The 326,944-nt window shown below is 72.5% G+C and carries 234 protein-coding genes, 3 pseudogenes and 1 riboswitch (1 of these 238 only partly in view); of the genes and pseudogenes, 108 read left to right on the top strand and 129 right to left on the bottom strand.

Annotation, left to right across the window (positions count from 1 at the left end; translation table 11 throughout):
• Positions 1–780, top strand: the 3' portion of a protein-coding gene (locus IEY91_RS22350) for a glycoside hydrolase family 43 protein (RefSeq protein WP_189175414.1). The gene continues 213 nt to the left of window position 1, outside the view; the window shows 780 of its 993 coding nt (coding positions 214–993); its start codon lies off the left edge, out of view; its stop codon occupies positions 778–780.
• Here the strand turns inward: IEY91_RS22350 and IEY91_RS22355 are convergent, their stop codons facing one another.
• Positions 781–936 carry a hypothetical protein gene (locus IEY91_RS22355; protein WP_189175415.1) on the bottom strand — a complete coding sequence of 52 codons (156 nt, stop codon included), beginning with the start codon at positions 934–936 and terminating at the stop codon, positions 781–783.
• 233 nt (positions 937–1,169) lie between these two features.
• On the opposite strand from IEY91_RS22355, the gene IEY91_RS22360 reads away from it, so the two are divergent.
• Positions 1,170–2,087, top strand: coding sequence for a helix-turn-helix domain-containing protein (locus tag IEY91_RS22360; protein WP_189175416.1), 918 nt, complete (start codon positions 1,170–1,172; stop codon positions 2,085–2,087).
• A 6-nt stretch (positions 2,088–2,093) separates the two neighbouring features.
• Here the strand turns inward: IEY91_RS22360 and IEY91_RS22365 are convergent, their stop codons facing one another.
• A complete protein-coding gene (locus tag IEY91_RS22365) occupies positions 2,094–3,200 on the bottom strand; it encodes a GlxA family transcriptional regulator (RefSeq protein ID WP_229697157.1) in 1,107 nt (368 codons plus the stop codon).
• Entirely contained in the window at positions 3,188–3,835 is a 648-nt protein-coding gene (locus tag IEY91_RS22370; protein ID WP_189175417.1) for an HD domain-containing protein, read from the bottom strand. The genes IEY91_RS22365 and IEY91_RS22370 overlap by 13 nt, the downstream gene beginning before the upstream one ends.
• A gap of 188 nt (positions 3,836–4,023) precedes the next feature.
• On the opposite strand from IEY91_RS22370, the gene IEY91_RS22375 reads away from it, so the two are divergent.
• Positions 4,024–4,749 carry an SIR2 family NAD-dependent protein deacylase gene (locus IEY91_RS22375; RefSeq protein ID WP_189175418.1) on the top strand — a complete coding sequence of 242 codons (726 nt, stop codon included), beginning with the start codon at positions 4,024–4,026 and terminating at the stop codon, positions 4,747–4,749.
• A gap of 7 nt (positions 4,750–4,756) precedes the next feature.
• Here IEY91_RS22375 and IEY91_RS22380 read toward each other — a convergent pair whose 3' ends face one another.
• The gene (locus IEY91_RS22380; protein WP_189175419.1) at positions 4,757–5,644 is read right to left on the bottom strand and encodes a LysR family transcriptional regulator; all 888 of its coding nucleotides are present in this window, start codon (positions 5,642–5,644) and stop codon (positions 4,757–4,759) included.
• Positions 5,645–5,765: 121 nt separating this feature from the next.
• Between IEY91_RS22380 and IEY91_RS22385 the strand changes: the two genes are divergently transcribed.
• The 3 genes from IEY91_RS22385 (at position 5,766) to IEY91_RS22395 (ending at position 7,723) form a co-directional block, all read left to right on the top strand.
• A complete protein-coding gene (locus IEY91_RS22385) occupies positions 5,766–6,155 on the top strand; it encodes a VOC family protein (RefSeq protein ID WP_189175420.1) in 390 nt (129 codons plus the stop codon).
• A gap of 143 nt (positions 6,156–6,298) precedes the next feature.
• Positions 6,299–7,303: a 2-dehydropantoate 2-reductase gene (locus tag IEY91_RS22390; RefSeq protein ID WP_189175421.1), complete on the top strand. Its 1,005-nt coding sequence runs from the start codon at positions 6,299–6,301 to the stop codon at positions 7,301–7,303.
• Between the two features lie 234 nt (positions 7,304–7,537).
• Positions 7,538–7,723 carry a DUF4236 domain-containing protein gene (locus IEY91_RS22395; RefSeq protein ID WP_189175422.1) on the top strand — a complete coding sequence of 62 codons (186 nt, stop codon included), beginning with the start codon at positions 7,538–7,540 and terminating at the stop codon, positions 7,721–7,723.
• Between the two features lie 69 nt (positions 7,724–7,792).
• On the opposite strand, the gene IEY91_RS22400 is transcribed toward IEY91_RS22395, so the two are convergent.
• A complete protein-coding gene (locus IEY91_RS22400) occupies positions 7,793–9,283 on the bottom strand; it encodes a cellulase family glycosylhydrolase (RefSeq protein ID WP_189175423.1) in 1,491 nt (496 codons plus the stop codon).
• Positions 9,284–9,317: 34 nt separating this feature from the next.
• Positions 9,318–11,354 carry an NPCBM/NEW2 domain-containing protein gene (locus IEY91_RS22405; RefSeq protein ID WP_229697158.1) on the bottom strand — a complete coding sequence of 679 codons (2,037 nt, stop codon included), beginning with the start codon at positions 11,352–11,354 and terminating at the stop codon, positions 9,318–9,320.
• Between the two features lie 267 nt (positions 11,355–11,621).
• Between IEY91_RS22405 and IEY91_RS22410 the strand changes: the two genes are divergently transcribed.
• Positions 11,622–12,368 (top strand): DUF1838 family protein, encoded by a 747-nt coding sequence (locus IEY91_RS22410; protein ID WP_189175424.1) that lies wholly within the window; start codon positions 11,622–11,624, stop codon positions 12,366–12,368.
• 79 nt (positions 12,369–12,447) lie between these two features.
• Here IEY91_RS22410 and IEY91_RS22415 read toward each other — a convergent pair whose 3' ends face one another.
• The 4 genes from IEY91_RS22415 to IEY91_RS22430 all read right to left on the bottom strand — a co-directional run bounded on the left by IEY91_RS22415 (position 12,448) and on the right by IEY91_RS22430 (position 38,216).
• Positions 12,448–13,653, bottom strand: coding sequence for a cytochrome P450 (locus IEY91_RS22415; protein WP_189175425.1), 1,206 nt, complete (start codon positions 13,651–13,653; stop codon positions 12,448–12,450).
• Between the two features lie 106 nt (positions 13,654–13,759).
• On the bottom strand, positions 13,760–13,978 hold the full coding sequence (locus IEY91_RS22420) for an MbtH family protein (RefSeq protein ID WP_189175426.1): 219 nt from the start codon (positions 13,976–13,978) through the stop codon (positions 13,760–13,762).
• Between the two features lie 16 nt (positions 13,979–13,994).
• Positions 13,995–31,541 carry a non-ribosomal peptide synthetase gene (locus IEY91_RS22425; RefSeq protein ID WP_189175427.1) on the bottom strand — a complete coding sequence of 5,849 codons (17,547 nt, stop codon included), beginning with the start codon at positions 31,539–31,541 and terminating at the stop codon, positions 13,995–13,997.
• Positions 31,542–38,216 carry a non-ribosomal peptide synthetase gene (locus IEY91_RS22430; protein ID WP_189175428.1) on the bottom strand — a complete coding sequence of 2,225 codons (6,675 nt, stop codon included), beginning with the start codon at positions 38,214–38,216 and terminating at the stop codon, positions 31,542–31,544.
• Between the two features lie 874 nt (positions 38,217–39,090).
• Between IEY91_RS22430 and IEY91_RS41910 the strand changes: the two genes are divergently transcribed.
• The 5 genes from IEY91_RS41910 (at position 39,091) to IEY91_RS22480 (ending at position 58,948) form a co-directional block, all read left to right on the top strand.
• On the top strand, positions 39,091–52,092 hold the full coding sequence (locus IEY91_RS41910; protein ID WP_306309909.1) for an SDR family NAD(P)-dependent oxidoreductase: 13,002 nt from the start codon (positions 39,091–39,093) through the stop codon (positions 52,090–52,092).
• A 435-nt stretch (positions 52,093–52,527) separates the two neighbouring features.
• Positions 52,528–55,008, top strand: coding sequence for a PQQ-dependent sugar dehydrogenase (locus tag IEY91_RS22465; RefSeq protein WP_189175584.1), 2,481 nt, complete (start codon positions 52,528–52,530; stop codon positions 55,006–55,008).
• A 111-nt stretch (positions 55,009–55,119) separates the two neighbouring features.
• Positions 55,120–55,671 carry a (2Fe-2S)-binding protein gene (locus IEY91_RS22470; protein ID WP_189175429.1) on the top strand — a complete coding sequence of 184 codons (552 nt, stop codon included), beginning with the start codon at positions 55,120–55,122 and terminating at the stop codon, positions 55,669–55,671.
• Between the two features lie 14 nt (positions 55,672–55,685).
• Positions 55,686–56,690 carry an FAD binding domain-containing protein gene (locus IEY91_RS22475; protein ID WP_189175430.1) on the top strand — a complete coding sequence of 335 codons (1,005 nt, stop codon included), beginning with the start codon at positions 55,686–55,688 and terminating at the stop codon, positions 56,688–56,690.
• Positions 56,687–58,948, top strand: coding sequence for a xanthine dehydrogenase family protein molybdopterin-binding subunit (locus IEY91_RS22480; RefSeq protein ID WP_189175431.1), 2,262 nt, complete (start codon positions 56,687–56,689; stop codon positions 58,946–58,948). The genes IEY91_RS22475 and IEY91_RS22480 overlap by 4 nt, the downstream gene beginning before the upstream one ends.
• Here IEY91_RS22480 and IEY91_RS22485 read toward each other — a convergent pair.
• From IEY91_RS22485 to IEY91_RS22515, 7 genes are all read right to left on the bottom strand, one after another.
• Positions 58,937–59,404 (bottom strand): NUDIX hydrolase, encoded by a 468-nt coding sequence (locus IEY91_RS22485; RefSeq protein WP_164317054.1) that lies wholly within the window; start codon positions 59,402–59,404, stop codon positions 58,937–58,939. The genes IEY91_RS22480 and IEY91_RS22485 overlap by 12 nt on opposite strands.
• A 147-nt stretch (positions 59,405–59,551) precedes the next feature.
• Positions 59,552–62,647, bottom strand: a complete 3,096-nt coding sequence (locus IEY91_RS22490) for a 3-keto-alpha-glucoside-1,2-lyase-like domain-containing protein (protein ID WP_268240899.1) — start codon at positions 62,645–62,647, stop codon at positions 59,552–59,554.
• 178 nt (positions 62,648–62,825) lie between these two features.
• Positions 62,826–63,584 carry a thioesterase II family protein gene (locus IEY91_RS22495; protein ID WP_189175432.1) on the bottom strand — a complete coding sequence of 253 codons (759 nt, stop codon included), beginning with the start codon at positions 63,582–63,584 and terminating at the stop codon, positions 62,826–62,828.
• 78 nt (positions 63,585–63,662) lie between these two features.
• Positions 63,663–64,268 (bottom strand): alpha/beta fold hydrolase, encoded by a 606-nt coding sequence (locus IEY91_RS22500; RefSeq protein WP_189175433.1) that lies wholly within the window; start codon positions 64,266–64,268, stop codon positions 63,663–63,665.
• Positions 64,262–64,786, bottom strand: coding sequence for an acyl carrier protein (locus tag IEY91_RS22505; RefSeq protein WP_189175434.1), 525 nt, complete (start codon positions 64,784–64,786; stop codon positions 64,262–64,264). The genes IEY91_RS22500 and IEY91_RS22505 overlap by 7 nt, the downstream gene beginning before the upstream one ends.
• A 17-nt stretch (positions 64,787–64,803) precedes the next feature.
• Positions 64,804–66,276, bottom strand: a complete 1,473-nt coding sequence (locus IEY91_RS22510; RefSeq protein WP_189175586.1) for a hypothetical protein — start codon at positions 66,274–66,276, stop codon at positions 64,804–64,806.
• 214 nt (positions 66,277–66,490) lie between these two features.
• Positions 66,491–67,693 (bottom strand): aromatic ring-hydroxylating oxygenase subunit alpha, encoded by a 1,203-nt coding sequence (locus IEY91_RS22515; RefSeq protein WP_189175435.1) that lies wholly within the window; start codon positions 67,691–67,693, stop codon positions 66,491–66,493.
• Between the two features lie 377 nt (positions 67,694–68,070).
• On the opposite strand from IEY91_RS22515, the gene IEY91_RS22520 reads away from it, so the two are divergent.
• From IEY91_RS22520 to IEY91_RS22545, 6 genes are all read left to right on the top strand, one after another.
• Complete coding sequence (locus IEY91_RS22520; protein ID WP_164317061.1) at positions 68,071–69,582, top strand: glycoside hydrolase family 3 protein; 1,512 nt, start codon at positions 68,071–68,073, stop codon at positions 69,580–69,582.
• 499 nt (positions 69,583–70,081) lie between these two features.
• Positions 70,082–71,107 carry a phytanoyl-CoA dioxygenase family protein gene (locus IEY91_RS22525; protein WP_164317063.1) on the top strand — a complete coding sequence of 342 codons (1,026 nt, stop codon included), beginning with the start codon at positions 70,082–70,084 and terminating at the stop codon, positions 71,105–71,107.
• Between the two features lie 20 nt (positions 71,108–71,127).
• Positions 71,128–72,438 carry a DUF6271 family protein gene (locus IEY91_RS22530; protein ID WP_189175436.1) on the top strand — a complete coding sequence of 437 codons (1,311 nt, stop codon included), beginning with the start codon at positions 71,128–71,130 and terminating at the stop codon, positions 72,436–72,438.
• An 18-nt stretch (positions 72,439–72,456) separates the two neighbouring features.
• A complete protein-coding gene (locus IEY91_RS22535; RefSeq protein ID WP_189175437.1) occupies positions 72,457–73,665 on the top strand; it encodes a type III PLP-dependent enzyme in 1,209 nt (402 codons plus the stop codon).
• On the top strand, positions 73,666–74,250 hold the full coding sequence (locus IEY91_RS22540; RefSeq protein ID WP_189175438.1) for a GNAT family N-acetyltransferase: 585 nt from the start codon (positions 73,666–73,668) through the stop codon (positions 74,248–74,250).
• 8 nt (positions 74,251–74,258) lie between these two features.
• The gene (locus IEY91_RS22545) at positions 74,259–75,497 is read left to right on the top strand and encodes an MFS transporter (RefSeq protein WP_189175439.1); all 1,239 of its coding nucleotides are present in this window, start codon (positions 74,259–74,261) and stop codon (positions 75,495–75,497) included.
• Between the two features lie 41 nt (positions 75,498–75,538).
• Here IEY91_RS22545 and IEY91_RS22550 read toward each other — a convergent pair whose 3' ends face one another.
• On the bottom strand, positions 75,539–75,820 hold the full coding sequence (locus IEY91_RS22550) for a hypothetical protein (protein WP_306309910.1): 282 nt from the start codon (positions 75,818–75,820) through the stop codon (positions 75,539–75,541).
• Positions 75,821–75,956: 136 nt separating this feature from the next.
• Here IEY91_RS22550 and IEY91_RS22555 point away from each other — a divergent pair, with 136 nt between their 5' ends.
• On the top strand, positions 75,957–76,448 hold the full coding sequence (locus IEY91_RS22555; protein WP_189175440.1) for an MFS transporter: 492 nt from the start codon (positions 75,957–75,959) through the stop codon (positions 76,446–76,448).
• A gap of 33 nt (positions 76,449–76,481) precedes the next feature.
• Here IEY91_RS22555 and IEY91_RS22560 read toward each other — a convergent pair whose 3' ends face one another.
• Positions 76,482–77,021 (bottom strand): GNAT family N-acetyltransferase, encoded by a 540-nt coding sequence (locus IEY91_RS22560; protein ID WP_229697160.1) that lies wholly within the window; start codon positions 77,019–77,021, stop codon positions 76,482–76,484.
• A gap of 205 nt (positions 77,022–77,226) precedes the next feature.
• Here IEY91_RS22560 and IEY91_RS22565 point away from each other — a divergent pair, with 205 nt between their 5' ends.
• Positions 77,227–77,724 (top strand): ricin-type beta-trefoil lectin domain protein, encoded by a 498-nt coding sequence (locus IEY91_RS22565; RefSeq protein WP_229697181.1) that lies wholly within the window; start codon positions 77,227–77,229, stop codon positions 77,722–77,724.
• Positions 77,725–77,738: 14 nt separating this feature from the next.
• On the opposite strand, the gene IEY91_RS22570 is transcribed toward IEY91_RS22565, so the two are convergent.
• Complete coding sequence (locus IEY91_RS22570; RefSeq protein ID WP_229697161.1) at positions 77,739–79,208, bottom strand: S41 family peptidase; 1,470 nt, start codon at positions 79,206–79,208, stop codon at positions 77,739–77,741.
• Between the two features lie 316 nt (positions 79,209–79,524).
• On the opposite strand from IEY91_RS22570, the gene IEY91_RS22575 reads away from it, so the two are divergent.
• The 6 genes from IEY91_RS22575 to IEY91_RS22595 all read left to right on the top strand — a co-directional run bounded on the left by IEY91_RS22575 (position 79,525) and on the right by IEY91_RS22595 (position 91,412).
• The gene (locus IEY91_RS22575) at positions 79,525–81,516 is read left to right on the top strand and encodes a sigma-70 family RNA polymerase sigma factor (protein WP_229697162.1); all 1,992 of its coding nucleotides are present in this window, start codon (positions 79,525–79,527) and stop codon (positions 81,514–81,516) included.
• A 142-nt stretch (positions 81,517–81,658) separates the two neighbouring features.
• Entirely contained in the window at positions 81,659–82,195 is a 537-nt protein-coding gene (locus IEY91_RS22580) for a hypothetical protein (RefSeq protein ID WP_204327946.1), read from the top strand.
• Positions 82,196–82,420: 225 nt separating this feature from the next.
• Positions 82,421–82,696, top strand: coding sequence for an NUDIX hydrolase (locus tag IEY91_RS41915; RefSeq protein WP_229697163.1), 276 nt, complete (start codon positions 82,421–82,423; stop codon positions 82,694–82,696).
• Between the two features lie 42 nt (positions 82,697–82,738).
• A complete protein-coding gene (locus IEY91_RS41920; RefSeq protein ID WP_229697164.1) occupies positions 82,739–82,882 on the top strand; it encodes a hypothetical protein in 144 nt (47 codons plus the stop codon).
• 676 nt (positions 82,883–83,558) lie between these two features.
• Positions 83,559–87,266: a hypothetical protein gene (locus IEY91_RS22590; RefSeq protein WP_189175442.1), complete on the top strand. Its 3,708-nt coding sequence runs from the start codon at positions 83,559–83,561 to the stop codon at positions 87,264–87,266.
• 3 nt (positions 87,267–87,269) lie between these two features.
• Positions 87,270–91,412, top strand: a complete 4,143-nt coding sequence (locus tag IEY91_RS22595) for a hypothetical protein (RefSeq protein ID WP_189175443.1) — start codon at positions 87,270–87,272, stop codon at positions 91,410–91,412.
• Positions 91,413–91,442: 30 nt separating this feature from the next.
• Here IEY91_RS22595 and IEY91_RS22600 read toward each other — a convergent pair whose 3' ends face one another.
• The gene (locus tag IEY91_RS22600; protein WP_189175444.1) at positions 91,443–92,114 is read right to left on the bottom strand and encodes a response regulator transcription factor; all 672 of its coding nucleotides are present in this window, start codon (positions 92,112–92,114) and stop codon (positions 91,443–91,445) included.
• Positions 92,111–93,337, bottom strand: coding sequence for a sensor histidine kinase (locus IEY91_RS22605; RefSeq protein ID WP_189175445.1), 1,227 nt, complete (start codon positions 93,335–93,337; stop codon positions 92,111–92,113). Before IEY91_RS22605 ends, IEY91_RS22600 begins: the two co-directional genes overlap by 4 nt.
• A gap of 161 nt (positions 93,338–93,498) precedes the next feature.
• Here IEY91_RS22605 and IEY91_RS22610 point away from each other — a divergent pair, with 161 nt between their 5' ends.
• The 3 genes from IEY91_RS22610 (at position 93,499) to IEY91_RS22620 (ending at position 95,978) form a co-directional block, all read left to right on the top strand.
• Positions 93,499–95,019, top strand: coding sequence for a DUF1349 domain-containing protein (locus IEY91_RS22610; protein ID WP_189175446.1), 1,521 nt, complete (start codon positions 93,499–93,501; stop codon positions 95,017–95,019).
• A gap of 71 nt (positions 95,020–95,090) precedes the next feature.
• Positions 95,091–95,531 (top strand): ATP-binding protein, encoded by a 441-nt coding sequence (locus IEY91_RS22615; RefSeq protein ID WP_164317089.1) that lies wholly within the window; start codon positions 95,091–95,093, stop codon positions 95,529–95,531.
• An 87-nt stretch (positions 95,532–95,618) separates the two neighbouring features.
• A complete protein-coding gene (locus IEY91_RS22620) occupies positions 95,619–95,978 on the top strand; it encodes an ANTAR domain-containing protein (RefSeq protein WP_229697165.1) in 360 nt (119 codons plus the stop codon).
• Between the two features lie 193 nt (positions 95,979–96,171).
• Here the strand turns inward: IEY91_RS22620 and IEY91_RS22625 are convergent, their stop codons facing one another.
• Positions 96,172–97,038 (bottom strand): RNA polymerase sigma factor SigF, encoded by an 867-nt coding sequence (locus IEY91_RS22625; RefSeq protein ID WP_164317092.1) that lies wholly within the window; start codon positions 97,036–97,038, stop codon positions 96,172–96,174.
• 121 nt (positions 97,039–97,159) lie between these two features.
• On the bottom strand, positions 97,160–98,614 hold the full coding sequence (locus tag IEY91_RS22630; protein WP_189175447.1) for a hypothetical protein: 1,455 nt from the start codon (positions 98,612–98,614) through the stop codon (positions 97,160–97,162).
• A gap of 289 nt (positions 98,615–98,903) precedes the next feature.
• Here IEY91_RS22630 and IEY91_RS22635 point away from each other — a divergent pair, with 289 nt between their 5' ends.
• Positions 98,904–99,671, top strand: coding sequence for a DUF5707 domain-containing protein (locus tag IEY91_RS22635; RefSeq protein WP_164317096.1), 768 nt, complete (start codon positions 98,904–98,906; stop codon positions 99,669–99,671).
• Positions 99,672–99,736: 65 nt separating this feature from the next.
• On the opposite strand, the gene IEY91_RS22640 is transcribed toward IEY91_RS22635, so the two are convergent.
• Positions 99,737–100,924 (bottom strand): glycoside hydrolase family 88 protein, encoded by a 1,188-nt coding sequence (locus IEY91_RS22640; RefSeq protein ID WP_189175448.1) that lies wholly within the window; start codon positions 100,922–100,924, stop codon positions 99,737–99,739.
• 297 nt (positions 100,925–101,221) lie between these two features.
• On the opposite strand from IEY91_RS22640, the gene IEY91_RS22645 reads away from it, so the two are divergent.
• Positions 101,222–101,968 carry a chitinase gene (locus tag IEY91_RS22645; protein ID WP_164317100.1) on the top strand — a complete coding sequence of 249 codons (747 nt, stop codon included), beginning with the start codon at positions 101,222–101,224 and terminating at the stop codon, positions 101,966–101,968.
• A 28-nt stretch (positions 101,969–101,996) separates the two neighbouring features.
• On the opposite strand, the gene IEY91_RS22650 is transcribed toward IEY91_RS22645, so the two are convergent.
• The gene (locus tag IEY91_RS22650; RefSeq protein ID WP_189175449.1) at positions 101,997–103,496 is read right to left on the bottom strand and encodes a PepSY-associated TM helix domain-containing protein; all 1,500 of its coding nucleotides are present in this window, start codon (positions 103,494–103,496) and stop codon (positions 101,997–101,999) included.
• 434 nt (positions 103,497–103,930) lie between these two features.
• On the opposite strand from IEY91_RS22650, the gene IEY91_RS22655 reads away from it, so the two are divergent.
• Positions 103,931–104,341: a luciferase domain-containing protein gene (locus IEY91_RS22655; RefSeq protein WP_444545479.1), complete on the top strand. Its 411-nt coding sequence runs from the start codon at positions 103,931–103,933 to the stop codon at positions 104,339–104,341.
• Positions 104,342–104,645: 304 nt separating this feature from the next.
• The gene (locus tag IEY91_RS22660) at positions 104,646–104,858 is read left to right on the top strand and encodes a hypothetical protein (RefSeq protein ID WP_189175590.1); all 213 of its coding nucleotides are present in this window, start codon (positions 104,646–104,648) and stop codon (positions 104,856–104,858) included.
• 86 nt (positions 104,859–104,944) lie between these two features.
• Here IEY91_RS22660 and IEY91_RS22665 read toward each other — a convergent pair whose 3' ends face one another.
• Positions 104,945–105,850, bottom strand: a complete 906-nt coding sequence (locus tag IEY91_RS22665; RefSeq protein ID WP_164317106.1) for a glycoside hydrolase family 16 protein — start codon at positions 105,848–105,850, stop codon at positions 104,945–104,947.
• 220 nt (positions 105,851–106,070) lie between these two features.
• Here IEY91_RS22665 and IEY91_RS22670 point away from each other — a divergent pair, with 220 nt between their 5' ends.
• Both IEY91_RS22670 and IEY91_RS22675 read left to right on the top strand, forming a co-directional pair.
• Positions 106,071–107,069: an LLM class flavin-dependent oxidoreductase gene (locus tag IEY91_RS22670; protein ID WP_189175450.1), complete on the top strand. Its 999-nt coding sequence runs from the start codon at positions 106,071–106,073 to the stop codon at positions 107,067–107,069.
• An 84-nt stretch (positions 107,070–107,153) separates the two neighbouring features.
• Positions 107,154–107,942, top strand: a complete 789-nt coding sequence (locus IEY91_RS22675; RefSeq protein ID WP_189175451.1) for an alpha/beta fold hydrolase — start codon at positions 107,154–107,156, stop codon at positions 107,940–107,942.
• A 75-nt stretch (positions 107,943–108,017) separates the two neighbouring features.
• Here IEY91_RS22675 and IEY91_RS22680 read toward each other — a convergent pair.
• From IEY91_RS22680 to IEY91_RS22700, 5 genes and pseudogenes are all read right to left on the bottom strand, one after another.
• Positions 108,018–108,761, bottom strand: a pseudogene (locus IEY91_RS22680) (dioxygenase family protein); the annotation flags it as partial.
• Between the two features lie 40 nt (positions 108,762–108,801).
• Positions 108,802–109,755 carry a helix-turn-helix transcriptional regulator gene (locus IEY91_RS22685; protein WP_189175453.1) on the bottom strand — a complete coding sequence of 318 codons (954 nt, stop codon included), beginning with the start codon at positions 109,753–109,755 and terminating at the stop codon, positions 108,802–108,804.
• A gap of 199 nt (positions 109,756–109,954) precedes the next feature.
• Complete coding sequence (locus IEY91_RS22690) at positions 109,955–110,437, bottom strand: NUDIX domain-containing protein (protein ID WP_164317117.1); 483 nt, start codon at positions 110,435–110,437, stop codon at positions 109,955–109,957.
• A 191-nt stretch (positions 110,438–110,628) separates the two neighbouring features.
• Positions 110,629–111,333: a 3-oxoacyl-ACP reductase FabG gene (fabG, locus tag IEY91_RS22695; protein ID WP_189175454.1), complete on the bottom strand. Its 705-nt coding sequence runs from the start codon at positions 111,331–111,333 to the stop codon at positions 110,629–110,631.
• An 87-nt stretch (positions 111,334–111,420) separates the two neighbouring features.
• On the bottom strand, positions 111,421–112,203 hold the full coding sequence (locus tag IEY91_RS22700; protein WP_164317121.1) for a helix-turn-helix domain-containing protein: 783 nt from the start codon (positions 112,201–112,203) through the stop codon (positions 111,421–111,423).
• Between the two features lie 222 nt (positions 112,204–112,425).
• Between IEY91_RS22700 and IEY91_RS22705 the strand changes: the two genes are divergently transcribed.
• Complete coding sequence (locus IEY91_RS22705; protein ID WP_189175455.1) at positions 112,426–113,379, top strand: helix-turn-helix domain-containing protein; 954 nt, start codon at positions 112,426–112,428, stop codon at positions 113,377–113,379.
• A 12-nt stretch (positions 113,380–113,391) separates the two neighbouring features.
• Positions 113,392–114,372: an MBL fold metallo-hydrolase gene (locus IEY91_RS22710; RefSeq protein WP_229697166.1), complete on the top strand. Its 981-nt coding sequence runs from the start codon at positions 113,392–113,394 to the stop codon at positions 114,370–114,372.
• 581 nt (positions 114,373–114,953) lie between these two features.
• Here IEY91_RS22710 and IEY91_RS22715 read toward each other — a convergent pair.
• Together IEY91_RS22715 and IEY91_RS22720 are read right to left on the bottom strand one after the other, a co-directional pair.
• The gene (locus tag IEY91_RS22715) at positions 114,954–115,406 is read right to left on the bottom strand and encodes an NUDIX domain-containing protein (RefSeq protein ID WP_189175457.1); all 453 of its coding nucleotides are present in this window, start codon (positions 115,404–115,406) and stop codon (positions 114,954–114,956) included.
• A 685-nt stretch (positions 115,407–116,091) separates the two neighbouring features.
• Complete coding sequence (locus IEY91_RS22720; protein ID WP_164317129.1) at positions 116,092–116,775, bottom strand: helix-turn-helix domain-containing protein; 684 nt, start codon at positions 116,773–116,775, stop codon at positions 116,092–116,094.
• A 447-nt stretch (positions 116,776–117,222) separates the two neighbouring features.
• Between IEY91_RS22720 and IEY91_RS22725 the strand changes: the two genes are divergently transcribed.
• Both IEY91_RS22725 and IEY91_RS22730 read left to right on the top strand, forming a co-directional pair.
• Positions 117,223–117,858: a hypothetical protein gene (locus tag IEY91_RS22725; RefSeq protein ID WP_189175458.1), complete on the top strand. Its 636-nt coding sequence runs from the start codon at positions 117,223–117,225 to the stop codon at positions 117,856–117,858.
• Positions 117,858–119,081 carry an MAB_1171c family putative transporter gene (locus IEY91_RS22730; protein WP_189175459.1) on the top strand — a complete coding sequence of 408 codons (1,224 nt, stop codon included), beginning with the start codon at positions 117,858–117,860 and terminating at the stop codon, positions 119,079–119,081. Before IEY91_RS22725 ends, IEY91_RS22730 begins: the two co-directional genes overlap by 1 nt.
• 372 nt (positions 119,082–119,453) lie before the next feature.
• Here the strand turns inward: IEY91_RS22730 and IEY91_RS22735 are convergent, their stop codons facing one another.
• Positions 119,454–120,032, bottom strand: a complete 579-nt coding sequence (locus IEY91_RS22735) for a TetR/AcrR family transcriptional regulator (protein WP_189175591.1) — start codon at positions 120,030–120,032, stop codon at positions 119,454–119,456.
• A gap of 206 nt (positions 120,033–120,238) precedes the next feature.
• Between IEY91_RS22735 and IEY91_RS22740 the strand changes: the two genes are divergently transcribed.
• Positions 120,239–121,129, top strand: coding sequence for an NAD(P)-dependent oxidoreductase (locus tag IEY91_RS22740; RefSeq protein WP_189175460.1), 891 nt, complete (start codon positions 120,239–120,241; stop codon positions 121,127–121,129).
• Positions 121,130–121,236: 107 nt separating this feature from the next.
• Here the strand turns inward: IEY91_RS22740 and IEY91_RS22745 are convergent, their stop codons facing one another.
• A complete protein-coding gene (locus IEY91_RS22745) occupies positions 121,237–122,778 on the bottom strand; it encodes an MFS transporter (protein ID WP_189175461.1) in 1,542 nt (513 codons plus the stop codon).
• A 125-nt stretch (positions 122,779–122,903) separates the two neighbouring features.
• On the opposite strand from IEY91_RS22745, the gene IEY91_RS22750 reads away from it, so the two are divergent.
• Both IEY91_RS22750 and IEY91_RS22755 read left to right on the top strand, forming a co-directional pair.
• Positions 122,904–123,341 (top strand): MarR family winged helix-turn-helix transcriptional regulator, encoded by a 438-nt coding sequence (locus IEY91_RS22750; protein WP_229697167.1) that lies wholly within the window; start codon positions 122,904–122,906, stop codon positions 123,339–123,341.
• A gap of 79 nt (positions 123,342–123,420) precedes the next feature.
• Complete coding sequence (locus tag IEY91_RS22755) at positions 123,421–124,962, top strand: bifunctional phosphatase PAP2/diacylglycerol kinase family protein (protein ID WP_189175462.1); 1,542 nt, start codon at positions 123,421–123,423, stop codon at positions 124,960–124,962.
• A 10-nt stretch (positions 124,963–124,972) separates the two neighbouring features.
• Here the strand turns inward: IEY91_RS22755 and pdxR are convergent, their stop codons facing one another.
• The gene (gene pdxR / locus IEY91_RS22760; protein WP_189175463.1) at positions 124,973–126,535 is read right to left on the bottom strand and encodes a MocR-like pyridoxine biosynthesis transcription factor PdxR; all 1,563 of its coding nucleotides are present in this window, start codon (positions 126,533–126,535) and stop codon (positions 124,973–124,975) included.
• 28 nt (positions 126,536–126,563) lie between these two features.
• Between pdxR and IEY91_RS22765 the strand changes: the two genes are divergently transcribed.
• Together IEY91_RS22765 and IEY91_RS22770 are read left to right on the top strand one after the other, a co-directional pair.
• On the top strand, positions 126,564–127,166 hold the full coding sequence (locus tag IEY91_RS22765; protein WP_189175464.1) for a LysE family translocator: 603 nt from the start codon (positions 126,564–126,566) through the stop codon (positions 127,164–127,166).
• Positions 127,167–127,216: 50 nt separating this feature from the next.
• Entirely contained in the window at positions 127,217–127,909 is a 693-nt protein-coding gene (locus IEY91_RS22770; protein WP_189175465.1) for a B3/B4 domain-containing protein, read from the top strand.
• Positions 127,910–127,922: 13 nt separating this feature from the next.
• On the opposite strand, the gene IEY91_RS22775 is transcribed toward IEY91_RS22770, so the two are convergent.
• Positions 127,923–129,278: a cytochrome P450 gene (locus tag IEY91_RS22775; RefSeq protein WP_189175466.1), complete on the bottom strand. Its 1,356-nt coding sequence runs from the start codon at positions 129,276–129,278 to the stop codon at positions 127,923–127,925.
• A gap of 229 nt (positions 129,279–129,507) precedes the next feature.
• Between IEY91_RS22775 and IEY91_RS22780 the strand changes: the two genes are divergently transcribed.
• Positions 129,508–130,533 carry a 7-epi-alpha-eudesmol synthase gene (locus IEY91_RS22780; protein ID WP_189175467.1) on the top strand — a complete coding sequence of 342 codons (1,026 nt, stop codon included), beginning with the start codon at positions 129,508–129,510 and terminating at the stop codon, positions 130,531–130,533.
• Between the two features lie 55 nt (positions 130,534–130,588).
• Here IEY91_RS22780 and IEY91_RS22785 read toward each other — a convergent pair whose 3' ends face one another.
• From IEY91_RS22785 to IEY91_RS22840, 12 genes are all read right to left on the bottom strand, one after another.
• The gene (locus IEY91_RS22785; protein ID WP_189175468.1) at positions 130,589–131,851 is read right to left on the bottom strand and encodes a cytochrome P450; all 1,263 of its coding nucleotides are present in this window, start codon (positions 131,849–131,851) and stop codon (positions 130,589–130,591) included.
• Complete coding sequence (locus IEY91_RS22790) at positions 131,848–132,468, bottom strand: GTP-binding protein (protein ID WP_229697168.1); 621 nt, start codon at positions 132,466–132,468, stop codon at positions 131,848–131,850. Before IEY91_RS22790 ends, IEY91_RS22785 begins: the two co-directional genes overlap by 4 nt.
• Positions 132,449–132,823 (bottom strand): DUF742 domain-containing protein, encoded by a 375-nt coding sequence (locus IEY91_RS22795; RefSeq protein ID WP_164317176.1) that lies wholly within the window; start codon positions 132,821–132,823, stop codon positions 132,449–132,451. The genes IEY91_RS22790 and IEY91_RS22795 overlap by 20 nt, the downstream gene beginning before the upstream one ends.
• Positions 132,820–133,230, bottom strand: a complete 411-nt coding sequence (locus tag IEY91_RS22800; protein ID WP_164317178.1) for a roadblock/LC7 domain-containing protein — start codon at positions 133,228–133,230, stop codon at positions 132,820–132,822. The genes IEY91_RS22795 and IEY91_RS22800 overlap by 4 nt, the downstream gene beginning before the upstream one ends.
• A 4-nt stretch (positions 133,231–133,234) precedes the next feature.
• Positions 133,235–134,818: a sensor histidine kinase gene (locus IEY91_RS22805; RefSeq protein ID WP_189175469.1), complete on the bottom strand. Its 1,584-nt coding sequence runs from the start codon at positions 134,816–134,818 to the stop codon at positions 133,235–133,237.
• 521 nt (positions 134,819–135,339) lie between these two features.
• Entirely contained in the window at positions 135,340–136,380 is a 1,041-nt protein-coding gene (locus IEY91_RS22810; protein WP_164317180.1) for a LacI family DNA-binding transcriptional regulator, read from the bottom strand.
• A 102-nt stretch (positions 136,381–136,482) separates the two neighbouring features.
• Positions 136,483–137,379, bottom strand: coding sequence for an ROK family protein (locus tag IEY91_RS22815; protein WP_164317182.1), 897 nt, complete (start codon positions 137,377–137,379; stop codon positions 136,483–136,485).
• Positions 137,376–139,109, bottom strand: a complete 1,734-nt coding sequence (locus IEY91_RS22820; protein WP_189175470.1) for a class I mannose-6-phosphate isomerase — start codon at positions 139,107–139,109, stop codon at positions 137,376–137,378. Before IEY91_RS22820 ends, IEY91_RS22815 begins: the two co-directional genes overlap by 4 nt.
• Positions 139,110–139,184: 75 nt before the next feature.
• Positions 139,185–142,349 (bottom strand): glycoside hydrolase family 38 N-terminal domain-containing protein, encoded by a 3,165-nt coding sequence (locus IEY91_RS22825; protein ID WP_189175471.1) that lies wholly within the window; start codon positions 142,347–142,349, stop codon positions 139,185–139,187.
• Positions 142,350–142,375: 26 nt separating this feature from the next.
• On the bottom strand, positions 142,376–143,188 hold the full coding sequence (locus tag IEY91_RS22830; RefSeq protein ID WP_189175472.1) for a carbohydrate ABC transporter permease: 813 nt from the start codon (positions 143,186–143,188) through the stop codon (positions 142,376–142,378).
• 15 nt (positions 143,189–143,203) lie between these two features.
• On the bottom strand, positions 143,204–144,187 hold the full coding sequence (locus IEY91_RS22835) for a carbohydrate ABC transporter permease (RefSeq protein WP_189175473.1): 984 nt from the start codon (positions 144,185–144,187) through the stop codon (positions 143,204–143,206).
• A 32-nt stretch (positions 144,188–144,219) separates the two neighbouring features.
• Positions 144,220–145,530 (bottom strand): ABC transporter substrate-binding protein, encoded by a 1,311-nt coding sequence (locus tag IEY91_RS22840; protein WP_229697169.1) that lies wholly within the window; start codon positions 145,528–145,530, stop codon positions 144,220–144,222.
• Positions 145,531–145,898: 368 nt separating this feature from the next.
• Here IEY91_RS22840 and IEY91_RS22845 point away from each other — a divergent pair, with 368 nt between their 5' ends.
• Positions 145,899–146,558, top strand: coding sequence for a LysE family transporter (locus IEY91_RS22845; RefSeq protein ID WP_229697170.1), 660 nt, complete (start codon positions 145,899–145,901; stop codon positions 146,556–146,558).
• Between the two features lie 163 nt (positions 146,559–146,721).
• The gene (locus tag IEY91_RS22850; RefSeq protein WP_189175474.1) at positions 146,722–147,360 is read left to right on the top strand and encodes a histidine phosphatase family protein; all 639 of its coding nucleotides are present in this window, start codon (positions 146,722–146,724) and stop codon (positions 147,358–147,360) included.
• Positions 147,361–147,401: 41 nt separating this feature from the next.
• Here IEY91_RS22850 and IEY91_RS22855 read toward each other — a convergent pair whose 3' ends face one another.
• The 3 genes and pseudogenes from IEY91_RS22855 to IEY91_RS22870 all read right to left on the bottom strand — a co-directional run.
• Positions 147,402–148,457, bottom strand: coding sequence for a cation diffusion facilitator family transporter (locus IEY91_RS22855; RefSeq protein WP_373288000.1), 1,056 nt, complete (start codon positions 148,455–148,457; stop codon positions 147,402–147,404).
• A gap of 124 nt (positions 148,458–148,581) precedes the next feature.
• A complete protein-coding gene (locus IEY91_RS42515; protein WP_306309911.1) occupies positions 148,582–149,754 on the bottom strand; it encodes a GNAT family N-acetyltransferase in 1,173 nt (390 codons plus the stop codon).
• Positions 149,755–149,795: 41 nt separating this feature from the next.
• Positions 149,796–150,596: pseudogene (locus tag IEY91_RS22870) on the bottom strand (glycoside hydrolase family 16 protein); the annotation flags it as partial.
• A gap of 450 nt (positions 150,597–151,046) precedes the next feature.
• Between IEY91_RS22870 and IEY91_RS22875 the strand changes: the two are divergent.
• Genes IEY91_RS22875 through IEY91_RS22885 form a run of 3 tightly spaced genes read left to right on the top strand, consistent with a single transcriptional unit; the run spans position 151,047 to position 153,077 of the window.
• Positions 151,047–151,907: a GntR family transcriptional regulator gene (locus IEY91_RS22875; protein ID WP_189175596.1), complete on the top strand. Its 861-nt coding sequence runs from the start codon at positions 151,047–151,049 to the stop codon at positions 151,905–151,907.
• 40 nt (positions 151,908–151,947) lie between these two features.
• Entirely contained in the window at positions 151,948–152,748 is an 801-nt protein-coding gene (locus IEY91_RS22880) for an SAM-dependent methyltransferase (RefSeq protein ID WP_189175475.1), read from the top strand.
• Positions 152,749–152,801: 53 nt separating this feature from the next.
• On the top strand, positions 152,802–153,077 hold the full coding sequence (locus IEY91_RS22885) for a hypothetical protein (protein WP_229697172.1): 276 nt from the start codon (positions 152,802–152,804) through the stop codon (positions 153,075–153,077).
• Between the two features lie 27 nt (positions 153,078–153,104).
• Here IEY91_RS22885 and IEY91_RS22890 read toward each other — a convergent pair whose 3' ends face one another.
• Positions 153,105–154,487, bottom strand: a complete 1,383-nt coding sequence (locus IEY91_RS22890; protein WP_189175476.1) for a tetratricopeptide repeat protein — start codon at positions 154,485–154,487, stop codon at positions 153,105–153,107.
• Between the two features lie 286 nt (positions 154,488–154,773).
• Between IEY91_RS22890 and IEY91_RS22895 the strand changes: the two genes are divergently transcribed.
• Positions 154,774–156,108, top strand: coding sequence for a M64 family metallopeptidase (locus IEY91_RS22895; RefSeq protein WP_189175477.1), 1,335 nt, complete (start codon positions 154,774–154,776; stop codon positions 156,106–156,108).
• A gap of 90 nt (positions 156,109–156,198) precedes the next feature.
• Here IEY91_RS22895 and secD read toward each other — a convergent pair whose 3' ends face one another.
• Together secD and IEY91_RS22905 are read right to left on the bottom strand one after the other, a co-directional pair.
• On the bottom strand, positions 156,199–158,562 hold the full coding sequence (secD, locus tag IEY91_RS22900; RefSeq protein WP_189175478.1) for a protein translocase subunit SecD: 2,364 nt from the start codon (positions 158,560–158,562) through the stop codon (positions 156,199–156,201).
• A 162-nt stretch (positions 158,563–158,724) separates the two neighbouring features.
• On the bottom strand, positions 158,725–159,177 hold the full coding sequence (locus IEY91_RS22905; protein ID WP_189175479.1) for a hypothetical protein: 453 nt from the start codon (positions 159,175–159,177) through the stop codon (positions 158,725–158,727).
• A gap of 309 nt (positions 159,178–159,486) precedes the next feature.
• On the opposite strand from IEY91_RS22905, the gene IEY91_RS22910 reads away from it, so the two are divergent.
• Together IEY91_RS22910 and IEY91_RS22915 are read left to right on the top strand one after the other, a co-directional pair.
• Positions 159,487–160,017 (top strand): helix-turn-helix domain-containing protein, encoded by a 531-nt coding sequence (locus tag IEY91_RS22910; RefSeq protein ID WP_164327931.1) that lies wholly within the window; start codon positions 159,487–159,489, stop codon positions 160,015–160,017.
• Between the two features lie 90 nt (positions 160,018–160,107).
• Positions 160,108–160,854 carry an NUDIX hydrolase gene (locus tag IEY91_RS22915; protein WP_189175480.1) on the top strand — a complete coding sequence of 249 codons (747 nt, stop codon included), beginning with the start codon at positions 160,108–160,110 and terminating at the stop codon, positions 160,852–160,854.
• Here IEY91_RS22915 and IEY91_RS22920 read toward each other — a convergent pair.
• The 3 genes from IEY91_RS22920 to IEY91_RS22930 form a co-directional block, all read right to left on the bottom strand.
• The gene (locus tag IEY91_RS22920) at positions 160,817–161,431 is read right to left on the bottom strand and encodes a ClpP family protease (RefSeq protein WP_164327932.1); all 615 of its coding nucleotides are present in this window, start codon (positions 161,429–161,431) and stop codon (positions 160,817–160,819) included. The two genes, IEY91_RS22915 and IEY91_RS22920, sit on opposite strands and share 38 nt — an antisense overlap.
• A gap of 65 nt (positions 161,432–161,496) precedes the next feature.
• Positions 161,497–162,144, bottom strand: a complete 648-nt coding sequence (locus tag IEY91_RS22925) for an ATP-dependent Clp protease proteolytic subunit (RefSeq protein WP_189175481.1) — start codon at positions 162,142–162,144, stop codon at positions 161,497–161,499.
• A 137-nt stretch (positions 162,145–162,281) separates the two neighbouring features.
• The gene (locus tag IEY91_RS22930) at positions 162,282–164,174 is read right to left on the bottom strand and encodes a protein-arginine deiminase domain-containing protein (protein WP_189175598.1); all 1,893 of its coding nucleotides are present in this window, start codon (positions 164,172–164,174) and stop codon (positions 162,282–162,284) included.
• 293 nt (positions 164,175–164,467) lie between these two features.
• On the opposite strand from IEY91_RS22930, the gene IEY91_RS22935 reads away from it, so the two are divergent.
• Together IEY91_RS22935 and IEY91_RS22940 are read left to right on the top strand one after the other, a co-directional pair.
• On the top strand, positions 164,468–165,046 hold the full coding sequence (locus IEY91_RS22935) for a phosphoesterase (protein WP_164317211.1): 579 nt from the start codon (positions 164,468–164,470) through the stop codon (positions 165,044–165,046).
• Positions 165,043–166,608 carry an alkaline phosphatase D family protein gene (locus tag IEY91_RS22940; protein WP_189175482.1) on the top strand — a complete coding sequence of 522 codons (1,566 nt, stop codon included), beginning with the start codon at positions 165,043–165,045 and terminating at the stop codon, positions 166,606–166,608. The genes IEY91_RS22935 and IEY91_RS22940 overlap by 4 nt, the downstream gene beginning before the upstream one ends.
• Before the next feature lie 46 nt (positions 166,609–166,654).
• Here the strand turns inward: IEY91_RS22940 and IEY91_RS22945 are convergent, their stop codons facing one another.
• The 3 genes from IEY91_RS22945 to IEY91_RS22955 all read right to left on the bottom strand — a co-directional run bounded on the left by IEY91_RS22945 (position 166,655) and on the right by IEY91_RS22955 (position 170,256).
• Positions 166,655–167,320 (bottom strand): hypothetical protein, encoded by a 666-nt coding sequence (locus tag IEY91_RS22945; protein ID WP_189175483.1) that lies wholly within the window; start codon positions 167,318–167,320, stop codon positions 166,655–166,657.
• 75 nt (positions 167,321–167,395) lie between these two features.
• A complete protein-coding gene (locus IEY91_RS22950) occupies positions 167,396–168,073 on the bottom strand; it encodes a response regulator (protein WP_189175484.1) in 678 nt (225 codons plus the stop codon).
• Positions 168,070–170,256 (bottom strand): sensor histidine kinase, encoded by a 2,187-nt coding sequence (locus tag IEY91_RS22955; RefSeq protein ID WP_189175485.1) that lies wholly within the window; start codon positions 170,254–170,256, stop codon positions 168,070–168,072. Before IEY91_RS22955 ends, IEY91_RS22950 begins: the two co-directional genes overlap by 4 nt.
• A 121-nt stretch (positions 170,257–170,377) precedes the next feature.
• Between IEY91_RS22955 and IEY91_RS22960 the strand changes: the two genes are divergently transcribed.
• Together IEY91_RS22960 and IEY91_RS22965 are read left to right on the top strand one after the other, a co-directional pair.
• Positions 170,378–173,170: a hypothetical protein gene (locus IEY91_RS22960; protein ID WP_189175486.1), complete on the top strand. Its 2,793-nt coding sequence runs from the start codon at positions 170,378–170,380 to the stop codon at positions 173,168–173,170.
• A 103-nt stretch (positions 173,171–173,273) separates the two neighbouring features.
• Entirely contained in the window at positions 173,274–173,957 is a 684-nt protein-coding gene (locus IEY91_RS22965; protein ID WP_189175487.1) for a S1 family peptidase, read from the top strand.
• A 90-nt stretch (positions 173,958–174,047) separates the two neighbouring features.
• On the opposite strand, the gene IEY91_RS22970 is transcribed toward IEY91_RS22965, so the two are convergent.
• On the bottom strand, positions 174,048–175,559 hold the full coding sequence (locus IEY91_RS22970; RefSeq protein ID WP_189175488.1) for an LVIVD repeat-containing protein: 1,512 nt from the start codon (positions 175,557–175,559) through the stop codon (positions 174,048–174,050).
• Positions 175,560–175,735: 176 nt separating this feature from the next.
• Between IEY91_RS22970 and IEY91_RS22975 the strand changes: the two genes are divergently transcribed.
• Positions 175,736–176,473 carry a DUF305 domain-containing protein gene (locus IEY91_RS22975; RefSeq protein ID WP_229697173.1) on the top strand — a complete coding sequence of 246 codons (738 nt, stop codon included), beginning with the start codon at positions 175,736–175,738 and terminating at the stop codon, positions 176,471–176,473.
• 100 nt (positions 176,474–176,573) lie between these two features.
• Here IEY91_RS22975 and IEY91_RS41925 read toward each other — a convergent pair whose 3' ends face one another.
• On the bottom strand, positions 176,574–177,458 hold the full coding sequence (locus IEY91_RS41925; protein ID WP_229697174.1) for a DUF6214 family protein: 885 nt from the start codon (positions 177,456–177,458) through the stop codon (positions 176,574–176,576).
• Between the two features lie 319 nt (positions 177,459–177,777).
• Between IEY91_RS41925 and IEY91_RS22985 the strand changes: the two genes are divergently transcribed.
• On the top strand, positions 177,778–179,154 hold the full coding sequence (locus tag IEY91_RS22985) for an FAD-dependent oxidoreductase (RefSeq protein ID WP_189175489.1): 1,377 nt from the start codon (positions 177,778–177,780) through the stop codon (positions 179,152–179,154).
• Between the two features lie 171 nt (positions 179,155–179,325).
• Complete coding sequence (locus tag IEY91_RS22990) at positions 179,326–180,735, top strand: nucleobase:cation symporter-2 family protein (protein WP_189175490.1); 1,410 nt, start codon at positions 179,326–179,328, stop codon at positions 180,733–180,735.
• Here IEY91_RS22990 and IEY91_RS22995 read toward each other — a convergent pair.
• Positions 180,655–181,008: an ArsR/SmtB family transcription factor gene (locus IEY91_RS22995; protein WP_189175491.1), complete on the bottom strand. Its 354-nt coding sequence runs from the start codon at positions 181,006–181,008 to the stop codon at positions 180,655–180,657. The genes IEY91_RS22990 and IEY91_RS22995 overlap by 81 nt on opposite strands.
• Before the next feature lie 185 nt (positions 181,009–181,193).
• Between IEY91_RS22995 and IEY91_RS23000 the strand changes: the two genes are divergently transcribed.
• Positions 181,194–182,276: an NADH:flavin oxidoreductase/NADH oxidase gene (locus tag IEY91_RS23000; RefSeq protein ID WP_189175492.1), complete on the top strand. Its 1,083-nt coding sequence runs from the start codon at positions 181,194–181,196 to the stop codon at positions 182,274–182,276.
• 279 nt (positions 182,277–182,555) lie between these two features.
• Here the strand turns inward: IEY91_RS23000 and IEY91_RS23005 are convergent, their stop codons facing one another.
• Positions 182,556–185,786, bottom strand: a complete 3,231-nt coding sequence (locus tag IEY91_RS23005) for an amidohydrolase family protein (RefSeq protein WP_189175493.1) — start codon at positions 185,784–185,786, stop codon at positions 182,556–182,558.
• A 143-nt stretch (positions 185,787–185,929) separates the two neighbouring features.
• Between IEY91_RS23005 and IEY91_RS23010 the strand changes: the two genes are divergently transcribed.
• Positions 185,930–186,799 (top strand): aminoglycoside phosphotransferase family protein, encoded by an 870-nt coding sequence (locus IEY91_RS23010; RefSeq protein ID WP_189175494.1) that lies wholly within the window; start codon positions 185,930–185,932, stop codon positions 186,797–186,799.
• 40 nt (positions 186,800–186,839) lie between these two features.
• Here the strand turns inward: IEY91_RS23010 and IEY91_RS23015 are convergent, their stop codons facing one another.
• Complete coding sequence (locus IEY91_RS23015; RefSeq protein WP_189175495.1) at positions 186,840–187,691, bottom strand: LLM class flavin-dependent oxidoreductase; 852 nt, start codon at positions 187,689–187,691, stop codon at positions 186,840–186,842.
• 360 nt (positions 187,692–188,051) lie between these two features.
• Between IEY91_RS23015 and IEY91_RS23020 the strand changes: the two genes are divergently transcribed.
• The 3 genes from IEY91_RS23020 to IEY91_RS23030 all read left to right on the top strand — a co-directional run bounded on the left by IEY91_RS23020 (position 188,052) and on the right by IEY91_RS23030 (position 192,459).
• A complete protein-coding gene (locus IEY91_RS23020; protein ID WP_164317241.1) occupies positions 188,052–188,249 on the top strand; it encodes a hypothetical protein in 198 nt (65 codons plus the stop codon).
• Positions 188,250–188,470: 221 nt separating this feature from the next.
• Positions 188,471–191,314, top strand: coding sequence for a helix-turn-helix transcriptional regulator (locus IEY91_RS23025; protein WP_189175496.1), 2,844 nt, complete (start codon positions 188,471–188,473; stop codon positions 191,312–191,314).
• Between the two features lie 143 nt (positions 191,315–191,457).
• The gene (locus IEY91_RS23030; RefSeq protein WP_189175497.1) at positions 191,458–192,459 is read left to right on the top strand and encodes an AfsR/SARP family transcriptional regulator; all 1,002 of its coding nucleotides are present in this window, start codon (positions 191,458–191,460) and stop codon (positions 192,457–192,459) included.
• A 416-nt stretch (positions 192,460–192,875) separates the two neighbouring features.
• Here IEY91_RS23030 and IEY91_RS23035 read toward each other — a convergent pair whose 3' ends face one another.
• The 7 genes from IEY91_RS23035 to IEY91_RS23065 form a co-directional block, all read right to left on the bottom strand.
• Positions 192,876–194,216: a hypothetical protein gene (locus IEY91_RS23035; RefSeq protein WP_189175498.1), complete on the bottom strand. Its 1,341-nt coding sequence runs from the start codon at positions 194,214–194,216 to the stop codon at positions 192,876–192,878.
• A gap of 85 nt (positions 194,217–194,301) precedes the next feature.
• On the bottom strand, positions 194,302–195,363 hold the full coding sequence (locus IEY91_RS23040; protein ID WP_189175499.1) for a caspase family protein: 1,062 nt from the start codon (positions 195,361–195,363) through the stop codon (positions 194,302–194,304).
• A 90-nt stretch (positions 195,364–195,453) separates the two neighbouring features.
• Positions 195,454–196,956 carry a hypothetical protein gene (locus tag IEY91_RS23045; RefSeq protein WP_164317250.1) on the bottom strand — a complete coding sequence of 501 codons (1,503 nt, stop codon included), beginning with the start codon at positions 196,954–196,956 and terminating at the stop codon, positions 195,454–195,456.
• 204 nt (positions 196,957–197,160) lie between these two features.
• Positions 197,161–198,306, bottom strand: a complete 1,146-nt coding sequence (locus IEY91_RS23050) for a serine hydrolase domain-containing protein (protein WP_164317252.1) — start codon at positions 198,304–198,306, stop codon at positions 197,161–197,163.
• A 102-nt stretch (positions 198,307–198,408) separates the two neighbouring features.
• The gene (locus tag IEY91_RS23055) at positions 198,409–199,227 is read right to left on the bottom strand and encodes a transporter substrate-binding domain-containing protein (RefSeq protein WP_189175500.1); all 819 of its coding nucleotides are present in this window, start codon (positions 199,225–199,227) and stop codon (positions 198,409–198,411) included.
• Positions 199,228–199,250: 23 nt separating this feature from the next.
• The gene (locus IEY91_RS23060) at positions 199,251–200,888 is read right to left on the bottom strand and encodes a M81 family metallopeptidase (RefSeq protein WP_189175501.1); all 1,638 of its coding nucleotides are present in this window, start codon (positions 200,886–200,888) and stop codon (positions 199,251–199,253) included.
• Positions 200,885–202,126, bottom strand: coding sequence for an ROK family transcriptional regulator (locus IEY91_RS23065; RefSeq protein WP_189175502.1), 1,242 nt, complete (start codon positions 202,124–202,126; stop codon positions 200,885–200,887). The genes IEY91_RS23060 and IEY91_RS23065 overlap by 4 nt, the downstream gene beginning before the upstream one ends.
• Positions 202,127–202,370: 244 nt before the next feature.
• Between IEY91_RS23065 and IEY91_RS23070 the strand changes: the two genes are divergently transcribed.
• The 9 genes from IEY91_RS23070 to IEY91_RS23110 all read left to right on the top strand — a co-directional run bounded on the left by IEY91_RS23070 (position 202,371) and on the right by IEY91_RS23110 (position 213,396).
• Complete coding sequence (locus tag IEY91_RS23070) at positions 202,371–204,248, top strand: peptide ABC transporter substrate-binding protein (RefSeq protein ID WP_189175503.1); 1,878 nt, start codon at positions 202,371–202,373, stop codon at positions 204,246–204,248.
• Positions 204,245–205,195, top strand: coding sequence for an ABC transporter permease (locus IEY91_RS23075; protein ID WP_189175504.1), 951 nt, complete (start codon positions 204,245–204,247; stop codon positions 205,193–205,195). The genes IEY91_RS23070 and IEY91_RS23075 overlap by 4 nt, the downstream gene beginning before the upstream one ends.
• Complete coding sequence (locus IEY91_RS23080) at positions 205,192–206,106, top strand: ABC transporter permease (RefSeq protein WP_164317264.1); 915 nt, start codon at positions 205,192–205,194, stop codon at positions 206,104–206,106. Before IEY91_RS23075 ends, IEY91_RS23080 begins: the two co-directional genes overlap by 4 nt.
• 14 nt (positions 206,107–206,120) lie before the next feature.
• Positions 206,121–208,277: an ABC transporter ATP-binding protein gene (locus tag IEY91_RS23085; RefSeq protein WP_189175505.1), complete on the top strand. Its 2,157-nt coding sequence runs from the start codon at positions 206,121–206,123 to the stop codon at positions 208,275–208,277.
• A 56-nt stretch (positions 208,278–208,333) separates the two neighbouring features.
• Positions 208,334–209,236, top strand: coding sequence for a homocysteine S-methyltransferase (mmuM, locus tag IEY91_RS23090; protein ID WP_189175601.1), 903 nt, complete (start codon positions 208,334–208,336; stop codon positions 209,234–209,236).
• 91 nt (positions 209,237–209,327) lie between these two features.
• Entirely contained in the window at positions 209,328–210,413 is a 1,086-nt protein-coding gene (locus IEY91_RS23095) for a WD40/YVTN/BNR-like repeat-containing protein (protein ID WP_164317268.1), read from the top strand.
• A 128-nt stretch (positions 210,414–210,541) separates the two neighbouring features.
• A complete protein-coding gene (locus IEY91_RS23100; RefSeq protein ID WP_164317270.1) occupies positions 210,542–211,219 on the top strand; it encodes a uracil-DNA glycosylase in 678 nt (225 codons plus the stop codon).
• Positions 211,216–212,220, top strand: a complete 1,005-nt coding sequence (locus IEY91_RS23105) for an N-acetylglucosamine kinase (RefSeq protein WP_189175506.1) — start codon at positions 211,216–211,218, stop codon at positions 212,218–212,220. The genes IEY91_RS23100 and IEY91_RS23105 overlap by 4 nt, the downstream gene beginning before the upstream one ends.
• A 231-nt stretch (positions 212,221–212,451) precedes the next feature.
• Positions 212,452–213,396: a sirohydrochlorin chelatase gene (locus tag IEY91_RS23110; RefSeq protein ID WP_164317274.1), complete on the top strand. Its 945-nt coding sequence runs from the start codon at positions 212,452–212,454 to the stop codon at positions 213,394–213,396.
• Between the two features lie 83 nt (positions 213,397–213,479).
• Here the strand turns inward: IEY91_RS23110 and IEY91_RS23115 are convergent, their stop codons facing one another.
• From IEY91_RS23115 to IEY91_RS23125, 3 genes are all read right to left on the bottom strand, one after another.
• Entirely contained in the window at positions 213,480–214,520 is a 1,041-nt protein-coding gene (locus tag IEY91_RS23115) for a lactonase family protein (protein ID WP_189175507.1), read from the bottom strand.
• A 135-nt stretch (positions 214,521–214,655) separates the two neighbouring features.
• Positions 214,656–216,164 (bottom strand): FUSC family protein, encoded by a 1,509-nt coding sequence (locus IEY91_RS23120; RefSeq protein ID WP_164317278.1) that lies wholly within the window; start codon positions 216,162–216,164, stop codon positions 214,656–214,658.
• Between the two features lie 217 nt (positions 216,165–216,381).
• Entirely contained in the window at positions 216,382–217,077 is a 696-nt protein-coding gene (locus IEY91_RS23125) for a L,D-transpeptidase family protein (RefSeq protein WP_164317280.1), read from the bottom strand.
• 235 nt (positions 217,078–217,312) lie between these two features.
• On the opposite strand from IEY91_RS23125, the gene IEY91_RS23130 reads away from it, so the two are divergent.
• The 3 genes from IEY91_RS23130 (at position 217,313) to IEY91_RS23140 (ending at position 219,006) form a co-directional block, all read left to right on the top strand.
• Positions 217,313–217,792, top strand: a complete 480-nt coding sequence (locus tag IEY91_RS23130) for an Lrp/AsnC family transcriptional regulator (RefSeq protein WP_164317282.1) — start codon at positions 217,313–217,315, stop codon at positions 217,790–217,792.
• A gap of 64 nt (positions 217,793–217,856) precedes the next feature.
• The gene (locus IEY91_RS23135) at positions 217,857–218,561 is read left to right on the top strand and encodes an HAD family hydrolase (RefSeq protein ID WP_164317284.1); all 705 of its coding nucleotides are present in this window, start codon (positions 217,857–217,859) and stop codon (positions 218,559–218,561) included.
• 196 nt (positions 218,562–218,757) lie between these two features.
• Entirely contained in the window at positions 218,758–219,006 is a 249-nt protein-coding gene (locus IEY91_RS23140; RefSeq protein ID WP_164317286.1) for a hypothetical protein, read from the top strand.
• 222 nt (positions 219,007–219,228) lie between these two features.
• On the opposite strand, the gene IEY91_RS23145 is transcribed toward IEY91_RS23140, so the two are convergent.
• The 3 genes from IEY91_RS23145 to IEY91_RS23155 form a co-directional block, all read right to left on the bottom strand.
• Positions 219,229–219,402 carry a hypothetical protein gene (locus tag IEY91_RS23145; protein ID WP_189175508.1) on the bottom strand — a complete coding sequence of 58 codons (174 nt, stop codon included), beginning with the start codon at positions 219,400–219,402 and terminating at the stop codon, positions 219,229–219,231.
• 68 nt (positions 219,403–219,470) lie between these two features.
• Positions 219,471–219,680, bottom strand: a complete 210-nt coding sequence (locus tag IEY91_RS23150; RefSeq protein WP_189175509.1) for a hypothetical protein — start codon at positions 219,678–219,680, stop codon at positions 219,471–219,473.
• A 139-nt stretch (positions 219,681–219,819) separates the two neighbouring features.
• Positions 219,820–220,158: a hypothetical protein gene (locus IEY91_RS23155; RefSeq protein ID WP_189175510.1), complete on the bottom strand. Its 339-nt coding sequence runs from the start codon at positions 220,156–220,158 to the stop codon at positions 219,820–219,822.
• A 255-nt stretch (positions 220,159–220,413) separates the two neighbouring features.
• On the opposite strand from IEY91_RS23155, the gene IEY91_RS23160 reads away from it, so the two are divergent.
• Positions 220,414–221,610: a hypothetical protein gene (locus tag IEY91_RS23160; protein WP_229697175.1), complete on the top strand. Its 1,197-nt coding sequence runs from the start codon at positions 220,414–220,416 to the stop codon at positions 221,608–221,610.
• 30 nt (positions 221,611–221,640) lie between these two features.
• Here the strand turns inward: IEY91_RS23160 and IEY91_RS23165 are convergent, their stop codons facing one another.
• Positions 221,641–224,388: a discoidin domain-containing protein gene (locus IEY91_RS23165; RefSeq protein WP_189175512.1), complete on the bottom strand. Its 2,748-nt coding sequence runs from the start codon at positions 224,386–224,388 to the stop codon at positions 221,641–221,643.
• A gap of 260 nt (positions 224,389–224,648) precedes the next feature.
• On the opposite strand from IEY91_RS23165, the gene IEY91_RS23170 reads away from it, so the two are divergent.
• Positions 224,649–227,657, top strand: coding sequence for an ABC transporter substrate-binding protein (locus IEY91_RS23170; protein ID WP_189175513.1), 3,009 nt, complete (start codon positions 224,649–224,651; stop codon positions 227,655–227,657).
• 24 nt (positions 227,658–227,681) lie between these two features.
• Here IEY91_RS23170 and IEY91_RS23175 read toward each other — a convergent pair whose 3' ends face one another.
• From IEY91_RS23175 to tsaD, 10 genes are all read right to left on the bottom strand, one after another.
• On the bottom strand, positions 227,682–228,497 hold the full coding sequence (locus IEY91_RS23175; protein WP_189175514.1) for an enoyl-CoA hydratase: 816 nt from the start codon (positions 228,495–228,497) through the stop codon (positions 227,682–227,684).
• A complete protein-coding gene (gene mmsB / locus IEY91_RS23180) occupies positions 228,494–229,423 on the bottom strand; it encodes a 3-hydroxyisobutyrate dehydrogenase (protein ID WP_189175515.1) in 930 nt (309 codons plus the stop codon). The genes IEY91_RS23175 and mmsB overlap by 4 nt, the downstream gene beginning before the upstream one ends.
• Entirely contained in the window at positions 229,420–230,532 is a 1,113-nt protein-coding gene (locus tag IEY91_RS23185; protein WP_189175516.1) for an enoyl-CoA hydratase/isomerase family protein, read from the bottom strand. Before IEY91_RS23185 ends, mmsB begins: the two co-directional genes overlap by 4 nt.
• Positions 230,529–231,677, bottom strand: a complete 1,149-nt coding sequence (locus tag IEY91_RS23190; protein ID WP_189175517.1) for an acyl-CoA dehydrogenase family protein — start codon at positions 231,675–231,677, stop codon at positions 230,529–230,531. Before IEY91_RS23190 ends, IEY91_RS23185 begins: the two co-directional genes overlap by 4 nt.
• Positions 231,678–231,685: 8 nt before the next feature.
• Complete coding sequence (locus IEY91_RS23195; protein ID WP_189175518.1) at positions 231,686–233,185, bottom strand: CoA-acylating methylmalonate-semialdehyde dehydrogenase; 1,500 nt, start codon at positions 233,183–233,185, stop codon at positions 231,686–231,688.
• 212 nt (positions 233,186–233,397) lie between these two features.
• A riboswitch (cobalamin riboswitch) is annotated at positions 233,398–233,576 on the bottom strand.
• Positions 233,577–233,695: 119 nt separating this feature from the next.
• On the bottom strand, positions 233,696–237,016 hold the full coding sequence (locus IEY91_RS23200; protein WP_189175519.1) for a CHAT domain-containing protein: 3,321 nt from the start codon (positions 237,014–237,016) through the stop codon (positions 233,696–233,698).
• A 54-nt stretch (positions 237,017–237,070) separates the two neighbouring features.
• The gene (locus IEY91_RS23205) at positions 237,071–237,583 is read right to left on the bottom strand and encodes a hypothetical protein (RefSeq protein WP_189175520.1); all 513 of its coding nucleotides are present in this window, start codon (positions 237,581–237,583) and stop codon (positions 237,071–237,073) included.
• A gap of 102 nt (positions 237,584–237,685) precedes the next feature.
• The gene (gene alaS / locus IEY91_RS23210) at positions 237,686–240,346 is read right to left on the bottom strand and encodes an alanine--tRNA ligase (RefSeq protein WP_189175521.1); all 2,661 of its coding nucleotides are present in this window, start codon (positions 240,344–240,346) and stop codon (positions 237,686–237,688) included.
• 78 nt (positions 240,347–240,424) lie between these two features.
• Positions 240,425–240,997: a GNAT family N-acetyltransferase gene (locus IEY91_RS23215; protein WP_189175522.1), complete on the bottom strand. Its 573-nt coding sequence runs from the start codon at positions 240,995–240,997 to the stop codon at positions 240,425–240,427.
• On the bottom strand, positions 240,997–242,067 hold the full coding sequence (tsaD, locus tag IEY91_RS23220) for a tRNA (adenosine(37)-N6)-threonylcarbamoyltransferase complex transferase subunit TsaD (RefSeq protein ID WP_189175523.1): 1,071 nt from the start codon (positions 242,065–242,067) through the stop codon (positions 240,997–240,999). The genes IEY91_RS23215 and tsaD overlap by 1 nt, the downstream gene beginning before the upstream one ends.
• 75 nt (positions 242,068–242,142) lie before the next feature.
• Between tsaD and IEY91_RS23225 the strand changes: the two genes are divergently transcribed.
• Positions 242,143–242,358, top strand: a complete 216-nt coding sequence (locus tag IEY91_RS23225) for a hypothetical protein (protein ID WP_164317336.1) — start codon at positions 242,143–242,145, stop codon at positions 242,356–242,358.
• 21 nt (positions 242,359–242,379) lie between these two features.
• On the opposite strand, the gene IEY91_RS23230 is transcribed toward IEY91_RS23225, so the two are convergent.
• The 5 genes from IEY91_RS23230 to IEY91_RS23250 all read right to left on the bottom strand — a co-directional run bounded on the left by IEY91_RS23230 (position 242,380) and on the right by IEY91_RS23250 (position 246,731).
• Positions 242,380–243,507 (bottom strand): WD40/YVTN/BNR-like repeat-containing protein, encoded by a 1,128-nt coding sequence (locus tag IEY91_RS23230; protein ID WP_164317338.1) that lies wholly within the window; start codon positions 243,505–243,507, stop codon positions 242,380–242,382.
• Between the two features lie 135 nt (positions 243,508–243,642).
• On the bottom strand, positions 243,643–244,452 hold the full coding sequence (gene ppk2, locus IEY91_RS23235; RefSeq protein ID WP_164317340.1) for a polyphosphate kinase 2: 810 nt from the start codon (positions 244,450–244,452) through the stop codon (positions 243,643–243,645).
• Between the two features lie 33 nt (positions 244,453–244,485).
• The gene (locus tag IEY91_RS23240) at positions 244,486–245,064 is read right to left on the bottom strand and encodes a TetR/AcrR family transcriptional regulator (RefSeq protein WP_164317342.1); all 579 of its coding nucleotides are present in this window, start codon (positions 245,062–245,064) and stop codon (positions 244,486–244,488) included.
• Between the two features lie 16 nt (positions 245,065–245,080).
• Positions 245,081–246,526, bottom strand: coding sequence for an amidase (locus tag IEY91_RS23245; protein WP_189175525.1), 1,446 nt, complete (start codon positions 246,524–246,526; stop codon positions 245,081–245,083).
• Entirely contained in the window at positions 246,513–246,731 is a 219-nt protein-coding gene (locus tag IEY91_RS23250; protein ID WP_189175526.1) for a hypothetical protein, read from the bottom strand. Before IEY91_RS23250 ends, IEY91_RS23245 begins: the two co-directional genes overlap by 14 nt.
• A gap of 168 nt (positions 246,732–246,899) precedes the next feature.
• On the opposite strand from IEY91_RS23250, the gene IEY91_RS23255 reads away from it, so the two are divergent.
• The 10 genes from IEY91_RS23255 to IEY91_RS23300 all read left to right on the top strand — a co-directional run bounded on the left by IEY91_RS23255 (position 246,900) and on the right by IEY91_RS23300 (position 258,367).
• Entirely contained in the window at positions 246,900–247,790 is an 891-nt protein-coding gene (locus IEY91_RS23255; RefSeq protein WP_189175527.1) for an MBL fold metallo-hydrolase, read from the top strand.
• A gap of 75 nt (positions 247,791–247,865) precedes the next feature.
• Positions 247,866–248,954, top strand: coding sequence for a chitinase (locus IEY91_RS23260; protein WP_189175528.1), 1,089 nt, complete (start codon positions 247,866–247,868; stop codon positions 248,952–248,954).
• A 149-nt stretch (positions 248,955–249,103) separates the two neighbouring features.
• Positions 249,104–249,667 (top strand): universal stress protein, encoded by a 564-nt coding sequence (locus IEY91_RS23265; protein WP_189175529.1) that lies wholly within the window; start codon positions 249,104–249,106, stop codon positions 249,665–249,667.
• Positions 249,668–249,873: 206 nt separating this feature from the next.
• Positions 249,874–250,257, top strand: coding sequence for an SAV_915 family protein (locus tag IEY91_RS23270; RefSeq protein ID WP_189175530.1), 384 nt, complete (start codon positions 249,874–249,876; stop codon positions 250,255–250,257).
• A gap of 9 nt (positions 250,258–250,266) precedes the next feature.
• Complete coding sequence (gene lysA, locus IEY91_RS23275) at positions 250,267–251,655, top strand: diaminopimelate decarboxylase (protein WP_189175531.1); 1,389 nt, start codon at positions 250,267–250,269, stop codon at positions 251,653–251,655.
• A gap of 92 nt (positions 251,656–251,747) precedes the next feature.
• Positions 251,748–251,837 (top strand): K(+)-transporting ATPase subunit F, encoded by a 90-nt coding sequence (gene kdpF, locus IEY91_RS23280; protein WP_164317358.1) that lies wholly within the window; start codon positions 251,748–251,750, stop codon positions 251,835–251,837.
• On the top strand, positions 251,837–254,011 hold the full coding sequence (kdpB, locus tag IEY91_RS23285) for a potassium-transporting ATPase subunit KdpB (RefSeq protein WP_189175532.1): 2,175 nt from the start codon (positions 251,837–251,839) through the stop codon (positions 254,009–254,011). The genes kdpF and kdpB overlap by 1 nt, the downstream gene beginning before the upstream one ends.
• A gap of 2 nt (positions 254,012–254,013) precedes the next feature.
• Positions 254,014–254,934 (top strand): potassium-transporting ATPase subunit C, encoded by a 921-nt coding sequence (locus IEY91_RS23290; RefSeq protein WP_189175533.1) that lies wholly within the window; start codon positions 254,014–254,016, stop codon positions 254,932–254,934.
• 2 nt (positions 254,935–254,936) lie between these two features.
• Complete coding sequence (kdpA, locus tag IEY91_RS23295; RefSeq protein WP_189175534.1) at positions 254,937–256,586, top strand: potassium-transporting ATPase subunit KdpA; 1,650 nt, start codon at positions 254,937–254,939, stop codon at positions 256,584–256,586.
• Positions 256,587–256,738: 152 nt separating this feature from the next.
• Positions 256,739–258,367, top strand: a complete 1,629-nt coding sequence (locus tag IEY91_RS23300; RefSeq protein WP_189175535.1) for a phytoene desaturase family protein — start codon at positions 256,739–256,741, stop codon at positions 258,365–258,367.
• A gap of 85 nt (positions 258,368–258,452) precedes the next feature.
• Here the strand turns inward: IEY91_RS23300 and IEY91_RS23305 are convergent, their stop codons facing one another.
• Positions 258,453–261,329, bottom strand: coding sequence for a tetratricopeptide repeat protein (locus IEY91_RS23305; RefSeq protein WP_189175536.1), 2,877 nt, complete (start codon positions 261,327–261,329; stop codon positions 258,453–258,455).
• A 493-nt stretch (positions 261,330–261,822) separates the two neighbouring features.
• Between IEY91_RS23305 and IEY91_RS23310 the strand changes: the two genes are divergently transcribed.
• The 4 genes from IEY91_RS23310 to IEY91_RS23325 are packed head-to-tail and all read left to right on the top strand — an operon-like array spanning position 261,823 to position 265,811.
• The gene (locus IEY91_RS23310) at positions 261,823–262,974 is read left to right on the top strand and encodes an LLM class flavin-dependent oxidoreductase (protein WP_189175537.1); all 1,152 of its coding nucleotides are present in this window, start codon (positions 261,823–261,825) and stop codon (positions 262,972–262,974) included.
• Positions 262,971–263,984, top strand: a complete 1,014-nt coding sequence (locus IEY91_RS23315) for an amino acid ABC transporter permease (RefSeq protein ID WP_189175538.1) — start codon at positions 262,971–262,973, stop codon at positions 263,982–263,984. Before IEY91_RS23310 ends, IEY91_RS23315 begins: the two co-directional genes overlap by 4 nt.
• Complete coding sequence (locus IEY91_RS23320) at positions 263,981–264,751, top strand: amino acid ABC transporter ATP-binding protein (RefSeq protein ID WP_306309912.1); 771 nt, start codon at positions 263,981–263,983, stop codon at positions 264,749–264,751. Before IEY91_RS23315 ends, IEY91_RS23320 begins: the two co-directional genes overlap by 4 nt.
• Before the next feature lie 55 nt (positions 264,752–264,806).
• Entirely contained in the window at positions 264,807–265,811 is a 1,005-nt protein-coding gene (locus tag IEY91_RS23325) for an ABC transporter substrate-binding protein (RefSeq protein ID WP_189175539.1), read from the top strand.
• A 35-nt stretch (positions 265,812–265,846) separates the two neighbouring features.
• On the opposite strand, the gene IEY91_RS23330 is transcribed toward IEY91_RS23325, so the two are convergent.
• A complete protein-coding gene (locus tag IEY91_RS23330; RefSeq protein ID WP_189175540.1) occupies positions 265,847–268,858 on the bottom strand; it encodes an NACHT domain-containing protein in 3,012 nt (1,003 codons plus the stop codon).
• A 261-nt stretch (positions 268,859–269,119) separates the two neighbouring features.
• Between IEY91_RS23330 and IEY91_RS23335 the strand changes: the two genes are divergently transcribed.
• Positions 269,120–271,657 (top strand): polysaccharide lyase family 8 super-sandwich domain-containing protein, encoded by a 2,538-nt coding sequence (locus IEY91_RS23335; protein ID WP_189175541.1) that lies wholly within the window; start codon positions 269,120–269,122, stop codon positions 271,655–271,657.
• A 52-nt stretch (positions 271,658–271,709) separates the two neighbouring features.
• Here the strand turns inward: IEY91_RS23335 and IEY91_RS23340 are convergent, their stop codons facing one another.
• The 4 genes from IEY91_RS23340 to IEY91_RS23355 are packed head-to-tail and all read right to left on the bottom strand — an operon-like array spanning position 271,710 to position 276,559.
• A complete protein-coding gene (locus IEY91_RS23340; protein ID WP_189175542.1) occupies positions 271,710–272,834 on the bottom strand; it encodes an XdhC family protein in 1,125 nt (374 codons plus the stop codon).
• Entirely contained in the window at positions 272,827–274,974 is a 2,148-nt protein-coding gene (locus tag IEY91_RS23345; RefSeq protein ID WP_189175543.1) for a xanthine dehydrogenase family protein molybdopterin-binding subunit, read from the bottom strand. The genes IEY91_RS23340 and IEY91_RS23345 overlap by 8 nt, the downstream gene beginning before the upstream one ends.
• Positions 274,971–275,963: an FAD binding domain-containing protein gene (locus IEY91_RS23350; protein WP_189175544.1), complete on the bottom strand. Its 993-nt coding sequence runs from the start codon at positions 275,961–275,963 to the stop codon at positions 274,971–274,973. The genes IEY91_RS23345 and IEY91_RS23350 overlap by 4 nt, the downstream gene beginning before the upstream one ends.
• Positions 275,960–276,559 carry a 2Fe-2S iron-sulfur cluster-binding protein gene (locus IEY91_RS23355; protein WP_189175545.1) on the bottom strand — a complete coding sequence of 200 codons (600 nt, stop codon included), beginning with the start codon at positions 276,557–276,559 and terminating at the stop codon, positions 275,960–275,962. Before IEY91_RS23355 ends, IEY91_RS23350 begins: the two co-directional genes overlap by 4 nt.
• A 330-nt stretch (positions 276,560–276,889) precedes the next feature.
• Between IEY91_RS23355 and IEY91_RS23360 the strand changes: the two genes are divergently transcribed.
• Positions 276,890–277,483 (top strand): TetR/AcrR family transcriptional regulator, encoded by a 594-nt coding sequence (locus IEY91_RS23360; RefSeq protein ID WP_164317388.1) that lies wholly within the window; start codon positions 276,890–276,892, stop codon positions 277,481–277,483.
• Here IEY91_RS23360 and IEY91_RS23365 read toward each other — a convergent pair.
• From IEY91_RS23365 to IEY91_RS23415, 11 genes are all read right to left on the bottom strand, one after another.
• On the bottom strand, positions 277,480–278,454 hold the full coding sequence (locus IEY91_RS23365) for an alpha-ketoacid dehydrogenase subunit beta (RefSeq protein ID WP_189175546.1): 975 nt from the start codon (positions 278,452–278,454) through the stop codon (positions 277,480–277,482). The two genes, IEY91_RS23360 and IEY91_RS23365, sit on opposite strands and share 4 nt — an antisense overlap.
• Positions 278,447–279,526 carry a thiamine pyrophosphate-dependent dehydrogenase E1 component subunit alpha gene (locus IEY91_RS23370; RefSeq protein WP_189175547.1) on the bottom strand — a complete coding sequence of 360 codons (1,080 nt, stop codon included), beginning with the start codon at positions 279,524–279,526 and terminating at the stop codon, positions 278,447–278,449. The genes IEY91_RS23365 and IEY91_RS23370 overlap by 8 nt, the downstream gene beginning before the upstream one ends.
• Positions 279,527–279,534: 8 nt before the next feature.
• Positions 279,535–286,065, bottom strand: coding sequence for a non-ribosomal peptide synthetase (locus IEY91_RS23375; protein ID WP_189175548.1), 6,531 nt, complete (start codon positions 286,063–286,065; stop codon positions 279,535–279,537).
• A 124-nt stretch (positions 286,066–286,189) separates the two neighbouring features.
• Positions 286,190–287,137 carry an amidohydrolase family protein gene (locus IEY91_RS23380; RefSeq protein WP_189175549.1) on the bottom strand — a complete coding sequence of 316 codons (948 nt, stop codon included), beginning with the start codon at positions 287,135–287,137 and terminating at the stop codon, positions 286,190–286,192.
• 37 nt (positions 287,138–287,174) lie between these two features.
• Positions 287,175–287,423: a hypothetical protein gene (locus IEY91_RS23385; protein WP_164317398.1), complete on the bottom strand. Its 249-nt coding sequence runs from the start codon at positions 287,421–287,423 to the stop codon at positions 287,175–287,177.
• On the bottom strand, positions 287,420–288,448 hold the full coding sequence (locus IEY91_RS23390; protein ID WP_189175550.1) for an amidohydrolase family protein: 1,029 nt from the start codon (positions 288,446–288,448) through the stop codon (positions 287,420–287,422). The genes IEY91_RS23385 and IEY91_RS23390 overlap by 4 nt, the downstream gene beginning before the upstream one ends.
• Positions 288,448–289,971 carry an AMP-binding protein gene (locus IEY91_RS23395; RefSeq protein WP_229697187.1) on the bottom strand — a complete coding sequence of 508 codons (1,524 nt, stop codon included), beginning with the start codon at positions 289,969–289,971 and terminating at the stop codon, positions 288,448–288,450. The genes IEY91_RS23390 and IEY91_RS23395 overlap by 1 nt, the downstream gene beginning before the upstream one ends.
• A 2-nt stretch (positions 289,972–289,973) precedes the next feature.
• The gene (locus IEY91_RS23400) at positions 289,974–291,722 is read right to left on the bottom strand and encodes an aspartate aminotransferase family protein (protein ID WP_189175552.1); all 1,749 of its coding nucleotides are present in this window, start codon (positions 291,720–291,722) and stop codon (positions 289,974–289,976) included.
• Positions 291,694–292,365, bottom strand: a complete 672-nt coding sequence (locus IEY91_RS23405; RefSeq protein ID WP_189175553.1) for a GNAT family N-acetyltransferase — start codon at positions 292,363–292,365, stop codon at positions 291,694–291,696. Before IEY91_RS23405 ends, IEY91_RS23400 begins: the two co-directional genes overlap by 29 nt.
• 63 nt (positions 292,366–292,428) lie before the next feature.
• A complete protein-coding gene (locus tag IEY91_RS23410; RefSeq protein WP_164317409.1) occupies positions 292,429–293,382 on the bottom strand; it encodes a fatty acid desaturase family protein in 954 nt (317 codons plus the stop codon).
• A gap of 126 nt (positions 293,383–293,508) precedes the next feature.
• Positions 293,509–294,825, bottom strand: a complete 1,317-nt coding sequence (locus tag IEY91_RS23415) for a condensation domain-containing protein (protein WP_189175554.1) — start codon at positions 294,823–294,825, stop codon at positions 293,509–293,511.
• A 549-nt stretch (positions 294,826–295,374) separates the two neighbouring features.
• Here IEY91_RS23415 and IEY91_RS23420 point away from each other — a divergent pair.
• Positions 295,375–296,550, top strand: coding sequence for an MFS transporter (locus tag IEY91_RS23420; protein WP_189175603.1), 1,176 nt, complete (start codon positions 295,375–295,377; stop codon positions 296,548–296,550).
• 31 nt (positions 296,551–296,581) lie between these two features.
• On the opposite strand, the gene IEY91_RS23425 is transcribed toward IEY91_RS23420, so the two are convergent.
• The 5 genes and pseudogenes from IEY91_RS23425 to IEY91_RS23445 form a co-directional block, all read right to left on the bottom strand.
• The gene (locus IEY91_RS23425; RefSeq protein WP_189175555.1) at positions 296,582–297,448 is read right to left on the bottom strand and encodes a geranyl diphosphate 2-C-methyltransferase; all 867 of its coding nucleotides are present in this window, start codon (positions 297,446–297,448) and stop codon (positions 296,582–296,584) included.
• A gap of 45 nt (positions 297,449–297,493) precedes the next feature.
• Entirely contained in the window at positions 297,494–298,549 is a 1,056-nt protein-coding gene (locus IEY91_RS23430; RefSeq protein ID WP_229697176.1) for a family 2 encapsulin nanocompartment cargo protein terpene cyclase, read from the bottom strand.
• Positions 298,546–300,015, bottom strand: coding sequence for a family 2B encapsulin nanocompartment shell protein (locus tag IEY91_RS23435; protein ID WP_189175556.1), 1,470 nt, complete (start codon positions 300,013–300,015; stop codon positions 298,546–298,548). The genes IEY91_RS23430 and IEY91_RS23435 overlap by 4 nt, the downstream gene beginning before the upstream one ends.
• Positions 300,016–300,222: 207 nt before the next feature.
• Positions 300,223–300,564: pseudogene (locus IEY91_RS23440) on the bottom strand (ATP-binding cassette domain-containing protein); the annotation flags it as partial.
• A gap of 71 nt (positions 300,565–300,635) precedes the next feature.
• A complete protein-coding gene (locus IEY91_RS23445) occupies positions 300,636–301,427 on the bottom strand; it encodes an SDR family oxidoreductase (RefSeq protein ID WP_189175557.1) in 792 nt (263 codons plus the stop codon).
• A gap of 163 nt (positions 301,428–301,590) precedes the next feature.
• Here IEY91_RS23445 and IEY91_RS23450 point away from each other — a divergent pair, with 163 nt between their 5' ends.
• On the top strand, positions 301,591–302,538 hold the full coding sequence (locus IEY91_RS23450; protein WP_189175558.1) for a helix-turn-helix transcriptional regulator: 948 nt from the start codon (positions 301,591–301,593) through the stop codon (positions 302,536–302,538).
• Here IEY91_RS23450 and IEY91_RS23455 read toward each other — a convergent pair.
• Positions 302,436–303,866, bottom strand: coding sequence for a M20/M25/M40 family metallo-hydrolase (locus IEY91_RS23455; protein WP_164317421.1), 1,431 nt, complete (start codon positions 303,864–303,866; stop codon positions 302,436–302,438). The two genes, IEY91_RS23450 and IEY91_RS23455, sit on opposite strands and share 103 nt — an antisense overlap.
• A gap of 100 nt (positions 303,867–303,966) precedes the next feature.
• On the bottom strand, positions 303,967–304,842 hold the full coding sequence (locus IEY91_RS23460) for a LysR family substrate-binding domain-containing protein (RefSeq protein WP_189175559.1): 876 nt from the start codon (positions 304,840–304,842) through the stop codon (positions 303,967–303,969).
• Positions 304,843–304,899: 57 nt separating this feature from the next.
• Here IEY91_RS23460 and IEY91_RS23465 point away from each other — a divergent pair, with 57 nt between their 5' ends.
• A complete protein-coding gene (locus IEY91_RS23465) occupies positions 304,900–305,286 on the top strand; it encodes a DUF5997 family protein (protein ID WP_189175560.1) in 387 nt (128 codons plus the stop codon).
• A gap of 117 nt (positions 305,287–305,403) precedes the next feature.
• Here the strand turns inward: IEY91_RS23465 and IEY91_RS23470 are convergent, their stop codons facing one another.
• Entirely contained in the window at positions 305,404–305,775 is a 372-nt protein-coding gene (locus IEY91_RS23470; protein ID WP_189175561.1) for an STAS domain-containing protein, read from the bottom strand.
• Positions 305,776–306,006: 231 nt separating this feature from the next.
• Positions 306,007–307,662, bottom strand: a complete 1,656-nt coding sequence (locus IEY91_RS23475; protein ID WP_189175562.1) for an MFS transporter — start codon at positions 307,660–307,662, stop codon at positions 306,007–306,009.
• A 116-nt stretch (positions 307,663–307,778) separates the two neighbouring features.
• Here IEY91_RS23475 and IEY91_RS23480 point away from each other — a divergent pair, with 116 nt between their 5' ends.
• Entirely contained in the window at positions 307,779–308,543 is a 765-nt protein-coding gene (locus IEY91_RS23480; RefSeq protein WP_229697177.1) for a TetR/AcrR family transcriptional regulator, read from the top strand.
• A 30-nt stretch (positions 308,544–308,573) separates the two neighbouring features.
• Positions 308,574–309,278 (top strand): 3-oxoacyl-ACP reductase FabG, encoded by a 705-nt coding sequence (fabG, locus tag IEY91_RS23485; RefSeq protein ID WP_164317432.1) that lies wholly within the window; start codon positions 308,574–308,576, stop codon positions 309,276–309,278.
• Between the two features lie 22 nt (positions 309,279–309,300).
• On the opposite strand, the gene IEY91_RS23490 is transcribed toward fabG (IEY91_RS23485), so the two are convergent.
• The 5 genes from IEY91_RS23490 to IEY91_RS23510 all read right to left on the bottom strand — a co-directional run bounded on the left by IEY91_RS23490 (position 309,301) and on the right by IEY91_RS23510 (position 314,303).
• The gene (locus tag IEY91_RS23490) at positions 309,301–310,311 is read right to left on the bottom strand and encodes an NAD-dependent epimerase/dehydratase family protein (protein WP_189175563.1); all 1,011 of its coding nucleotides are present in this window, start codon (positions 310,309–310,311) and stop codon (positions 309,301–309,303) included.
• Positions 310,312–310,411: 100 nt separating this feature from the next.
• Positions 310,412–311,047 carry a dTDP-4-dehydrorhamnose 3,5-epimerase family protein gene (locus IEY91_RS23495; protein ID WP_189175564.1) on the bottom strand — a complete coding sequence of 212 codons (636 nt, stop codon included), beginning with the start codon at positions 311,045–311,047 and terminating at the stop codon, positions 310,412–310,414.
• Positions 311,048–311,106: 59 nt separating this feature from the next.
• The gene (locus IEY91_RS23500; protein ID WP_189175565.1) at positions 311,107–312,450 is read right to left on the bottom strand and encodes an NDP-hexose 2,3-dehydratase family protein; all 1,344 of its coding nucleotides are present in this window, start codon (positions 312,448–312,450) and stop codon (positions 311,107–311,109) included.
• Positions 312,451–312,546: 96 nt separating this feature from the next.
• Positions 312,547–313,656 (bottom strand): DegT/DnrJ/EryC1/StrS family aminotransferase, encoded by a 1,110-nt coding sequence (locus IEY91_RS23505; protein WP_189175566.1) that lies wholly within the window; start codon positions 313,654–313,656, stop codon positions 312,547–312,549.
• Between the two features lie 56 nt (positions 313,657–313,712).
• Positions 313,713–314,303 (bottom strand): LmbU family transcriptional regulator, encoded by a 591-nt coding sequence (locus tag IEY91_RS23510; RefSeq protein ID WP_189175567.1) that lies wholly within the window; start codon positions 314,301–314,303, stop codon positions 313,713–313,715.
• Between the two features lie 646 nt (positions 314,304–314,949).
• Here IEY91_RS23510 and IEY91_RS23515 point away from each other — a divergent pair.
• The 5 genes from IEY91_RS23515 (at position 314,950) to IEY91_RS23535 (ending at position 321,596) form a co-directional block, all read left to right on the top strand.
• Positions 314,950–315,216, top strand: coding sequence for an acyl carrier protein (locus tag IEY91_RS23515; protein WP_164317442.1), 267 nt, complete (start codon positions 314,950–314,952; stop codon positions 315,214–315,216).
• 63 nt (positions 315,217–315,279) lie between these two features.
• Positions 315,280–316,452 carry a class I adenylate-forming enzyme family protein gene (locus IEY91_RS23520; protein ID WP_189175568.1) on the top strand — a complete coding sequence of 391 codons (1,173 nt, stop codon included), beginning with the start codon at positions 315,280–315,282 and terminating at the stop codon, positions 316,450–316,452.
• On the top strand, positions 316,449–317,984 hold the full coding sequence (locus IEY91_RS23525) for an aromatic amino acid ammonia-lyase (RefSeq protein WP_189175569.1): 1,536 nt from the start codon (positions 316,449–316,451) through the stop codon (positions 317,982–317,984). Before IEY91_RS23520 ends, IEY91_RS23525 begins: the two co-directional genes overlap by 4 nt.
• Complete coding sequence (locus tag IEY91_RS23530) at positions 317,965–319,845, top strand: ABC transporter ATP-binding protein (protein ID WP_189175570.1); 1,881 nt, start codon at positions 317,965–317,967, stop codon at positions 319,843–319,845. Before IEY91_RS23525 ends, IEY91_RS23530 begins: the two co-directional genes overlap by 20 nt.
• The gene (locus IEY91_RS23535; RefSeq protein ID WP_189175571.1) at positions 319,842–321,596 is read left to right on the top strand and encodes a fatty acyl-AMP ligase; all 1,755 of its coding nucleotides are present in this window, start codon (positions 319,842–319,844) and stop codon (positions 321,594–321,596) included. Before IEY91_RS23530 ends, IEY91_RS23535 begins: the two co-directional genes overlap by 4 nt.
• A gap of 45 nt (positions 321,597–321,641) precedes the next feature.
• On the opposite strand, the gene IEY91_RS23540 is transcribed toward IEY91_RS23535, so the two are convergent.
• On the bottom strand, positions 321,642–322,421 hold the full coding sequence (locus tag IEY91_RS23540; protein WP_229697178.1) for a TylF/MycF family methyltransferase: 780 nt from the start codon (positions 322,419–322,421) through the stop codon (positions 321,642–321,644).
• 225 nt (positions 322,422–322,646) lie between these two features.
• Here IEY91_RS23540 and IEY91_RS23545 point away from each other — a divergent pair, with 225 nt between their 5' ends.
• Complete coding sequence (locus tag IEY91_RS23545; RefSeq protein ID WP_189175572.1) at positions 322,647–323,342, top strand: GNAT family N-acetyltransferase; 696 nt, start codon at positions 322,647–322,649, stop codon at positions 323,340–323,342.
• A gap of 144 nt (positions 323,343–323,486) precedes the next feature.
• Complete coding sequence (gene lanKC / locus IEY91_RS23550) at positions 323,487–326,192, top strand: class III lanthionine synthetase LanKC (protein WP_189175573.1); 2,706 nt, start codon at positions 323,487–323,489, stop codon at positions 326,190–326,192.
• A gap of 450 nt (positions 326,193–326,642) precedes the next feature.
• Here lanKC and IEY91_RS23555 read toward each other — a convergent pair.
• On the bottom strand, positions 326,643–326,944 hold a 302-nt coding region (locus tag IEY91_RS23555), incomplete at its 5' end, for a glycosyltransferase (RefSeq protein WP_373288002.1).

The following is a 326,944-nucleotide window of genomic DNA, read 5'->3' on the forward strand; positions in this document are numbered from 1 at the left end:
AACATCCAGCACGCCACGTCCACCGACCTGACCCACTGGAAGAGCGACACGGCTGACGTCCTTCCGGTGCTCGGCGGGTGGGCGCTGCCGAAACGTGACCTGGTGTGGGCTCCGGAGGTGTACGACAACGGCGGCGGCTTCACGATGCACTACACCGCCCGCGACCGCGCGAGCGACAAACAGTGCGTGGGTGTCGCGCTGTCCGACTCGCCGGACGGGCCGTTCCGGCCGGTCGGCGACGGGCCGCTGATCTGTCCGGCGGCGCGGGGCGGGGCGATCGACGCCGCCAGCCACACCGAGCGCGGGCAGCGGTACGTGCTGTGGAAGAACGACGGCAACTGCTGCGGACTCGGCACCTCGCTGTATCTGCAGCCCACCTCGTGGGACGGCACCCGCACCACGGGCGACGCGATCGAGCTGATCAAGCAGGACCAGGACTGGGAGGGCCCGCTCGTGGAGGCGCCCACCCTCGTCCGGCGCGGTGGCCGCCATGTGCTGTTCTACTCGGCGCACTTCTACCGCGGCGACCAGTACCTGACCGCGTACGCGGTGGCGGAGAAGCTGACCGGGCCGTACGTGAAGCCGACCGGGCCGCTGATGACGACGGCCGGCTTCGCGGGCGCGGTCCGGGGCCCCGGCGGCCAGGACGTGGTGAAGGGGCCGGACGGCCGTGACCGCATCGTCTTCCACGGCTGGAACGCCGACTACACGCAGCGGCCGATGTACGTCGCCGGGCTGCGCTTCGAGGGCGGCCGACCGGTCGTGGAGGCGGCGCGCTGATCAGCGCTTGGCCCACAGGTTCCACAGCCAGACGGCCCCCTGCTGCGGAGTGCCCGCCAGCGGGCTGACAGCCGGGGTCGTCGCGCTGAGGCCGAGGCCGAAGATCGTCACGGTGGCCGCGGTGAGAGCAGGCAGGCAGAGGCGTACGCGATTCATGAGGGGTTCCCTTCGGGGTGTCGGAATGTCGGAGGCGAGCAGTCACCCACAGAGGTGATTCGCCGGGCCGATGACCTGAGTTTGCGGGGGTCGGCGGACCCGCACCACCGCATCCCGCTTGCTTCCGGCATCTCGGGATAAATACATTCCTGACCTGCTGGGACGTGCCGGTCCCGGGACAGGAAGCAGCGCGGCGGGCGTGCGTTGCCCGGCCATCCAGGGAGCCGTTCTCGATGACCGACCACGGAGGACCCGAGCGCCCGCCCGCCCCTGGCGGACGCGAACACCCCGCCGCTGCGCGGCAGTTGGGCGGAGCGCTGCGCGCTCTGCAGCAGCGTTCGGGACGTACGCTGCGGAGCCTGGAGGAGCAGGTACGGATCAGCGACTCGTCGCTCTCCCGCTACTTTCGGGGCGACACCGTGCCGCCGTGGCCCGTGGTCCGTGATGTGTGCCGGGCGCTGGGCGGCGATCCCACCGAGTTCCGGGCGCTGTGGGAGGCGGCTGACCGCGGCCGGCCCGAGCAGCCGCCTGGTCCCGAGGTGCCTGCGCCCACCGTCCCTGGCCGGCTCGCTCGCGCGCGGGCCCGCCTCACCGGCCGCTGGGCGTACGCGACGGCGGGCGCTCTGGCCGGGCTGCTCGCCGGTGTCGTCGTCGCCGTGCTGGCGCTTCAGTCGGCGCCCGCAGGTCCCGACGGTTCCGCCGCGTCCGCCGGTTCCTCCGGGCAGGCCCCGGTCGCGGAGGGGAGCGTGCGGGCCGATGAGGCGTCGGCGGACGTGTCGAAGCCGCCCGAGGCGACGCGGATCTTCGTGAGCCGGGCCACGGGCAACTGCCTGGACGACAGCCTCGACAAGGGGCTGCGTACGTACGCCTGCAACGGCATGCCCTACCAGTGGTGGACCCTCAACCGGTCCCCCGACGGCGCACGTCAGCTCCGCAACCACGCCACGGGGAAGTGCCTCGACCACGGCGGGAAGGGGTTGCGTACGGTGCCGTGCCGCGAAGGTCCGTCCCAGAGGTGGGAGTTCGTCAAGGGAGGCGACGAAGCGGTGGGGTTGCGGAACGCGGCCACGGGGCGGTGCCTGGCCGACCATGAACGTCCGGGGCTGCGGACCCTGCCGTGCACGGCGACGCGGCATCAGAAGTGGGCGTGACAGCGGTCAGCCGGCCTGCCTGTCGCCGTCGTCGGCCGCGTCGGCCGCGCCCGCTGCGTCGGCCCAACAGTCGGCATCGTCGGCCGTCGTCGTGGTCGTGATCGCGGTCGTGCGGAACCTCGCCCGGTACACCGTCGGCGCGATCCCCAAGTGCTGCTGGAACACCCGCCGCAACGACTCCGAGGACCCGAACCCGGCCCGCCGGGCCACCTCTTCGATGCCGTCGGGCCCCGATTCGAGCAGCGCCTGGGCGGCCTCGAGGCGCACCGCCTCGACGTACTGCCCGGGGCTCATGCCGGTTTCGGCGCGGAAGAGCCGGCCGAGGTGCCGCGGGCTGAGGCCCACGAGGCGCGCCAGCGCGTCGAGGCCGTGGTCGTCCGTGGGGTCGGCGGTGACGGCGTCCATCACGCGGCGCACGGCCGACCCCGCCGACCCTTGGGAGGGTTCCGGTGCCAGTCGCGTGCTGAACTGCGACTGGCCGCCGGGCCGGGCCATGAAGACGACCAGTTGGCGGGCCACTTCGCGGGCCATGTGCGCGCCGTGGTCCTCCTCGACCAGGGCGAGCGCCAGGTCGATGCCCGCGGTCACGCCTGCGGAGGTCACGACGTGGCCGTCCCGGACGAACAGCGGATCCGCGGCGACCCGCACACGGGGGTAGGCGGCCGCGAGATCCCCGGCGAGATCCCAGTGCGTCGCCGCGCGTCGGCCGTCCAGGAGCCCGGCCTCGGCGAGGACGAACGCGCCGGCGCAGACGGAGGTGACGCGTGCGGTGCGGGCGGCGAGCGCGGCGGTCAGGCGGACGAGTTCGGTGTCCGCGACGGCCCGCCGCCAGTCCCGGCGCCCCGGCACGACCACGGTGTCGACCCGGCGGGGCAGGCTTCCCGGCGTGCCGTCGACGCCCACGCGCACCCCCGACGAGGTGCGGACGTCGTCGCCCGTCGGGGAGACGACGTGGACGTCGTAGCGCGCGCCGTAGGAGTTGGCCGTGGTGAAGACCTCCACCGGGCCGCTCACGTCGAGGAGTTGTACGCCGTCGAAGGCGATGAGGGCGACGACGTGGCGCCGCGCCCGCCCGCCCCGGGCCACCCCGCTCGCCCCGCCTACTCCGCCCACGGGGAGTCCAGGATCGTACGGACGAAGTCGCCCCGCTCGAACCCGGGCACATAGTGCTCCAGGACGTCGGCCTTGACGTTGCCGAAGGTGGTCTCCGGCTTGGGCCGGATGCCGTCGGTGAACACCTTCAGGATGCGCTGCTTGAAGTCGGGGCGCGGGTGCAGTTCCACGATGGCGGCGCGGTCGGCGGCGGAGATGTCCTCGTACCCCATGCCGAGGACGTCGTACTCCACACCGGCGGTCACCAGGGCCACCTCCGGCTCCATGAGCGCGGGGATGCCGGGGGTGGTGTGCAGGGCGATGGCCGTCCACACCCGCCGCACGCTGTCCTCGGGCACGCCGTGGGCCCGCAGGAACCGCTTGGCCTCCTCGGCTCCGTCGACCTCGAACCGCCGCCCGCTCCCGTGGAACTCCTCGCCGAGCCCCACGTCGTGGAACATCGCACCGACGTACAGCAGCTCCGGATCGAAGCTCAGGTCGCGGCTGCGGCCCTGGAGGGCGCCGAAGAAGTACACGCGGCGGGAGTGGTGGTAGATCAGCTCGCTCGTGGTGTCACGGATCAGCTCGGTCGCCTCCCGCGCCACCTTCGTGTCGGGAACCACCACGTCCGCCGCCCGCTCACGCACACTCGTCATGGCATCCACCTCGTGTCGTCAGTTGCTGATAGCCGGTGGGGCGGTACGTCGCCGGCCGCGCCGTCCTCCCTCCTGCTCAAGGATCACGTCGGGCGCCGGGCCGCGCCATGGCGGGACCGCCGTGCATCCCACAGATCCGGACACATATCCCTTCGCCCGTGGCGGGCTCCCGTCCTACCCTCGACGGCATGAGCCAGCCCCTTGTCGCCCTTCTCAGCGGAGCCGGTATCTCCACGGACTCCGGGATCCCGGACTACCGCGGGCCCAACGGGCTGTGGCGGCGCGATCCCGAGGCCGAGAAGCTCGTGACGTACGAGTACTACATGAGCGATCCGGAGATCCGGCGCCGGTCGTGGCAGATGCGGCGCAAGAACCGGACGCTCCAGGCGCGGCCCAACGCGGCGCACCTCGCGGTGGCCGCGCTTGAACGCTCCGGCGTGCCGGTGCGGGTGATCACGCAGAACGTCGACGGCCTGCACCAACTCGCCGGGATGCCCGACCGCAAGGTCCTCGAACTGCACGGCACCGCCCGCACGGTGGTGTGCACCGCGTGCCACGCGCGAGGCCCCATGACGGACGCGCTGGCCCGCGTCGAGGCGGGCGAGGCTGATCCGTCGTGCGTGGACTGCGGCGGCATCCTGAAGTCGGCGACGGTGATGTTCGGCGAGCAGCTCGACCCGGAAGTGCTCGGCGAGGCGATGGCCATCGCCAAGGCCTGCGACATGTTCATCGCGGTGGGCACCACCCTCCAGGTCCACCCCGCCGCCGGTCTCGCGGGCCTCGCCGCCGACCACGGCGCCCGCCTGACCATCGTCAACGCCGAGCCCACTCCGTACGACGACCGCGCCGCCGAAATCGTCCGCGAACCCATCGGGACGGCGCTGCCCGCGCTGCTGGAGCGGTTCGGCGGCTAGGTGGCCGTCACTCAGCCGTGGGCGGCGCGCCGACTCCCAGCAGTGCGAGGAACGCGGAGGCCGCGGGTGAGGGGGTGAAGCGGCTCCAGACGAGGCGCTCCACGCGGACCGGCCCGTTGGTGATCGGTACGCAGCGCAGGCCGTGCAGTTCGGCGGCGAAGGTCGCGGGCAGCAGGGCGACGCCGAGGCCGTGGCGGACCATGCGGGCCATGAGTTCGACTCCCGACACCTCGAAGGCGACCTCGCGGCGCAGGCCGGCCGCCGCGAACGCCTGGTCCGACTGGGCGCGGGCGGCGCTGCCGTCGGCGAAGTCGACGAACGCCTCCTCGGCGAGGTGGCGGAGGTCGACCTCGTGTTCCGCGGCCAGTGGGTGGTCCGGGGCCACCACGGCGACGTGCTGCCCGTGGGCGAGTTCCCGGTCGTGGACGCCCTGGATGCGGAATCCGGGCGGTACGCCGAGGAATGCCGCGTCCAGCGTGCCGTCGCGCACCATGTCGACGAGGCGTTCGCTGGAACCGGCCCGCAGACTGATCCGCACCTGCGGGTAGCGCCCGCGGTAGTCCCGCAGCACCGCGGGGAGGTCCACGGCCGTCACGGTGGGGATCGATCCGACGGTCAGCCTGCCCCGTATCTCGCCGCTGGCCGCCGCCACTTCCGCGCGGGCACGCTCGGCCGCTTCCAGTGCCTGGCGGGCCGCGGGCAGGAAGGCTTCCCCGGCGGCGGTCAGGCGCACCCGGCGGCTGGTCCGCTCGAAAAGCCGGGCGCCCAATTCCTTCTCGAGGCGGGCCACTTGGTGGCTGAGCGCGGACTGGACGACGTGGCACCGCTCGGCCGCACGCGTGAAGCTCGCGGTCTCCGCCACCGCGACGACGTAGCGCATCTGCTGGAGATCCATCGATCCATCATCAAACGCGATGGGTAGTGATGACAAGCATGTGTTGGACCGATGGATGCCTGTCGATGATGCTGGAGTCAGCCAGGCGCCGACACGGCGCCCCGACCCCGTGGAGACAGCCATGCGTGTGATCGCCTTCGACCACCTCGTCCTGAGCGTCGCCGACATCGAGCGCTCACTCGCCTTCTACACCGGCCCGTTGGGCCTGGAGACGGTGCGGGTGGAGGAGTGGCGGGCCGGCAAGGTCCCCTTCCCGTCCGTGCGGGTGAGCCCCACCACCATCATCGACCTCGTCGAAGCGCCCGACGGGACGCCTCGGGGTTCCAATGTCGACCACATCTGCCTGGTGGTCGAGCCGCTCGACTGGCAGGAGGTCGTCGATTCCGGCGTCTTCACGGTCCTCGACGGTCCCGGCAAGCGCTTCGGCGCCCGGGGCACCGCGATTTCCTTGTACGTGCAGGACCCGGACGGCAACACCGTGGAGCTGCGGTGGTACCCGCAGGAGTCCTGAGGATCCAGGGGCAAGGGGACGAGTGGGGACCCACGATCGCGAAATGCCGGTGGCCGTGAGACTCTTCGTCTCCGATCGCGGGGGCTTGGTCAGCGGGCATGCTCCTGCCCGGGCCTGCCCCTGCCCTGCCACGGGAGTCGCCCATGCCCAAGCCCCGCCTCGCCGTCCTCGGCGCGGGCAGTGTCGGCTGCCACCTGGGCGGGCACCTCGCCGCCGCCGGGCATGACGTGACGTTCATCGGCCGGCCCGCCGCCATGGACGTGCTGCGGGAGCGGGGGCTGACCCTCAACACGTCCAGTCGCCCACCCGTCCGCCTCGCACCGGACCGGCTCACGACCGCCACCGGACCGGACGCGGCCGCCGGCGCCGACTACGTGCTGGTCACCGTGAAGACCGCCGACACCGGGGCCGCCGCCGAAGGACTCGCCCCGCACCTCTCCCCCGGCGCCGTCGTCGTCAGCTTCCAGAACGGGCTGCACAACGCGGCCACCCTGCGCGCGGCGCTCCCCGGCCACACCGTGCTGGCCGGGATGGTGCCGTACAACGTGGTGCAGGAGGAGCCGGGAACCGTGCACCAGGGCATGGCGGGCAGACTGATGACCGAGCCCGACGACACCCTCGTCGCGGCCTTCCGTGCCGCCGACCTGGCCGTCGAGGCCCGCACCGACATGTCCGAAGTGCAGCACGCCAAGCTGCTGTTCAACCTCAACAACGCGATCAACGCCCTCTCCGGGCTGCCGCTGCGCGACCAGCTCGGGCAGCGCGCCTACCGCCGCTGCCTCGCCCTGTGCCAGCGCGAGGCCCTCGCCGCCTACCGTGCCGCCGCACTGACCCCGGCCCGCCTCGGCCCCACCTCGCCGGGCCTCACCCCGTACGTACTGGCCCTGCCCGACGCCCTCTTCCGCCGCGTGGCCGCGGCCTCCCTGCGCATCGACGCCCACGCACGCTCCTCGATGTGGGAGGACCTCCAGCGCGGCCGCCCCACGGAGATCGACTCACTGCAGGGCGAGATCGTCGCCCTCGCCACCGCCCATGGGCTCACCGCACCCGCGAACGCGCGACTCGTCGCCCTGGTGCACGAGGCGGAGTCCGGGCCGCGTACATGGACGGGTCCTCAGCTGTACGCGGAGTTGTGCGCGGCGCGGTGAACCGCGCGCAAGAGGAATCCTCGCTTCACGGCCGTTGTCGGGTTCTTCCCGTCGAATGCGTTCATCGGGGCATTGTCACGGCCTTGTAGCGGGTCCGGCAGAGAGGGCTTCTGGGCGGGCGTCATGCGCGAGTCTGTTCGGGACGGGTACGCGCCTGACCGCCAGAACGAGCGACAGCACGAGCGACCCACGCGCGCTCAATCGGTCAGGTCAGCCGAATGCGAGGAGTCCACGGTGTCGTTCACGTTCCACAAGACGTTCCGCATCCTTCCTGGGGTCCGGCTCAGGATCAACGGCCGCTCGTGGTCGCTCACGCTGGGCGGGAGGCACGGGCAGCACACCATCAACTCCAACGGGCGGCGTACGTCCACGCTGGACGCCGGGCCGTTCAGCGCCCGGCGCGACCACCACCGGCACTAAGCGCTTCGCTGGATGTGCGGTGCCCATCCTGCGGGCCGGTGGGGGCTGGTCGCGCAGTTCCCCGCGCCCCTACGGGGCGCGGTACCGCACCCTCACCTCCACCTCGGCGCCGGCCGCCGCCCACACCCGGACCTGACAGGCCCGCCCCGGCGGCACGTTCCGCGCGTCGGCCCACGCCGTGCGGCCCGACAGCTCGATCCGCCAGCCGGTGGTACTCGGCGGGAGGGACAGCAGGGTGGTGCCGGGGCGGTGCGTCGAGCGGTAGGTGAGTCGGTAGGTTCCGCTTGCCGGGTCGTGGGTGTCGGTGCGTACGGTGCCCGCGACCGCGGGGGCGTACGGCGTGGCGGTGCGTTCCTTGTTCGTACGGAAGCGGCCCTCGCGGTCGAGGGCGCAGTAGCCGCCGCCGTAGCACCAGACGTACGCCGCCCACCCCGATGAGTAGCGGGCGAAGGAGGCGAGCGCGTCGTCGTGGAAGCGGCGCATGTGTGGCAGGCCATTGTTCAGCGGGCCCCACTCCCCCACGACGACCGGGACGCGCTGCTCGCGCGGGTAGGCGGTGACGGCGTTCTCGTACGTCTCGATCCAGCCGTCGGCCGGGTCGTAGTCGGCGCCCGCCTCCATCGCGGTGTTGTAGAAGTGCGGGGCGTACACGACGCGTTGGTCGCGCACGCGGCCGAGGCCGGTGGGCAAGCCCTCGCCGACGATCGGGGTCGGCTCGACGAACAGCCAGTTCGAGCGGTCCCGGGTGCGGATCGCGTCCGCGAGGCGGTTGTACATCGGGGTGAGGTGCATGGCCTCGATGCGGCGGGCGGCGGTCGCCAGGTCCTCGCCTTCGCGCAGCTCCCCCATCGGCTCGTTGATCAAGTCGTAGCCGAGGACGGCGGGGTGCGTGCCGAAGCGGTCGGCCAGCAGGCGCCACACGCGCTCCTGGGCGCGCCGCAGGTCCGCGTCCTCGTAGAGGTGGGTGAAGGCGCGCTGGACGGCGGGCTCGAAGTACTCGGAGAACCAGTCGTCGGGGTGCGGTGTGAACGGCAGGCCGTCGGTCCGCGTCGCCCACTTCGGGATCCCGCGATGCCCGAACGCGGGCCCGAACACGTCCTGATGGGCGTCGATGACGACGTGTACGCGGTGCTTGTGCGCCCAGTCGAGGATCCGCCGGATCTTGCGCAGGTACGACTCGCTGTACTGGCCGCGCTGCGGCTCCAGGTCGTCCCAGAAGACCAGCAGCCGTGCGAAGTTGAAGCCGTTGGCGCGCAGGTCGACGAAGTGCCGCTCGGTGATCGCGCTGAGCGCTTCGGAGCCGTGGTGCGTCTTGTCCTCGACGTTCCAGCCGCGGAGGGTGAGGGTGCGGCCTCGGTCGTCGGTGAGGCGGGGGATGTCGGCGGTGGCTGGGGCGTCAGACGCAACTGCGTTACCACTTGGGGTAGTTGGGACGCCACGGGCACGGCCACCGGCACCCCCCGTCGGGGGCGCCGGAGCCAGGCCCGCGCCCAGCAGCGCGGTGACGATCGACGCGATCACGGCCGCCAGGCCGAGGCGGTGCGTGCGGCGTGCGCCCATGCGGGACCTCCGGGGTCAGAGGGACCGCATGAGCCTACGTCCCGCACCTCAGAGTCGGACCGCCCCAATCCAGCCGGTCGTACATGTGGCTGTCGCCGCCCGTCGTGCCGACGAGCCGCAGATAGTCCGCGCCCTTCAGGTCGGCGCTGAGGCTCACTGCCGGGTCCTGCCAGGTGCGCAGGCCGCTGTCGGCGCGCTTGGTGCCGTCGGCCCAGATCTCGGCGGTGAGGGTGCCCTGGCCGGGCAGGCGCGGGTCGCGTTCGTCGTCGACGCCGACGTCGGTGGTCAGGTCCGTGCAGCGGCCGCCGAGGTAGTAGATCAGCTCGGTGGGGGCGTGGGTGCCGAGGCCCTTCGGGTACGTCTTGCCGTTGACCGTGAGGGTTCTGCCGTCGCCCGCCTTGGCGCCGCCGTTGGACATGTCGCGCTCGACGGGGCCGTATCCGTTGCCGACCGCCGCCCAGCGCGCGTCGGAGAGCGCGGAGACGCCGGTGGGGACGGGTTCGGGGACGGTGAAGACCTCCCGGGTCTCGCGGGTGACGCGGCCGTGGCCCGGGGAGCGGAAGGTGAGCCGGGCGGTCGCCTCCGCCGTGCCCGGCGGGGTGTCCGAGGGTGGGGTGAGGCGCCAGCGTGCCGTGGCGGACTGGCCGGTGGTCAGGACGGGGTCGTGGTCCTGGCCCAGCGCCTTGGCCCGCCAGCCTTCCGGGGCGGTCAGGGCGAGGCGGGGCGCGAGGACGGGGGCGCGGCCGTGGTTGGTGGTGCGGACGGTGGCGGTGAAGGCGCGACCCGCCGGGGTGAGGGTGCCGGGGATGCCCTCGGCGGGCGCGTCGGTGAGCAGGGCGGCGTCGGCGGCGGGCGGCGCCTGCCACCAGTCGGCGTCGGCGGAGATCCGGAACATCGCGGTGCCGTGCGCGGGCACGGCCGCGCTCACCGTTCCCGCGGTCTCGGTGTCGCGGTGCTGCCACAGGTCACGGAGGACGTAGCCGGTGCGCTCGGGCAGGCCGAGCTCCTTGGCGGTGGTGCCGAACGTGGCCGTCGTACCGGTCTCGTTGAACAGGGCCACCGCCACGTCACCGTTCGCGAGCGGCTTGGCGAGGACCCAGTGGCCGCCCGCACTGCGCAGCACGCGTGCCTGGACGCCGAGGCGGTCCTGGTCGACGGCGATGACGTCCTTGTTGCCGAGGATGTCGAAGGTCTCCGGGGAGGCCTTGCGCAGGTCGGTGCCGATGAGCAGCGGCGCGGCCATCATCGACCAGAGGCCGAAGTGGGAGCGGTACTCGGTGGCGGTCATGCCGCCGTTGCCGACCTCCAGCATGTCCGGGTCGTTCCAGCGGCCGGGGCCCGCGTGCCCGGCGAGCGGGGCGTTGGCCTTGAAGAGGTTCAGCATGGACGACCAGCTGTCGTTGATGTCGCCGGTGGTGCGCCACAGATGGCCGACGTCGGCGCCCCACTCCCACGGCTTGTTCTCGCCCCATTCGCAGAGGGAGTAGACGATGGGGCGGCCGGTCCTCTTCAGGGCGTCGCGCATCTTGGTGTAGCGCTCCAGGGCGGGCCTGCCCTGGTTGTTGCAGTTGTCGTACTTCAGGTAGTCCACGCCCCAGTCGGCGAAGGTCTGGGCGTCGGTCTCCTCGTGGTCGAGGGCGCCGGGCATGGTCCTGGCGCAGGTGAGGGTGCCCGCGCTGGTGTAGATGCCGAACTTGAGGCCGCGGGCGTGGACGTAGTCGGCCAGGGCCTTGATGCCGCTGGGGAAGCGTTCGGGGTGGGCGGTCAGGCGGCCGGTGGCGGGGTCGCGTTTCTCCGCGGCCCAGCAGTCGTCGACGTTGACGTACTCGTAACCGGCTTCCTTGAGGCCCGAGTCGGCGATGCGGTCCGCCGTGTCGCGGATCATCTTCTCGTCGATGGCGCAGCCGGTGGAGTTCCAGTTGTTGAAGCCCATGGGCGGTGTGAGCGCGAGGCCGTCGGGGAGGGCCTCGGCGCGGTCGGCGGGCGACAGGAACGGCGTCCAGATCATGGCCAGGCCGAGCAGTGCGACCAGGGGTCTGAACCGTCGGCGGGTGCGGGGGGTGCCGGACATGGGCCTCAACTCCTCGATGCGGTCAGATATCTGAACGTCAGTCACAAACGGAGTCGTGTGAGCGTAGAGGCGTCCGGCATCGCGGGCAATGACCCGTGCGGGAAATCAGCCACGTGTGCCGGGGGTGCCCGCGCCCGCCGCCGTCGCATCGGAACGGCGCTCACAGCCTGCCGGTGCGACCGCTTCTCGGCGGCCGTCGCGGGCGTCTTTCCGCCACCTGCGCCCCCGGCCGAGGCCGCCCGGTCCCGGCGGCGCAAAGTAGTCCGTATGACGACACCCGCGGAGTCGCTCCGCTCCTTCGCCCGCACCCGTGCCTCACTGGACGGCGAGGAGGTCACGTACTGGTGGTCCGGAGACGTGTACTCCTGGGCCCCCGACGAGCCCTACCAGCGCGTCTTCGGCTTCGAGGGGCTCAACGTCGCCCGCCTGGTCCAGGACGCCGAAGCCGGCCCGGACGCCTACCAGCTGCTCACCCGCGAGGCCGCCTTCTTCCTGGACCCCGTCAGCCGCGAGATCCTGGAGACCTGGCAGGACCTGCCGGTGGTGCACATCTGGAACGACCCGGCGAATCAGAAGTGGCGTCCCTTCCCGATCCCGACGACCGAGCTCGGCACCCAGGTCTGCTTCAGCCTGGAGATCCCGCTCACCTATCCCTCGCCGCTGCCGGTGGCCCAGTACCCCGTCCACTCGGCCGGTGACACCTACCGGGCCCTGGAGCTCTTCCAGTTCTTCGCCGACCGCGCCGACCTGGCGGGCCCGGCGCCCAGTGTCCCCGCGACCATGTCGTGGTCGCGGATGTCGCCCTGGCTCCCGTGGATGGCCCGCGGGCAGCGCCCCGGCGGCCTCACCTTCCACTGCCGGGGACGCAAGCTCGCCTCGTACGCCGAGGTCCCCGAGCGCACCCGTGCCTACATAGCCGACCACCAGCCGAAGTTCGCCCAGGCCCCGGACAAGTGGAGCGAGCCGAACGAGACCAGCTGGACGTACTTCCGCAAGCTCCACCCGCCCCAGTAGCCCTGGGTCACGCGGGCGAGGCGGGACCGGTGTGACCCCGGTCCCGCCTCGCTCCGTCATACCCGCCGGACGCGTCCCGTCAGTCGGTGTGCAGCAGCAGCTTGGTGGCGCCGATCGCCTGCTCCACCGGCAGGAACTCCGGCGGGTTGGCGGGGTCCGTGCGCAGCACGGGGTAGCGCTCCAGGAGCGCGGTGATGGCGATGCGCGCCTCCAGGCGGGCCAGCGGCGCGCCGATGCAGAACTTCATGCCGCGGCCGAAGTCGAGGTGCGGGTTGGGGTCGCGGTAGGGGTCGAACTCGTGGGGGCGCTCGAAGCGCCGCTCGTCGCGGTTGGCCGCGCCGAGCCACAGCGAGACGAGCGAGCCCTGGGGCACCTTGACCCCGGCCGCCTCGGTGTCGACGGCGGCTATGCGGTACGAGCCCGCGATCGGGCTCAGGAACCGCAGGGTCTCCTCTGCCACGCCCGAGACCAGCTCGGGGTTCTTGCGCAACGCCGCGAAGTGCTCGGGGTGCGCGTCCAGGCACAGCAGCATGTTGCCGAGCAGCGCGCTGGTGGTGGTGTGCCCGATGATCAGCAGCTCGTTGGCGAAGTTCACGACGGCCGCGTCGCTCAGGCCCTCGCCGTCGACCTCCGCCTGGACGAGTTTGGTGAGCAGGTCCTCCCGCGGTTTCGAGCGGCGCTCGTCCACGTGCTGCTGGAGGTAGGCGAGGAACTCCGGTACGTGCCGCAGCGCGGCCGCCACGTCGGCGTCCTCCGCCGTCTCCTCGCCGCCCACCGAGATGTCCCCGGCGGCGGCGATCATCTGGTCGACCCACTGCTTGAACAGGCCGCGGTCGCTCTGCGGCACGCCCAGCATCTCGGCGATGACCATGACCGGCATCGGGTAGGTCAGGGCGTCGACCAGCTCCAGCTGGTTGCCGGTGGCGCGCTCCTCCGCCTCGTCGAGGAGACCCTTGGTGATCTCTACGATGCGCGGCTCCAGCTCGGCCACCATGCGCGGGGTGAACACGCCGCTGATGAGCCTGCGCAGCTTGGTGTGGCCGGGCGGGTCCGCCTGCAGGAGCGTGCCCTGGTTGAAGGCGTCGGCGGCCGCGGTGTCGCCCATCAGGGCGGCACTCACATTGGCCGAGTACTCCTTGGGGCTGCTGTAGACGCCGACGATCTCGTCGTAGCCGTACATGTGGACTATGCCGTTTTCATCGACCTTCACGGGGTGCTCCGGGCTGCGTCCCCACATCCAGAAGTGCAGTGGGTTCAGTCCCCAGCGGTCGGCGAGTTCGGTCATGTTCGTTCGTTCCCCTCTTTCGGGCTCTTCGGGCACTGCTGGTTCTGTGGGTGGTGGTACGTGCGGTACGGGATCCGTGGGTGGACGGCGGCGACTTGGGCCGCCGTCACACGTCCCCGGCCATGGCCTCGCGCAGGCTCATGGGCCGCAGATCCGTCCAGTTCTCCTCGACATAGGCGAGGCAGGCGGGACGGTCCGCCGCGCCGAACACGACGCGCCAGCCCGGCGGGATCTCGGCGAACTCCGGCCACAGGGAGTGCTGTTCGTCGTCGTTGGCGAGGACGTAGAACGTGCCGTTCTCGTCGTCGAAGGGGTTCGTGCTCATGCTGGCTCCCTGGTCCTTAGTCCGTGAGGTGGCGGGTGATGATGGAGCACATCTCGGCCGCGGGGCCGGGCGCGTTCAGGCCCAGGTGCGTGGCGTCGATGTCGTAGGTGTGCAGGGCGCCCTCGATGTGGGGCTCCCAGAAGGCGGCCTGGGCCTCGGGGCTCTGCGTGGCCTTGAAGAACAGGGCGGTGCCCCGGTAGGTCGGCTGGCTGAACTCCCGCACCATCCGGCCGTGTTGGACCATCAGGGCGGCGCCGTTGCCGATGAGCGCCCTGCGCTCCTCGCTGTCCTCCTCGCCGGGCAGGTAGTTCTCCAGGAAGTCCCTGGCCTCGCGCAGGTCCAGGCGCGCGTCCTCCTGTGCGGCGAACCAGTCGCCCGGTACGGCGTCGAGGAGGACGACGAGCGGAACGTCGTGGCCGCGGCGCTGCAACTCCACGGCTACGGCCTGGCCGATCGGGCCGCCGATGGAGTGGCCGACGAGGTGGAAGGGGCCTTCCGGCTGGAGGTCAAGAATCTGGTCGGCGTAGTCGGCGACCATCTCCTCGAAGGTCTCCGGCAGGGGCGCGCCGTCGAAGCCGCGGGCCTGGATGCCGTACGCGGGGCGGTCGCCGAGCTGCGTGGCCATGCCGAGGTAGGACCAGCACAGTCCGAAGCCGGGGTGGATGAACCACACCGGCGCCTTGGTGCCACCGGTCTTCAGGGGAAGGACCACGCCGAACGGGTCGCTGTGTCCGGTGGCTTCGGAGCCGCCGGTCAGGTGCGCGGCCACGTCGGCGACGGTCGGTGACTGGAACACCAGGCGGATCGGCACCTCGACCATCAGGACCGTGCGGATGCGGCTGATGAGTTTGGTGGCGAGCAGCGAGTGGCCGCCGAGGTCGAAGAAGTTGTCGTCGATGCCCACCTTCTCGACACCGAGGACCTGGGCGAACAGGCCCGCGAGCACCTCTTCCTGCGGGGTGCGCGGGGCGCGGTAGGCGGCGCCGCTGACGAGTTCGGGGGCGGGCAGCGCCTTGCGGTCGACCTTTCCTGCTCCGGCCAGCGGGATGGACTCCAGGGTGACGAACGCGGCCGGCACCATGTGCTCCGGCAGCCGCTCGGCGGCGAAGGCCCGCAGCTCCTCGGTGTCCGGTCCTTCCCCTTCGGCCGGGGTGACGTAGGCGACGAGGCGTTTGCCGGTGCCCCGGTCGTCACGGGCGATCACCACGGCCTGGGTGATGCCGGGGTGGCCGGCGAGGACGGTCTCGACCTCGCCGGGTTCGATGCGGAAACCGCGGATCTTGACCTGGGTGTCGGCGCGGCCCTGGAAGACCAGGACGCCGTCCTCGGTCCAGGCCACCACGTCACCGGTGCGGTACATGCGCTCCCCAGGACCGCCGAAGGGGCAGGCCACGAAGCGCTCCGCGGTCAGGGCGTGCCGCCCCAGATAGCCGCGGGCCAGGCGCTGTCCGGCGACGTACAGCTCACCGGGGACGCCGGGCGGTACCGGCCGCAGTGCCGTGTCGAGGACGTACAGGCGGGTGTTCTCCATGGGACCGCCGATCGGCACGGTGCCGGGGATGTTCTCGGGGTCGGTCAGGAGGTGCTGGGCGGTGGCGGCGGTGGTCTCGGTCGGGCCGTAGCCGTTCACGACCCGCAGACCGGGGCAGGTGCGCAGCGCCCGCTCCAGCGAGGCCGGGGCGACCACGTCGCCGACCGTCCACACCTCGCGGGCCCCGCAGAACGCCTCGGGGCTCTCGTCGGCGATGGTCATGAACAGTCCCGCCGCGATGCCGAGGCCGGTCACGCCCTGCTCGGTGATCAGCCGGGCGAGGGCCGCCGCGTCCAGGCGTCCGGGCGGGGCGACGACGACGGTGCCGCCGCCGAGCAGCGGGATCCACATCTCGTACGTCGAGGCGTCGAAGGACTGCGGGTTGTGCATGAGCACCCGCTCGTGGCCCCCCTTGCCGAAGCAACTGTCGGCGGCCAGGAGCACCACGTCGCGGTGGGTGGTGCCGACGCCCTTGGGCAGCCCCGTCGAGCCGGAGGTGTACATCACGTAGGCGAGCTGGTCCGGGTGTCCAGCGGTGGCCGCGGCGAGCGGTCCCGCCTCGGCACGGGCGATCTCGTCGGCGGTGCCGGGCTCGTCGAGGACCAAGTGCGGGCAAGGGCTGTCGAACAGCCGCTCCGAGGTCTCCGCGTCGGTCACCAGGAGCACGGGCGCGGCGTCGCTGAGGAGGAACGCGAGGCGCTCGGCCGGGTAGTCCGCGTCGACGGGCAGATAGGTGCCGCCCGCCTTCAACACGGCCAGGACGGCGACGACTTGCTCCACCGATCGCGGCAGCGCGAGTCCGACCACCGACTCCTGTCCGACGCCGCGCGCGGCCAGCACCCGGGCGAGCCGGTCGGCCCGCTCGTCCAGCTCCCGGTAGGTCACCCGCTCCTCGCCGGAGGCCACCGCGATCCGGTCGGGACCCTGCGCGGCCTGCTCGGCGAACGCCTCCTGGACGGTTCGTACGGCCGCCGGGGTGACGGTGTCGTTCCATGCGGCGACGACGCGTTCCAGCTCGGCCTTCGGCATCAGGTCGAGGCGGCCGAGCGGGGTTTCGGGGTCGGCGGCCAACTGCTCCAGGAGGCGGCCGAGGCCGGCGGCTATGCGGGCGGCCGTGGCGGGGTCGAACAGGCTCTCCTGGTAGTGCAGGCCGGTGCGCAGGTGCGGGGAGGCCTCCGCGGCGACGCCCATCGGGTAGTGGGCGCCGGTGACGGGACGGGCGCCGGTGATGGCGATGCCGGCCTCGTCGTGCGCCTCGACCAGGCCCGCCCGGTCGATCGGGTAGGACTCGAAGACGACCATCGTGTCGAAGAGGGTGCCGAGGCCCGCGGCGTCCTGGATGTCGCTCAGACCGTGGTTCTGGTGGTCCATCAGGACGGCCTGGCTCTGCTGGAGCCGGGTGAGCACCTGCGCGAGGGTGTCCTCGGGCGAGTAACGCACGCGCACGGGCAGGGCGTTGATGAACAGGCCCACCATGTCGTCGACGCCGGGCACCTGCGGCGGGCGGCCGGAGACGGTGGTGCCGAACACCACGTCCTGCCGCCCGGTCAGGGCGCCGAGCAGCACGCCCCAGGTGCCCTGCACCAGGACGTTGAGGGTGACGCCCAGTTCGGCGGCCCGCTGCGAAAGCAGTCGGGACGTCTCCGTGGACAGCGGCACCTCGGCCGAACCGAACCCGCCCTCGTCGTCCCCTGCGGCGTCGGCGCCCGCCCCGGCGAGCATCGTCGGCGTGTCCACGCCGTCCAGCTCGGCGGCCCAGGCGCGGACCGACGTGTCGCGGTCCTGCCCGGCGAGCCAGGTCAGGAAGTCCCGGTAGGGGCGTACGCGCGGCAGCTCGGAGGTGTCGCCGTCGGTGCCGTAGGCGCGGATCAGGTCCTGCAGGAGGTGCGGGATCGACCAGCCGTCGTACAGGGCGTGGCTGGCGGTGAAGACCAGCTCCGAGCGGCCCGGCTCCATCAGGACCAGGGTCAGCCGCATCAGGGGCGGCTTCGCCGGGTCGAAGTGGTCCGCGTGGTCGGCGGCGAGCAGCCGCTCCAGCTCGGCGTCGCGCGCCGCGTCGGAGAGGTCGCGCAAGTCAACGACCTTGTACGGCAGTTCGACGCGCTCGCGGATGAGCTGGACGGGCTCGCCCGCCGCGCTGGTCACGAACGCGGCGCCCAGGTTCGGGTACCGGTCGAGGAGCACCTGACCGGCCCGGCGCATGCGCTCGGGGTCGACGTCGCCGGAGAGGTGGAAGGTCAGCTGCACGTGGTAGGCGTCGAACGACGAGTCGGCCATCATGCTGTGGAACAGCAGGCCCGACTGCATCGGCGTCACCGGCCACACGTCCACCAGGCCCGGGTGGCTCTCCGTCCACACCTCCAGGTCGCGCTGGCTGACCTTGACGAGCGGCACGTCCGACGGCGTGAGGCCGCCCGCGTCGGGCCGCTCGGCGTGCCGGGCGAGGCCTTCGAGGGCCGTGCGCCACAGGTCCGCGAGCTGCTGCGCCTCGTCCCGGGTGAGCAGGCCGCCGGGGAAGCCGATGCCGGCGCTGAGCCGCGGTCCGTCTTCGGTGTCGGTGACGTACGCGGTGACTTCGAGGGTGGCCATGGCGGGCATGTCCGCGTCGGGCTGCGCGAACAGGTCGTCCACGTCGGCGGCGGCGGTCCAGCCGAGGCCCCGCAGGCTCTCCGGCATGTCGGCGGAGGCGAACCGGCCGAGGTAGTTGAAGGAGATCTGCCCGGTCCCGTGGCCCTGGAGGGCGGCCGAGGTCTCGGCGTTGAGGTAGCGAAGGACGCCGAAGCCGATGCCGTGGTCCGGTACGGCGTTCAGCTGTTCCTTGACGGCCTTGATGGCGCCGCCCGCGGCCCGGCCGCCGCCGGCGGCGTCGTCGAGGTCGAAGCCGCCGACGTCCAGGCGTACGGGGAACATGCTGGTGAACCAGCCCACCGTGCGGGACAGGTCGGCGCCCGGTGCGGCGCTCTCCTCTCGGCCGTGGCCCTCCAGGCGGATCAGGGCCGAGGACGCGTCGCGCTCGTCGACGCCGCGGGCGCGCCGCCACTGGGCGAGGGCCACGGTCAGCGCGGTGAGCAGGCCGTCGTTGACGCCTCCGTGGAAGGCGGCGGGCAGCGTGGTGAGCAGCGTGTCGGTCGCGGCCACCGGCAGTTCGAGGTGGACGGTCTCCACGGTGGCGCGCACGTCGAGCGCCGGGTCGAACGGACGGGACCCGATGGCCGGGTCGGGGCCGTCCAGGATGCTCTGCCACAGCGGGAGTTCGGCGACGCGGTCGGCGTCGGTGGCGTGCTCGGCAAGGGCGTGCGACCAGCGGCGTACGGAGGTCGCGACCGGGGCGAGTTCGGGGGTGCGGCCCTGGCGGAGCTGCTGCCAGGCCTCGGCGAGGTCGGGCAGGAGGATGCGCCAGGAGACGCCGTCGACGGCGAAGTGGTGCAGCACGATGATCAGGCGCCCGGCCGTGTCACCGCCCTTGTCGGCACCTGTGCCCGTGTCCGCTCCCGTGCCGGTGTCGAACCAGACGAACTGGGCCATCACCCCGGCCGCCGGGTCCAACCGACCGGCCGCCGCGTCCAGTTCCGCCGCGGCCCGCTCGTGCCAGTCGGGACGGTCCCAGCCGTCCCGCCACTCCACGCGGTGGATCAGCTCCGCCGCGTCCACCGTGCCCGGTTCGGCCACCTCCAGGCCCTTGGCCCCGGTGAGGATCAGGCGGGAGCGGAGGATGTCGTGCCGGTCGACGACCGCGCCGAGGGTGGCGGCGAGGCCGTCGTGGTCGATGCCCGCGGGCAGGTCGACGACGGTCGACATGGTGAACCGGTCGCTGCCGCCGCCCAGTTCGAGCAGGTAGTGACCGATCGGCAGGAGCGGCATGAAGCCGACGCCGCCGCCCTCCAGCTCCTCCAGGACGGTGCCGACGCGGCCCGCGGCCGCGGCCTCGGCCAGCTCGGCGACCGTACGCAGCTCGAAGATCTGCCGGGGCGTGACTTCGAGGCCCTGTGCGCGGGCGCGGGAGACCACCTGGATGGAGCGGATGCTGTCGCCGCCGACGGCGAAGAAGTCGTCGTCGACGCCGACGTTCTCCAGGCCGAGGACCTCCGCGTACACGGCGGCGAGGGTGTGCTCGTCGGCGGTGCGCGGCGCCCGGTACGTGCCGCCGGTGAACTCCGGCTCCGGCAGCGCCTTGTGGTCCAGCTTGCCGTTCAGGGCCAGCGGGAGGCGGTCCAGCATCACGAAGGCGGCGGGCACCATGAACTCCGGCAGCCGCGCGGACACGAACTTGCGCAGGTCCCTGGCCTCGACGCCGGCAGTGATGTCGTAGTTGCCGTCCGTCTCGTCGACCTCGACCGGGACGACGTAGCCGACGAGCTGGGTGCTGCCGCGCACCTCCCGGGCGACCACGGCGGCCTGCGCCACCGCGCGGTGGGCGGTGAGGGCCGCCTCGATCTCGCCGGGCTCGATGCGGAAGCCGCGCACCTTGACCTGTGCGTCGCCGCGGCCGACATAGTCGAGCTGACCGTCGGCCCGCCAGCGGGCGAGGTCGCCGGTGCGGTACATGCGCGCGCCGGGCTCGCCGAACGGGTCGGGCACGAAGCGCTCGGCCGTGAGCGCGGCCCGGCCGTGGTAGCCGCGGGCCACGTTGCCCGCGACGTACAGCTCGCCCACCACGCCGACGGGGACGGGCGCGAGGCCCGGGCCGAGGACGTAGGCGCGCATGTTGCCGAGCGGGGCGCCGATGGGGGCGCCCGCGGCGGCGGTGCCGTCCTCGGCGATGGTGCTGGTCGCGGCGTAGAACGACTCGGTCTGGCCGTAGGCGTTGACGACGCGCACGCCGGGGATCGCCTCGCGCACCCGCTCCACGAGGGAGGCGGGCAGCGCCTCGCCCGCGAACACCACCGCGTCCGCAGTGATGTCCACGTCGGCCTGGTCGAGCAGCCCGGCGAGTACGGACGGGACAGTGCTGATGACGCCGCCGGACCAGCCGCCGCGCTCGCCGACGACGAGGACGTCGCGGACGACCTCGACGGTGCCGCCCTTGGCGAGCGTGGTGACGGTCTCGAAGACGGACACGTCGAAGTTGATCGACGTGCCCGCCAGGGTGCGGGTGTCCGCGTCGATGCCGACGGACTCCGCCAGGCGCAGCACGCCGTTGACGACGTCGCGGTGCGTGATGGTCACGCCCTTGGGCACACCGGTGGAGCCGGAGGTGTACATCACGTACGCGGCGTTCGCGGGCCGCGCCGCCGGCACCGGGACGTCCGTGCCGCCGTCCGTCAGGTCCCCGAGTTCACCGAGATCACTGAGGCTCTTCAGGATGAGCGCGGGGCGGGCGTCGTCGAGGATGTGGTCGAGGCGGGTGCTCGGATACTTGGGGTCGATCGGCAGGTAGGCGCCGCCCGCCTTGAGGATGCCGAGCATGGCCACCACGAGGTCGGCCGAGCGCGGCAGGTTCAGGCCGACGATCGTCTCCGGGCCGACGCCGCGCGCGGCGAGGGCGTGGGCCACGCGGTCGGTGCGGGCCTCCAGTTCGGCGTAGGTCAGCTGCTCCTCGCCGAAGACGACGGCGGTCGCCTCCGGTGTCCGGGCGGCCTGCTCGGCGATGAGCTGCGGCACGGTCAGGTCGGGGGTCTCGGCGGCGGTGTCGTTGAAGCCGCGCAGCACGAGGTCGCGCTCCTGCGGCTCGACCAGGTCGACGGTGGCGACGGGCCGCGCGGGTTCGGCGGCGAGCCGGTCGAGCAGCCGCACGAAGCGGTCGGCGATCGTACGGGCGGTGTCCTCGTCGAAGAGGTCGGTGGCGTACTCCAGGACGCCGAGGACGCCACGGCCCGGCAGGTCGGCCATGTTGAAGAACAGGTCGAACTTGACCGTGTCGTTGGGTACGCGCTCGAACTCGACCTGGAGTCCGGAGAGTTCGAAGTCCTGCCTGTTGAAGTTCTGCCAGGCGAACATCACCTGGAACAGCGGCGAGTACGCCGTGGACCGCTCCGGGTTCAGAACCTCCACGAGGCGCTCGAAGGGCACGTCCTGGTGGTCGTAGGCGGCCAGGGACTTGGTGCGCACCTGGTCGAGGACGTCGTTGAAGGTGGGGTTGCCGTCGAGGCGGGCGCGCAGCACCCAGGTGTTGACGAAGAAGCCGACCATGTCGGTGAGGTTCTCGTCGGTGCGGTTGGCGATCGGCGAGCCGATGGTGACGTCGTCGCCACCACCGAGGCGGTTCAGGAGCACCGCGAGGGCGGCCTCCAGGACGATCGCCACGGTCGCGCCGCGCTCCCGGGCGAGTTCGCCGATGCCCGCGACGGTGTCCGGGTCGAGGGCGAAGTCGACGTGGGCACCGCGGTGGCTGGCCTTGGGCGGCCGGGTGCGGTCGGTGGGCAGTTGCAGGGGCTGCGGTACGCCGGTCAGCTCGCCGCGCCAGTAGTCGAACTGGGCCGTCAGCAGGCTGTCGGGGTCGTTCTCGTCGCCGAGCAGGTCGCGCTGCCACAGGGTGTAGTCGACGTACTGGGCGGGGAGTTCGGGCCAGCGCGGTGCCTGGCCTGCGAGCCGGGCGGCGTAGGCGTCGGCGAGGTCCCGGAACATGGGCGCCATCGAGGAGCCGTCACTGGCGATGTGATGGACCATCAGGACCAGGACGTGGTCGCGCTCGGCCAGCCGCAGCAGCACCGTGCGCACGGGGATCTCCGTGGCCAGGTCGAAGCGGTAGGACGCGAAGTCCATGATCGAGGCGGTCAGTTCCGTCGCCGCCACTTCGACCACGGGCACGTCGAGGCGCACCTCGGCGACCGGCAGGACCCGCTGGTAGGGGGTGCCGTCGGGGTCCTCGGCGAAGAGGGTGCGCAGGCTCTCGTGCCGGGTCACCACGTCGCGTACCGCCGCCGCGAGCGCGTCCGGGTCGAGCTCGCCCGTCAGGCGCAGCGGGAAGGGCGCGTTGTACGTGGCCGAGGGGCCCTCGAACTTGTCGAGGAACCACAGCCGGCGCTGGGCGAAGGACAGCGGCACCCGCTCCGGGCGCGGCTCGACGCGGACCGTCGGCGGGCGGGCCCGGTCGCCCTCGGAGAGGTGACCGGAGAGGCCCACCACGGTGGGCGCGGCGAACACCGCGCGGATGGGCAGCTCCACGCCGAGGACGGCGCGGATGCGGCTCACCAGACGGGTGGCGAGCAGCGAGTGGCCGCCCAGGGCGAAGAAGTCGTCGTCGATGCCGACCCGGTCCAGGCCGAGGACCTCGGCGAACAGACCGCACAGCAGCTCTTCCTGCGGGGTGCGCGGGTCACGGCCGGTGGCCTGGGCCACGAAGTCGGCGACGGGCAGCGCCTTGCGGTCCAGCTTGCCGCTTGCCATCAGCGGCACCTCGGCGATGGCCACCACCGAGGCGGGCACCTGGTGCGCGGGCAGCCGCTCGGTGAGGTAGTCGCGCAGCGAGCCGACGAGCGTGCCGATGCGTCCGGCCGCGGCGGGTTCCCCGGCCAGCTCGCGCCCGGGGCGCCCGGCGGGCACGAAGAGGCCCGTCAACTGGTCGGGCAGCTCGGGTCCTTGGGGGAAGACCAGCACGTCGAAGCTCTCGGCGACGGCTCCCGACCAGGTCAGGAGCACCGTCCAGCCCTGCTCGGCGGCCTGGTCCCAGACGTCCTGCGGGTCCACGGCGGGCCCCGTCACGGCGGGGGCGGTCATCAGCCCCGCGGCGACCGCGAGGTCCACCTCTTCCGTGAGGCGGGCGTTGGGGATGCCCACGACCCGCAGCACCTCGGTGTCCTCGCGGGCGGCACACAGCTGGGCCAGCTCGCGCAGGTCGCCGACCTGGCGGCCCCAGTACAGCGGGGGCGCCTCGGTCAGCTCCACCGGCGCCGCGGGCTGCTTGTGCAGCACGGCCTCGTAGCGGTGGCGGGTGAGTTCGTTGTGGGCGCGGCCGGGCTTGAGGCGGATGTCGACGCCTGCGGCGCCGTGCCGCGCCGCCCACTGGGTGAACCACTCCGGGTCCACGACCAGTTCCTGCTCCATGAGCATGGCGCGGGTGATCGCGGCGCGGGCCTGGGAGGTGGCGGCCTCCGGCTGGTGGGCGTGCTGGACTCCCGCGCGGAACAGCCGCAGGGTGGCGGCGTTGCGTACGTCGCCGACGATGATCCGGCCGCCGGGCGCGAGGAGTTCGAAGGCCTGCGCCAGGACGCGGTCGAGGTAGTCGGCGTCCGGGAAGTACTGCACCACCGAGTTGAGCACGACGGTGTCGAAGTGGCCCTGGGGCAGCCCGGTCACGTCGTCGGCGGCCCGGTGGCGCAGGGTCGCCCTGTCGGCGTATCCGGCCTGCTCGGCCTCGTGGGCGAGGCGCTCGATGACGGCGGAGGACAGGTCGGTGGCCCAGTACTGCTCCACGTGCGGCAGGACGTGGGCCATCAACAGGCCGGAGCCGACGCCGATCTCGAGGACGCGGCGCGGCGCGCGGGCGAGGATCTGCCGTACGGCGGCGTCCCGCCACTCGCGCATCTCGTGCAGCGCGAGCGGCCGGTCGGTGTAGGTGGAGTCCCAGCCGGTGAAGTCCTCGCCCCAGACGGTGTTCGCCGCGGAGTAGACCTGGTCGTAGACGGTCTCCCACTCCTCGACCTGCCGCTCGGCGGCGGCCGCCTGTCCGGTGCCGTCCAGGTGCGGCACGACGTAGCCCATCAGGCGCCGCTCCCCGGCCTCGTCCTCCTGGACCGTCACCACGGCCTGTGCGACGCCGGGGTGGGTGGACAGGGCGGCCTCGACCTCGGCGGGTTCGATGCGGAAGCCGCGGATCTTGACCTGGGTGTCGACGCGGCCGTGGAAGACCAGAAGGCCCTCGTCGGTCCAGGCCACGACGTCGCCGGTGCGGTACATCCGCTCCCCCGGCGCTCCGAACGGGCAGGCCACGAAACGCTCGGCGGTCAGGGCGGAGCGGTTGCGGTAGCCGCGGGCAAGGCGCTCCCCGCCGATGTACAGCTCGCCGGGCACGCCGGGCAGCACCGGCCGCAGCGCGGCGTCCAGGACGTAGACCTGGGTGCTGTCGAGGGGGCGGCCGATCGGGACGACCTCGCCGATGTCCTCGTGGCGCTCCATGTTGTGGATGGAGGTGGCCATGGTGGCCTCGGTGGGCCCGTAGCCGTTGACGACCCGCAGGCCGGGGCAGGTGTCGAGGACGCGCCGCACGAGGGCGGGCGCCACCGCGTCACCGGCCGACCAGACCTCGCGCACGCCGGTGAAGGCCTCGGGCATCTCGTCGGCGATGACCATGAACAGGCCGGCCGTCATGACGACGCCGGTCACGTCGTGCTCGCGCGCGGCCGCCGCCAGGGTGGCCGCGTCCAGGCGGCCGGGCGGGGTGATGACGATGGTGCCGCCGCCGAGCAGGGGGATCCACTGGTCGTAGGTGGAGGCGTCGAAGGCCTGCGCGTTGTGCATGAGGACGCGCTCGTGGTTGCCGCCCGCGTAGCAGCTGTCCGCCGCGAGGCTCACGACGCCCCGGTGGGTCACGCCCACGCCCTTGGGGCGGCCCGTGGAGCCGGAGGTGTACATCAGGTAGGCGAGCTGGTCCAGGTGCCCGGCCTGCGCGGAGGCCAGCGGCTCCGCCGAGGCCGCGGTGATCTCGGCGGCCGTGTCGGGCTCGTCGAGGACCAGGAACGGGCAGGGGCTCTCGGGCAGTCCGGCGGCGATCCGCGCGTCGGTCACCACGAGGGTGGGGTCGGCGTCGCTGAGCATGAACGCGAGGCGGTCGGCCGGGTACTCGGGGTCGACGGGCAGATAGGCGCCGCCCGCCTTCTCGACGGCCAGGAGCGACACGATCTGCTCCACGGAGCGCGGCAGGGCGAGCCCGACCACGGACTCCTGCCCGACGCCCCGCGCGGCCAGGACCCGGGCCAGGCGGTTGGCCCGCTCGTCCAGGTCCCGGTACGTCAGGGTCCGGTCGCCGTCCACCACGGCGGGGGCGTCCGGGGTCCGCGCCACGTGCGCCTCGAAGACCTGGGGGACGGTCTGCTCGGCGGTCGCGGCGGGGGTGTCGTTCCAGTCGGTGAGGATCCGCTTGCGCTCGTCGTCCTCCAGGATGCCGAGGGCGGCCACCGGGGTGTCCGCGTCGCGCGCCAGGAGTTCCAGGATCCGCGCGAGGCGGCCCGCGATGGCGCCGACCTGGGCGGCGTCGAAGACGTGCGGCCGGTACTCGATGCCGACCTTCAGGTGCGGCTCGGCGAGCGCCATGACGACCAGCGGGTAGTGCGCGCCGCTGAGCGGGCTGATGCCGGTCAGCTCGATCCCGGCGGCGGCTCCGGCCTCGCTGAGGGCGACGGCGTCGATCGGGAAGGACTCATAGCCGACCATGGTGTCGAACAGCGTCGGCAGACCCACCGCCTGGTGGATGTCGAGCAGGCCGTGATGGTGGTGGTCGAGCAGGGCGCTCTGGCGCTCCTGAAGGTCGGTGAGGAGTTCGCGCAGGGTGGTGCCCGGGGCGCAGTTCACCCGCACGGGCAGGGAGTTGATGAACAGGCCGACCATCTCGTCAGCCCCCGTGACCTGGGGCGGGCGGCCGGAGACCGTGGTGCCGAACACCACGTCCTGGCGCCCGGTCAGGCCCGCGAGGAGGACCGCCCAGGAGCCCTGGATCAGGGTGTTGAGGGTGATGCCGAGGTCGGCGGCCCGGCGCGCGAGGTCGCGGCCCGTCTCCGGAGCCAGGGGTACGTCCGCCATGGCGATGCCCGCAGGTTCCGCGTCGCTGTCGGCCGCGCCCGGCGCCAGGAGCGTCGGGGACTCGACGCCGGACAGCTCCGTGGCCCAGGCGCGGGCGGCCGCGCCCTCGTCCCGGTCGGCGAGCCAGGTCAGGAAGTCGCGGTAGTCGCGGATCCTGCCGAGGCCGCTCGCGTCGCCCGCCGAGCCGTACAGGCGCAGCAGGTCCTCCATGACCAGGGGCAGCGACCAGCCGTCGAACAGGACGTGGTGGGCGGTGAAGACCAGCTCCCACCGGTCGGCGGCCAGCTTGACCAGGGACATGCGCACCAGGGGTGCGGTGGCCGGGTCGAAGTGGCGGGCGTGCTCCTCGGCGAGGTGGCGCTTGAGCCGCTGCGCGCGTTCGCCGTCGGCGAGGTCGCTGAGGTCGTACTCGGCCCAGGGCAGTTCGACGTGCTCGTGCACGAGCTGGACGCGGCGGCCGTCGTCGGCCATGACGAACGCGGCGCGCAGGGTCGGGTAGCGCTCCAGGAGTGCCTGTCCGGCGGCGCGCATGCGGGCGCCGTCGACCTCGCCGTTCAGGTGGAAGACGAGCTGCATCTGGTAGGCGTCGAAGGAGGCGCCGGCCAGTTCCGCGTGGAAGAGCAGGCCGTCCTGCATGGCAGTCAGCGGCCAGACGTCGGCGAGGTGCGGGTAGCGCTGCTCCCACGCCTCCAGCTGGGCCTGGTCGGCGGTGACCAGCGGCACGTCGGAGGGCGTGAGGCCGCCCGCGTCCGGCCGGCCGGCGTGACGGGCGACGCCTTCGAGGGCCGTGCGCCACAGGGCGGCGAGCTCCTCGGCCTCGTCCTGGGACAGCAGGCCGGAGGGGAAGTCGAGGCGGGCGTCCAGGCGCGGGCCCTGCGGGGTGTCGGTGACGTACGCGCTCACCGCGAGGGTCGCGAGGGCGGGCATGTCCGCGTCGAGGTCGGCAATCAGCTCGGTGGTGCCGTCGGCCTGGGTGAAGCCGAGGCCGCGCAGGTGCTCGGGCATGTTGCCGGAACCGGTGTAGTGGCCCAGGTAGTTGAAGGAAATCTGCCCGGTGGGGTAGCGCTCCAGGATCTCGGCGGTCTCGGGGTTGAGGTGGCGCAGCATGCCGTAGCCGACGCCCTTGTCGGGCACGGCGAGGAGCTGTTCCTTGACGGCCTTGACGGCGGCTCCGGCGGCGCGGCCGCCCGCGAGGGCGTCGTCGACGTCCACGCCCGCCACGTCGAGGCGCACCGGGTAGACGCTGGTGAACCAGCCGACGGTGCGGGACAGGTCCGCGCCCGGCGCCGCCGCCTCCTCGCGGCCGTGGCCCTCCAGGCGGATCAGCGTCGAGGCCGACGCGTCCTCGGCCACGCCCCGGCCGCTCCGCCACTTGGCGACGGCGAGGGCGAGGGCGGCGAGCAAGCCGTCGTTCACGCCACCGCGGAACGCGCCGGGCAGGGTGGTGAGCAGCGTTTCGGTGGCCGCCGTCGGCAGGTCCATGTGCACCGTCCGCACGGTGGCGCACACGTCCACCGCCGGGTCGAACGGCCGCCCGCCGAGGTCCGGGTCGGGGCCGGTGACGATGGAGCGCCACAGCGCGAGTTCGCCGGTGCGCCGCTCACTGCCCGCCTCCTCGGCCAGGGCGTGCGCCCAGCGGCGTACGGAGGTGGTGACCTCGGGGAGTTCGGGGGTGCGGCCGTCGCGGACCTGGCTCCAGGCCTCGGCGAGGTCGGGCAGCAGGATGCGCCAGGACACGCCGTCGACGACGAAGTGGTGCAGCAGGATCAGGAGCCGTCCCGCGCCGCCGGCGCCCGCGTCGAACCACACGAACTGCGCCATCACTCCGCGCTGTGCGTCGAGGCGGTCCGCGGCGGCGTCGAGTTCGGCGGCGGCCTGCTCGCGCCACGCGCCGTCCCAGTCGCCGCTCCAGGTGACGCGGTGCAGCAGCGTGCCCGCGTCGACCGTGCCGGGGCCGGTCACGTCGAGTCCGGGGGCGGGGTCGCTCACGAGCCGGGAGCGGAGGATGTCGTGCCGGTCGAGGACCGCGCCGAGGGTGGCGAGCAGCCCGCGCTCGTCGATCCCGGCGGGCAGGTCCACGGTCATCGACATGGTGAACCGGTCGGTGCCGCCGCCCAGTCGGGTCAGGTAGTGCCCGATGGGCAGCAGGGGTACGAAGCCGACGCCGCCGCCGTCCAGTTCGTCGAGGACGGGACGGCCGGGCCCTTCGCCCGCCGCCTGCGCCAGCTCGGCCACGGTGCGGCACTCGAAGATCTGCCGGGGTGTGACGTCGACGCCCTGGGCACGGGCGCGGGAGACCACCTGGATGGAGCGGATGCTGTCGCCGCCGATGGCGAAGAAGTCGTCGTCGACGCCGACGCGTTCGAGGCCGAGGACCTCGGCGTAGACGGCGGCGAGGGTGACTTCCTCGGCGGTGCGCGGGGCGCGGTACTCGCCGCCGGTGAACTCCGGCTCCGGCAGCGCCTTGTGGTCCAGCTTGCCGTTGGGTGCCAGCGGAAGCCGGTCGAGCATCACGAACACCGACGGCACCATGAATTCCGGCAGCCGCCCGGAGACGAACCGGCGCAGGTCGCGCGCGGAGACGATCGCCGTGAGGTCCAGGTCCAGGTCGCCGAGGCTCGACACGCTGTCGAGGCCGCCCTCGCCGGAGTCCACCGGCACGACATAGCCGACCAGTTGGGTGCTGCCGCGGCCCGCGTGGGTGGTCACCACGGCCTGCGCGACGCCCGGGTGCGCGGTCAGGGCCGCCTCGATCTCGCCGGGCTCGATGCGGAAGCCGCGCACCTTGACCTGCGCGTCGTCGCGGCCCGCGTACTCCAGCTGACCGTCAGGGGTCCAGCGGGCGAGGTCGCCGGTGCGGTACATGCGCGCGCCCGGCTCGCCGTAAGGGTCGGGGAGGAAGCGTTCGGCGGTGAGGGCGGCGCGGCCGTGGTAGCCGCGGGCCACGTTCCCCGCGACGTACAGCTCGCCCACGACGCCCGGCGCCACCGGCTCCAGACCGGCGCCGAGGACGTAGGCGCGCATGTTGCCGAGGGGGGCGCCGATGGGGGCGCTGCCGGTGCCGCGCCAGGTGTCGTCGGCGGTGAAGGTGGTGGCGTAGAACGACTCGGTCTGACCGTAGGCGTTCACGACACGGACGCCGGGGATGGCCTCGCGGACCCGCTCGACGAGGGACGCGGGCAGGGCTTCGCCCGCGAAGACCACCGCGTCGGCCTGGAGCTTGCCGCCGACCTGGTCGAGGAGTTCGGCGAAGACGGAGGGGACGGTGCTGATGATGCCGCCGGACCAGCCGCCGCGCTCGCCGACGACCAGGATGTCGCGGACCACTTCGAGGGTGCCGCCGACGGCCAGCGTCGTGATCGTCTCGAACACGGACACGTCGAAGTTGACCGAGGTGCCGGCGAGCGTGCGGGTACCCGCGTCGATGCCGATGGCGTCGGCCAGGCGCAGCACGCCGTTGACGACGTCGCGGTGGGTGATGGTGACGCCCTTGGGGACGCCGGTGGAGCCGGAGGTGTACATCACGTACGCGGCGTTCGCGGGCCGGACGCGCGGCAGCTCGACGTCCGCTGCTCCGGAGCCGTCGGCGTCGAAGTCGACGTCGTCGACGAACAGCGTCGGTACGTCCGTCGTCGGCAGCACGCCCACGGTGTCGGCGCTGGTCAGGACCAGGCAAGGGCGGGCGTCGCGGAGGATGTGGTCCAGGCGGGTGCTGGGGTACCGGGGGTCGATCGGCAGGTAGGCGGCACCGGACTTGAGGATGCCGAGCATGGCCACGACCAGGTCGGCGGAGCGCGGCAGCGCGAGACCGACGACACGCTCCGGACCGGCGCCGCGCGCCACGAGCTCGCGGGCCAGCAGCCCGGCCCGCGCGTTCAGTTCGGCGTACGTCAGCTCCGTGTCGTCGTGGACCACGGCGAGGGCGTCGGGTGTCGCCGCGGCCCGGCGCTCGACCAGGCCCGCGATGCTCAGCTCCGGGGTCTCGGCCGCCGTCTCGTTGAACGTGCCGAGGACGAGCGCGCGCTCCCCCGCCTCCAGGACGTCCGCGAGGGCGACGGGCCGCTCCGGCGCGTCCACGAGGTGGCGCACCAGGCGGACATAGCGCGCGGCGACGGCCTCGGCGGTGGACCGGTCGAACAGCTCGGTGGCGTACTCCAGGGAGACGGACAGGCCCGGCTCGTCGGGGTCCGCGAAGCAGCTGAACTCCAGGTCGAACTTGGCGGTCGGCGTCGGCAGCGCGGTGCAGCGGGCGGTGAGGCCGCCGCGGAGTCCGAGGGTGACCGAGCGGTGGGTCTCCCAGGTGAACATCGTCTGGAACAGCGGGTGGTAGGCCGTGGACCGCTCGGGGTTGAGCATCTCCACCAGGCGCTCGAAGGGGGCGTCCTGGTGGTCGTAGGCGGCCATGGCCTTCTCGCGGACCCGGCCGAGCAGGTCCTCGAAGGACGGCGTGCCGGACAGGTCGGTGCGCAGCACCCAGGTGTTGACGAAGAAGCCCACCAGGTCGTCGAGCTGGCTGTCCATGCGGCCCGCGACGGTGGAGCCGATGGTGACGTCCGCGCCCGCGCCGAGCTGCTGCAGGAGCGCCGCGAGCGCCGCCTGGAAGACCATCGGCGCGGTCACGCCGGTGCGCTGGGCGAGCTCCTCGGCCCGGCCGTACAGCTCCGCGTCGATCCGGAAGTCCACCACGTCGCCGTGGCGTCCGGCCACGGGCGGGCGCGGCCGGTCGGCGGGCAGGCGCAGCGGCTGCGGGACGCCGGTGAGTTCGCCGCGCCAGTAGTCGAGCTGGGTCGCGAGGATGCTCTCGGGGTCGTTCTCGTCGCCGAGCAGGTCGCGCTGCCACATCGTGTAGTCGACGTACTGCACGGGGAGTTCGGGCCGGTCCGGCGCGGCGCCCCCGGCGCGCGCGGTGTACGCGGCGGCGAGGTCGCGGACGAGCGGGCCCATGGACTCGCCGTCGGTGGCGATGTGGTGGGCGAGCAGGAGCAGTTGGTGGTCCTGGGGGCCGCTGCGGAACAGGGTGGCCCGTACGGGGATCTCCTCGGCCAGCGTGAACGCGTACTGGGCGGCCCTCGCGACGGCCGCTTCGCGGTCCGCGGGCGCCACTTCGAGGAGCGGCACGTCCAGGTGGAGGTCCTCGGCGGGGACGACCTCCTGTGCCGGTACGCCGTCGGCGTTGTCGATGATCAGGGTGCGCAGGCTCTCGTGCCGGACCACCACGTCCCGTACGGCCGCGGTGAGCGCCGCCACGTCCAGCTCACCCGTCAGCTCGATGAGGAACGGGAGGTTGTATGTGGCCGAGGGACCCTCGAAACGGTCGATGAACCACAGACGGCGCTGCGCATAGGACAACGGGATCATTTACTTTGCACTCCTGTTCATCTTCTGCAGACGGGGCCGCCTGGTGGTCGATGCCTCCAGGACGGTGCGCGAGAGGTCGGCGACGTCGCGGGAGTCGAGCACCGCGCGGATGGGAACGTCGACGCCGAAGCTGTCGCGGATGTGATTGGTCAGGCGGGTGGCGAGCAGGGAGTGGCCGCCGAGGTCGAAGAAGTTGTCGTCGACGCCGACCCGGTCGAGGCCGAGGAGTTCGGCGAACAACGAGCAGAGCTGTGCTTCCTGCGGAGTGCGCGGCGCCCGCACGGCGCGCTGTGCGGCGGGGGCGGGGTCGGGCAGGGCCTTGCGGTCGACCTTGCCGTTGGCGGTCAGGGGGATCTCGGCGAGGGCCACGAGGCCGGTGGGGACCAGGTGGGCCGGGAGGAGTGCGGTGAGGTGGTCGCGCAGGGCGGCGATCAGGGCGTCGGCGCTTCCGGCGGAGCGGGTACGGGTGCCGAGCCCGGCTCCGCTCCCTCCCCCGGCCCCGTCGTCCGGCTCCGGCACCACGTAGCCGACGAGTTGCTTGCCCGCCTTGCCGGTGCCGTCCCGGGCCACGACCACGGCCTGCGCCACCTCGGGGTGGCCGATCAGGGCCGCCTCGACCTCGGCGGGCTCCACGCGCACGCCGCGGATCTTGATCTGGTCGTCGGCGCGCCCGGCGTATTCGAGCTGCCCTTCAGCGTTCCAGCGGGCGAGGTCGCCGGTGCGGTACATGCGTGCGCCCGCCGGGCCGTAGGGGTCGGCGACGAAGCGTTCGGCGGTCAGGGACGGGTGCCTGTGGTAGCCGCGGCCGAGGCTGCCCGCCACGTACAACTCTCCGACCACACCGGGCGGTACGGGGGTGAGGCCGGGGCCGAGGACGTAGGTGCGCATGTTGCCGATCGGGGTGCCGATGGGCGCGCTGCCGGTGCCCTGCCAGGTGTCGTCGGCGGTGAAGGTGGTGGCGTAGAACGACTCGCTCTGGCCGTAGGCGTTGATCACGGACACGCCGGGCAGGGCCTCGCGCACCTTGGCGACCAGGGACGCGGGCAGTGCCTCACCGGCGAACACCACGGTCCTGAGTCCGGTGATGGTGCCCATCTGGTCGCGGAGTTCGGCGAAGACCGACGGCACCGTGCTGATCACGTCGGCGTTCAGCGATGTCCGTTCGCCGAGGACCATGGCGTCGCGGACCACTTCGACGCAGCCGCCCCGGGAGAGGGTGGTGACGATCTCGAAGACGGACACGTCGAAGTTGACGGAGGTGCCGGCCAGCATCCGCGTGGTGGCGTCGACGCCCACGCGATGGGCGAGCCGGGCCACGCCGTTGACCACGTTGGCGTGCGTGATCATGACGCCCTTGGGGGTGCCGGTGGAGCCGGAGGTGTACATCACGTACGCCAGGTGGTCCGGGCTCGGCGGCTCGGGCCGGTCGGGGCCGTCGGGATCCGGCCGGTCCGGGGTGCCCCGGAGGTCGACATCGTCGAGGTACAGGCACGGCGTGTCCGTCCTCGGCAGCACGTCGACGGTCGCGGAGTCGGTGAGGATCAGGGCCGGGCGGGCCTGGGCGAGGATGAAGTCCAGGCGGTGGCTGGGGTAGGCGGGGTCGATCGGGAGGTACCCGGCGCCCGACTTGAGGACGGCGAGCATGCCGGTGACGAGGTCCGCCGTGCGCGGCAGGGCCAGGCCCACCACCTGCTCAGGACCGGCGCCGCGCGCGCACAGCTCGCGGGCGAGGACGTTGGCGCGGGCGTTCAACTCCCGGTACGTGAGGGAGTGTTCGCCGCAGACCACGGCGGTGGCGTCGGGCGTCTCGGCGACCTGCTTCTCGATCAGCTCGGGGATCGTGTGCGCGGCCGTCGGCTCCGCGGTGTCGTTCCACTCGCCGAGGATGCGGTGGCGCTCGCCGTCGTCGAGGAGGTCGACGAGGCCCACGGGGGTGCCCGGTTCCCCGGTGAGCCGCGTCAGGACGCGGCCGAGGCGGGTGGCGAGGTCGTCGGCCGTGGCCGCGTCGAGGGCGTGCCGCTGGTACTGGACGGTCAGGCGCGGGTGGGCGCCGTCGGGGTAGACGAACAGCGTCACAGGGTAGTGGCTGGCGGTGAAGGAGCGCAGACCGCTCACCGTGATCCCGGCGGCCTCGCTCGCCTCGGCGATGCCGGTGCGGTCCAGCGGGAACGACTCGAAGGCGACCACGGTGTCGAAGAGCGCCGCGAGTCCGGTGCCGCGCTGGATCTCGCTGAGGCCGAGGTGGTGGTGGTCCAGGAGCGCGGCCTGCCGGTCCTGGAGTTCGGTGAGGACCGCCGAGAAGGGTGTCGCGGGTGCGCAGCGGACGCGTACGGGAACGGTGTTGAGGAACATGCCGACGACGGAGTCCACGCCCGGCAGCGTGGGCGGCCGTCCGGACACCGTCGCGGAGAACACCACGTCCTGCCGTCCGGTCAGCTGGCCGAGGAGGACTCCCCAGGCGCCCTGGACGAGGGTGTTCAGGGTGACGCCCGACTCGGCTGCGCGGGCGGCGAGTTCACGGACCTGGGCGGGGGCGAGCGGAACGTCGGTCTGGTCGATGCCGGGGCTCGCGGTGTCGAGGGCGGCGGGGGCGATGAGCGTCGGCTCGGTGACGCCGTCCAGTTCGTCGGCCCAGGCGCGCAGGGACTCCCGCGGGTCCTGCCGCTCCAGCCAGGCCAGGTACTCCCGGTAGCTGCGGGCCCGCCCCAGCTCCGAGGCGTCGCCGTCCGCCGCGTAGAGCCGCAGCAGGTCCTGGATGAGCAGCGGCAGCGACCAGCCGTCCACCAGGACGTGGTGCACCGTCAGGACGACGGCGTGGCGGCCGGTCTCCGTGGCGATGTGGGCCAGGCGCAGCATCGGCGGCGCGGCCGGGTCGAAGTGGGCCCTCAGGTCCTCGGCGAGGAAGTCCTCGTACGCGGTGGTGCGTTCGGCTTCTGCGTGGCCGGTGAGGTCGAGGTGGCGCCAGGGCATCTCGACGCCGTCGACGACGAGTTGGACCAGGTCGCCGTCGGGGCCGGGCACGAAGGCGACGCGCAGGGCGGGGTGGCGGTCGAGGAGGGCTTGGGCGGCGGTGCGGAGGCGGGTGGTGTCGACGGGTCCTGACAGGTGCAGGACGTACTGCTCGTGGTAGGCGTCGAAGTCGGATCCGGACTCGGCGACCAGCTTGGAGTGGAAGAGCAGTCCGGATTGGAGGGGCGAGGCGGGCCAGACGTCGGACAGGCCGGGGTAGCGCTGTTCCCAGCCCTCGATGTCGCCCTGCCGGACGGGGGCCAGGAGCACGTCGGAGGGGGTGAGGCCACCTGCGCCGGGGTCGGCGGTGTGGCGGGCGAGGCCTGTGAGGGCGGTGCACCACAGGTCGGCGATTTCGCGTACCTCCGCGGCGCTGAGCACGCCCTGCGGGGCGGTGAACAGGGCGCCGAGGCTGGGGCCTTGGGGGGTGTCGGTGACGTGGGCGTTGATGTCGAGCTCGGCGAGGGCGGCCATGCGGGGGTCCTGGCCCGCGTCGAGTTCGGCCAGTTCCGTCAGGCCGGGGCTCTGGGTGAAGCCGAGGCCGCGCAGGTTCTCGGGCATGTCGGCGGCGGCGGAGAAGCGGCCCAGGTAGTTGAAGGAGATCTGGCCGGCCTCGTGGGCCTTGAGGACGTCGGCGGTCTCGGGGTTGAGGTGGCGCAGCAGGCCGTAGCCCATGCCCTTGTCGGGGACGCCGGCCAGGTGTTCCTTGACGGCCTTGACGACGCGGCCCGCGGCGGCGCCGCCCGCGAAGGCCTCGTCCAGGTCGGCGCCCGCGAGATCGAGGCGGACCGGGAAGACGCTGGTGAACCAGCCCACCGTGCGCGACAGATCGGCGCCCGGCGCCACGGCCTCCTCACGGCCGTGTCCCTCCAGGCGGATCAGCGTGGACGGTTCCTCGACGCCACGCCCGTGCCGCCAGCGTGCGACCGCCATCGCCAGGGCGGCGAGCAGGCCGTCGTTCACGCCGCCCCGGTAGGTGGCGGGCAGGGTGGTCAGGAGTGCCTCGGTGACGGCCGGGGGCAGTTGTACCCGCACCTTGCCGAGGGTGGCGACGACGTCGACGGCGGGGTCGAGCCGCCGGGTGCCGAGCACCGGGTCCGGTCCTTCGACCACGGACTTCCAGTGCTCCAGTTCGGCGGTGCGGCCGGGGCGGCCCGCCTCCTCGACGAGCGCGTGCGACCAGCGGCGCACGGAGGTGGTGACCGGCGCGAGTTCGGGTGTCGTACCGGCGCGCACCTGCTGCCAGGCCGCCGCCAGGTCGGGCATCAGGATGCGCCAGGAGACGCCGTCGACGACCAGGTGGTGCAGGGCGAGCAGCAGCCGCCCGGCCCGCTCGGGTCCGGCGTCGAACCACACGAACTGCGCGACGGTCCCGGCTGCGGGGTCCAACCGTCCGGCGGCGGCGTCCAGTTCGGCGAGCAGCGACTTGTGCCACTCGGCCGCGTCCCACTGGCCCGCGCACTCCACGCGCCGGATGAGCGACGCCGTGTCCACGGAGCCAGGGGCCTGGGTGGCCAAGCCGCTGAGGACGCCCTCCACCAGGCGCGCCCGCAGCAGGTCGTGCCGGTCGACGACCGCGCCGAGGGTCGCGGCGAGCCCGGCCTCGTCGATGCCCGGGGGCAGGTCGAGGACCATGGCCTGGAGGAACCGTTCGAAGCCGGGGCCGCGGTTCTGCAGCCAGCGCGTGACCGGCAGATGCGGTACGAAGCCGATGCCGCCGCTCTCGTACTCCTCGAGGGCCGGGGTGTCCGCGTCGGTCCCGGCGGCGTCCGCCGCGTTCGCGGCCAGGTCGGCGACGGTGCGCCGCTCGAAGACCTCCCGGGTACTGAGCGCCACACCGCGGGCGCGCGCCCGGGTGACCAGCTGGATCGACTGGATGCTGTCGCCGCCGACGACGAAGAAGTCGTCGTCGACGCCGACCCGCTCCACACCGAGGACCTCGGCGAACAGCGCGGCGAGTATCTCCTCCCGCTCCGTGCGCGGCGCCCGGTAGGCGGCGCCGCGGAACTCCGGCTCCGGAAGGCCTGCCCGGTCGAGCTTGCCGTTGGCCGTGAGCGGCAGCGCGTCGATGACCACGAACGCGGCCGGGATCAGATACTCGGGCAGGGTGCGGGCGAGGAAGGCGCGCAGCTCGCCGGCGCCGAGGCCCGCCTCCAGGGCGAAGTGGCCCGTGCCGCCGCCGCGTTCGGCTTCGAGGGTGGATTCGTCGGCGGCCGGGACGACATAGCCGACCAGTTGCTTGCCGCGGTTGCCGCGCCCCTCGTGCGGGACGACCACGGCGTGCGCCACCCGGGGGTGCAGTTCCAGGGCGGCCTCGATCTCGCCGGGCTCGATGCGGAAGCCGCGGATCTTCACCTGGGCGTCCGAGCGGCCCTCGAAGCTCACTTCGCCGTCCGGGGTACGGGAGACGACGTCGCCGGTGCGGTACATGCGCTCCCCGGGCGCGCCGAAGGGGCAGGCCACGAAGCGTTCGGCGGTCAGGGCGTGGCGGTTCAGGTAGCCGCGGGCAAGCCCGGGGCCCGCCAGATACAGCTCGCCGCTCGTGCCGGGCGCCACCGGGCGCAGCCCGTCGTCCAGGACGTACGCGTCGATGCTGTCCATCGCCCAGCCGACCGGGAACGGCTCGGCCACGTCGGCGGGTTCGGACACCGGGCGGCACAGGGCGAACGTCGTCGTCTCGGTCGGACCGTAGCCGTTGACGACCGTCAGTCCCGGGCAGCCGCGCAGCACCCGCCGCACCGCCTCCGGTGACACCACGTCGCCCCCGGCCCACACCTCCCGCATCCCGGTGAAGCTCTCCGGCCGCTCCTCGGCGATCACCTTGAACAGACCGGCGGACATGAAGGCGGCGGTGACGCGGTGTTCGGTGATGAGGGCGTCCAGGGCGGTCGCGTCGAGGACGCCCGGCGGGGCCACGACCAGGGTGCCGCCGGAGAGCAGCGGCACCCACAGTTCGTACGTCGAGGCGTCGAAGGCGAGCGGGGCGTGCTGCAGGACGCGGGTGTGCGCGCCGCCCGCGTAGCGGCCGTCCAGGGCCAGGGTCACCACGTCGCGGTGGGTGACGGCCACGCCCTTGGGGGTGCCGGTCGATCCGGAGGTGTAGATGACGTACGCGAGGTTGTCGGGGTGTCCGGGCGGGGTCGCGGCCGGGGTCTGCGGGGCGTTGGTCGTACGTGGCCCGCTCGGCGCGGCCGCTTCGGTTGTACGAGGCCCGCTCGGCGTGATCGCCTCGCTCGTGCCGGGCTCGTCCAGGACCAGGTGCGGGACGGTGCTCGCGGGCAGACGGCGGGCGGACTCGGTGTCGGTCACCAGGACCGTCGGCGCGGCGTCGCGCAGCATGAAGTCGAGGCGCTCGGCCGGGTAGTCGGGGTCGACCGGCAGATAGACGCCGCCCGCCTTGAGCACGGCGAGGACCGACACGACGTACTCCGGCGACCGGCGCAGCGCCACACCGACGACCGACTCCAGGCGCACCCCGTGCCCGGTGAGCACCCGTGCGAGCCGGTCGGCGCGCTCGTCGAGCTGACGGTAGGTCCACGCGACGTCGGCGCCGCCGACGACCGCCATCGCGTCCGGTGTCGCGGCCGCCTGCCGCGCGAAGAGCGCGGCGACGGTCACGTCGGGGACGGGCGGGGCTGCGGCACAAGACGCATGAGGGTCGGTCACGAAGGCTCCAGAGGCTCAGAAATTCCGTGCGGGACGCGGTGAGCGAACAGTTCGCGGCGCCGGCGGGGCGGCGGCGAGCCATGGCAGCGCAACGGAACCCAGCATTCGCCGGTGCCTCGGAGAGCCGTGGAGATAAGGCGGACCGACCCGAAGTGCGGGGCACTTCCGTCGGCCCGAACCGTCTCCACTCCCCCATTGGTTTCCGGTCTCGCTTGCCTGCCGGGGAACCGTAACGCAAGGAGTTCGGGGCCAACTGCCCACTGAATTCGACCCGTCGCCGCATCCACCGTTCTCAAGGGAGCGGACGACCGCCCGGCGCATCTGCGCGTCCTGCGCGAATCGCGTGAATGTCCTTTCTCACGCCTCCATCGCGGTGCGACGATCAATATTTCCCAAAGGGGGTAACTGTACTTTCTCAGCATCCGATTTCGAGCTGCGCTTTTGCTCCCTTCGTCGCAGGTCAGAGGCAGTGCCCCAACCTTTCTCACACCGCTTCCCACACGTGCCGAGAAAGCGTTCAGAACGGCCGGTCCACGCGGTCCACACAAGCTCTGGCCAGGCGTGTCCCGTCACCGGGACACCCCTCCTCGCCGAGAGTCTTTCTTTGGTTCACCACGGCTCGACGGCGGGGTACGTTCGATCTCGGCCCGAGTACGGCCCGACGGTCATGTGCCGAATCAGGGCGCGGCACCTCGCGTTATGAGACCCAGATTTTTCGGACCTCGACCGAGTCCCCCCGATTTCCTGACGGAGTAATAACGCCGCCCAATACCGCACGGCCTTCTTTCGGGCCGCCCTGACGAGTTCCGCCACGGCCGCCCTTCCGCCCCGTGCCGCCGCACGGCATCCGCCTAGACCGAGAGCGAGTAGAACCGTGTCTGCCGACCGCACGCGCACCGATGCCGGGTCCGCCGGGGAACCCCTCTTCCGCAGCCTCACGATTCCGCTGGTCGTCTCCGGGGCCACCCCGGCGGCCGTACGCACGCGGGCGGAGCGGCTGCTCGCGCTCCACGCCGAGGACCGCCCTGCGGTGCGGGACCTCGGCCTGTCCCTGGCGTCCGCTCCCGCCGACGCCTCCGATGAGGCCGGGCGCGCACCGACCGCGTCGCGGCACCGGGCCGTCCTGTGGGCCGACGACGAGGGGCAACTCGTCGAGGAGTTGACGGCGCTCGCCGAGGGCGGCCGCAGCGCCACCCGGATCGGCGGAGTCGCCGGGGCGCTCGACCGGGTCGTGTTCGTCTTCCCCGGCCAGGGCTCGCAGTGGCTCGGCATGGCGGCCGGGCTCCTCGACGACTCCGACGTGTTCCGCGCCTCCGTCGACGCGAGCGCCCGCGCGCTCGCCCCGTACCTCGACTGGTCCCTGGAGGACGTGCTGCGCGGGGCGCCCGACGCGGCGTCCCTGGACCGCGACGACGTGGTGCAGCCCGCCCTGTTCGCCGTGATGGTGGGGCTGGCCGAGCTGTGGCGGTCCTTCGGGGTGCGGCCGGCCGCGGTGGTCGGGCACAGCGTCGGTGAGATCGCGGCGGCCGTGGTCGCGGGTGGCCTGTCCCTGGACGACGGGGCACGGGTGGTGTCGCTGTGGAGCAAGGCGCAGGCGCGGCTCGCGGGCCTGGGCGGGATGATCTCGGTGTCGGCCACGCGGGCGTTCCTGGACCCGAAGGTCGCGCGGTGGGGTGAGCGCCTCGCCGTCGCCTCGGTCAACGGGCCGCAGTCCGTCGTCCTGTCCGGCGACCGTGACGTGATCGACCTGATGCTCAAGGAGTTCGCCGCCGAGGGCGTGCGGGCCAAGCGGATCCCCGTGGACCTCGCGGCCCACTCCTCGCACATCGAGGCCATTCGCGAGGAGATGCTGACCGGGCTCGCGCCGGTGCGGCCGCGCACGGGGAACGTGCCCTTCCACTCCACCGCGACCGGCGACTACTTCGACACCGCCGGGCTCGACGCCGCGTACTGGTACGGCAATCTGCGCGGCACGGTGCTTTTCGAGAAGTCGACCCGCGCGCTGGCGGCGGACCACCACGCCTTCATCGAGGTCAGCCCGCACCCGGTCCTTACGATGGCGCTCCAGCAGACCCTCGACGACCTCCGGTCGGACGCCCTCGTGGTGGAGTCGCTGCGGCGCCGCGAGCCCGGCACCCGCCGGTTCCTCACCTCGGTGGCCCGCCTGCACGCCGGGGGCGCCGCGGTGGACTGGCGGCCCGCGTTCGGCCCGGACGCGGCATTCGTCGAACTGCCCGCGGCGGTCCTGCCGTCCCCCGAGCCGGTAGCGGATGCCGACACTCCGCACCCTGCGGACACCACGGACGGCGAGTCCGCGCAGGAGGCCGCGGCGCGCCTCCTCGATGTCGTACGCGCCGAGATCGCCACGATCCTCGACCTCGACGCGGACGCCGAACTCGACGACACGGGCGCGTTCAAGGACCTCGGCTTCGACTCCGTACGCGCGGTGGAGCTGCGCAACCGCCTGGTCGACGCCACCGGAGCGCGCCTTCCGGTGACGATCGTCTTCGACCACCCGACACCGGAGCGCCTCGCCCAGCACCTCGCCGCGCAACTGACCGGCACCTCGGCGTCCCCGGCATCCGAGGCACCCGCGGCCCGGCGGAGCGTCGACGCGGACGAGCCCGTCGCCATCGTCTCCATGGCGTGCCGCTTCCCCGGCGACGTGGCCTCGCCGGAGGACCTGTGGCAGCTCGTCGTGGACGAGCGGGACGTCATCTCCGGCTTCCCCGTCAACCGCGGCTGGCCCCTGGACACCCTCTTCGACGGCGACCCCGACCGCGCGGGCCGCTCCTACACCCGCCAGGGCGGATTCCTGCACGACGCGGACCAGTTCGACGCCGAGTTCTTCGGCATCAGCCCGCGCGAGGCCCTCGGCATGGACCCGCAGCAGCGCCTCGTCCTCGAAACCGTGTGGGAGGCCCTGGAGCGGGCCGGGGTCGACCCGGCGGCCCTGCGCGACACCGACACCGGCGTGTACCTGGGCGCGCTCGCCCAGGACTACGGCCCGCGCCTGCACGAGGCGGACGACAAGGCCGGCGGGTACCTGCTCACCGGCAACTTCACCAGCGTCCTGTCCGGCCGCGTCGCCTACACCCTCGGCCTGCGCGGGCCCGCCGTCACCGTGGACACCGCGTGCTCCTCGTCCCTGGTGGCCCTGCACCTGGCCGCGCAGGCGCTGCGCTCCGGGGACTGCCAACTCGCGGTCGCGGGCGGCGTGACGGTGATGTCGAGCCCCGGCATGTTCGTCGAGTTCAGCCGGCAGCGCGGCCTGTCGCCGGACGGCCGCTGCAAGGCGTTCGCCGAGGACGCGGACGGCACGGGCTGGGCCGAGGGCGTGGGTGTGCTGCTCCTGGAGCGGCTCTCCGACGCGCGCCGCAACGGCCACGAGGTCCTGGCCGTCGTCCGCGGCTCGGCCATCAACCAGGACGGCGCCAGCAACGGCCTCGCCGCGCCGAGCGGTCCGGCCCAGGAGCGCGTGATCCACGCCGCGCTCGCCGCCGCGGGCCTCGCCCCCGCAGACGTCGACGCCGTCGAGGCGCACGGCACCGGCACCCGGCTCGGCGACCCGATCGAGGCCGGCGCGCTGCTCGCCACGTACGGGCAGGGGCGCCCGGACGAACAGCCGCTCCATCTGGGCTCGTTGAAGTCCAACATCGGGCACACCCAGGCCGCGGCCGGGGTCGGCGGTATCGTCAAGATGGTCCAGGCGATGCGCCACGGCACCCTGCCGCGCAGCCTCCACCTCGACCGGCCCACGTCGCACGTCGACTGGAGCGCCGGCGCGGTGCGCCCGCTGACCGAGGCGCAGTCCTGGCCCGAGACCGGCCGCCCCCGGCGCGCCGGGGTGTCCTCCTTCGGCATCAGCGGCACCAACGCGCACGTGATCCTGGAGCAGGCGCCGGTGGAGGCAGCTGTGCCGGGCGAGGCGGCCGAGCGCGACGTCGACGGCGCGAGCGGTATGGGCGTCACGGACGGCGCGAGCGGCGCCGCGACGGTGAACGGCGCAGATGTCGCGGCCGACGCGCAGGACGCGCACCGCACGGACACCGCCGACACCCCGGCCCTCCCCCACCGCAACCCGCAGCCCTGGCTCCTCTCCGGCCGCACCGAGGACGCCCTGCGCGCCCAGGCCGCCCGCTTGCGGGACTTCGTCGCTGAACACCCCGACCAGGCCGACCAGGCCACCTTTGCGGACATCGGCCTGACGCTCGCCACCGCCCGCACGCGCTTCGCGCACACCGCCGCCGTCGTCGCGCAGGACCGCGAGGGTTTCCTCGGCGGCCTCGCGGCACTGGCCGACGGCACGCCCTCCGCCGACGTCGTGCACGGCCCGACGGGCGCGGCCACGGGCGGCCGGACGGCGTTCCTGTTCACGGGCCAGGGCAGCCAGCGCCACGGCATGGGCCGGGAACTGTACGAGTCCCAGCCGGTGTTCGCGGCCGCGTTCGACGCGGTCTGCGCGCAACTGGACCAGCACCTTCAGGTGCCGCTCAAGGACGTGGTGTTCGCCGCGGACGACACCCGCCTGCACCGAACGGAGTTCACGCAGCCCGCCCTGTTCGCGCTGGAAGTCGCGCTGTTCCGGCTGCTCGAACACTTCGGGGTCACCCCCGACCACCTCCTCGGCCACTCCGTCGGCGAGATAGCCGCCGCCCATGTCGCGGGCGTACTCGACCTCACCGACGCCTGCACCCTGGTCACCACCCGCGGCCGACTGATGCAGTCCGCCCCGGCGGGCGGCGCCATGACGGCCCTCGAAGCCACCGAGGAAGAGGTACGCGAAGCCCTGACCCCCTACGCCGGGCGCCTCGACATCGCCGCCGTCAACAGCCCCGGCTCCGTAGTCGTCACCGGAGACACCGACGCCGCCGCCGAACTCGCCGCGTCCTTCCGGGAGAAGGGCCGCCGCACCAGCGACCTCAAGGTCAGCCACGCCTTCCACTCGCCGCACATGGACGGCGTCCTCGACGCGTTCCGCGAGGTGGCCGCCGGGCTCACCTACGCGCCGCCGCGCATCCCCGTGGTCTCCAACGTCACCGGTCGGACAGCCACGGCGGCGGAGCTCGCGGACCCCGAGTACTGGGTGCGGCACCTGCGGCACACCGTCCGGTTCGCCGACGGCGTCCGCGCCCTGGCGGACGAGAAGGTGACGACGTACGTCGAACTGGGCCCGGCGCCCGTGCTCGCGGCGATGGCACGGGCCTGCCTCGGCGAGGAAGGACCGCGGCCGGTCGCCGTGCTGCACCCCGACCGGCCCGCGGCGCACACCTTCGCCACCGCGCTGGCCCATCTCGCCCTGCACGGGGCGCCCGTGGACTCCGCCGCGCTGTTCCCCGGCGCCCGCACGACCGTGCTGCCCACGTACGCCTTCCAGCGCCGCCGCTACTGGCTCGACACCCCCGCGCCCACGGGCGACGCCACCGGCCTCGGCCTGGAGGCGGCGGGGCACCCACTGCTCGGCGGCATGACGAGCCTCGCCGGAGGCGACGGCCTGCTCCTGTCCGGACGGCTCTCCGCGCACACGCACCCCTGGCTCGCCCAGCACCTCATCGCGGGCTCCACGCTGGTGCCCGGCGCGGCCCTGGTGGAACTCGCCGTCGCCGCGGGCGACCGGGCCGGGCTCGGCTCCCTGCGCGAACTCGTCCTCGAAGAGCCGCTTCGCCTGCCCGACGAGGGCATCCGCCTCCAGCTCACCGTGGGACCCGCCGACGACTCCGGCGAGTGCTCCGTCGCCGTCCACTCGCGCCGCGACCCGGCAGCCGGGGGATCCGCGTGGGGCGAGGGCGAGTGGACGCTGCACGCCTCGGGCGTCCTCGCCGCGGCCGGTGCGCCCGCGCCCGCGTCCGACGCGGAGGGAAGCTGGCCGCCGCCCGGCGCCCGGCCGCTCGACCACGAGGGTCTGTACCCGCGCCTGGCGGACCTGGGGTACGCGTACGGCCCGGCGTTCCAGGGGCTGCGGGCCGCCTGGCGGTCGGGCCCGGATCTGTACGCGGAGGTGTCGCTGCCCGAGGAACTGCGCGCGGAGGCCGCCGAGTACGGCCTCCACCCCGCCCTCCTCGACGCGGCCCTGCACGCCCTGCTGCTCGGCGAGCCGGACGCACCGGGCGCGCTGCGCCTGCCGTTCTCGTACGACGGCGTCACCCTGCACGCGGCGGGAGCCACGCACCTGCGCGTCCGGCTCACCCCGGGCGAGGGCGACGGCATCGTCCTGGAAGCCACCGACCCCGCCGGGCAGCCGGTCCTGACCGTGGACTCGCTCACCATGCGCCCGGTGCCGCTGGACCGGATCGCCGCAGGGGGCGGCACCGTCCGCGAGGGCCTGCACCACCTGGAGTGGCACCCGGTCACGGCGCTCAACGACGCGCCCCGCAACGGCAGTTGGGCCGTCCTCGGCGGCGGCACGCCCGGCCTCACGGGCACGCCGTACCAGGACCTCGACGCCCTGGACGCCGCCCTGGCCTCCGGCGAACCCGCTCCCGACGTCCTCGTACTCCCGTACCGCACCCCCGAGGACCGGCGCGACGAGTTGGCGGCGACGGGCGACGCGGTCCGCCGGACCCTCGCCACCGTGCAGCGCTGCCTCGCCGACGAGCGGCTGCAGTCGACCACGTTCCTGTTCCTGACCCGCGAGGCCGTCGCCACCGCGTCCGGCGAGGACGTCCGCGACCTGCCCGGGGCCGCCGTGCACGGGCTGCTGCGCACCGCGTCGAGCGAACACCCGGGCCGCTTCGCCCTCCTGGACACCGACGGCAGCGGCGACAGCGACAGCACCGGAGGCTCCGCCGGGATCGACGCGGCCGCCTCCCTCGCCGCCGCCGACGGGCTCCAACTCGCCCTTCGGGGCGGCACGTTGTACGCACCCCGCCTCGCCCGCACCTCCGTCCCCGAGGACGCGGCGGTCGCGCTCGACCCGGACGGCACCGTCCTGGTCACCGGCGGGACCGGGGGCCTCGGCCGACTCGTCGCCCGGCATCTGGCCGTCCGGCACGGGGTGCGGCACCTGCTGCTGTGCAGCCGCAGCGGGCACGCCCCCGGACTGGTCGCGGAACTGGCCGGGTCGGGCGTCACCGCGACCGTCGTCGCCTGCGACGTCACGGACCGGGAGCGGTTGGCCGAGGTCCTGGAGGCCGTACCGAAGGAGCATCCGCTGACGGCCGTGGTGCACACGGCGGGTGTCCTCGCCGACGCCACGCTCGACAACCTGCGCCCCGACGACGTCGACCGGGTGCTCGCCGCGAAGGCCGACGGCGCCCGGCACCTGCACGAACTCACCGCGGAGCTGCCCCTGTCCGCGTTCGTGGTGTTCTCCTCCATCGCCGGGCTCCTCGGCAACCCCGGCCAGGGCGCGTACGCCGCGGCCAACGCCCAGCTCGACGCGCTGGCCCAGCACCGGCGCGCCCATGGTCTGCCCGCGACGTCGCTGGCCTGGGGGATGTGGGACGCGGCGGCCGGAGGCATGGCCGCGAAGCTGTCCGACGCGGACGTCGCGCGCTGGGGCCGCAACGGCATCCTGCCCCTGTCGGCCGAGCGCGGCATGGAGCTGTTCGACGCGGCCCTTGCCACGGGTGAGCCGCTGCTGGTCCCGGTCGAGGTGGACGTGGCGGCGCTCAGGGATCCCGAGACGACGGCGCCCGCGCTGCTTCGCACCCTGGTGCCCCGCACCCGCTCCCGCCGCCGCGCCTCGGACGGCGGCGCCGGGACCGGCGCGGACTCGTGGGCCGCGCGCACGGCCGCGCTGCCGGAGGCCGAACGCCGCCGCGCCGTACAGGACTTGGTCGCCTCCATGGTGGCCGCCGTCCTCGCGCTGCCGAGCGCCGCGGGCATCGCCCCGGACGCGTCGTTCCGGGATCTGGGGCTCGACTCCCTGTCGGGTCTGGAGCTGCGCGGCCGGCTCGCCGCGGCCACCGGCCTCAAGCTGTCGGCCACGGTCGTCTTCGACCACCCCACCCCGTCCGCCCTCACCGACCATGTCGTGTCCCGGCTCGACCGGGCCCCCGCCGCCCGGCCGGGCACGCCGAGCGCCGCGCCGACCGCCGTGCGGGACGACGACCCGATCGTGATCGTCGGCATGGCCTGCCGCTACCCCGGCGACGTCCGCACCCCGGACGACCTGTGGCGGCTCGTCTCCGACGGCACCGACGCCATCGGCCCGTTCCCGGAGAACCGCGGCTGGGACGTCGAGAACCTCTACGACCCGGACCCCGAGCGGCCCGGCAAGTCCTACACCCGGCACGGCGGCTTCCTGTACGACGCGGACCGCTTCGACCCAGAGTTCTTCGGCATCAGCCCGCGCGAGGCGGCGGGCATGGACCCGCAGCAGCGGCTGCTGTTGGAGACCAGCTGGGAGGCTGTAGAAAGCGCGGGCATCGCGCCGACGGCCCTGCACGGCAGCCGTACCGGCGTGTTCTGCGGCGTGATGTACAGCGACTACACGTCACGGCTGCGTGCCACGCCCGAGAGCGTGGAGGCGTACGGCTTCACCGGCAACTCGCCCAGCGTGGTGTCCGGCCGTGTCTCCTACACCCTGGGCCTCAAGGGTCCCGCCATCACCGTGGACACGGCGTGCTCCTCGTCGCTGGTCGCCACGCATCTGGCGGCGCAGGCGCTGCGCAACGGCGAGTGCGAGTACGCCCTCGCCGGGGGTGTCACGGTCATGTCGGCGCCCGCCACGTTCATCGAGTTCAGCCGGCAGCGCGGCCTCGCCCCCGACGGGCGCTGCAAGGCGTTCTCGGGCGCGGCCGACGGCACGGCGTGGAGCGAGGGCGCGGGTGTGCTGCTGCTTGAGCGCCTCTCCGACGCCCGCCGCAACGGTCACGAAGTCCTCGCCGTCGTACGCGGCTCGGCCATCAACCAGGACGGCGCCAGCAACGGCCTCACCGCGCCCAACGGCCCCTCGCAGGAGCGGGTCATCCTCGACGCGCTCGCCCAGGCCGGGCTCTCCCCCGCCGACGTCGACGCCGTCGAGGCGCACGGCACCGGCACCCGGCTCGGCGACCCGATCGAGGCGCAGGCGCTCCTCGCCACGTACGGCCAGGACCGGGACGCGGAGCGGCCCCTCTACTTGGGCACGCTCAAGTCCAACATCGGGCACGCGCAGGCCGCGGCCGGGGTCGGCGGCATCGTCAAGATGGTCCAGGCGATGCGGCACAGCACGCTGCCGCGCACGCTGCACGTGGGCGAGCCGACGCCGCACGTCGACTGGGGCTCCGGGGCGGTGTCGCTGCTCACGGACGCCAGGCGCTGGGATGCGGGCACGGTGCCGCGGCGGGCCGGTGTGTCGTCGTTCGGTGTCAGCGGCACGAATGCTCATGTCGTGCTGGAAGAGGCGCCAGCGGTCGCTCCGTCGCCCAAGCAGGCGGGGCAGCCCGGGGAGCCGGGGGCCGAGCGGTCCGAGCGGTCCGAGGCCGGGATGTCCGCGGGGCCGGGTCTGGTGCCGTGGCTGGTTTCGGCGCGGGGCGCCGGGGCGCTGCGGGCGCAGGCGGCGCAGTTGCGGCCGCTCGCGGCCGGGGCGGGCAAGGCGTCCGCCGGAGCCGTCGGGGCGGCCGGCTCCGCCGCAGCCGTCCTGCGCGACGTATCCGCCGAGGTCGCCTTGTCCGACGCATCCGCCCAGGCCATCCAGTCCGTCGCGTCGGTCGCGTCTGCCGCGTCCACCGAGGCCGCCGGGGCCGCCGCAGCCCGCGACGCCCTTGACGCGGAGGCGCTCGGCCAGCCGGACCTCGACATCGGCCACTCCCTCGCCGCGTCCCGCGCCACCCTCACGGACCGCGCCGTGATCCTCGCGGCCGACCGCGCGGAGCTGCTCGCCGGGCTCGACGCCCTGCGCGACGGCGAGACGGCGGCGAACGTGGTGACCGGCGGCGTGGCGGGCCCGGTGCGCACCGCGTTCCTGTTCACCGGTCAGGGCAGCCAGCGGCCGGGGATGGGCCGTGAACTGCACGCCCGCTTCCCGGTGTTCGCCGCCGCGCTCGACGAGATCTGCGACCGGATGGAGTCCGTCGCGGGCATCGACCTGCGCGAGCTGATGTTCGCCGACGAGGGCAGCCCGGAGGCGGCCCTGCTCGACGAGACCCAGTACACGCAGCCCGCCCTGTTCGCGGTCGAGGTCGCCCTGTTCCGGCTCATGGAGCACTTCGGGATCACCCCCGACCACCTCCTCGGCCACTCCGTCGGCGAGATAGCCGCCGCCCATGTCGCGGGCGTACTCGACCTCACCGACGCCTGCACCCTGGTCACCACCCGAGGCCGACTGATGCAGTCCGCGCAGGCGGGCGGCGCGATGACGGCCCTCGAAGCCACCGAGGAAGAGGTACGCGAGACCCTCGCGCCCTACGCCGGGCGCCTCGACGTCGCCGCCGTGAACGGACCCACGTCCGTCGTCATCACCGGAGACGCCGAAGCCGTCCTGGAAGTGACCGGCGTCTGGCGGGACAAGGGCCGCCGCACGTCCCGCCTGCGCGTCAGCCATGCCTTCCACTCACCGCACATGGACGGCGTCCTCGCCGACTTCCGCGCCGTGGCGGCCGAGTTGACGTATGCGGCGCCCCGCGTCCCGATCGTCTCCAACGTCACCGGCCGCGTCGCCACCGCCGACGAACTGGCCGACCCGGACTACTGGGTACGTCAACTGCGCGGCACCGTCCGCTTCTTCGACGGCGTGCGCCACCTCACCGCGGACGGCGTCACCGGCTTCCTCGAAGTCGGCCCGGACGCCGTGCTCACCGCCATGGTCCGGGGCAGCGAGGGCGAGGACGTCTCCGTCGCGCCGCTGCTGCGCCGCGGCCACGACGAGGTCCGCACCGTCACCGCCGCACTCGCCCGGAGCTACACCGGCGGCGCCGCCGTCGACTGGAGCGACTTCTTCCCCGGCAGCCGTGCGGTGCCCCTGCCCACCTACCCCTACCAGCGCGAGCGATACTGGCTGAGCGCCCCGACCGCCCCGGCCTCCGTTGCGGCGGCCGCGGGCCACGGCCACCCGCTGCTCGACGACGGCGTGGAACTGGCGGACGGGCAGGCCCTGTTGTTCACCGGGCACCTCGACCCGTACGCCGAGCCGTGGCTCGCCGATCACGTCATCGCCGGTTCCGTACGCCTGCCGGGCGCCGCCATGGCGGAGTTCGCCCTGTACGCGGCGCGGCGCACCGGCGCGGCGCAGGTCGCCGACCTCACCCTGGAGCAGCCGCTGACGCTCGCGGAACCCGCCGCGGTCCAGGTCATCGTCGGCGCTCCCGCCGACGACGGCACCCGCTCCCTCGCCCTCTACTCGCGGCCCGCGGGCGCGCCGGCCACCCCGTGGACACGGCACGCCAGCGGCGCGCTGAGCTCGGACGGGGTTGAAGGGGCCGGTGGGTCTGGTGGAATCGATGGGGCCAGCGGGTCGACCACTGCCGCGCGCGGTCCCGCCGACCTCACCGCCTGGCCGCCCCAGCAGGCCGCCCCGGTGCCGATCGACGACCTCTACACCCGTCTCGCCGAACGTGGTTACACCTACGGCCCCACCTTCCAGGGCCTGCGTCGCCTGTGGCGCGCCGGGGCCGAGCTGTACGCGGAGGTCGCCGCGCCGACGGACGCGAGCGGTGCCGGGTTCGCGCCGCACCCCGCGTCCCTCGACGCCGCCCTGCACTCCCTGCTCGGCGCCGCCCAGGACGACGACCGGCTTCTCGTCCCGTTCGCGTGCGGCGGCCTGAGGCTGCACACCGACGGCACCGGGGCCGCCGGCTCCACGGACGGCACCGAGGACTCCCCGCTGCGCGTGCTGCTGCGGCACGGGGGCGGCGACACGTACTCCCTCCTCATCGCCGACGCGACCGGCGCCCCGCTGCTCAGCGCCGACGCGCTCACCCTGCGCGAGCTGCCGCCCGGCACGGGTCAACCGGACCGCGGCGCCGCGCTGTTCGCCCTGGACTGGACCGAGCAGAAGCTGCCCGCGCCCGCTCCGACGGGCACCTGGGCCGTGCTCGGCCAGGGCACGGACGCGCTGCGCGACACCGTGCGGGCGGGCGGCGTGACCGTCCGCGCCCACGCGGCCCTCGACGACCTCCTCCGCACGCACGACGACGGGGCCCAGGCCCCCCATCTCGTCGTCCTCAGGCTCGGTGAGGCCGCCGCACACGGCGACCTCACCGGATCCGGCGCGCCCGGCCGACCGGGCGGAGCCAATGGGTCCGCGGCACCCCGCGGATCCCACGCACCCGGTGGGTCCACCGAACCTGGCGGACCCACCGGGGCGGCCACCACCGAGGTACTCCAGCTCGTCCAACGCTGGCTCACCGAGGACCGGTTCACCGCGAGCCGTCTCGTTCTGCTCACCCGGGGCGCGGTCGCCGCGGCCGACGGCGAGCACCCCGACCCGGCGCGGGCCGCCGTGTGGGGGCTGATCCGCTCCGCGCAGGCCGAACACCCCGGCCGGTTCGCGCTCGTCGACACCGACGATCACCCCGACTCCGTACGCGCCCTCGTGCGGGCCATCGCCTTCGACGAGCCCCAACTCGCCGTCCGCGCCGGTACGTCACTCGCACCCCGACTGCGCGAGCACCAGCCGGGCGACACCGCGGGCATGCCGTTCGGCGCGCACAGCAACGTACTCATCACCGGTGGTCTGGGCGCCCTCGGCCGGGTCGTGGCCCGTCATCTGACGGAACTGCACGGCGTACGCCGTCTCGTCCTGACCGGGCGGCGCGGCCTGGACACGCCGGGCGCCGAGGAGTTCGTGGCCAAGCTGGAGGCCACCGGCACGCAGGTGACCGTCGCGGCCTGCGACACGGCCGACCGGGCCGCCGTGGCCGCGCTCCTGGACGGCCTGGAGCAGCCGCCGACCGCGGTGGTGCACTCGGCGGGCGTCCTCGACGACGTGCTCGTGGAAGGGCTCACCCCAGAGCGCCTGAACGCCGTCCTGCGGCCCAAGGCGGACGCCGCCCTGCACCTGCACGAGCTCACCCGGCACCTGGACCTGTCGGCGTTCGTCCTGTTCTCCTCCCTCGCGGGCATGCTCGGCACCGCGGGGCAGGGCAACTACGCGGCCGCCAACACCTTCCTCGACGCCCTGGCGCGGCGGCGGCACGCGGAGGGGCTGCCCGCCGTGTCGCTGGCGTGGGGCCTGTGGGCGGGCGAGGGGGACATGGCCGCCGGGCTCGGGAGCACGGATCTGCTGCGCCTGTCGCGGTCCGGCGTCGCCCCGCTGTCCGCCGACGAGGGCCTCACCCTCTTCGACGCGGCCGTCGCGGACGGGGCGCCGGTCCTGGCACCCGCCCGCCTCGACCTGCGCGGACTCGACTCCGCTACGGTCCCGCCGGTCCTGCGGACCCTCGCCCCGGCGGCCGCTCCGGCGCGGGCGGCCACCGCGCGGCCCACCGAGACCCCGGCCGCCGTGCTGCGCGGCCGCCTGGCCACCGCGCCGCCCAAGGAGCAGCGGCACATCGTCCTGCAGGCCGTGCGGGCCGAGGTGGCCGCCGTCCTCGGGCACGCGGCTCCGGAGCGGGTCGCGGCGGCGAGCCGGTTCCAGGACCTCGGGTTCGACTCCCTGACGGCGCTGGAACTGCGCAACCGGCTCAGCACGGCGACCGGTGTCCGGCTGCCCCCGACCCTGGTCTTCGACCACCCGAGCCCCGGCGCCCTCGCCGACCGCCTCGCCGTCGAACTGGCCGTGGGGACGGACGGGCCGCAGGACGTACCGGCGGATGAAGGCGCGCCGTCCGGGTTGGACGAGCCTGACGGGGACTACGAGGTCTATGGGGCCGACGGGCCGGACGACGACAGCGCCGTCGACGCGATGAGCACCGACGAGTTGGTGCGTCTTGCCCTGGGTGCCGTATCCGACGACCCCGCCGAGCCGTCCGACGACGACGCCGCGGGAGCGGACGGGGCGCCGCTGGCCTAGGGCGCGACACAGCGGCCCTGGTTCCGGGTGACACCTCCCCCCGGAACCAGGGCCTCTCGCATGTCCCGACCCCGTTGACAGGCAAACACCCGAGGTCTAGCGTGCTCCCTCACCCAACAGGAAAGTTTCCTAACTGTCCTGGTCCGGCGTCAACTCCCCCATCGCGACGGCACGTTGAGCCGTCGCGCAGAGCACCGCGGCGGACCTGATGGGGCATCACGACGAGCTGGGCCGCCCCGCGCCCGGCCCCCTCTCCCCCTGGAGGACCCCGTGAGATGCATCAGACCCCGGCTGTCGCGGGCGTTCGGCGCCCTCGTGGCCGCGGCCACCGCCGCCTCGCTCTGCGTGGCCCTGCCCGCCGCCCACTCCGCTCCCCTGCCCGGCCCCCGCGTCGCCACGTACGAAGCAGAGGCCGCTCAGGTCTCCAAGGGCAAGGTGGAGTCCAACCACGCCGGCCACACCGGTACCGGTTTCGTGAACTTCGACGTGGTGTCCGACGCGTACGTCGAATTCACCGTCGAGGCGCAGCGGCCGGGACCCACCAGGCTCGACTTCCGCCACGCCAACGGCACTTCCACGAACCGGCCGCTCGACATCGCCGTAAACGGCACGCAGACATCCGATGACCTCGGCTTCCCCGGCACCGGCGCCTGGACCACCTGGAAGACGGTCTCCGTCAGTACGACGCTGACCTCGGGCACCAACAAGATCCGCGCCACCACCGCGGGCGTCGACGGCCCCAACCTCGACAGCCTGACCGTCACCCCCGAGGGCCCGGCCGACACCGAGAAGCCGACCCCGCCGGCGAACCTGCGCAAGGACAAGGAGCCGACCGCGACCAGCGTGTCCCTGGCCTGGGACGCGGCGAGCGACAACGTCAAGGTCACCGGCTACGACGTCTACCAGCACGGTCAGCTCGTCAAGCAGGTCGACGGCGCGACCCTCGCGACCACGGTGACCGGCCTCACGCCGGAGACGAGCTACGACTGGACCGTCTTCGCCCGTGACGCGGCCTCCAACGTCTCGGAGGCGAGCAACGCGGTGACCGTCGCGACGCTGCCCGCGCCGCCGGACGACGAGGCGCCCAGCGTGCCCGCCGATCTGCGCTCCACCGGCAGGACAGGCACCAGCGTCGACCTGGCGTGGAGCCCGTCCACGGACAACGTGAAGGTCACCGGCTACGAGATCCAGCGGGACGGCGCCGCCGCGGGCACCTCGGAGACCGCTTCGGCCACCATCGCCGGTCTCACGGCGAACACGGCGTACAAGTTCAAGGTGCGGGCCTTCGACGCCAAGGGCAACAAGTCGGCGTTCGGCCCGGAGATCAGCGTCACCACGTCCGGCTCCCAGCCGGGCGGCACCCCCGACCCGGGCACCGTCAAGACCCTGGCCAGTGGCGCGGACGTGCCGTGGGGCCTGGCGTTCCTGCCGGACGGCGCGGGCATCTACACCGAACGCAACACCTTCAACGTCCACCGGCTCACCGAGGCCGGGCAGAAGACGCTCCTGGGCAAGGTGCCCAACTCCCAGACCACGGGCGGCGAGGGCGGCCTGATGGGCGTGGAGGTCTCCCCGGACTTCGCCACCGACCACTACGTCTACTTCCTGCACACGTCGTCCGAGGGCAACCGCATCGCCCGGATGACCCTGGAGAACAACGCGCTCAGCGGCTACAAGGTCCTCCTCGACGGCATGGGCAAGAGCCGTTTCCACAACGGCGGGCGGCTGCGCTTCGGCCCCGACGGCAAGCTGTACGCGGGCATGGGCGACGCCCAGAACGGCTCCAAGGCGCAGGACAAGAACTCCCTCAACGGCAAGATCCTGCGTATCAACCCCGACGGCTCGATCCCGTCGGACAACCCGTTCGGCAACGCGGTCTGGTCGCTTGGCCACCGCAACCCGCAGGGCCTCGACTTCGACTCCAAGGGCCGCCTGTGGCAGGCCGAGTTCGGCAACAGCAACATGGACGAGGTCAACCTGATCCAGAAGGGCGGGAACTACGGCTGGCCCAACTGCGAGGGAACGAGCGGCAGTTGCTCCGGCTACATCGCGCCGAAGAAGACCTGGCCGGTGGCCTCCGCCTCGCCCAGCGGGCTCACGATCATCAATGACCACGTCTTCGTGGCCACGACGCGCGGCGAGCGGGTGTACCGCATGCGCATCGACGCGAACTCCGCCCTGGTCGACCAGAAGACGTACTTCCAGGGCACGTACGACCGGCTGCGCACTGTAGAGGTCGACCCCGACGGCGACATCTGGCTGACCACGTCCACGGACAAGGACGGCACCGCGGGCAACGACCGGGTCCTGCTCATCGACATCGTCCACTCCGGCGGCCCAGGGCCGCAGCCCGGCGACTTCAAGCTGAGCAGCGGCGCCTTCGCCGACAACGCCACCATCCCCGACAAGTACACCTGCGCCGGTGACGGCTCGGCCGGGCAGGACACCTCACCGCCGCTGGCGTGGGGCGCCGGAAGCACCGGCGCGAAGGCCTACGCCGTCGTCTTCGCCGACGTCGCGAACAACGGCAACAAGCTGCACTGGGCCATCTGGGACGTCCCCGCCGCCCGCTCCTCGCTCGCCGAGGGCCTGGGCGCCGGCTTCGACGTCCCCGGCCTCGACGGCGCGAAGCAGAAGGCCATGGGCAGCGGGGCGAACTCGCGCAAGTACTTCGGCCCGTGCCCGGGCGGCTCGTCGCATCCGTACACGTTCACGCTGTACGCGCTGAACACCGCGACCGTGCCGGGGCTCACCTCCGGCTCCTCGATGGCGCAGATCGAGACGGCCGTCAAGAACGCGAGCACAGCTTCGGTCAAGCTGCGCGGGAAGTCCGACGCCGCGACGGCTGAGGCCGGGACGACTGGCGCCGCGACGACCGAGGCCGCGACGACTGGCAGAAAGCACAAAACTCGTTAAACACCTTATGCCCTGATTGCCCCCTTCGGCTCGCCGTGTGAGGCTCGCTCTTGGTACGTCGTGTCCTCGCGGCCTGCCAGACCCTGCACGCGGGCCGAAGGAGGCACCGGCATGACAGTGCGCACACCGGACACGGGCACGGAGCACAAGGGCACGGGGCCGGAGGCGGGCGACCGCGGTCCCGGGCCGGTCAAGGTGCGGCTCGACGTCAACGGCGTCCGGCGGGACGTGGAGATCGAACCCCGGGTCAGCCTGCTGGGCGCGCTGCGCGACGAGCTCCAGCTCACGGGCGCCAAACGCGGCTGCGACCAGGGCACCTGCGGGGCCTGCACGGTGTGGGTCGACGGCCGCCGGGTCCTCGCCTGTCTGACGCTGGCCATCACCTGCGAGGACGCCGAGGTCACCACCGTGGAGGGCCTGGCCGCGCCCGACGGCAGCGGCGACGGTCAACTCCACGCCATGCAGGAGGAGTTCATCCGCCACGACGCCTTCCAGTGCGGCTACTGCACACCCGGCCAGATCATGTCGGCCGTGGGCTGCGTCCGCGAGGGGCACGCGGGGGACGACCGCGAGATCAAGGAGTGGATGAGCGGCAACATCTGCCGCTGCGCCGCCTACCCCCACATCAGGGCCGCCATCCGCGCGGCCCGCGACCGCGTCTGAGGAGCCGAGCCGACATGCGACCCATCAGCTATCTGCGCGCCGAGGGCACCGACGCCGTCGACAGCGCCCTGCGCGCCGTCGGCGGCGACCCCGGCAGCGACTTCCTCGCGGGCGGCACCACCGAGGTGGACCTGCTGCGCCAGAACGTGCTCGGCCCCCGCCGCCTGGTGGACATCAACCGGCTGCCGCTGGCCGACATCGAGGACCTGCCGGACGGCGGCCTGCGCATCGGCGCGCTGGCCCGGATGAGCGAGGTGGCCTCCTCCCCCGCCGTCCAGGAACGCTTCCCCCTGGTGTCGCGGGCGCTGGTGCTCGGCGCCTCCGCGCAGTTGCGCCACATGGCCTCCATGGGCGGCAACATGATGCAGAGGGTCCGGTGCGGCTATTACCGGGACGGCGAGTCCCCGTGCAACAAGCGGGAGCCCGGCGCGGGCTGCGCCGCGCTCGCCGGGGTCAGCCGCAACCACGCCGTGCTCGGCACCAGCGAGCACTGCATCGCCACCCACCCCTCCGACGTGGCGGTCCCGCTGGTCGCCCTCGACGCCCGGATCCACACCCGCACCCTCGAAGGCGAGCACACGTACGCCATCGACGACTTCTTCCTGGAACCAGGCGACGCGCCGCACCGCGAACATCCGCTGACGCACGGCGAGTTGATCACCGCCATCGAGGTTCCCGCGCTGCCGATGGCCCGCCGTTCGCTGTACCTCAAGGTCCGCGACCGCGAGTCGTACGAGTTCGCCCTGGTGTCGGTCGCCGCGGCGATCGAGGTGCGCGACGGCAAGGTCAGCGGCGTACGGATCGCGCTCGGCGGGGTCGGCACGCGGCCCTGGCGGGCCCGCCGCGCCGAGGACGCGCTGGTCGGGGGCCCGGCCACCACCAAGAGCTTCGACCTCGCCGCACGCGCGGAGCTGGCCGTCGCCCGCACCACCCCCATGAACGCCTTCAAGCCCGAGCTGGCGCGCCGCACCCTGGTCCGCGCCCTGGAGACGCTCACCGCCGACGGGAGCCCGTCATGACCACGACCGCCCCTGCCCCCGCGGAAGGCCCGGTCGGCCGCCCCCTGGACCGGGTCGACGGCCACGCCAAGGTCACCGGCGCCGCCCGGTACGCCGCCGAGGTCCCGCTGCCCGGCCTCACGCACGCCGTGCTCGTCGGCGCGCGCGTCGCCCACGGCCGGATCACGGCCATCGACTCCACCGAGGCCGAGCGGGCCGAGGGCGTGCTCGCCGTGCTCACCCACGAGAACCTCGGGAAGATCGCGGCACAGCCCCCGCTGCTTCCGTCCCTGGCCGGTTCGGTCGCGCCCGGCGAGACGTTCTTCCCGATGCAGGGCGACGAGATCCACTACGCCGGGCAGCATGTGGCGCTGGTCGTCGCCGACACCTACGAGCGCGCCCTGTACGCCTCGCGGCTCGTGCGGGTCTCGTACGCCGAGGAGCCGTCCGTCACCGTCATCGACCAGGGCCGCGACCAGGCGTACGAACCCGAGGCGATCTTCGCGGGCTTCATCCCTGGCCGTACCGAACGCGGCGACGTCGAGGCGGCGCTCGGCGCGGCGGACGTCACGGTGGACCACACCTTCACCTTCGCCGCCAACCACCACAACCCCATCGAGACGTCGGCGGCGACCGCCTACTGGGAGGGCGACCGGCTCACCCTGCACGACACCACGCAGGGCGTCACCGCGACCCAGCACACGGTGGCCGCGCTGCTCGGCGTCCCGCACACCCGCATCCGCGTGATCGGCCACTTCACGGGCGGCAGCTTCGGCTCCAAGGCCATGGTCTGGCACCATCCGGCGCTGGCCGCGCTCGCCGCCCGCAAGGTGGGGCGCCCGGTGCGGCTCGCCCTCACCCGGGAGCAGATGTTCGTCGCCTGCGGGCACCGCGAGGAGCAGGAGCAGCACCTCACGCTCGGCGCGGGCAAGGACGGCCGTCTGGTGGCGCTGCGCCACCACAAGCTGTCGCCGACCTCGCCGTTCGACCACTGGGCGGAGCCGTCGCTTGGGGTGGCGGGGCAGATGTACGCGTGCCCGAACTACGAGGGCGTGTACCGGCTGATCCGCGCCAACACGACGACGCCGACCTTCATGCGCTGCCCCGGCGAGGCGACCGGCCTGTTCGCCCTGGAGACGGCCATGGACGAGCTCGCCGAACTCGTCGACCTCGACCCGCTGGAGCTGCGCCTGCGCAACTACTCCGAGAGCGATCCGGCGTCCGGGCGCCCGTGGAGCAGCAACGGCCTGCGCGAGTGCCTGGAGCGGGGCGCGGAGCGTATCGGCTGGGAGCGTCGGGCCGCACCCCCGGCCCGCGACGGCGACTGGCTGATCGGCCTCGGCATGGCAGCGACCGCGTATCCCGTGTATGGGCCCAACAACCCGCAGCGGGCGCGTGCCCGCCTGTACGCGGACGGCACCGCCGTCGTCCAGGCCGCCGTCACCGACATCGGCACCGGCATCCTCACCGTGATGACGCAGGTCGCGGCGGAGGCCCTCGGGCTGCCGGTGGAGCGGTGCCGGTTCGAGGGCGGGGACACCGACCTGCCGAACGTGGCGGCCGCCGTCGGGTCCTCCGGCGCGGGCATGGTCAGCGCGGCGGTGCACGCCGCCGCGAGCGCGCTCCGCGAACAGCTCGTCGCGCGGGCCGTCGCGGACGAGGGGTCCCCCCTCCACGGCGCGGACCCCGCCGCCATCGACGTACGCGACGGCCGAATGGTCCTGCGGGACGCGCCCGGCACCGGTGAGGACTACGCCGCTCTGCTCCAGCGGAACTTCGTGCCGGACGTGGAGGCAACCGGTTCCTGGGGTCCGCCGCCGCACGACGCGCCATTCGCCTCGATGACGTTCGGCGCGCAGTTCGCCGAGGTGGCCGTCGACCCGGTCCTCGGCCTGGTCCGCGTCCGCCGCCTGGCCGGGGCGTTCGCGCCCGGCCGCGTCCTCAACGCCAAGACCGCCCGCAGCCAGCTCATGGGCGGCATGATCTGGGGCCTGAGCCAGGCACTCCTGGAAGCCACCCACATGGAACCGGCCACCGGGCGCTGGGCGAACGCCAGCCTCGGCGAGTACCTGGTCCCGGTCAACGCCGACGCCCCCGACGTGGACGTCGACTTCATCGAGGTCCAGGACACCGTCGTCAACCCGCTCGGCGTGAAGGGCGTCGGCGAGGTGGGCCAGGCGGGGGTGGCGCCGGCGATCGCCAACGCCATCCATCACGCGATCGGGCGGCGGATGCGGAAGCTGCCGATCACGATTGAGGACATCGTCTCAGGCGGCTAGGAGCGCGGCCAGCCTGTCCAGGAACACCCGCTGGCCGGACACGAGCTTCTCGTCGGCCTGGTCCAGTGCGAGCCAGGCCACCCGGTCGAGCTCCGGGAACTCCTGGACGTGGCCCGAGCCGCGTGGCCATTCCATGCGGAAGGTGCCGGGCACGACGGTGTCGGGGTCGAGGTCGGCCTCGACGGCCCAGACGGTCACCACCTTGCCGCCCGACTGCCGCGCTTCGCCCAGGGGGAGCCGGGGTCCGGCGGGGGCCGGGCGGCCGAGTTCCTCCTCGAACTCGCGCTCCGCGGCGGCCAGGGGCTGCTCGTCGTCGCCGTACTCGCCTTTGGGAATCGACCAGGCCGCGTGGTCGCGGCCTGCCCAGAACGGGCCGCCCATGTGGCCGATGAGCACTTCGAGCGCCGGGCCCGGGTTGCGGAAGAGCAGCAGTCCGGCGCTGCGGCGGCCGGTCATGGCATCGAGAGGTGTGGGGGCTGCATGCCGTCGGACCTTACGCCTTCGGCGACGCGACGGCGGAGGAACGGGACGCGCCCGCCGTGGGCGCGTCCCGCCGGGGCCTGCGGAGGCCGTGTCGAAGCCGTACCGAAGCCGTACCGGGGCCTACAGCGGCTGTATCGACACGTTCCGGTACCGGACCGCGTTCGCGTGGTCCTGCAGCCGGATCGCGCCGGCCGTCGGGCCCTCTGCCTCCCCCGCTCCGGTCGGCCCGTCGATCTTCACGTCGTCGTGGACCTTGACGCCGTTCCACACCAGGTTGACGCGGGCGTCCTCCGTCTTCTTGCCGCTGTCGTCGAAGCGGGCCGCACGGAAGGAGATGTCGTACGTCTGCCAAGTCCCGGGCGGTTTGGCCGCGTTGACGTCGGGGGCCTTCTTCTTGTAGATCGCGCCTGCTTCGTCATTGGCCGGGGAGTCGTCGCCGTACGAGTCGAGGATCTGGATCTCGTACCGCTCGTGCACGTACACGCCGCTGTTCGCGCGGTCCTGCCCGGTCACGTCCGGCGGCAGCTTCGGCAGCCAGAATTCGACGTGCAGCTTGAAGTCCTGGAACGCCTGCTTGGTGCGGATGTCGCCGCAGCAGACCTCCATCGCGCCGTCGCCGACCAGCGGCCACTGGGGCGTGCGCCCGTCGGTGTGCTGCCACCGCGAGCGGTCGGCGCCGTCGAAGAGGGTGACCTTGCTGCCTTGTGGGTGGACGGCGAGCAGGTCGAGGTTCACGTGGCCGGTGTCGCCTCCGTCATGGCTGTACGTGATGGTGTTGGCGCCCGCCCGCAGCTTCAGCCGCTCGTTGTGGGTGGTCCACTTGTCCCAGGTGCCGGTGCTCAACAGCTTGGTCTGCCGCACCTTTTGGCCGTTGACGTGGACGCTGAGTGTCTTGGTCCCGGCGGCCGGATACGGGCCGTTGGCGTAGCGGAGGCCGACGTCGTAGGTGCCCGCCTTCTTGGCCTTGACGTCGAAGGTGGTGGTGGCGCCCTTGTTGCCGTAGCCGGCGACGAAGCCGCTGCCGGAGTACGCGGCGTGGTTGTTGTCGGTGGAGGCGCCGCCGCCGAGCCGGGCCTCCTCCGCCTCGTAGAGCGTCTGCGGGGCGGGCTTCGCGCCGGGGATGCGGTTCAGCGTGTACCACGCCTCGGTGCTCCACAGTTCCTTGCCGCCCTCGGCGGTGAAGGGGCGCGGCGAGCGTACGTGGACGACCCGGTCCTCCTTCAGCCCCGGGATCTCCAGGGTGACCTTCTTGCGGTCGGACGAGAGTGTCGCCGTACGCACCGGCAGCGTCTCCTCGTCGATCTTGGGTCCGCCGTACGCGGCGGTCGGCACGTAGCGCCACTGCGCGACCTGGTAGCGGGCGGCGAGCTTGTCGGCCGTCGTCTGGGAGACCGGCTTGGTGTACTCCAGCTCGAAGCCGGTGCGGGTGGCGCGCATGGTCTTGATGTCGAAGGCGTCGTTGCCCTGCGGTGTCAGCTTCTGGAGGCCGTGCTTCAGCTTGCCCGGCTGGCCCCAGTTGCCGCCCGCGCCGAGGCCACCGGCGTACAGAGCGCCGTCGGGACCCGTGCTGATCCGGTTGACGCCTGCCTCAAGCCCTTGCGTGAAGCGGAAGACGGCGCCCTGGTACTCACCGCCGACCTTCTCCAGGGCTGCCCGCTGGACGCCGCCGTAGGTCACGTCGCCGATGAGCAGCTGTCCCGCGAAGGTGCCCTCCTTCACGAGGAGCGGGGTGCTGGGCGAGTTGCCGATCTCGTTCTGCGGCAGCCACAGCACGGGCTGGGTGACGGGCTTGTCGTCGAACGGGCCGTCGGGGTTGGTGTGATGGTTGAAGAAGCGGCCCTGCTTGACGTGCAGGAGCTTCGACGACGGCAGCCAGCCGCCCTGGTTGTCGGTGGCGAACAGCTCGTCGTCGGGCCCCCAGCCGATGCCGTTGGGGGTGCGCAGACCGCCCGCGACGTAGGAGACCTCACCGCTCTCGCGGTTGACCTTGATGGTGGTGCCGCGGTTCTTCGCGGGCTGCGGGTCGGTGGTGGCGCCGCCGAGGTTGATGGCGACGGACAGGTTCAGATAGAAGAAGCCGTCCCGGTAGAGCAGGCCGAAGGCGAACTCGTGGAAGTTCTTGCCGAACGGCCAGGTGGCGACGGTCTCGTAGGTGTCGGTGACGTCGTCCCCGTCGGCGTCCTTCAGCCGGGTCAGCTCGTGCTTCTGGGAGACGTACAGCGAGCCGTCGACGTACTTGAGGCCCATCGGCTCCTTCAGGCCCTCGGCGACCTTCTTGGTGGTCACCTTGTCGGGGCCGGTGCTGCCGGTGACGTTGTCGAGGAGGTAGACCTCGCCGGTGGTGTTGTCGGTGCCGCCCCAAGTGGCCACGGCGAGGCGGCCGTCGGGCAGCCAGTCCATGGCGGAGACCTGCGGCTCGAAGCCCTTCGGCCTGAGGTCGGTGAGGCGGTAGTCGGGGTGCACGCCGTTCAGCGGCAGGCCGTCGCCCGGTGACTCCGTGGAGTTCGCACACTCCTTGCGACCCGGCGCCGTGACACGCACGACGCCCTTGTCGGTGCTCAGGACCGAGTTCGGTACGACGGTGAAGTCGCCCGCGTCCGGCGGCTTCCAGGCCAGCGTGACCTGCTGTTCCCCGCCCGCCTCGAAGTGCTCGATCAGCAGGGCGTGATAGCCGGCCGTCAGCTCGACCGTGCCGTCCTTGGGGCTCGGCCCGTGCAGGCCGTCGTGGTCGATGACCCGCTTGTTGTCGATCAGCAACCGGGAGCCGTCGTCGCTCGTGAGGCGGAAGGTGTACGTACCGTCCTTCGGGACGTTGATATTGGCGATGGTGTGCGAGACGAAGTTGTCGGCGAGGCCGCCGAAGTCCCCGGCCTCCTTCCAGTCCACGACCGGCTTCAGCTCGTCGACGTTCGGCGTCTGCCCCGCCTTGAGCTCGCACAGCTTCTGCAGCGGCTGCTGCATGTCGTAGATCCGCTGGGTCACGCCGGGCTCCTGGGGCGGGAGTTCGACGAAGGGGCTCGGGGTCGGGTTCGGTTTCGGGTCTGGGTCCTTCTGGGCTGCGGCCGGAGCCACCCAGGCGGTCCCGACGAGGAAGGACCCGACGACCAAGAAGCTCAGACGGGTGCGGAGTCCTCGGAATCTTCCGGAGCCGGGGGTGCTTCTGCTTCTGCGGCTGCTCGGGCTTCTTCGGCTGCTTGCGTACGACCGTGCGCTCATTGCTGCTCCTGGCAGGTGATGAGGCGGGTGAGTTGGTGCGGGACGCTAGTCAGCTTTCGTCGAAGCGGGAAGCCCTTACGCGACAAGGAACGCGTCTTTTTCTCGGGTCAGGACAAAGCGACGGAGCGGGGGCTGGACCACTTCCTCGTCCAGCCCCCGCTCAACTCCCTGCCGCCGCCTAGCCGACGGCCACCGCACCGCGCAGTGCCTCGCGCACCACCGCGATCACCTCCGCCCCGCGCGGGGTGAGGTAGAAGTGGCCGCCGCGGTACACCTGGATGTGGAACGCGGCCGTCGTGTGGGCGCGCCACTCCTCGGCTTCGGGGACCGTCGCCTTCGGGTCGTCGTCGCCCACCAGGGCGGTGATCGGGCAGTCGACGGTCGCGCTCTCGGGGGCGTACGTCTCGATGGCCCGGTAGTCGCTGCGGAGGGCGGGCAGCACCATCCGCAGCAGTTCCTCGTCACCGAGCACTTGGGCGTCGGTGCCGCTCAGGGTCTTCATGTCGGCGATGAGTCCGTCGTCGTCGCGCTGGTGGACGTTCTCCACGCGGTGCGTCGACGGCGCCCGCCGGCCCGACGCGAACAGCATCGCGGGCGTGTGGCCGCGGCCCTCGAGCCTGCGTGCGACCTCGAACGCGAGGATCGCGCCCATGCTGTGCCCGAAGAACACGACGGGCCGGTCGAACAGCGGCTCCACCAAGGGCGTGATCCGGTCGGCCAGCACGCCGATGTCGTCCACGTTCGGCTCGTTGCGCCGGTCCTGACGGCCGGGGTACTGCAGGGCCACCACGTCGCAGTCGCTCGCGAGCGCCGCCGATACGGGGAAGTAGAAGGTCGCCGATCCGCCCGCGTGCGGGAAGCACACCAGCCGGACCGGGGCGTCCGGGGCGGGGTGGAACCGGCGGAGCCAGAGGTCACTGCCGTCGGCAACTGTCATGTCTTTCGTCCATTCTGCTGTGTCGTCGTCATGTCGAGAGAGGCGGTGTCGTCGCCGTGTTGAGAGAAGAGGGGGCGTTTAAAGGTTGTTGTCTAGAAGGGGTTGTCTAGAGGGAGTTGTCGTCCCGGCCGGCGTCCAGCCAGGCTCGCACATCGAGCGCCGTCGACTCCTAGTGGCCCTCCATGATCGTGAAGTGGCTGCCGGGGACGTCGGCGTCCTCGTGCGGGAACGGCCACTTGGGCTGCCAGTCGTCCTCGGTCTCCAGCGCCTCCGAGCCGTGTAGGTGTCGAGAAGCACCACCGCCGCCGGTCCGCCGCCCTCCTTTTCGAGCAGCGCGGTGACGGCGTTGACCATCCACCCGCCCGACGAGTAGCCGAGGAGCACGAACGGCTGGTCGCCCGCCCGCCTCCTGACGGCCTCGGCCTGGAAGCGAACGACCGCGTCCCTGGTCGCGGGCAGCGCCTCCCCCGGCGCGAAACCGGGGTGGGGCAGCACGGTCACGTCCCGCTCGCCCGCGAACACCGGGGCGAACCGGCTGAAGTAGTGCGGGCCGGAGGGCGCCATGGTCGGCGCGAAGCACAGCAGCGGGATTCCCGGCCCGCTCGCCAGCGTGATGGGGGCCAGTGCGGGTACCGCGTCCGGTGCCTCGAACACCGGCCGCACCCGCGAGGCCGCCATCACCATCTGCCCCCCTCCTCGTAGAGGCCGAGGTCGCAGGACTGCCGGAACAGGCCGGTGAACGTGTCCTCTACGGCCAGGGAAGAAGACGCGGCGGGGTCGTTCGCGGTGTTCCCGGTGTTCCCGGTGCTCGCGGCCTCCAGAGCGAGTTCGCGCCGCAGATACGCGGCGAGCACCGGGCCCGTCGGCTGGTCGAACACGACGGTGGTGGGCAGGCGGAGCCCGGTCGCGCCGGCGAGCCGGTTGCGCAGTTCCAGTGCGGTCAGGGAGTCCAGGCCGAGTTGGGTCAGGGCGCCGGAGACGTCGAGTTCGTCCGGCGCGTAGCCGAGCACGAGCGCCGCCTGGTCGCGGACGAGCCGCAGCAGTTCGCGTTCCTGCTCCTCCTCCGTCAGCCCGGCAAGGCGCTGCGCGATCGGCTCCTCGACCGCGCCGGCGGCACGGTGGCGCGCGGGCGCACGAGGCCGCGCAGCAGCGCGGGCACCTCGTCGGGCCCGCCGCGCAGCGCGCCGACGGGCAGTCCTCATGAGAGGTTGGGCAGGGATCAGGGGGCGATGCCCACCCCGGGGATCCGGCTCCACGCCTTCTCCTGTGCCGCCGTCATCGCAGGCCAGACGTGACCGCCCGGCCGCGCCTCGACGCGCGAGGCGTAGTCGCCGGGCACGAAGCGAGGGTCGTAGAAGCAGCCGGTTCCGTACGTCGCGTCGAAGGCGGGGCAGGACGCGGCGACGGACGCCGGGGTGGGCTTCCTGCCCTTGCGGACCCATGTGTCAAGCGCAGCGAGGGAGTTGGCGTACTCGGCGGCGCTCAGGCCGCTGTGCTCGGTCTCGCGGGTGAACGTCTGCACCAGGTGCCGGGAGCGGCCCGCCCCACGCAGCGCGGCGCGGTAGGCCGCCTCGTGCTCGACGAAGGCCGTCGGGTCGTCGATCGCGTGGAGGGTGAGCACCGGGATCGCCACCTTGCCGGTGAGGTCGCTGTCCCACGACAGGTCACGCGCCGCGGTGGGGTCGGCCGAGAACCGCTCCACGCCGGCGTTGAGGGCCTTGTCGTCGTGGGAACCGGTGTAGCGCACGCCCCTGTTGCTGAACGGGTTACGTCCGCCGAGGCGCTCGTGGACGATGTCGCGGAACGTGAAGGTCGCGAACTTCAGGTGGGATTCCAGGGCGCGCTCGGGGATCCGGGTGACGGCGAGGATGTCGTCGAGGTTGCGCTGCTGGCGTGCCGTGCGGTCCGCGGGCGCGGAGGCGAGGCCGGTGCACTCCTGGAGCCGGGCCTCGATGTCCTTTCCCGTCATCGTCGAGCCCTTCGGCAGCCCGCTCCACAGCGGGTAGCCGGGCTCGGACGGGCGAGGGTGGTTCTGGCAGTAGTACTGATGGACGACGCGCAGGTCCACGCGGTAGTCGTAGCCGCGCGAGCCGCCGCCGAGCACGCCGTTGGTGAGCAGCGCGCCGTCGTACGGCCGCCTGCCGCCCGCGCCGTACGTCTCGATGGCCTTGGCCGCCACGTCGCCGCCCCAGGACTGGCCGTGCAGGTAGGTCCTCTTCGGCTCGCGGAACTCACGCGTGAACAGCTTGCGCAGGCTCTCGGTGTCCGCGGCGGCCATGCGCGTTCCGTAACCGCCCCTGCGGTACGACGACCCGGCCCAGGCGTACCCCTCGTCCACCATCACCGACCAGCGGCCGAGGTCCTCGACGCTGCGCCGCGGATCGGATTCCGCGCCGAGGTCGGGGCCGCCGTGCGCGTGCATGACCAGGGAGCCGTTCCACTTCTTGGGGACGGCGATCGCGTAGTACGCGCCGGAGGTGTCCCGGCCGGTGTAGCAGTCCGCCTTCATCCCCACGCTCGTCGGGCAGGCTGTGGGCTGTGGTCGTTCCGTGTTCGTGAGCGCGTTCGCGGGTGCGGGTACGGCTGCGGGTGCGGCCGACGCGGGCGCCAGCAGCCCCGCCGCGATGACGGCGGCGAGGCCACCCGCCAGAGCGGCTCCACGGCCACCTGCGCGTCCGTGCCCCCGAAACATGCGTACGCGTCGCCGTCGCCGTGTGCTCGGCAAGTCGCCCATGAGCAGTCCTTCCCCAGGTCCTCCAGGCGCGTCCCTCGCGCGGAGGGCTAGATGCTAGGTACCGGGGAAGTGACATTCGACATCTCGGCGATTGCGTTCATATTGATCGGAACACCGGCACCGCGGCCGCCCTGAGAGCACCGCCGCAGCCTTCACAGCACTGCCACCTCCCTCAGGGCGTCATCGCACCCACCCCTGCCAAGCGCTCCGCCAGATACCGCTGGAACTGCCACAGCGGGCGCTCCAGATGGGAGAAGCGCCCGCCCGAAGGCGCGGGGTCGGTGGCGAGACCGCGCTGCACACCGCGGATCGCGACCAGGTCCTCCGTCTGGATCACCCTGAACTGTTCCTTCGACGCCGCCACGTACGCGTCGAACCCGGGCCGCTGCTTGGCCGCCGCCGGGACCAGGGACGTGACGAGCGCGTCGTGCGTTGCCGGGCCTCTCGGGACCCAGCGTACGAAGGCCACGCCGTCGGGCATCAGCGCCATCGCCAGGTTCGGGAAGACGCCGGCCACGGTCATGCCGGAGAGCTGCCGCATGCCGAGTCCGGGAAGGAGCGTGCTCACCAGCTCCACGCCGTCCGGGCCCTTCGGGATCTCCATGTCCGGGGCGAAGGGTGTGTACATGCTGAACCCGCGTCCCTCGCACTCGTCGACCACGGTGTCCTTGCCGGGCAGGATCTGCTCCAGGGTGTTCGCGTGCGAGCCCATGTGGTGGTAGTTCTCCGAGCCGTTCTCGAACGCCACCTTCCAGTTCGCCGGGACTCCGTCCCAGCGCTCGGTGTACGCGACGACCAGGTCCGCCAGACCGTAGGGCGCCAGCGTGGCGTCCAGGTCGGCCAGCTGCGGGCCGAGCGGCGGCGCGTCGGGGTCGGCGCACACCATGAGCAGGCCGTGCCACACCTCCAGGCGGTGCAGGGGCAGCCGGCAGGCGGCGCGGTCGAACTCGACCTTGTTCATCAGCGGGGCACCGGCCAACTGGCCCGCGAACTCGCCGTTGAGGCGGTACGTCCACGTGTGGTACGGACACGTCAGCCGCTTGAGGGAGCCCTGGTCGGGGGTCGTCTCGGGCGGCAGGACGTCCATGAAGCGGTGCCGGCACACCCGCGACAGGGCGTGCAGGTCGCCGTGCTCGTCGCGCGTGATGACGAGGGGCTCGCCGAGGTCGTCGACGCGCAGATAGTCGCCGGGCTCGGCGACCTGGGCGACATGGCCGACGCACACCCAGTCGCTGCCGAAGATGCGGTCCCGTTCGAGGCGATAGAAGTCCTCGCTGGTGTAGGCCCGGGCGGGGAGGGTCTCGCCGCGTTCCAGCGGCAGCTCGGCGATCCGGGCCAGCTCGCCGAGCAAGGAGGGGAGTCCGTCGTGCAGCATCGTGCCACCGCCTTGAGTCCGGGATCTCGTCGATCTCTTCTCATGCTCTTCTCATGCTCGGCGGCGGGCGACGGCGGCGGATCAACTACTTGGACGACATTCAGGTACATCCTTCGATTTAGGCGTCAATCCGGATGGACGATGCAACGGAATCCGGACGCTGTGACGCTGGTTGAGGACGGGCCAGATTCCGCCCCACGCTGCCCCACGACCGCCGCGAACACCCCGCCCGTACAGAACAATTGAGCACACATCGCACCACAACGACTCCTTGACGCCGTTGATTGGTATAGGCCAATATCCACTTCATTCGCACCGCTTTCGCCGCGGTCGACCGATCCGCCGATCCCGCACCCCGCTCTACCGGAGGTCCCCTCATGGCAAGCGACAGCCACCCGCGCCTCACCCGGCTGGCCAACTCCGTGCTCCAACCGGGGTTCGTGGGCACCACCGCGCCGGACTGGGTGCGCCGCAGGATCGCCGACGGGCTGGCGTCCGTCGTGCTCTTCGGGCGCAACATCGAGAGCCCCGAGCAGGTCGCCGCGCTCACCGCGGCCCTGCGCGCCGAGAACCCGGACCTGATCGTCGCCATCGACGAGGAGGCCGGCGACGTGACCCGCATCGGCGCCCGCACCGGCGCCTCCTGGCCGGGCAACCTGGCACTCGGGGCCATCGACGACACCGACCTCACCGAGCGCGTCGCCCGTGACATCGGCCTCCAACTGCGCGCGATCGGCGTCTCGTTGGACTTCGCGCCGAGCGCCGACGTGAACTCCAACGCGATGAACCCGGTCATCGGCGTCCGCTCCTTCGGCGAGCACACCGACGTGGTCGCACGGCACACCGCCGCCTGGATCCGCGGGCTGCAGTCCGCCGGCGTCGCGGCCTGCGCCAAGCACTTCCCGGGCCACGGCGACACGGACGTCGATTCCCACCACGGCCTGCCCCGGTTCACCGCCGACGCCGCCGAGATCGCCCGCACCGCCCTGCCGCCGTTCGCCTCCGCGATGGACGCGGGCGTCCGCGCCGTCATGACGGCCCACATGCTGGTGCCCGCCCACGACGAGGAGCTGCCCGCGACGCTCAGCCACCCGATCATCAACGGCCTGCTGCGCGAAGAGCTCGGCTTCACCGGGCTGGTCGTCACCGACGGCATCGAGATGGGCGCCGTCAGCGGCCCGTACGGCATCACCGGCGCCACCGTGCGGGCGGTCGCCGCCGGAGTGGACGCGGTGTGCGTCGGCGGCGAGAGCGCCGAGGAGTCCACGACCGTCGACCTCGCCGACGCCCTCGTGCGCGCGGTGCTGGACGGCACCCTGACCGAGGAGCGGCTCACCGAGGCCGCCGCCCGCGTGGGCGAGTTCGCCACCTGGTCGGCCGCCCTCGGCCGGCAGGCCGACCCCGACGCGGACCCGTCCGACATCGGCCTGGTCGCCGCCCGCCGCGCCGTCCGCGTCCATCGCAGCGGCAACGGCGCCGACCTCCCGCTCACGGCCGACCCGCACGTCGTCGAGCTGTCCCCCACGATGAGCCTCGCCGTCGACGGCGCGACGCCGTGGGGTGTCGGTGAGCCGCTGCGCGCGCTGCGTCCGGGCACCACCTCCGTGCGCATCAGCGAGTCCGAGCTGACCGGCCAGGACGACCTCCTGGACCGCGTCGCCCTGGCGCCCGCGACCGGCCGGGACCTGGTGGTCGTCGTGCGCGACGCGGCCCGGCACCCGTGGATGTCCGAGGCCCTCGCGGGCCTGGTGCGGCGCCGCCCGGACGCCCTGGTGGTGGAGATGGGCGTTCCCGCGGGCGAACAGGTCGGGGCGGTCCACGTGACGACGTACGGCGCCACGCGGGTCTCCGGGATCGCCGTCGCCGAGGTGCTCGTCGGCGCCTCCTGACCGGCTCGGGCGGCCCTCTCGGCGGGGCCGCCCGCACCCCCCGGAATCGCCTGACAACGGACCGTACACATGGACCCAAACGCCTCAACGCACCCGCATCAGACGGGGGTTGACTTCAGTCTTGGTCTAGTCCATCTTGGTTGAAACCGAAGCTGGTCTAGTCCACTGAGGGCAAGGCAAGGAGGTAGCACCACCTGCGGGCCACGAACCCGCACGCACTCCGACCTCGGACAGACCGGGGCACGTCGCAAGCGACGCCCCCGCGAGCGGACAGGACCGTCCGTCGCGGCGAGTGGCGCCCCGGTCCCCCTCCTGCCGGCCCGGCGGGCAGTGCTGCCCCCGGACCGCGACGACGGCAGCGCCTTCGCCGTTCTCGTCGCCGCCTCCCCGCGAGGCCTCCCCCCACGCACGGAACAGGCGAGGCCGCGGTCCCTCCCGCCCCTTTCACCGCGCCCACCCGTACCCCTGCACGCGTCACACCAGCCTTTGAGGACCCCGCATGTCCACACCGCACGAGTATCTGCACCGAGCCGCGTCGGACCGCCCGTACTTCAGCTCGGACGGCGAGACCTACCTGGCCCAGTTCCCGCTGAACGAGACAGCCAAGACGCGGCCGCTGCGCGTCCTGACCGAGGAGCAGTTCGAGTCCTGGCAGACGTACGGCTATGTGGTCGTGGAGGAGGCGATCCCCGCCGCGGCCGCCAAGAAGCTCCTCGACTTCACCTGGGACTTCCAGGGCCTCGACCCCTCGCGCCCCGACACCTGGTACGAGGAGCGGGAGTTCCGCACGGACCTGGAGCGGGACCTCTACGTCTACGGCTTCGTGGAGGCGTACCACCACCAGCTGATCTGGGACAGCCGCCAGACGCAGCGGGTCTACGACGCGTTCGTCGACGTGTGGGACTGCGAAGAGCTGTGGGTGACGCTGGACCGGCTCAACCTCAACCCGCCGAACGTCAAGAACCGCGACCGCGCGCTGATCGCGCCGACGGACGAGGGCTTCGACATCGAGCTGCACTGGGACGTCGACTCCACCCGGGCCGTGCTGCCGCAGCGCGTGCAGGGCATCATCGCGCTCCACGACACGCAGCACGAGCTGGGCGGCTTCCAGTGCTCGCCGGAGCTGTTCCGCCGCTTCGACCGGTGGAAGCTCGACCAGCCCGCCGACCGCGACCCGATCCGGCCCAACACCGACCGGACCGAGTTCCCGGTGGTCCGCCCCGAGCTGAAGGCGGGCGACCTGCTGATCTGGAACGGCATGCTGGCGCACGGCGTCGCCCCCAACACCTCTGACAACGGTGTCCGTTCGGTGCAGTACCTCTCCATGATGCCCGCGCTGGAGTCCCACCACGTGCTGCGCAAGTCCCGCGTGGAGTCCTGGCGTCATCTGTCGACCCCGGACTGGAACGCCACGCTCGTCGGCGACGCCACGAAGCACGAGTCGCTGCGCTACGACACCGCCACGCTCACCGACCTGGGCGAGAAGCTGCTCGGCCTCAGCTCCTGGCACGCCGACAACGCCTAGTGGTGAACCGGAGAACCGCCATGCGCAAGATCTGCCTGACCCTGCCCACCAACAGGGCGTGCGCCGCGATGGTGTCCGCCCTGCTCCAGGAGGCGGAGTACGCGGCCCGGACCTTCGACGTCGAAGTGCACGTGCTGATCCTCGACTCCTCAGGACCCGACACCTTCGCCGAGCACGCCCGCGCCGCGCGGGCGGCGCACGCGACGCCGCGGATCGTGGTGCACCACCTCGACGAGGACGCCCAGCGGTCCTTCCTGCGGGAGGTCGTCCACCACTCCGGCGCCCTCAAGCCGGACCTGCTGCTCGACCTGATGCTGCCCGACGCCGTGTCGTACGGCGCCTGCACCAACCGGGCCTTCCTCGTCGCCGCAGCGCTCGGCTGCGAGTCCGTGCACCGCCGGGACTCGGACAGCGACTACCAGGTCCTCGACGGCGAGCCCGTCTTCCCCGTCCACCACGAGCTGATGTCCCTCGGGAAGCGCGCGGCCGACGCCGTCGACGGCGTCACCGACACCGACCTCGACGCGGCGCACGGCGACAAGCCGGTGTCCCTCGTCGGCTCCTCGTTCATCGGCGAACTCTCCGTCGACATCGGCGAGATGCTGCACCTCGACCGTGACGTCTACTACGACGTCGTCAGCCTCTGGGCTCCCGCCGAGTGGTCCGAGGACGAGAAGCGCGGGCTGGTCGACGAGTCCTTCCGCGGCGCCGGCCTCGACCCGTTCGCCCGGGACGAGGCACTCCTCACCCTCGTCGACCCCATGCGCGTCGACATGTGCAACGTCAGCTTCCACCGGGTGCACGAGCAGGTGCCGCTGCCGCCGGCCACCGACACCATCGGCAGCGACTACTTCCTGCTGCATCTCGTGTACGACGCCACGCTCCCCGGTGTCGTACACAACCGCAACATCGTGAACTTCTACACGGGCGAGCGGCGCACCGAGTCCGGATTCGTCGCCTACCAGAACCGGTTTGTGAAGTTCTTCCTGTCGATGCTGTACCTGAACTTCGTCTATCGCGAGATGACGGAGGCCGGGGACTCGCTGCTCGACGAGAAGCACGAGGTGCGCGTGGAGCACGTCGCCGGACTCGTCCGGCAGAGCACCGAGCTGGACACGGCGGAGAACGCGGAGCGACTGCGCGTCCTCGACCGTTCCTACCGCAAAATCGGTGGGAAGTACGAGGAGTTCGCCGACGCCCTGCTCCCGCGGTGCGAGCGGCTGCTCGACGAGGCGCGCCAGGACATGGAGGACTTCGCGCTGCTCATCGAGGACTGGGCCGCGCTGATCCGGGCGAGCCGTTCCACGAGCCTCAGCCGACTGCACGCGTAGCGGAACAGGGCATCCACCATGTACGACACGACCAACCTGCGGGCGGCCCTGGCGGCCGCGACGGAGGACCAGATCGTCTACGACCTCCCCGGCATCGCCGAGCGCCACGACTCGCTGGTGCGCGAACTGCCGGGCGTGGCCGTCCGGTTCGCGATGAAGGCCTGTCCGGTGGACGAGGTGCTTTCCTGCCTGGCCGGGCGGGGCGCCGGTTTCGACGCGGCGAGCCCGCACGAGATCGCGCAGGCCCTCGCGACCGGCACCCCCACCGACCGGATCCACTACGGGAACACCATCAAGTCCGACCGGCACATCGCCGAGGCCCACCGCATGGGCATCAGGGACTTCGCGACCGACAGCGTCGAGGACGTACGCGCGATCGCGGAACTCGCCCCCGGCGCACGGGTGTTCTGCCGGATCGCCACCGACGGCGAGGGCGCCCTGTGGGGCCTCAGCCACAAGTTCGGCTGCTCCCCCGCCGACGCCCTGCGCGTGCTCTCGACGGCGCGGACCGCGGGCCTGACGCCGTCGGGCCTGTCCGTGCACGTGGGCTCGCAGCAGATGACGGCCGAGGCGTGGCGGGCCGCGTTCGACCGCATGGCCGACGTGCTCGCGGCCCTCGGGCGGCGCGGGATCGTCCTGGACCACATCAACCTGGGCGGCGGCCTGCCCGCCCTCGGCTACCGCGACCGGCACGGCAGACCCCTCGACCCGCCCCTGGACAAGATCTTCGCCGTGATCCGGGAGGGCATGCAGCGCCTGCGCGCGGTGGCCGGGGCCCCGCTGGACTTCGTCATCGAGCCCGGCCGCTACCTGGTCGCCGACCACGGCGCCGTGCGCGCCCACGTGTCCCGCCTGTCCGCGCGCCAGCAGGTCAGCGGGGAACGTCAGCACTGGCTGTATCTGAGCTGCGGCAAGTTCAACGGCCTGTACGAGATGGACGCGCTCCAGTACACGCTGGTGTTCCCCGAGTACCGGGGCAGCGACTTCGTACCCGCCGTCGTCGCGGGCCCCACCTGCGACAGCGACGACGCGTACAGCCACGAGGGCAGCCTGGTCCACGTGCCGAGGACGGCCGCGTCGGGCGACCCGGTCTGGATCCTCTCCTCCGGTGCCTACGCGGCGAGTTACACCACCCAGGGCTTCAACGGCTTCGGCCCGCTGCCGTACACGTGGATACGCGACGAGCGCGACGCCGTGCCCGCCACCGCTTCGGGAGGGCCGCGCTAGATGAGCCACGACGTACACGTTCCGCACGTCGACGTACGCATCCGACCCATCACCGACGACGACTGGGGCGGTATCGCGGAGCTGGAGGCAGAGGTGTACGGGCCGCTCGGCCTCTCGGAGGGCCGCGCGGTGCTGGAGTCGCGGGCGCGGGCCTCGCCGAGCACCTGCTTCGTCCTCGACTGCGCCGGGGGTCCGGCGGGCTATCTGCTCACGCTGCCCTATCCGGCGTTCCAGTCACCGGACTTGGCACAGCCGGAGGAGGAACCGGACCTGGCGGCGGCACGGCCGCAGGAGGCCGCCTCCCCCACAACGGCCCCACCCCCCTCGGGGAACCTGCACCTGCACGACCTCGTCGTCGCCGACGGCTTCCGGGGCCGCGGCCTCGCCCGCCGTCTCCTGCGCCACCTGACGACGGCCGCGCGGGCGCAGACGTACGAGCGGATCTCCCTGGTCGCCGTCGCCGGGAGCGAGACGTTCTGGGCGGCGCAGGGCTATCGGGCACACCGGGAGATCCCCCTCCCGGGCAGTTACGGCACGGACGCGGTGTACATGTCCGCAGCGGTGCCGGAAGGACGAAGAGGCTGAAGAAACTGATGCACAAGTTGCTCGTTCGCGACGAGTTCCGCCGCGCCCAACTGGCCATCGCGGCGCTGTTCTGCGTCCTGGGTTTCCAGTACGCGACGTGGGCGGCGCGGCTCCCCGCTCTCAAGTCCCGGCTCGACCTGTCGGAGGCGGAGCTGGGGCTGCTCCTGATGGCCTGCGGTGTCGGCGCGGCGGCGTCCTTCCCGCTGGTCGCCGCGCTCAGCAGGCGCTGGGGTTCGCGGCGGCTCGCGCTCCTGTCGGCGCTGTTCCTCGGCGTGCTCCTGCTCGCCCTGGCCGCCGCGCCGAACTACCCGGTCACGCTGGCCGTGATGTGCGCCGACGGCCTGGGCGTCGGATGCCTGAACGTCGCCATGAACGCGCAGGGCGCCGCGCTGGAGTCCCGGCACGGGCGCACCGCCATGTCGCAGCTGCACGCGACGTTCAGCGCCGGATCGCTGGGCGCGGCGCTTCTCGCCTCAGGGATGAGCGCCCTGAGTCCGTCCATGGCACTGCACTTCGGTGTCGCCACGGTCCTGATCCTCCTCCTGACGCTGTACGCCCAGCCGACTCTCCTGCCGGACGAACAGCCCGACGCGCAGACCGACTCGCAGACCGACGAGCAATCCACCGAGGAGTCCTCCGCCGACGGACCACAGGCGGACAAGCGGCGGCGCACCTGGTCCATCCCCTCCCGGGTGACCCTGTGGATGGGCGGCGCCATGGTGTTCGGCACCGTGGCGGAGGGCGCCATGAACGACTGGTCGGCGCTGTACATGAAGGAGGTCGCCGAGGCCTCCGCACGCCTCGCGCCCCTCGGCATCGCCGTCGTCTCGGTGATGATGGTCCTCGCCCGCCTCTTCGCCGACGGCTGGCGCACCAAGTGGGGCGACGGCCGCGTCGTACGCGTCGGCAGCGTCCTGTCCGCCGCGGGCCTGGCGTTCGCGCTCCTGGCCGGCGGCGTCGTACCGGCCCTGATCGGCTTCGCCGCGATGGGCCTCGGCATCGCTGCCGTGACCCCTTGCGTGTACGTGGCCGCGGCGCGCCAGGGCCCGGACGCCCTGGCCCTGGTGGCCGCCATGGGCACGACGGGCCTCCTCGCGGGCCCCCCGGTCATCGGCTTCATCGCGGCCGGCACCAGCCTGGTCTGGGGCATGGCGGCGGTGGCGGTCTCGGCGTGCCTGGTGTCGGTGTGCGCGGCGCGGATCCGTTGGACGGGGGCCGCGGAGGTGGAGGCGGAAGTCAAGGTGTGAGGGGCTGCGGCCCGGGGCGGTGACGGTCCGGCTCTGGGCGGTCAGCCGGGGAGCCGCACGTCCGTGCCCACGGCCAGCGCAGCCTCCACCGACCTGACGGCCTCCCTGAGCCGCCCGCGCAGGAACCAGTACCAGGACAGCGCGTTGACGAGCCGCAGCGCGTGGTGGGCTGCGCCGTCGCGCACCGCGTCGTCCAGCGCCCGGCGGAGGTTGGCGGCATCCGCGTCCAGGAGCCGCAGATGGCGGCGCTGGTCGGGGCCGCGCAGCTCCGGTGCGGCGCGTTCGGCGAGGGCGAGGTAGTGGTCACGGTGCCGACGGCGCACCCGCTCCGTCTCCCCGGCCTCGTGCAGCCGTCGCTGTGCACGGCGAGCCGGCGGAGGACGACCCGCTCGGGCGGGGTCAGGTGGACAGCTCCGGCGGTCTGCCCCTCCTGGTGACCGGCTTCGCGCTCTCGTCTACATGGGCATCAGCCCGATGATGGCCCTCGGTACGGACCTGGTCGTCGGCTCGGCGCCTCCGGAGAAAGCCGGTTCGGCGGCGGCGATGTCGGAGACGGGCATGGAGTTCGGCATCGCCCTGGGCATCGCCGGTCTCGGCAGCGTGGTCACAGCCGTCTACCGCGACGAGACCGCCGACAGCCTCCCCCAGGGCCTCCCGGACGACACCGCGCACGCGGCCCGCGACACCCTCGCCAACGCGGACGCCGCCACCCGCGACCTCCCCGACTCCCTCGGCCCGGAACTCCTGGAGCCCGCGCGGGAGGCGTTCACCCAGGGCCCGAACGTCGACGCGGGGGTGGCGGGCGCGATCGTGGCCGTGCTGGCGGTGGGGGCGATGGTGCTGTTGCGGGAGGTGCGGACGGGGTTCGACGGGGACGACGGCGGTGTGGCAGCGACCGAGGGCCCACCCTCCAAGCCCGACGAAGCGGCCGTCAGGGCCGAGCGGGAGTAGATCCGCCGCCCGCCGCCCCGGCGCGCACGCCCCTCACCGCTCCCCGAGCCCGAGGTGAAAGCGCGTGTAGTCCGCGAACTCCGCCACCGGCTCGAAGCCCAGGCGGGCGAGCAGGGCCACGCTCCGGTCGTTGCCCCGCGTGACCCCGGCGTAGATGTCCGTCGCCCCGAGCGCGCGGGCGGCGTAGCCGTAGAGGGCGGCGCACGCGGCCGTGGCGTGGCCGGCGCCCACGTGGGCCTCGTCCAGCCAGTAGCCGGTGCCGTAGCGCGGCGGGTCGACGGCGATCAGGTCGACCCGGCCGATCAGCCGGCCGCCGAGACGGATGCCGTAGCGCAGCCCGCCGGGGTCTTCGTCCAGGTGCTCGCGCACCCACTCGGGGGTGGCACGGCTCTCCGCCTGGTAGTCGCCGAGGCGACTCAGATGCTCGCGGTTGCGGTCGAGCAACGCGTAGTAGGCGTCGGCGTCTTGGGCCGTCAGCTCCCGCAGGACCAGGTCCGGAAGCCGGGTGGGGAGGTCGGGGGCCTCGTACGAAGGCGTCGGCGTCTTGTGCGGGGGCATCGCAGATTCCGTCACGGTCGGAACGTACGAGGGCCCATCACGGCACTCAACACATTTACGGAGCCGGGCGGCTGTCCCCGCGCACCGCACCCGCCTTCGGGCAACTCGAAGGAGTGAATCGGCGGCTCGCGGGGGCAATCCCTGGGTAGATCCCGCATCAGGGATGTCGCGACCCCGGGAGGTCGGGATGGTACGTCTGCGCGCATACGGGCCTCTGCACATGCGACTGCACAAGCGGCGCCGAGCCGGAGTCACGACTGCGGCGGCCGCGCTGTTCCTCGGCCTCGCTCTGTCGAGTGGGAACCCGAGTCAGGCAGCGACTTTGGGACAATGGGGGCAATTCCGGAACGAATCCGGCCCGGAGTGTCTGACCGCTTTCGACAACGACGTGGTCAACATGGCTCCGTGCGAGACCGGACGAGCGACCCAGATGTGGAGTCCGGAGATCATCTCGCCCTCCGAATACCTGATCCGCAACGCCGCGGGCGGCTGTCTGTGGGCCCGGCCCATCGCCGGATTCGTCGGCGCCTACCGGGGCGACTGCAATACGAACGACGCGGCGAAGCGGTTCGTCTTCGACTCCTTCGGCGGGATCGGCGCCGCCTCGGGCACCGGCCGCATGGTGGAGACCCAGGCTTGGGGAAACCGGGTCCTGGCCTTCTCCACCACGGCAACCGCTCCGAGTTCCGTCTGGTGGTTCCATACAACGACGCCCTGACCGCAGAGCTCCGCCTAACTCCCGTCGCGCGTGCCCTGCGGTCCGCCCCTCGTGGCGAGGAACTTCAGGGCCCGGTCGAACGCCGAGTCGCGGTTCTTCTCGAACTCCTCCTCCGTGAAGACCGGTTCGGTCAGGTGGGGCGGGATTCCCGGGCCGTCGAAGGTGGTTCCCGAGCGCGTCAGGAACTCCTCGTTCGGCAGCCACATCCCCATGCCGCCGAAGGGCAGCCTGCGCGGCAGGATGTCGGAGAAGACGCCCTGCGTGGGCTGCCCGATGCGTACGGTCCTGCCGGGCCGGTCGATCAGTGCCTGCGTGAACGTCTCGCCCGCGCTGACCGTCGAGCCGCCGGTGAGGACGGCGATCGGTCCGGTGTAGCGGGGCGCGTCGGCGGGGGTGACGCGGAGGGGCTGGGGGCGGGTGTGCCGTGTGGGGTCGGCGGGGTCGTTGCGGGCGCGCTTGGAGTGCGCGACGTAGCCGGTGTCGGTGAGACGGCTCGCGATGCGCAGGCCGAGCTCGTCCGAACCGCCGCCGTTGATGCGCAGGTCGACGATCAGACCCTTCAGGCTCCGGGTGCGCTCCTTGGTGAAGACGGTGCCGAGCGTCCGGTCGAGCTCGGCGAGATGCGCGCTGTACGGGGCGCCGTCGTCCGCGTAGCCGCTGAAGCCGGAGATCCGTAGATAGCCCTTTCCGCCGGGCAGATCGGCGTACGTGATCCTCCCCTTGGCGAAGTCCTGTACGTGCTCGGCGCCCTTCAGGTCGCGCGCCAGCACGAACTTCTTCACCCGGGCGTCCAGTTCCTCGGACGGCATCACGGTCCCGGACCGCACCCGGCCGAAGAACCGGTCGCCGTAACCCACCCCCACGTGCGCGTCCTCGAGCGGGTCGGCCATCTCGGAGAACAACGTGAACAGTTCCTCGCGCGTGGTGTCGGCGTGCACCTTGGGCCGGTACCGGTCGCGCACGGCGTGCCAGTCGATGCCCTTGGCGGCGAAGAACGGGTAGTTCTCCTCGAACGACTGCCAGAAGACGTCGAAGGCGGCCACGGGGCCCTGCGGTGCCGGGCGGGTGCAGGCGGCGGGGAGCTTCCCGACGCGGCGCAGTTCCTGATGCCCCACGGAGGCGTCCATGCGCAGCGTCGCCCGGTCGCGGCCGTGCGCCGCGCGCACGGTCAGCTCGGCGCCGTCCTTCGTGGCGTACCGCCCCGGGCCCGTCCGCTTCCCCGAGTCGCCCTTCAGGCAGCTCACGGATGTGGTCTCGTACTTCTGGATCGTTCCCGGACCAATTGACCACACGGCTCCATAACCGTTCACACGCCATAAACCGCGTATTTTCGACTCCGCGGTTGCCGATGCTGCCGGTGTGGTGGTCGTCGCGGCGGGCGTCACTGTCCTCTTCGCGGGTGTCACCGCCGTCGCCGCCCCCGCGGTGAGAACCGTCCCCGCAGTGAGGGTCAGGGCCGTGACCACGGCCGTCGCCATGCGCATGTGCATTCCTCCCCTGTCGGCGCTGCCGCCTCCCTGTCGGCGGAGTCCGCCCCCATGATCCCGAAGGCAGCGCCCCACCGCCCATCCGGCTGCCCCGAACCTCGCGGTGGGGACAACCCCAGCGGAACCACCTCGAACGCTATCCACCACACGCGCCGACCGGCAGGACCGATCCAGCCCCGCCCGCAACATCAACCACTCCTGGAAAACGTGACCCAGCTCTCAAACCCTTCTCGCGGCTTTCTGTTATCCCGCTCCAGCGCGCAGGATCTCCCAGTCAGCGGGGTCACACAGGAACCAGGACAGGAGAAGCGTTGTGGAGCACGATCAGCGGAAGCGCGAGCAGGTCGACGGCGCCGAGCTGACCGCTCTGGTCGCCGCCGCGCGGGCCGGGGACGCGCGGGCCCAGCACGAGCTGGCCGCCTCCTACCTGCCGCTGGTGTACAACATCGTCGGCCGGGCTCTCGGCGGTCACGCCGACGTCGACGACATCGTGCAGGAAGCCATGGTGCGGATGCTCCGCGGCCTTCCCGCTCTGCGCGACCCCGCCTCCTTCCGGTCCTGGCTTGTCGCCATCGCCATGAACGAGACCCGCCGCCAGCAGCGCCCCGCGCCCGTCGACAGCGGTCTCCAGGACGCGTACGAGGTTCCCGACCCCGGCAGCGACTTCACCGACGTCACCATCCTGCGGCTCGGCCTGTCCGGCGAGCGCAAGGAGGTCGCGCGGGCGACACGCTGGATGGACGACGACTACCGCGAGCTGCTCGCCCTGTGGTGGCTGGAAGCCGCCGGCGAGCTGACCCGGACCGAGATCGCCCAGGCCCTCGACCTCTCCGCCGAGCACACGGCCGTACGCGTCCAGCGCATGAAGGCGCAGCTGGAGGCGGCACGGACGGTGGTGCGCGCCCTGGCCGCGACGCCGCGCTGCCCCGAGCTGGTGGCCCTCACCGGGTCCTGGGACGGCAGGCCGTCGGCGCTGTGGCGCAAGCGCCTCGCGCGCCACACCCGCGCGTGCGCCGCGTGCACGGGGCACGGTGCGCGGCTCACTCCCGCCGAGGGGCTGCTTGCGGGCCTCGCGCTCGTACCGCCGCTGATGGCGGGCACTCTCCACGTGACCGATCCCGGTGCGAGCGCCCACACGGCACACGTACAACACACGGCGCACGCCGAGCACCTTGAGCACACCGACCACGCACAGCACGCAGACCACACACAGCACGTCGACCACGCACAGCACGCTCAGCACACCGACCAGACGCAGCTCACCCAGCACGGTCCGCATCCCGACCACGCCAACCACACCGAGGCGATCCCCCACACCATGCACCCACAAGATCCCGTAGACCCGATGTCCACCCCGCACCCCGCCGACCAGGCGGCGCCGGGCTCCGCGTACCCCCACCACCCCAACCACCACGCGTACGACGCGGGCACCGGCTACGGAGAGCCGTACCGCGCGCACGACGCCGACGCGACCCTGGCCGACGGCGTCACGGCGATATCGCCCGCGTCCGGCGCCGGGGCGTCCGGCTCGCGCGCGGAGCTGCGCCAGGGCCGGCGCACCACGCGTCGTCGCCGGCAGGCGGTCGCGGCCGGCGCGGGCATCGTGGCGATCGCGACGCTGACCGCGGTCATGCAGTTCAGCACGGACGACTCCGACGGCTCCGACAAGAGCACGACCGCGGCGATGAAGACGGACGAGCCCACTCCGTCCAGCTCGGCGCCGTCCAGCACGCCGGAGGCGAAGAAGGCACGCTCCACGTCGCCGTCGAAGTCCGCCAAGCCGAAGAAGAAGGAAAAGAAGAAGACGGCGAAGCCGGTCGACAAGCCGACGCGCACGGCGACGCCGAAGCCCCACAAGCCGAAGCCGCCCACGCCGCCGAAGACGAGTCGCCCGACCGCGGATCCCAAGCCTCCGGCGCCGTCCGGCTCGATGGCGCAGCAGGTCCTCAGCCTGGTCAACACCGAGCGCCAGAAGGCGGGTTGCCGTCCGCTGACCAACAACAGCAAGCTCGCCACGGCCGCGCAGCGGCACTCGGCCGACATGAAGGCCCGTAACTACTTCTCGCACACCTCGCCCGACGGGACCGACCCGGGCAAGCGGATCACCGCGGCCGGCTATCAGTGGAGCACCTACGGGGAGAACATCGCCCGCGGGCAGCAGTCCGCGTCCTCGGTCATGAGCTCCTGGATGAACAGTGAGGGCCACCGGGCGAACATCCTCAACTGCTCGTTCAAGGAGATGGGCATGGGCATCGAGCAGGGCAGCGGCGGACCGTGGTGGACGCAAGCGTTCGGCGCGCGGTGACACCCGCGCCCTTGCGGCGAGGCCTCACGGGACAGGGGTGACGCGGGATGTCGCATTCTCACCCTTGGGGAAAGTTTGAAGGACGTGAAGAATTCGTGACCGTCATGGCACGTAACTCATGTCACTCCCGTGAGGAGAAGCCTTGCGCCCGATCAAGTTGGGTCTGTCCCTCGGCGCCGCCGCCCTGATGGTGGCCGCCGGAGCCGCAACCCCCGCCGCGGCCGCACCGGCCGCACCGGCCAACAACGGAAAGGCGATGACCTGGACGCTGCTGGCCGACGGTCCCAGCGGCACGGTCAGGGTGGGCGGGGGCCCGCTGAGCAACGCGTACACCGGGGACACGGCCACCACGACGGCCCTGCCGGTGCTGTGCCTGAAGCTCGACAACAGCCCCGTGCCCGCGGGCATCACCCCTGATTTCTACGCCGGTTGGGCGCGGGGCACCGTCGCGGCGAGCAACCCCATCCGGGGCAACCGCCTGACCAGCCGCGCCGTCGCCGACAGCGTCTGCGCGAACAACTTCGGCGCGGGCTGGCGGATGGCCGAGTTCCACGACGGGCGCTACGGCCCCGACCTGGGGAGCTCGGGCGGCTGGAGCTTCTGGGCGAACGGCGAGGTCCCGGCGGGCACCCGCTTCTGGACAGCGATCAACGACCAGCCGGCCAACCCCTGGAACTGAACGCCCCCCCACGGTGCCGCTCCGGCCCACCGCCCCCAGCGGCGGGCCGGAGCATGCCGAGCACGCACGTCGTGGCGCGCGCAGCGCCTGCACCGCCTCCTGCGCCAACATCACGAAGCCGTCGCACTCGACGAAGCGGTGGCGCTGGTCGGTGAGTTGAGGCTCCTCCGCCGCAGTCCGGTTCTCGTCCTCAACGCCACTCGTCGGGTAGGCGGCGGAAGCCCAATGCTCCCAGAGCGCCAGCGTGGCCGCGGGCACCAGCACCGCGCGCTCCGCCTCTTCACGCCCCTGGAACCCGGTGAGCCGTTGCCCGCCGCGCTCCGACGGGAGTTGATGGAGGAACTCGCCCTCGATGTGGACCTCGCCGAGGGCGGTGAACTGCTGTGGATGCCCGACCAGATGGTCACCCGGCCCGGGCCCACCCCGCCGCCGCGCGAGCTCCACCTGGTCCACCGCCTCCACATCAGTCCGCGCGTCCGCGCCCGGCTCGCCACCGAGTAGTACGACGAACTGGCCGACGGCACCCATGAGATGGGGTCCGTCGTGTGGACGCATCACCGCGAGACGGGTGCGCTGGCAATGTTCCCGCCGGTCGGTCAGGCGCTCGCCGCGCTGCCTCACCCCCGCGCGACCGTCGCCGACGCGGCGTTGAGGGCCATCACCGACGACAACTACGGCTGGATGTAAGGGCAGTGCGGGCGGAGGGGCGGAAGCCAGCCAATCGGTGAGTTCACCCGATGGGGTGAGATGCGGGGCATCCTGTAGACGTGTGCCCCGTGTTGTCGGGGAGCCTGGGGACGAGCAGTGATCAGGCGAGACTCGGGGAGGGGGCAGGCATGTGGCAAGCGGTTGCCGGGGGCTGTGCGGTACGGGTCGTGCGTGACGCGCGCGTGGTTGCTGATGCCCAGGCGCCCCAGCCCATGACGCCCCCGTTCGCGCCCCGTTCGCCTCACGCGAGTCGGCCGAAACCGGCGGAGACCATAGCACCGCCCGTGCTGTAGAAAGCGTGTTGCAGCACAGGGAACCAAGGGAACCACCCGTCACGGGCCGATCCCCGCTCATGGGGATCAGCGGTCGCCTGTCTCGCGGGGCTCGTCTCACGTCGCCCCCTCCTACGTCGCCTCGCCTCGTCCCACTTCGTCGCCTCGCCTCCTCCCCCTTCCCCTCACCCCACCTCCGCGCCGGTGCCCCCACCGCTCAGCGTCGCTGAGTGGCTCGCTGCCGGTGCCACCTCCGGGCCCAACGTCCGCCTCGTACACCGATGTTGTCGCCGCGCAGCAGCCAACCCGCCATCTCGACACACGGTTCAAGTGGGCCCCGGCCCGCCCGACGTCCCACGTCCCATGTCCCACGGGGGAATCACATGTCCGTGCCACCACCACCCCAGCCGTACCGGCTCCTGCGGGCCACCGACCTGCTCGATCTGCACTTCCTCTTCCAGGGGCTCCGCCTGGAGAAGCCCCTCATCGGGCCCCGGCGGCTCCTCCGCAAGGACCCCGCCCAACCCGCCTACCTCGTCGTCACGTTCGGCCCGCAGCACGTCGCCGAGCGGGCCTTCTTCGAGGTGAGCCCCGGCCTTCCGGAAACGGCACCAGCGGCCAGTGAGCCCCACAAGCCGCCCCCCGTCGCCTCCCGCATCGGCGGCCGCAGCGTCCTCGTCTTCTCCGTGGGCGCCGACGACATCATCACGTACACCGATTCCGGACTCCTCATCGCGATGCGGACGCTTCCCCTCCGCGTCGTGGACGCCGCCCGCGCGTCGGCCACCGCGGCGGGCCTCCGCCAGCCCATGGCCGACGGGGGACCCACCGACGTATTCGAGGCGCTGCGCCTGGCCCGGACGGTGGCCGAACTCACCGCGCGCCACGGGCCGGACGGCCCCGTGGACGCGGGCCTGTACACCACGCCCGCCCCGCCAACCGCTGAAACAGAAGCCGTCGCGGGCCCCGCCCCCGAGAACCCCCTCGCCGACCCCGCCAACCCCCGCACCGGCATCGAGCTCCCCTACCGCCTGCTCCTCTCCCCGCCCCAGACCGCCACCTGGACGCACGCCGCCGAGCTGCCCGACCCCGACGGCCGGATCGAGCTCTGGCACACACGGATGCCCGCGGGCGGCGCCCGTGCCGTGTGGACGCGCGACCCCGGATTCGACCCGGCCGTCCCGCGCCCGCTGGATCCCGTCGGGGATCCCTTCACCATGGCGCTGAACCCCGGTGACCGGTCCTCCGTGGTGCATCTGAGTTCCAACACCAACCTGCCCGGCGGCTTCAAGCCCGCCCCGCTGAAGGTCGACAACCTCGTGCTCTCGTCCCTCGGGGGGTGGCTCGACTCGCTCGGCGTGTGGGAGAAGCCGCCCGTCGGCTTCGACGTCACACAGTGGCGGCACCGTGCCTCGATGGGGCGCGACCACTACGTACGCGTCATGTACCGGGGGCGGCTCTTCCCCTTCGGGCACCTCGCCGACCTGGTCAAGGTCACCGAGCGCAAGTTCGACCCCCACCGCCCGGACAACGCGGCCTATCTCAACCAGCGGTTCTTCGTGATGGTCCGCGAGCCGGTGCGGAGCTACGGCTCGAAGGACGACATCGACGACCAGAAGCGGCTGCGCCGCCTTTTCCCCTTCCGCAGCGTCCGGTTGCTCACGCTGATCACTCCGGATCTGCTCCCGCCGCAGCCGATCCCGGGGCTGTCCGACGTCGGCGGCGACCCCAACTACAAGTTCGCCTTCTTCCCGGTGACCGCGGAGGAGAACCCCTTCTCGTTCCAGGTCGGCATGGTGGACCTCGACGGTCGCGTTCTCGAGTTCCGTACGCCGATGGCCTTCGTGGGCAAGCGGGTGCACGAGGTCGCAGCCGACGTGGTGAAGATCATCGATCACTATCGTGGGCTGATCTCCGACGCGACGCCCGAACCCCCGGACCCGGCGGACGCGAACACCCGGCGGGTCGTCGCGGACCTGCGCGGACAGCCCCTCGCCTACGCTCCGAGCAGCAAGCCCGACGACACCACCCTGTGCACGGGACAGCTCGTCTGGGGCGCCACGACCACACCGAACATCCTGGCCCTGGACTCCGACGCGCACCCGCGCTTCCTGCCGACCGTGCGCTGGGCGCGAGCCGTGGTCCCGGCGCTGAGCCGGTTCGGCACCGGCTTCGGCGGCGACCAGACGCAGTCGGTGTTCTATCCCGAGCCGTACGTGACCAACGCGTTCGAGGCCGGCAACAAGGGGCAGGTCTTCGTCGAGCTGGCCAAGCCCGTCGACCTGACCTTCCGCAATGGCGGCCAGACGGCCGGGGCGCTCGCCCAGCCCAACTTCCCGGTCGCCGGACTCTCGCGGCTCACCGGGCCGGTCGCCGCGACACTCCCCACTCCCCCGGGCGCGCGGACGGGCAACACGGGCGACCTCGTCCCCTTCGACAAGTGGGCCAAGCTCGCCGAGGGAAAGTTCAACCCCGCCGACTACTTCGGGCAGTTGACGGGGGCGGCGAAGCTGTTCGGGATGTTCCCGCTCACCGAGATCCTGAGCGAGATCGGCCTGGACAAGCTCAAGGCGCCGAACTTCTTCACGGCGACGGTCAACGCGGTCACGGGCTTCCTCAACGACCTGCGCGGGCTGCGCGACCTGCTCTTCTCCGTACAGCAGCAGTTCCCGGAGACCGCCGCCAAGGTCACCCGCGTCGTCGACACCGCGACCGCCTTCGCGGACCTGCTCGTCAAGTTCATCAGCAGCCATCTGGAGCAGGCACCGAACCCCGTCCCCATCAGGGACGTCGAGATCGCCTTCGCCGCGTTCTCCGACGCGCTCACCGCGTTGCGCGTCGGGCTGCCCGCCGCGGTGGACGACGGCGTACGACAGGTCCTCACGCGCGTCGCCGAGCAGGCGGCCACGTGGGAGAACGCCGTCGGTCAAGCCCTCGCCCTGAAGGATGCCCTCAAACTCGCCGCGCTCGGCGCCAAGTTGCCGGACGTCGTCAACTCGCGGCTCCAGTGGCAGCCCGACATCAAGGCGTGGGCGCCGGGCAAGCCGACACCGGGGTCTCGCGAGGAAGCCGTGTTCTGGCCGATCGGCAAGCTGACGCTGGTCACCGACCTGCGCGGCTCGCTGCGCCCGGACGTGCCCCAGGCCGCGGACGTCACCTGCACGCTGGAGAAGTTCGAGCTGCGCATGGTCCCCGACTTCGAGGCGATCGTGCTGCGCTTCGACCGGATCCGGTTCAGCATGCGCGCCGGGCAGAAACCCGACGTCGAGGTGAAGTTCGGCGGCGTCGACTTCGTGGGGCACCTCGCGTTCATCCAGACCCTGCGCAACATCATCCCGCTCGACGGCTTCAGCGATCCGCCCGCGCTCACCGTCGACAGCTCGGGCATCCACGCCAACTACTCGATGCAGCTGCCCAACGCGGCCATCGGCGTGTTCAGCCTGGAGAACCTCTCGCTCAACGCGGGCTTCTCGGTGCCGTTCATCGGGGACACCCCGCTACAGGCCGGATTCGCCTTCTGCCGGCGTGAGGCACCGTTCCGCCTGACCGTGTCGATGCTGGGCGGCGGCGGCTACTTCGGGATCGTGCTTTCCCCGAAGGAGATCGCCGTCCTGGACGCCGCCCTGGAGTTCGGGGCCGCCGTGTCCATGAACTTCGGCGTGGCCAGCGGCAGCCTGTCCGTGATGGCCGGCATCTACTTCCGGCTCGAACTCACCGGCGGCCCCGGCTCGTCGCGGAACAAGGTCACCCTCGTCGGCTATCTGCGGGCGCGCGGCGAGGTCGACGTCCTCGGCATCGTGTCGGCGTCCATCGAGCTGTATCTGGAACTGGGATACGTCGACGGGTACGCGATCGGCCGGGCCAGGCTCACCATCAGCATCGAGATCGGCTTCTTCTCGAAGTCGGTGACGATCCGCTGCGAGAAGAAGTTCGCCGGCGGCGGCGCGACCCTGGCGTTCGCGGGCGCGGGCGCCCCGGAGATCGCCCCGCCGTCGTTCACCGACCTCATGTCGCCGTACGTGGACCCGGTGACCGGTGCCCGCGTCGACCCCGTCTTCGACTACTGCACGGCCTTCGCGGAGGTGGCCTGATCCATGGACAGCATCCGATGGACGGTGCTCCCCGACGGCGTCGTCGAGGGCGACACCGTACGTGTCTCCGTTCTCGTCAGTCCCACCCTGACCGGGATCGACACCCTCGCCGGCTCCGGCTACTTCGTGGACTGGCCGCACCGGCTCACCACCACACTTCTGCCCGGCCTGTGGCTGGAGTTCGACAACCCGCGGGACACGCTCGTCAAGCAGTGGCAGCCCACCGGCCGCTTTCCCGCCCACGAATCCACGCTGTGGAAGACGCTGTTCACCGGCGACACCTACGTGGAGCGGCCCGAGGAACCGGCCGCGCTCGCCGCGGCCGAGCGCCGCACCCTGCGGTCGTACCCGGGCAAGCTGGTGCACGACGAGGTGACGGGAGTGTACGAGGCCGTCGCCGTGTACACCACACGGAGCAGGCTCAACACGGAGTGGGCGCGCGAGGAGCGGATCCTCTGCGAGGAGCCGCCCACCGACCACCGCGGCTGGGAACTGCCCGCGCTGTACCGCGTGACCGACATCATCTCGTCGCAGGTGCTCGGTCTCGGCGCCGACGTACAGAAGGGGTTCGAGGCGGTGGAGCGCGCCCTCCGGCCGCGCGGCGACGGCCCGGACGCCGCCGCGGACCCCGACCAGGTGCCCCGCTACATGGACCGCACCAGCGAGGAGTACAACCGCGAGGAGAACAAGCGGATGCTGCCGCTCGCGGAGGCGGCCCGCTTCTACGAACGCGGCAAGGAACCCGAAGGGCTCGCCGAGGAACCGCCGCACCGCGTGGACTTCCACGAGGCGTGCGGCCTCCTCGGCGACTACCCGGAGCTGCAGCGCCGCTTCGGCCTCGTCCTCGACCTCAAGTTCACGATGCCCGCCGCCGTGCCCGACGGCGCGCGGGTCCGGGTGCGCTTCGACGACACCGTCACCGGCGACCCCGCGCTCAACGCCCCGGCCAAACGCCCCTGGACGAAGATCCGCTACACCCGGGGCAGCGTCTTCGAGGCGGGCCCCGGAACGGACGCCGTCCTCCTCGCGGGCCGCATGCTGAACCTGGGCGACCCCGAGTCCTGGCACCTCACCGAACTCGACGTGGACGGCGCGGCCCTCAAGCACATCGACTACGCCCGCTCCATCGACACCCAGGACAGCAGCGACGTACCGTCCGGACAGGGCTCGGTCGCCGACCTGGTCACGGGCACCGGCACCCCGGCCGCCCGGGGCGCCGGCATCACCCTCCTGCACACCGACCGCGACAAGCACCTCGCCGGGCGCATCGGCGCCGACGTCGACCGCACGACCTCGGCCACGGACGTCGACCTGACCGCCGAGGAGCTGGTGCGCGGCTACCGCGTGGACATCGGCCTCGTCGACCCCGTCACCGGCCGGGTCACGCAGTGGCGGTCGCTGCTGCGCCGCCGGGGCCGCTACACCGTCCGCCGCCCCGGCGGGCAGCCCGTCGAGATCCAGGTGCGCCCGGACGAGGGCACGGTGCGGGCCAGCACGGTGACCACGGACGCGGCCGACCGGCGGCAGCTCTACGGCCACCAGGCCGTGTTCGGCTGGCACGGCTGGAGCCTCGCCGCACCCCGGCCGGGGCGGACCATCGGGCTGAACGACGAGCCGGAGGAGCCCAATCCGCCGGTCTCGCCCGACGTGCCGCTGGACACCAAGTTCACCGCGGAGCCGGGCTCCCTGCCCGCGCTGCGCTTCGGCCGGACGTACCGCATGCGGGCCAGGGTCGTCGACCTCGCGGGCAACAGCCTGGAGCACACGGCGAGCACCCCGGACGCCGTGCACTCGGACGCGATCACGTACGGCCGCTGGGAGCCGGTCCCGCAGCCGGTGGTCATCCCGCTCCTGCCGTTCAACGAGGGCGAGTCGACCGAACGGCTCGTCATCCGCAGCACGGTGACCGACGACGGCCGGGAGATCTCCACCGACGAGTACGTCCTGTGGCGCTCGGACGTGCCCGACCACGAGGCCGATTCACCGGTGGACCATCTGGACCGCCGCTACAAGGCGATCGCGGAACGGCATCTGGCGCCGCCGAAGACGGCCCTGCAGATGGCCGAGGAACACGGCGTGTTCGACGCCGCGTTCGGTGCGGGCAAGCCCGAGCGGCTGCGCGACGAGTACTTCACCGTCGCCTCCCGCGAGGCCGGGTCGTTCCTGGACACCAAGGTGCGCGAGCCGGAGTGGCCGTACCTGGAGCACGATCTGCTGCTCGAGAACAGCATCCACATCGCCAAGCACGACGTGCACGACCCCGTGCCGCTCACCGAGCTGCCGCTGTCCCGGCGCGGTTTCCCGCTGGCGCAGGGCGAGTTCGTGGTGCACGACTCGGACCGGTTGATCCTGCCGTATCTCCCGGACGTCCTCGCCGAGGGCGTCATGCTGCGCGGTCTGCCCGGCGACCGCGAGAACCGCAAGATCCCCTTCCCCGGGCCCTGGCCGCAGGCCAAGCCGTTCAAGCTGCGCATCAAGGAAGGCACGGACGAGCCGCACTGGCACGACATCGGGTTCGAGCGGGTCCTTGAGGTGTTCCTGCCCAAGGGCGAGATCGCCACCGTCAGGCTGAGCTGCTATCTCGACCCGCGGAAACTGCCGCTGCTGCGCCAGTGGGGTCTGCTGACGGGCTCGCGGTTCTGGGCCGAACTGCCCGAGCGCGACAAGGCGTTCGTGACCCGGGCCAGCGCCGACGGAGAGAACTGGATGCTCACCCCCTGGGTCGAGATGACCCTCGTGCACGCGGTGGAGAAGCCCGTGCAACCGCCGGAGCTCGATCAGCTCGCCGCCGGCCGCGACGCCGAGCAGACGGCGGCCCGGCTGACGGCCCGCCTGAGCAGCCACTCCGAGAGCAGCGGCCACGTCGAGCTGGACGCGCACTGGAGCGAGTGGCTGGACGACGTCACGCAGGCCGCGCCCACCCGCATCGACGGGCACACGCACCTGGAGGACGTCACGCTGGGGTACGACGAGGATCTGGCGGCGGTCCACCGCACGCACGAGTTCGGCGACACCCTGCACCGCAACGTCCGCTACACGCCGACGGCCGTCACCCGCTTCCGTGAGTACTTCCACCCGAGCATCACCCAGGACCGCGCCAAGGTCATCCGGGTCGGCCCGACGAGTGCCCCGCTTGCGGTGCCCAGTTCGCGCCGCCCGGAGCCGCCGGTGGTGGCGTACGTCGTACCGACGTTCCGCCGGGAGCGGACCGTCGACCACCAGCAGGTCGCCGTCACCCAGCAGCGCACGGCGGCGGGCCTGCGCGTCTACTTGAACCGTCCCTGGTACTCCTCCGGCGACGACGAGATGCTCGCCGTCGTCCTGGATCCGGGCGCGGACGTGCCGGAGATCCTCGCCACCCGCTGGGGCGTGGACCCCGTCTGGGCCGCGACACCGCCCCTGCCGAAGCCGTCGGCCGCGCACTTCCCGAACGCGGCGAAGCGGCTGACGGGGCTGCGCCTGGCCGAATCACCGGACAGCGCCCCGGTGTTGGCGGACGCGGTGGCCTTCACTCCGGAGTACCACCAGGAGCGGCGGCTCTGGTACGTCGACATCGACGTGGACTTCGGCGCGGGCGCCGGTGACGCGGCGTACTTCCCGTATCTGCGGCTCGCCCTGGCCCGCTACCAGCCGTACGCGGTCGACCCGCTGCACCTGTCGAAGGTGGAGCGCGCGGAGTTCGCCCAGGTGCTTCCGCCGCGTACGCTCGTCGGCCGCCGCGAGGGCGACCGCCTCGGCATCCGCATGACCGGCCCGGCGACGTACAACGAACTCGGCGAGATCAGCGGCACCGGAGCGGTGGCGGCCGCCGCGAGCCGCCGGGTCGTGGTGACCCTGCAGACCCGGGCGAGCCTCGGCGAGGACGACATGGACTGGAAGCAGGCCGGGACTCCGGTGGAGCTCGCCTGCAAGGCGGAGGGCGGCGGTTTCGTCTGGAGCGGCGGCCCCACGGCGCCGACGGGGCAGTTGCTGACGCTGTACCGGCTGCTTGTGCAGGAGTACGAGCTGTACCGCACCGACGCGGACACGGCCACCGACACGGTCACCGTGAACGGCCAGGCGGTGCCCGCCGCGCGGCGCCTGGTGCACGCGGACTACTTCGGTCTGACGGTCGGTCTGCTGGGGCGGATCGACTTCGAGTTGTGAGAGCCGAGCGGTGTCAGGCCACGGGCGCCGTCACACGATCGGAGGTCCGGCGATGCGGTAGCCCACCCCGGGCGTCGTCGTGACGACCGGCGGGCCGCCCAGCTTGCGCCGCAACCGGCCGATGGTGACGGTCACCGTGTTGGTGAACGGGTCGGCGTTCTCGTCCCACACCTGCTCCAGGAGGTCCTCGGCGCTCAGGAAGCCCGGGCTGGCGCGCAACAGCGCCTCCAGGACGGCGAGTTCCTTGACGGAGAGGTCCAGCGGGCGTCCGTCGCGCAGGGCGGTGCGGCGTATCGGGTCGAGTTCGAGGCCGGCGGCGCGCAGTGTGCGGGCGCGCGCGGCCGGTCTGCGGCGGGCCAGGGACCGGAGGCGCAGGATGAGTTCCGGGAAGTGGAAGGGCTTGGCGAGGTAGTCGTCGGCGCCGAGCGTCAGACCGGTGACGCGGTCGCCGGGCGCCCCGGCGGCCGTCAGCATGAGCACCATCGCGCGGTCGTCCCGCTCGGTGATCATCTGGCACAGAGTGTCACCGTGCAGGCCGGGCAGATCGCGGTCGAGGACCACGACGTCGTACGCGTTGACGTCCAGCTTCGCGGCGGCGGTCAGCCCGTCGTGCGCGACGTCGACGGCCATGCCTTGATCCCGCAGTCCTTCGGCGACGACTTCGGCGAGCGTCCGCGCGTCCTCCACGACCAGCACTCTCACGGCGTCACCTCGTCGAACCTTTGCGAACCTGCGAACCCTTGCGAACCGGCCGCCGAGGGCAGCGCCGCCGACACCGTTGGCACCGCCGTCACACGCAGCGCCACCGTGACGCACAGGCCGCCCTCCGGCCGGGCCACGAGCACCAGTCGGCCGCCGTGTGCCGCGACGATCGCCGCGACGATCGACAGCCCGAGGCCGGAACTCCCCTCCGGACCTGTCCGGTCGGCGCCGAGCCGCGCGAACGGCTGCGTGAGCCGGTCCACCTGGTCCTGGTCGAGGACGTGCCCGCCGGTCTCGACGACGAGGCGTGCCTCGGTGTCATCGTGTGCGGTGGTGAGCCGGATCCAGCCGCTGTCCTCGTTGTGCACGATCGCGTTGTCGACGAGGTTCTCCACCATCCGGGACAGCAGCGCCGGGCTGCCCCGCGTCCAGGAGTCCGGCGGCAGCCCGGCGTCGACGGTCAGTGTTCTCGCGGCGATGTCGTCGGCCCGCGCGGCCAGCGCTTCCGCGGCCAGGGCGCCGAGCGACACGGGGGTCCGGTCGGTGAGGGTGCCGTGCTGGGCGCGGGCAAGGACGAGGAAGCCGTCAAGGAGGTGGTCCACGCGGTCCAGTTCGGTCCGCAGGCGTCCTGCGAGCGCGAGGGTCTGCGCGGCGGGCGCCGGTTTGGCCACGGCCACGTCCAGTGACGGCCGCATCGTCGCCAGTGGCGTACGGAGTTCGTGCGAGGCGTTGCCGACGAACCGGCGTTGCGCGACGAAGGAGGCTTCGAGACGCTCCAGCAGACCGTCGACGGTGTCGGCGAGTTCCTTGACCTCGTCGACGGGTCCGGCGACGGCGAGTCGCTGATGCAGGTTCTCCGCGGAGATACGCCGCGTCGCCGCGGTGATCAGTCGCAGCGGGCGCAGCACCCGGCCGGCGAGGACGCGGCCGAGCAGGAGCGAGACGCCCACCATCACCGCGAGGGCGATCAGCGATCCGACCAGCATCTGGCGGTCCTGCTGCCCCTGCGCGTCCGCGAGTTGCCGCTCCAGGTCCCGGATGTGCTGCTGGGCGGCGGCGAGGCCCGCGCGCTCGGCCGGGGGCTGTTCGGGAGCGGCGCTGGTCAGCTCGGTGCCGGACATCAGATAGGTCAGGGCGAGCAGCGCGACCGCGGACCCGAGGAATCCCGCGGCGTACAGGATCGTGAAGCGCCGTCCGACGGTTCCGCTCCGCAGCTTGCGCATGGCCCTCTCCCCCCCGCTCGGATCCGGCCGGTCGCGCCGGGCCCGCCGATTCGACCTGGTCCGCCGCATCCGGCCGGACTCAGGATGCCCCGCCGCGCCTAACAGCGGTATGACAGGGGCGGTTCGGGCCGCGTTATGCCCGCGTCCGTAGAACCGGATTCATGCATGCGACCCATGAACTCCTCCGTCGGGAGTGGACCAGGTTCCGGCGTCCGGCCCGGCTGATCGCGATGGTGGCCGCGGTTCTGGCCGTCGTCGCCGTCGGTCTGCTCCACGCTGCCGGCAACCGCGCCTCCTGCGACGGCCCGTGCCCCGCCGATCCGACCGGACCCGACGGCTCGCTCGTCAACGACCAGTTCTCCTTCGCGCACCGGGACCTGGGCGAGAACGGCAGCATCACGGCCCGCCTCACGTCCATGACGGGCACGATCACCTATCCGCCGCCGGACCACGACGAGATCGTCCCGGGCCTGGTGCCGTGGGCGAAGGCCGGGATCATCATCAAGGACGGCGTCGGCCAGGGATCCTCGTACGCCGCGTTGATGGTCACCGGCGGCCACGGCGTGCGGATGCAGCACGACTACCGCCATGACGTCGCGGGCAGCGACAGCGGGGTCTCGGCCGGGTCGCCGCGCTGGCTGCGCCTTACGCGGTCGGGAGACACCGTCACCGGCCACGAGTCCGCCGACGGCAAGCGGTGGACGAAGGTCGGAACGGCACTCCTGTCCGGGCTGCCCAAGACCGTCCGGGTCGGCCTGTTCGCCACCTCTCCGGGCGACCTGACGCTGCGGCCCACCGGCCTCGGGGGCGCGACGGAGGAGGTGCGCTTCACGCAGGCAGGCGGTGTCTTCGACCGCGTCGCCCTCAAGGGCGCGCCACCCGCGAAGGGCTGGTCCAAGGACACGGTCGGCGAGATGAACCGGACCGACTGGGAGAAGTACCACAAGGCGTCCGGGGTGGTGGAGGCCAATGGCACGATCACCGTCACCGGCACGGGAGACATCGGGCCGGGAGCCACCGAGGGCGGTGCCCGCCCGCTGGAGCGCGCCCTCGGCGGCCTGTCCCTCGGGCTGGTCGTCGTGCTCGTGGTCGCCGTCCGGTTCGGCACCTCCGCGTACCGTCTCCCGCGCACGGACGGCCCACCGGTCACCCGCCGGGAGCTCGCGGCGAAGGCAGTCGTCGTCGGAGGCGTCACGTTCGTGACCGGTCTCGTCGCCGTGGGCACCGTGATCCCGGCGGGCCTGTCGATCCTGGAGGGGAACGGGGTCACGGTCCTCGAGGTGTCCACGTTCACCGGGGTGCGGGTCGTCGTCGGCACGGCAGCGGTGCTCGCCCTCGCCGCGGTGCTGGCCCTCACGCTCGGCGCGCTGCTCCGCCGTACCTGGCTCGCGCTCGTGGTCGCCGTCCTGACGATCGCGGTCCCGTACGCGGTGACCTCGTTCCCGCTCCTCGCCGACGGCCCGGCACAGTGGCTGCTGCGGGTCACTCCTGCCGCCGGTTTCGCCGCCCAGCAGACCCTCGTCGAATTTCCGCAGGTCGTCGCCCACTACGCGCCCTCCGCCGGGTACTTCCCGCTTCCGTGGTGGGCCGGGATCGCCGTGCTGTGTACGTACACGGCGATGCTTCTGGGACTCGCGCTGAGCCGCCTGCCGCAGGGCGAAGGCTCTCGTCCGCTCGGGTGACACCCGCGTACGGGCCGCGGTTCGGGGCATGCGATCGGTGTCCAAGAGCCGCGGAGCTACGGGAGGTTGCCGTGGTGCACTCCCCAGAGGAGCAGCGGGTGTGCGGGGAATGGCGACACGAGGGGCCGACGTCGGCGGCGCAGGCCCGCGCGATGGCGCGGGACTTCATGGCATCCGTCGGATACGACGACGAGAAGCAGCGGGACGCGGTCCTCCTCGTCGTCTCGGAGCTGGTCACCAACGCGCTGCGGCACGGGTGCGGGGTGACCGGCTTCCGGCTCAGTCACCACGCACGAGGACTCACCGTGTCGGTGCGCGACGCCGGGAGCCACGCGCCGCGGACGCGGCCGCTCGATCCGGAGCGGCCCGGCGGCTTCGGCCTGCACCTGGTGCGCTGCCTCACCGAGGGCGTGGACGTGGAATGGCGCCCGGGCGGCAAGAGCGTACGGGCGACCGTTCCGCGCCACCGCTGGTGGCAGCAAGAGCACGAGGCTCGCTTTCCTCGTGGTTGAGCGTGCCCAACGGCCGTACGATGGTCGGGGTTCTGCCCCGCTGCGGGGCGACACAGGGCGGGTGAGGCTGACGTGGAACCACCGGACGTGGAAGCACGCGATCCCGAGCGAGAGCCGCCGACACCGCCGGACTCCTCCGCCGTGGCGGCCCAGGAGGAGGAGATCTGCGCCCTCCGCGAGGAAGTGGGCCAGCTCAAGCAGGCGGTACGTTCCCACGCCACCGTCGACCAGGCCATCGGCGCGCTCGCCGCGATCTCCAACATCCGGCCCGAGCAGGCGTGGGACGTGCTGGCGGAGGTCTCCCAGCACACGAACCTCAAGCTCCGCCTCGTCGCCGAGCAGGTGGTCGAGTGGACCTGTGACGGGGAGCTGTCCGAGGAGGTCAGGCGCGCGCTGCAGGAGAGCCTCGCCCGGCAGGAGCAGTGCGACCCGCCGCAGGACTCGTAGCAGGACCGCCGCGGGACTCGTAGCAGGACCCCCGCGGGACTCGTGAGCTGTCCGCGGGGCTCCAGCATCGTGTCTTCATGCCTCTGTCCCCGCGTCCGGCTGCGGGGACAGAGCCAGAAGAGCTCACTGCCGAACTCTCCCGGGAGCAGTCCGGTCGTGCTCTCCACGGACCGGGTTTCCCGGAACGGCCGGATCAGGCCCCTGCGGGCACCAGGCCCCTGCGCAGGCCGCCGAGGATGCGCTTGAGGAGGCGGGACACCTGCATCTGGGAGACGCCGAGCTTCTCGCCGATCTCGGCCTGGGTCAGCTCGTCCACGAACCGCATGTGGATGATCTCCCGGTCGCGTTCGGAGAGTTCACCGATCAGCGGCGCCAGGCTGTTGAAGTCCTCGACGAGTTCGAACGCGGCGTCCTCCTCGCCGATGAAGTCGGCGAGAGCCGCCTCGCCGTCGTCGCTGCCGCCCATGAGCAGCGCGGCGTTGAGGGACGAGGAGGTGTAGCCGTTGGACGCCTTGCGGGCCTCGATGACCTCTTCCTCGGTCAGCGACATCAGCTCGGCCAGCTCGGCGGTCGTCGGCTCGCGGTCGAGGCGGGTGGCCAGCTCCTCGGTCGCCTTGACCAGTTCGATGCGCGCCTCCTGAAGGCGGCGCGGTACGTGCACGGCCCAGCTCGTGTCGCGGAAGAAGCGCTTTATCTCGCCGACGATGTACGGGACGGCGAAGGTGGCGAACTCCACCTCGCGGGACAGGTCGAAGCGGTCGATCGCCTTGATCAGGCCGATCGTGCCGACCTGGACGATGTCCTCCATCTCGTCGGCGCCGCGGCCCCGGTAGCGGGAGGCGGCGTAGCGCACGAGCGAGAGGTTCATCTCGATGAGGGTGTTGCGCACGTACTGGTGGTCGTGCGTGCCTTCCTCAAGTACGGCGAGGCGGTCGAAGAACTGCTTGGAGAGGACGCGTGCGTTGTGTGGCTCGACGGTCGATGGCTCTTCGATCAGCGGCAGTTCTCCCTCCACGCAGGCCTGCGCCTTCGTCGACCGGATCCTGGACACTGCTCCCATCGCGGCAGCCACACCCTCCACCCTTCTCTCGGCGGCACCCCGTGTCACCCTCCGGGGACTCAAGACGCGTGTGCCCGTCAACGCCGGACTCACACCTGGAGATCCGGAATTGCTCCCGCCGCTACGTCCTGATCCGTCCGGCGGCCAGGACGAGCCGGGCGAGGTCGCGGTGGAACACGTCGTGGTGCGCGCCCTGCGGCGGTGCTCCGCTGCGGACGGTCTCCGAGGTGTCGACGCTGACGTATCCCGATCGGGGCAGCGCGTCCTCGGTGAGCGCGTCGGCGAGGGTGAGCGTCGGGCAGCCGTCGATGCCCTGCGCGCCGTCGTAGCCGAGGGCGCCCCAGAGCCGGTCGGCGCCCACCAGGGAGGGTGACTCGCCGATCATGCGGGCGGCCAGCGGGAACAGCAGGCCGAGCTCCAGGTCGTGGTGCGAGTAGCCGCACACGACGGGCCCCGCGACGCACTCCGCCACCCCGGCGAGGGCGCCGCCGCCCCGCATCTGCTGCGGCAGGTGCGGGGCGAACGCGAAGTGCGAGAGGGCGGCCTGAAGCAGCGTCACGGACGCCACCGGGCCCGCCGCCCCGCTCTTGGCTCCCCGGGCGGCGAACGCGACCAGGCGGGCGCCCGCCCCATGGCCGACGAGGTGGATCCGGGTGTCCGGCAGCGCTTCCGCGAGCCGCCCGAGGGCAGGGGCGAGGCCGACGTCGCCGATCAGTCCGGCGCGTCGCCTCATCGCGTACGAAGTGGCCTGGCACAGCAGTTGGTGGGCGCCGTCCCACATCCGGTCGAGCACGCGCTGCGACTCGGCGGAGCCGAAGGGGCGGGCGCTGGGTGTGAGCGGGTCCGGACGGGCGAGCCAGTCGGTGGGGGCGTCGGCGGGGCGGGGGCCCGCCGTCTCGGACTCCGTCAGCGTGCCGGACTTCGACACCGTGGGCGCCTCGCTGCCCGTGCGCGGCGGCTCGATCCGCTCGGGTCGCTGCTCGGCGCGCGCGGTCTCCTCTCGGGCCTGCTCCAAGGCGCGGGCGAAGCCCTCGCAGACGTGCGAGGCGCTGTCGAACAGCATCGCGGGGTCGGACTGGGGCAGCAGTTCGTCGCCCATGTCCGTGGCGTAGGCGTTCACTTGTGAATGGAGGGGCGCCTCGACGAGGCGTCGCAGGGCCATGCCCACGTCGTCGACGGCACTGAACTGGCGGGGCCGCTCGTCCAGGAGGGAGCGCAGGTCCGCGACGAGGTCCTCCCTGCCGGGGAAGACCCTGTTGAGGGCGGCCTCGGTGGCGTCGGTGAGGTGTGGCTCCGGCGTGAACGTCATGCAGGGCCAGCGCACGCTCACGAAGCCGACTCCGTCGTCGGCGGTCACATCCGTGAACTGGGCGTGGAGGCGGGCGTCCACGTCGGCGGACGTGTCCGCGTCGTTGTGGGTGGCGTGCGCCAGGACCACGAGGTGGCGGACGTCCTCCGCCCGTGCGGCGTCCGCGAGCCGCTCGACCTGCTCGCCGTCCGTCTCGCCGCCGTCCGCGTCGAACTCGATCTCCCAGCGGGGCGGGGTGGTTCCCGTGCCGTTCTCGGAACTGCTCATCGCGTTCCCCCGAACCGGTTGCGGGCTCTGTGCCCGCAGCATCCTCGGTCCGGGCCGCGGGGGCCAGGGGCGCACGGCCGGCCGTTCCCCCGAAGACGGCGCGCGCGGGCGGCTCGGGGAGGCCCGCCGCCCGCACCCCGGGGACGCACATCAGCGACAGGAAAGGTTGTACGCGACTCACGTGGTGATCAACACAATGATGGAGATGTAGTGAAGACCGTAAAGTCATCGCGTTCACATCTCACGCCGGGCAGCACTTCTGACCCGGCATCATCCCGTGGGGGGATCCATGCGACACCGCATCCGCGTCGCCGTGCTCGGCTCGGCCCTGGCCGTGGCCGCGACGGGCTTCGCCGCGCCCGGCGCCTTCGCCGCCGCGCCCGACGATGTCACCATCGACAAGGTCACCGTCAACGGCGGCAAGTCGATCGTGCTCGGCACCACCGCCGCGAAGAAGTTCACCGTCACCGTGACGGCCTCGGACGACTCGGGCATCGAGAGCGCCGACATCACGCTGTACGGCCCCAACTCGGCCATCGCCCAGCCGAACGGCAACGTGAAGTGCGTCAAGTCGCCGACCGCCGAGACGACTTCGGCGTGCACGGCGAACTTCACCATCGACCCGGACACCGACTTCTACGACAACAGCCCGGCCGGCGCGTGGTACGTCGACGCCCTGGTGACGGCGAACGACATCGACACCATCAACGTCGAGAAGGCCGCCGCCTTCAAGGTGCAGCGCGAGTCCAAGCTCACCGTGAACGCCTCGCCGGAGCCGATCAAGAAGGGCAAGACGCTCACCATCACGGGCGCGCTGACCCGCGCCAACTGGGAGACCCGGAAGTACGCGGGCTACGGCAACCAGTCCGCGAAGCTGGAGTTCAAGAAGAAGGGCACCACGACCTACACGGCCGTGAAGACCGTGAAGGCCGACAACAAGGGCAACCTGAAGACCACGGTCAAGGCCGCCACCGACGGCTACTTCCGCTACACGTTCGCCGAGAACTCGACGACGTCCGCGGTCAAGGCCACCGGCGACTACGTCGACGTGCGCTAGCCATCAGGCAGTAGCCGTCCTTTCGGCAGGCGCGAACGGAAGCGTTCGTGCCTGCCGATCGCGCGTCAGCGGGCGAGCCGCGCCAGCTCCGTCCCCGCGAGCAGGAACGCGCCCACGCCGAAATCGGCGGTGCTTTCGTACGTGACGGGCTGGCTGGACTCCGGCCGGTCGCCGACCTTCTGCACGTACCCGAGGAAGCCGTCGGGGTGCACGGCGGTGGCGACGAGCCCGTTCCAAGCTCGGGCGGCCACCGGCAGACAAGCAGCCTGGTCGACGAGCCGGGCGGCGATCGCGTACGCCGTGCCGTACACGAAGAACGCCGTGCCGCTGGTCTCGGGCCCGGGCAGATGCGCCGGGTCGGCGAGGCTGACGTTCCAGAAGCCGTCCGGCCGTTGCACGGTCGCGACGGCCTTGACCAGTTGGGTGAGGGTGGCGCGGTACTCGGCGGCGTGCCGCTGGCCCGCGGGCAGCGCCTTGAGCACCTTCACATGGCCGCCCGCCACCCAGCCGTTGCCGCGCGACCAGAGCACGGGCCTGCCGGAGGGCGAGAGGATTCCGCCGGGCAGGAACCGCTTGTCCCGGTACCAGAGGCCCGTACCGGCCGCGTCGTGCAGACCCGGCCCGCCCTCCGCCCGCTTGGTGTGGCGGTACAGGGCGAACATCTTGTCCCAGTAGCGCGGGTCCTGCCGCAGCGCGCCGACGCGGGCGAACGGCGGCATGGCCATGTGCAGGGCGTCGTCCCACCACCAGTCGTCGTTCTTGGCCGGCTGGTCCGTGGTGGTCATGCGGCGCAGACAGGTCTCGATCGCGGCGATCTTCTGCGCCTCGGGCTCGAGTTCGTGGAGGTCGAGGTAGGCCTGGCCCGCGCACTGGTTGTCGGCGTGCCGGGTGGTGACACCGCCCTTGAGTCCGTACGCGTGATTCTCGGCCCAGCGACGGGCGTACGCGAGGTACGAGGCGGCGCCGGTCAGCCGGTGCAGGGCGAGCAGGCCGCTGAAGAAGGTGGCGTTGGCCCAGCCGTTGTCCCCGGGGTCGGTGTGGGCGCCGATCCAGTGGTCGGCGACGCGGCGCAGGACGCGCACGATCTCGTCCCTGGGCGGCAGTTCGGGGGCGGGAGCGGCGCTCGGGGCACGGCCCGGGTCGGGCGTCGGGGGCGCGGAGCGGTCCGCCGCGCGGGCGGTCCCGGGCCGCCACGGTGACGCGAGCGCCGCGGCAAGGGCGGTGCCGCCCACGAGCACATGTCGTCTATGCATGTGAACCTCTCCCTCATCTGTGGTCGCGGCCCATCCTGCGGCGCCACACCCGGAGCTGTCCACGGGGCGTCACGCACCCCAACAACCGCTTCACACAACACCGTTCGACACCTTGACGCGGACACGGTCGTCGGTATGGTCTAGTCCAACGAAGCGGAATCCCGTTGGCCGGCGGGCACTTGTACGCCCACACCCACCGTCCGGCCTGCGACGGCCTGCGCTCCGGCACGCGGGCCGACCCCCCACCACCGCACCTTCACGCCGCCGGTCCACCGGCGTCCCCCCATGGAGTGAGCCATGCGATCACGCATACTCGGAGTACTCACCGCCACCGCGGCCGCCGCCGCGCTGCTGACGTTCGCCTCACCGGCGTCGGCCGAGAAGACCGACAAGTCCGTGCCGGCGAAGGCGGACAAGACGGCCGCGGCGTTCATCGTCAGCGAGTCCCAGTTCAACCAGATGTTCCCGAACCGGAATCCGTTCTACACGTACAGCGGCCTCACCGCGTCCCTCAGCGCGTACCCCGGATTCACGCAGACGGGCAGCGACACCGTGCGCAAGCAGGAGGCCGCGGCCTTCCTCGCCAACGTGAGCCACGAGACCGGCGGCCTCGTCCACATCGTGGAACAGAACACGGCCAACTACCCGCACTACTGCGACAAGACGCAGCCCTACGGCTGCCCGGCGGGCAACGACAAGTACTACGGCCGCGGCCCGATCCAGCTGAGCTGGAACTTCAACTACAAGGCCGCGGGCGACGCGCTCGGCATCGACCTGCTCCACAACCCCGACCTGGTGCAGAACGACGCGGCCGTCGCCTGGAAGACCGGCCTCTGGTACTGGAACACCCAGAACGGCCCGGGCACCATGACGCCCCACAACGCCATGGTCAACGGCGCCGGCTTCGGTGAGACCATCCGCTCCATCAACGGCAGCCTGGAGTGCAACGGCGGCAACCCGGGCCAGGTCCAGAGCCGCATCGACAAGTACAAGCAGTTCAGCCAGGTCCTCGGGGTGGACCCCGGTGGCAATCTGAGCTGCTGACCGCCCCGGCCGGCCGACCGCTCGCGGATCACCGCGCGCGGTCGGCCGTACCGCTGTCCAAGGCCCCGTAACTGCGCTTGCCGCGCCGATACGCGATCTCGCCGAGCACGATGTCCACCGCGAGGAACGCCACCAGCGGAATGCCGAGCAGCGGAACGAAGTACCCGAGCACCGCGACCGCCGCCATCAGCGGCACCAGGACGTACGCGGGCACGTGCTGCCAGGCGCCACGCGGCAGCGGACGCCCGAACGAGGTGCCGCGCCCGCGCTGCCACCACATGCGGTAGCCCCATACGATCAACAGGATCAGCCCGACCGCGATCCCCGCGAGCACCACCTGGTTGGCAAGACCGAACAGGGTGCCGCTGTGCGCGTCGATCCCCCACCGCGTCAGCTTCGCGAGAACCGGGAAGTCGTCGAACTTCAGTACGTCGACGACCTTGCCGTTCGTCGGATCGACGGCGGCGGTGTCCGGACCGTCGAACCCGCTGCGCTGGATCTCCTTGACGACATACGCCGACGGCGCGGCCGAGGCGTCGGCCGGCGGAACCACTTCCACAGGACCGGAGAGCCCCCGGTCGCGGGCCGACGCGAGCACGGCGTCCAGGCCGACGTCCGCCGCCCCGCCCGCACGGTCCGCCCCGCCCGCACGGTCCGCGCCGCCGGCTCCGCCCCCGCCATGTTCGGCGTGCTCCCCGGAGTCCGGCGCCCCGGACTCCCCCGCGGCCGCCAGGCTCGTGGAGACCGTCGGCGTCGTCTGGCCGAGCGCCTCGCGCAGATCGGCGATGCTCTCGCCCGCGTAGGCGGACCACGTGAGCCCGGTGGCCGACAGGAAGAACAGCCCGGCGGCCGTCCACACGCCCACCGTGCCGTGCAGGGACAGCGTGCGGCGGCGGCCGGTCGCGCCCCGCACCTTGCGCCGCGCCCGCTGCCGGGCGAACCACAGCACGACGCCACCACCGGCGATCACCCACAGCCAGCTCGCGGCAAGCTCGCTGTAGAGGCGGCCCGTCTCGCCCAGATGCAGGTCGCGGTGGAGCCCGGATACCCAGGTCCGCAGTGGCAGCGCGCCGCTGGAGCCGTACTGCTCCAGGGAGCCGCGCACCTCGGCGGTGTAGGGGTTCACGAAGACGGCGAGGGTCCGGTCGGGGTGCACGCCCTCCACCCCCGACAGCAGGACCCGCGTGGTCGCCCCGTCCTCGGCCGAGGGCCGGACCGCGCTCACGGTGCCGTCCGGGTGGGCCTTTCGGGCTGCGGCGACCTGCTCCGAGACGGGCAGCTCCCGGTCGCCGACGGACACCTCGAGCTCGTCGGCGTACACCAGCTTCTCCGCCTGGTACGAACCCGCGTACAGCAGCCCTGTCACCGCGGCGACCAGCAGGAACGGCGCGATGAGCACGCCGGCGTAGAAGTGCAGGCGCAGCACCAGCGGCCGGAGCGAGCCCCATGCGGAGCGCCGTTGAGGGGACCCGGGCTCTGGGGTCCGTTGCCCGTCGACGGGGACGGGTGCGGTGGGTGCGGCAGGCATGACGTGCTCTCCTGGGTGCCGGACGGTGGTGCGGGCACGGTCGTCGCGCGACCTGGCCGGTCCAAGGGTCGGGAGGGGGGCGGGGCGAGTTCCCGGCGGGCTATGTAACCTGCGTCACGTCACCCTCATGGCACCGGGTCGATCCGGCGGCGCGCGCACCTCGCGCGAGGGCTCCTTACCAGAGCGGCACGCCGGATATGTGACGCGGCGCGACCTCGTAGATCTTCATTTGAGATGGGGTGGCCGAGAAACGCGTTCGTAACCAAGCGATGCGTGAACAGGGGTAGTTGGCACGGTGAAATCCGCGCGACGATGAATCCATGACCGCGGCACAACGCGCCATGACTGAGCTGGAGTCGTGGCCGAACCTGGTAAGCGGCGCCCCACGGTGCGCTGTCGGACGTTCCTTCGGACTCGCGGGGGCGCCCGGAGCGATGGACTACGAGCTGGTCCATTTCCACTCGGACGACGCCGCCGACGTGTGCCTGACACGCGCCGCCGTCGACCGGCTGCGCCCGCAGCTCGCGCACAGCTCCGCGATCCGGCTCCGCCCCGGCGCGTCCTGGATCACGGTGCTCCTCGACTGCGACATCGATGTCGCCCTCCTGCTCACCCTCGTCAGCGTCGGGCTCAAGGCCCACGACGACGACCGCGCGGCGGCACACCGCGCGGGGCGGGACGGCGCCTTCGCGCTGCGCCCCGCCCCGCCGTGCGACTGGGAACCGGTCGCGTTCCGCCAGCCCGCCCCGAAGATCCCCGCCCCCGCGGGACCGCCCGCCGTCGAGCGCCGCGGCCTCCTCGCCACCTGGAAGGCGGTCGGACGGCTGATGCCGCACGGCCACTGAACGACTCCGTCACTCGCCGCTCGGCCACTCGGCCACTCGCCCCTGGACGACCGCTTCGCACCCGGGCTTCGTCGCGCCCTCTTCCGGCCACGTACGGAGCAGCGGATTCGCGCCAACCGGCCGTCAGCGTCACGCCACGACAACCGGGGCGCTTGTCGGACGGACACGTTCGTATGATCGTCGGTGACTTCTTGATCAGCTCCGCTGTTGAGCACCGCGAGGCGGCCGGATCGGCCGTGTTCCCGGGTGAACGTCCAGCCCGGCAGGGCGAAGGATCAAGGAGCAGTCAGTGAAGAGCAGTTGGATGCGGAAGGCCTCCCGTGGGGTGCTGGTGGCGGCGGCGTGCGCCGTGCCGTTCGCCCTGTCGACCGGCGTCGCCCACGCCGACGAGACCCACCACAAGGGCTCCCACACCGCTCCGGTCGTAGGGCTGATCAATACCGGTCAGATCGACGACCCCATGGAGGACGTGCTGGAGCACACGCTGCTGCTCGGCGACGGGTACAAGTGGGACTGACCGGAAGGTCATAGCCCGGTCCCCATCACTGCACGGCCCTCCATCACTCCGCGCCGTTCAAGCGATCCCGCTTGGGCGGCGCGTCGTCACTTCCAGCCGTACGCGTACGCCGTCACCCACGTGACCTCCAGCTTCGCGCTGCTCCCCGGTGCCGCCGTCGGGCCCTCCAGGGCGCTCTCGTTCTGGAGCACCCAGGACAGGGGGCGGTTCGGCACATTCCGGGTGTCGTGCCCGACCTGGCGGCCGTCGACGAAGAAGCGGACCCGGCCCGGGGTCCACTCCGTGGACACCGTGTGCCACTCGGTCCAGTCGTCGGCTCCGTGGTAGTAGCCCTGTTCGCCCCCGCCGCAGGGATGGTGGAAGGCGCTGAGGGTGCCCGTCCACTCGCCCTCGGGGTGGTCCATCTCGCAGCCGCCGCCGTAGTGCAGCCAGGCCGACTTGTATCCGGGGGCGAGCTGGGTGACCTTGATGCGTGCGCTGTACTTGCCGTACTTCATCTGCATCACGGCACGTGGTACGACCGCCGCGGCATGCACGGGACCGCCGTCGTCGGGCCGCCACATGCGGATGCGCAGACGGCCGTCGCCGTTCTCCGCAGGGCCGACGCTCACCGTGTCCTCCGGGTGGTAGACACCCGCGACGGCACGTCTGCGGTCGTTGGCCGTGTCCCGCCAACCGGTGGGGTACGCCCACCAGTTGTCCCGGTAGGAGCCGCTGAGCCCGCCGCAGTACGCGGCGGACGTGTCGACGTGGTGGTCGCAGTCGCGGAACGACCCGAGCGGCACGCGGTCGCCTTCGAAGTCCTCCGCGAGGACCTGCCAGAACGGGCCGCAGTCGCCGCGCGGCATGGCGGGCCCGGTGGTGCGGCAGGCGTCGCCGGAGCGCGGGGCGCCGTCGGCGCGCGGGATGCCGAAGAGGGCGCCCAGCAGGCAGGCGCCCAGGGCTGCGAAGAGTGTGGGTCTGCGGGTGCGCGGTGCTGCGTGTGTGCCCATCGCGGTGCGCTCCCTCCCGTCCGTCCGTGGTGCGGCGAGGTGCTCCGAGGGCTAGGCATCCTTGCCGTACGGGAGGGAATCCGCCATACCGTGAGCGGGCTCGGTGCGGCGCACCGGCGTACGCGTGGGCGCGAGGGTCGGCGGATTCGCGTGGGCGCGGGCGACGAGCCCCCGTGAGGCCGCCCGGAGCGTCGTCCGGCGCCCCGCCTATCCTGGGCCCGTGATCGATCTGCCGCTCTCCGCCCTAGAGGTGTCCATCGTCGAAGCCGGCACCACCCCTGCCGACGCGCTGGCCAACTGCCATCGCGCCGCCCAGGAGTTGAGCCGTCTCGGCTACCACCGGCTGTGGTTCGCCGAGCACCACCACTCCCCCGCCATCGGCGCCTTCCCGCCGGTGCTGCTCACCGCGCACACCGCCGCGACCACGCCCGGCATCAGGCTCGGCTCGGGCGGCGTCCTCGCCCCGAACCACGCCCCGATCACCGTCGCCGAACAGTTCGCCACCCTCGCCGCGCTGCACCCCGGCCGCATCGACCTCGGCATCGGCCGCGGCCCCGGCACCTTCCACGAGCCCACCGCCCGCGCCCTGCGCCGCGGCGCCGACCCCACCACCGACGACGAGTACCACCGCGACGTCGCCGCGACCCTCGACTTCCTTCTCGACGTCGCCCTCGGCGAGCTCCCCGAGCCGTGGCTGCTCGCGTCCAGCGACGCGGGCGCCGAACTGGCCGCCGAACTGGGGCTGCCCCTCGCGTTCGCGCACCACATCCGCCCCGACAACACCCTCGCGGCCCTTGAGCGCTACCGGAAGGCCTTCCGGCCCTCCCGCTGGGCCGAGAGCCCCCGCGTCCTGGTCTGCGTCGAGACCGTGTGCGCGGACACCGAGGAGCGGGCCGCCGAGCTCGCCAGGCCCATGGACGTCATCAAGGCGGGCCTGCTCCAAGGCCAGGGCGAGACGGCTTTCCCCACGCCCGCGGCCGCGGCGCACCACCGCTTCACCGAGCAGGAGAAGGCGGCGCTCGCGGCCTTCCTCAGCCATCAGGCACGCGGCACACGCGACAGCGTCGACACCGCCCTCACCAAGATCGCCGAGTCCACCGGCGCCGACGAACTCATGCTCGTCACCCCCGTCCACGGCATCGCCGACCGCATCCGCTCCTTCGCACTCGTACGAGACCTTGCGGGCCCCGAAGCCCTGCGGCGCGCCTCCACCTCGTAAGGGAAGTTTTCGGACAGCAAGGCGTTTCGGACAACGTGCCCGAGTGATCCTCGCCCCCGTCCCGCGCCGGGTAGTGATGCCGCCATGGAATCGATGGTGCCGGTCGACGGCGGCGAAGTGTGGGCGTGGGACGAGGGCGACCGGGACGGGACGGGGCTACCGCTCGTGCTGCTGCATCCCGGCATCGGCGACTCCGGGATCTGGGACGCCGTGGTGCCCGGCGTCTCGGGGCGGCGCCGCGTCGTCCGCTACGACGCCCGCGGCTTCGGGCGGTCCCCCGAGCCGACGACGCGATACTCCCAACTGCGCGACGCCCTCACGGTCCTCGACCACTTCGGGATCGACCGGGCCGTCGTCGCCGCCTCCAGCCTGGGCGGCTCCACCGCCTTCAGCCTCGCGGTGGCCGCGCCGGAACGCGTCGCCGGTCTGGCCCTGTTCGGCCCCGGCGCCACCGGCGCGACCGGCCTGAAGTCACCCGAGGTCACCGCCGAGATCGAACGGCTCGCCAAGGCGGGTGACATGGAGGGCCTGGTGGCGATGGGGCTGCGCCTGTGGGGTGCGACGGACCCCGCGCCGGACGGCGAGGCCGCGCGGCACCTGCGGGCCGCGATCCCGGCGTGGTTCACGACGTACGGAAAGGACGTCACGGACCCGCCCGTCTTCGACCGGCTCGGCGAGATCGCGGCGCCGTGCGTCCTGGCCATCGGGGATCGGGACCAGCGCGAAGTGATCGACTGCAACGAGGAGATGGCCGCCCGCGTCCCGGGCTGCCGGCTCGTGCGGCTGGCCGGGTGCGACCACTTCCCCATGCTGCGGGAGCCGGAGACGGTGGCGCGGCTGATCCTGGAGGTGTGCGAACAGGCGGGCCCCTGAGTGAGCCGGGGGCGCGGTGGCCCGGGGAGTGCCGGGCCACCACGCCTTCGCGCCCTGTCAGTACCGAGCGCCGTTGGGGATGGGCGCCTGCGGCACGTTGAGGACGAAGTCGAACTCGGCCTGTTTCGTGTTGCCCACGTCCCGTACGTTCATGAGCAGCCGGGCGTCGAAGATCGGGTCGGTGTCGTTGCGGGGCTCGCCGGGGAAGTAGAGCTGGGTGGTGAGGACCGGGCGGCCGGGTGCCTGGAGCTTGACGTGCAGGTGCCGGGTGCGGCCGGGGTAGAGGCCGGGGAAGACCGTGGTGAGGGTGAACGCGCCGTTGGCGTCGGTGAACTGGTGCCCGCGCATCCGGAAGCCGACGTTGTCGTAGGCGCCGCGGGCGTCGGCCTGCCAGAAGTCGAGCAGCACCCGCGGCAGCGGCCGGCAGGCGAGGCCGAAGACATAGCCGGTGACGGTCAGCCGGATGCCCTGGGTGCCGGGTTCCAGGAGCGAGGTGCGGCGTGGGGAGTTGGGTTTGAAGTAGGGGCCCTCCGTCTGCGGTGGTGTGGGATCGTCGCCGTCGTCGCAGGACGGGGTGACGTCCAGGACCTTGCCGCTGCCCGCGCCGGTGCGGGCCAGGGCGGGTGCGCCGAGCATGGCCACCGGCACGGCGACGCCCGCGGCAAGGGCGGCGCGGAGCACCGTCTTGCGGCTCGGGCCCTTGTGCGTCGCGGGGGCCGCGGGTATCGCGGGTGCCGCCGGGTCGTGGGGCTCGCCGGTCGGTGGGCCGGAAGGCTGGTCGTTCGTGCCGTGGCCGTTGGCGCGCGTCTCGCCGTCCATCGCTCCTCCTGGGTGGGGGGGGTCGGGATCGGCTAAGAAGCTATGCGCGGGGCTCGGGCGGGGCGATGGACGCAATGCGGTGGTCGTGGTGAATATCGCCATCGCCGCGGCGGAAGTCACCGGGCGTGGCCCCGGTCTCGCGGCGGAAGAAGCGGCAGAAGTACGCGGGATCGCCGAATCCCACCCGGTCAGCGACCTGACGTACCGTCAAGTCAGTGCAGGCGAGCAGGCGTTTGGCCTCGTGCACGCGGGCCTGACGCAGGAGTTCGCCGGGGGTGCGGCCCATGGCGGTCTTCACCGCCTCATTGAGGTGGCTGACCGAGACGCCGAGGTGTCCGGCGCACTCGCGCACCGACCACGGCAGCGCGTGCGGCGCGTTCACCAGGGCGACGAACCGGGTCGCCACCTGCGGGGTACGGGCGGGAGGCTGGTGGGTCCGGCCGGGAGCGGGCAGCCGTGCGGCGCGGACCACGAGGATGTGGAGCAGCGCCCGCAGGACGCCGCCGAAGCCCTCGGCGCCCGTCCGGTACTCGTGGTCCATCTCGGCGACGAGGTGCGCCGCCCAGGCCGCGTCCCGTTCGGGCAGCTCCAGCCAGGGGCGGCGGCCGAGCCGGCGCAGCAGGGCGCGGTCCGCGGGCCGCTCGATGAGGAAGTCGTCGGTGAAGACCACGACGCAGCCCTCCAGGCCGCGCACGCCGTCCCAGTAGTGCACCTGCCCGGGTGCGATGAAGCACAGGTGGGGCGGCCGCAGCGTGAAGCGGGTCAGGTCGACGACATGGCTGCCGGTGCCGCCGGTGACGTACACGATCTCGTGGAAGGTGTGGCGGTGCGGGAAGGAGGCCCGGGACATCGGGCCGATGGTGTCGAAGGTGCCGATCGCGAAGGGCAGTGCGTTGGGCATCGGCACTTCGAGCCGGTGGACCGGCAGTCCTCCGGTGCCCGGGTCGCTGCCGTTCCCCTGGGTCGTACCGGGCAGAACCGTTGACCCGCGCATGCGTACGCTCCCCTCCCCGACGCCGTCCGCCCACGCGCCGGCGCCCGCCGTGGCGGCACCGCACGCCGACGGTTTGTCAGGTCCAGACCAATCGACGGTTCCACGATGGCACGGGCGGGCAGGCGCACCTACGGGTTCTCAGGCCAAGTTGGGCGACGACGGCGGGATTCCGCTTCGGGAGAAGGGTCTGGGCCAGGGTTCAGGTGCCCAGGTCGAGGCAGACCAGGCGCTTGTCCCGGTGCGCCGTGAGGGCCGCCTCCCAGAGGGGCAGCGTGAAGGGCGGGACCAGTGACGTGTCGATCCGCTCGGGCGGCACGAAGCGGCAGCCGGCCCGCCCGTCCGCGGCCTGCGTGAGGGCGCTCCGCTGCCGGTGGCTCACCTGCCCGGCGTCGAAGACGTGGTGCACGCGCGGCATGAGTCCGCCCGCGTCGAGCCAGGCGGCGACCAGCAGCGGGCCGACCCGCAGGTCGAGGCCCAGGGTCTCGCGCAGCTCGCGGGCGCACGCGGCGTCCGGCAGCTCGTCGTCCTCGACATGGCCGCCGGGCAGGGTCCAGTACACGGTGTGGGCCGGGTTCACCAGGAGCACGTCCCCGTGCTCGTCGGTGATGAACGCCGCCGCCGACGCGCCCCAGGACACGGCGGCGGCCTCCGTGCCGTCCTCACGGCCGTGCCTCGTCGTCACCTGCGTACCGCCAGTTCAGTCGTTCACGGCGTCCGACCGACGCCCGATCCCGCGGCGGGCGGAACCGGCAAGGCTTCGTCCGTCGCGGCCGCACCCCCGTGTCGGCCGCGACGAACGGTCTTGTGCGGGCCCGGTCACGGGCCCAGTGCCGGCGTGGCGGGTCGGCGGCCGCCACGACGGAATGCGATGTCTCAGTGGCCCATGCCCGCGCCGCCGTCGACGGGAATGACGGCGCCGGTGATGTAGCCGGCCTCGGGCGACGCGACGAAGGCGACCGCGGCGGCCACCTCCTCGGGCTTGGCGAGGCGGCCCATCGGGATCTGCTGGACCATGGTCTCGCGCTGCTCATCGGTGAGGCTCTCGCTCATCGCCGTCTCGGTCAGGCCGGGCGCGACGACGTTGACCGTGATGCCGCGCGAGCCCAGCTCACGGGCGAGCGACCGCGCGAAGCCGACCAGGCCCGCCTTGGAGGCGGCGTAGTTGGCCTGACCCGCCTCGCCGCGCAGGCCCACGGCCGAGGAGATCACCACGATGCGGCCGGAGCGCGCGCGGAGCATGCCGCGGGTCGCCCGCTTGGCGACGCGGAAGACGCCCGTGAGGTTCGTGTCGAGGACGGAGGTGAAGTCGTCCTCGGTCATGCGCATGAGCAGCTTGTCGTTCGTGACGCCCGCGCAGGCCACCAGGACCTCCACCGGTCCCTGCTCCTCCTCCACCTCCTTGAAGGCGAGGTCGACCTGGTCCGTGTCCGTCACGTCGCAGCGCACACCGAAGAGGCCCTCGGGCGGCTCACCGCTGCGGTAGGTGACAGCGACTCGGTCACCGGCCGCCTGCATCGTGCGGGCGATGGCGAGGCCGATGCCTCGGCTGCCTCCGGTGATCAGTACTGAGCGGGGCACTGGGGACCTCTCTGGTCGGTGGCGGTGTCGTCTGTGGCGGTGGTACGGGGGGCCTCTTACGAGGCGGTGCGCGCGGAGGGAGGCGCGTCAGCAGGCACGCCGGACCCCCGAGCGCGTGAGCTGACCGCTCATCAGCGCGGCGGTGTCCATCAGGGCGTGTACGCAGCGCGAGCGCGCCACGGCGCTGCGCAGCCGGCTCTGCGGGGCGAGGAGCGCCACGGACCCGGCAACCACGGCTCCCCGCCACAGGGGCGCGGCCACGGAGTCCCAGCCCTGGAGCGGCGAGGGGCCGATGGCGTAGCCCTGTTCGCGGATGCGGTCGAGCCGGGTCCCGGGCGCCTGTGCCCCTTCGAGGCAGGCGAGGATGGCCAGGCCCGCGGCGTCGTGGTCGAGCGGCGCGCTCCAGACCAGACGCAGTTCCTCGGGCGCGGCCGACCGCAGTGCCGCCGCGTGGGCGCCGACGGCGCGTTCCGTGCAGAACCGCAGCGAGGCGCCCACCAGCAGGGGGGCGTACAGCAGGGACACCTGACCCGTACGTGACTGTAGAGTGACCAGTTCAGCACGCAGTGCAGGCGAGGTCTGACCAACTTTTGTATCCGTGACCTCATCGACGAGGTGGGTGGATCGGTGCGGTGTCTCCGTCAGGGCGTAGTGTCCGCGCGGGCCGCGCTGCTCGACCGCCGCTTCTCTGGCGAGGGCCCGCAGGTAGCGGTGCGTGGTGGGCGCGGGCAGTTCGGCCTGCTCGGCGATGACGGCCAGAGGGTGGGCGCCGGGACCCAGTTCACGCATGGCCCGCAGTACCGCCAGCGTCCGCGCCACCGCGCTGCCGGCGTGCTCTCGCGCCGGTGTGGCGACCGCCGGTGGCAGCAAGGCGAACTCCCTCTCGCGGGCATGATGAACCGCCGTGCCGTTCACGGGCGTGTTCCGATCCGGAACCCGATTCTCGTCGCCGGATCACCGCGAACACCAGGCCATGATTTTTCCGGTCCGCGATTTACCGGAAGTTCGACTTCCGATCCAGGCCTCCGGACCGTTCGCCGGCGGACCGTTCGCCGCCAGACCGTTCGTTTCAGCACGGGGAAAGGTTAGACATTGAACAACAAGGAGGCTCTGCAGCAATTGCTGCAGTACAAGCGCGGCCTGATAAGCCCCACCGAACTCGGCTCGCCCCGCCCCACCGGGCGCGGCCGCCGGTCGCGCGGGCTTTCGCAGGCCCGCGTGGCGCAGGAGCTGTTCGTGTCCGAGCGGACGTACGCGCTCCTGGAACGCGGGGAGATGGCGCAGCCTTCGGCGGAGTTCCTCGACAACGTGGCCAGGGTGCTGCGGATGGGGGAGCCCGAGCGGACCGCCCTGTACGTCTACGCGCTCGGCTACGAGCCCCCTTTCCCCATGGACCCGCTCGCGGGCACGCATGTGGGTCCGGCGTGGCTGACGGCCGTGCACCGGGTCAAGGGACAGCCCTGCTACATCAATGACGTCGCCTGGAACGTGCTGGCGTGCAATGACGATTTCGTCCGTATGTTTCCGCAAGTCCCGGGAAGGGTGCCGCAGTTGCCCGAGCGCAACCTGATGCGCTGGATGCTGCTCCGGGAAGACGCGCGGGAGTGCCACTTGGTCGACTGGGAGTCGAACTGGGCGGTCAAGGTGGCCGCGCAGTTGCGCACCGCGTTCGCCGCGCACCCGCACAACAAGGACCTCCAGATGCTGGACGAGGAGGTCAACGACGATCCGGTGGCGGGCCCCATCTACCGTCGGCACGACATCGCGTACGTCCATCCCGACGGCGACGGGCGGCCCATGCGGCACGCGGGGACGGCCTCGCTCGGCGTCGAGCAGGACGGCGCCACGCGGTGCTGCGACCAGCACGCGCCGTCCGTGCTCGGGAGGGTGACGATGTGTACGGCCCAGCCGCTGCAGTCGCCCGGCTCGCGCTTCTTCTTCCTCGTGTTCGCGCCCACCGCGTCGGAGTCCGGCGAGGCCGGGCAGCACGCTTCGGGCACCGCCGGGCCGGAGGGCGTGGTGTCTTCGGGGTCCCCGCACGGGTGAGAATGCATGACCATGAACACTGCTCCGACTCTGCTTCCCATAGCTCCCGGTGTCCACGTCTGGGCCCCCGGCTCGACCGGGAGCTGGGGACTCGCCAACTGCGGACTGCTCACCGCGGGCGGCCAAGCGGTCCTGATCGACACGCCGTACACCCTGAACCTGACCGACGACTTCCTCGCTGCGGCCCACGAGGCCGCCGGGCCCGGCGTCGACATCAGCGCCGTCCTGACGACGCACGGCAACGGCGACCACAGCTGGGGCAACCAGCGGGTGACCGGCGCCGAGATCGTCGCCACGCACCGCACGCTGGAGCACCAGTGCTTCGAGCCGAGCCCGGAGCAGTTGGTCCACCTCGTCGAGGGCACCGACCCGGAGCAGCCGCTCGGCTGGTACTTCCGCCGGCACTTCGGCCGGTTCGACTTCGGCGGCATCACCGTGCAGAAGCCCACGAAGACGTTCCGGGACCGCATGGATCTCCGGGTGGGCGACATGCCCGTGGAGTTGTACGAGGTGGGGCCCGCGCACACCGTCGGCGACCTGGTCGTACGGCTTCCCGAGCAGCGGGTCGTGTTCGCCGGTGACGTCGTCTTCGCCGGTGACCACGTGTGCCACTGGTCGGGGCCGCTGGAGAGCGTGGTCGGCGCCTGTGAGCGCATTCTCGGCTGGGAGCCCGAACTCATCGTGCCGGGCCACGGTCCGGTGCTCGACCCGGACGGGCTGCGGGCCCACATCGGGTATCTGCGGGACCTCGCCGAGCAGGCGCGCACGCTGCACGCGCGCGGGCTCTCGCCGGTGGCGGCCGCGCGGCACCTCATCGAGGAGGACCGCTACCCGGATCTGCACCTTCCGGAGCGCATGGTCATCACCCTGGCGTCCGAGTTCCGCCACCTCGACCGCGACGAAGCCGAGCCCGACATCCTGTCCCTGATGGACGACTGCTCGCGCATCGCCTGGGACCGCGCCGGGGTCGCACCGGTCCCGCAGGCCGGCTGACGGCGTACCGTCGCCCGGACATCGCCTGGCGGGCAGACCCAGCCCTCGCCGTTCCGGCGGCCGGAATACGGGCGCCGCGAATTCCACCGGTCGAAATACCGAACGGCCCTGCGGGGCAAAGGAGTTGCGCGGCGTACGCGGACAGGATGGGGTTCTCGCGTTGGCGTGCCGACACGGTCGGGGGAACGCCGACACGCGCCGAGCAGGGTTCTCCCCCCATCGCTCGGTGCGGCGCCGGTCAGGCGGGGGCACCGCCGGACCGGCCATGAATGCCGCCGCCGTCCCCCCGGCGGCGGCATTCGCATGCGCGCCCGCACCCAGGCGAACACCCACCCTGGGCCCGAGCGCACAGGAGCCGCCGCCCCGGGCAGGGCGGCGGCTCCTGGTCGTTCAGTGTCCTTCTGGTCGTTGAGGGTCCTTGAGGTCGTTCAAGGTCGTTCAAGGTCCTTCAGGTCGTTCGGTCGAGAGTGGGGCATCGGGACAGGGACCGGTCGGCTCGGATCTCTCCCGTGCTTCTCGTTCGCGCGTCTGTCGTCCCCGCTCTCGCGCAGGCGCTCACCTGGCGTGAGCGGTCAAGCTGTTCACACCTCCACTTCGAGGCACACGAGCCGCTTGTCCTTGCGGGCGGTGAGGGCGGCCTCCCACATGGGCTTGACGAACGGCGGGATCAGCGACGCGTCGATCCGCTCGGGGGACGCGAAGCGGTACTCCCCCGGGCCGTCATCGCGCAGCGTGATGGCACGCCGCTGTTCGGCGCTGACCTCCCCGGCGTCGAAGATGTAGTACACGCGCGGCATCAAGCCGTCGGAGTCGACCCAGGCGACCACGAGCAGGTCCCCCATCTCGACGTCCAGGCCGAGTTCCGAGCGGATCTCCCGGGCGCAGGCGGCGCTCGGGCTCTCCCCCGCCTCGACATGGCCCCCCGGAAGGTTCCAGTAGGCCGTGTACATCGGGTTCACCATCAGTACATCGCCGTGCTCATCGGCGATGATGGCCCCTGCCGAAGCGGCTAGGGACGTAGCAGTAGCATCCATGGCATCTTCCTGAATTAGCCCCGTCATGACGTGAGCACGGCTCATCAGGATCGGGCGGCTCGGCGAGCGGGGTCCCCAACCCCGCCCAGTGGGAGCGAGGACGGGCATCGCTCGCTCCCGGCAGTGCCGCGGTCCTCCGGGCAAGGCGCCCCCGCGCCCCGTTGAGAACCGCGACCGCTGACTTTCCATGGGCCGCACCACCAAGGAGCTCATGGTGCCGAGATGTGTCGCCACCTCTTCATCGCTCCTCCCCGCCCCACCGTGGTCCAGCACGGGCCACGACGGTCCTGGCATCACCTGACGAAACGCTCGTTCCATCCGCAGGGGCCGACCAATCCCCGGGAAAAGCCACCGCAGTTGGGCGGGCGAGCCCATGGATACTGCGGCGCGGCATCATCACCGAACGGGGTATGAGCAGGACCGATGACTTGTCAGCCGGACGTCCCCCACCCCCATGTGGGAACCCGGCAACAGTTCATACGGACGAATGGAACATCCGGGCAGGATTCGTTCCCCGTCAGAGCCAGCCTGCCCCCGGCTCCGGCGTAGACAGATCCTGATGCACTATCACAGGCGGTGTCAACGATTGAGAACGACGCATGTCATGGGCGTGCGCCCCCGATGAACCCGCGGAGTGCTCCCCTCGGCGCTTTCGGTGCACCACAACGCGCGTAGCGCGACCCCGCTAGAGGCGCCCTCGACCGCCCTCGGGACCGCCGTCCGCTCTACGTCCCTGAACCACCTTGACCAGCTCGTCCAGGGCCGGAAGCAGGTCCCGCAGCGTGTCGATCTGCGCGCCGTCGGCCGTGCTGCGCAGGGCGATCGAGCGGGCGCCCAGCTCCTGGAGCACCGCCCGCGTGGCCAGCTTCGGCAGGTCCTCGTTGACCATCCGACGAAGGTACGTGATCAGCGCGGCGCCTTCGGTGCGGGAGCAGAAACCCTCCGGTGCGCCGTAGAAGAGCTCCAGGCGGGCGGCGTGGTCGTGGTTCGCGCCGCGTTCGCCGTTGAGGAGGTTCGAGACGTGCTGTGCGGAGATTCCGGTGGCCCTCGAGATCTCCCTCAGTCCGTACGCCTCCTTGCCCGCGGGGGTCTCCTTGAGGCGGGTCCGCTGCAGGAAGCGCAGCCGCTGCTGGAACAGGGCCTTGCGGAAGAGTTCGCGGGCGTTCTTCTCCCGGGGCTCCTCCTCGGGGAGTTCACCGGCCAGCAGGGAGCGCACCCGCTCCGGCTCGATGCCGGTCGCGCGGGAGATGAGCACGGCGTCCAGGAGGCGTCCGCGCGAGGTGCCGAGCCGCAGGGCGTAGGCGTCGACGTCGTCGAGCAGACGGGCGATCTCGTGTCCGGGCGCCGGTTGGTGGTCGGCTGCGTTCACCTGAAGGTCTCCATGGGCCACGGAACTCGTTGGGCGCCCTGAGGGTATCCGCCTCAACCGTCCCCGGCCAGCGTCGTCTTCAATTGTTGACACAGCGTTGGCCGTACACTGTTCGACTTTCGGGTGATTCCGGCGCACTGCCCTCGCTCCGGTCCAATGACAGGGCCGTCCTTGACCGTTGAGTCTTAGCGGCGCCGCCGGTCCCTCGCGTCAACCGCCTGATAATGTCCCTGCGCAGGTCAGCGGGCACACGCCCGCCACGTAGGGGACGGGGAGCGTGAACGGCCGATGAGAGGCGCCAGCGCACGGGCGCAGGTCCCGTGTGTCGCGGATCCGGCACGAAGAGCGGGGACGGGGCACAGGGCACGCGAGGTACGCGGGACCGTGCTGCCGCCGCCCGTCGGGCGTCCCGGGTCCGCAGCCGATCCGCGCCGGGAGAGCTGAACCGTGCCGACCGTCGGCGCCCCCGCCGTGTGGCACCACACCGGCCGGGCGCGCGTCGCCGACGCCTCGACCCGCATCCGCTCCGCCGTGCGCAAGCGCCGTGCCTGGGCCAGGGCGCGCCGGCGGGCCGTCCGCATCATCCACGACGACCTCGGTCTGCGGCCCGGCCAGGGCCTCCAGGAGCTCGTCGACGCCGTCGCCCGCGAGCGCGGCAGGACCATCACCGTCCTGAAGCTGTCCCTCCCCACCCACGTCAGCGGGTTCTGCGTGCAGGGGGACGTGGACGACACCGTCGTCATCACCTCCCACACCAGCGAACGACAGGGCCTGCACGTCCTGTTGCACGAGCTGTACCACCTGCTCAGCGGCCGCGCGCCGGACGTGGATCCGTACGCCGTCACCGCCTGCGACCTCCTCGACGCGCACGATCTCGCCGAGCAGATGCCCTCCCTCCCCGTCGACGCGGTGCGGGAGGTGCTGACCCGCCCCGCCCAGCTCCGTACCGGCTACGAGGAGGACGAGGAGTGGGCGGCCGAGGTCTTCGCCACCGTCGGCCTGTTGATGCTGTCCCTCGACAGGGCGGGCGGTCACGCCGGATCGCTCACCTCGTCCTTCACCAACCGGCACGCCGGCCTCTGATGTGGCACGCGCTGCTGACCGTGCTCGGCCTGAGCGCCGCCGCGATCGCCTTCACCGTCGCCGTCGGCAAGGCGCTGGCGGCCCGCCGCGAGCCGGCGCGCACGCTCAAGCTCACGGCGTCGTCCCTGTTCCACTCGGGGACCATCTTCCTGCTGGGCACGCCGGCCGTGTACAGCGCCGTCGGCACCGTCTTCGGCGCTCCCCATCTGGCGGCCCTGCTCATCAACACCGTGGGTCTGCTGTGCGTCGGCCATGCCCACCTGATGGCCGTGCTGTGGCATCCCGCGCACGGCGACGGCGAGCCCCCGCGCCGCCAGGTCCTCGCCTGGGCCCCGCTCTACGGGGGCACCGTCCTCGCCATGGCGGTCCTGTACGCGCTGGCCGATCCGGCCGGTGAGGCGCGGCCGCTCCTTTTCGCACCCGACTACGTGCACTCGCCCCAAGTCCTCGCCTTCCATCTCGTCTACTTCGTGGCGCTGTTCGCCGTCGTCACAGCCACGGTGCTGCGGTGCCGGGCGCTCCTGGCGTCGCAGGGGCCGCGGCTGACGCCGGAACTGCGGCGGTGCGTGCGCGAGTTCGCGCTCGCCGTGGGCCTGGACCTCGCCCATGTCTGCTGCGTCGCGGCGGCGATGATCGGGGCGGCGGGCGGGCTGCGGCTCGACGGGCTCGCGGAGGCCGCGTGGCTGACGACGGCCGCGAGCGGGCTCGTCGCCAACTACAGCCTCGTACGCCTGTCGCTCGCCGCCCGCCGCCAGGAGCGGCGCGACCACCAGACGCTGCGCCCCCTGTGGCAGACCGTCGTGCGCGCCGACCCTCAACTCGTCCTCGCCCCCGGCCTCCTGTGGGGTGGCTGGGACACCCGCATCGCCCTCTCCCGCAGGCTCGTCGAGATCCGCGACGGCGCCCGCAGCCTGAGCCCCTGGATGAGCAGCGCGCCCGCCCGCGCCGTGGAGCAGCTTGCCCGGCGCGGCTTCGTCGGCTTCGACCTCGTGGCGGCGCAGGCGGCGGCGACTCTTCTGTACGCCGCCGACGCCCGCGGCAACGGCCGCCCACCGGCCGACTCCGCCACGCTCCTGGCGGCGCTCCCCGGGGAGGACGTACCCGCGACAGCGGAACGCGCCCACCTGGTGCTTGTGGCCCGCCATCTCGACCACCCGGTGGTCCTGGAGGCGCTGGTGCTGGCGCGGCGCGCGCGGGCGGGGGCGGGGGTGGGGCGGAGGTAGGCGAGCCCCGGGGCGGCCGCGCTCGGGAAGGCGGCCGGGACAGCTCACCTCGTACGGGGCGGCGCGGCCCACGCCCAGGGACAGCGCCGGACTGGCCTGTGGCGAGGTGTCTTGTCAGCAGGACCAGAGCCGCCCACGCTCGGCAAGACGACCGGGACAGCTCACCTCGTACAGAGCGGCGCGACCCGCGGCCCGCGACCGGGGACAGCTCCGGCCTCGGCGCCGGACCGGCCTGAAGCCGAGGTGTCTCGTCGGCAGGACCGGGGTCGGCCGCGCGTGGCAAGGCGGTCGGGGCGGCTCGGCTCGTACGGAGCGGGGCGGGCCACGGCCGGGGACAGTCCCGGGTTCAGCGCCGGACAGACCTGAGGCGGCTCACGCACGGTCGACCGTGCTGCCCGTCCCGACCGCCCCGTCCAGCAGCGGTCCGAGCTCCCGTGCCGCCGTCTTCAGCGCGCGTACGTCCCGTTCCGCGCGGGCCATCAGCAGGGCCCCCTCCACCGTGCTGACCATGAGCATGGCGAGTGCTTCGGCGCGGGCGGTGGGCACGTTCATGTCCGTGAGTGCCTGGGCCACCGGGCCGGTCCAGGCGGCGAACGCCGCGGCCGTGGCCGTCCGCGTGGACTCGCTGTCCTCCGCGCAGTCGATGACGGCCGCGGCGACGGGGCAGCCGGACCCCGCGTCCGGCGTCTCCAGCTCGTCCGTCCACTGGCGCACCATCGCGGCGAACAGCCCGCTCGGCGTCGGCTCGGCCATCGCCGCGACGAACCGCGCGACCTGCCCCGCCGCGTACCGCCCCGCCCACTCCACGGCCTCGTTGACCAACTGCTCCTTGCCGCCGGGGAAGTAGTGCTGGAGGGAGCCGCGCGGCGCCCGCGCGTGCGCGACGACGTCCCGCATGCCGGTGGCGCCGACACCGCCCCGGCGCATCAACTGAACCGCGCTGAACACCATGCGCTCGCGCGGACCCCGCCCGGACACCTCGCCTGCCGCCACGTCGCCGCCTCCACCTCACTCACCGCGCGCCCCGTGGGCGAAGCCCGCCACGGTCGCCGCGTACGCCGAATTCCCTGGGCCGCACCGTACTTCGCCCGCTACTATGACAGCTGTCATAGACGGCTTGGTCGAGGGCCCCCGCGGGCCAGAGGCAGGAGTGCGCGATGGACGTGGGGTTCATAGGTCTCGGGGTCATGGGGCAGCCCATGGCGCTCCAACTCGCGCGGTCCGGCGCGCGGTTGATCGTCTGGAACCGCACGGCTGCCAAGTGCGCACCGCTGCGCGCGGCAGGGGCGCGGGTGGCGGCGACCGTCGACGAGGTCTTCGAGGAGGCGCCCGTCGTCATCCTCATGCTGGCGAGCAACGCCGCGATCGACTCGGCGCTCGGCCGGGACACGGAGGCGTTCGGTCCGCGGGTCGCGGGGCACACGATCGTGCACATGGGGACGACGTCGCCCGAGTACTCGCGCGATCTCGCGGCGGACGTGCGCGCGGCGGGCGGGCGCTACGTGGAGGCGCCGGTGTCCGGGTCGCGCGAACCGGCCGAGGCGGGGCAGTTGGTGGCGATGCTCGCGGGTGAGGCGGAGGACGTGGCGGCGGTGCGGCCGTTCGTCGAGCCCATGTGCAAGGAGACGTTCCTGTGCGGCCAGGTGCCGGACGCGCTGCTGATGAAGCTGGCAGTGAACCTCTTCCTGATCACCACGGTGACGGGCCTGGCCGAGTCGTTCCACTTCGCGGAGCGGCAGGGCCTGGACACGAAACTGTTCCTGAACGTGCTCGACGCCGGGCCGATGGCGAGCGGCGTCTCACGGATGAAGTCGCCGAAGCTGCTCTCCGGGGACTTCGGCGTGCAGGCGGCCGCCCTGGACGTCCTCACGAACAACCGCCTCGTCGCCGAGGCGGCGCGCTCGTCGGGCGTGGCCTCGCCGCTCCTCGACGTCTGCCACAGGCTGTTCGCCGACACCGTGGCGCTGGGGCACGGCGGCCTGGACATGGTGGCGGTGCTGCGGGCGATCGAGGCCCGCACGGACGCGCCCGGTCCCGCCTCCGCCTGATCGCCGATCACGCCGGGCGGCCCAGCCACCTGATGGGGTGACCGGGCCGCACAACCGTGTTCGCTTCAGGAGGCCACGTACGCCTTCTTCAGAGAGCCACGTACGCGTTACAGCGTCGCGTCCGCCGAGGAAGCCTTCTCCGACACGGAAACCTTCTCCGGCGCGGATCCCGCCGCGCTCGGCGTCTCCGACTCGGCCACCTTCCTCAACACCTGCGTACGAGGCGCGTGCGCGGCCTTGAGGCCGAGCAGGGCCACGACCGTGACAAGGGCGAAGGCCGCTCCGGCGATCGCGAAGCTGAGGGTGAACTGGCTCTCCTCGGGCAGCGCGGGCATCCCGGCGGGAAGCTTGATGGTCTTGGACGCGAGGAGCGAGGTGATCATCGCGCTGGCGACGGCGCTGCCGACGGAGCGGGAGATGGAGTTGATGCCGTTGGCGATGCCGGTCTGGTGGGCCGGGACGCTGGCGACGATCAGCGCCGGCATGGAGGCGTAACCGAAGCTGATCGCGAGACCGACGACCATGCCCGCGCCGATCACCGAGGCGGTGGTGTCGTGCGCCAGGGTCAGCCAGGCGAAGCCGACCACACCGAAGCACGCTCCGGCGGCCAGCGTCGCGCGCGCCCCGATCCGGCGGACCAGGACACCGCCGAACTGGGCACCCACCAGGGAGACCAGGGTGGTCGGCAGCAGGTACACGACCGAGGCGTCGAGCACGGAGGCGCCGAAGCCGTAACCGGCCAGCTGCTCGGGCATCTGCACGAGGTAGGAGACGCCGATGAACTGGGCGAACATCGCGAAGCCGAGCAGCAGGCCCGCCAGGTTGGTGAAGAGCACGGGGCGGTGCGTGAACATCTTCATGTCCACCATCGGCTCCTTCACGCGCGTCTCGGTGAAGACCCACACCCCGACCATGACGACCGCGGCGGCGAAGCTGCCGAGCGTGCGGCCGGACGTCCAGCCCCACTCGTGCCCCTGCGAGATCGGCAGGAGCAGCAGAACAAGGAGCAGCGCCAGGGTGAGCGCGCCCAGCCAGTCGGTGCGTCCACCCGTCTTCGAACGTGACGCCGGGACGACGAACAGCACGCCGACGAGCGCCACCACGGCGAGGACGACCGCGAGCCAGAAGACCCGGTGGTAGTCCGGGTCGGAGCCCTGGGTGAGGAGTCCCGCGCCGACCAGGGCGAGGCCACTGCCGAACGCGAGCGTGCCGCTGACCAGGGCCATCGCGCCGTGCAGCTTCTCCGGCTTGATCTCCTCGCGCAGCACGGACAGGGCGAGCGGGAAGATCGCGGTCGCCGCGCCCTGCATCACCCGGCCGACGATGAGCCAGGTCAGCGAGGTCGTGGTGGCGGCGAGCACCGAGCCCGCGATCATCACGAGCAGCACGCCGACGAGGGTCGGCTTCTTGCCGTGCATGTCGCCGAAGCGACCCAGGAGTGGCGTGAAGACGGCGGCGGACAGCAGCGTGGCCGTGGTCACCCAGCTCACGTTGGCGGTGGTGGCGTCCAGCTCGCTCTGGATGATCCCGAGGATCGGGACGACCAGCGTCTGCATCATCGATACGACCATGGCGGCGAGCCCGAGGACCAGGACGACCGCGGTCTGTCCGGAGGGCCGAGCGGCCGCCGTGTGCTGTGCGTGAGACACGGAACTCTTTCCCAACTACTTAAGAACCTAGAAGCTTGAAAACTTCAAGTAATGCCTTTACGGTAGACATCAATATTTGAGATGGTCAAGTTTCCGGGGCTCAATCGGATCGTAAGGTGGATCACATGCCAGGACCCCCACGCGTCGACACGGCCCGGCTCATGGAGCTGCTCGCGGTGTCGCTCGGCGCCTACTACGGCGACTTCACGGCCGCGGCCGCCCGCGAGAACCTCACGGCCAGCCAGGGCAAGACGCTCAGCGTGCTGCGCCGCGGCCCCGCCGCGATGCGCGTGCTCGCCGAGACACTGGCCTGCGACGCCTCCAACATGACGGGCATCATCGACCGCCTGGAGAAGCGCGACCTGGTCCGCCGCGAGCCCAGCCCCGGCGACCGCCGCGTGAAGAACGTCGTCCTCACCCCCGAGGGAGAGCACGCCATCGACACCATCCGCGCCTCCATGCACACCACGCTGGAGGGCCTGGCGACGCTCGACGCCGAGGACCGGGCGACGCTGTACGCCCTCCTCGACCGCGTCTTCACGCCACGCCCCGCGGACTCCTGACCGGCGCCGACGGCGAAGCGCCGCCGCGAGGTTCCGGCCGGCCGCTGCACCGGGACGGCCCGCCCCGTATAACGGGGGCATGAGCGATCACCCTGCGAGCCGCGTCCGGCGCCTGCTGCGCGCCCTCGACCACGCCGCGTTCGAGAAGGTCGCCACGAGGTCGTGGCCCGGTGCCGAACGCGCCCTGCCCCGGCTGAGCCGCGGAGCCAACCACGGGCTGCTGTGGTTCGGCGTCGCGGCCGGCATGTGGGCGGTCGGCGGTACCCGGGAGCGACGTGCGGCGGTGCGCGGCGTCGCCTCGCTCGCCCTCGCGTCGGCGACCGTCAACACCCTCGGCAAGGGCGCGGTGCGCCGCACCCGCCCCCTGCTCGACGGGGTCCCGGTCATACGACACCTGCCGCGCCAGCCCGTCACCAGCTCCTTCCCGTCCGGCCACGCCGCGTCCGCGGTCGCGTTCACCGTGGGCGCGGCCCTGGAGTCGCGCCGCTGGGGCGCCGCGATCGCGCCCGTCGCGGCGTCGGTCGCCTTCTCCCGCGTCTACACCGGCGTGCACTACCCGAGCGACGTCCTGGTGGGCGCGGGTCTCGGGGCCGGTGCCGCCTTCGCCGTACGCGGCCTCGTCCCGTCACGCTCCCAGCTCCCGCCGCCGGCCCGGCCGCGCGCCGACGCCCCGGCGCTGCCCGACGGCGAGGGCCTGTTCGTCGTGGTCAACCCGTCCTCCGGCGCGCAGCCGCAACTCGCCGATCCCGTACGCCAGTTGAAGATCGCGCTGCCGCGCGCCGAAGTCATCATCTACGAGCCGGACGCGGGACCGCTGCCCGAAGTGATCGCGGAGGCGGCGCGGGACGCGGCCCGACGCGGCGGCGTCCTCGGCGTGTGCGGCGGCGACGGCACCGTCAACGCGGCCGTGATCCCCGCCCTGGAGCACGGCGTGCCCCTGATGGTGCTGCCCGGCGGCACCTTCAACCACTTCGCCGCCGACCTCGGCCCCGAGTCCGTCGCGGAAGCCTGCGCGGCCGTGGCGCGGGGCACGGCCGTCCGCGTCGACGTCGGCCGGATCACCCCGATCCCGTCCCCGCACTCCCCCGCAAGGGCGGACGCACAGCCCGCGTACTTCCTCAACACCTTCAGCCTCGGCTCCTACCCCGACCTCGTACGGCTGCGGGAACACTGGTCGCCGAGGATCGGCGGCCCCGCAGCCACCCTGCTCGCCGTGAGCCGGGTCCTGCGGACCACCGAACCGCTGCGCGCCGTCGTCAACGGGCGGCGCCGCGCGATGTGGCTGCTGTTCGCGGGCAACGGCGCCTACCGCAACGTGGGCATCGCCCCGGTACGCCGCCACGACCTCGCCGACGGCCTCCTGGACGTACGCATCGCCCACGGCGGCCACTTCGCCCGCACCCGCCTGCTCGCGACCGCCCTCGCGGGCGGCCTCGCCCGCACCCGCCTCTACGCCTCGGCGCACTCCCGCCACCTCACCGTGACGGGCCTGCCCGAAGGGACGCAGATGGCGTACGACGGCGAGGTGCGGGACGCGCCCGGCGCGCTGCGCGTCGACAAGCTGCTCGAGGCGCTGACCGTGTACCGGCCCCTGACGGAGGGACCGACCCTCGACCACTGAGGCGCTCCGCTCAGCGCAGCAGGTCCCCCAGCACGGCGATGCCCTCCCGGATGTCCGACGGCGTGCTCGCCGCGTAGCCGAGGACCAGGCCCGGCCGCCCCGGGCGCTGGGCGTGCCAGGACAGCGGCTGCACCTTGACGCCGCGTTCCAGTGCCGCGGCGGCCAGCGCGGTGTCGTCGCGCCCCGCCTCGAAGGTGACCATCAGGTGCAGGCCCGCGGCGGCGCCGTGGACGACGGCGCCCGGCATGCGGGCCCCGATCGCCGCGATCATCGCGTCGCGGCGGCCGCGATGGCGGCGGCGCAGGAAGCGAAGATGCCGCTCCAGCTCACCGGACTCCATCAGGTGGGCGAGCACCAGTTGGGGCAGGGCCGCGTTGCCGAGGTCGGCGAACCGCTTGGCGTCGACGAGGGCGCTCCGGTGGCGGCGGGGCGCGAGCAGCCAGCCCACGCGCAGGGCGGGCGCGAGGAGCTTGGAGACGCTGCCCGCGTACGCGACGTGGTCGGCGAGGGTGGAGCGCAGGGCGGGCACGGGCGGCCGGTCGTAGCGGTGCTCGGCGTCGTAGTCGTCCTCGATGATCAGTCCGCCGTCCCGGGCCCAGTCCGCGAGTTCACGGCGCCTGCCGCCGTCGAGGACCACGCCGGTCGGGAACTGGTGGGCCGGGGTGAGCAGCGCGACGCGGGCTCCGGTGGCGCGCAGCGCGTCGACGCGGATGCCCTTCGAGTCGACGGGGACGGGCGGTGACTGGAGCCCGGAGTTGTGCAGATGCTGTCGGATGCCCAGCGAGCCGGGGTCCTCGATCGCGACGCGGGTGACCCCCTCGTCCCGCAGCACCAGCGCGAGCAGTCCGAGCGCCTGGGCGGTGCCCGCGACGATCAGGACCTCGTCCGGGTCGGCGGCGATCCCCCGGTTCAAGGCGAGCCAGCGCGCGACGGCGCGGCGCAGGGCGGGGGTGCCGCGCGGGTCGCCGTAGCCGAAGTCCGACGGCACGAGTCCGGCGAGCACCGACCGCTCGGCGCGCAGCCAGGCCGCGCGCGGGAACGCGGCGAGGTCCGGCAGGCCGGGCGAGAGGTCGATGCGGGCGGGGGCGGCGCGCAAGGCGTCGAAGGTGCCGGTCCCGGGCGGGGCCGTGAACAGCCCCGGCTGCCCTGACGTGCCGTCGTCAGCGGTCACTTGACGCTCCGTCGGACGCGCGAGGGGCGCCGCGAGCACGACGGTCCCGCCCCTCCCCCGCCCCGCCACGTGCCCGTCCTCGGTGAGCCGCCGGTACGCCTCGGTCACCACGCCGCGCGAGACGCCGAGCTCCCCGGCGAGTACGCGGGTGGCGGGCAGCCTGCTGCCGGCGGGGAGCAGCCCGTTCGCCACCGCGTACCGGATCTGCCGGGCCAGCCAGTCGGCCATGCCGCCCTTGGGGGCCTCGGCGGGGTTCAGCTGGAGGAAGTCGGAGGCGGACAGGGTCTTCCCGGCCGTGTCCGGTGCGGACGGGGCCGCCCCGGCCGCGCCCGGAGCAGACGTGGCAGCCGTGCCCGGTGCGGTTATGGACCCATCAGAAGGAGATCCATTGGACCTGTTCATGGATCCATTGTGGCGGCAGAGTCAAGCCATGGAGTTCCTGCTGACCTCGCTCGTCCTCACCGTGACGCCCGGCACCGGAGTACTGTTCACCGTCGCGGCCGGCCTCTCGTGGGGCACCCGCGCCGGAGTGGTCGCGGCCGTCGGCTGCACCGTGGGCATCGTCCCGCACATGCTCGCCGCGATCACCGGTCTCGCCGCGCTGCTGAACGCCAGCGCCGTCGCGTTCCAGACGCTCAAGTACCTGGGTGTGGCGTACCTCCTCTACATGGCGTGGAAGACCCTGCGCGAGAAGAACGCCCTCGCGGCGGAGCAGGGGGACGACGCCCCGCGCTCGGCGGCGGACGTCATCGTGTCCGCCGTGCTGATCAACCTCCTCAACCCCAAGCTCACTCTCTTCTTCTTCGCCTTCCTGCCGCAGTTCGTCGACAAGGGCGAGCCGTACGCCTTCCTGCGGATGGCCGAACTCAGCGCCTACTTCATGCTGTTGACGCTGGTCGTGTTCGCCCTCTACGGGGTGTTCGCCGCCGCGGTGCGCGAGCACGTCATCGGGCGGCCGCGGGTCATGGCGTGGCTGCGGCGGGTCTTCGCGGGCGCGTTCGCGGCACTCGGCGCAAAGCTCGCCTTCCTCTGACGCCGCCGCAACGGCACTCCCCTCTCAGCCCTCTCCCGATCGGATCCACCATGCGCTTCCAGCACGCGAGCGACCTCTGGCAGGACTTCCCGCACCTCGTCCCCGGGGTGATCTTCACGCGGGGCATCACACACGACGCGTCGGTCGACCGGCCTGTCGCCGAGTTCAGTGCGGCGGCAGCAGAGCGACTCACCGCGACGCAGGAGAGCGGACTGCCCGAAGTCCAGGCCTGGCGGCGCGCGTTCTCCGCGATGGGCCTGAGGCCCACGCAGTACCGCTGTGCCTCCGAGTCCCTCCTGCGGCGCTTCCGCAAGGAGGGCTCCCTGCCCCGCATCCACCCCCTGATCGACCTCTGCAACGCCGCGTCCCTCGCGTACGGCATCCCTGTCGGCGTCTTCGACGTCTCCCGCATCAACGGGAATCTAGAAGTCCGGTACGCCGACGGGGACGAGGCCTACGAGACGTTCTCCGGCGAGGTGGAGCACCCCGACCCCCACGAGGTGATCTTCGCCGACGACACCCGCCGCGCCCACGCCAGACGCTGGACCAACCGCCAGAGCGGCTACTCGGCCGTCCGGGACAGCACGGCGGACGTACTGATCATCGTGGAGGGCCTGCACGAGACCGCTCCGGCGGACGTGGCGAAGCTGACCGGGGCGCTCGCGGACGAGTTGCGCGTCCACTGGTCGGTCGCGCCGGAGACGGCGGTGCTGACGCGGGCTTCGCCGCGCTTCGTGCGGTGAGGGCGGCGGGGTCTCAGGGCTCCCGGCGCCCCGCCGTCATCATCAGCGTGCTCGGCCGGACGGTGGCACGGGCCTCGGGTCGAACCTCCCGGTCCGAGGCGAGGTCGAGGCGCCACATCCTGGTCAGCGTGGCGATCGCCGTGGTGAGCTCGGTCATCGCGAAGTGATCGCCGATGCACTTGTGCTTGCCCGCTCCGAAGGGGAGGAAGGCACCCTCCGGAAGAGCGGCCTTCCACGGCTCGTCCAGCCAGCGGTCGGGGTCGAAGCGCAAGGGATCCGGGAACAGGGAGGCGTCACGGTGCAAGGCGTGCTGGCAGTAGGCCAGTTCCGTGCCGGGCGGGATCTCCCAGTCCCCGAGGCGGACAGCCGCGAGCGTGCGACGGGTCACCAGCCATCCGGTGTGATGCAGCCGCAGCGCCTCGGTGATGACGTTGCGGAGGTACGGGAGCCGGGACATGTCCTCGAAGGTCACGGCGCGGCCCGCGAGCACGTCCTCCAGTTCCTCCTGCAGCCGCGCGTCCACGTCCGGGTTGCGGGCGAGTTCGTACAGCACCCACGAGAGGACCGACGCCGTGGTCTCGGTGCCGGCCACCGCGAGCGTCAGGACCTCCGAGCAGATCTGATGGGCGGCCATCGGCCGGCCCGTCTCCTCGTCCTCGGCCCGCAGCAGGGTGGAGAGCATGTCCCCCGTGTCGTGCCCGGACGCGCGCAAGCCGTCCACCGCGTCGCCGATGACGGCCCGCACCGCCGCCCGGGAGGAGTTGAACCGCCAGTTGGCCGGCAGCGGCAGCCGCTCCACCCAGTCCGGCAGCATGACGCGTGCGCCGACGCCGTTCATCACCACCGACAGATCCCGCCGAAGACGACGGAACGCCTGCTCGTCCAGGCTCGAGGCGAACACCGTCGCCGCCAGCATGTCCAGCGACAACTTGACCATGGCCTCGCGCACGTTGAGCGTCCCGCCCGGCCTCCAGGCCGTGGCCGTGCGGACCACCTCGTCGCGCATCAGGTCGACGTACCGGGCTATCTCGTCGTGCCGGAAGGCCGGCTGCAACTGGCGCCGTTTGCGGACGTGGTCCGAGCCCGCGGCGGTCACCACGCTGTCCCCGCCGAGCACTTGGCCCATCTTCTCGAAGAACCGCCCCTTGTCGAGCCCGGGTGCGAGGTCCACCAGCATCGTGCGGATCAGCGCCGGATCATTCACGACGACGGTCGACTGCCGTGGCTGGAGATGGATTCTCACCAACGGGCCGTAGTCCCGCAGCGAGGCGACGAAGGCCAGGTTGTCACGCAGGAGGGGTATCGCGTGGCCCAGCAGCGGGAGGGCTCCCGCTGCCGTGGGGATGGGGGGCGCCGCAATGGTGGTCACGTCGGCTCAGTACTCCTGAAGCGGTAGGGACAGTTCCGCCCATCACTTCCCGTTCCGAGACCTGAGCAATCTGTGATCTGTGAGGCACGTGGGCCGAGTTGGCCAGATCACAGCATAGATCGTTTACGGCCGGGGCAGCCTCGAATCGCAACTCGATCAATGAGCATGCCAAGCGTCCGCTCGTGGGCGCCGGGGGGAGCCGTACGAGCACACCCCTAGGAGATCGTGAATGCCCCAGGACGTCCGGTTCGACATCCCCTTCTCCACCCCGGTCAGCGACCATCTCGACTACGCACGGGACCGGCACCTGAGCTGGGTGCGGGAGATGGAACTCGTGCGCAGCCAGGCCGGTTTCGACGAATACCTGACCTGGGACCTCCCCCAGGCGGCGATACGCACCTACCCGCACGCGTCGGCCGACGACATGGTCGTGCTGATGAACTGGTTCTCCCTGGCCTTCCTCTTCGACGACCAGTTCGACATGGCTCAGCCCGGCCGCGCCGATCGCATAGCGGATGTCGCGCGGGAGCTCGCCGTCACGCCGCTGCGCCCCGTGGGCAGCGCGCCCCGCGTCGTCTGCCCGATCACGAGGGCCTGGGCGCAGGTGTGGGAGCACCTGTCCGACGGCATGTCCCTGGCCTGGCGCACCCGGTTCGCCGCATCCTGGGGGCGGTTCCTGGTCGCGCACTCCGAGGAGATCGACCTCGCCGCCAGTGGCGCCACACTTGGCATCGCGGAGTACACGGCGTTCCGCCGGCGCACCGTGGGCATCCACCACAGCATCGACGCGGGTGAGCGCAGCCGCCGCTTCGAAGTGCCCGTGCAGGCCCAGGCCCACCCGGTGATGATCCGGCTGCGCGATGCCGCGGCGGACACCATCGGCTTCATGAACGACATCCACTCCTTCGAGCGCGAGGCACGGCGCGGAGACGGCCACAACCTCATCGCCGTGCTGCGCCGCGCCCACGACTGCGGCTGGGAGGACGCCACGGTCGAGGCCATCCACCGGACCGAGGAGCGCCTGCGGGACTATCTGCGGCTGGAGTCTCAGATACCCCAACTGTGCGACGAACTCCGCCTGAGCGACGACGAACGCGTACGCGTGGGGATGGGCGTCGAGGCCATCCGGCACTGGATCGGCGGCAACTACGAGTGGGCCCTGAGCACAGGCCGGTACTCGGCGGTCAAGAACACTCCCGCAGCCGCGGCCGAGAAGCGCGGGCACGGGTCCGTCGACGACTTGCTGAGCGTCTGACGCGTACGGAGGGTGCGACTCGGCCTCGGGGACTCCGGGTCGCACCCTCGTACGGCTACGTCTCCTGAGCCGTGAACGCGACCGGAAGGCGGTCGAGCCTGGCCTCCCACGAGGAGGCGGTGGCCGTGAGATCCGCGGGAGCGGCCGCGAGCCGCAGTCCGTGCAGCCGGTGGATCAGCACGTCGACCGCCGTCTCGATGATGGCCTGGCCCACGCCTTGTCCCGGGCACTCGTGGGAGCCGCCGCTGAACGCCAGATGGGCCTTGTTGCCGTGCAGGGCCGTCGTGGCGTCGGGCCGGACCTCCGGGTCCCGGTTGCCGGCCGCCAGGCCGAGGACCAGCAGATCGCCCGCCTTCACCTGTCGGCCGCCGAGTTCCAGGTCGGCCGTGGCGAACCGCCCCGGGCAGACGGCCAGCGGCGGGGTGTTCCACATGACCTCTTCGACGACCGCCGAGATGTCGAGCCGGCCGCTCACGAGACCGGCCATGTGGGACGGGTGGGTGAGCAGCAGTTGGAGCACCCGGGCCAGCAGGTTGCTGGTGGTGGTGTGCGCGGCGATCAGAACGAGCCGCAGATGGCTGAGAACCTCTTCTTCGTCCAGGTCCGCGCGGTGATCGAGGAGGCCGGTGGTGAAGTCCGACCCCGGCTCGGCGCGCTTGCGTTCGGCGAGTTCGCCGAGGATCTTCATGATGCGGTCGTTGTGAGCCAGCGCCTCCTCGCCGCCCTTGATCACCTGAGCGCAGGAGACGGCCAACTGCCGCCCCTCTCCCTCCGCGAGCCCGAACAGCCTGGTCAGTACGAGCATCGGCAGATACTCGGCGTACTCGGTGACGAGGTCGGCCTGCCCTGCGGCCACGAAGGCGTCGATCTGCTTGTTGGCGAAGTGCGTGACATGGCGTCGAATCCCACGGCCCGCGATCGCCTGCAGGTTGTCCGTCACCGCCGCGCGCAGCCGCCGGTGCGCCTCGCCCTCCTGGGAGACGCAGTCGGGGCGCCAGCCCACCATCTGGATCAGCGGGGAGGACTCCTCGACGCGGCCCTCCTTCCAGTCCCGCCAGATCCGTGAGTCCCGCGTGAACTGCCGCGGATTCTCCAGCACATGGCGGTTCTCCCGGTAGCCGAGCACCAGCCAGGCGTGCACGTCGCCCTCCAGCAGGACGGGGGCGACCGGGCCGTGCTGCTCGCGCAACCGCTCGTAGATCCCTTGTGGATCGTCCGACGCGTCAGGACCGTACAGGCGGGTGAGGGAGTCCTGCCCGCCGTGCGCCACGGGGCAGCCCGAGGTGGCGGGCAGGCCGGCGGGCGTGGGGGCGTTCATCGGGGTTCCAGGGTGGCGGCCGAGCGGTCCTTCAGATGGTGTATCAAAGCGATGAGCACGTCCCGACTCGATTTCCGGTCCCGGGCGTCGCACGTGATGATCGGGGTGTGCTGAGGGACGTCAAGCGCGTCCCTGACCTCGTCGATCGGGTGCTCCTTGGAATCAGGGAACACATTCAGACCGATGACGAACGGCACGTTCTGCCGTTCCATCTCCTCGATCGCCCGGAAACTGGACGCCAGGCGACGCGTGTCCACCAGGACGACCGCTCCCAGCGCCCCCTTGAACAGGCCGTTCCACAGGAACCAGAAGCGTTCCTGCCCCGGCGTGCCGAAGAGGTAGAGCACCAGTTGGTCGTTTATGCCGATCCGCCCGAAGTCGAGGCTGACCGTGGTCTCCTGTTTGTCCGCGATGCCGATGAGGTGGTCGACGTCGGCACTGGCCTGAGTCAGTGTCTCCTCGGTGGTGAGCGGCCTGATGTCGCTCACCGAGCGCACCATGGTGGTCTTGCCGGTGCCGAAGCCACCGGCGATCATCACCTTGACCGAGCGGCTTTCGGCGGGCAGTGCGCCGGGGATCGCCGGCTGGTCCGGACGGTCAAAGCCTTTCAAGACCACTGAGTACCTCCTCAAGGAGCGCGAGGTCCGGCCCGCGACCGGATACGGATGAAGCCGGAATGGGGTCACGGGCGTCCACCCGGCCCGCTGCGAGCAGGTCGGTCACCAGCACCGCGAGAATGTTGAACGGCAGCCCGAGGTGGGCACCCAGCTCGGCCACCGACAGCGGATCACGGCACCGGCGCACGATCTCCTCGTGCTCGTGCTGCATGCCGGGCGCGGGCGCGCCGCGCGAGACGATGAGCGTCGCCACGTCGAGCCCCGCGGCCGGCCCGGCAGGACCGCTGCGGCCGCCGGTGAGGACGTAGTAGCGCTCGAGGCCGGACGGGTCGGCGGGCCGCTTGGGGCCGCTCATCCAGACTGCTCCTCCCGGCGCGGAGTGGTGCCGAGAAGCTCACCCATCCTGCGGGCCAAGTCCCTCATCTGGTGACCGAGCAGCCCTTGGTCGAGACCTTCCTTGGCCAGTACTCCGAGGTACGTCTCCACGCCGGCCCGCACGACGAACAGGTGGCCGCCGTCGACCTCGATCATCGCGAGCCGCAACTGCCCGCCGTACGCGGGGAACTGCTCTGCGACCGGTTGGGCCAGGGCTTGGAGGCCCGCCACCACGGCGGCGAACCGGTCGACGTCGTCCGGGTCGTCGGCTCCGTAGGACGTGATGGCCTTGCCGTCGCTGGATGCCACCAGGGCGAAGCGGATCTCCTGAATGCTGTCCGTCAGATCACGCAGGGCCCAGCTCACGTCGGTCTCGTGCTGCGTCATGCGGCTAGTCCCTACCTTCCGTGTATTCCGTGTCTTCCGAGCGGGGCTCGTCGGTCGCCCGTCCGGCGGTGGCGAAGGCCGCCAGGCCGGTGAAGGACGCGTCCGGCGGCACGACGGGCTTGGTCACGGCCGCCGCGGGGGCGGCTTCCGGGTACCGGGACCCGTCCGTGGATCCGTCGCGCGGGGAGCTCCTGCGCCGCTTCGGCAGGCCTCCTGGAGTGGTGTCGGCCGCGGCGGCTGTGGCGCCGTCCTGAGGAGGCGGCTGCGGCATCGGTGCGGCGCCCTCCTGCGGCTCGGGCGGGGTGGCGGGGGCCGCCTCCGTGCCGGGGGTGGAGGAGGCCGGCAGCGGGCTGAAGTACTTGTGGGGCACGACCACGACGACGGACGTACCGAGCCAGGGCGAGTCCGCGAACGTCACCCGGATCCCGTACCTGCGGCCCAGCGTGCCCACGACACGCAGGCCGAGGTGCGCGTCCTCCGAAAGGCCACCGAGGCCGGGGCCCGCCGCCACCCCGTCGAGGGAGTCGAGGGCCTGCTGCTTCTTCTCCTCGTTCAGGCCCTTTCCGGCGTCCTGGATCTCGATGCCCACTCCGTTGGGCACCTCCTTGCCGGACACGATCACCGGCTCGGTGGGCGGCGAGTAGCGCGCCGCGTTGTCCAGGAGGTGGGCGAAGATCAGCGTGAGGTGGTCCACCAGGCCGCCGTCGACGCCGAGTTCGGGCAGGTGGCGGACCTGCACGCGGTCGAAGTCCTTGATGCGTCCGATGCCGCCGCGCACCACGCTCAGCAGGCGCTGCGGCTCCTGCCACTGGCGTCCGGGCCGGTCCGTGCCGCCCAGCACGCCGATGCTGGCGGCCAGACAGTCCGCGGGGCCGATCGCCTGGTCCAGTTCCATCAGCCCCTGGGCGATCACGGGCAAGCGGCCGTGCTCGCCCTGCATCTCGTGCAGGCGACCGCGGATCTTTCCCGTCAGTACGTGGAGCCTGCTGCCGATGCTGATGACGGCCTGCTCGGCCGACGTGCTGCGGTTGAGCTCCTCCTCGACGGCGATCAGGCCGGTGCGCAGCACCTTGCGCAGCGCCTTCCTGAACTCCGGTGACACATCGGTCTCTTGTGTCAGGTCCGGCAGTACGTCGTCGATCGCCTCACCGGCGCGCAGCCCCTTCAGGGCCATGGGCAGGAACTCGTCGCTCAGACGGGTGACCAGTTCCTGCTGCCGGTTCAGGCGCCACCGCCACGCCTTGACCTCGTCGGCGAGACGGGCCTCGACGGCGGCGTGCCGATCCCCGTGGTCCCGCTCCAGAGCGGCGACGTGCTGCTGCCACTGCTGGGCCTGCTGGATCCGGACCGCGTGCACCTCGGCGGTCGCGCGGCCCAGTTCCGCCCGCGAACGCAGCAGCAGGCGGACACAGAGCGAGGCGGTCGCGGTCGCACCAAGTCCCGCGAGCGCAAGAGGTATTCGCGCCTCACCGGAGTCGGCCACTGCGGTGGCGACCGTGCCCGCCCCCAACCCGAGCGGCAGCAGCCACCAGGTGCGCCAGGCCTTTGATCCTTGGGCCGCCGCCGGTGGCGGAGTGGCAAGTTCCATCTGCATCCTCAAACCAACGCGATCGAACAGGAGAGAACCAACGATTGGCCGCGCTCGTGTACCGGAAGCGCGCCCGGTATCAGCGGCACCCTCCCTGGTCACCTGCGTGCGTTCCCCCATACGGAAGCGCGACGGCACGGCATGCCGCAACGGACTGCAATCGCGTCAACACGCCGCGCCGTCACGGAGCTTATCGGGTGAACGGGGATGTGGATCAACCCGGTCCGGTCCGCGCTACGGGCCGGTACGGGGACTTTCGGCCGAGAACGTTCGGTGGCTGCACGGAGTGCCGTTCGCCGACTTTCGGCATGTGCCACGAGGGCCTGCGGGGCTTTTCGGCGGGAGCGGCCGCCTCACTCCGGGTCCGACGGCCGGGCGAGAGACCTGATTCACCATGGAGTGTGCGTCCGCAAGCTTGTCCATTTCCAGGGGGTCCCGCGCCGATGGGCGCTACCGTGCGCGATCCGCTCCGGTCGCGCGAGATCGGATACGGACACGGTGCGCCGGGATCTCCAGCTCCCTCAACTCCCGTACTCGACGAGGCCGGTGGGCATCACCACACGCCGGTACGCGGCTACGCCCTCGGTCTGCCGCTCATCCTCCCCCCTCCGCTCCCGTATCCGCTCCACCAGCAGCCTCCCCGCCGTGCGGCCCAACTCGTCGCTGTCGTAGTCGACGAGGGTGAGCGGCAGGCCGAGGGCGTCGGCGAGTTCGAAGTCGTCGAAGCCTGCCAGGGCGGTGTCCGTGCCGGTGGCTCGGATGGCGCGGAACGCACCTATGGTGTTGCGGTTGTTGGAGCAGAACAGTGCCGTCGGCGGGTCGGGCAGGGCGAGGAGCTGTGTGGCGGCGTGCTCGGCAGCGGCCGGTTCGGTCTGGCCTTGGCGTACGAGGCTCGCGTCTGCGGGCAGGCCCGCGTCGGCGTGGGCCGCGGTGTAGCCGCGCAGGCGTTCCGTGCCGGTGTGGACGGCGGGCGGTGAGCCGAGGAAGCCGATGCGGCGGTGGCCGCGGGAGAGCAGTCGGGCCGTCGCTTCGCGTGCGCCGCCGAAGTCGTCGACCAGCACGCAGTCCGCGTCGAAGCCTTCGGGCGGGCGGCTGGCGAGCACCACCGGTACGCCGCCGTCCGCCGCCGCGGCGAGGTGGCGGTGGTCGGAGCCCGCGGGCACGGCGATGATGCCGTCGACGCGGCGGGCCACCAGGTCCGCCACCAAGTCCCGTTCGCCGTCCAGGTCCTGGCCGGTGTTGCCGATGACCGTCTTCAGACCGTCGGCCGCCACGACCGAGTCCACGCCGAGGGCGAGCCGTGAGTAGAAGGGGTTGGCGAGGTTGGTGACGACCAGGCCGACCAAGCCCGTGCCGCGGCCCAGGCGGAGGCTGCGGGCCACTTCGTTGGGTCGGTAGCCGAGGGCAGCGGCTGCGGCGCGTACGCGGTCGCGGGTCGCGGGCAGCACGCGCGGGTCGTTGCGCAGCACCCGGGACGCGGTCATCGCGCTGACCTCGGCACGCTCGGCGACGTCACGGAGGGTGGGGGGCTGCCCGGCCCTGGACTCCCGCGGTTCGGGCATGGCGGTGCGTTCCTTTCGTTTCCGACGGGGCTGTGTGGTCGGTTCCGGGGGCGGGCCTGTCTCGTACAAAGGCCGAATGACCCCCTGAGCTTCCGTACCCACTCACCCCGCCGCCACGTAGACCCCCGCCCCCACCAGCCCCGCGTCCTCCCCCAACGCCCCCGCGCACAGCGTGACCGGAGTATCCCCCAACGCGTCGCGCAGCGAGGGCTCGACCACGTCCCAGGAGCGGGCGAGGCCGCCGCCGACCACCAGCGCGGTGGCCTCGAAGTCCCGTACGTGTGGGGCGAGAGCGCGACCGAGCGCGGTCAGGGCCTCGTCGAGTACGTGGGCGGCGCGCGCCTCGCCCGCCCGCGCCCGCGCGGCGATGTCGGACAGCTCCGCCTCCCGGTCCCCGTACCGCGCGAGCAGCGCCCGCCGCGACACGACGTCCTCCAGCGGGCGGCCTTCGGACTTCAGCAGGTCGGCGCGGCCGAGCGGCGGCACCCCCGGCCCGTCCCTGCGTACGTCCCCGTCCACCAGGAACGCCGAGCCCACGCCCGTGCCCAACGTGATGCCCACGCAGCGCTGGTGCCCGCGCGCGGCGCCCGCCGTCCACTCCCCGAGGGCGAAGGCGTGCGCGTCGTTGAGGAAGACGGTGCCGGCGGGGCGCGGCCATACGCCGTCGAGCAGGACCGAGCCCACGTCGATGCCGTACAGGTCGTCGAACTTCCCCACGCCTTCGAAGCGCGCGACGCCCTTGTCGTAGTCGAAGGGGCCGGGGACGGCGACGCCCCACACCGCGGCGGCGGGGGCGTCGACCTGCGTGGCGCAGCGGACCACCGCGCCGAGGACCTGCTCGGCGGTACCGCGCGGGTCCAGGGTGCGGTGCGCGCGGCGGAGCACCTGGGCCGGGCCAGTTCCGGAGTCGGCGTCGGCGCTGGTAGCGACGAGCGCGGCGGTCACGTGCGTACCGCCGATCTCCAGCACCGGCCTCCAGAGCTCCCGCACCGGCCTCATGACCGCCCCACGTCCGGACCAGACGCGCGGCGCCCCGCCTCGGCCGACAACCCCACCAACGCCTTGACCACCTTCGCGCCCCCACCCCCCGCCACGATCCGATACGCCCCGACCGCCGCCGGAACCGTCAGCGTCTCCGCGTACGCCAACACATGGCGGTGACCCGCCGCCGTCAGGATCTCCACACCCTCCCCCTCCACCACGTTCAGGACATGGAAGCGGCCCGCCGTGTCGTCGTGGGCGACGGCGCCCGCGTCCAGGGCGTACCGCCGTACCTCGTAGAACATCTCGTCGAGGGCGCCGATGACGTCCTCGTGCCAGCCGTCACCGGAGCGCAGGAGGCGGGGTTCCTGGACGAGGTCGCGGGTGACGGCGTCGCCGCGGCGGTGGGTGTCGAGGTTGGCGAGGCCGTGTTCGTAGGGGAGTTGGCGGGGGCGGCCGTCGGCGTCGGGGCGGAGCCAGTCGTAGAAGCGCAGGCTGTAGAGGTAGGGGGTCGCGCTGATCTCCAGGACGAGGTTGCCTGCGCCGCTCGCGTGCGGGGTGCCGGCCGGGATCATGAAGAGTCGGCCCTGTTCGGCGGGGAACGTCAGGACGTGGTCCGCGGGGTCCATCGGCACGCCGTCCTGGGCCGCCTCCTCGACCTCCTTGCGGAACAGTTCGACGTCGGCGTCCTCGCGCAGTCCGAGGAACACGCGGGTGCGGGGGCTGCCGAGGGTCATGTAGTACGTCTCGTGCTGGGTGTAGGGCCAGCCGAACCGTTCGCGCATGTACGGCTCTCGCGGGTGGCAGTGGACCGACAGGTCGCCGCCGTCGACGGTGTCCAGGTAGTCGAAGCGGATCGGGAAGGACGTGCCGAAGCGGGCGCGTACGTCCGTGCCGAGGAGTTCGTCCGGGTGCAGGGCGCACAGGAGTTGGAAGGGGATCTCGGCCTGGAGGTCGGGGCCGGTGCCGATGAGGACGCCCACTTCGGGGGCGATGAGTTCGTAGCCGAGGGCCGTGTTGCGGGCGCCGGGGTCGAAGCCGAGCGCGCGCTGGGCCCATTGTCCGCCCCAGGGTGTGGAGTTGAAGTAGGGGCGGGTGCGCACCGGCTGTCGGGCGAGGGCGGCGAGGGTGGCCCGCAGGCCGGGCCCGTCGACGTACACGGGCCGGTCCGGCTCCTGCGTGTCGAGCCAGGCGTCGACGCGCGGGGCGAGGGTGTCGCGGTGGCGGTCGAGCATCGGCCAGTCGACGTAGAACAGCCGCCGCAGGTCGGCGCGTTGGCCCGGGAGCCCGAGGTTCCGGCCGGTGCCCGCGGCGACGGCCGCCTCCGCGTACCGCTTGGGTACGTCGGCGTACCAGAGGCAGTCGTGCGGGACGAGCGCGGCGCCGGGGCCGTGGACCAACAGCAGGCCGTCCGTGGGCCGTTCGGGGCGGGGAAGCGCGTCGAAGAGGTCGGTGAGGGGGTTGTCGGCGAGTCGGCAGTAGTAGGGGTCGCCGGAGCCGTCGTCGGTGCGGCGCCGCACCTCGTCCGGCGGCGCGTGGTGGGCGGTCGTGTCGAGGGTGCGCACCGGCACTCCCTCGGCGGCCAGGGATTGGGCGAGGTGGGCGGCGAGGCGGGGGAAGTCCACGGACGGCGGCCCGTCGATCGCCACCGTCGCCGGGCCCTTGGGCAGTTGTGCCGCCACGGCGCGCCGGCCGGCGGCCAGCACGGCCCCCGGCGCGGGGCCGTATCGCGGGTCGAGCCGGTACACACGTTCTCCTTCGTGCAGTGGTGCGGGCGGTACGGGTGGTTCAGGGGCGGGCGTACGCTCGCCCACCCCGCGGGTTCACGGACGTACGAGCAGCACAGCCACCGTCGCCAGCGCCGGCACGGCGAGCCTCATAACCCCCTCCACACACGGCAGTTCGGCGCCCTTCGCCCCGAGATAGTCGGCCCGGTACGCGGCCCGCACCGGAAAGCGGGCCAGAACCCGGCACTCCACCGCCTCCTCCGCGAACGACTGGAGCCGCAGCAGCACTTCACCGGCCCGCGGCACCGTCGCACCGACGAGCCGGACCCGCTCGTCGCCGAGCTCGACGAAGGCGTGGGACGCCACATCGGCCTCCCCCGCACCCCGGGCCCGCACCGCCCGCAGCGGCCTGCTGAACGCCGCGGCCGTGCGCGGCCCGAGCCCGTCGGCGGTCGGCGCGCACGCGAGGCTGTAGCGGAAGGTGAACTCGAAGCCCTGGGCGCTCGGGAAGTTGGTGTCCCACAGGTTGTTGTGGATCCAGGAGAAGACCGTGGCGGGCTCGTCGTGGCCCATCGTCTTCGGGAACGGCGCGTACGGCAGCGCGACATTGCCGAACTGCACGAGCGGCGCGTCCTGCGTGGACCAGGCGACCGCGCACCCCGCGTCCGCGAGGGTCACCCAGCGGCGCACGGCCCGCATGTGGAGCGCGGACCCCGGCACCACGGGCAGGCCGCTGCCGGTGACGCCGCCGGTCGCCTCCATGCGGACGGCCGGGTCGTCGAAGGCGAAGGGGAACGCGAAGTAGGCGCTCTCCTTGCCCAGGGTGCGGTCCTTGTCGAGGCGGTTCTCGATGTCGAGGCGGGGCACACCGCGCGGCAGGGTCAGGGTGACGCGCAGCCGGTTGGCGCCGGCGGGGCGTGTCTCGTACGTGAGCGACTCCGCGGTCGTCGTGGAGGTGCGGGCGATGAGCGCGGCGGGCGGGGCGACGGCTCGTTTCCCGAGGTGTTCGAGGCGGTCGGAGGCGGTGGTGCGGCTGGAGTTGTGGTTGAAGCCTCCGGAGGTGGTGTAGCTGTCGTGGAAGTAGCCGTTGAAGCCGACGACCGGGTCCGCGCGGACGAGTTCGCGGCCGGTCGACTTGTCGATGATCGAGGCGACGCAGGCGTGCGCCAGGTCGACGCGGACGGCGAGGTGTTCGTTCTCCAGGAGGGTCGGCGCGGGGTGGGCGAGGGCTTGCGCGGCGGCCTCGGCGGGGTCCTCACGTTCGGTGCCGCCGGTGGGGTTCCAGCCGGTGGCGGCCTTGACGACGGTGGTCCCGCCCGCCTCGGGAGTGCCCGTGTCGTCGGCGGTGACGTCGAGACGTACGGAACCGACCGCGGGCACGTCGTCCACGCGCACCACGAGGAACCGCCCGGCGTCCCGGTGGTCGGCGTTGCTCTGCGGCCGCTCCTCGTGCACGAGCCGCCGGCCGCTGCGGCCGTCCCGAACGGCCACAGCCTGTGCCGGCGGCACGCTGCTCTCCGGCAGGAAGATCCGTACGACGTCCGTGCGCGGCCATGAGCAGGTGTTGACCACGTGGTACGTCGCCAGGGCGTCCGGCGCGGCGGCGAGCCGCTGGCCGAGGCGGGCGCTCGCCCGGTGCAGGAGCGCGTTCCCGTCGTCGTGGGCGCGCATCGCCTGCCCGTACTTCCAGTGCCACTGGTGCTCCCCGGAGTGGCCGCCCTCGTCGCCGTGCGTCCACGGGTCGCCGGCGCCCCAGGTGTGCTCGTCGAAGAGCGACACCGCTTCGTAGACCCCGGCGGCGTCACGCGTGTCGTCCTCGGCCCCCGTGGCGTCGAGGAGGGCGGCGAACGTGCCGATGGTCTGGGCGTCGGCGACCACGGACTGGGCGGTGCGGGCGAGCGACAGGGGCCGCGCCCCGGATCCCACGCCGTCGACCCACCAGTCGGTCCAGTCGCCCTCGAAGGTGGCGATCCCGCCGCCGAGCCTGGCCTCGGCGTCGCGGAAGAAGTCCTCGTTGCGGGAGAGCCGGAGGCGGGGGTACGCCCACGTCTCGTTCCAGCGGCGCACGGTGTCGGCGATGACGCGGCGCGGCGGCGCGTTGTCGCCGAACTTGCCCTGGACGCGCAGGTGCAGGACGTCCCAGGGGTAGGGCTCGCGCTTGATGTCCTCCTTGTCCATGGCCCAGCCGAAGATGCCGCCCGGGTAGGGGTAGGGGTGGCTCGCGAGGGACGTCAGATAGGCGGGCAGCAGGTCGTCGACGTCGGCGTACGCGGTGTCGAAGCCGAGGAGCGGGCCCTCCATGTACGCGAGCCCGTGCGGAGTGTCGGTCATCCACACCAGAACGCTGTTGCCGCTGGGCGCCCGCCACCGGAAAAGGCGCGGCAGCTTCTCCCCGCCGACCAGGTGCGGCACCGACCGCCCCGCCCAATTGTGCGCCACGGACAGGTACTTGATCCCCGCACCCGCCAGCGCGTCCACCAGGCCCACCACCGCGCCCGGCACGTCCGTCTGCATGGCGGAGGTGAAGCGCACCCCGTAGCGGTCGCGTATGTCGTGGGCCAGGCGCAGCAGTTCGTGCAACTCGTCCGTGGAGCAGGTCTCGGTGTGCAGGTTGAACGGCAGCGCCGTCAGCTCGATACGCCCCTCCCCCACCCGGCGTATCAGCTCCGCGACCTGCTCCGCGGGACGAGAGTTCGCCCACTGCCGGAAGGACCACAACGACTCGACGCACCACCGGAATTGGGACTCGGCGGGCCAGTCGTCCGTCGCCCGGGTCAGCTCAAGACAGGAGTCGAGGAAGGACAGGTGCTCGTTGAGGACCTGCCCTTGCGGGTCGGTGTATCCGATGTCGAGGTGTGAGTGGTGCACCAGGTGGATGGTCCACTCGCGCTGCGGTGTGAGGCGTACGTCGATGTCCTCGCCGCCGCCCGGCAGGCCGACGGTGACGCGGGTGGGCGCCGCGACGGCGGGCACCAGCAGCCGCACGGAGTGGCCGGGCCCGGCCACACGCTCGGCGCGCAGCACCGCCCCCGATTCCGTACGCACCTCCAACTCACCAGGCAACACAGACCCGTTGACGGGCTCGACCCGCAGTGACTGCAGCAGCGTGCCGTCGTCGGCGTACCGCATCAGGGGCTCCCCGGTGAGCCGCAGTACGCGGCCGTCGAGTGTGCCCTCGGCTGCGACCACCGAGGCACGCAGGCTCGCGCGGATGCGGTCGTTGTCCCAGTCGGTGGTGCGGACCAGGGCGCGTGTCGTCATGCGGATGGCTCCCGGGTGGTCGTGGGTCAGCGGGTGGAGGCGGTGATGCCGCGCAGGAACAGGCCGCGGAACACCAGGAAGAGCAGGAGGGTCGGGGCGGAGACGACCAGTGCTCCGGCGAGGATCACGGGCGGCCCCGAGGAGGAGTAGGCGTTGTTGAGGGTGGTGAGGGCGGCCATCACGGGCTGTACGTCGGCGCTGCGGCTGAGGGTGATGCCGAGCAGCAGGTCGTTCCAGACGGCGGTGAACTGGAAGAGGAAGGCGGCGCCGAGCCCCGCCCGCATCAGGGGTACGTGGATGCGCCAGAAGATCCGCCCGAAGGACGCCCCGTCGATCAGCGCGGCCTCCGTCAGCTCCGGGGGCATCGTGGTCATCTGATTGCGGATCAGGAAGAACGCGAACGGGACTGCCCAGGCCACGTACACCAGCATCAGGCCGAGCCTGGTGTCGTAAAGATTGGCGTCCGCGTACAGACCGAAGAGCGGCGCGAGGAACATCTGGAGCGGGAACAGCGTGCCCGAGTAGATCAGCCAGAACCAGAACGCGGGCCTGGGGATGGGCAGGACGACGACCGCGAAGGCCGCCATCGCGGCGACGAGCACCGCCACGAGCCCGCACACCGCGGCGTACAGGAGCGAGGCCTGGAAGCTGTCGCCGATGCCCGCCTCGGTCCAGGCCGTGCGGACGTTGTCGACGAGGTCGAAGCCCTGGAAGGTCCAGTCGGGCCTGCCCTCGTACTCGGTCGACGGGGTCAGCGCGTTGACGACGAGCAGGTAGAGCGGGATCAGCCAGAGCAGCACACATCCCGCGACGAAGAGGTTGCGTACGACACGTCCCACGGCCCGCTCCCCTCCTCAGCCCCTCGCCCAGCCGGTGTCGGGCATCTGGCGGCGCAGATAGGCCCAGGACGAGGCGACGACGATGACGGAAAGGACGAGGGCGATCGCCGAGCCGTAGCCCACGTGGAACAGCCGGAACGCCTCGCGGTACATGGTCAGGGCGAGGGTCTCCGACGAGCGCGACGGGCCGCCCTTGGTGAGGATCCAGATCAGGTCGAACGCCTTCAGGCTGTTCACCACGGCCATGCCCACGACCACGACGGTCACCGCCCTCAGCTGGGGAAGCGTGATGTACCGGAACATCCGCCACCCGCTCGCCCCGTCCAGCTCGGCGGCCTCGACGGTGTCCCGGGGGATGACGCGCAGGCCGATGGCGAACAGCACGACGTTGATGCCGGTCGCCTGCCAGGTGCCGGCGACGATCAGGGCGAGGGTGTTCTGCGGCCACTCCAGGAGCCAGGTCTGCGCCCACGAGTCGAGGCCAACGCCGCGCAGGAACTGGTTGACCGCGCCGTCGGAGGTCAGCATGAAGTTCCACAGGACGGCGGTGGCGGCGGCCGAGATCGCGAACGGCAGCACGATCACCATTTGCGCGATTCCGCCGAACCGCATCCGGTGCGTGGCGACCGCGATCAGCAGCCCGAGCAGCACCGGAAGCAGCAGCGTCCCGGCCACCCACATCAGGGTGTTGAGCAGCGAGCGGCCGAAGACGGGGTCGTCGGCGAGCCGCGTGTAGTTGTCGATGCCGGTGAAGCGGCTGGTGAAGCCGTCGTCCTCGAAGAAGCTGCCGTACACGCTGCGGAAGAACGGGTAGACGAGCAGCACGCCGACGAAGGCGAAGGCGGGCAGCGCCCAGGGCAGTGCGGCCAGGGGTCCGCCGAGGCGGGCGCTGGGGCGGACGGCCTGGTGGGGTGTGCGGTGGGGCACGCGGCGGCGGACGCGGCGCGGCTTGGCTTCGGCGGGGGCGGAGGCCGGGGCGGGGGTGGCGATCTCCGTCATGTGCGCTCTCATGCGCGCCCTCATGTGCGCCCTCATGTGCGCTCGGCCTCCCGCCACACCTTCCAGGCCTCGTCGGCGCGGTCCTGCATGGTGCGCAGGACCTTGCGGTACGAGGACGGGTTCAGCAGAAAGCCCGCGAGGTCGTCGACGGTCGCCTCGACGAGCTCGGGCGGGCCCTGCTCCCAGAACCGGTTGAGCAGCCACAGCCGGTCTCCCCGCACCTTCTTGGCCAGTGCGCCGACGACCGGATTGGCGGCGGGGACCTTCGGGTTGGGGCAGCCGTCCCCGAGCGCGTGCGAGAAGGCCTTCATCACCGCCGGGTGCATCCAGTTCCTGGTGGCCTTCAACGCCTCGGCGCGGTCGGGGCCCTTGACGGTGGCCACCAGGGCGCTGGACTCGAAGACGACGGCAGGACGGGCCTTCGGGTCGGCCATGGGCAGCACGAAGGCGCTCACGTTCTTGCCCGGTTTGCCGCCCGATGCCGTGAGGGTGGAGCCGAGCCAGGTGCCGCAGGGCAGCATGCCGACCTTGCCGTGCACGAGGGCCGCCGCGGCGTCGACGTGGTTCATGTCCATCGGCGTGAACCAGTCCTTGTCGAAGAACGAGGCAAGGGTGCGCAGGGCGCGTTCGGCGCGCGGGTCGGTGTACTTCTCGCGGCCGTTCATCAAGTCGTCGTAGAACCGGGGGTCCTGGCGGCTGAGGATCTCCTGGAACCAGATGAACGAGGGCCAGCGGCCGTCGGCGGTGCCGTGCAGCGGGGTGACGCCGTTCCGCTTCAGCCGGTCCGCGGCGGCGAGGAAATCGCCCCAGGTGCGCGGGGGTTGTAGGCCGTGCTCCGCGAAGACCTCGGGGTTGTGGAAGAACACCCAGTACGCGAGGTTCATCGGCAGTCCGTAGACGCGGCCCCGGTACGTGAACGCCTCACGCAGCGACCGGTCGGCCCAGCCCCGGGCGACGGCCGCGTCCCACTGGCCGCTCAGGTCGGCGATGCCGCCGGTGCGGGCCAGGTCCTGGAGCCGGTAGCCCGACCAGTACTTGAGCATGTCCGGGGTCTTGTTCGTCCGCAGCGAGGACTTCACGACCTGCTCGAACGACTCGAGCGACGGATTGACTTCGGGTACGAGCCGCAGCCCCGCGACCGACTTCATCGCCGCCCCGGCCGCGGCCATCGGCGCCGACCAGGCGGCGCTGTCCCCGAACACGGCGACCTTGCCTGGGGGTTGGCCCTTGGCGGTGCCGCAGGCGGTGGCGAGGGTGCCGGCTGCGGCGGCGGCTGCGGTGAGGAGGGCGCGGCGGGGCACGGGCGGGTGCGCGGGGTGCGCGGTGGGCTTCGTACCTGGCATGGGGTGCCCCCACAGGTGGGTCCCGGGCGTCCGTCCCGGCCGGTGTTAGCGTTAACACGAGCGTGGTGGAGCGTCGTGGCGGTGGGGGTGGTTGTCAAGGGAGTGCGGGAGGGGTGGGGTGGAACAGGGGCTGGATCGCGCCAGCCACGCCGCGCGTACCCCACACTGCCGCCGCCGACCGCGACACCAGAGCCGTGCGCCCTGCACCAGTCCAGCAGGACAGACAGCCCTCGTACCGCCGAAACTCGGTTGCCCGGTCCGCCGTCCCGGCAACACCATCGCCCCATGGCCACCGCATCCCTCGCCGCCCCGCTGCCGCCCGCCTCCGCCGCCCGTCCGGCGAAGGTTCAGCAGCAGCCCGGCCGACCGTGGAGGCCCACGCTTCCTCGCCGGTGACCGGGTACCTGGTCGCGGGGCTCCTCGCCGGTTATGGCATCGCCATGCCGGTCGGAGCGGTCGCGGCCCACCTGGTGGCACTCACCGCCCGCACCTCGCTGCGGACCGGTGTCTGCGCGGCGCTCGGAGTCGCGACCGCCGACGGCTTGTACGCCTTGGTCGCGACGGTCGCGGGCGCTGCGGCGGCACCCGTCGTCAGCCCGCTCATGGGCCCGCTGCGCTGGATCTCCGCCTGCGTGCTCACCTCGTTGGCGCTGCGCTCGGCCGCGTCGGCCCTCGCCCAGCACCGCAGGCCGCCGCACGCGGCCGGGGAGGACGATGAGGACCCGACGTCCGCGTCCCGGGCGTACACGAGCCTCCTGGGCATCACCCTCCTCAACCCGACCACCGTGCTCTACTTCGCCGCGCTCGTCGTCGGCGGCCAGTCCGACGCAGAGCCCGACCGCCTCGGGCAGGCGGTGTTCACCCTCGCCGCCTTCGTCGCGTCCGCGAGTTGGCAACTGTTGCTCGCCGGGGGCGGAGCGCTGCTCGGACGAGCGCTGACGGGTCGCCGGGGACGGCTGTGTACGGCGCTCGCGTCCAGTGCGCTGATCATCGGGTTGGCGGTGCATCTGGTGGTGGCGGCACCGTGACTTCAGCGGGGCTCATCCCCGGCGCCACGGAGGCGACGTCCACGGAACCACCCTCGACGCCCCGGCGTCCCTCCCCGCACACCATCATGATCACGACACGCGACGGGAAGCGACCCCCCGGACCGCGATCGTGACCGAGCACCCCCTAAGGAGGAGCCCCCACATGCCGGGAACCACCGCCCGCCACCTCTACCTCGCCCGCCACGGCGAAGCGACCCCGGACGAGTCCGACCTGACCGACCGAGGCCGCCGCCAGGCAGCCCTGCTCGGCGAACGCCTGCGGGACATCCCCCTGGCGGAGATCAGCCACGGCCCACTCCCCCGCGCCAAGCGGACGGCCCACCTGATCCACGCCCAACGCAACAGCACCACCGCCAGCACCACCGCGCTGACGCCCTCCGAAGCCGCCGGCGACTACATCCCCCATCTCCCCACCCGCGACGAACTCCCCGAGGACGCGGCCGACGCCATACTCGACCGTCTCTCCGCCTTCCCCGCGGACGAACGCGACCGCGGCCCCGCCCTCGCGCAGGCGGCCCTCGACCGCTTCACCGGCCCGGTCGAGGGCGACGTACCCCGTCACGAACTGGTCGTCACGCACAACTTCCTCATCGGCTGGCTGGTCCGCGCCGCCCTCGACGCGCCGCCGTGGCGCTGGATCGGCCTCAACCACGCCAACGCGGGCCTCACCGTGATCCGTTACGCGCCGGGCCGCCCGGCGTCCCTGCTTCTCTACAACGACACCGGGCACCTGCCACCCGAACTCCGCTGGACGGGCCTGCCGCCGGAACTGCACGTCTGAGCCCGAGCAGCCGTACCGCCCCGCGCAGGCTCCGCGCCCCCTCAGTGGGCGTGCGGCTCGCGCCGGTGTGTGGGGCCGTGCCCGTTGGCGCAGTGGGGTGCCGCACCGGCCCCGGCGGGCGCGGACACAGCGGCCGGGTGCGGGGCGTGGTCCGTGGTGCCTTCCGGGTCCTCGTGGTCGATCTGGAGCGTGGTGTGCGTGAGGCCGTACGTTTCGGCCAGGAGTGTGTCGAGGTCGCGGCGTACGGCGTGGCAGTCGCCGCCGGGGTGGACCAGGACGTGGGCGGACAGGGCGGGTTCGCCGGAGGTGATGGTCCAGATGTGCAGGTCGTGGACCTCCGCCACGTGGGGCGCCGTGGCGAGCCGGTCGCCGATGGCGTCGGGGTCGAGGCCCGCGGGCGCCGCCTCCAGCAGGATGCGGCCGGAGTCGCGGAGCAGTCCGCAGCCCGCCTTGACCATGAGGACGACGACGAAGAGCGTGGCGATGGTGTCGGCGCGCGCGAAGCCCGTGGTCATGACGACGACACCGGCGACGGCGGTGCCGATGAACGCGTACAGGTCGTTGAGGATGTGCTGGTAGGCGCCCTCGACGTTCAGCGATGCCCGGTTGGCCTTGGACAGGCACCAGGCCGCGGCGAGGTTGACGGCCACGCCGGTGAGGGCGGTGGCGAGCACCATCCAGCCGGTGACCTCCGGCGGGTGCAGCAGCCGCACCACGGCCTCGTAGCCGAGCCAGACCGCCGCGAGCAGCAGGGTGAGGCCGTTGGCCTGGGCGGAGAGTATCTCGACGCGCTTCAGTCCGAATGTGTACGTGCCCTTGGCGGGGCGGGCGGCGAGGCGCATCGCGACGAGCGCGAGGATGATGGAGAAAGCGTCCGTGAGCATGTGGACGGCGTCGGACAGCAGCGCCAGCGAACCGGACACGAACGCAATGGCGGTCTCCACCGAAATGAAAACGCCAATCAATACAAGTGCCAGCGAAAGCCAGCGCCTGTCGGCGTCGGCGGAGACGCCGTGGCTGTGCCCGCCATGGCTCCCTGCCTGGTGGTCGTGCCCGTCGTGGTGCGTGTGAGCGTGCCCCACAGGAAATTCCCCCAAGGTGTCGCGGCGGCCAACTCACGGCAGTCAAGCGCACATTGACGAAGCCCGCAAAGGCTGCATCGGTGACCGTTTTCAATGCCGAAAACAGCGACTGCCGATGCCTTGTCGGGGACGCCGGAATTCACCTCGCCGGCAACGGCCGAGAAATGACGTTTGACGTCGCGCTCTTTTCCGCGCTCCCGAGCGTCACGCGCCGTCTGACGTGCAGATGCCCCGGCGCGGGGAACGGCGGCCGCACGGGGAGGACGGCGTTCAGCTCGTACCCCGTCTTCTCCGCGACGCGGCACGACGCCGCGTTGTCGACCTGATGCAGCAGGTGCAGCCAGTGCAGCCCGCCGCCACCGAAGGTGCCGAACGCCCAGTCGGTGAGCGCGTCGAGGGCCCGCGACGCGACCCCACGCCCACGCGCCCGCGCCGCCGTCCAGTACCCGACCTCACCGACCCCGGTGGCGGCGCGCGGCCCCTTGACCACGACGTTGGCAACCAACCCCGACAGCGCCCCTTCGCCCTGCTCCACGACGGCGAAGCTCAGGTAGTCGCCCCGCTCCCAGCCTCTGTGCCGCACCTCCAGCCAACGCGCGGCGTCCGCGCGGTCGGAGACGGGCATGCGCGTCCAGCGCCGCATCAGCGGATCGCGGTACACATCGATCAGCGCAGCCGCGTCGTCGTCCCGCCACGGTCGCAGCACCATGCCGGGCAGCCCGTCCGCGCCGGGCACGCGCAGGGTGGCGGTCACGGACGCGTCCACTCCCGCGCCGAAGACGTACAACACCTGCGGCTCGCCCCACTCCACGAACGTGTCCGCCACCGTCGCGCCGAGCCCTTCCAGCAGCCGCCGGGACCGCCGGTTCGCCGCCTGCGTCACCGCGACCACCCCGGACGCGGAGGAGCGGACCCCGCTCCCCGCCCAGTCCACGACGGCGGCGACGGCCTCGCGGGCGTACCCCTTCCCCCAGTGCTCTGGCAGGAACTGGTACGAGACCTCCGTGCGGCCGTCGCGGGCGTCCGGCGCGGCCACGGCGAGGCCCAGTACGGCGCCGTCGGCGGTCCGCACGACGCTGAACACGCCCCTCGCACCCACGCAGTGGCTCCTGCGGGCGCGCACCACGTCCTCCGCGACGGGGCCGCCGAGATGCCGGCGCACCTCGGGGTCCGTCCACAGCCGGACGACGTCCGGAACGTCCGGCTCCGCCACGGGACGCAGGGTCAGGCGCGGCGTCGCGAGGGAGACCGGCCAGTCGATGGCCGTGCGGGCAGGGGACGTCGGGGGTGGTGCGGGCTGCTGTGCTGTCATGATCCCATCTCAGCAGAGCGGCCCGCCGCCCCCTCTTCCGGCTACGGCGCGGGCACCGTGTCCTCGAACTCCGTGCCCGCGTCCCGGTACGCCGCGACCCGCTGGCTCGCCTGTGCCGGAGTGAGGACCTGGTCCTTGACGTGCAGGACGTAGTCGACCTGCTGGTGGTAGGAGCGGGGCTGGCTGCCGGGCTGACCCGCCAGGTCGATCAGCCACTGGTTGAAGTTGATGGACATGGGGCGCTCGGGGAGGTACGCGGCGTCGTGGGTGCCGAAGTGCTGCCCGTCGATGTAGTACGTGATGGTCCGGTCGTCGATGGTGAGCACCAGGTCGTGCCAGCCGGCGTAGCTTTCGCGGCGCTCGGTGTGCTGGTTGACGGCCTGCCAGGGGTCGGGGTTGTACGTCTCCCAGGACGTCGTGTACAGGATGTTGCCGCTCTCGCCCCAGCCGCCGTTGGGGAGGTACTCGAAGTCGTACTCCGAGTAGTCGTCCGCCATGGGGGCCTTGAGGTCGTTGATGGTGAAGAACGTCTGGACGACGCGGTCGCCGTCGGGTCCTGAGGGCGGGGCGTCGCTGAACTTCACGCGGGCCGCGTAGGTGCCGTTCTTGAACTTGGCGGAGCGGGTGAGGACCTCGGTCTGCTCGGTGCTCGCGGCCGTGCCCGCGGTCTTGGTCTCCAGGTTCATGACGGAGTTCCCGCCGGCCGAGGGGAACGTGACGTTCCGCGGCACCCAGGAGGCGCCGGGCACACCGGGACCGCCCGCGTTGGAACGAACGCTCCAGCCGCGCGCGGACAGGCGCGGGTCGTCGTGGGCGGTGTAGGTGAAGTCGTCGAACAGGACGGCGTCGGCAGCCTCGCCGCGCGGGGCGGAAGCGCGGGAGTCGGCTCCTGCGGGGAGCGCCGTCAGGGCCGCGCAGGCGAGGGCGCTGGTGAGGGCGACGGCGGTGCGCAGGCGTGTGCGCCTGGTGGGGGCGGGCGTCACGGGCTGGGTCATCGGGTGTTCCTCTCCGGAACGGGAACTGTGGGGGAATCCGGGCGGCCCGCCGTCGTGCGGGGGCGGGGCGTCCGGCAGTCGCGAAAGCCTCGACTTGACCAGTTGTGTCAACTGGTCAAGTGACCACTTGACGGTGAATGAAGGTGGCACGCCCCCACAGACCCGTCAACCCTCGGCGCGTGAGCCCGACCGACTACCAACTCACGTACCGACTCCAGGAGTTGGTGCCTCCGTTACCCCCGGGGTGCGATCGTGATGGCTACACTTCGCTTGACCAGCGACGCGGCGGAGGGCGACATGGAGACCGACGCACCGGGGACGGTGCTCAAGCGGGAGCGTGTGCGCGACTTCGTCCTGGAACTCATCGAGTCGAGGCAGCCCGGCGACGGCATCCCGTCGGAGCGGACGCTGTGCGCCCGCCTCGGCGTGTCCCGGCCGACGCTGCGGACCGCGGTCGACGAACTCGTCGCGGCGGGACTTCTCGTACGCGAACACGGCCGCGGCATGTTCGTGGCACCGGCGAAGATCACCCAGGAGCTGGTCTCCGAGCGGGCGACGCTCACGGTGCCCCAGGCGGCGGGCACCTGGTCGAGCCGCCTGCTCGAGTTCACCACGGTCGCCGCCGGCGCCCGGGTGGGCCGCAGGCTGCGGATGTCACCGGCGGGGCAGATCGTGTACGTGGCGCGGCTGCGGCTCGTCGACGGCGTACCGATGGCCGTCGAGCACCTGCACCTCAAGGCCGACCTGGTGCCGGGTCTCTCGGCGCGGGAGCTGGAGGCGGGCGATCTGTACGCGCACCTTCGCGAACGGCACGGGGTGCGGGTGCACGAGGCGACGCAGACGATCGAGCCGACCGTCGTCACCCGCTCCGAGGCACGCCTCCTCGACGTGCCCGAGCTCTCGCCCGCGCTGCTCTTCGAGCGGCTCACCACGGACACCTCGGACCGGCCGGTGGAGTACGTCCACTCCCTGTACCGCGGCGACCGCTACCGCATCGTCTCCCGCCTTTCCCTCGGCCCCGCGACCACACCCGACCCGGCGTCCGACCCGGCGCCCGGCGGCCACCACCCCGGCATCCCGCCCTGCGACTTCGCGGGCGGCGACCCCGTGACGTCATCCACCCTGGGGGACGTGCAAGATACGCAGGAGCAGCCGTGACCCCGGCCACGGCACCTCCGACCCCCCAGTGGAGCGACGCATGACGGCAGAGCGCGACCCCCTCGTGATCGACACCAGCAAGCCGCATCCGGCACGGGTCTACGACTGGCTGCTCGGCGGCAAGGACAACTACCTCGTCGACCAGGAGCTGGGCCAGAAGCTGCCCGCGGCGGCCCGCGCCAACGCGGCCCGCAACCGCGCCTTCATGCACCGCGCCGCCGCGTGGCTCGCCCACCAGGGCATCGATCAGTTCCTCGACATCGGCACCGGCATCCCCACCGAGCCGAACCTGCACCAGATCGTGCAGGCGATCACTCCCTCGGCCCGGATCGCGTACGCCGACAACGACCCCATCGTGCTGCGCCACGCCGAGGCGCTGCTCGTGAGCACGCCGGACGGCGCCACCACGTACATCCAGGCCGACGTGCGCGAGCCGCAGGACATCCTCGAACACGCCCGCGGCTTCCTGGACTTCCGGCGTCCCGTCGCGCTGTCCCTCATCGCGCTGATGCACTTCATCACCGACGAGGAGGATCCGTACGCCCTGACCCGCACCCTGGTCGACGCGCTCCCGCCGGGCAGCTTCCTGATGTTCTCGCACGGCACCGCCGACGAGCACCCGGAGCTGGAGAAGTCCGTCTCGACCGCGTACAAGGAGGGCCAGGTGCCGCTGCGGATGCGCACGCGCGCCGAGGTCGCCCGCTTCTTCGACGGCCTCGACCTGGTCGAACCCGGCCTGGTCAGCGCCACCGACTGGCACCAGGAAGGCCCTGCTCCCGCGCGCGAGCGCAGCGGCTTCTACGTGGGCGTGGCCCGCGTCCCGGAGGCCCCGCGCGAGTGACGTCGGCGGTGCGGCCCCTGCCCGGCGGCCGCGCCGCCCCCTAGGGTGCGGCCATGGACCTGGACGAGGACCTGCGCGAACTGACCCGCGAGGAACTGGAAACCGAGCTGCGCCGCCTCCGCGCGGCCGTCCGCACCCACCGCGACAGCACCGGCCACGACCTGTGCTGGCACCACCCGCAGCTCTGGGATCTCCTGCCGGAGCGGGTCGAACCCGCCGTGGCCGTCCCGCCGTGGCCCCGCTTCATGCGCGGCTGCGTGCGCTACCGGGAGTCCCTCGAGGCCCAGTTGCCGGAAGCTCCTGTGGACGACCGGGAGTACGGCGAGTAGGCCCCTTCCGCACCCGGAGGGCGGCCTTCACATCGGCGGGGTCGCCGGGGCCGGGCCCAGGGTCGTGGTGCCGGGGGCCGCGCGGTGGCCGAGGCCGGTGCGGTAGGCGTCCAGGGCGGCTTCTATGCGGCCGGTGCGGCGCAGCAGGTCGCCGAGGAGACGGCACAGGTCGGCCAGGTCGCCCGCGGCGCTGGAGCGTTCGAGGAGGGAGAGGGCGGCGCAGTAGTGCTCCTCGGCGCTGTCGGTGTCGCCGCGCTCCTCGGCGATCAGGCCGAGGAGCCGGTGGGCGCCCCCGGCGTGCACGGCGCCGCGTTCGGCGCCCAGGGTGCCGGGCTCCTCGCCGGAGGTGAGCAGCGGCCGCAGCAGTGCCTCCGCCTCCTCGGCCTTGCCGCGCCGCCGCAGGACGTCCGCGAGTTCGACCTCGACCTGCTCGGTGAAGAGCGCGGCGCGCTTGGAGGCGAGCATGTCGCGGGCGGTGCGCAGCTCGCTCTCGGCCCCCTCCAGGTCGCCGTCCTGGGCGTGGACATAGCCGCGCATCCAGTGGCAGTGGGCGAGTTCGGTGCGGATCTGGAGATGCCGGTAGAGCTCCTGGGCCTTGGCGAGGGACGCGTCCGCCTCGGCGGTACGGCCTTCGGCGATGAGGGTGCGGGCGACGCCGCGGTGCATGTGGGCGACCAGTGCCGGATCGCTGACGCGCGGGGCGAGGGCGAGGGCGAGTTCGGCGGCCTGGGCGGCGCGGGCGTGCGCGCCCATGTCCATGTAGGGGGCGATGGAGGCCGTGTAGAGGAGCAGCAGGGCGTCGGGGTCGTGCAGGCCTGAGGCGTTGAGTTCGTCGAGGGTGGTTTCCAGGAGGTAGCAGGAGTAGCGCAGTTCGCCGGTGAGGAGGTGGGCGGTGGCGCGGCCGCGGATGGCGGGGACGCGCAGCGGCAGGGGCTGGTCGGCGAGGAGGCGTTCGACGGCGGCGAAGCAGTCGCGGGCGTCGGTGAGTTCGCCGGATTCGAGCAGGCAGTCGCCGAGTCCCAGGAGGGCGGCGGCCTGCTCCTCGAGGAGTTCGTGCGCCACGGCCTCCTCGGCGAGGGTGCGGAAGACCGCGGCGGCGTCCTCGGGATCGCCGGTGGCGAGGGCGCGCCGCGCGTCGGTCAGGCGCAGTCGCAGGTCCGTGGCCAGGTGGGCGGGGCGTCCTGTGGCCAGTTCCTCGTAGCCGACGCCGAGCCGTCCGGCGAGATGCCGCAGCGCGGACTCCGACGGCCGCACCCTGCCCGACTCCAGCGTGGAGACGTACGCGGCCGTGTAGGCGGGCTCGGCCAGCTGGCGCTGGGTGAGCCCCCGTTCGGTACGCAGCCGCAGCACGCGGCGGCCGATCTCGACGGGGTCGTCGAGCCGCACGCCCTCGGGACTGTTCTCCGCCACCTCTCCCCTTCCGTAGGTCAGGGCCCCGAGCTAAGTCGATGTCGGCGGTGGTGCATAGATGCCGGTAAGAATTCGGCCTTCTGTCACCCTCACGGGGGTCGGGACCTGGTGCGCGGTGAGCGGCCACCAGCGGTCGGGCGGGCAGCCCCGCCGGCGTGAACTCACGTGTCCCATAAGTAACTTGCGCATCGGCATTGCCTGAAGCCTCCGCAGCCTCTACGTTGAGCGGCGCCTTAACCAGGCTTAACTCGCCACTTATACGGCGGATTTCGGAAGGACCCCCACCATGCGCAGACGCAAGTCCGGCATAGCCAGACGTACGCCGCTCAAGATCGCAACAGCCGTCGGCGTCGCCCTCGCGGCGACTCTCGCCGCCACCGCGGGTGCCACCGCGGAGCCGGAACCCGGACCCACCGCCTCCCGGCCCACCCAGTCCACCCAGCACGTCGAGTACTTCACCGGCCCCGACGGCCACCCCCGGCACACCGAAGTGCCGGTCTCCGACCCCCTCACCAGCAAGGAGCGCAAGTCCGTCGCGGACGACGGCACCGTCGTCCCGATCGTGCAGAACGGCCCGGTCGGCTCCAAGGCGGACGTCGTCTTCGTCGGCGACGGCTACACCGCCGCCCAGCAGGAGGACTTCCACGCCGACGTGCGGACGAAGTGGGCGGAGGTGTCGGCCGTCGAGCCATACCGCTCGTACAAGAACCTCTTCAACGTCTGGGCCGTGGACGCGCACTCGCGGCAGTCGGGCGTCTCGGGCGACCCGACGAGCGACGTCCGCAAGGACACCGCCCTCGGCTCGGCGTTCTACTGCGACGGCATCGAGCGGCTGCTGTGCGTCGACACCAACAAGGTGGAGGCGTACGCCAGCAAGGCCGCCGATCCGGACCTGGTGATCGTGCTGTCCAACTCCACCAAGTACGGCGGCGCGGGCTACAACGACATCACCTCGCCGTCCGGCTACGACGGCATCGCCACCGGCTCCTCCGACCACGCCCAGTCCTCGCAGGTCGTGGTGCACGAGACGGGGCACTCCCTGGGCAAGCTCGCGGACGAGTACGTGTACGAGGAGTACGGCACGTACACGGGCGCCGAGCCGTGGGAGTCGAACATCAGCAAGCTGACCGCTCCCCAGCTCACCGCGCAGAAGAAGAAGTGGTACCGCTGGATCGGCCAGTCCTCGCCGGACGGCGGCACCGTCGGCGCGTACGAGGGCGGCGGCTACTACCCGCGCGGCCTGTACCGGCCCACGGAGAACTCGATCATGCGCACGCTCGGCCGGGAGTTCAACTCGCCCGGTCGCGAGGCGATGATCGCGGGCTTCCACCGCCACGCGCCGGCCGTCTCCGCCGTCACGCCCACGGACACCGAAGTGCGGCGGAGCCAGCGCGTCAAGGTGCAGGCCGCCGAAGGTGTGCGGCTGCGGTGGTCCGTCGACGGGCGGTCCGTGAAGAAGGGCGCCGACGCGCGGTCCATCACGCCGAAGGCCCTGGGCGTGCCCGCCGACGGACGCGCGCACGAGGTCACGGTGCGGGCCACGGACCCGACCGGCGCGGTCCGCGACCCGGAGCTGCGCAAGCTCCTCAAGGGTTCGGTGACGTGGCGGGTGGCGCGGTGACGCGTCACGTGAACCGCTGACCGACGCGAGGAGGCCGGCCGGTGGGACCCGATGCCCCAAGGGGCGAGGGCTCACCGGCCGGTCTCGGTGTCACACCACGGCGCCCGTTCCGCGCTGTCGGCGCCGGGCCTCCAGCGGACTGGCGGGCCGGTCCCGCCTCTCCGACGTGGGCCGCCCGCGTGGCGCCTTGGGCTTGCGCTTCTCCAGGAGCACGGCGACCGGTACCGCCACGGACACCGTCGACACCATGCCGAGGACGACGCCCGCGATCAGCGCCACGGAGAAGTCCGCGAGCGAGTCGCCGCCGAGCACGGCGAGGGCGGCAAGGACGAACAGCGCGCCCATGCCCGTGTTCACGGTCCGTGGCAGCGTCCGGATGACGGCCTTGTTGGCGGTCGCCGTCAGGTCGGCGCGGGGATCTCGGCGGCGCGCCTCCCGGATGCGGTCGAAGACGACGACGGTGTCGTTCACGGAGTAGCCGATCACGGTGAGCACGGCGGCCAGGAAGACGCTGTCGACGGTCTTGCCGAGCCAGGCGAACAGGCCCACCACCAGCAGCACGTCATGCGCCATCGCGGTGACGGCGGCCGACGCGAACGTCCAGCGGAACCGGACGGTGAGATAGATCAGTTGGGCGGCCACCGCGATGCCGAGCGCGATGAGCGCCTTCTGGCGCAGCTCGTCGCCGAGGCTCGGGCCGATCTGCTCGTCGCGCTCGACGGTGGCCCGCCCGCCGCCCTTCTCGGCCAGGGCCTCCTTGATCTGCTGCTGTTCGGCGTCGCTGAGTTCACCGGTGCGTACGGTGATGTCGCCCGCGCCGGACTCCTGCACCACGGCGCGCGGGAACCCGGCGTCGGCGACGGCCTTGCGGGCCGTGTCGGCGTCGACCTGCTTGCTGGTGGAGTACTCGACGAGGCGCCCGCCGGTGAACTCGACGCCCAGGTCGAGCCCGCGCAGCGCGATGCCCGCGACGGCAACGGCGACCAGCAGGGCGCTGGCGCCGAGCCAGCGGCGCCGGTGCTGCACGATGCGCGGTTCGCGGCGGGCGAGAAGGCTGCGGACACGGCCGGTGGTGGCGAGGCCCGTGAGGCGGGGACGGCGGCGTACGAAGCCTCTGCGGACGGCGGTCTCGGCGAGCACCCGTGTCACCACGAACGCCGAGACCATCGACACCAGGACGCCGATGGACAGCGTCACGCCGAAGCCCTTCACGGGACCGGTGGCGAAGTAGAAGAGCAGGCCCGCGGCGAGCAGCGTGGTGACGTTGGAGTCGATGACGGCGCTCCAGGCCTTGGCGAAGCCGGTGTGGAGCGCCTTGGGCAGGCTCTTGCCTGCCGTGCCCCGCGCGCGGGCCGCCGCTCCCTCGGCGCGCGGACCCAGGTACTCCTCCCGCGCGCGTTCGAAGACCAGCACGTTGGCGTCGACCGCCATGCCGATCGCCAGGACGAACCCGGCAAGGCCCGGCAGCGTGAGGGTGGCGTCGATGGCAAGGAGGGCCGCGTACGACATGAGTCCGTACAGGGCGAGCGCGAGGGTGGCCAGGGCGCCGAGGAGCCTGTAGACGACGGTGATGAACAGGGCCGTCAGGGCCAGGCCGATGAGGGCGGCCTGGGTGCTCGCGGCGATGGCGTCGGCGCCGAGGGTGGGGCCGACGGTGCGCTGTTCGACGACGTCGACGGGCACGGGCAGGGCGCCGCCCTTGACGAGGGCGGCCAGGTCGCGGGCCTCGTCCTCGTCGAAGCCGCCGGTGATCTGGGTGCTGCCGCCTGTGATGCCGGTCTTGCAGGCGACGTCCGCGTTCACACCGGGCGCCGAGATGACCTTGTCGTCGAGGACGATGGCGACGCGACGCTCCGGCGCGCCCTGGGGTGCGCACGCCGCCTCACCGGTGACGCGGGCCCAGTCGCCGCCCGCCTTGCCGCGGAAGTCGAGCGTGACGTACCAGCCGTTCATGGACTGCTGGTCGAGGACCGCCTCGGCGTTCTTGACGCCCTCGCCGGTGAGGACGGTCGGTCCGAGCTTCAGGTGGCCGCCGGGGCGGTCGGGGTCGGGCAGGGTGCGGGAGCCGTCGGCGGCGGGCCTGGGCGATTCCTTCCGGTCGGTCTGCTCGGTCACGGAGTGCACCGACAACTGTGCGGTGCGGCCGATCACCTGGGAGGCCTCGCGGGGGTCCTGCACCCCCGGCAGCTCGACGATGATCCTTCTGTCTCCGGCCTGGGTGAGGCTCGGCTCGGACACGCCGAGGGCGTCGACGCGCTGCCGCAGGACCTCCACGGCCCTGCGGGTGGCGTCGGCGTCGGCTTCGACGGTGGGTGAGTCCTTGGTCTCCAGGACGATCTGCGTGCCGCCTCTCAGATCGAGTCCGAGGCGGGGTGACTGGGTGAGGGCGAGATACAGCGAGGCGGCGACGGCGACGAGCGCGACGATCGCCCGCCACAAGGGTGCGCGGGGCATGGGAGTTCTCCACATCCACGAGGAACACGAGGAAGGCGTCACGAAGAAGGCGTCACGAGGACGCCGTGACGAAATGCGGACGGGCTCCGGCAGCCGGTCCGGGCGCGGGCATGCTCGCGCCCGGAGGCTCCGGCCGGTCGGGCGGCGTCCGGTGAGGTGTCGTCAGCTCCGTCGTGAAGGGGGGCCGCGCGGCTCTGCTGCCGCGTGCGCGAACCGCGCGGGCGGCGTGGAGGTGAACGGGCGGGCGTCCGGTCCGCCGAGGGACCGGTGCGGCGCGCGCTCGGCGCCGGGGCCGGTGGTCCCGGGGAACGGCGGGTGCGGGAGGTGCCCTTGGTGGAGATGCGCGACCGTCGCGTGGACCGCGCGGGTCCCCGCCGGGCTCTCTGTGCCGTACGAGGCTTGCGCGCCGTGGGCCCTGGGCCGCTGCTGGCCCGGGGATTTGGTGGTGTACGGGCCGCCGCTCTGCTGTGCGGCAGCGGCCGGTGTCACCCAGGCCTGGGCGGCGGAGCCGACCGCGGTGGCGGCCCGGGAGGAGGGGACCGCGAACGCCAGGACGGCGACGACGGCCGAGAGCAGGGACGCTGCCAGGCGCGCCGACCGGGTGCGATAGGGCACTCGGGGCCTCCTGCGCGGTACGGGGTCGGGGACGGTCGATTGGAGTGGGCGCCTGAGGTGGATCCCCACACGGCCACGGCGCTCGGGGCGCCAATCGCTTCAACGTGCGGGCGAATTGATTAGGTTCCCGACGCGTCCGCTCAGTCAGGTCGGTCAGGTTCCCCCCTTCACCGCCGAGGCCACCGCACTTAGCCGCAGGCAGAACGCACTTCGCCGTCGGCAGAACCCGCTACGCCAACGGCAGAACGCCGACCGCCGACGGCCCGCCGCTCCTACCCTGAAGCCGTGAGCAGCCACGCGACGAACCCGATGACCCCGGCCGCCCCTGCGGCCCCGCACCCGACGGGCCGGTCCGCCCGCGTCATCCCCCTGCGCCCCGCGCCCCCGACGTCGGAGGTCGCGGCACCGACGGCCGCCCCCGCCGCACGCCCGTCGGCCCCGGACAAGGCCCCGGCCCCCCGGGAACCGCTCTGGCGCCACCTCGTCGGAGACGTCCTGCGCCGCCAACGCCGCGCCCAGGAGCGCACGCTGAAGGACGTCGCGGACGCGGCGCGGATCTCGGTGCCGTATCTCTCGGAGGTGGAGCGCGGCCGCAAGGAGGCGTCCTCCGAGGTGCTCGCCGCCGCGGCGTCCGCCCTCGGCCTGAGCCTCGCCGACCTGCTCGCGCTGACCCACGGCGAGCTGGTCGCGGCCACGCGGCGCCCGCACGGACGCGACCGGCGCTCCGCGGCACCCACGGCGCTCGTCCAGGCGCGTGCGGTGTCGGTGATCTCGGCCTCGCCCGCGCAGGGCGCCGCACGCCCCGGCCAGTTCCAGGCGCGGCTCCGGCTCGCCGCGTAGGTGCCCGCGCACAGGACGACCGGGCCGCCCCCGCACGGCCCGGTCCCCCGCACGTGCGGCGGGGACCTCCCCGCGTCCGGCGTGGACCTCATGGACGTACGCCGCATCCGCCTCGTAGAGACCCCCGCGCCGCAGCCGCCGCCCGGCGAACGGCTGGCGATGGACCGCGCCTGGGACGAGGTGGTGCGGGCCAACCCGAGTCTCTTCGACGGGCCGGTGGCGGCGTGTGCGGGGCTGTCCTGGGAGGGGCCGGGGAGCCTGGTGCTGACTTGGGCCAGGACGACGTACCGGCGCTTCGCCCTGCGCCACGTGCCGGGCGCCACCTCCTGCCTGCCCTCCCTCTTCGTCGATGTCGCGCAGCCGACCGAGGACGGGCAAGTGGTCGTGGGACGCATGGCGTCGTACACGTCCACGCCCGGCCGCTGGCAACTGCCGGGCGGATCCGTCGAACCGCCCACCGACGACCGCCCCCTCGACCTGGCCGCGCTGCGCCGGCACGCGGCGCGCGAGCTGGTCGAGGAGACGGGTGTCGAGACCGCGCCGGACGACCTGACGCTGTGGCTCGTCACGCGCGGCGCGTTCGGCAGCGTCGGTGTCCTGTTCCGCGCTCCGTGCCGTCCGGCGCCGGAGTTGAACGCGCGGTTCGCGGCCCTGGTGTCCGCCGAGGCGGCCCGGGGCCGCGAACCGGAGCTGGACCGGATCGCCCTCGTCGGCTCCCCGGCGGACCTCGCGCGCCTTCCCGGGCCGCACGTGGACTACCTGGAACCGGTCCTCACCCGCTACGCGGCGACCGCGCCGCTCAGCCCACGATCCCCACGGCCGCGCGGCGGCGGCTGACGACCTCGTCGGCGAGTCCGTACGCCACCGCCTCCTGCGCGGTGAAGACCTTGTCGCGGTCGGTGTCGGCGCGCAGCGTCGCCACGTCGTGGTGGGTGTGCCGGGCGAGGACCTCCTCCACCTGGGAGCGGATGCGGACCATTTCCTTGGCGTGCAGGCTCAGGTCCGACACGGTGCCCTGCTGGCCGCCGCTCGCGGGCTGTCCGAGCAGCACCCGCGCGTGTTCGAGGACGAACCGCCGTCCCGGGTCGCCGCCCGCGAGCAGCACGGCCGCCGTCGAGGCGGCCTGGCCGACGCAGAACGTCGAGATCGGCGCGCCGACGAACGTCATGGTGTCGTAGATCGCCATGAGTGAAGTGACGGATCCGCCGGGCGAGTTGATGTACAGCGCGATCTCGTTCTCCGGGGCGGACGACTCCAGGTGGAGGAGTTGGGCGATGACGACGTTGGCGACGCCGTCGTCGATCTCGGTGCCGAGGAAGATGATGCGCTCGGACAGCAGCCGGCTGTAGACGTCGTAGGCGCGCTCGCCCTGCGGGGTGCGTTCGACGACGGTCGGGATCGTGTACTGGGCCATGGTCATCGTGTTCGGTCCCATGGTCGTCGCGTTGGATCCCATGGTCGTGGCGTGGTGTCCCATCTCTACAGTCCCATCCGTCGCTTGGAGGCCGCCGGGCGGACGTCGGCGAGCGAGGTGACCACGTGGTCGACCATGCCGTACTCCATGGCCTGTTCAGCTGTGAACCAGCGGTCGCGGTCGCCGTCGCGCGCGATGGTCTCCGGGGTCTGCCCGGTGTGCTCGGCGGTGATGGCCTCGATGGACCGCTTGGTGAACTCCAGGTTCTCCGCCTGGATCGCGATGTCGGCGGTGGTGCCGCCGACGCCTGCCGAGGGCTGGTGCATCATGATGCGCGCGTTCGGCAGCGCGTGCCGCTTGCCCGGGGTGCCGACGGTGAGCAGGAACTGGCCCATGCTGGCGGCGAATCCCATGGCGAGGGTGGACACGTCGTTGGGGATCAGGCGCATCGTGTCGTAGATGGCGAGCCCGGCGTGCACGCCGCCGCCGGGGCTGTTGATGTACAGGCTGATGTCGGTGCGCGGGTCCTCGGCGGACAGCAGCAGGAGCTGGGCGCAGACCCGGTTCGCGGAGACCTCGTCGACCTGGGTGCCCAGGAACACGATGCGCTGGCCGAGCAGTTGGGCGGCGAGCTGGTCGTCGAAGCGGTTGGCGGGGGTGTCCCCGTCCTCGGCGCGCGGGTGCGCCGGCCAGTCGGTGTGCGGCGGTGTCATCTCGGGGCCTCCTCGTCGTGGTGCGGTCGGTGGGACCACTGTGGATCGGGACGAGGGGGATCGGCCGCTTTCTTGGCCGTCGGCAGATTCGCCCAGGGCAGAGCCCTTTCGGCAGGGGCCCTGCCCTGGGCGGGGACTTACGCCTTGGGCCACCACGGGGCAGTGGCGTCACGCAGTGTGTTGGTGCCGCAGTGCACCTCGCCCAGGCCGAGGTGGTACGTGTACCAGTCGTCGATGTAGGTCGTCTTGAAGCCCGCCTTCGCGTACACGGAGGTCACGGCATCGGTGAAGATGTCGCGGCCGCCGATGACCGGACCCCACTGCTGGGGCGCCAGGTAGCTCGTCGGGGTGAGCAGGACGCCGTTGACGGCGCCCGGTACGTAGGCGCTGTGCGTGCGGGTGGGAGCCCGGCGGGCGCTGCCGCCGTCACCGCCCTTCTGCTCGTCGGCGCCGCGCAGTTGGTTGAACTTCTGCAGCCGGTCGGGGCCCATGCGGCGCAGCTTGCGGCTGTCGCTGAGGGAACTGCTCTCGTCCCCGTCGCGCGTGAACAGGCCGGGCACCTTGACGATCTCGTCGTCGGTGATGCCGGTCTCGCGCTTGAGGATGTCGAGGTTCGCCTTGATGCGCTGGGCCGCCAGCTTGTTGTCGGCGTGGAACTTCGACGAGGCGAGGACCTTGTCGATGGTCTCCTTGGGCGCCGGGACGTCGGGGGAACGCGGTACGGAGAACATCTTCTTGGCGCCGTGGCCGTCCCGCTTGGCCTTGGCGAGGAGCTCCACGCCCATGGCCGGGTCGGCGACGCCTATGCGCCAGCCGCGCGGGGTGTCCGCGGGCAGGAACTGGACGAACTCGTCCACGTGGCCGACCGTCAGCCAGGACGTGTCGAGGAGCAGCGGCGACTGCACGCCCTGGGACTTCAGGAACGTACGCATCGCCTTGGCGGGCTTGGAGCCGGAGTCGGCGCGGTAGCCCTGGATGATGCGTCCGGCAGGGTAGCTCTTGCCGTTCAGGGTGTACGGCGGAATGGTCTCCAGGTTGCCCATGGAGTTGAGCGTCCACTCCTCGCTGTCGCGCACCCCGCTGACCTGCACCACGCCGACGTCCGGTCCGCGCAGCTTCTCGAACAGCTCACGTCCGGCGTCCCGGTCCGGCTGCGCGGAGCGGATGAGGACGCGCATCGTGCGCTGCTTGCCACCCGGACCCGGCATGCTCGCGTAGGCCGGTTCGACGAAGTCCTGCGCCCACGGGTCAGCGTACTTGGTGAACTTGGTCATGGGCTTGCTGATCCCGGCGTCCTTGACCTTCTTGGCGAGGTCCTTGACGAACTTCTGCTGGGCGCGGCTGTAGGGGCCCTCGCCCTGCACCTCGGTGACGAGGACTTCCTCGGTGCGCTGCAGGTGGTGGTGGGTGAGCACGGGCGCGGTGCGCAGCACGACGTCGTCGGCGCGGGACGTGCCGCCGCCGGTGACGGTGAAGCGGACCTTCACCTCGCCGTTCCACTTCGCCGAGTCGCGTACGACGTCGGTCGCCTCGACGCCCAGCTCGACGCCGTTGCGCAGCTCCTTGGTGGTGAGCTTGTCGGTGGGCCGCAGCAGGGACCAGCGGCCCTCGCGCTTGATGAAGAGGCGGGACTTCTTGGCGCCGGTGCCGACCGTCCTGACGGTGCCGTGGCTGCCCGCCGGGGTCTTGGGCAGCGGCACGGTCTTCAGGCGGGCCAGGTCGGCGGCGTCGCGCGCGCCGTTGACCTTGGTGTCCGAGCCGTCGTTGCAGCGGGCCAGCTTGGCGTCCGTGAGCGGCCTGCCCTGCGCGTCCTTGACCGGGCAGCGCTTGGCGTCGTCGTCGACGTTGGGCAGCACGATCGCGCCGCGCCGCTGGGTCCAGGTGTTCTCGCCGGCCGTGTCGGTGGCGCCCTCGACGTCGACGGAGCCGTCCCGGTTCACGTCGGCGCGCAGGTCGGGCGTCTGGGGCGTGGCCGAGGTGCCGGTCTCGGCGACGGCGGTGGCGCCCGTGGCCGCGAGGACGCCGGCCATTCCGGTCGCAAGGGCGATGTTTCTCCATCTGTGCGTAGGCACAGTTCCCCTCCTTGTTCCCGGCCCTCTGTGGTCAGGTGGCGAGGGCCGTTGGAAAGGAAGAGGCCCTTGGAGGCCCGGAGGTTGACCGACGGCCGAAAGAGGAGGAAAGAAGCGGAAGCCACGCGCGGGCCCGGCGGACGACGGTGGCCAGCGGTGGGCGGTAGGTAACAGAATTCGCCGGAATGCTTCTCCTGGTTCATGCGGGGCTGGTGGGCTGACCGCGCTCAACTCACCGATCACAGGAGGCGTGCGTGAATCTCGTCGTCAACGGCGACGCGGAGAGCGGGTCCGGCGGCACCGCCGACCCCGTCGCGAAGGTCCGCGGCTGGAAGGTCGCCCAGGGAGCCCCGGCGCTCATCGCCTACAGTCTCGGCGGCGGTTACCCGACCGCGTCGGACCCCGGCCCGGCCCGCCGCGGCAGCCGTTTCTTCTCGGGCGGCAACAGCCCGCGCACCGCGCTGGTGCAGGACATCGACCTGCCGAGGAGCGGCCCGACCGGGCGCCGCGCCGTCGACGCGGGCAAGGTGCGGTACACCCTGGCCGGCTGGCTCGGGGGCTACGCCGGGCAGGAGGACGGCGCGCGTCTCTCCGTGGAGTTCCGCGACGCCAAGGGCACCCCGGTCGCCCTCAGCGTCCTCGGCCCGGTGGGCGCCGCCGACCGCGAGAGCCGCACGGGGCTCGTGGAGCGCACGGCCGAGGCGGCCGTGCCGCCCACCGCCCGCTCGGCGCGGGTCCTGCTGGTGTTCACGCGCAGCGGCGGCGGAACCTCCAACGACGGCTACGCGGACGCCCTTTCCCTCACCCTCAAGCCCGCCGGAGGCCGTCGATGACCGTCAACCGCCGTGACCTGCTCAAGTCCGCCGCGGCCGCGGGCGCGCTCAGCCTCGCCTGGCCGCTCGCCACGGGCCTCACCCCGGCGCAGGCCCGTGAGGCCGCCGAGAACCTGGGTGCCGAGTACGACCCCGCGCCCTTCACGCTCGGCGTGGCGTCCGGTGATCCGCAGTCGCACTCCGTGGTCCTTTGGACCAGACTCGCGCCCGAACCCCTGGCCGCCGTACAGAGACTTCCCGAGGTCGTCGAGGTCGAGTGGGTCGTCGCCAAGGACGCCCGGCTGCGGCGCGTCGTCGCCCGCGGCAAGGCGCCCGCGTCGGCGACGCTCGGGCACAGCGTGCACGTCCCGGTGAGCGGCCTCGCTCCGGGCCGCCACTACTGGTACGCGTTCAAGGCCCTCGGGAAGACCAGCCGTGTGGGGCGTACGAAGACGGCGCCGCGCGGTCGTGTCTCCAAGGTCACCTTCGCGGCCGCCAACTGCCAGGCGTTCCACGACGGTTTCTACGCCGCCCACCGCGGCATCGCCCGCGAGAAGGTCGACTTCGTCGTCCACCTCGGCGACTACATCTACGAGCACGGCCAGGTCGGCGGCGTACCGGAGAAGCACGTGCGCGACCACGACGGACCGGAGATCCTCACCCTCGCCGACTACCGAAAACGGCATGCTCTCTACAAGGGCGACAAATCGCTGCGCGAGGCGCACGCCGCCCACCCGTGGTTCCTGACCTGGGACGACCACGAGGTCGTCAACGACTACAGCGGCACCGGCGGCGGCGCCCCGTTCATGCGGCGCCGCGCGGCCGCGTACCAGGCGTGGTTCGAGCACATGCCGCACCGCGACTCCTTCGGCGGGTCCGCGCTGCCCGACCCGGAGATCCACCGGGTGCGCCGCTGGGGCGACCTCCTCGAACTCTCCGTCCTCGACCTGCGCTCGTACCGCTCGGCGCAGAATCTTCCCGACGGCACGATCCTGGGCGCCGAGCAGAAGGCGTGGCTGAAGAAGACCGTCGACCGCGCCCCGGACGCCTGGCACGTGTGGGCCAACTCGATCATGCTGAGCCAGCTCCGGGGGCGGCCCGGCGGCTCGTACATGTTCACCGACCAGTGGGACGGCTTCCTCGCCGAGCGCAAGGAAGTACTCGGGCACGTGCACAAGAGCGGTCTGGAGGACCTCGTCGTCATCACCGGCGACTGGCACTCGGCGTTCGTCGACGACATCCGCACCGACTTCGACGAGCCGGAATCCCCGCTGGTGGGCACGGAGTTCACCGCGCACTCGGTGACCTCGGGCGCGTACTCCGCGGACTGGAACGCGGCCAACGGCCCGGTCATGGGCAAGGCCAATCCGCACCTGAAGTACTTCGAGGGCAACCGGTACGGCTACGACGTGTACGAGGTCACTCCGGAGCGGTTCAGCGCGCACATGCGCGTCGTCGGTGACCGCCGCGACCCGCGCTCGCCCGTCAGCACGCTGACGACGTTCCATGTGGACCGGGGCAAGGCCGGTTCGTACGAGGACGAGGGCACGAAGAACTCGCCCGCGCAGTACCGCAGGGACTAGCGCGGCGGGCGGGTGAGCGCGGCCCGGCCCGTGTGCCGGGGCGCGCTCACCGGCCGTACCAGCCCTCGGACGGCGCGCCTTCCGAGGGGTCGAAGGACTGGTGCAGGCCGACGAGCGCGCTCACCAGGCGGGGGTCCCAGCCCTCTTCGAGGACCTGGTAGTCGTCGGCGATGCCGCGGAAGACGAGCTGCCTACGGTGTGACGCGTCGCGCCAGGTCACCCGGCGGGGCGGGCCGAAACCGCCGTCGCCCTCACCGAAGACGGCCATGATCAGGCTCACCCAGCTCACCACCATTCCGCAGGGCCACCACACCGCCCACCAGAACAGGCGGCCCTTGCGGCCCCGGACGACGGGGCCCACGGTGGGCTCCACGGTCCACTCGGTCCGGCGGAAGGGGCGGCGGCGGTAGGTGATCCTGCCGAGCGGGGCGTCGTAGCCGTCGTCGACCAGGTACACGGTGTGTCCCCGGCCGAGCTGTCGCTCGGTGCGGACGCGGGCCATCGGGGGCGTGCCGTCCACGGTGACGTCGAAGTCGCGTGCGGAGGCGTGCCGCCCGCCCGCCGGGGTTCCAGGGGCGTGGGCGTACTCGTGGTCCCGGCGCAGCCAGGCCAGTTCGCCGCCGTCGCGCGACCTCTGGGGCGGCCGCCAGTTCACGATCTGCGGTGCGTTCCTGGTGTAGTCCACTCGGTACGACATGAGCTGCTGCGCCAAGCTGTCCCTCTCCCCGTTTTCCCCGTTGTCCCCGTGGCTCCGGCGGTGCGGCGGTCCCACATGCTCTCATCCGGATCAGGAGGGGCTGTTGGGGTCCCCGGGGCCGGCGAGGCCCACTTCGTACGCGAAGATGATCGCTTGCGCGCGGTCCCGCAGGGACAGCTTGGCCAGCAGGGCGTTCATGTGCGTCTTGACGGTGGAGCGGCCGATGCCGAGGGCCGCCGCGATCTCGGGGTTGTTGAGGCCGCGCGCCACCTCGCGCAGGACGTCGCGCTCACGCCCGGTGAGGACGTCGAGACGGCCGTCGGGGCGGGCCCGCGGGCCGACCGTGCCGGTGGCGAAGGCGTCGATGAGGCGGCGGGTGATCTCGGGGGCGAGGAGCGTCTCGCCCGCGGCGACCGTACGGATGGCGTCGACGAGTTCCTGGGGTTCGCAGTCCTTGAGCAGGAATCCGGACGCGCCGCCGCGCAGCGCGGAGAAGACGTACTCGTCGCGGCGGAACGTGGTGAGCACCAGGACCCGTGTGGGCGGCTCCGCCGAGGTCAGCAGGCGGGTCGCGGTCAGGCCGTCCATGCCCGGCATGCGGATGTCCATCAGGACCACGTCGGGGCGGCTGACGCGCGCGAGTTCCAGCGCCTCGGCGCCGTCCGCCGCCTGGCCGACCACGGTGAGGTCGGGCTCGGCGTCGATGACGGCCGCGAATCCGGCGCGGACGACGGACTGGTCGTCCACGACGAGTACTCGGACGGTCATGTGTCTGCGTCTTTCATGGCTGGGATGTGGCTGATCGGTGCGGGTACGTGGGCCGACGCGGGCTCGGGCGTGTGTGTGGGCGCGGGTCCGGGCGTCGACTCGGGTCCGGGCGTCGGTGTCGGCGTGGGCGTGGGTCCGCGTGTCGGCGTGGGCGCGGTGGGAGCCGGAGCGTCCGGTTCCTCCAGCGCGTCCAGAAGGTCCCGCAGCCCCGCCAGCGCCTTGCGCGCCCCGCCCGTGACCTCGCTCAGCGCCGTCCTCACGTCGACGGTCCCGGCGAGGCCCGCCTCCGCGTGCCGCACGAGAGCGACGGTGTGGCCCACGACCGTGGCGTGCAGCCCCGTGGCGACACGCCTCCGCTCCCCCGCCACCGCCTCGCCGACCCGCGCCGCGACCGTGTCGAGCACGCGCCGCTCCCAGGGGCCGCCGTCGCCGCGCCGGGCGCGGGTGAGCAGGCCGAGCGCCCAGACGGGCAGCAGCCAGGGCACAGCGGCGAGCCCGAGGGCGGCGAGCGGCGCGACCGCGCCGGGGCCCGCCGACTCCCCCGGATCACCTGCCACCGCGAGCCCGACCGCGATGCCGCCCACGAGGCCGACGCCGACGGGGGCGGGCCAGGTCGCACGGGCCGGACCGTACGCGGCGACCGCGTGCAGGGCGACCAGTTCCGCTGTCCACGCCAGGGCGAGCGGCCCCAGCCAGTCGAAGGCCATCAGCCCCAGGGCGGCTGCCGTCGACCAGCCGAGGGTGACCGTCAGCATGGCCACGAGGGCCGTGGCGGGTGCGCGCCGACGCAGGAGCAGCGGGGCCGCGTGGACCGTCAACAAGGCGCCGAGGAGCGCCAGTTGGGGCGGACTCGCGTTGGACAGGAGCGGCTCGGAACCGACGTACGACAACAGGAGCGGCAGCGCGACACAGAGGACGAACACCACCGCGTCCACGACCGCGGTCCGCACCCGCGGCCGGGCTCCCGGAATCGGCAGGGTCGCCTCAACACCCCACCCCCCGCCGCTGGTTGGCCCGGCGCTCATCGCCCCTCCCACGCCCACGACCCGCTCCCGCATGCCCGCGAGCCCTCGCCCCGTGCCCGACGGGACGCCACCGTCCGCCGACAGTCCGGCCATCGGCCTCCCGTTGACCACCGAGACCGTCAACTCCCCGCCGCCGTACCGCAGGCAGACCGCGACCGGTGCCCCGGCGGCGTACCGCATCGCGTTCGTCAGGGACTCCTGGACGATGCGGTACGCGGCCACGGAGATGTCACCCGGCAGCGGGCGGGGGCGGCCCTCGGTGGTGCGGGTGACGGGGAAGCCGAGGCGTTCCAGGCCCGCGCACAGCTGGGGGACGGACTCGTGGGGCGCACCGGCCTCGTCCGTCTCGTCGCCCACGACCGCGACGAGTCGGCCCAGCGAGGCGAGGACGTCCCGGCCGGTGGCGGCGGCCGCGGCCAGGGCTTCGGCGGCCAGTTCGGGGCGGGTGTCGGCGAGACGGAGGGCGGCGGCGCTCTGTACGGCGACGGCGGTGAGGTGGTGTCCGGCGGCGTCGTGGAGATCGCGGGCGAGGCGTTCGCGCTCGGCGTTCGCGGCCGCTCGGCGTTCGCGTTCCACCGCGGCGAGGCGCGTGAGCACTTGCGCGCGGCGGGCGGTGCGGTGCCTGCGGAGGCTGCCGCACAGGACGATGAGGAGGTGCAGCAGGGCGCCCGCGAGGAGGCTGTCGAGCAGCGGACCCGGTGCGTCGAATCCCGCGCCGACTCCCGCGCCGTCTCGTATCCCGGGCACAGGGATCCCGTGCAGCGGGAGCACGGCCGTAGCGAGGGCCGCGGCCCCGAGCGCCCGCCGCGCGGTGCCGTGCGCGGCCAGCGAGAACAGGGCGACCCACAGCGCGCAGGGCAACGCGGGCGTCAGCGCCGTCTGCGACAGCAGCGCCTCCGCCGCCCCATCGGCGACGAGCGCCGCACCGAAGACCGGCACCGGCGCCACCCTGCGCCACACCAGCGCGGCGGCGGCCACCCCCATGGCGAGGACGCCGACCAGCACCTGCCAGACCGCCTGACCGTCGGCCCCGTCGACACCGCCGGACCCGGTCAGGCCCCCCGAGAACACGAGCACCAGCAGATGCCCCGCCAGCAGCGCGGCGGGCACCGCCGCGTCGGCGGCCCCCGGCCCTCCGCGTACCGTTCCCCGTCCCACACTCCGACCCTACCGGCGCCTTTCTCCACCCATGGGTGGAGGCGATCTGGGCCAACCGGCCGGGGCCGACTCCCTGCTCGGGCAGGACGCCCGCGCGCCCTTGCCACGGTGTGCTGGAGACATGAGCATCGACCGACGTACAGCCGTCGCCGGAGGTCTCGCCGCAGGGCTCGCCCTGACCGCGACGGCCGCAGCGGCGAGGACGACGGCGCCCGGCCGCGACCGGGGCGCCCCTGTGATCACCGTGCGGGGCGAGTCCCCGACCCGCTCCAGCATCCCCACGGCCCGGGACCCGAGGGCGTCGGGCGGCGCGCTCCTCGCCCTGGCCACGGCCGAGCCCCCGCCACCGCCGCGCGGTTGGTACGCCACGTACACCGTGCACGTCCCGACCGCCGGGCCGTACCGGATCGAGGCCGTCGCGACGGTCCCGGTGGAGCAGCCGCACACCGAGGAGACCAGCTCGTACTTCCGGCTCGCTGTGAACGGCGGGGCGTCGTGGTCGGTGTCGCGCTCGCAGCCCTACTGGTACGAGTCCCCGAAGGCGTGGGGCGACCTGTCGCGCCTCGCCCTCGGCGACGTGGAGCTGCGGCGCGGCGTCAACACCCTCACGTTCACGGTCGACGGTCCCACGGTCCTCGACGACTACAACGGATACCGTTTCCTGCTCGACGAGTTCACGCTCACGCCGGTTCCGGTCGCGCTGCGCTCCGTGCGGCTGCGGGGCCCGGCGAACAACCTCGGCCACTACCGCGGCGACGCACCGGCAGAGCTGCGCTTCGGCCTGAACGGCGCGGCGCCACGCGCGCTGACCGTGACGTACCGCGTCCTCGACTACTTCTCCCGGCAGGTGGCGTCCGGAACCGTCCCGGTCGCACCCGGCGCCGGGGCGGCACACGCCACGCTCCCCGTGCTGCCGCCCGGCAACTACCGTGCCGTCGCGGCGCTGACAACGGCCCCCGAGTCCACCGTCACCGGCTGCTTCGCGCACCTGCCCGCGCGGCGCGCACCGCGCGGCCCGGCCAACCGATTTGGCGTGAACGTCTTCACGCACGCCCTGGTCCCGCCTCCTCTCCTGCCCGCCCTGGCGACAGCGATGGAGTCGATGGGCGCGCGTTACGTACGCGACGGCAGCGCCTGGCCGGCCGCCCAGCGCGAGCCGCACGGACCGTTCGACAGCGGCCTGCACGAGGCGGTCGTCGAGGCGTTGCAGAAGCGCGGGCTGAAGGTCCTCGAGGTCGTCTCGCCGCCGCCGGGCTGGGCGTTGACGGAGACGTCCGTGCCGCTGCCCGCCGACCTGCGGCACGCCTACCGCTACGGCGCGCACCTGGCGGGCCGCGGCAAGCGGGTCGTCGCCGACGCGCTCCAGCTCTCCAACGAACCGGATGTGGACGACACCGCCAGCACGGGCGACCAGCACGCCGCGTACGTGAAGGCGGCGGCACTCGGCATCGCCGACCAGCCGGACGCGCCGCCGGTGGTCCTTCCGGGCATCGCGGGGGAGGGCGTGTTCCAGGAGCTGATGCTGCACAACGACGTGGTGCGGTACGCGGACGTGTGGAGCTTCCACGGCTATCCGCCGCTGGACGACGCCGACCCCGACTTCCCGTCGTCGGCGGAGGACCAGGCGGAGCTGCGGGAGCGGTTCGGGGCGGCGACACCGCTGTGGATGACGGAGTCCGGCGCCTTCCTGCCCGCCGAACCCGGCACGGATCCGGCGTACGCGACGCAGCGCACCCAGGCCCGCTATCTCGTCCTGTCGACGGTGGAGAGCCTGGCGGCGGGCACCGAGCGGCAGTTCTGGTTCTGCGGGCCACCGTGCACCGACGAGGGTGTGTCGTTCGCGCTGCTCAGCCGGGACTTCCAGCCGCTGCCGGCGTTCAGCGCGTACGCCGCCCTCACCGGGCTCCTGGGCGAAGCCAACTACGTAGGTCTGGTCGAGGAGTTGCTCCCGCATGCGGCCGGGTTCGTGTTCGGCGACGGCGCGGGGCGCACGGTGACCGTGGTGTGCGCGGGGAGGCCGCGGGACGTGGACGTGCCGGTGCCGGACGGGGCTACACGCGTGTACGACATCATGGGCGCCGCGCGCGGCGCCCCGGCCCGGTCGGCCCGCGGCACCGTCCGGGTGGCCGCGTCCCGCGACCCGCTGTACCTGGTGACCGACGCGCCGCCGCCCGGCCGCCCCAGGCCTCCGGCCGGTGACCAACACGCCCGGCCGGGGCCGCTCTCCGTCGCCGAACACATCGTCCTCAACCAGCGGTACGCGGCGGCCGACTCGGCGCCCGACAAGGAGGACGGGGACGCCGAACCACCCCTCGGCCACCGGCTCGGCGCCTCCACGCGCATGGTGGTCGACGTCTACAACTTCAACGCCTCCGCGCAGACCGTGACGGTGTCCGGGCGGGCCTTCGGGGGCTGGTCGGTGGCGCCGCGTCGGGCTCGGGTGCGGGTGGCCGCCGGGGGCCGGACCGGCGTGGAGTTCACGGTCACGGCGGGGCCGAAGGTGCGTCCCGGCGTCGATCTGCCCCTCGTCTTCGAGGCGGACCTGGGCGGTGCGGCCGTACCGCCCTCCGTCGCCCGGATCCAGCGCCGCAAGAGCCGCCCGGGAGGCAGGCCCGGCAGACAGCCCGCCCTCGTCCCGGTGATCGACAAGGTCGCGCCCAAGGGCGGCGCCACGGTCGACGGCGCGGCCGTCCGGCTCACCGCACGGATCGCGGACGCGGTGTCGGGCGTCGACGCCGCGCGGATCACCGTCGAGGTGGACGGCGAGCGGATCGCGCACCGCTTCGACCCGGCCGACGCCAGTCTCACGGCGACCGCGCGCCTGCGTCCCGGCCTGCACACGTTCCTGATCCGCGCGTTCAACAACGCGCATGCTCCGGCGGCGCGTTCGGTGACGGTGCGGGTACGGCAATGAGGTACCGCGACATGTAACGGAGGTTGCTCTCGGCGTCGCCGTGGCGGCCGCGCTCGGTCACAATGACGGGCGCCCTGGCCCCCCACTCCCGACAGGACGCGCTATGAGGCTCCGTACCATCCTGGCCCAGGTCCTCACCGTCGTACTCACGACGCTCGCCCTTCTGGCGGCCCCCACCGGGGTCGCGGCCGCCGCAGGAAACGCGGCGGCGGGCGTGATCCGCGGCGGCGACCAACTGTTCTCCGCCGGCGGCCGCTGCGCGGTGTCCTTCAACACCATGAAGGGCACGCAGTTCTACGGCATCATGCCCGGCCACTGCGCCACCGTCGGCACGACCTGGTTCGCCGACCCGGGCCTGACCGTGCCCGTCGGGGTCACCGAGACGTCGGTGTTCCCCGGCAACGACTACGCGCTCATCCGCTACACCAACACCAGCTACTCCTACCCCAGTGAAGTCGCCGCGGGCGCCCAGTCGTTCCGCATCGACCGGGCCGCGCGCCCCACCGTCGGCCAGCGGGTGTGCCACGTGGGACGCACCTCGGGCCTGCACTGCGGCGTCGTACAGTCGGTGAACAACTCGATCAGCTTCCCCCAAGGCGTCGTCAGCGGCCTCTTCCGGTCCAATCTCTGCGCGGAACCGGGCGACACGGGCGCTCCGGCGTTCGGCGGGAACGCGGCGCTCGGGCTCGGCGTCGGGGGCAGCGGCAACTGCAGTTCGGGCGGCACGACCTTCCACCAGCCGGTGGCGCCCGTCCTCGAAGCACATGGCCTGAGGGTCGGGTACTGACACGCAGGTACAGACACGCAGGTACAGACGGCGAAGGGGGCCGCCCGGCATCCGCCGGACGGCCCCCGGGCCGTTCGCCCCGCGGGTCGGTCAGTCGTGCCAGCCGAAGTAGTCCGGCTGCGTCTGCACGTTGAGCTCACGCAGTCGCACCTTGTCGGCCGGTGCGGTGCGCTTGTCCTTGAGCTTCAGCACGTCGAAGCCCTTGACCATGTCGTTCGAGTAGATGTGTCCGTTGTAGTAGTACGCCGACCAGGAGCCGCCGCCGACGAGCTGATCGGCGGAGATCGGACCGCGCTCGAAGTAGGCGATCTCCTTGGGCTTGGAGGAGTCGGTGAAGTCCCACACGGAGACGCCGCCCTGGTACCAGGCCTGGACCATGATGTCCTTGCCCCGCACGGGGATCAGCGAGCCGTTGTGGGCCACGCAGTTCTCGGTGTCCGCCTGGTGGCGCGGGATCTTGTAGTAGCTCTTGAAGACGAGCTTGCGCTTGTCGCCCCGGCCCGTGATGTCGTAGATGCCGTCGGCGCCGCGGTTCGGACCGACCTCGGCGTTGCAGGTGGCGCCGCCGCCACCGCCGAGCTCGTCGGTGAACACGACCTTGTCGGCACGCTGGTTGAAGGTCGCCGAGTGCCAGAACGCGAAGTTCACGTTGTCCTGCACGCGGTCGATGACCTTCGGGCGTTCGGGATCCTTGATGGAGAACAGGATGCCGTCACCCATGCAGGCGCCCGCCGCGAGGTCCTTGGAGGGCAGGACCGTGATGTCGTGGCAGCCGGTGGTCTTGGAGACGCCCGGGTTGGTGGGCCCGCCCGGGTTGCCGCCGCCGTCCGGGCCGTCGCCCGGGAACAGCACGGGGAAACCGACAAGCGCCGCCTTGTGCGGGGCCTTGCGCGGCACCTTGATAACGGAGATGCCGTCGTGCGGCGGCTGGCAGTCGGGGAACGTCGCGCTCGGCGCGTACGAGGAGACGTACACGTAGACGTTGCGGCGGTCGGGAACCAGCGTGTGGGTGTGCGAGCCGCAGGCGGTCTCGACGGCGGCGACGTACCGCGGGTTCTTCTTGTCGCTGATGTCGAAGACCTTCATGCCCTCCCAGGACGACTTCTCCGTGGCGGGCTGCGTGGTGCTGGAGCAGGAGCTGTCGCTGCGCGAGGAGTCGGTCGACAGGAACAGCAGGTCCCCGGAGACCGAGACGTCGTTCTGCGATCCGGGGCACAGGACCTGCGAGACGGTCTTCGGCTTCTTCGGGTTGCTGATGTCGAAGATGCGGAAGCCGTCGTAGTTGCCGGCGAACGCGTACTTGCCCTGGAAGGCGAGGTCCGAGTTCGTGCCGGGCAGCGCGTCCTTGGGGATGTTGGTGAGGTGCTCGACGTTGTCCGAGTGGACGATCTCGTCCGGCGCGGGGATCTTGCCGTCGGCTATCGCCTCCTTGGTGTCGGCGGCGTCGCTCTTGGACACCTTCTTGGGCGCCTTGGGGGTGTCTCCCGGGTCCGGGGTCGCCCCGGCGGGAGCCGCGGTCAGCAGCGCGGCGAGGAGACCGGCTGCGGCCGCCACAACTCCCAGGCGTCTGCGGCGCGTTCGGGGTTCGTTCAACAGGGTCACTGCGTCCTCCCTTGTGGCCGTTCGGGGGCGAACGGTTCACGGACACCCGCAGTATCGTGCTCCTCATGTACAAATCAACAGATGGCAACCCAGTCGTAATGAACATTTCTGATCACTGGCGCTCATCGGCGTGCTAGGAACGGACCCAACCGCCCCGCGCGCCACAGGAGGTCGCCGTGCTCCACCGTCGTACGTCCGCCGCCCGTACGTCAGTCGTGTCCGCCGCGTCCGTCACACGCGCCTGTGCCGCGACCGCGCTGCTCGCGGCCGCCGTCCTGGTGCTCGGCGCCTGCGACTCGGGATCGTCATCGGACTCCGGCAGCAAGGCCAAGTCCCCTTCCTCCACCGGGCCTTCGGTGATCGCCCCGGGCAAGCCGGGTGAGACGGCGGCGACGCTGTCCGCCGAGGACGCCGCGAAGAAGAGGACCGACGACGACAGCCCGAACTCCGCCGATTTCGAGTACGTCGAGAAGATGATCCCGCACCACGCCCAGGCCCTGGAGATGACCGAACTCGCCCCGAAACGGGCGAAGTCCACCAAGGTGAAGCGCCTCGCGGAACGCATCACCGCCGCGCAGAAGCCGGAGATCGGCGCGATGGAGCGCTGGCAGAAGGCCTACGCCAAGAAGGGCAAGCCCGGGGCGAAGTCCCCGAAGCCCGGCCACGACGGCCACCACGACCACGCGGGCATGCCGGGCATGGCGACACCGGCCCAGCTCAAGCAACTGCGCACGGCCAAGGGCGAGGCCTTCGACCAACTGTTCCTCAAGCTGATGATCACCCACCACACCGGCGCGGTGACGATGGCGACGGACGCGCTCTCGCAGGGCAACAACTTGCTGGTCGAGGAAATGGCGAACGACGTGGTGGCGCAGCAGACGAGTGAGATCAGCCGGATGCGGGGGATGGAGTAGGCGGGCGGGGCACCGAGGCGGGCCCCGTAAGGGGCGCGGGGAACTGCGCGACCAGCCCCCACCGGCCCGCAGGTGGCAACAGACCCCACCACCGGAGCCTTCAGCGACGGTGGTGACGCGGCATCAACAGCCCCGCGTCCCGCGCCCCCGCGATAAGCCGCAACGACTTACGCCGGCTGTGCCCCGTAGCACGCATGACAGCGAGCACGGGATCCTCACCGTCGTCCAACGCCCCGCGATACGCCTCAGCGGTGACGTGCCGCACGGCACTGCCCCGCCGCGCGGAGGGACGCCCCCGACGCGGAGCGGGCGGCTCCTGAACGGGGGAGCCCCCACCCCGGCAGCCGGACTCCGCACCGCCGAAGCCCGCTTCATCCTGCTCGGCCAGACCGCGGGCGGCGTCGTTGAGGGGGCCCTCGATCCGGGCGGCGAGCGCCGCGAGGCCGGCGAGCGGGAGCGGGGGCTGGGCCCGCAGTTCCTCGATGGTGATGCGGCCGTCGGACACCGATGCAAGAACGTCAGCGCCGCCGCCCCCGTTGGGACAGCACCCGCCTCCGGGCACGTCTCGGCGCCCGCTCTCGTCGAACGCCAGGCGCACATGGAAGAGGGCCCCGCCCTGACCGGTCACCTCCGGGTCGGCCCAGTCCCCCTGGGGCCCCTCCGTCGGCTCGGCCTCCGCACCGCCGTGAGCACTCACAGGTGACGGCACCCATTCGCCCTCATCGTCCGGCTCCGCCCAGTCGTCGCGGTCACCGACCACCGACTCGGCCCAAGCCCCCTCAGAACCCTCCGACCAAGCGGCCCCCGCCGCACCCGGCACCTCCGACGCAGGCCGGGGCACCGTCACCACGGTCTCCCCCGTCGGCCACGACTCCTCGACCCAGCCCTCGTCCCAGTCCCCGACCACGGACCACTCCCCCGCGAAGCCCGTCAGGCCCGAAAGACCCGACAGACCCGTCGCTCCGGCGAGGCCCGCCGGTTCCACCGGCCGCAGATCCCCCGCTCCGCCGCCCGCCCCGCCACCCGATCGGTAATGATCATTCTCGTCGCAAAATGAACCTTTCCGCACAGTCGCACGGTAGCCGTACAGTCACATTCCGCCGCGGACGGCGCGCACGGGCACGGCGGCCACGGCACCCTGTCAGCGGCACACGGCGCGACGTCGGCCACGGCACGCGCCAACGCGCGCGGCGGCACACCTCCCCCTGCGCGCACGGTGGTGCGATGCTGATGCCAGACACGCAGCAGCAGGCATCGCCAGGCCTCGAGGCGTCCCGGGGACACCTCGCGGAAGGAGCGCCACCGTGCAGGTCGCCGTCGTGGGATCGGGTCCGAGCGGGGTCTACACCGCGCAGAGCCTGGTCCAGCAGGACCTCGTGCCAGGGGTGCGGGTGGACGTGCTCGACCGGCTGCCGTGCCCGTACGGCCTGGTGCGCTACGGCGTCGCGCCGGACCACGAGAAGATCAAGTCCCTGCAGAACAACCTGCGTACGGTCCTGGAGCACGACCGCGTACGGTTCCTCGGCGGCGTCGAGGTCGGCCCCGGCGCGCTCTCCCCGGCGCAGTTGCTCGGCATGTACCACGCGGTCGTGTACTGCGTGGGCGCCGCCACGGACCGTCGCCTCGGCGTGCCCGGCGAGGACCTCCCGGGCAGTTGGTCCGCGACGGAGTTCGTGTCCTGGTACAGCGCCCACCCGGACGTGACGGCCAACGGCTCGGGACCGCCGGACCGCTTCGTACGCGGTGTGGACTCGGCCGTCGTCATCGGTGTCGGCAACGTCGCCGTGGACGTCGCGCGGATACTGGCGCGCGGCGCCGCCGAGCTGCTGCCGACCGACATGCCGCACGAGGCGCTCGGCGTGCTCGCGGACAGCCGGGTGCGCGAGGTGCACATGGTGGGGCGGCGCGGACCGTCCCAGGCGCGGTTCACCACCAAGGAGCTGCGGGAGCTCGGCTCGCTCCCGGACGCCGAAGTCCTCGTCGACCCGGCGGAGTTGGCGCTCGACCCGGCGTACGCGGACCCGTCGGGGCTGCCCGCGGCGAGCCGCCGCAACGTCGAGGTGATGCGCGGCTGGGCCGGCCTGCCCGAGCGCGGGCTCGCGCGGCGGATCCGGCTGCGGTTCTTCCTGCGGCCGGTGGCGGTGCTCGACGAGGAGGGCCGGGTCGGCGGCGTACGGTTCGAGCGGACGCTGCCCGACGGCCGGGGCGGGGTGACGGGTTCGGGGACGTACGAGGACATCACAGGCCAGCTCGTCCTGCGCTCCGTCGGCTACCGCGGCGTGCCCATGGACGGGCTGCCGTTCGACGAGAGCACGGGCACGGTGCCGCACGCCGCGGGGCGGGTGCTGCGCGACGGCGCCGTCTCGCCCGGTGAGTACGTCGCGGGCTGGATCAAGCGCGGGCCGACCGGCGTCATCGGCACCAACCGCCCCTGCGCCAAGGAGACGGCGCTGTCCCTGCTCGACGACGCACCCGCGCTCGCGCTGCGTGACGTGCCCGACGACACGCTTGCCGCGCTGCGTGCCGTCGGCGCCCGGCCCGTGGAGTGGTCCGGCTGGCTGGCGATCGAGCGCGCGGAGGCGGACCTCGGGCGTTCCCTCGGGCGCGGGCCGGTGAAGATCCCGGACTGGCCGGGGCTTCTGTCGGCGGCGCGCGGCGGCACATCCGGTCCGACCGACTGACCCGCACCCGGCCCTGAGGAGCCCGGCTCCCCCGACACGTACCGGCAACGCGCGCGAAATCAACAAACTGTTCAAGCCCATTACGGTCTCGTGCTGTCCCCTTCTCCCCGCGCTCCCCCCCTCCAGCCCTCTCGCCGCCAGCACCCCCACCCGCCCCGCCCAGGAGTCCCCATGGCGTCCACAGCCCCCGCACGTCCACCGCGCCCGCACCCCGTCGACGAGGTCCCGCCCGTACGGCACTTGGTGGCGTTCGGTCCGCAGCACGTGCTCGCGATGTACGCGGGCGCGGTGGCCGTGCCACTGATCGTGGGCGGCGCGATGAAGCTTTCGCCCGCCGACCTCGCGTATCTGATCACGGCGGATCTGCTGGTGTGCGGCATCGCGACGCTCATCCAGTGCGTGGGGTTCTGGCGGTTCGGGGTGCGCCTTCCGATCATGCAGGGCTGTACGTTCGCGGCCGTCGCGCCGATGGTGCTCATCGGCACCGGGGGCGGCGGGCTGCCGGCGATCTACGGCGCGGTGATCGTCTCCGGGGTCGCGATGATGCTCCTCGCGCCGGTGTTCGGCAGGCTGCTGCGGTTCTTCCCGCCGCTGGTGACCGGCACGGTCGTGCTGATCATCGGCGTCTCGCTGCTTCCGGTGGCGGGCAACTGGGCGGCGGGCGGGGTCGGTTCGGACGACTTCGGGGCGCCGAAGAACATCGGCCTTGCGGCCTTCGTCCTCGTCGTGGTGCTCGGGGTGCAGCGGTTCGCGCCCGCGTTCCTGAGCCGGGTGGCGGTGCTCGTCGGGATCGTGGCGGGCATGGCGCTCGCGGTGCCGCTCGACTTCACCGACTTCGGCGGGGTCGGCGACGCGGACTGGGTCGGGGTGAGCACGCCGTTCCACTTCGGGGCGCCCACGTTCGAGGGCGCGGCGATCGCCTCGATGCTGGTCGTGGCGCTGGTGATCATGACGGAGACGACGGGTGACTTCATCGCGGTCGGCGAGATGACCGGGCGCGAGGTCGGGCCGCGCGCGCTCGCGGACGGGCTGCGCGCCGACGGCCTCTCGACCGTGCTCGGCGGCGTCTTCAACACCTTCCCGTACACGGCGTTCGCTCAGAACGTGGGCCTGGTCGGCATGACGCGGGTGCGCAGCCGCTGGGTGGTGGCCGCGGCCGGCGGCATCCTGGTGCTCCTCGGGCTGCTGCCGAAGCTGGGCGCGGTGGTCGCGGCCATACCGGCGCCGGTGCTCGGCGGCGCGGGTCTGGTGATGTTCGGTACGGTCGCGGCGAGCGGGCTGCGGACGCTGGCGCGGGTCGACTTCCGCGGCAACGACAACCTGACGGTCGTCGCGGTGTCGGTCGCGGTGGGCATGCTGCCGGTCGGCGTGCCCGGGATCTACGACCGGTTCCCCGACTGGTTCCAGACGGTCATGGACAGCGGGATCAGCGCGGGGTGCGTAACGGCGATCGCCCTAAACCTGGTGTTCAACCACCTTCCGGGCAAGGCTCCCGCAGGGTCAGGCGCCGTCGAGAGGGTCGGCCTGCCGGTCGGCCGCAGCGAGGACGCTGTCGAGGAGCCCCGGGAAAAGAGCGTCTAGGTCGTCCCGCCGCAGGGCGTTCAGCTTGGCCGTGCCCCGGTAGATCTGCTGGATCACGCCCGCCTCCCGCAGCACCCGGAAGTGGTGAGTGCATGTGGACTTGGTGACGGGCAGCCCGAAGTGGGAGCACGTCAACTCCGCTCCCTCGCTGGCCAGTTGACGCACCACCAGCAACCGCATCGGGTCGGACAGCGCATGCAGCACACCTTCGAGGCGGATCTCCTCGCGGTCCGGGTGCGCGACCGCGCGGGCGCTCTGTGCGGCGGTCGTCATGGCGGCTCCACTCTTCCTGACCGTACGGACGCTCCCATTGTACGAGACCTCACGTAGTTTGACAGTCACCGTACTACGAGGTTTATCGTACGAGAGGGATGCGCACCCGAGCGGCCTGATGGCTCCCGCTGCTGTGCCGCCGTGCCGCCCGCCCCGTACCCCCGCCGTCACGTATGGAGGCCGCCGTGAGCGCGCTGTTCGAGCCCTACACCCTGCGATCGCTGACCGTCCCGAACCGGGTGTGGATGGCGCCGATGTGCCAGTACTCGGCGGAGGCGTCGGGGCCGGGCGCGGGCGTGCCGACCGACTGGCACTTCGCCCACTACGCGGCGCGCGCCACCGGAGGCACCGGCCTGATCCTCACCGAGGCGACCGCCGTCAGCCCCGAGGGCCGCATCTCCCCGGCCGACCTCGGCATCTGGAACGACACGCAGACCGAGGCGTTCCGCCGCATCACCGGCTTCCTCAAGGCGCAGGGCACGGTTCCGGGCATCCAGCTCGCGCACGCGGGCCGCAAGGCGTCCACCGACCGGCCGTGGCAGGGCGGCGCGCCCCTCGCGCCCGGCACGGCGGAGGGGTGGCAGCCCCTCGGGCCGAGCCCGGTCGCGTTCGACGAGCGGCACAGCGTACCGACGGAACTGACCGTCGATCAGATCCACGAGGTGACGCGACAGTTCGCGGACGCCGCGCGCCGCGCCCTGGACGCCGGGTTCGAGGTCGCCGAAGTACACGGCGCGCACGGCTACTTGATCGGTGAGTTCCTCTCCCCGCACTCCAACCGGCGCACCGACTCCTACGGCGGCTCGTTCGAGAACCGGGTCCGCTTCCCCCTGGAGGTCGTGGACGCGGTGCGCGCGGTGTGGCCCGAGGACAAGCCGCTGTTCTTCCGTATCTCCGCCACCGACTGGCTGGAGGAGGGCGGCTGGGCGGCGGACGACACCGTGCGCTTCGCGGCGCTCCTCAAGGAGCACGGTGTCGACCTGCTCGACGTCTCCACCGGCGGCAACGCCGCGGGCGTGAAGATCCCGGTCGGGCCCGGCTACCAGGTGCCGTTCGCGGCGCGCGTCCGCGCCGAGACGGGCCTTCCGGTCGCCGCCGTCGGCCTGATCACCGACGCCGAACAGGCCGAGAAGATCCTCGCCAACGGCGAGGCGGACGCCGTCCTCCTCGGCCGCGAGCTGCTGCGCAGCCCTTCGTGGGCGCGGGCCGCCGCGCGGGAGCTGGGGGCGGAGATCCGGGTGCCGCAGCAGTATCTGCGGTCTGTCTGACGGGTCCGGCGCGGGGCCGGTCCGCCCAAGGGGTGGGCCCGGGTTCGCTCGGGCCACCCGCGCCCCCGCCCGCGCTGCCCGCTGCTCCGCCCGGCCTCACTGCCCGTGGCCGGGCGAAGCAGCGGGGAGCGCGCAGGCGTAAATCGGACAGCGGGCGGTGGGCGCAGGCAGCGGGCAGCGGGCAGCGGGCAGCGGGCAGCGGGCAGCGGGCAGCGGCGGCCGACCCCGGATCGCATACCGCGAACCCCCTCGGCCACCGCCCCGCCCCACGCCTCCCCCTCACACCCCCGGATCGCAACACCCGTCCCGCCGCATCAGGCGCCCCACGTCCAGCCAGTCCGGGCCCGCGTGCTTGTGCCGGTCCGCCGGCGGGAACGCGGCGACCAGGTCGTCGGTCTCGTACGGGATGCCGCCGCGCAGCACCGACACGGTGCGTACCAGTGAGGCGAAGTCCGTGAACGGGTCGCCGTCCACGACCGTCAGGTCGGCGATCTTCCCGGGGGCCACGGTGCCGAGGTCGTCCGCGACGCCGAACAGCCGCGCGGGCAGCACCGTCACGGTGCGCAGCGCCTCGACCGGGGTCAGGCCGCCGCGGTGCAGGGCGCGCAGGCCCAGGTGCAGGGAGAGGCCGACCGGTACGAGCGGCTGGTCCGTGCCGAGGGCGACGAGGCCGCCCGCGGCGAGGATCCGCCGGTAGATGTCGGTCTCCCGCCGCAGCGTGGCCAGTTGGGCCGCGGTCGGGGCGACGCCCGCCGACTTGCGCACCTGGGCGGCGTCCCACGGTGGCATCACGGCCGTGACCCGGGGGTCGTCGGCGAGGGCGGGGTCGGCGCCAAGGAGCGGCGACGAGGTGAACGGTGTGGCGATCATCGCGAAGCGGGCGCCGCGCGCGCTGTAGATCTCCACGACGTCGTCATAGGCGCGCCCGGACGCCGTGATGGCATGCCCGAACTCGCCCCGCTGTGTGGCCTGCAGATGAGTCGTCAGGTCCTGCCCGGACTGGATGCCGGGCGACAGGAAGTGGCTGCCCGAGCGCACACCCAGGCGTTCGTGCGCGAACTGCGCCGCCTCCTCCATCACCCAACTCGGCGCCCGCACGTACGTCTTGACGAAGTCCCAGTCGAGCTGCGCGGCACGCTCCAGGGAACGCCGCAGCCCCGCGCGGGTGCGGTGCGCGCGGCCCATGCTGTACGCGACGCGGCCGCCGTCGAGGAGTTCGCCGGTGGTCAGAAGCCGGGGCCCGGCGAGCTGCCCGGTGGCGACCGCCTCGCGGATGCGGGCCTGTTCGTGGGCGAACCCGCCGAGCGAGACGGCGGTGGTGATGCCGTACGTGAGCTGGCCCACGGTCTGGCGGCCGCCGTAGGTGCTCTGCCACGGGTGGGTGTGGGTGTCCCACAGGCCTGGCAGGACGGTGCGGTCGGAGGCGTCGACGCGCCGCCGCGTGCCCTTGCGGGACGCGCGGTGCGGTTCGACGGCGGTGACGCGCCCGCCGCGCACGACGATGTCGACGTCCTCGCGGACCGTGTCGCCGGTGCCGTCCCACAGCCGCCCCGCGTGCACCACTGTGTCGGCGGGCGCGGGCCTGCGCTGGTCCAGCGGGACGCGTACGGTGCGGGCGCCGCCGCCGTCGACGCCGATGAGGCGCAGCCGGGTGCCCGACAGGTACAGGAGCGTCTTGGAGTCCCCCGACCAGGTGGGGTGGTCGGCGGGTTCGGTGGTGAGGGCGCGGAGTTCGCCGCGCGGGCTGCCGTCGGGGGCGACGGGCAGCAGGCACAGCGCGGACTCGACGATCACCGCCATCCAGCGCCCGTCCGGCGACCAGACGGGCCCGGAGTCGTACCGGTCGGCGAGGGAGGTGTGGGGCGCGACGGCGTGCAGCCGGGCGTCGCCGGTGGCGGCGTCGACGACGCGTACGAGGTTGTAGCCCTCGCGGAAGCGCAGGTTGAGGCGGTTGCGGTCGCAGAGCGCGATGTGGCGGCCGTCGGGCGACCAGGTCGGCCGGCCGGGCAGACCGCCGCCGCCGAGCGGGTCCGCGAGGACGCGGTCGGTGCCCGCGGCCAGATCGCGTACGACGAGCCGGCCGGTCATGTCGAGGCAGGCCAGGCGCTTGCCGTCGGGCGAAAGCGCCGGGTGCACCCGGCCGCCGGTCGCGAGCGCCGTCTCCTTGCCGGTGGCGAGGTCGTGCCGGTACACACCGAGGAGCCCGTCGCGGTCGTCGACGTACACCAGGGAACGCCCGTCGCGCGCCCAAGAAGGCCCCAGAAGGTAACGGGTGGGGTCGGCGCGGCGCAGCCGCTTCGGCTGCCGACCACCCGAAGTGCCCGCGAGCCACAAGGAGTTGAGGGCGGCGAAGGCGATGTGGCGGCCGTCGGGCGAGAGCGCGGGCAGGTGCACACCCCGGACGGGGCGCGCACGCTGTTCCGCGAGCCCGAGATCGTACTCCTTCACGCGGTAGCGCGGCCGGTCCACGGTCAGGACGCCGTCGAACGGCAGCGGCTCGGCGGCGCCCGGTTCGGCGGGGCGTACGAGGGTGAAACGGCCGTCGACCGTGAGCAGCAGCTCGCCGTCCTCGGTCCAGCGCGGGGGCACGGGTGCGATGTCCCCGGCGACGTCCACGCGCTTGCCGTCGACCACGAGGGCGCAGGACGCCTCGGGTGCCGCCGTGGTGCGCAGGTAGGCGAGGCGGCGGCCGTCGGGGGCCGGGGCGGGCGTCATGACCTGGGCGTTCTCGGTCTCCGTGTGCTCCACGACGACCGGGCCCGAGCCGTCGGCGGGGACGGCGGCGATGAGGCGTGCCTCCAGCGCCGTTCCGGTGGGCGACGTGACCGCCTTCGCCCGGACGAACAGGATCCGCTTCCCGTCCGGCGACCAGGCGGGGTCGTAGTCCTCCCAGGCACCGTCCTGCACCGGGCCGTCCTGCCCGGGCAGCCCGGTCACCCGGCTCAGCTCGCCGGAGCGCAGGTCGAGGACGTGGATCCGGTACGGGCTGCCCTTCACCGGGTCGCCGCCGCGCTCGGAGGCGAAGGCGATCCGGGAACCGTCGGGCGACCAGGCCGGGCCCCGGTCGTCCCAGGGCCCCTCGGTGCGCTGCCGCACCTCCGAGCCGTCGGGGCGCATGGTCCAGATGTGGTAGCCGCCGCCCTGGTACGCGCAGAAGGCGACGAGCGCGCCGTCCGGGGCGAACACGGGCCGGTTGGGTTCGAGGCCCGGCGGGGTGAGCGGCACCGCCTTGCCACCGGAACGCGGCTGGGACCACAGGACGTGCTGCACCTCGACGACGAGCCGGTCCCCGGCGGGCGAGAGCGTGGCCGAGCCGTTGGTGGCGCGGGTGAACGACAGCGGCACACCGGCGGGCTCCCGCGCCGCCGCGGGCACGGCGCCGGCCACCGCCACGGCACCGGCCGCCCCGGCCGCGCCCGCGGACACCAGCAGTTGACGGCGGGTCAGAGGGAAGAGGCGGGAGGGTGATTGGGAAGGCAACGGAGAGGCGAGGTTCCGGTCACGGTCCATGACAGGAACACTCGCGCACCTCGGAGCACTGGGCAACACCGCCTTCACAGGGGGTTACGGGCGCCTCGGAACGTGGGCGCCGACGGCTGTGCACGTCGGATAAGAACTGGGAGCCGAGCTCGCGCGGTGTCATGATCGGCGGCATGCCTACCTCGCCCACGCCGTCCACGGCTCGCGACCTCGTACGACGGGTGCTGCCCCAGGCGCCCGACACGACCGTCGAGCCCGTGGACGAGGGCGGTGAGCACTCCACCTGGTGGATCGGTGAACGGTACGTCCTCCGGCTCACGCTGGACCCCGGCGCGGCCGCACGGCAACGGCGTGAGCTGCTGCTCCGGGAGGCGATCCGGCCGCATGTGCCGGTCGGCGTACCGGCGAGCGTCGCCGCCGGGGAGTGGGCGCCCGGCCTCACGTACACCGTCGACACCCGCCTCCCCGGCACCTCGGCGGAGCACCGGCCCGTCGCCCCCGAGGGAGAGTCGGACCTGGCCGGACTCCTCTCCGGCCTGCGCGCCCTCCCCGCGGAGGCCACGGCGGCGCTGCGTCTGCCCGCGGGGAAGCCCCGCGCGCTCGGCCCGCTCCACGCGTCCGCCGAGGAAGCAGCCGGCCATCTCGCCGCCGAAGGCGAACTGCCCGCCGCCCTCGCCGCACCCCGCGCACCCGGCACCCCGGCTCACCCCGCGGCCGCCCCGACCGCCGTCGTGCTGCACAACGACCTCAAGGGCGAGCATCTGCTGGTGAGTTCGGCGGGCCGGGTGAGCGGCGTGCTCGACTGGGCGGACGCCGTGGTGGGCGACCCGGCCGAGGACGTGGCCGGACTCGCCCTGTCCATCGGCGCCGCGGCGGCCGTACGTGTGACCGCCGCGGCCGGGTACGGACCCGAAGTGGCGCGACGTGGGGTGCTGCTCGCCCGCTACGACACCGCGATCCGCCTCGCCGACCGCCTCCGGGGCCGCGACGACAGCCCGCTGCCGCTGCTGCGGGCGCAGTTGGGCCGGGCCTGGGAGCGCTGACCCCGAGTCCGCCGGGACCGGAAGCGGTAGGGCGCGATCGTCAGAAGGCCGCCTGGGCGAGCCGGTCGGCCTGGTCGACGTCCGCCGCCCAGCAGTACAGCATCACTTCGTCGGCGCCGATGTCCTCGTACGCCGTGATCACCGCCCTGATCTGTTCGGGGGTGGTGAGCATGCCGTCCGCCATGTACGCGGGGCGGCCGGTGAACTCGTAGTACGCGCTGATGTTCTCGCGGGCCTCGCTGAGGACGGTCTCCGGGCCGAGGGCCACGTTCGCCTGGGCGACGAGGCGGGGGCGGCCGGCCCGGTCCGCGCGTTGCCAGGAGCGCTCGACGGTGCGGAACATGCCGTCCATGGCGTGCGGCGGCAGCCCGGCGCCGAGGAAGCCGTCGCCCCAGCGGGCGACGCGTTCGAGCGCGGACCGCGCGAAGCCGCCGAACAGGACCTCCGGGCCGCCGGGGGTGACGGGGACGGGTCCGATCGGTCCGGTGTCGTCGCTGTAGGGCTTTCCGGCCCATACACGGCGCAGCGCGGCCATCTGTTCGTCCAGACGGCGGCCGCGGCGGCGCGGGTCGATGCCCGCGGCCAGGCAGTCGTCGTCACGTCCGCCCACGCCGATGCCGAGCGTGAAGCGGCCGCCCGTGAGGCGGTCGAGAGTGGCGGCCTGCTTGGCGAGCAGGGCGGTGCCATGGTTCGGGGCCAGCAGGACCTCGGTCTGCACGCGGATGCGGGTGGTGGCGCCCGCGAGGGCCGCGAGGGCGACGAGGGGCTCGGGGTTGTCGTAGACGAGGCGGTCCAGCAGGCCGAGGCTGGAGAAGGGTCCTTCGTCGGCGCGGCGGGCCCAGGTGAGCAGCAGCGCGGGGTCGCTGATGGGCAGGCCGAGACCTGTGTTCATGAGATGACACTCCTTGGGAGGGCATGCGGATGCTGTGCCGCCCCTCCCTCGCCGCGCACGTCATGTGCGGGCGGGCTCCCCATCTGCGGCGTCGTTCCCAAGGAGCGTGGTTCTCTCAGAGTGCGGCCACCGTACGACGTGGCCCGGTGCGGCGGCATCCGATTTTCGCGCGGGCCCCACGAGAGCGGCTGCTCGCGCGTGGGCACCACGCAGCAACCCGCGCCCCCGCTGCAACTCCCCGCCCACCCTAGGGACTTCCCTAGGTGCCACACCGACGCGGCCCCCGGGCCGCCGCTCCTACTCTGGTCGGCGTCGCCATGCGTCACGGCTCACGCCCTGGGCCGGCCCCCGGGAGGCGTTGTGCGCTACGTCATCGAGGTGTACCGCTCGCACGACGGTGTGTGCGGGAGCGTCGCGTCCGAGAGCTGCGCGAGCCCCCGGCCGTTCCACGGCTGGCTGGAGCTTCTCTCGCTGCTGGAGCCGCCGCAGCCGGACGGCGCGGCGCAGGACGTGCCGCCGCTGCGGGAGCCGCCGGGCGCCGGGCGGGCCGCGCCGTGACGGCGGGACCCTGCCGCCAGAGCCGATGGGCATAAGCCGATAGGCATCGGGCGCCGATGAGCACGGGTGGCCGACAAGCACGGGCGGAAGTCGGAATTCGCCTTGTGCGGAGCACGTGTCGCCCCGCATCGTGGTGTCCTGGCATGCGCCCGGCACGGGTCACCGTCACAGTCGAGTCACCCGCTGCCGGTGCCAACGCGCGGGGGCGGTGATGACACCCCATGACGATCGGGGACGCAGCGCACGACGTGTTCCACTCCCCCGCGCCCGGCGACGCCTTCTGCGGTCGCGCACGGGAACTGGCCGCGCTGCAACAGGACTTCGCGGACGTCTGCACGGGCTCGCCCCGGCTCGTCCTGCTCGAAGGGCCCGGCGGCATCGGCAAGACAGCCCTCGTACGCCGCTTCCTCGACTCGGTGCACGGCACCTGCGTGCTGCACGCCAGCGGTGAGGAGAACGAGAGCGCGCTGCCGTGCGGCGTACTCGCCCAGCTCGTCGGGCAGAGCCCGCTGCCGGTGCCGGACACCCTGGCCGGGCTCGTCCGGCTGCCGCAGTCGCTGCACGCCAACCTGCCGCCGCTCGCCGCCGGGTTCGGGCTCCTCGACCTGCTGAGCGAGGTGCAGAGCAAGGGTCCCGTGGTGCTGGTCGTGGACGACGCGCACTGGGCGGACCCGGAGTCCCTGAACGCCCTCACGTTCGCGCTGCGCAGGCTGCGCCACGACCGGGTCCTCGCGATCGTCGCGCTGCGCGACCCGCAGGTGCCGGAACTGCCCGACGGCCTGCGCCGCCTGCTCACCGACACCCGCACCCGCCGCCTCGCCCTCGACGGCCTCAGCCCCGGCGAGCTGTCCGCGCTCAGCACCCGGCTCGGCGTCGCCCGGCTCCCGCACTCGGCGTCCCTGCGCCTTCACACCCACACCCACGGCAATCCGCTGCACGCCCGCGCGCTGCTCGGCCAGGTGCCGCCCGCCGTGCTGCTCGACGTGACCACGCCGCTGCCCGCGCCGCGTTCGTACGCCATGCTGGTGCTCGCCAACCTGGCGGGCTGCGGGCCGCAGGCCCAGCGACTGGTGCAGGCGGTGAGCGTGCTCGGTCTGTCCTGCCGACTGCGTTCCGCCGCCCGGCTCGCGCGCGTCGACCGGCCGCTGCCCGCACTGGAACGGGCCGTCAAGGCCGGTCTGCTGCGCGAGACGCCCGCCGGAGCGGCCCCCGAGGTCGCCTTCCCGCACCCCCTGGTGCACGCTGCGGTCTACCAGGACATCGGCCCCGCCCAGCGCGCCGCCCTGCACACCCGGGCCGCCGAGCTGGTCGACGACGACTACACGAAGCTGCGCCACCGCGTGCTCGCCGCCAGCGGACCCGACGAACAGCTCGCCGACGCCCTCGCGGCCTGCGCGCGCCGCGAGGCCGCCACCGGCCAATGGGCCGTCGCGGGCACCCACTTGAGGCACGCCTCACGCGTGGCCACCGGCCCGGCGGAACGCGACCGCCTCGCCGTCGAGGCCGTCGAGGCGCTGCTCCTCGACGGCCGCGTCCAGGAGGCGGCCGAACTCGCGCACGGCCTGCCCGACTGCGCGGACCCGGCGCTGCGCGGCTACGTCCGCGGCTATGTGGCGCGGGTCCAGGGCCGTACGGAAGCGGCGTGGACGCTCCTCGTGGACGCGTGGGAGCAGTGCGACCACGAGAAGGATCCGTCCCTCGGGGCGCGCGCCGCCGAGCAGTTGAGCTACGCCGCCGTCATGTGCGGCAGAGCGGCGGAGGCCGCGCAGTGGGCCGAGCGGGCGCAGCGGCTCTCCACCGCGCAGGGCCCGAGCCGCATGCTGCGCTTCAACCACCTCATCGCCCTGGGCCTCAGCGGCCGCGCCAAGGAAGGCATCGCCCTCGCGGCGGACCTGCCCGACCCCATGATCGTGCCGCTCAAGAGCATCGATCTGCTGCTCGCGCGCGGCCAGTTGCGGCTGTGGTCGGACGATCTGCACGGGGCCCGGCGGGATCTGCTCGGCGCGGTCGCCAACTGCCGTACGACGACGGTGCCGTTGAGGCTGCTCTCCGCTTCCGCCCTCGCCCAGACCCTGCACCGGCTCGGCGAGTGGGACGAGGCGCTGATCCACGCCGAGGCGGCCGCCTCCATCGCCGACGACACCGACCAGTCCTGGCTGATGCCGGTCACGCACGGCGTCGCCGCCCAGATCCTGTCGGCGCGCGGCGCCTGGGAACGGGCGGCGGAGCACCTGCGGACCGCCCTCGACGTACCGGGCGGCGCGGAGACCCCCGTCGCGTACGCGTACGCGGTGTGCGCGCGGGGCAGCCTCGCGGACGCGCGGGGCGAGCCGCAGGGGGTGGTGGACGCCGTGCGCCCGCTCCTGGCGTTCGCCGAGCAGGACGGCGTGAACGAGCCGGGTGTCGTGGACTGGCAGCCGCTGCTCGTCGACGCGCTCGTGCAGCTCGGCGAGCTCGACGAGGCAGAGGAGGTGCTCGCCCCGTTCGAGGAGCGGGCGCGGGCCCGGGGCCGGCACACGTCGCTCGCGTCGGCCGCGCGCACCCGGGGCAACCTGGCCGCCGCGCGCCGCGACACCCAGCGCGCGCAGGCCGCGTACGCACGGGCGCAGGACCACGCGGCGCAGGTCCCGGTGGCGTTCGGGCGGGCGCGGGTCGAGCTGGACCACGGCTCGTTCCTGCGCCGACTCGGCCGCCGGTCCCTGGCGATCGCCCAGTTGCAGGCCGCGTACACCACCATGACGGCGCTCGGCGCGCTGCCCTACCGGGCGCGGTGCGTAAGGGAGTTGAACGCCTGCGGCCGCTCGGCACCCGACCGCACGGCCGAGGAGCGCGCGGCGGCCGCCGTCGAGGAAGGCCTGGACGGGGCGCTCACCCCGCAGGAACTCGCGGTGGCGCGGCTCGCCGCACAGGGCCTCACCAACCGCCAGATCGCCACCGCGCTCGCGCTGAGCGTCAAGACGATCGAGTACCACCTGGGCCATACGTACGCGAAGCTCGGGATCACCTCGCGGATCGGCCTCGTGCGGCGGCTCGGACCGCAGTCCTCGTCGCCGTCGGCGGGCTGAGAGGGCCGTACGACCGTACTTCCTGCGGGGGAAGGGGCACCGGGGTAATCCCCGGCACACTCCCGGAGGCGCGCGTCTCGCCCGGACCGTACGTTCGTGCCGGTAGGGCAGGGCGAACGCGGGAGCCCACTGGAGGTGGCCCGATGGTTTCCATCAGCTACGGGGCGGCCGGGGAGGAACGGCCGACGCTGCGGCTGCGGCTGCTCGGCGGATTCCTCCTCACGCGGGAGAGCGGGGGGTACGGGGAACCGGCCTGCGAGGGCGGGGAGTGCGGGGAATCGGCGTGCGGGGGCGGGGACTTCAGAGGTACGGCGGTGGGCGGGCGCGTCGGCGCCACCGGCCCGGACAGCATCGGTCGCGCCGCTGCCACGGGCCCTGACGGCATCGGTCGCACCACCGGCCCTGACGGCCACGCGTGTCCGGACGGTCTCCTCCACTCCTCGCTGGCCTGCCCGGACGACCCGGGCTCGCTCGGCGCCCGGGGCGCCGAGCCGCTTGAGGTGCCCGCGAGCGGTCAGCAGGTGCTCGCGCGGCTCGCGCTGTGCGGCGCGGCGAACCGCTCGGCACTCGCCGGGACGCTGTGGCCCGACGTCACCGAGGCGCGGGCCCGCGCCAGCCTGCGCACCGCCGTGTGGCGGCTCAACGGCGCGGGTTCGGCGCTCACGGACGCCCGGGACGGCGTGCTCTCGCTCAGCCGCCGGGTGCGCGTGGACATCCAGGACCTGACCGCGGCCGCGCACCACGTGCTGTCGGGCGACGCCCTGTCGGCGGCCCGGGAACGCATGCGCGCGGCCTATCAAGTGCTGCTCTGCGGGCGCGAGTTGCTGCCCGGCTGGCAGCAGGACTGGGTGGCCTTCGAGCGCGAGCGGCTGCACCAGCTGCGGCTGCACGCCCTGGAGGCGCTGTCGGCTCGGCTCGTCGCACGCCGGCAGTACGCGCCCGCCCTTGAGGCCGCCCTGGAGAGCACCCGCGTCGACCCGCTGCGGGAGAGCGCCCACCGCGCGGTCGTGTCCGTGCACCTCGCGGAGCACAACCTGACGGAGGCGGTACGGCAGTACGAGACGTTCCGCGAACTCCTGCTCAGGGAACTCGGCGTGGAGCCGTCCGGGCAGTTCGCGACGATGCTGCGGCACGCCTTGGTGTGACGCTGCGGCACGCGCCGGCGCGAGGACGGCTCGGCGCCGCCACGCACGGCGAGGCCCTCCGGACACCGCACCCACAGATGGTGTGACGCCGCGGTGACGCCCGCCCGGCACGATGGGGCCAGCCCCGTCCAGGATGCGGGGAGAAGGGGGATCTCCCCTGGTTGAGCGACGCGCTGGCCGTCGCGGCCACCATCTCGATGTTCGCTCATGCCCTGGACGGGGCGCCTGACTTCTGCGACACGGGCGTCCCACAACACGCTTGCCCTGGTGTCTGCACCGACCGCCCCACACCCGACGACACCGGACCGCCCCCCCACCCGACCACACCGGAGGGGCCGGGCTCCCCCGAAGCCAGCCCGGCCCCTCCGCTCCTCACCCGGACAGGGGGCCCCAGTCTCCTCCCCGGCCCGGGGGTCTCAGCCCGGCGCCTCCCCCGGAGCCCCCCGGAGCCTCTGGATCGCCTCGTCCACCGGCTTGTGCGGCAGCCCGGTCCTGCGGCACAGCTCGTCCCGCGGCATGTCCCGCAGGACCTCGCCGACGAACATGCCCGACAGGTCCGCGATCTCCTGCACATAGGCCTCCACCCGGCTCGCGGCGTCGGCGGCCAGGGGCCGGGGACCGCGCGCACGGGCGTCGTCGCCCCGCAGTACGAGACCTCCGCGCGCCCCCGCCGCGAGCCGCCGGTCCTCCTCCAGCCAGGTCGTCCACACCCCGCGCCCGACCAGGTGCTCGGCGACGTTCTCCGCCACCGAACCGTCCTTGATCACCCCGGGGTCGATGCCGTCGGCCCGGATCAGGAGCTGACAGGACGCGGCCAGCATCGGCGGGGACGCGACCTGCGCGGGCGGTCCGTCGAAGAGGGTGCGCAGCGCGGCGACGTCGGGGTGTCCGGGCACGTGCGGTGTCAGGCGCTGGACTACGTCGTCCAGGCGCTTCAGATCGGGACTGCGGTCGAGCAGCATGGCGTGCGCGCCGACGATGCCGAGGAACGGGTCGACCCGCCCCGAGTCCAGCATCGGGAACAACTGCTTGTCCGACATCAGGTCGATGCCCTGGCGCAGCCCGGAAAGCGCGGCCTCGCGGGCGAGGCTCAGGGCCTCGTCGGCCGGGCACCAGCCGGTGCCGGCGGGCACCATCTCCACGGAGGCGTGCTGCGGCATCGGCCCCTGCGGGCCGTTGCTGACGAAGACGAGGGTGGTCCAGCCCTCGGACACCCACAGCGCCTGGGCCAGCGGCAGCCCGTCGCCGGACGGCTCGCGCAGCCGCAGCCGGTAGCCCCCGGGCGCGAGACGTCCGCTCCAGGCGGTCCAGCCCTGCTGCGGGTCGACCTGCCAGCCGTCCGCGCCGCCGTCCACGCCCTCGCCGCTCTCCGCGCTGATCTGCAGGGCGTACGGATCGAGGCGCCAGCCGCGGCGCAGGTTCCGCAGCAGCACCATGAGGGTGGGCTCGCCCCGACGGTGCGTGGACTGCCTGCTCCACCGCAGCGCGGCCTCCTGGTGCGCAGGCTGGGTGGTGGCGGTGCGCTCGACGGGGGCCGGGGCGGGGACGCGGGGCAGCGGCAGGCGTTCGGTGAAGGCCTCCGTGCCCACCTCGGCGAACTGGCTGTCCACGGCGCCCGCGAAGCGCTGCTCGATGCGGTAGATGCCGGGCGGCAGGGTGGTCTCGATGGTGCCCATGCCGTGCGCCACCTCGCGCAGCGCGTCGTCGGTCACGGTGATCAGGACCGAGGGCGTGTCGGGGATGACGACGAACGGCACCTCGTCGCGCCGCCGCTCGGGCGCCGAAGAAGCCGAACGTTCGGAACGGGCCCGCTCAGGAGATGACTCGGAACGCGAACGGGACTCAGAACTGGACAACGCCGCCACCCCCGGAAACGACCTCGAAGTATCCGCCTTCAATGAGTTCGGGCGCGGTAAGGCTCTCCGGCACGGCCTTGTAGAGCCCCGGCACCAGCGCCTCGACGTGGTCCGCCCCCGTGATGTCCAGCCAGTACGGCTCGGTGATGTCCCGCCCCCGCAGCTCCACCCGGCCGCGGAAACCCGCAGGGAAGCGCAGCGTCACCGGATACGAGCCGACGCCCTGCAGCCCCTCCGCGAAGACGATCGGCGTGCTGGTCTCCCTGAGGAACCGGGCCTCCTGCGGGACGAGTTCACGGGTCGTGCGGTCGAGCACGTGGCGGCGTACGTAGTCGGCGAGGCTGTCGGACGTGACCTGGCCGTCGCGCGTGACGGTGCCGCCGCCCGCGCCGCGCAGCCCTTCCAGGAGGGCCGTGGTGAAGTGTCCGCGGGACTGGTCCGGGTCGGGCTCGTGCTGTTCGTAGGCCGGGTCGCCGAGCGCGGACGCGTAGCCGACGAAGGCCTCGACCTTGTCCGGGGCCTCGTTGGTGTCCGTGAACGGCGGGCCGAAGGCGGTGACGCCGCCGAACCGGGTGCGGCAGCAGTCCACGAAGAACACGATCTCGTGGAACGGCGACGACGATTCGTACCACGACAGATACGGGCGTACGGCGATGTGGTTGCCGAGCAGGTCGATCGCGGCGTTGGCCATGAGCAGCGCGGCGTCACCGCCGAACGGGGCGATGCCGTGCCCGGCGAGGAACAGGTACAGGCGGGTGTCGGCCCAGGCGCCGCCGTCGCGTTCGACGGCGCCGCGGACCGCGCAATGGGCCTGGTACAGCGCGCGGTTGACGTTCTCGCGGGTCGGCTCGGCGCTCATCACGTCGGCCTGGCGCTCGTCCAGTTCGGTGGCCGTGACGAGGGCGACGTTGCTCTCCGGTACGTTGCCTCCGGTCGGGTCGACGAGCCAGTCGCGGAACCGCCGCGCGTCGCCGCGCGCGCCTTGGAGATCCTTGATCGCCGGATAGCGGTTGATGCCGACGACCACGGCGTAGTGCAGGTCGTTCATCGGGCTTCCCCCTTTGTGCGAACCCGTGTTGGACCGCTGCGCGCACCTGCGTGGCCCGCGGTGCGAACCCGCGTGGACCGCGCCCCGCGGTCAGTCGGCGAGCATCCGGGCGAGGCTCGCCAGGACCTCGGCGTCGTCGTCGAATCCGCCGTGCGTACGTGCGCTCGAGCTGAGTCCGGGTTCGCCCTCGACGGGCGACCACACGGTGCGGTGCGGGTCGGCCGCGAGGAACGCCCGCAGGTCCTCGGAGTCCTGCCCGCCGAAGGCGCCGTCGGCGGCGTACCAGCGCTGCATGCCGGCGATCGGGGCGACCGCCGACTGCTTGGCGGGGCCGCGCTCCAGGACGCCGGAGATGAAGTACAGCAGCGACCTCGGGTACAGCAGCGGCACCAGATGGTCGGCGCGTTCGGCAGCGTCGGTCATCGTGAACATCCGCAGCCGGTCGAAGAGTTCGCGCTGGAGCCGGACGACGGGTGCGAGCTGGGCGACGGTGCACGCGGGCGCGAGCAGCGCGACGTCGCGGACGCGGAAGTCGGCGGGCAGTGGGTCGTCGGCGTCGGCGCGCCTGCGGACGAGGTCGGTGAGCAGGTTGCTGATGAACACGGCGCCCGCGCTGTGGCCGACGACGGTCACCCTGGGGCGGCTGCCGGTGGCCAGGAGCCGGCTGAAGCGGTCCAGGAAGTAGCGACCCGCGCGGGTCTCATCGGACGCGGCGAACGTGTCGGCGGTCTGGCGCTTCATGGCGTCCCAGATCGCGGCGCCCACGTTGGCGACGTAGAACTCCCGGAGTATCTCCTCGACGACGGTCGGGTACAGGCCGTGGTCGGTGTGCAGCCGGAAGCGGCCCACGACGGCGGCGATGACGCGCACCGTCTTGCGCACCAGGAGCGCGGAGGTCACCAGGGCGCGGCGGCTGTCGGCCGCTTCGGCTTCGGCGGCCAGCTCGGCCACCGTCTCCGGTGACATGAGGGTGGCGACCGCCGCGCGCCCCCCGTCGATGTCGCGCGCGGCGGTCGGCGCGGGAGCCGACCGCAGGACCGAGCCGACGATCTCCCGGTTGCGGTCGGCGAGTTCGGTGTCCGCCGACAGGTCGGCGGTGATGCGGACGCGTTCGGCCTCGCCGAGCGGCGCCACCTCCGCGGGCGGGGTCAGCCGGGCGTAGGGCTCCTGTCCGGTGCGCAGCAGGGCGAGTTCGGCGGCGACGGCGCGGGCGGGCGGCGTGGTGAGGACGCCTGCGGCGCGCTGTCCGGGCCGCTGGAAGACGACGCCGGCGGCGTAGCGGGTGACGCGGTTCAGGAGTGTCTGGAAGACGGACTCGCCGATGATCTGGGGCAGGTTGCCGTGCAGGGTCTCAAGAAGGCCGCTGCTCCACACGAAGAACACGGGCTCGGCGCCCGCCGCCTCGTACACGGGCGCGAGCCGCTCGGCCGTCGCGAACCCCAACTGGTCGTCGACGAGCCCGCCGTGGAAGTGCAGCACCACACGTGGCCGGTCCTTCAGGCTCGCGACCAGCGCGTCGATGTCGGCGGTGCTGGTCGAGGCGAGCCGTCCGCTCGTCCCGCTGTGGACACAGCGCCTGCGGGCAGAGTGCATGTCGGACACCTCCGGAGCAGGAGCCCCCCTCGCAGAAGTCCCCCGACTCCTGCCGCTCCTGGCAGGGGCAACGGTAGGACCGCCGCACCCGCCGCGTCCCCGGGGACGGGCCCGGGGATTACCCCAAGGCGGGCGCGGACGGCAGGTCCGGGTGTCCAGGGGGCGCCCGTCCCGGCACCGGGTCCGGGCGGCCGCGCCGGGGGTTCAGCTCTCGCCCAGGCACTTCCGTACGGCCGCGACCAGCCGGTTGGCGCGGTCGTCGCCGTGGCCGATCATCTTGTTGGCCGTGTAGGCGAAGGCAACGCCGAACTCGTCGTCGCCGAAGGCGAACTGGCCGCCCGAACCGTCGTTGGCGAAGCTGCGCGGACCCAGGGTGGGCCGGAAGGCCGGGGAGTCGAGCAGGAAGCCCGAGCCCCAGCGGACGCCCATGTCGAAGCCCAGCCAGGACGTGCCGCCGGACTGCTCGCGCACCGCGTCCGTGACGGTGTCGCGGGTGAGCAGCCGCGCGGAGCCGTCGACGCCGGTCGCGGCGGCCGCGTACAGCGTGGCCAGGCCGCGCGCCGTGGAGACCGCGCCCGCGCCGGGGATCTCCGCGCCGAGGAGGGCGGGGTCGTTCCAGCCGTGCGGATCGTCGACGCCGGGGAAGACGAAGGCGCCGTTCATGGTGACCATGCGGGTGAGGATCGATTCGGGGCCGGGCATCGGGGGCCTGCCCGGTGCCTCGACGAGCCGGGCGAGCGAGCCGAGTTCGCGCTCCGGCAGGCCGATCCAGGTGCGCAGGCCCAGGTCGTCGGCGACGGCCTGCCGGAAGTAGGCGCCGGGGGTGAGTCCGGTGACGCGCCGGATGATCTCGCCGAGCAGGAAGCCGAAGACGTGCGCGTGGTACTCGTACGTCTCGCCGGGCGCCCACAGCGGTTCCTGCTCCTCGATGGCGCGGATCACCGGGGTCCACTCGGTGATCTCCGCGAACGTCGGGGTGCGGTCGAGGACGGGGAGTCCGGCGCGGTGGCCGAGGACCATACGGGGCGTGATGGTCTCCTTGCCGGCGCGCGCGAACTCCGGCCAGTACCGCGCCACGGGCGCGTCCAGGTCGAGGCGTCCCTCCTGTGCGAGCAGATGGACGCAGACGCTCACGATGCCCTTGGCGCAGGAGAACACCGGCACGACCGTGTCCTCCCGCCAGGCCGCGCCGGTGCGCTCGTCGGCGACGCCGCCCCACAGGTCCACGACCTTGCGCCCGCCGGCGAAGACGGTGACGGCCGCGCCGAGTTCGTCGAACTCGGTGAAGTTGCGGGCGAAGACGTCCGCGACCGCGCCGAACCGTTCGTCGGCCCATCCGTTGTGTTCCACTGCCCTGCTTCTTTCCTACGAGGCGGTGCTGACCAGGGACGATGCCCGGTCGGCCAGGTGACCGCGCCACGGTACATGGCGGGGCCACCTACCTCCACCGGATTACTTCATCCACTCCGCCTCGTACGCCGCGTACGTCCCGTCGTGCGTCGCGAGGTGCACGAACTGGTCGACGTACTCCTTGAACTGCGCGTCCCCGCGCGGCAGGGCGTAGGCCTTCTCGGCGAAGGTGAAGGGCTTGTCGGGGTGGAGCGAGCACAGTTCGGGGTGGATCTTCGACTGGTAGCGGGTCTCGCTCGCGTCGGTCATCATGACGTCCGCGCGGCCGTCGATGATCTCCTTGAAGATCGTGGAGTTGTCCGGGTGCACGGTGAGGGAGGCCTGCTTGATGTGGGCGCGGGCGAACTGCTCGTTGGTACCGCCGGGGTTGACGACGACCTTCGTGCCGGGCTTGTCGATGTCGGCCAGCGCCCCGTCCCCGAAGCGCGCCTTGTCCGCGCAGCGCACGATGGGCGTCTTGCCGTCCTCGCGGGTCGGTTCGCTGAAGTACACGGTGCGGGCGCGCGGCAGCGTGATGGAGACGCCGCCTGCGGCGATGTCGCAGCGTCCGTCGGCCACGTCGTCGGCGATCTCCTTCCACGTGGTGGCGACGAACTTGGGCTTGGCGTCGAGGGACTTGGCGAGGTCCCGGGCCATCTTGATGTCGATGCCTCTGTACGTCCCGTCGGCCTCGCGGTGCGTGAAGGGGCGGTAGTCGCCGGTCGTGCACACGCGCAGGACGCCCTTCTTCGGCACGGAGTCGAGGAGCGTGCCCTTGCCGGGAGGGGGACGGTGTCCGCGGTCCGCGTCGGGTGCCGCGGGCGCGGCGGCGGTGACGGCGAGCAGGCAGACGAGGGCGGACAGGGTGGCGGCACGCTTCATGCGGGCGGTTCCTCTCTGTGGCGTCAGGCGCGGTGCGGGGTGAGCGGCGGCAGGTGGGCCGCCGTCAGGCCGGGGCCCGCGCCATCTTCGTACGCGCCGTCGTCGAAATCTTCGTACGCGTCATCATCGAAGGGATACATCGGCCGCTCCACGCGGTGGTGGCCGAGCCGCTTGAGGTCCTGGTCGACGCCGCCCGGGGTGAGCGCGAGCAGCCAGTCGGCAGCCATGTCGTACAGCTCCGGCTCCAGATATCCGATCTTCACGACGACGAGGTCGTACGTCCTCGGGTCGATGCCGAGGCCGCCCTCGGCCGGGCCCGTGAAGTCGGCGAGCGTGTGGAACGGCTTGCGGCGCTCGACGAGGATCAGGGTGAGTCCGCCGACCCGCACGGCCGCCATGTCGACCCCCCGGTCGTACGCGCCGCCCTCGGCCCGGTCCTTCTGGTCGGTGGCACGCTGCAACGCCTCGACGGTGCCGGTGAGTTCGTACGGTCCCCCGTGGTTGGCGTCGACCTTGCCGCCGACGGAGAGCGTCACCTCCGCGCCCACGCCCGCCGCGAAGCAGCGGGCGACGGCGACCGGGTCGGTGATGCCGGGGTGCACGGCGGTGACCTCGCCGGAGCGGATCGCGTCGTTGTCCAGGAGCTTGCCGAGCATGTACGCGAGGTCGCCCGCGCCGCCCGCCGTCGGGTTGTCGCCGGAGTCGCTGATGAGGAACGGCCGCTTCGTCGAGGCCACGGCCTGCTCGACGCACTCCTCCGCGGTGCCGGTCGGGCCGACGAAGACGAAGTCGCGCCGGGCGTCCCAGTAGCGGCGGGCCAGCTTTCCGGCCTCGGCGGCGGCGAGTTCGGCGTCGTCGCCGGTGACGACGATGGCGGCCTGACAGCGCGGCTCGTCCGCCCAGGCGTAGCCGACCCACAGCGCGGCGTCGAGGATGCCCGGAAGCCGCTCGATGTCGGCGAGCGAGGCGTAGAGGGACTTGGCGGGCTCCAGGCGGGTGCTGGTCTTCTCGCCCGGAAGCAGGACCGGGACCTGCACCCAGGCGCGGTGCGGGCGGCTGCCCTCGCGCAAGCAGCGCACGAGGTTGCGGGCGGCGCGCTCTCGGGTCTCCCAGGCGTCCTCGTGCGGGGCGAGGCGGTGCGCGGTGAGCAGGTCCACGGGGGCGGCGAAGCGGTGCGAGACGTTGCCGTGCAGGTCCATGGCGGTGGAGATCATGGGGCGGCCGGTGCCGTCGGGTGTGCCGACGGAGTCGAGGGCGGCGCGGACGGCCTCGGTGAGATCGGCCTCCGCGTCGGTGAGGCCGACGACGCTCATGGCGCCGTGGATGTCGTACACGAGCCCGTCGAGGGGGCCCGCCTGCCGGATGCGGGTGACCAGTTCGTCCTTGAGGGTCAGATACGACTCGGCTTCCACGGGGCCGCCGGGCAGCGCGGTCGCGTGCAGCAGCGGCACCCACTCGACGAGGTCCGCGAGGTCGGAGTCGGGCCGGGTCCAGGTGTAGCGGTCGAGGAGTTCCTGGCCGCGGGTCTGGCGGAAGTCGTCGGCGGTGGAGCGGTGCGGGCAGAACGTGGAGGACTCGATGCCGATGCCGCCGATGCCGAGGCGCAGGCGGCGGTGGGTGACGGCGGGGGCGGCTTGAGGGGATGCCGGGGTCGCGGTCATGCGGGTGCGCTCTCTTCCTGGACGGGGGTGGCGGACGGGTGGTCGTGGCCGCCGGGTGCGGCGGGTGCGGTGGTTTCCAGGGCGACGGGGCTCGTCGGCAGGTGGCGGCGCAGTGCGGTGAGGCCCGCGCCGAGCAGTCCCGCGTCCGGTCCCGTCACGGTGGTCGTGATCTCCAGGTCCGCGGTGGCCACGGGCAGGCAGCGCTCGTACAGGACACCGCGAACGGCGGCGACCAGCGGTTCGGCGGTGGCGAGGACGCCGCCGAGCGCCACGGCTTGAGGGTTGAAGAAGTTCACGACGACGGAGAGCACCGTGCCGATGTGCCGACCGGCGGTGCGCACGAGGGTGGTGGCCAGCGGATCGCCGTCCGCGACGAGCTGGAGCAGCTCGCCGGTGGTGGCCACCTCGACGCCCTGGCGGCCGAGTTCGCGGATCAGCGCGGCGCCGCTCGCGACGGTCTCCAGGCAGCCGATGTTGCCGCAGCTGCACGGCCGTTCGCCCGCCTCCTCGACGCGTACGTGGCTGATGTCGCCGGCCGAGCCGTTGGCGCCGTCGTGCGGGCGGCCCGACGCGATGACGCCGCTGCCGATGCCGCGGCCCGCCTTGACGACGACCATGTGGTCGAGGTCGGGGCGGGCGACGCTGTGCTCGCCGACGGCCATCATCGTGGCGTCGTTCTCGACGGTCACGGGCAGGCCGAGGCGTTCCGCGAGGACGTCGCGCAGCGGGTAGCGGTGCCAGCCGGGCATGCGGGACGGGCTGAGGACGCAGCCCTCGCCGGGGCGTACGGGGCCGGGGAAGGCGACGCCGAGGGCACGCACCGTGCGGCCCGCCGCGCGTTCGCGGGCGGCGAGTTCGGTGACGCGCTCGCACAGCCAGTCCACCGCCGACTCGGGTCCGGCGGTGATGTCGTGCGGCAGGTCGGCGGTGTCGCGGACGGTGCCGTCGAGGTCGACCGCGCCGAGCCGGGCGTGGTGGCTGCCCAGGTCCGCGGCCAGCGCGATGCCGCCCTGGGCGCGCACCCGCAGCAGCCGGGGACGGCGCCCGCCGCGCGAGGCGCCCTCGCCGGACTCGGTGAGCACCCCGGCGGCCACCAGCTCCTGCACGCGCAACGACACCGTGGACGGCGCGAGCCCCAGCTCCCGCACCAGATCGGCCCGGGAGGAGGCCGCGCCCGACGAGACCAGACGCACGATGTGCTGCGCCGATCCGGGTTCGCCGTGTGCGTTGCTGGCCATACCGACCCCGTTCGTTCGACGAGTTGCTTCGACTACGAGCCGAACACTAGGTCGCACCGAAGGAAGTTGACCAGCCCCACCAAGAAAGACACCCCCAACTCCCGAACTTTCGCAGCTTCTGTCGAACGAAGCTCTTGACTTGCTTTTCCTCACGGGCCTAGCGTTCGGGCCTCCCTACCGCTCATGTGTACGGATCTGGTCCCGGCAGTTCTCTGGTCCCGGCAGTTCCTGGAGGCCCACAACCATGCGCTCACTCAAGGCGGCGGCCGCCGTGCTCGTGCTCGCGGCCCTCACCGGCTGCACCCGCGAGGGCGGCCGCGTCGACATGGGTCCGACCGGCGGCGTCCCGGTCGAGGGCGGCACCGCGACGATGGCACTGCCGCCCAACGCGACGCCCAACTGGATCTTCCCGATCGGCCCGCCGGGCTATGGCGCCTCGTACAACGCCGGCATCCAGTTCCTGATGTTCATGCCGGTGTACGACGCCGTCCTCGACAAGGACAAGGGCGGCCTGACCACGCACGGGCCGAGCACGCTCGGCCTGAAGCCGAAGTACTCCGACGGCAACAAAACCGTGACCGTGCCGCTGCGCAAGGGCGTGAAGTGGTCCGACGGCAAGCCGGTCACGGCCCGCGACCTGGAGTTCTGGTTCAACCTTCTGAAGGCCAACAAGGCGAACTGGGGCAGCTACTCGGTCGGCACGATGCCCGACAACGTCAAGCGGTTCGAGACGCTCGACGACCACACGGTGCGGCTGCGCCTGACCCGGGCGTACAACCCGGACTGGTTCACCGCCAACCAGCTCACACTGATGCGGGCGCTGCCGCAGCACGCCTGGGGCGCGCGGACCGACGGCGGCCCCATCGGCGACTTCGACCGTACGAAGAAGGGCGCCAAGGCCGTCTTCGCCCGTCTCACCCAGCACGCGAAGAGCCTCGGGTCGTACGGCTCCGACCCGCTGTGGAGGACGGTCAACGGGCCCTGGAAGCTGGCGGGCTGGCGTGACAGCGGCCAGGTCACCATCGTCCCGAACGAGAAGTTCACCGGCCCGAAGTCCCAGCGCCCGCACCTCGACAAGGTCGTCTTCAAGCCCTTCACCACCGCCGACTCCGAGTACAACGTGCTGCGTTCGGGCGGCGTCGACTACGGCTACATCCCGCCGTCGGTGATGGCGCAGAAGGGGAAGTTCGAGGACAAGGGCTACCGGGTCGATCCGTGGGAGGGCTGGGCGGCGACGTACATCGTCTACAACTTCAACTCCACGCACGCCGGTCCGCTGATGCGTCAGCTCTACATCCGCCGGGCCATGCAGCACCTCGTCGACCAGAAGGCGATGAGCGACGTCATCTGGCAGGGCAGCGCCACGCCGACGCTCGGCCCGGTGCCGGTGACACCCAAGAGCCAGTACCTGTCGAGGGCGATGGAGCGCGACCGCTACCCGTTCTCGGTGGACAAGGCCAAGTCCCTTCTCAAGGCGCACGGCTGGGAGACGAAGGGCGGCACCGCGCGCTGCGTACGCCCCGGCACGGGCGCCGACGAGTGCGGCAAGGGCATCGAGCGGGACGATCCCCTGGAGCTGACCCTGCTCTCGCAGTCGGGCTCCACGGAGACCACGAACATGATGCAGGAGCTCAAGTCCTCGCTCTCCAAGGCCGGCATCGACCTGACGGTGCGCCAGCAGCCGCTCAACTCCGTGCTCGGCAACTCCATTCCGTGCACCGCGAAGGACCCGGGCTGCGACTGGGACATGTCCTTCTTCGGCACGGCGGGCAGCTGGTACTACCCGCTCAACCCGAGCGGCGAGCAGCTCTTCTCCACGGGCGCGTCCGCCAACTTCGGCAACTTCAGCGACAAGAAGGCCGACCGGATCATCCGGGCCGTGCAGTACTCCCCCGACATGAAGGCCGTGCACGCGTACGGCGAGTATCTGGCCGATCAGCTTCCGGTGATGTGGATGCCCAACCCCGCGTACCAGGTGTCGGTCATCCGCAACGACCTGCGGGGCATCGAGCAGAACCCGACGGTCACGTTCGCGCCGCAGGACTGGTACTACGTCAAGAAGGACCAGGGCGGCGCGGGCTCCGAGAAGACCGGCTCCGAAAAGAAGGGAGCCGAGAAGTGACCGGCTTTCTGGTCAAGCGCTTCCTGCAGGCGCTCGTCGTCCTCTTCCTGGTGTCGATCATCGTCTTCGTGCTGCTGCACATGCTGCCCGGCGGCCCGGCGCGCGCCATCCTCGGCCCGAAGGGCACACCGCAGCAGATCACCGACTTCAACCACCAGCAGGGGTACGACCGTTCGCTGCCGACGCAGTACTTCATGTACGTGAAGCGGCTGTTCACGGGCGACCTCGGGGACTCGTACAAACTCAACTCGCCCGTCTTCGAGCTGCTCAAGCAGCGGCTGCCGAAGACGCTGCTCCTGACGGTCCTTTCGACGGCGCTCGCCGTGGTCATCGCGATCCCGCTGGGCCTGCTCCAGGCGGTGCGGCGCGGCAAGGCGTCCGACTACGCGCTGACCGGGCTCGCGTTCCTGCTGTACGCGACGCCGGTGTTCTTCCTCGGCCTCATCATGATCATCCTGTTCGCGCAGGTCATTCCGATCTTTCCCGCGGAGGCGCCGCAGGGCGAGTCGATCGGTGAACTCCTCAAGGACTTCAGCGGGTTGGTGCTTCCGGTGGTGACGATGGCGTTCGGCATCGTGGCGATGTTCAGCCGTTACATGCGCTCGGCGGTCCTCGACAACCTCACCGAGGAGTACGTCCGCACCGCCATGGCGAAGGGCCAGTCGAGCCGCCGCATCATGGTCCGCCACGTCCTGCGCAACGCGCTCATCCCCCTCGCGACGCTGCTCGGGCTCTATCTCCCGACGCTGTTCAGCGGCGCGCTCGTCGTCGAGTCGATGTTCAACTACCCGGGCATGGGGCTGCTGTTCTGGAACGCGGCACAGGGCTCGGACTTCCCGGTGCTGCTCGGCGTGACCCTGGTCGTCGGCATCGCCACGGTCGTCGGCTCCCTCCTCACGGACATCCTGTACGCCGTCCTCGACCCCCGGATACGGAGCGTGGCATGACCTCCGCGGCCAGCACGACTGCCCCTGTCACCGCGCCAGGACACGAGGAGGCCGCGCAGGCCACGCCCTCCCTCGCCCGCCGCACGCTCCAGGTCTTCACCGGCAACAAGCTCGCCCTGACGGGCGTCGTCCTGCTGGTGCTGCTGCTCCTCTTCAGCTACCTCGGCCCGCTTCTCTACGACACCGAGCAGACCCACACCGACCTGTCCCAGGCGAACCTCTCCCCCGGCACCGACGGGCATCTGCTCGGCACCACCGACCTCGGCTACGACATGGTCGGCCGCCTCATGGTCGCGGGCCAGACCTCGCTCGAAATCGGTCTGGCCGCGGGCCTGTTGGCCACCCTCTTCGGGACGGTGTACGGTGCCGTCTCCGGCTACTTCGGCGGCTGGGTGGACGCCGCGATGATGCGGATCACGGACGCGGCGCTCGCCATCCCCGCGATGTTCCTGCTCGTCGTCGTCGCCGCGATCATCACGCCCACCAAGGGCGTCCTCATCCTCATCATCGCGGCCGTCGCCTGGCTGTCCCCGGCCCGGCTCGTCCGGGGCGAGGCGCTTTCGCTGCGCAACCGCGAATACGTGCAGGCGATGCGGATGATGGGCGGCGGGGGCGCGCGGGCCGTCTTCAAGCACATCGTGCCGAACGCGATCGGCACCGTCATCGTCAACTGCACCTTCCAGATCGCCGACGCCATCCTCTACGTCAGCTATCTGGCGTTCCTCGGTCTCAGCATCCCGCCGCCATCGGCCGACTGGGGCTCGATGCTGTCGGCCGGCATCACGTACACGCAGAACGGCTACTGGTGGCTGATCTTCCCGCCGGGCATCGCGATCGTGCTGGTCGTCGCCGCGTTCAACTTCATCGGCGACGGGCTGCGGGACGCGTTCGAAGTACGGCTGCGCAAGTAAAGGACCTCACAGACATGACGGAGCTTCAGCTCAGCGACGCCGGGCCGGGCACTCCCGCGCCCCTGCTCAGCATCGACGATCTGCACGTCGACATCGCCTCGCGCGAGCGCACCGTGCACGCCCTCGACGGCATCTCGCTCGACCTGGCGCCGGGTGAGGCCCTGGGCGTCGTCGGCGAGTCCGGCTGCGGCAAGACGATGACCGCGCTCAGCGTCCTGGGCCTGCTGCCGCCCGGCGGGGCCGTCACGGGCGGCCGGATCCTGTTCGACGGCCAGGACTTGGCAGCCGCGTCCGCGCCCACCCTTCAGGACGTCCGCGGGAACACCGTCGGCATGGTCTTCCAGGACCCGCTGACCTCGCTCAATCCCACGATGACGATCGGCGCGCAGGTGGCCGAGCCGCTGCTCCTGCACCGGGAGGGCATCGGCCGCAAGGAGGCCTGGGCGCGGGCCGAGGAGATGCTGCGGCTCGTCGGCATGCCACAGCCCTCCGAGCGCATGAAGGCCTACCCGCACCAGCTCTCGGGCGGAATGCGCCAGCGCGTGGCGATCGCCATGGCCCTGGTGTGCGAGCCGAAGCTGCTCATCGCCGACGAGCCGACGACCGCGCTCGACGTCACGACGCAGCACCAGATCCTGGAACTGATCGACAACCTGCGCCGGACCCTCGGCATGGCGATGATCCTCGTCACCCACGACCTGGGCGTCATCGCCAACCGCGTCGACCGCGTCGCGGTGATGTACGCGGGCAAGGTCGCCGAACAGGCCGATGTGCGCGACCTGTTCGCGCGCCCCCGGCACCGCTACACGGAGGCGCTGTTCGCGGCGCTCCCTGAGCGGGCGGCGGAGCGGGGCACGGAGCTGCACACGATTCCGGGGCTGCCGCCGAGCCTTACGGTGCGGCCTACGGGGTGCCGGTTCGCGCCGCGCTGTCTGTTCGCTACGGAGGAGTGCCGGGAGCGGGAGCCGGAGCTGGGGCCGGAGCTCGCGCAGGAACTCGTGCCGGGCTCGGAGGCTTCGCCGGGGTCGGAGACTTCACTGGAGTCGGAGGCTCCCGCCCACGAACTCGTGGGCGCAGAGCACCGGTTCGCGTGCTTCCACCCCGTCCCGCACGGCGACGCGCCCGAGGCACAGGTGGTGACACCGCCCCCCGCCACGGCCACCGAACCGGGCGAGGTCCTGCTCGAACTGGACGCCCTGGTGAAGGAGTTCCCCCTCACCGGCGGCCCCTTCGCGCGGCGGCGCGGCACGGTCAGCGCGGTGGGCGGGGTGTCGCTCACCGTCCGCAGGGGCGAGACGTTCGGCATGGTCGGCGAGTCCGGCTGCGGCAAGACGACGCTGGGCCGGATCGTGGCGGGCCTCGAGGAGCCGACGGCGGGCACGGTCCGCTTCGACGGCCGGGACCTGGCCGGGCTCTCGCGTACGGAGCGCCGTGCGCACCGGCGCCGTATCCAGCTCATGTTCCAGGACTCGACGGCCGCGATGGACCCGCGCATGCGGGTCGGCGAGATCCTGCGCGAGCCGCTGGTCATCCAGGGCGTCGGCACCCGCGCCGACCAGGAACGGCTCACCGCCGGACTCCTCGACGCCGTCGGCCTGCCGCGCGGGGCCGTGCACCGCTATCCGCACGAGTTCTCCGGCGGCCAGCGTCAACGCCTGGGCCTGGCAAGGGCGTTGACGCTCTCTCCCGACCTGGTGGTGGCGGACGAGCCGGTGTCGGCGCTCGACGTGTCGGTCCAGGCGCAGATCCTCAACCTGATGCGGGAGCTCCAGCACGACCGCGGTCTGACGTACCTGTTCATCTCGCACGACCTGGCGGTCATACGTCACCTGGCCGACACCGTCGGCGTGATGTACCTGGGCAAACTCGTGGAGACGGGCCCGGCCGAGCAGGTGTACGCCGCGCCGCTGCACCCCTACACGCGCGGCCTGCTCGACACCGTGAACGTACCCGACCCGGCCGTCGCGGCCGCCGGCGACCGCGAGCCGCTGCACGGCGAGACCCCGTCCGCGGCCAAGCCCCCGTCCGGCTGCCGCTTCCGCACCCGCTGCCCGCTCGCCCAGGACGTGTGCGCGACCACCGAACCACCGGTGAGCACCCCGAACGGAGCGGGGCATCAGGTCGCGTGCCACTTCCCTCTGGCCGCGCCTCGGCTAGCGTCAAGGGTATGAACGACGAAGCGGGCACCGGGGCACACGCCGACGGGCGTGCGGCCGCGGCGGACGGCATGAGCCTGGAGGCGGCGCTGGCACGCGGCCCTCTCGTGCTCGACGGCGGCCTCTCCAACCAGTTGGAGGCCGCCGGGCACGATCTCGGCGACGCCCTGTGGTCGGCGCGACTGCTCGCCGAGCGCCCGGACGCCGTCCGGGACGCCCACCTCACGTACTACGAGGCGGGCGCGGACGTCGCGATCACCGCGAGCTACCAGGCGACGTTCGAGGGCTTCGCGCGGCACGGCATCGACGCGCTGAGCACGGCCGAACTCCTGCGTCTGAGCGTAGAGTTGGCCCGCGAGGCCGCCGCGCTCGCCCGGGTCGACCGGCCGCTGTGGGTGGCGGCCTCGGCCGGTCCGTACGGGGCGATGCTCGCGGACGGCTCGGAGTACCGCGGCCGCTACGGCCTGAGCGTGGCGGACCTGGAACGCTTCCACCGCCCGCGCCTGGAGGTCCTGTCCGGCGCCGCCCCCGACGTGTTCGCCCTGGAGACGGTTCCGGACACCGACGAGGCGCAGGCCCTGCTACGCGCGGTACGCGGCCTGGGCGTGCCCGCGTGGCTCTCGTACAGCATCAGCGGCGACCGCACCCGCGCGGGCCAGCCCCTGGAGGAGGCCTTCGCGCTGGCCGCGGACGCCGACGAGGTCATCGCGGTGGGCGTGAACTGCTGCGACCCCCGCGACGCGGACGCGGCGGTCCCGCTGGCCGCCCGCGTCACCGGCAAGCCGGTCGTGGTCTACCCGAACAGCGGCGAGACCTGGGACCCCGCGACCCGGTCGTGGCACGGCCCCGCCCGCTTCACCGCGGGCCAGGTGGACGGCTGGCGCCGCTCCGGGGCGCGGCTCATCGGGGGCTGCTGCCGGGTGGGTCCTGGCGCGGTCGCGAAGGTGGCGGAGGAAGTCCACGCCACGCCCTGACCTGCGAAGGAAGGGCGTCGAGGCGTCATTGTCAGTGGCCGGGTGCAGACTGAGCCATACCTGAGACAACGCCGTCTGAAAGGTGTCGGTCATGGCTGACGTCCTGCTCACCGTTGGTACTCGCAAGGGCCTGTTCGTCGGGCGCCGCACACGCGGTGCGTGGCAGTTCGACGAGAGTCCGTACTTCAACGCCCAGGCGATCTACTCGATCGCGATCGACACGCGCACACCCCGGCCCCGCCTCCTCGTCGGCGGGGACAGCGCCCACTGGGGACCCTCGGTGTTCCACTCCGACGACCTCGGCAGGACGTGGACCGAGCCGAAGCAGGCGGCCGTCAAGTTCCCCAAGGACACGGGTGCGTCGCTGGAGCGGGTGTGGCAGCTCCACCCGGCGGCCGCCGAGCCGGACGTGGTGTACGCGGGCACGGAACCCGCCGCGCTGTACCGCTCCGAGGACCGCGGCGAGAGCTTCGAGCTCGTCCGCCCGCTGTGGGAGCATCCCTCGCGCTCGCAGTGGCAGCCAGGAGGCGGCGGCGAGGGCCTGCACACGATCCTGACGGACGAGCGCGACCCGGCCGCGGTGACGGTCGCGGTGTCCACGGCGGGCGTGTTCCGCACCGAGGACGGCGGCGCGAGCTGGCGGCCGTCCAACTCCGGGGTCTCCGCGGTGTTCCTGCCGGACCCGAACCCGGAGTTCGGCCAGTGCGTGCACAAGGTCGCCAAGGACGCCGCCGACCCGGACCGGCTGTATCTGCAGAACCACTGGGGGGTGTATCGCAGCGACGACGCGGGCGCCCACTGGACCGACATCGGCGAGGGCCTGCCGTCCGACTTCGGCTTCGCGGCGGTCGCCCACCCGCACCGCGGCGACACGGCGTACGTGTTCCCGATCAACGCGGACGCGGACCGCGTCCCCGCCGACCGCCGCTGTCGCGTCTACCGCACGGCGGACGCCGGCAAGAGTTGGGAGCCGCTGAGCACGGGCCTGCCGCAGGGCGACCACTTCGGCGTGGTGCTGCGCGACGCCATGTGCTCCGACGGCGCCGACCCGGCGGGCGTGTACTTCGGCAACCGCAACGGCGAGGTGTACGCGTCGGCGGACGACGGGGACACCTGGCAGGAGCTGGCCACGCACCTGCCGGACGTCCTGTGCGTCCGGGCGGCGGTCCTGGACTGAAGACCGACGACTGACGACAGGCGCGGCCAGCGGCTCCCGGAGGTCGGCGGCCTCCGAGAGTCCCGACGGCCCCGAGCTTCGGCCATCGGTTGATCAGTGACGCATGTACGGCAGTAGAGTGACGCTCCGTGGCACCACGACCCTTGCATGAAATCGTCGAAGCCGGCTGGGCCAAGGCCCTGGAGCCGGTGGCCGAACAGATCGCCTCCATGGGCGACTTCCTGCGCGCGGAGATCGGCGCGGGACGCACCTATCTGCCCTCCGGACCGAATGTGCTGCGCGCCTTCCAGCAGCCGTTCGACGAGGTGCGCGTCCTGATCGTCGGCCAGGACCCCTACCCCACGCCCGGGCACGCGGTGGGCCTGTCCTTCTCGGTGGCACCCGACGTCAGACCGCTGCCCGGCAGCCTCATCAACATCTACCGCGAACTGAACAGCGACCTGGGCCTGCCCCAGCCGTCCAACGGCGACCTGACGCCCTGGACGCAGCAGGGCGTGCTGCTGCTCAACAGGGCGCTCACGACGGCCCCGCGCAAGCCCGCCGCGCACCGCGGCAAGGGCTGGGAGGAGGTCACGGAGCAGGCCATCCGGGCGCTCGCCGCGCGCGGCAAGCCGCTGGTGTCCATCCTGTGGGGCCGTGACGCCCGCAATCTGCGGCCACTGCTCGGCCAGTTGCCGTCGGTGGAGTCCTCGCACCCCTCGCCGATGTCGGCGGACCGCGGCTTCTTCGGCTCCCGCCCGTTCAGCCGCGTCAACGACCTCCTGGCGCGGCAGGGCGCCGAGCCGGTGGACTGGCGGCTGCCGTGACGGGGGCGGACTTCGTCCTCGGCGTGGACTCCGGCGGCTCCGGGCTGCGCGCCGTGCTCGGCGCCCCGGCCGGTCCGCTCGGTACGACGCCGCTCCGTACGACGCTGGCCCTCTCGACGCCGGTCCGCTCGAAGGAACCGGTGCGCACGGGCCCGCGCGGCATCGACGCCCGGCATCTGAGCAAGCAACTGACGCCCATGGTCGGGCAGTTGCTGGACGAGGCGGGCGGCGGGCGGATCGTCGCGGTCGCCGTCGGCGCCGCCGGGATGGCGACGCTCGGCGACGAACTGCGCGCCGAACTGCCGTCCGCGCTGGCCGAGTCCTACGGCGTCCGGCGCGTGGCACTCGCCGCCGACGCCGTCACCGCCTACGCGGGCGCGCTCGGGCAGCGCCCCGGCGTCGTCGTCGCGGCGGGCACCGGCCTCATCGCCATGGGTACGGACCTCACGGCGTGGCGCCGGGTCGACGGCTGGGGGCATCTGCTCGGCGACTGCGGCAGCGGCGCGTGGATCGGGCGGGCCGGGCTCGAAGCGGCCATGCGTGCCTTCGACGGGCGCGAGGGCGGCTCGGCCGCGCTGCGCGCCCGCGCGCAGGAGATGTTCGGCGAGCCCCTTTCGGGCCTCCCCGTCCAGCTGTATCCGCGCCCGGACCGCCCCGCCGTACTCGCCGCGTTCGCGCCCGAGGTGGGGCGCTGCGCGGCGGACGGCGACCCCGTGGCGGTCCGCGTGCTGCGGGAGGCGGCCGGTCACATCGCCGACGCCGCGGTCGCGGCCCGCCCCGCCGACGGCGCCTGCGAAGTCGCCCTGACCGGCGGCCTGCTGAAGCTCGGCGACGTACTCCTCGACCCGCTGGAGGCGCAACTGACGGAGCGTCTCCCGCACGCCCGCAGGGTGCCCGCGGCGGGCGACCCGCTCGACGGCGCCGTCCGCATCGCCCTCGACCTGGCGGCGGACACCCTCAAGCTCCCGCACGATCCCCACCTGTTGTACGTCACGGGGTGAAACGGAGCGCACAGCTCCGGCGCCACGACACCGCCCGCGTACGTCTCGTACGCCGTGGACGAGGCACAGCGCGCACGACGAAAACCGCGCGCCGCGCACACCAGAACCAAAGCCCCCTACCGGCACACGCTCCCCAACTCACCAGAAACCCCCCTGACAAATCGGACTAATACCGCTGACCTGCACCCTCCCCGAACAGAGAAACCCCTCAAGCCAGTAGCATGCGGCGCCATGAGCTCCCCCACTGGGCCCGCATCCGGCCTGCCCGTACGAATGCCGCGCCCCCGTCAGCCGGGCCGGCACCGCCGCCCGGAGCCCGTCGCGGCTCCGCAGGGCGCGCCCGCACTCGTCCTCGCCGTGCCGGGCGTACCCAGCACGACCACGCGCAGCCTCGCCGAGGAAGTCGTCTCCATCGCGCGCTCCGAGCTGCCCGGTCTTGACGCGAGAATCGGATACGTCGACGGGACGGACGCCGACGCCGGCCCGTCGGCCGAGTTCCCCACCCTCCAGGCCGTGCTCGCGCACACCGCCGCCGAGCGCACCGCGCGCTACGAGCAGGCGCTGGCCGCCGGCGTCGAGGACGCCCGCCGCCCCGAAGGTCCCGTCGCCGTCGTGGTGCCCCTGCTCGCGGGCCCCGACAACGCGCTGATGCGGCGCATCCGGCAGGCCGTGATGGACAGCCGTGCCGCCGCCGAGCTGACCGACGTCCTCGGCCCGCATCCGCTGCTCGCCGAGGCGCTGCACGTGCGCCTGTCCGAGGCCGGCCTTGCCCGCGCCGACCGCGCCCGCCTGTTCACGGTCGCGACCGCCGCGGACGGCATCGTCCTGGCCACGGTGGGCGGCGAGGAGGCCGTGCAGGCCGCCGGGATCACCGGCATGCTGCTCGCCGCGCGCCTGGCCGTGCCGGTGATGGCCGCCGCCCTGGACGAGGAGGGCTCGGTCGCCGCGATCACCGAGCAGCTGCGCGGCTCCGGTTCGGCCCAGCTCGCCCTCGCGCCGTACCTGATCGGCCCGGAGGTGGACGCGAGCCTGCTGGACGCGGCCGCGAAGGAGGCGGGCTGCGCCGTCGCCGAGCCGCTCGGCCCGTACCCGGCGATCGGCAAGCTGGCCCTGTCCAAGTACACGACGGCGCTGGGCATCACGCCGCCGCAGCCGTCGGGCGCGCCTGTGCACTGACACGCGCCACGGCACGACGTCGATGGGCCCGCCCCGAGTTCGGGGGCGGGCCCATCGACGTGCAGGAGTGTCCACCCGGCCCGTCAGCCGAACACCACGCAGCTCGCCGCGGGCACGTCGAGGGCGCCCGCGCGCCGCGGCAGTCCGGTCTCCGGGTCCAGGGCGAACCAGGTGACGTCCCCGGAGCGCTCGTTGGCGGCGTACAGAAAGCGTCCTGAGGGGTCTACGGCCAGGTCACGGGGCCAGACGCCGCCGCAGGCCACGGAAGCCGTCAGACGGGCAGTGGCGCCCTCGTCGTCGAGCGCGAACACGGAGACGACGTCGGCGCCGCGCGTCGCCGTCCAGAGGAAGCGGCCGTCGGGCGCGACGACGACCTCCGAGGGGTAGGCGTCGCCGTCGGGCTCCGCGGCCAGCACGGGCGTCTCCGCGAGCGGCCTCAGCGTGCCGTCGGCCGGGTCCCAGAAGCACACGGTGAGGGTCGGCGTGAGCTCGTTGAGGACGTACGCGACACGGCCGCCGGGGTGGAAGGCGAGGTGCCGCGGGCCGGTGCCGGGCCGCAGGGCGACCTCGTGGCGCGGTGTGAGTGCGCCGTCGCCCGGCACGCAGACGCGCACGGAGTCGGTGCCGAGGTCGACGCTCAGGATCCAGCGGCCGCCGGGGTCGGGAAGCACCTGGTGGGCGTGCGGGCCCTCCTGGCGTCCCTTGTCGGGTCCCGAACCCTGGTGCTCCACGATGCCCGCCGGGGCGGAGTTGAGGCTTCCGTCGGCGTGCACGGGCACGGTGGTGACGCTGCCGGAGCCGTAGTTCGCGGTGTGGACGTGCCCGTCGTGGAGGGCGAGGTGGGTGGGCGCCTCGGCGCGCACGGGCACGGGTGCTCCGAGGGGTCGTACCGTGTCGCCCTCCGTCGTGAACGCGGCGACCGCGCCGTCGGTGGTCTCGCTCACCGCGTAGAGCGTGCCGCCGTCCGGCGACAGCGCGAGGTAGGACGGGTCGGCCACGACGTCCGTCGCGCCCAGCGCGGTCAGCGCACCGGTGCCGGGGTCGAACGACGCGGTGACGATCCCGGGACCGCCCGCGTGTGTGAAGGATCCGATGTACGCCCGCCGCGCCTGCCCGCCGCCCACTGCATGCCCCTCTCGGCTCGCCCCCGGGACACGACGTCGCGGGCGGCACCCACGGGGGCGACGCTAGCAGTTGGTCTGGACCACATGGGGTAGAGAGGGGTGGTCCCGAAAAACCCTAGGGGTGCCGGGAAAGGCTCAGGCGCTCATCAGCGGCGTGCGCGGCGAGCTGCGTACAGGCGTGGCGAGTTCGATCAGCGCGCGCTCCAGGCCGTGCAGGTGCGCGAGCGCGGGCTCGGTGAGGGGGGCGTGCTTGACGGCGGCGGGGAGCACCGGCGCCGCGAGCGCCTCCTCCGAGGCCATGAGCGCTTCGACTGCGGCCTCGACCCGTTCGCAGGCGGCGGCGAGGCGGTCGTCGTACGAGGCCTCGGGGTCGGCGGCGACGGCCGCGAGGCTGCGCGCCTGCTGGGCGCACTCGTCGAGCAGCGCGATGACCTGGTGCGCGCGGGCGCGCCGGGCGCGCAGCGGGCTGAGCGGGTGCACCAGCGGGGCGAGCGAGAGGCGCACCCGGCCGAGGAGCACTTCGAGGTCGGCGATGTGCGGGGCCGGGTCGGCGGCGGCCGATCCTGACAGGCGGGCCGCGGACTCCCGGGTGCAGGCGTGGACGGTGCGCACGGCGCGCTCGATCCAGGCGTTGGTCGTGGCGTGGGTGGTGACGGGCAGTACGAGCAGGACGGCGAGCACCGCGCCGAGCGCCCCTGCCGCGGTCTCCAGGAGCCGCAGGGCGAGCAGGGCCGGTTCGAGGACGCCGAGCACGCCGTAGAGGCCGCCCGCCATCACGGTCACCGACAGCATCATCCAGGTGTACGAGACGGCGGCCGTGTAGAAGATCCCGAAGACGCAGACGGCGACGATCACGGCGGTGGGCACGACGGATCCGTGCAGGGGCAGCACCACGACCGCGCCGACCGCGATGCCGATGAGGGTGCCGAGGACCCGCCGGAAGCCGCGGACCAGGGTCTCCCCGCGCGAGACGGTGTTCACGAAGATCCACCAGGTGGCGCCGATGGCCCAGTACCAGCGGTCTCCGGAGAGCGCGTGGCCGATGACGAGGGCGACGCCGCCGCCGAGGGTCGCCTGGACGGCCTGGCGTGTGGTCGCGCGGGCGAGGCCGCGGCTCTGGGCGAGGGCCGGCACGGTGGGCGGCGGCAGGCGCCGCTCGTAGCACCACAGCCCGAAGCGGGTGGCCGAGGACGCGAGCAGCGCGATGCCGATGGCTTCGTACAGGTCGGGCAGCTGCGCGGGCACGGTGTGCAGGAACTGCGCCGCGAAGAACGTCATGAACGCGAACACGCCGAGGGAGTGGCCCCGCGGCCCCCACCGGCGCGCGTACACCCCGGCGCCCATGACGGCCAGGAACGCCAGGTCACGCGCCACCGGGTAGTCGTGCAGGACGGCGGCGAGCGCGAGCACGGGGAAGCCCACCGCGGGCAGCAGCGCGGTGGTGACCGCCTGGCCGCGCACGGTTGCGTCGGTGACGGTGAACAGCGCGAGCAGCGCGGCGAGCCCGGCGATGATGGCCGCGACGAGCGTGTGCCCGATCAGACCGCAGACCGCGACCGCCAGCGAGATGCCGAGGACGGCTCGGGTCGCGCCGCGCAGCCGCAGCCGTCCCGGATCCGGAGCCACGAACATCTTCCTCAGCACAGCTTGGCCACCCCTCGACGGTCCCGGCGTCACGACATGAATCACGACATGAATAAGGCGCCGCGGGATCCCGCAGCGCCATCGACCGGTCCATCACATCATTCGGGTGCCGGGTGGCTCAACCCGGACAGTCGGGACAGGGCCATTGGCCCAGCGTCACCCCCGCGTGCCAGTGCGTCGGCGGGCCAACGGCCACGCCGACGCAGCCATGGTGCGATCAGGTCCCGGGCTTGCGGCCGTAGACGAAGACGTCGTCGCCCTTACGGAGCGTGTTCCAGTACTTCGTGGCGTCCTTCTTCGTCATGTTCACGCAGCCGTGCGAGCCGGGCGGGGACCAGACGCTGATGCCCACCGAGTGGAAGGCCTGGCCGCCGTCGAAGAACTGGCTGTAGGGCATCGGCACGTGGTAGATGCTCGAAATGTGGTCGATGTCCCGCCAGTAGACCTTCTTCAGGCCGGTGCGGGTCTCGTGCCCGTTGCGGCCGGTGCGCACCGGCACAGGGCCGTACTTCAGGACCTTGCCGTCCTGGATCCAGCTGAGCTGCCGCGTCAGGTCGACGCAGGCGATGCGGCCCTTGTTCACCGGGCACTTGCCCGCCTTGTTCGGGTTGTTGCCCGCCGCCTTCTGCTTGTTCATGAGGTCCATGACGCCCCAGGTCACGGAGCCCGCGTAGCCGGCGTTCGGGGTGATGCCGTGCTTCGTCTGGAAGGCCTTGATGGCCTTGCAGTCGGCGGTCGACTGCCTGCCGTCCGCCGGGCGGCCGAGGAACTTCTCGACCTGCTTCTGGTACGGGCCCGTCTGTGCCGTGCACGACGCGGCCTGCGCGGTGGTGCTCCCCAGCACCACCGTGAGCGGGGCCACCAGCGTGGTGATCCCCAGGGCGACGATTCCTCGTCTGCGTATGTCCCCCACTGCGGTCCGCTCCTCATTCGTATGCGTACGCGTCAAACGTGTGTGTTGCGCGTTTCGACAGCTAGACCGCGCAAGGGGCCGACTCGTTGCAGCGTGAAGTGACACAGGTCCGTAACAGCCCCCTGGCCGACCAGGCGCGGACGGTGTCCCCGGGTCGCGCGAACTGCCGGGTCGGACGGGCCGGGCGTGCGGTACGGTCGCGGTGATCCGCTCGCACCCGGGAGACCCTCGCACCATGGCCGTCGACGAACTCGACACCCGCATCCTGCGGCTCCTGCTCGATCAGCCGCGGACGAGCGTGCGGGAGTACGCGCGCATCCTCGGCATCGCGCGCGGCACCCTCCAGGCGCGCCTGGACCGCCTGGAGCGGGAGGGCGTCATCACCGGCACAGGGCCGAAGCTGTCCCCCGCCGCGCTCGGCCACCCGGTCCTCGCGTTCGTGCACATCGAGGTCACGCAGGGGCACCTGGACGAGGTCGGGGACGCGCTCGCGGCCGTGCCGGAGATCATCGAGGCGTTCTCGATGACGGGCGGCGGCGATCTGCTGACCCGGGTGGTCGCGCGCGACAACGGTCATCTGGAGGACGTCATCCAGCGCCTGATCCAGCTGCCGGGCGTGGTGCGTACGCGTACGGAGATGGCGCTGCGCGAGCGGGTGCCGCACCGGCTGCTTCCGCTGGTGGAGTCGGTGGGCCGGGCCGCCGCGGAGAAATAGCCGGGCGGCTGCCGCAGAGCAGTGGCCGGGCGGCTGCCGGGAAGCAGCGGGCATGCTGGGGTGCATGAGCGCCCTGAACCACACCTCGGTCATCTTCGATCTCGACGGAACACTCGTGGACAGCGAGCCGAACTATTTCGAAGCGGGCCGACAGCTCCTCGCCGAGCACGGCATCACCGACTTCACCTGGCAGGACCACGAGACGTACGTCGGCATCTCCACCCAGGAGACCCTGGCCCTCTGGAAGGAGCGGTACGGCCTGACCGCGCCGCTCCCCGACCTGCTCGCGGAGAAGAACCGCCGCTATCTGGAACTGGCCCGCGCGTCCACCCGGGTCTACCCGGAGATGCGGAAGTTCGTGGAGCGGCTGTACGACGCCGGGGTGCCCATGGCCGTCGCGTCCGGGTCGTCCCGGCCCGCCATCGAGGCGATCCTCGCGGGCACGGGCTTGGACGCCCACCTGACGACGCTCGTCTCGGCCGACGAGGTCGCCCACGGCAAGCCCGCGCCCGACGTGTTCCTCGCGGCCGCCGCACTCCTCGGCGCCGCGCCCGCCGACTGCGTGGTCCTGGAGGACGCCGCGCCGGGCGCCCTCGCCGCGAAGGCCGCGGGCATGCGGTGCGTCGCGATTCCGTACGTCACGGCGCAGGCGGACGACCCGGCGTTCGCGGCGGCGGACCTGCTGCTGCGCGGCGGCCAGGAGGAGTTCACGGCGCGGGCGGCGCTGGACTGGCTGGCGGCGGGGACGCGGGGCCCGTCGAGGACATGACCCTCGACACCCACAGCAGTCCCGGCCGCCAAGACCACCGCCGGTGTCGACTCGTGCGGCCGTCGTGCGCCGTCGTGTGGCCGGATCGCCGGAGCCGGTACACGGTGATCAGTACGAGGTGTCGTCGCGGCCGCCTCGGGTACCTGCGGACGGACACGCACCCGGAAGGAACGCCACACGGAACGGAGGCACGACCGTGAGCGAACAGATACCCCCGTCGGCCGGCGAGGACGGCCCGCCGGTGCCCCGGGACCTGCCCGATCAGCAGGCCTCGGACCAGGAGGATCCCTGGGACCCGGACGACGACGCGCCGGAGACCGGCAACGCCCCCGACGCGGACGACGACGTGCCCGACACCGACGAGGCCGGCACGGGCAGGCGCGGCGCCCCGCACGCGCACGGCCCGGGACCCGACCGGCCGGTGCCGGACGAGCCCTCGGGCTGACGAACACGAGCACACGCGACGAGAAAGGGATGATGCGCAGTGAACGACACGGGGTCGTCCTCGGCACAGGTCACGGTGGAACTCAGTGACTGCTCCGCGCAGGACGCGGCAGCGGTCTTCGACGTCCTGCGGACCGGCTTCCCGCAGGCTTCCCCGGCCGAAAGGCTGGGCGGCGCCGACGGGTCCGGCGGAGCGACGGTCTGGACGGAGACGTTCGACATCTCAGGCGCCGGCGAGGCGGTCCCGCCGGGCGACGCGGGCACCCTGACGCGTCCGGTGTCCGCCGACGTCCAGGGCGGCTACCTGGCGGTCGACCAGCTGCGGGCCTTCCTGGCCTCCACGTTCGCCGTGAGCGGCGAGGGCGCGGCCTTCGGAGACCAGGAAAAGGATGTCCATCTCTGCCTCGCGAACCGGGGGGGGACAACCCTTAGGCCACAGCGGGCCGAGCCGCCCCGCGCATGCCGTCACAGGAGGTGCGGCAGCCCCACGTTGTTGATGAGCGGGCCTTCGACGGTGACGCCTTCGTTGATCAGTGATTCGGCGGCGGCCAGGGGCGGCAGCGGGTTCGCCGCCGCGTGTGCCGCCGCCGGGGCGGCGGTGACCGCGGCGGCCGGTGCGGTGAGTGAGGTCATCGCGGCGAGCGCTCCGATCACGAGGACGACGGTACGGCGCATGGAACCACCTTGTTCTCTAGGGGAGTTGTTCCCTTGAGAGGCGGCTCAAGGGTTTGTCCGGTCCTTGCCGAGCGGCGAGATGGCTGCCCGCGCCGTGCGGCGGCCATGCGGGGTGTCCCTCGTACGAGGCACGAGGCCGCTACGAGCCGAACCGCACGCTGTAGAGGGTGGCAAGGAAGTTGCTGGAGTACCCGCCGGGCTGCAGGCTGCCCCACTCCCTCTCGCAGTTGGCGTCGAAGAAGATCGTTGCGGTGGCGTTGGTCTGGTTGGACGCCCCCTTCGCCTTGTAGAGGCCGTAGCACTTGCCGAGGATCGGGTCGTCGATCCGGAGGCTCTCCCCCGTGGTCGATTCGTAGAGGAGCGAGCCGGAGGCGGCGTGGGCGCTGCTCATGGGCAGTGCGACGAGGAGCGCGAGCGCGGCGCCCGCGGCCAGGGCCAGGCGGCCCGGGCGGGGCGCCGTCATGCGTGTTTTGGTCATGAGCGAAACGGTGCTCCCCCGGCACCGGGAGCGCCCAGGGGGCACAACCCCCACCGGCCGGGAAGGGGGAGCGGGAAATACACCGCGCGCCCCCCGTCGCACCCGCCGTCGCACTTTGCGCAGCTGCCCCGTCGGATCCCTTAGGGGAACCCTGATGGGGATGCCCCCCTCATGGTCCGGGTGACCGCTCCATGTCCCGGCGATGCCGTCAACGGCCAAGATCCATCCATGACTTCACAGCGAGTTCGGAACCGAATGCTTGCCGGTACGGCTCTCCTCGGCAGCGCGGCCGCTCTGATCAGTCCGGCATCGGCGGCCGACGCCGAGCGCGCGCGGGCGCGGGGCGGAGACATCGTCTCCGTCGAGCAAGTGGCCGACCTGACGGCCGGGGAGGTGGCCGATGAGCTCAAGGACGAGATCACATGGCCCAAGGTCCGTCATGGCGTGACGGCCTATCGTGTCGCCTACCGCACCACGAACAGCGCGGGCGCCCCCACCACCGCGAGCCAGCTCGTCGTCCTGCCCAAGAGCAGGACGCGCCACCTGTCCACCGTCTCCTGGCTGCACGGAACGACCGTGTACCGCAAGGACGTCGCCTCGCAGAACCCGGACTCGGGGGACCGCCGGGCCGCACTCCTCTTCGCGTCGACCGGGCGGGCCGTCTCGGCCCCCGACTACGTGGGCCTCGGCACCGGCGAGGGGTTCCACCCCTACGGGGACCCGGGGGCCACGGTCGCCGCCTCCGTGGACGGGCTGCGCGCCGCCCGTGCCCTCGCCCACCGCGAGGGCCGGGAGTTGAAGCGGACAGTGCAGGTCAGCGGGTTCTCGCAGGGCGGGCCCGCGACCATGATGGTGGGCCGGGCACTACAACGGGAAGGCGCCGACCGCTACTTCCGCCTTGGCGCTCTCGCGCCGGTCAGCGGCCCCTTCCACCTCACCGCCTTCGAGGCCGACGCGGCCAACGACAAGATCGAGAAGTCCGGCCTCTACCTGGCGTACTTCGCCACCGCCTGGAACAAGATGTACGGCGGCCTCTACAACTCCCCCAGCGACGCCTTCCGCGCACCCTACGACCAGAAGGTGGAGCGCCTCTTCGACGGCCATCACACCACCGAGCAGATCGCGGGCGCCCTCCCGCCGGCCTCCCGGGACCTGTTCACCGAGGACTTCCTCAACAAGATCCGCAAGCCCGCCGGGATCCTCAAGGACAGGCTCCGCCCGCTGGACAGCACCTGCGACTGGCGGCCGGACGTACCGGTGGCGATCTTCTACAGTGCGGGAGACAGGGACGTCGATTCCTCCCACTCCACGTACTGCGCACGGCAGTTGACGAGGAACGGCGCCCCGCACGAGAGCACCGACCTCGGCGGAGAATTCGACCACAGTGAATCCGTCGGGCAGGCCCTGCCGAAGATCGTCAGCTTCTTCGACAGGGCCTCGAAGGCGGGGTGAAGCGGCGCTCCACCTGCCCAGCGAACCCCGCTACTTCACGGTGAGTTCCGTGATGCCCGGGTGCTCCTTGGCGTCCGCCGCGCCGCGCACCGTCACCCGCACGTACCGCGCGAGCCGCGGATCGTCCGTGTCCGCGGCGGACTTGGCCGCGTGCCACTGCCGCCCGTCCAGGGACACCTCGATGTCGTACGACTGCGGCTTCACGCCGGTCCATGTCGGGGTGACCTCCCTGACGCGGACCGGCTCGCCGAGGTCGGCCGTCAGGGTGCCGGTCGCCGCGTCAGGGACCCACGCGGTGGCCGTGTTGCCGTCGACCGCGGCGCCCGCGTACATGCCGGGCTCCTCCGACGACGCCTTCGCGGGCGTGCAGCGGGCCTCGTTGGCGGTGGGGGCGAGGTCGGGGCGGCGGGTCTTCAGGACGACGGGGGCGCCCTCGCTGACGACCTGCGTGCCCTGCGGAGTGTCGAGGGTCATCGGCGCTCCGGAGGTGAGCCGCACCGTGGTGTGGTGGGCGCCGATCTCGACGTCGTACGTGCGTCCCTGCCAGGTCAGCGAGCGCAGGGTGACTCCGTCGGAGAGCTGCGGCGGCAGCATCGGGTCCAGGCGCAGCCGGTCCTCCCGCATCCGCATGCCGGTCAGGCCGTTGGTGAAGATCTGCAGGAAGCCGCCCTTGCCGGTGAGGAAGTCGTGCGCCGGCGAGCCCGCCAACGGGTCGTGGGCGCCGGCCTTCTCGCCGCGGGCCTCCGAGAACTGCGCGAACGGCCCACGTACGAACGGCTTGATGGAACGTTCCAGATAGGTGTACGTGGAGCAGCCCGGCTCGCCGATCCCGGCGGCGTCGATGGCGTGCACCGAGTCCGTCATGGCGGGGCCGTCCGGGTCGGTGCGCTGCGCGTAGTAGTCGAGCGTGGCGGCCGCGGCGCCCTCGGGCATGGGCCACTCCAGCGGGTACATCAGCAGAACCGTGTCGGCCTGCTTGATCTTGCTGCCCTTGTAGCCGTCGTACTGCTCGAAGACCTTGCGCTTGGCGTCGTACGGGATGCGGATCTTGTCGGCGATCGAGGTCCACTCGGCCGGGGCCGCCTTGCCGAGGAGCTTCGCGGCGTGGGCGGCGTTGCGCAGGGCGGTGGCGGCGCCCGCGTTGGTGAACACCGCGTCGTCGACGCCGTTGCTGTACTCGTCGGGGCCCGCGGTGTCCTTGATCGAGTAGCTGCCGTCCGTGTTGCGGCTGACGCGGCCCGCCCAGAACTCGGCGATGCCCTTCATCACCGGCCAGCCGCGCTCGCGCAGCCACTTGGTGTCCTTGGTGGCCAGGTAGTACTGCCAGGTGGCCAGGGAGATGTCGGCCTGGAGGTGGATCTGGGTGCGGCAGTGCGGCGGGTCCACGCTGTGGCACTCCTTGGCCACGTCGCCCGAACTTCCGCTGTTCCAGGGGTAGAAGAGCCCCTCGTAGCCGAACTTGCGGGCGTTGTCGCGGGCTCCCGCGCGGGTGCGGTAGCGGTAGTCGACCACGGACTTGGCAAGGTCGGGCCGGGTGGCGAGGAGTCCGGGGTACATCCAGGTCTCGGCGTCCCAGAAGACGAGGCCCGCGTAGTTGTCGCTGGTGAGACCGGCCGGGGCGATGCTGTTGTCGGCGCCCTCGCGGGTACTGGAGAGCAGTCCGTACTGGGCGGAGCGCACCCATGTCTGGAGCTCGCGCTGCCGTCCCCCCACCTCGATGTCGCTGCGCCACAGCCGCGCCCAGGCGGCGGTGTGCGACCTGAGGACGGCGTCCCAGCCGCGCTCCGCCGCACGCCGCGAGGCAGCGGCGGCGTCCTTGCGCGGGGAGCGCGAGGTCAGGCCGGTGTCGACGCCCACGTACTTGGTGAGTTCGTACGACCGCCCGGACCGCACCGGGAGCGTGAGTGACTGACGATTCGTCAACTTCTTGGCATCAACGGCTCGTTGCGCCTTGGCGCCGTGTACGCCGTGTCCGGCGCGCAGGGTGGAGGCGACCGCGCCGCGGACCTTCGTGCCGTCCGTACGGAAGGCGACGTCCATGGTCGATCCGGTACGGCCGTGCCCCTGGCCGCCGGTCCGGTCCCCGCCGCCCGTCTGCTGCACGCGGCGCGCGCCGCGCCCGTCGATGAGGTCGGTGACGGTGGCCTCGCCGCTCCAGTGCGGGCGCATCTTCACGCGTACGGCGCCGACGTGCGGGTCGGTGCGGTCGGCGAGCACGTCGTAGACCAGGTCGGTGCGGCGGCCGTCGGCCGCGGTCCAGGTCAGGGTGGTGCGGACGAGGCCGCAGTGCATCATGAGGCTCTGGCGGTAGTCGGATATCCGCCCCGGTGCCGTCGAAGAGTTGAAGGTGTCGGAGCCCTTGCCACCGGTGGTGACGGTGAGCGGGGTCCAGGTGGGCAGCGCGGCGACGGCCTGCCGGTTCTCGGCGGTCCGCTTGTTGTGCGCGTACAGGCCGGACACGAAGGACCCGTCGTAGCGCGGGGTGAACAGGGGCCAGCCGGTCTTCGCGTCGCTGTCGGCGTAGCCCGCGCCGTTCGGTGCCACGCGCTGGCCCAGATAGCCGTTGCCGACGAAGGCGTGGGTCGTGTCCTTGGGGTCGATACGGGTGCTGTCGAGCGTCCAGCCGTCGCCCTGGCGGCAGCCGGTGGAGGTGCCGGGGGTGTCGGCGGCGTCGGCGTGGGAGGGGGCCGTCGGCGGGACCGCGGCGACGAGCACTCCGGCGAGCAGCGCTGCGGACAGTCTGACGGCATGCGGCCGCGATACCAGGGAGTACGTCATTGTTCTCCGTCGTGGTGAGGTGAGGGTCCACGGACCATAAATTTCATGAACGAGTCGCGTCAATAACTTGCGCATCACGTATCAAGTCCTGAACACGGAGTGTGGAGATCACGCCACGCGCAGCCGATCTGTCGCGCCGATCGCCGACGACAGCGGCGCCCGTGGCGCAACACCTCTCCAACTTCTCCACAGCACGGGTAAATTGACCTTGCCGCCCGCAGTGGGCGTGTTTCTACGGGGTGGGCGGGGTGGGGCAGGGAATGCGCGGCGCAGTCCTGGACGGGCGGTACACGCTCACGGAACGTATAGGCGCGGGCGGCATGGGGGCGGTCTGGCGGGCCCGGGACGCCCGGCTCGACCGGGAGGTGGCCGTCAAGCTGCTCGGCCTGCCGCAGGACACGTCGGCGCCGGACCGCGAGCGCATGCTGGCGCTGTTCGTGCGGGAGGCGCGGGCCGCGGCGGCACTCGACAGCACGTACATCGTGCCGGTCTTCGACCACGGCTCGGAGGGCGACATCCCCTACCTGGTGATGCCGCTGCTGAACGGTCGCACGGTGACCGACCTGCTCAGGGACCGCAAGGGTCTTTCGCCGCAGCGGGTCGCGGACATCGCGGCGCAGGTGTGCCGCGCGCTCGCCGTGGCGCACCGGGCGGGCATCGTGCACCGGGACATCAAGCCCGCCAATGTGATGGTCACCGACGAAGGCACCGTGAAGGTCCTCGACTTCGGCATCGCCAAGTTCCTGGACGCGGCGACGGGCGCCGGCGGCTATCTCACCCGCACCTCCGACTCCCCCATCGGCACGCTGCACTACATGGCACCGGAGCGGTTCGCGCACGGCGAGACCGACGGGCGCACCGACATGTACTCACTGGGCTGCATGGTCCACGAAATGCTCACCGGCGCCCCGCCGTTCGAGGCACCGTCGGCGGCCGGGCTGATGCACTGCCATGTGTACGAGACCCCGGAGCGGCTCTCCTCGCGGCGCCCGGGGCTCGCGCCCGCGTGGGACGAACTGGTGGGCCGGATGCTGGCGAAGGCGCCCGCCGACCGGCCGGACGCCGAGCAGACGCGGGCGGAGCTGGAGGCCCTGGCGAAGGAAGGGCCCGTCGGCCTGACGAAGCCCGCACCGGCCGCCCCGACTCCCGGCGCCTCTGCGCCCGGCGCTCCCACACCCGGCGCTCCCACACCCGGCGCCCCTACTCCGGGCACTCCCGCTCCGGGCGCTCCGACGCCCCTGGCGGCGACGCCCGCTCCTCCCACACCCGCCCACCAGGCGCCCGCCGGCCCGACACCCTTCACGGCGGCGCCCGCGGCCTCCGCGCCCCCGCTCCAGAACGGGCACCCCCCGCTCCACAGCGGGCACCCCGCCGACTCCGGGCCCCAGCCCGTCCCCACCTCCTATCCCCTCCCCCCGCCCAGGCCGACCGCCCCGCCCCCGCTGTGGCCCGCCCCGCTCGCCCACCAGGGCGCCGCCGTGCGCGCCGGTCGGCCGTGGTGGCGCAACTGGTGGGTCCCGGGCGGCGCGGCCGTGGCCGTCGCCGCGCTCGTCGCGACGCTCACCGTCACCGACCCGTTCGGCGGCGCCAAGGACGACTCGGGGAAGGAGCCGTCGGGGGGCACATCGGACCGTCCCAAGCCCGGCCCTCAGGGCGACGCGGTGGCCGAGAGAGCCAAGACCGAGACGCTGGTCCTGGGCACGGCGGACGACTCCGAGGGCCCGGCACCCGCCGTCGCCGGCGCCCGCAAGGGCGGCAGGGTCACCGTCCTGGAACCCGCCGACCTCACCACCGTCGACCCCGGCAAGATGTGGTCGGGCACCGACCGGCTCGTCTCCCGCCTGGTCCACCGCAGCCTGACGGGCCTCAAGACGCTGCCCGACGGCAGGGTCAAGCTCGTCGGCGACCTGGCCACCGACGGCGGCCGCTTCTCGTCGGGCGGCCGGACCTGGACGTTCACGCTCAAGCCGGGACTCAAGTACAACGACGGGACCCCTGTCGTGGCCAAGGACTTCGTGAACGCCGTCGAGCGCACGCTCGACCCGTCGTTCGCCCTCGGCGACAGGACCCTGCGCAGCTGGCTGCTCGGCCCCAAGGAGGCGGACGGCACCGGCGGCGGCCGCACCCTGCCGCCGGGCACCATCGAGACGCCCGACGAACGCACCGTCGTCTTCCATCTGGAGAGCGGCCGGCCGGACTTCAACGTCGCGCTCGCGGGCCCCAGCGGCGCACCGGTGCCCGACCGGGTCAAGGACACCTCGACGGGCTCACCGACGGTGCCGTCCACCGGCCCGTACCAGGTGAGCACCTTCGCCGGCGCGAAGGACATCGAACTGACCCGCAACCCCGAGTGGAAGCCGGACACCGACCCGTTGCGGACCGCCTACCCGGACACGTACCGCATCGAGGGCGGACTCTCCGTCGAGGACGTCAAGTCCCGCACGGTGGCCGCCCGTTCGGGCGAGGCGATCATGTCGTTCACCGGTTCCCTCGGCAAGGACGGGCTCGGCAGGACGCCCGGCGGGGCGGGGCGCCTGTCCGCGCCGTCGCCCTTCATCCACGCGTACCAGATCAACACCCGCCGGGTGAAGGACATCAAGGTGCGCAAGGCCATCGCCACGGCGCTGCCCGCCGGGGACGTGCTCGCGGCCAGCGGCGAGGACGGCACGGTCCATCACAACCTGCTGCCGCCCGGTGTCCGCGGCGCCCGCCCCTTCGACCTGTACGGGGCCGGGGAGCACGGCGACCCGGCGAAGGCCCGCGCCCTCCTGAAGGAGGCGGACAAAAGCGGCTTCAAGCTCACCCTCGGCCACGCGGACGCGACCGACGCCGAGCGGGCCCAGGTGATCAAGACCGCCCTCGACCGGGCCGGTTTCCGGGTCAAGCTGCAGAAGGACGACACGGCGGACTACTACAAGAACGCGGGCACGGGGAAGTACGACCTGTTCCGGCTGCCCGTGGGCGCGGGTCTGCCCGTCGGCTCCGCGACCCTGCCGGAGTACTTCGACGGCAAGCACACCTACCCCACCTCGTCGAACTACTCGCGCCTGAAGAGCCCCACCGTCGACTCGGCGATGGACGCGGCCGGTTCGGCGCGGTCGCTGCGTGACGCGGGCGAACTGTGGTCGACGGTCGACCGCCGCGTGATGGAGCAGGCCGCGGCCGTGCCCGTGTACGTGCCGATGCGCACGTACCTGCACTCCAAGGCGCTGCACGGGCTCCAGGTCGACCTCGACGGCGTGTCGCCGCTCAACGCGTACGTGCGCTGAGCGGCGGCGCGCCCCGTCGCCGCTCTAGCGGTGGGTGAACTTCGGCTTGCGCTTCTCCGTGAAGGCGGTCATGCCCTCCTTCTGGTCCGCCGTCGCGAACACCGCGTGGAACAGGCGCCGTTCGAAGCGGACGCCTTCGGTGAGGGTCGTCTCGAAGGAGCGGTTGACCGACTCCTTGGCCATCATGGCGACCGGCAGGGACATGCCCGCGACGGTCTCGGCGACGCTCAGCGCCTCGGCGAGCAGTTCGTCGGCGGGGACGACGCGCGAGACGAGTCCGGCGCGCTCGGCCTCCTCGGCGTCCATGGTGCGGCCGGTCAGGCACAGCTCCATGGCCTTGGCCTTGCCGACGGCGCGGGTCAGGCGCTGCGAGCCGCCGATGCCGGGGATGACGCCCAGCTTGATCTCCGGCTGGCCGAAGACGGCCGTGTCGGCGGCGAGCAGGATGTCGCAGAGCATGGCCAGCTCACAGCCGCCGCCGAGGGCGTAGCCGGAGACGGCGGCGAGCGTCGGGGTGCGCACCTGGCCGAGCCGGTCCCAGGCCGTGAACCAGTCGCTCAGGTACATGTCCAGGTAGTTCTGCGGGCTCATCTCCTTGATGTCGGCGCCCGCGGCGAACGCCTTCGCGGAGCCGGTGAGGACGATGCAGCCGACCTCCGGGTCCCGGTCGAGGGCCTCGGCGGCGGCGACGACCTCCCGCATCACCTGGAGGTTCAGGGCGTTGAGGGCCTTGGGGCGGTTCAGCGTGAGCAGGGCCACCCTGCCCTTGCGTTCCACGAGGATCGTCTCGTACGAGTCCGTGGTGGCCGCGGAGTCCGTGGTGGCCGTGGGGTCGGTCATGATTCCTGGTTCCTCTTGTCGTCGGTGAGCTGCTGTCCGGAGCGCTCCCTGATGGCCCGGACGATCCCGGAGAAGTCCTCCGCCGCTCCGTCGCCCTCGGCGAAGGCGGCGTACAACGCGGCGGCGCGCAGGCCCAGTTCGGCGTCGACGCCGCCCGCGCGCACCGCGTTCGCGGCGAGGCCCAGGTCCTTGGCCATCAGCGGGGCGGCGAAGCCGGGCCGGTAGTCGCGGTTGGCGGGCGAGCCGGGAACCGGTCCCGGCACGGGGCAGTTGACACTCAGCGCCCAGCACTGGCCGGACGCCGTGGACGCGACATCGTACAGCGCCTGGTGGGAAAGGCCGAGGCTCTCGCCGAGGACGAACGCCTCGCTCACGGCGATCATCGAGACGCCGAGGATCATGTTGTTGCAGATCTTCGCGGCCTGTCCTGCCCCCGCCGCCCCGCAGTGCACGGCCTTCTTGCCCATCGCGGCGAGCAGCGGCTCGGCCTGCGCGAACGCGTCCTCGTCACCGCCGACCATGAAGGTGAGCGTGCCCGCTTCGGCGCCCATGACGCCGCCCGAGACGGGGGCGTCGACGGCGCGGTGGCCCGCGGCCACGGCCGCTTCGTGGGCCGTGCGCGCGTCGGCGACGTCGATGGTCGAGCAGTCGACGAACAGCGTGCCGGGCCGGGCGGCGGCGAGCAGCCCCTCGTCCTGGTAGAGGGCGAGGACGTGGCGGCCCGCGGGCAGCATGGTGAGGACGATGTCGGCCTCGGCTGCGGCGGCGACGGCCGAGGGCGCGGCCTCGACCCCCGCGGCCACGGCGGCGTCCAGGGCTTTTGGCACCAGGTCGTGGCCGACGACCCGGTGTCCGGCCTTGACGAGGTTGGCGGCCATGGGGCCGCCCATGTGACCGAGGCCTACGAAGGCGATGACGGCGCTCACCAGGGCACCTCCTGGGTGAAGTGGTCGGTGGCGAGGGCGAGTTCGCGCGCGCCGAGGGGGGCGAAGTAGCGGGCGACGTCGTCGTCCGTGACGTCGGCAAGGGTGGCCGGGGTCCAGCGCGGGTTGCGATCCTTGTCGACGACCTGGGCGCGAATGCCCTCGACGAGGTCGGCGGAGGCGAGGGCCGCGCACGACACCCGGTACTCCTGCGTGAGCACGCGCTCCAGCGGGCCGAGCTGGCGTGCCCGGCGCAGCGAAGTCAGCGTGACCTTCAGGGCGGTGGGCGACTTGGCGTGCAGCGTCTCGGCGGCCTCCTTGGCCGCCTGCGCGCCGTGTCCCTCCAGGCGGTCGACGATCTCCTCGACGCTGCCTGCCGCGTAGCAGGCGTCGATCCACTCCCGCTGCTCCGCGAGCACGCCGGGCGGTGCTTCGGCGACGTACCGGGCAAGGACGTCACGTACCGGATCGGCCGCGAGATCCGCGACGAGGCGCGGCAGCAGCTCGGAGGGCACGAAGTGGTCGGCGAGCCCGCACAGCAGCGCGTCCCGCGCGCCCACTTGCTGCCCTGACAGCGCCAGATGGGTGCCGAGTTCGCCGGGCGCGAGGCTCAGGAGATAGGTGCCGCCGACGTCGGGGACGAAGCCGATGCCGGTCTCGGGCATGGCGATGCGCGAGCGTTCGGTGACGACACGGACGCTGCCGTGCGCGGAGACGCCCACGCCGCCGCCCATGACGATGCCGTCCATGACGGCGACGTACGGCTTGCGGTAGCGGGCGATGCGGGCGTTGAGGCGGTACTCGTCGCGCCAGAAGTCCGCGGTGGCGCTGCCCGCGGTGGCCGCGCGGGCGGTGTCCGTTCCGTCGAGGCCCGCGCGCGCGTCGTCGTGGATGGCGCGGATGTCGCCGCCCGCGCACAGCCCGCGCTCCCCCGCACCGGTGAGCACGACGGTCTCGACGGCCGGGTCCGTCTCCCAGGCGTCGAGGGCCGTCTCGATGCGGCGGACCATGGCGTGGGTGAGGGCGTTCAGGGCCTTGGGCCGGTTGAGGACGATGTACGCGGCGCGGCCCTCGGTGCGCAGCAGGACCTGCTCGTCGGTGGCGGCGGTCATCGCAGCGCCCCCGTCAGGCCGCGGGCGACGATCAGGCGCATGATCTCGTTGGTTCCTTCCAGGATGCGGTGGACCCGCAGGTCGCGGACGAGCTTCTCGATGCCGTACTCGGTCAGATAGCCGTAGCCGCCGTGCAGTTGGAGCGCGCGGTCGGCCACCGAGTGGCCGGTGTCGGTGGCGAACTGCTTCGCCATGGCGCACAGTTGGGGTGCCTGCGGGTCGCCCGCGTCGAGGGCCTGGGCGGCCTGCCGCACCAGGGCGCGGGCGGCGGCCAGTTCGGTCGCCATGTCGGCGAGCCGGAACTGCAGGGCCTGCGCGTCCAGGAGCCGCGCCCCGAAGGCCTCGCGGTCGGCGAGGTGGGTGAGGCTGCGGTCGAGGGCGCTGCGGGCGCCGCCGAGGGAGCAGGCGGCGATGCCGAGGCGGCCGCCGTTGAGGCCGTTCATGGCGATGCGGAAGCCGTTGCCCTCGCCGCCGAGCAGCCGGTCGACGGGCACCCGCACGTCCTCGAGGATGACCTGCCGGGTGGGCTGGGCGTTCCAGCCCATCTTCTTCTCGTTGGGGCCGAAGGACAGGCCGGGGTCGTCGCGCTCGACGACGAAGGCGGAGACGCCGCCGGGGCCGCTCTCGCCCGTGCGGGCCATCACGATGTAGACGTGCGCGGCGCCCGCGCCGGAGATGAACTGCTTGACGCCGTTCAGGACGTACGTGTCGCGGTCCCGCTCGGCGCGGGTGCTCAAGCCGGCCGCGTCCGAGCCCGCGCCGGGCTCGGTGAGGCAGTAGCTGCCGAGCCAGTCCATCGTGGTCAGCGGCGCGAGCCAGCGGGCGCGCTGGGCCTCGTCGCCGTACCGGTCGATCATCCAGGCGACCATGTTGTGGATCGACAGATAGCCCGCGATGGACGGGCAGCCGGAGGCGAGGGCCTCGAAGACGAGGACGCCGTCGGCCCGGGTGAGCCCGGAGCCGCCCGCGTCCTCGGCGACGTACATGCCGCCGAGCCCCAGATGCGCGGCCTTGCGCAGCACCTCCACGGGGAAGTGCTTCTCCTGGTCCCATGCGAGGGCGTGCGGGGCCAGGTGTTCCTGGGCGAAGTCCAGGGTCGTCTCGACGATGGCGAGCTGGTCGTCGGTGAGCAGGGAGCTGGTCATGGCGCCGGTCACCGCATCGTCGGGATGGTGAAGGACGCGCCTTCCTTGGTCCCGGAGGGCCAGCGCGAGGTGACGGTCTTGGTGCGGGTGTAGAAGCGGATCGAGTCGGGTCCGTGCTGGTTGAGGTCGCCGAATCCGGACCGCTTCCAGCCGCCGAAGGTGTGGTACGCGACGGGCACCGGGATGGGTACGTTGATGCCGACCATGCCGGTGTCGACGCGCCGGGTGAAGTCGCGGGCGGTGTCGCCGTCGCGCGTGAACAGCGCGACGCCGTTGCCGTAGGGGTGCTCGGTGGGCAGCCGCAGCGCCTCTTCGTAGTCGGCGGCGCGTACGACGGACAGGACCGGGCCGAAGATCTCCTCCTGGTAGATCCGCATGTCCGCGGTGACGCGGTCGAAGAGCGAGGCGCCCGCGAAGAATCCGCCCTCGTGGCCGGGGAGGGTGAAGTCCCGGCCGTCGACGACGAGTTCCGCGCCCTCCTCGACGCCCAGGTCGACGTACGAGCGGACCCGGTCGACGGCGTCGCGGCTGACGAGCGGGCCGAAGTCGGCCTCGGCGTCGTCGGAGCGGCCGATGCGCAGCGCGCCGATGCGGTCCTTGAGGCGGGCCACGAGCGCGTCGGCGGTGGCCTCGCCGACCGGCACGGCCACGGCGATCGCCATGCAGCGTTCGCCCGCGGAGCCGTATCCGGCGCCGATCAGCGCGTCCACGGCCTGGTCGAGGTCCGCGTCCGGCATCACGATCATGTGGTTCTTGGCGCCGCCGAAGCACTGGGCGCGCTTGCCGTGGGCGGCGGCGGTGGCGTAGATGTGCGCGGCGATCGGCGTGGAGCCGACGAAGCCGAGCGCCTCGACGCGCGGGTCCTCCAGGAGGGTGTCGACGGCTTCCTTGCCGCCGTTGACGACGTTGAGGATGCCCGGCGGCAGGCCCGCCTCCAGGAAGAGTTCGGCGAGCCGCAGCGGCACGGACGGGTCGCGTTCGGAGGGCTTCAGGATGAAGGCGTTGCCGCAGGCGATGGCGGGGGCGGCCTTCCACAGGGGGATCATCGCCGGGAAGTTGAACGGCGTGATGCCGGCGACGACGCCGATGGGGCGGCGCAGCGAGTGCACGTCGATGCCGGTCCCGGCGTTGTCGGTGAACTCGCCCTTGAGCAGGTGCGGGATGCCCGCGGCGAACTCCACGACCTCCAGGCCGCGCTGGAGGTCGCCGTGCGCGTCGGGCACGGTCTTGCCGTGCTCGGCGGACAGCATCCGCGCGAGGGAGTCGCGTTCGCCCTCGACGAGTTGGAGGAAGCGGAGCAGGACGCGGGCGCGGCGCTGCGGGTTCCACTCGCCCCACTCGCGCTGCGCCTGCGCCGCGTCGGCGATGGCGGCCTCGGTCTCCGCGCGGTTCGCGAGCGGGACACGGGCCTGTACGTCGCCGGTGTTGGGGTCGAACACGTCGGCAAGTGCGCCCGAGGTGCCCGGGGTGTGCTTGCCGCCTATGAAGTGGGTCAGTTCACGGACCATGAGGAGCCTGCTCTTTCGTCAGGTGGATCCGGGGTGGGGCGCGACCGACCGGCCGTCGGAGGGCGTGCGGGCACGCCGGTTCCGAAGGTCGGGAAAGTGGTCGCGAACGGCGAAAGAGCCGTCAGACAGCGGGGGTTGCCGCTCGCATCGCCGGATCACCAAGGTCGTGAGTGCGCACCGGGGCCATGCGTGTCTGCTCCATCCTCGTGGACAACACGGATCACCCCGCGGCCGGTATCCTGACTCCCGGATCAGCGCTTGTTCTCCCGCCTTCCCGACGGACTTCTCCGTCAGTGGCGTTGTCTCACGCGAGAACGCACTCCCCGGTCACAGTGGCGGGACCGCGCCGGATTCACACCGGCTTCCCTGCACCGCGGGCTTCGTCACGAACATATACTTGGACTTCCTAGTAAGTCCACACCGGACTGGAACCCGTATGCGATTCCGCCCCCCTGACCGACCACACCCCCTACGGCCGCGCCGGGCGCGCCGACGTCCGGTCGGGGCTCCTCACGCTCCCCACGCCGTGAACGCACCCCAGTGCACGGGCGAGGCAAAGGGGCGCTCGGTCCCCGACGCCGCCTGGGCGACGTACGGCCGGCTCAGGTCCGCCAGGTGGGGGTGCGAGTCCGTGTACCGCGCGAACTCGTCCCACGTGAGGCCCCGCAGCCACCTGCGCGACCGGCGCAGCGCCGTCACGGGGGCGCCGGTGCGGAAGAGGAGTTCGTAGAAGCGGGTCATCAGCACGGCCGTCGCCATGTCGTCCACCAGCCACAGACTCGTCACCGCGCAGGCCGCCCCCGCCTGGAGGAACCCGGCAGGGAGCCCGAGGAATTCGTCGGGGGCGTCGATGATGGCGTAGTGCCCCGACTGACAGGCGCTGGCCACCGTCAGCCTGCAGACGGGGAGTTGGTGGCGTACGAGGACGTCCATGTCCAAGTGGCCGTCGGCGAGCGCCAGCGAGCCGCCGCGGCTCTCGAATCCGGCGCTGCCGTGACAGCTCAGGTGCAGGTACGACGCCTCGGCGAGGTGGTCGAGCACCCAGCCCACGGTCGCGTCGGCGCCCACCGCGCAGCTGGTCCCGCCCGACGACGCGAACAAGGTGCGGATCTCGGCGAGTTCGGTGCGACTGCCGGGCAGCGAACCGTCGGGGTCGGTGACCGCCACCAGGCGCGGCGCGGCTTGCGGCAGCCGTGCGGCTCTGGCGCGGGAGGCCTCGTACACCGCCGCGGAGGGGGCGGCGATCAGGGTGCCGATGTCGTCGAGCACGTCGTCCGTGTCGGGACCGAGCGGCACGGCGTGCAGGGGGACCAGGCCCAGCAGGCCGGTCGGGACGACGACCGCCTCGTGCCGCGGGTCGTCCGCCAGGAGCCGCGCGAGCGGGCGCATGAGCGGTTCGAGGGCGATGAGGCGCTCCAGGGCCGCCGGGAGCTCACGCCGGTACGTCAGCCTGGAAGCCTGCTGCACGAGCCACAGTCCCACGGTGTCGTCGTCCGGGTCGTCGAGGTCCGTCATCAGCAGGCTCGCGACGCTGAGGCTGCTCACCTCGGGGACCAGCACGGCACGTACGGTGGGCCGCGCGCCGGGGATCGTCAGGACGTAGCTGCCCCAGGGCGCGTTCACGAGATACGCGAGGGGCAGTCCGCCCGCGGCCCGGACGATGTCCCGCAGTTCGGTGGTGCGCAGGAAGTCCTCGAAGCCCGGGATCGCCCGGATCTCGTCGACCACGGCACGCAGGGCGCGTTCGGCCTCGGCCTGTTCGGGCGCCGTGAGGGCGAGCCCGCCGGGCGGCGTCGTCGCGGATTCCGTTACCGCCGAGCCGTAGCGGGAGCGCGCGAGCCGGTAGCGGTCGGCCAGGACGGGGTCGACGCCTTCGAGTGCCTCCAGGTCGACCGCTCCACGGCCGGCCACCACCGACAGCTCACAGGCCAGTCCGCGTTCGAGGGCTTCCACGGCACGCTCGGGACGGCCCGCCCGCGCCAGCAGGAACGCGGTCCAGCGGGCGAGGCGGTCCACCTGTACGAGGACGCCGCGGCGGCTCGCGACGGTGACCTGGGCGTCGAAGAGCGCGTTCACGGCGGTGAGCATGTCCGAGGCGACGTCGGCGGCCTCCGTCCAGCGTTCCGCCTCCGCGTAGGAGTTGACCAGTTCCCGGGCGATGTTGAGGTGGACGGAGGGCGAGACGGTGGGCGGTGTGACGGCCAGGGCCTCGCGGCGCAGCCTGGTGCTCTCGGCGCTGTCCGGTCCTTCGAGGTGGTCGCCCGCCCGGGCAAGGAGCCACATGACGCGGCCGGTGTTGAGGAGGCCGGGGCGTGCCGTCGCCAGGTCCAGCGCCGCGGTCGCCGCCGCGCGGGCACCGTGGGCGTCCACGGGTTCGCGGGCCAGCAGCAGGTGGGCCAGGTTGCACTGCGTCTGCGACCACAGGGCGGGGTCGTCGTCGGCCCTGAGGTGGTGGAGGGCGCCCCGGTAACACTGCTCGGCCTCGCGCAGGTCGTCCGGTTCGCGGCGGCGGTACAGCAGCAGGCCGAGGTTGACCATGGAGTAGGCCCAGTTGACGGTGGAGCGCCGCGGGGACCGCTCCTCCAGGCCCGCCCGGATGCGGTCGATGCCTAGGGTGAGGTCCGCGGGGCCCCCGCCCGGCCGCTCCGCGAGGAGCAGCCCGTAGTTGGTCTGGATCCGGGCCCAGAACTCGGGGTGTTCGCGGCGGTCGAGCCCGCTGGCGCGGGCCAGCAGGTCGCGGGCGGTCCCCCAGACCTCGAGCCGGTCGCCGTCGTCGCGCGAGTAGTGCGCGCTTGCCAGGTTGTTCGCCACCTGCACCCACTCCAGGCTGCCCTCGGGCAGCCTGGCCAGTGCGTGTGCGAGGACCTGGTACGCCTCGGACAGGTCGGCGTCGAGTCCGGCGTGGACGGCGCCCACGAGACGTTCGCCGAGCATGGCGGCGAGATCGGTCTCCGCTTCCTCCTCACCGAGGTCGGCGGCGAGCGCCAGCGCCTCGCGGGCGATGGGAATCCCCTCGGCGCCCTCGGTGGCGCGGGCCCGCTCGTACAGTTCGTGCAACCGTGTACGCAGATCACCGCCGAATCGGCTCAGCGACTCGAAGTACCGGTCCACCGCCGCGCTCTGCGGTGTCCGGCCGTCGCACAGCTCCTCCAGGAGCCGCTGGCGTCTGTCCAGGACCGATTCGAGCGGGGTGCCGACGGCCGCGCGCAGTTCCTCGCGGCCGGCGTCGCGCACCTTCGTTTCGCCGGTCAACTCCGGGTGCGTACGCAGGAGTTCGGCGAGTTCGTCGGGCGGGCTGGTCAGTACGGCGTTCAGCAGCTCGTTCACCCGGGTGTCGGCGATCGACTCCGCGAGGTACTGGAGGAACATCCGATAGTTGCCGATCGTCGGCTGCCCTTCCGGCTCCAGTTGTTCGCAGGCCGCCTCGGGGTCCGCCAGGTCCCGGTCGAGGTCGCGGGTCAGGACGACCGACAGGAGTCTGCGCGGCAGGGGGATCGCCTGTCCGGCGAAACCGTGGTCACGGAGGGCCCCGGCCCGCGCGGCCTCCTCCATGACCGCGAGCGCGGACTGCGGCGGGCCGCCCCGCAACTCGGCCATGGAGAGCCCGAGCAGCATCGGCGCCGCCGCGCCGGGGCGGAGCACGAGCAGGGGCGCGTCGACGTACGTTCTCGTCCCGCACCCCGGGCACGCCAGCCAGGAGACGCCCGCGCCGGGAGCCTCCAGGACGTCGGCGCGCTCGCGCGCGTCGACGACGCGCCACGCCGGAGCCGTGCGTTGCTGGTCGCATTCCTCGCAGCGCCATGTGTAGGGCGCCCTCGCCGAGACCGTCACTCCGCCCCCCTCGTGATCTGCCGCCTGCTCGCCGCTACTTGCCGCCGACTGCCGCTACTTGCCGCTGGAGATGCGTGAGAGCAGAGCCGTGAAGACCCGTCCGAGTGCCGCGTCCCGCATGGCGCGCTTGTGGACGGTGAAGCTCCACCTGCCGCGTGTGTCCCGCTTCACGACGACTTCGGTCTGCAGGAGTACGACGACGAGCACGGTGACCGAGAGGGCGAGCGGTTCGATGCGGTGCATCGGCGAGCTCGCGTACTCGACGGCCTCGCCGACGGTGCGGGCCAGGTCGTCGTGCTGGGCGGCCGCGTACTCCAGCACGGCGCGCGCCAACTCTCCGTCAGTGGCTTCCGGTTGATCCGGGTCCGCGTACGCCGCCAAGTCCCCGGAATCCAGGTCCCCCGCGGCCAGGGCCTCCTTCAACCCGCCGTCGCTCCAGGCGTGTCGTCTCGCCTCCGGAAGCAGGCCACGCTCCTCCACCAACGCGATGAGCGCCCGGACGGCGGCTTCGTCGGAGAGCGCCCGGATCCGCTGCTCCAACTGCTCCAACTGGCCTCGACTCGGCATCCCCCAATTCTGGCCCGCTCGGCGGCCGTTCGGGGGCGATACCGTGATCTGCGCGAGGCGGGCCCGCACAGCCCGGCGGGCTGCTACGGGCCGGCCCGGCCGCTACGCCCCCAGCGCCTCCCGCACAGCCCCCGCGAGCCCGGACAGGGCCGCGTCGAGCTGCGCCCCCGGCACTCCCCCGCCCTGCGCCACCTCGTCCGAGCCGCCGCCCCGCCCGCCGAGGAGCCGCTTGACGAGGGCCGACGCGGACAGGCCCGCCGTGCGCCCGGACTCGTTCACGGCCACGACCAGGACCGGCTTGTCGCCGGTGAGGGTCACGACGGCCACGCCCGGCCGCCCGGCGGACAGCCGTCCTCGTACGTCGAGGGCCAGCGTCCTGGCGGCGCCCGCGTCGCCGTCCGTGGTGGCGGTGACCACGCTCGCGCCCGCCACGTCGACGGCCCGGTCGGCCAGTTCGGCCGCGCGGGCGGCGAGGGCGGACTGGCGCAGCCGCTGGTTCTCGCGGTCGGCCGTCTTCAGCCGGTCGAGCAACTGGGCGATGCGGTCGGGCAGTTCGGCGCGCGGCGCCTGCACCTGTTCGGCGATGCGGGCCACCAGGTCGCGCTCGCGGGCCAGATGGCCGAAGCCCTCGATGCCGACCGCGGCCTCCAGGCGCCGCATGCCCGCGCCGACCGACGACTCGGCGGTCAGCGCGACGACGCCGACCTGCGCGGCGTGCTCGACATGCGTGCCGCCGCACAGCTCGCGCGACCAGGCGCCGCCGATCTCGACGACCCGCACCTGCTCGCCGTACGTCTCGTCGAACAGCGCGAGCGCGCCGATCTCCTTGGCCTCGGGCAGCGGCATCCAGCGCACGTGGACCGGCAGGTCGCGGCGCAGGGCGCGGTTCGCGGCCTCCTCGACCTCGCTGCGGACGGTGGCGGAGAGACCGCCGCGCCAGGGGAAGTCCAGGCGGAGGTAGCCGGGGCGGTTGTAGGAGCCCGCCTGCAGGGCGGTGGGGCCGAGGATCTCGCGCAGGGCGGCGTGCAGGACGTGGGTGCCGGAGTGGGCCTGGCGCGCGCCGAGCCGCCACTCGGGGTCGACGGCGGCGTGCACGGCGTCCCCGACGGCCAGGTCTCCGGCCGTGACGCGGACCTGGTGGACCACGAGACCGGGCAGCGGGCGCTGCACGTCGAGCACGTCCGCCTCCACCGAGGCGCCGGAGAGCCCTCCTGCGTCGCTGTCCTGTCCGCCGGACTCGGCGTAGAACGGCGTGCGGTCCAGGACGACGCCGACGATGTCGCCCGCGCGGGCCACGGACACCGGCCCGGAAGGAGCGACGAGGGCCAGCACACGCGAGTCGGTGGTGAGGGTGTCCCAGGCGCGCCAGTCGGTCGGGCCGTGCTCGTCGAGGACGGCCCGCAGCGCCGAAGTGTCCACCGCCCCGCCGGACTTGCGGGCGCGGGCGTCCGCGCGGGCCCGCTCGCGCTGCTCGCGCATGAGCGCCGTGAAGCCCTCGCGGTCGACCTCGACGCCCTGCTCCGCGGCCATCTCCAGGGTGAGGTCGACGGGGAAGCCGTACGTGTCGTGCAGCAGGAAGGCCTGCGCGCCGGACAGTTGGCGCCCGCCGTCGGCCTTGACCTTCGTGACGGCGGTGTCCAGGACGGTCGTGCCCTGCTTGAGGGTGGCCCGGAAGGCGTCCTCCTCGCCCGCGGCCTGGTCGACGACGCGGTCGTACGCCTCCTCGACCTCGGGGTAGCTCGGCGCCATGCAGGTCCGGGCGACGGCGAGGAGTTCGGTCAACGACGGGTCCTCGTGGCCGAGTTGGCGCATCGAGCGGACCGCGCGGCGCAGGATCCGGCGCAGCACGTAGCCGCGGCCCTCGTTGCCGGGGGCGGTGCCGTCCGCGAGGAGCATCAGGGCGGTGCGGACGTGGTCGGCGACGACGCGCAGGTGCACGTCGGCGGCGGGGTCGGCGCCGTAGCGGACGTCGGCGAGTTCGGCGGCGCGGTCGAGGACTGGCCGGGTCTCGTCGATCTCGTACAGATTGTCCACAGCTTGCAGCAGGGTGGCCATGCGCTCCAGGCCCATGCCGGTGTCGATGTTGCGGCGCGGGAGTTCGCCGAGGATCGGGAAGCCGGTCTTGCCGCTGCCCTCGCCGCGCTCGTACTGCATGAAGACGAGGTTCCAGAACTCCATGAACCGGTCCTCGTCGGCCTCCGGGCCGCCCTCGCGGCCGAAGCGCGGGCCCCGGTCGTAGTACAGCTCGGAGGAGGGGCCGCTCGGGCCCGGTACGCCCATGTGCCAGAAGTTGTCCTCGTCGCCGCGCGCCACGATCCGCTCGTCGGGGAGGCCGGAGACGCGCCGCCACAGGCCGCGGGCCTCGGTGTCGGAGTGGTGCACGGTGACCCAGATCCTCGCCGGGTCCAGGCCGTAGCCGCCGTCCGCGACGGAGCGGGTGCTCAGGTCCCAGGCGTAGGCGATGGCCTCTTCCTTGAAGTAGTCCCCGAAGGAGAAGTTGCCGTTCATCTGGAAGAAGGAGCCGTGCCGGGTGGTGCGGCCGACCTCCTCGATGTCCAGGGTGCGCACGCACTTCTGCACGCTGGTGGCCCGCTGCCAGGGCGCCTTGACCTCACCGGTCAGGTACGACTTGAACGGCACCATGCCCGCGTTGACGAACAGCAGCGTCGGGTCGGGCGTGGGCAGCGGGGCGCTGGGCACGACGGTGTGGCCGCGCTCGGCGAAGAAGTCCAGGAAGCGGGTGCGGATGTCGGCGGTGCGCAAGGGGTGCTCCGGGCGGGGGTTCAAAGGGGCTACGGGACTGCGGGGCTGCGGGGTGCGAGGCTGCGGGAACTGCGGGGGCTACAGGGGCGGGACGGTGGCCGTGCGTGCCGGGTGGTGGGGGCCGAGGAAGACGGCGGTGGCGTACCCCTGCGGCGCGGGGTGGGTGGCCTGCCGCCAGCCGAGCCGCTCGTAGAAGCGGACGGTGGCGTCGGCCTGCGTGGAGGTGAGCAGCCAGCTGCGGCCGTCGGGCGCGTCGCGGGTGACCGCTTCGAGGAGCGTACGGCCGAGGCCGAGGCCGTGCGCGCCGGGCATGACGGCGAGTTCGTCGACCTCCAGGCCTCCGCACAGCCACGCGGCCGTGCGCTCGGGGCCGAGGGCGGCGGTGACCCGTGGGTAGGAGCGGCTGCCGGGCAGCGGCGTGGCGGAGGTCCAGGCGGTGGCGAAGCCGAGCACCTTCTCACCGTCGAGCGCCACTGCGCCCGTGAACCCGGGCCGGCGCACGTCGTCGGTGAGGCGGGCCAGGTAGACGTCCGCCTCGCCGGGGTCCGCGTTCCAGGGCGGTTCGGCGAAGGCGGCGGCGTAGACCGCGCGTATGCCGTCGCGGTGGGCGAGCAGGCCGGGGCCCGGCAGGCGGTGGACGACGGCGGCCATCAGGCGGCCCTCGCGACGGTGGCCGTGGGGTGCAGCGCGGCGTACTCCAGTGGCGCCGAGGGGTCGATCGACACGTCCAGGGGCGCGGGCTCGGCGCCCGCGCGCACCAGCAGGTCCCCGACGGCGGCGATCATCGCGCCGTTGTCGGTGCACAGGCCCAGCGGGGGCACACGCAGGGTGATCCCGGCGGCTCGGCAGCGCTCCTCGGCGAGGGCCCGCACGCGGGAGTTGGCGGCGACGCCGCCGACCACGACGAGCGTGTTCACTCCGTGCGCGGCGCAGGCGGCGACGGCCTTGCGGGTGAGGACGTCGGCGATGGCCTCCTGGAGCGCGGCGGCGCCGTCGGCCACCGGCAGGGCGCCGTCGCCGTTCGCGTGCCGCTCGGCCCAGCGGGCGGCGGCGGTCTTCAGGCCGGAGAAGGAGAAGGCGTACGGGTCGTCGCCAGGGCCGGTCAGGGGGCGCGGGAAGGCCACGGCGTCCGCCGAACCGTCGCGCGCCGCGCGGTCGACGGCAGGGCCGCCGGGGTAGGGCAGCCCGAAGACGCGGGCCACCTTGTCGAAGCACTCGCCCGCCGCGTCGTCCAGGGTGTCGCCGAGATGCGTGATCGGATCGCGCGCCAGATCACGCACGAGCAGCAGCGAGGTGTGCCCGCCGGACACGATCAGAACGACACACGGGTCGGGCAGCGGGCCGTGCTCCAGGGTGTCGGCGGCGACGTGCCCGGCGAGGTGGTGCACTCCGTACAGCGGTACGTCCAGGGCGTAGGCCAGGCCCTTCGCCCCGGCGAGGCCGACCTGGAGGGCGCCGGACAGGCCGGGCCCCGTCGTCACGGCTACCGCGCCGATGTCGCCGAGCCGCAGGCCCGCCCGGTCCAGGGCACCGCGGACGACCGGGTTCAGGGCGTGCACGTGCGCGCGGGCGGCGATCTCGGGGACGACGCCGCCGAACCGGGCGTGCTCGTCCATGCTCGACGCGACCGCGTGCCCGAGCAGCCGTCCGTCGCGGACCAGGCCCGCGCCCGTCTCGTCGCAGGACGACTCGATTCCGAGCACGATCCGAGGGGCGGCCATGACTGTTCTCCCGACGCCGTTTCGATTTTGCGCTTTCTTTCCGCGCCTACCGCCTAGCCATATTAGTTGCAACCAATGTGCAATAAGCCTGAGCCGTTCGGCCCCGTCCTCCCCTCCCCCGCCGGCCCCGGGACGCACCTCCCCCTCGATCACGAGGTCGGGCACCAAGGTGCCGCTGTTCCCGGCGACGGCGAGGCGGCGGCCGAACGGTGGCACGGCGTGCTGATGATCAGCCCCGTCCCCGCGAGCGTGGGCGACACCAAGAAGAAGGTGACCGGGCCGAGCTCCTGAACCCAGGTCCGCACCGGTCCGTCAAGAGTGACGGATGACGAGTTGAGCCGCCGTGCCGTGCTCCCCGACGGCCCAGCACCCCGCTCCGGGCTGACAGTTGACTCCCAGCAGGCGGGCGCGGTCGAACAGCGTCCAGGACCTTCCGCTGTCGGTACTCACATCGCTGCCGTTGGGACCGACCGCGACCGCGATGTGCCCCCCGCCGGGAACCCAGGCCACGCTGTTGCGGAACCCGCCGGGCGCGTCACCGAGCGACCAGGACGCGCCGCCGTCGGCGGTGGAGGCGGCCGCACCCGAATCGATCCCACTGTCCGGGGCGAAATCTCCACCGACCGCCAGACCGTGCCGGGGGTCCCGGAAGGACAGCGAGGCGATGCTCGCCGTCCCGCCGGGGATCGGGGTGTCGGCGGCACTCCATGTCCTGCCGCCGTCAGCGGTACGGAACACCTGAGGGTTGTGGCCGGTTCCGCCACTGGTGCCGGTCGTGCCGAACCAGGCGTGGCGCCGGTCGTGCGCGACCATGCACGTGCCGGTCGCCAAGGCACCGTCGTCGGGTGTCGCGGCAGGCATTCCGTCGGCCGGTGCCGGGCGCCACGTCCAGCCGCCGTCCTCAGTGGCCAGGATGGCGAACTTGCCGCCGACGGGGTCGCTGACCGCGAGGCCGTGGCGGTCGTCGAAGAACGCCATGCAGTCGTAGAAGGCGTTCGGCACCGAGTTGCGGAACACCAGTTGCCAGGTGGCCCCGCCGTCCGCGGTGCGATAGATCCGCGAGGGTTCGTCACCTCTGGGAAGCGTCAGGACGAGGGCGTGATCACGGTCGAACGCCTCGACGTCCCGGAACTTGTCGGCCACCCCACCCGGCGGGGTGACGTTCTGCCAGGAACGTCCGCCGTCCACCGTCCGCACCACGGCCCCGTCGTTGGTGGCACCTCGGAATCCGCCACCGACAGCCCACACCACCTCCCGGTCCACCACGTCGAGCGTGATCAGCGTGTTGCTTGTGGCGGTCGGCATGAAGCGCCAGGACGGCACGTCGGCCTGTCGAGCCGCCGGAACCGACTCGGCGGTCACCCCAGGAGCAATCAGGGCAACCGCGAGTCCGAGCACCACGAGTATCCGGGTCGCGATCCCACGAACACCAAGTCGCATTCCAAGAAGACTGGTTCGCCACAGCGGAATCGGCCATCCCCGTAACAGGCCATTTCTCAGCGGCGAGTTGGGGGCACCTCGGCGGCCAGGTCGCCCGGGGCTTGGGCGGTCCCCCACGGTGTGCCCCGCTCTCGCTCAGAGACCGGCCGCGTGGTCGGGAACATACGTCTGCAGCTCACGCGGTGGCCGCACGTAACCGGTCGACGGCGGGCGCGGCGGCAGCTCCAGTACCGGGGGCGGCACGTCGTGATAGGGCAGGGACCCCAGCAGATGGGCGATCATGTTCAGCCGGGCCCGGCGTTTGTCGTCGCTCTCCACGACGTACCACGGCGCCTGCACGGTGTCGGTGTGCACCAGCATGTCGTCCTTGGCCCGCGAGTACGCCTCCCACCGGGCGACCGACTCCAGGTCCATCGGCGACAGCTTCCACCGCCGCACGGGATCCTCAAGGCGCCGCCGGAACCGCTCCTGCTGCACCTCGTCGCTCACCGAGAACCAGTACTTGCGCAGCAGGATCCCCTCCTCCACCAGCATCCGCTCGAAGATCGGGCACTGGCGCAGGAACAGCTGGTACTCCTGCGTCGTACAGAAGCCCATCACGTGCTCGACGCCGGCGCGGTTGTACCAGCTCCGGTCGAACAGCGCGATTTCGCCAGCCGCTGGCAAGTGCGCGATGTAGCGCTGGAAGTACCACTGGGTGCGTTCACGCTCAGTGGGCTTGGGGAGGGCCACGATCCGGGCCACCCGGGGGTTGAGATGCTCCGCGACCCGCTTCACGGTGCCACCCTTGCCCGCCGCGTCCCGCCCCTCGAACACCACGACGAGCCGGGCGCCCTCCGCACGCACCCACTCCTGCAGCTTCACCAGCTCCGTCTGCAGCCGCAGCAGCTCCCGCTCGTAGACCCCTCGCGGCAGTGACGCGCGGCGCGCCTTCTTTCCGGCCATGCCTGCTCCCTTATTGAGCGAGGAACGCCGGGTTCAGTCCGGCAGCCCGTCCAGTGTCCGCTCCACCAGCTCCCGCGCGTACGCCGCGGACAGGCCCTCCGGGCGGAACAGGATGCGGTACATGATCGGCGCGACGACGTGGTCCATGACAGCGTCGCGCGCCGGAGCCCCGCCCGCACCGTTCTCGCCGCGCTCGCGGGCGCGGTCGAGGACGAGGTCGACCTGGGCTGCGGCGTAGGCGGAGCACTGGCCCGCGTTGCCGCCGTCCGGGTCGCCGAGGAGGGCGTCGCGGATGTAGGCGCGGCCCGCGGTGGAGGACATCTCGTCGAGGAACTGCTCCGCCCAGGCCGTCAGGTCGGCGCGCAGGCCGCCGTGGTCCGCCGGTTCCGTGTCGGGGCGCAGCCGCTCCACGGCGACGTCCGACAGGAGTTCCTGGAGGTCGCCCCAGCGCCGGTAGATCGTCGACGGGGTGACCCCGGCCCTGGCCGCGACCAGCGGAACGGTCAGGGCCGCGCGACCCTGCTCGGCCTCCAGTTCGCGCACGGCGGCGTGCACGGACGCCTGCACGCGGGCACTGCGGCCGCCGGGGCGAGCCATGGGCTTGGGGCTCATGTCGGACACCTTAACGCTAAGTTCTAGCTTCTACGGTGGGCGCGGGGGCGGGGCTCCCGGGGGCCGTCGGAGGTGTCGGCGCCCCAACGGTGCCCGCGCCCGGGGCGAGGCGTCCCGCGTCCGCCCGCGTCTCCTCGTACGCCCGTCCCACCCGCAGCACCGTCCGCTCCCCCAGTGGGTGCCCGATGAGCTGCATGCCGATGGGCAGCCCGGCCCGGTCCTGCCCGACGGGCACGGTCAGGGCGGGCACGCCGGTGATGTTGGCGGGCGCGGACAGCCGCACATAGCTGTCGGACACGCTCTCCACGCTCCCGTCGGCCCACTCCACGGACTGCTGTCCCGTCGGCGCGGCGGTCAGCGGCACGGTGGGGGCGGCGACCACGTCGACGGCGTCCAGCATCCGCGCCCAGGCGCGCCGCATCAGGGTCCTGGCGCGCTGGGCGCGCAAGTAGTCACCGGCGAGGAGCAGTTCGCCCGCTTCGAGGAGTACGCGTACGTCGGGGGCGTACAGCTCGGGCGTCGCCCGGAGAGTCCGTTCGTGGTACGAAGTGGCCTCGGGGACCATCACTCCCCACTGGACCGCCTGGACGTAGCGGGTCAACGGGATCTCGACGTCGACGAGTTCGGCCCCCAGGTCACGCAGCCGATCGATGGCGGTCCGTACGGCGGACTCGACGTCGGGGGTGACGCGGTCGAAGTAGTAGTTCCGCGGGACGCCGACGCGCAGGCCGGTCAAGTCGCCGTCGTGGTGCAGGAGATGGCTCTGGCCGGGCAGGTCACTGCCGGTCAGGGCGTCCAGTACGAGGGCCGCGTCCTCGACCGTGCGGGTGACCGGGCCGATGTGGTCGAGGGACCACGACAGCGAGGTCACGCCGTGGCGGGGCACCAGGTCGTACGTCGGCTTGAGTCCGACGACGCCGTTGAGGGCTGCGGGGACCCGGATGGAGCCGCCGGTGTCGGTGCCGAGCGCGAAGGTGGCCGCACCGGCCGCGACGGCGACCGCCGAGCCGCCGCTGGAGCCGCCCGCGACGCGCTCGGCGTCCCAGGCGTTCCGTGTCTGCGGGGTGGTCAGGCCGTAGGCGAACTCGTGGGTGTGGGTCTTGCCGAGCAGCACCGCGCCCGCGTCGGCGAGGCGGGTGGCGACGGTGCTGTCCGCGTCCGCGATGTGGTCGACCCGGACGGCCGAACTGGCCGTCGTGGGCTGCCCCTTGACGTCTATGAGATCCTTGAGCCCCATGGGGATGCCGTGCAGCGGGCCTCGCAGGCCGTCCGCCGCGATCTCGTGCGCGGCCCGCGTGGCTGCCGCGCGCGCCTCGTCGGCCCGCACGGTCACGAACGCGTGCAGTCCGTCTTCGACGGCTTCGGCTCGCTCCAGCACGGAGTCGGTGAGTTCGACGGGCGACAGCTCCCCGGCGCGGATCGCGGCCGCCGCGGCGGCGAGGGTCAGCTCATACGGCCGCATCGCGCACCTCCGGACCCACGGCGTGGGCGGACGCGGGCGGCACATCGCCGAAGTCCAGCTCGCGCAGGGTGGCGACGACGGCCTGGATGTGGTTCGCGGTGACGGTCACGGCGTCCAGGCGGTCGCCCTCCAGGGGGAGTCCGGCGCGGCGGGCCCACTGGGCCGCCTCGTGCGGGGCGAGATCTTCGGGAGCTTCGGGTGGCATGGGCGGATCCCTTCCAGGGCGACAGCAAAAGCTAACTGTTTGCGTTAGATGACGGTAACGCCTATCGTCGCTTAACGCAAAGGGATTGCTTTTACTCGAACCGGCGCCTCCAGCCGTCACCTCCAGCAGGCACGACGGCAGGGCCCGGTGACCCCCGAAAGGACCCCCATGACCCCGACGGCCTGGCACCTCGGCGGCATCACCGCCCACCGCGTCGACGAAGTGCCGCTCCCGCCCGAGACGGGGCCCTGGCTGCTGCCCGATGCCACCCCGGACGTCGTCACCGGCACGCCCTGGCTGCACCCCGACTTCGCCGACGCCTCGGGCACGCTCCGCCTCAGCAGCCACAGCTTCGCGATCACCGTCGGCGGCCGACGCGTCCTCGTCGACACGGGCATCGGCAACGGCAAGCAGCGCGCCAACCCGGCCTGGCACGACCTGGACACCGACTACCTGGACCGGCTCACCCGGGCCGGATTCCCGCCCGAGGCCGTCGACCTGGTGGTCCTCACGCACCTGCACGCCGACCACGTCGGCTGGAACACCCGTACGGAAGGCGGGAGTTGGGTGCCCACCTTCCCCAACGCCCGCTATCTCACCACCCGCACGGAGTGGGACCACTGGGCGGCCGCGGACATGGAGGCACCCCGGCGCCAGATGTTCCGCGACTCCGTCCACCCCGTCCGGGACGCGGGCCTGCTCGACCTGGTGGACACCTCGGCCGGACCGGCCGAAGTCGCGCCTGGCGTACGACTGTTGCCCGCCCCCGGCCACACCCCGGGCCAGGTGGCCGTCGAACTGCGCGGCGACGACCGCACCGCCCTGATCACCGGCGACGCCGTCCACCACCCGGTCCAGCTCGCCCGGCCCGGCATCGGATCCTGCGTGGACATCGACCCCGCCCTCGCGGAGCGCACCCGCCGCGACCTGCTCGCCTCGGTGGCGGACACCGACACCCTGCTGCTCGGCAGCCACTTCGCGACACCGACGGCGGGCCACGCCCTCACCGAGGAGAACTCCGCGTTCCGCTTCAACTCCGCATTGGCCCAGACCTATTGACGAAAGGTCTATACCTACTTACCGTCTGCCGCATCACATCCCATCCGTAGCAAGGCCTCCCCGAGGGAGCACGCCATGATCGGTCGGACGGTACGTCTGTTGGGAGCGGCCCTCGCGCTGGCCTGTGCGGCGCAGTTGCCGGCCGCCGCGGCGCAGAACGCGCCGGACGCGCCCCGCGCGCCGAGTGCGCCGAGTGCACCCAGCGCGGACACCTGCGCGGTGAAGTCGAAGCCCGCGGGCAAGGTGCTCCAGGGGTACTGGGAGAACTGGGACGGCGCGTCCAACGGCGTGCATCCGCCGTTCGGCTGGACGCCGATCACCGATTCCCGTATCCGCCAGCACGGCTACAACGTGATCAACGCGGCCTTCCCCGTGATCCGTTCCGACGGGACCGTCCTGTGGGAGGACGGCATGGACTCCACGGTGAAGGTCGCCACACCCGCCGAGATGTGCCAGGCCAAGGCGGACGGCGCCACGATCCTGATGTCCATCGGCGGCGCGACGGCCGGCATCGACCTGAGCTCCAGCGCCGTCGCCGACCGTTTCGTCGAGACCGTCGTGCCGATCCTGAAGAAGTACAACTTCGACGGGATCGACATCGACATCGAGACGGGCCTCGTCGGCAGCGGCAACATCAACCAGCTGTCGCCGTCCCAGTCCAACCTCATCCGCATCATCGACGGCGTGCTCGCCAGGATGCCCGCCGACTTCGGTCTGACGATGGCCCCGGAGACGGCGTACGTCACCGGCGGCAGTGTCGTGTACGGCTCGATCTGGGGCGCGTACCTGCCGATCATCAAGAAGTACGCGGACAACGGCCGGCTGTGGTGGCTGAACATGCAGTACTACAACGGCAGCATGTACGGCTGCTCCGGTGACTCCTACTCCGCGGGCACCGTGCAGGGCTTCACCGCGCAGACGGACTGCCTCAACAAGGGCCTGGTCATCCAGGGCACGACCATCAAGGTCCCCTACGACAAGCAGGTGCCCGGTCTGCCGGCCCAGCCCGGCGCGGGCGGCGGCCACATGTCGCCCGGCCTGGTGTCGCAGGCCTGGCGCAACTACAACGGCGCGCTCAAGGGCCTGATGACCTGGTCGATCAACTGGGACGGCTCGAAGGGGTGGACGTTCGGGGACAACGTGAAGGCGCTGCAGGGCCGCTGAACCGGCTCCGCGTCAAGGACGCGTCATGACTGCGCCCTCCGGCGTCAGGCCCGCGCCAACGACGGCCGTGCGCGGGCGTGCCGGGGCGTGTCCTGGTGACTCGAGTGCCGCGGGGAAGGCCGCGCGGCCGGGCGCGAGGTGGGTCAGCGATGGGTGATGCCGAGGAACGGACGCGGGCGCGGCGGCCGGGAGATCGGCGGGTCGTGGTCGGCGTGAGCGGATCGCTGGGCAGCCTCACCGCCCTGCACCGGGGAGCCGACGAGGCCCGCCGCACCGACGCCGTGCTCGTGGCCGTGCTCGCCTGGGTGCCGCCCGGGGGCGAACTCGCCCACCGGCGCGCCGCGTTCCCGCCGCCGGAGGACTCGCTGCGCCGCGCGGCTGCCGAGCGGCTGCTCGGCGCCGTCGACGACGCCTTCGGCCCCGATGGGCCCGGCGTCCCGTGGGAGGGCTACGTCGTGCGCGGCACGCCCGGCCCCGCCCTGGTCGACAGCGCCGACCGGGCCGGGGACGTGCTGGTCATCGGCGCGGGGCGGCGCGGCGGCGTACGTCATGTGCTGTTCCCGAACGTGGTGCGGTACTGCGTCGCGCACGCCTGCTGCCCCGTCCTCGCCGTGCCGCCCTCACCGCTCCAGGACGAGCTGGCGGCCGCGCACCGCCGCCTCGGCCGGTGGCGGGCCCTGGACGCCCGCGACCTGACGGACGGCCGGACCTGAGACGCCCCGGGGCCGGACCGGCCCCAGGGGCGCGGCAACCCCCCGCACGCCCCCTCACCGTCAGCGTTGCGTTACGGCGGCGGCTCTCGGCGTCAAGCACACGTAAGCGCCGTGGCCGGGCCCCGGACCAGCGGGCATACGGTCACCGACAGCACGCACGGCCACCCGGCCGGGCGGCGCACGTCACTTCTGCGAGGAGCACCACGATGTCTCCAGTCGAGCATTGCGAAGATCCGGAGCCTTCCGAACCCGTCCCGGCCGGATCCCTCCGCGTTCTTCACGTACCGGTCCGGTCGGGAACGGCGGGCTGTGCGGCCCGGTTCTTCCGCACCCCGCTGGGCGGCCGCACGGCCGTCGGCTTCACCTCCTTGGAACAGCTCGTCGCGACGCTGGGCGCGGACCACCCGTGGATCACGCTCGCCGAGCCCGCACTGCGCGCCCTCGCCGCGCCCCTGGGGATCACGACCGTCACCGTCGACCCCCAGCTGACCGCCCCCTGGGTCACCGAACGCCGTACGCGGACCGGGAACTGGCACGTCCAGCCCCAGCCGTCCGAGCCGTCGGCCGCTCTCGACCCGCTGATCGGCTGAGGAGACGTCATGACTGTTTCCGTAGCGTCCACCTCGGCCGTCGTGCCCTCCGCGGCCACCGAGCCGACGGCACCCGTCACCGCGGCGACGCCCGCCGACCGCGACGGCCTCTCCGTGTGGCCCCGCTCGGCGCGCCCCGCCGACGACGCCGACGTGCTGGTCGGCGGGGTCTCCCTCGCGGAGGCCGCCGACCGCTTCGGCACCCCCGTCTACGTACTCGACGAGTCGGAGGTCCGCGAGCGCTGCCGCGCCTACCGGACCGCCTTCCCCGAGGCCGACGTCGTCTACGCCGCGAAGGCGTTCCTGTGCCGCGCCATGGTGCGCTGGGTGCAGGAGGAGGGCCTGGGCCTGGACGTGTGCTCGGCCGGTGAGCTGGAGCTCGCCGTCGCCACCGGGTTCCCGCCCGAGAAGATCGTGATGCACGGCAACGCCAAGAGCCCCGAGGACCTGGAGACCGCCGTACGCCTCGGCGTCGGCCGCATCGTCGTCGACAGCACCTCGGAGATCGGCCGCCTGGCCGCGATCGTGCCCATGGGCTCGCGCCGGCGGGTCATGGTGCGGGTGGTGCCCGGCATCGCGGCGGGCGGCCACACCAAGGTGCGGACCGGCACCGAGGACCAGAAGTTCGGCCTGTCGATCACCGACGGCTCGGCGCAGCACGCGATCACCCGCGTCCTGGACCAGCCGCGGCTCGAACTGGTCGGCCTGCACTGCCACATCGGCTCGCAGATCACCGCCGTCAAGCCGTACGTCGCCGCGGTGCGCCGCATGATCGGCCTGCTGGCCCGGGTCCGCGACCACCACGGCCTGGAACTGCCCCAGTTGAACATCGGCGGCGGCCACGGCATCGCCTACCGGCCCGGTGAGGACACCCTCAACGTGTCGGTACTCGCGGGCCGCGTGCGCGCCGAGCTGGAGGACGGCTGCGCACGGGCGAAGCTGAACGTGCCCCGCCTCACGCTGGAGCCGGGCCGCGCGGTCGTGGGTCCCGCCGGAGTTGTCGTCTACCGGGTGCTCTCGGTCAAGCAGACCGGCTCGCACACCTTCGTGGCCGTCGACGGCGGCATGAGCGACAACCCGCGGCCCGCGCTGTACGGGGTGCGCTACTCGCCCCGTCTGATCGGCCGGCACTCGGTGGCGCCGCCCGCGCTCGTCACCGTGGTGGGCCGGCACTGCGAGGCCGGTGACGTCCTCGCGGACGAGGTGCCGCTGCCCGGCGACGTACGGCCCGGTGACCTGCTCGCCGTGCCCGCGGCCGGCGCGTACCACCTGTCGATGGCCTCCGGCTACAACCTGGTCGGACGGCCGCCCGTGGTCGCCGCGGCGAACGGCGTGGCGCGCACCCTCGTGCGCCGCGAGTCGCTCGACGACATGAACCGCAGGGACATCGGCCTGTAGCCGACGCCCCCGCGGTCCCTCCCCACCCGCTCCTCCGCCGTGCTCCCTCCGGCGGAGGAGCTGCCACCTGCCCGAACCACGAGGTCTCCTCCATGTCCGTGGAAAACGTCATCGGCCTGATCGTGGCCGTCGCGCTGCTCGCCTACCTCGTGTGGGCCCTCATCAAGCCGGAGAGTTTCTGATGTCCGCCCCGGTCCAGGTACGGCCCGCTCCCCCGGCGGCCGCCCCGCCCGACGAGCCCGGCCGCGCGCGCCGCATCGGCGCCGGCATGCTCGACCCGACGCAGCTGTGGCGCGCGCTCCCGCAGGCGCTGCGGAAGCTGAATCCGGTGGCGCTGGTGCGCAATCCGGTCATGTTCGTGACCGAGATCGGCGCCGCCCTCACCACGGGCATCGCGATCACCGACCCCTCGGGCTTCGGCTGGCTGATCACCGCGTGGCTGTGGCTGACGGTGATCTTCGCCAACCTCGCGGAGGCCGTGGCAGAGAGCCGCGGCAAGGCGCAGGCCGACTCGCTGCGCCGCACCCGGCAGCAGACCACGGCCCGCCGCCTCGCGGGCTGGGAGCCCGGCGCCGCGCCGGACGCGTACGTCGAGGAGTCCGTGGCCGCCGGGGAGCTGCGGCGCGGCGACATCGTCGTCGTGCCCGCGGGCGAGCTGATCCCCGGTGACGGCGATGTGATCGAGGGCGCGGCGAGCGTCGACGAGTCCGCGATCACGGGTGAATCGGCGCCGGTGATCCGGGAGTCGGGCGGCGACCGCAGCGCGGTCACCGGCGGCACCCGGGTGCTCTCCGACCGCCTGGTCGTGCGGGTCACCCAGGAGCCGGGGGAGAGCTTCCTGGACCGGATGATCTCCCTGGTCGAGGGCGCGGGGCGGCAGAAGACCCCCAACGAGCTCGCCCTCAACCTGCTGTTGGTGATGCTGACCTTCGTCTTCCTCGTCGCGGTGGTCACCCTGCAGCCGATGGCGATCTTCTCCAAGGAGGCCATGGGCGCCGCCCACGACACCGCGGCGCTCACCGCGGACGGCGTCACGGGCATCGTCCTCGTCTCGCTCCTGGTCTGCCTGATCCCGACGACGATCGGCGCGCTGCTCTCCGCCATCGGCATCGCGGGCATGGACCGGCTCGTACAGCGCAACGTCCTCGCCATGTCCGGCAGGGCAGTCGAGGCCGCCGGTGACGTGAACACGCTGCTGCTCGACAAGACGGGCACCATCACCTACGGCAACCGGCGCGCGAGCGCCTTCCTGCCGGTCGGGTCGGTGACCGCCGACCGGCTCGCGCAGGCCGCGCTCCTCTCCAGCCTCGCCGACGAGACGCCCGAGGGCCGCTCGATCGTGGAGTACGCCAACACCGCGCACCACTCGGTGGTCGAGGAGACCCGGGACGCGAAGGGCGCCGAGTGGGTGCCGTTCTCCGCGACGACCCGCATGTCCGGCGTTGACCTGCCGTCGGGCCGGCGCCTCCGCAAGGGCGCGGCGTCCGCGGTGGCGCAGTGGGTGCGCGAGCAGGGTGGCGAGGTCCCCGAGGCGCTCGACGCGGCCGTGGACCAGGTGTCCGCGTCCGGCGGCACGCCGCTGGCCGTGGCCGAGCTGACGCCCGGGGGCAGCGCCGACATGCTCGGCGTGGTGCACCTGAAGGACGTCGTCAAGCCGGGCCTGCGGGAACGCTTCGACGAGCTGCGCACCATGGGCATCCGCACGGTGATGATCACGGGCGACAACCCGGTGACCGCCAAGGCGATCGCCGACGAGGCGGGGGTCGACGACTTCCTCGCCGAGGCGACCCCCGAGGACAAGCTCGCGCTGATCAAGAAGGAGCAGGAGGGCGGCAAGCTCGTCGCGATGACCGGCGACGGCACCAACGACGCCCCCGCCCTCGCGCAGGCGGACGTCGGCGTGGCCATGAACACCGGCACGTCGGCCGCCAAGGAGGCCGGCAACATGGTCGACCTCGACTCCGACCCCACGAAGATCATCGAAATCGTGGAGATCGGCAAGCAACTCCTCATCACCCGCGGCGCCCTGACCACGTTCTCCATCGCCAACGACATCGCGAAGTACTTCGCGATCCTGCCCGCGATGTTCGCCGCCGTGTACCCGGGGCTCGGCCGCCTCAACATCATGGATCTGCACTCGCCGCTGTCCGCGATCCTCTCGGCGGTCATCTTCAACGCCCTGGTCATCGTGGCGCTGATCCCGCTCGCGCTGCGCGGTGTGCGCTACCGGCCGTCGTCGGCCTCGGCGCTGCTCACCCGCAATCTGTGGATCTACGGCCTCGGCGGCGTCGTCGTGCCGTTCCTCGCCATCAAGTTCATCGACTTCGCCCTCGTCCAGTTCCTTCCTGGAGTCTGACCGTGAACCACCGACTTCCGCCCTGGCTGGCCCAGAACACCGTCGCCATCCGCGTCGTGCTCCTGTTGACCCTGCTGGTGGGCCTCGCCTATCCGCTGGTGATGACGGCCGCCGCCCAGGTCCCCGGGCTCAGGGGCAAGGCCGAGGGCTCCAGGGTCACGGGCGCCGACGGCAAGGACGCCGGCAGCTCGCTGATCGGCCAGTCCTTCACCGACTCCAAGGGCAAGCCCATCAAGAAGTACTTCCAGTCCCGGCCCTCCAACGCCGGTACGGGCTACGACGGCGCGGCCTCCGCCGCCGGCAACCAGGGCCCCGAGTCCGTCGTCGACGCCAAGGACAAGCCGAGCCTGCTCACGCTGGTGTGCGGGCGCAGCAAGGCCGTCGGCGATCTCGAGGGCGTGGACGGCGCACGGCGGTTCTGCACGCCCGACGGCGTCGGCGCGGTCCTCGGCGTCTTCCGCGAGGACGGCACCACCGGCCGCGTCACGAGGGTCGTGAGCCTCAACCAGGCCTGCCCGGCGAAGCCGTTCGTGGCCACGTACAAGGGCGTCGACGTCGAGTGCGCGAAGTCCGGCGCGGACTACGGCCGCGCGAACACGGTTCCGGTGCGCGGCGACGGTCCCGCGAACCCGAAGGTGCCCGCGGACGCCGTCACCGCGAGCGCCAGCGGCCTCGACCCGCACATCAGCCCCGCGTACGCGAAGTTGCAGACCGCGCGGGTCGCGCGGGAGCGGAACGCCGACGAGAGCGCCGTACGGAAGCTGATCTCGAAGTACACCACCGGCCGCTCGCTCGGCGTGCTCGGTGAGCCCGGCGTGAACGTCGTGCTGCTCAACATCGCGCTCGACCGCGAACACCCCGCCCCCAAGTCCTCCTCCTCGAAGCCGTCGCAGGCCTCGAAGTCCTCTCAGCAGGGAGCCTGACCATGGCGGCCTGGATCCAGGCATCGCTCGTCCTCGCCGTGGTCGTGGGTCTGCACGTCCCGCTCGGCGACTACATGGCCCGCGTCCTCGACGGGGGCAGGCACTGGCGCGCGGAGAAGGCGGTCTACCGCGTCTGCGGCATCGCTCCCGACAAGGAGCAGAGCTGGCGGCACTACCTCACCGCGCTGCTCGCCTTCACCGTCATGAGCATCGCGGCGCTGTTCGCGCTGTTCTCGCTCCAGGACAAGCTGCCCTGGTCGACGGGGCACGAGGGCATGCCGTGGCGGCTCGCGCTGCACACGGCGGTGTCCTTCACCACCAACACCAGCTGGCAGAACTACGCGGGCGAGTCGACGACCGGGCACCTCGCCGTGATGGCGGGCCTCGGCGTGCAGGCCTTCGCGTCGGCGGCGGTCGGCATCTGTGTCGCGCTCGTCCTCATCCGCGGCCTGACGCGCCGCTCCACCGAGGACCTCGGCAACTTCTGGGTCGACCTGCTGCGTACGATCTTCCGCGTCCTGGTCCCGATCGCGGTGGTCGGCGGCCTGATCCTGATGGCGGGCGGGGTGATCCAGAGCCTCGGCGGCGGGCACACCGTCGACACGGTCGCGGGCGCCAAGCAGACGCTGCTCGACGGTCCTGTGGCGTCGTGGGAGCCGGTGAAGCTGTTCTCCGGCGACGGCGGCGGCGTGTTCAACGCCTCCAGCGCGCACCCCTTCGAGAACCCGACGGCGTGGACGAACGCCTTCGAGATCGTGCTGATGCTCCTCGTCCCGATGGCGTGCATCCGCATGTTCGGCCGGCTGATCGGCAGCCTGAAGCAGAGCTGGACGCTGCTCACCGTCGTGGGCATCCTGTTCGGGCTGCTGCTCGCGGCCGGTTCCTTCGCGCAGTCCGCGCACACCGGCACGGTGACCGAGGCGATCGGCGGCCCGCACGAGGGCACGGAGACCCGCATCGGCGTGCCCGGTTCCACGCTGTTCGGCGTGGCGGCGACGGGCTCCGCGGACGGCGCGGCGAACTCCGCGTACGACAGCTTCTCCAGCCTGGGCGGCGGGGTGCTGCTGTCCGCGATGATGCTCGGTGAGGTCGCCCCCGGTGGCACCGGCAGCGGCCTCTACGGCCTGATCGTCGTGGTCCTCGTGGCCGTGTTCGTCGGCGGTCTGATGGTGGGCCGCACGCCCGAGTACCTGCGCAAGCGCATCGGGTACGCGGAGATGCGCTGGGTCGTGAGCTACGCGCTGATCCCGCCCACGGTGATCCTCGTCTGCACGGGCTTCGCGCTGGCCACCGGCAACGGGCAGTCCTCCATGGGCAACCCGGGCGCGCACGGGCTCACGGAGCTGATCTACGCGTACACCAGCAACACCAACAGCAACGGCAGTTCGATGGCGGGCTTCAACGGCGCCACCGACTTCCACAACCAGCTGATGGTGTGCGCGATGCTCGCGGGCCGCTATCTGCCGATGGCCTGTGTGCTCGCCCTGGCGGGCCGGCTCGCGAAACAGCAGCCGGGCGTGGTCACGGTCGGCACGCTGCGCGCCCAGGGACCGAACTTCGTGGTCCTGGCCACGGCGGCGTCCGTGATCCTCGCGCTGCTGAACTTCCTGCCCGCCCTCTCGCTGGGAGCGGTGGCCGACGGGCTGCTGTAGCGAGGGCGATGGTGTGCCGCCGCCCCCGTCCGGGCGGCGGCACACGTGTGTTCTCCCTGGCGCGGGGCACGCTGCGTACGCCCCGTGGCCGCCCCCGGTCCGCCGGTCGAGCCACTCCCCGGCGCGCGCCCGCGGGCCTTACCGTCTCCAGCATGACGGAACCCTCACAGCGGACCGGGCTCCCCTCGGGAGCCGACGTCGTCTTCGTGGGCGCGGGCCACAACGCCCTCGTCGCCGCCGCGTATCTGCTCGACGCCGGACGCAGCGTGTGCCTCCTCGACCGGGCGCCCCGCCCTGGCGGCTGGGTGGACACCGCAGAGCTGGGCGCTCCCGGCTTTCTGCACGACCGGTGGTCGGCGGTGCATCCGGCGTTCGTCGGCGGTCCCGTCTGGGCGGAGCTGGGGCCCGAACTGCGGCGCCACGGCCTGGAGTACGTGACCGCGCCGCTGGCCACCGGGTCCTCGCTGCCGGACGGGCGCGCGGCCGTCGTCCCCGTGGACCAGGAGGCGTTCGCGGCGGAGCTGGACCGGCTCGGCGAGACCGACGGCTGGGCCGCCCTGTTCGACGCCGTCAGCCCCCAACTCCCCGCCCTGCTAGGCCTGTTCGGCGACGGTCTCGACAATCCCGAGGCGGAGGCGGCGCTCGCGGGGCTGATCCGGGACAGCCGGCACAGTGCCGTGCCGTTCGACCGGCTGCTGACCGACAGCGCGGTCGGTGTCTCGCGGGCCTTCTTCCAGACCGAGGAGCTGCGGTCCGTCGCGGTGCCGTGGCCGCTGCACTTCGGCGCGGGACCCGAGGCGCCCGGTGGCGCGCTGTGGGCGGTCTTCGCGCTGGTCGCGCTCGCGGCGGGCGTGCCCGCGCCCATCGGTGGCAGCGGCCGCCTCACCGACGCGCTGGTCGGCCTGGTCGCCGAGCGCGGCGGCACCGTGCACTGCGACACCGACGTGGACGAGGTCCTGGTGCGCGACGGTCGCGCCGCCGCCGTACGCACCCTCGCCGGGGCAGTGGTCACCGCGGCCGAGGCGGTCGTGGTCACCTCCACGCCCGACCAGCTCTACGGCCGGCTGCTTCGCGACACCCCCGGCATTCCCGCGGGCGTACGCGCACAGGCGGCGGGCTACCGTTTCCGGCGCGGCTGCTTCCAGATGGCCGTCTCCCTCTCGGCCCGCCCGCGGTTCGTCGACAGCCGCCTGGACGCGGGCGGCGCGCTCAACCTGGGGCGTGGCATCGGGGAGTTGGTGACGTCGGTGCGGCACGCCGAGGCGGGGCTCCTCCCCCGCCACCCGTCGATCGCCTGGCACGAGCCGACCGCCGTCGACCCCACGCGCGCACCCGAGGGGCAGGCCGTCGTCCGCCTCCAGGTCCTCGACGTCCCGCACACGCCGATCGGGGACGCGGCCGGGTCGGCGTACGGCACCAAGGGCTGGGACGCGGCCACCGCCGAGGCGTTCGCCGACCGGGTGCTCGTGGAGGCCGAGGAGCACGTCCCCGGCGTCACCGGCCTGGTCCTGGAACGCCATATCACCACCCCGGCCGACCTGGCATCCACCAGCCCCAACGTGGGCCCCGGCGACCACGCGGGCGGCGACAACTCGCTCGCCCAGGCCCTCACACGGCGTCCCGTCCCGGCCCACGCGGGCGGCCACCGCACACTCGTGCCGGGGGCCTGGCTGATCGGGGCGGCGACATGGCCGGGGGCCGCGGTGAGCGGGGCGTCCGGGCGGGCGGTGGCGCGGGCGCTGATGGGTGGGACGGCGGCGACGGTGAAGCAGTCCGGGTGAGTCCGCGCGGAGCCGTGGCGCCCTGGCGCGGGGGCAGCATCTCTTGGTGCCAGGGCGGCAGGCACGGGCGCCGGGCTCGGGGCTGCTACGAGGACCCGTTCCAGTCCCCCACGCCGTGCGTCGTCGCGGCGGGGCCACCGCCGTGGTCCAGGTCCCCTCGCTGAAACCGCATCAGGCGGCGGCGTACCTCGGCGGCTTCGGCCGGGTGGTCCAGGGCCGTGAGAACGCGCGCGTGGATGTCGACGGCCTCGACGAGCCGCGCGCCGAGCGGGCCGGGCTTCCTCGCCAGCGGCCACAGCAGCTCGACAGCCTCCTCGATCACCTTCAGGGCGCGCGGCAGCTCCCTGCCCTGGGCGAGATGCATCCAGGCGACGGTGCACAACAGCCCGGCCAGGTCCGCCTGTTCGCGCTCCCCGCCCGCCGCCGCGAACCGCCCCCGCAGCTCGATCGCCTCGCTCCAGGCGACGAACGCCCGGTTGTGCCGCCCCGCCCGGAAGGACGCGAGGCCGAGGCTCTCCAGCGAGGCGGCCAGGGCCGGCTCGTACTGTCGCGGATTCCGCGCGGCGAGCCGGCGCCGGATGGCCGCCGTCTCCTCCAGGACCCTGCACGTCTCCGCCCGGTGGTTCAGGGGTGCGAGGCAGGCACCGAGATTCAGCAGGGCCACGGCGAGGTCCTCCTCGTACGCGGCGGGGTTGACGTGAGCGAGACGGCGCAGCACCGCCACGGCTTCGTGGGCGGCTTCGCGCGCATGTGTGTGCCGGGACACATGGGTCAGGCGGCGGCTGAGGTTGACGAGTGCGGAGGCCAGGGCGGGCTCGTGGGTGTGCGGGTTGGTGCGGGCCAGGTCGCGCTGGATCGCCACCGCGTCCTCGGCGGCGGCGCAGGCCTCCTCGCGGCGTCCGGCCCGCGACAGACAGATGGCGAGGTTCGCCAACGCGGCGGCGAGCGGGGCCCGTTGGGCGGCGGAAGCGGTGGGACCTGCGGCGACGGCGGAAGCGGTGGGGCCGTCCGCGACGGCGGAAGTGCTGCGGTCGGCCGCGACGGCGAGTCGGCGTCTGATCTCCACGGCCTCCTGCACGGTGTCGAGCGCCTCCGCCCAGTGGCCCTCGGTCGCCAGGTCGGCGGCGTAGTTGGAAAGGGCGACGGCCAGCGCGTCGTCGTGCCTGCCGGGCTGTTCGTCGCGCAGTCCGCGCAGCAGCCGTACGGCCTGGTCCGTGGCCGCCAGGGCGTCCGCGAACTGGCCGTCCTTGGCCAGGTAGACGCCGACGTCGCAGAGCACGACGGCGAACGACGGCTCCCCGATGTCGGTGTGGGCGGCGCTCATCGAACGCCGGATCTCCATGGCCCGCTGTCCGGACTTCAGCGCCTGGTCGTGCAGGCCCGCGTGGGACTGGCGCTGGGCGAGCGCGTTCAGGAGCCGCGCCTGGTCCTCCGGGTCGTGGGTGCGGGCGAGCCGGTGGCCGACGAGGCGCTGGGCGAGGGCGGCGGCGCCGGAGTTGAGGTCGGTGTGGGAGCCGTCGGGCAGATGGGCCTCGATCGCCTCGAGGACGTCCGGATCCAGGTCGGCGATCTCACTGAGCGCGGCGAGCGTCGCCCCGCCCGCCGCGACCCCGAGCTCCGGCCGTTCCAGGAGCAGGGGCCGCAGTTGCGCCGACCGCACATGGGGCCAGCGTGCCGCCGTGGCGACCAGCGTCGCGAGGACGCGGCGCAGACACGGCGGCAATTCGCCGTCGAGGAGGCGGCGGGGCGCGTCCGACGCCCATGGGTCGGGGGCGTAACCGTCGATGCCGTGTCCTGCGACGCTCAGCGCGAGGAAGTCCTCGGCGAGCCGGTCGGGATAGAGCGGCTCCAGAACGGTGCCGCCGGTGCCGCCGGCGCCGCCCTCCTCGGCCGGGTACGACAGGGCGTGGTCCTTCAGGATCTGGTCGGCGTGCTCACTGGAGCCGACGCCGATGCGGGCGAGCACTCCGAGCGCCTCGCGGTGGCTGAGCGCGCTCGTCATCGCCGCGGTGTAGACGACCTGGCCGAAGGCGTCCGGGGTGATGAGGACGCGCTTGTTGGCGTGCAGCGTCTCCCAGTGGGCGCGCTCGCGTGCCAGCAGATACGCGGAGACCGCCGCCGCGCCGTCGGGCGCGGCCCGGCCCCTCCGGTGGGCGTCGACGGCGGCGAGCGCGGCCATGTGGACCGCGAGCACCTGGCGGTACTCCGGGTCGGCGCTCAGCCCGTCCGGCGGGCCGACGGCATGCGCGTCGGCTACGCCCAACGCCTGTGCGAAGCAGTCGCGGGCGGTGCGGAAGAGGGTCTGCGGCGAGACCCCGGCGTCGTCGGAGAGGCCGGGCAGCGCCAGGTCGGACACCGGGATGTCGAAGTCGCCGAGGCGGTGGGCGAGGTGCTGCCACCAGGTGCCGCGGGGGCGGGCGACCAGCAGCACGCGGACGCGGCCGCCCTGGCGCACGGCGTCCAGGAGCAGCTCGATGAGGTCCGCCGTGGGCCAGCGCTCCGCGTAGTCGACGACCATCAGGACCCCGGTCCCGCCGTCCGCCCGCCCGGTGATCGGCACGGAGGGGGGCAGCAGGCCCGCCGTCGCGTGCCGTGCCTGGAGCACGCGCCAGCCGCCGGTATGGCTGCTCCGTGCGAACTGCGCGGCGATCCGCGACTTTCCCTGGCCTCCGGGGCCGTGCACCAGGAGCGCGGAGACCTGGTCGGGGCCGTCGCGCCAGGCCGCGAGGCGGGCCAGTTCGTCGTGGCGTCCGGTGAAGTCGACCAGGGCGTACCGGGCGTCGAGCAGCCGGGCGGGCTGCTGCCGCACCCAGGTGTCGGAGATCGCCGGTCTGGTCAGCGGGAAGGATTCCACCGCGTAGAGCGCGCGCTCCGCGCCCAGGTGGACAGCCCGGATCTCGCGCGCCTGAATCACTGAGCCATGGATCGTCGCGCCCTCGATCCACTGCCGATGCGCCGTCACGTCGGCCCCTGCCCGTCCCACCCTGGTCCTCCGCCGCCCGCCTGCCACGAGCAGCCCATCGTCGCGAGCACCGGATTCAGCCGACTCCGAATCGGCCAAAGGGCGCGTCGACGGTTCTGCCTATGCTAATCCGGAGTTCACCGGGGCCCGCTCCCCCGGCGCCGCGCCACGTGGCTGCAACACCCGTGTGAACAGCGTGTGGCAGCGCCCCCACAGCGCCCCGGACCCCGTTGACGGGCCCAAAAGTCCGGTGCTCAACTGTTCGCATGTTCCCCTCGCTGCCGCCGGTTTCACGCGGCCACATCGACTTCTGTCCTGGCGTGGGCGCCCTGAGCCGCTGATCGGCCCTTCGGGCCTCGTCCTCACACGCCGGACGGGCTCTTCCTGACCCGTCCTGCCCCTCACGACGAACCCCTCTGCTTCCTGCCGCGCCGCCCCGTGCCCCCGCACGGTCGCACCGCCCTGCTCTCATCTGCGTACGAAAGGCCCTGTCATGCCTGTGGAGTTCCTCGGTATCGCCGCGACCAACGACGGCTCGGAGACGACCTCGCGTTCCGGTGCCTCCTTCGACAAGGACTACACCCTGCGGCTCGCGCGGGCCCATGAGGACCACGGCTGGGACCGGGTGCTGTTCGCGTACGGATCCGGGTCGCCGATCCCCGCGGCCGCCGCCGGGTACCTCGCGGCGAAGGTCGACTCGCTGGAGATCCTGCTCGCGCACCGGCCGAACGTCTCGTACCCGACGTACGCGGCACGGACGTTCGCGACCCTGGACCAGATCAGCGACGGGCGGCTCACCGTCCACTTCATCACCGGCGGCAGCGACCACGAGCAGCGCCGTGAGGGCGACACGCTCACCAAGGACGAGCGTTACGGCCGCACCCGCGAGTACATCGAGATCGTCAAGAAGGTGTGGACGCGGCACGAGGCGTTCGACCACGAGGGCGAGCACTTCCGGTTCCAGGACTTCGTCAGCGACGTCTTCCCGGTTCAACTGCCGCACCCCGGCGTCTCGTTCGGTGGTTCGTCGCCCGCCGCGTACGCGGCGGGCGGCGCCGAGGCGGACGTCTTCTGCCTGTGGGGCGAACCGCTGGCACAGACCGCGCAGCAGATCGAGGAGGTCGAGCGGGCCGCGCGGGCGGCGGGGCGGGTCGACGTGCCCCGGATCCAGGTGGCGTTCCGCCCGATCATCGCCCCGACGGAGGAGCTGGCCTGGGAGAAGGCGCACCGCACGGTGGGCGCGATCCGCGAGCGCCGCGCGGGCGGGCAGTCGCTCACGCGGCGCCACTCGGCCGACGCCCCCGAGAACACCGGCTCGCAGCGGCTCATCGCCATCGCCGAGCGGGGCGAGCGCTTCGACCGCGCCCTGTGGACGCCGACCGCCGCGGCCACCGGCGGCGCGGGCAACTCCAACGCCCTCGTCGGCACCCCGGAGACCGTCGCCCAGGCCCTGCTCGACTACTACGACCTGGGCGTCGACATCCTGTCCGCGCGCGGCTACGACCTCCTCGACGACGCCATCGACTTCGGCCGGTACGTCATCCCGCTGGTCCGCGAGGAGGTCGCCAAGCGCGACCGGGAGCGGGCCGAGCGCGGTCCGCAGACGCTGCAGCGCACGCTGGACGGCCTGGCGGTGGCCGGATGACGCCGACGACACCGGTGGCCACGCCGTCGGCCACCGACGCGAAGGTCGACTCCGACGCCGAGTCCGGTGCCAACTCCGTTGCCGAGTCGGATGGTGACTCGGCTGGTGACTCGGATGCCCCCGCCGAACTCAGAGTCGTCCCCGCCCGCCACTACTGGCGCTGGGCCGCCGGTGCCGCCGTCCTCGTCCTGACCGCCCAGTTCGCCCACGGTCTCGTCACCAATCCGGCGTGGGAGTGGGAGGTCTTCTTCCGCTATGTGACGGCCGACAGCGTGCTGCGCGCGGTGTGGGTGACGTTGCAGTTGACGGTGTACGGCACGGTGCTCGGCTTCGCACTCGGTCTGGTCCTCGCCCTGATGCGGTTGTCCCGCAGCCCGCTGCTCGCGGGGGTCGCGTGGGCGTACGTGTGGGCGTTCCGCTCCATCCCCTTGATCGTGCAGCTGCTGTTCTGGTTCAACCTGGCTTATCTGTACGAGGAGTTGGGCGTCGGCATCCCCTTCGGCCCGGTCGTGTGGAGCTTCGGCACGATGCATCTCGTCGGGGCGATGTCCGCCGCCGTGATCGGGCTCGCGCTGCATCAGGCCGCGTACGCCGCGGAGATCCTGCGCGGCGGCTTCCTCGCCGTCGAGCCGGGGCAGTTGGAGGCGGCGGCCGCGCTCGGCATCCCCCGGCTGCGGCAGTTGCGCCGGATCGTGCTGCCGCAGGCGATGCGCTCGGTCCTGCCGAACGCCGCGAACGAGATCGTCTCCCTCTTCAAGGGCACCTCGATCGTCTCCGTCATGGCGATCGGCGAGCTGTTCTACCAGGTCCAGGTGATCTACGGCCGCAACGGCCGGGTGGTGCCGCTGCTGATGGTCGCCACCGCCTGGTACATCGTCCTGACCACGCTGCTCTCCGTCGTCCAGTACTACGTGGAGCGGCACTTCGCGCGGGGCGCCGACCGCACGCCCCCGCCCACTCCCCTGCAGCGCGCCCGCGCGTTCACTCGCACCCTCAAGGAGACCCGATGAGCACGAGCCCCGTGATGGTGGACATCCGCGGCGTCCACAAGAGCTTCGGCCCGCACGAGGTGCTGCGCGGCATCGACCTCCAGGTGCGGGCGGGCGAGGTCACCGTGGTCATCGGTCCTTCCGGCTCCGGCAAGTCCACGCTCCTGCGCGCCATCAACCACCTGGAGAAGCTGAGCCGGGGCTCGGTGAGCATCGACGGCGCCCTTGTCGGCTACCGGCGGCGCGGCAACAAGCTGTACGAGCTGAAAGAGCGGGAGATCCTGCGCCGGCGTACCCGTATCGGCTTCGTGTTCCAGAACTTCAACCTGTTCCCGCACCTCACCGTCCTGCAGAACATCACCGAGGCGCCCGTCTCGGCGCTGCGCAGGCCGCGCACCGAGGCGAAGGAGCGGGCGGAGGCGCTGCTCGACCGGGTGGGCCTCGCGGACAAGGCGGACGCCTATCCGCGGCAGTTGTCCGGCGGCCAGCAGCAGCGCGTGGCCATCGCCCGCGCGCTCGCCCTCGACCCGCAGGTGCTGCTCTTCGACGAGCCGACGTCCGCGCTCGACCCGGAGCTGGTCGGGGAGGTCCTGGACGTCATCAAGGACGTGGCCCGCGCGGGCACGACGATGATCGTCGTCACCCACGAGATCGGGTTCGCCCGCGAGATCGCCGACACCGTGGTGTTCATGGACGACGGCGTGATCGTCGAGCAGGGCCCGCCGGGCGACGTCCTGGACCACCCGCGGCAGGAGCGCACCAAGGCATTCCTGTCCAAGGTCCTCTGACCCGCCCGGCCAACCCTGCCCCGCACAGTCCCGTCCCGCCCCGAGGAGCAAGCCCGTGACCACCCGCACCACCCCCGCCACCCTCACCCGCCGCACCACCCTCACCCTGGCCCTCGCCTCCGCCCTCGCCCTCACCACCGCCGCCTGCGGCACCCCCGAAGACGAGGACACCGCCCCGGCCGGACGGGCCGGGCCCGGCGCCAAGGGCACGCGCATCAACCTGAGCCCGGACCAGAAACGCGTGAGAGCCAAGAAGGTCGACGCCATCGCCCGCCTCGTACCGGAGAGGATCCGCAGCCGGGGCACGCTCGAAGTGGTCGCCGCGGCGGGCACGGCGCCCCCGCTGACCTTCTACGCCACCGACGACAAGACCGTCATCGGCGTGGAGACGGACATCGCCCAGCTCGTCGCCGACGTCCTCGGTCTGAAGGTCCGCTCGCACACGGTCGACTGGGCGAACATCTTCGTCGGCCTGGACAGCGGCAAGTACGACGTCGGCTTCAGCAACATCACCGTCACCGAGGAGCGCAAGGAGAAGTACGACTTCGCCACGTACCGTCTCGACACCATCTCCTTCGAGGGGAAGAAGGACCGCGACTGGAAGGTCAGGGGCGCGAAGGACGTGGCGGGCCGCACCATCGGCGTCTCCTCCGGCACCAACCAGGAGAAGCTCCTCGTCGACTGGAGCAAGCAGAACGTGAAGGCGGGCCGCGAGGCCACCGACATCAAGTACTTCCAGAACACCAGCGACTACTACCTCGCGCTCGGCTCGGGCCGCATCGACGCGTATCTGGGGCCCCATCCCGTCGCCGCGTACCACGCGGTCACCACCGGCACGACGGAGATCATCGGAACGTTCTCCGGCGCGGGCGACCGGCTCCAGGGGAAGATCGCCGCCACCACGAAGAAGGACAACGGCCTGCTCAAAGCACTCCACCAGGCGCTGGAACACCTCATCGACGAGGGCGGTTACGGCAAGGTCCTCAACCGCTGGGGCCTGTCGGACGAAGCCGTTCCCTCCTCGGAGGTGAATCCGCGGGGCCTGCCGAAGACCTCGTGAACCGTCGACAGAACTCATGGGCCGTCGAGCAGAGCTCATGAACCGTCGACGCTGTGGGCGATCTTGCTGTACAGGCGGGAGTGGTGGATCTTGATGTGGTCGAGGACCTGGTCCTCGAACCCCACCGGGGCGGTGTCCAGAAGCCGCTCGATGACGACCAGGGACTGCTCCGGGCTGAGCCGCGGCAGATCCCGGTCCAGGAGACCGATCAGCAGGGGGACGAGACGCCAGGTGACCTCCTCCGACGAGCTCAGGACCAGGAAGGACGCACCGACCCTCTTGTGCAGTTCCACGACCTCCTCCGCGGGCAGTTCCGCGCCGTCCAGCCACAGCCGCAGCAGGTCGTGAGCGGCGGAGGTGGCGGGTCGTGTACCGCCGCCGTTGAACGTGGTCACCAGCGGCCCCAGCGACTCGAACAGTGGCCGGAGCGCCTGCAGTGCGACACCGTCGTTCGTTCCGGCCGAGACGTCCATCTTGTGCCAGATCTCGTGCCAGTACGTGCGGTGCCAGAGAGTGGGGCCCTCCTCCCGGGGAACCCGGAAGAGCCAGTGGGCGTCCACCTGCTCCGGGAATTCCAACTCGCCCTGCCGGACGGCGACTTCGATGTCGCGCTCGTGCCCGTGCCGGACGCGCCGCACGCTCAGCGACAGCGCGAGGTCGGTCCACTGCACCTCGTCGAGGGACGATCGCCACAGCAGCACATGGCGGTGCCACACGGTCGCCCAGTTGGGCGACGACGGAAACAGCGCGCTGACCGTCGTACCGCCGGTCAGCAGCAGCGCGAGCACCACCAGGTTCGCGCCGTAGATCCCGTGCCGGGAGGAGACCCGGAGCTGTCGCGGGAGATACGTCGCGTACGGCTGCTCGGCGCGCAACTCCCGCTCCCCCATGGCCCGTACGACGAGCCGGGCCAGCGCCTCGCGCTCCGCCCGCGGCAGTCGTTCCACGCGGGCGCGGGCGAAGCGGAGCATCTGCCGGGAGGACAGCGGCGCGAAGGACAGCAGGGCGAACATCAGGTCGTCGTTGAGGGGCTCGCTGCCCATCGAAAGGACCGGGCGGTGGTCGAGGAGCCCGGACAGGAGCCGCACCGCGAGGCGGACCGCCAGATACTCCCCGAACGTCGCGTGCAGGAACTCATAGCTGGACAGCGTCCGGCCGTCCCGGATCGACTGCGCGCGCTGCACGAAGAAGAAGCGCCCGAGGGCGACTTCGGCCCGCCCCAGGGGTGCGCGGAGCCCGGAGGCCCGCGTCGGCGCCCGCCCGGTGAGGGCCGCCAGATCCTCGTCGAGCTCGGCCGTCGACACCCATTGCCGCTGCCGGTTCATCATGGCGAAGGCCACCAGCGAGAGCCGTTCGAGCTCCTCCTCGACGCGCTGCTCCACTTCGTGGTCGGGGACCCGGACGTCCTTGCGCACCTCGCGCCGGGCGAAGGAGCCGAGCAGCGCCTCGTAGAGGTCGGCCTCGTCCAGGGGGCGTTCGTCCTCGCCGTGGAGGTCGTTCCCCGCGGCCTGGTACAGGGCGAGCATGGTGAGGAGCAGGGGCTGCCCGGCCAGCGCGCGATGCGGTGCGACGGCGTCCCAGGTGAGCGGCGGCAGCCTCATGGCCTGGAAGTTCATGGCGTTGGTGAGGTTCCACTGCTCGATCCAGAGCTGGATCTGCTCCCTGCGGAAGGGGTCGAGGCGCAGCGCGACGGTGCCCTGCGGACAGCGCGCCCGGTCGGCGACCGCGGTACGGCTGGTGACCACGGCCAGGACCGGACGCCCCTGCTCGGCTTCCCGCTCCTGGAAGCGGGCGACCCGCACCAGGAAGTCGTTCTGGTGCACTCCCGTGGTCTGCAGCAGCTCGTCGAACCCGTCGAGCAGGACGACCGGCACCGCGGCGCCCGCGGAGCGCACCAGGTCGGGCCAGGTGGCCCGCTCCCCGGTGGCCTCGCGGATCGCCTGCTCGATCTGGTCCTGGATCTCGTCGTCCGCGCGTACGTCGCGCAGCGCCACCCGCACCGGCAGGAATCCGGCCGACGGCAGCCGGGCCGCGAGGATCCGGACCAGCACGGACTTCCCCGCGCCGGGCTGGCCGAGCACAAGGAGCGGAGCGGCCGTCAGGCCTTCCGAGGTGAGCGCTCCCGCAAGATACTCGGTGAGGTCCTGCCGTACGGGTGCGTCCCGCCACCACTCCTCGTCCGCCGGACTGCCCTGCCCGTCCACCGCCCGCACCCGGAAGTCGGGGTCGAGGTAGGCCTCGGCGAGGCTCGGCATCTGGATTCCCTCGGGTGCCTCCTGGGCGTCGAGGATCCGGTGGTCCAGCGCTGATCGGTGCGCCCGGGAGAGGGCGCCCGCGACATCGGCCGGCGGCCGGTGCAGGGCGGCGCTCGCGGTCAGGAGCGTCTCCAGGCCGACGAGCGCCCTGCGCAGCTCGGCACGCGTGGCCTGATGCTCCACCCGGCTCGCCCACAGACCGAATTCGGGCGCTTCGAGTACGAGCCGCGCGTACAGCGCCTCGTACTCCTGGACGGCGAGCCGGGGAACCGTCGTGCGCACGGCGTGCGCGGCCTCACCGCGAGCGACCTCGTCGAGCCGCTCCCACACGGCGAGCCCCTGCAGGAAGTCGAGCATGCGCGACGCCAAGTGCTCGTACCAGCCGCGCAGTTCGGTGACGTGGACCTCGTAGGGAAGATGCGGCGCGGGACGTGGTGCGTCGACGTGCGCCGCGCCGCCGGTGGAGCCGTCCTCCGACGGGGGCCCGCCGCTCGCCACGATGAACTGCTCCCGGCGGGTCAGCTCCACCTCTTCCCTGGAGAAGGGCAGTCCGACCCTCTCCAGGGCGTCGAAGAAGGCGAGCACGACGATCACGGTGTGGGCCGCCTCCAGGACACGGGCGCGTTCCACCCGGCCGTCGCTACGCCCCAGGCGTTCCCCAAGGCCGCGCCACGCGTCGCGCCCCAGGCCGAGCACGCGTCCCCGCGCGTCGAACATGCCGAGCACGCTGCCGCTCAGGCCACCGGTCGCCAGGTTCAACGCGCCGCCCAGCGCCCGGTCGAGCGCTGCCACAGCGGGCGGATCCCCGCCCAGAAGCCCCAGCGCGTCTCCGAACGACAGCAACCTGCGCGGCGTCACAAGTCCCCCCGAGTGTGTGTTCCGCGGATCCCGCGGCCAGCCTTACACGAATGGACCACCGATGAGCCCGGTTCGCCGCGCATCGGTGGCGTCCGCTCCGGCAGGGCGAAGCAGCCGCGCGAGCCCTCTTGTTGCCGGTCGGGGCATCTGCTTGACTCCGCCCGCCGGAGCGCCACCTCACGGTCGGAGGAAGCCATGGACATCACCCGCAGACGTCTGCTCTCCGCCCTCTCGGCGGCAGGTCTCCTCGCCGTGATCCCCGTCGGGCCGGTGAGCGCTGCCGCCGCCGCGGAGGGCCTGGCGCGGCTGCGCGCCAACACGGAGGCGGTGTTCGCGGGGACGGCCGAGTCCAACGCGCGGCCGGAGACCGCCGCCAAGCTCGCCACCGTCGACAAGGCCGCGCGGGCGAACCTGAAGGCGATGGACACCGCGGGCGAGGGCGAGCTGTTCGCCGGTCTGGCGCTCGGCACCGACGACGCGAACCTCAACACGGCCTTCCGTCGGCTGTACGAGATCGCGCTGGCCACGAGCACGCGCGGCGGCGGCCTGTACGGGGACACGGCCGTGCGGCGACGTGTCATCGACGGCCTGGTGTGGCTGCACGAGCGGTACTACGGCGACCAGTCCAAGGGCTACTACGGCAACTGGTTCCACTGGGAGATCGGCATCTCGCAGAGCGTCAGCAAGGCCCTGGTGCTGCTGTACGACGAGGTGCGCGCGTACCGCCCGGAGCTGGTGCGTACGTACGTCACGTCCATGGACGCGTACCTGCGCAACGGCACCGACGGCGACGTGAACCTCGACTCGCGGTTCCACACCGGCGCGAACCTCGCGGACATCACCACCAACCGCGTCCTCCAGGGCGCCCTGCTCGGCGACGAGGCCCGCGTCCGCAAGGCCCTCACCGACCAGCTCACGGTCTTCGCCACCATCGACCCCTATCGCCTCAACCACGGGGTGACGGACGGCCATTACGCCGACGGCTCCTTCCTCCAGCACGCGTCGGTGGCCTACACCGGCTCCTACGGCAAGGGCCTGCTGACCCGTGTCGTACAGACCCTGAAGATCCTCGACGGCACGGGCTTCGCGCACGGCGAGGAGCTGGTGCCCGTGGTGCGCGGGTGGGTGCGCAACGGGTTCGCGCCGCTGATCTTCGAGGGCTGGATGATGGAGATCGTCAAGGGGCGCGCGGTGTCGCGGACGGACTCCGGCTACACGGACGTGGCCGTCGTGGTCGAGGCCGTCGTCGACCTCTCCGCGCTCGCGAGCGGCGCCGACGCCACCGCCCTGAAGAGCTATGTGAAGCACATCCGCGAGACCTCCCGCGCCACCCTCGACCCGGCCCGCTTCGTCTCGCCCGGCAGCGTCGTGGCGTACGCCGACATCCTCGCCGACGCCTCCGTGCCGGCCGCCGACCTCAACCCCGCCGCGCGCAGCGTCGCCTTCAACGCGATGGACAGGACGGTGCACCGCAGGCCCGGCTACGCGTTCGCGCTCGCGCGCAGTTCGGCGCGGATCAGCAAGTACGAGTACATGAACGGCGAGAACCTGATGCCCTGGTTCCAGGGCGAGGGCGCCCACTACCTCTATCTGTCGGGCCAGGACCAGACGCGGGCGTACGGCGTGGACTACTTCACCACGGTGTCCCCGTACGCCCTCGCCGGGGTGACCGCACCGGCCGAACTGCGGCGCACCGTCCCGGAGTTGTACGGCAAGCCCTACTACGACAACCCCGGGCATCCGCTGAACTTCACGTCGTCGTCGGAGTCGCAGAACAAGTACGTGTACTTTCCGCGCGGCACGCACGGGCACTCCGGGGGCGCGGTGCTCGGGGCGTACGGCGCCGCCGCGATGGTGCAGTCCAGTGATGTCCCGTACCGCGACCGGGAGTTGCTGCCCGACGACTTCGTGGTCCATCGCAACGCGTCGGCCACGAAGTCGTGGTTCCTGTTCGACGACGAGATCGTGGTGCTCGCGGCGGGCGTGGGCGACCTCGCGGGGCGGGCGGTGACCACCGCCGTCGACGCGCGTGTCGCCGCGCCGGACGACGCCGTGTCCCTGACGGGGGTACGCCGTGACGGCCGCCCGTGGTCCGGGACCGGGACGGCCGACCTGCGGTGGCTGCGGTACGCCAACGCCTCGCAGGGCACCTCCGTGGGCTACCTCTTCCTCGACACGCCACGCGTACGGGTCGCCCTTGACGACGTCACCCGCAGCCGCCGCGTGGTCCGCACCGCCAACCCGGACACCGCGGTGACCCGCCAGGTCTTCGGCGTGTCCGTCGACCGGGCCGCCGGGGCCCGGCCTGTCGCCCTCGCCTACGCGCTGGTGCCGAACGCGGGCGAGCGGCTGCTGCGGTCGTACGCGGGCGGCCCGCTGAAGGTGCTCGCCAACTCAACGCGGCTGCAGGCTGTTTCGCACTCCGGCCTCGGCCTGACGGCCGCCAACTCCTTCGGCTCGGGACGGCACGAGGCGGGGGGCCTGGAGGTGGACGGGCCCGCGTCCGTCATCGTGCGGCGCCGAGGCCCGTCCGGGGCGACGGGCATCGCCGTGTCCGACCCGACCATGGACCGGGACTCGGTCGGGGTGCTGTTGCGGGGGCGGCGGCTGCGGGTCGATGCGGCGGACGAGGGGGTGCGGGTGCGCTTGGTGCGCGGAGGCACCCGGGTCGAGGTGGACACGCACCACGCGTACGGGCGGAGCTTCACGGCGACGTTGCGCGAGACGCGGTGAGAGGGTGGCGCCGGTCGGCGCACCCTCTCCGCGCCCCCGGCCCGGGGGTGTCTCACGCCGCCACCGCGTCATGGTGAATCGGCGTGTGCGCCCCCATCAGCGGCACCCCCGTCCCACCCCGCCGTGACGCGATGATCTCCGCCGCGATCGAAAGCGCCGTCTCCTCCGGCGTGCGCGCGCCCAGGTCGAGACCGATGGGCGAGTGCAGCCGGGACAGTTCGAGGTCGGTGACGCCCGCGTCGCGGAGCCTCGCGTTGCGGTCCTCGTGGGTGCGGCGCGAGCCCATCGCGCCGACGAAGGCGAGCGGCATCCGCAGGGCCGCCACGAGCACGGGCACGTCGAACTTGGCGTCGTGGGTGAGCACGCACAGCACGGTGCGGCTGTCGGTCGGGGTGCGTTCCAGATAGCGGTGCGGCCAGTCGACGACGATCTCGTCGGCTTCCGGGAAGCGGTTCCGGGTGGCGAACACGGGGCGCGCGTCGCACAGCGTCACGTGGTAGCCGAGGAACTTGCCCGCCCGCACCAGCGCCGCCGCGAAGTCGACGGCGCCGAACACGATCATCCGGGGCGGCGGCACGCTCGACTCGACGAGCAGCGTCACCCCGCCGGGGCAGTGCGCGCCGTCCTCCGACACCTCGACGGTCGCGGTGCGCCCCGCGTCGAGCAGCGCCCGCGCCTCGGCGGCCGCGGTGCGGTCGAGCCCTGCCGCCCCGCCGAGCCCGCCCTCGTACGACCCGTCGGGCCGCACGAGGAGCGCCCTGCCGCACAGCTCGGCGGGGCCGCGGGTCACCCGGGCCAGCGCCGCGGTCTCCCCGCGGGCGGCCGCCGCGAGGGCGGCCGCGTACACGGGGCGGTCCGGGGCGTCGACGCCGACCGGGGTGATGAGGATGTCGATGACACCGCCGCAGGTCAGGCCCACGGCGAAGGCGTCGTCGTCGCTGTACCCGAAGCGTTCGAGGACGCTCTCGCCGTCCTGGAGGGCCTGGGCGCACAGTTCGTACACCGCGCCTTCCACGCAGCCGCCGGAGACCGAGCCGATGACGGTGCCCTCGCGGTCGACTGCGAGGGCGGCGCCGGGAGGGCGCGGCGCGCTGCCGCCGACCGCCACGACGGTGGCGACGGCGAACTCGCGGCCCTCCTCGGCCCATCGGCCCAGCTCTTCGGCGATGTCAAGCACGGGATCCCCCGGTCGGCGCGGTGGCCGCGCCGAGGACCCGGTCCGGACGGATCGGCAGGTCGCGGTGGCGGACGCCGGTGGCGTGCCAGACCGCGTTGGCGATCGCGGCGGCCGCGCCGACGATGCCGATCTCGCCGATGCCCTTGATGCCGACCGGGTCGTCCGGGTCGGGGTCGTCGACCCAGTCCGCCTCGATGACGGGCACGTCGGCGTTGGCGGCGAAGTGGTAGCCCGCGAGGTCGCCGTTGGCGAGCGCGCCCGACGCGTGGTCCCTGATCGCCTCCTCGTGCAGGGCCATGGACAGGCCCCAGGTCATGCCGCCGACGAACTGGCTGCGCGCGGTGAGCGGGTTGACGATCGTCCCGGCGGCGAAGATGCCGAGCATGCGGCGTACGCGTACCTCGCCGGTGGAGGTGTCGACGGCGACCTCGGCGAACTGGGCGCCGTAGGAGTGCCGTTCCTTCTCGGCGAGCGCGCCGATGGCCTCGGCGCTGTCCGAGCGCACGGTGATGCCCTCCGGCGGGATGTCGGCCCCGAGGGCGAGCCGCTCGCGCAGTTCGTCCACCGCGATCATGACGGCCCACGCCCACGACCGCGTGCCCATGGAGCCGCCGGACAGCCAGGCCTGGCCGAGGTCGCTGTCGCCGATGCGGACGCGGATCCGCTCCAGCGGCACGCCGAGCCCGTCGGCGGCGACCTGGCCGAGCGCGGTGCGCGCTCCGGTGCCGACGTCGGCCGCGTTGATCCGCACGGTGAAGGTGCCGTCGGCCTCCGCCGTGACCGCCGAGGTCGACGGGGCGGCGCCCGCGGGGAAGGTGGCCGCGGCGGTGCCCGTGCCGACCAGCCACCGGCCGTCGCGGCGCACGCCGGGGCGCGGGTCGCGGCTGTCCCAGCCGAAGCGCCGTGCTCCCTCGCGGAAGCAGGTGAGCAGTTCGTTGCTCGCGAACGGCAGTCCGGTGACGGGGCCCACGGCCGGTTCGTTGCGGGCCCGCAGTTCGATCGGGTCCAGGCCGCACTTCTCGGCGAGCTCGTCGAACGCGGACTCCAGCGCGAAAGACCCGGGCGCTTCCCCCGGCGCGCGCATGAACGTCGGCGTGGGCACGTCGAGCGGCACCACGTGGTTGGCCGTGCGGTGCGCCTCCGCGTCGTACATGGCCCGGCCGAACGCGCTGCTCGCCTCGACGAATTCGGTCAGGGTCGAGGTGAGGGACACCCCGTCGTGGTCGAAGGCGCGCAGCCGCCCGTCGGCCCCGGCGCCGAGCCTGACCCGCTGGGCGGTGGGGCTGCGGTAGCCGATGAGCGAGAACATCTGGCGGCGGGTCAGGACCACCCGGACAGGGCGGCCGATGACGGTGGTGGCCATGACGGCGAGCACGTTGTGCGCGCGGGCCAGGGCCTTGGAGCCGAAGCCGCCGCCGATGTGCTCGGAGCGCACGTGCACCGAGGCCGGGTCGAGCGAGAAGAGGTTGGCGAGGTCGGTCGCCGTCGCCAGCGTGCCCTGGGTGGAGTCGACCACTTCGAGCCGGCCGTTGTCCCAGCGGGCCATGGCCGCGTGCGGCTCCATGGCGTTGTGGTGCTGTTCGGGGGTGGTGTAGCGCTCGTCCACGACCACGTCGGAGGCGGCGAGTTGGGTCTCCAGGTCGCCCTTCTCCGTGACCGCGGGGCCCATGGCACTCGCTTCCGGCGTGTAGCGCGCGGAGTGCTCGGCGGAGAAGCCGACGTCGTGGGCCTCGGTGTCGTAGTGGACGACCAGCGCCTCCGCGGCCTCCCTGGCCTGCTCGGAGGTCTCGGCGACGACGAGCGCCACCGGCCAGCCGATGTGCGGCACCCGGTCCCGCTGGAGGATCTCCGCGACGGGGTCGGGCCCGAAGGAGCCGACGAAGCCCTCCTGGAGGCGGGGGGCGTTGCCGTGGTGGAGGACGGAGAGGACGCCGGGCATCTTCAGCACGGACGCGTCGTCGACGGAGCGCACGCGTCCGCGCGCGACGGTGGAGACGACGATCCAGCCGTGGGCCAGCTCGGCGAACGGGACCTCGCCCGCGTACCGCGCCTGGCCGGTGACCTTGGCCAGGCCCTCCAGGCGTGTGTGCGCGGCGCCGACGGCGCCCGTGGCCCTGGTCGTTCCGGTCGCGGTGGTCATCGGGCGGCCTCCTCGGTCAGCTCGGTCAGCAGGGTGACGGTCAGGTTGCGCACGAGCGGCACCTTGTACCCGTTGTCGGACAGGGGCTCGGCGGCGGCCAGTTCGGCGTCCGCGGCGGCGGCGAAGGCGGCGGCCGTGGCCGGTCCGCCGGTCAGCGCGCGCTCGGCCGCGTGTGCGCGCCACGGCCGCGACGCCACCGCGCCGTAGGCCAGGCGCACTTCGCGTACGACACCGTCCCGCACGTCGAGCGCGGCGGCCACCGAGCCGATGGCGAAGGCGTAGGAGGCGCGCTCGCGGACCTTGCGGTAGCGCGAGTGGGCGGCGACCGGGGCGGGCGGCAGGGTGATGTGGGTGATCAGGGCACCGGGCGGCAGCGCGGTCTCGCGGTGCGGCGTGTCACCGACGGGCAGATAGAAGTCGGCCAGCGCCAACTCGCCCGGCCCGTCGCCCGTTTCGTACGTGACGACGGCGTCGAAGGCCGCGAGGGCCACCGCCATGTCGGAGGGGTGGGTGGCCACGCAGTGCGCGGAGGCGCCGAGGATCGCGTGGTTGTGGTGCTCGCCCTCCAGGGCCGCGCAACCGCTGCCCGGGGTCCGCTTGTTGCAGGGCCTGGCCCTGTCGGTGAAGTAGCCGCAGCGGGTGCGCTGGAGCAGGTTGCCGCCGACGGTGGCCATGTTGCGCAGTTGCCCGGAGGCGCCGGCGAGGACGGCCTGGGCCAGGGCGGGGTAGCGGAGCCTGACCTCGGGGTGGGCGGCGAGGTCGCTGTTGGTGACGGTCGCGCCGACGCGCAGTCCGCCGTCCGCCGTCACCTCGATGCCGTCGAGGGGCAGTTGGGTCACGTCGACGAGCAGCGCGGGCCGCTCGACGCCGGTCTTCATCAGGTCGACGAGGTTGGTGCCGCCGCCGAGGTAGCGCGCCTCGGGGTCGGCGCCTAGCAGGGCCACGGCCCCGGAGACGTCGTACGCCCGCTCGTATCCGAACTCCCTCATGCCGCCGCCCCCTTGGCCTTCACGCCGTCGGTGGTCGCGTCGGCCGCGCGCACCTCTTCGGCGGCGCGGGCGACCGCGCCCACGATGGCCACGTACGCGCCGCAGCGGCACAGGTTGCCGCTCATCCGCTCGCGGATCTCGTCCGCGTCGAGCGGCGGCGGGCCCGCATCGGGCCGTACGTCGGCGGTCGCGGCGCTCGGCCAGCCCGCCGCGTGCTCCTCGATGACCGCGATGGCCGAACAGATCTGGCCAGGTGTGCAGTAGCCGCACTGGTAGCCGTCGAGGTCGAGGAAGGCCTGCTGCACGGGGTGCAGCCGGTCGCCGTCGGCGACGCCTTCGATGGTGGTGATCTCGCGGCCGTCGGCGGCGACCGCGAGCTGCAGACAGGACAGCGTGCGGCGGCCGTCGACGAGGACCGTGCAGGCACCGCACTGGCCCTGGTCGCAGCCCTTCTTGGTGCCGGTCAGGTCGAGGCGCTCGCGCAGGGCGTCGAGCAGGGTGGTGCGGTGGTCGACGGGCAGCGTGCGCTTCTCCCCGTTCACGTTCAGGGTGATGCCGCTGGACGTCGCGGGGGCGCTGGACGTCGGTGGAGCCATGATCGGCCTTCTTTCGCGGATGCGGTGCGCGACGGGCGCCGAGGCGTGGGCACGGGCGGCGCGGGTCGCGCAGGTGACACGGGAAGAGCGGGCTGAGAGGGCTGAGCAGGAGGTGCAGCACTGTGCGGGCCGGAGCGCGGGCGGCCGTGGGGCCACCGACCGAATGCATCCGGCCATGCCTGCGCTATGGTGGAGTGAACTCAAACGGACAACTGTCCGCTAATCTGCGAACCTACCGGACAGCTGTCCGCTTAGCAAGGTTCGACGAGCGCGTCCCGACCCCGGCTCCAGCGCGGCCGGCGCCCACCGCGACTTCCAGGAGGACCACGAGTGCGGGAGAAGAGAGAGACGCCCCTGCGCTCGGACGCGCAGCGCAATCGCGAGCGCATTCTCGTCGTGGCGCTGGAGGAGTTGACGCGGTGCGGGGACGCCCCGCTGAGCGCGATCGCCAAGAAGGCCGGTGTCGGCCAGGGCACGTTCTACCGCCACTTCCCGAGCCGTGAGGCCCTGGTCCTGGAGGTCTATCGCCACGAGGTGCTGCAGGTCGCCGACGCCGCGCCCCGGCTCCTGGAGTGCCACCCGCCCGAGCGGGCGCTGCGCGAGTGGATGGACCACCTCGCGCGGTACGCGATGACCAAGGTCGGCCTGGCCGACGCCATGCGCGTGGCGACCACCAGCCACGGCACGCTGAAGAGCGTGGCGCACGGCCCGCTCTCCACCGCCATCGCCCTGCTGATCGAGGCCAACGAGCGCGCGGGCACCATCCGCCCCGGCCTCACCCCCGACGACTTCCTGCTCGCCATCGCCGGACTGTGGCAGATCGACCCGCAGGAGGAGTGGCAGCAGCGCGCCGGCCGCCTCCTCGACCTCGTCATGGACGGGATGCGGTCCGGCGCGCCGGGTACGCGTACCGAGGCCGGCTAGCGGTTCTCCTTGCACACCTGCTGAATCGCCGTCACCAGCTGGTCGCGGTGGGGCTGGGCCGCCCGGTCGAGCTCCAGGGCGAAGGGCAGCACCGCACCGTCGGGGCGGGTGATCCGCCGCGGCGGCGCGACCAGGCGCATCTCCTCGGCCGCCGCCGCGACGACCTCCGCGCCCAGGCCGCAGAAGCGGTTGGAGTCGTCGATGACGACGAGGCGCCCGGTGCGGTTCACGGACTCGGCGAGGCCGTGCCAGTCGAACGGGTAGACCGTGCGCGGGTCGAACACCTCCACCGACACCTCGTCGGCGAGTTCCTCGGCGACCTCGACGGCCTGGCCCACGAAGTGCCCGACCGCCACCACGGTGACGTCCGTGCCGGAGCGCGCCACATGGCCGACCCCGAGCGGCAGCGGCGCGAGCTCGTCGAGGTTCACGCTCTGGAAGCTCATCGACGAGGCGGCCGGTGTGAGCACCACGACGGGGTCGTCGTCACGTATCGCGGAGACCAGCAGGCCGTAGGCGTCGGCAGGGCTGGAGGGCACCACGGTCTTCAGGCCGACGTGCGCGAAGAGGCTGTAGGGCTGGTCGGAGTGCTGGCCCGCCCAGCCGGTCCGCGAGCCCGACCCGGGCACCAGATAGGTGACCGGCACCTTCGCCTGACCGCCCGTCATGAGGGAGAACTTGTGCGCCTGGTTGGCGATCTGCTCGAAGACCAGGAACATCAGCGACGGGATCTGGAACTCGATGACCGGGCGGTGCCCCGACAGCGCGGCGCCCGTCGCGAAGCTCGTGAACGCCTGCTCCGACAGCGGCGTGTCGACGATCCGCTCCGGGCCGAAGCGCTGCACGAGCCCCTTGGTGACGTTGGCGACGCCGACGCGGATGTCCTCACCGAACACGCACACGTCGGGGTCCCGCGCGAGTTCGTCGGACAGGGCCCGCGTGAGCGCGGTCAGATAGCCGAGCTTAGGCACTGGTGGTCACCCCCGCCCGGGGCCGCAGCCCCGTCGCGTACAGAAAGTCGAGAGCCTCGGACGGATCGGGCTTCGGGCTGTCGCGCGCGAACCGCACGGCCGCGTCGAGGATGGCCTCCACCTCGTCGTCGACGCGGGCGCGGTCCTCCTCGGCGATGCGCGCGCCCTGGATGTCCATGGGATCGCGGCGGCGCCCCTCCTCCACCTGTTCCTGGGTCCGGTAGCGCACGAACGACCGGTGCTCCCAGGTGTGGTGGGCGTCGAAGCGGTAGGTGCGGCACTCCAGGAACGCGGGCCCACCGCCCTGCCTGGCCCGCTCGACGCACTCCCGCGTGGCGGCGAACACGGCCTCGGCGTCCATGCCGTCGACCGTCGCCGCGGGAATGCCGAACGCGGCGGCGCGGCCCGGTATCGAGCCCGCGACCATGTCCTCCACGGTGGCCGTCGAGGAGTAGCCGTTGTTCTCGCACACGAACAGCACCGGCAGCCGCCACAGCGACGCCAGGTTGAAGGACTCCAGGACCACGCCCTGGCTGACCGCGCCGTCGCCGAAGAAGCTGACGGCGACCCGGTCGGCGCCCGCGCGCACCGCGGCCCAGGCCGCGCCGGTCGCGATCGGTGCCCCGGCGCCGACGATGCCGTTCGCGCCGAGGATGCCGAGGCCGACGTCGGCCGCGTGCATGGAGCCGCCGCGGCCCTTGTTGAGCCCGGTGGTCCGGCCCATCAGCTCGGCCGTCATCCGGTCCGGGTCCGCGCCCTTGGCCAGGACGTGCCCGTGCCCGCGGTGGGTGCTGGTGATGAGGTCGTCGGGGCGCAGCGCCGCGCACACCCCGGCGGCCACGGCCTCCTGCCCGATGTAGGGGTGGATGCCGCCGACGATCTCGCCCGCCTTCACGAGGGCGACGCAGCGCTCCTCGAAGCGGCGGATCAGCCTGATGGTGCGGTAGAGCGCCACCGGGTCGGGACCGCCGGCGTCCGGACGGCGCGTATCCGAACCGTCCGTGTCCGGACTGCCCGTCTCCGGACCGTCCGTGTCCGGCCGCGCTGTCGGATCGCCTGGGGGATTTGGCATGGCCTCACTCACTTCCCTTGTCGCTCGGCCGCGCGGTCCTGCTTGCCGAGGCGCAGGGCCAGCGCGGCGACGGTGGGGGCCTCGAAGACCGCCCGGATGCCGAGGGGCGTGTCCAGCGCGGTGCGGATGCGGGACACCAGCTTCACGGCGAGCAGGGAGTGCCCGCCGAGGTCGAAGAAGCTGTCGTCGACGCCGACGGCCGGTACGCCGAGGGCTTCGGCGAACAGCGCGCACAGCGCGGACTCGGTGGCGGTACGCGGCTCCCGCCCGCCCGGCCGCGCGCCCTGCTCGTCCGGGGCGGGCAGGGCGCGCCGGTCGAGCTTGCCGTTGGGGCTCAGCGGAAGGCGCGGCAGCGTGACGAAGGCCGAGGGCACCATGTACTCGGGCAGGCTCCGCGCCAGATGGCCCCTCAACTCGCCTGCGTCCAGCGCCGGTTGGACACCTTCGGTCGGTACGCAGTACGCGACCAGCCTGCGGTCGCCCGGCCGGTCCTCGCGCACCACGACTGCGGCCTGCGCGAGGCCCGGGTGGGCGGCGAGGACGGACGCCACCTCGCCCGGCTCGATCCGGAAGCCCCGGATCTTCACCTGGTCGTCGGCCCGCCCCAGGTACTCCAGGTGACCGTCCGCGCGCCAGCGGGCCACGTCGCCCGTGCGGTACATCCGCTCCCCCGGCCCGCCGAACGGGTCGGGCACGAAGCGTTCGGCGGTGAGCGCGGGCCGGTGCAGATAGCCGCGGGCGAGGCCCGCCCCGGCGACGTACAGCTCACCCGTGACGCCCACCGGTACGGGTTGCAGATGGGTGTCGAGGACGTAGGTGCGCGTGTTGCGGACGGGGCGGCCGATGGGCGGGGCCTCGGCGGCCACGGGGTCGTCGGAGAACCAGGCGGTGGTGTAGACGGTGGCCTCGGTGGGGCCGTAGACGTTGACGATCCGCGCGCCCGGTACGGCGGCCCGGATCTCCGCCAGGGTGTGCGCGGACAGGGCCTCGCCGCCGAGCGCGACGACCTGCGCCCCGAGGTCCACGTCGTGGTGGCTCACCAGCTCCGAAAGGGCCGACGGCACGGCGCAGATGAGGCTGCCCCGCCAGCGCCCGCCCGCGCGCTCGCCGAGTGTCAGGACGTCGGCGACGACCTCGATGACGCCGCCGGAGAGCAGCGGTCCGAAGATCTCGAACACGGAGACGTCGAAGGTCAGCGGCGTGGCGGCGAGGGCGTGGGCGAGCTGGTCGTGCCCCAGGGCCTCGCGCCCCCACAGCACCAGGTCCACGACGTTGGCGTGCGGGACGAGGACGCCCTTGGGGCGCCCTGTGGACCCGGAGGTGTAGAGGACGTACGCGCCGTTGGCCGGGGTGAGGGGGCCGATGCGGTCGGCGTCGCGCGGGTCGCCGGTGTCATGACCGGTCGCCCCGGACGCGGCGTTCAGGTGCACGCGCGGGACGTCCACGGGCAGTTCGCACCCCGCGTCGTACGCCGTCACGACGCAGGCGGGCGCGGCGTCCTGGAGCATGAAGGCGATGCGGTCGGCGGGGTGGCGCGGGTCGATCGGGAGGTAGGCGGCGCCCGTCTTCAGGACGGCGACGAGGGCGACGATCAGGTCCGCCGTGCGGGGCAGGGCCACGGCCACGACCTGCTCGGGGCCGGTGCCGGCGGCGATGAGCCGGTGGGCGAGCCGGTTGGCTCGCGTGTTCAACTCCGCGTACGACAGCTGCACTTCACCGCAGACGACGGCCGACGCGTCCGGAGTCAGGGCCACTTGGCGCTCGAAGAGGTCGGGCACGGTGACGGGCGGGATGGGCCGTGCGGTGTCGTTCCACTCCTCGAAGAGCAGCCGCCGCTCCTTCGCGCTCAGGACGTCGAGCCGCCCGATCGGCGCGTGCGGGTCGTCGGCGGCCGCGTTCAGGAGCCGGGCGAGCCGGGTCGCGACGGCGTCCACGCTCTCGGGGTCGAACAGGTCGGTGTTGTACTCGAAGAACCCGGTCAGGCCCGCGGGGCGGCCGTCGTCGGTGAAGCGTTCCTCGATGTTCAGGAGCAGGTCGAAGCGGGCTGAGCCGGGGTGCAGGAGGTCGGTGGTGATCTCCAGGCCAGGTGTGTCGAGGCGTGGCGCCGGGGCGTTCTGCACGACCAGGGAGACCTGGAAGAGCGGGTGCCTGCCGATGGCGCGGGGCGGGTTGAGGTCGTCGACGAGGTACTCGAAGGGCACGTCCTGGTGCTCGTACGCGCTCAGGGACACATCGCGGACCCGGTCCAGGAGGTCACGGAAGGCGGGGTTGCCCGAGGTGTCGTTGCGGATGACGAGGGTGTTGACGAAGAAGCCCACCGAGCGGTCGAGGCCCTGGTCGGTGCGGCCCGCGATCGGCGAGCCGATGGGGATGTCGGACCCGGCGCCGAGCCGGGTGAGCAGCGCCGCGAGGCCCGCCTGGAGCACCATGAACAGGCTCGTGCTGCTCTCCTGCGCGAGCGCCGAGAGCCGCCGGTGCAGCTCGGCGTCCCAGGCCACGGAGAGGGTCTCACCGCCGTAAGTGGGTTCGGCGGGGCGCGGGCGGGCGAAGGGCAGGTCCAACTGGGCAGGAAGGTCGGCGAGTTGACGGCGCCAGTAGGCGAGCTGGTGGGCGAGGGGGCTCGCCGGGTCGCCGGGGTCGCCCAGGAGCTCGCGCTGCCACAGGCCGTAGTCGGCGTACTGGACGGCGGGGGCGGGGCCGGCGCGGAGGTCGCGCTCGGCCTCGGGGGTGGGGCGGTCGCCGGGCTCGGGCCGGTCCACCGCCCGGCGCGCCTCGTACGCCGCCATCAGGTCCTCCGCGAGCGGCGCGAACGACCAGCCGTCGCAGGCGATGTGGTGCACGAGGAGCAGCAGCACGTGCTCGGTGACGCCGACGCGGAACAGATGGGTGCGGACGGGGATGTCGGCGGCCAGGTCGAAGCTGTGGGCGCTCGCGGAGGCCAGGGCGCCCTGCAGTTCCGCCTCGGTCGTACGGGTCACGTCCAGGGGCGGCCGGGCCCGTTCCGGCGACAGGATCCGCTGGCGCGGCTCGCCGTCGTGGTCGGGGAAGACGGTGCGCAGGGACTCGTGGCGGGCGACGAGGTCGGCGACGGCGGCGCGCAGCGCGGGGACGTCCAGGTCGCCGGTGAGGCGCAGCGTCCAGGGGACGTTGTAGGCGCGGCTCATGCCTTCCAGGCGGTGCAGGAACCACAGGCGGCGCTGCGCGAAGGACAGCGGGAGCGGGTCGGGCCGCTCGGCGGCACGCAGTGCCGGGCGGGCGCCGGGGGCGTCGGGCGGCGCGGGCCGGTCGAGGTGGGCCGCGAGTCCGGCGACGGTGGGGTGCTCGAAGAGGGCGCGGACGGTGAGTTCCGCGCCGAGGCGGGTCCGTACGCGCGCGGCGAGGCGGGTGGCGAGGAGCGAGTGGCCGCCGAGGGAGAAGAAGTCGTCGTCGATGCCGATGCCCTCGACGCCGAGGATCTCCGCGAACAGGGCGCACAGCACTTCTTCCCGTTCGGTGCGCGGGGCCCGCGCCGACTGCGCCTCGACGACCGGCGCGGGCAGCGCCGCGCGGTCCAGCTTGCCGTTGACGGTCAGTGGCAGCCGCTCCAGGAGTACGACGGCCGACGGCATCATGTAGTCGGGCAGCCGCTCGCGCAGATGCTCGCGCAGCGCGGCGGTGAGCTGGCCGCCGCGGCGCGCGGCCACCGGGCTGGTGGCGTACGTCAGCGGGTCACCGGGGATGCCGTCGGGCTCGTAGGCCTCCAACACGCCCTCGTCCCCGCCCACTTCACCTTCATCGCCGCGCACGAGGAGTACGTCCACGGCGTCCACGGCGGTCGCCGCCGGGGTGACCGCGACGCGGTAGCCGAGGCGCTCGCCGAGCCGGTGCAGTTCCTCCGGGTCGACGCCGTGGGGCCGCTGTGCGAGGAGGTGGTGGGCGTCGGCGACGGCGGCTCCGTTGTCGAAGGCCCGCGCGGCGGCGGTCTCCTGGGCGGTACGGCGGTTGGGGACGCCGAGGACGCGCAGTCGGGCGGGGGCGTTTCGCTCCAGGTACGTCGCGAGCGCGCCCGTATCCGGTACGTCGTCGCCGAAGCGGAGCCGCTCCCCGCCCGCGGGCGCCGTCGTCACGGGCGCCTTGTGCAGGACCACGTCGTAGCGGTACCGCGTCATCTCGTTGTGCCGGGTGCCGCGCCGCACCTGGATGTCCACGGCGCCGACCGCGTCCTCGCGGGCCGCGAAGGCGGCGAAGAAGTCCGGCGCGAGCAGCAGTTCCTCCTCGCGCACCAGCGCGCGCTCGACGGCGTGCCGCACCGTGCCGCGCTCGGCACCGGGGGCCGCCCGGCGGAGTTGGACGGCGGTGCCGAAGGACCGCAGGGCGCGCAGATCGCGTACGTCGCCGACGAAGACGCGGCCGCCGGGGGCGGTGTGCGCCAGGGCCTTGGACAGGACGTCCAGGAGGTAGCCGGCGCTGGGGAAGTACTGGAGCACGGAGTTGATGACGACGACGTCGAAGTGACTTTCCGGCAGGCCTGTGGTGTCGTGCGCGGCCTGGTGTCGCAGCCGCACCCGGCCGGACAGGGCGGGCCGGGCGGCGATCTGGCCGCCCAGGTCCTCGACGGCCCGCGCGGAGATGTCGGTGCCGACGTACTCCTCGCAGTCCGGGGCGAGCCGGGAGAGGAGCAGGCCCGTGCCGACGCCGAGTTCCAGGACACGGCGGGGGCGCAGTGCCTGGATGCGGCGCACGGTGGTGTCGCGCCACTCCCGCATGTGGTCCGGGGGGATGGGGCGGCGGTCGGTGTAACTGTCGTACCAGCTCGCGAAGTTCTCGCCGAACGCGGCACGCGGCACCCTGCCGCCGACGCCGACGCCGGCACTCGAACCGGCGCCTGTCCCCGCGTACTGGGCGTCGAACACCCGCTCCCAGTCGCCCACTTGGCGTGCGGCGGTGCCGTCCGCCGCCCCCGCGTCCGGCTCCTGGCGGAACTCCGGTACGACGTACGCGACCAGGCGCCGGTCGCCCGGACGGTCCTCGCGGGCGACGACGGCGGCCTGGCGGGCGGCGGGGTGCGCGGTGAGCGCGGACTCGATCTCGCCCGGTTCGATCCGGAAGCCACGGATCTTGATCTGCTGGTCGGCGCGGCCGATGAACTCCAGGTCGCCGTGGTGCCCGACCCCTTCGCCGTCCTCGCTCCACCGCACCACGTCACCGCTGCGGTACATCCGGGCCCCAGCCGGGCCGAACGGGTCGGCGACGAAGCGCACGGCCGTCAGCTCCGGGCGGCCGAGGTAGCCCCGGGTGACGCCGGGCCCGGCCACGTACAACTCCCCCGCCACGCCCGGCGGACACGGCCGCAGCGCCTCGTCGAGGACGTACAGGGAAAGGTCGCGGATGCCCGCGCCGACGCGGCTCGGGGCGCCCGGGGCCGCGTCGGCGGCGGTGAGCCGGGTGAGGGTGGTGTGGACGGTGGTCTCCGTGATGCCGTACATGTTCACGAGCACCGGGGCGTCGTCGCGGTGGCGCGCGTACCAGGGCGCCAGCTTGCCGAAGTCGAGGGCCTCGCCCGCGAACACCACCAGGCGCAGGGCGAGTTCACCGCCGTGCGCGGCGCCGTCGCGGTCGGCCTCCATCAGCGGGTAGAAGGCGGACGGCGTCTGGCTGAGGACGGTGACCCGCTCGGCGGCGAGCAGCGCGCGGAAGCGCTCGGGCGCCCGGCTGGTCTCGTACGGCACGACCACGAGGCGGCCGCCGTGCAGCAGCGCGCCCCAGATCTCCCAGACGGAGACGTCGAAGGCATAGGAGTGGAAGAGGCTCCACACGTCGTGCTCGTCGAAGCGGAACGCGTCGGCCGTCTCGGTGAACAGGCGGACGACGTTGTCGTGCGAGACGACGACGCCCTTGGGGCGTCCTGTGGACCCGGAGGTGTAGATCACGTACGCGGTGGTCGCCGGGGTGACGGGCGCGAGGCGGTCGGCGTCGGCTGGGTCGGTGTCGGGCCGGACGGCGAGTTCCTCTGCGGTGCCGCGGGCGGAGAGCACGAGGCGGGGGATGTCGGCGCGGACGTCCATCGGGTCCTGGCTGAGGAGCAGCACGGGGCGGGCGTCGGCCAGCGTCCGGTTGACGCGTTCCGGGGGGTGGTCGAGGTCGAGGGGCAGATAGCCGGCGCCGGACTTCAGGACGGCGAGGATCGCGACCACGGCGTCCACCGAGCGCGGCAGGGCGAGCGCGACGAGGCGCTCGGGTCCGGCTCCCCTGGCGAGCAGGGCGTGCGCCAGGCGGTTGGCGCGGGCGTTGAGCGTGGCGTAGTCGAGGTGCTCGCCGCCGCAGGTCAGGGCGGTGCGGTCCGGGTGCAGGGCGGCCTGGGCCTCGAACAGGTCGGTGAGCACGGCGGACGTGCCCGCGCGTGGGGGCGCCGACGCGCCCGCGGCCGGGGCGGCCCGCCGCTGCCGGTGCTCCGCGCGAGCGTGAGCGTGAGCGCCTTCCGGCCCGGTGAGAACTCCCTCCGACCCGGTGAGCGCGCGGTCCGACCCGGTGAAAGCACTGTCCGATCCGGTGATAGCCATTACCCAGCCCCTTGGTCGCTCGCCGACGCCGTTGCGTTCTGCCGTTGGTGACCGCGCTCGTCCCGTCCATGACCGCGCTCGTGCCGTTCGTGACCGCGCTCGTCCCGTCTGTGGCGCCCCGGCCTCACTCCGCCGGGCGGCTGCCCGGCGCGAGGACGCGCAGCAGGTTCTCGCGCAGCAGCAGGTTCCGGTCCGTCCTGGACACCCCGGCGAACACCGTCGGGCCGTCGACGACCTCGCCCATCAGGCCCTTCAGGCCGCCGTTCAGCCGGCCGAGCGGCCAGTCCGTACCGAAGATGATCTTGTGGTTGATGCCCATCCGGAACAGCCGGTTGAGGTGCTCGGGCCAGTAGGGAAGGCTCGGCCCGCTCGCGAACCCGCCGGTGTCGACGTACACATTGGGCCGGTACGCCGCCAGATACGCGCAGGTGTCGACGTGGGTGAGGCCCCCGTGCCCGAGGACGAACGGGATGTCGGGGAAGTCACGTGCCGCGCGGTCGATCCGCATCGGGTGCGCGGGCCCGTAGTCGAGGCTGCGGGCGGTGGGCCCGGTGTGCACGAACACCGGAAGGGCGCGGTCCGCGCAGATCTCGTAGTACGGATAGAGGCCCGGGTCCGACGGCGAGTAACCGCACGGCGGGTACAGCTTCACGCCGTCGAGGCCGTAGGCGTCGACCATCCGCTCGAAGGCCACGACGCCCTCGGGCCCGCGCCGGGGGTCCACGCCGATGTAGACCCAGAAGCGGCCGGGGTGGCGCATCCGGATCTCGTGGTGCAGCCGCGCCGCCTCCTCCGGCTCCGCCGTGCCCGCCATCCGCAGGCCGAAGTCGGGCACGAGCAGCACCGCGCGCTCGACCCCGGCCGCGTCCATCTCCTCGACGAGCCCGTCGGCGAGGTGGTCCTCGTGCTGCGCGGCGAGTCCGTCGGCGACCCGGCCCGGCCGCGGGGCTGCGCCCAGCGAGCCGAGCCTGCACTGGACGTTGCTCGCCACGTCCTCGACGAAGGCCCGTGGGATGAAGCGGGTCGACGCCACGTGGCAGTGGCCGTCGAAGACCCCCGTGACCTCCGTCATGCGCGGACCCCCGTGAAGACCCGCGTGAAGAGCCCCGTCATTTGACGCAGTGCTTGATCAGGCCCTGGATGCTGACGCCCTTGATGGGGTCGAAGGTGGCGAAGTCGAACTCGGCGTCCGCCTCCTCCTCCAGGTACGAGATCAGGCCGACGATGGCCATGGAGTCGAGCAGGCCGGTGTGGCTGAGGTTGGTGCTCGGGCCGATGACGACGCCCGACTCCCCCTCGATCCACCGCTCGACCCACTCGACAAGCAGCTTCTCCAACTGTGCGGCGTCCGCGCTCATGCCCGGCCTCCCCGGTCCGTGGTGGTGGTCTTCACTTCGCCGCGCCCGGCCGACACCAGGCGGAGGCTGTTGCCGCCCATGATCATTCTTCGGTCGGCCTCCTTGATCCCCGCGACCGCCGGCTGCCCCTTGGCGAAGGCGGCGACCAGGCCGGTGAGCGACTCGGAGAGCCGGTACGACGGCCAGCAGGTGCCGAAGAGGACCTTGTGGCTGATGCCGAGGCGGAACAGCCGGTTGAGATGGGCCTGCCAGCCGTCGGCCGCGAGCACCGAGTGGAACTGGCTGATGTCGAGGTGCACATTGGGCCGGTGGGCGCACATGTACGTGGCCTCCTCGACGTGGGTGACCCCGCCGTGCCCGAGGATGAAGTTCACCCGGGGGAAGTCCCGGGCGGCCTCGTCCAGGAGCAGCGGCATGCCGTACTCGAAGTCGAGCTGGCCCCAGCCAGGACCGGTGTGGCTCAGCACGGGCAGGCCGTACTGCTCGCACAGCTCGAAGTACGGGTAGAGGCGGCGGTCGCTCGGCGAGTAGCCGCACAGCGGGTACAGCTTGAGCCCGGCGAAGCCGTACTCGGTGACGCACCGCTCGAACAGGTCGATGCCGTCCTGCCCTGCGCGCGGGTCGACGCCCCAGAAGACCCGGAAGCGCCCCGGGTGACGCCGGTTCACCTTGTCGAGATGGCTTGCCAGTTCGGGCGCCGAGAGGGCGCACCGCGCCACGTGCGTGTAGTCGGGGACCACGAGGAACGCCTCGTCGACCCCGGCCTCGTCCAGCTCCGCGACCAGCCGGTCGCCGTCGTCGTCCTGGTGCACCGAGAGCACCCGGTCCAGCATCCGCGCGGGCCGCACGGTGTGCCCGTACGCGGCGAGGCGGTGGTGCGCGTTCGCGGCCTGGTACTCCAGGAAGGCGCGGGGGATGGCGAGTTGGCTGCCGAGTTGGACCTGGGCGTCGACGATCCGCGGGTTCGCGCCGACGTCGGCGCCCGGGGCCGGGGGCGGGGGCGGGGGCGGGGGCAGGGGTGCCATCAGGCCCCCGATCCGGCACCGGAGGAGCCCCCGGCGGCGTCCGCACCGCCCGAGACGCGCTCCGCGAAGTGCTCCGCCGCCCGCGCCCGGCTCAGCTTCATGTTGGCCGTCATGAACGAGGGGTCGGCCCGCAGCGGCGTGGCGATGAAGACCAGCGACATCACGCGCTCATGGGCGTCGAGCGTCGCGTTGACCTCCTCGACCTGCTTCTCGATGTGCGCGCGCAGCGCCGTGTCCTCGGGGTCGGCGGGCGTGATCAGGGCGCCGAGCCTGCTGGACCGCGGTGTCGGTACGACGACGATCTCCGCGATGCCGTCGACGCCGGCGAACGCCGCCTCGATCTCGGCCGGGTGCACCTTGCGCCCGCTGCCGAGCGCGATGGCGTCCTTCTTGCGCCCGACCAGGGTGAGGAAGCCGTCGTCGTCGAGACGGCCGTAGTCGCCGGTGAGGATCGAGCCGTCCGGCCGGAAGATGCCTTCGGCGGACGCGTCGCCGTCGGTGTCGAAGTAGCCGCGCCCGAGCGGCGCGTCCCGCGTGATGATCACTTCGTCGTCGTCGAGGAAGGTCACCGACTCCGGGTCCATCAACTGCCCGACGGTGCCGATCCGGTGGCGGTCCGGGGTGTTCCAGGCGACCATGCCGGTCTCGGTCAGGCCGTACGCCTCCAGGAGCGGCACGTCGCGGCTCCAGTACCCGTCCAGGGTCTCGCGCCGGATCGGCGCCATGCCGGTGATCATGAAGCGGATGCGGCCGCCCAGGAAGTCGCCGAGTGAGGCGCCGCCGCCGGACTTCACATACAGCTGGAGCACGGTGTCGTAGAAGACCGGCGGTCCGATCAGGAAGGTCGGGCCCTCCTTGCGCACGGCCTGGAAGACCCGCTGGTAGGGCGCGAGCACCAGGTCGGCGCCGAGCCACAGGCAGAGGTAGACCGACAGGCGCTGCTGGTTGTTGGCGAGCGGCAGGAAGATCAGGTGCCGGTCGCGCTCGGTGATGCCGAAGGACTCGATGAAGCGGTTGATGACGTACTCGGTGCCCTTGGCGCTGATCTCCACGCCCTTGAGCCGTCCGGAAGTGCCCGAGGAGTACACCAGGCTGTGCAGGTCGTCGACGTCGATCACCACGGCGTCGGCGGCCACGGCGCCCGGGGCTGGGGCGCCGCACGGGCGGACGACGGCGGGCGTGTCGGCGGGCACGGGCTCGTCCGCGATCAGCAGGGCGAGGCGGTGCCGGGCGATGAACGCGCGCGGGTCGTCGATCTCGGTGGTGTCGCCGAACGCCTTGAGCCGCGCGCCGGTGGCGATGGCGGCCAGGTCCCAGGCGAGCCAGTCGATGCTGTTGCCCGCGCGGATGCCGATCACGTGGCCGGGGCGCACGCCGGCCGCCGTGAGCTGGTCGGCCCGGGTGCGGGCGAGCGCGGTCAGCTCGCTCTGGGTCAGCTCGCGCCGCTTGCCGGAGATGTCGATGTCGACGACGCGTGCGGTCGTGTGGTGGGTGGAGCGGTCCAAGAGGCCCGCGAGGTTCATGGTCACGTGTCGGCCGACTTCCTTTCCGGGGTGCGCGGAGTTGCTTGCGTGGCGAGTTCCGCTTGCAGTGCGGCGATCAGTTCGTCGAGCCGGGTGCTCGCCAGGAAGCCGATCCGGCCGCCGAGCATGTCCTCGTACGCTCCGCTGTCGGTGTCCCAGGCGACGCGGACGTCGAGGAGGCTGCCGCCGGGCGCGGCGGTGACGGTGGCCCTGCGTTCGAGGGTGTGCCACAGCCAGCCCGCCTCGGCGCTCAACCGCACGCCGTCGCCGAGGAGTTCGGTCCGGTCCGCCCAGACCACGGCGTCCTCGCCGAGGCGTCCGGCGAATTCCGCCTCACGGCCCTCCCCCGCCCGTGTGCCGGTGGCGGCGGCGAACGGGTCGAGCAGCCGAGGGCGGGACCGCAGCAGGTCCAGGACGGCCGCGGGCGGGTGCGGCAGTCGTACGGTCCGTGTCACCGGGGACAGTTCGGCGGCCCGCGGCACGTCGGCGTGCCCGCTCGACGCGGTCTCCCGCCGGTGCCCGTCGACCTCCGCGAGGATCCCTTCGAGCACCGAAAGTCCCTGGTCGAGGTCCTCCTCGGAGATCACCATGGGCGGCTGCACCCGCAGCACGTCCGGGTGGTAGAGGGAGTACGTGGAGGTGACGCCCTCTTCGAGGAGGCGGCCGAGTACCAGTCCCGCGGTGGCGCCGTCGGTGAACTCCAGGCCGTGCATCATGCCCAACCCGCGGTGTTCCGCGACGAGTTCGGGGAACCGTGCCGCCAGGGCGCTCAGGCGGTCGTCGATGGTGCGCGCCCGCTCCTTGACCCCGGTGAGGAACGCCTCGTCGGAGGCGAGCGCGAGGACCTCCAGGCCGACCCGGCACGACAGCGGGTTGCCGCCCAGGCTGGAGCCGAACGTCGACGGCAGGACCCGCAGGACCTCCCACACCCGCTCGGTGCCGAGGACGGCGGACAGCGGCACCACACCGCCCCCGAACGCCTTGCCCACGCACACCAGGTCCGGGGCGACGCCGAACTGCTCGTACGCGAAGAACGTGCCGCACCGGCCGAACGCCGTCTGCATCTCGTCGAGGATGAGCAGCGCCCCGGCCTCCGTGCACATCCTGCGCACCTCCTGGAGGTAGCCGGGCGGCGGCACGATCACGCCTGCCTCCGCCTGGACGGGTTCGAGGAGCACGGCGGCCACGGTGTCGTCGAGGGCCGCGGCGAGCTCGTCCAGGTCGCCGAAGCCGACCTGCCGGAAGTGCGGCATGAACGGGCCGAGCAGTTCCCGGTGTTCGGGCCGGTCGGAGGCGCTGAGGGTGGCGAAGGTCTTGCCGTGGAAGCAGCCGCGGGCGCTGATGACGCCGGGGCGGCCGGTCGCGGCGCGGGCCAGCTTGAGCGCGTTGTCGATGGTCTCGCCGCCGCCGTTGGCCAGGTACGAGTACGGCAGGAGCTGCCCGGTGGCCTCCGCGAGGCGCTCGGAGAGCCGGATCTGCACCTCCTCGAACATGATCTTCGTGCTGTTCAGGACCCCGGTGTCGAGCTGCTCGCGCACGGCGGCGACGATGCGGGGGTGGGAGTAGCCGAACGACTGGTTCCCGTACTGGTCGAAGAGGGCGAGGTAGGGCGTTCCCCGTTCGTCGTCGAGAACCCGGCTGCCCTCTCCCTTTCCCTGGACTCCGCACCCCATGACGAATGCCATTTTCGCGTAGGCGGGGTGGTTGTGGGCCGCTTTGGCCTCAGCCAGCTGTTGGCGCCGGGTCCGCATCCGCCACCTCCTCGTGCTTGTGCGTGTCGTAGTCGCTCTTATAGGTGTCGTAGTCGCCGAAGAAGTACTGGAGCAGCCGGCTCTTTTGGCCTTCCGGTGTCCGGGCCCGGCTCACGGCCTCGGTGACGTCGAGTGCCGCGACGAGACTGAGTGGCGCGCCCTTGAAACGGGCGTCCTCGTACGGCTCGTGGAGGGCGAAGAAGCCGATTTCCTTGTAGAAGCCCCGCAGTCCCTCGGAGTCGTCCACGAAGAAGTCTCCGAGGATGTGCGTCATGTCGTGTTTCCTGGCGCTGTGGATGACGGCTTCGCGCATCAGCGCCATGCCTATCTCGCGGTGCCGCATCGACGGCAGGGTCATCAAGTGACCGAATTCCACGAGCCGGTTTCCGGCGCGCAGGGCCGAGACGTCCACGGTGTCGTCGCACGGCAGTCCGGCCGCCGAGTCGGGCACGACCTTGACCGTTCCCGCGGCCTCGCCGTCGACGTATCCGAGGATGTATTCGGCGTGCGCGTCGAAGCGGTCGAACGTCGCCGCGGTGTCGGCCGCGTCGGCGAGCCTGCCCTGGTCCTCGACGTAGACGGCGTCACGAAGCCGCAGCACATCGGCCCGTTCGGCCTCGGTGCGCGCCAGTCGGAAGGTCACGTTCACCTACTGCTCCTCTCACCGGCGAAACGGTGGCTCACCCTTTTCCGGGGTACGGACGACTCACTTGCGGAGCAGCTTTCCGAAGTATTCGAGATAGCCGCGGTTGAAGTAACGGATGCGGCCCCGCACTTCGCTGTGCAGGTCCGGAAGCCGCTCCAGCGGAAGATTCGGCATCAGGTGGTGTTCGACGTGGTAGTTGTTGCTGTTCGTGAACCACGTCAGGATGCGATTGGAGCGAATCGTGCGGGTGTTGGCGAACGGGTCGCGGTTCAGGACCTCGCAGCCGAAGTGCTCGGGCAGTTCGATGATTGCGTGCACCGGACCGGCCACGAGCACCAGCGGGATCAGCCATACCCAGAGAACGACCGCCGAACCCAGTGCCAGCGAAATACCCGAGAGCGCAAGGAGAGTTGCCAGGGCTATGAAGTGGTCGCGCCGTATCCGGCGCGACACGCGTACGCTCTCGCCCTCGAATTCCCGGCCGAGCAGCGACCGTCCGAGATTGGCGACGAACAGCCAGTAATGGTGGACCATGGTGAAGCGCACGGTCCAGTCCACGGTCCTGCCGAACTTCGAGCGTTCCCTGCCGCCGTACTGGTCGCCGTAGTCGAAGAACTCCCGGTTCTCCGGGGTGCCGAGGTCGCGGTGGTGCCGCATGTGCGCCGCTTTGTACGCCGCGAACGAAATCAGCATCGGAATGCCGAGGACGACTCCGGTGACCGTGTTCGCCCGGCGGCTGCGGTACGCGAGATTGTGCAGCGTCTCGTGCTGGAGTTCCGCGGCGTGCGCGAGCATGCATCCGATGAGGACGACACCGGTGATCCGGCACCAGAGGACCGGCTGCAGCACGACCACCACGCCGAGCACGGTGAGGGCCGCGCAGAGGGCGAATTTGAGGGAGAACACCCACCCCCGGGGCTCCGTGCGCAGATGTTTGAGTGACGCTCTGAGTTCGGTGGCCTCCTGTGGATTCTGTATGGCCGGGTCGACGGCATCGCCCGCGGTCAGATCCATCGTTGTTCCCTCGATTTCCCAGTAGCTTTTCGGCACACGGACGGCCCGGGCGGCGGGTATTCCGCGCCGCTCGGTTCAGGAGGACGTGTTCCTCGGTTCAGGAGGAGGTGCTCAGCGGGTCGGCCTCTACGTCGACGCGGGGAAAAGGTCGCGGACGGGGGTGCGCGGCTCTGCGGTCTCGATCGCGTCGAGCAGGGACAGGATCCCGTCCATGTGCGCGTCCGTCTCCTGCTCGCTGAAGAGTTCGGGATGGACGTCGAGAATGACTTCTGTCGTTCCGTCGGCCGAGGTCTGGAAGAAGTACACGGTCATGTCGACGGTCAGCGGAATCGACATGGTGCGCATCGCGGCCGAGGCTCCCGCGAAGTCCAGTTTGTAGTCGAATTTCATCACATTGACCATCGGGCCCCACAGCCGTGCCCCGCCGCCCCGTTCGACGTTTTCGCGGGAGATCTCGGCGGTGGGATAGCGGGAGTGCAGCAGCACCTCTCGCACTTCCCGCGACGCCCGGCGTGCGAAATCGCCCAGGGGCAGGCCGGTGTCCACGGTGAGGCGCAGCGGCAGGATGTTCATCGTCATGCCGGGCACGTTGCGCACCTGTGGGCTCAGCCGTCCGCCGGTGGGCAGTCCGAGCAGCAGCTCGTCCGCGCCGGTGTGCCGGCCGACGTACGCCGTGATCGTGCTGACGGCGAGATCCGACCAGGTCACGCCGAGCCCTCCGGCGGCACGCTCCAGGCGTCCGACCCGGTCAGGGGCCAGTTCGGTGGTGCGGCGCCGGCCGATGGAGAGCCCGGAGCGGCGGCCGGCGAGGCTCACCGGCTCGGGCTGTCCGGCCATCCTGGCCAGCCAGTGCGCGCGGTCCCGCGCGAAGCTCTTGCTGTCGCGGTAGGCGGCCTCGGTCCGCACAAGGCGCTCGAAGGCGGGGAAGGCGCCCTCGTCGGCGGGGAGCCCCTGCTCAAGCGCGGTGTACACGGCTGCCGTGCGATTGAAGACGAGGGCGAGGCTGTACCCGTCTAGGACGGCGTGGTGCACGCGCCGGTACAGAATGAAATGGCCGTCGTCGACTTTCAGGAGTGCGGCGCGGCACAGCCGTTGTGGGTCGACGGGCCCCTGGGCGTCCGTTTCCATCCATCGCGCGGCTGTTGCCTCGGCATCGGCTTCGGCGCTCAGATCGATGAATGCGAGCAGTGCGGGATCATCACGTAAATACTGTCGGAATCCGCCCGCTCCACCCTCGGCGGGAACAATGGTGAGACGCAATGCCTCGGCTTCGTGCTCAACCTGCTCATGGGCCGCGGCCATCAGTTCCGGGTCGATGGGGCCGCGGATGTCGAGGTAGTCACAAATGCAGTAGACGGGGTTGCTCAGGTCTTCTGCTTGAGCCATCCATGTGCGCAACTGCGTAGCAAGAAGCGGTAGTTCTGTTCTTTCCCGATTAAGCAACGTACACCCTCCTCAAGAGGACACTTGCTTAAATCGACGCCACATCGCACAGGCGTCACGGACACAATTTCTTGGTCGCGCGTACCCATTGGTGGGGAAAGTTCGAAGTCCGGGAAGAGGTGGGGGGATTGGTGGGGCCCAGGACAACGCAGGTAGCCTACCCGTCACTTGATCGAACGTCTATACCCTCAGGGCGGCATGTGCCAATGTCACTGAATGCAAGGACCACCGGCCTGCTTACCGATGCCGCAATCACACATAGCGACGGCTATTGGACTCGGCCAACTCGACGACTATCGGCCACACCCTGACGACCAGGGTTTACGCTGGCTTGCGACTGCCTCCACGATCTTCGGGGAACCCTGTGCAAACTCCCTTTGCCTACAGCCTGTTGAAGTGGGAATCAGCAGTTCCGCACTCTCGTGTACGCACCGTGAACGTGGAGGATGGATGGCGACGGACCCGACGGCCCCGACGGACCGGTCAGCGACCCCACCCGGCGACCAGAAGGCGGCGACGCGCCGTGGCGTGGCCGTGGTGGCCGCGCTCATGCTGGGGGCGTTCGCCTTCAACACGACCGAGAACCTGCCGATCGGCGTCCTGAAGCTGATGTCGGACGACATGGACGTGTCCCTGTCGGCCGTCGGACTGCTGGTCTCCGGCTACGGCCTGACGGTGGCCATCGTCTCGGTGCCCATCGCCCAGTTGACCCGCTCCGTGCCGCGGCGCCTCGTGCTGTGCGTGCTGCTGGCCGGGCTGTTCGTGGCCAGCGTCGTGGCGGCGCTGGTGTCGTCGTACTGGGTGCTCATGGCCTGCCGGCTCGTGACGGCGGTGGCGCAGGCGCTGTTCTGGGCGGTGATGGGGCCGGTCGCGGTCGGCCTGTTCCCGCCGCACGTCCGCGGCCGGGTCATCGGGGCGCTGTCCGTGGGCGGTTCGGCGGCGCTGGTCCTGGGGGTGCCCGGCGGCACCTGGCTCGGCCAGCACAGCAGTTGGCAGGTGCCGTTCCTCGTGGTCGGCGCGCTCGCCATCCCCCCGCTGGTCCTCATCGCCACCGCGCTGCCCGCCTCGCGCCCGGAGGAGAGCCACGCGGTGCGCGGCGTCGCCCCCGACACCCGGCGCTTCGCCGTCGTCCTCGCGGTCACCGGCCTGACGGTCACCGGCGTCTTCGCGGGCTACACGTACATCTCCAAGTTCCTCGTGGACGAGAGCGGGTTCACCGAGTCGACCGTCAGTACGCTGCTGCTCGTCCTCGGCGTCACCGGCATCGTGACCGTCGCGGTCTACGGTCGCCTCCTGGACCGCTTCCCCCGCGCCACGCTCACGCTGCCGGTGTCCACCCAGGCCGTGGGACTCCTCGGCCTGTACGCGGCAGGCGGGTCGAAAATCGTGGCCGTGATCATGATGGTCCTCCTCGGCGCCTCGCTGGGCCCGGTCTTCATGGCCACCCAGAGCCAGGTCATGCACTTCGCCCCCGGCCGCACGGAGACCGCCATCGCGGCGAACGGCGCCGCGTACAACACCGGCGTGGCCCTGGGCGCCCTCGCGGGCGGCCTGCTCCTGCCGGTCATGGGCGTACGCGGCACGTTCCTGGTGGGCGGCCTGATGACGGTGGTGGCGCTGGCGCTGCTGCTTGAGGAGCAGCTCGTGTCGGTGGGGCGCCCGCAGCGCTGGTCCGAGGATCCCGCCGAGGTACCGGAGCGGGACGGCGTCTCCGCGAAGCAGTGAGACCACGGCGCCCCCGCCCCGGCACCGGGGATCAGATCCGGTCGGCGGCGATGAGCAGGTAGTGGAAGCTGCCCTCTTTGTACGCCGTGAGGAAGGCGTCCTCGATGCCGGTGGCGAGGGACGACGCCGCCCGCAGCTCCCAGTACGGGAGCGTGGCCGCGGTCAGGTCCACCACGTCGAGCGGGACGAGGCCGTTGGCCGCGAGGGCCTTGAAATAGGCGCTCCTGGGGTGGATGTTGCAGGTGTAGTGCTCGTCGATGCGGCTGACGGCCTTGGAGCGAAGGCCCGTCACGTCGTTGGAGCACCCGGTGACGCAGACGTAGCGCCCGCCGTGCCCCAGGAGACGGGCGAGCTCTCCATAGAGCTCGTGCAGATCCACGTACATGGTGGTCTCGTTGGTCCACACGCCGCGGAAGGTGCCTTCGGCGAATCCGGTGTCGAGCATGTTCCGGAAGTGGAAGCGCACCGCTTCCCCGACGCCCCGCTCCTGGGCCCGGTCCTCGGAGAAGCCGACTTGGTACTCCGAGATCGTCACTCCGTCCACGTGGCAGCCGAAACGCCCGTGCGCCATGAGGCTGGTGCCGCCACGACCGGACCCGGCGTCGAGCAGCCGGTCCTGCGGCGTGATGTCCCCCAAGTGGTCCAGGAGCAGATCGGCCTGCGCCGTCTCGAGGCGGTGCAGCTCCTGGACGACCCGTTCCGTACGGGTCTCCTCGGCCCCAAGGAGCACGGACCGGTCGAACTCCCCTATGCCGTAATGATGGTGATAGAGGCGGTCGACGTCGCCGAGCAGCAGGTTGACCGGGTCCCGCTGATGGCTGTTCCAGTACGCGGCGACCGCTCGCTGGAAGTCGGTGCGCAGGACCCGTGAGGTCGGGGCGGGGGTGCTTGTGGTCATGGGATTCCTCCAAGTCCTCTTGCTCCGCCAGTGTGTGAATGTGCGTCAGTACGCGGGAGTGGTGGCGTAGCGGGCGCTGCCCGCGTGCCAGGCGCGGTTGCCGGCGAGCCAGGCGTGTACGCCTGCAAGGAACCGCGCCAGTTCCGGCGGTCCCAGGCGGCTCAAGGACGCCGCCGACGCCTCGAAGTCGCGCATCAGTTCGTCGTGGACGGCGGCGCTGCGCGCGAGTGCCTCCGCGAGGGTGCAGCCGTCTTCGGCGGCGATGACGACCGGCAGGTTGAAGTCCTGGTCGGGTCCGGCGTTCTCCCTGGCCATGCTGTACAGGTCGTTGACGAGCGCGCTGGCGAGCGCGGCCTTCAGGAAGGCGCGGCGCACCTGCGGATCCGTGTACGCACGGGTCGGCAGCCGGTAGCACTCGCCCGCGTCCACCAGCGCCAAGATGGGTGCCTGGCTGCCCATCTGACGGTTCACCAGGTACTCCCAGACGGAGGGCGTGCGCCCGGTGCAGCGCCAGACCGCCTCGGCGCTCGCGGCCTGGAACATCGACAACTGCTCCCGGCACGCTCGTGCCACCTGCGTGGGCGTGGCGTACCGGCCGAGGTGCTCGCGCGCGGACCTGAGCGCCACGAGGACCGGGTCGCTCCTGATGGCCCGGCGGAGGTCGGGTGCGTAGGCGGCGGGGAACGACGCCGGATCGAGCACGGTCGCGGCGATGGCCATGCGCGCCGCGGCCAGCTCCGGCACGGCACCGGCGCCGCGGTCGTCGCAGTAGTAGTCGTCCGCCGTCCAGGCCGCCACGGTGCACCGGCCGATGGCCAGGAGCAGGTCGGGGTCGTCGGTGCCGGGATGGGCGAGCATCATCAGCCGGCCGAAGTCCGTGACGCGCAGGCTGTCCAGGCGCCCTGCGTGGATCCCGACCTCCTCGGCCCAGTCGACGAGCCGGTCGTTGACCTCCGCGCCCAGGGCCGGGTCGTCACGGAGCACGTCGGGGCAGTGCAGCGGTGGCACGGGCAGTGCTCCGGTCCGTCCACCGGCCGCCGCCGACGCTCCCGGCGGGCGCAGCCGCGCCGCCGACGTGCCGAGCCCGGTGGGCCCGTTCACGCCTGGGCCGCCGTCGACGTGGCCGGGCGGGCACGGAGCCCGTCTTCGGAGCCGTAGTGACCGATCTCGACGTTCTCCAGGACGCCCAACGCACTCGGCAGCAGCACCGCCACCGAGTAATAGGCGCTCACCAGATAGGAGATGACGGCCTTCTCGTCGATGCCCATGAAGCGTACGGAGAGGCTGGGTTCGTACTCGTCGGGGATGCCGGTCTGGTGCAGGCCGATGACGCCCTCGTCCTCCTCTCCCGTGCGCAGCGCGATGATCGAGCTGGTGAGCGAGGGCGAGACCGGGATCTTGTTGCAGGGCAGGAACGGCACGCCGCGCCATCCGAAGACGTGGTGGCCGTGGAAGTCGACGCCGGGCTCGGAGATCCCGGCGCGGGTGCACTCGCGGGCGAAGGCGGCGATCGTTCGGCGGTGGGCGAGGAAGAACTTGGTCTTGCGCCGCATCGAGAGCAACTCGTCCATGTCGTCGGGGGTCGGCGGCCCTCCGCGGGTGGGGATCCGCTGCTTGAAGTCGGCGTTGTGCAGGAGCCCGAACTCGCGGTTGTTGATGAGCTCGTGTTCCTGCCGCTCACGCAGCGCCTCGACCGTCAGCCGCAGTTGCTGCTCCACCTGGTCCATCGGCTCGTTGTACAGATCGGCGACGCGGGTGTGCACGCGCAGCACCGTCTGGGCGACGCTCAGCGAGTACTCGCGCGGCGCGGGGTCGTAGTCGACGAACGCGCCGTGCAGGGTGGGTTCGCCCTCATGCCCCGAGGCCACGCCGATGTCGGCCTCGCCCCTTCTGTTCACCGGCGGTTCGGGGCGCGACACGAACTCCTCGACGTGCGCGCGCAGTTCGGGCGACCGGTCGGCGATCTCCTTGAAGGCCCGACGTGGCAGCACCATGAGCGTGCACGGTGTCATCGCCCTGACCGTGTAGGCCCAGCGGCTGTTCTTGTCGACGAGGGCGTCCTCTCCGAGGTAGTCGCCGTCGCTGAGGGTGCCGTGCGAGGTCTCTCCCTCGTACGCGGCGGCGCCGAGCAGGTCGGCTCTGCCATGGGCGATGACGACGAGCCCGTCGGCCTTCTGCCCCTCCTTGGCCAGGGTCGCCCCGGCCTCGACCTCCTGCTGCTCGAACCGTCCGGCGAGGCGCTTGAGCAGCGCGCCGTCGGACACCTCCCGCAGCAGCGGAATCTCCGTCAGCTCCGCGGGAATCACCTGCACTTGGCCGTCGGCGACCTCGCAGTCCACCCTGCCGTCGGCGACCGCGCACAGGAGCCTTCGGTTCACGCGGTAGGTGCCGCCCGAGACCTGTACCCACGGCAGAATCCTGAGCAGCCAGCGCGAGGAGATGCCCTGCATCTGCGGAACGGACTTGGTGGTGTGTGCCAGGTTCCGCGCCGTGCTCGTACTCAGGCTCGTCTGCGCCTGCGGCCCGTCCGGGGCCTCCACGTCCTGCGATGCCGGTGTCTCTGCCATGACACGCCGCTCCCTTCGCGTGTGCTGACGGTGACGTCACGGGTGCGTCCGACACGGGGGATCTCGGGTTCTCGCCCAAGTGGGGTGAAGGGGCACGCTGTTGCGCGTGCCGGGCGGGCCTCGGAAGGCGCCGCTGGACGCCGTGCGCCACGACAGACGATCTCAGCGTCACACACGCGAAGGCGGACCGCATGTTCACCGGTTCCCGGTGAGCACTTCGCGGGGCGGTCCTGAGGCGACCACGGATCCGGCGTGCAGCACGTGCAGGCGGTCGCAGACCGACGCGGCGGCGTTGAGGTCGTGCAGGGAGACCAGGGTCGTGCGGCGTGCGGCGCACAGCAGGGCGAGGAGGTCCACCCGCTTGTAGGGCGTACGTCCCATGGCGACGACCTCACGCACCGTCAACTCGAAGTCGTCGCCCCGCTCCTGCGGCAGCGCGGCCACATGCCGGGCGGCCCGGAAGGGGCTCAGCTCGCGCAGATCGGCGCCGTCGAGCAGCACACGACACCGACCGTCAGCTCCTGTGTCTCCATGGCGGTACGGCACACGCTGTCCACGACGACAAGAAGCACGCTGGGCGAGTTCCGGCGCGGTGCGTGACCGGGTGAGGAGGGTAGTGGCTACGCCTCCCGCGTGGGCAGCACGGAGATGTGCGACAGGTTCACGTGGCGCGGCCTGCCGACGGTGAACGCGATGAGTTCGGCGACGTCCCTCCCGGAGGGAATGCCCTCGATGGAACCCACGGCCTCCTGGACGGCGGCACTGATCGCGGGGTCCTCGATGTGGTCGCGCAGTTCGGTGTCGATCGTGCCGGGCTCGATGTTCGTGACGCGTACGTCGGCGGGGCTCAGCCGGGCGCGCAGGTTGCGGGAGAGGTGGCTGAAGGCGGCCTTGGTGGCGGCGTATCCGGCGAAGCCGGGCAGCACGGTCCGGGCGGCGGCCGAGGAGATGTTGACCAGGTCCGCGTGGCCGCGTTCAGCGGCGGCTGCCAGCAGGTCCGGCACGAACGCCTCCACGACGGCGAACGCCCCCGTGACGTTCACGTCGATCATGCGCTGCCAGTTGGGGCCCGCGGACCCGTCGAGGAGGTCGGGCAGGGCGAGGCCCGCGTTGTTGACGACCAGGTCGACCCGGCCGAGCCGGGAGCGGACATCGGCTGCGGCGGCCGCGAGGGACTCGGGATCGGTCACGTCCGTCGGCAGGGCGAGCGCGGTGCCGCCCGCCTCCTCGATCCGTGCGACGTGCCCGGCGAGGCGCTCCCCGCGCCGGGCGAGGAGGGCGACCCGCGCGCCCTGTGCGGCGAGGACGTGCGCAGTGGCCTCGCCGATGCCGCTGGAGGCGCCGGTCACGACGGCCACGCGGCCGGTGAGGGGGCGGGCGAGGGACGCGGCCTGCGGGGTGGTGAGGGCCATGGTGGTCTCCCTGGTGTGCGGGGACGCGCCGCGTTCGTGCGGTGCGTCTCGTGGACCCGACTCTGCTGGAGATCCACCGGCCCACCCAGGGCTCCGTCCGACCCTGGGTCTGCCAGAACCACCCTCCGCCGGGCAGGCGAACCCTGTACCGGACACTTGATCCATGGACTTCCGCACCGAACTCGCCGCGTTCCTCCGCTCCCGCCGCGCCCGGCTGCGTCCGGAGGACGCCGGAGTCCGGCCGTTCGGCGGCCGCCGCCGGGTACCCGGGCTGCGGCGCGAGGAGCTGGCTGAGCTCGCCGGGGTCAGCGTCGACTACTACGTACGACTCGAACAGGGCCGCACCCACAACGTCTCCGACAGCGTCCTGGACGCCGTCGCCCGGGTCCTGCGGCTCGACGACGCCGAGCGCGCGCACCTGGGCCACCTGACCCGCGCCCTGCGCCACCCGGCGTCGACGCCGCCCGCCCCGCAGCCGGTCAGGGCGGGCGTCAAGGTCCTCCTGGCGGCGCTGGACGAGGTGCCCGCGTACGTCGTCGGGCGGCGGCTCGACGTACTCGACTCCAACCGGCAGGGCCGCGCGCTGCTCGCCGACTTCGACGCGCTGCCCGCCGAGCGGCGCAACGTGGCGTGGCTGCACTTCCTGGACCCGGGCGTGCGCGGCCTCTACCCGGACCGGGAGGCGTGGGAGGACACCGCCCGGGACACCGTGGCGGCGCTGCGCATGGACCTCGGCCGGCACCCCTGCGACGACCGCCTGTGCGATCTGCTCGGTGAACTCTCCGTCCGCAGCGAGGAGTTCCGCGCGCTGTGGGCCGAGCAACTGGTGCGCGAGCACTCCCACGGCGTCGAGCGGCTGCGCCACCCGGTGGCCGGTGACCTGACCCTGCGCCGCGAGACGCTGCGGCTGCCCGACACCCCGGACCAGGCCCTGGTGACGTACGCGGCCGAGCAGGGCAGCCCGTCGAGCGCGGCACTCGCCGTGCTGGCCGGGGGCGGCGCAGCGTCTCAGCTCTGGGGCGCGGGGAACGCCACGGGGCTGCGCAGGCCGGAGCGGCCGACCGCGCGCACGCCGAAGAAGACGTTGTCCTTGGACAGGTCGACGGTGTGACGGGTGGCGTCGCCGACGTCGATCACATGCGTCCACTCGGACGCGGTCGTCTCGCGCCACACCACCTCGTACCCCGCGAGGTCCTTCTCGGCGCCCCGCTCCCACACGAGTTCGGTCTCGTTGGTCAGCGCGGCGGTGCGGATCTTCGCGCCGCGCGGGGTGCCGGGCGCCTGCGCGAGGCTCCACACGGCGGCTGCGTTGACGCGGGCCACGCGCGCGACGTACGGGAAGTCGCAGAACTCCGGCAGGTCCCCGTACTGCTTGCCGTCGACCACGCGGACGTCCTGGTGCTGGTGGGCGTAGTCCTCGGCGGGCTCGGTGAACCGGGCCGCCGGGTAGGCGCGTTCGAGGAACGGGATGTGGTCGCCGCCGCGCAGATAGCGGTCGCGGCGGTAGATGACGCGGACCCGCATGCCGGTGGCGTCGTTGTCGGCGACATCCCTTACGAAGCGGGCGAGTTGGCGTGAGGGCGAGTCGTTCTCGCCGCCCACCGAGCGCCGGACGGCGGCCTCCTCGGGGGTCTCGGACGAGGGCACGCCCTCCGCGAAGAGCCGGATCGTACGCGGGTCGCGGCTGCCGTCGTCGGCGGTGGGGCTGCCGACGATGTCGTTGGTGAACATCCCCTGGACGTCGGCCTTCTGACGCTTGTACAGCTCCGCCATGTGGGCCGCGCCGTACAGCCCCTGCTCCTCCCCCGCGACCGCCGCGAACACGACGGTGGCGGCGAGGCGCCGCGCAGCCATCACCCGGGCGAGCTCCATGACGACCGCGACTCCGGAGGCGTCGTCGTCCGCTCCGGGTGCGTCGCTGGTGAAGTCCATGGGGTCGCTCGCCCGCGAGTCGTAGTGCCCCGACACGACGTACAGCCGGTCCGGGGACCCCGACCCGCGCAGGGTCGCGACGACATTGGTGATCCGCGTCGGCTCCGGGATCCGCGGGCCCGGCTCCTGGACGTACGATTGGAGCTCCACGCCCATCCGGCCGCCCGACGCGCGCGCGTAGCGCCGCATCTCGGCGAGGATCCAGTCCCGCGCCGCGCCGATGCCGCGTACGGGATCGTCCTGCGCGGACAGCGTGTGCCGGGTCCCGAACGCGGCGAGGCGGCGCACGTTCGCCTCGATGCGCCGGTGGTCGATCTCCCGCAACAGCGCGCGCAGTTCGCGCGGCGGGTCCTGTGCGGTGGGGCCAGGGCCGTTCTGTACGGCGGCGGGGCCGTGGCCGTCGCGTGCCGCGGCGGGGTCCGCCTGGAGCCCGACGGCTCCGGCCGTGGTGGCGGCCGCGGCGGCGGCGAGGACGGTACGCCGGGAAGTGCCCGTCTGCTCCGACATGCGGCCATAGTCATGGACACCACAAGCCGCCGCAAGGGGGCGTGGGGGTTGGGGTGCCGGGTGGGAGTGCCGGGTGGGGTGGGCCGGGCCCGCGTCGCCGCTACGAGCGGCGGCGGGGCTTCCCGCGCTTGCCGCCCTGCGAGCTGCCCGCGCCGCGCCGCGCGTTCCGGCCCGCGGACGCCTTTCCGGAGCCGGATCCGGACCCCGAGCCGGACCCCGACCCTGCCTTGCCGGACGAAGGCTTCCCCGAGGACGTCTTGCGGGCCGCGGCCTTGCCCGACGCCGCCTTCCCGGTCGCCTTACGGCCCGCGCCGCCCGCGTCCGGACGCCGGCCGTCCGACTTCGCGGTCTCCGCCGTCTGGGCACGGCGGCCGCGCGTGCTGTTGACGGTCCGGCCGCGGATGATGCCGATGAACTCCTCCACCAGGTCGGTGGTGGCGTCCTCCGGCCACGAAAGGACGACGCTCGACTGGGGGGCGTCGGTCAGCGGCCGGTACGTGAGGTCCCTGCGGTGGTGCAGACGGGCCAGCGACTGCGGTACGGCGAGCACGCCGATGCCCGCGGCCACCAGCTCGATCGCGTCGGCCGTGGTGGCGGGGCGCTCGAGGGCGGGCCGGCCGGGCAGGGTCTCCCAGGCGAGGGTGTCGTCGAGGGGGTGCAGCACGATCTCGTCGGCGAGGTCCGCGACGCCCACCTCCTCGGCCGCCGTCACGAGGTGGTCCTTGGGGACGACGACCACGGTCGTCTCCGTGTACAGGGGGATGGCGCTCAGGACCGTCCGGTCGACCGGGAGGCGGACCAGGCCCGCGTCGGCGGAGCCGTCCCGCAGCACGCCGTCCGCGTCGGCCGGGGCCACGGGGACGAGGGTCAGGGGGACGTCGGTCAGCCGTTCGTTCCAGACACGCACCCACTTCGCGGGTGTCACCCCCGGGACATAGGCGAGCCGGAACGAAGGAGAAACTTCCGAGCCTGTCACCCCGCCAGGCTACCCGGCGTGGTCGGAGGTCGCTCACACGCTCGATACCCTGGTCACATGACGTCGCACCAGAGCACCCAGACCATGAAGCCCGCGACCGCGGCGAAGAAGCTGGGTGTGTACCTCGAGGCCACCCCCGCCGATTTCCAGGAGGGCGTGATCTCCCGGGCCGAGCTCAACGCACTGCAGACCGACCCGCCCCAGTGGCTGCGGGACCTGCGCCGCGACGGCCCGCACCCGCGCCCGGTGGTCGCGGCGAAGCTCGGCGTCTCCATCTCGGGCCTGGCCCGCGGCGGTGTCACCGACGCGCTCACCACCGAGCAGATCGAGGCCCTCAAGACGGAGGACCCGGGGTGGCTGCGCCGCGAGCGCGCCACGCAGGCGGAGGTCCGCAAGGAGTCGGTGCGCCTGAAGGAGAAGCAGCGCGAGGGCGACGAGAGCTGACGCGACAGCGAGCAGCCCGACGCGAGAACGGCCGGCGCGAGAGCGCGCAGCGCCCACGTGAGACCGGCTGCCGGACCCCGGGCGGGAGCCGGGGCCCGGCAGCCGGACGCCGCCGCGTCACACCGGCGAACCCTTCGCCCCGGTCATGAGCGCCGTCTCCAGATCCCCGGCGATGTCGAACGCGTCCGTCAGCCCGGCAAGCCGAAGGATCTTGCGGAAGAACGGGTTGTCGACGACGAGGGCCACGCCCGCCTGACGCCGCCGCGCCTCGTCGCGGGCCCGGCACAGCAGGGTCAGACCGCCGCAGTCGAGGAACGTCACCGCCCGCAGGTCGAGGACTAGGTCACCGCGGCTCTCCCGGGCGAGCCGGGCGAGCGGGGCGGCGAGGACCTCGTCCGCGAGGATGTCCAGCTCCCCCCAGAAGGCGACTACCAGCCGTTCCTGCCGTACGTGCGCGTGGAGGCCGAACTCGGCTTGGTCCTCGAGCATCGTTCCCCCTCATGGCACCGTGAGTGCGGCGGCTCCGGGGTGAGCCTGTGCGATCCACCGGCGGGGTCTCTGCGATGAGCTGTCGCCACCGGGGACAGGGGTGGCACGTTCTTGCCCTTGGCATACCCGTCGCGCGGAGAATAATGCAACTGCCCTGCATTAAACAAGAGTTGGCTTGATCCCACTGACACGTGCAAGAGCACGGCCCGCGCCGGGGCAGGTGCCTGACGCTCAGTCACGCCCGTCCCGGCCGAGCCCTGTGGCCAGGCACTTCGCGCCGGCCCACAGCGCGTGCACGACAAGGACGAACGTCCAGATCTTGCCGCCGTCCTCCCCCACCCGGGCGAAGCCCGACTCCTGGCCCGCGCCGTGCAGCAGCACGTCGACGCTGTCCTCGGTCGCCAGGTCGTACAACCACGACAGCCCGAGAAGCAACAGGACCACCTGCGCGACGGCGAACACGACCGCGTGCCGCCCGAGTTCGCGCAGCACCTGCTGTCGGGTCTTGGGCGGTTCGTCCCGGACGGGCGTGCTCTTCGTGACGTCGGCCCCCGGCTTCGGCAGCGGCGCGGGATCCGGCTCGGGATCCGGCTCGGGATCCGGCTCGGGATCCGGCTCGGGATCCGGGTCCGGCTCCCGCTCCGGCGGCGGTGGCGGTACGTCGGCGACGCCGAGGCGGCGTACGGCACGGGGCACGACCACGGACCCGGCCAGGATCAGCACCGCCGCGCTGAGGCAGGCGACGGTCCAGTCGGCACCGTCGTAGAGCACGCCCGCCGCGAGGGCGCCGACCAGCGCGCCCAGCAGGTTGGCCGACTCGTACACCCCCATCCCGCGCCCCGCGTGCTCACCCGATGCCTCGGCGATCACGGCCTGCTGGATCGGGATGACCGCGGCCCAGGCGAGCCCGCTGAGGATCCACAGCGCGGCGATGACCACGGGGTTCGGCGCCCAGGCGAGGCCCGCTGCGAAGGCGGCGCTGGCGAACGACGCGCACATCAGGATCCGGGTGCGGCCGAAGCGGACGACGTAGGTGTGCAGGCGCTCCGCGGCGACGCTCATCGCGATGGCGCCGGGCAGGAAGACGTAGGCGACCTGGATCACCTCCAGGTCGAACTCGCGCTGGAGATGCATCAGGAGCAGCAGGGAGATCGCGGCCTCGGCCGCCATGGTCACGACCACGGCGATCAGCATGGGGCGGAGCCTGCGCCCGACGGCACCGAGCCCGGCGATGGCGGAGCCCGCCGTCACCTCCTCACCGCCCGGCTCCCCCGCCGGTGTTCCCCGCGGCGCCCGCGGGACCTGCCTGCGGGGCGAGGACAGCAGCAGCGCGGCGGCGAGCAGACAGGCCCCGGCGCACAACCAGAAGACGCCGTCGAAACCGATCTCGCCGATCAGCACCATGCCGGCGACGAAGGCCACCCAGGACCCGGTCTCCTGTGAGGCGAGGAGCCGGGGGAAGACCGCGGAGTCCTCCGCGAGCCGTTCGCTGATGATGGCGCGGACGGCCACCCACAGCAGGGCGCCGCCCACTCCGCCGACCGCGGCGGCGGCGTAGGCGAAGGGCGCGTCGTGCGCGAGGGCGTAGCCGGCGGCGGAGGCCGCGTACAGGATCGCGCCCGTCGCGGCGACGTAGCGGCGCTCGAAGAGGTCGGCGAGCACGCCGGCGATGGGCCGCGCGATCACGGAGAGGGCCATTTCGACAGCCATGAGGATGCCGACCTCGGTGGCGCTCAGACCAAGTGCGGCGCCGGCCCAGAGCGGAAGGATGAAGTCGAAGAGCTCGTTCGGCCCGTTGGTGAACGCGGCCGCGTACAGCGTGCGCTGCTCGCGCCTGCGGGGCGCCGCCGGGCTCTTCGTCGTCTCCGCGGGAAGGTCTCCGATCATGCGTCCGCCCTAACTCCGAGCACCGTTCGGTTAACTCCGAACGGTATACTGAGTTACGTGCTGATCGCAAAGAGTCGACCGCTCACGACAGCCGGGAAGCCGGAGGGCGCGCCCTGGTGACGGATCCGCTGACCACCTCGACACCCCAGGAGCGCGCGCTCGCGCTGCTCTGGGGCAGGGACACGCGCGGCGCGCGCGGACCGGCGCGCGGGCTGACCTTGGAGCGGATCGTCGAGGCTGCGATCGAAGTGGCCGAGCGGGACGGCCCCGCCGCCATGTCGCTGCGCCGTGTCGCCGCACATCTGGGTGTCGGCGTCGCCTCGCTGTACACGTACGTGCCGGGCCGGGCCGAGCTGGAGGCCCTGATGCTCGACGCGGTGGCGGTCGGCCGGACCCTGCCGCACGAGCTCCCCGGCGACTGGCGCGCCAAGCTGACGGCGCTGGCGCACGACGACTGGCGGGAGATCCGCCTGCACCCCTGGGTCCTCGAGCTGGGCGTGGCCGAGCAGGTGCCGGGGCCGAACATGCTGCGCTGGCTCGACTCCGCGCTGCGGATCTTCGACGGCACCGGGCTCAGCGAGGCGGAGAAGCTGTCGGCGATCGAGACCGTGGACGCGTATGTGCGCGGGCTCGGGCGGCTGCGCGGCCCTGGCGGCCGCCCCGGGAGCGGCTCTCCGGAGCCGGGCGGGACCGACACCGACGCCGAGGACACGCGGGAACGCGACCTGGCGCTGGGGCAGCTCGTGGACTTCGACCGGTATCCGGCGCTCCTGCGCGCGCTGGCGGCGGGCGTCATGCCGTACTCGGGGGCGCCGTTCGAGTTCGGGCTGCAGCGGCTCCTGGACGGGATCGAGCAGTTGGTGATCCGCCGCTCCACGTAGGCGCGCGGCGGCCGGACAGGGGAGGAAACGATGGGGCGTTCGGTTCTGGTCACGGGCGGGAACCGTGGGATCGGGCTCGCGGTCGCCCGCCGCCTGGCCGCGGGCGGCGACCGGGTGGCGGTCACCTTCAGGTCCGGCTCCCCGCCCGAGGGGCTCTTCGGGGTGCGGTGCGACGTCACGGACGCGCAGCAGGTGGACCGCGCGTTCAAGGAGGCGGAGGCCGAACACGGCGCGGTGGAGGTCCTCGTCGCGAACGCCGGCATCACCCGTGACCGGCTGCTCGCGGTCATGACGGAGGACGACTTCGACGCCGTGCTCGACACCAACCTCGGCGGTGCCTTCCGCGTCGCCAAACGCGCCGTGCGCGCCATGATGAGCGCGCGCGGCGGCCGCATCGTCCTCGTCTCCTCGGTCTCCGCCCTGCTCGGCACGGCGGGGCAGACGAACTACGCCGCGTCCAAGGCGGGTCTCATCGGCTTCGGCCGCTCCCTCGCCCGTGAGCTGGCCCCGAGGAACATCACCGTGAACGTCGTCGCGGCCGGCCTCATCGACACCGACATGACCGCGTCCCTGCCCCAGGCGCGGCGCGCGGCCATGACCGCCGCCGTACCGCTGGGCCGCGCGGGCACGGCGGAGGAGGTGGCGACAGTGGTCGACTTTCTCGCCGGGCCGGGCGCCGGGTACATCACGGGGGCCGTGGTGCCGGTGGACGGGGGCCTGGGGATGGGGCACTGACGCCGGTCAGAGGGCAGGGCAGTCAGAGGGCGGTCGGACCCCGCAGTCGCGCCCCCTCCACAGCCCGTCCCCGCGCCAGCGCGCCCACCGTGCGCGCCAGCCCCTCCGGCAACGCCACCCGCGGCTCCCAACCGGTGGCCTTCCGGAAGGCGGTGGCGTCGACCGTGAAGGTGTGGAAGTCGGCGGGGGTCGCGTGGTCGGGGGGTTCGACGGTGACCACCGGAACCGGCGTGCGGTCCGTGTGGTCCGCGCTCATCCGGGCCACGGCGCGAAAGAGATCGCCGAGCGTGGTCGTCCGGCCCGTGCCCACCACCCAGTGCCGGCCGACGAGTTCACCGACGCGGTCGAGACCGGTGACGAGGGCACGCGCCGCGTCGTCGACGTGCAGCAGGTCCCGGCCGATGGTGCCGTCGCGCCACACCGTCAGCGGCTCGCCGGCCAAGGCGCGCCGGGTCATGGCGGTGACCACGCCGCCGTCGGCCGCCGTCGGCGTGCGGCTCTCTCCGTACACGGTCGGCAGCCTGAGCGAGACCGCGCGCAGCACTCCCTCCCGTGTGGCGTCCAGGAGCGCCCGTTCGGCGAGGGCCTTGTGGCGGTCGTAGGCGCTCGCAGGCCGGTCCTCCTCGGTGCCGTCGATCCGGGCCCGGGACGTCAGCCCCACCTGGCTCGCGGAACCGGCGAAGACGCACGCGGGCCGTCGTGCTCGGGGCGCCGCACGCAGTGTGTCGACAATTCCGTGCACCATGCCGACGTTGACCCACTCCCCCAGCGGGTCGTCGTCGGTGCGCCAGGCGCGGGCGCCGGTCCGGTGGCAGACGAGATGGACGATCGCGTCGGCGTCGCCGACGGCGGCGGCCAGGCTCGCGGCGTCCGTGAGGTCGGCCGTGCGCACCTCGACGTCGGCCACCGCGCCGTCGGGGACAGCGCTGGGACGCCGCGCCACCAGGCGCAGCCGCAGGCGCCGCCGCGCGAGCAGCGCGGCGACCGCGGAGCCGAGAAAGCCGGAGGCGCCGAGCACGACGACGCGGGGCATGCCGGTGTCGCCGTCCGGTCCCCCGGAACGCGAGCCCTCTCCCCCCGAACGCGAGCCCTCTCCTCCAGAACGCGAGCCCTCTCCTCCGGAACGCGGTGCCTCATCCATGCCGCTCCCCCGCCCCCGCAAGGGCCGCCTCCCGCAGCCGTGAGTCGAGCCGCAGGCACGTCTCGTACTCCGGCAGCAGGCCCGCCCGTTCGGCCGCCGCGAGCGTGGGCGCGGACCGGTCGCGGGGCGACAGGATCCGCGGCATGTCCTCGCGCAGGGGCAGCGCGAGCGCGGGGTCGAACACCGACACCGCCTTCTCGTCGTCGGCCGCGTACCCCCCGGAGAGCAGGTACTCCATCACCGTGTCGTCCTCCAGGGCCTGGAACGCGTGGCCCACGCCGACCGGCAGGTGCACCGCCTCGAAGGTCACCTCGTCGAGGACCAGACAGTCCCAACTGCCGTACGTGGGCGAGCCCAGGCGCAGATCGACGACCAGGTCGAGCGCGCTGCCGCGGGCACAGTGCACGTACGTGGCCATGCCCGGCGGCGTACGCGTGAAGTGGACGCCCCGGATCACCCCGCGCCGGGACCGGCTGTGCCCGGTCTGCGCCACCGGGAACAGCGGGCCGCCGACGGCATGGGTGAAAGCGGGCCCTTGGTACGGGGCGACGAACAGGCCGCGTTCGTCGGGGAAGACGGTGGGGGTGAACGCGTACGCGCCGCGTACGCCCAACTCGTGTGTCCGCACGGCACATTTCCTTTCCGCGAGTGTCTGTCGGGATGCGGCCGGGGGCCGGGCGCGGTGGCTCACCGCAGGGACGCCAGGCAGGCGAGGAGGCTGCGCGCCTGCACGTTGACGTGGTGGCCGCGGGCCACGAGGGCCTGAAGTTGATGCACCGTCAGCCAACGGTGGTCGTCCGGCACTTGGTCCGGGACGGCGCCGTCCGCCTCGACGATCCGGTAGCGCGTGGCCGCCCGGTGGAAGCGTCCCCCCTCCTCGGACAGCTCCGCGTCGAACCGTACGCGCGCCGCGTCGTCGGTCAGGGCCGTGCCGTCGTACGGCCCGGCCTCCTCCGGGGAGGCGGGTCCGTCGTCCGTGGACCACTGGACGGTGGGGCCGAGTTCGACCAGATCGCCGAGGCCCGGCTCGGCCCGCGCCCGGACAAGGACCCTCGGCGCCCCGGCGGTGAGACGGCACAGGAACACCGCGAGGCCCGGACGGCGGGGTGCGAGCAGCGGCTGGGACCACTGCCTCACCTCGCGGGTGCCCGCCTCCACCTGGACCGCGATGATCCGGAACGACCGCTCCGCCTCGTCGGCGATCTCCGTCTCGGTCCGGGACCAGCCTTCGACGGCCGCGAGCGGGACGAGGCCGGACTGCCAGGGACAGTGCTGCTTGGCGTCGATGAGCCAGCTCGTGATCGCGCGCAGCCGGTGCGCGGTGGATCCGTCCCGCGCCGCTTCCGTCGGCGGTCCGTCGTCCGGGACCGTTCCGGCCGCCGCATCCGCCTCCAGCTCGACAGGCAGGCATCCCAGTACGGAACGCGTGTCCATGTTGACCAGATGGTCGACGCGCAGCAGCCGGCGCACCGTACGCAGCGCGATCCAGCGGAAGTCGGGGTGCTCCGCGACCTCGCCCACCGGCTCGACGACCATGTTCCGATTGTGTTTGCGCCAGAACCACGCGCCCTGTTCGGACTGGAGCGAGTCGACGAGGACACGGCCGCGGCCGGGCCCCGCGAAGTGCTCCAAGTGGCGTGTCGCGCCGCCCCGGTGGACCCGGGTGTAGTTGCTGCGGGTCGCTTGGACTGTGGGCGAGAGCTGGATGCCGTCGATGTTGCCCGGCTCGGCCTTGGCCTGGAGCAGCACGTGCGGCTCGCCGTCGATCCGCTTGAGGAGGAGCCCGAGCACGCCGATCTCGGGCTGCACGATCACCGGCTGGTCGCGGTGCCCCGATCCCGCACCCCAGGGGCCTTGCACACGCATGCCGGAGACCCTGAAGAAGCGTCCGCTGTCGTGGACGAGGTCGCCGTCGCGGGTGAAGGACCAGTGCGGCAGTTCGCGGAAGGGGACGGGCGTGACGGAAAGACGTGCCGCGCTGCGGCGTTCGGCCCACCAGGCGGCGAAGGCGGCGTCCGGCTCCGCCGCCACGGCGGCCCGGGCGCCCAGACGTGACGCGGCGATGACGGCACCTCCTGTCGTGGACTGGGACGCCGGTGGCGGACCGGCGCCCCGAACGCGGCCGTGCTACAGCGCGGCGAGCACTTCGCGCAACGCCTCCACCACCAGGTCCTGCTCGGCCTTGGTCAGCGTCGGATACATGGGCAGCGAGAAGATCTCGTCGGCCGCCCGCTCCGTGACCGGCAGGTCTCCCTGCCGGTGGCCGAGATGGGCGAACCCCTTCATGGTGTGGACGGGCCAGCGGTAGCTGACGTTGAGGGTGATGTCGCGGGCCGCCAGCTCGGTGAGGATCGTGTCGCGCCGGGGATGACGGACCACGTACAGGTAGTAGACGTGGTCGTTGCCCTCGGCCAGGGCAGGCAGCACGAGACCGGTGCCGACGAGGCCTTCCGCGTAACGCGCCGCGATCGCCCGCCGAGCGGTCAGGTAGTCGTCGAGCCGGGTCAGCTTGCGGCGCAGGATCTCCGCGTGCACCTCGTCGAGACGGCTGTTGTGGCCGGGGGTCGCCTCGACGTAATAGCGGTCCTCCATGCCGTAGTAGCGCAGCCTGCGCAGGGCGGCGTCCACCGCCGCCGTCGAGGTGATGGTGGCTCCGGCGTCCCCGTAGGCGCCGAGAACCTTGGTCGGGTAGAAGGAGAACGCCGCGGCGTCCCCCATGGTTCCGGCGAGCCGGCCGTGCCGGCGCGCGCCATGCGCCTGGGCGCAGTCCTCCAGGACGGCGAGCCCGTGGGTGGACGCGTGCCCGGCCAGCGCCGTCATGTCGACGCACTGGCCGTACAAGTGCACCGGCAGCAGGCACTTGGTGCGTTCGGTGACCACCTCCGGGATCCGGTCCACGTCCATCAGATACGTCTCGGGATGCACGTCGACGAACACGGGCGTGGCGCCCACCGCGTCGATGGCCACGACCGTCGGCGCCGCCGTGTTGGCGACGGTGACGACTTCGTCGCCGGGGCCGACCCCGAGCGCGCGCAGCCCGAGGACGAGGGCGTTGGTGCCGTTGTCGACACCGACGCAGTGCGGTACGCCGTGGTAGGCGGCGAACGCGCCCTCGAAGTCTCTGACGCGCCGGCCGAGGATCAGCTGTCCGGAGCGGAAGACGGTGTCGACGGCATCGAGGATGTCCGCCCGCTCCGCCTCGTACTCCGCCAGGTAGTTCCAGACCTTGATGCTCATGGCCACCGGTCCTTCGTCCTTGTGTCCTCGGGGTGCTCGGGGTTCGGCTGGTCGCGCTAGGGCTGCGGTGCCGACGGCGCGCACCGGTCGAGTACGGCGACGATCCACTCGGCGAGTGCCTGCCCTTGGTTGGCCGCCGCCTTCTGCCAGCGGATCCGGCGCTCGGTGGTGACCTTGAATCGGATCGCCGCCTGCGCCTCGCCGGGTTGCGGCCGTACCGTCTCCGCCGGCGGTCTGTGTTCGGGTGCGCGCAGGCTGTCCCGGATGTGCCGGCGCAGTTCGTTGCGCGACCAGCCGTGTCGTTCCGCCTGTTCCAGCCAGTGGTCCTGGGCCCGCTCCGCCAGGCCCGCCACCTCCGCGTGGTGCTGGAAGCTGAGCCGGCTGCGCCGCCGGGCGACGCCCAACCGACCGGCGACCCAGGCGTAGTTGCGCAGCGTCTGGTAGCTCAGGGACGTGTCGGCGAGGGCGATCTTGTAGCGGTCGGGGTAGTGGGCCTGGCCGTAGATGAGCCAGTCCCCGAGCCACCAGCTCGACGAGTCGGAGATGACGGCGATGTGCTCGCCGAGGCTCCGCCATCGGTCCAGCGGGAGGTCGACCGGGAGGTCGAGCGACGTGCGCCGCGCCACCACGGACGCGTTCACCTGCATCTGTGATCCGAAGGTGCGCGCCCTTGAATTCGGTGCGCTATGGCCTCTCGGCAGCTCGCCGGGAATACCTCTGGGAATCGGGTTGGAAATTTCTGTGGGAATCGAGTGCGGTAGCGGCCTCACGCCGGGAGGTATTCCCCCGTGCCTCTTGCTTGGCAAGACATCCTCCGTGTGAGCGTGCTGTACTCTCACCTGCCCCGAGTCGTCCCGAGACTCCGGCAGTCTGCGGCAGGGCACGGGGCGGTGTCCAGGGGAATGAATGGCCGTATGTTCCGGATGGGCCGACGGCGAAGCCGGTCCGGGGCATGCGGTTGATCGCATTCCGGCACGGCCTGATTCGTACGGTTTCGACGTACCGCCGTGTAATGCGGTGGCGGCGAGCGCGCCTGCGCTTTTCGCAACGGATGCAGCGGGCCGGCAGCGGCCGGTCCAGCACCGCGGACCGTTCCGGATGCGCCGGATCGAGCGCCGTGGCGCACGGCTTCCGCCGCTGTGCGCAGGGGTGCGTGTCAGCACACGGCACGGCGTCCCGCCGGCGGGACGGGCGGCCGCCGACCGGGCACGACGGGCCTCGTCCCAGAATTTCCAATGAGCTGTGGACGGCGGCGGATTGACCGATTGCGCTTCAATCAAATAGGAGATACCCATGGACGCACTCATGGATCAGAACGCCGCTCTTCGATTTGTCGCGGAGGCGGTGGAAGAAGTAGCCGGAATTCCGGCCGCAGAGGTGGAACCCGGTAAGTCACTGGTGGACGATCTCGGTATCGATTCCCTCTCCATGGTGGAGATCGCTTTCACGCTCCAGCGGCAGGCGGGCGACGACGAGATACCGGACGAGGAGCTCGCCACGATCACGACGGTTCAGGATCTCGTCGACCTGCTTCGGGAACGGGTCGAGCACGGTCAGTGACAACGCGACTCCGGTTCTCCCCGTCTTCTCCCGTCTTTATCTCCCCGGACATGAGGTGACCTGGTGAGCTATCCCGAGCTGAGCCCGCAGGAGGTCCTTGCCGCGGGCCCCGCCGCGTCCGGCGTCAACGACCGTCCCTGGCTGGTCCGCTGGGACCGGTCCGGCGACGACGCCGTGGACCTGGTGCGCCGACTGCTGCCGCCGGCCCTGGACTTCCACACGTCCGGCACGACGGGACCCAGTGAGTGCTGGCGGCGCACCCGCGAGCAACTCTGGGAGGAGGCGGGGATGCTGGCCGCGCTGTTGCGGCCGCACCGCCCCGAGGCCGTGCTGTCGTTCGCGCCGCCCCGCCATGTGTACGGGGCGCTCGCGACCCTGCTCGTGCCCGTGCGGCTCGGCCTGCCCGTCTGGTACCGCCCGCACTTCTTCGGCGCCATGCCCCCGCCGCCCGGGGGCCGTTGGGCGGTGATCGCGGTGCCCTGGTCGTTCTCGGCCCTGCGCCGCAAACGTCCGTGGGTCGACGCCCGGGAGAGCCTCGCCGTGCTCCACAGCACCGCGATGCTGCCCTCGGCCGCCGCCGGCTTCGTCCAGGAGGCGGGCCGGGAGCGGGTGTCCGTGACGGAGGTGTTCGGGTCCACCGAGACGGGCGGCATCGCCTGGCGCCGGTGGGGTCCGGACGACCCGCGGTGGAACCTGTTCGACGACGTGGAACTCGACCTCGATCCGGGCGGCTCCGACGACCCCGTCAGCCCCGCCGACCCCGTCGCTCCCGCCGACCCGGCCGGCCGTGACGTCCCCTTGACGGTCCGCAGCCCGCGCCTCGCCGCCAGACCGGGCCTCGCGCCGCTCGACCGCTGGCAAACCGACGACCTCGTGCAACCCTGCGGGGCGCGCCGCTTCCGCTTCAGCGGCCGGCGCGGGCGCCTCGTGAAGATCAACGGCCGCCGTGTGGACCTCGGCGCGCTGGAGCGCTCGCTGCGCGACGTCGTCGACTGCGCGGACCTGGCGTGCGTGCCCGTCGCCGACGAACTCAGCGGCGAGCACCTGGAGTTGTACGTCGTGCCGCCGCCGGGCGGCAGCCTGGACCGGGCCCGCGTACGGGCGCTCGTCGCCGCACGCGATCTCACCGCGCAGCCGCGCCAGGTGCACGTCGTCGACCGCATCGACCGCTCGGGGGCCGGCCTGCCGCGCCGGATCCTCCCCACCCTCCCCGCCGACGCAGGAGCCGCCACATGATCACAGACGTAGTCGAGTCACCCAAGGAACGCCTGGCGGACATCGTGCGCCAGGCCCGTCCCGACGCCCAGGTGCGCCCGTGCAGCCCGCTGGAGGCGGAGCGCATGCGCACCGGCGTGGACCGCCTGGCGCAGGCCCTCGCGAACCAGGAGAAGGTGTACGGGGTCACGCAGGGCTTCGGCCCGCTGGTCGCGTACGCGGCCGCCGCGTCGGACACGGACCAGGGCAGCGGGCTCATCGCCCACCTCGGCAGCGGCCAGGGGCAGCCGCTGTCCCCGGAGGTCTGCCGTCTGGTGATGTGGATACGGCTCAACAGCATGCGGCTCGGCCACTCGGCCGTGTCGCCCGAATTCTGGGACCGCGTGGCCGAGTTGTGGAACCGCGGCTTCACTCCGGTGATCCCGCGCGACGGCACGGTCAGCGCGAGCGGCGACCTGCAGCCCCTCGCGCACGCGGCTCTCGCCCTGGCCGGTGAGGGCGAGGCGTGGTCGCGCGACGCCTCCGGCGACTGGCGGGTGCGGCCGTCCGCCGACGTCCTGGCTGCGCTCGGCGCGGAGGCGGTGACCTGGCGGGCCCGACAGGCCCTGTCGTTCGTCAACGGCACCAGCGTGAGCCTGGCCGTCACCCTGCTGAACCACCGCGAAGTGCTGCGTCTGGCCCGCGCGGTCGCCGCGCTCACCGCGCGCGCGGTGACGCTGCTCGGCGCGAGCCCACAGGCGTACCACCCCGGAGTCGGCCATGTACGCGGCCAGACGGGGCAGATGGTCGGCGCCCGCTGGATCAGAGAGGGCCTGCCGGCGGGCCACCGCCGCGATCCGGCTCGTCCGCTGCAGGAGCCCTACAGCCTGCGCTGCGCGCCGCAGGTGATCGGCGCGGTCGTCGACCAGCTGTCCGTGCTCGAGGACATCCTGGTCCGCGAGGCGGTCGGCTGTACGGACAACCCGGTCTACTACGAGGGCGAGTTCCTGCACGCGGGCAACTTCCACGCGATGCCGGTGGGCCTGGCGTCCGACCAGATCGGCCTCTGCCTCCAGCAGATCGCCTTCCTCGCCGAACGCCAACTGGCGCTGCTGTGCCTGCCGGAGACCAACGGCGGGCGGCCGCCCATGCTCACCCCGATGCCCGGCAGCGGCAGTGGTCTCGCCGGAGTCCAGCTCAGCGCGACCTCGTTCGTCTCGCGGATCCGCCAGCTCGTCTACCCGGCGAGCCTGACCGCGCTGCCCAGCAACGGCCTGAACCAGGACCATGTGCCGATGGCCCTCAACGGCGCGAACGCCGTGAGCGACGCCGTCGAGCAGGCCTGGCTGGTGGTGGGCTCCCTCGCCGTCGCGGTCACGCAGTTCGCGGCCCTGGCCGGGCACACCGGTGACGACGACGGAGTCTGGGCCGAACTGGCCCGCGTCTCACCCCCGTTGGCGGCCGACCGGCCGCTCGCGTCGGAAGTGCGCGCCGCGCGCGACGTCCTCGCGCGCCTGGCGACGGAGCTCATCGAAAGCGAAGAGGAGAGCGCTGATGCTGGATACGGCGCCTGACACCGCGCGCCGACCGGACGCGAAGGACGAGCACGACGACCCCCCGCCGCACGAGAGCGGCCGCCCGGCCATCCTGCGCGCCGACGCCTGGCGCGACATGCTGCGCTATCTGCGGCCCCAGCGCCGGCGCATCGCCCTCGGCGGCGGCCTGTCCCTGCTCGGCGGCTTCTCGGGGCTGATCCAGCCCGTCATCGCCAAGTCCGTGGTGGAGAACCTCGAGGCACGCTCGCCGGTCATGGCGGCGCTGATCGCGCTCACGGCACTCGTGCTCGTGTCGGCCGTGGTCGGCGCGATCGGCACGTTCATCCTGATGCGGGTCTCCGAGTCGGTGGTCCTCAGCACGCGCCGCGAAGTCATCCGCAGGGTGCTGTGGCTGCGGGTCGCGGAGACCGACAAGATCCCGCCGGGCGACCTGATGTCACGGGCCACCGCCGACACCACGCTGATGCGCAGCGCCGTCACGACGGCGATCGTGGAGACCGTCAACGGCGCGGTGATGCTCGTCGCCATTCTCGTCCTGATGGGCTTCATGGACTGGGTGCTGCTGCTCACCACGCTCGCGGTGGTGCTGCTCGGCGGCGTCCTCGTCGCCACCGGCCTGCCCCAGCTGGAGAGCGCCGCGCGCCGCGCCCAGGAGGGCGTGGCCGAGCTGAGCACGGCCCTGGAGCGGGCGCTCGGCACGTTCCGCACCATCAAGGCGTCCGGCGCGGAGGAGAGCGAGGCCGAGGTCGCCGAGCAGGGCGCCCGCCGGGCCTGGCGGCACAGCCTCAAGGTGGCCCGCCTCGACTCGCTCGTAGGCGCCTTCATCACCGTGACGATCCAGGTGGCGTTCCTCGCCGTCCTCGGTGTCGGCGGCGCCCGGGTCGCGTCCGGAGCGATGAGCCTGGGCAGCCTGATCGCGTTCCTGCTCTATCTCTTCTATCTGGTGCCGCCGTTGGGCGCGCTGGTCACGGCGATGATCAGGTTCAATGTGGTCGCCGCCGCGATGTCCCGGGTCAGCGAGCTGCTGCGGCTGCGGACCGAGCCGGAGAGCCCGGCACCGGCGCGGATGACGCACACTCCGTCCACGCCCGCGTCCCTGACGTTCGAGGACGTCGTCTTCCGCTACCCCGGTGACGGGCCCGTGGTGCACCACGGGATCAGCTTCGAGGTCCCCGCGGCCGGCATGACGGCCTTCGTCGGGCCGTCCGGGGCCGGCAAGTCCACCGTGTTCTCCCTGATCGAGCGGTTCTACGAGCCGGAGAGCGGCACGGTCCGCCTGGACGGCCAGGACATCCGTGACCTGGAACTCGGCGCGCTGCGCGCCGCCATCGGCTACGTCGAGCAGGACGCGCCCGTGCTCGCCGGCACCATCCGCGACAATCTGTGCATCGGGATGCCGTACGTCGACGAGGGCGAGCTGCGCCGCGTCGTCGACCAGGCCCGGCTCGGCGAACTGGTCGGCCGGCTCCCGCACGGCCTCGACACGCAGGTCGGCCACCGCGGCACCAAGCTGTCCGGCGGCGAGCGCCAGCGGGTCGCCGTCGCCCGCGCGCTGCTGCGCAGGCCACGGCTGCTGCTGCTCGACGAGGTCACCTCGCAGCTCGACGCGCGCAACGAGAACGCGCTGCGCGAGGTCATCACCGGGATCACCGCGGAGACCACCGTCGTGGTGGTCGCGCACCGGCTGTCCACGGTCAGCACGGCCGACCGGATCGTCGTGATGGACGGCGGCCGCATCCGCGCCGTCGGCACCCACGAGGAGCTGCTGAGCGAGGACGCCCTGTACCGCGAACTCGCCGCCACACAGATGCTGTTGCCCGTCAGCCAACTCGAGGCGTCCGCCGCCCGCGCCAGCGACACCCTGGGAGAGCGCCCATGAGTATCGACGCGCCCCGCACCGGCCACGCGGCGCCCGAGTGCTTCGCCCTGCCCGCACTCGGGCCGCGGCCGGTCGTCCTGGAGTATCTCGCCGACACGGTGCGCCGCACGGCGGCCGAACGCGGCGAGGCGCCCGCCCTGACGGTGCTCGGCGACCGCCGGGTCCGTGGCCGGGCCCGGCGCACGGACACCGTCGTCACGCTGACGTACGCGGAACTGGACCTGCGGGCCCGGGCGTTGGCCGCCGAGCTGCAGGCGACGTGCCCGCCCGGCACGCGGGTCGCGGTCCTGTGCCCGCACGACGAGCACTACGTGGTCGCCTTCCTCGGCTGTCTGTACGCGGGTGTGATCGCCGTGCCCCTGTACGCGCCGGAGCTGTTCCGCAGCCAGACACGGCTGCGTTCGGTGTTGCGCGACAGCACTCCGGGGTGCGTCCTCACGACGTCGGCGGTGCGGTCGGCGGTGCGCACCGCGCTGAGCGGCGCGGCCTGGCAGCACGGACCGGTGCTGCACGTCGACGAGGTGCCGTCGCACCGGGCCGAGAAGTGGCGGCGCCCGCCCGTCGCGCCCGAGGACGTGGCGTACCTTCAGTACACGTCGGGCTCCACCGGGGCGCCCGCGGGCGTGCGGGTCACCCATGCGAACCTGTCCGCGACGGCCTACCAGATGCGTTCGCGCTTCATGCCGGCGCGCACCGCCGTCTCCTGGGTGCCGCTGTTCCACGACATGGGCTTGATCTGTGCCATCGCGAGCCCGCTCGGCGCCGGGATGCACATGGTGCATCTGAGCCCGATGAGTTTCCTGCACCGCCCCTACCGGTGGCTGCGCGCCCTCTCCGACTATCGCGCGGACTGGACGGTCACGCCCAACTTCGGCCTCACGCACTGCGTGCGGCGCGTCGACGCCGAGGAGGCGGCGACGCTCGACCTGAGCGGGCTGCGCGCGCTGGCCATCGGCGGGGAGCCGGTGCACGCGGGCTCGGTGTCGGCGTTCGTGGAGGCCTTCGCCGTCGCGGGCCTGGATCCCCGCTCGCCGGTACCGTGCTACGGCCTGGCGGAGGCGACGCTGTCCGTGACGATGACGCCCAACGGCACCGGCGCCGTGGCCGGCAGCTTCGACCGTGCCGCCCTCACGGCGGGGGCGGTGCGGCCCGTGCCGCACGGCCCGGACGCGGTGCGCCTGGTGAGCAACGGCACGCCCGTGCCCGGGGTGACCGTGCGGATCGCGGACCCGGCGACCGGCGCCGAGACGCCCGGCCGGGTCGGCGAGATCTGGGTGAACGGCCCCACCCGCACGGACGGGTACTGGCAGGCGCCGGAGCGGACGGCGCGGGTGTACGCCGACGGGTGGCTGCGGACCGGCGACTGGGGCTTCCGGCACGACGGGGGGCTGTATGTCGTCGGCCGCATGGACGACGTCATCATCGTCCGGGGCCGCAATCACTACCCGGAGGACATCGAGGCCACGGTCGAGTCGGTGGCCCCGGTGGCGGCGACGGCCATCGGCGTCGAGGGGGATCCGACGGCGCGCCTGATCGTCCTGATGGAGGCGGACGCGGCGATGACGGCCCTGCCCGCGCCCGACCGCGAGGCCCTGGCGGAACGCATCCGGCAGACGGTCAGCCGCCAGCACGGGCTCGCGGTGCACGACGTGGTGGTGGTGCGCGGGGGCACGCTGCCGCGGACCACGAGCGGCAAGATTCAGCGGCGCCTGTGCCGGGAGCGGTACCTGGCGGGGGCCTACGGGACGTGAGGCCCCCGCGCGGTCACCGCGTACGCCGCTGTCGCGCTCGCACGCTCACGAGGTACGCCGCCAGTACACGCCGACCCCGTCGATCTCCTCGATGGGGTCGGTGATGCCGTGCTCCCTGCGGTACTGGTAGACGGCGACCCGGCACGGGGGCAGCGCGCGGTAGTCGTCGACGATCACATAGCCACCGACGGACAGCTTCGGGTACAGGTGTGTCAGGGCGTCCATCGTGGACTCGAACAGGTCGCCGTCCATGCGGAGCACGGCCAGGCGCGTCACCGGAGCGGTGGGCAGCGTGTCGCGGAAGTACCCGGGCAGGAAGCGCACTTGGTCGTCAAGCAGGCCGTAGCGGCGGAAGTTCTCGCGCACCGTGTCCTCGGACACGCCGAAGACGTCGTTGAAACGGTACAGCGGCGCGAGGTCGTCGCCCGGATAGCGTTCCGGGTCGCCCTTGGGGATGCCCTCGAAGGAATCCGCGACCCACACCGTGCGGTCCTTGATGTCGTACGCCTTGAGCAGCGCGCGCATGAAGATGGTGGCGCCGCCCCGCCAGACCCCCGTCTCGATGAGGTCACCGGGAATGTCGTCGGACAGCACCTGCTCGACGCAGGCGTGCAGATTGTCGAGGCGTTTGCCGCCGATCATCGTGTGCGCCACGCGGGGTATGTCCCGGCCGCCGGACCGGAGTTCGTCGCTGTATTCGATGCTGGGCAGCCCGGCGTCGAAATCCTTGTTCCGCACCCAACCGTGCGCGTTGTCCTGGTAGATGGTGTTGGCGACGACCTTCTTCATGAGATCCAGATACAGGTCGGTGGAATGGGTGAGCACAGCGCCCCCTTGTCGATTCCAGGTGGAGAATCGCCAGCAGTGTGGCACCACGGTGTCCCGCCGGCGAGACGGAATGCAAGGCGGCGGCACAGGAGCCGGAAGTGAAGCGACATCGGCACCGGTCCCGGAAAAGCGGAATCGGCACGAATGGTTGACGCCCCGCTCGGTGCGGGACAACGATGGGCGGCGCCGAACTCCGCAGGGAATGCGGGAAAGCAGGAGGACATGACCATCGAGACTCCGAGGACCGGTGACGCCCTTCGCGTCGGACGCCGCGTCGAGCTCGCCGACGCGACGGCCGCCGACTACGAGCAATTCGTCGAATGGCTGAGCCCCGACGGGGACGTCGCGGCACTGACCGGAGACGTCTCCGAGCGCGTCACCGTGGACGCGCTGCACGCCGACGCCGCGTCGGGTGCGCACTTCTGCACCATGCGGGGCCTGGACGGCGAGCGCGTGGGCATGGTGAAGTTCCACCGCGTCGGCGGCGCCCAGGACACGACGTTCGAGATCAGCGGCGCCATCGGAAGCAGCGACCTGTGGTCGCGCGGCTACGGCGCCGAGGGATTCGGCCTCGTCGTGGAGCACCTCTTCGAAGACCTGCGCGCGCATCGGCTGCAGTTCTGGGTGGGCCTGTTCAACGAACCCATGCTCCAGATGGTGATGCGCACGCGGTTCTTCGTTCTCGAAGGCGTCCTCAGGGAACGCAAGTTCTTCAAGGGCGAATATCACGACGTGGCGATGTGGTCCATGCTGCGCCATGAATACGAGGCATTGTTCATCCGCGGGGAATGGGAAGGAAGGCCGGGCCAGGATGCCTGGTTCGGCACGGGCAGTGAGCCCAAGGCGGCGGCCCGACGGACGCTGGCGGAGTATCTCCGGCGGGGTACATTCACCGCACTCACTCCCTTCGAGCGTTAGCTGACGCTCGCACCTTTCGAGCGTCAGCCGACGCTCACACCGATTACTCGCTCCTACTTCGATCGAAACCTCCACGAGGCGATCACCGCGACGGCCGCCGACAGCGCGGCCGGCCCATTCCGGGAATTCCGCTGGAGGTGCCTCGTGTCCGTGGACTGGTCGATCTACACCTTGGTGGACCCGGTGTTCTTCGAGACCCCGGCGCGGTCCGCCACCGAGGAGCACCTGGTCCCCTCGCGGTTCGCGCCGCTCCCCGACGGCTGGCGGCACCGGGCCGCCCGCATCTGGGACATGTACACGCCGGAGCGACCCCACGACGTCGAGCAGGGCTGGAAGATCCACGTCTCGGCGACGTACGACAACGCCGAGCGCGTCCTGGACACCGTCGCCGAGCACTGCCTGCGGGCCCGCGTCGCCTTCAAGCACCTGCGCGGCCGGCACCTGCTCGACGCCATGAACTCCAAGTACGCCCCCCGTCCGGCCGGCGGCAAGTTCATCGCCGTCTACCCCCGCGACGACGCCGAGTTCGCGCGGTGCGCACAGGCACTGGACCGCCGCCTCGCGGGCAGCGAAGGGCCGTACATCCTGACCGACTGCCGCTGGGGCGACGGCCCCGTCCACTTCCGGTACGGGGCTTTCCGTGAACGCTGGTGCTGGACGGACGACGGCGCGCTCGTACTCGCCCGCACCGGAGCCGACGGACGGCTGGTCCCCGACCAGCGGCGGCCCACGTTCACGCTGCCCGAAGGTGTACCGGTCCCGGAGTTCCTGCGTCCGCACATCGAACGCCGCACCGCCCCGAGCGGCGACTTCGGCTACGAAGTGAAGGAAGCGCTGCACTTCTCCAACGCGGGCGGTGTGTACGCCGCGGTGCGCCGCGCCGACGGCCGCCGGGTGGTACTCAAGGAAGCCCGGCCGCACACCGGCCGGGACGGCGCGGGCCTCGACGCCGCCGCGCGCCTGGCCCACGAGAAGCGCGTCCTCGACCGCCTCCACAGCGTGCCGGGCGTGCCGGAGGCGTACGAGCTCTTCGACTTCGGCGGCCACGGCATGCTGGCGATGGAGCACCTGGACGGCGTTCCGCTGCAACGCTGGATGGTCCGCCACCACCCGCTCGTGAACTGGACCGCGTACTCCCCCGAAGGCCTGCGCGACTACGCCCGGCGCGCCGAGGCCCTGCACGCCGCCGTCGCCGCGCTCGTCCGGCGCGTCCACGCCGAAGGGGTCGTCTTCGGCGACGTGCACCCCGGGAACGTGCTGGTGGGGGAGGATCCGGCGGCCCCCGAGGAAGCGCCCGAGGTGCGGCTCGTCGACTTCGAGATGGCCTTCCCGAGCGCCGAGGCCACCCGCCCCACGCTCGGGTACCCCGGCTTCACCGCCCGGCACAAGACCGGCACGGCGGTCGACGAACACGCCCTGGCGGTCCTGCGGTTGTGGCTGTACCTGCCGCTGGTGACGTCGCTCGGCATCTGCCCGGACAAGGCGGCGGCGCTCGCGGCCGAGGCCGCCCGCCAGTTCGACCTGCCCGCGGACTTCGCGGCGACGGTCACGTCCTGCCTGGCGGAGCCCTCCGGCGAGCGGACGGAACGTACCGGGGCCCCGCCCTTGGTCGGAGCGGTCGGGGACGTACGTCTCGACGCCTCGCCCGTCGACTGGGCGGCCGTGCGCGCCTCCCTGGCGCGCGCCGTCCACGCGACCGCGACCCCGGACCGCGACGACCGTCTCTTCCCGGGCGACCCGCGCCAGTTCAACGAAGCGCCCGGCGCGTTCGCGCACGGGGCCGCGGGTGTCCTGTGGGCCCTGTCCGTGGCGGGTGCCGGGCGCGAGCCCGCGTACGAGGACTGGCTGCTGCGGTCCGCACGGGCCGACCACGTCCGGCCCGGCTTCTACGACGGCGCCCACGGCGTCGCGCACGTCCTGGACCATCTGGGCCACCACGACGAGGCCAGGGAGCTGATCGACCGGGCCCGCGGCGGCGTCGAGGAGATGACCGACGTCTCGCTGTACGCCGGCCTCGCGGGCGTCGGACTCAACCTGCTGCACCTCGCCGCGGGCGATCCGGGGCACGCCCTGCTCAAGGAGGCCCGCGAGCTCGCCGGGCGCGTCATCGGCGCCCTGGGGGACGGCAGGCCGCACGGCATCGACCGCGCCCGCGGCGAGGCCGGCACACACGGCGGGCTGCTCCGCGGCTGGTCCGGCGTCGGCCTGTTCCTGCTCCGGATGCACGAGGCCACGGACGAGGACGCCTACGTGCGGCACGCGGTGCGCGCCGTGCACCGGGACCTGGACCTGTGCGTCCTGCGCGAGGAAGGGGCCCTGCACGTCGACGGCGGCTTCCGCTCCCTGCCGTACCTGGAGATCGGCTCGGTCGGCGTCGGCCTCGTGGCCGACCTGCTGTCCGACGTCACGGACGACGCCCGCATCCTGGAGGCGCTGCCCGGTCTCGCGCTCGCCACGCGCTCACCGCTCACGGTCGAGAGCCAGCTGTTCAGCGGCAGGGCGGGACTCCTGGCCGCAGCGCACGCGCTACGGCGCCACTTGCCGGGCCACCCGCCGACCGGCAGGCCCAATCGCGTCGGCCCCGTCGATCCGGTCGACCCGGTCGCCGAGCATCTGGGCCGCCTCCACTGGCACGCCCTCTCCCACCGCGGTCACCTGGCGTTCCCCGGACACGGCGGCCTGCGGCTCTCCATGGATTTGGCGACGGGCAACGCGGGCGTCCTCGCGGCCCTGTCGTACGTCACGGACGACGGCCCTCCCCCGCTGCCGTTCCTGGCACACCACCGACTCCCGGCGGACAACCTCCGCCGGTCCCCCGGCGAGCGCTTCGAAGGAGGTGACACCGCATGAACGTTCTGGAACTTCAGGAGCTGGAGACGTCGACCCTCGACGACGAACTGCTCGGCAGCACCGGCAGCGTGGGCTGCTGACCCGCTGTCACGCCGTGATGAGACCCGGACGGCCACAGCGCGGCGCCACATCCGCGCAGGCCGCGCGGCGGACCACCGACTCCCGGCGGACGACCGCCGCCGGTCCCCCGGCGAGCGCTTCGAAGGAGGTGACACCGCATGAACGTTCTGGAGCTTCAGGAGCTGGAGACGTCGACCCTCGACGACGAGCTGCTCGGCAGCACAGGCAGCGTGAACTGCTGACCCACTGATGTGCAGACACGAGACCGAGACGGCCGCAGCGGCAGTCCACCGCGGCCACCAGCCCGGCCGAGCGGGCCGGCGGTGGGGGGTCCCCGCACCCGGGGGACCCCCCACTCACTCCATCCGTACAGCGGCCTCGTACCGCCGGTTACGCAGCGGCCTTGTGGCGCTCGGTGAGCCGGACGAGTGCGGGGACGACGTCGGCGGCGGTGGGCATGGCGAGCATGTCGGCGCGCAACCGCCGGGCGCTCTCGGCGTAGGAGGTTTCCGTGAGCATCCGCCGCACTTCATGCGCGACCCGCGCACCCGTCGCCTCCGCCACCGGGAGATCCACTCCGGCTCCGTACGCGGCGAGGCCCCTGGCCAGGATCGGGGCGTCGATCTCCTCGGCGAGGGCGAGTTGGGGGACGGCGTGCAGCGAGGTCGTACCGATCGTCCCGAACCCGCCGT

The sequence above is a fragment of the Streptomyces lasiicapitis genome (assembly GCF_014646335.1).
Lineage (GTDB): Bacteria > Actinomycetota > Actinomycetes > Streptomycetales > Streptomycetaceae > Streptomyces > Streptomyces lasiicapitis.

Coding starts and splice junctions, on each gene's coding strand:
- IEY91_RS22355 (WP_189175415.1), bottom strand. CDS start 936: ATGAATCGCGTACGCCTCTGCCTGCCTGCTCTCACCGCGGCCACCGTG.
- IEY91_RS22360 (WP_189175416.1), top strand. CDS start 1,170: ATGACCGACCACGGAGGACCCGAGCGCCCGCCCGCCCCTGGCGGACGC.
- IEY91_RS22370 (WP_189175417.1), bottom strand. CDS start 3,835: ATGACGAGTGTGCGTGAGCGGGCGGCGGACGTGGTGGTTCCCGACACG.
- IEY91_RS22375 (WP_189175418.1), top strand. CDS start 4,024: ATGAGCCAGCCCCTTGTCGCCCTTCTCAGCGGAGCCGGTATCTCCACG.
- IEY91_RS22380 (WP_189175419.1), bottom strand. CDS start 5,644: ATGGATCTCCAGCAGATGCGCTACGTCGTCGCGGTGGCGGAGACCGCG.
- IEY91_RS22385 (WP_189175420.1), top strand. CDS start 5,766: ATGCGTGTGATCGCCTTCGACCACCTCGTCCTGAGCGTCGCCGACATC.
- IEY91_RS22390 (WP_189175421.1), top strand. CDS start 6,299: ATGCCCAAGCCCCGCCTCGCCGTCCTCGGCGCGGGCAGTGTCGGCTGC.
- IEY91_RS22400 (WP_189175423.1), bottom strand. CDS start 9,283: ATGGGCGCACGCCGCACGCACCGCCTCGGCCTGGCGGCCGTGATCGCG.
- IEY91_RS22405 (WP_229697158.1), bottom strand. CDS start 11,354: ATGTCCGGCACCCCCCGCACCCGCCGACGGTTCAGACCCCTGGTCGCA.
- IEY91_RS22410 (WP_189175424.1), top strand. CDS start 11,622: ATGACGACACCCGCGGAGTCGCTCCGCTCCTTCGCCCGCACCCGTGCC.
- IEY91_RS22415 (WP_189175425.1), bottom strand. CDS start 13,653: ATGACCGAACTCGCCGACCGCTGGGGACTGAACCCACTGCACTTCTGG.
- IEY91_RS22420 (WP_189175426.1), bottom strand. CDS start 13,978: ATGAGCACGAACCCCTTCGACGACGAGAACGGCACGTTCTACGTCCTC.
- IEY91_RS22425 (WP_189175427.1), bottom strand. CDS start 31,541: ATGATCCCGTTGTCCTATGCGCAGCGCCGTCTGTGGTTCATCGACCGT.
- IEY91_RS22470 (WP_189175429.1), top strand. CDS start 55,120: ATGACAGTGCGCACACCGGACACGGGCACGGAGCACAAGGGCACGGGG.
- IEY91_RS22475 (WP_189175430.1), top strand. CDS start 55,686: ATGCGACCCATCAGCTATCTGCGCGCCGAGGGCACCGACGCCGTCGAC.
- IEY91_RS22480 (WP_189175431.1), top strand. CDS start 56,687: ATGACCACGACCGCCCCTGCCCCCGCGGAAGGCCCGGTCGGCCGCCCC.
- IEY91_RS22485 (WP_164317054.1), bottom strand. CDS start 59,404: ATGACCGGCCGCCGCAGCGCCGGACTGCTGCTCTTCCGCAACCCGGGC.
- IEY91_RS22490 (WP_268240899.1), bottom strand. CDS start 62,647: ATGAGCGCACGGTCGTACGCAAGCAGCCGAAGAAGCCCGAGCAGCCGC.
- IEY91_RS22495 (WP_189175432.1), bottom strand. CDS start 63,584: ATGACAGTTGCCGACGGCAGTGACCTCTGGCTCCGCCGGTTCCACCCC.
- IEY91_RS22500 (WP_189175433.1), bottom strand. CDS start 64,268: ATGGTGATGGCGGCCTCGCGGGTGCGGCCGGTGTTCGAGGCACCGGAC.
- IEY91_RS22505 (WP_189175434.1), bottom strand. CDS start 64,786: ATGAGGACTGCCCGTCGGCGCGCTGCGCGGCGGGCCCGACGAGGTGCC.
- IEY91_RS22510 (WP_189175586.1), bottom strand. CDS start 66,276: ATGTTTCGGGGGCACGGACGCGCAGGTGGCCGTGGAGCCGCTCTGGCG.
- IEY91_RS22515 (WP_189175435.1), bottom strand. CDS start 67,693: ATGCTGCACGACGGACTCCCCTCCTTGCTCGGCGAGCTGGCCCGGATC.
- IEY91_RS22520 (WP_164317061.1), top strand. CDS start 68,071: ATGGCAAGCGACAGCCACCCGCGCCTCACCCGGCTGGCCAACTCCGTG.
- IEY91_RS22525 (WP_164317063.1), top strand. CDS start 70,082: ATGTCCACACCGCACGAGTATCTGCACCGAGCCGCGTCGGACCGCCCG.
- IEY91_RS22530 (WP_189175436.1), top strand. CDS start 71,128: ATGCGCAAGATCTGCCTGACCCTGCCCACCAACAGGGCGTGCGCCGCG.
- IEY91_RS22535 (WP_189175437.1), top strand. CDS start 72,457: ATGTACGACACGACCAACCTGCGGGCGGCCCTGGCGGCCGCGACGGAG.
- IEY91_RS22540 (WP_189175438.1), top strand. CDS start 73,666: ATGAGCCACGACGTACACGTTCCGCACGTCGACGTACGCATCCGACCC.
- IEY91_RS22545 (WP_189175439.1), top strand. CDS start 74,259: ATGCACAAGTTGCTCGTTCGCGACGAGTTCCGCCGCGCCCAACTGGCC.
- IEY91_RS22555 (WP_189175440.1), top strand. CDS start 75,957: ATGGGCATCAGCCCGATGATGGCCCTCGGTACGGACCTGGTCGTCGGC.
- IEY91_RS22565 (WP_229697181.1), top strand. CDS start 77,227: ATGCGACTGCACAAGCGGCGCCGAGCCGGAGTCACGACTGCGGCGGCC.
- IEY91_RS22570 (WP_229697161.1), bottom strand. CDS start 79,208: ATGCGCATGGCGACGGCCGTGGTCACGGCCCTGACCCTCACTGCGGGG.
- IEY91_RS41915 (WP_229697163.1), top strand. CDS start 82,421: ATGCTCCCAGAGCGCCAGCGTGGCCGCGGGCACCAGCACCGCGCGCTC.
- IEY91_RS22590 (WP_189175442.1), top strand. CDS start 83,559: ATGTCCGTGCCACCACCACCCCAGCCGTACCGGCTCCTGCGGGCCACC.
- IEY91_RS22595 (WP_189175443.1), top strand. CDS start 87,270: ATGGACAGCATCCGATGGACGGTGCTCCCCGACGGCGTCGTCGAGGGC.
- IEY91_RS22605 (WP_189175445.1), bottom strand. CDS start 93,337: ATGCGCAAGCTGCGGAGCGGAACCGTCGGACGGCGCTTCACGATCCTG.
- IEY91_RS22610 (WP_189175446.1), top strand. CDS start 93,499: ATGCATGCGACCCATGAACTCCTCCGTCGGGAGTGGACCAGGTTCCGG.
- IEY91_RS22625 (WP_164317092.1), bottom strand. CDS start 97,038: ATGGGAGCAGTGTCCAGGATCCGGTCGACGAAGGCGCAGGCCTGCGTG.
- IEY91_RS22630 (WP_189175447.1), bottom strand. CDS start 98,614: ATGAGCAGTTCCGAGAACGGCACGGGAACCACCCCGCCCCGCTGGGAG.
- IEY91_RS22635 (WP_164317096.1), top strand. CDS start 98,904: ATGCGACACCGCATCCGCGTCGCCGTGCTCGGCTCGGCCCTGGCCGTG.
- IEY91_RS22640 (WP_189175448.1), bottom strand. CDS start 100,924: ATGCATAGACGACATGTGCTCGTGGGCGGCACCGCCCTTGCCGCGGCG.
- IEY91_RS22645 (WP_164317100.1), top strand. CDS start 101,222: ATGCGATCACGCATACTCGGAGTACTCACCGCCACCGCGGCCGCCGCC.
- IEY91_RS22650 (WP_189175449.1), bottom strand. CDS start 103,496: ATGCCTGCCGCACCCACCGCACCCGTCCCCGTCGACGGGCAACGGACC.
- IEY91_RS22655 (WP_444545479.1), top strand. CDS start 103,931: ATGGACTACGAGCTGGTCCATTTCCACTCGGACGACGCCGCCGACGTG.
- IEY91_RS22660 (WP_189175590.1), top strand. CDS start 104,646: ATGCGGAAGGCCTCCCGTGGGGTGCTGGTGGCGGCGGCGTGCGCCGTG.
- IEY91_RS22665 (WP_164317106.1), bottom strand. CDS start 105,850: ATGGGCACACACGCAGCACCGCGCACCCGCAGACCCACACTCTTCGCA.
- IEY91_RS22675 (WP_189175451.1), top strand. CDS start 107,154: ATGGAATCGATGGTGCCGGTCGACGGCGGCGAAGTGTGGGCGTGGGAC.
- IEY91_RS22685 (WP_189175453.1), bottom strand. CDS start 109,755: ATGCGCGGGTCAACGGTTCTGCCCGGTACGACCCAGGGGAACGGCAGC.
- IEY91_RS22710 (WP_229697166.1), top strand. CDS start 113,392: ATGAACACTGCTCCGACTCTGCTTCCCATAGCTCCCGGTGTCCACGTC.
- IEY91_RS22715 (WP_189175457.1), bottom strand. CDS start 115,406: ATGGATGCTACTGCTACGTCCCTAGCCGCTTCGGCAGGGGCCATCATC.
- IEY91_RS22730 (WP_189175459.1), top strand. CDS start 117,858: ATGTGGCACGCGCTGCTGACCGTGCTCGGCCTGAGCGCCGCCGCGATC.
- IEY91_RS22735 (WP_189175591.1), bottom strand. CDS start 120,032: ATGGTGTTCAGCGCGGTTCAGTTGATGCGCCGGGGCGGTGTCGGCGCC.
- IEY91_RS22740 (WP_189175460.1), top strand. CDS start 120,239: ATGGACGTGGGGTTCATAGGTCTCGGGGTCATGGGGCAGCCCATGGCG.
- IEY91_RS22750 (WP_229697167.1), top strand. CDS start 122,904: ATGCCAGGACCCCCACGCGTCGACACGGCCCGGCTCATGGAGCTGCTC.
- IEY91_RS22755 (WP_189175462.1), top strand. CDS start 123,421: ATGAGCGATCACCCTGCGAGCCGCGTCCGGCGCCTGCTGCGCGCCCTC.
- pdxR (WP_189175463.1), bottom strand. CDS start 126,535: ATGAACAGGTCCAATGGATCTCCTTCTGATGGGTCCATAACCGCACCG.
- IEY91_RS22765 (WP_189175464.1), top strand. CDS start 126,564: ATGGAGTTCCTGCTGACCTCGCTCGTCCTCACCGTGACGCCCGGCACC.
- IEY91_RS22770 (WP_189175465.1), top strand. CDS start 127,217: ATGCGCTTCCAGCACGCGAGCGACCTCTGGCAGGACTTCCCGCACCTC.
- IEY91_RS22780 (WP_189175467.1), top strand. CDS start 129,508: ATGCCCCAGGACGTCCGGTTCGACATCCCCTTCTCCACCCCGGTCAGC.
- IEY91_RS22785 (WP_189175468.1), bottom strand. CDS start 131,851: ATGAACGCCCCCACGCCCGCCGGCCTGCCCGCCACCTCGGGCTGCCCC.
- IEY91_RS22795 (WP_164317176.1), bottom strand. CDS start 132,823: ATGAGCGGCCCCAAGCGGCCCGCCGACCCGTCCGGCCTCGAGCGCTAC.
- IEY91_RS22800 (WP_164317178.1), bottom strand. CDS start 133,230: ATGACGCAGCACGAGACCGACGTGAGCTGGGCCCTGCGTGATCTGACG.
- IEY91_RS22805 (WP_189175469.1), bottom strand. CDS start 134,818: ATGGAACTTGCCACTCCGCCACCGGCGGCGGCCCAAGGATCAAAGGCC.
- IEY91_RS22810 (WP_164317180.1), bottom strand. CDS start 136,380: ATGCCCGAACCGCGGGAGTCCAGGGCCGGGCAGCCCCCCACCCTCCGT.
- IEY91_RS22815 (WP_164317182.1), bottom strand. CDS start 137,379: ATGAGGCCGGTGCGGGAGCTCTGGAGGCCGGTGCTGGAGATCGGCGGT.
- IEY91_RS22825 (WP_189175471.1), bottom strand. CDS start 142,349: ATGACGACACGCGCCCTGGTCCGCACCACCGACTGGGACAACGACCGC.
- IEY91_RS22835 (WP_189175473.1), bottom strand. CDS start 144,187: ATGACGGAGATCGCCACCCCCGCCCCGGCCTCCGCCCCCGCCGAAGCC.
- IEY91_RS22840 (WP_229697169.1), bottom strand. CDS start 145,530: ATGCCAGGTACGAAGCCCACCGCGCACCCCGCGCACCCGCCCGTGCCC.
- IEY91_RS22850 (WP_189175474.1), top strand. CDS start 146,722: ATGCCGGGAACCACCGCCCGCCACCTCTACCTCGCCCGCCACGGCGAA.
- IEY91_RS42515 (WP_306309911.1), bottom strand. CDS start 149,754: ATGACAGCACAGCAGCCCGCACCACCCCCGACGTCCCCTGCCCGCACG.
- IEY91_RS22875 (WP_189175596.1), top strand. CDS start 151,047: ATGGAGACCGACGCACCGGGGACGGTGCTCAAGCGGGAGCGTGTGCGC.
- IEY91_RS22880 (WP_189175475.1), top strand. CDS start 151,948: ATGACGGCAGAGCGCGACCCCCTCGTGATCGACACCAGCAAGCCGCAT.
- IEY91_RS22885 (WP_229697172.1), top strand. CDS start 152,802: ATGGACCTGGACGAGGACCTGCGCGAACTGACCCGCGAGGAACTGGAA.
- IEY91_RS22895 (WP_189175477.1), top strand. CDS start 154,774: ATGCGCAGACGCAAGTCCGGCATAGCCAGACGTACGCCGCTCAAGATC.
- secD (WP_189175478.1), bottom strand. CDS start 158,562: ATGCCCCGCGCACCCTTGTGGCGGGCGATCGTCGCGCTCGTCGCCGTC.
- IEY91_RS22910 (WP_164327931.1), top strand. CDS start 159,487: ATGACCCCGGCCGCCCCTGCGGCCCCGCACCCGACGGGCCGGTCCGCC.
- IEY91_RS22915 (WP_189175480.1), top strand. CDS start 160,108: ATGGACGTACGCCGCATCCGCCTCGTAGAGACCCCCGCGCCGCAGCCG.
- IEY91_RS22920 (WP_164327932.1), bottom strand. CDS start 161,431: ATGGCCCAGTACACGATCCCGACCGTCGTCGAACGCACCCCGCAGGGC.
- IEY91_RS22925 (WP_189175481.1), bottom strand. CDS start 162,144: ATGACACCGCCGCACACCGACTGGCCGGCGCACCCGCGCGCCGAGGAC.
- IEY91_RS22930 (WP_189175598.1), bottom strand. CDS start 164,174: ATGGCCGGCGTCCTCGCGGCCACGGGCGCCACCGCCGTCGCCGAGACC.
- IEY91_RS22940 (WP_189175482.1), top strand. CDS start 165,043: ATGACCGTCAACCGCCGTGACCTGCTCAAGTCCGCCGCGGCCGCGGGC.
- IEY91_RS22950 (WP_189175484.1), bottom strand. CDS start 168,073: ATGACCGTCCGAGTACTCGTCGTGGACGACCAGTCCGTCGTCCGCGCC.
- IEY91_RS22960 (WP_189175486.1), top strand. CDS start 170,378: ATGAGCATCGACCGACGTACAGCCGTCGCCGGAGGTCTCGCCGCAGGG.
- IEY91_RS22965 (WP_189175487.1), top strand. CDS start 173,274: ATGAGGCTCCGTACCATCCTGGCCCAGGTCCTCACCGTCGTACTCACG.
- IEY91_RS22990 (WP_189175490.1), top strand. CDS start 179,326: ATGGCGTCCACAGCCCCCGCACGTCCACCGCGCCCGCACCCCGTCGAC.
- IEY91_RS22995 (WP_189175491.1), bottom strand. CDS start 181,008: ATGACGACCGCCGCACAGAGCGCCCGCGCGGTCGCGCACCCGGACCGC.
- IEY91_RS23005 (WP_189175493.1), bottom strand. CDS start 185,786: ATGGACCGTGACCGGAACCTCGCCTCTCCGTTGCCTTCCCAATCACCC.
- IEY91_RS23010 (WP_189175494.1), top strand. CDS start 185,930: ATGCCTACCTCGCCCACGCCGTCCACGGCTCGCGACCTCGTACGACGG.
- IEY91_RS23015 (WP_189175495.1), bottom strand. CDS start 187,691: ATGAACACAGGTCTCGGCCTGCCCATCAGCGACCCCGCGCTGCTGCTC.
- IEY91_RS23025 (WP_189175496.1), top strand. CDS start 188,471: ATGACGATCGGGGACGCAGCGCACGACGTGTTCCACTCCCCCGCGCCC.
- IEY91_RS23030 (WP_189175497.1), top strand. CDS start 191,458: ATGGTTTCCATCAGCTACGGGGCGGCCGGGGAGGAACGGCCGACGCTG.
- IEY91_RS23040 (WP_189175499.1), bottom strand. CDS start 195,363: ATGAACGACCTGCACTACGCCGTGGTCGTCGGCATCAACCGCTATCCG.
- IEY91_RS23045 (WP_164317250.1), bottom strand. CDS start 196,956: ATGCACTCTGCCCGCAGGCGCTGTGTCCACAGCGGGACGAGCGGACGG.
- IEY91_RS23055 (WP_189175500.1), bottom strand. CDS start 199,227: ATGAAGCGTGCCGCCACCCTGTCCGCCCTCGTCTGCCTGCTCGCCGTC.
- IEY91_RS23060 (WP_189175501.1), bottom strand. CDS start 200,888: ATGACCGCGACCCCGGCATCCCCTCAAGCCGCCCCCGCCGTCACCCAC.
- IEY91_RS23065 (WP_189175502.1), bottom strand. CDS start 202,126: ATGGCCAGCAACGCACACGGCGAACCCGGATCGGCGCAGCACATCGTG.
- IEY91_RS23070 (WP_189175503.1), top strand. CDS start 202,371: ATGCGCTCACTCAAGGCGGCGGCCGCCGTGCTCGTGCTCGCGGCCCTC.
- IEY91_RS23080 (WP_164317264.1), top strand. CDS start 205,192: ATGACCTCCGCGGCCAGCACGACTGCCCCTGTCACCGCGCCAGGACAC.
- IEY91_RS23085 (WP_189175505.1), top strand. CDS start 206,121: ATGACGGAGCTTCAGCTCAGCGACGCCGGGCCGGGCACTCCCGCGCCC.
- mmuM (WP_189175601.1), top strand. CDS start 208,334: ATGAGCCTGGAGGCGGCGCTGGCACGCGGCCCTCTCGTGCTCGACGGC.
- IEY91_RS23095 (WP_164317268.1), top strand. CDS start 209,328: ATGGCTGACGTCCTGCTCACCGTTGGTACTCGCAAGGGCCTGTTCGTC.
- IEY91_RS23110 (WP_164317274.1), top strand. CDS start 212,452: ATGAGCTCCCCCACTGGGCCCGCATCCGGCCTGCCCGTACGAATGCCG.
- IEY91_RS23130 (WP_164317282.1), top strand. CDS start 217,313: ATGGCCGTCGACGAACTCGACACCCGCATCCTGCGGCTCCTGCTCGAT.
- IEY91_RS23135 (WP_164317284.1), top strand. CDS start 217,857: ATGAGCGCCCTGAACCACACCTCGGTCATCTTCGATCTCGACGGAACA.
- IEY91_RS23145 (WP_189175508.1), bottom strand. CDS start 219,402: ATGGACATCCTTTTCCTGGTCTCCGAAGGCCGCGCCCTCGCCGCTCAC.
- IEY91_RS23150 (WP_189175509.1), bottom strand. CDS start 219,680: ATGCGCCGTACCGTCGTCCTCGTGATCGGAGCGCTCGCCGCGATGACC.
- IEY91_RS23155 (WP_189175510.1), bottom strand. CDS start 220,158: ATGACCAAAACACGCATGACGGCGCCCCGCCCGGGCCGCCTGGCCCTG.
- IEY91_RS23160 (WP_229697175.1), top strand. CDS start 220,414: ATGCTTGCCGGTACGGCTCTCCTCGGCAGCGCGGCCGCTCTGATCAGT.
- IEY91_RS23165 (WP_189175512.1), bottom strand. CDS start 224,388: ATGACGTACTCCCTGGTATCGCGGCCGCATGCCGTCAGACTGTCCGCA.
- IEY91_RS23170 (WP_189175513.1), top strand. CDS start 224,649: ATGCGCGGCGCAGTCCTGGACGGGCGGTACACGCTCACGGAACGTATA.
- IEY91_RS23175 (WP_189175514.1), bottom strand. CDS start 228,497: ATGACCGACCCCACGGCCACCACGGACTCCGCGGCCACCACGGACTCG.
- IEY91_RS23185 (WP_189175516.1), bottom strand. CDS start 230,532: ATGACCGCCGCCACCGACGAGCAGGTCCTGCTGCGCACCGAGGGCCGC.
- IEY91_RS23190 (WP_189175517.1), bottom strand. CDS start 231,677: ATGACCAGCTCCCTGCTCACCGACGACCAGCTCGCCATCGTCGAGACG.
- IEY91_RS23195 (WP_189175518.1), bottom strand. CDS start 233,185: ATGGTCCGTGAACTGACCCACTTCATAGGCGGCAAGCACACCCCGGGC.
- IEY91_RS23205 (WP_189175520.1), bottom strand. CDS start 237,583: ATGCCGAGTCGAGGCCAGTTGGAGCAGTTGGAGCAGCGGATCCGGGCG.
- IEY91_RS23215 (WP_189175522.1), bottom strand. CDS start 240,997: ATGGCCGCCGTCGTCCACCGCCTGCCGGGCCCCGGCCTGCTCGCCCAC.
- tsaD (WP_189175523.1), bottom strand. CDS start 242,067: ATGGCCGCCCCTCGGATCGTGCTCGGAATCGAGTCGTCCTGCGACGAG.
- IEY91_RS23225 (WP_164317336.1), top strand. CDS start 242,143: ATGTGCAATAAGCCTGAGCCGTTCGGCCCCGTCCTCCCCTCCCCCGCC.
- IEY91_RS23230 (WP_164317338.1), bottom strand. CDS start 243,507: ATGCGACTTGGTGTTCGTGGGATCGCGACCCGGATACTCGTGGTGCTC.
- ppk2 (WP_164317340.1), bottom strand. CDS start 244,452: ATGGCCGGAAAGAAGGCGCGCCGCGCGTCACTGCCGCGAGGGGTCTAC.
- IEY91_RS23240 (WP_164317342.1), bottom strand. CDS start 245,064: ATGAGCCCCAAGCCCATGGCTCGCCCCGGCGGCCGCAGTGCCCGCGTG.
- IEY91_RS23245 (WP_189175525.1), bottom strand. CDS start 246,526: ATGCGGCCGTATGAGCTGACCCTCGCCGCCGCGGCGGCCGCGATCCGC.
- IEY91_RS23250 (WP_189175526.1), bottom strand. CDS start 246,731: ATGCCACCCGAAGCTCCCGAAGATCTCGCCCCGCACGAGGCGGCCCAG.
- IEY91_RS23255 (WP_189175527.1), top strand. CDS start 246,900: ATGACCCCGACGGCCTGGCACCTCGGCGGCATCACCGCCCACCGCGTC.
- IEY91_RS23260 (WP_189175528.1), top strand. CDS start 247,866: ATGATCGGTCGGACGGTACGTCTGTTGGGAGCGGCCCTCGCGCTGGCC.
- IEY91_RS23265 (WP_189175529.1), top strand. CDS start 249,104: ATGGGTGATGCCGAGGAACGGACGCGGGCGCGGCGGCCGGGAGATCGG.
- IEY91_RS23270 (WP_189175530.1), top strand. CDS start 249,874: ATGTCTCCAGTCGAGCATTGCGAAGATCCGGAGCCTTCCGAACCCGTC.
- lysA (WP_189175531.1), top strand. CDS start 250,267: ATGACTGTTTCCGTAGCGTCCACCTCGGCCGTCGTGCCCTCCGCGGCC.
- kdpF (WP_164317358.1), top strand. CDS start 251,748: ATGTCCGTGGAAAACGTCATCGGCCTGATCGTGGCCGTCGCGCTGCTC.
- kdpB (WP_189175532.1), top strand. CDS start 251,837: ATGTCCGCCCCGGTCCAGGTACGGCCCGCTCCCCCGGCGGCCGCCCCG.
- kdpA (WP_189175534.1), top strand. CDS start 254,937: ATGGCGGCCTGGATCCAGGCATCGCTCGTCCTCGCCGTGGTCGTGGGT.
- IEY91_RS23300 (WP_189175535.1), top strand. CDS start 256,739: ATGACGGAACCCTCACAGCGGACCGGGCTCCCCTCGGGAGCCGACGTC.
- IEY91_RS23310 (WP_189175537.1), top strand. CDS start 261,823: ATGCCTGTGGAGTTCCTCGGTATCGCCGCGACCAACGACGGCTCGGAG.
- IEY91_RS23315 (WP_189175538.1), top strand. CDS start 262,971: ATGACGCCGACGACACCGGTGGCCACGCCGTCGGCCACCGACGCGAAG.
- IEY91_RS23320 (WP_306309912.1), top strand. CDS start 263,981: ATGAGCACGAGCCCCGTGATGGTGGACATCCGCGGCGTCCACAAGAGC.
- IEY91_RS23335 (WP_189175541.1), top strand. CDS start 269,120: ATGGACATCACCCGCAGACGTCTGCTCTCCGCCCTCTCGGCGGCAGGT.
- IEY91_RS23345 (WP_189175543.1), bottom strand. CDS start 274,974: ATGACCACCGCGACCGGAACGACCAGGGCCACGGGCGCCGTCGGCGCC.
- IEY91_RS23350 (WP_189175544.1), bottom strand. CDS start 275,963: ATGAGGGAGTTCGGATACGAGCGGGCGTACGACGTCTCCGGGGCCGTG.
- IEY91_RS23355 (WP_189175545.1), bottom strand. CDS start 276,559: ATGGCTCCACCGACGTCCAGCGCCCCCGCGACGTCCAGCGGCATCACC.
- IEY91_RS23370 (WP_189175547.1), bottom strand. CDS start 279,526: ATGCCAAATCCCCCAGGCGATCCGACAGCGCGGCCGGACACGGACGGT.
- IEY91_RS23375 (WP_189175548.1), bottom strand. CDS start 286,065: ATGGCTATCACCGGATCGGACAGTGCTTTCACCGGGTCGGACCGCGCG.
- IEY91_RS23380 (WP_189175549.1), bottom strand. CDS start 287,137: ATGACGGAGGTCACGGGGGTCTTCGACGGCCACTGCCACGTGGCGTCG.
- IEY91_RS23385 (WP_164317398.1), bottom strand. CDS start 287,423: ATGAGCGCGGACGCCGCACAGTTGGAGAAGCTGCTTGTCGAGTGGGTC.
- IEY91_RS23390 (WP_189175550.1), bottom strand. CDS start 288,448: ATGGCACCCCTGCCCCCGCCCCCGCCCCCGCCCCCGGCCCCGGGCGCC.
- IEY91_RS23395 (WP_229697187.1), bottom strand. CDS start 289,971: ATGAACCTCGCGGGCCTCTTGGACCGCTCCACCCACCACACGACCGCA.
- IEY91_RS23400 (WP_189175552.1), bottom strand. CDS start 291,722: ATGCGGACCCGGCGCCAACAGCTGGCTGAGGCCAAAGCGGCCCACAAC.
- IEY91_RS23410 (WP_164317409.1), bottom strand. CDS start 293,382: ATGGATCTGACCGCGGGCGATGCCGTCGACCCGGCCATACAGAATCCA.
- IEY91_RS23420 (WP_189175603.1), top strand. CDS start 295,375: ATGCTGGGGGCGTTCGCCTTCAACACGACCGAGAACCTGCCGATCGGC.
- IEY91_RS23425 (WP_189175555.1), bottom strand. CDS start 297,448: ATGACCACAAGCACCCCCGCCCCGACCTCACGGGTCCTGCGCACCGAC.
- IEY91_RS23435 (WP_189175556.1), bottom strand. CDS start 300,015: ATGGCAGAGACACCGGCATCGCAGGACGTGGAGGCCCCGGACGGGCCG.
- IEY91_RS23445 (WP_189175557.1), bottom strand. CDS start 301,427: ATGGCCCTCACCACCCCGCAGGCCGCGTCCCTCGCCCGCCCCCTCACC.
- IEY91_RS23450 (WP_189175558.1), top strand. CDS start 301,591: ATGGACTTCCGCACCGAACTCGCCGCGTTCCTCCGCTCCCGCCGCGCC.
- IEY91_RS23455 (WP_164317421.1), bottom strand. CDS start 303,866: ATGTCGGAGCAGACGGGCACTTCCCGGCGTACCGTCCTCGCCGCCGCC.
- IEY91_RS23465 (WP_189175560.1), top strand. CDS start 304,900: ATGACGTCGCACCAGAGCACCCAGACCATGAAGCCCGCGACCGCGGCG.
- IEY91_RS23470 (WP_189175561.1), bottom strand. CDS start 305,775: ATGCTCGAGGACCAAGCCGAGTTCGGCCTCCACGCGCACGTACGGCAG.
- IEY91_RS23475 (WP_189175562.1), bottom strand. CDS start 307,662: ATGATCGGAGACCTTCCCGCGGAGACGACGAAGAGCCCGGCGGCGCCC.
- fabG (WP_164317432.1), top strand. CDS start 308,574: ATGGGGCGTTCGGTTCTGGTCACGGGCGGGAACCGTGGGATCGGGCTC.
- IEY91_RS23490 (WP_189175563.1), bottom strand. CDS start 310,311: ATGCCCCGCGTCGTCGTGCTCGGCGCCTCCGGCTTTCTCGGCTCCGCG.
- IEY91_RS23505 (WP_189175566.1), bottom strand. CDS start 313,656: ATGAGCATCAAGGTCTGGAACTACCTGGCGGAGTACGAGGCGGAGCGG.
- IEY91_RS23510 (WP_189175567.1), bottom strand. CDS start 314,303: ATGCAGGTGAACGCGTCCGTGGTGGCGCGGCGCACGTCGCTCGACCTC.
- IEY91_RS23515 (WP_164317442.1), top strand. CDS start 314,950: ATGGACGCACTCATGGATCAGAACGCCGCTCTTCGATTTGTCGCGGAG.
- IEY91_RS23525 (WP_189175569.1), top strand. CDS start 316,449: ATGATCACAGACGTAGTCGAGTCACCCAAGGAACGCCTGGCGGACATC.
- IEY91_RS23530 (WP_189175570.1), top strand. CDS start 317,965: ATGCTGGATACGGCGCCTGACACCGCGCGCCGACCGGACGCGAAGGAC.
- IEY91_RS23535 (WP_189175571.1), top strand. CDS start 319,842: ATGAGTATCGACGCGCCCCGCACCGGCCACGCGGCGCCCGAGTGCTTC.
- IEY91_RS23545 (WP_189175572.1), top strand. CDS start 322,647: ATGACCATCGAGACTCCGAGGACCGGTGACGCCCTTCGCGTCGGACGC.